The sequence below is a fragment of the Thermococcus camini genome, assembly GCF_904067545.1.
Taxonomy (GTDB): Archaea; Methanobacteriota_B; Thermococci; order Thermococcales; family Thermococcaceae; genus Thermococcus; species Thermococcus camini.
In genome coordinates this window covers 1,046,936-1,481,785 of sequence record NZ_LR881183.1, presented here as the reverse complement: position 1 = coordinate 1,481,785, position 434,850 = coordinate 1,046,936, and the positions used below count along the sequence as shown (strand labels likewise).

Annotated in this window: 465 protein-coding genes, 6 tRNA genes, 2 pseudogenes, 2 CRISPR repeat arrays and 1 riboswitch (2 of these 476 only partly in view); of the genes and pseudogenes, 259 read left to right on the top strand and 214 right to left on the bottom strand. The window is 54.7% G+C overall.

What is annotated here, in order from left to right; all coding sequences use genetic code 11:
• The 4 genes in view from TIRI35C_RS08020 to TIRI35C_RS08005 are tightly spaced (at most 47 nt apart) and all read right to left on the bottom strand, a layout consistent with a single transcriptional unit that may run on beyond the window.
• Window positions 1-684 carry the 5' portion of an ABC transporter ATP-binding protein gene (locus TIRI35C_RS08020; protein ID WP_188202435.1) on the bottom strand. The gene continues 288 nt to the left of window position 1, outside the view, so the window shows 684 of its 972 coding nt (coding positions 1-684); its start codon is at window positions 682-684; the stop codon falls past the left edge of the window.
• 5 nt (window positions 685-689) lie between these two features.
• Window positions 690-1,538, bottom strand: coding sequence for an ABC transporter permease (locus TIRI35C_RS08015; RefSeq protein WP_188203143.1), 849 nt, complete (start codon window positions 1,536-1,538; stop codon window positions 690-692).
• A 10-nt stretch (window positions 1,539-1,548) separates the two neighbouring features.
• Window positions 1,549-2,568: an ABC transporter permease gene (locus tag TIRI35C_RS08010; protein WP_188202434.1), complete on the bottom strand. Its 1,020-nt coding sequence runs from the start codon at window positions 2,566-2,568 to the stop codon at window positions 1,549-1,551.
• A gap of 47 nt (window positions 2,569-2,615) precedes the next feature.
• On the bottom strand, window positions 2,616-4,118 hold the full coding sequence (locus tag TIRI35C_RS08005; protein WP_246454725.1) for an ABC transporter substrate-binding protein: 1,503 nt from the start codon (window positions 4,116-4,118) through the stop codon (window positions 2,616-2,618).
• Window positions 4,119-4,301: 183 nt separating this feature from the next.
• On the opposite strand from TIRI35C_RS08005, the gene TIRI35C_RS08000 reads away from it, so the two are divergent.
• A complete protein-coding gene (locus TIRI35C_RS08000; protein WP_188202432.1) occupies window positions 4,302-5,009 on the top strand; it encodes a 6-hydroxymethylpterin diphosphokinase MptE-like protein in 708 nt (235 codons plus the stop codon).
• Here TIRI35C_RS08000 and TIRI35C_RS07995 read toward each other — a convergent pair.
• On the bottom strand, window positions 4,993-5,820 hold the full coding sequence (locus TIRI35C_RS07995) for a hypothetical protein (RefSeq protein WP_188202431.1): 828 nt from the start codon (window positions 5,818-5,820) through the stop codon (window positions 4,993-4,995). The two genes, TIRI35C_RS08000 and TIRI35C_RS07995, sit on opposite strands and share 17 nt — an antisense overlap.
• A gap of 62 nt (window positions 5,821-5,882) precedes the next feature.
• Between TIRI35C_RS07995 and TIRI35C_RS07990 the strand changes: the two genes are divergently transcribed.
• On the top strand, window positions 5,883-6,098 hold the full coding sequence (locus TIRI35C_RS07990; RefSeq protein ID WP_188202430.1) for an LSm family protein: 216 nt from the start codon (window positions 5,883-5,885) through the stop codon (window positions 6,096-6,098).
• 9 nt (window positions 6,099-6,107) lie between these two features.
• Complete coding sequence (gene mobB / locus TIRI35C_RS07985; protein ID WP_188202429.1) at window positions 6,108-6,842, top strand: molybdopterin-guanine dinucleotide biosynthesis protein B; 735 nt, start codon at window positions 6,108-6,110, stop codon at window positions 6,840-6,842.
• Here mobB and TIRI35C_RS07980 read toward each other — a convergent pair.
• From TIRI35C_RS07980 to TIRI35C_RS07970, 3 genes are all read right to left on the bottom strand, one after another.
• Window positions 6,839-7,315 (bottom strand): PIN domain-containing protein, encoded by a 477-nt coding sequence (locus TIRI35C_RS07980; RefSeq protein ID WP_246454791.1) that lies wholly within the window; start codon window positions 7,313-7,315, stop codon window positions 6,839-6,841. The genes mobB and TIRI35C_RS07980 overlap by 4 nt on opposite strands.
• A complete protein-coding gene (locus tag TIRI35C_RS07975) occupies window positions 7,315-7,515 on the bottom strand; it encodes a hypothetical protein (RefSeq protein WP_188202427.1) in 201 nt (66 codons plus the stop codon). The genes TIRI35C_RS07980 and TIRI35C_RS07975 overlap by 1 nt, the downstream gene beginning before the upstream one ends.
• A 103-nt stretch (window positions 7,516-7,618) precedes the next feature.
• Window positions 7,619-8,023, bottom strand: coding sequence for a M67 family metallopeptidase (locus TIRI35C_RS07970; protein WP_188202426.1), 405 nt, complete (start codon window positions 8,021-8,023; stop codon window positions 7,619-7,621).
• Window positions 8,024-8,087: 64 nt separating this feature from the next.
• Between TIRI35C_RS07970 and TIRI35C_RS07965 the strand changes: the two genes are divergently transcribed.
• A complete protein-coding gene (locus TIRI35C_RS07965) occupies window positions 8,088-8,237 on the top strand; it encodes a hypothetical protein (RefSeq protein WP_188202425.1) in 150 nt (49 codons plus the stop codon).
• Window positions 8,238-8,430: 193 nt separating this feature from the next.
• Entirely contained in the window at window positions 8,431-8,580 is a 150-nt protein-coding gene (locus tag TIRI35C_RS07960) for a hypothetical protein (protein ID WP_188202424.1), read from the top strand.
• A gap of 1 nt (window position 8,581) precedes the next feature.
• On the opposite strand, the gene TIRI35C_RS07955 is transcribed toward TIRI35C_RS07960, so the two are convergent.
• The 5 genes from TIRI35C_RS07955 to TIRI35C_RS07935 all read right to left on the bottom strand — a co-directional run bounded on the left by TIRI35C_RS07955 (window position 8,582) and on the right by TIRI35C_RS07935 (window position 13,699).
• Window positions 8,582-9,079: a transposase gene (locus tag TIRI35C_RS07955; protein WP_188202423.1), complete on the bottom strand. Its 498-nt coding sequence runs from the start codon at window positions 9,077-9,079 to the stop codon at window positions 8,582-8,584.
• A gap of 84 nt (window positions 9,080-9,163) precedes the next feature.
• The gene (locus TIRI35C_RS07950; RefSeq protein ID WP_188202422.1) at window positions 9,164-11,551 is read right to left on the bottom strand and encodes a CDC48 family AAA ATPase; all 2,388 of its coding nucleotides are present in this window, start codon (window positions 11,549-11,551) and stop codon (window positions 9,164-9,166) included.
• Window positions 11,552-11,685: 134 nt separating this feature from the next.
• On the bottom strand, window positions 11,686-12,174 hold the full coding sequence (locus TIRI35C_RS07945; RefSeq protein WP_188202421.1) for an Hsp20/alpha crystallin family protein: 489 nt from the start codon (window positions 12,172-12,174) through the stop codon (window positions 11,686-11,688).
• A 113-nt stretch (window positions 12,175-12,287) separates the two neighbouring features.
• Window positions 12,288-12,572 carry a hypothetical protein gene (locus TIRI35C_RS07940; RefSeq protein WP_188202420.1) on the bottom strand — a complete coding sequence of 95 codons (285 nt, stop codon included), beginning with the start codon at window positions 12,570-12,572 and terminating at the stop codon, window positions 12,288-12,290.
• A gap of 248 nt (window positions 12,573-12,820) precedes the next feature.
• Entirely contained in the window at window positions 12,821-13,699 is an 879-nt protein-coding gene (locus TIRI35C_RS07935) for an MBL fold metallo-hydrolase (protein ID WP_188202419.1), read from the bottom strand.
• 64 nt (window positions 13,700-13,763) lie between these two features.
• Between TIRI35C_RS07935 and TIRI35C_RS07930 the strand changes: the two genes are divergently transcribed.
• The 8 genes from TIRI35C_RS07930 (at window position 13,764) to rpl18a (ending at window position 20,791) form a co-directional block, all read left to right on the top strand.
• Complete coding sequence (locus TIRI35C_RS07930; protein WP_188202418.1) at window positions 13,764-14,702, top strand: ABC transporter ATP-binding protein; 939 nt, start codon at window positions 13,764-13,766, stop codon at window positions 14,700-14,702.
• Window positions 14,699-15,514: an ABC transporter permease gene (locus TIRI35C_RS07925; RefSeq protein ID WP_188202417.1), complete on the top strand. Its 816-nt coding sequence runs from the start codon at window positions 14,699-14,701 to the stop codon at window positions 15,512-15,514. The genes TIRI35C_RS07930 and TIRI35C_RS07925 overlap by 4 nt, the downstream gene beginning before the upstream one ends.
• 87 nt (window positions 15,515-15,601) lie before the next feature.
• Window positions 15,602-17,290: an acyl-CoA mutase large subunit family protein gene (locus tag TIRI35C_RS07920; protein ID WP_188203142.1), complete on the top strand. Its 1,689-nt coding sequence runs from the start codon at window positions 15,602-15,604 to the stop codon at window positions 17,288-17,290.
• Between the two features lie 71 nt (window positions 17,291-17,361).
• Window positions 17,362-19,299, top strand: coding sequence for a CGP-CTERM sorting domain-containing protein (locus TIRI35C_RS07915; protein ID WP_188202416.1), 1,938 nt, complete (start codon window positions 17,362-17,364; stop codon window positions 19,297-19,299).
• 94 nt (window positions 19,300-19,393) lie between these two features.
• Window positions 19,394-19,549 (top strand): 50S ribosomal protein L39e, encoded by a 156-nt coding sequence (locus tag TIRI35C_RS07910; RefSeq protein WP_014013574.1) that lies wholly within the window; start codon window positions 19,394-19,396, stop codon window positions 19,547-19,549.
• A 10-nt stretch (window positions 19,550-19,559) separates the two neighbouring features.
• The gene (locus tag TIRI35C_RS07905; protein WP_167889528.1) at window positions 19,560-19,829 is read left to right on the top strand and encodes a 50S ribosomal protein L31e; all 270 of its coding nucleotides are present in this window, start codon (window positions 19,560-19,562) and stop codon (window positions 19,827-19,829) included.
• A gap of 27 nt (window positions 19,830-19,856) precedes the next feature.
• The gene (locus TIRI35C_RS07900; RefSeq protein WP_188202415.1) at window positions 19,857-20,543 is read left to right on the top strand and encodes a translation initiation factor IF-6; all 687 of its coding nucleotides are present in this window, start codon (window positions 19,857-19,859) and stop codon (window positions 20,541-20,543) included.
• 17 nt (window positions 20,544-20,560) lie between these two features.
• Window positions 20,561-20,791 carry a 50S ribosomal protein L18Ae gene (gene rpl18a, locus TIRI35C_RS07895; RefSeq protein WP_188202414.1) on the top strand — a complete coding sequence of 77 codons (231 nt, stop codon included), beginning with the start codon at window positions 20,561-20,563 and terminating at the stop codon, window positions 20,789-20,791.
• 72 nt (window positions 20,792-20,863) lie between these two features.
• Here the strand turns inward: rpl18a and TIRI35C_RS07890 are convergent, their stop codons facing one another.
• The gene (locus tag TIRI35C_RS07890) at window positions 20,864-21,469 is read right to left on the bottom strand and encodes a DUF7411 family protein (RefSeq protein ID WP_188203141.1); all 606 of its coding nucleotides are present in this window, start codon (window positions 21,467-21,469) and stop codon (window positions 20,864-20,866) included.
• A gap of 93 nt (window positions 21,470-21,562) precedes the next feature.
• Between TIRI35C_RS07890 and TIRI35C_RS07885 the strand changes: the two genes are divergently transcribed.
• The 7 genes from TIRI35C_RS07885 to TIRI35C_RS07855 all read left to right on the top strand — a co-directional run bounded on the left by TIRI35C_RS07885 (window position 21,563) and on the right by TIRI35C_RS07855 (window position 24,817).
• Complete coding sequence (locus tag TIRI35C_RS07885) at window positions 21,563-21,811, top strand: AbrB/MazE/SpoVT family DNA-binding domain-containing protein (protein ID WP_055430055.1); 249 nt, start codon at window positions 21,563-21,565, stop codon at window positions 21,809-21,811.
• A complete protein-coding gene (locus TIRI35C_RS07880; RefSeq protein ID WP_188202413.1) occupies window positions 21,808-22,203 on the top strand; it encodes a type II toxin-antitoxin system VapC family toxin in 396 nt (131 codons plus the stop codon). The genes TIRI35C_RS07885 and TIRI35C_RS07880 overlap by 4 nt, the downstream gene beginning before the upstream one ends.
• A gap of 62 nt (window positions 22,204-22,265) precedes the next feature.
• Complete coding sequence (locus TIRI35C_RS07875) at window positions 22,266-22,682, top strand: YhbY family RNA-binding protein (RefSeq protein WP_139681172.1); 417 nt, start codon at window positions 22,266-22,268, stop codon at window positions 22,680-22,682.
• A 3-nt stretch (window positions 22,683-22,685) separates the two neighbouring features.
• Entirely contained in the window at window positions 22,686-23,138 is a 453-nt protein-coding gene (locus TIRI35C_RS07870; RefSeq protein ID WP_188202412.1) for a 30S ribosomal protein S19e, read from the top strand.
• Window positions 23,139-23,244: 106 nt separating this feature from the next.
• Complete coding sequence (locus TIRI35C_RS07865; RefSeq protein ID WP_014013581.1) at window positions 23,245-23,583, top strand: DNA-binding protein; 339 nt, start codon at window positions 23,245-23,247, stop codon at window positions 23,581-23,583.
• A gap of 17 nt (window positions 23,584-23,600) precedes the next feature.
• The gene (locus TIRI35C_RS07860; RefSeq protein ID WP_188202411.1) at window positions 23,601-23,879 is read left to right on the top strand and encodes a hypothetical protein; all 279 of its coding nucleotides are present in this window, start codon (window positions 23,601-23,603) and stop codon (window positions 23,877-23,879) included.
• A 38-nt stretch (window positions 23,880-23,917) separates the two neighbouring features.
• Window positions 23,918-24,817, top strand: coding sequence for a transcription initiation factor IIB (locus TIRI35C_RS07855; RefSeq protein ID WP_058938946.1), 900 nt, complete (start codon window positions 23,918-23,920; stop codon window positions 24,815-24,817).
• A gap of 22 nt (window positions 24,818-24,839) precedes the next feature.
• Here TIRI35C_RS07855 and fen read toward each other — a convergent pair whose 3' ends face one another.
• Together fen and TIRI35C_RS07845 are read right to left on the bottom strand one after the other, a co-directional pair.
• Window positions 24,840-25,865, bottom strand: a complete 1,026-nt coding sequence (gene fen, locus TIRI35C_RS07850) for a flap endonuclease-1 (protein ID WP_188202410.1) — start codon at window positions 25,863-25,865, stop codon at window positions 24,840-24,842.
• A 48-nt stretch (window positions 25,866-25,913) separates the two neighbouring features.
• A complete protein-coding gene (locus TIRI35C_RS07845; RefSeq protein WP_188202409.1) occupies window positions 25,914-26,402 on the bottom strand; it encodes a phosphate-starvation-inducible PsiE family protein in 489 nt (162 codons plus the stop codon).
• A 196-nt stretch (window positions 26,403-26,598) separates the two neighbouring features.
• Between TIRI35C_RS07845 and acs the strand changes: the two genes are divergently transcribed.
• Both acs and TIRI35C_RS07835 read left to right on the top strand, forming a co-directional pair.
• Window positions 26,599-27,993, top strand: a complete 1,395-nt coding sequence (gene acs, locus TIRI35C_RS07840; RefSeq protein ID WP_188202408.1) for an acetate--CoA ligase alpha subunit — start codon at window positions 26,599-26,601, stop codon at window positions 27,991-27,993.
• Between the two features lie 137 nt (window positions 27,994-28,130).
• The gene (locus TIRI35C_RS07835; RefSeq protein WP_188203140.1) at window positions 28,131-28,838 is read left to right on the top strand and encodes a metallophosphoesterase family protein; all 708 of its coding nucleotides are present in this window, start codon (window positions 28,131-28,133) and stop codon (window positions 28,836-28,838) included.
• A gap of 11 nt (window positions 28,839-28,849) precedes the next feature.
• Here TIRI35C_RS07835 and TIRI35C_RS07830 read toward each other — a convergent pair whose 3' ends face one another.
• The 3 genes from TIRI35C_RS07830 to TIRI35C_RS07820 all read right to left on the bottom strand — a co-directional run bounded on the left by TIRI35C_RS07830 (window position 28,850) and on the right by TIRI35C_RS07820 (window position 32,525).
• On the bottom strand, window positions 28,850-29,170 hold the full coding sequence (locus TIRI35C_RS07830; RefSeq protein WP_188202407.1) for a PRC-barrel domain-containing protein: 321 nt from the start codon (window positions 29,168-29,170) through the stop codon (window positions 28,850-28,852).
• Window positions 29,171-29,247: 77 nt separating this feature from the next.
• Window positions 29,248-31,761, bottom strand: coding sequence for a CDC48 family AAA ATPase (locus TIRI35C_RS07825; protein ID WP_188202406.1), 2,514 nt, complete (start codon window positions 31,759-31,761; stop codon window positions 29,248-29,250).
• Window positions 31,758-32,525, bottom strand: coding sequence for a hypothetical protein (locus TIRI35C_RS07820; RefSeq protein WP_188202405.1), 768 nt, complete (start codon window positions 32,523-32,525; stop codon window positions 31,758-31,760). The genes TIRI35C_RS07825 and TIRI35C_RS07820 overlap by 4 nt, the downstream gene beginning before the upstream one ends.
• A 130-nt stretch (window positions 32,526-32,655) precedes the next feature.
• On the opposite strand from TIRI35C_RS07820, the gene TIRI35C_RS07815 reads away from it, so the two are divergent.
• The 3 genes from TIRI35C_RS07815 (at window position 32,656) to serS (ending at window position 35,520) form a co-directional block, all read left to right on the top strand.
• A complete protein-coding gene (locus TIRI35C_RS07815; protein WP_188202404.1) occupies window positions 32,656-32,811 on the top strand; it encodes a hypothetical protein in 156 nt (51 codons plus the stop codon).
• Between the two features lie 64 nt (window positions 32,812-32,875).
• Complete coding sequence (locus tag TIRI35C_RS07810; RefSeq protein WP_188202403.1) at window positions 32,876-34,078, top strand: molybdenum cofactor synthesis domain-containing protein; 1,203 nt, start codon at window positions 32,876-32,878, stop codon at window positions 34,076-34,078.
• A 74-nt stretch (window positions 34,079-34,152) separates the two neighbouring features.
• Window positions 34,153-35,520: a serine--tRNA ligase gene (gene serS / locus TIRI35C_RS07805; protein WP_188202402.1), complete on the top strand. Its 1,368-nt coding sequence runs from the start codon at window positions 34,153-34,155 to the stop codon at window positions 35,518-35,520.
• A gap of 78 nt (window positions 35,521-35,598) precedes the next feature.
• Here the strand turns inward: serS and TIRI35C_RS07800 are convergent, their stop codons facing one another.
• The 3 genes from TIRI35C_RS07800 to TIRI35C_RS07790 are packed head-to-tail and all read right to left on the bottom strand — an operon-like array spanning window position 35,599 to window position 36,956.
• A complete protein-coding gene (locus TIRI35C_RS07800; protein WP_188202401.1) occupies window positions 35,599-36,057 on the bottom strand; it encodes a type II toxin-antitoxin system VapC family toxin in 459 nt (152 codons plus the stop codon).
• Window positions 36,038-36,208, bottom strand: coding sequence for a hypothetical protein (locus tag TIRI35C_RS07795; RefSeq protein WP_188203267.1), 171 nt, complete (start codon window positions 36,206-36,208; stop codon window positions 36,038-36,040). The genes TIRI35C_RS07800 and TIRI35C_RS07795 overlap by 20 nt, the downstream gene beginning before the upstream one ends.
• A gap of 43 nt (window positions 36,209-36,251) precedes the next feature.
• A complete protein-coding gene (locus TIRI35C_RS07790) occupies window positions 36,252-36,956 on the bottom strand; it encodes a nucleotidyltransferase domain-containing protein (RefSeq protein ID WP_188202400.1) in 705 nt (234 codons plus the stop codon).
• An 81-nt stretch (window positions 36,957-37,037) separates the two neighbouring features.
• Between TIRI35C_RS07790 and TIRI35C_RS07785 the strand changes: the two genes are divergently transcribed.
• Window positions 37,038-37,457, top strand: coding sequence for a hypothetical protein (locus TIRI35C_RS07785; RefSeq protein WP_188202399.1), 420 nt, complete (start codon window positions 37,038-37,040; stop codon window positions 37,455-37,457).
• A gap of 40 nt (window positions 37,458-37,497) precedes the next feature.
• Here TIRI35C_RS07785 and TIRI35C_RS07780 read toward each other — a convergent pair whose 3' ends face one another.
• From TIRI35C_RS07780 to minD (TIRI35C_RS07750), 7 genes are all read right to left on the bottom strand, one after another.
• Window positions 37,498-38,664 carry a hypothetical protein gene (locus TIRI35C_RS07780; RefSeq protein ID WP_188202398.1) on the bottom strand — a complete coding sequence of 389 codons (1,167 nt, stop codon included), beginning with the start codon at window positions 38,662-38,664 and terminating at the stop codon, window positions 37,498-37,500.
• Between the two features lie 83 nt (window positions 38,665-38,747).
• Window positions 38,748-39,767 (bottom strand): L-threonylcarbamoyladenylate synthase, encoded by a 1,020-nt coding sequence (locus TIRI35C_RS07775; RefSeq protein WP_188202397.1) that lies wholly within the window; start codon window positions 39,765-39,767, stop codon window positions 38,748-38,750.
• A 35-nt stretch (window positions 39,768-39,802) separates the two neighbouring features.
• Complete coding sequence (locus TIRI35C_RS07770) at window positions 39,803-40,849, bottom strand: glycosyltransferase family 4 protein (RefSeq protein WP_188202396.1); 1,047 nt, start codon at window positions 40,847-40,849, stop codon at window positions 39,803-39,805.
• A gap of 38 nt (window positions 40,850-40,887) precedes the next feature.
• Window positions 40,888-42,093: a hypothetical protein gene (locus tag TIRI35C_RS07765; protein WP_188202395.1), complete on the bottom strand. Its 1,206-nt coding sequence runs from the start codon at window positions 42,091-42,093 to the stop codon at window positions 40,888-40,890.
• 142 nt (window positions 42,094-42,235) lie between these two features.
• A complete protein-coding gene (gene asnB / locus TIRI35C_RS07760) occupies window positions 42,236-43,678 on the bottom strand; it encodes an asparagine synthase (glutamine-hydrolyzing) (protein WP_188202394.1) in 1,443 nt (480 codons plus the stop codon).
• Window positions 43,679-43,800: 122 nt separating this feature from the next.
• Complete coding sequence (locus TIRI35C_RS07755; protein ID WP_188202393.1) at window positions 43,801-44,544, bottom strand: ATP/GTP-binding protein; 744 nt, start codon at window positions 44,542-44,544, stop codon at window positions 43,801-43,803.
• A complete protein-coding gene (gene minD / locus TIRI35C_RS07750; RefSeq protein WP_188202392.1) occupies window positions 44,541-45,278 on the bottom strand; it encodes a cell division ATPase MinD in 738 nt (245 codons plus the stop codon). The genes TIRI35C_RS07755 and minD (TIRI35C_RS07750) overlap by 4 nt, the downstream gene beginning before the upstream one ends.
• An 83-nt stretch (window positions 45,279-45,361) precedes the next feature.
• Between minD (TIRI35C_RS07750) and TIRI35C_RS07745 the strand changes: the two genes are divergently transcribed.
• From TIRI35C_RS07745 to TIRI35C_RS07735, 3 genes are all read left to right on the top strand, one after another.
• A complete protein-coding gene (locus TIRI35C_RS07745; protein WP_188202391.1) occupies window positions 45,362-47,170 on the top strand; it encodes a PINc/VapC family ATPase in 1,809 nt (602 codons plus the stop codon).
• A gap of 46 nt (window positions 47,171-47,216) precedes the next feature.
• Complete coding sequence (locus TIRI35C_RS07740) at window positions 47,217-47,450, top strand: hypothetical protein (protein WP_188202390.1); 234 nt, start codon at window positions 47,217-47,219, stop codon at window positions 47,448-47,450.
• Window positions 47,451-47,553: 103 nt separating this feature from the next.
• Window positions 47,554-48,123, top strand: coding sequence for a Maf-like protein (locus TIRI35C_RS07735; RefSeq protein WP_188202389.1), 570 nt, complete (start codon window positions 47,554-47,556; stop codon window positions 48,121-48,123).
• Window positions 48,124-48,577: 454 nt separating this feature from the next.
• A CRISPR array of direct repeats spans window positions 48,578-50,176; the repeat unit is 30 nt; unit sequence GTTGCAATAAGACTCCAGGAGAATTGAAAC.
• A 98-nt stretch (window positions 50,177-50,274) separates the two neighbouring features.
• Here TIRI35C_RS07735 and TIRI35C_RS07730 read toward each other — a convergent pair.
• Window positions 50,275-50,931, bottom strand: a complete 657-nt coding sequence (locus TIRI35C_RS07730; RefSeq protein ID WP_188202388.1) for a PHP domain-containing protein — start codon at window positions 50,929-50,931, stop codon at window positions 50,275-50,277.
• A gap of 121 nt (window positions 50,932-51,052) precedes the next feature.
• Between TIRI35C_RS07730 and TIRI35C_RS07725 the strand changes: the two genes are divergently transcribed.
• The 8 genes from TIRI35C_RS07725 to TIRI35C_RS07690 all read left to right on the top strand — a co-directional run bounded on the left by TIRI35C_RS07725 (window position 51,053) and on the right by TIRI35C_RS07690 (window position 58,640).
• Window positions 51,053-51,484: a cobalamin B12-binding domain-containing protein gene (locus TIRI35C_RS07725; protein WP_188203139.1), complete on the top strand. Its 432-nt coding sequence runs from the start codon at window positions 51,053-51,055 to the stop codon at window positions 51,482-51,484.
• A gap of 47 nt (window positions 51,485-51,531) precedes the next feature.
• On the top strand, window positions 51,532-52,491 hold the full coding sequence (gene meaB / locus TIRI35C_RS07720; RefSeq protein ID WP_188203138.1) for a methylmalonyl Co-A mutase-associated GTPase MeaB: 960 nt from the start codon (window positions 51,532-51,534) through the stop codon (window positions 52,489-52,491).
• The gene (gene mce / locus TIRI35C_RS07715) at window positions 52,488-52,892 is read left to right on the top strand and encodes a methylmalonyl-CoA epimerase (RefSeq protein ID WP_188202387.1); all 405 of its coding nucleotides are present in this window, start codon (window positions 52,488-52,490) and stop codon (window positions 52,890-52,892) included. The genes meaB and mce overlap by 4 nt, the downstream gene beginning before the upstream one ends.
• A 175-nt stretch (window positions 52,893-53,067) precedes the next feature.
• The gene (locus TIRI35C_RS07710; protein WP_246454723.1) at window positions 53,068-53,499 is read left to right on the top strand and encodes a DUF835 domain-containing protein; all 432 of its coding nucleotides are present in this window, start codon (window positions 53,068-53,070) and stop codon (window positions 53,497-53,499) included.
• A gap of 96 nt (window positions 53,500-53,595) precedes the next feature.
• A complete protein-coding gene (gene smc, locus TIRI35C_RS07705; protein WP_188202386.1) occupies window positions 53,596-57,162 on the top strand; it encodes a chromosome segregation protein SMC in 3,567 nt (1,188 codons plus the stop codon).
• A 5-nt stretch (window positions 57,163-57,167) separates the two neighbouring features.
• Window positions 57,168-57,572 carry a HEPN domain-containing protein gene (locus tag TIRI35C_RS07700; protein WP_188202385.1) on the top strand — a complete coding sequence of 135 codons (405 nt, stop codon included), beginning with the start codon at window positions 57,168-57,170 and terminating at the stop codon, window positions 57,570-57,572.
• The gene (locus TIRI35C_RS07695) at window positions 57,559-57,978 is read left to right on the top strand and encodes a nucleotidyltransferase domain-containing protein (protein ID WP_246454722.1); all 420 of its coding nucleotides are present in this window, start codon (window positions 57,559-57,561) and stop codon (window positions 57,976-57,978) included. The genes TIRI35C_RS07700 and TIRI35C_RS07695 overlap by 14 nt, the downstream gene beginning before the upstream one ends.
• Before the next feature lie 5 nt (window positions 57,979-57,983).
• Window positions 57,984-58,640, top strand: coding sequence for a segregation and condensation protein A (locus TIRI35C_RS07690; protein ID WP_188202384.1), 657 nt, complete (start codon window positions 57,984-57,986; stop codon window positions 58,638-58,640).
• On the opposite strand, the gene TIRI35C_RS07685 is transcribed toward TIRI35C_RS07690, so the two are convergent.
• Window positions 58,589-59,059: a hypothetical protein gene (locus TIRI35C_RS07685; RefSeq protein ID WP_188202383.1), complete on the bottom strand. Its 471-nt coding sequence runs from the start codon at window positions 59,057-59,059 to the stop codon at window positions 58,589-58,591. The genes TIRI35C_RS07690 and TIRI35C_RS07685 overlap by 52 nt on opposite strands.
• A 37-nt stretch (window positions 59,060-59,096) precedes the next feature.
• On the opposite strand from TIRI35C_RS07685, the gene TIRI35C_RS07680 reads away from it, so the two are divergent.
• On the top strand, window positions 59,097-59,456 hold the full coding sequence (locus TIRI35C_RS07680; protein WP_246454721.1) for a DUF5658 family protein: 360 nt from the start codon (window positions 59,097-59,099) through the stop codon (window positions 59,454-59,456).
• A 59-nt stretch (window positions 59,457-59,515) separates the two neighbouring features.
• Complete coding sequence (locus TIRI35C_RS07675; RefSeq protein ID WP_188202382.1) at window positions 59,516-61,852, top strand: DEAD/DEAH box helicase; 2,337 nt, start codon at window positions 59,516-59,518, stop codon at window positions 61,850-61,852.
• Here TIRI35C_RS07675 and TIRI35C_RS07670 read toward each other — a convergent pair.
• Both TIRI35C_RS07670 and TIRI35C_RS07665 read right to left on the bottom strand, forming a co-directional pair.
• Window positions 61,837-62,550 carry a hypothetical protein gene (locus TIRI35C_RS07670; RefSeq protein WP_188203134.1) on the bottom strand — a complete coding sequence of 238 codons (714 nt, stop codon included), beginning with the start codon at window positions 62,548-62,550 and terminating at the stop codon, window positions 61,837-61,839. The genes TIRI35C_RS07675 and TIRI35C_RS07670 overlap by 16 nt on opposite strands.
• Before the next feature lie 724 nt (window positions 62,551-63,274).
• Window positions 63,275-63,362, bottom strand: a tRNA-Leu gene (locus TIRI35C_RS07665).
• 111 nt (window positions 63,363-63,473) lie between these two features.
• Between TIRI35C_RS07665 and TIRI35C_RS07660 the strand changes: the two genes are divergently transcribed.
• From TIRI35C_RS07660 to TIRI35C_RS07650, 3 genes are all read left to right on the top strand, one after another.
• A tRNA-Lys gene (locus TIRI35C_RS07660) sits at window positions 63,474-63,551 on the top strand.
• Between the two features lie 69 nt (window positions 63,552-63,620).
• On the top strand, window positions 63,621-64,880 hold the full coding sequence (locus TIRI35C_RS07655) for a DEAD/DEAH box helicase (protein WP_188202381.1): 1,260 nt from the start codon (window positions 63,621-63,623) through the stop codon (window positions 64,878-64,880).
• A gap of 252 nt (window positions 64,881-65,132) precedes the next feature.
• Window positions 65,133-65,372, top strand: a complete 240-nt coding sequence (locus TIRI35C_RS07650) for a hypothetical protein (protein ID WP_188203133.1) — start codon at window positions 65,133-65,135, stop codon at window positions 65,370-65,372.
• A 3-nt stretch (window positions 65,373-65,375) separates the two neighbouring features.
• Here TIRI35C_RS07650 and TIRI35C_RS07645 read toward each other — a convergent pair whose 3' ends face one another.
• Entirely contained in the window at window positions 65,376-66,137 is a 762-nt protein-coding gene (locus TIRI35C_RS07645; RefSeq protein WP_188202380.1) for a geranylgeranylglyceryl/heptaprenylglyceryl phosphate synthase, read from the bottom strand.
• Window positions 66,134-66,577, bottom strand: coding sequence for a GIY-YIG nuclease family protein (locus TIRI35C_RS07640; RefSeq protein WP_188202379.1), 444 nt, complete (start codon window positions 66,575-66,577; stop codon window positions 66,134-66,136). Before TIRI35C_RS07640 ends, TIRI35C_RS07645 begins: the two co-directional genes overlap by 4 nt.
• A gap of 61 nt (window positions 66,578-66,638) precedes the next feature.
• Here TIRI35C_RS07640 and TIRI35C_RS07635 point away from each other — a divergent pair, with 61 nt between their 5' ends.
• On the top strand, window positions 66,639-67,022 hold the full coding sequence (locus tag TIRI35C_RS07635; RefSeq protein WP_188202378.1) for a DUF2095 family protein: 384 nt from the start codon (window positions 66,639-66,641) through the stop codon (window positions 67,020-67,022).
• Window positions 67,023-67,080: 58 nt separating this feature from the next.
• On the opposite strand, the gene TIRI35C_RS07630 is transcribed toward TIRI35C_RS07635, so the two are convergent.
• The 6 genes from TIRI35C_RS07630 to TIRI35C_RS07605 all read right to left on the bottom strand — a co-directional run bounded on the left by TIRI35C_RS07630 (window position 67,081) and on the right by TIRI35C_RS07605 (window position 72,454).
• The gene (locus tag TIRI35C_RS07630) at window positions 67,081-68,592 is read right to left on the bottom strand and encodes an AMP phosphorylase (RefSeq protein WP_188203132.1); all 1,512 of its coding nucleotides are present in this window, start codon (window positions 68,590-68,592) and stop codon (window positions 67,081-67,083) included.
• A gap of 123 nt (window positions 68,593-68,715) precedes the next feature.
• Window positions 68,716-68,964, bottom strand: a complete 249-nt coding sequence (locus tag TIRI35C_RS07625) for a hypothetical protein (protein WP_188202377.1) — start codon at window positions 68,962-68,964, stop codon at window positions 68,716-68,718.
• 89 nt (window positions 68,965-69,053) lie between these two features.
• A complete protein-coding gene (locus tag TIRI35C_RS07620; protein ID WP_188203131.1) occupies window positions 69,054-69,302 on the bottom strand; it encodes a hypothetical protein in 249 nt (82 codons plus the stop codon).
• Window positions 69,302-70,081 carry a cell division ATPase MinD gene (gene minD, locus TIRI35C_RS07615; RefSeq protein ID WP_188202376.1) on the bottom strand — a complete coding sequence of 260 codons (780 nt, stop codon included), beginning with the start codon at window positions 70,079-70,081 and terminating at the stop codon, window positions 69,302-69,304. Before minD (TIRI35C_RS07615) ends, TIRI35C_RS07620 begins: the two co-directional genes overlap by 1 nt.
• A gap of 174 nt (window positions 70,082-70,255) precedes the next feature.
• Window positions 70,256-71,101, bottom strand: a complete 846-nt coding sequence (locus TIRI35C_RS07610; protein WP_014013630.1) for a slipin family protein — start codon at window positions 71,099-71,101, stop codon at window positions 70,256-70,258.
• Window positions 71,102-72,454 carry an NfeD family protein gene (locus TIRI35C_RS07605; RefSeq protein ID WP_188202375.1) on the bottom strand — a complete coding sequence of 451 codons (1,353 nt, stop codon included), beginning with the start codon at window positions 72,452-72,454 and terminating at the stop codon, window positions 71,102-71,104.
• Window positions 72,455-72,545: 91 nt separating this feature from the next.
• On the opposite strand from TIRI35C_RS07605, the gene TIRI35C_RS07600 reads away from it, so the two are divergent.
• From TIRI35C_RS07600 to TIRI35C_RS07570, 7 genes are all read left to right on the top strand, one after another.
• Window positions 72,546-72,845 carry a hypothetical protein gene (locus tag TIRI35C_RS07600; RefSeq protein ID WP_188202374.1) on the top strand — a complete coding sequence of 100 codons (300 nt, stop codon included), beginning with the start codon at window positions 72,546-72,548 and terminating at the stop codon, window positions 72,843-72,845.
• Window positions 72,827-73,684, top strand: a complete 858-nt coding sequence (locus tag TIRI35C_RS07595; protein ID WP_188202373.1) for a DNA-3-methyladenine glycosylase family protein — start codon at window positions 72,827-72,829, stop codon at window positions 73,682-73,684. Before TIRI35C_RS07600 ends, TIRI35C_RS07595 begins: the two co-directional genes overlap by 19 nt.
• 4 nt (window positions 73,685-73,688) lie before the next feature.
• The gene (locus tag TIRI35C_RS07590; protein ID WP_188202372.1) at window positions 73,689-73,856 is read left to right on the top strand and encodes a hypothetical protein; all 168 of its coding nucleotides are present in this window, start codon (window positions 73,689-73,691) and stop codon (window positions 73,854-73,856) included.
• A 1-nt stretch (window position 73,857) separates the two neighbouring features.
• Entirely contained in the window at window positions 73,858-74,061 is a 204-nt protein-coding gene (locus TIRI35C_RS07585) for a PIN domain-containing protein (RefSeq protein ID WP_246454720.1), read from the top strand.
• Window positions 74,045-74,374, top strand: coding sequence for a coiled-coil domain-containing protein (locus TIRI35C_RS07580; protein WP_343044039.1), 330 nt, complete (start codon window positions 74,045-74,047; stop codon window positions 74,372-74,374). The genes TIRI35C_RS07585 and TIRI35C_RS07580 overlap by 17 nt, the downstream gene beginning before the upstream one ends.
• A gap of 33 nt (window positions 74,375-74,407) precedes the next feature.
• Window positions 74,408-74,806 (top strand): hypothetical protein, encoded by a 399-nt coding sequence (locus TIRI35C_RS07575; protein WP_188202370.1) that lies wholly within the window; start codon window positions 74,408-74,410, stop codon window positions 74,804-74,806.
• Between the two features lie 294 nt (window positions 74,807-75,100).
• Window positions 75,101-76,075, top strand: a complete 975-nt coding sequence (locus tag TIRI35C_RS07570) for an N-acetylmuramoyl-L-alanine amidase (RefSeq protein ID WP_188202369.1) — start codon at window positions 75,101-75,103, stop codon at window positions 76,073-76,075.
• On the opposite strand, the gene TIRI35C_RS07565 is transcribed toward TIRI35C_RS07570, so the two are convergent.
• Window positions 76,066-76,560 (bottom strand): type II toxin-antitoxin system VapC family toxin, encoded by a 495-nt coding sequence (locus TIRI35C_RS07565; RefSeq protein ID WP_188202368.1) that lies wholly within the window; start codon window positions 76,558-76,560, stop codon window positions 76,066-76,068. The two genes, TIRI35C_RS07570 and TIRI35C_RS07565, sit on opposite strands and share 10 nt — an antisense overlap.
• A gap of 58 nt (window positions 76,561-76,618) precedes the next feature.
• On the opposite strand from TIRI35C_RS07565, the gene TIRI35C_RS07560 reads away from it, so the two are divergent.
• The 5 genes from TIRI35C_RS07560 to TIRI35C_RS07540 are packed head-to-tail and all read left to right on the top strand — an operon-like array spanning window position 76,619 to window position 79,674.
• Window positions 76,619-77,386: a LamB/YcsF family protein gene (locus TIRI35C_RS07560; RefSeq protein ID WP_188202367.1), complete on the top strand. Its 768-nt coding sequence runs from the start codon at window positions 76,619-76,621 to the stop codon at window positions 77,384-77,386.
• 41 nt (window positions 77,387-77,427) lie between these two features.
• Complete coding sequence (locus TIRI35C_RS07555; RefSeq protein WP_055429691.1) at window positions 77,428-77,631, top strand: antitoxin family protein; 204 nt, start codon at window positions 77,428-77,430, stop codon at window positions 77,629-77,631.
• A complete protein-coding gene (locus tag TIRI35C_RS07550) occupies window positions 77,612-77,989 on the top strand; it encodes a type II toxin-antitoxin system VapC family toxin (RefSeq protein WP_188202366.1) in 378 nt (125 codons plus the stop codon). Before TIRI35C_RS07555 ends, TIRI35C_RS07550 begins: the two co-directional genes overlap by 20 nt.
• A 4-nt stretch (window positions 77,990-77,993) precedes the next feature.
• The gene (pxpB, locus tag TIRI35C_RS07545) at window positions 77,994-78,680 is read left to right on the top strand and encodes a 5-oxoprolinase subunit PxpB (protein ID WP_188202365.1); all 687 of its coding nucleotides are present in this window, start codon (window positions 77,994-77,996) and stop codon (window positions 78,678-78,680) included.
• Window positions 78,673-79,674 (top strand): 5-oxoprolinase subunit C family protein, encoded by a 1,002-nt coding sequence (locus TIRI35C_RS07540; protein ID WP_188202364.1) that lies wholly within the window; start codon window positions 78,673-78,675, stop codon window positions 79,672-79,674. Before pxpB ends, TIRI35C_RS07540 begins: the two co-directional genes overlap by 8 nt.
• A gap of 2 nt (window positions 79,675-79,676) precedes the next feature.
• Here the strand turns inward: TIRI35C_RS07540 and TIRI35C_RS07535 are convergent, their stop codons facing one another.
• Both TIRI35C_RS07535 and TIRI35C_RS07530 read right to left on the bottom strand, forming a co-directional pair.
• Complete coding sequence (locus TIRI35C_RS07535; RefSeq protein ID WP_188202363.1) at window positions 79,677-80,111, bottom strand: UPF0179 family protein; 435 nt, start codon at window positions 80,109-80,111, stop codon at window positions 79,677-79,679.
• A gap of 33 nt (window positions 80,112-80,144) precedes the next feature.
• Window positions 80,145-81,185 carry an NAD(P)-dependent glycerol-1-phosphate dehydrogenase gene (locus tag TIRI35C_RS07530; RefSeq protein ID WP_188202362.1) on the bottom strand — a complete coding sequence of 347 codons (1,041 nt, stop codon included), beginning with the start codon at window positions 81,183-81,185 and terminating at the stop codon, window positions 80,145-80,147.
• A 74-nt stretch (window positions 81,186-81,259) separates the two neighbouring features.
• On the opposite strand from TIRI35C_RS07530, the gene TIRI35C_RS07525 reads away from it, so the two are divergent.
• From TIRI35C_RS07525 to TIRI35C_RS07515, 3 genes are read left to right on the top strand one after another with little or no spacing between them, the layout of a single operon-like run.
• A complete protein-coding gene (locus tag TIRI35C_RS07525; protein WP_188202361.1) occupies window positions 81,260-82,069 on the top strand; it encodes a DUF63 family protein in 810 nt (269 codons plus the stop codon).
• Window position 82,070: 1 nt separating this feature from the next.
• Entirely contained in the window at window positions 82,071-82,853 is a 783-nt protein-coding gene (locus tag TIRI35C_RS07520) for a bifunctional fructose-bisphosphatase/inositol-phosphate phosphatase (RefSeq protein ID WP_188202360.1), read from the top strand.
• Window positions 82,843-83,457 carry a rhomboid family intramembrane serine protease gene (locus tag TIRI35C_RS07515; protein WP_188202359.1) on the top strand — a complete coding sequence of 205 codons (615 nt, stop codon included), beginning with the start codon at window positions 82,843-82,845 and terminating at the stop codon, window positions 83,455-83,457. Before TIRI35C_RS07520 ends, TIRI35C_RS07515 begins: the two co-directional genes overlap by 11 nt.
• A 476-nt stretch (window positions 83,458-83,933) precedes the next feature.
• Here TIRI35C_RS07515 and TIRI35C_RS07510 read toward each other — a convergent pair.
• Window positions 83,934-84,041 (bottom strand) — tRNA-Met (locus TIRI35C_RS07510).
• Between the two features lie 18 nt (window positions 84,042-84,059).
• Window positions 84,060-86,000: a helicase C-terminal domain-containing protein gene (locus TIRI35C_RS07505; protein WP_188202358.1), complete on the bottom strand. Its 1,941-nt coding sequence runs from the start codon at window positions 85,998-86,000 to the stop codon at window positions 84,060-84,062.
• A 49-nt stretch (window positions 86,001-86,049) separates the two neighbouring features.
• Between TIRI35C_RS07505 and TIRI35C_RS07500 the strand changes: the two genes are divergently transcribed.
• The gene (locus TIRI35C_RS07500; RefSeq protein WP_188203129.1) at window positions 86,050-86,382 is read left to right on the top strand and encodes a hypothetical protein; all 333 of its coding nucleotides are present in this window, start codon (window positions 86,050-86,052) and stop codon (window positions 86,380-86,382) included.
• Here TIRI35C_RS07500 and TIRI35C_RS07495 read toward each other — a convergent pair.
• From TIRI35C_RS07495 to TIRI35C_RS07485, 3 genes are all read right to left on the bottom strand, one after another.
• A complete protein-coding gene (locus TIRI35C_RS07495) occupies window positions 86,372-87,070 on the bottom strand; it encodes a hypothetical protein (RefSeq protein ID WP_188202357.1) in 699 nt (232 codons plus the stop codon). The genes TIRI35C_RS07500 and TIRI35C_RS07495 overlap by 11 nt on opposite strands.
• A gap of 90 nt (window positions 87,071-87,160) precedes the next feature.
• The gene (locus tag TIRI35C_RS07490) at window positions 87,161-88,207 is read right to left on the bottom strand and encodes a M42 family metallopeptidase (RefSeq protein WP_188203128.1); all 1,047 of its coding nucleotides are present in this window, start codon (window positions 88,205-88,207) and stop codon (window positions 87,161-87,163) included.
• A 51-nt stretch (window positions 88,208-88,258) separates the two neighbouring features.
• Complete coding sequence (locus TIRI35C_RS07485; RefSeq protein ID WP_343044038.1) at window positions 88,259-89,614, bottom strand: ATP-binding protein; 1,356 nt, start codon at window positions 89,612-89,614, stop codon at window positions 88,259-88,261.
• A 96-nt stretch (window positions 89,615-89,710) separates the two neighbouring features.
• On the opposite strand from TIRI35C_RS07485, the gene sfsA reads away from it, so the two are divergent.
• The gene (gene sfsA, locus TIRI35C_RS07480; protein WP_188202355.1) at window positions 89,711-90,418 is read left to right on the top strand and encodes a DNA/RNA nuclease SfsA; all 708 of its coding nucleotides are present in this window, start codon (window positions 89,711-89,713) and stop codon (window positions 90,416-90,418) included.
• Here the strand turns inward: sfsA and TIRI35C_RS07475 are convergent.
• A complete protein-coding gene (locus tag TIRI35C_RS07475; protein ID WP_188202354.1) occupies window positions 90,415-91,653 on the bottom strand; it encodes a glycosyltransferase in 1,239 nt (412 codons plus the stop codon). The genes sfsA and TIRI35C_RS07475 overlap by 4 nt on opposite strands.
• Before the next feature lie 97 nt (window positions 91,654-91,750).
• Between TIRI35C_RS07475 and TIRI35C_RS07470 the strand changes: the two genes are divergently transcribed.
• On the top strand, window positions 91,751-92,653 hold the full coding sequence (locus TIRI35C_RS07470) for a toprim domain-containing protein (protein ID WP_188203127.1): 903 nt from the start codon (window positions 91,751-91,753) through the stop codon (window positions 92,651-92,653).
• Between the two features lies 1 nt (window position 92,654).
• Window positions 92,655-93,497 (top strand): site-specific tyrosine recombinase/integron integrase, encoded by an 843-nt coding sequence (gene xerA / locus TIRI35C_RS07465; protein ID WP_188202353.1) that lies wholly within the window; start codon window positions 92,655-92,657, stop codon window positions 93,495-93,497.
• A 78-nt stretch (window positions 93,498-93,575) separates the two neighbouring features.
• On the opposite strand, the gene pfkC is transcribed toward xerA, so the two are convergent.
• Together pfkC and TIRI35C_RS07455 are read right to left on the bottom strand one after the other, a co-directional pair.
• Complete coding sequence (gene pfkC / locus TIRI35C_RS07460) at window positions 93,576-94,955, bottom strand: ADP-specific phosphofructokinase (protein ID WP_188202352.1); 1,380 nt, start codon at window positions 94,953-94,955, stop codon at window positions 93,576-93,578.
• An 86-nt stretch (window positions 94,956-95,041) separates the two neighbouring features.
• On the bottom strand, window positions 95,042-95,755 hold the full coding sequence (locus tag TIRI35C_RS07455; RefSeq protein WP_188202351.1) for a maleate cis-trans isomerase family protein: 714 nt from the start codon (window positions 95,753-95,755) through the stop codon (window positions 95,042-95,044).
• A gap of 95 nt (window positions 95,756-95,850) precedes the next feature.
• Between TIRI35C_RS07455 and TIRI35C_RS07450 the strand changes: the two genes are divergently transcribed.
• From TIRI35C_RS07450 to TIRI35C_RS07405, 10 genes are all read left to right on the top strand, one after another.
• On the top strand, window positions 95,851-96,459 hold the full coding sequence (locus TIRI35C_RS07450; RefSeq protein WP_188202350.1) for a nitroreductase family protein: 609 nt from the start codon (window positions 95,851-95,853) through the stop codon (window positions 96,457-96,459).
• 41 nt (window positions 96,460-96,500) lie between these two features.
• A complete protein-coding gene (locus TIRI35C_RS07445; RefSeq protein WP_188202349.1) occupies window positions 96,501-96,827 on the top strand; it encodes a hypothetical protein in 327 nt (108 codons plus the stop codon).
• A 4-nt stretch (window positions 96,828-96,831) separates the two neighbouring features.
• Window positions 96,832-97,977, top strand: a complete 1,146-nt coding sequence (gene thiI, locus TIRI35C_RS07440; RefSeq protein ID WP_188202348.1) for a tRNA uracil 4-sulfurtransferase ThiI — start codon at window positions 96,832-96,834, stop codon at window positions 97,975-97,977.
• A 9-nt stretch (window positions 97,978-97,986) separates the two neighbouring features.
• Complete coding sequence (locus TIRI35C_RS07435; protein ID WP_188202347.1) at window positions 97,987-98,535, top strand: DUF998 domain-containing protein; 549 nt, start codon at window positions 97,987-97,989, stop codon at window positions 98,533-98,535.
• A 52-nt stretch (window positions 98,536-98,587) separates the two neighbouring features.
• Entirely contained in the window at window positions 98,588-98,932 is a 345-nt protein-coding gene (locus TIRI35C_RS07430; RefSeq protein ID WP_246454718.1) for a hypothetical protein, read from the top strand.
• Window positions 98,898-99,542 carry a nucleotidyltransferase domain-containing protein gene (locus tag TIRI35C_RS07425; protein WP_188202346.1) on the top strand — a complete coding sequence of 215 codons (645 nt, stop codon included), beginning with the start codon at window positions 98,898-98,900 and terminating at the stop codon, window positions 99,540-99,542. Before TIRI35C_RS07430 ends, TIRI35C_RS07425 begins: the two co-directional genes overlap by 35 nt.
• Before the next feature lie 49 nt (window positions 99,543-99,591).
• The gene (locus tag TIRI35C_RS07420; RefSeq protein ID WP_188202345.1) at window positions 99,592-100,182 is read left to right on the top strand and encodes an adenine nucleotide alpha hydrolase family protein; all 591 of its coding nucleotides are present in this window, start codon (window positions 99,592-99,594) and stop codon (window positions 100,180-100,182) included.
• A gap of 160 nt (window positions 100,183-100,342) precedes the next feature.
• Complete coding sequence (locus tag TIRI35C_RS07415; protein WP_188202344.1) at window positions 100,343-101,158, top strand: cysteine synthase family protein; 816 nt, start codon at window positions 100,343-100,345, stop codon at window positions 101,156-101,158.
• Complete coding sequence (locus TIRI35C_RS07410) at window positions 101,155-101,499, top strand: hypothetical protein (protein WP_188202343.1); 345 nt, start codon at window positions 101,155-101,157, stop codon at window positions 101,497-101,499. The genes TIRI35C_RS07415 and TIRI35C_RS07410 overlap by 4 nt, the downstream gene beginning before the upstream one ends.
• A gap of 24 nt (window positions 101,500-101,523) precedes the next feature.
• Window positions 101,524-102,639, top strand: a complete 1,116-nt coding sequence (locus tag TIRI35C_RS07405; RefSeq protein ID WP_188202342.1) for an MFS transporter — start codon at window positions 101,524-101,526, stop codon at window positions 102,637-102,639.
• A 59-nt stretch (window positions 102,640-102,698) separates the two neighbouring features.
• Here TIRI35C_RS07405 and TIRI35C_RS07400 read toward each other — a convergent pair.
• Window positions 102,699-103,395, bottom strand: a pseudogene (locus TIRI35C_RS07400) (IS6 family transposase).
• Window positions 103,396-103,741: 346 nt separating this feature from the next.
• Between TIRI35C_RS07400 and TIRI35C_RS07395 the strand changes: the two are divergent.
• A complete protein-coding gene (locus TIRI35C_RS07395) occupies window positions 103,742-104,545 on the top strand; it encodes a hypothetical protein (RefSeq protein WP_188202341.1) in 804 nt (267 codons plus the stop codon).
• Window positions 104,538-104,957 (top strand): hypothetical protein, encoded by a 420-nt coding sequence (locus tag TIRI35C_RS07390; RefSeq protein ID WP_188202340.1) that lies wholly within the window; start codon window positions 104,538-104,540, stop codon window positions 104,955-104,957. The genes TIRI35C_RS07395 and TIRI35C_RS07390 overlap by 8 nt, the downstream gene beginning before the upstream one ends.
• On the opposite strand, the gene TIRI35C_RS07385 is transcribed toward TIRI35C_RS07390, so the two are convergent.
• The 4 genes from TIRI35C_RS07385 to TIRI35C_RS07370 all read right to left on the bottom strand — a co-directional run bounded on the left by TIRI35C_RS07385 (window position 104,958) and on the right by TIRI35C_RS07370 (window position 109,226).
• On the bottom strand, window positions 104,958-105,719 hold the full coding sequence (locus TIRI35C_RS07385) for an acetate--CoA ligase family protein (protein WP_188202339.1): 762 nt from the start codon (window positions 105,717-105,719) through the stop codon (window positions 104,958-104,960).
• Between the two features lie 26 nt (window positions 105,720-105,745).
• Window positions 105,746-107,164: an acetate--CoA ligase family protein gene (locus TIRI35C_RS07380; protein ID WP_188203125.1), complete on the bottom strand. Its 1,419-nt coding sequence runs from the start codon at window positions 107,162-107,164 to the stop codon at window positions 105,746-105,748.
• Between the two features lie 103 nt (window positions 107,165-107,267).
• Window positions 107,268-108,035, bottom strand: a complete 768-nt coding sequence (locus TIRI35C_RS07375) for a sugar phosphate isomerase/epimerase family protein (RefSeq protein WP_188202338.1) — start codon at window positions 108,033-108,035, stop codon at window positions 107,268-107,270.
• Window positions 108,036-109,226: a magnesium transporter gene (locus TIRI35C_RS07370; protein ID WP_188203124.1), complete on the bottom strand. Its 1,191-nt coding sequence runs from the start codon at window positions 109,224-109,226 to the stop codon at window positions 108,036-108,038.
• Between the two features lie 109 nt (window positions 109,227-109,335).
• Between TIRI35C_RS07370 and TIRI35C_RS07365 the strand changes: the two genes are divergently transcribed.
• Genes TIRI35C_RS07365 through TIRI35C_RS07355 form a run of 3 tightly spaced genes read left to right on the top strand, consistent with a single transcriptional unit; the run spans window position 109,336 to window position 111,271 of the window.
• Entirely contained in the window at window positions 109,336-109,944 is a 609-nt protein-coding gene (locus tag TIRI35C_RS07365; RefSeq protein WP_188202337.1) for a potassium channel family protein, read from the top strand.
• Window positions 109,937-110,512: a potassium channel family protein gene (locus TIRI35C_RS07360; RefSeq protein ID WP_188202336.1), complete on the top strand. Its 576-nt coding sequence runs from the start codon at window positions 109,937-109,939 to the stop codon at window positions 110,510-110,512. The genes TIRI35C_RS07365 and TIRI35C_RS07360 overlap by 8 nt, the downstream gene beginning before the upstream one ends.
• Before the next feature lie 33 nt (window positions 110,513-110,545).
• A complete protein-coding gene (locus TIRI35C_RS07355; protein WP_188202335.1) occupies window positions 110,546-111,271 on the top strand; it encodes a hypothetical protein in 726 nt (241 codons plus the stop codon).
• On the opposite strand, the gene TIRI35C_RS07350 is transcribed toward TIRI35C_RS07355, so the two are convergent.
• Window positions 111,264-111,980, bottom strand: coding sequence for an endonuclease III domain-containing protein (locus TIRI35C_RS07350; protein WP_188202334.1), 717 nt, complete (start codon window positions 111,978-111,980; stop codon window positions 111,264-111,266). The two genes, TIRI35C_RS07355 and TIRI35C_RS07350, sit on opposite strands and share 8 nt — an antisense overlap.
• A complete protein-coding gene (locus tag TIRI35C_RS07345) occupies window positions 111,946-112,377 on the bottom strand; it encodes a DUF6849 domain-containing protein (RefSeq protein ID WP_188202333.1) in 432 nt (143 codons plus the stop codon). The genes TIRI35C_RS07350 and TIRI35C_RS07345 overlap by 35 nt, the downstream gene beginning before the upstream one ends.
• Before the next feature lie 71 nt (window positions 112,378-112,448).
• On the opposite strand from TIRI35C_RS07345, the gene TIRI35C_RS07340 reads away from it, so the two are divergent.
• From TIRI35C_RS07340 to TIRI35C_RS07320, 5 genes are all read left to right on the top strand, one after another.
• Complete coding sequence (locus TIRI35C_RS07340) at window positions 112,449-112,913, top strand: PadR family transcriptional regulator (RefSeq protein WP_188203123.1); 465 nt, start codon at window positions 112,449-112,451, stop codon at window positions 112,911-112,913.
• A complete protein-coding gene (locus TIRI35C_RS07335) occupies window positions 112,900-113,883 on the top strand; it encodes an ATP-binding cassette domain-containing protein (RefSeq protein ID WP_188202332.1) in 984 nt (327 codons plus the stop codon). The genes TIRI35C_RS07340 and TIRI35C_RS07335 overlap by 14 nt, the downstream gene beginning before the upstream one ends.
• Window positions 113,884-113,887: 4 nt before the next feature.
• The gene (locus TIRI35C_RS07330) at window positions 113,888-114,652 is read left to right on the top strand and encodes an ABC transporter permease (protein WP_188202331.1); all 765 of its coding nucleotides are present in this window, start codon (window positions 113,888-113,890) and stop codon (window positions 114,650-114,652) included.
• An 11-nt stretch (window positions 114,653-114,663) separates the two neighbouring features.
• A complete protein-coding gene (locus tag TIRI35C_RS07325; RefSeq protein ID WP_188202330.1) occupies window positions 114,664-114,972 on the top strand; it encodes a hypothetical protein in 309 nt (102 codons plus the stop codon).
• A 290-nt stretch (window positions 114,973-115,262) separates the two neighbouring features.
• A complete protein-coding gene (locus TIRI35C_RS07320) occupies window positions 115,263-115,784 on the top strand; it encodes a hypothetical protein (RefSeq protein WP_188203122.1) in 522 nt (173 codons plus the stop codon).
• Here the strand turns inward: TIRI35C_RS07320 and TIRI35C_RS07315 are convergent.
• The gene (locus TIRI35C_RS07315; protein WP_188202329.1) at window positions 115,762-116,997 is read right to left on the bottom strand and encodes a phosphoglycerate kinase; all 1,236 of its coding nucleotides are present in this window, start codon (window positions 116,995-116,997) and stop codon (window positions 115,762-115,764) included. The genes TIRI35C_RS07320 and TIRI35C_RS07315 overlap by 23 nt on opposite strands.
• Window positions 116,998-117,141: 144 nt before the next feature.
• Here TIRI35C_RS07315 and TIRI35C_RS07310 point away from each other — a divergent pair, with 144 nt between their 5' ends.
• Entirely contained in the window at window positions 117,142-119,280 is a 2,139-nt protein-coding gene (locus TIRI35C_RS07310; protein WP_188202328.1) for a restriction endonuclease, read from the top strand.
• Here the strand turns inward: TIRI35C_RS07310 and TIRI35C_RS07305 are convergent, their stop codons facing one another.
• From TIRI35C_RS07305 to TIRI35C_RS07275, 7 genes are all read right to left on the bottom strand, one after another.
• Window positions 119,281-119,904: a hypothetical protein gene (locus TIRI35C_RS07305; protein ID WP_188202327.1), complete on the bottom strand. Its 624-nt coding sequence runs from the start codon at window positions 119,902-119,904 to the stop codon at window positions 119,281-119,283.
• A 167-nt stretch (window positions 119,905-120,071) separates the two neighbouring features.
• Entirely contained in the window at window positions 120,072-122,078 is a 2,007-nt protein-coding gene (locus tag TIRI35C_RS07300; RefSeq protein ID WP_188202326.1) for a metallophosphoesterase, read from the bottom strand.
• A gap of 64 nt (window positions 122,079-122,142) precedes the next feature.
• Window positions 122,143-122,739 (bottom strand): DUF447 domain-containing protein, encoded by a 597-nt coding sequence (locus TIRI35C_RS07295; protein WP_188202325.1) that lies wholly within the window; start codon window positions 122,737-122,739, stop codon window positions 122,143-122,145.
• Between the two features lie 31 nt (window positions 122,740-122,770).
• Window positions 122,771-123,835 (bottom strand): ABC transporter ATP-binding protein, encoded by a 1,065-nt coding sequence (locus TIRI35C_RS07290; protein WP_188202324.1) that lies wholly within the window; start codon window positions 123,833-123,835, stop codon window positions 122,771-122,773.
• A 10-nt stretch (window positions 123,836-123,845) separates the two neighbouring features.
• Entirely contained in the window at window positions 123,846-125,684 is a 1,839-nt protein-coding gene (locus TIRI35C_RS07285; protein ID WP_188202323.1) for an ABC transporter permease, read from the bottom strand.
• Between the two features lie 150 nt (window positions 125,685-125,834).
• Entirely contained in the window at window positions 125,835-127,280 is a 1,446-nt protein-coding gene (locus tag TIRI35C_RS07280; RefSeq protein ID WP_188202322.1) for an ABC transporter substrate-binding protein, read from the bottom strand.
• Window positions 127,281-127,368: 88 nt separating this feature from the next.
• Window positions 127,369-128,415, bottom strand: a complete 1,047-nt coding sequence (locus TIRI35C_RS07275) for a CGP-CTERM sorting domain-containing protein (RefSeq protein WP_188202321.1) — start codon at window positions 128,413-128,415, stop codon at window positions 127,369-127,371.
• A gap of 220 nt (window positions 128,416-128,635) precedes the next feature.
• On the opposite strand from TIRI35C_RS07275, the gene TIRI35C_RS07270 reads away from it, so the two are divergent.
• Genes TIRI35C_RS07270 through TIRI35C_RS07260 form a run of 3 tightly spaced genes read left to right on the top strand, consistent with a single transcriptional unit; the run spans window position 128,636 to window position 132,904 of the window.
• Window positions 128,636-129,763: a tyrosine--tRNA ligase gene (locus TIRI35C_RS07270; RefSeq protein WP_188203121.1), complete on the top strand. Its 1,128-nt coding sequence runs from the start codon at window positions 128,636-128,638 to the stop codon at window positions 129,761-129,763.
• 30 nt (window positions 129,764-129,793) lie between these two features.
• On the top strand, window positions 129,794-130,267 hold the full coding sequence (locus TIRI35C_RS07265) for an Lrp/AsnC family transcriptional regulator (RefSeq protein ID WP_188203120.1): 474 nt from the start codon (window positions 129,794-129,796) through the stop codon (window positions 130,265-130,267).
• Window positions 130,268-130,288: 21 nt separating this feature from the next.
• Entirely contained in the window at window positions 130,289-132,904 is a 2,616-nt protein-coding gene (locus TIRI35C_RS07260) for a DEAD/DEAH box helicase (RefSeq protein ID WP_188203119.1), read from the top strand.
• A gap of 4 nt (window positions 132,905-132,908) precedes the next feature.
• Here TIRI35C_RS07260 and TIRI35C_RS07255 read toward each other — a convergent pair whose 3' ends face one another.
• Window positions 132,909-133,715, bottom strand: a complete 807-nt coding sequence (locus tag TIRI35C_RS07255; protein ID WP_188202320.1) for a DUF63 family protein — start codon at window positions 133,713-133,715, stop codon at window positions 132,909-132,911.
• Between the two features lie 102 nt (window positions 133,716-133,817).
• Between TIRI35C_RS07255 and TIRI35C_RS07250 the strand changes: the two genes are divergently transcribed.
• The gene (locus tag TIRI35C_RS07250; protein WP_167892390.1) at window positions 133,818-134,204 is read left to right on the top strand and encodes a hypothetical protein; all 387 of its coding nucleotides are present in this window, start codon (window positions 133,818-133,820) and stop codon (window positions 134,202-134,204) included.
• Window positions 134,205-134,255: 51 nt separating this feature from the next.
• Window positions 134,256-134,891: a hypothetical protein gene (locus tag TIRI35C_RS07245; protein WP_246454716.1), complete on the top strand. Its 636-nt coding sequence runs from the start codon at window positions 134,256-134,258 to the stop codon at window positions 134,889-134,891.
• Here the strand turns inward: TIRI35C_RS07245 and TIRI35C_RS07240 are convergent.
• From TIRI35C_RS07240 to TIRI35C_RS07230, 3 genes are read right to left on the bottom strand one after another with little or no spacing between them, the layout of a single operon-like run.
• On the bottom strand, window positions 134,888-135,649 hold the full coding sequence (locus TIRI35C_RS07240) for an energy-coupling factor transporter transmembrane component T family protein (protein ID WP_188202319.1): 762 nt from the start codon (window positions 135,647-135,649) through the stop codon (window positions 134,888-134,890). The genes TIRI35C_RS07245 and TIRI35C_RS07240 overlap by 4 nt on opposite strands.
• Complete coding sequence (locus tag TIRI35C_RS07235) at window positions 135,646-136,437, bottom strand: energy-coupling factor ABC transporter ATP-binding protein (protein ID WP_188202318.1); 792 nt, start codon at window positions 136,435-136,437, stop codon at window positions 135,646-135,648. Before TIRI35C_RS07235 ends, TIRI35C_RS07240 begins: the two co-directional genes overlap by 4 nt.
• Complete coding sequence (locus tag TIRI35C_RS07230) at window positions 136,403-137,197, bottom strand: biotin--[acetyl-CoA-carboxylase] ligase (RefSeq protein WP_188203117.1); 795 nt, start codon at window positions 137,195-137,197, stop codon at window positions 136,403-136,405. Before TIRI35C_RS07230 ends, TIRI35C_RS07235 begins: the two co-directional genes overlap by 35 nt.
• Window positions 137,198-137,272: 75 nt before the next feature.
• On the opposite strand from TIRI35C_RS07230, the gene TIRI35C_RS07225 reads away from it, so the two are divergent.
• A complete protein-coding gene (locus tag TIRI35C_RS07225) occupies window positions 137,273-137,791 on the top strand; it encodes a biotin transporter BioY (RefSeq protein WP_188202317.1) in 519 nt (172 codons plus the stop codon).
• A gap of 7 nt (window positions 137,792-137,798) precedes the next feature.
• Here the strand turns inward: TIRI35C_RS07225 and TIRI35C_RS07220 are convergent, their stop codons facing one another.
• Window positions 137,799-138,794 carry a pyrolysin gene (locus TIRI35C_RS07220; protein ID WP_246454715.1) on the bottom strand — a complete coding sequence of 332 codons (996 nt, stop codon included), beginning with the start codon at window positions 138,792-138,794 and terminating at the stop codon, window positions 137,799-137,801.
• Window positions 138,795-138,970: 176 nt separating this feature from the next.
• The gene (gene mobA / locus TIRI35C_RS07215) at window positions 138,971-139,558 is read right to left on the bottom strand and encodes a molybdenum cofactor guanylyltransferase (RefSeq protein WP_188202315.1); all 588 of its coding nucleotides are present in this window, start codon (window positions 139,556-139,558) and stop codon (window positions 138,971-138,973) included.
• A gap of 114 nt (window positions 139,559-139,672) precedes the next feature.
• Here mobA and ppcA point away from each other — a divergent pair, with 114 nt between their 5' ends.
• On the top strand, window positions 139,673-141,097 hold the full coding sequence (gene ppcA, locus TIRI35C_RS07210; RefSeq protein WP_188202314.1) for a phosphoenolpyruvate carboxylase: 1,425 nt from the start codon (window positions 139,673-139,675) through the stop codon (window positions 141,095-141,097).
• 25 nt (window positions 141,098-141,122) lie between these two features.
• On the opposite strand, the gene TIRI35C_RS07205 is transcribed toward ppcA, so the two are convergent.
• The 3 genes from TIRI35C_RS07205 to TIRI35C_RS07195 all read right to left on the bottom strand — a co-directional run bounded on the left by TIRI35C_RS07205 (window position 141,123) and on the right by TIRI35C_RS07195 (window position 144,671).
• A complete protein-coding gene (locus tag TIRI35C_RS07205; protein ID WP_246454713.1) occupies window positions 141,123-141,272 on the bottom strand; it encodes a hypothetical protein in 150 nt (49 codons plus the stop codon).
• Window positions 141,273-141,363: 91 nt separating this feature from the next.
• Entirely contained in the window at window positions 141,364-142,719 is a 1,356-nt protein-coding gene (locus TIRI35C_RS07200) for a hypothetical protein (RefSeq protein WP_188202313.1), read from the bottom strand.
• 56 nt (window positions 142,720-142,775) lie between these two features.
• Window positions 142,776-144,671 carry a S9 family peptidase gene (locus TIRI35C_RS07195; protein ID WP_188203116.1) on the bottom strand — a complete coding sequence of 632 codons (1,896 nt, stop codon included), beginning with the start codon at window positions 144,669-144,671 and terminating at the stop codon, window positions 142,776-142,778.
• A gap of 118 nt (window positions 144,672-144,789) precedes the next feature.
• Between TIRI35C_RS07195 and TIRI35C_RS07190 the strand changes: the two genes are divergently transcribed.
• The 10 genes from TIRI35C_RS07190 (at window position 144,790) to TIRI35C_RS07145 (ending at window position 155,208) form a co-directional block, all read left to right on the top strand.
• On the top strand, window positions 144,790-145,932 hold the full coding sequence (locus tag TIRI35C_RS07190) for a hypothetical protein (protein WP_188202312.1): 1,143 nt from the start codon (window positions 144,790-144,792) through the stop codon (window positions 145,930-145,932).
• Window positions 145,932-147,041, top strand: coding sequence for a hypothetical protein (locus TIRI35C_RS07185; protein WP_188202311.1), 1,110 nt, complete (start codon window positions 145,932-145,934; stop codon window positions 147,039-147,041). The genes TIRI35C_RS07190 and TIRI35C_RS07185 overlap by 1 nt, the downstream gene beginning before the upstream one ends.
• A gap of 65 nt (window positions 147,042-147,106) precedes the next feature.
• Window positions 147,107-147,979: a hypothetical protein gene (locus TIRI35C_RS07180; protein ID WP_188202310.1), complete on the top strand. Its 873-nt coding sequence runs from the start codon at window positions 147,107-147,109 to the stop codon at window positions 147,977-147,979.
• A 47-nt stretch (window positions 147,980-148,026) separates the two neighbouring features.
• Window positions 148,027-150,459, top strand: coding sequence for a tRNA(Met) cytidine acetyltransferase TmcA (locus tag TIRI35C_RS07175; RefSeq protein ID WP_188202309.1), 2,433 nt, complete (start codon window positions 148,027-148,029; stop codon window positions 150,457-150,459).
• Window positions 150,460-150,605: 146 nt separating this feature from the next.
• Complete coding sequence (locus tag TIRI35C_RS07170) at window positions 150,606-151,118, top strand: TIGR00288 family NYN domain-containing protein (RefSeq protein WP_188202308.1); 513 nt, start codon at window positions 150,606-150,608, stop codon at window positions 151,116-151,118.
• Window positions 151,115-151,627, top strand: a complete 513-nt coding sequence (locus tag TIRI35C_RS07165) for a TIGR00288 family NYN domain-containing protein (protein WP_188202307.1) — start codon at window positions 151,115-151,117, stop codon at window positions 151,625-151,627. The genes TIRI35C_RS07170 and TIRI35C_RS07165 overlap by 4 nt, the downstream gene beginning before the upstream one ends.
• 31 nt (window positions 151,628-151,658) lie before the next feature.
• Window positions 151,659-152,591, top strand: coding sequence for a calcium/sodium antiporter (locus TIRI35C_RS07160; RefSeq protein ID WP_188203115.1), 933 nt, complete (start codon window positions 151,659-151,661; stop codon window positions 152,589-152,591).
• Window positions 152,592-152,699: 108 nt separating this feature from the next.
• Window positions 152,700-153,836 carry a thiamine ABC transporter substrate-binding protein gene (locus tag TIRI35C_RS07155; protein ID WP_188202306.1) on the top strand — a complete coding sequence of 379 codons (1,137 nt, stop codon included), beginning with the start codon at window positions 152,700-152,702 and terminating at the stop codon, window positions 153,834-153,836.
• A 60-nt stretch (window positions 153,837-153,896) separates the two neighbouring features.
• A tRNA-Arg gene (locus TIRI35C_RS07150) sits at window positions 153,897-153,973 on the top strand.
• 257 nt (window positions 153,974-154,230) lie between these two features.
• Window positions 154,231-155,208: a hypothetical protein gene (locus TIRI35C_RS07145; RefSeq protein WP_188202305.1), complete on the top strand. Its 978-nt coding sequence runs from the start codon at window positions 154,231-154,233 to the stop codon at window positions 155,206-155,208.
• Between the two features lie 60 nt (window positions 155,209-155,268).
• On the opposite strand, the gene TIRI35C_RS07140 is transcribed toward TIRI35C_RS07145, so the two are convergent.
• From TIRI35C_RS07140 to asnS, 3 genes are all read right to left on the bottom strand, one after another.
• The gene (locus TIRI35C_RS07140) at window positions 155,269-155,550 is read right to left on the bottom strand and encodes a type II toxin-antitoxin system RelE family toxin (RefSeq protein ID WP_246454712.1); all 282 of its coding nucleotides are present in this window, start codon (window positions 155,548-155,550) and stop codon (window positions 155,269-155,271) included.
• 10 nt (window positions 155,551-155,560) lie between these two features.
• Window positions 155,561-155,782, bottom strand: a complete 222-nt coding sequence (locus TIRI35C_RS07135) for a hypothetical protein (RefSeq protein WP_188202303.1) — start codon at window positions 155,780-155,782, stop codon at window positions 155,561-155,563.
• A 148-nt stretch (window positions 155,783-155,930) separates the two neighbouring features.
• Window positions 155,931-157,223 carry an asparagine--tRNA ligase gene (gene asnS / locus TIRI35C_RS07130; RefSeq protein WP_188202302.1) on the bottom strand — a complete coding sequence of 431 codons (1,293 nt, stop codon included), beginning with the start codon at window positions 157,221-157,223 and terminating at the stop codon, window positions 155,931-155,933.
• Between the two features lie 464 nt (window positions 157,224-157,687).
• On the opposite strand from asnS, the gene TIRI35C_RS07125 reads away from it, so the two are divergent.
• The 12 genes from TIRI35C_RS07125 to TIRI35C_RS07070 all read left to right on the top strand — a co-directional run bounded on the left by TIRI35C_RS07125 (window position 157,688) and on the right by TIRI35C_RS07070 (window position 169,606).
• Window positions 157,688-158,008 (top strand): helix-turn-helix domain-containing protein, encoded by a 321-nt coding sequence (locus tag TIRI35C_RS07125; protein ID WP_188203114.1) that lies wholly within the window; start codon window positions 157,688-157,690, stop codon window positions 158,006-158,008.
• A 9-nt stretch (window positions 158,009-158,017) separates the two neighbouring features.
• Complete coding sequence (locus tag TIRI35C_RS07120) at window positions 158,018-158,980, top strand: class I SAM-dependent methyltransferase (RefSeq protein WP_188202301.1); 963 nt, start codon at window positions 158,018-158,020, stop codon at window positions 158,978-158,980.
• Between the two features lie 182 nt (window positions 158,981-159,162).
• On the top strand, window positions 159,163-159,828 hold the full coding sequence (locus tag TIRI35C_RS07115) for a flagellin (protein WP_188202300.1): 666 nt from the start codon (window positions 159,163-159,165) through the stop codon (window positions 159,826-159,828).
• 56 nt (window positions 159,829-159,884) lie between these two features.
• Window positions 159,885-160,391, top strand: a complete 507-nt coding sequence (locus TIRI35C_RS07110; protein ID WP_188202299.1) for a flagella accessory protein C — start codon at window positions 159,885-159,887, stop codon at window positions 160,389-160,391.
• The gene (locus tag TIRI35C_RS07105) at window positions 160,388-161,251 is read left to right on the top strand and encodes a FlaD/FlaE family flagellar protein (RefSeq protein WP_188202298.1); all 864 of its coding nucleotides are present in this window, start codon (window positions 160,388-160,390) and stop codon (window positions 161,249-161,251) included. The genes TIRI35C_RS07110 and TIRI35C_RS07105 overlap by 4 nt, the downstream gene beginning before the upstream one ends.
• 9 nt (window positions 161,252-161,260) lie before the next feature.
• On the top strand, window positions 161,261-161,770 hold the full coding sequence (locus TIRI35C_RS07100) for a hypothetical protein (protein ID WP_188202297.1): 510 nt from the start codon (window positions 161,261-161,263) through the stop codon (window positions 161,768-161,770).
• Window positions 161,770-162,219 (top strand): flagellar protein G, encoded by a 450-nt coding sequence (locus TIRI35C_RS07095; protein ID WP_394354773.1) that lies wholly within the window; start codon window positions 161,770-161,772, stop codon window positions 162,217-162,219. The genes TIRI35C_RS07100 and TIRI35C_RS07095 overlap by 1 nt, the downstream gene beginning before the upstream one ends.
• A gap of 5 nt (window positions 162,220-162,224) precedes the next feature.
• Window positions 162,225-162,920, top strand: a complete 696-nt coding sequence (locus tag TIRI35C_RS07090) for an ATPase domain-containing protein (protein WP_188203112.1) — start codon at window positions 162,225-162,227, stop codon at window positions 162,918-162,920.
• A gap of 1 nt (window position 162,921) precedes the next feature.
• Window positions 162,922-164,550 carry a type II/IV secretion system ATPase subunit gene (locus tag TIRI35C_RS07085; protein WP_188202296.1) on the top strand — a complete coding sequence of 543 codons (1,629 nt, stop codon included), beginning with the start codon at window positions 162,922-162,924 and terminating at the stop codon, window positions 164,548-164,550.
• Between the two features lie 10 nt (window positions 164,551-164,560).
• On the top strand, window positions 164,561-166,279 hold the full coding sequence (flaJ, locus tag TIRI35C_RS07080) for an archaellar assembly protein FlaJ (RefSeq protein ID WP_188202295.1): 1,719 nt from the start codon (window positions 164,561-164,563) through the stop codon (window positions 166,277-166,279).
• The gene (locus TIRI35C_RS07075; protein ID WP_188202294.1) at window positions 166,276-168,252 is read left to right on the top strand and encodes a hypothetical protein; all 1,977 of its coding nucleotides are present in this window, start codon (window positions 166,276-166,278) and stop codon (window positions 168,250-168,252) included. The genes flaJ and TIRI35C_RS07075 overlap by 4 nt, the downstream gene beginning before the upstream one ends.
• A gap of 91 nt (window positions 168,253-168,343) precedes the next feature.
• A complete protein-coding gene (locus TIRI35C_RS07070; protein ID WP_188202293.1) occupies window positions 168,344-169,606 on the top strand; it encodes an amidohydrolase in 1,263 nt (420 codons plus the stop codon).
• Here TIRI35C_RS07070 and TIRI35C_RS07065 read toward each other — a convergent pair.
• Window positions 169,587-170,006, bottom strand: coding sequence for an NfeD family protein (locus TIRI35C_RS07065; protein ID WP_188203111.1), 420 nt, complete (start codon window positions 170,004-170,006; stop codon window positions 169,587-169,589). The two genes, TIRI35C_RS07070 and TIRI35C_RS07065, sit on opposite strands and share 20 nt — an antisense overlap.
• A gap of 18 nt (window positions 170,007-170,024) precedes the next feature.
• Entirely contained in the window at window positions 170,025-170,993 is a 969-nt protein-coding gene (locus tag TIRI35C_RS07060; RefSeq protein ID WP_188203110.1) for an SPFH domain-containing protein, read from the bottom strand.
• Between the two features lie 357 nt (window positions 170,994-171,350).
• On the opposite strand from TIRI35C_RS07060, the gene TIRI35C_RS07055 reads away from it, so the two are divergent.
• The 8 genes from TIRI35C_RS07055 to ndk all read left to right on the top strand — a co-directional run bounded on the left by TIRI35C_RS07055 (window position 171,351) and on the right by ndk (window position 177,470).
• Entirely contained in the window at window positions 171,351-173,240 is a 1,890-nt protein-coding gene (locus tag TIRI35C_RS07055; RefSeq protein ID WP_188202292.1) for a phosphoadenosine phosphosulfate reductase domain-containing protein, read from the top strand.
• On the top strand, window positions 173,192-174,145 hold the full coding sequence (locus TIRI35C_RS07050) for a helix-turn-helix transcriptional regulator (RefSeq protein ID WP_188202291.1): 954 nt from the start codon (window positions 173,192-173,194) through the stop codon (window positions 174,143-174,145). The genes TIRI35C_RS07055 and TIRI35C_RS07050 overlap by 49 nt, the downstream gene beginning before the upstream one ends.
• 45 nt (window positions 174,146-174,190) lie before the next feature.
• A complete protein-coding gene (locus tag TIRI35C_RS07045; RefSeq protein ID WP_188203109.1) occupies window positions 174,191-174,805 on the top strand; it encodes an HVO_0476 family zinc finger protein in 615 nt (204 codons plus the stop codon).
• A 152-nt stretch (window positions 174,806-174,957) separates the two neighbouring features.
• Window positions 174,958-175,329 (top strand): 50S ribosomal protein L7Ae, encoded by a 372-nt coding sequence (rpl7ae, locus tag TIRI35C_RS07040; protein WP_058939102.1) that lies wholly within the window; start codon window positions 174,958-174,960, stop codon window positions 175,327-175,329.
• A gap of 75 nt (window positions 175,330-175,404) precedes the next feature.
• The gene (locus TIRI35C_RS07035) at window positions 175,405-175,617 is read left to right on the top strand and encodes a 30S ribosomal protein S28e (protein WP_014011629.1); all 213 of its coding nucleotides are present in this window, start codon (window positions 175,405-175,407) and stop codon (window positions 175,615-175,617) included.
• 5 nt (window positions 175,618-175,622) lie between these two features.
• A complete protein-coding gene (locus TIRI35C_RS07030; protein ID WP_014011630.1) occupies window positions 175,623-175,829 on the top strand; it encodes a 50S ribosomal protein L24e in 207 nt (68 codons plus the stop codon).
• Between the two features lie 123 nt (window positions 175,830-175,952).
• Window positions 175,953-176,834, top strand: coding sequence for a hypothetical protein (locus TIRI35C_RS07025; RefSeq protein ID WP_188202290.1), 882 nt, complete (start codon window positions 175,953-175,955; stop codon window positions 176,832-176,834).
• 111 nt (window positions 176,835-176,945) lie between these two features.
• Window positions 176,946-177,470, top strand: a complete 525-nt coding sequence (gene ndk, locus TIRI35C_RS07020; protein WP_188203108.1) for a nucleoside-diphosphate kinase — start codon at window positions 176,946-176,948, stop codon at window positions 177,468-177,470.
• Between the two features lie 8 nt (window positions 177,471-177,478).
• Here ndk and TIRI35C_RS07015 read toward each other — a convergent pair whose 3' ends face one another.
• A complete protein-coding gene (locus tag TIRI35C_RS07015) occupies window positions 177,479-178,351 on the bottom strand; it encodes a hypothetical protein (RefSeq protein ID WP_188202289.1) in 873 nt (290 codons plus the stop codon).
• A gap of 95 nt (window positions 178,352-178,446) precedes the next feature.
• Between TIRI35C_RS07015 and infB the strand changes: the two genes are divergently transcribed.
• Both infB and TIRI35C_RS07005 read left to right on the top strand, forming a co-directional pair.
• Window positions 178,447-180,240: a translation initiation factor IF-2 gene (infB, locus tag TIRI35C_RS07010; RefSeq protein ID WP_188202288.1), complete on the top strand. Its 1,794-nt coding sequence runs from the start codon at window positions 178,447-178,449 to the stop codon at window positions 180,238-180,240.
• 43 nt (window positions 180,241-180,283) lie between these two features.
• Complete coding sequence (locus TIRI35C_RS07005) at window positions 180,284-180,460, top strand: zinc ribbon domain-containing protein (protein WP_218042198.1); 177 nt, start codon at window positions 180,284-180,286, stop codon at window positions 180,458-180,460.
• A gap of 8 nt (window positions 180,461-180,468) precedes the next feature.
• On the opposite strand, the gene TIRI35C_RS07000 is transcribed toward TIRI35C_RS07005, so the two are convergent.
• Window positions 180,469-181,257, bottom strand: coding sequence for a hypothetical protein (locus TIRI35C_RS07000; protein ID WP_188202287.1), 789 nt, complete (start codon window positions 181,255-181,257; stop codon window positions 180,469-180,471).
• Window positions 181,258-181,297: 40 nt separating this feature from the next.
• Entirely contained in the window at window positions 181,298-182,557 is a 1,260-nt protein-coding gene (rlmD, locus tag TIRI35C_RS06995; RefSeq protein WP_188202286.1) for a 23S rRNA (uracil(1939)-C(5))-methyltransferase RlmD, read from the bottom strand.
• 62 nt (window positions 182,558-182,619) lie between these two features.
• On the opposite strand from rlmD, the gene gyaR reads away from it, so the two are divergent.
• Window positions 182,620-183,624: a glyoxylate reductase gene (gene gyaR, locus TIRI35C_RS06990; protein ID WP_188202285.1), complete on the top strand. Its 1,005-nt coding sequence runs from the start codon at window positions 182,620-182,622 to the stop codon at window positions 183,622-183,624.
• Between the two features lie 74 nt (window positions 183,625-183,698).
• On the opposite strand, the gene TIRI35C_RS06985 is transcribed toward gyaR, so the two are convergent.
• The 4 genes from TIRI35C_RS06985 to TIRI35C_RS06970 are packed head-to-tail and all read right to left on the bottom strand — an operon-like array spanning window position 183,699 to window position 190,667.
• Entirely contained in the window at window positions 183,699-184,925 is a 1,227-nt protein-coding gene (locus TIRI35C_RS06985; RefSeq protein ID WP_188202284.1) for a DNA double-strand break repair nuclease NurA, read from the bottom strand.
• On the bottom strand, window positions 184,912-187,575 hold the full coding sequence (gene rad50 / locus TIRI35C_RS06980; RefSeq protein ID WP_188202283.1) for a DNA double-strand break repair ATPase Rad50: 2,664 nt from the start codon (window positions 187,573-187,575) through the stop codon (window positions 184,912-184,914). Before rad50 ends, TIRI35C_RS06985 begins: the two co-directional genes overlap by 14 nt.
• A complete protein-coding gene (locus tag TIRI35C_RS06975; RefSeq protein ID WP_188202282.1) occupies window positions 187,572-188,984 on the bottom strand; it encodes a metallophosphoesterase family protein in 1,413 nt (470 codons plus the stop codon). The genes rad50 and TIRI35C_RS06975 overlap by 4 nt, the downstream gene beginning before the upstream one ends.
• A gap of 15 nt (window positions 188,985-188,999) precedes the next feature.
• Entirely contained in the window at window positions 189,000-190,667 is a 1,668-nt protein-coding gene (locus TIRI35C_RS06970; protein WP_188202281.1) for an ATP-binding protein, read from the bottom strand.
• Window positions 190,668-190,754: 87 nt separating this feature from the next.
• On the opposite strand from TIRI35C_RS06970, the gene TIRI35C_RS06965 reads away from it, so the two are divergent.
• Window positions 190,755-192,308: a dihydropteroate synthase-like protein gene (locus TIRI35C_RS06965; protein WP_188202280.1), complete on the top strand. Its 1,554-nt coding sequence runs from the start codon at window positions 190,755-190,757 to the stop codon at window positions 192,306-192,308.
• Between the two features lie 9 nt (window positions 192,309-192,317).
• Here TIRI35C_RS06965 and TIRI35C_RS06960 read toward each other — a convergent pair whose 3' ends face one another.
• The 3 genes from TIRI35C_RS06960 to TIRI35C_RS06950 form a co-directional block, all read right to left on the bottom strand.
• Entirely contained in the window at window positions 192,318-206,102 is a 13,785-nt protein-coding gene (locus TIRI35C_RS06960; RefSeq protein WP_188202279.1) for a right-handed parallel beta-helix repeat-containing protein, read from the bottom strand.
• A gap of 225 nt (window positions 206,103-206,327) precedes the next feature.
• Entirely contained in the window at window positions 206,328-206,630 is a 303-nt protein-coding gene (locus tag TIRI35C_RS06955; RefSeq protein WP_188202278.1) for a DUF3216 domain-containing protein, read from the bottom strand.
• 9 nt (window positions 206,631-206,639) lie between these two features.
• Window positions 206,640-207,398, bottom strand: coding sequence for a YchF/TatD family DNA exonuclease (locus TIRI35C_RS06950; RefSeq protein WP_188202277.1), 759 nt, complete (start codon window positions 207,396-207,398; stop codon window positions 206,640-206,642).
• 74 nt (window positions 207,399-207,472) lie between these two features.
• Here TIRI35C_RS06950 and TIRI35C_RS06945 point away from each other — a divergent pair, with 74 nt between their 5' ends.
• On the top strand, window positions 207,473-208,447 hold the full coding sequence (locus TIRI35C_RS06945) for a DUF835 domain-containing protein (RefSeq protein WP_188202276.1): 975 nt from the start codon (window positions 207,473-207,475) through the stop codon (window positions 208,445-208,447).
• Here TIRI35C_RS06945 and TIRI35C_RS06940 read toward each other — a convergent pair whose 3' ends face one another.
• Both TIRI35C_RS06940 and TIRI35C_RS06935 read right to left on the bottom strand, forming a co-directional pair.
• A complete protein-coding gene (locus tag TIRI35C_RS06940; protein WP_188202275.1) occupies window positions 208,448-208,693 on the bottom strand; it encodes a DUF504 domain-containing protein in 246 nt (81 codons plus the stop codon).
• A complete protein-coding gene (locus tag TIRI35C_RS06935; protein ID WP_246454710.1) occupies window positions 208,693-209,409 on the bottom strand; it encodes an MBL fold metallo-hydrolase in 717 nt (238 codons plus the stop codon). The genes TIRI35C_RS06940 and TIRI35C_RS06935 overlap by 1 nt, the downstream gene beginning before the upstream one ends.
• A gap of 148 nt (window positions 209,410-209,557) precedes the next feature.
• Here TIRI35C_RS06935 and TIRI35C_RS06930 point away from each other — a divergent pair, with 148 nt between their 5' ends.
• Complete coding sequence (locus tag TIRI35C_RS06930) at window positions 209,558-210,613, top strand: M20/M25/M40 family metallo-hydrolase (RefSeq protein WP_188202273.1); 1,056 nt, start codon at window positions 209,558-209,560, stop codon at window positions 210,611-210,613.
• Window positions 210,614-210,679: 66 nt separating this feature from the next.
• Here TIRI35C_RS06930 and TIRI35C_RS06925 read toward each other — a convergent pair whose 3' ends face one another.
• Window positions 210,680-213,448 carry a DEAD/DEAH box helicase gene (locus TIRI35C_RS06925; RefSeq protein WP_188202272.1) on the bottom strand — a complete coding sequence of 923 codons (2,769 nt, stop codon included), beginning with the start codon at window positions 213,446-213,448 and terminating at the stop codon, window positions 210,680-210,682.
• Between the two features lie 216 nt (window positions 213,449-213,664).
• On the opposite strand from TIRI35C_RS06925, the gene TIRI35C_RS06920 reads away from it, so the two are divergent.
• Window positions 213,665-213,967: a hypothetical protein gene (locus tag TIRI35C_RS06920; RefSeq protein ID WP_188202271.1), complete on the top strand. Its 303-nt coding sequence runs from the start codon at window positions 213,665-213,667 to the stop codon at window positions 213,965-213,967.
• Window positions 213,922-214,419 (top strand): putative toxin-antitoxin system toxin component, PIN family, encoded by a 498-nt coding sequence (locus tag TIRI35C_RS06915; protein WP_188202270.1) that lies wholly within the window; start codon window positions 213,922-213,924, stop codon window positions 214,417-214,419. Before TIRI35C_RS06920 ends, TIRI35C_RS06915 begins: the two co-directional genes overlap by 46 nt.
• A gap of 147 nt (window positions 214,420-214,566) precedes the next feature.
• Here the strand turns inward: TIRI35C_RS06915 and TIRI35C_RS06910 are convergent, their stop codons facing one another.
• On the bottom strand, window positions 214,567-214,767 hold the full coding sequence (locus TIRI35C_RS06910) for an antitoxin AF2212-like protein (RefSeq protein ID WP_246454709.1): 201 nt from the start codon (window positions 214,765-214,767) through the stop codon (window positions 214,567-214,569).
• Window positions 214,768-214,860: 93 nt separating this feature from the next.
• Between TIRI35C_RS06910 and TIRI35C_RS06905 the strand changes: the two genes are divergently transcribed.
• Window positions 214,861-216,354: an MFS transporter gene (locus TIRI35C_RS06905; protein WP_188202268.1), complete on the top strand. Its 1,494-nt coding sequence runs from the start codon at window positions 214,861-214,863 to the stop codon at window positions 216,352-216,354.
• A gap of 16 nt (window positions 216,355-216,370) precedes the next feature.
• Here the strand turns inward: TIRI35C_RS06905 and TIRI35C_RS06900 are convergent, their stop codons facing one another.
• The 3 genes from TIRI35C_RS06900 to TIRI35C_RS06890 form a co-directional block, all read right to left on the bottom strand.
• The gene (locus TIRI35C_RS06900; RefSeq protein WP_188202267.1) at window positions 216,371-217,783 is read right to left on the bottom strand and encodes an McrC family protein; all 1,413 of its coding nucleotides are present in this window, start codon (window positions 217,781-217,783) and stop codon (window positions 216,371-216,373) included.
• Window positions 217,784-217,814: 31 nt separating this feature from the next.
• Window positions 217,815-220,268, bottom strand: coding sequence for an McrB family protein (locus tag TIRI35C_RS06895; RefSeq protein ID WP_188202266.1), 2,454 nt, complete (start codon window positions 220,266-220,268; stop codon window positions 217,815-217,817).
• Window positions 220,269-220,390: 122 nt separating this feature from the next.
• Complete coding sequence (locus TIRI35C_RS06890; RefSeq protein WP_188203107.1) at window positions 220,391-221,524, bottom strand: iron-containing alcohol dehydrogenase; 1,134 nt, start codon at window positions 221,522-221,524, stop codon at window positions 220,391-220,393.
• Window positions 221,525-221,640: 116 nt separating this feature from the next.
• On the opposite strand from TIRI35C_RS06890, the gene TIRI35C_RS06885 reads away from it, so the two are divergent.
• The 4 genes from TIRI35C_RS06885 to TIRI35C_RS06870 all read left to right on the top strand — a co-directional run bounded on the left by TIRI35C_RS06885 (window position 221,641) and on the right by TIRI35C_RS06870 (window position 224,023).
• Window positions 221,641-221,928, top strand: coding sequence for a hypothetical protein (locus tag TIRI35C_RS06885; protein ID WP_188202265.1), 288 nt, complete (start codon window positions 221,641-221,643; stop codon window positions 221,926-221,928).
• 25 nt (window positions 221,929-221,953) lie between these two features.
• The gene (locus TIRI35C_RS06880) at window positions 221,954-222,118 is read left to right on the top strand and encodes a hypothetical protein (RefSeq protein WP_157628438.1); all 165 of its coding nucleotides are present in this window, start codon (window positions 221,954-221,956) and stop codon (window positions 222,116-222,118) included.
• An 85-nt stretch (window positions 222,119-222,203) separates the two neighbouring features.
• On the top strand, window positions 222,204-222,392 hold the full coding sequence (locus TIRI35C_RS06875; protein WP_197971664.1) for a hypothetical protein: 189 nt from the start codon (window positions 222,204-222,206) through the stop codon (window positions 222,390-222,392).
• Window positions 222,389-224,023: an Eco57I restriction-modification methylase domain-containing protein gene (locus TIRI35C_RS06870; RefSeq protein ID WP_188202264.1), complete on the top strand. Its 1,635-nt coding sequence runs from the start codon at window positions 222,389-222,391 to the stop codon at window positions 224,021-224,023. Before TIRI35C_RS06875 ends, TIRI35C_RS06870 begins: the two co-directional genes overlap by 4 nt.
• 72 nt (window positions 224,024-224,095) lie before the next feature.
• On the opposite strand, the gene TIRI35C_RS06865 is transcribed toward TIRI35C_RS06870, so the two are convergent.
• Window positions 224,096-224,980, bottom strand: coding sequence for a HincII family type II restriction endonuclease (locus TIRI35C_RS06865; RefSeq protein WP_188202263.1), 885 nt, complete (start codon window positions 224,978-224,980; stop codon window positions 224,096-224,098).
• 111 nt (window positions 224,981-225,091) lie between these two features.
• Window positions 225,092-226,165 (bottom strand): S-methyl-5-thioribose-1-phosphate isomerase, encoded by a 1,074-nt coding sequence (gene mtnA, locus TIRI35C_RS06860; protein WP_188203105.1) that lies wholly within the window; start codon window positions 226,163-226,165, stop codon window positions 225,092-225,094.
• 55 nt (window positions 226,166-226,220) lie between these two features.
• On the opposite strand from mtnA, the gene TIRI35C_RS06855 reads away from it, so the two are divergent.
• Complete coding sequence (locus TIRI35C_RS06855) at window positions 226,221-226,763, top strand: NTPase (RefSeq protein ID WP_188203104.1); 543 nt, start codon at window positions 226,221-226,223, stop codon at window positions 226,761-226,763.
• On the opposite strand, the gene TIRI35C_RS06850 is transcribed toward TIRI35C_RS06855, so the two are convergent.
• The 3 genes from TIRI35C_RS06850 to albA form a co-directional block, all read right to left on the bottom strand.
• Window positions 226,753-227,286, bottom strand: coding sequence for a CBS domain-containing protein (locus TIRI35C_RS06850; protein ID WP_188202262.1), 534 nt, complete (start codon window positions 227,284-227,286; stop codon window positions 226,753-226,755). The two genes, TIRI35C_RS06855 and TIRI35C_RS06850, sit on opposite strands and share 11 nt — an antisense overlap.
• Window positions 227,287-227,336: 50 nt before the next feature.
• A complete protein-coding gene (locus tag TIRI35C_RS06845; RefSeq protein WP_188202261.1) occupies window positions 227,337-228,002 on the bottom strand; it encodes an ArsR/SmtB family transcription factor in 666 nt (221 codons plus the stop codon).
• A 109-nt stretch (window positions 228,003-228,111) separates the two neighbouring features.
• Window positions 228,112-228,387 carry a DNA-binding protein Alba gene (gene albA, locus TIRI35C_RS06840; RefSeq protein WP_014011661.1) on the bottom strand — a complete coding sequence of 92 codons (276 nt, stop codon included), beginning with the start codon at window positions 228,385-228,387 and terminating at the stop codon, window positions 228,112-228,114.
• A gap of 192 nt (window positions 228,388-228,579) precedes the next feature.
• Between albA and purB the strand changes: the two genes are divergently transcribed.
• Together purB and TIRI35C_RS06830 are read left to right on the top strand one after the other, a co-directional pair.
• A complete protein-coding gene (gene purB, locus TIRI35C_RS06835; RefSeq protein ID WP_188203103.1) occupies window positions 228,580-229,935 on the top strand; it encodes an adenylosuccinate lyase in 1,356 nt (451 codons plus the stop codon).
• Between the two features lie 1,004 nt (window positions 229,936-230,939).
• Window positions 230,940-231,290, top strand: coding sequence for a hypothetical protein (locus TIRI35C_RS06830; protein ID WP_188202260.1), 351 nt, complete (start codon window positions 230,940-230,942; stop codon window positions 231,288-231,290).
• Window positions 231,291-231,720: 430 nt separating this feature from the next.
• Here TIRI35C_RS06830 and TIRI35C_RS06825 read toward each other — a convergent pair whose 3' ends face one another.
• The gene (locus tag TIRI35C_RS06825) at window positions 231,721-232,077 is read right to left on the bottom strand and encodes a DUF134 domain-containing protein (protein ID WP_014011664.1); all 357 of its coding nucleotides are present in this window, start codon (window positions 232,075-232,077) and stop codon (window positions 231,721-231,723) included.
• A gap of 93 nt (window positions 232,078-232,170) precedes the next feature.
• Between TIRI35C_RS06825 and TIRI35C_RS06820 the strand changes: the two genes are divergently transcribed.
• Together TIRI35C_RS06820 and TIRI35C_RS06815 are read left to right on the top strand one after the other, a co-directional pair.
• On the top strand, window positions 232,171-232,629 hold the full coding sequence (locus TIRI35C_RS06820; protein ID WP_188203102.1) for a 6-pyruvoyl trahydropterin synthase family protein: 459 nt from the start codon (window positions 232,171-232,173) through the stop codon (window positions 232,627-232,629).
• Window positions 232,630-232,707: 78 nt separating this feature from the next.
• Window positions 232,708-233,139 (top strand): chromate resistance protein ChrB domain-containing protein, encoded by a 432-nt coding sequence (locus TIRI35C_RS06815; RefSeq protein WP_188202259.1) that lies wholly within the window; start codon window positions 232,708-232,710, stop codon window positions 233,137-233,139.
• On the opposite strand, the gene TIRI35C_RS06810 is transcribed toward TIRI35C_RS06815, so the two are convergent.
• The gene (locus tag TIRI35C_RS06810) at window positions 233,136-233,708 is read right to left on the bottom strand and encodes a hypothetical protein (RefSeq protein WP_188203101.1); all 573 of its coding nucleotides are present in this window, start codon (window positions 233,706-233,708) and stop codon (window positions 233,136-233,138) included. The two genes, TIRI35C_RS06815 and TIRI35C_RS06810, sit on opposite strands and share 4 nt — an antisense overlap.
• 56 nt (window positions 233,709-233,764) lie before the next feature.
• Between TIRI35C_RS06810 and TIRI35C_RS06805 the strand changes: the two genes are divergently transcribed.
• Window positions 233,765-234,184 (top strand): PPC domain-containing DNA-binding protein, encoded by a 420-nt coding sequence (locus TIRI35C_RS06805; protein WP_188202258.1) that lies wholly within the window; start codon window positions 233,765-233,767, stop codon window positions 234,182-234,184.
• A gap of 291 nt (window positions 234,185-234,475) precedes the next feature.
• Here TIRI35C_RS06805 and TIRI35C_RS06800 read toward each other — a convergent pair.
• The 7 genes and pseudogenes from TIRI35C_RS06800 to tsaA all read right to left on the bottom strand — a co-directional run bounded on the left by TIRI35C_RS06800 (window position 234,476) and on the right by tsaA (window position 238,472).
• Window positions 234,476-235,266, bottom strand: a pseudogene (locus tag TIRI35C_RS06800) (SDR family oxidoreductase).
• 18 nt (window positions 235,267-235,284) lie between these two features.
• Complete coding sequence (locus tag TIRI35C_RS06795; RefSeq protein WP_188202257.1) at window positions 235,285-235,866, bottom strand: DUF998 domain-containing protein; 582 nt, start codon at window positions 235,864-235,866, stop codon at window positions 235,285-235,287.
• A 6-nt stretch (window positions 235,867-235,872) separates the two neighbouring features.
• On the bottom strand, window positions 235,873-236,181 hold the full coding sequence (locus TIRI35C_RS06790) for a nuclear hormone receptor family protein (RefSeq protein ID WP_188202256.1): 309 nt from the start codon (window positions 236,179-236,181) through the stop codon (window positions 235,873-235,875).
• Between the two features lie 186 nt (window positions 236,182-236,367).
• The gene (locus tag TIRI35C_RS06785; protein ID WP_188202255.1) at window positions 236,368-236,823 is read right to left on the bottom strand and encodes a NifB/NifX family molybdenum-iron cluster-binding protein; all 456 of its coding nucleotides are present in this window, start codon (window positions 236,821-236,823) and stop codon (window positions 236,368-236,370) included.
• Between the two features lie 55 nt (window positions 236,824-236,878).
• Window positions 236,879-237,094: a hypothetical protein gene (locus tag TIRI35C_RS06780; protein ID WP_188202254.1), complete on the bottom strand. Its 216-nt coding sequence runs from the start codon at window positions 237,092-237,094 to the stop codon at window positions 236,879-236,881.
• 56 nt (window positions 237,095-237,150) lie between these two features.
• On the bottom strand, window positions 237,151-237,756 hold the full coding sequence (locus TIRI35C_RS06775; protein ID WP_188202253.1) for a NifB/NifX family molybdenum-iron cluster-binding protein: 606 nt from the start codon (window positions 237,754-237,756) through the stop codon (window positions 237,151-237,153).
• 230 nt (window positions 237,757-237,986) lie between these two features.
• Window positions 237,987-238,472, bottom strand: coding sequence for a tRNA (N6-threonylcarbamoyladenosine(37)-N6)-methyltransferase TrmO (gene tsaA, locus TIRI35C_RS06770; protein WP_188202252.1), 486 nt, complete (start codon window positions 238,470-238,472; stop codon window positions 237,987-237,989).
• A gap of 75 nt (window positions 238,473-238,547) precedes the next feature.
• Here tsaA and TIRI35C_RS06765 point away from each other — a divergent pair, with 75 nt between their 5' ends.
• Window positions 238,548-239,210, top strand: a complete 663-nt coding sequence (locus TIRI35C_RS06765; protein ID WP_188202251.1) for an MBL fold metallo-hydrolase — start codon at window positions 238,548-238,550, stop codon at window positions 239,208-239,210.
• Here the strand turns inward: TIRI35C_RS06765 and TIRI35C_RS06760 are convergent.
• From TIRI35C_RS06760 to TIRI35C_RS06750, 3 genes are read right to left on the bottom strand one after another with little or no spacing between them, the layout of a single operon-like run.
• Window positions 239,207-239,740 carry a DUF2250 domain-containing protein gene (locus tag TIRI35C_RS06760; RefSeq protein ID WP_188202250.1) on the bottom strand — a complete coding sequence of 178 codons (534 nt, stop codon included), beginning with the start codon at window positions 239,738-239,740 and terminating at the stop codon, window positions 239,207-239,209. The two genes, TIRI35C_RS06765 and TIRI35C_RS06760, sit on opposite strands and share 4 nt — an antisense overlap.
• Window positions 239,688-240,119: a methyltransferase family protein gene (locus TIRI35C_RS06755; protein WP_188202249.1), complete on the bottom strand. Its 432-nt coding sequence runs from the start codon at window positions 240,117-240,119 to the stop codon at window positions 239,688-239,690. Before TIRI35C_RS06755 ends, TIRI35C_RS06760 begins: the two co-directional genes overlap by 53 nt.
• 3 nt (window positions 240,120-240,122) lie before the next feature.
• Window positions 240,123-240,530: a NifB/NifX family molybdenum-iron cluster-binding protein gene (locus tag TIRI35C_RS06750; protein WP_188203100.1), complete on the bottom strand. Its 408-nt coding sequence runs from the start codon at window positions 240,528-240,530 to the stop codon at window positions 240,123-240,125.
• Window positions 240,531-240,603: 73 nt separating this feature from the next.
• Here TIRI35C_RS06750 and TIRI35C_RS06745 point away from each other — a divergent pair, with 73 nt between their 5' ends.
• From TIRI35C_RS06745 to TIRI35C_RS06730, 4 genes are all read left to right on the top strand, one after another.
• Window positions 240,604-241,473 carry a nucleotide-binding protein gene (locus TIRI35C_RS06745; RefSeq protein WP_188202248.1) on the top strand — a complete coding sequence of 290 codons (870 nt, stop codon included), beginning with the start codon at window positions 240,604-240,606 and terminating at the stop codon, window positions 241,471-241,473.
• Window positions 241,473-242,360, top strand: coding sequence for a nucleotide-binding protein (locus TIRI35C_RS06740; RefSeq protein ID WP_188202247.1), 888 nt, complete (start codon window positions 241,473-241,475; stop codon window positions 242,358-242,360). The genes TIRI35C_RS06745 and TIRI35C_RS06740 overlap by 1 nt, the downstream gene beginning before the upstream one ends.
• A gap of 75 nt (window positions 242,361-242,435) precedes the next feature.
• On the top strand, window positions 242,436-242,876 hold the full coding sequence (gene pfdA / locus TIRI35C_RS06735; protein ID WP_188202246.1) for a prefoldin subunit alpha: 441 nt from the start codon (window positions 242,436-242,438) through the stop codon (window positions 242,874-242,876).
• Window positions 242,877-243,087: 211 nt separating this feature from the next.
• Window positions 243,088-244,806, top strand: a complete 1,719-nt coding sequence (locus TIRI35C_RS06730; protein WP_188202245.1) for a DUF2341 domain-containing protein — start codon at window positions 243,088-243,090, stop codon at window positions 244,804-244,806.
• Here TIRI35C_RS06730 and TIRI35C_RS06725 read toward each other — a convergent pair.
• The gene (locus TIRI35C_RS06725; RefSeq protein ID WP_188202244.1) at window positions 244,781-245,713 is read right to left on the bottom strand and encodes an SDR family oxidoreductase; all 933 of its coding nucleotides are present in this window, start codon (window positions 245,711-245,713) and stop codon (window positions 244,781-244,783) included. The genes TIRI35C_RS06730 and TIRI35C_RS06725 overlap by 26 nt on opposite strands.
• A gap of 132 nt (window positions 245,714-245,845) precedes the next feature.
• Here TIRI35C_RS06725 and TIRI35C_RS06720 point away from each other — a divergent pair, with 132 nt between their 5' ends.
• Window positions 245,846-246,865, top strand: a complete 1,020-nt coding sequence (locus TIRI35C_RS06720; RefSeq protein ID WP_188202243.1) for an adenylosuccinate synthetase — start codon at window positions 245,846-245,848, stop codon at window positions 246,863-246,865.
• Here TIRI35C_RS06720 and TIRI35C_RS06715 read toward each other — a convergent pair.
• From TIRI35C_RS06715 to fba, 11 genes are all read right to left on the bottom strand, one after another.
• Complete coding sequence (locus TIRI35C_RS06715) at window positions 246,858-248,915, bottom strand: hypothetical protein (protein ID WP_188202242.1); 2,058 nt, start codon at window positions 248,913-248,915, stop codon at window positions 246,858-246,860. The genes TIRI35C_RS06720 and TIRI35C_RS06715 overlap by 8 nt on opposite strands.
• Before the next feature lie 63 nt (window positions 248,916-248,978).
• Window positions 248,979-249,767: an alpha/beta hydrolase gene (locus TIRI35C_RS06710; protein ID WP_188202241.1), complete on the bottom strand. Its 789-nt coding sequence runs from the start codon at window positions 249,765-249,767 to the stop codon at window positions 248,979-248,981.
• A 1-nt stretch (window position 249,768) separates the two neighbouring features.
• Window positions 249,769-250,173: a type II toxin-antitoxin system VapC family toxin gene (locus TIRI35C_RS06705; protein ID WP_188202240.1), complete on the bottom strand. Its 405-nt coding sequence runs from the start codon at window positions 250,171-250,173 to the stop codon at window positions 249,769-249,771.
• Window positions 250,170-250,454 carry an AbrB/MazE/SpoVT family DNA-binding domain-containing protein gene (locus TIRI35C_RS06700; RefSeq protein WP_246454707.1) on the bottom strand — a complete coding sequence of 95 codons (285 nt, stop codon included), beginning with the start codon at window positions 250,452-250,454 and terminating at the stop codon, window positions 250,170-250,172. The genes TIRI35C_RS06705 and TIRI35C_RS06700 overlap by 4 nt, the downstream gene beginning before the upstream one ends.
• Window positions 250,455-250,503: 49 nt before the next feature.
• Complete coding sequence (locus TIRI35C_RS06695) at window positions 250,504-251,157, bottom strand: hypothetical protein (protein WP_188202239.1); 654 nt, start codon at window positions 251,155-251,157, stop codon at window positions 250,504-250,506.
• 1 nt (window position 251,158) lies between these two features.
• Window positions 251,159-251,446: an iron-sulfur cluster assembly protein gene (locus TIRI35C_RS06690; RefSeq protein ID WP_188202238.1), complete on the bottom strand. Its 288-nt coding sequence runs from the start codon at window positions 251,444-251,446 to the stop codon at window positions 251,159-251,161.
• Window positions 251,436-252,428, bottom strand: a complete 993-nt coding sequence (locus TIRI35C_RS06685) for an ArsA family ATPase (RefSeq protein ID WP_188202237.1) — start codon at window positions 252,426-252,428, stop codon at window positions 251,436-251,438. The genes TIRI35C_RS06690 and TIRI35C_RS06685 overlap by 11 nt, the downstream gene beginning before the upstream one ends.
• Window positions 252,429-252,437: 9 nt before the next feature.
• A complete protein-coding gene (locus TIRI35C_RS06680) occupies window positions 252,438-252,728 on the bottom strand; it encodes a hypothetical protein (protein WP_188203098.1) in 291 nt (96 codons plus the stop codon).
• A 36-nt stretch (window positions 252,729-252,764) separates the two neighbouring features.
• Window positions 252,765-254,519, bottom strand: coding sequence for a carbon starvation CstA family protein (locus TIRI35C_RS06675; protein ID WP_188202236.1), 1,755 nt, complete (start codon window positions 254,517-254,519; stop codon window positions 252,765-252,767).
• 174 nt (window positions 254,520-254,693) lie between these two features.
• The gene (locus tag TIRI35C_RS06670; RefSeq protein WP_188202235.1) at window positions 254,694-256,457 is read right to left on the bottom strand and encodes a pyruvate/oxaloacetate carboxyltransferase; all 1,764 of its coding nucleotides are present in this window, start codon (window positions 256,455-256,457) and stop codon (window positions 254,694-254,696) included.
• Window positions 256,458-256,563: 106 nt separating this feature from the next.
• A complete protein-coding gene (gene fba, locus TIRI35C_RS06665; RefSeq protein ID WP_188203097.1) occupies window positions 256,564-257,409 on the bottom strand; it encodes a class I fructose-bisphosphate aldolase in 846 nt (281 codons plus the stop codon).
• A gap of 94 nt (window positions 257,410-257,503) precedes the next feature.
• Here fba and TIRI35C_RS06660 point away from each other — a divergent pair, with 94 nt between their 5' ends.
• From TIRI35C_RS06660 to TIRI35C_RS06645, 4 genes are all read left to right on the top strand, one after another.
• Window positions 257,504-258,214, top strand: coding sequence for a biotin--[acetyl-CoA-carboxylase] ligase (locus TIRI35C_RS06660; RefSeq protein WP_188203096.1), 711 nt, complete (start codon window positions 257,504-257,506; stop codon window positions 258,212-258,214).
• 103 nt (window positions 258,215-258,317) lie between these two features.
• Window positions 258,318-259,610 carry a dicarboxylate/amino acid:cation symporter gene (locus TIRI35C_RS06655; RefSeq protein WP_188202234.1) on the top strand — a complete coding sequence of 431 codons (1,293 nt, stop codon included), beginning with the start codon at window positions 258,318-258,320 and terminating at the stop codon, window positions 259,608-259,610.
• 125 nt (window positions 259,611-259,735) lie between these two features.
• The gene (locus TIRI35C_RS06650) at window positions 259,736-261,208 is read left to right on the top strand and encodes an exodeoxyribonuclease VII small subunit (protein WP_188202233.1); all 1,473 of its coding nucleotides are present in this window, start codon (window positions 259,736-259,738) and stop codon (window positions 261,206-261,208) included.
• A gap of 72 nt (window positions 261,209-261,280) precedes the next feature.
• Complete coding sequence (locus tag TIRI35C_RS06645) at window positions 261,281-261,922, top strand: alanyl-tRNA editing protein (protein ID WP_188203095.1); 642 nt, start codon at window positions 261,281-261,283, stop codon at window positions 261,920-261,922.
• On the opposite strand, the gene TIRI35C_RS06640 is transcribed toward TIRI35C_RS06645, so the two are convergent.
• From TIRI35C_RS06640 to cas1b, 6 genes are all read right to left on the bottom strand, one after another.
• Window positions 261,919-262,353 carry a hypothetical protein gene (locus TIRI35C_RS06640; RefSeq protein WP_188202232.1) on the bottom strand — a complete coding sequence of 145 codons (435 nt, stop codon included), beginning with the start codon at window positions 262,351-262,353 and terminating at the stop codon, window positions 261,919-261,921. The genes TIRI35C_RS06645 and TIRI35C_RS06640 overlap by 4 nt on opposite strands.
• A 122-nt stretch (window positions 262,354-262,475) precedes the next feature.
• Complete coding sequence (locus TIRI35C_RS06635) at window positions 262,476-263,090, bottom strand: hypothetical protein (protein WP_188202231.1); 615 nt, start codon at window positions 263,088-263,090, stop codon at window positions 262,476-262,478.
• Window positions 263,091-263,232: 142 nt separating this feature from the next.
• Window positions 263,233-265,332: a CRISPR-associated helicase Cas3' gene (cas3, locus tag TIRI35C_RS06630; RefSeq protein WP_188202230.1), complete on the bottom strand. Its 2,100-nt coding sequence runs from the start codon at window positions 265,330-265,332 to the stop codon at window positions 263,233-263,235.
• 3 nt (window positions 265,333-265,335) lie between these two features.
• Entirely contained in the window at window positions 265,336-265,824 is a 489-nt protein-coding gene (gene cas4 / locus TIRI35C_RS06625; protein WP_188202229.1) for a CRISPR-associated protein Cas4, read from the bottom strand.
• Window positions 265,821-266,078, bottom strand: coding sequence for a CRISPR-associated endonuclease Cas2 (cas2, locus tag TIRI35C_RS06620; RefSeq protein WP_188202228.1), 258 nt, complete (start codon window positions 266,076-266,078; stop codon window positions 265,821-265,823). The genes cas4 (TIRI35C_RS06625) and cas2 overlap by 4 nt, the downstream gene beginning before the upstream one ends.
• On the bottom strand, window positions 266,078-267,031 hold the full coding sequence (cas1b, locus tag TIRI35C_RS06615; RefSeq protein WP_188202227.1) for a type I-B CRISPR-associated endonuclease Cas1b: 954 nt from the start codon (window positions 267,029-267,031) through the stop codon (window positions 266,078-266,080). The genes cas2 and cas1b overlap by 1 nt, the downstream gene beginning before the upstream one ends.
• A 34-nt stretch (window positions 267,032-267,065) precedes the next feature.
• A CRISPR array of direct repeats spans window positions 267,066-268,232; the repeat unit is 29 nt; unit sequence GTTTCCACACGATACCGTTCTACGGAAAC.
• A 577-nt stretch (window positions 268,233-268,809) separates the two neighbouring features.
• On the opposite strand from cas1b, the gene TIRI35C_RS06610 reads away from it, so the two are divergent.
• Window positions 268,810-269,580: an endonuclease/exonuclease/phosphatase family protein gene (locus TIRI35C_RS06610; RefSeq protein ID WP_188202226.1), complete on the top strand. Its 771-nt coding sequence runs from the start codon at window positions 268,810-268,812 to the stop codon at window positions 269,578-269,580.
• An 8-nt stretch (window positions 269,581-269,588) separates the two neighbouring features.
• Here TIRI35C_RS06610 and TIRI35C_RS06605 read toward each other — a convergent pair whose 3' ends face one another.
• Complete coding sequence (locus tag TIRI35C_RS06605) at window positions 269,589-270,581, bottom strand: TIGR01177 family methyltransferase (protein WP_188202225.1); 993 nt, start codon at window positions 270,579-270,581, stop codon at window positions 269,589-269,591.
• 121 nt (window positions 270,582-270,702) lie between these two features.
• Here TIRI35C_RS06605 and TIRI35C_RS06600 point away from each other — a divergent pair, with 121 nt between their 5' ends.
• From TIRI35C_RS06600 to TIRI35C_RS06580, 5 genes are all read left to right on the top strand, one after another.
• Window positions 270,703-271,227: a ferritin-like domain-containing protein gene (locus TIRI35C_RS06600; RefSeq protein ID WP_188202224.1), complete on the top strand. Its 525-nt coding sequence runs from the start codon at window positions 270,703-270,705 to the stop codon at window positions 271,225-271,227.
• Between the two features lie 204 nt (window positions 271,228-271,431).
• A complete protein-coding gene (locus tag TIRI35C_RS06595) occupies window positions 271,432-272,472 on the top strand; it encodes a hypothetical protein (RefSeq protein WP_188202223.1) in 1,041 nt (346 codons plus the stop codon).
• Window positions 272,469-273,212, top strand: coding sequence for an ABC transporter permease (locus TIRI35C_RS06590; RefSeq protein ID WP_188202222.1), 744 nt, complete (start codon window positions 272,469-272,471; stop codon window positions 273,210-273,212). The genes TIRI35C_RS06595 and TIRI35C_RS06590 overlap by 4 nt, the downstream gene beginning before the upstream one ends.
• Window positions 273,209-273,646 (top strand): hypothetical protein, encoded by a 438-nt coding sequence (locus tag TIRI35C_RS06585; protein WP_188202221.1) that lies wholly within the window; start codon window positions 273,209-273,211, stop codon window positions 273,644-273,646. The genes TIRI35C_RS06590 and TIRI35C_RS06585 overlap by 4 nt, the downstream gene beginning before the upstream one ends.
• Window positions 273,643-274,350 (top strand): ABC transporter ATP-binding protein, encoded by a 708-nt coding sequence (locus TIRI35C_RS06580; RefSeq protein ID WP_188202220.1) that lies wholly within the window; start codon window positions 273,643-273,645, stop codon window positions 274,348-274,350. Before TIRI35C_RS06585 ends, TIRI35C_RS06580 begins: the two co-directional genes overlap by 4 nt.
• A 2-nt stretch (window positions 274,351-274,352) precedes the next feature.
• On the opposite strand, the gene TIRI35C_RS06575 is transcribed toward TIRI35C_RS06580, so the two are convergent.
• The 3 genes from TIRI35C_RS06575 to TIRI35C_RS06565 form a co-directional block, all read right to left on the bottom strand.
• Window positions 274,353-274,697, bottom strand: a complete 345-nt coding sequence (locus tag TIRI35C_RS06575; protein WP_188202219.1) for a hypothetical protein — start codon at window positions 274,695-274,697, stop codon at window positions 274,353-274,355.
• Window positions 274,698-274,701: 4 nt separating this feature from the next.
• Entirely contained in the window at window positions 274,702-275,280 is a 579-nt protein-coding gene (locus TIRI35C_RS06570) for a molybdopterin-dependent oxidoreductase (RefSeq protein ID WP_188202218.1), read from the bottom strand.
• A 91-nt stretch (window positions 275,281-275,371) separates the two neighbouring features.
• The gene (locus tag TIRI35C_RS06565) at window positions 275,372-275,899 is read right to left on the bottom strand and encodes a GNAT family N-acetyltransferase (protein WP_188202217.1); all 528 of its coding nucleotides are present in this window, start codon (window positions 275,897-275,899) and stop codon (window positions 275,372-275,374) included.
• Window positions 275,900-275,953: 54 nt separating this feature from the next.
• Between TIRI35C_RS06565 and TIRI35C_RS06560 the strand changes: the two genes are divergently transcribed.
• A complete protein-coding gene (locus TIRI35C_RS06560) occupies window positions 275,954-276,433 on the top strand; it encodes a ferritin family protein (protein WP_188202216.1) in 480 nt (159 codons plus the stop codon).
• On the opposite strand, the gene TIRI35C_RS06555 is transcribed toward TIRI35C_RS06560, so the two are convergent.
• On the bottom strand, window positions 276,430-276,807 hold the full coding sequence (locus TIRI35C_RS06555) for a Fur family transcriptional regulator (protein ID WP_188202215.1): 378 nt from the start codon (window positions 276,805-276,807) through the stop codon (window positions 276,430-276,432). The genes TIRI35C_RS06560 and TIRI35C_RS06555 overlap by 4 nt on opposite strands.
• A gap of 103 nt (window positions 276,808-276,910) precedes the next feature.
• Here TIRI35C_RS06555 and dps point away from each other — a divergent pair, with 103 nt between their 5' ends.
• The 3 genes from dps to TIRI35C_RS06540 all read left to right on the top strand — a co-directional run bounded on the left by dps (window position 276,911) and on the right by TIRI35C_RS06540 (window position 278,377).
• Complete coding sequence (gene dps, locus TIRI35C_RS06550; RefSeq protein ID WP_167892732.1) at window positions 276,911-277,462, top strand: DNA protection during starvation protein; 552 nt, start codon at window positions 276,911-276,913, stop codon at window positions 277,460-277,462.
• A gap of 42 nt (window positions 277,463-277,504) precedes the next feature.
• Window positions 277,505-277,807: a ferritin family protein gene (locus TIRI35C_RS06545; protein WP_188202214.1), complete on the top strand. Its 303-nt coding sequence runs from the start codon at window positions 277,505-277,507 to the stop codon at window positions 277,805-277,807.
• A gap of 120 nt (window positions 277,808-277,927) precedes the next feature.
• A complete protein-coding gene (locus TIRI35C_RS06540) occupies window positions 277,928-278,377 on the top strand; it encodes a ferritin family protein (RefSeq protein ID WP_246454790.1) in 450 nt (149 codons plus the stop codon).
• 20 nt (window positions 278,378-278,397) lie between these two features.
• On the opposite strand, the gene TIRI35C_RS06535 is transcribed toward TIRI35C_RS06540, so the two are convergent.
• The 12 genes from TIRI35C_RS06535 to TIRI35C_RS06480 form a co-directional block, all read right to left on the bottom strand.
• A complete protein-coding gene (locus tag TIRI35C_RS06535) occupies window positions 278,398-279,456 on the bottom strand; it encodes a DUF835 domain-containing protein (RefSeq protein WP_188202213.1) in 1,059 nt (352 codons plus the stop codon).
• Window positions 279,457-279,541: 85 nt separating this feature from the next.
• On the bottom strand, window positions 279,542-280,066 hold the full coding sequence (locus TIRI35C_RS06530) for a ferritin family protein (RefSeq protein ID WP_188202212.1): 525 nt from the start codon (window positions 280,064-280,066) through the stop codon (window positions 279,542-279,544).
• Window positions 280,067-280,069: 3 nt separating this feature from the next.
• Entirely contained in the window at window positions 280,070-280,417 is a 348-nt protein-coding gene (locus TIRI35C_RS06525; protein ID WP_188202211.1) for an iron-sulfur cluster assembly protein, read from the bottom strand.
• A gap of 3 nt (window positions 280,418-280,420) precedes the next feature.
• The gene (locus tag TIRI35C_RS06520; RefSeq protein ID WP_188203093.1) at window positions 280,421-280,780 is read right to left on the bottom strand and encodes an iron-sulfur cluster assembly protein; all 360 of its coding nucleotides are present in this window, start codon (window positions 280,778-280,780) and stop codon (window positions 280,421-280,423) included.
• Between the two features lie 33 nt (window positions 280,781-280,813).
• Window positions 280,814-281,419: a hypothetical protein gene (locus TIRI35C_RS06515; RefSeq protein ID WP_188202210.1), complete on the bottom strand. Its 606-nt coding sequence runs from the start codon at window positions 281,417-281,419 to the stop codon at window positions 280,814-280,816.
• A 115-nt stretch (window positions 281,420-281,534) separates the two neighbouring features.
• Window positions 281,535-281,882 carry a class II SORL domain-containing protein gene (locus TIRI35C_RS06510; protein ID WP_188202209.1) on the bottom strand — a complete coding sequence of 116 codons (348 nt, stop codon included), beginning with the start codon at window positions 281,880-281,882 and terminating at the stop codon, window positions 281,535-281,537.
• 10 nt (window positions 281,883-281,892) lie between these two features.
• Window positions 281,893-282,054, bottom strand: a complete 162-nt coding sequence (gene rd / locus TIRI35C_RS06505; protein WP_167892729.1) for a rubredoxin — start codon at window positions 282,052-282,054, stop codon at window positions 281,893-281,895.
• A 78-nt stretch (window positions 282,055-282,132) separates the two neighbouring features.
• The gene (locus TIRI35C_RS06500) at window positions 282,133-282,648 is read right to left on the bottom strand and encodes a rubrerythrin family protein (RefSeq protein ID WP_188202208.1); all 516 of its coding nucleotides are present in this window, start codon (window positions 282,646-282,648) and stop codon (window positions 282,133-282,135) included.
• Between the two features lie 93 nt (window positions 282,649-282,741).
• Window positions 282,742-283,824: an NAD(P)/FAD-dependent oxidoreductase gene (locus TIRI35C_RS06495; RefSeq protein WP_188202207.1), complete on the bottom strand. Its 1,083-nt coding sequence runs from the start codon at window positions 283,822-283,824 to the stop codon at window positions 282,742-282,744.
• A 9-nt stretch (window positions 283,825-283,833) separates the two neighbouring features.
• Window positions 283,834-284,379 (bottom strand): ferritin-like domain-containing protein, encoded by a 546-nt coding sequence (locus tag TIRI35C_RS06490; RefSeq protein WP_188202206.1) that lies wholly within the window; start codon window positions 284,377-284,379, stop codon window positions 283,834-283,836.
• 62 nt (window positions 284,380-284,441) lie between these two features.
• Window positions 284,442-285,671: an FprA family A-type flavoprotein gene (locus TIRI35C_RS06485; protein ID WP_188203092.1), complete on the bottom strand. Its 1,230-nt coding sequence runs from the start codon at window positions 285,669-285,671 to the stop codon at window positions 284,442-284,444.
• Window positions 285,672-285,765: 94 nt separating this feature from the next.
• On the bottom strand, window positions 285,766-286,377 hold the full coding sequence (locus TIRI35C_RS06480; protein ID WP_188202205.1) for a hypothetical protein: 612 nt from the start codon (window positions 286,375-286,377) through the stop codon (window positions 285,766-285,768).
• A gap of 192 nt (window positions 286,378-286,569) precedes the next feature.
• Here TIRI35C_RS06480 and TIRI35C_RS06475 point away from each other — a divergent pair, with 192 nt between their 5' ends.
• Complete coding sequence (locus tag TIRI35C_RS06475; RefSeq protein WP_167892726.1) at window positions 286,570-287,094, top strand: ferritin; 525 nt, start codon at window positions 286,570-286,572, stop codon at window positions 287,092-287,094.
• Window positions 287,095-287,142: 48 nt separating this feature from the next.
• Here TIRI35C_RS06475 and TIRI35C_RS06470 read toward each other — a convergent pair whose 3' ends face one another.
• From TIRI35C_RS06470 to TIRI35C_RS06460, 3 genes are read right to left on the bottom strand one after another with little or no spacing between them, the layout of a single operon-like run.
• Window positions 287,143-287,592, bottom strand: coding sequence for a peroxiredoxin (locus TIRI35C_RS06470; protein ID WP_188202204.1), 450 nt, complete (start codon window positions 287,590-287,592; stop codon window positions 287,143-287,145).
• Between the two features lie 46 nt (window positions 287,593-287,638).
• A complete protein-coding gene (locus TIRI35C_RS06465; protein ID WP_188202203.1) occupies window positions 287,639-288,514 on the bottom strand; it encodes a thiamine pyrophosphate-dependent enzyme in 876 nt (291 codons plus the stop codon).
• Window positions 288,511-290,223: a 2-oxoacid:acceptor oxidoreductase subunit alpha gene (locus TIRI35C_RS06460; protein WP_188202202.1), complete on the bottom strand. Its 1,713-nt coding sequence runs from the start codon at window positions 290,221-290,223 to the stop codon at window positions 288,511-288,513. The genes TIRI35C_RS06465 and TIRI35C_RS06460 overlap by 4 nt, the downstream gene beginning before the upstream one ends.
• A gap of 188 nt (window positions 290,224-290,411) precedes the next feature.
• Here TIRI35C_RS06460 and msrA point away from each other — a divergent pair, with 188 nt between their 5' ends.
• A complete protein-coding gene (gene msrA, locus TIRI35C_RS06455; RefSeq protein ID WP_188202201.1) occupies window positions 290,412-291,428 on the top strand; it encodes a peptide-methionine (S)-S-oxide reductase MsrA in 1,017 nt (338 codons plus the stop codon).
• A 7-nt stretch (window positions 291,429-291,435) separates the two neighbouring features.
• On the opposite strand, the gene TIRI35C_RS06450 is transcribed toward msrA, so the two are convergent.
• The 5 genes from TIRI35C_RS06450 to TIRI35C_RS06430 all read right to left on the bottom strand — a co-directional run bounded on the left by TIRI35C_RS06450 (window position 291,436) and on the right by TIRI35C_RS06430 (window position 294,368).
• Window positions 291,436-291,789 (bottom strand): DUF302 domain-containing protein, encoded by a 354-nt coding sequence (locus TIRI35C_RS06450; protein WP_055429760.1) that lies wholly within the window; start codon window positions 291,787-291,789, stop codon window positions 291,436-291,438.
• A gap of 13 nt (window positions 291,790-291,802) precedes the next feature.
• Complete coding sequence (locus TIRI35C_RS06445) at window positions 291,803-293,104, bottom strand: cytochrome c biogenesis protein (RefSeq protein ID WP_188203091.1); 1,302 nt, start codon at window positions 293,102-293,104, stop codon at window positions 291,803-291,805.
• Between the two features lie 64 nt (window positions 293,105-293,168).
• Window positions 293,169-293,498 carry a hypothetical protein gene (locus TIRI35C_RS06440; protein ID WP_188202200.1) on the bottom strand — a complete coding sequence of 110 codons (330 nt, stop codon included), beginning with the start codon at window positions 293,496-293,498 and terminating at the stop codon, window positions 293,169-293,171.
• A complete protein-coding gene (locus tag TIRI35C_RS06435; RefSeq protein ID WP_188202199.1) occupies window positions 293,499-293,738 on the bottom strand; it encodes a hypothetical protein in 240 nt (79 codons plus the stop codon).
• Between the two features lie 93 nt (window positions 293,739-293,831).
• A complete protein-coding gene (locus TIRI35C_RS06430) occupies window positions 293,832-294,368 on the bottom strand; it encodes a nitroreductase family protein (RefSeq protein WP_188202198.1) in 537 nt (178 codons plus the stop codon).
• Between the two features lie 133 nt (window positions 294,369-294,501).
• On the opposite strand from TIRI35C_RS06430, the gene TIRI35C_RS06425 reads away from it, so the two are divergent.
• From TIRI35C_RS06425 to TIRI35C_RS06380, 10 genes are all read left to right on the top strand, one after another.
• Entirely contained in the window at window positions 294,502-295,470 is a 969-nt protein-coding gene (locus tag TIRI35C_RS06425) for a ThiF family adenylyltransferase (protein WP_188202197.1), read from the top strand.
• Between the two features lies 1 nt (window position 295,471).
• Window positions 295,472-296,572, top strand: a complete 1,101-nt coding sequence (gene thiI, locus TIRI35C_RS06420) for a tRNA uracil 4-sulfurtransferase ThiI (RefSeq protein WP_188202196.1) — start codon at window positions 295,472-295,474, stop codon at window positions 296,570-296,572.
• Between the two features lie 87 nt (window positions 296,573-296,659).
• Entirely contained in the window at window positions 296,660-297,403 is a 744-nt protein-coding gene (gene sufC / locus TIRI35C_RS06415) for a Fe-S cluster assembly ATPase SufC (protein ID WP_188203090.1), read from the top strand.
• Window positions 297,381-298,808 (top strand): Fe-S cluster assembly protein SufB, encoded by a 1,428-nt coding sequence (gene sufB, locus TIRI35C_RS06410; RefSeq protein WP_188202195.1) that lies wholly within the window; start codon window positions 297,381-297,383, stop codon window positions 298,806-298,808. The genes sufC and sufB overlap by 23 nt, the downstream gene beginning before the upstream one ends.
• Complete coding sequence (locus TIRI35C_RS06405) at window positions 298,808-299,908, top strand: SufD family Fe-S cluster assembly protein (RefSeq protein WP_188202194.1); 1,101 nt, start codon at window positions 298,808-298,810, stop codon at window positions 299,906-299,908. The genes sufB and TIRI35C_RS06405 overlap by 1 nt, the downstream gene beginning before the upstream one ends.
• 60 nt (window positions 299,909-299,968) lie before the next feature.
• Entirely contained in the window at window positions 299,969-301,336 is a 1,368-nt protein-coding gene (locus TIRI35C_RS06400) for an ATP-binding protein (protein ID WP_188202193.1), read from the top strand.
• Window positions 301,337-301,431: 95 nt separating this feature from the next.
• A complete protein-coding gene (locus TIRI35C_RS06395) occupies window positions 301,432-303,432 on the top strand; it encodes a thiamine pyrophosphate-dependent enzyme (RefSeq protein WP_188202192.1) in 2,001 nt (666 codons plus the stop codon).
• Entirely contained in the window at window positions 303,423-304,031 is a 609-nt protein-coding gene (gene iorB / locus TIRI35C_RS06390; RefSeq protein WP_188202191.1) for an indolepyruvate ferredoxin oxidoreductase subunit beta, read from the top strand. The genes TIRI35C_RS06395 and iorB overlap by 10 nt, the downstream gene beginning before the upstream one ends.
• Window positions 304,032-304,096: 65 nt before the next feature.
• Window positions 304,097-304,627: a DUF998 domain-containing protein gene (locus TIRI35C_RS06385; protein WP_188203089.1), complete on the top strand. Its 531-nt coding sequence runs from the start codon at window positions 304,097-304,099 to the stop codon at window positions 304,625-304,627.
• Window positions 304,628-304,760: 133 nt separating this feature from the next.
• Window positions 304,761-306,758: a hypothetical protein gene (locus tag TIRI35C_RS06380; RefSeq protein WP_188202190.1), complete on the top strand. Its 1,998-nt coding sequence runs from the start codon at window positions 304,761-304,763 to the stop codon at window positions 306,756-306,758.
• Window positions 306,759-306,791: 33 nt separating this feature from the next.
• Here the strand turns inward: TIRI35C_RS06380 and TIRI35C_RS06375 are convergent, their stop codons facing one another.
• Both TIRI35C_RS06375 and TIRI35C_RS06370 read right to left on the bottom strand, forming a co-directional pair.
• The gene (locus TIRI35C_RS06375) at window positions 306,792-307,415 is read right to left on the bottom strand and encodes a cytochrome b5 domain-containing protein (protein WP_188202189.1); all 624 of its coding nucleotides are present in this window, start codon (window positions 307,413-307,415) and stop codon (window positions 306,792-306,794) included.
• Between the two features lie 9 nt (window positions 307,416-307,424).
• Window positions 307,425-307,622, bottom strand: coding sequence for a YgaP family membrane protein (locus TIRI35C_RS06370; RefSeq protein ID WP_013467686.1), 198 nt, complete (start codon window positions 307,620-307,622; stop codon window positions 307,425-307,427).
• A 92-nt stretch (window positions 307,623-307,714) separates the two neighbouring features.
• Between TIRI35C_RS06370 and TIRI35C_RS06365 the strand changes: the two genes are divergently transcribed.
• On the top strand, window positions 307,715-308,281 hold the full coding sequence (locus TIRI35C_RS06365; protein ID WP_188202188.1) for an Lrp/AsnC family transcriptional regulator: 567 nt from the start codon (window positions 307,715-307,717) through the stop codon (window positions 308,279-308,281).
• Here TIRI35C_RS06365 and TIRI35C_RS06360 read toward each other — a convergent pair.
• A complete protein-coding gene (locus TIRI35C_RS06360; protein WP_188202187.1) occupies window positions 308,278-308,844 on the bottom strand; it encodes an NADPH-dependent FMN reductase in 567 nt (188 codons plus the stop codon). The genes TIRI35C_RS06365 and TIRI35C_RS06360 overlap by 4 nt on opposite strands.
• A gap of 139 nt (window positions 308,845-308,983) precedes the next feature.
• Between TIRI35C_RS06360 and TIRI35C_RS06355 the strand changes: the two genes are divergently transcribed.
• The 11 genes from TIRI35C_RS06355 (at window position 308,984) to TIRI35C_RS06305 (ending at window position 317,629) form a co-directional block, all read left to right on the top strand.
• On the top strand, window positions 308,984-309,553 hold the full coding sequence (locus TIRI35C_RS06355; RefSeq protein WP_188202186.1) for a peroxiredoxin: 570 nt from the start codon (window positions 308,984-308,986) through the stop codon (window positions 309,551-309,553).
• A gap of 266 nt (window positions 309,554-309,819) precedes the next feature.
• Window positions 309,820-310,677 (top strand): FTR1 family iron permease, encoded by an 858-nt coding sequence (locus TIRI35C_RS06350; protein ID WP_188202185.1) that lies wholly within the window; start codon window positions 309,820-309,822, stop codon window positions 310,675-310,677.
• 64 nt (window positions 310,678-310,741) lie between these two features.
• Complete coding sequence (locus TIRI35C_RS06345; RefSeq protein ID WP_188202184.1) at window positions 310,742-311,113, top strand: CoA-binding protein; 372 nt, start codon at window positions 310,742-310,744, stop codon at window positions 311,111-311,113.
• A gap of 15 nt (window positions 311,114-311,128) precedes the next feature.
• A complete protein-coding gene (locus TIRI35C_RS06340; protein ID WP_188202183.1) occupies window positions 311,129-311,506 on the top strand; it encodes a DUF302 domain-containing protein in 378 nt (125 codons plus the stop codon).
• A 94-nt stretch (window positions 311,507-311,600) separates the two neighbouring features.
• The gene (locus tag TIRI35C_RS06335; protein ID WP_188203088.1) at window positions 311,601-311,807 is read left to right on the top strand and encodes a heavy-metal-associated domain-containing protein; all 207 of its coding nucleotides are present in this window, start codon (window positions 311,601-311,603) and stop codon (window positions 311,805-311,807) included.
• Window positions 311,808-312,035 (top strand): YHS domain-containing protein, encoded by a 228-nt coding sequence (locus tag TIRI35C_RS06330; protein WP_188202182.1) that lies wholly within the window; start codon window positions 311,808-311,810, stop codon window positions 312,033-312,035. It begins immediately after the preceding gene.
• A 31-nt stretch (window positions 312,036-312,066) separates the two neighbouring features.
• Window positions 312,067-313,467, top strand: a complete 1,401-nt coding sequence (gene merA, locus TIRI35C_RS06325; protein WP_188202181.1) for a mercury(II) reductase — start codon at window positions 312,067-312,069, stop codon at window positions 313,465-313,467.
• A 98-nt stretch (window positions 313,468-313,565) separates the two neighbouring features.
• Window positions 313,566-314,036 carry a hypothetical protein gene (locus tag TIRI35C_RS06320; protein ID WP_188202180.1) on the top strand — a complete coding sequence of 157 codons (471 nt, stop codon included), beginning with the start codon at window positions 313,566-313,568 and terminating at the stop codon, window positions 314,034-314,036.
• Window positions 313,975-315,111, top strand: a complete 1,137-nt coding sequence (locus tag TIRI35C_RS06315; RefSeq protein ID WP_246454704.1) for an SLC13 family permease — start codon at window positions 313,975-313,977, stop codon at window positions 315,109-315,111. The genes TIRI35C_RS06320 and TIRI35C_RS06315 overlap by 62 nt, the downstream gene beginning before the upstream one ends.
• 74 nt (window positions 315,112-315,185) lie before the next feature.
• Entirely contained in the window at window positions 315,186-315,542 is a 357-nt protein-coding gene (locus TIRI35C_RS06310) for an ArsR/SmtB family transcription factor (protein WP_188202179.1), read from the top strand.
• Entirely contained in the window at window positions 315,542-317,629 is a 2,088-nt protein-coding gene (locus TIRI35C_RS06305) for a heavy metal translocating P-type ATPase (RefSeq protein ID WP_188202178.1), read from the top strand. Before TIRI35C_RS06310 ends, TIRI35C_RS06305 begins: the two co-directional genes overlap by 1 nt.
• An 8-nt stretch (window positions 317,630-317,637) precedes the next feature.
• Here TIRI35C_RS06305 and TIRI35C_RS06300 read toward each other — a convergent pair whose 3' ends face one another.
• Window positions 317,638-318,249, bottom strand: a complete 612-nt coding sequence (locus tag TIRI35C_RS06300; RefSeq protein WP_246454702.1) for a GNAT family N-acetyltransferase — start codon at window positions 318,247-318,249, stop codon at window positions 317,638-317,640.
• A 93-nt stretch (window positions 318,250-318,342) separates the two neighbouring features.
• On the opposite strand from TIRI35C_RS06300, the gene TIRI35C_RS06295 reads away from it, so the two are divergent.
• The 5 genes from TIRI35C_RS06295 to TIRI35C_RS06275 all read left to right on the top strand — a co-directional run bounded on the left by TIRI35C_RS06295 (window position 318,343) and on the right by TIRI35C_RS06275 (window position 322,909).
• Window positions 318,343-319,239: a hypothetical protein gene (locus TIRI35C_RS06295; RefSeq protein WP_188202177.1), complete on the top strand. Its 897-nt coding sequence runs from the start codon at window positions 318,343-318,345 to the stop codon at window positions 319,237-319,239.
• Between the two features lie 110 nt (window positions 319,240-319,349).
• Window positions 319,350-319,910: a DUF302 domain-containing protein gene (locus TIRI35C_RS06290; protein WP_188202176.1), complete on the top strand. Its 561-nt coding sequence runs from the start codon at window positions 319,350-319,352 to the stop codon at window positions 319,908-319,910.
• A gap of 70 nt (window positions 319,911-319,980) precedes the next feature.
• Window positions 319,981-322,035 carry a heavy metal translocating P-type ATPase gene (locus TIRI35C_RS06285; RefSeq protein WP_197971663.1) on the top strand — a complete coding sequence of 685 codons (2,055 nt, stop codon included), beginning with the start codon at window positions 319,981-319,983 and terminating at the stop codon, window positions 322,033-322,035.
• A gap of 176 nt (window positions 322,036-322,211) precedes the next feature.
• Window positions 322,212-322,433, top strand: coding sequence for an SHOCT domain-containing protein (locus TIRI35C_RS06280; RefSeq protein WP_246454701.1), 222 nt, complete (start codon window positions 322,212-322,214; stop codon window positions 322,431-322,433).
• Between the two features lie 146 nt (window positions 322,434-322,579).
• Window positions 322,580-322,909, top strand: coding sequence for a hypothetical protein (locus tag TIRI35C_RS06275; protein ID WP_188202174.1), 330 nt, complete (start codon window positions 322,580-322,582; stop codon window positions 322,907-322,909).
• A gap of 4 nt (window positions 322,910-322,913) precedes the next feature.
• Here TIRI35C_RS06275 and TIRI35C_RS06270 read toward each other — a convergent pair whose 3' ends face one another.
• On the bottom strand, window positions 322,914-323,507 hold the full coding sequence (locus TIRI35C_RS06270; RefSeq protein WP_188203084.1) for a TRASH domain-containing protein: 594 nt from the start codon (window positions 323,505-323,507) through the stop codon (window positions 322,914-322,916).
• A 115-nt stretch (window positions 323,508-323,622) separates the two neighbouring features.
• Between TIRI35C_RS06270 and TIRI35C_RS06265 the strand changes: the two genes are divergently transcribed.
• The 6 genes from TIRI35C_RS06265 to TIRI35C_RS06240 all read left to right on the top strand — a co-directional run bounded on the left by TIRI35C_RS06265 (window position 323,623) and on the right by TIRI35C_RS06240 (window position 330,024).
• The gene (locus TIRI35C_RS06265) at window positions 323,623-326,022 is read left to right on the top strand and encodes a heavy metal translocating P-type ATPase (RefSeq protein WP_188202173.1); all 2,400 of its coding nucleotides are present in this window, start codon (window positions 323,623-323,625) and stop codon (window positions 326,020-326,022) included.
• Between the two features lie 10 nt (window positions 326,023-326,032).
• Window positions 326,033-326,356, top strand: coding sequence for a thioredoxin family protein (locus tag TIRI35C_RS06260; RefSeq protein ID WP_188202172.1), 324 nt, complete (start codon window positions 326,033-326,035; stop codon window positions 326,354-326,356).
• Window positions 326,357-326,415: 59 nt separating this feature from the next.
• Window positions 326,416-327,267, top strand: a complete 852-nt coding sequence (locus TIRI35C_RS06255) for an ABC transporter ATP-binding protein (protein WP_188202171.1) — start codon at window positions 326,416-326,418, stop codon at window positions 327,265-327,267.
• Window positions 327,264-327,965 carry a fluoroquinolone export ABC transporter permease subunit gene (locus TIRI35C_RS06250; RefSeq protein WP_188202170.1) on the top strand — a complete coding sequence of 234 codons (702 nt, stop codon included), beginning with the start codon at window positions 327,264-327,266 and terminating at the stop codon, window positions 327,963-327,965. The genes TIRI35C_RS06255 and TIRI35C_RS06250 overlap by 4 nt, the downstream gene beginning before the upstream one ends.
• Complete coding sequence (locus TIRI35C_RS06245; RefSeq protein WP_188202169.1) at window positions 327,962-328,666, top strand: ABC transporter permease; 705 nt, start codon at window positions 327,962-327,964, stop codon at window positions 328,664-328,666. The genes TIRI35C_RS06250 and TIRI35C_RS06245 overlap by 4 nt, the downstream gene beginning before the upstream one ends.
• A gap of 155 nt (window positions 328,667-328,821) precedes the next feature.
• Window positions 328,822-330,024: a hypothetical protein gene (locus TIRI35C_RS06240; protein WP_188202168.1), complete on the top strand. Its 1,203-nt coding sequence runs from the start codon at window positions 328,822-328,824 to the stop codon at window positions 330,022-330,024.
• A 69-nt stretch (window positions 330,025-330,093) separates the two neighbouring features.
• Here the strand turns inward: TIRI35C_RS06240 and TIRI35C_RS06235 are convergent, their stop codons facing one another.
• Both TIRI35C_RS06235 and TIRI35C_RS06230 read right to left on the bottom strand, forming a co-directional pair.
• Window positions 330,094-330,744 (bottom strand): peroxiredoxin, encoded by a 651-nt coding sequence (locus TIRI35C_RS06235; RefSeq protein ID WP_188202167.1) that lies wholly within the window; start codon window positions 330,742-330,744, stop codon window positions 330,094-330,096.
• A gap of 222 nt (window positions 330,745-330,966) precedes the next feature.
• The gene (locus TIRI35C_RS06230; protein WP_188203083.1) at window positions 330,967-332,877 is read right to left on the bottom strand and encodes a molybdopterin-dependent oxidoreductase; all 1,911 of its coding nucleotides are present in this window, start codon (window positions 332,875-332,877) and stop codon (window positions 330,967-330,969) included.
• A 105-nt stretch (window positions 332,878-332,982) separates the two neighbouring features.
• Here TIRI35C_RS06230 and ribD point away from each other — a divergent pair, with 105 nt between their 5' ends.
• Genes ribD through ribH form a run of 4 tightly spaced genes read left to right on the top strand, consistent with a single transcriptional unit; the run spans window position 332,983 to window position 336,230 of the window.
• A complete protein-coding gene (gene ribD / locus TIRI35C_RS06225; protein ID WP_188203082.1) occupies window positions 332,983-334,065 on the top strand; it encodes a bifunctional diaminohydroxyphosphoribosylaminopyrimidine deaminase/5-amino-6-(5-phosphoribosylamino)uracil reductase RibD in 1,083 nt (360 codons plus the stop codon).
• Window positions 334,046-334,603 (top strand): riboflavin synthase, encoded by a 558-nt coding sequence (locus TIRI35C_RS06220; protein ID WP_188203081.1) that lies wholly within the window; start codon window positions 334,046-334,048, stop codon window positions 334,601-334,603. The genes ribD and TIRI35C_RS06220 overlap by 20 nt, the downstream gene beginning before the upstream one ends.
• The gene (locus tag TIRI35C_RS06215) at window positions 334,600-335,760 is read left to right on the top strand and encodes a bifunctional 3,4-dihydroxy-2-butanone-4-phosphate synthase/GTP cyclohydrolase II (protein ID WP_188202166.1); all 1,161 of its coding nucleotides are present in this window, start codon (window positions 334,600-334,602) and stop codon (window positions 335,758-335,760) included. Before TIRI35C_RS06220 ends, TIRI35C_RS06215 begins: the two co-directional genes overlap by 4 nt.
• An 11-nt stretch (window positions 335,761-335,771) precedes the next feature.
• Entirely contained in the window at window positions 335,772-336,230 is a 459-nt protein-coding gene (ribH, locus tag TIRI35C_RS06210; RefSeq protein WP_188202165.1) for a 6,7-dimethyl-8-ribityllumazine synthase, read from the top strand.
• A 49-nt stretch (window positions 336,231-336,279) separates the two neighbouring features.
• On the opposite strand, the gene TIRI35C_RS06205 is transcribed toward ribH, so the two are convergent.
• From TIRI35C_RS06205 to TIRI35C_RS06170, 8 genes are all read right to left on the bottom strand, one after another.
• Window positions 336,280-336,852, bottom strand: coding sequence for a DNA replication complex subunit Gins51 (locus TIRI35C_RS06205; RefSeq protein ID WP_188202164.1), 573 nt, complete (start codon window positions 336,850-336,852; stop codon window positions 336,280-336,282).
• A 42-nt stretch (window positions 336,853-336,894) separates the two neighbouring features.
• Complete coding sequence (locus tag TIRI35C_RS06200; RefSeq protein WP_058937753.1) at window positions 336,895-337,644, bottom strand: DNA polymerase sliding clamp; 750 nt, start codon at window positions 337,642-337,644, stop codon at window positions 336,895-336,897.
• Window positions 337,645-337,646: 2 nt separating this feature from the next.
• Complete coding sequence (locus tag TIRI35C_RS06195; RefSeq protein ID WP_014011748.1) at window positions 337,647-337,820, bottom strand: hypothetical protein; 174 nt, start codon at window positions 337,818-337,820, stop codon at window positions 337,647-337,649.
• A complete protein-coding gene (locus TIRI35C_RS06190) occupies window positions 337,817-338,149 on the bottom strand; it encodes a transcription factor S (protein ID WP_088854503.1) in 333 nt (110 codons plus the stop codon). The genes TIRI35C_RS06195 and TIRI35C_RS06190 overlap by 4 nt, the downstream gene beginning before the upstream one ends.
• Window positions 338,150-338,378: 229 nt before the next feature.
• A complete protein-coding gene (locus TIRI35C_RS06185) occupies window positions 338,379-339,773 on the bottom strand; it encodes an ATP-binding protein (protein ID WP_188202162.1) in 1,395 nt (464 codons plus the stop codon).
• A gap of 226 nt (window positions 339,774-339,999) precedes the next feature.
• On the bottom strand, window positions 340,000-340,419 hold the full coding sequence (locus tag TIRI35C_RS06180) for an immunoglobulin-like domain-containing protein (protein ID WP_188202161.1): 420 nt from the start codon (window positions 340,417-340,419) through the stop codon (window positions 340,000-340,002).
• A gap of 84 nt (window positions 340,420-340,503) precedes the next feature.
• Window positions 340,504-341,793 carry a serine hydroxymethyltransferase gene (gene glyA / locus TIRI35C_RS06175; protein WP_188202160.1) on the bottom strand — a complete coding sequence of 430 codons (1,290 nt, stop codon included), beginning with the start codon at window positions 341,791-341,793 and terminating at the stop codon, window positions 340,504-340,506.
• 128 nt (window positions 341,794-341,921) lie between these two features.
• Window positions 341,922-343,118 carry an aromatic amino acid transport family protein gene (locus TIRI35C_RS06170; RefSeq protein WP_188202159.1) on the bottom strand — a complete coding sequence of 399 codons (1,197 nt, stop codon included), beginning with the start codon at window positions 343,116-343,118 and terminating at the stop codon, window positions 341,922-341,924.
• Between the two features lie 152 nt (window positions 343,119-343,270).
• Here TIRI35C_RS06170 and cobB point away from each other — a divergent pair, with 152 nt between their 5' ends.
• From cobB to TIRI35C_RS06140, 6 genes are read left to right on the top strand one after another with little or no spacing between them, the layout of a single operon-like run.
• Window positions 343,271-344,026, top strand: coding sequence for an NAD-dependent protein deacetylase (gene cobB / locus TIRI35C_RS06165; protein ID WP_188202158.1), 756 nt, complete (start codon window positions 343,271-343,273; stop codon window positions 344,024-344,026).
• Window positions 344,023-344,433 carry a DUF3783 domain-containing protein gene (locus tag TIRI35C_RS06160; protein ID WP_188202157.1) on the top strand — a complete coding sequence of 137 codons (411 nt, stop codon included), beginning with the start codon at window positions 344,023-344,025 and terminating at the stop codon, window positions 344,431-344,433. The genes cobB and TIRI35C_RS06160 overlap by 4 nt, the downstream gene beginning before the upstream one ends.
• A gap of 35 nt (window positions 344,434-344,468) precedes the next feature.
• Window positions 344,469-345,197 carry a TIGR02253 family HAD-type hydrolase gene (locus tag TIRI35C_RS06155; protein ID WP_188202156.1) on the top strand — a complete coding sequence of 243 codons (729 nt, stop codon included), beginning with the start codon at window positions 344,469-344,471 and terminating at the stop codon, window positions 345,195-345,197.
• Complete coding sequence (locus tag TIRI35C_RS06150; protein WP_188202155.1) at window positions 345,154-345,735, top strand: ASCH domain-containing protein; 582 nt, start codon at window positions 345,154-345,156, stop codon at window positions 345,733-345,735. The genes TIRI35C_RS06155 and TIRI35C_RS06150 overlap by 44 nt, the downstream gene beginning before the upstream one ends.
• Window positions 345,736-345,783: 48 nt before the next feature.
• Complete coding sequence (locus TIRI35C_RS06145) at window positions 345,784-346,356, top strand: phosphatase PAP2 family protein (protein WP_188202154.1); 573 nt, start codon at window positions 345,784-345,786, stop codon at window positions 346,354-346,356.
• A complete protein-coding gene (locus TIRI35C_RS06140; protein ID WP_188202153.1) occupies window positions 346,353-346,814 on the top strand; it encodes a COG2426 family protein in 462 nt (153 codons plus the stop codon). The genes TIRI35C_RS06145 and TIRI35C_RS06140 overlap by 4 nt, the downstream gene beginning before the upstream one ends.
• A gap of 12 nt (window positions 346,815-346,826) precedes the next feature.
• Here TIRI35C_RS06140 and TIRI35C_RS06135 read toward each other — a convergent pair whose 3' ends face one another.
• From TIRI35C_RS06135 to TIRI35C_RS06110, 6 genes are all read right to left on the bottom strand, one after another.
• Window positions 346,827-348,458, bottom strand: coding sequence for a PEGA domain-containing protein (locus tag TIRI35C_RS06135; protein ID WP_188202152.1), 1,632 nt, complete (start codon window positions 348,456-348,458; stop codon window positions 346,827-346,829).
• A gap of 10 nt (window positions 348,459-348,468) precedes the next feature.
• The gene (locus TIRI35C_RS06130; protein WP_188202151.1) at window positions 348,469-349,143 is read right to left on the bottom strand and encodes an ABC transporter ATP-binding protein; all 675 of its coding nucleotides are present in this window, start codon (window positions 349,141-349,143) and stop codon (window positions 348,469-348,471) included.
• Window positions 349,140-349,589, bottom strand: coding sequence for a hypothetical protein (locus tag TIRI35C_RS06125; RefSeq protein WP_188202150.1), 450 nt, complete (start codon window positions 349,587-349,589; stop codon window positions 349,140-349,142). Before TIRI35C_RS06125 ends, TIRI35C_RS06130 begins: the two co-directional genes overlap by 4 nt.
• On the bottom strand, window positions 349,586-350,365 hold the full coding sequence (locus TIRI35C_RS06120; RefSeq protein ID WP_188202149.1) for an ABC transporter permease subunit: 780 nt from the start codon (window positions 350,363-350,365) through the stop codon (window positions 349,586-349,588). The genes TIRI35C_RS06125 and TIRI35C_RS06120 overlap by 4 nt, the downstream gene beginning before the upstream one ends.
• Complete coding sequence (locus TIRI35C_RS06115) at window positions 350,352-351,311, bottom strand: hypothetical protein (protein WP_188202148.1); 960 nt, start codon at window positions 351,309-351,311, stop codon at window positions 350,352-350,354. The genes TIRI35C_RS06120 and TIRI35C_RS06115 overlap by 14 nt, the downstream gene beginning before the upstream one ends.
• A gap of 141 nt (window positions 351,312-351,452) precedes the next feature.
• Window positions 351,453-352,733, bottom strand: coding sequence for an MFS transporter (locus tag TIRI35C_RS06110; protein ID WP_188202147.1), 1,281 nt, complete (start codon window positions 352,731-352,733; stop codon window positions 351,453-351,455).
• Between the two features lie 206 nt (window positions 352,734-352,939).
• On the opposite strand from TIRI35C_RS06110, the gene TIRI35C_RS06105 reads away from it, so the two are divergent.
• The gene (locus tag TIRI35C_RS06105; protein WP_188202146.1) at window positions 352,940-354,139 is read left to right on the top strand and encodes an MFS transporter; all 1,200 of its coding nucleotides are present in this window, start codon (window positions 352,940-352,942) and stop codon (window positions 354,137-354,139) included.
• A gap of 111 nt (window positions 354,140-354,250) precedes the next feature.
• Here TIRI35C_RS06105 and TIRI35C_RS06100 read toward each other — a convergent pair whose 3' ends face one another.
• Window positions 354,251-355,573, bottom strand: coding sequence for a TldD/PmbA family protein (locus TIRI35C_RS06100; RefSeq protein ID WP_188203080.1), 1,323 nt, complete (start codon window positions 355,571-355,573; stop codon window positions 354,251-354,253).
• 10 nt (window positions 355,574-355,583) lie between these two features.
• On the bottom strand, window positions 355,584-356,999 hold the full coding sequence (locus TIRI35C_RS06095; RefSeq protein ID WP_188203079.1) for a TldD/PmbA family protein: 1,416 nt from the start codon (window positions 356,997-356,999) through the stop codon (window positions 355,584-355,586).
• 309 nt (window positions 357,000-357,308) lie between these two features.
• Here TIRI35C_RS06095 and TIRI35C_RS06090 point away from each other — a divergent pair, with 309 nt between their 5' ends.
• Genes TIRI35C_RS06090 through TIRI35C_RS06080 form a run of 3 tightly spaced genes read left to right on the top strand, consistent with a single transcriptional unit; the run spans window position 357,309 to window position 358,907 of the window.
• A complete protein-coding gene (locus TIRI35C_RS06090) occupies window positions 357,309-358,466 on the top strand; it encodes an MFS transporter (protein WP_188202145.1) in 1,158 nt (385 codons plus the stop codon).
• A gap of 17 nt (window positions 358,467-358,483) precedes the next feature.
• The gene (locus TIRI35C_RS06085) at window positions 358,484-358,675 is read left to right on the top strand and encodes a hypothetical protein (RefSeq protein ID WP_246454700.1); all 192 of its coding nucleotides are present in this window, start codon (window positions 358,484-358,486) and stop codon (window positions 358,673-358,675) included.
• A 40-nt stretch (window positions 358,676-358,715) separates the two neighbouring features.
• Window positions 358,716-358,907, top strand: coding sequence for a hypothetical protein (locus TIRI35C_RS06080; RefSeq protein WP_246454699.1), 192 nt, complete (start codon window positions 358,716-358,718; stop codon window positions 358,905-358,907).
• A 94-nt stretch (window positions 358,908-359,001) separates the two neighbouring features.
• On the opposite strand, the gene TIRI35C_RS06075 is transcribed toward TIRI35C_RS06080, so the two are convergent.
• The 8 genes from TIRI35C_RS06075 to TIRI35C_RS06040 form a co-directional block, all read right to left on the bottom strand.
• Complete coding sequence (locus TIRI35C_RS06075; protein WP_188202144.1) at window positions 359,002-359,586, bottom strand: hypothetical protein; 585 nt, start codon at window positions 359,584-359,586, stop codon at window positions 359,002-359,004.
• Window positions 359,587-359,620: 34 nt separating this feature from the next.
• Window positions 359,621-359,914, bottom strand: a complete 294-nt coding sequence (locus tag TIRI35C_RS06070; RefSeq protein ID WP_188203077.1) for a MazG nucleotide pyrophosphohydrolase domain-containing protein — start codon at window positions 359,912-359,914, stop codon at window positions 359,621-359,623.
• Between the two features lie 40 nt (window positions 359,915-359,954).
• Window positions 359,955-360,635: an aspartate/glutamate racemase family protein gene (locus tag TIRI35C_RS06065; RefSeq protein WP_188203076.1), complete on the bottom strand. Its 681-nt coding sequence runs from the start codon at window positions 360,633-360,635 to the stop codon at window positions 359,955-359,957.
• A gap of 114 nt (window positions 360,636-360,749) precedes the next feature.
• Window positions 360,750-361,556 (bottom strand): mechanosensitive ion channel family protein, encoded by an 807-nt coding sequence (locus tag TIRI35C_RS06060; protein WP_188202143.1) that lies wholly within the window; start codon window positions 361,554-361,556, stop codon window positions 360,750-360,752.
• Window positions 361,557-361,617: 61 nt separating this feature from the next.
• The gene (gene coaBC / locus TIRI35C_RS06055) at window positions 361,618-362,832 is read right to left on the bottom strand and encodes a bifunctional phosphopantothenoylcysteine decarboxylase/phosphopantothenate--cysteine ligase CoaBC (RefSeq protein ID WP_188202142.1); all 1,215 of its coding nucleotides are present in this window, start codon (window positions 362,830-362,832) and stop codon (window positions 361,618-361,620) included.
• Between the two features lie 54 nt (window positions 362,833-362,886).
• The gene (locus tag TIRI35C_RS06050; protein WP_188202141.1) at window positions 362,887-363,267 is read right to left on the bottom strand and encodes a DUF190 domain-containing protein; all 381 of its coding nucleotides are present in this window, start codon (window positions 363,265-363,267) and stop codon (window positions 362,887-362,889) included.
• A gap of 4 nt (window positions 363,268-363,271) precedes the next feature.
• Complete coding sequence (crcB, locus tag TIRI35C_RS06045) at window positions 363,272-363,643, bottom strand: fluoride efflux transporter CrcB (RefSeq protein WP_188202140.1); 372 nt, start codon at window positions 363,641-363,643, stop codon at window positions 363,272-363,274.
• 238 nt (window positions 363,644-363,881) lie between these two features.
• Window positions 363,882-364,748 carry a prenyltransferase/squalene oxidase repeat-containing protein gene (locus TIRI35C_RS06040; RefSeq protein ID WP_188202139.1) on the bottom strand — a complete coding sequence of 289 codons (867 nt, stop codon included), beginning with the start codon at window positions 364,746-364,748 and terminating at the stop codon, window positions 363,882-363,884.
• Window positions 364,749-364,772: 24 nt separating this feature from the next.
• Window positions 364,773-364,847: riboswitch (Fluoride riboswitch) on the bottom strand.
• 94 nt (window positions 364,848-364,941) lie between these two features.
• Here TIRI35C_RS06040 and TIRI35C_RS06035 point away from each other — a divergent pair.
• On the top strand, window positions 364,942-365,637 hold the full coding sequence (locus TIRI35C_RS06035) for a zinc metalloprotease (RefSeq protein ID WP_188203075.1): 696 nt from the start codon (window positions 364,942-364,944) through the stop codon (window positions 365,635-365,637).
• Between the two features lie 29 nt (window positions 365,638-365,666).
• Here TIRI35C_RS06035 and TIRI35C_RS06030 read toward each other — a convergent pair whose 3' ends face one another.
• Window positions 365,667-366,131, bottom strand: coding sequence for a peroxiredoxin (locus TIRI35C_RS06030; protein ID WP_188202138.1), 465 nt, complete (start codon window positions 366,129-366,131; stop codon window positions 365,667-365,669).
• Between the two features lie 93 nt (window positions 366,132-366,224).
• Here TIRI35C_RS06030 and pyk point away from each other — a divergent pair, with 93 nt between their 5' ends.
• Together pyk and TIRI35C_RS06020 are read left to right on the top strand one after the other, a co-directional pair.
• Window positions 366,225-367,661, top strand: a complete 1,437-nt coding sequence (gene pyk / locus TIRI35C_RS06025; protein ID WP_188202137.1) for a pyruvate kinase — start codon at window positions 366,225-366,227, stop codon at window positions 367,659-367,661.
• A 157-nt stretch (window positions 367,662-367,818) separates the two neighbouring features.
• Window positions 367,819-368,493 carry an adenylate kinase gene (locus TIRI35C_RS06020; protein WP_188202136.1) on the top strand — a complete coding sequence of 225 codons (675 nt, stop codon included), beginning with the start codon at window positions 367,819-367,821 and terminating at the stop codon, window positions 368,491-368,493.
• Here the strand turns inward: TIRI35C_RS06020 and TIRI35C_RS06015 are convergent.
• Complete coding sequence (locus tag TIRI35C_RS06015) at window positions 368,456-369,205, bottom strand: hypothetical protein (RefSeq protein ID WP_188202135.1); 750 nt, start codon at window positions 369,203-369,205, stop codon at window positions 368,456-368,458. The genes TIRI35C_RS06020 and TIRI35C_RS06015 overlap by 38 nt on opposite strands.
• Window positions 369,206-369,265: 60 nt before the next feature.
• Between TIRI35C_RS06015 and TIRI35C_RS06010 the strand changes: the two genes are divergently transcribed.
• Genes TIRI35C_RS06010 through TIRI35C_RS05995 form a run of 4 tightly spaced genes read left to right on the top strand, consistent with a single transcriptional unit; the run spans window position 369,266 to window position 370,902 of the window.
• Entirely contained in the window at window positions 369,266-369,547 is a 282-nt protein-coding gene (locus TIRI35C_RS06010) for a MoaD/ThiS family protein (protein WP_188202134.1), read from the top strand.
• The gene (locus tag TIRI35C_RS06005) at window positions 369,548-369,829 is read left to right on the top strand and encodes an MTH1187 family thiamine-binding protein (protein ID WP_188202133.1); all 282 of its coding nucleotides are present in this window, start codon (window positions 369,548-369,550) and stop codon (window positions 369,827-369,829) included.
• Entirely contained in the window at window positions 369,830-370,501 is a 672-nt protein-coding gene (locus TIRI35C_RS06000) for a class I SAM-dependent methyltransferase (protein ID WP_188202132.1), read from the top strand.
• Window positions 370,498-370,902: a ParB/RepB/Spo0J family partition protein gene (locus TIRI35C_RS05995; RefSeq protein ID WP_188202131.1), complete on the top strand. Its 405-nt coding sequence runs from the start codon at window positions 370,498-370,500 to the stop codon at window positions 370,900-370,902. The genes TIRI35C_RS06000 and TIRI35C_RS05995 overlap by 4 nt, the downstream gene beginning before the upstream one ends.
• A gap of 6 nt (window positions 370,903-370,908) precedes the next feature.
• Here TIRI35C_RS05995 and TIRI35C_RS05990 read toward each other — a convergent pair whose 3' ends face one another.
• Window positions 370,909-373,812, bottom strand: a complete 2,904-nt coding sequence (locus tag TIRI35C_RS05990; RefSeq protein WP_188202130.1) for a peptide transporter — start codon at window positions 373,810-373,812, stop codon at window positions 370,909-370,911.
• Window positions 373,813-373,822: 10 nt separating this feature from the next.
• On the bottom strand, window positions 373,823-375,631 hold the full coding sequence (gene glmS, locus TIRI35C_RS05985) for a glutamine--fructose-6-phosphate transaminase (isomerizing) (protein ID WP_188202129.1): 1,809 nt from the start codon (window positions 375,629-375,631) through the stop codon (window positions 373,823-373,825).
• Between the two features lie 159 nt (window positions 375,632-375,790).
• On the opposite strand from glmS, the gene TIRI35C_RS05980 reads away from it, so the two are divergent.
• Window positions 375,791-375,979: a PCNA-inhibitor gene (locus TIRI35C_RS05980; RefSeq protein ID WP_188202128.1), complete on the top strand. Its 189-nt coding sequence runs from the start codon at window positions 375,791-375,793 to the stop codon at window positions 375,977-375,979.
• On the opposite strand, the gene TIRI35C_RS05975 is transcribed toward TIRI35C_RS05980, so the two are convergent.
• Entirely contained in the window at window positions 375,974-377,125 is a 1,152-nt protein-coding gene (locus TIRI35C_RS05975) for a methyltransferase domain-containing protein (protein WP_188202127.1), read from the bottom strand. The genes TIRI35C_RS05980 and TIRI35C_RS05975 overlap by 6 nt on opposite strands.
• 61 nt (window positions 377,126-377,186) lie before the next feature.
• On the opposite strand from TIRI35C_RS05975, the gene TIRI35C_RS11250 reads away from it, so the two are divergent.
• Together TIRI35C_RS11250 and TIRI35C_RS11245 are read left to right on the top strand one after the other, a co-directional pair.
• A complete protein-coding gene (locus TIRI35C_RS11250; protein ID WP_343044036.1) occupies window positions 377,187-378,041 on the top strand; it encodes a hypothetical protein in 855 nt (284 codons plus the stop codon).
• The gene (locus TIRI35C_RS11245) at window positions 378,041-378,571 is read left to right on the top strand and encodes a hypothetical protein (RefSeq protein ID WP_343044035.1); all 531 of its coding nucleotides are present in this window, start codon (window positions 378,041-378,043) and stop codon (window positions 378,569-378,571) included. Before TIRI35C_RS11250 ends, TIRI35C_RS11245 begins: the two co-directional genes overlap by 1 nt.
• A 168-nt stretch (window positions 378,572-378,739) precedes the next feature.
• Here TIRI35C_RS11245 and rnhB read toward each other — a convergent pair whose 3' ends face one another.
• Genes rnhB through TIRI35C_RS05955 form a run of 3 tightly spaced genes read right to left on the bottom strand, consistent with a single transcriptional unit; the run spans window position 378,740 to window position 381,052 of the window.
• Entirely contained in the window at window positions 378,740-379,435 is a 696-nt protein-coding gene (gene rnhB, locus TIRI35C_RS05965; protein ID WP_188202126.1) for a ribonuclease HII, read from the bottom strand.
• A 4-nt stretch (window positions 379,436-379,439) separates the two neighbouring features.
• Entirely contained in the window at window positions 379,440-380,261 is an 822-nt protein-coding gene (locus TIRI35C_RS05960) for a metal ABC transporter permease (RefSeq protein ID WP_188202125.1), read from the bottom strand.
• Window positions 380,258-381,052, bottom strand: coding sequence for a metal ABC transporter ATP-binding protein (locus TIRI35C_RS05955; protein ID WP_188202124.1), 795 nt, complete (start codon window positions 381,050-381,052; stop codon window positions 380,258-380,260). The genes TIRI35C_RS05960 and TIRI35C_RS05955 overlap by 4 nt, the downstream gene beginning before the upstream one ends.
• 208 nt (window positions 381,053-381,260) lie before the next feature.
• On the opposite strand from TIRI35C_RS05955, the gene eif1A reads away from it, so the two are divergent.
• The 24 genes from eif1A to TIRI35C_RS05835 all read left to right on the top strand — a co-directional run bounded on the left by eif1A (window position 381,261) and on the right by TIRI35C_RS05835 (window position 404,716).
• Window positions 381,261-381,635, top strand: a complete 375-nt coding sequence (gene eif1A / locus TIRI35C_RS05950) for a translation initiation factor eIF-1A (RefSeq protein WP_058938267.1) — start codon at window positions 381,261-381,263, stop codon at window positions 381,633-381,635.
• A gap of 43 nt (window positions 381,636-381,678) precedes the next feature.
• On the top strand, window positions 381,679-382,455 hold the full coding sequence (locus tag TIRI35C_RS05945; protein WP_188202123.1) for a serine protein kinase RIO: 777 nt from the start codon (window positions 381,679-381,681) through the stop codon (window positions 382,453-382,455).
• Window positions 382,456-382,466: 11 nt separating this feature from the next.
• The gene (locus TIRI35C_RS05940) at window positions 382,467-383,192 is read left to right on the top strand and encodes a KH domain-containing protein (protein WP_188202122.1); all 726 of its coding nucleotides are present in this window, start codon (window positions 382,467-382,469) and stop codon (window positions 383,190-383,192) included.
• Window positions 383,193-383,194: 2 nt separating this feature from the next.
• The gene (gene top6B / locus TIRI35C_RS05935; RefSeq protein ID WP_188202121.1) at window positions 383,195-384,892 is read left to right on the top strand and encodes a DNA topoisomerase VI subunit B; all 1,698 of its coding nucleotides are present in this window, start codon (window positions 383,195-383,197) and stop codon (window positions 384,890-384,892) included.
• Window positions 384,885-386,045 (top strand): DNA topoisomerase IV subunit A, encoded by a 1,161-nt coding sequence (locus tag TIRI35C_RS05930; RefSeq protein WP_188202120.1) that lies wholly within the window; start codon window positions 384,885-384,887, stop codon window positions 386,043-386,045. The genes top6B and TIRI35C_RS05930 overlap by 8 nt, the downstream gene beginning before the upstream one ends.
• Entirely contained in the window at window positions 386,042-387,289 is a 1,248-nt protein-coding gene (locus TIRI35C_RS05925) for a DUF530 family protein (RefSeq protein ID WP_188202119.1), read from the top strand. Before TIRI35C_RS05930 ends, TIRI35C_RS05925 begins: the two co-directional genes overlap by 4 nt.
• 4 nt (window positions 387,290-387,293) lie before the next feature.
• On the top strand, window positions 387,294-387,710 hold the full coding sequence (locus tag TIRI35C_RS05920; RefSeq protein WP_188202118.1) for a DUF1699 family protein: 417 nt from the start codon (window positions 387,294-387,296) through the stop codon (window positions 387,708-387,710).
• Between the two features lie 60 nt (window positions 387,711-387,770).
• A complete protein-coding gene (locus tag TIRI35C_RS05915; RefSeq protein WP_188203074.1) occupies window positions 387,771-389,888 on the top strand; it encodes an McrB family protein in 2,118 nt (705 codons plus the stop codon).
• Window positions 389,885-391,288 carry a 5-methylcytosine restriction system specificity protein McrC gene (locus TIRI35C_RS05910; RefSeq protein ID WP_188202117.1) on the top strand — a complete coding sequence of 468 codons (1,404 nt, stop codon included), beginning with the start codon at window positions 389,885-389,887 and terminating at the stop codon, window positions 391,286-391,288. The genes TIRI35C_RS05915 and TIRI35C_RS05910 overlap by 4 nt, the downstream gene beginning before the upstream one ends.
• Window positions 391,289-391,312: 24 nt before the next feature.
• Complete coding sequence (locus tag TIRI35C_RS05905) at window positions 391,313-392,089, top strand: DUF4129 domain-containing protein (RefSeq protein ID WP_188202116.1); 777 nt, start codon at window positions 391,313-391,315, stop codon at window positions 392,087-392,089.
• A gap of 56 nt (window positions 392,090-392,145) precedes the next feature.
• Window positions 392,146-392,949 carry a GTP cyclohydrolase IV gene (locus tag TIRI35C_RS05900; protein WP_188203073.1) on the top strand — a complete coding sequence of 268 codons (804 nt, stop codon included), beginning with the start codon at window positions 392,146-392,148 and terminating at the stop codon, window positions 392,947-392,949.
• Between the two features lie 282 nt (window positions 392,950-393,231).
• Complete coding sequence (locus TIRI35C_RS05895; RefSeq protein ID WP_188202115.1) at window positions 393,232-393,417, top strand: hypothetical protein; 186 nt, start codon at window positions 393,232-393,234, stop codon at window positions 393,415-393,417.
• The gene (locus TIRI35C_RS05890) at window positions 393,414-394,442 is read left to right on the top strand and encodes a hypothetical protein (protein ID WP_188202114.1); all 1,029 of its coding nucleotides are present in this window, start codon (window positions 393,414-393,416) and stop codon (window positions 394,440-394,442) included. The genes TIRI35C_RS05895 and TIRI35C_RS05890 overlap by 4 nt, the downstream gene beginning before the upstream one ends.
• A complete protein-coding gene (locus TIRI35C_RS05885; protein WP_188202113.1) occupies window positions 394,424-395,500 on the top strand; it encodes a hypothetical protein in 1,077 nt (358 codons plus the stop codon). The genes TIRI35C_RS05890 and TIRI35C_RS05885 overlap by 19 nt, the downstream gene beginning before the upstream one ends.
• The gene (locus TIRI35C_RS05880; RefSeq protein ID WP_246454698.1) at window positions 395,497-396,567 is read left to right on the top strand and encodes a hypothetical protein; all 1,071 of its coding nucleotides are present in this window, start codon (window positions 395,497-395,499) and stop codon (window positions 396,565-396,567) included. Before TIRI35C_RS05885 ends, TIRI35C_RS05880 begins: the two co-directional genes overlap by 4 nt.
• Window positions 396,568-396,571: 4 nt before the next feature.
• Window positions 396,572-397,339 carry a hypothetical protein gene (locus tag TIRI35C_RS05875; protein ID WP_188202112.1) on the top strand — a complete coding sequence of 256 codons (768 nt, stop codon included), beginning with the start codon at window positions 396,572-396,574 and terminating at the stop codon, window positions 397,337-397,339.
• Window positions 397,336-397,797, top strand: a complete 462-nt coding sequence (locus TIRI35C_RS05870; protein ID WP_188202111.1) for a hypothetical protein — start codon at window positions 397,336-397,338, stop codon at window positions 397,795-397,797. The genes TIRI35C_RS05875 and TIRI35C_RS05870 overlap by 4 nt, the downstream gene beginning before the upstream one ends.
• Window positions 397,797-398,546 (top strand): ABC transporter ATP-binding protein, encoded by a 750-nt coding sequence (locus tag TIRI35C_RS05865; protein ID WP_188203071.1) that lies wholly within the window; start codon window positions 397,797-397,799, stop codon window positions 398,544-398,546. Before TIRI35C_RS05870 ends, TIRI35C_RS05865 begins: the two co-directional genes overlap by 1 nt.
• A 197-nt stretch (window positions 398,547-398,743) precedes the next feature.
• Window positions 398,744-399,823 carry an HD domain-containing protein gene (locus tag TIRI35C_RS05860; RefSeq protein ID WP_188203070.1) on the top strand — a complete coding sequence of 360 codons (1,080 nt, stop codon included), beginning with the start codon at window positions 398,744-398,746 and terminating at the stop codon, window positions 399,821-399,823.
• A gap of 121 nt (window positions 399,824-399,944) precedes the next feature.
• On the top strand, window positions 399,945-402,143 hold the full coding sequence (locus TIRI35C_RS05855) for an elongation factor EF-2 (RefSeq protein ID WP_188202110.1): 2,199 nt from the start codon (window positions 399,945-399,947) through the stop codon (window positions 402,141-402,143).
• A 117-nt stretch (window positions 402,144-402,260) separates the two neighbouring features.
• Entirely contained in the window at window positions 402,261-402,782 is a 522-nt protein-coding gene (locus TIRI35C_RS05850) for a hypothetical protein (protein WP_188202109.1), read from the top strand.
• A gap of 185 nt (window positions 402,783-402,967) precedes the next feature.
• Window positions 402,968-404,254 (top strand): translation elongation factor EF-1 subunit alpha, encoded by a 1,287-nt coding sequence (gene tuf, locus TIRI35C_RS05845; RefSeq protein WP_188202108.1) that lies wholly within the window; start codon window positions 402,968-402,970, stop codon window positions 404,252-404,254.
• A 51-nt stretch (window positions 404,255-404,305) separates the two neighbouring features.
• Entirely contained in the window at window positions 404,306-404,614 is a 309-nt protein-coding gene (rpsJ, locus tag TIRI35C_RS05840) for a 30S ribosomal protein S10 (protein WP_014011815.1), read from the top strand.
• Between the two features lie 16 nt (window positions 404,615-404,630).
• Window positions 404,631-404,716 (top strand) — tRNA-Ser (locus TIRI35C_RS05835).
• A gap of 360 nt (window positions 404,717-405,076) precedes the next feature.
• Here the strand turns inward: TIRI35C_RS05835 and TIRI35C_RS05830 are convergent.
• The 3 genes from TIRI35C_RS05830 to TIRI35C_RS05820 form a co-directional block, all read right to left on the bottom strand.
• Window positions 405,077-406,978, bottom strand: a complete 1,902-nt coding sequence (locus TIRI35C_RS05830; RefSeq protein WP_188202107.1) for an aldehyde ferredoxin oxidoreductase family protein — start codon at window positions 406,976-406,978, stop codon at window positions 405,077-405,079.
• 248 nt (window positions 406,979-407,226) lie between these two features.
• Window positions 407,227-408,072, bottom strand: a complete 846-nt coding sequence (gene taw2, locus TIRI35C_RS05825; RefSeq protein ID WP_188202106.1) for a tRNA(Phe) (4-demethylwyosine(37)-C(7)) aminocarboxypropyltransferase Taw2 — start codon at window positions 408,070-408,072, stop codon at window positions 407,227-407,229.
• 99 nt (window positions 408,073-408,171) lie between these two features.
• Window positions 408,172-409,110, bottom strand: a complete 939-nt coding sequence (locus TIRI35C_RS05820) for a hypothetical protein (RefSeq protein ID WP_188202105.1) — start codon at window positions 409,108-409,110, stop codon at window positions 408,172-408,174.
• A 209-nt stretch (window positions 409,111-409,319) separates the two neighbouring features.
• Between TIRI35C_RS05820 and TIRI35C_RS05815 the strand changes: the two genes are divergently transcribed.
• Window positions 409,320-409,655: a PIN domain-containing protein gene (locus TIRI35C_RS05815; protein WP_188203069.1), complete on the top strand. Its 336-nt coding sequence runs from the start codon at window positions 409,320-409,322 to the stop codon at window positions 409,653-409,655.
• A 179-nt stretch (window positions 409,656-409,834) separates the two neighbouring features.
• The gene (gene cas4, locus TIRI35C_RS05810) at window positions 409,835-410,476 is read left to right on the top strand and encodes a CRISPR-associated protein Cas4 (RefSeq protein WP_188202104.1); all 642 of its coding nucleotides are present in this window, start codon (window positions 409,835-409,837) and stop codon (window positions 410,474-410,476) included.
• Between the two features lie 10 nt (window positions 410,477-410,486).
• On the opposite strand, the gene TIRI35C_RS05805 is transcribed toward cas4 (TIRI35C_RS05810), so the two are convergent.
• A complete protein-coding gene (locus TIRI35C_RS05805; RefSeq protein ID WP_188202103.1) occupies window positions 410,487-411,365 on the bottom strand; it encodes an MBL fold metallo-hydrolase in 879 nt (292 codons plus the stop codon).
• A 77-nt stretch (window positions 411,366-411,442) separates the two neighbouring features.
• Entirely contained in the window at window positions 411,443-411,622 is a 180-nt protein-coding gene (locus tag TIRI35C_RS05800) for a hypothetical protein (RefSeq protein ID WP_188202102.1), read from the bottom strand.
• Window positions 411,623-411,768: 146 nt separating this feature from the next.
• Between TIRI35C_RS05800 and TIRI35C_RS05795 the strand changes: the two genes are divergently transcribed.
• Complete coding sequence (locus TIRI35C_RS05795) at window positions 411,769-413,076, top strand: 2,3-diphosphoglycerate synthetase (protein WP_188202101.1); 1,308 nt, start codon at window positions 411,769-411,771, stop codon at window positions 413,074-413,076.
• A complete protein-coding gene (locus tag TIRI35C_RS05790; RefSeq protein ID WP_188202100.1) occupies window positions 413,073-413,963 on the top strand; it encodes a 2-phosphoglycerate kinase in 891 nt (296 codons plus the stop codon). Before TIRI35C_RS05795 ends, TIRI35C_RS05790 begins: the two co-directional genes overlap by 4 nt.
• Here TIRI35C_RS05790 and TIRI35C_RS05785 read toward each other — a convergent pair.
• The 3 genes from TIRI35C_RS05785 to TIRI35C_RS05775 are packed head-to-tail and all read right to left on the bottom strand — an operon-like array spanning window position 413,953 to window position 416,712.
• The gene (locus TIRI35C_RS05785; RefSeq protein ID WP_188203068.1) at window positions 413,953-415,464 is read right to left on the bottom strand and encodes a metallophosphoesterase family protein; all 1,512 of its coding nucleotides are present in this window, start codon (window positions 415,462-415,464) and stop codon (window positions 413,953-413,955) included. The two genes, TIRI35C_RS05790 and TIRI35C_RS05785, sit on opposite strands and share 11 nt — an antisense overlap.
• 5 nt (window positions 415,465-415,469) lie before the next feature.
• The gene (locus tag TIRI35C_RS05780) at window positions 415,470-415,877 is read right to left on the bottom strand and encodes a CBS domain-containing protein (RefSeq protein WP_188202099.1); all 408 of its coding nucleotides are present in this window, start codon (window positions 415,875-415,877) and stop codon (window positions 415,470-415,472) included.
• A 43-nt stretch (window positions 415,878-415,920) separates the two neighbouring features.
• The gene (locus tag TIRI35C_RS05775) at window positions 415,921-416,712 is read right to left on the bottom strand and encodes a class II glutamine amidotransferase (protein WP_246454696.1); all 792 of its coding nucleotides are present in this window, start codon (window positions 416,710-416,712) and stop codon (window positions 415,921-415,923) included.
• An 82-nt stretch (window positions 416,713-416,794) separates the two neighbouring features.
• On the opposite strand from TIRI35C_RS05775, the gene TIRI35C_RS05770 reads away from it, so the two are divergent.
• Window positions 416,795-417,667 (top strand): type I restriction endonuclease, encoded by an 873-nt coding sequence (locus tag TIRI35C_RS05770; RefSeq protein WP_188202098.1) that lies wholly within the window; start codon window positions 416,795-416,797, stop codon window positions 417,665-417,667.
• Window positions 417,668-417,673: 6 nt separating this feature from the next.
• On the opposite strand, the gene TIRI35C_RS05765 is transcribed toward TIRI35C_RS05770, so the two are convergent.
• The 3 genes from TIRI35C_RS05765 to TIRI35C_RS05755 form a co-directional block, all read right to left on the bottom strand.
• Window positions 417,674-418,666 (bottom strand): AIR synthase family protein, encoded by a 993-nt coding sequence (locus TIRI35C_RS05765; protein WP_188203066.1) that lies wholly within the window; start codon window positions 418,664-418,666, stop codon window positions 417,674-417,676.
• A gap of 118 nt (window positions 418,667-418,784) precedes the next feature.
• Entirely contained in the window at window positions 418,785-419,972 is a 1,188-nt protein-coding gene (locus TIRI35C_RS05760; protein WP_188202097.1) for a cell wall-binding repeat-containing protein, read from the bottom strand.
• A 221-nt stretch (window positions 419,973-420,193) separates the two neighbouring features.
• Window positions 420,194-421,969 carry a ribosome biogenesis/translation initiation ATPase RLI gene (locus tag TIRI35C_RS05755; protein WP_188202096.1) on the bottom strand — a complete coding sequence of 592 codons (1,776 nt, stop codon included), beginning with the start codon at window positions 421,967-421,969 and terminating at the stop codon, window positions 420,194-420,196.
• A gap of 61 nt (window positions 421,970-422,030) precedes the next feature.
• Here TIRI35C_RS05755 and TIRI35C_RS05750 point away from each other — a divergent pair, with 61 nt between their 5' ends.
• Window positions 422,031-422,423 carry a hypothetical protein gene (locus TIRI35C_RS05750; protein ID WP_188202095.1) on the top strand — a complete coding sequence of 131 codons (393 nt, stop codon included), beginning with the start codon at window positions 422,031-422,033 and terminating at the stop codon, window positions 422,421-422,423.
• 99 nt (window positions 422,424-422,522) lie between these two features.
• Here TIRI35C_RS05750 and TIRI35C_RS05745 read toward each other — a convergent pair whose 3' ends face one another.
• Window positions 422,523-423,617: an AAA family ATPase gene (locus tag TIRI35C_RS05745; protein ID WP_246454694.1), complete on the bottom strand. Its 1,095-nt coding sequence runs from the start codon at window positions 423,615-423,617 to the stop codon at window positions 422,523-422,525.
• 134 nt (window positions 423,618-423,751) lie between these two features.
• Between TIRI35C_RS05745 and TIRI35C_RS05740 the strand changes: the two genes are divergently transcribed.
• Both TIRI35C_RS05740 and TIRI35C_RS05735 read left to right on the top strand, forming a co-directional pair.
• Window positions 423,752-424,600: a hypothetical protein gene (locus TIRI35C_RS05740; protein WP_188202093.1), complete on the top strand. Its 849-nt coding sequence runs from the start codon at window positions 423,752-423,754 to the stop codon at window positions 424,598-424,600.
• 5 nt (window positions 424,601-424,605) lie between these two features.
• Window positions 424,606-425,430 carry a hypothetical protein gene (locus TIRI35C_RS05735; protein WP_188202092.1) on the top strand — a complete coding sequence of 275 codons (825 nt, stop codon included), beginning with the start codon at window positions 424,606-424,608 and terminating at the stop codon, window positions 425,428-425,430.
• On the opposite strand, the gene TIRI35C_RS05730 is transcribed toward TIRI35C_RS05735, so the two are convergent.
• Together TIRI35C_RS05730 and TIRI35C_RS05725 are read right to left on the bottom strand one after the other, a co-directional pair.
• Window positions 425,427-426,056, bottom strand: coding sequence for a YigZ family protein (locus tag TIRI35C_RS05730; RefSeq protein ID WP_188203065.1), 630 nt, complete (start codon window positions 426,054-426,056; stop codon window positions 425,427-425,429). The two genes, TIRI35C_RS05735 and TIRI35C_RS05730, sit on opposite strands and share 4 nt — an antisense overlap.
• A 1-nt stretch (window position 426,057) precedes the next feature.
• Entirely contained in the window at window positions 426,058-426,504 is a 447-nt protein-coding gene (locus TIRI35C_RS05725; RefSeq protein ID WP_188202091.1) for an HAD family hydrolase, read from the bottom strand.
• 108 nt (window positions 426,505-426,612) lie between these two features.
• Between TIRI35C_RS05725 and TIRI35C_RS05720 the strand changes: the two genes are divergently transcribed.
• Window positions 426,613-427,428, top strand: coding sequence for a phosphatase PAP2 family protein (locus TIRI35C_RS05720; RefSeq protein ID WP_188202090.1), 816 nt, complete (start codon window positions 426,613-426,615; stop codon window positions 427,426-427,428).
• 40 nt (window positions 427,429-427,468) lie between these two features.
• Window positions 427,469-427,545 (top strand) — tRNA-Thr (locus TIRI35C_RS05715).
• Between the two features lie 189 nt (window positions 427,546-427,734).
• Here TIRI35C_RS05715 and TIRI35C_RS05710 read toward each other — a convergent pair.
• Window positions 427,735-428,172 carry a hypothetical protein gene (locus TIRI35C_RS05710; protein ID WP_246454692.1) on the bottom strand — a complete coding sequence of 146 codons (438 nt, stop codon included), beginning with the start codon at window positions 428,170-428,172 and terminating at the stop codon, window positions 427,735-427,737.
• Window positions 428,173-428,390: 218 nt separating this feature from the next.
• On the opposite strand from TIRI35C_RS05710, the gene TIRI35C_RS05705 reads away from it, so the two are divergent.
• Window positions 428,391-429,245 carry a DMT family transporter gene (locus TIRI35C_RS05705; protein WP_188202089.1) on the top strand — a complete coding sequence of 285 codons (855 nt, stop codon included), beginning with the start codon at window positions 428,391-428,393 and terminating at the stop codon, window positions 429,243-429,245.
• Here TIRI35C_RS05705 and TIRI35C_RS05700 read toward each other — a convergent pair.
• Both TIRI35C_RS05700 and panB read right to left on the bottom strand, forming a co-directional pair.
• Window positions 429,223-429,891 carry a glycosyltransferase family 2 protein gene (locus tag TIRI35C_RS05700; protein WP_188202088.1) on the bottom strand — a complete coding sequence of 223 codons (669 nt, stop codon included), beginning with the start codon at window positions 429,889-429,891 and terminating at the stop codon, window positions 429,223-429,225. The genes TIRI35C_RS05705 and TIRI35C_RS05700 overlap by 23 nt on opposite strands.
• The gene (gene panB / locus TIRI35C_RS05695) at window positions 429,892-430,749 is read right to left on the bottom strand and encodes a 3-methyl-2-oxobutanoate hydroxymethyltransferase (protein WP_188202087.1); all 858 of its coding nucleotides are present in this window, start codon (window positions 430,747-430,749) and stop codon (window positions 429,892-429,894) included.
• Window positions 430,750-430,840: 91 nt separating this feature from the next.
• Here panB and TIRI35C_RS05690 point away from each other — a divergent pair, with 91 nt between their 5' ends.
• The 6 genes in view from TIRI35C_RS05690 to TIRI35C_RS05665 are tightly spaced (at most 60 nt apart) and all read left to right on the top strand, a layout consistent with a single transcriptional unit that may run on beyond the window.
• Entirely contained in the window at window positions 430,841-431,098 is a 258-nt protein-coding gene (locus tag TIRI35C_RS05690) for a ribbon-helix-helix domain-containing protein (protein WP_167892153.1), read from the top strand.
• A complete protein-coding gene (locus tag TIRI35C_RS05685; protein WP_188202086.1) occupies window positions 431,067-431,522 on the top strand; it encodes a type II toxin-antitoxin system VapC family toxin in 456 nt (151 codons plus the stop codon). The genes TIRI35C_RS05690 and TIRI35C_RS05685 overlap by 32 nt, the downstream gene beginning before the upstream one ends.
• 12 nt (window positions 431,523-431,534) lie before the next feature.
• Window positions 431,535-431,963, top strand: coding sequence for an archease (locus TIRI35C_RS05680; protein ID WP_188202085.1), 429 nt, complete (start codon window positions 431,535-431,537; stop codon window positions 431,961-431,963).
• 9 nt (window positions 431,964-431,972) lie between these two features.
• A complete protein-coding gene (locus TIRI35C_RS05675; protein WP_188202084.1) occupies window positions 431,973-432,908 on the top strand; it encodes a tRNA (cytosine(49)-C(5))-methyltransferase in 936 nt (311 codons plus the stop codon).
• A complete protein-coding gene (locus TIRI35C_RS05670; protein ID WP_188202083.1) occupies window positions 432,905-433,366 on the top strand; it encodes a methyltransferase RsmF C-terminal domain-like protein in 462 nt (153 codons plus the stop codon). The genes TIRI35C_RS05675 and TIRI35C_RS05670 overlap by 4 nt, the downstream gene beginning before the upstream one ends.
• 60 nt (window positions 433,367-433,426) lie before the next feature.
• A protein-coding gene (locus tag TIRI35C_RS05665) for an RtcB family protein (protein ID WP_188202082.1) crosses the window boundary here: on the top strand, window positions 433,427-434,850 show its 5' portion. It continues 16 nt past the right edge of the window; only the first 1,424 of its 1,440 coding nucleotides appear in the window; its start codon is at window positions 433,427-433,429; its stop codon lies beyond the right edge, outside the window.

The following is a 434,850-nucleotide window of genomic DNA, read 5'->3' as shown; positions in this document are numbered from 1 at the left end:
AACGAGCTTCCCCGCGTACATTACGGCTATCTTGTCGCTCCTCTCGGCTGCAAGCGAGATGTCGTGGGTAACGAAGTAGATGCTCGTTCCCTCGGCCTTGAGTGCATCTATGAGGTCCATTATGGAGTCCTGCACGATAACGTCTAAGGCAGTAGTCGGCTCGTCTGCGATGAGCAGCTTCGGGTTGAAGGCCATCGCCATCGCTATGCTTATCCTCTGCCTCTGCCCCCCTGAAAGCTGGTGGGGGTAGTAGTCTAGCCTGTCGGGGGGGAGGTTGACCTTTTCGAGGAGCTCCTTCGCCCTCTCTTTAGCTTCATCCTCCTCGATACCGTGGACGGTCATGACCTCAACCATCTGGTCGCCGACTTTCCTGAGGGGGTCGAGGCTGGTCATCGGGTCCTGGAATATCATGCTGATGTCCTTTCCGCGGATCTGCCTGAGCTCGTCCTTGCTGAGCTTGAGGAGGTCCTTTCCCTCGAAGATGACCTCTCCCGAGACTATCTTCCCAGAGGAAGGAACCAGGTTCATTACCGCGTGGGCGACGGTAGATTTTCCGCTTCCGCTCTCCCCGACGAAGGTGACCCACTCTCCCCTGCCTATGCTGAACGTAACTTTTTCGGCCCCTTTGACAACCCCGGCGAGGGTGTAGTAGTAGATGCTAAGGTTTTTGACTTCAAGTAACATTCACATCACCTCGTTCCAAGGGAGAGCCTCTCGCTGAGGGCCTCTCCTATCAGCGCGAAGGCCATGGCCAGGAGCATTATCATTATTCCCGGGAAGAAGACCAGCCACCAGTAGCCGTCGAGCAGGAACGGCTGGCCGACGCGCAGGTCGTATCCCCAGTCCGGGGTTGGGGGTGTTACCGACAGGCCGAGGAAGCTCAGGCCGGCCTCCGTCAGTATGGCATCTGCTACACTCAGGGTGAAGACGACGAGTATCGTCGGTGCGAGGTTGGGCAGGATGTACTTGAACATGACCTCCCTGTCCCTCGCTCCTATCGCGTGAGCTGCTTCAACGAAGAGCTGGCCGGTGAAGCTGAGGGTCTGCCCGCGAACCATCCTGAAGTAGGTCGGCACGTAGACGAAGCTTATCGCTATGGCCGTGTTTATCGGACTCGGGCCCAGAACCACCGCGATGACCATCGCAAGGATCAGAGCGGGGAAGGCATAGATGCTGTCCATTATCACGCTCAGCGTTCTGTCGATTTTTCCACCGTGGTAGCCGGATAGCAGTCCGAGGGGAATTCCTATCGCCATCGAGAGCAGCGTCGCTATGAATACGACGTAGAGGACGACCCTTGAGCCCCAGACTATCCTGGAGAACATGTCCTGGCCGAGCCTGTTGGTGCCCATGAGGTGGTTCCAGCTTGGCGGGGCGAAAACGTCGTCGCTGCTCTGCGTTGGGTCGTAGGGTGCTATCCAGGGGGCGAAGAGGGCCATCATGACCACGATGAGGACGATGATTATGCCGAAGATGAGCATGCCCCTGCCGGGCTTCTTTCCAAAGACGAACTCGGTAATTTTTCCTGCTATCTCCATCTCCACCACCTCAGTACTTCACCCTCGGGTCGAGGAGTGCGTAGACTATGTCCACTATGAGGCTGATGATCCCTACGAAGAAGGCGAAGAATATCACCGCGCCCTGTATGGCGTTGTAGTCGCGGTAGTCTATCCTGTCCACGAGGAACGTTCCCATTCCCGGCCAGCTGAAGGTCGTCTCGGTAAGAACCGCACCGCCGAGGAGTATGGCGAACTGGAGCCCCATGAGGGTAACGACGGGTATGAAGGCGTTCTTCAGCGCGTACCACATGACCTTTCTATCCGCCACTCCCCTCGCATGGTAGGCCCTTATGAAGTCCTGGCTGAGGACGTCAACCATGTTGTTCCTCACCAGTCTCGTGTAGGCACCGCTGAGAACGATTCCGAGTGTCAGAGCGGGCAGAATCAGGTGCCTCACCGAGCTCACCAGCGCGTCCCAGTTCCCGGTTATTATGCTGTCCAGGACGTAGAGGCCTGTTACCGCGTGGAGGTTTATTCCGGGGTCGAGCCGGCCCGAAGTGGGCAGCCAGTGCAGGTGGATTCCGAAGAGGTACTGGAGCATCATGCCGAACCAGGGTATGAAGAGCGTGTAAGCGACGATGCTGTAGACCCTCATGGCACTATCGGTCTTCGTCCCCTTCTTCGTTGCTCCTATCACTCCTGTGAGGAGGCCGAGGAGAACGCTGACGGTGAAGGCCCAGAGGGCCAGCTCAAGCGTCGCTGGAAAGCGCTGGGCTATGTAGTCCCACACGGGCTTCCCCATCGGGAACGCCAGAGTAACGCCGAAATCACCGTGGAGGACGCCCTTGAGGTAGTCGAAGTACTGGACGTAGAGGGGTTTGTCCAGCCCGGCCATGTGCATCAGGTGCTCCAGCTGCTCCGGGGGAATGTTCTTCGTTCCCACGACTGCCATAACGGGGTTTCCGGGAAGGATCCTCAGGAAGAAGAACACGAGGGTGTAGAGAATGAGGATCGTGGGGATTATCATCAGCGCCCTGATTATTATGTATTGCCCAAGTCCCCTGGCCACGTTATCACCCCTTTAAAGTTGAGACAAAAAGGAGTGAAAGAAGGAAATCACTCCTTGTAGAGGGTCGAGTAGCGGAATATCATGTCCGGACCTATGGTCACTCCCTTGACGTTCTTCTGGGTCACCACGAAGAGCTTGCCCTGTATCAGCGGTATGTACGGAACGTCCTGGGCGAGTATGTCCTGAACCTGCTCGTAGAGCTTCGTCCTCTCGTTCTGGTCGCTGAGCCTCTGGGCCTGGCTCAGGAGGTCGTCCATCGTCGGGTTGGAGTAGCCGGTTCCCGCCCACTTGTTGGCGCCGGTCTTGAGGAACGGCGTGGTGTAGTCATCGGGGTCGAGGTAGTCCGGATACCAGCCGAGCAGGTAGACCTGCATCTGGCCGTTCCTGGCGTAGTCTGTGTAGGTTCCCCATTCGGCGCTCTTGATGGTGACCTTTATCATTCCGGTCTTCTCCCACTGCTCCTTGAGTATCTGGGCGAGGTCCGCCTCGGTGTCGCCGTAGTGGGTCGGCGTGTACCAGAGCTGTATCTCCAGCGGGTTGCTCTCGGAGTAGCCGGCCTCGCTTAGGAGCTTCTTTGCCAGCTCCAGGTTGCCGTCGCCGTACTTCTCCTTGAAGACGTCCTTGTGGCTCCACATCCCGTTCGGAACCAGGCTGTAGAGGGGCTCGACCGTTCCCATGAAGACCTTCTGGGCTATCTCGGGCCTGTTAACTGCTGCGGCAAGCGCCTGCCTGACCTTGACGTTGCTCGTTGGGTCGTTCTTGGTGTTGAGGCAGATGTAGCGGATGAATCCGCCCGGCACCTCTATGACGTTGAAGTTTCCGCCCTTCTTCAGGCTGTCTATGTCGCTCGGCCTGAGCGTCCTCCAGGCGATGTCTATCTCGCCGTTCTGGAGGGCGAGGCGCATAGTTGACGCGTCGCGGTAGAACTTGATGATTATCTTTTCCGTCTTGGGCTTCTCGCCGTAGTAGTTCGGGTTGGCCTCGAGGACGAGCTCCTCATCGCGCACCCACTTGGTTATCTTGTAGGGACCCGCACCGCCAGCTGTTTGGTCGCTCTGTATCTGGTCTGGGGCGTAGTTGGGGTGGACCGGGAAGTAGGGAGGAGTTGTGAGAAGGGCCAGGAAGTACGCGGTGGGCTGTTTGAGGTAGAAGACAACAGTGTAGTCGTCCTTGGCCTCAACCCTGTCCACGAAGTCCGTAACGAGCCAGGATGGGTCACCCTGGATGGTCATTACCCTCTCAATGCTCCTAACAACGTCCTTAGCCGTTAGCGGAGTTCCGTCCGCGAATTTAAGGTCCTTCCTCAGGTGGAAGGTCCAAACGGTAGAGTCCTCGTTGACCTCCCAGCTCTCGGCCAAAGCCGGCTCGATTTCGAGGGTTCCGGGTTTGTACTTCACCAGGCCCTCCATGACGTTGTTGAGGACCTCCCAGGTGTAGAAATCGTAGGCGTTGGCCGGATCGAGGTCAGTCACCTTGTCAGTGACTCCTATGACTATCGTCGCTGTCTCTTCCTCTCCACCACCACCGCCGCTTATACATCCGCTTGCCACCACAGAAAAAACAACCAAAAACACCAGAGCCAATGTCGCGTACTGCCGTCGCATAAGGTGTCACCAATGGATACTTACGAACATTTATGCATTTAAATCTTTCGTAGTGTTCATTATCTAATCGACGAAGTCCATACATGAACCAAGGGCAAAGTTGATATATGCTCCACCCAATTTCTCCCCATGGACTGGGAAGAATGGAGGCCCTTCTACCTCCGCATCGTTCGGGAGATGGGGTACTCGGTGGAGGGAGACAGAAGATCCGCCAGAATCCTGAGGGCACTGCTCCTTGAGGGTGATGAGTACATCCTGAGGGATGAGTTAGCTACCATCGTCGGGAAAAGGGTCTACGTCTTTGGCTGTGGTCCAAGTCTGGAGAATGCTTTGGCGGAGCACGACTTTTCCGATGGGACGCTGATAGCGGCCGATGGGGCAACTTCTGCACTCCTCGAGCATGATATGATGCCCGACATCATCGTCTCCGACCTCGACGGCAGGATTCCTGACTTAAAGCTGGCAAACGACCGAGGAGCGTTCATGGTGATCCATGCGCACGGTGACAACGTGGATAAACTGACCGCCTACGTGCCGCTCTTCTCTAGGATACTGGGAACGACCCAGGCTGAACCGCTGGACATAGTTTACAACTTCGGCGGCTTCACCGACGGCGACAGGGCCGCTTTTCTGGCCGAGGAGCTGGGCGCGAGGGAAATAATCCTCGTCGGCTTCGACTTCGGCGAGACCGTGGGGAGGTGGAGCAAGCCCGGCTTGAGGCAGCACGTTCCGGTCTGGGAGAGCAAGAGGAAGAAGTTTGAGTTCGCAAAGGAACTGCTGGAATGGCTGAAGAAAAATGGGAAGGCGAGGATAGAGTACCTCACACCAGATCCCTGAGCTTCTTCACCTTTCCGGCCTTTATCTCGATGTAGCCTGCCCTCTTGAGGAAGCGGAGAACCTCCTCGACGGCCTTTGGGGAGTAGTTGATGACGAGGGTTCCCTTCTCCGTGGGTATCGAGATAGGTGAGGCCCTAACGAATCCCTTGACCAGGTCTTCCTCAGGAACCTTCTCGTTGCCGAGGGACTTGAGTATCTCCCCAGAAAGAATCGAGCGGCCTATCAGCGCGAAGTAGACCCTGAGGAGGTAGTCCTCAGGGAAATAGCGCGCTGCGATCTTTCCGAGGGCGTTTATTTTGCCTATGTCCAGCTCGAGTATCTCGAACTCGTACTCCATGGTGAGGTCTGTAAACGCGAACTGCTTGGCTATCCTCTCGGCGCTCTCCGGGCTGTGGACGAGGTTGAAGGGGAACTTAAACTCGAAGCGGAGCTTCGTGACGTCAACTCCTTCCTTCAGCTTGATGACGCCGTCGCTGTAGTCTATTGCCCCGTTCCTTGTGAGCTGGTCGAGGAGTTCAGCCACCCATGGGCCCTCCTGAAGGAGCGTCTCGAACCTCTCGCCGACCTTGATGTGCTCAAGTATGTGGTTGAGACTCTCCCTGAAGGAGACGAAGCCCTCCCTGAGGGCCTCCCTGTCTGCCCCCTCTATGACGTCTATCTGCGCGCTTATCTCCTCAAGGGTCCCCTCGAGCAGGTACCCCACGAACGCCTCGTATCCAAGTCTCTCATGAAGCTCGAACTTTATTCCAGCTTTCCTCAGATCCTCGAAAAAGGATTTCTTCACAGCCTCACTCTTCGTGACGAACCTCATTCTATCACCGAACCGGAAACGGTTAAAAGCCTTATAGGCTTTTGGTTTCTGGAGGTGAGCGCATGGGCGAGAAGCAGTACCTGCTCGATAAGACCCTTGAGACCTGGAAGGGGAAGAGGGTGGCCTTAGCTGTGAGCAACGAGCATTCCTTCACCGGAATCCTGGAGGACTTCGATGAGGAGGCCATACTCCTGAGGGACGTGGTGGACATAGCCGGAAACAAGGCCAAGGCCCTCATGGTGAAGATAGACGACCTCAACTGGATAATGCTCCTGTGAGGGATTCGGATGAGGGGCATTGCCTTCGTGGGCTTCAAGAAGAGCGGGAAAACGACGACGGTTGAGGCCGTCGCGAGGGTTTTGAAGGAACGCGGCTACCGGGTGGCAGTAGCTAAGAGCATGCACACCGACTTCGACAGAGAGGGGAGCGATACGTGGCGCTTCTCAAAGGTCGCCGATACCGTCCTCCTCAGGGCGAACGATACCGATGCACTGCTCTTCAACGCCAAGGACATCAACGCTCTCTTCTCGATGGTCTCCGCCGATTTCCTCCTGCTCGAGGGGTTTAAATCTCTTCAGCACGTCCCCAAGGTTATATGCGCGAGGAACGAGGAGGATGTGAGGGAGCTCAACGACGGCCTCGCGATAGCGGTGAGTGGGGTCATTGCCTCAGCCGGCGTTGATGAGGTGGATGGTCTCCAAGTTATAGATGCCACCAAAGAGCCGGAAAAGCTCGCCGATTTGGTGGAGACGAGGGCCTTCATGCTCCCCAACATAGACTGCGGCCTCTGCAGCTTCCGCTGTGCGGAAATGGCGAGGATGATAGTGAGCGGCGAGAAAACGCTGAGGGACTGCGTTGTCCTCAGCTCAAAGCCCAAGGTGACCGTTAAGATAGACGGGCAACCATTGCCCATGAAGGACTGGGTGCAGGAGCTCGTCGAGAAAACTATCAAAGGCATGCTCTCGGCGATGAAGGGCTACCGCGAGGGAAGGAGGATAGAGATAGTGATTAGGGACGATTAGGACTTAGATTCCCAGAAAGCGTCCGGAGAGAGCTCTACTATTTCTTTAGCTTCCCTAAAGTCGGTATCAAAGGTTGCCACTTTCTTCGCTCCATATTCGAGGGCAGTGGCTATTATCCTCGCATCGTGGGGTAGCATTCTGTAGTACTTCATGAGAACCAAAATCTTCGCCCAATCACGGGAGTCCGGAACGATCATGACATCAAAGCTCTCGAAAACCGCAAGTGCTCGCTTTCCTGTTTTGTAAACAAATTCTAAAAGGGAGCCATCTTTTGCAAGTTTCTCCTTAAGGTTGAGTGTGGAATTTATGCCGAAGTTCCTTCGGACCTCTCGCCTGATAACAATGAAGAGAAATTCATCAACAACTGTATCTGAAGTTATCTTGGGTTCTTTTGATGTTAGGATTTCCTCAGCGAGATCCGCAAACTCGCCGTTGGTCACATAATGGTAAAAGACGTTTGTATCAACGAACATCACTGCTCGTTCACCTCGGATCTAAGTCTCCTGAATTCCTCGTTTGTTCCCCCTTCCCCAAACATTCCCCGTCTTACAGTCTTAGTCAGCTCCTTTATCTCCCGCTTTACTTCCTCGGCCTCAAGCAGCTCTCGGACCGTCCTAATATCCAGTTCCCCAATGAGTTTTTTTATCGTGATGTCTTCCATACTCTCATTCACCTAGTCAGTAATTGGTTGTAAATGCTTAAAACATTTAATGACTTTAATCCATCAACACCTTAAATATCTCATCCGAAGAAGCTGTGTCTGAAAATAACAATGTTTATTCTGTCCCTACGACCTCAACCTCTACCTCTCGGATTTTGTCCCCTTCCAGCACATACGCCCCGTAGTTTCCCTTCTCGTCGACTATCAGCCAGACGACCGGCCAGAGCCTCATGCCCCTTAAATCCCTGCCGCTCGGCCTCGGCGGACACTTCAGGTGGGAGTGGAAGATGCCTACCACCTCAAGTCCTTTCTCCTCGGCCTCGTCGATTGCCCTCACCATCTCGAGCGGCTCCATCTCGAAGGCATCTCCACTCAACCTGTTGGGGACGAAGCGGACTTCCTCGACTTCAATCCGCTCCCCGTCCCTGTGGCCGAAGAGGAAGCCGCATATTTCGACGTCGCTCTTTTCTGTCATTTTGATGATCTCTTTTAAATCCACTTGTCGGATTATCAGCCTCATAGTTAAAATTCCCCCGTTAGACTTATAAAGCTTGGAGATGTGACGAAGTTCTGTCGGTGATATGATGAAATGGGCCCTTACCCTTCACGGTGGAGAAAACCACGGCGAAACCATAATATTCGAAACCGACACTGCTGACGAGGCAAGGCGTTTCGCGGTTCGGGAATTAAAGCGGAAGGACGCAAGGGTCTTCGAGCTGGAGAAGATCGAGTGATTCTCCTTTCCCAAATTATTCTTTCTGGCACTCTCTGCGGCGGGGCGACGCTTGTGGCTATCGGGACAAGTATGTACAACAAGGTATGTTTTAGTATGGACTATCATGTACTTTGATGTCAAAATGGATGCAACAATGTTTTTAAATCCTTTGAATTTCTTCATCACTCGCAGTGATATACTGGGGTGATGGCATGCTCGTGAGGATCGTCTACTACATGAACAACACCCTCCCCAGGGAGAGGATAGTCGTCACCAACGACATAAAGAAGGCGGAGAGGATAGCAAGAGAAGAAATGGAAAAGCTTCGCGCGAGGGGGTATGAGCTCGAGTGGGTGGCCTGAGCTACGCCCTTCCGATATTGGGAGGACCGACCGTCTGCTCAAGCCTGTAGATTATCAGGATGAGTCCCATCCACGTCGCAATAAAGTAGGCTGTTATCGCGACGAAGTGGAGCGGTATGGCAACGAGAAGCATGAGCCCGCCGGTCTTCAGCATCTCCGCACCGGTGTCGTCGGACATCAGGGAGAGGGCGCGGTAGAGGAAGTACAGGCTGAGGAACTGCAGGGTCAGGAAGACTACATGGACGGCGTTTATCACCGCGGGGCTGGTCTCCACGGGAGTTATTCTGAGTGTTCTGCTCCATCCCGAGATCCCGAGGACTATCTTTGCCCCGTAGAGGGGGAGTGAAGCGATGAAAACGATGAGCGACCTTCTGATGCTCTCCCTATACTCCACGAGCTCCTCCATGAGGAGCCAGAGGCCCACGAGGGCCAGCGGGTAGACGTACATCATCAGAACCAGAGTGAGCGCGAAAAGAAGCTCAAGCCTTCTAACGTTCATGGGGTCACCGTAGAAGAGTCGGTCTCAAAAGTTAAAAGGTTGAGGGGTTCAGCCCCCGCTCTGCACGAACGCTGGGAATTGTGGTCAACCGCGGGACTGCTTGAACTGCTCCTGAATCTTCCTGTAGTAGTCCATGGTTTCCTCGCTCACGCTGGGGCCTATCTTCTTCATGGCCTCCTCGAAGTCCTTCATCGTCACCTTGACCTTTCCCCTTATCTCGTCGGCCTTCATGCCGGGCCTTATTATGCCCTCCTGGAGCGCTCTCCTCATGGCGAGCATAGCGGCCTCTCTCACCACCGCCTCAATGTCGGCACCGGTGTAGCCTTCGGTTCTCTTGGCAAGCTCTTCGAGGCTGACATCCTCTGCCAGCGGAACTTTCCTGGTGTGCACCTTGAATATCTCCAGTCTGGCCTTCTCGTCTGGAGCGGGAACGAGTATGAGCCTGTCAAAGCGCCCAGGCCTGAGCAGGGCCGGATCTATGATGTCGGGCCTGTTGGTTGCCGCTATTACCACCACTCCGCTGTTCTCCTGAATTCCGTCCATCTCTGTCAAGAGCTGGTTGATGAGCCTGTCGGTAACCCTGTTCACGTCGGTTCCCCTGCGCGGTGCTATTGCGTCTATCTCGTCTATGAATATCACCGTCGGAGCAGCTTGCCTCGCCTTCCTGAATATCTCGCGGATGTTCTTCTCGCTCTCGCCAACCCACTTGCTGAGCACCTCTGGGCCCTTGATGGCGATGAAGTTGGCCTCGCTCTCGTTGGCGACGGCCTTTGCGAGTAGCGTTTTGCCGGTTCCCGGCGGACCGTAGAGGAGTATGCCCTTCGGCGGGGTTATGCCGAGCCCGAGGAAGGCCTCCGGGTACTTGAGCGGCCACTCCACCGCCTCTTTCAGCTCCTCCTTGACCTCATCAAGGCCACCTATGTCGTCCCAGCGGACGTTCGGAACCTCAAGGAGCACCTCTCTCAGAGCCGACGGCTCGACCATCTTGAGGGCCTCGTAGAAGTCCTTCCTGGTGACCCTGAGCTCCTCAAGGACCTCCTTGGGTATGTGCTCGGCCTCGAAGTCAATCTTGCCCTCCTTGATGAGCCTCCTGAGTGCGGCCATTGCAGCTTCCCTTGCCAGAGCCGCGAGGTCAGCGCCAACAAAGCCGTGGGTGACCTCGGCCAGCTCTTCGAGGAGTCCATCGATGAGCCTGGCCTTGACCTCGTCGTAGAGCTTCTCGTCTACGCCCCTGAGTATCTCCGGAATCTCCTCGTCCCTCGCGTTTCTGACCTTCATCAAAGCTTTCTCTGCGCTCTCGCGGTAGGCGTCGTTTCTCTCAAGCTCCTCCAGTATCTCCATTACCCTGCCCTTTCTGAACTCCGGCTCGATGGGCATTCCCCTGGTGTGTATCTGAAGTATCTCCTTCCTGCCGGTCTTGTCGGGAACGCCGACCTCAAGCTCGCGGTCAAACCTTCCTGGCCTCCTCAGGGCTGGGTCAATGGCGTCTGGCCTGTTGGTTGCGCCGATGACTATGACCTTTCCGCGGCTCTTCAGACCGTCCATCAGCGTGAGCAGCTGTGAAACGACACGCTTCTCGACCTCGCCGTGGGTCTCTTCCCTCTTTGGAGCTATCGCGTCGATCTCGTCTATGAAGATTATCGCCGGCGCGTTTTCTTCAGCCTCCTTGAAGACCTCCCTAAGCCTTTCCTCGCTCTCTCCGTAGTACTTGCTCATTATCTCCGGCCCGTTGATGGCTATGAAGTGCGCGTTTGCCTCGTTGGCAACGGCCTTTGCCAGGAGGGTCTTACCGGTTCCCGGCGGGCCGTAGAGTAAGACACCTTTGGGCGGCTCGATGCCGAGCTTCTCGAATATCTCCGGGTGCTTGAGCGGGAGCTCAATCATCTCCCTGACCTTCTGGATGACGTCCTTGAGGCCGCCGATGTCCTCGTAGGTGACGCCGAGGGCGGCGGTCTTGGAGACCTCCTTAACGGGTTTCTCGCTGACCTGGAACTCGGTGAACTCGGTTATCTGAACTATTCCAGCCGGGGTCGTCGCGGTTACCACGAAGGTCAGCTCCTGGCCGAGGATTCCGACCTTGATGTAGTCTCCTCTAACGACGGGCCTTCCGACGAGCCTGCTGTGGAACCACTCAACGAAGTCGTGGCCGAAGCGAATTGGCTCGGTTGGTGCAACGATGACCTTCTTCGCCTCCTTGACCTCGGCCTTCCTCACGGTAACCTCATCGCCGAGGCCGACGCCGGCGTTCTTCCTGATTGTTCCGTCCATCCTGATGATGCTCAGTCCTTCATCTTCTGGATAGGCCGGCCAGACAACTGCTGCTGTGTTCTTGGTTCCGATTATCTCGATGATGTCGCCGCTCTGGACACCGATCTCGCGCATGGCTTTGCGGTCTATCCTAACTATTCCCCTTCCAACGTCCCTCTGGTAAGCAGAGGCGACCTTGAGCTTAACTTCCCTCTTTTCGGTCATCTTTTACCACCTCCATACTTTTCATGACCGATGATCGTGAGATTTAACGTTTTCATTTTACTTGGGGGTTGCAGGGGGCGGAGCCCGGTATTAAATCAATGTGGGGCGAAGCCAAGATGGAAAACAACGAAAGGTCACTCGATCTTGACCTCGAAGCCCTCGCCTTTCTCCTTCTTCGGGGCCTTCTTGGGTATCTCTATCTCAAGGACGCCGTTGTTGTATCTGGCTTTCGCCTTCTCTGGAATGACCTCCTCTGGAAGGCGAATGACCCTACGGTAACCACTGTAGTAGCGTTCGATTCTTATTGCCCCCTCGGTCTCAAGCTCCTTCTCGCGCCTCACCTGGGCCTCAAGATAGACTGTGTCCTCTGTAACGCGGAGTTTGATGTCCTCTTTGCGCACTCCTGGCAGTTCAACCGTTATGACAAACCTGTCTCCCCTGTCGAAGATGTCCACGAAGGGCTCGCGCCAGGTCTCGCTGACGAACTCGTAGCGCTCGCTTGGCTCGCGGTAGCTCCAGAGCCTCGGGCCCCTAAAGACGTCCCTGAAGATGGCGTCGATCTCCTCCTGAATCTCCCTCATCAGGTCGAAGGGGTCCCAGTAGCGGTCCCTCCTCCAGACCATACTCCCACCTCCAACCTTTTGGTTACCAGTAGTAACTAAAAGTTTGGGGTTTATAAAGTTTTCCGTCTTTTAATGTGCATCGGTGACTAAAATCTGAAAAGAAGGTGGAAAGATCAAAGGTTGCTCAACATACGAACGAGCGGGTAGTAGATGTCATCGAAGCTCTCGTTTCCTCGGAGGGGATAAACGAACCTGACCTCCCTTCCGTCCACCCTGACCTCCATCTCTCTGGGCTCTTTTACCAATGTGAGCTCCGTGACTTCGAGCATGTCGCTGACTATTCGGGCTCTTCCAAGAAGAGAACCCCTGCTGATGCCCTTATTCATAATCTCCTCAAGCCTGGGCCTTAACCCGGTAACCCACTTTGGGCGAAACCTTCGTCTGGTTAGGGCCTCCATGGGTTCACCCCCGGATAATGGGAGAAGAAGGAAAGGGGCGCTTGGCTACCACCCCCTTTGGCTTGTTGACACGACCGACCTATTTCCGGGGCGGATTCAAGGCACTGCCGCGCTGTCCATAACTCACAGTGGGCCCATCAAACTCATACGAGTTTAAAAAATATTAGATTTTTGGCCAATTTTTTGGAAGATTTATCTGTTTAAATGGCTTTCAAAGGGAAAAGTTTGAGTTTTTGTTCCGGTCAGAGCTAGGTTTTTGTCATCATGTCCACCGGCTCTATGACGGAATTCTGGGATACTGGCTGAGCATCGTAGCCGAGTCCCCTCAAAATCCTCGCGAACTCCTCTGCAAAGCCATAAACAGTGAAAATCCTTTCCGGGTGCACCTTCTCCACTATTCGGACCAGCTCCCAGAAGTCGGCGTGGTTGCTGAGTTTCAGCCTTCCAAAACCGGAAACCGTAAGCTCCCAGGGTGAGATGGAGTTCTCAACCCGGGGCGAGCGGTAGGAGCGAAGGACGACCTCGCCGTCGGCCGAGATGTTGCCGAACCTAACCCCGAACTTCGAATAAACGAGCGCCACCTTGAGTATTTCCCTCGATGCTTTGACCGTGTAGCCGTGAAGGTCGAGTATCTTCATGACCTCCTGGGCTTTTCCGGTCTGGTTGACGTAGAGAACGGGCCTTTTGTCCCTCTCAAGGGCCTCCTCGACGAAGGCTATCAGCTTCTTCTCTGCTTCTCTCGGCGTTGGAAACGTGAAGCTTGGGACGCCGAAAGTGGCCTCGACTATTAGGAAGTCCGCCCTCGGAAAGCGGCTTTTCTCTGCAGTCCTCAGCTTGAACAGCTTTGTATCTCCTGTGTAGAACAGCGTGCCGTTTTCGAGCCAGAGCTTTATCCCGGCAGAGCCCAGCATGTGTCCGGCCGGATAGAGCTTCGCCTTGAAGTCGCCGATATAAAAGACCTTCCCGAACTCGATTTCCCTGTAGAAGCCGCCCTTCCGGAGGTGGCTGAGGAACTTGGTCGCCCTGGTGGAGTAGATGACCTCACCGCTGACGAAGTGGTCGGTGTGAGCGTGGCTCTGGAAGGCGAGCTTTGCGGAGCTGTCGAGGCCAACTTTCCCTATTATCATTACTTGAATATAAACCCCCGAAACCCTTATTTAGCTTCGTTTCGATATCCCTCTGGGTGTTGAGATGTCCACCTACATTATCGAGACCGAAAAGCTCACCAAGTTCTTCGGCAGGATGAACGTTGTGTACCATCTCAACCTGAAGGTTCCCAGAGGTGCAGTCTACGGCTTCCTCGGCCCCAACGGTGCCGGGAAGACCACCACGATAAAGATGCTGACCGGGGCTCTGAAGCCGACCTACGGTGAGATAAGGATTTTTGACCTCGATATGCCGCGCGAGAGGGTTGAAATAATGCGGAAGGTTGGCTACATGCCCGAAAAGCCCCTCGCGTATGAAGACATGACGATCTTCGAGTTCCTGACGTACATGGGTCGTCTCATTGGGCTTCCTAAGGGGGAGGCAATAAAGCAGGCGAGGGAGCTGATGGCCTACACGGGAGTTGGAAAGCTGGCATTTAACAGGATAAGGGAGCTCTCAAGCGGTCAGAGGCAGAGGGTCAGCTTTGCCATGGCCCTCCTCGGAAACCCTGAGCTTCTAATCCTCGACGAGCCCACGAGCAACCTCGACCCCCTCGGGAGGATGGAGTTCATCGGCAAGGTTCTGGAGCTGGCCAAGGCCGGGAAGACCATCTTCATAAGCTCTCACATAGTCAGTGAGATAGAGAGGACCTGCAACCACGTCGGCCTGATCAAGGACGGCCAGCTCATCGAACAGGGGCGCGTTAGGGACCTGGTGAACGTCGAGGGGACTGACTACGACGTCCTTGTCTCGGACAACGGGAAGCTCCTGGAGTTTCTGAAGGATAAGGTCTACGTCAGGGAGGCCTGGGAAGAAGAGGGAATCCTCCGAGTGAAGCTCGACGAGAGGTTCGCGGAGCAGTTCTTTTTAGAGCTCCCGATGTTTCTGGCCGAGAACGAGCTGGCGCTCAAGCTCTTCAAGTCCCATACGAGTCCGCTGGAGAGAATCCTGATGAAGCGCTTCAGCGTGGGGTGGAAAGAATGAGCGATGAAAGCATGAATCCATTTCAGAGCGCCCTCTGGGTGGTCTTTGAGAGCGAGTTCAGGAGATTGATCCGCTCAAGGAAGCTCAAGGTTCTCTTCTTGGCCACGTTCTTTCCCGCGTTCATCTACCTCCTCAGCCCGAATGCGTCAGGAACCGGCGTCAATGCAATGCTCAAGGCGTTCCAGGCACTCATGCTCGACCTGATCCCCAACTACTGGCTCGGCATAATCGGCCAGCTCATCGCGATAATCCTCATGAGCGACCTCCTCGCGGGCGAGATAGACAGGGGGACGATAAGGCTTCTCCTCGCGAGGCCGGTGAGACTGAGCGAGGTTGTCATAGCTAAGTTTCTCGCCGGACTCAGCTCCCTCGCGGTTCTCTTCGGGGTTCCTTACGCCGTTATCTGGCTCTACAGCCCGGTCGTTTACAGTGCAGGCGCGAAGGGCCTCTGGGAAGGTCTGTCCGACTTTCTCCTTGCCCTGGGGGCGACGCTCCTCGTTTTAGCTCTCCTCGGTGCCCTGGCCATGCTGGTCTCGGTCATCATAACGCGCCCGCTCTACGCCTCGCTGGCCACCTTCGGAGTCGTGTTCCTCCTCCAGTTCCTCCTGCCCCAGATCCCCTACATCAAAAACCCGGAGCGCTACACCCTCGGCTATCAGGCTGTGGTTCTGCTGAAGGCTGGATTCGATAGGATTGACCTGAGTACCTTCGTTGGAAATTCCTCCCATACGGCCGTCTTCTTCGGTGCAGTGGTGTTGCTGTTTCTCGCCGGCACCTGGGCGGTTCTCATAAACCGCGACTTCCCCGACTGATGGATAATTTATCCGATGTCAAGCACAACCTTTAGTTATGTAAAAGCTTTTTATAGGCCGGCGCCCAAATAGGGGCAGGTGGTAGGCATGACCTTCGATAAGGAGAAGCTCGCGAAGATTAGGGAGGAGGAAAAGCGCTGGGACGAAACGACGGTTAAAAAGTTCATCGAGAAAAGGCCCGAGAGAAAGGAGAAGTTCATGACCGATGATGGCTTTGAGATAAAGCGCGTTTACACTCCAGCGGACCTCGGCGAGGACTGGGATTACCTAGAAAAGCTCGGCTTCCCCGGTGAGTATCCCTTCACTAGGGGCGTCTACGCTACCATGTACCGCGGCAGGTTCTGGACGATGAGGCAGTACGCCGGTTTCGGAACCGCTGAGGAGTCCAACAGGCGCTACAAGTACCTCCTCGAGCAGGGACAGACCGGTCTCAGCGTCGCCTTCGACCTGCCCACCCAGATAGGCTACGACTCCGACCACCCGATGAGCGAGGGCGAGGTTGGAAAGGTCGGAGTTGCCATTGATTCCCTCTGGGACATGAGGATTCTCTTCGATGGAATCCCCCTTGACAAGGTTTCCACTTCAATGACCATAAACTCGACCGCGGCGAACCTCCTCGCCATGTACATCCTCGTTGCCGAGGAGCAGGGCGTTTCCCAGAACCAGCTCCGCGGGACGGTCCAGAACGACATCCTCAAGGAGTACATAGCGAGGGGAACCTACATCTTCCCGCCCCAGCCGAGCATGCGCCTTACGACCGACATCATCATGTACTGCGCCGAGAACGTCCCCAAGTGGAACCCGATTTCGATAAGCGGCTACCACATCCGTGAGGCCGGCGCCAACGCCGTCCAGGAGGTCGCGTTCACTTTGGCGGACGGTATAGAGTACGTCAAGGCTGTCATAGATAGGGGCATGGACGTTGACAAGTTCGCCGGAAGGCTGAGCTTCTTCTTTAACGCTCACAACAACTTCCTTGAGGAGATTGCGAAATTTAGAGCTGCCAGAAGGCTCTGGGCCTACATAATGAAGGAGTGGTTCAACGCCAAGAACCCGCGCTCAATGCTCCTGCGCTTCCACACCCAGACGGCAGGCTCAACCCTCACCGCCCAGCAGCCGGAGAACAACATAGTTAGGGTCGCTATACAGGCCCTCGCGGCGGTTCTCGGCGGAACCCAGAGCTTACACACCAACTCCTACGATGAGGCCCTTTCACTGCCGACCGAAAAGAGCGTCAGGATAGCCCTTAGAACCCAGCAGATCATCGCCTACGAGAGCGGCGTTGTGGACACCATAGACCCGCTCGGAGGCTCGTACTACATCGAGTGGCTCACCGACCACATCTATGAGGAGGCCCTCAGGTACATCGAGAAGATCCAGAAGATGGGCGGCATGATGAGGGCCATCGAGAGGGGCTACATCCAGAAGGAGATTGCCGAGAGCGCCTACAAGGTCCAGAAGGAGATAGAGGAGAAGAAGCGCATCATCGTCGGCGTGAACGAGTTCATAGTTGATGAACCTCTCGACGTTGAGATACTCAAGGTGGACCCGAGCATCAGGGAGAAGCAGATAGAGAGGCTCAAGAAGCTCCGCTCCGAGCGCGATAACAAGAAGGTCGAGGAGGCCTTGGACAGGCTCAGGAAGGCTGCCGAAACCGAGGACGAGAACCTCATGCCCTACATCATCGAGGCCCACCGCCATTTGGCAACACTCGGAGAGGTCACCGACGTCCTCCGCGAGGTCTGGGGCGAGTACAGGGCGCCGCTGGTGTTCTGACGCGGCTTTTCGTTTTCTTCTTCCCTTCCAAAACGTTTTTAATTCCATGCCGTAGTTAAACTGGTGGTGGTATGAGAACCTCCCGGTTCATTGTCCTTCTGCTCATCATCGGTGTCATTCTCCCCCAGCAGGCTACTGCCGAACCTGCACCCGGGTATCGGTTTCCAGACCATCCGGTTATGATGCGCCTCAGCGTCGCCAGCAACGGAAGCTTCGCCCTTATTGGGATTACCCTATCTGAGTACGGAAAACTGCCCGACTATATGTGCCCGGTAGACTCCCCAAACACTTACATCGGCTGCCGCGAGCTCTCCGGAAGGAAATATCTCCTCTTCGAAGTCGGTGACGGCGTGAAGTACGTTAACCTCACGGACTCGGTGGCGGGGTTTAACTTTACCGCCTTTTCAGCTGCTCCTCTGGGGAGGAAGTGGTTCCTCATCGGTGTCCGCCACCTTTCCCCCTGTGAGTTCGACGTCTGCACCAACGTAAGCTACACCGTCATGGAGTACTTCCCGGAGGAGGGGCGGATTGGGAGGCCCGTTCGCCTTTCTCAAATTGACTCAGACGTTCTCTTCAACCTGGCCGGTGTTATGGCCGTGAGCGGAACCATCTCCAACGGCTCGCTGGTCTTCTCCTTCCCCTACGCCAACGAAACATATTCCGTTCCGGTTGAGGCCTTTGAGAAGTACCTCCGCCTCCTGAACTTCAGCGACTCCAGCGGCCTGAATGCGGAGAGCCTGCTGAAGCTCTTCCGGGCGGTTCCCTTCCGCAGAGGAATCATACTCTACCTTCCAAGCTACGGGCTTGAGGCCTACACTCCTGAGCCATACTCCGTCAGGGAATACCTCCTCATTGGGAATAGGTCCAGCGTTTACTTCCCCCACATGTGGGTTGGGCACTCCGATTTCGTCTGCTCCCCCAGTAACGCCAGCGCGACGCCCCTGACGGGACGGCTCTTCCCGCCTTTGCTGTACTACCACAACGGAAAGCTCAGTCCCCTTCTGAACCTCTCGGTTGAGACCTATGTCCGGGCCTCCTACGGTTCCGGTGGGGCGTTTACCTGTGCCCGGCCAGTTCTGAAGCTTCCAAACGAAACCCCCGTCCGGGTTGGGGGAAACTCTTCCGTTCCCGAGCTGGAACTTCCCCCAGGTGAGGGCAGGGTCTATATCTCCATCGTCCGCACCGTACCCCATTACTCCCCCCAAAACTTCACTTTCGTGGACCTCTGCGTTAACAGAGAGGAAATCCTCCATGCCCGGATTGGGGAGTCATCGGTGTCCTTCCTCCAGACACCGTTTCCGGGGCTGTTCCTCAACGTCAATGGCTCGTGGGTGTACGGGAGGCTGAGCGGTGGAGGGTTCAGAAACTTCTGCATCTATTACTGGGAACCAGCTTTCAACGAAACCTTCGTATACGACCCCGTTGGTAGGATTCTCCGGCCTATTGAGGTGAGCACGTTGGGTGACTCCTCCCACGAGTTCCGTGCGTGGAAGGCCAACCGGAGCGCCGTTAGTTTCATAACGCCATCCCTCGACATCTCCAGGATCTCTCTGGAAAACCTCTCCCTGTGTGTCCCCTCTTCAAAAGCTGCGTCAATGCTCCGGGGGGTTAAAGTGGGGGAGGGGATGCTCTTTTATTATCCATTCTACGTTACGGGAATCGCGCTCGAGGGGCGCGACTGGGCAACCGTCTGGGGCGACTACTCCTCAAACGCCCCCACCACACTAGACGATACCTGCCTGGCATTCTACTACTTAAACGGCAGAATAACTTCCGCCCTGAAGGCCGAGACCGCCGTTGTAACGGTGCCAGTCGGGAACTGGAGCGTTAAACTCGGCATTCCGTATATTGATACTGGTAACGCCCTCAACGTCTCCCCCGAGCTCCCGGAGGAAAGCACGCCCACTCAGACCCTGCCCAGGGAAGGCGGTTCGGGCGTTTGCGGTCCGGCCGTGATAATCGGGTTCTCGGTAATCCCCCTCCTCCTGAGGGGAAAACGCCGGGGATAGCTCCGGGTGGAAAACCTTAAAACCCCACGAAAAAGCTTAAAAAAGAATACCCAAAGCATCAACAGGCATCATGATAATCCCGGGAGGTGTAGTTATGGCGAGAAACAAGCCGCTTGCGAAGAAGCTCAGACTTGCCAAGGCCGCGAAGCAGAACAGGCGCATTCCGGTCTGGGTCATCGTCAAGACCAACAGGAAGGTCATGACCCACCCGAAGAGAAGGATGTGGAGGAGAACCAAGCTCAAGGAGTGAGGTGATTTAGATGATCAAGCCCGGAGAGGAAGTCATATTCGTCGTTCCCATCAAGAAGATAAAGAAGCGCGTTCCGCGCTGGAAGAGGGCCCCGAGGGCTGCCAAGTTCGTCCGCGAGTGGATAGCCAGGCACGCCAAGGCCGATGAAGTGATAATTGGCACCGACGTCAACGAGAAGCTCTGGGAGCGCGGGGCGGAGAAGCCGCCCAACAAGCTCCGCGTCAAGGTTGTTGTTGAAGAGGAAGAGGGCAAGAGGATTGCCAAGGTCTCCCTCGCCTGATTCCTTTTAATTTAACGAGGTGACGAGATGCACATAGAAAGGCTCGATTTTGAGAACTCCCCGTATCTGGGCGTTTACGGCACTGCCACCGACAGGCTAGCCCTTATCAGGGAGGGCCTCGGCGAGAAGAAGCTCGAGGTTCTCAGGGAGGTTCTCAAGGTTCCTATCATTGAGACAAGCATAATGAAGTCGCGCATAGTGGGTATATTCGCGGCCGGCAACTCCAACGCGATAGTCGTCCCGTGGTACGTCTGGGACGCCGAGCTGGAGAAGATAAACGGCCAGCTCAGGGAGCAGGGGATTGACATCGAGATAGTTCCGTTCCAGAGCACCCTCACGGCCTTCGGCAACCTAATCCTCGCCAACGACAGGGCGGCGCTGGTGAGTGCAAAGTTCAGCCGCGAGGAGGCCAAGAGGCTCGAGGATGTACTCGGCGTCGAGGTCGAGAGGGGCATGATAGGTGACTTCCACGCGGTTGGAAGCGTTGGAGTGGTCACCAACAGGGGCGGTTTAGTCCACCCCGAGGCAACCGACGAGGAGCTCGAGTGGCTCCGCGACCTGTTCAAGGTCGATGTTTACGTTGGAACCGCCAACATGGGCGTTCCCTTCGTTGGCTCCTGCATGCTTGCCAACTCTCACGGTGTCGTCGTTGGACATCTAACGACCGGACCCGAGATAGTGAAGATTGAAGAAGCCCTAGGCTTCCTTGACTGATGATGGAGGTGTGAGCTATGGAGGTTAAGGTCTTCCGCGTTAAGGGAATCTTTGAGAGGAACGGAAAGAAGGAGAGGTTCACCAGGGAGTACCGCGGCCTTAAGAAAGAGGACGTCATCGAGATACTCTACTCCGAGGTCGGCAGCAAGCACCGCGTTCCGAGAAACAAGATATGGATCGAGAGCGTGGAAGAAATAGCTCCCGAAGAGGCCGAGAACCCGATAGTCAGAAAGCTCAGCGGGCTCTGATTTCCTTTTCTCTTCTCCCAGCCCGAGCCCAATCAGGGATTTCTTCGCGGGGATTTTGGAAAAGATAGGGGATCAGGTCTCCCCCTCCCTCCAGCCGAGAACCCTCGACTGGTAGTGCCTCTTCGGGAATATCTCCAGCGGGTCGATTCCCCTCTCGCGGAGGAGATGCCTCAGTTCGACCTCGTAGTCGGCCTTTTCTAACTCCTCGCTCTCCCTGATTTCAACGAGGAAAAGCCTTTCTGTCAGCTCCCGTATCGTCTTGTAGCCGAGGCCGAGGAGGGGCCTTATGTACGCAACGCTGAAGCGGTCCTCCAGCGAGCGGGCCTTCGGCAGGTCGAGGAAAGGAACCCTGTCGTCCCTCCTCGTCCCGTCGCTCACGCGCTCGACCTCCGGAAGCGATGCCAGCGCTTCTAATGCCCTCTCGTGGATGAACTGAATCGCGTTGTTCGGGTGGCCGTCTTTGATCGCCATGTCCGCGGCTTTCTCCAGAATCTCCCCTGGCAGATAGACGACCTGGTGCTCGAAGCCGAGCCTTTCCGCGGTCTCTCTTGCGAAGCTCCAGTTGTCGAGGAGGCCGAAGCTGACGGTTATCAGTTTCACTTCGTAGCCGAGCTTGGTTAGAATCCACGCGCTCAAACTTGAGTCCTTGCCGCCGGAGTAGAGATGATGGACGATCATGGCAATCCCCATTTTGAGTGTCCGGAGCTCCTTATTAACCTCACCCCAAAATGGTTATTAGGCCAAGAATGTAATACAATGTGGGTGAAGGTAATGCCAGTCGTCACCAAGAAATACCAGGTCACGATCCCCAAGGAGGTGCGGGAGGCACTGGGGATAAGGGCCGGGGACGAGGTTGTTTTCGTTCGTGAAGGGGACAGGTATGTTCTGATGAAACTAACGGACCTCCTTAAGGAGCTGAGCGAAATAACAAAGGACATAGACGAGACTGTTGAAGAGGTCAGGCAGGGACTTGCGAGGGGCATAGAGCGCTCTCTCCGCGAGCTGGAGGGAGGGGAATGAGGATAGTCCTGGACACAAACGCCTTCAACAACAGTACTTTTTTAGAATGGTTGATGGAATCGAGCCTTGAACCCTTTACGAGCTCCGTCGTCTACATGGAACTGCTCTACAGGTACGTCCGACGGAAAGGCCTGCCCGAAGCAAAGAGCAAGCTAACGGCAATTTTTAACTCCCTAAGAATTGAAGTCATGGGATTTGATGAAACATGCGCTGAACTCGCTGTGAATTCAGCTATCGGCCGCTGGGACTTCTCCAAAAACGCTAGGGATTACATGATAGGTGCCCTGGCGCTGAAACTCAACGCCCCGCTGATCACCTACAACAAGAAGCACTTTGAGTGGCTCCCGGAAGTCCTCACACCGGAAGAAGCTATGGAGCGCTTCGGCAAATAGGTTTAAAAGGCCAACCTTTATAAGCCCTTCAGCAAACCGCGAGAGGCTTAGAGGTGAGAGAGATGGAGAAACGCTTACCGGGTAAGGTGAGACGCGCCGTGCGGGCGAGATACTACGATATCCCTCCACGGGCGTGGATAGGCAAGCGAGGGCTTGATGAGGGTGTCATCGAAGAGATAAGGACTCAGCTGGAGAAGGACGGCATCCTCAAGGTTGAGATAAGGAAGGGCGCCCTTATCAACACTGGACTCGACAGGCAGGCCCTGGCCAGAAAAGTCGCGGAAATGACCGACAGCGAACTCATCGACGTGCGCGGCAAAAGGTTTATATTGTTCAAACCGAGGGAAGGTTGGGAAAAGTATTTAAGGAAGCTCCAGAGAAAGGAGCTTTCGAAGGAAAAGCGGGAGGAGAAGCCCGTTAAGAAAGTCAAGCTCGATATCGCTCAATTCAGGAGGAAATTCAAGAAGGGGAGGGATTGAAGGATGGCGACTGTTTACGACGTTCCCGGTGATTTGCTCGTTGAGAGGGTTGCAAAGGCTCTCAAGGAGATCGAGGCCATAAAGCCGCCTGAGTGGGCCCCGTTCGTCAAGACCGGCAGGCACAAGGAGAGGATCCCGGAGCAGGATGACTGGTGGTACTACAGGGTCGCCAGCGTCTTCAGGAAGGTCTACGTCGACGGCCCGGTCGGAATCGAGAGGCTCAGGACCTGGTACGGCGGCAGGAAGAACCGCGGCCACGCCCCGGAGCACTTCTACAAGGCTGGGGGAAGCATCATAAGGAAGGCCCTCCAGCAGCTCGAGGCTGCCGGCTTCGTCCAGAAGGTTCCGGGTGAGGGAAGGACCGTCACTCCGCAGGGACAGAGCTTCCTCGACAAGATTGCCACCGAACTCAAGAAGGAGCTTGAGGAGCAGATCCCCGAGCTCAAGAAGTACTGAGGGCTCTGGCCCTTTTCCCTTGTTGATTTCTGCCGGTCTTTTCCAGTTCCCAAAACCCAATACCTTTTTAACCGGAGGCCTGACCTTATCATGGAGGGGTGAGAGGATGGCCGAGGACATAGAGGAGATCAGAAAGCGCAAACTCATGGAACTCCAGAAGAAGTATCTTGAACAGCAGAAGGCCCAGGAGGAGGCTTTGAGGCAGGAGATGGAGCTTGAGGCCCAGCTCGATGCTATAATGCGGAGAATTCTTACCCCCGAGGCCAGGGAGAGGCTCGGCAGGGTTAAACTCGTCAAGCCAGAGCTTGCGAGACAGGTTGAGCTCGTTCTGGTCCAGCTCTACCAGGCGGGCCAGATAAGGGAGCCCATCGACGACGCCAAGCTCAAGAGGATTCTGGCCCAGATAGACGAGAGAACGCGCAGGGACTACACGATTAAGTGGTGAGCTCGGAAGGTGACCCAATGGACGCCAAGCAGATAGTGGGGATTCTTGACGAAAAGGGAGAGGTTAGTCTGGACACCTGGAAGGCTGTCTCGGTGAAAAAGAACAAGGACGGAACCGTTGATGTTCTCTACAAGAACCTCCACGTTGGAACGGATGAGGATCCGGTCTTCCTCTGGATTTACGCGAACATCGTTGAGGAGGACTGGGACGTCCGGGTTCTGGAGAGGATAACCTTCAAGCGCGAGGACCTCGCCTGGTTACTCCGCTATGTGGTTAAAAAAGGCGAAGGTTTATAAGGGCTATATAAAATAGCCGGCCGGTTGGGGGTGTTGGAGTGAGCAATCGTAGGGTTTGCCCGGTCTGCGGCTCGACGGAGTTTATCTATGATCCGGGGAGGGGGGAGATAATCTGTAAGGTTTGCGGTTACGTTATTGAGGAGAACGTCGTTGATACTGGACCGGAATGGCGCGCTTTTGACGCCAGTCAGAGGGAGAAGCGTGCCCGCGTTGGAGCTCCGGAGAGCATTCTCCTTCACGACAAGGGACTCTCAACCGACATCGGCATCGACAGAAACCTCTCCGGACTGATGCGTGAGAAGATGTACAGGCTCAGGAAGTGGCAGAGCCGCCTTCGCGTCAGCGATGCCGCCGAGCGTAACCTTGCCTTCGCCTTGAGCGAGCTGGATAGAATCGCCTCCCAGCTTAAGCTCCCGAGGCACGTCGAGGAAGAAGCTGCAAGGCTCTACCGTGAGGCCGTGAGAAAGGGGCTTATAAGGGGCCGTTCAATTGAAAGCGTAATAGCGGCGTGCGTTTACGCATCCTGCAGGCTTCTGAAGGTTCCAAGAACCCTCGATGAGATAGCCGACATATCCCGCGTTGACAAGAAGGAGATAGGAAGGAGCTTCCGCTTCATAGCCAGGAACCTGAACCTCACTCCAAAGAAGCTCTTCGTTAAACCGACCGACTACGTCAACAAGTTCGCCGACGAGCTGGGCCTGAGCGAACGTGTCAGAAGAAGGGCCATCGCGATACTGGAGGAGGCCTACGACCGCGGACTCACAAGCGGAAAGAGCCCGGCCGGCCTGGTCGCGGCCGCTCTCTACATCGCCGGCCTGCTGGAGGACGAGAAGAGAACCCAGCGCGAGGTGGCAGAGGTAGCGCGCGTCACCGAGGTCACCGTCAGGAACAGGTACAAAGAGCTCGTGGACAAGCTCAACCTGAAGATCCCGGTTTGAGTTTGAAATAAAAAGGTGAAGTTCAGCGCTTCCCGAACCAGCTTTCCAGTGTGGCCTGCTTTCCCGCCTTTACCGCCTTTTTCAGCCTCTCAAGACCATTTTTAACGCGTTCCTCGCCGAAGTCGTGCTCGTCGCAGAGGAACCTGAGGATTCCCTCCTCGTCCGGTTCGCGCCACTTGAGCTCGTACTCGTCCGTGACCGGCGGGTTCAGGAAGAACTCCTTTATCGCGTAGAGGTCAACTTCACCCTCCTTGTTGTACTTCTTCAGCGGGTCTTTGCTGCGCTTGACTATGGTCAGAGCCTTTTTCGGGCCGATTCCCTTTATCCCGCCGGGGTTGTAGTCCGTGCCGACCAGTATAGCCATCTCGATGAGCTTTTCCCTGTCTATGCCCAGTTCTTTAAGAGCTTCCTCCAGGACTATGAGCTCGGGTCTGACCTCAACGTAGACGTTCTTCCCTGGGAGCTTTCTCCGGCCGGTTATCGTGACGTTCCTCACCAGCCTTGGGGCCCCAAAGAGAAGTGAGTCGTAGTCCTGACTGGCCGATGCATAGACCTTCTTTCTGGCGGCCATGTAGGCGGCCTGGGCCTCACCCTCGCTCGGCGCCTGAACTACGGGAATTCCCATCAGCTCAAGGAGCCTCTTGGCGTCGTTTATCAGGCCCTCGTTGACCCTGGTTGCACGCATCGCGTACTTCTTGGCCTCTTCAAGGTCGCCGCGCTCCAGGGCCTCATACCACTTCTCCTCCGCCTCTTCCCTCGCCTCCCGGCGCTTTTCTATCTCCCTCTTTTTGAACTCCGGCGGCTTTCCGTCGAAAACGTAGGCGGGCTTTATCCCAGCCTCCATGAGGTTGATGTTCCTGTAGAAGAGGCCGCTCAGATGGGAGGTTATCCTTCCGCGGGAGTCCATGAGCGGCGTCCCATCGCGCTGTCTTATGGTCGAGAGGAACTGATAGATGGCGTTGAAAGCGTCTATAGCAACTTTCCTGCCGTACAGGTTCTCCAGCTCTATCTCTTTCCTCGGAATGAGCTCGCCTATCTGTACACCCATACAATCACCCCTTGGAGAAAGAAAGTCATGGACCTATTTAGGGTTTGTCTATTCCCTGGCCTCACCCAGGGTCTTGGTCAGGTCGTCAACGTCCTTCTCAGTGATACCCCGCTCTATGAGGAACCGGTTGTAGCTGTCCTCCCGCTGCCTTTCCTGCGTGTACACCCAGCCCATCGCGGCTATAAGGGCGGCCATGCCAAGGAGCACCTGCCAGCCGAGTTCCGTTAGGTCGAGTGTTATTAGGAGCTCCTTCACGAGCGCCAGCACGCCTATCTCCACGACGTTTTTCATCGGGACGTGGTGGTAGATGATGTACATGACGATTATCTCGAAGATCTCCAGGAATATCAGGATGAGAACTATGCCCTGGAGCGCCTCCTCCTGAGCAAAATTGATGAGCGAATTTACTGTGAGATCCAGTATCATCCTGACGACGTAGAGCATGGTCAGGATGCCTAGGGCTATCACGACGAAGTCGAAGAGAACGCTCAACAGGCGGAGGGCTCTGCGCTCTATCCTGTTTCCAAAAGTCCGCACGTTACCACCTGGGCTGTATATTTAGACAAGGAGCCTAATAAGTATTTCGAAGTTCCCATGGGTTCTGAATCAACGGTGTCCAACCCCCGGTTCTTTAACGTCCGTCGAGTTTCCTATCGTCAAAACAAGAAGGGAAAGGTTATAACCGCTTTTACGGACGGGAAAATGTGACTCTCATCGGAGTGAGGTGATTGAGATGGACAGGAACCTTGAGGCACTTTTCAGACCGAAGAGCATCGCCGTTATCGGCGCTTCGGAGAAGCCGGGCAAGATAGGCTACGCTGTTATGAAGAACCTCGTCGAGTACGGCTACGAGGGCAAGATATACCCGGTCAACGTTAAGGGTGTTGAGATAGAGATAAACGGGAAGAAGTTCAAGTCCTACAGGAGCATCCTCGACGTTCCGGACGAGGTTGACATGGCCGTCATCGTCGTTCCTGCCAAGTTCGTCCCGCAGGTCGTTGAGGAGTGCGGCCAGAAGGGTGTTAAGGTTCTCCCGATCATCAGCTCGGGCTTCGGCGAGCTCGGCGAGGAGGGCAAGAAGGTCGAGAGGCAGATAGTCGAGACTGCCCACAAGTACGGCATGAGGATCCTCGGCCCGAACATCTTTGGTGTTGTGTACACTCCCGAGAAGCTCAACGCTACCTTCGGCCCGACCGACGTCATGCCGGGCAACCTGGCCCTCATCAGCCAGAGCGGAGCGCTTGGAATAGCCCTCATGGGCTGGACGATACTTGAGAAGGTCGGTCTTTCGGCAGTGGTCAGCGTCGGAAACAAGAGCGACATCGATGATGCCGACCTGCTCGAGTTCTTCAAGGAGGACGACAACACCAAGGCCATCCTCATCTACATGGAGGGCGTCAAGGACGGAAGGCGCTTCATGGAGGTGGCCAGGGATGTCAGCAAGGAGAAGCCGATAATCATCATCAAGGCCGGAAGGAGCGAGCGCGGTGCCAAGGCAGCTGCTTCCCACACCGGTTCGCTCGCCGGCGCTGACAGCATCTACACCGCTGCCTTCAAGCAGAGCGGCGTTCTCAGGGCCCTCACCATTGGAGAGGCCTTCGACTGGGCCAGGACTCTGAGCAACCTCCCGGAGCCGGAGGGGGAGAACGTCGTCATCCTCACCAACGGCGGTGGAATAGGAGTTATGGCCACCGATGCTGCCGAGGAAGAAGGTCTTAAGCTCTACGACGACCTCGAGGAGCTCAAGGTCTTCGCCAACCACATGCCGCCCTTCGGAAGCTACAAGAACCCGGTTGACCTCACAGGTATGGCCGGCGCGGAGAGCTACGAGGGTGCCGTCAGAGACGCCCTCGCGAACCCGAACATGCACGCCGTGGCTGTGCTCTACTGCCAGACGGCTGTGCTCGACCCGCGCGACCTGGCCAAGATCGTCATCCGCGAGTACAACGAGAGCGGCAGGAAGAAGCCCCTCGTCGTTGCCATCGTCGGCGGCATAGAGGCCAAGGAAGCCATCGACATGCTTAACGAGGAAGGAATTCCGGCCTATCCGGAGCCGGAGAGGGCCATCAAGTCTCTCGCGGCCCTCTACAGGTGGAGCAACTGGAAGGCCAGGCAGAGGAAGGAGTGATTTCCTTCCATCTTCCAATTCTTCGGTTTCCGACCTCCGCCTGCCCCGAAGGACAAGGCTTGCAAAAGAAAAAACGTCATCCGGTTCTCAGGCAAGTGTTTTTAACGTGCGCTTCTCAGATAACTATGGGGAGTCCTATGCTCATCGCCCTCATCTCGGACATCCACTCCAACCTGGAGGCCCTGAAGGCCGTCTGGCGGGAGGTAAGAAAGGCCGACGCCGTTCTCTGCATGGGCGATCTGGTCGGATATGGAGCCAGTCCAAACGAGGTTGTGGAGTTCGTAAAGCGGCAAATGGAGAAAAGAACCTTCCTCTGCGTCAGAGGAAACCACGACAACGCGATAGCCTTCGGCGCCGAGTGGGGCTTCAACCCCTACGCGCGGCAGGCGGTTCGCTGGCACCAGAGAATCATGACAGTGGAAAACCTCGAATTTCTCAGAAGACTCCCCGTACGGCAGCTCTTTACGGACGACGCCGGACGGAGCTACCTTCTCATCCACGGCTCGCCCCGCGCGCCCCTGGACGAGTACCTCTTCCCATGGCTCCCGGAGGGGGAGTTCAAAGCGGTTCTGAGCTACGTCAGACAGGATGACCTCCTGGTCGGCCACACCCACGTGCCGATGCTGAAGGTGCTGGGGGGCAGGAGGATCATCAACCCCGGAGGCGTTGGGCAGCCCAGGGACGGGGACTGGAGGGCTGCATATGCGCTGATCGATACCGACGAGAAGCCGCCGGATAACGTTGAGTTCCGCAGGGTGGAGTACGACGTTCAGGAAGCGGCGAGAAAGATACTCGATGCAGGCCTGCCCCGCTTCCTGGCGGAGAGGCTGTACGACGGGTATTGAAAAGGAGGAAATCACTGCCCGAGGCCGGAAGATTCCCCTGAGACCTTCACGGGGGAAGGTGGCCGCCTGAGCTTGGATTTGACGGCGAGTTTGCTCGAGTCGATGATTATGACCTCGCCGATACTCTTAACGGCACTGACGGGAATGAGGAGCAGACCTTCGTGATCCGTGACGAATTCGCCTGTGTCGAGGTCCTCATCCGGTTCGGCAACTATCACGAGAATATCGCCGGTCTCCTCGTCAAAGCTGAGGTCGTAGACCCAGCCAAGCCTTACACCGGTGTCGGTTATCAGTTCCACGTCCCTAAGCTTGGAAGCCATTATCTTGACCATTTTCGCCACCCCTCGGTTTAATCGTGTAAGTTCTTGGGCACCAACGTATAAAACTTTTTCCAAAAAGAGGAGGGAAATCAGAAGGTGTAGTAGTCGGGTCCCTCTGTTTTCTTTCCGCCCCTCTTCCTCCTGTTCTCGTCGAAGTTCTGGTAGTACTCGACCATGTAGGGTGTTATGCTCGGACGTACCTTCTTGAGGGCTGCCTCGAAGTCCTTCCTGGAAACCCTGAGCCTCTCAAGGAACTCCTCGCTCTCCTCCTCAACAACCTCCGCCGGCAGCTCCCCCATTATCCTGCGCATCGCCACCAGGGCCGCTTCTCTCACAAGGGCCTCTATGTCCGCACCGCTGTATCCCTCGGTCTTCTTTGCGAGCTCCTTGAGGTTGACGTCCTCTGCCAGGGGTACACGTTTCGTATGGACCCTGAGTATCTCCAGTCTGGCCTTCTCGTCCGGTGCCGGAACGAGTATGAGCCTGTCGAACCTTCCTGGTCTCAGCAGGGCGGGGTCGAGTATGTCGGGCCTGTTCGTCGCGGCTATAACGACCACTCCGCTGTTGCGCTCTATGCCGTCCATCTCGGTGAGGAGCTGGTTGATGAGCCTGTCGGTTACGCGGTCGCCTTCTATTCCCCTCGCTGGAGCGATGGCGTCTATCTCGTCGATGAATATCACCGTTGGAGCGGCCTGGCGAGCCTTCCTGAATATCTCCCTCACGCGCTTCTCGCTCTCGCCCACCCACTTGCTGAGAACCTCCGGACCACGGATGCCGATGAAGTTGGCCTCGCTCTCCGTCGCCACGGCCTTGGCGAGGAGCGTTTTACCCGTTCCGGGCGGGCCGTAGAGGAGCACACCCCTCGGCGGTTCAATGCCGAGCCTCTGGAACGCCTTGGGATATTTCATCGGCCACTCGACCGCCTCTTTGAGTTCCTGCTTTACCTCCTCGAGGCCGCCTATGTCGTCCCAGCGGACGTTTGGCATCTCGATGAGCACTTCCCTAAGTGCGCTTGGGTCCACCATCTTGAGGGCCTCGTAGAAGTCCGCCTTCCTCACGCGGAGCTCCTGGAGAACCTCTGGGGGTATCTTCTCGTGCTCGGGGCTTATCTTGCCCTCGTTTATGAGCCTCCTGAGGACGACCATTGCGGCCTCCCTGGCGAGGGCGGCGAGGTCGGCGCCGACGAAGCCGTGCGTCTTCTCCGCGATCCTCTCGAGCATCCCCTCGATGAGCCTGGTTCTGACCTCTGGGTAAACCTCGCTCGCGCTCTTCAGAATCTCCTTCACCTCGTCGTCGCTCCTGGCCTTCTCAACGCGCTCCATCAGCTTTTTGAGAACCTCCTCATCAAAGGCTTTCTTTTTGAGGAGCTCTTTCAGAACCTTGAGGACTGTCTCCCTGTCGTAATCCGGCTCGAGGGGCATTCCCCTCGTGTGTATCTGGAGTATCTCCTTCCTGCCCTTCTTATCGGGAACTCCGACCTCTATCTCCCTGTCGAAGCGTCCAGGCCTTCTGAGGGCTGGATCCAGGGCATCCGGCCTGTTGGTAGCTGCTATGACTATGACCTTTCCGCGTCCCTTCAGACCATCCATGAGCGTGAGGAGCTGGCTGACAACGCGTTTTTCAACCTCCCCGACAACCTCCTCTCTCTTGGGGGCTATCGCGTCAATCTCATCGATGAATATGATGCTGGGGGCGTTCTCTTCAGCCTCCTTGAATATCTCCCTCAAACGCTCCTCGCTTTCGCCGTAGAACTTGCTCATGACCTCAGGGCCGTTGATGGCTATGAAGTGCGCGTTTGCCTCGTTTGCCACCGCCTTAGCCAGGAGCGTCTTACCCGTTCCGGGCGGGCCGTAAAGCAGAACACCCTTTGGAGGTTCAATTCCAAGGCGCTCAAAGAGCTCCGGGTGCTTGAGCGGGAGCTCCACCATCTCGCGTATCTTCTGTATTGCATCGCTCAGACCGCCGATGTCCTCGTAGGTGACCTCCGGGATGGCCTCCTCACGCACCTCAACTGCCTGCGGGAGAACCTCGACCTCGGTGTTGTAAGTTATCTGGACGACGCCCTTGGGGTTGGTGCTGACCACCACGAACTTCAGCTCCCCGAACCCGAGGGGCATTGTCTCGAAGAGCCCCCTGAGCAGCTCGTCAAAGGGCGAGCCGCCGTAGTAGGTCTCCCCCCTGCTGCTGGCGACCACCAGGTCCCCCTTCACCACGGGCCTTCCCAGGAGGTTCTGCTTCACCATATCACCGGGTATCTGGATGAAGACGCCCTTCTGGGCCGGGGCGAGAGTAACCTTCTTCGCCTCCTGCACCTCGGCCTTCGCCACCGTCACGTAGTCGCCTATGCTGACCCCGGCGTTCCTCCTGATGTATCCGTCCATTCTGATGATGTCGAGTCCCCTGTCGTCCGGGTGGGGGTTGGCCACTATCGCGGCGGTTGTGCGGTCGCCTATCAGCTCCACGATGTCGCCCGGCTCCACTCCAAGCTGCTTCTGGAACTTCCTGTCGAACCGGACTATTCCCCTGCCAACATCCCTCTTCAGGGCCTCTGCAACGCGGAGCTTAATCTTCTCGTACCTCTCCTCATCCTTACCGAAGATCATCTTGACCGCCTCCTCTTCCTCTGCCTATCTATCGCCTCATCCAGCGTCAGGTTGCCCAGCGCAACTTCTCGGGCCAGTCTGGAGGATATCGTGATGTTACCGCTCAGCTCACGGCTCCGTCTCTTTATATCTTCTATCTCACGCTTTGTCGGCTCCTTAACGTCGAGCAGCTCGCCTATGGGAACTTCCCTCCCCTCACGCAGGCCTATGTTTATGGCCGCCACGATGTCCTGCACCTGGGACACCTCTATGCCGCCCACCTTTGGGGTGGTCCTCGACTCATTCACGACGATGAGGGGATAATCGTAGCCGAGCACGTCCGCGAGGGCCTTGAGCATGAGCACCCTCTGCCTCTTGGCGCCGTGGCCGATTTTGATTTTAGCGCCGGGATACTTATCCAGCAGGTCGAGGATTATTCCAACGTCGCGCGGGCTCTTCAGGTGGTGAACCTCGAGCACACGGTTATCCGCGACGACGCTTAAGCCGGGCCTTTCACCGGGGTCTATGGCGATGTAAATCCTCTTAAACCTCTCCCTGCCTTCGAGCTTCGCCAGGAGTTCGTCTATGAAGTTCTCGTCCCTAACAATGACCTTTACGGGGAACCTGACCCTCCTGTAGTCCCTTTCCCCCGTCAGGACCACTTCAACGTCGAAGGGTATCTCCTCACCCACCTGGAGGCTGTGGAAGGGTATGCCGTACTCCCTCAACACTTTGGTAGCGGTGTAGTAAACGCGGGCGTCGCTCGTTACGATGGCTACTCTCATGATTTCCACTTGGCCCCATCAATTAAAAACCTTTCTAACCGGCTGGATCACAGAATTTGGCCACGAAATGCTTTAAATTGGTAGAAAAAAGTTTATAAGCCATTATCCGCAGGTAGAAACGGGGATCGGGATGCAGCCTCCTAAGAAAAAGAAGAAGGTCGAGGAGTTCGAAGGGGAAGAGCTTTTCGAGGAAGAGGCGGAGTGGGAGCTGGAGGAGGACGAGCTCGACGAGGACTGGGAGGAAGAGTGGGTGGATGAAGACTGGGAAGAGGATGAGGAGTGGTGAGTTAAACGTTTTCTTTTACGCAACCCATTTATAGAACGGAGTTCTCTTTTCTCCCGGTGATGGAATGGCGTTCCTGAAGGTCGTTTCCCTGGAAAAGGCTCTTGAGGCCATAAACTCATTCCCGCTGGAGCCAAAAATCGAAACCGTTCCCCTGAGCGAAGCCCTGGGCAGGGTTTTGGCAGAGAATGTGACATCACCGATAAACGTTCCGCCCTTCGACCGCGCCACCGTTGACGGTTATGCGGTTCGCGCAGAGGATACCTTCATGGCGAGCGAGAGCGAACCGGTTAAGCTGAAGGTCGTGGGGGAGATAAACGCTGGGGACACTCCTGCGGTAGAACTTAAACCCGGTGAGAGCGTTTACATCTCCACGGGTGCACCCCTGCCCAAGAATGCCGATGCGGTTATACAATTCGAGGACGTGGAGGGGGAAGGGGAAGAGGTCATCATTTACAAGCCGGCATATCCAGGCCTCGGCGTCATGAAGGCCGGAACCGACATCCCGAAGGGGAAGATCCTTCTCAAACGCGGAACGAGGCTGACCTTTAAAGACACGGCACTTCTCTCGGCGGTCGGCTTCTCGGAAGTCAAAGTCTTCGGGAAGCCCCGGGTTGCCGTGATAAGCACGGGAAACGAAGTGGTTCTTCCCGGTGAGGAACTCAAACCCGGCCAGATTTACGACATAAACGGCCGTGCCATAGCAGATGCCGTCAGAGAGCTCGGTGGCGAGGCTCTTTTCCTCGGCATAGCCAGGGACGACCGCGAGAGCCTCAAAGCGCTCATCGAGAAGGGAATCGAGTGCTGCGACATGGTAATCCTCAGCGGCGGTGCGAGCGGGGGAATAAGGGACCTGACCAGTTCGATAGTCGAGGAGCTCGGCGAAGTGAGGATTCACGGCATAGCGATTCAGCCGGGTAAGCCGACGATAATCGGCCTGATCAACGGAAAGCCCGTCTTTGGCCTGCCTGGATATCCGACCAGCTGCCTGACCAACTTCACCCTGCTCGTTGCACCCCTCCTGAGAAAGCTTCTCGGAAGGGAGAGCGAGGTCGGAAAGGTCAGGAAGAGACTCGCCCACAAGGTCTTCTCCGTCAAGGGCAGGCGTCAGTTCCTGCCGGTCAGGATAGAGGGCGAAAAAGCGATACCCATACTCAAGGGAAGCGGCGCGGTCACGAGCTTCATAGAGGCCGACGGCTTCATTGAGGTACCGGAGAACGTCGAGATACTGGAGGCAGGAGAGGAGGTAGAGGTCACGTTCTTCGGCTGAGTTTGTCGTCCCCCCAAATACCCCATCAAAACCTTTTTTAAACTCCTTCACCTTTTTCTCCCAGGTGAAGGACTATGCTAGACATAAAGCTCATCCGTGAAAATCCCGACCTCGTTAAGGGCGACCTCATAAAGCGCGGCGAGCTTGAGAAGCTCAAGTGGATAGACGAGATTCTGGAGCTCGACAGGAAGTGGCGCGAGAACCTGAAGAGAATAAACGCTCTCAGGAAGGAGCGCAACCAGCTGGCGGTTCAGATAGGCAAGCGCAAGAAGGCCGGCGAGCCGATAGACGACCTCCTCGCGAGGAGCAACGAGATAGTGAAGCAGATTGAGGCTCTTGAGAAGGAAGTCGAGGAGCTGAGGGCAAAGATAGACTACTACCTCTGGCGTCTCCCGAACATCACCCATGAAACTGTTCCCGTTGGCAAGGACGACAGCGAGAACGTTCCAATAAGGTTCTGGGGTAAGGCGAGAGTATGGGAGGGCTTCCTTGAGAGCTTCAAGGAGCAGAGCCTCGGAAAGATGGAGTATGAAGTACTCGACTGGAGGCCGAGGCTCCACGTTGATATGCTGGATCTCCTGAGGGGAGCAGATCTTGAGAGGGCCGCGAAGGTCAGCGGTGCGCGCTTTTACTACCTCCTGAACGAGCTTGTCATCCTCGACCTTGCTCTCCTCCGCTTCGCTCTCGACAAGCTCATCGAGAAAGGGTTTACTCCGGTCATACCGCCCTACATGGTGCGCCGCTTTGTTGAGGAGGGCGTCACGAGCTTCGGCGACTTCGAGGACGTCATCTACAAGGTTGAGGGTGAGGACCTCTACCTCGTCCCGACCGCCGAGCACCCACTGGCTGGCCTTCACGCCAACGAGATAATCGAGGGCAAAGACCTGCCGCTCCTCTACGCCGGCGTGAGCCCCTGCTTCCGCAAGGAAGCTGGAACGGCAGGAAAGGACACCAAGGGAATCTTCCGCGTTCACCAGTTCCACAAGGTCGAGCAGTTCGTCTATGCGAAGCCCGAGGAGAGCTGGGAGTGGCACGAGAAGCTCATAGCTAACGCCGAGGAGATATTCCAGGAGCTTGAGATTCCCTACCGCGTTGTTAACATCTGCACCGGCGACCTAGGCTATGTGGCTGCGAAGAAGTACGACATCGAGGCCTGGATGGCCGGCCAGGGCAAGTTTAGGGAAGTTGTAAGCGCGAGCAACTGCACCGAGTGGCAGGCGAGAAGGTTAAACATCCGCTACCGCGACAAGACCCACGAGAAGCCCAAGTTCCTCCACACCCTCAACTCGACGGCCATAGCAACCTCGAGGGCAATCGTTGCCATCCTCGAGAACCACCAGACGGAAGAGGGCGTCGTGAAGCTTCCAAAAGCTCTGTGGAAGTACACGGGCTTCAAGGAGATACTGCCCGCGAGCATGAAGGAGAAGTGCTGTCAGGGCTGAGCCTCTCATTTCCTTTTCTGTACTCTTGTACTATGTGCAGTACAAGGGTTTATAGAGGATTGTACTGTGTGCTGTCCATTAGAGATTCAGCAGTTCCTCTTTTGAAGACACAATCAAAAGGTTCTCGTTCTGAGCCATCTCGACAAAGTCTTTGTCAAGGGTTATTATCCCGTCAAGGTTGTAGAAAATGGCCGTTGCGCCGATGGCGGCATCGTTGGGAAGAAGGCCGTATTCTTCAATAAGCTTTTTAGACAGTGTGAAGACGAACTCATTCGTTTCAAGGAATCTGAAGAGTGAGAGAAGCTCGTAAACTGGCTCTTTTTGAACTGCCCTGACAAGTTCTGGCTTTTTCTTCAGCGTTCTAAAACTTTTGCCGGTTTTAAGTTTCAGATATATGAAAATAACCTCCGAAGCAACGGTTTCGTTTATATATCCTGCCACACTCTCTTCGATAAGGGCCTCAAGGATGTTTGTGGCCTTGGGGTTCCCCTTCAAATGCTCAACGAAAACCGTTGAATCAACCATAAAGCTCCTCATAAATCTCCACCTTGAGGTCTCTCGCAGATTTCTCCGTTTTTAGTATCCCCTTGGTCTTTTTTAGAATCTCCCTCTGTTTCTCAAGTTCCTGAAGATACGCCTTAACTTTTTTCTCGAATTCCTTTGGGACCCTCATGTTAACGGTCTCCACGTTCTCACCGTGTCAATCTTCTCGTCGAATAATATAAAGATTGCTAAACCCCTCCCCGCTCCCTCACCTTTCTCCTAACGTTTGGGTCGCGGTCGGCTATGAGCTTCAGTGCCTCCTCGAAGCTCATCCAGTCGGGAACTTCCTCGTTGATGTAGATTCCTGTTCTCCCGATGCTGTCCCTTCTCATCAGAACGTGAACGCGCTCGGTAACGATGTCTATGCCCACGCCGAGAATTTTTGCCACCTCGCTCTCCCTTCCCACGACTTCCCTCTCGATGTGTCCCCTCTCGGTGGGGACTATGAGTATGAGCTTTTTGCTCACCCCGGGGACGCGCTCCTCTGTCTTCACGCCCCATATGTCTATCATCCCGCCCCACCTGTAGAACTCAAGCTCCCTGTCGGTGGGGTCGATCAACGGGAAGGTGACCGTCGTTTCCTCGTCTATCTCGATGATGCCCTTGATGAGGTGCCAGGGGGTCGCCATGACTATTTTTCTCCTGCTCACAAGCCCCTCAAGAGCGAGCTCGATTAGGTAGCTCGACACACGGTAGGGGATGAAGATGTCTATGTCGCTGTCCCTTCTTACATCTCCCCTGGCGACGCTGCCGTAGAGCTGTGGGTCAAAGTGACTGAGGCGTTCCATAATCTCAAGTGCCTTCTCCCGCTTCTCCCGGAGGTAGCGCCACCTCCTGGGGGGATAGATTACCTCCCTCTCGTCCCAGATCCTAACGACTTTTTCCCTGGCCATCGCTGGAAGTTGGGGGGAAAGTTTAAAGCCCTACCGATAGCGTTTTATATAAACCGATCGACTTCGGGGTGGTGAAAGAAAATGCCAGTACTCGGGTTCAACATAACCAAGGTTGAAATGGAGAGGGTTTCCCTTTCTGTTCCTGGGGGCCAGATAGAGGTCAGGCTCTCGCCGAAGGTCAAGGAGATGCGCCTCGGTGAGATCAGGACCCCAACCGGCAAGCTGAACGGTATCGAGATCCTCTTTAGGTACGAGATAGATTACAACCCCAAGATTGCTGACGGTGCGATCGAGGGCGTCATACTCTATCTCCCGCCGCAGAAGGAGAAGATGGATGAGATACTCAACCTCTGGGAGGATGAGAAGAAGATAGACCCCGTCACCTTCGCGGAGGTCGTGAACTTCATAACCAAGGAAGTCTCCCCGATGCTGATGCTCCTCGCGAAGGAGATGCGCCTGCCGTACCACATACCCATTCCCAGGGTTGAGGTCAAGTCCTGACTCTTTTTACTTCTCCGATTTCTGCCATTCTATTTGGGAGTTAGCGATAGACGCCTTCGGCCGCGTGGATCTTCTCCAGAACCTCAACGAGTCCCTCACTCTTCATGGCGTTCTCTCCGAGTTCCAGGGCTTTCGTGTATTTCCCTCTGCTGGTGTAGTACTCTATGTTCTCGATGTCTTCCAACACATCCCCGCGGCTGTTTAACGCGGCGAACTGCTTGAGTGCGGCGAGCCTCACGCGCACCCTGAACTCCATACTGCTTTTGGTCTCAAGGGCGCTCTTGTAAGTCCCCATGGCCTCGTCGAGCTTCCCTATCCCCATGAGGGCCTCTGTCAGCTCCACGAGCTTTCTCGTGGCCATTTCATCGTCGCCCCGGGAGCGGTGGGAGCTTATGACCTGGTAGAGTATTCTGGCAGTGTTGAGACCGATCAGCTTGGCCCTGTTGAAGTTTCTCGCCAGCAGGTACGCGTACTGGGCCTTGACGAGGCATGTGGTGGTGCCGTCCAGGTCGCCGTTCGAGTACGCTATCTTGCTTGCCTTCTCGAAGTTCTTGGCGGCGGTGTCCATCATTTCGATGAAGTGTATGTCGTAGCCAAAAAGAGCCCGTATAAAGCCGGCGAGACGGTAGAACGCTTCCGCCGCCCTTCTGATGTCTCCGCTTTCCAGCCGGCTTTCCGCGAGCTGGCCGTAGAGGGTTATCATCGTCTCGGCTATCCTCCTGTACGCCTCGATGTTGTCCACCAGTTTGTAGTACCTGTAGGCGGATTCGTACGCCTTTATCGCCATCTCTATATCGTCGTTATCCTGATAGGACGCTCCAAGGTCCTCGTAGATTCCGGCGAACTCCTCAGCGTACTTCGTCAGGCTCTTACGATCGTCCAGTGTGGCGAATATCTCAAGGACGCTGAAGCAGTACTCATCGAGAAGGTCGACGTCAACCTCTGGTCTGGATATCTCACCGTCTATAAGGTCAAGATAGAGGTAGGCGCTCTTCAGAAGGGAGGGTCTAGCCTTTTCAACGGACTTCGTTCTCTCCAGAAGAACGTAACCGAGGTATTTGTACAGCCTGGCCGCGTCCTCGCTCATTCCGGCCTCCTCATATCCCTTCGCGGCCCGCAGCATGAGTTTTAGTCCCTCTTTCACCTGACCGCCGTTGATTTTTTTGATGGCGAGCTGTTCGAGGTCCTCGGGCCCTTCCAGCCCCATGCTACCCACCAAATTTCTCACCCCATATGATTCAAGTCCTGACGGCTGCCTAAATCTTGGCCCTCCAGATATTTAAGCGTTGTCTATGCCCAGACTATTCTGTACCCCGCTGCCTTTCTCAGTCTGTTCATCACCGCAAATCCCAGTCCTCTTTCCTCGATTCCCTCCGCGATTATGATGTCCACACCGCGTTTATCCAGCTCCCTGAGCGCCCTGAAGAGGTTCCTCGCCACTTCCTCCTCGGTACTTCCCAGGTGGAAGAACTCGTCCGCGTCGTACTCCTCCGTGGCCATCACCCCAACGGTGAGGCCGTCCGCGCGGTACTCGTGCACCAGCTCGGCTATCTTACGCCTCACGTTCTCCCTCTTCCCCTCGACCACTACAACCTGGGCGTTCGGAGAGTAGTGCTTGTACTTCATCCCGGGGGAGCGGGCGACATCCACGAGCTTGCCCCTGACCGCAGGATGTATCTCAATTCCCCCGATGACCTTCTCGATTTCTTCCAGTGGAAGGCCGCCTGGCCTCAGCAGGGTCGGCCTCTCCGAGCTGAGGTCTATCACGGTGGATTCCACCCCGATCTTGGTCTCGCCTCCGTCGATTATGCACTCTATCCTCCCGTAGAAGTCGTCTATGACGTGCTCCGCCAGGGTGGGGCTCGGCTTTCCGCTTATGTTCGCGGAGGGTGCCGCCACGGGAGTGCTCGCTCTTATAAGCGCGAGCGCTATGGGGTGCGCCGGCATTCTAACGGCCACGGTGTCGAGGCCTCCGGTGGTGACGTCCGGGACGTTCTCATCCCTCGGCAGGACCATCGTCAGGGGGCCCGGCCAGAACCTCTCGGCGAGGAGCCTTGCCTCACGGGGAACATCCCTCGCGAGCCGCCCCAGATCGCTGAAGTCAGCTATGTGAACGATGAGCGGATTATCGGGGGGCCTGCCCTTGGCCTCGAATATTCTCTTTACTGCCCGGGCGTTCAGGGCATCTGCACCGAGGCCGTAAACGGTTTCGGTTGGAAACGCAACCAGCTTCCCCTCCAGTATGAACCCGGCGGCTATCTTTATGCCCCTCTCATCTACTCCGTCTCGCATGTTGATTACTACAGTCATGCTCTCACCCCTCAGCCTTCACGGAGTCGGGGCGGTTAAAAACGTTGCCCAACCACCGAGGAGTACACCCCCTCGACCGCCGCCGCGATGGCCTCCCACGAGTAGAGTGCCGCGACACTCTTCGCAACGGCCCCGGCTTTCCGGTTCTTTTTCGGCTCGGTGAGAATCCTCACAGCCTCAACGAGCTCATCGAACGTTTCGAAAGTGAGTCCGTTCTTTCCCGCTCTGATCAGCTCGGGAACCGCGCTTACGTGCCTGCCCACCGCCGGGACGCCCAGGCTGTTGGCCTCTATGACGACGAGGCCAAAGCCCTCCCTCCTGGATGGCAGGACGAGGAGAGCGCTTTCCGACAGAATCTTTCCGACGTCACGCCTGTACCCGAGGAACCTCACGTTTTCTGGCGCACTCGCTTCCAGACTCCTCCTGAGCGGACCGTCACCCACCACAAGAAACTCCCTCTCAGGAAGGGCCCTCGCCAGCTCTATGAAAGTCCCCGGGCTTTTGTATTCGCGGAGGGCGCCGATGAACGTGATGTGCCTCCTCCCGTTCTCCGGTTCCCCTGCCCCTTCGAGTTCACGCACTCCGTTGGGTATGACTCTCACCCGCCCCGCCCCGAGGGCCAGCGCCTTCCCCGCCAGCCAGTGGCTGACAGCTATCACCGCGTCCGCCTCGGTGAGGGTTTTTTTCACGTAAAACCCTCCGAGGGCCAACTTTGCCGTGTGCTCCAGATCGCTTCCGTGGGCCGTGACGACGAGGGGAAGGCCGGTTTTCTCCTTCGCGAGAACGCCCGCGAAGCCTGTCGTTCCAACAAAGTGGGCGTGGATCAAATCAAACCCCAGTTCCCTGTGGAGCCGGACGATTTTCCTGGAACCCAGAAAGGCGAAGCTCGTCCCCCTCAGTCCGTAAATCGGAGGAACCTTAACCTGATGGACGAACTCCCGCTCGAACTCCCTCGGCTCAACCGGCCCGTAGGTCAGAACGTGAACTTCGTGGCGTTTTCTGAGCTCCCTCACAAGGCTATCGAGGTGGCTGGCAACGCCGCCGGGGTGCGGGGGATAGTGACCGACCATTAGAATCCTCATTTTGACCGGGAAGAATGGAGGGGAGGCGTTAAAAAGACTTATGGTCTGCCCCTGTCCCGTCCTCCGGGGCGAGGTGGATGGGGCACGCCGTGCCTCCGGACGGTTTTTTCTGCCAGCATCTCCTTTATACGGGGTATGAGGTCGTTGATTACCTCGGAGTAATCCCCCCTCTTGAGGGCATCCTCCGCCTGCTGGAGCAGGCTTTCTATCCCATCCACATCGTAGCCCTTTTCCCTGAGGACGTTTACCATGACCTCGAGCTGTGAGAGCCTTCTCTGGAGCCTCACCGCCGCCGAGCCCTGGTACACAGTTCTTATCTCCACGTACGTCCTCGCTATCACAAAATCCGCCTCTCCCCCCGCACGTACTGCCAGCAGGTACGCCCTGGAGTAGTCGCCCGCGTTGTACGCACTCCACGCCTCCTCGAGCAGGTCCTTCGCTGTTTCGAGCTTCCTTCTGGCGGCGGGTATCTGAAGGCCGTCGAGCAGCTTCTCCGCCCGGTTCGTCTTGTTCTGGACTGCCGTGAGAACCTCGAGGGTGTCCCTTGGCCCCGGCGAGGTCGCCTTCTCCTCGGTGCCTATGTCGTTTCCGAAGCGCTCCCGGGCAAATCCCAGAACCCTCCCCTGGTTCAGGGGGAACAGGGGCTCTCCCCCGTCCGACGTTGTCATGTACACGACTCCATTTAATCCGCTGAACTTTGCCAGCGCCTCGAGGGTTTCGTTGGTTTTCCCATCGTCCGTCAGGATGATGAGCCTTCCATGCGTCCCGGAGGGTCCGATTTTAACCGTCCGGGTGTACTCCCTCAGCGCGAGTCCGTCCCTGCCGTTGGCGATTACCACGGTTTCGATGCCCTTGAAAGCCTCCGGAAACTCCTTCTTCAGCCCATCTATCACGGCCAGATTTGTCTCGTACCTTGTCTCCCCGTACCAGCGCTCGTAGGGGATTCCGAAGTCGTCCATGTCGCCCGTGTAGTCCTCGGGGATTGCGACGGGTCCGCCGATTATTATCACCCTCCCCGGCTCCTCGCTGAGAATCTCCGCGCTGATCTCCGGACTGTACGTTCCCCAGGGACTTACGATAACCCTGGCATCCAGCAGGGCGGCCACGCTGTACGCCAGCGCCGCGTCAGCCTCGTTGTCCGTCACGAGGATAACGATGCCGGGGTCCGCGGCGCTCCTCCCTGGAAGGACGGCCAGGGTGAAGATGAGTCCGATGAAAATGACGGCAGGTTTTTTCAACTCCACGTTCTCTCACCAGCTTACCGTTGGAAAAGGGCCTATTTAAGCCTTTTTCACGAAACCGTTCGGTAGTGTTAGCCCCTCTGGCAGGAAAAAACGTGGAGGTGCCCCATTTGGGGCAGGACTATTAAAGAACGTTCAGGAACGTTTATTCCCGTTTAAAAATCTCCCTGAAGACTTTCTCCGCGTATTCCCTCAGTCCCAGACCCTCGCTCTTTGCGAGTTTCTCCAGGAGCTTCTGGGAACCGCTGCCGTACTGGGCGGCTTTCTTCTCCCTCATGGCGATCTCCTTCGGCAAACCCAGCTCCAGCGCCGCTTTTCTCAGAACGGCCTTTCTCACACCCCCGGATATCTTCGCATCAAGCGGTGTGTTGATAGCCGCGGAGACGACGGAAAGGCTCAGGAAGGGGAAGCGCCCCTCCACCGAGTTCATCATGGCTATCTTGTCGTCCCTGGCAAGGTTCCTCTCGCCCAGTCCCCTAAGGTCGTCCTCCATAAGCTTGGGCCTCTCCAGGTACTTCGCGTAGCCGCCGAAGAGCTCATCCGCCCCCTGGCCGCTCAGGAGAACCCTGACACCGTCGTCCCTCGCAAGCCCCGTGGCGAAGTACAGGGGTATCCCGATGGCCAGGTTCATGGGGTTCGGCTCCTCTATCGCGAAGGCAACCCTTGGAACCGCCTCCTTCACATCGTCCAGGTCGAAGACGTACTCCCGGAGCTCCAGGCCGAGCTTATCCGCTGCCATTCTGGCCCATTCGATGTCAGGGCTTCCCTCCACCCCCGCGGTGTAGAGGACGACGTCGGAGTACTCCGAGGCGATGAGGGCAACGAGGGAGCTGTCCAGTCCCCCGGAAAAGAGAACCCCGGTTTTCTTCCCCACCCTGTGGCGGACGGAGCAGGTCAGGGCCCTGCCGACGGCCTTAACCGCCCTCTCCGGGTCGAGGGGCTTTCTCCTCAGCTCTTCCAGCCGGAGGGCTTTTCTGACTTCAACGCCCCCCCTTGAGATTGTGACCAGCTCACCTGGTTCCACCGGAATGGCCTCCTGCCCGATGCCCCACAGCACCTTTTTCTCGCTCGCGAAGAATCCCTCCGGGGAGCGGTACAGCGGTCTTACACCCAGCGGGTCGCGGAAGAGGTGAATCCTCTCCCCGTCGGAGAAGGCCACGGCGTAGTCCCCCTCCATCATCAGCATCGCCTTCCGAACCGCCCCAAAGACATCCAGCCCGCGGTCGAGGAAGAACTCGATGAGCCTGAGGATCACCTCGCTGTCCACGTCCGTCTCGAAGGATACCCCCCTTCCCTCCAGCCACGCCCTCAGCTCGCGGTGGTTGTATATCTCGCCGTTGTGGACGAGGGCCAGCTCATTGACGAAGGGCTGGGTAAAGCCCATGGAGCCGGTCATGGCGAGCCTGCACTGTATGAGGCCTATCTTCCCGTCTGGCATTTCGGGAACCTTTGAGAAATCGCTCGATTTCAGTACTCCCTCGTCCGTCCAGACGCCGAAGCTGTCCTCTCCCCTGTGCTTTCCGGCGTTTATCATAACGATGAACCTGTCCCTGAGATTTGAACCGAGTCCACCCGCCACAAGGCACATGCTCTCCCACCGCTGGAAGTTGGTCGTCGTTAAGAAAAGACTTCCCGCTTTCGAGGTGGGGTAGTGATAGAAAGCGGCTGGAAATTCTGAACATCCGTCCAAATTTGTGCCGGATGGCTGAACTATGTCAGGTCCCCGCAGGTGCAGTAATGCTCATAGGCCAGAGTTTCGAGCTCATCGAAGCCTTCACCCGTCACCGCCGAGAGGTAGAGGACCCTCGTTGGCGGGGCGAGCTCCGGCAGGGATGAACACATCCTGTACGCCAGGAGCCCCTGGGTGGACGGCTCGAGCTTCAGGCGGGAGGTGAGGTAATCGATGTCGTCGAGGAACCTCCGGTAGCGGTCCAGGTTCTCGACGGTGTCGATCTTGCTGAGCGCTGGAGCCGTGGTGGTGCCGATCCGGAGGTCCACCATCAGACTGAAGAAGCGCGAGAAGCAGAAATCCGCTGGCCTCTTCAGAATGTCGGGACTGAAGAGGTAAACCGTTAGGGGGCTGGGCAGGCCCTCCATCAGTCTGACACCGAACTCATGGAAAAGAAAGGTCTCCATCTGTCCGGGGGTGTCAATGATGACGTAGTCCATCTCCTCCGCGAGCTTTGTTATTCCGGAAACGTACGCATCCACCTTCTGGAGAAGCCTGTCATAGCTCTCCACTATCGCGCCGTTGGGCCCGTAGCCCTCCTCCATTATTTCCCATGCGGTAACGTCGTCCCTTACATCGACATCTGGAGGATAGGGGAGGTCTTCAACACCGGTATCCAGGTTAACGTAGCCCACGGAATAGCCGCTTTCCTCAAGGTAACGTCCGAAGGCTCCGCTCAGTGTTGTTTTTCCGCTTCCGGCGGTGCCTATGAAGGTCAGGATCATCCCATCACCCTTGCCTTGAACCCAGCTATCCTCGTTATCCTCTCCGCCAGCTCCATGAATGCCCGGGCACCGGCAGAGTTCGGCCTGTACTCGACGACTGGAACTCCCTCAAGCGTCGCCTCTCTTACCGGTGGGTCCTCCGGAATAACCGCCAGCAGGGGAATCTCCATGACCTCCTCCGCCACGTCGGGCGGGATGTCGTTATCGCTCCTGCCGTAGCGGTTGAGGACGAAGCCAAGGACCGCGAGGCCGGCTTTTTTGAGAACCATCCCCACCTTCATCGTGTCCGTGATGCAGGATATCTCAGGGTTCGTGACGAGAAGAACCTCCTCCCCGCTCATCATAGCGTTCATGGCGTCCATCTGGAGCCCCGCGGGGGAGTCGATTATCACGAAGTCAAAACTATTTTTGAGGGGTTTTATGGTCTCGGGAAGCTTCCTTGGATCCGCCCGGATGACGTGCTCCCAGTCTATTGAGGCGGGAATAACGTGGACGTTCTCGTAGGTTGTGGCGTATATGGCGTTGTTTATATCTGTCCTGCCGGAGAGGACGTCATGGATCGTTGTGTAAGCGTCATCTATTCCCATAACCAGACTCAGGTTGGCCATGGTTAAATCCGCATCAACGGCACAGACCTTGTATCCCATTTTTCCGAGGGCTATGGAGAGATTCGCGGTCGTAGTGGTTTTTCCGGTGCCCCCCTTGCCACTCGCTATGGAGATAAGTCTTCCCATAGTTCCACCCATTCTATTTTCGGCTAAACCTTTATGAACCTTTAGCCGCAGAGGGCGTTGAGAGAGAAAAAGGGGTGGGAGAGATGAAGGTATTCGTTGCAGATACGAGCGTTATCGTCGATGGCAGGCTCACGCAGTTCCTTTCGTCGTTTGGCGAAAAGGTCAAGGTCGTGGTTCCCGAAGCCGTCATCGCCGAGATAGAGCACCAGGCCAACGAGGGAAAGGCCATAGGGCACACAGGCCTTGAAGAGCTCAAAAAACTCCGCGAGATGGCTGAGGGCGACAGAATCCTCCTAGAGTTCTACGGCGAGAGGCCCGAGCTCTGGCAGATACGTAGGGCTAAGTCCGGCGAGATCGACAGCATGGTTCGCGAGGCCGCACAGGCCCTCGGAGCGACGCTCATCACGGGCGACAGGGTTCAGAGGGACGTGGCCATCGCCAAGGGCATAGACGTGGTCTATCTGACCGCGAAGAAGGAAGTAAAGCACCGTCTCGAGGATTTCTTCGACGAGACCACCATGAGCGTTCACCTCAAGGGCGGAATGAGGCCGTTCGCAAAGAAGGGACGGCCAGGAGAATGGAGGCTTGTGCCCGTCCGCGATGAGGCTCTGAGCGATGGGGAGCTTGAGGAGATAGCGGACGACATAGTGGAGAGGGCAAAGCGCGATCCAGAGAGCTTCATAGAGCTCGACGAGCCTGGAGCAACTGTCGTTCAGCTCCGCAACTACAGAATAGTCATCGCCAAGCCGCCCTTCGCGGACAGGATTGAGATAACCGCCGTCAGGCCGGTCAAGAAACTCAGCATAGAGGAGTACGGGCTCAGTGAAAAGCTCCTGGAGAGGCTGGCGGACAAGGCCGAGGGCATACTCATCGCCGGGGCCCCTGGAGAGGGCAAGACAACATTCGCCCAGGCCTTAGCCGAGTGGTACGCGGGGATGGGCAAGATAGTGAAGACCATGGAGAAGCCCCGCGACCTTCAGGTGGGTGAGGAGATAACGCAATACACAGCTCTAAACGGCAGGATGGAGCTGACCGGCGATATACTTCTCCTCGTCAGGCCGGACTACACGATATTCGACGAGATGAGGAAGACGAGCGACTTTAAGATATACGCCGACCTCCGCCTGGCGGGGGTGGGTATGGTTGGCGTCGTTCACGCCACGAAGCCGATAGACGCCGTCCAGAGGTTCATCGGGAGGGTCGAGCTGGGAATGATTCCCCAGATAGTCGATACGGTACTTTTCATCAAGGCAGGAAAGGTTGCGAAGGTTCTCACGCTGGAGTACCTCGTCAAGGTGCCGAGCGGCATGAGGGAAGAAGACCTGGCCAGGCCCGTCATCGAGGTCCGCGACTTTGAGACCGGCGAGCTGGAGTACGAGATTTACACCTACGGTGAGGAGATAAGCGTCGTCCCGGTAAAGAAGGAGGAGAAGGCCCCAGCACTAAAACTCGCCGAGAAGAGGCTCAAGCAGGAGATAAAGAAGTTCCTGCCCGATGTCTATGCGGAGGTCGAGATAGTCAGTCCCCACAAGGCGGTTATCTACGCGGACGAGTTCGACATTCCGGCCATAATCGGGAAGAAAGGGAAGAGAATCACTGAGTTGGAGAAGAGGATAGGCATAAGCATAGACGTCAAGAGCTTCGCCGAGCGCGAGGAAGCCAAGCCCAAGGAGAAACTCCCCGTGGAGATCGAGGAGAAGAAGAAAACGATAGTGCTACGCGTCTCGCCGGACTACGCCAAAAAACCCCTCAAGTTCTACGGAGGAGAACAGTACGTCTTCACGGCAACGCCGAGCAAGAAAGGGCTCGTGAAGGTCAGCAAGAGCACGCCCATAGGCAAGGAACTCAAGAGGCTCCTTGAGGCTGGGATACCCATCTGGGCGACCGCCTGAGCAAACTTTTTGTAGTTTGCTTTCTTCTTTTCTATGGTGGTAAGCAGTGGGGGAGAGATACGACCCCCTTGAAACGCTCGGTGCCGTTTTGAGCGCCCTCGGGCTGGCGGGTATTCTCATAACCAGGGGCCGTGCCCTGAGGCTTGGTTTCATCGTCATCGCCTTTGGCACCGTCGTCTGGAAGATGGGGGAGATGAGGAGGGAGCTCAACGAGAAGCTTGAATCCCTGAGGACGGAGCTGAAATCCCTAAAAGGCCAGGGGAATGCCGCCGATGGCTGATATCTCCACCCGGGGGCGAGATAAAGGCGCTGGAGAGAAAGGTTGAGAGGATGGAGTGAACCCGTCTCGCAAGATTTTTTAACCCTTTCCGGGAGGGGATACCATGCTGGTTCTGGCATCGGCTTCACCGAGGCGGCGGGAGATACTCGCCAGGTTCATACGGGAGTTCGAGGTTATTCCGAGCAATGCGAGCGAGGAGTGCAGCATAGAAAACCCCGCCGAGTACGCGCTCGAGCTGGCGAGGAGGAAGGCCAGGGAAGTGCACGACCGCGTGGGCGGAACCGTTATCGGTGCTGACACCGTTGTCAGCATAGAAGGCCACATCCTCGGCAAACCGGGGAGCAGGGAAGAGGCCTTCGAGATGCTCCGGCTCCTCAGCGGGAGGGTCCACAGGGTCACGACGGGCTACTGCATAATCCACGAAGGTCGGGAGATTTCGGGGGTTGCCGTTACGGAGGTCAAGTTCCGAGAGCTGGACGATGGGTTAATACGGGCCTACATCGACACCGGCGAGCCGATGGACAAGGCCGGAGCGTATGGCATACAGGGGAAGGCGGGCCTCTTCATCGAGTGGATCCGGGGGGATTACTACAACGTCGTCGGGTTCCCCATTGAGATAATCTGGAAGCTGAGGGAGCTGGGATTTGACGTTTTCATGGGGCCATCACGATGAGCATGCTTTCTTGGCGATTTTTGGTCGTGTAGACAGGGTTCTCTTGAAATAAAGCCCCAGCAGACGTCTGGAAATCGATTTTCGCTTTTTCATGGTTGCCACTTTTTGTTATATTTTTGTGTCAAAATATGACGAAATTTTTTCTGAATGTGGAATTGCGGCAGGACCAAGCCCCTCTGGGTTTGATCCCTGGCGAAACCCCTTCTTTTTCTTTTCGAGACCGGATGGACACTACTCTTGAGTTTTAAGCGCATCTAACGGCCCTGGAAATTACGTGTACATTTCTGTCCACCAACTTCCCGGAGTGCGGCCATGGGATTTTTCCCGGCGTCGCCCGTGCGGTGCCCCCCGATTCAAGCCCTATCCGGGTGTCTTTTCCAGTGGTTTCCAGAAAAGCTTAAATATTGGGAGCGTTTTAGGACTTTACTGGGCGAACGGACGAAAATTCTCTCCTGTTGCAATAAGACTCCAGGAGAATTGAAACGACCCCACATGTTAATCACCATCCACGTACTCATCTACGAGTTGCAATAAGACTCCAGGAGAATTGAAACCGGTGGGCTTGTGGTCAGCTACCGCAAATACAAGAAGTTGCAATAAGACTCCAGGAGAATTGAAACTGAAGAAAACAAGCAGCTCAAGCAGGAGATTGCAGAGGTTGCAATAAGACTCCAGGAGAATTGAAACTGTGGTGGTCGCGCTGGACGCGTATAAGGTCAAGCTCGTTGCAATAAGACTCCAGGAGAATTGAAACAACGTTATATTGACATCGCCCTGTTCTGTTATCGTCAGTTGCAATAAGACTCCAGGAGAATTGAAACGGACTTGCCTAACAATCCCTCGGGGTCAATTTCTATTGTTGCAATAAGACTCCAGGAGAATTGAAACAATACATGATAAAGTATGCGTCATTGTAGTCGCCATCCGTTGCAATAAGACTCCAGGAGAATTGAAACATGAGTGTTAATAAACTCAAATCGGGTGGGTCTTCTTCAAGTTGCAATAAGACTCCAGGAGAATTGAAACAAGAGCCCGGCACAGCAGGTAGTCAGAAACAACTTCAAGTTGCAATAAGACTCCAGGAGAATTGAAACGAGGGGACCACTCCTCGGCAAGATTGGGGACTTCGCCGTTGCAATAAGACTCCAGGAGAATTGAAACGAACAGGGGTTTCTTCTTTGTCTGGTGCCCAGAGTAGTTGCAATAAGACTCCAGGAGAATTGAAACAGAGTAGATGCGATACAACCTCCACCCACCACTATGCCAAGTTGCAATAAGACTCCAGGAGAATTGAAACATCTGGACTTTCACCCTCTGCTTCTTCTTTTTCCTCCTAAACCGTTGCAATAAGACTCCAGGAGAATTGAAACGACTTTTGGGAACTTCTCAAAGCCCTCTTGGACAGCGTTGCAATAAGACTCCAGGAGAATTGAAACGCCAGTTTCTTGTAAGGTCTATCCAACTTTGGTACTACGTTGCAATAAGACTCCAGGAGAATTGAAACGGTTACCAGGGACCTCATCGAGGAGCTTTTCGATGCAAGTTGCAATAAGACTCCAGGAGAATTGAAACCCTTCTCTGTGAACAGCAGTTCAAGAACAGGCGTTTCATAGGTTGCAATAAGACTCCAGGAGAATTGAAACCTGAAGCTCATAGAGTGGATAATGAGCTACTGGAGCTTGTTGCAATAAGACTCCAGGAGAATTGAAACTTGACACAAGGCCCAAGGCGATTCCAACATTGATACCGTTGCAATAAGACTCCAGGAGAATTGAAACGCGGGAAGTGGGACTCTGACACAGGCACCTGTTATGTCGTTGCAATAAGACTCCAGGAGAATTGAAACCAAATTTCCGTTCTCGCAAATATCTACATGGTCATGACGGGTTGCAATAAGACTCCAGGAGAATTGAAACCATTAGGACGCCGTCAAGGTTTGGAGCGCCAAACCTGTTGCAATAAGACTCCAGGAGAATTGAAACTCGATGACGTAGACGAGGTTTCGTTTCCCGATCATCATCGGGTTGCAATAAGACTCCAGGAGAATTCTGGAGGTTTCTCATGCGTTTAAGTTCGAGGGGTATGGGGACGGAGCGTCCCCCGGACAATAAGACTCCTGGAGGATTAAAAGGAAAGATCAAGATTTGCTGCTCACAGGAACTCCCCGAAGAGCAGGTCCTCCTTTTTCCCTCCTGCTTTCCTAAAGACCTTTTCGCTCCAGGAGACGCTCCCAACGGCGGGGGGATAATGGGCATCGCTCGCGAAGGTGAGCTTTATCCCGCGCCTTATGCACTCACGGATGAAGTCGATGTCCGGTACTCTGTAGCGGGAGCTTATCTCAAAGGCCTTTCCGTTCTTCTCCGCCAGCTCGAGTATTTCCTCCAGTCCGTCGGCAGACGGGAAGCCTATGTAGGGGAAGCTGGCCCCGAAGTGGCCGATGACGTCAACGTTGTCGTCTTCGAGGGCGAGCTTCACCAGCTCCACGTATTCCTCCGGCCTCTCGAGCCACTCGTGGACGCTCGCTATCACGTAGTCAAGCTTCTCCGCCATAAAGTCCGGGACATCGACACCCCCGGCCGTTATGTTGCCCTCCACCCCGGCCAGAATCGTCAGCCCCGCGTCCTCGCCCCAGTACCGGACCTCCCGGACGTAGCGGCTGAGGGTTCCGGGTTCGAAGTAGTGGCTGTGGTCGGTTATCCCGAGCAGTCTAAGCCCCTTCTCTTCGGCGGCCGCTATATTCTCGGCTATCTCCCCGATGCCGTCCGAGTATGTGGTGTGGGTGTGGGCGTCGTGGGGAAACCTGAGCATGCTCTATCCTCTCGTGGGTACGTTATAAAGCCTTCTGGACAAAATATCCAACGTAAAGCTTAACCTTGAGTTTTGACAATCTTTAAATACCGCGGGAAACAAAAGTGGGGCGGTGGTGAAGATGGTCGAGCGCTCCAGGGTTAGGATTCTCGTTGCGAAACCGGGACTTGACGGTCACGACAGGGGGGCCAAGGTCGTCGCCAGGGCCCTGCGCGATGCCGGTTTTGAGGTCATCTACACTGGAATCAGGCAGACCCCCGAGCAGATAGCCGAGAGCGTTGTTCAGGAGGACGTTGATGTCCTTGGAATAAGCATCCTCTCCGGGGCCCACATGGTCCTCATACCGAAGATACTCAGGCTCCTCGAAGAGCGCGGCCTTAAGATTAACGAGGACGTTCTCGTTATAGCCGGCGGGATAATCCCGCCCGACGACGCGGAACAGCTAGAGAAGATGGGTGTGGCAAGGGTTTTTGGCCCCGGCAGCCCGATTGAGGAGATAATTGGCTTCATAGACGAGAACGCGCCGAAGCTGAAGAAATTCAGGGAGAACTGAGCAAACTTTATAATTTCTTACCTGGATAATTTGTCCCAGTGGTGGCGATGTTAGACGGTCTCATAGAGAGGATGCTCACCGGCGACAAGCGCGCCACTGCGCGCCTCATAACCCTCGTTGAAAACGATGATGAGAAGGCGAGGGAGATAATCTCGAAAATCTATCCCCACACGGGCAGCGCCTACATCGTCGGCATCACCGGCCCGCCCGGGGCCGGAAAGTCCACCCTTCTCGACAAGCTCATCCGCGTTGCGAGGGAGGAAGGCAAGGTCGTCGGCGTTATAGCTATAGACCCCACCTCACCCTTCACCGGCGGCGCTTTGCTCGGGGACAGGATAAGGATGCAGAGGCACTCCACGGACCCGGGCGTCTTCATCAGGAGCATGGCAACACGGGGCTCCCTCGGGGGCCTTGCCAAGGCCACGGCCGATGCCATCAAGGTCCTCGATGCCTACGGCTGCGATGTGATCTTTGTGGAGACCGTCGGCGTCGGCCAGATTGAGATCGACATCGTTAAGACCGCCGACACGGTCGTCCTCGTCACGGTTCCTGGCCTGGGCGACGACATACAGGCGATAAAGGCCGGGCTCATGGAGATAGCCGACGTGTTCGTCATCAACAAGGCCGACAAGGAGGGGGCCGATGCCACGTACTTCGAGCTCAGCATGATGCTTGACCTTGAGAAGGAGCGCTGGGAGAGAACTGGTTGGAGGCCGCGGATCGTGGAGACGGTCGCGACGACCATGAGGGGAATACGCGACCTCTGGAGCGCGATCAGCGAACACAGGGAGTTCCTCGAGAGAAGCGGGGAGATAGGACGGAGGAGGCAGTTCAGGGCAGAGGAGGAAGTCAAGACGATAGTCTCTGGGAGGATATCGAGGATAGTGGGGGAGAAGCTCGGTGAGGAAGAGATTTCGTCTTTGATAGAAATGGTTGTGAGGCGCGAGATCGACCCGTACTCTGCCGCGGATAGGATACTTGAAGAAGCTCTGGGGGTGAAGGTATGATAAAGAAGATAGACCACGTTGGTATAGCCGTTAAGAACCTCGAAGAGGCCATCAAAGTCTGGGAAGGCCTCGGTCTCAAGGTGGAGGAGATAGAGGAGGTGCCCGATCAGAAGGTTAGAACTGCGATAATCCACGTCGGCGAGAGCAGGATTGAGCTCCTCGAGCCGACCGCGGAGGACTCGCCCATAGCCAAGTTCATCGCCAAGCGCGGTGAGGGAATACACCACATAGCACTGGGCGTTGATGACATCGGGGGACACCTCGAGAAACTCAAAGAAGAGGGTTACAGGCTGATCGATGAACAGCCCAGGATCGGGGCAGGAGGTGCAAGGATAGCCTTCGTTCACCCGAAGGCCGTAACCGGTGTGCTTCTCGAACTTTGCGAAAGAAAGGCTGAGTAATCGATTTTAATTTTCTATAGTTCTCAACATTTTGTATTTTGTTTCAGTTCTATGGGGCATTTCTGGTACGTTGCTAATCTTCCAATTTTACACAGTAACACTTATAAAGTTGGATACGAAGTTGGGTTGGCGAGAACGTTCGGTTGGCACACCTTACAATCCTCGAGAAGAAGTGATGGATATGTTGCTGAGAGGTCGGCCCAAGTACCTCGGGTCGAAAGTTGTTGATTACAGGCGTCTTAACGATATCCTCCGAAGAAATAACCACCGCAGGAAGCTTCTTATAACCCGCAGGGCTCCATCGGAGCTCGATGGTTCAAACATACGCCCGATATGGGTCACGAAAGTTCCCTACCCCAACGCGGTATCCCCCTCGAGGCTCCATGCCATCGAGCAGATGGTGTGGGAACAGCTTCAGAATGAGGACGTGGACGTTATTCTGGACGCCATCGAGTACCTCATGATCGAGAACGGGGTCGAGCCGACGCTCAGGTTTGTCAGCAAGCTTCGGGACATGACCCTTCTCACTAACTCCGATTTTTACGTCACCGTCAGCGACGGCCTCGACAGCAGGGTTCTGAACATCCTCCGCAGGATAGTCGAGTGAACACGCAACCGGTACTCCGTGCCCCCGGGGACGGGGCGTTCAATAGGAGTAAAGTTATATAACCTTCTTCGCCATTTTCCCGTTTAGGTGTAGGGCATGCCGTACATTGAGAAGATTGAAATGAAAGGCTTCAAATCTTACGGTAACAGGAAAGTCGTCGTTCCGCTTTCTAAGGGGTTCACAGCGATCGTCGGTGCCAACGGTTCTGGAAAGAGCAACATCGGTGACGCCGTGCTCTTCGTCCTCGGTGGCCTGTCCGCCAAGGCGATGCGTGCCACGAGGATAAGTGACCTCATATTCGCGGGCACCAAGACGGAAGCGCCGGCAAAGTACGCTGAGGTTGCCATGTATTTCAACAACGAGGATAGGGGATTTCCCATCGACGAGGACGAGGTCGTCATAAAACGGCGCGTCTATCCCGACGGCAGGAGCACCTACTGGCTCAACGGCAAGAGGAGCAGCAGAAGCGACATCCTCGACGTCCTCAGCGCGGCGATGATTTCACCAGAAGGCTACAACCTCGTTCTGCAGGGAGACATCACCAAGTTCATCAAGATGAGTCCCACAGAGAGGAGGATGCTCATAGACGAAATTTCCGGCATAGCGGAGTACGATGCCAAGAAGGAGAAGGCCCTGAAGGAGCTGAAGCAGGCCGAGGAGAACCTGGCGCGCGTTGACCTCCTCATCCGCGAGGTCAAAACCCAGCTTGACAAGCTTGAGAAGGAGAGAAACGACGCACTCCGCTACCTTGACCTCAAGGACCGCGTCGAGAGGGCGAAGGTTACGCTCCTCCTCGGCGAGATAAGAAAGCTCGAGTCCCTGATAGAGGAAAGCAACCTGCGCGACAAGGAGATAGAGGCGGAGATAGCCGCCATGGAGGCCCGCCTCGAGGATATTGCCAGGGAGATCGTGGCAAAGGAGAAGGAGCTGAACGCCATTGAGAAGGAGCTTGAGGAAAAGAGCGAGGACGGTATCCTTGAGGTTACCCGGAAGATCAGCGAGGTCAAGTCCAAGATAGAGATGGCCGGAAAGAACATCGAGCTGGCCAAGAAGGAGATCGAGGACGGCCAGCGCCGCCTTGCCAAGGCAAAGGAGGAACTCAAGAAGGTTTCAGAGGAGATAGAGAAGAGCAGAAATGCCATAAGCCGCTGGAGCAAGAGACGCGAGAAGCTCAAGGCAGAAATAAAGGAGAAGGAAGTCATCAAGAACGAGCTTGTTGTTAAACTGGGCGAGATAGACAGGGACTTTGCCATCGCGAAGCAGGACTTTGACCACGTGGTAGAGGAGCTGGAGGAGGCCAAAAAGGAGCTCTACATGAAGGAGAGCGATATCAAGAAGTTCGAGGAGGAAATAGAGCGCGCAAAGGGCAGGATAGCCCAGAGCAATGCAAAGAAAGTCGCGCTCAAGTCCAAGATCGGTGAGGCCAAAAGCGCCCTCGAGACCAAACGCTCGGAGCTGGGAGAGGTAGAGGGCAGGATGGGCAGGGCAGAGACGAGGCTGAAGAAGGCCGAGAAGGAGCTGGAGGAGAAGAGCAGAAAGCTCAAGAAGCTCGAGGGTGAACTCTCGAAAGCCAGGGAGGAACTTATTAAAGCCGAGGCGCAGCGCGAGGTCCGCGGGAACCGTGCCATAGAATTCCTCAAGGCCCAGAACATTCCGGGCCTCTACGGTTCCCTCGGTGAGCTGATCACCGTTCGCGATGAGAGCTACGCCCTGGCCGTCGAGGTTGCCCTCGGTGGAAGCTACGACCACGTCGTTGTTGAGGACGACCGCGTTGCCGAGAAAGCCATAAGGGTGCTCAAGGAGAAGAAGCTCGGCAGGCTGACTTTTCTCCCGCTCAACAAGATAAAGCCGCGCTCCATGAAGGGGGAGCCCGCCCTCGGGGTTCCGGCCCTGGACGTCGTTCAGTACGACCCGCGCTTCAGAAACGCTGTAGCCTACGCCCTCGGCGACACCCTGATAGTGAGTGACATGGACGAGGCCAGAACCGTCGGCATAGGGAAGGTCCGCATGGTAACCCTTGGCGGGGAACTTCTCGAGCGGAGCGGGGCGATAACCGGTGGTCACTACAGGCCCAGGGGCAAGCTCGGGATTAACGTGGATGAGATACGGAAGCGTGTTGAGAAGCTGGAGCACGAGAAAGAGGCTCTGGAATCGGCCGTTAATGCACTCAGGGTTGAAGTCAAGGGTCTTCAGAACGAGCTCTTTGAACTCCGTATGAAGAGAAGTGAGCTGAGCAAGGATCTCCAGGTGACCCAGCGTGAGATGGAGCGCCTCCTTGCGGAGGACAGGGCCCTTGAAGAGGAAATCAGGGAGAACGAGGCACTCATAGAGGCCCTGGAAAAGAAGATCCACGATACCCGGGGTGAGATGGCAAAGCTCCGCGGCAGGATTGAGAGGCTGGAGAAGAAGAGGGCAAAGCTGAAGAAGGCCCTGGAGAATCCGGAGGCCAGGGAACTGAACCAGAGGATCAGGGAGGTCGAGGCCGAGATAAGCAAGCTCCGCGAGGAGCTCGGCAAGGTCGAGAGCAAACTGGAGGGCCTCGACGTCAGGATAAACGAGGAGCTGCTCCCGAGGAGGACGGATCTGGAGGAGGAGATAGAGGGTCTAATCAACAGGATAAACGCTCTCAAGGCCAACATCGAGGAGAACGAGAGGGCCATAAAGGACTTTGAGGCCGAGCTGGAGGAGCTCAAGAAGGCTGAGGAGAACGTCAAGGATGAGCTAAAGGAGCTCCGTGAGAGGCGTGAGAGGCTCAGGAACGAGATTATCGACCTCCGCGCCGAGAAGGATGAGCTGAGCTCCAAGCTCCAGGAGCTCCGCATAGAGGCCAACACGCTCAAGATAAAGCTGGCCCAGTACGAGGCAACGCTGAAGGAGAAGAGGGACGAGCTCAAGCACCACGATGCCAAGCTCATCAAGAGCATCAAAGAGGTTCCGCTGGAGCTCGACGCCCTGGGCGAGCAGATAGAGAAGATGGAGGAGGAGATACGTTCCCTTGAACCAGTCAACATGAAGGCCATTGAGGACTTCGAAGTTGTGGAAAGGCGCTACCTCGAGCTGAAGAGCAAGCGCGAGCAGGTAGTTGCCGAGAAGGAGAGCATAGAAGAGTTCATCGAGGAGATAGAGGGGCAGAAGAAGCAGGTGTTCCTCCAGACCCTCAGCGAGATAGCCAAAAACTTCTCGGAGCTCTTCGCCAAGCTCTCCCCTGGAGGGAGCGCCAGGCTCATCCTTGAGAACGAGGACGACCCCTTCGCAGGAGGCCTTGAGATAGAGGCCAAGCCCGCTGGAAAAGACGTCAAGCGCATAGAGGCCATGAGCGGCGGAGAGAAGGCTTTAACTGCCCTCGCCTTCGTCTTCGCCATCCAGCGCTACAAGCCGGCGCCGTTCTACCTCTTCGATGAAATCGATGCACACCTCGACGACGCCAACGTCAAGCGCGTCGCCGACCTCATCAAGGAAGCCTCACAGAACAGCCAGTTCATAGTCGTTACCCTGAGGGACGTCATGATGGCCAACGCGGACAAGATAATTGGCGTCAGCATGAGAAAGGGCGTCTCGCGCGTCGTTGCCCTCAGCCTTGAGAAGGCAATGAAGATCCTGGAAGAGGCAAGGAAGAGAAGTGAGGCCGAACATGCTGAGATGTTCGGACATTTGAGCGGGTGAATCCAATGTTCGACAGGGAAGAGTTCGAGAGGTGGCTGTCTCAGGCCGAGTATATCCTAAGGAGTGCCGAGAATGACCTAAATTTCAAATTTTATTCATGGGCGTGCTTCAAGGCCCAGCAGGCGGCGGAGTACGCCGTCAAGGCTTTGCTCTTTGGGCTGGGGGTTATGGCTTACGGCCATTCAATAAAGAAACTGCTCGACATACTATCCAGGGAGATTGAAGTTCCGGAGGAGCTTTTTGACAATGCCAGGATGCTGGACAGGCATTACATTCCTCCACGATACCCAGACGCATACATAGAAGGTGCTCCCTACGAGTACTACGGGGAAAAGGATGCCCTTGAGGCCATCAATTCTGCACGCGAGGTTATCGCCTTCGTCAGGAGGGTGGCCGATGAGGTCAAGTGAACTGCCCTACGAGGGAGACGTTAAGAAGTACGTGGAGGCCCTCAAAGGTGCACTCCAGCCTAAATTAGTATTGTTATACGGATCACTGGCAAGGGGAACCTTCGGGCTGGGGAGTGACGTGGATATACTCGTAATATCAGAAAACCTCCCCAAGAATCCAAACAAACGCTTAAAGCTTCTCTACGAGCTCGACAGAACCCACGCGCCTATAGATGCCAAAGCATACACTCCAGAGGAAGTTAAGAGGATGCTCCTCAATGGACATCCCCTCATAATGGACGCTCTGGCGGATGGGAAGGTTCTCTACGCGGACGAAGATTATCTCAAAGAACTTATGGCAATGTTCAAGGTAGCCAGGAGGAAGTTCCGCCGCTTTGAGAGGGGCTGGATTAGGATTGAGAGGTGAAGCTTATGGAATCGCGCCGCGAGGAGGAGATAACGCCCGTTGACATTCTCCTCCAGCTCGTCACCATGGGGAAGGTTGACCCCTGGAACATCGACATCGTCGACCTGACTGAGAAGTATATCGAGAGACTCAGGGAGATGAAGGAGCTCGACCTCCGCGTCTCAGCGAGGGCCATCTTAGCGGCATCAATCCTCGTCAGGATGAAGAGCGAGGCCCTGCTTCATGCCGACGAGGAGGAAGAGGAGGAGCACGAGGAGAAGCTCCACGTTGATGTCGAGCCGCTGGCCCCACCCCTCCGCAGGGTGGAGCGCTACTACACCTTCGACGACCTGCTTGATGCACTCATGGACGCCCTTGAGGAGGCAGAGAAGAGGAAGCCGCGGAAGAGGAAGAAGGTCGAGATAGAGGAGGAGGTATTCGTCGTCGACGACTTCCGCGTTGACATCGAGAAGCACGTTTATAGGCTCCACGAGATAGTCGTGGACATGTACAGGGAGACCAAGGAACCCATAAACTTCTGGGACCTGGTCTTCGACCCGACACCGAAGATAGTCGCCAGAACCTTCCTCTACCTCCTGTTCCTCTCCAACATGGGGAAGGTGGACCTCATTCAGGAGGAGCCCTTTGGGGAGATATTCGTCGTGCCAGTGGAGGAGGCCTGATTTCTTTCCTCCCTCTTTGCCGGCCTTATCGTTATGGCCAGCAGGGGTTCTTCGCTCCCTATGTAGAGGCTCTTCTTTTCCCGGTTTATGTAGAAGCAGTACCTTCCGTCCGGAAGGCCCTCCACAAATTTCCTGGGGACTGTATGCCTGGCAATCCTCCCATCGAAGAAGACGCAGTCGTAGGGCTCGGAAATCCCGGAAACCCTATCCCTGATTTCCTCAAGTGGAAGTCTCTCGCATTTGAGCCTAACGCAGACCAAACTCTTCCGGTCGTCTGTGAAGATCACCACCTTCTCGTTCACGTCAATCCTCCGCGAACGGTCGATGAAGGCCCACAGCTCGGAGTAGATGCGCTCGAGCTTCTTCCTCTTTGCCAGCCTCTTGATCAGCCTTTCCCTTGCGTGCCTCGTGAGGAGCATGGTGGCCGGTGGGGCGAACCGCTTAAATCATTTGTGCATGCCGGTTTCAGGGGACAGGCTTTTAAGAACCTGCGCGTATCTCAATACGGCGGTTTCAATGCGCCCCCTGTGGTACGTGATTGCCTTTGTGGTCCTCTCCGCGCTGGATGCCATCACGACATGGGTGGGTGCAGACCGGGGCCTTGCTGAGGCGAATCCTCTGATCGCGGCCAGACTTTCCCTCCCCGCTTTGTTCTTCGGTAGCTACGCTGTTTTTACGCTCCTTGGAGTTCTGCTGCTGGTTGTGGTCTTCAGGCTCTCCCGATTTATATCCCCACTGCGCTACTTCCCATCGCTTTTCGTTCTCCTCAAGGCGCTCCCAGTCTTCAGCAACCTCATAGTCCTGCTGGGCACGTGAAGGCTGAACCGTCCCCATCTCGAGGGAAAGCTTTTATTCGCTCCATCCAAGCTTAAACTATGTACCTTCGCCGAGACCTCATCGAACCCCGCGTTTACCAGGAGGTAATTTACGCCCGCTGTAAAGAGACCAGCTGCCTCGTCGTTCTCCCGACGGGGCTGGGAAAGACGCTGATAGCCATGCTCATAGCCGATTATAGGCTCTCGAAGTACGGGGGAAAAGTCCTCATGCTCGCTCCGACGAAGCCCTTAGCGCTCCAGCACGCCGAGAGCTTCAGGCGGCTCTTTGACATCTCCCCGGAGAAGATAAACGTCCTCACTGGAGAACTTTCCCCCGAAAAGCGCAGACGGGTGTGGGGGGAGAGCACGATCATCACCGCCACCCCCCAGACCGTCGAGAACGATATCCTCACTGGCAGGATTTCGCTGGAGGACGTTTCCCTTCTGGTAATCGACGAGGCCCACAGGGCTGTTGGCGGTTACTCATACGTTTTCATCGCCAGGGAGTACCTCAAAACCGCCAAGCACCCGCTGGTTCTCGGCTTGACCGCATCCCCCGGGAGCGACGCCGATAAGATCCGCGAGATAGTGGAAAATCTCGGCATCGAACACGTCGAGGTGAGAACCGAGGCTTCCCCGGACGTTAAACCCTACGTCCAAAGCATCTCCTTTGAGTGGGTGAAGGTCGAGCTGCCAGAGATATATAAGGAGGTTAGAAAACTCCTCCGCGAGATGCTGAAGGAGAGCCTCAAGCCCCTCGCCCAGTTCGGGCTTGTCTCGACTTACTCGCCGGACATCTCAAAGAGGGAAGTCCTCCAGGCGGGCTCGAAGATAAACCAGGAGGTCGCGAGGGGCAACTATGAGATCGGCCGGCTTAGAATGCACCAGGCCAAGGCGGTGAAGCTGCAGCACGCGATAGAACTGCTTGAGACGCAGGGGCTGACAGCTCTCCGTGCCTATCTCAAGAAGCTCAGGGAGGACAAGAGGACGAAATCCAGCAGACAGCTTATGGAAGACCCGCGAATGAGGAAGGTGGTTTACCTCCTCGTTCAGGCCAAGGAGAACGGGGTGGACCATCCGAAGATGGAGCGGCTGAAGGAGCTCGTCAAAAGGCAGCTCGAAAGAAAGCCGGATTCCAAGGTAATCGTCTTCACCAACTACCGGGACACGGGGAGGAGAATAGTGGAAGAACTGAAGGCGATGGGAATCGCGGCCGAGAGGTTCATCGGCCAGGCGAGCAGGGGGAAGGACAAGGGCATGAGCCAGAAGAAGCAGAAAGAAGTCCTCGACCGCTTCTCCCGCGCCGAGTTCAACGTCCTCGTCGCTACAAGCGTTGGCGAGGAAGGGCTGGACGTTCCAGAGGTAGACCTGGTCGTCTTCTACGAGCCGGTGCCTTCGGCCATAAGGAGCATCCAGAGGCGTGGCAGGACCGGCAGACACAGGCCGGGGAAGGTTGTAATCCTGATGGCCCGGGGGACGCGCGATGAAGCCTACTACTGGAGCTCGAAGCGAAAGGAGAAGGGTATGTTCGACGCAATAAGGACCATAGCGAGGGAGCTCGAAAGGGCCCGCCCCCGGGGGCGGTCGGAACCTGCTGAAATCGCTGAAAAAACACCGGAGCGTGCCTGGATGAGCAGGGGAAAGATAACTTCCCTTGATGCGTTTCTGAAGCCCAAGGGTGCCCCGAAAACTGAGGAGAAATCCGGGGCTTCCGAAAAGACTCCGAAGAAAGGGGTTTTCGTAAAGAAACCGCGGGCTATAGTGATCTACGCCGACAGCCGCGAGCTGAGGAGCGGGGTGCCGAAGCACCTCCGCGAGCTTGGCGCCGAGGTCGAGGTCAGGACGCTCGACGTTGCCGACTACGTGGTGAGTGAGGATGTCGGCATAGAGCGTAAGAGCGCCAACGACTTCATCCAGTCAATCATCGACGGCAGACTCTTTGACCAGGTCGAGAGGCTGAAGAAGGCCTACGAGAAGCCGGTCATAGTCATCGAGGGCGAGCTTTATGGTATAAGGAACGTCCACCCCAACGCCATCAGGGGTGCCATAGCGGCGGTGACCCTCGACTGGGGCGTGCCGATACTGTTCTCCTCCGGGACAGAAGAGACTGCCCAGTTCATTTACCTCATGGCCAAACGCGAGCAGGAGGAGAGGAAGAAGGAGGTAAGGCTGAGGAGCGAGAAGAAGGCGCTAACCCTCGCTGAGAGGCAGCGCTTGATAGTCGAGGGCCTGCCCAACGTCTCCGCAACCCTCGCCAAGCGCCTCCTCGCGCACTTCGGAAACGTTGAACGGGTTTTCACCGCCACGGAGGAGGAGCTGAAGGAGGTCGAGGGAATAGGTCCGAAGAAGGCGAGGGAGATAAGGAAGGTGATAACCGCACCCTACGTGGAGGAATAGCTCCTCAGCAGCCGGTAGCTGTCCCCATCAACGACGACTTCTATTTGCGGTGGGTGATCAAGGGAGCCGTCGGTCTCGAAGGCCAGGACTACGTAGTTGTCCCTTTTCATGCTGGAGAACCTAACGCGGAGCACGTCTCCGGTCAGAATGTCTCCCGTTCCCCCGTAGTACATGAGCTTCCATTCTTCCGGCACGATGAGCCGGAGCTCCTCAACGCCGTTCATTCCCCTGAAATCATAGAGGCTCACGAAGATAACGGCCCACTTGGGGGTTATTATTCCCGCTCCGTCTATCCTCTGGCTCATGCCCGGAGCAGGGCTTGCGAACTCAAACTCCGGAGGCGTTTCGTTGGAGATGGCGAATCGCCCGTAAAGAAGGTTGTCATTGGTGAAAACGTATGAAAGCCCGATGAATTCCTTTCTCCCCGGAACATCACGGTACATCTCCCTGAATAGTTCGAGGGGGTAGTTGGGGCTGCGCTGCTCTAGATATGCTCTCTCCGCCGCCCGGGCGGTGGCCTCGCCGCTAACGGGGCTCGCCATCAACCTGTATTCCATCAGGGTTTCATGGCTGACTAAGGGACAGGTGCGGATATCGCCGGAGGTGCTGTCGTGGACGGCGAGGGCGTAGGAGAGAACCGCCCCGATCGCGATTCCCACGAAAATACCAACCACCAGCTCTCGGGAGATTCCTTTCATCAAAGTCACCGATGGATTTTACGCACAGAAGGTTTAAATATGTTTGGCCTGTGCGTTCTTGGGAGAGTAAAACCTGGAAACAACTTACCTGACAATCATTTTTCTGTCTTAGAAAGCTTCGCTGGAGTTTGTAGCTCTTCTCTATGTTGTAACTGGAAATGTGGTTTCCAGACTTGAGGGTGATGTTTCAAGTGAGAACCATTTTGGGTTCCTGTTTAGGGGGTGGTTTTCATATTTTTATCGGCGCCCGAAGGGCGCCTTTGGAAAGTGAAACACTCGCTGATGAGCAAGTGAATGAGAAACCCACTTCAGAACTTGCAATCTCCAAAAAGCACCCCAATTTCCGCCAGCGCTGAAGCTTTTTCCAAAAGCTTCACCAAAGAAACTTTTCTGGAGAAAAGTTTCGTCAAAGTTCGTGATTCCTTTCAAAAATGTAACTTGGAGAACGTTTGCACTCTCAAACGGCCCCCTAATCGGAAATTCCCTCTCCAAGGCATCAAAACAAGAGGTTAACTCTAAAAGCGCTCCGAAGGAGTGCGGAAGAGTGTAAACCTCAACACGCTTACCCAATTAAAAGGAATTCCAACCCAAAGAGCTTGGCTTGAAAGGCAAACACTCCCGAGAAGACAACTCAAACAGGAATCACCGACCTTGATCAAACTCAACGGGACTGTCGTCCCGTGCGTTGAAGCTTCGCTTCAACGTCGCGAAGGCGAAGTTTGTGTGGTGCGGGGGCGGGGATTTGAACCCCGGAACCCCTACGGGACGGGACCCTCAATCCCGCGCCTTTGACCAGGCTTGGCAACCCCCGCGTCGCCAAACTATAAGGCTCGTGGAGCCTTTATAAATTTTTCTGTTCCCTCCGACCTGGTCGCCGACCGAAAAATTTATAAAGCAACCTCCCGTCTATGGTTTCGGGTTGAGGGCCGGTAGCTCAGCATGGTTAGAGCGCGGGACTCTTAATCCCGTGGTCGGGGGTTCGAATCCCCCCCGGCCCGCCAGACCGCGTTTCTTCTCGACGCGTTCCGTTTGAGAAGGGATGCGTTTGAGTAACGTAAGGAGTTAGAAAAATGAGTTTTGAAAGCTTAGGCTTATCAGAGGCCACGTTAGTGGCTGTCAGGCAGAAGGGCTTCTCAAGTCCGACGGATATTCAGAGGGAGGTAATCCCGCGCCTTCTATCGGGCGACGTCGATATAATCGGCCAGTCCCAGACCGGAACGGGAAAGACTGCCGCCTTTGCGCTTCCAATAATCGAGGCCATCGATCCGAAGGTGAAGGCGGTTCAGGCGATAATACTGACGCCCACGAGGGAGCTTGCCCTTCAGGTCGCGGACGAGATAAAGAGCCTCCGCGGGAGGAAGAGGGTGTACGTTTACGCCGTTTACGGCGGCCAGCCGATAGGGCCTCAGATAAGGGCACTTGAGCGGGGGACCCATGTTGTAGTCGGAACCCCTGGAAGGGTTCTCGACCACATAAGGCGCGGAACCCTCGACCTGAGCTCCGTAAAGTTCTTCATCCTCGATGAGGCCGACAGGATGCTCGACATGGGATTCATAGACGACATAGAGGCGATTTTCAGGGAGACACCGAGAAAGAAGCGTGTGCTGATGTTCTCCGCCACGATGCCACTGGAGATAAAGAGGCTCGCGAGGCGCTACATGGGTGACTACGAGGTGGTAAGCGTCAGCAGCGACGAGCTCGTCCCTGAGATGGTGGATCAGGAGTACATAGAGGTCGTCCCGGCGAGGAAGCTCACGATGCTCAGGAAGATACTCGATGGCGCCGGGGACTTCTACGGCATAGTCTTCTGCGCCACCAAGAGGGAAACCAGGGAGCTCAGTGAGAAGCTCAGGAGGGCTGGCTACAGCGCCGAGGCTTTAAACGGGGATATGAGCCAGGCCGCGCGCGAGAGAACCTTCTGGCGCTTCAAGACCAAAAAAACCAGGGTTCTCGTTGCGACGGACGTCGCCGCCAGGGGCCTCGATGTGCAGGACATAAACTACGTCGTGAACTACTCCCTGCCAATGACGGCCGAGGACTACGTCCACAGGATAGGCAGAACTGGCAGGATGGGCAAGAAAGGAAGGGCGGTGACCTTCATAATGCCTGGCGAGTTCAGGAGGCTCCGCTACATCGCCCAGACTGCGGGCGTTGAGATACGCAAGTCCGAGCTGAGCGAGGAGATTCCACGCGAGTACCGCGAGAGGTATGAGAGGGAAAACCAGAGGAGCTACTCCCGGAACCCAAGACGCGGTAACGGCGGAAAACGGGGGAGGAGAAACTACTCGGGAGGCTATTCGAGAACCAACGGCTCCCGAGGAAAGTGGTGATTCCTTTTTCCTGTTATGAGTGTGCCCCCGGGGAGCGAAGGGAAATCATCGCTCGCCGAGGCGCTCATCCCCCGCGGTTTCCCGGGGGCATTTTCTGTTCTGCATGCAGAACTTAAACTTTATCCGTGGATGTTCCGCTCGCGTTGCCTCCAGGGTTATAACTGCCAGGACTATTTTTATACCCGCCCGATAATTCCCGTTCATGAAAAGGGTTATATAGGCCTTCTTTCATAAAATAGAGCGGTGATATGCATGCAAATTGTTGAACTCGACATAAAATTGCCCTACGAAGGAAGGGGAAAGATTCTGAGCCGTTTGTATGGCAAGGTTAAGGGCAGGATTCGCGACATTCACTTCTTCCCGCCCGATGCCGAGGGCATAAGCGAAATCAAGATGGAAGTGGTCGAGGACAACGCTCCAAAGCTTCTCTCCGACCTCAAAAAGATAGTCCGGAACGGAAAGATAACGTTCAAGGTTCTCTCCGAGGTCTGAGTCTCATCCCTTTATTCCCCTGTTCAGCTCCACCAGCTTTTCCCTGGCCTTCCCCAGAGAGCCAGCCTTTTCTATCGCGGTTCCTGTGACGATTATGTCGGCGCCGGCCCTCACAGCCGCCCGCGCCTGCTCCCCGGTTCTTATGCCGCCCCCGACTATGAGGGGAACGTCTATGACGCGCTTCACGAGCGCTATCATCTCGGGGGGAACGGGCTGTGGCGCCCCGCTTCCTGCCTCGAGGTACACCAGGCGCATTCCAAGGTACTGGCCCGCCAGGGCGTAGGCGGCGGCGATCTTGGGCTTGTGGCGCGGGATGGGCTTGGCATCGCCGACCCAGCCAACGGTCTCTCCAGGCTCGACTATGAGGTACGCCATTGGTATTGGCTCTATTCCATAGCGCTTGACGGTGAAGGCTCCCAGGGCCTGGGAGCCGGTTATGAAGAAGGGATTGGTCGAATTGAGCAGGCTCATGAAGAATATGGCATCGGCGTGTTTGCTTATCCCGCCGTGGGAGCCGGGGAACAGTATCGTCGGCAGGCTGGAGGATTTCTTTATCGCCCTCACAACGCCGTCGAGGACATCCCCCTCCGCCCCCGTCGAGCCGCCTATCATTATGGCATCTACCCCTATCTCCTCGCTCATCTCCGCTATCCTGGCGGCTTCCTCGGGCGTCACGTCATCGGGATCGAGGAGAACGAAGTGGAGCTTCTCATTTTTGAGCTTCTCGTGAATGTAGCTTTCGACCTTTCCGAGCTGTAGTCTCATTTTCTCTCACCGAACCCTATAACTTCCTCTCTGCTTTTAACCCTTTTCCACTCCAGCCCGAGTCCGCTTAGAATGGCAGTGAGAGCCCCATCGGGTTCCCCTTCGAAGCGGTAGAGGTTGGTGCTGACCCTGACGTCCCCCGCACCGAATCCCTCGACGGGCTCCCCGTACTTTGCCACCTCCAGCGAGAGCTTTTCCTCCAACCGCTCCTCACTGGGGATGAGGTACGCCCTCAAAAGCTCGGCCTCCTTCAGGAGGAAGTCTATATGCCAGTGGAACCTCTTGTTCTCGCTGAAATGCCGGGCAACGCGTTTTTCGAGGGAGTTCATCGCCGAGCCGACGTACACGTAGTGGCCCTTCCCTAGATGGAACTCCCGCCCCTTGGTTTTGATGGTTTTATCGTTCTCCAGCAGGACTACGAGGAGGTATGATCCTCTCATGGTGGGAGGATTCTACTCATCATTTATAAACCCCTGGCCCCAAACGAGTCTGGTGTGGAGAATGGACGAAAAGAAAAAGAGAGCTATGGACGACTTCGCCTGGCAGGAGTACGACAAAGAGGAGTTTGAACAGACCTTCCCTGCCCTTGCGAGGGAGCTCGAGGAGGAAGGGGTTTCAATAGACGCTTACAGAACCGATGAGAAGAAGGCCATCGACGAGGAGGAGATGAACTTCTCCGGCTACAATCCAACCGTCATAGATTTCCTCAGAAGATGCAGTACTGATGACGAGGCGCTTGAGATAATAAACTGGATGGAGGAGCGCGGTGAGATAACCCACGAGATGGCCAAGGAGCTCAGGATAACCCTGGTCGAGAAGGGAGTTAGGGCCTTTGGCTCCAAAAAAGAGTGGGGATGGTACGAGAGGCACAGGAAGCGGGGATAACACCGCTTTTCCGCCCTGCGATCTTTCATTAAATTTGAAAAGAAGAGAAAAGCACCGTTCAGATGTTGCCTATCCTCTGAAGGACCATCCCCTCTATTCTTATGGGTTCTGTTCTTCTTGCAAAGACTATCGCCTGGTCGAGCCTTGCCTCACTCTCCGCGTGGATTGTGAAGAGCGGATCGCCCTCCTTGACCTTCTCCCCAACCTTGACGTACAGCTCGATTCCCGCGCCTTTGTCCTCCGGCGCTCCGGCGGCCCTGGCTATTCCGGTGATGGCCTTGTTGTCTATGGCGGTGATGTAGCCGCTGGTCGGTGCGGTGAACGTGTAGGTCTTGTCGCCGACTGGTATTTCCTCCGGCTTAATGTCCGGGTTGCCTCCCTGCTCCTCTATTATCTCGCGCATCTTCTGGTAGGCCTTTCCGCTCTCAAGTATCTCGCGCGCCATCTTCTTGCCCATTCCGGAGGGTGCAACACCGCCCATTTCCAGGAGGACTCCAGCGAGCCCGGTGGCCTTCTCTATGAGGCTGCCCGGACCGGTGCCGGCCATAAGGGCCTGGAGCGCCTCCCTCGCCTCAAGGGCCGGGCCAACGGTGTGTCCAATCGGCTGTCCGCCGTAGGTTATGGCCACCTCGACGTACTGACCGAGCCTCTTACCCAGCTCAATGAAGTCCCTCGCCAGGGCCCTGGCCTGGTCCACACTCTCGACCTTGACACCCTTGCCGGTTGGAATGTCAATGAGAACGTACTGGCTGCCCATGGCGTACTTCTTTGACATTATGCTGGCCAGCATCAGACCGGTCGGGTCGATGCTGAGGGCGCGTTCCGATTTGATGGTTATATCGTCGGCCGGAGCGAGGTTAAGCGCTCCTCCCCATACCATACAGGCGCCTATTTTCTCCACGATGCGCTTTATCTCGTCGAGGGAGAAGCTGACGTCCGCAAAGACCTCCACGACGTCCGCCGTTCCGGCCGCGCTGGTTATTGCGCGGGAACTGGTCTTGGGGATGGTGAGGCCTGCGGCGGCAACGATAGGCACGACGAGGATGTTGGTCTTGTTGCCGGGGACGCCTCCAATGCTGTGGACATCCATTATTGGCTTTCTGTCTATGTCGAGCATATCGCCTGTCTCGGCCATGGCTATCGTCAGGGCGGCTATCTCGTCCATATCGAGGCCGTTTATCTCGAGTGAGGTGACGAATGAGCTTATCTCAATGTCGCGGAGCTTCCTGTCAACGATGTCCTTGATTATCGTCTCTATCTCCACCTTCCGGAGCTTTCCTCCGTTCATTTTCTTCTTTATGTAGCGGACGCTCTCGGGAGTGCTGCTCGGGATGACCGTGACCACCTCACCCTCCGAGAAGCTGTGGAGCTGAAGGACGTCCCTGCTTATTCCGATCTCCCCCTCCTTGACAAGACCGCTTATGACCACGCTGCCGTAAACCGTCTTCTTGCCGGCCTCAAGCTTTACAAGATCATCCGGGTGAAGCTTGGCTCTCATGGCCTCTTTCTCGTTTATGAAAACCGAGTACCTCCCGCTGTACACATCCAGTATCCTGACCTTTGCCTTCACTTCCATTCCCTCCTGTGAGTTTAGTTCCCGGTATTGTGCAGAAGAATACTTAAACCTTTTCAACTGATGTGCGGGAAAAACGTTCTTAAATAGGGGACTGGCCTTGCAGGATAAATGTAAAAATCATCTGCTGAGGCCGTGGAGCTGCTCTATAACTCCAGGGTACTCGCCCTTCATCTCGCCCGTTCTGAGAAGAACCGCAACTATGTCCCGCGCGATCTCCCTGACCGCGGGGGGCAGAAGTCCATCGCCCCTCAGGTAGTAGCTCACAACCTCGCTCAGGGGGGCGCTCACGAGTCTTCCCCTGAAGACCCGGACGGTCCCATCATCAACCTCGACTATCCTGTCTGGATAGCCGAGCCGGACCTTCATAATGACCCACCCCCATTTTAGAGTTAATAGAACAGACCTTTTAAAATTTAACGCCTCAAAAATGTTTAATAACAAAATGGTTAAAAATCTCAAAGGTTCCTGACTTCCTCGTCTATGGATTCTTCGAGGGTCTTCTCCCATTCCTCAACATCAAAGTCAACGAGCTCGCTCTCGAGATCCTCCTTGAGGCTTGAGACACGTCTCTTCAGAGCGCTCTTGGTCTCTTCGTCGTAGACGACGTAGTAGGGGTTGCTTTTGGCTGAGTAGTAGAGCATCAGCAGGATTATGTTGAGGATTATGAGGATGATCACGATTCCATACACGAGTGCGGTGGCCATCACTTCTTCCCCCCGAAGAGTGCTTTGAAGACCCTCTTAATGGGGCTCTCCGGCTCCGGTGCCTGCCACTTGATTCCCGCAAGTTTAGCCGCGAGCTGCTTAATGGCTATCGCCGACGGGCTGGTCGGGTTCTTGATTACCAGGGGAACACCGTAGGCGCTTGCTCTCTTTACCTCCGGGTCCTCAGGTATCATCGCGAGAACCGGAACCTCGAGGATGGCCTCAATCTCCTCCTGGGTGAGCTCGGTCTTCTCGTTGGTGACCCTGTTGAGTATGGCTCCGAGGGGAAGCGTTCCGAGCTTCTCAGCTATGAGCTTGGTTTTGAGGGAGTCCGTGATGGCGGATATCTCGGGGTTGGTAACGATTATGAGCTCCTTACCAATGAGGAGTGCTGTAACGGAGGTCATCTCGAGACCAGCGGGGGCATCGATGAGGACGAAGTCAGCCATCTGGCCTATCTCCCTGATGAGCTGCCTGAGCTTTTCCGGCTTGGCCTTCTTTATCTTCTCCAGGCTCAGTCCTCCCGGTATGACCTTGACTCCTGCTGGACCCTCGTAGATGGCGTCCTTGAGGTCCGCCTCGCCCGCAAGAACGTCGTGGAGAGTTATTGGGATGTCCTCCATTCCGAGGACGAGGCTCAGGTTCGCCATCGTGATGTCCGCGTCCAGCAGAATGACCTCCTTTCCAAACTGGGCCAGAGCAACACCCAGGTTTGCAACCGTCGTTGTTTTACCAGTTCCGCCTTTTCCAGATGCAAAAACAATTGAACGGCCTTCCAAAGTTAACACCTCCAGTGCAAAGCGGTAACCACCCTTTTTCTGTAATAATCCCTGGGGCCTTCGATTTTATACGGAGTATCCAGTTTGCGTGTATGAACTATGCAGGCAATGCTTTTATTTTTTGCGGTTCATCTAGAAACGCGGGAAAAAGATAGAAGAAAAACTATTCGTATTTCACTCCTCCCCGGCCTTTGCCCTGGCCTCGGCCTCCAGCTTCTCCTGGACCTCCTTTTCAAGCTTTACCCTGGCCATCTCCGCGGTGTCCGCCAGGCTCCTGAAGAGCTTGAGCATCTCCATCGGGAGCGGCAGGATGATCACGTTGCTCTTGTCGCTGGCAACATCGCTTATGGTCTGAAGCGTCCTGAGCTGAAGGGCCATCGGGTGCTGGGACACTATCTCAGCGGCGTCGCGGAGCTTCTCCGCTGCCTGGCGCTCTGCCTCCGCCAGGGTTATCCTTGCGCGCCTCTCACGCTCTGCCTCGGCCTGCCTTGCCATTGCCCTCTGCATTCCACTTGGCAGTTCTACGTCTTTTATCTCAACCGTGCTGACCTTTATTCCCCACGGATCCGTGGCCTCGTCGATGATCTTCTGAAGCTGAAGGTTAAGCTTCTCCCTTTCGCTCAGCAGCTCGTCGAGGTGTGCCTGACCGATGACGCTCCTCAGGGTCGTTTGGGCAATCTGGCTGGTGGCCATTATGTAGTTCGCCACCTGGGTAACCGCCTTGACGGGATCAACCACGCGGAAGTAAACGACAGCGTTGACCCTAACTGGAACGTTGTCCTTGGTTATGGTCTCCTGCACAGGCACGTCGAGGACGCGCGTACGGAGGTCCACTATGACAGCCTTCTCGAATATTGGGATGATGAAGAACAGTCCGGGACCCCTTGCTCCCACGACCCTACCGAGGCGGAATATAACCGCCCTCTCGTACTCCTTGACTATCTTTATTGCCGTCGCCAGTATAATCAAAACAAACAACAAAACAATTGAAATAACCACGGTACTTGCCGTTATGGCCATTCATTCTCCCTCCTTCACTCCCCCAACTTTTTCGACGATAAGGGTTAATCCCCTGACTTCAACAACTTTGGCCTTCTCCCCGACCGGAATTCTGCTCCCATCCCTGCTCTCCGCTTTCCAGAGCTCCCCATGAAGCTTGATGACGCCCTCAGGATCGACGTCTTCCACAACCTTCCCGACTTTTCCGATGAGCTCCTCTTTTCCAGCTTCGGGCTTTTTCCGGTGGGCTCTGACCACAGTGGCTGCACCGAAAAGGAAGAACAGTCCGAGCAGTATTGCCATGACCAGTATCGCTATGCGCAGTACTGAGTACGTCTCACTCGTCACCAGGTACTCACCCCCCGCTCCGGTTCCGCTGAAGAGCAGAATACCCCCTATGACGAAGGTCACGACCCCCGCAACTGTGAACAAGCCAAAGGTCGGCGTCAGTGCCTCGGCTATGAAGAATATCATCGCCAGGACTATGAGTATCAGGCCCGCGCTGCGGTATCCGAAGTAGCCCAGTCCGATGAGGCCGAGCACCAGGAGTATGGCCCCTATGGTTTCCGGCACGTGCCAGCCGGGGGTTAAAAAGCCGAATATCAGTCCTATGAAGCCTATGTTCAGAAGGAGGTAAGCTATGGTTGGGTCGGTTATGTACTTCACCACTGTGTCCCTGAAGGATGGTTCCAGGTAAACCACGTCTGCGTTTTTGATGTGCAGCACTACCTTCCCCTTGCCCTCGACCGGCATCTTTGTCTCCATGCCGTCGGCTTTCTGGAGGAGGTCGTCAAGGTCGGTCGCTATGACCTCAATGACCCCGTACTTCATGGCCTCCTCAGGGGTTACGCTCCTATCCTCGGTTATAAACTCCGCCGCGAGCGTCTCGTTTCTGCCGCTCATCCGGGCCAGCTCGCGGAGGTAGGCCACGTAGAAGTTCGTTATCTTTGGCGGTGCCTCCACTATGCTCCCGTTCTGACCGTAGCCGAGTATCGGCCTGCAGGCCCCTATCACCGTCCCCGGGGCCATGGCGATGAGGTGAGAACTCAGGGCGATGTACGTTCCCGCGGATGCGGCCATTCCGCCCGAGGGGTAGACGTAGATGATAACCGGGATTCTGGCGCTCTCAATCCGCGTTACTATCTCCTGCATTGCGTCGCCCCTGCCGCCGGGGGTGTTGAGCTCTATTATTATAGCTTCCGCGTTGTTCCTCTCCGCTTCGCTGATGTACCTGTCGAACTGGTCAACGGTGTATCCGGTTATCATGCCGTCTACCTTTGCGACATAGACCACCTTTTCCTGGCCGTGGACTGCCGGCTGGAAAAGCAAGACGAAAAGAAGAACGACTGCAACCATCGCGACCCTGGACTTCATGACTACCGCCTATACTAAATACCACCAAGGGGTTTAAATCTTTTGCCTGATTTCCAAAAGTGATTTATATGTTGTGCGGGAATTCGGCAACATGGGGCTGAAAACTCTGGCCAAGCTCTACCGCGTCGCCAGGGGTGATGAAAAGGTCGCGAGGGCCTGGGAGCTCGTCCGTGCGGCCGCCAGATACAGCCTGCGCGAACCCTACTGGGACTTCCTGAGAGAGAACTTCGAGGTTCGTGCGGAAGAGGTTAAAGACGCCCTCCGCTTCCTCGAAGAAACGGGAGAGCTCCAGATCAAACGCTCCATTGACGGTAAGAGACTTTACGTCTCGACCCTAAAGGATATAAGGAAGAACCCCGTTAGGCTCGACCGATGGCTGGGATTGACCTGAAGAAGACCACAGGCGAGATGATACGCAACGGCACGTGGAAGTTCGAAGACGGTGTTTTCTATCAAGCTTTTGAGAGCGGTATTGCCGGCTACGATGGAGGAAACTTCATTTTTCCCGACTCGTGGGGCAGAAGGGAACGAAAATCAGCGAAGGAAAAGCTGACCTTCATCCTCGGCCTCGATACGGACCTGGATTCCTTCTATGCCGCGATAATCGACTCCCCATTTTCCTTCCTGATTGACGAGTTCTACGGTCTGACCGTCCCCGCCGCGCCGAGCCCGTACCAGGCGCTGGTTGAGACAATAGCCCAGCAGCAGGTGAGCTTTGAGTTCGCCCAGAGAACTATCGCGAACCTCGTGAGGCTCGCGGGCAGGCAGGTGGGGGATTTACACGCGTTCCCCTCTCCGGAGAGGATAGCTTCCCTGAGTGAGGAGGAGCTGAAAAGGGCCAAGCTCGGCTATAGGGCGGGCTACATAAAGTCCCTGACGGAGCTTTATCTCGCCAAAAAGCTTAACCTCGAACTCTGGGACCGGGACGTTGAGGAGGCCATTAAGTACCTCACAAAGTTCCGGGGCATAGGAAAGTGGAGCGCCGAGCTCTTCCTCGCGTATGGCCTCAGAAAGAACGTCTATCCCGCTGGAGACCTCGGACTGAGGCGAGGCATCGCAAAGATCTTCGGGAAGAGGGTGAAGGAGGTAAACGAAAAGGACGTTCGCGAGGTAATCGAGCCCTACGGGAGGTGGAAGGGGCTTTTGGCCTTCTACGTCCTCTGCTACGACAGGAAGACCGAGATGGAGAGGAAGATTAAAATAAGGAACCGCCGAAAGAACTCACGGTGATGAGATGCTTGTGGATATGGAGACCCTCTCCTTCCTGATGGAGATGAGGAAAAGAAAACGAGCCAAGAGGGGCGCCGCTGAAAGAATGCTCGGGATACTGGAAGGAAAATTGCCCAAGGGAATGACCAGCGTGAAGCTAATCCGAAAGTTGAGGGAGGAGGAGTATGATTAGCTTGATAGACGCGTTCTCCTTTCAGTTAAACCTCGGCACCGACCCCTACGACTCGGTGGCACTTGCATCCGCATTGGCGGCACGCTGCGATGTACTCATAACGAGAGACGATGATTTTCGAAAGAAAGCGAAAGGGCAAATAACGATGATGACCCCTGAGGAGTTTCTCGAGTGGTTTTCAAAGAGTGATGAACATGAAGGTTGAGCTCATCCTTCCACGCGAGAGATTCAGATCCCTGAGAAGAAGGAACGTTAAGGTTCTCATCGAGGAGAGCCTTCCCCGTGTTGAGGATACCCTGAGGGCCGAGCGCGAGGAGGCCCTACTGGAGAGAATAGCCAAGCTGGAGGAGAAGCTCCACGAGATGGAGGGGGAGATTGAAGAGCTTAGAGAGTTCTACGAGAAGGCTTTGAGGGATAAGGAGCGCATGATGGCCGAACGCGACAGACTCAGGGTAGAAAACGCTGAACTGAGGAAGAGGGTCGAGGAGAAAAGGAGAGAACTTGAGAAAGTTCACTGATCGTGAACGAATTGTTCATGGAGTGTGAACGTAATGAAGCTCATCATCAAGCCGAACAAGGGCTTCGGGAAAATCGAGGTCGAGATAAACGAAGAACTGTGGGGGGAGATAGAGCGCCTCAGTGAGAGGTATGGCGTTTCCCCCGAAAGAATAATTGAGATTGCCCTGACCGGCGAGTTCCGTGAGCCGGAGGGAAACCTTGAGGAGCTTGAAAGAAAAGCACGGGAGCTTGAGGAAAAAACATGGGAGCTTGAGAAAACCTATGCTCCTCTCCGCTTCAAGGCCTACGGTCTTAGCGAGGACAACAAGGTACTCGCCATTGAGCTTTTGGGGTTAGTTGCCGAGAACAATCAACTAAAGAGGTTTCTGAGAATGAAGCCTGAGCGCAACCTCGAGCTGAGAAAGCTTATATCCTACTACCTCCAAGGTTGAACCGCGGATGATGACAGCGAATTGCACCGAGCGTTGTGATGACGAGGACTGGCCCTGACGCCGTCCTGGACGGGCCGTGACGATTCCAAGACGGGCTGAGCAATAGCGGTGACGTACCCTATGAGCGCCGAGCCCGTCCGGGACGCTAATCTGCCATTTCTAATTAAAGGCGTTCTATGTCCTTATTCATGCTCATTTTTGTCCATCAATGTCATGAACAGAACAATTCTGACAAATTTTATAAAGCTTGGAAAGAGATTTAGAAGTTAGTTTCGCTATCTGGGGGGGTATAATATGAGGAAAGCTGCCGTGGTTTTGGTTATAGTTCTGCTGGCACTCGCCATAGTCCCGGTCCCCACTTCCGCCTCGGGGACAGACTTAAGCGGCTACACCATCTGTGTCGATGCAGGACACGGCGGAACTGACCCGGGAGCGGTCGCCAACGGCGTTCAGGAGAAGGACATCAACCTTGCAATAGCCCTCAAAGTCGCTGAGGTCCTCCAAGATGACGGCGCGCGGGTTGTCCTCACCAGGGACGGTGACTACTTCGTCACCCTCTCCGGAAGGGTGCAGATAGCAAACTCCGCCGGTTGCGATATCTTCATCAGCATACACGCTAACTCCGGGCCGAGTTCCGCGAGCGGCTTTGAGGTCTACCATTACTACGGCTCGTACAGGGGCAGCCTCCTCGCGACCTACGTTGATGAGGAAATAGCCAAGGTGATCCCGCTCAACAACAGGGGCGTTAAGGAGGCCGGCTTCTACGTCCTCAAGTATACCTCCATGCCGGCAATACTCATCGAGACCGGCTTTGTGACGAACACCTACGACGTGAGGGTAATAACCGACGAGAACTACCAGTGGCGCTACGCTTACGCGATACTCCACGGGGTTCAGCGGTACTTCGGTGTTCCGGTTCACGACCCGGTTCCGACGGTTATGGGCATAAGGTTCGCCCAGCACGACGGCTACTTCAGGCTGGTGGTTGACCTCAGCAAGGCGGTTAGCTACCACACCTACTACACCTCCTATTCGAACGGCTACCATCTCGTTATCCAGCTTGATAACGCTAGGCTTTCGGACCTCGGCTGGCAGACCTACGGCAACTGGCAGTACACCTACACGGGTTCCTACATCGCCCCTGTGATATACGCCACCGAGAGCAGCGGCTACGTCTTCATCGTCGTTGAGCTGAACACTCCATACCTTCCATACAGGGACTTCACGCTGAGCGGCCCGGATAGAATAGTCGTCGATATCTACGGATGAAACCTCCTCTTTTTTCGTTTTCTCTTAGGTATCAGCCTCACTGGACTGCCGCAGTCAGGGCATGTTCCGCCGGGCGGTTCCTCCTTGAAGCGCTTCCCACAGCCAATGCAGACGTAGTTCCACCTGATTACGCGCTTTATCCCCCTCTTGAGGGTTTTAAACTCTATTCCTAAGGTCTTCGCTATGTTCTGGAGGTTGTAGTCGTCGGTGAAGAGAACCCCTTTAAGCTCGTAAGCCAGGGCAAGAACCTCAAGGTCTGCCTCGCTGAGTTCTCCAAGTTCTCCCGTCTTTTTGGCAGCTTCCATCACGGCTCTAATGCTTTCCCTCGACGGCTGGAGAACCCTAACCTTGCCGGCGCTGATTAAACCCTCAAGGAAAAGCCTTGACTCGGGATCCTTGACTTCATCGACGACCTTAGGAGTCGTAACGCCCTCCACATCGAACCCCTGAATGAAGACCGCCGCATCGATGACCTGAACCTTCATGACCTAAACTCGGAGAAACCCTTTTTTAGATTTCCGTCGAAACGTCATCGGTGGGAGCATGAAAGTTGACCTGAACTCCGACTTGGGAGAGAGCTTTGGTCGGTACAAGCTCGGCCTCGACGAAGAGGTCATGAACCACATCACGAGCGCGAACGTAGCTACCGGCTGGCACGCCGGCGACCCGATAGTCATGAGAAGGACGGTCAGGCTCGCGAAGGAGAAGGGCGTCGCGGTTGGTGCCCACCCTGGCTATCCGGATCTTCTCGGCTTCGGCAGGAGGTATATGAAGCTCACCCCTGAGGAAGCGAGGAACTATATTCTCTACCAGATTGGGGCGCTCTATGCGTTTACAAAGGCGGAAGGAATCGAACTCCAGCACGTCAAGCCACACGGTGCTCTGTACAACGCCCTCGTTGGAGAGGAGAAACTCGCGAGAGCTGTGATAGAGGGGATAGCGGACTTCGATAAGAACCTAATCTTCGTGGCCCTCTCCGGCTCAAGGCCGGCTGAAATAGCCGGGGAGATGGGAGTTAAAGTAGCCCACGAGGTTTTTGCCGATAGAGCTTACAACCCGGACGGAACTTTGGTTCCGCGCTCCCAGCCGGGTTCGGTAATCCACGAGGAGGAAGAGATAGCCGAGCGCGTTATCTCGATGGTCAAGGAGGGAAGAGTGAAAGCGATAAACGGCGAGTGGGTCGAGTTAAAAGCCGATACCATCTGCGTCCACGGCGACAATCCAAAAGCTGTTGAGATAGCAAAGCACATCAGGGAGGTCCTTGAGGAGGAGGGCGTTAAAGTTGTGCCTATGAAAGAGATAATTCGTTAGGTTTATACATGGGAAGCATGCAAGAGTATTTGGTGGAAGAAATGGAGGTTATTGAGGCGGTCTATGAAAACGGCGTTTTCAAGCCAACCAAAAAGCCCAACATCCCCGAGAAAAGACGTGTGAAGCTCATCGTGATAGACGAGTTCATAAGAGACCTCGAAAACGCCTTTGGAATCTTCGAAGAGGATGTAAATGTCAGAAAACTGCGCGAGGAGTGGGACAGGGATGTATCTAGTGGACACTGACGTTCTGATAGACGTTCTGAGGGGTGTAAAAGAGGCAAAGCTGTACCTGACCGAACTGGCCGGAGAAGGCCTTGCTGTCTCTGTGATAACCATCTCCGAGCTCTTCTCGGGTAGGGACACCAAGGACCCCGTTAAGAGGGAAAAAGTCCTCAAACTCCTCAGACACTTTGAGGTGATTCCAGTTGATTCAGAGATAGCAATCCTCGCCGGGGAAATCCGTAGGGATTATGGGCTCCATCTTGGCGACGCGGTAATCTCTGCAACCGCAATAGTTCATGGCCTGACTGTTGTTACGGGCAACATCAGGCACTTCGAAAGGGTTGGGGGACTATCTATTCTGAAACCTTCCTATCGGTGAGAGCATGGAGTTCAAACCCCTCGGCGATTCCACCCTGCTGATTTCCCTCGGCGAGGTTATAGACGAGGAGATAAACGAGAGGATACACTCCCTCGCGAGGGCGATAGAGAAGGCTAACTTTGAGTGGCTCATCGAGGTAGTTCCGGCCTATTCATCCCTCGCGGTAATCTACGATCCTGTGTTGATAGACTTCGAAAGCGTCAAGCGGGCCGTTGAGGGGGTCGAGTTCACTTCAGAGCGCTTCGAGGGGAAACTCGTGGAGGTTCCAGTCGTTTACGGTGGCGAATACGGTCCCGATTTGGAGTTCGTGGCAGAGCACAACGGCCTGACCGTCGATGACGTTATCGAGATACATTCCAAGCCAACCTACCGCGTCTACTTCCTCGGATTCCTTCCCGGGTTTGCATACCTCGGCGGAATGGACGATAGGATAGCGACGCCCCGCCTGGAGAAGCCCCGCCTGAAAGTGCCAGCAGGCTCTGTGGGGATAGCCGGGAAGCAGACGGGCATCTACCCCCTCGGAAGCCCCGGGGGTTGGAGGCTCATAGGCAGAACTCCGCTGAAACTCTTCGATCCATCGAAAGAGCCGCCAACTCTTCTCCAGCCGGGTGACAGGGTGAGGTTCGTCCCAGTAGACGAAGAGGAATTCAGGGAGCTCTACGAGCGTGAATGGGGTGAAAGGAATGATTGAGCTCCTAAAAGTGCCCTCGCTTCTAACCGTCCAGGACTCAGGCAGGAGAGGCTACCGAAAGCTCGGCGTTCCGGTTTCAGGCTTCATGGACGACTACTCCGCGAGGATAGCGAACTACCTCGTCGGAAACCCCGGCGATGCACCCCTCCTTGAGTTCCTTCTGGCCGGCCCAACGCTTAGATTCAATTCCTCGGCCGTCTTTGCTATCGCTGGAGACGTTGAGGTGAAGCTAAACGACGTTCCAATTGAACCCTGGAGGAGCCACTGGGCCAAGAGGGGCGACATCCTTGAGGTTGGCGCCTTGAAGAGCGGCCTCTACGGATACATGGCCTTCGCCGGCGGGATAAGGTGTGAGCGGCTTCTCGGCAGTTGCTCGGCCTATCCCAAGGCCGGTCTCGGAAGGCCACTGGAGGCCGGCGATAGGCTAAGCCTCGGCTACGCGATACTAGCCGGGAAGGAAGGGAGATACCTTCCCCCCGAGCTGAGGCCCGACTATTCAGCAAATGAAAAGACAGTCCGCGTCGTCCTCGGCCCGAACCTCAACCACTTCACCGGAGAGGGGATAGAGACCTTCCTGAGCGAGTCCTATACCGTGACTCCCGAGTCCGACAGGATGGGGTATCGCCTCGATGGAAAGGCCATAGAACACTCCGAGAGGGGCGCGGACATCGTTACGGAGCCCCTGCTGCCTGGAACGGTTCAGGTGCCGGCCAGCGGAAAGCCTATAGTCATGATGCGCGACGCCCAGACGACCGGCGGCTACGCCAAGATAGCCGTCGTTGCAACGGCAGACCTTCCCACCGTTGCACAGAGCCGGCCGGGGGAGAGGCTGAGGTTTGAGGCGGTGAGTGTTGACGAAGCCCGGGAGCTTCTGATCAGGCGCGAAAAGATCCTGATGGCAATCAGGGACTTCCTCGATGGGAAGATGCGCGTTTACAGAATAAGAACGGGGGAAGAAGAGCTGATTGCGTTCACAAAAGTGGAAAAAGAATGAGGTCAGTCCTTCTTGCGCATGACCTTGACGACCTTGTATGTCCTGCCATCGCACTCGACGTCGTCGAGGATCTCTATTATCTTCACGTGGTCGCCCTCGAAGAGGCCCTCTGGCCTGAACAGATCTGCTTTTTCCCTGTCACTGCAGTCCGCGAAGTGAAGCTTTATCACGGAACCGGCTATGGCCAGCCTCGGCTCTATCGCGACCTCGATGCTCGGCTCGACGACCTCGACGACGCGAACCTTGCCCTCGTGAAGCGGGCAGGAGTGAGAGGGCATGCTCCTTACGCGCAGGATTTTATACCTCCTGCCGGGTTCTAGGTTTCCGACGCAGACCCCTGCGAGCTTGCACGTCTTGCAAGGTTCTGCCGGGCCGTAATATATGAACTCAACCCCTGGTCTTGCCAGCTTTTCCCCAACTAACGTGATTATTGCCATTCCAAACACCTCCGTTTTGTGAAGCGGTGATCTTCAGATGACTCCGGTGATTTTAGCGGCCTTCTCCGCTGCCTCCCGTGTGAGGCCATCCTTTCCGAGGATCGTGTATCTCTCGGGCCGTATCGTGTGGGCAATCGTGAGGGCCTCGATTATATACTCCGGGTCGATCCCAAGCTCGTATGCGTTAGTTGGCGCCCCGACCTTCTTTAAGGTTTCCCTAATCCGCTCCCACTTGAGCCCGTGGAGATACGCCATTATTATCGTCCCAACTCCGACCTGCTCGCCGTGAAGGGCAGGCTTCGGCGCTATGGCATCGAGCGCATGGCTGAAGAGGTGCTCCGCACCGCTCGCTGGCCTCGAAGAGCCGGCTATGCTCATGGCCACGCCGCAGGAAATGAGGCCTTTCACAACCTTCCTCACGCTCTCCTCGTTGCCGAGGCGTATTATGTCCGCGTTCTTTATCACCATCTTGGCGCTCATCAGGCTCAGTGAAGCCGCGTACTCGCTGTAGTACTCGCCCTTTATCCTGTGGGCCAGCTGCCAGTCCTTTACAGCGGTCAGGTTGCTTATCATGTCGCCAACGCCAGCTGCGAGGTAGCGGTAGGGGGCGGTCTTGATGACCCTCACGTCGGCTATGACCGCCACCGGAGGCACGGCCTTGACCGACGTTTTGGTTCCGAGGTCCTTGATGGATGCGTTTGCACTCGCTATGCCGTCGTGGGAAGCCGTGGTGGGAAAGCTGATGAAAGGAACTCCGGCTTTAAACGAGGCGAGCTTGGCGACGTCGATTATGCTACCCCCTCCAACGGCTATGAGCCAGTCAGAGTTATCGTCCCTAATTTTAGTCAGGGTCTTCTCGACCTCTTCCATGCTGGCCTCCCGGATTACCAGCGCGCTCACCTCAAACGACTCCCTGAGACTCTTTTCGATGTCCTTTCCGGCTATCTCTTTTGTCTTCGGCCCATAGAGCACTAAAGCTCTCTCACCCAGACCAAGCCTCTTCGCGACGTTAACGGCTTCTCCCTTCAGATTTTCGCCCAGCAGCACCTCTCTGGGCAGCTGCATCAGATGCATCTCAACCACCGTCCAGATAGATAATGGGTGGGAAAAGCTTTAAGGCTATCGGAACAACGGTCTATGGTGGTCGAATGGGGCTCTACGAGTTCTTTTACGAGTACTTCATAAAACCGATACAGGAAAACCAGGGTTACAATCCCGTGAACACGGTTGTCTACGCCATAATCCTGGGCATAGCTGTGATGCTCCTCTACAAGATGCTCAAACGGATGGGAATAAAGGTTGATAACCGCTTCTTCAAAGCGCTCATTCCGTACATAATCCTTGGCCCGCTGATGCGGAGCATGACCGACGTGGGGATTCTACCAAGGACTTACCTGACCGTCAGCCCCGGCGGCTACTTCGTTATAGCGGCCTTTGCGATAGCGTCTCTCTACGTCGTGTGGAGGCATTGCTCTGGAGAGACATTTTATCCTCTCTATAGGGACTTCGGCTGGGTTCTGCTAGGTGGGTTAGTCTTCGTCCTGATAATAAACCTGGGAAGGGTTAACTTCAACCCGGAGGTCTTCAAGTACTTCATTCCGGCGCTGATAATAGCCGAGACATTTATATGGCTCGTCTCAAAGAAGCTCACCCTCGTCAGGGACAACTCGCTTCTCTTCTACACCCACTTCTACGACGCCACCACGACCTTTGTCGGGATCCAGTTCCTCGGCTTCTGGGAGCAGCACGTCCTCGCAAGGTGGCTTATGGATGCCTTCGGGACGCCGGCGGTTATGTACGCCGAGAAGTTCCTAATACTGTTGCCTGTGGTGTGGATACTCGACAGGTGGATGAAGGACGAGGATCCAGATCTGATCAACTTCGTGAAGCTCACGATGTTCATCCTCGGCTTCGGGCCGGGAACGAGGAACCTGCTGATAATGCTGATGGGTGGTTAGTATGGAAATTAATACGGAAATCCCGTGGAACGAGGTCGCCCTCGAAACCGCGAGGGAGGTTGAAAAGGAAGTGATGCCCCTCTTCGGCACTTCAAAGGCCGGAGAGACGATGGGAGAGAACGTCAGCGGAGACGTTACCAAGTACGTTGACAAAGTGGCCGAGGACGTTGTTCTTAGCAGACTTCAGCCCCTGGGCGTCAACGTTGTCAGCGAGGAGATAGGCTTCATAGACAACGGGAGCGACTACACTGTCATCGTTGACCCCATAGACGGCTCGTACAACTTCGCCGCAGGCATACCAATATTCGCCTTCAGCTTCGCCGTCTTTAAAGGAAGGAAGCCCATCTATGGTGCGATATACGAGTTCGCCACAAAGACGTTTTACGAGGCCCTGCCGGGGGAAGGCGCCTACATGGACGGAAAGCCCGTAAAGGTCGGGAAGCCGGAGCGCGGGAAGGAGGCACTCAGCTTCTACACGCGCGGAAGATGTCTCGGGCTGATAGAGAGGGTCAAACGCGTCCGCGTCCTCGGTGCGATAGCCGTTGAGCTTACCTACCTGGCAAAGGGTGCCCTCGACGGCGTCCTGGACATAAGGAACTACGTGAGAACGACGGATATAGCGGCAGGAGTGCTGATAGCGAGGGAGGCGGGGGCGATAGTTACGGACGAGAGGGGGAAGGAGCTGGAGCTGAGGCTCGACGCAACGAGCAAGACAAACGTAATAGCCGTCAACGACCGCTACCTGCTCGACATGATTCTGGAGGAGCTGAAAAATGAGCCTTGAGAGGTATTTTGCTCGCTACGGGAAGGCGACGTTTACGCTGTTCCTGATAAACGTGGCCGTTTACATAGTCGAGGCAATCCTCAGCGGGAACCCGCTCAGCATAAGCATCGACGTCTTGGCGAGGCTCGGCCAGTGGAACTACGCAGTCCTCAACTACGGCTGGTGGTGGCAGTTAATCACGGCCATGTTCGTGCACGTCGGCATACTCCACATAGGCTTCAACATGTACTTCCTCCTGATGATGGGCAGACAGCTCGAGGGCATACTCGGGCCGAAGAGGCTCGTCATGGTCTACCTCGTCTCTGGTTTAGCCGGAAACCTGCTGACGCTCCTCCTGCTGCCGGCCAACTCAGTGAGCGCCGGTGCGAGTGGAGCCCTCTTCGGCATAGTCGGGGCACTGATACTCATAACGGGCGTCGTCGGAGGCAACATGCAGGCCGCGCTGATAAACGCCTTCGTGCTCTTCCTGATAAACAGCATCCTGCCGGGCGTCAACGTCTACGCCCACCTGGGCGGACTCCTCGTTGGAATGGCCATAGGCTACTACTACGGCAGGCGGATCAAGAGGCACCTGATGGCGAGGATGTATGGGTACGGGTGGTGACGTCTCGTTTTTCAATTTTTACGAATGTCTGAGGGTCACAACTCCCCAGTGCCCAGTTAATCCCTGGAGAGTAAAACGTTGTGGAACGGTATTTAGGGAGTAAATCTGAAATATTTTTAGAATAGCACGTGATCTCCTGTCAGCGCTGAAGCTTTTTCTAAAAGTTTCACCAAAGAAACTTTACCTGCGTAAAGTTTCGTCAAAGTTTGTGATTCTTCCTTAAAGTGCAGTTGGGGGGAGTTTGTATTGCCAGACTATCCTTTTCAAGCAGGAATTCACCCTCAGAGCCCCTGAAACATGGGTTTAAACTCCTAAAGCGCTCCAACGGAGCGCGGGTAAGGTAAACCCACTCAAACAAAGCAACTTCAAAAGGAATTCCTCAGTAAAAACCACACTCAAAGAGGCAAACCCTCCCAGAGAAGTGCATTAGAAGGGAATCACGAACTTGATCAAACTTCGTGAAGGCGAAGTTTGAATGGTGCCGGGGCGGGGCTTTGAACCCCGGACCTCTCGGTTTCTCAGGCTCCCCCGAAGGGGAGCGGCCCTATGAGCCGAGCGCTCTGACCAGGCTAAGCTACCCCGGCACTGCCCGAGCGCTCGGGTTATACCTTTCGGGGGGCCTTTTTAAATCTTTCGCCATTTTCCCAGAACCTCTTGAGGTAGAGTCTCATTCTTCCCAGATCAACGGGTCTCACCGTTTCCACCATCCAGTCCGGCAGGTCTTTCTTTATCCCCCTCCAGAGCAGGCGGTAGTCGAGGACCACTATTGAACCCTTTTCCTCCGCCGAACGGTGCACCCTTCCAGCAGCCTGAACCAGCTTCCGGTGGGCGGGTAAATAGTAGCCGTAGTACCTGCCCTTCTCCGGGAACTTGCGTTCGAAGTACCTTATCTGGGCCTGAACCCTCGGCGTCGGCCTCGCGTAAGGGATTCCGACGAGTATAACTCCGTTCATTTCGTCCCCGCTGTAGTCCTGTCCCTCGCTGTTCCTGCCGCCCATCACTCCGAGCAGGACCGCCCCGTTGCCCCTCGCGTGGGCCTTGAACTGGGCGACCATGAGGTCGTTCTCGGCCGAAGAGGCGCCCTGCTTCTCGATGAAGACCGCTTTTCCCGTCTCCTCCAGCCTAACCTGGAGGTTCGCAGATAGAAGGCCCTGGAGAACCTCGTAGGATGCCGCGAAAACCCCGACGTTCTTCGGGATTATCCTCGCCGCTTCCACTATGTAGTCCACCATCTTCCTGTAAACCTGGAGCGAGCGCTCATCGCCCCTAGTCGAGACGTCTTTAGCAACAAGAACCTGGGCGTTCTCGCGCTTTACCATCCTCGGGAACTTCTTCAGGCGGGCGTTTTCCACGCCCATGACATCGCGGAAGGCCTCAAGGGGGGTGAGTGTTCCGGACATGAATATCGCGCTCTGGACGTCCTTTATGAAACCCAGGGCCTTGGATGGATCGAGGGCAACGAGCTCGAGGCTCAGCCCCCTGTCCCTGCTCATGAGGAACAGGTAGTCCTCCCTTCCGATGAGGGAGAGCCACAGGAGAAGGAACTCGCCGACGCGCCCGATGTAGGAGCGGGGAGGTTTACCCTTTTCTATCCTGTCCTCCCTTATCGAATCCCCGACCGCTACCATGTCGTTGAGTGTCTTGACGAGCCACCTCGTGTCCAACCCAAGAACCTCGACAACGTGGGAGAACACCAGCTCCGGCTGGATGGCGGTCTCCTGGATGTCCTTGGGGGCAAGTTTTTCCTGGAACAGTATCTCCAGCCCCCTGCCCAGGATGCTCAGGAAGTTTGCTATCTCGTGTTCGTTGTATTCGTCGGCCTCTTTTATTGCCCCGTTGATTGTGTTTATGCTTATTTTATCGCTGAGTGCTGAAATCGCCTGGTCCGGAAGGTTGTGGGCCTCGTCAAAGACGACTATGAGGTCGGAGTAATCGAGGTCCAGGGAGCTTATGAAGTTCTCCCGTATGGTGGGGCTGAGGAGATAGAGGTAGCTGGCGACTATCACGTCCGCCTTCTCCGCTATCCTCTTGGTTAAATCGTAGGGGCACAGCTCCAGGGTCTGGGAGTAGTCGAGTATCTCCGCGGGGTGACTCGGCTCGCTCAGGAAGAACTTCACCAGCTCGTCGAACTCCGTCTTTTTCTTCTTCTCGTTCTCGTAGAACTCACATTTGCCGAGCTTCTTGAGGTTCTTGCAGACGACCATGGCGGTGTAGGCGTCGCTCGTGAACTGGGTGAGGTAGGTGTGAAGGCAGAGGTCCTTCCTGCTCCTGAGCTCAACGCCGGAAACGGGGCTCTTCCTGCTTATCGCCTTCAGCTCCTCAATGACTCTGTCCATCTGCCGGTGGGTTCTGGCCAGGTAGAGCACCTTGTAGCCCATCTCCTTGGCGTGGGGGAGTACTCCCGCCAGGACGCTCACGGTCTTTCCGAATCCTGTGGGTGCCTCGATGATGACGTTCTCTCCGTTTTCAACTGCCTTTGAGACCAGTTCTATGAAATCGCGCTGGTTCGGTCGCAGGTTTTCGTATGGAAAGTAGTCGGTCATGGGAAAGAGTTTTAACGGCTCGCTTTTAACTTTTCCCCAGGTGACAGTAATGGACGAGAAGACGGGCAGGTTCATCGAATACGCGGTTGAGGCCATCGTGGTGACGTGGCTGGGATACCTGTTCCTCTACCAGAACTACCTTCTCTACCGGTGGCACCGTGGTCTCCCGCTGCCTTCCAGATTCCCGTTCATCCTCCTCGGAGTAATCCTTGGGATTCTGTTCTTCTGGTACGAGTGGAACAGGTTCGAGAAAGAGCTCGCTAAGAGGGAGGAAGCCGCCAGCGAGTCTGCGATCCCGGTGGTTTCCAGAAGCTTGAATCCCCCTGAGGGGCCCTCCGAAGGGGCCTCGGAGACGGGAGAAAGCGAAGGGACTACTCCCTGATCCTGATGACGTACTCTCCCCTCGCATCTATCCCCTCAAAATCCTCCGCCCCCACGTTTAGAATCCCCTTCCCCACCTCGATGATTGAACTCCCTGAATCAGACCCGTACTCGACCCTTCTCACGATGTCATTCTCCACCGTGACCGTGAACCACTCCCCTCCGTTCTCGCCCCTGAGGGTGAACGAGGGGCTTCCGATATTGAACCGGACGTACCTTATCGTGTGTGCCATTAGGGACGGCTCGAAGTTCCTGATTATAAAGTCTCTGGGTGATCCAAAGGCCCTGACCGCTATGATGCCGTGGCTCTCCGCCATTCTGGCCAGGGCGGTACCGGAGCCCTTCGCCAGAAACTCAAGCTTCTTGCCCAGCATTCTCTCACCGGGGATGTCGGCGGAGGCCTTCGCGATGAGCCTCCCTTCTGCGGCGAAGGAGAGTATCAGAAGCCCCCTGGGTCCCTTCACGACGTAGGTGACGTGGGGTTCGTTAAAGGTGAACTCGAGAACTCCCTCAAACTCGAACCTGAGCAGAAACTTCCTGATGGCAAATCTGGCGAAAACCTTTTCGCCCCTCTGGGTTGCCCCGGCCTCATACGGAAACGTTGAGAAAACCCTCTCTGGCCTCGAGGCCACCCCCACAAGCGCCTCCCACCCTGCCGAGAAGGGCACCTCTGCCGTCCTTGACTCCATGGGGCGCACCCTTGTGCATTCGTCCCCAGAATGTACTCGAACGGGTTTTTAAATTTGGCGATGGAAAACGATGAAAAAACAGAGGAAAGCTCAGAGCTTCAGCCCCGGAATCTCCTCAAGAACCTTGACGGTCAGCTTAACGGCTGCATCGACGTCGCGCTCGTCAACGACTTCAGTGTTGGAGTGAATGTACCTCGCTGGAATGCTTATTCCGCCGCTTGGAACCCCTGCCTTGTTGAGGTGTATCGCTCCCGCGTCGGTTCCACCGCCGGTGAGGATGTCCCACTGGTAGGGAATCTCGTGCTTCTTGGCTATCTCTTCCATCCACCTCACAATCGTCGGGTGGCAGATGACGGAGCGGTCCATTATCTTAATCGCGACGCCCTTTCCGAGCTGGCTTATCTGCTTGTGCTCCGGCGTTCCCGGAACGTCTGCTGCTATTGTGACATCCAAAGCAAAGCCGTAGTCGGGGTCTATGCCAAACGAGGAAACCTTCGCACCGCGGAGGCCGACCTCCTCCTGGACGGTGGCGACGAAGTAGAGGTCTGCATCGGTCTCGCTCAGCTGTCTCGCGGCTTCCACAAGAGTGTAAACCGCTATCCTGTCGTCGTGGGCAATGCTGACGAGGCGGTGCTTGCCGAGCCTCTCAAGCCTTCCGTCCCATGTTATGACCGTGCCTATCTTGACCCCCATCTCCTCTGCCTCTTCCTTGCTCTCGGCACCGATGTCTATGAAGACCTGGTCCCAAGTCGGGGCCTTGTTCCTCTGCTCGGGCTTCTGGATGTGCGGCGGAACTGAGCCACCGACGCCGTAGACGAACTCGTTCGGGCCGACCCAGACTTTAAACCTCTGGGCTATAAGCGTCCTCGGGTCAACACCGCCAACCGGTGCAACCCTCAAAAAGCCGTTCTTCTCGATGTGGGTCACCATGAGGCCGATCTGGTCCATGTGGCCAGCGAGCATAACCTTCGGCCCCTTGCTCTTCTTGTGGGCGATAACGTTGCCGAGCTTGTCAACCTTAATCTCGTCGACGTAGGGCTTGAAGGCCTCGATAACAACATCCCTGACTCCGAGGAACTCGTAGCCGGAAACACCCGGCGCCTCTATAATCCTCTTGAGAAGCTCGTAGTCAACCATCTTCATCACCTTCCGTTTAGATTTCCATCTAAATGCTCATGCCTGAGATATTTAAGGTTTTAGGTGCTCCAGAACTTCATCAATTGTGATACAGTCAGCACACTCCCTCCGGAAGTCCCTCGCTATTAGGAGGTAGCGTTTTTCCCCGCCCCACGGGACGTTGTGAGTCTTTGCAATAAGCCTGCCGATTTCCCTCGGACCATCGACGTTGGCCTTCCACTTTGTCTCTATAAACGTGGCAGTGTTCTCTTCCCTATTGACTGCAACCAAGTCTACCTCGTAGTTTCTTCCCCACTGGGGGCCAATGCTATCGAAGGTAATGAGCTTCCCGTTCAGATCGTGAAGGAGGTCAAGCATCACCCTCTCAAAGACCCTTCCGAAGAACTCTGGAAACTTCCTCTTGAGGTTCTTTTTAAGGGTCTCAAAATCCCCGGCTTCAATGTGCCTGCGGTTGGGTTCTATCATGCTGAACCAAAAGTTAAGGAAGTAGTCGCTGATTAGGTACCTCGAACGTCTGCCACCGAGGAGGGGCCTTTCACGGGTTAGTATCCCATAGTAATCCTCCAGTGCTTCGAGGTATTTTGTTATGCTTCCCGGTTTCATCCCGACGGCATTGGCAATCTCAACGAGCCTGTTTTTCCCGGAGGCTATCGCATCAAGGATGGAGAAGTAGGTTCTGTACGCCTTACCAAACTCGTCCATGAGAAGTCCTTCTCCCTCTGCCGAGAGGATTGTGGAGTACTTAATCGCATCTGTAATGAAGTCCAGCGGGTTATCAGCCTCGAACACTTCCATGAGTTCGTAATATTTGGGAATCCCACCGAAAATACCGTAAAACTCAACCTGCTGGGTGGGTTCATTGATTCCAAGGTCCCGGAGCATATTGAAAACCCATTTTGGACGCAGAGGCTGTAGCCCTATGAAGATAGTGCTTCTTCCGTAGAGGGGGGCTTTCCTGGACATAAGCAGTTTCCTCATCATTCCAAGATATGAACCTGACAGTATTATAAGAAGTGGCTTATCCTGGTTTCTATCTATAAAACGCTGAAGGTCAAAGGCTATAGCTGGATTTACCCTGAGAACGTTCTGAAACTCGTCAAAGAAAATTGTCTCGACGTTGGCTACCTCCAGGTATTCAAACATCTCCGGGAAGGTTCCGAACCTGGGGGAGTACCCTAGCTTTACCCTAATCTCCCTGGAAAAGTCCTCCAAGATTAGTTTTTCGCTTTTGACTGGGATAAAGAAGTCAAGATAATCAACGCCCTCCCTTTCAAAAAACTCCCTCACCAGCCTTGTCTTACCAACGCGCCGGCGTCCAGTTATGGTCACCACCACAAGCCGAGAGCGGGACAGTTCGAGTGCCTTCCGGAGAGATTCCATCTCGCGCTCCCTGTCGTAGAACCTCATTTATATCCACCAACTGGATTATCCTGTAACAGGATATAAAGCTTTCGAGAGTTTTGGGTTCCAAAAGCTTATATCTCCACATCCTGAGATTAGACCATGCGGGCCCTGCTCAAACTCAAAGTCGTCCCCTGCACCTTCCTCAAAAGGCTCAACCGCTTCGTGGCACTGGTCGAGGTTGAGGGCCAGGAGAGGAGAGCCCTGGTGACCAACACCGGTCGCTTGGAGGAGTTCATGGTTCCCGGCAGGAGGGCCTTCTGCAGGCCCAAGTCCGGTGGAAAGACGGACTTCGTGCTGGTGGCCTTCGAGGACTTGGAGGGAAAAGGTGCTATAATAGACACCAGAACCCAGGCCAAAGCCTTCGAGCGGGCTTTGGAGCTCGGTCTGGTTCCGTGGCTGAGGAACTGTCGGATAAAACGGAAGGAAATTACGGTCGGCAAATCGCGCCTCGATTACCTCTTTGAATGTCCACAAGGCGAGGTCTACGCCGAGATGAAGAGCGCCGTCCTGCGCGGAGGTGAAAAAGGGGAGTACGCGATGTACCCGGACTGTCCGAGCGTCAGGGGACAGAAACACATAAAGGAGCTTATAGAGCTTTCAAAAGCCGGAAAGAGGGCCATGATTTTCTTCATAGGTGCGATGCCCGGCGTTGAGAAATTTAAACCCTTCGAGAGGGGCGACCCGGAGATAGCGAGGCTCCTTAAAGAGGCAGAGGGGGCGGGCGTTGAAATCCATGCGCTCAGCATCTCCCTCCTGCGGGATGGGAGGGTCGTTCTTGAGAGGCCGGGCCTTGAGGTCGAGCTCTAAACCGCCGTCCGCGGGGTTTTGTACCATACCTTCTTGGCTTTTTGGGCCTCCCACAGGCCGGCCAGCGAAATGAGTATCCATATCTGGGAGTAGGTGTAGTACATGAGCGGCGCGAGGAGCCAGCAGCCAATGCTTCTTATCTTTCCATCGTGGAGGCCGGCAAATATCTCCAGCAGGAATGATAAGTAAACGAAGCTCAGAATGAGCCCCGTGAACCATGTAACGTTTCCGAAGGTTACCAGGAGCGCTACGAAGGCCACGTCCGCCACTATGACCGCTATCGCCAGGAGGTAGTACACCATCAGCGTGAGGAGCAGGTCAAAGCGCAGGCCCCAGCCGGGAATCTCGCGAAACCTCTTTATGTGCTCCCTCACGGTGTAGACGTTTCCGGCCGCCCAGCGCGTCCGCTGTCTGAACCACACGCGCCAGCTCTCGGGCTCCTGCTCCCAGGTAACAGCGAGTGGATTGTAGGCTATCCTCTTGCCTGTGGCTATTATCCTGAAGGACAGCTCCAGGTCCTCGGCAAGCGCTTCCTCGTCCCAGCCGCCGAGCTCTTCGAGCAGGTCTTTTCTGATTACGAAGTTTGTCCCGGGGAGCACCGCGGTTTTGTAGAGCCTGCTCTTTCCGCTCTGGCCAGCCAGCTGGAAGTAGAGGTACTCCATGCATATGAACCTCGTGAGGATGTTCTTCTTCCAGTTTATAGTCCGGACTTTTCCGGTCACAGCAGGAGTCTCGTCGCTCAGCATCGCCACCAGAGCCTTGAGCGCCCCGGGCTCGGGTCTGTTGTCCGCGTCGTAGACCGCAATGACTTCTCCCCTCGCCAGCTTCAGGCCGTAGTTCAGGACGTAGCTCTTTCCCCTACCTCCATTCTCAACGCGGACTACCCTGATGAACGGGTACTCCCCAGCAACTTCCTCGGCTATCCTCACCGTGTCATCAGTGGAGCCGTCGTCCAGGAGGAGAACCTCCAGTTTATTCTTTGGGTAGTCGAGGTTTGCCATCGCCAGAAGCGTGTCCCTTATCACCACTGCCTCGTTCCGGGCGGGGATGAGGATGGTGACGGAGGGAAGCTCCTCTGGAATCTCGGGCCCCTTGAACTTTGAGTTGTACCTTAAACCTGCTATCGTCAGGACTATGTAGTAGAAGAACACCGGGTAGATAATCGCAACTGAGAACAGCCAGATGAAGCGGAGGACGGACACTACGATGTCCACGGCACCGGTTAGCGGCTCCATGCTCCCCTCCCTGTTGTTATGTTCTTTGTCCTTATAAGCCTGCCTCAACGCGGAAGCGTTTTAAACCCGAAGGGGGAGAGAAAGTCAGGTGATGCGTATGGCCATAGTCGATGTTAGAATCCTAGTTGAAGGTGCGAGCGACGTTGAGGTTGTAAGTAAGGCCCTTCAGGGCTTGGCTTTGGGAAGCGAGTACAACATCACGATTTCTGCGATAATCCCGACGACCAACGTGGAGATAGCGAAGAGCGCCGCCGCGGGCGCTGATCTCCTCATCATAGCAACCGATGCGGACAGGGTCGGAAGGGACCTGGCCGAGAGGCTCTTCAGCGAGCTGGGGGAGATGGTCGGGCACGTTGAAAGGATGAAGCTCCCCCTTGGCCACGATTTGGAGCACGTTGACGTTGAGCTCGTCAGAAAGGAGCTCAAGAACACCCTCGTCAGAGCGGGCCTCAAGAGCCTCCAGATACTCCCGGAGTATATGGCGCTCAGGAACCAGCTCCTCGACCTCAAGGGGCGCTACGATGGTCTCACGGACGAATACAAGCGCCTTCACGGCGAGTACGAGGCTCTGAGCAAGGCTTACGACGAGTTAAAGGCCGAGAGTGAAAAGCTCGCCGAGGAGAACTCGGGCCTTAAAGCCCTCCTTGAGAACAGTAAGAACGTTTATCGCGTTGAAGAAGCCTGGAAGTCCCTCTTCCCCGCCGAGCCAGTCCCTGACGAGGCGTACATTGGAAAGGCCGTCGAGAAGCTCGGACTTACCGGCAGAGTCATAGTGGGTCAGGGATACATCTTCGCCGAGGACGGGTCTCTTGTGGACGAGCTCCTCAGAACCGTCTACCTTAGCATAGCCATCCGGGAAGAGCCGGAGCCAAAGCCGCCCCGGCCTGAGCCTCCAAAGGAAGAGCCCCCCGCACGGGCCGAGCCAGCCGGGGAGGAAGAGGTTGCCGAGAGTGCGGAAGTAAAGCCCGAGGACATTGAGGGACTCCTGAAGGGGCTGTGACATGGACCTTCCCGGGGTATTGGAAGAGTACGAGACCTACCTCGACCTCGAGGGGAAGAGTCCCAACACGATTAGGATGTACTCCTACTACGTGCGCCGGTATCTGGAGTGGGGTGGAAAGCTTAACTCCCGCTCCGCCCTCCGTTTTCTCGCGAGGCTTAGAAAGGAAGGCTACTCCAACAGGAGCCTCAACCTCGTGGTTCAGGCCCTGCGCTCCTACTTCCGCTTCGAGGGTTACGATGAGGAGGCCGAGAAGCTCAAGCCCCCAAAGGTCCCCAGGAGTCTTCCAAAGGCTCTGACGCGCGATGAGGTTAAGAGGCTTCTCTCAGCTATTCCGCCGACGAGAAAGCGCGATAGACTCATAGTTCTCCTCCTCTACGGCGCCGGTCTGCGCGTCAGCGAGCTGTGTAACCTCAAGAGGCGCGATGTTGACCTGGAGCGCTCCACCATCGTGGTTCGGGGCGGCAAGGGTGCCAAGGACCGCGTCATACCCATTCCGGAGTTCCTTGCGAGGGAGATACGGGCATACCTCGAAACGCGCTCCGATGACAGCGAGTACCTCATCGTTGAGGAGAGAAGGAGGGAAAAGGACCGGCTCTCCACCAAAACAGTGTGGTACCTCCTGAAGCGCTATGGAGTCAGGGCCGGCGTTGAGGTCACGCCTCACAGGCTCCGCCACAGCTTCGCGACTCACATGCTCGAAAACGGCGTCGATATCAGAGCCATTCAGGAGCTCCTTGGCCACTCGAACCTCTCAACGACGCAGATTTACACCAGGGTTACCGTTGAGCACCTCAGAAAGGCGCAGGAGAAGGCGAGGCTGATGGAGGGGTTGATGGAGTAGAGAACGGTACGCTGTGCTGTACCAATCTTTAAAAAGCATTTGGTACGCCATACCGTACCAAAAATATGGTACGAATATTCAAAGCTCACCCTTCTTCTTCAGCATCGCGAGGTAGCTCGTGAATGCCCCAGCTGAAATCGTGTCGCCCAGGCCCACCGTTGAGACCGGGTTCTTCACGAGCCTCGTTGGGATTATAACGACCTTGTACTCCCTGGTTCTAAGCCTTCTCTTTGCCTCCTCGAAGCGCAGTTTGACGTACTCTCCGCGCTCGTTGTACGGTACGCTGGTGCCCACTTTGAAGTCCTCCGGCGAGCGGATTTCCCCGAGGGACGCGCGGGCAGCGGCCAGGGTTGTTGCAAGCTCAAGACTGCTCCTCAGCTCGTCCTCGCTAAGCGGGTTGTCCGAGTGGGTGATGTACATGATGTAGTAAATCGTATGAATCTGGAGCACCTCAAGGTTCATCTCGTCTATGAGGATTTTTCCGCCGAGAACCGTGTCTTCGATGCGGTTGTAGGTGAAAATCCTGTCCGAGAGCTTGGAGTAGCCGAGGGCGTTGAGGACGTGGGCTATCTCCGCCTCGTCCATGCCGACACTGTCAACGAGGGGGAAGAGGTTGTAGATAACCTTCTTCCTGAGCTCGCGGTTCTGTATCGAGGCGAACTCGAGGTGAACCTTAACGTCCTTCTCCCGCTTGAGCAGGAGTATGTCCTTTTTGGCCTCCCTGAGGTAGTGGTTGGCATCTTTCCCGTCCGAATAGCGGAGCTTTATTCCCTGGTAGCCAGACAGAATGGCCCCATCAACTTGAAGGCCTATCTCTGGCAGGAACGGTTTAAGTTCGGGCTCGGTGTAAATCCTTATGCTCTCGAAGCGGGCCGAGACGATGAACCTGCCCGAGAAGGGGACGGTAATCGTCTCGTCCCCGAGCTTGAAGGTTGTTCCGGCCCGGAATTCAAAGATGCGGTTCACCTTAATTGGGTCGCCCTCCCTGTATGCCTCGCGGGGGTGTTTGAAGGTCAGCCCCCCGTTCTCCACTACAGGATAAAGCAGGTTTGGCTTGTCCACGAACATCTCGGCCTGCTTCCTCGCGAGGTGGGGAGTGTAGACCATCACCCGCCTGAAATCCAGATTCGTCAGGAGGTTGGCTATGATTCCTGCCTGGCCGCCCATCCTCTCAACATCGTATTTGAAGTGAGAATCGAACCAGGTGTGGAGCTCCTCGTTGACGAGGGGCACCGCCATGGGCTTGCCCGTCTTGAGGGCGTGTACCAGCCTGGCAACGAAGTCCAAGGGCTCGTTTATCTCCCTGGGATAGTCGTCCATCCTTTTCCTGACCGCCTCGGCCCCAAACTCGTCTATGAGCCTCTGCACTACCTCCCCATTCAGAAAGGTTATCGCATCGACGTTCGTGTTGTAGGCCGTGTATACCGAAAGCTTCCTTGCCTCGTCCAGGAGCCCCATATGTATCACCCTCAGTGACTAACACCTAAGAAATGTGGGGGAGTTCTTAAAAGGATTTCGGAATGAAAGGGGTGGAAAGAATGGGGTCAAAAATCGATGAGCAGCTTCCCTAACCCGGGGATCCGCTCCATGACGTCCATCTGCCTCAGCGCGAGCCAGAGCGAGGCCTGGTTGCTCGTAACGACCGGGACGCCGAGGTCCTCCTCGAGAACTTCGATTATCTCGAAGGTTCTGAGGTTGGTGCAGCTGACGAAAATTGCATCGGCCTCGTCCATGAAGCTCGCCTTGGCGAGGCGGTAGGCCTCGTGGGGTTCGAGCCTTCCAATCTGGGTGTTGTCCTCTATCCCCAGCCCCCTTATGTCAAGGACCTCGAAGTCGTTAGCCTCGAGGAACTCCCTCTCCCGCGCGTTTATCTCGTCAGTGTATGGGGTTATCACGAGTACCGCCTGGACATCGAGTATCCTGAGGGCCTCGACAACGGCCGTACTCGTGCTGACAACGGGAACGTTTACCTCTTCCTCGATCTTCGCCTCGATTTCCTTTTCGTAGTCCTTCCCCCCGATGAAGGAGCCGCTCGTGCAGCCGTAGAGGATAAGCTCAACGCCCGCGTCACGCAGAAGCCTGGCGCTCTCAACGGCCATGGCGTTCATCTTGACCAGTTCTTCCTCCGTGACGTTCTTCAGCGGAACCCTCGCCGTGTGAAGAGAGACCCCCTCCGGGAGCGCGGAGTGAAGCTCCATCTCCATGGTGGTGTTCGATGATGGAACGATAAGACCAAGCCTGCCTCTCCATCCGTACATGCTTTCACCTCCTGGAGATTACTCGGGGGTTCTCTTAAACCTTTGGTTTCGGAAAGGCTGATTAAGGCCTGTGGGAAAGCTTCATGGGTGATACCGTGGAGCTTGAGGATGCGATACTGAAGAGAACCTCCGTGCGGTATTTCGAAGAGAGAGACGTTCCGGAGGAGGACATTAGGGCGCTGATCGAGGCGGCGATAAGGGCGCCCACCGCGAGCGGCCTGGAGAACTGGAAGTTCGTGGTCTTCGGGAGTAAAAAAGCGAGGGAAAATCTCTATGGCCTCATATCTGAAGGCATGATCAGATACTACCGCGCCGTGAACCTCCCGGAGGAGAAGATAGGGAAGCTCGGAAGGCGTATGTACGAACATGGTATGTACCGTGCGCCCGTATACATCGCCGTCTTTATCGACAAGAACGTCCGCTTCCTCCCCGGGGAAGAATTCGATGAGCCCGAGTTCATCTGGAGCGTTGAGAGTGCCGCGATGGCGATTCAGAACCTCATGCTCAAGGCCGTTGAGCTCGGCCTCGGGACGGTTTACATAGGGGTTACAAATTTTCCCGGAATAGAGGAGGGGGTCAGGGAGCTGGCAGGCCTCGATGAGAACCACTACCTCGTTGGAGTCATCCCGGTCGGCTATCCCAAGGACGAAGTCAAACCCCGGAAGAGGAGAAAGACCCTCGATGAGGTGCTGGTCTTCATCTAAACGTTTTTATTCCCTCCACCCCAACTCCTCCTGGTGGAAGGATGATAGAGTTCGTTATCCTACTTGGCGTCATTGGCGGCTGGATAATCGTCGCATCAACCCTCTTCCTCATGCTGGCCCTGGGCAAGACCTGGGGGTTAGCGGGTGTGCTCCTCTTGGTCGCGGCGATTCAGATAAACCACTGGCTCAAGGAGAAGTACATGCACGCCATAGTCGATGCCACACCGAGGGCCAAGGCCATAGCGGCGCACATCTTTGAGATGAACGAGCTCATCCTGCTGTCCTCGTATCTGGTTTCTCTGCTCCTCTACGAGGGCATACAGAAGTACGTGGAGATAATCATCAAGTTCCCGGGTATGGTGGGGTGATTCTATGTTCAACGTGGTGATCGTCAGATACGGAGAGATAGGAACGAAATCCCGGCAGACAAGGAGATGGTTCGAGAGCATACTCATGAACAACATCCGCGAGGCCCTGGTGAGCGAGGGGATCGGGTTCAAAAAGGTCGAAGCGAAGCACGGAAGGATCCTCGTGAAGACGAATAAAGCGAGAGATGCCGTTGATGTTCTTGGGAGAGTTTTTGGCATAGTGTCGCTCTCCCCGGCGATGGAAGTCGATGCCGAGCTGGAAAAGATTAACCGGACGGCCCTCAAGCTCTTCAGGAGGAAGAAGCGCGAGCTGGGCCTTGAAAGACCGCGCTTTAGAGTCACTGGAAGGAGAATCACCAAGGAGTTTCCGCTCAAGAGCCCTGAGGTTCAGGCGAAGGTTGGGGAATACATCCTCGAGAACGAGGAGAGCGAGGTTAATCTGCACGAGTACGACATCGAAATCGGCGTCGAGCTGATGGAGGGTAAAGCCTACGTCTTCGTTGATAAAATCTACGCCTGGGGAGGCCTTCCAATAGGGACGCAGGGCAAGGTTGTTGCCCTCCTCAGCGGCGGCATAGATTCGCCGGTGGCAGCGTTCCTCATGATGAAGCGCGGCGTTGAAGTCATTCCCGTCCACATCTACATGGGTGAGAAGACCCTTGAGAAGGTCAGGAGGATATGGAACCAGCTGAAAAAGTACAACTACGGCGGAAAGGGCGAGCTGATAGTGGTTAAACCTAAGGAGCGCGAGAGAATCATTGAGAAGCTGCGCGAGATGAAGAAGGAGAAGTACACCTGCGTCTTCTGCAAGTACATGATGGTGAAGCACGCAGATAGAGTAGCGAGGGAGTTCGGGGCGAAGGGCATCGTCATGGGCGATTCCCTCGGACAGGTCGCCTCGCAGACCCTTGAGAACATGTACATAGTCAGCCAGGCAACGGACCTGCCGATATATCGTCCGCTAATCGGCATGGATAAGGAGGAAATAGTAAGTATAGCCAAGAAAATTGGCACTTTCGAGCTTTCAACCCTGCCGGAGGACGAGATACCTTTCATTCCAAAGCACCCCGTTATAAGGGGCTCTTGGGAGGAGTTCAGGAAGATCTACAAAGCCGTCTTTGGGGAGGAACCCCGGAAAAGGCAGTGCTGAGGTGATTCCATGGACTTCGCCAAGCTCTCTGCATACATCAGCCTATCCCTTCCCCTCATCTTCATCGTGGGGTTGCTCATCGTCCTGAGCCAGAACCCATGGTTCTCCTTCACAGACAACGCCCTGAGCGACATGGGTTCAATACGGAACCCCGTGAACTACTACTTCAACGGCTTCCTGATGATCTTCGCGGTTCTCGGTTTCATAGCCGCCATCGGAACCCTGAGAAGCGGCCTGAGCTACCTGATGCCCCTCGCTATGGTTCTCCTGTTCCTCGTGGGGGTCTTTCCGGAGGAGTACGCACCCCATGCCCCGGCGGCGATCTTATTCTACGTTCTGGCCCTGACTGATATAGCCATCGTCGGAATAAAACTTGGCAGAAACGGCATCTCGGCGGGCTACATCTGGTCCGCCCTGGCCGTCTTTACGTTTGCCCTGATGCTCTACCTCGTTAATGCAAGGATTTTCAAAGGGCTCGCGATTCCGGAGCTGGTTGGGGCTTTTACAATACTTGCGTGGTTCGTCTACATCGGCCTGCTCCAGCTCAGATGTTCGTAGGAATTCCTACAGAAACCTTTAAATATTGCGATCCCGTAGGAATGGCTACGCGGTGAAGGACGTGCCCGTGGACCTGGATGACCTGAAGGAGAACATCTGGGAGTATATAGAAACTGGAGAAGACGCTTTCAAGAAGGGCAGGTACAACTCCGCGTCAATTCTGTATTTCAAGGCTCTCGTGGGAATATGTGACTACATTATCAAGCGGGATTTGAACCTAGAACCCAAGAATCACGGTGAGCGATTCGCAATTTTGAGGCTCCACTACCGTGACCTATACCGTATCGTCAGTAAGTTCTTTGATTTCTACAGGGATGCATATGAGAGGAGGCTCACGAGGGACGAGGTGGGGGCGTTGAGGAATGAGGTTCTCAAACTTACCGATAGGATTAAGTGAACTGGAAAAGGCCGCGGAGGAATTTAGGAGGGAGCACGAGAGGGTCTTTGACGTGATCCTCTATGGCTCCGTGACCCAGGGGAAAGAAGCCCCAAACGATCTCGACTTCATGGTGCTCCTCACCGGAGCAGATGATGTGGAGAGGTTTGAACTTGCCTTCGAGTTCAAGGAGATGCTGATTGACAGGGGATTCCCACACGAAAGGCTGGACGTTAAGGCGATGAACCTTGAGCAGATGTGGGATCCGAACTACCTCGCCGTTCCAGGGCTGATTATCACCGGCTATTCGCTTATCAGGAGGCGTCCCCTTCATGAGTTGATGAACGGTGAGGGGTATGCGTTGTTCATCCTCGATGTCCGCGGAATGACAAAAAACGAAAAGAACAAGTTCAGCTTCGCACTCAGGGGTAGAGATGGGAAAACCGGAATATTGAGAGACCTGGGGGGACGCTATCTCGCCCCGTGGGTGGTTCTCCTCCCCGTGGAGGTTACCTACAGCTTCAAGGAGTTCCTGAAAATGTGGAAGGTACCTTACGAGCTCTACCTGATGTTTGGGACCCTATACGAGTCCAAGGACTGGAGGATTGAAGAGGGTATCGTGAGACCTTAACCTTAAGTTGAGGAAAGCTTCATATATAATTTCCCCGCTTTCGTCAATCATGAAGGCAGTGTCGCTCTTAAGCTCGGGCATTGACTCGCCGGCGGCGATATACCTTATGCTTAGAAAGGGGATGGAAGTAACGCCAATTCACTTCAGACAGAGCCCCAAAAAGGAGTCCAAGGTTTTTGAGCTTTACGAGATTCTTAAGCGCTACGGGAAACTCAACGAGCCGGTAATAGTTGACGCCTACGAGGAGCAGGCGCCGGTTTTCTCAAAGCTCGCCGAGATTGGAAAGGCCAAGTGGACGTGCCTCTTCTGTAAATACATGATGCTAAGGAAGGCGTGCAGGGTGGGACATGAGATCGGTGCCATGGCCATAGTAACCGGCGACAGCCTTGGCCAAGTGGCTTCCCAGACACTTGACAACCTCATGATAATAAGCACCGCGAGCGATTTGCCCATTCTGCGGCCGCTCATAGGGATGGACAAGGAGGATATAGTTAGAATTGCAAAGGAGGTAGGGACGTTCGAGATAAGCATCCAACCTGAAGAGCCGTGCCCCTTCGTGCCGAGGTATCCTGTTGTCAGGGGCTCGCTCGGAGAGTTTGAGAAGATAAAAGAGAAGCTCGTAAGGGAAGGGGTGCTCTGATTACCCAATTCTGTCCATAACTGTTCGTTTTAGGAAAGTTTTTAAAGCCCCCTTCTAACCCGTTTCCGGTGATGGCAAATGAACGTGTTTAACAGCACGCTGGAGCTTTACGAGAAGTACAAGCCGACCCCCTTGGTCAAACTCTCAGCCGAGAGGGGGGATGTCTTTTGCCAAGCTGGAGTTCTTTAACCCCTTCAGTAGGAGCATAAAGGACAGGGCCGTTTTTAACATGCTTATGAAGGCCCTGGAACGCGGGGACATCAAAGGAAAGCCCCTTTTTGAGGCAACCTCCGGCAACGTCGGGATTTCTCTGGCGGCTTTGAGCAACGTTTTTGGCATCGAGTTCAGGGCATATCTGCCGAATCCAACGCCCAAGGCCACGCAGGTTCTCCTGAGGGTTCTCGGTGCTGAAGTCGTCATGACCGAGTTTGAGACCATAGATCCGACGATGGTGCGCTTTGTGGAGGAAGAAGCCAGAAAAGCCGGCGCGGTGAACCTGAACCAGTTCGAAAACGACGACAACTTTCTGGCTCACCGCTTCACCGCCAGGGAGATAGAGGAACAGCTGAGGAGCATAGGGAAAACCCCCGACGTCATAATAGCAGGCATAGGCACTTCGGGCCACATAGCAGGCATAGCGAGCTACTTCAAGGAGCGCTACGACACGCAGGTTATCGGCGTCGTTCCAGCGAAGGGTGAGAAGATACCCGGCATCAAGAGACTTGAGACGAAGCCCAAGTGGTACTTCCAGGTTGAGATAGACAGGGTCGTGGAGATAACGAGAAAAGAGGCCATCGAAGGAGCCATCCGCGTTGCCAGAAGCGACGGCCTTCTCATAGGCCTAAGCTCCGGTGCCGTTTTCAGGGCCTATGAGAAGATCGCCGGAGAACTCGGCGAGAAGACCTACGTCCTCATCTTCCCGGACGATGGGTTTAAATACGTGGAGGTATTTGAGAGCTATCTGGGGATGACATGAAGCGACTTGCCCTTGCCACTCTCCTTCTTTCAATCAATGGAGTACTGCTACTGTACTACGCATATTCCTGGGGCTCCCTGGTTTACCTGGCCTTCGCCCTCCTGAGCCTGGTCCTTGCATACGGGGTGGGGATGGAAAACAGAACTGCAGTGAAGGTGGCGCTCATCTATGCGGCCATCGAGTTTTTCTTCGCCCTGCTGTTCCTTATCGCCGGCAACCTCTTTTCAGCGATCGATGCCGCGATAAGCTTCTTCATACTCCACGACATTCTGGGCTACATCAAGGTGGTGGTACCGGAGGAAGGTGAGGAAGAGTCTGAAGCCGGCGTGGGGGATGGGTGAATTGTCTCTCGTAAACAACTGGGGATGCGGGGAGTGAGAACCGACTCCAAGGCCCTCTGCCTCATCCTTATCGCGGGATTCTTCGCGATACTTGGTTCCACAATGAGCAAGTCCCCAACGCTTCCCCTCTACGCCCAGAGCATAGGGCTCGGAAAGGGAGAAATCGGCCTCGTTGCGGCCGCATCAACCGTGACGGGGATCTTCATAAACTTCACATCGGGCCTTCTCAGCGACCTCTACGGGAGAAAGAAACTCCTTAAGATGAGCGGCTTCGTTTTTCTCAGTGCACCGTTGCTGTACTTTCTTGCGGGCGACGCCTTGAGCCTCGCCCTCGTCAGGGTTTACTACGGCGTCGCGACCGCCATCTTCGTCCCGGTATCCTTTGCCCTGGTCAGCGACCTTTATCCAGATAGGAAGGGCACCTTCATGGGTTTCCTGAGCTCGTCAACCCTCGTCGGCCGCGCCCTTGCCCCAGTCCTCGCGGGGAGCATCATCTACTTCCTTGGGTTTTCCGTCGTCTTCATCCTCTGTTCGCTGACTGGGCTGGCCGTTTTTGTCCTCACCTTCAGATTCCCCGATACAGGAGGTGAACTCAGGAGGTTCGAGTTCACGTTCAGCGGGGAGCTTCTCTTGATTGGCCTCCTAGATGCGGCAGTATACATGGCCTACCAGGGCATAGAAACGTTCCTGCCCCTCTTCTACTACCTTCAGGACAAGGCATGGCTCTCCGGGCTGATACTGACGGTGGAGATAGCCATAATGGCGGTCGTTAAACCCTACGCGGGGTATCTCAGCGATAGGGTTGGCAGGGCGAAGCCGATAGCGGTGGGCATGACGATGGTTGGCCTGGCGATGTTCATGCTTGCCCTCTCGGATTCCCTTCCGCTGGTGGTTCTGGGTGCGGTGGTCTTTTCGGTGGGCGCCTCGATAAGCGAGGCCTCAACGAAGCCCCTGGCCACGGAAGTCTCGAAGCTCCGTGGAACTGCATTAGGCTTTTTGGAGAGCATAAAGGACATTGGCCAGGCGCTGGGGCCGGTCATCATAGGCTTCCTGGGGCTTAAAACCGGCTTCCTAGCGGTGGGAATATTTGGAATCGCCGCGCTGGGAGTGTTTGTTATTAGGGATGTAAATACCCGATAGTGCCTCCTCATACTGCTGAGTGGGAGCAAGCCCCTAAGCCACGTTACTAAATACCATACTCAGGATAACTGGAGCATCACCTCCTGGAGCCATTCAGTCACATCACCGGGACCCACCAAACCTAGAATGAAACCAAACAAAATTATACCAGAAGGCGAACAGGAAAATAAACCCCTTGAACCTGCCTCCAGCTTTTACTCGTGAAATTATTCCAGAAACGCTTTGTCCGTTCCTTCACCGTCTTGAACCAGCGCTCAATACTGTTCCTCGGCCCGAAAGTCACATGAATGTAATCCACCCAGAGTATTAAACGCCGACTTATACCACGGGCCACCATCAACCAGAAAAACCGGCTTATTAACGCAGGACTCTAACACAGCTTTAATGAACTCCCTGGCAGTCCACCAGCTCCTCATGGGAGTGATCCGACCGCGAGAACTCCCTGCTCTCAACATCAATAGCCACCCAGAGGTATCTCTTCTGCCCATTAATCTTAATCACAGTCTCGTCAACCGCGATAAAACTCCTCCGTTTCCTCACCGCCAGTGTTATCGACCGGTAAACTGCTTCCGCGAGTTTTTGGACTGTTTCCCAGACCGTCGTGTGACTGATTCCGAGGATCCTGACAACTTGCCTGTAACTGAGATCCTTCAAGTATAATTCCACCGCCCTGATCTTCTTCTCTACCTGGACTTTATTCTGGCGAAAAGGTTTTAAGGCTGAAACTACCAAGTAAAGAGGGATTACGACTTTTATACGTCATAATCTTTTTACTAAAGATTCGTCAGAAACTTAAACTTAACACCACACCTAACTGCTTATCCTAACAGTATGTGAATTACTATGGAAAACTTTATATGGTTTCTAGGTAATAATTAGATAAAAAATTAATGGAGATGATCTAATGAAAAAGTTTTTAGCATTTGTGGTAATAACATTAATGTTGGCCCTACCACTGACGTCTGCTGCAACTCCTGGGAGGACTTGGTCTAAGGTTAAATGTGCTACTTCATATTCTCCAGACTATTCCATTACTTACAAGGTATGCAATAGTGCAGTGTTAAAATATGTGGGAGCGTATGCCGCAGAAGAAGGTAAATGAGTGTATGTGTTTGGGGTTGCATCAATTGGAGAGGCAATAGCCTCTGAAGGTGATCCTATACCTCTAATCGGGGATCTTGGTGTGAGAGTAGAAGAGATTGGAGGTAACCAATATTTTGCAATATTCTCAGCACCCTACGATTCAGAATATGCTGGGGCATGGCCCCATAGCGGCCCCCATGACTATTCGACGTATAAAAGGGTGGCATGGGACATTTTTAATATAGCAGCCTCACAGATAAGTTCAGACCTTGGAACCATCCTAAATGTAGGGCAGCTTCTAAGGGATTTGGCTGTGGGAGTAAGTAGTAAGTCAGGAGGAGAGAATAAAGATTATGTGGTGGTCCACTGGGATTGGGGATTCTGGAATGGCGCAAAGAGAAACGCAACACACTATTTCCAATTCGACATAAAAGCCCATCCAGGCCATCTTATTGAATTTAAGGTTAAGGACATAGTCAACACGGGCAACCCAGACAGTGCTGTTACTTGGTATGTAATGATAGATGTCCTGCCTAGCCCATCAGACCCCGAGGTTATTTCAATGCAAAGCACTTCTGATAAGATCCTCAATGCTCTGACAGGATTCTATTACAAACTCCGGTACAGGGGAAAAATAGAGAAGTTTTATATTACATACCATGGCCATCGAGTGACAATATATAAAATCCAACCGGATGCATTAAGTGACTATGGGAAAAAGGTTGGACTAGATAAGAGAACGATTCAAAGACTTAAGACTTCCAATAAACCGATATATTTCATCGAGGATCCCGTGGGAGTGAGGGTGAACATAGATGATTAGCATAAAAAAGCTCCTCGCCGTTGGCATTTTCTCTTTTTTGATCGTCCTGTCATTATACTTTGGCTCCCCAAAGGAAGATAAGGGCATCACGGGAGAGCACAGCTTTATCTACACCATGGAGGTGCTTTGTGACAAGTATTTCCCCAACGCTACATGCGATGGGATCGCAGGCTGTGTTGAATACAAAAATGATACTTCCATTGCCTTCCTCAGGGTCAACTACACACTTGTAAGAGTGTGGAATGGCTACGAACCCAGAAATGGCTCTATTTACAGGGTAATCTTCAGGAGGGAAACTCTGAATATTCTTTCCATAGAACCCTCTAACTGGGATGAGATTATAGAAACGCTCTCCATGTGCTCTCCGGGGGACAAAAACGGGGAAGAAACAAAAAGCGAGAAACCGAAGTAATCAGGCGCACCTCTCCCTGTATTCGGTGCTTATCTCGTCCTTCTTCTCGACCGGCTCCTTGACGATTATCCTGGCGTCAACGACGACGGCACCCTTGCCCTTCTCGTAGACGAAGACCGGGTTGAGATCCATCTCCTTGATGTAGTCCCTGAGGTCGTCGACCAGCTCGCTGACCTTGAGGAGGAGGTTGACTATGGCGTCTATGTCGGCCGGCTCCTCGCCCCTCGCCCCGGCGAGAATCGGATAGCTCTTTATCTCCTGGATCATCTTCCTGGCGTCGCGCTCGGTTATCGGCACTATGCGGAAGGTGACGTCCTTGAGAACCTCCACGAAGATTCCGCCGAGGCCGAACATTATTGCATGCCCGAACTGCGGGTCTTCGGTGACGCCTATGATTATCTCCCTTCCGACCTTGAGCATCGGTGCGATGAGGACACCGAGTATCTCGGCGTCCGGGCGGTATTTGCGCGCGTTCTCGTGGATGAGCTCCCACTTCTCCTTCAGCTCCTCGGGGGTCTTTATGTTGAGGAGAACCACCTTGGCATCGCTCTTGTGGAGAATCTGTGGGGACATCAGTTTCATGGCGACGGGATAGCCGATTTCCTCCGCATAACGGAGTGCCTCATCAAGGGTCTTGGCGAGCTTTTCCTCCGGAACCGGGAGTCCGTAGGCTTTGAGAACCTGCTTTGCCTCGTACTCAACGAGCGAAGTCCTTCCGGACTTCAAAACCTCTTCAATAACTTTAAGGGCTTCCTCCTTCATGATACCACCACCGGAAGATTGGGGGATTAGGCCCCCCTCCTGAGGTATTCAGCATACTTAACAAGGCCCGCCAGGGCTCTAACTCCCCTCTCGGGGGTCGGGTAAACTGGAACCCCCTTGTCCTCCAGGAGCCTTGCGTAGTGGTCGGTCTTTTTACCACCCATGGCAACGGCAACGATCGGCTTGTCGCTCTTCTTCTGGTACTCCGCTAGGATGTCGATTATCTTCTCCTCCTCAAGGAGTGGGACCTGGAAGAGGACTATGACGAGGATAGCATCGACGTTCGGGTCATTGACGAAGCCCTCGATGGCGATCCTATACCTCTCGGCGTCGGTGTCGCCGACGACGTCGGTCGGGTTGCCAGCTACGGCGTGCGGCGGGAAGTTCTCCCTCAGGTACTTGAGGGTCTCCTCGCTGAGGTCGGCCATCCTGAGGCCGAACTTAGCAACGGCGTCGCTGGCCATGACGCCCGCTCCACCGCCATCGGTGATGATGCCTATCCTGTCGCCCTTCGGGAGCTTGTCCTTAAGCGCGGCAAAGGCCTTTGCGAGGTCGAACATGTGCTCGAAGTCCTCAGCGCGGATTATTCCGGTCTGCTTGAAGACGGCATCGTAAATAGTGTCGGCTCCAGCCAATGAACCCGTGTGAGAAGAGGCCGCCTTGGCACCGTACTCGGTCCTTCCGCTCTTGAGGGCTATGACCGGCTTGACCTTGGTTATCCTCTTTGCTGCTTCAATGAACTTCCTACCCTCCTTGACGCCCTCGATGTAGAAGGTGACGACGTTTATGCCGTCGTCGTGGATGAAGTAGTCCATTAAATCGGCATCATCAACGTCAAGCTTGTTGCCGTAGCTGACCATCTTACCTATTCCTATGCCCGCCATGGCCGCCCAGTCGAGCATGGCTGCCGCGAATGCTCCGCTCTGGCTGACGAAGGCTATCGGTCCACTCTTCGGCCTGTCCATCTTGCTCTCGGGCAGGAAGACGGTGTCAACACCTGTGTCCGGAACGTAAACACCGACACAGTTCGGGCCGATGACCCTTATCCCGTTCTCCCTTGCTATCTCAAGGATCTCGCGCTCCAGCTTCTTTCCTTCCTCACCGAGCTCACCGAAGCCGCCGGTGATGATGATAACTGACTTTATTCCCTTTTTCGCTATCTGCCTCATTGTGTCTGGAACGAAAGGGGCCGGAATCGAAATGACCGCCAGGTCCGTGTCCTCTGGGAGCTCTTCGACACTCTTGTAGACCTTGTAACCCTCTATCTCGTCGAGCTTGGGGTTAACTGGGTATATGTTGCCCTTGAAGATTCCGCGCTCCTTGTTCATCTTGAAGTTCTCAAAGATGACGTTTCCAACTTTACCCTTCTTGTTGGTTGCGCCGATGATAGCGACCGCCTTCGGGTCGAAGAAGGGCCTCATTTCCTCAACTATCTTTTCCGCCATTGGTATCCCTCCGCCAGAAACTGCTTCTCGCAAGAACTTCATTTTAAATGTATAAAAGAGTTGCGTTTTGTAAAAATGGGACGCCAATGAACTGAAACGTCCATCAATGCAGGCTTTTCAAAAATTCGAGGCTTCTCCTGGCAGATTCGATGTCGTTGACTTCAAGCGCCCACGTCACCCTTGGGAGCTTTGGCAGCACCCTGACCCAGGGGACAGTTCCATCGCCCAGGGCCAGGTGCTCGTCTTTATCCCCGGAGTTGTCGTGGAGGTGGACGTGGACGATTTTATCCCCAAAGAGATCGAGGAAACGTTCAAAGTTCCTCGTTGTGGTGTTCAGGTGCCCAACGTCGAAAGTCACCCCTATATCGACGTCATCGAGTATTTCCCACAGCCTCTCACAGGTTTGCGCATCGAGGATTGGAAAGCGGGGCATGTTCTCGACGCCAATCTTTATTCCGTATTCAAGCCCCCACTCGGAGATTTTCCTCAGGGATTTTCTGTGTATCTCCAGGTACTTTCTCCTGTTCTTCACGCTGACCGGCGAGCAGTGCCCGGGGTGTATCGTGACGGAGAGTGCGTCGAGCTCGGCCGCCAGTTCGATTGTTTCATGGATTATCTCCAGCGAGATTCTCCTCAGCCTGTCGTTGAAGGAGCCTATGTTGACGTCGCTGAAGGGTGCATGGACCGTTCTTTTCATGCCCCAGCTGTCAAGAACCTCGGCGAAGAGGCGGTAGCTGTTCCCCGTCAGGTAGTGGGGCCATTCACTCAGGATCTCAACGAAATCAAAGCCAAGCTTTTTCGCCCTGCCCACCCATTCCTCAAATCCGAGGAGGTTTCTTCCGGGATAGGCCGTCATGGAGAGACCTATCATTCAACCACCCACCATGAGCTTGGCCATCAGTACAACGTATATCGTGCCGAATATATCGCTGTTGTTCGAGATGAGCGGTATCGCCACGTGGTCGGGGTCTATGTTCTTCCTGAAGAGGAAGTAGGAGACCGTGTACGAGTAGAGCATGATGAACAGTACCATGAACGGATACGTGAGAACCACCAACCACGCGGAGCCCGGAACCGTCATCCCGGTAGTCAGCTTCACCAGGGCGATACCTATGAGGAGCTTCGTCGCTCCAATGATGGGCGCCGTCGTGAAGAGCGCCAGGATGTCTGTGAGGGGCTTCCAGCAGACGAAGCTCTCTATCTCACCGAGGTGGAGCTTGGTAGAGGTTTTTGCAGCTATTATAGAGCCATAGTTTCCAAAGCTGCTGAGGAGAGAGGGGTATATGAAGCTCAGTATAACCGACGCCTGGATTATCCCGCTGAACCTCGCGAGTATTGAACCCGATACCGTCGAGAGGAGCGCCAGCCCGGTTATCGTTATGAAGACCTGCTTGAGCTCAACGAACTCCGCCTTCCTGACCCGGCTTATAGCAGCCACGGCGGCAAAGAGAGCCAGCACCGCGTAGTTGAAGAGCCTGAATCCCTCCGGCGAGTGCTCAATGAGGAGGATGAACAGCACCAGTGAAGGAACAGTTAGGAAATCGCCCATTGAAGCGACCAGCGGTGCTGCAACGCTGTCCGGGTCGGTACCGCGCTTGAACGCGAATATCGTGACGAAGGAGGTGAAGTAGCCGAGGATGAAGGACACGAGTATCGTGGAGGTGACCACTATGAGGAGGACGTCAAGGGCGTTCTTCTTTACCCCAGTGGCAACACCTATGGCCCACAGCAGGACTATCGGGATGAGCGAGATGAGCATCCGCAGGACTATCTCCTTGAGAACCTTCCTGTCCCGAAGGGAGGGTTCGAGGTCACCGAGGTAGAGCATGGTCGAGAAGCGCGATGCCATCGAGCCGAAAACGTTGCCGCGAAGGCCCATTATGCCCGGTAGGACCACCAGAAGACCTGGAAACTGGGTTCTCATGATCTCGAAGTACTTACCCAGAAACGTACCGCCGAACAGGCCGAATATCTGGGAGGTGAACAGGGACGGTAGCGTAACCCTGTAGGCTTCCTTGACCTTTTCCCTCAGCTCCCCCGTAATCTCGCCGATCACTGCCATCACTCTCCATAGCCCTCACCCCATGGGCATTGACCTTTGAAGGTTTAAAGTTTTCGAAGGCGAAAACTAAATAAGATTTCCCATCTTTCCCCACATCGGTGAGAGCCGGGTGGAAGAGTGGGACGAAATCGAGGTTCCAAGGAACGTTAAGGATATCTTCGTTGAAATGAAGAACACCGCAGAGCTGATGGTTGATCTGGCATACTCTTCGATACTCTTCAACGAGGAGGAGATGGCCGAGGAGGTGCTCGAACTCGAGGAGTACCTCGATTTGCTCAACTATCACCTCATGGTCCATGCGGTTCTTGCCGCACGGAGGCCGAAGGAGGCGGAGCAGATAACGTCCATCCTCCACATGGCGCACGCCATAGACGACATGTCCAACGCCGCAGCTGACCTCGCGAAAATGGTCATCGACGGCGTCGAGCTCCACCCCGTCATAACCGAGGCTATTCTCGGCAGCGAGGAGATAATCGGCAAGATTTTTGTCTCGGCCGAGTCTATACTCGTCGGAAAAACGCTGGAGGAGCTGGACCTCGCGGCCAACACCGGCGTCTGGATAGTGGCGGTGAGGCGGGGCAAACGCTGGATTTTTGACCCCGACGGGGACTTCAAAATCTTCCCAGGCGACATACTCATCGGCAGGGGCACGAACACTTCCATAGACTACCTGAAGGAGATAGCGAGGGGCAACATCAAGGTGATGGGCAATGAGTGAGCTTGAGGAGATCAGAAACTGCCTCATAGAGATGAAAGACCTGTCATCGCTCATGGTGGATTTAGCCTTCTCCTCCGTCATGTACAACAGCGAGGACATAGCTGAGGAGGTCTATCTCCTCGAGGAGCGTATGGACGAGCTGACCCTCAAGGTTAAGAAGCTGGCCCTCCTGCTGGCCAAGAAGGAGGACGACCCCCTCAGGCTTCTCAGCGTCATAGACATGGCAGAGATAAACGAGCAGATAAGCGACGCCGCCTATAAAATATCCGACCTCGTGCTGAGGGACGTTGAGCCCCACCCGATAATCAGGAAGATTATGGAGGACACCGAGGAGGAGCTCGGAAGAGTAACGGTTCACAAGGGCTCGGTTCTGCACGGCAGGACACTCGAACAGCTCAAGCTCCCCAGTAAAATAGGAACCAGAATACTGGCAATAAAGCGCGGGAGCAGGTACATCTACAACCCAGGCAGAAACGACACAATACAGGAGGGCGACGTTCTCATAGCGGTTGGCTCCGACCTCGACAAGCTGAGGAAGCTCGCCGGCGAGGAAGTGGAGGAGGAGTGAAAGGCTTTTATGCCCTTCTTCCAACTTTTCCCCATGAAGGTTGGAAGAAAGCACGTCTTTCTCGTCGTTCTAATATTCCTAACTGCGACCGTTGCTTATGCCCTCCACTGGCTCCATCTAAATCCTATTGCTGATCCGGGTGGCCGGGAGGACTTCGACCTTCGGGGCGAGACCCTCACCATCAACGCCTCAACCTTCCCAGCGAGAATTGACAGGTGGGAGCTGATTGGGGCACTGAGGACCTCCTGCGTCGAGACCGACATCAGGGTTTGCCTGGGAATCAGACTCTCCGGGCGTAGGAACGTCGCCGGCACTCAGGTCCGCATCTCGGCCCCGGTGACCGTCGAGGCCCTGCCCCTCAACTCCTCCGTCCAGATCACGCGGGCGGAGGTTAGGGTCCTAGCGTCCGGCAACACCTGGCTCGGCGATGTGATTCCCGACAACTTCGTGGGGTTCCCCGTTTTCAAGTCCCTCGACGGGCCGTTCCGGGTGGAGGCCAGGTCGTGTGGTGATCCCAACGAGGTGGGCTGCATGGTCGCCACACCCAACGAACCGGCATGGGGGCGGAGACTGCTCTTTGAGGCGTGGCCGGACTTCATAGTGAACGGAAACCCGCCGGCTTACTCGGGTAATGTTACCTTCGTGGTAGCGGTCGAGTACGAGGTCAGAACCGGCCTCTTCACTGCAGAAAAAAGGTGGGTGAGGCTGGAGTTCCCCTTGAGGCTTGAACTCCACGACGTTGGGACGGGCACTACCTGACGTCCCCGTCCCCAACTAAGCCCTTCGCGTAGGGGCAGAGCTCTCTGAGGGGGCACTCATTGCACTTCGGCTTTATTGGTTTGCATATTGACCTCCCGTGGTCCACCATTGCGTGGTTCACGTAAATCCACTTCTCGTAGGGAATCAGCTTTGCAAGATACTCCTCAACCTTCTCCGGCTGAACGCGCGGCGGAGCTAAACCAAGTCGCTTGCTTATCCTGTTCACGTGTGTATCCACTGGAATGGCCTGCCTTCCGAAGCCATAAGCTAAGACTATGTTGGCGCACTTTCTTCCGATTCCAGGAAGCTCCATCAGCTTTCTAATGTCATCTGGAACCTTTCCGCCGTACTTTTCGAGGATTATCTGCGAGACCTTGACAATCCACTCGCCCTTGGTCTTCCAGAGGCCGACCCCGTTCTTCCTTAGAAACTCCTGCATCTCCTCAACCGGTGTTTTTGCTATCGTCTCGATGTCGTGATACTTCTTGAATAACTCCTCCCAGACGCGGTAAGTTACCTCGTCCCTCATGCGCTGTGAGATTATGCAGTGGACTAAGGTCCTGTAGGGGTCGCCGATGAGGAGCTTTTCCCTGGGGTGCGTCTCCATCAGAATCTCGACGATTCTCTCCGCACGCTTTCTCTTCTCCTCCCAGCTTTCATCGAAGGTGAACTTTTCAAGGCTTAACGAGCCTGATTTTTCTTTCTCCATGGATTATCACCACCTTTCCTTTGGAAACCCTAACTTTGTTAAGGTCCTCGAACTCATCGCTATAAATCTTTTGCCAGTCCTGGTTCAGAATCAGAACCTCTCTCTCGAGCACAACAACGAAGCCACCATCGAAGGGGATTACATCATTAACCGGTTCATCGAACTCAAAATCAACGACTTCAACCTCCCCATGCGAGAACTCTATCCTCGTGTTTCTTCTGACTTTCAGCGGCGAGGGCTCCGCGAGGACGACCTTGAATCGGAGGGGCTTTCCGAGGAGCTCCACTTCGATTTCCTCACCTGTCCTGAGTTCTTCTCCCATGAGCTTGCCCTTTATGACCTCGCTGAAATCGGCCGGCAGCTCGGCCTCGAAGAGGGGCTTGAGAACCAGCCGCATCTTATCACCCGTGAGTACTCTGAGGGAAGGTTTATAAGGATGACATATCGAACGATATATCGGTGGAGAAAATGGAGCGCCCAAGTTTTCGCGGTCATATGAAGGTACTTATCCTCGACCTCCTCCGGGAGCCGATGCACGGCTACGGCATAATGGCGGAGCTGGAAGAAAGGTACGGTATGAAGCTCAGCGCTGGCACGGTCTATCCAATCCTCGCGTCCCTGAAGAGGAGTGGGCTCATTGAGGTGGCCGGCAGGGGGGAGAGGGAGAAAAAAACCTACGTGATCACCGAGAAGGGACTGGAGTACCTCTCAGAGCACGCGGAAGAGCTAATTGAGGCAAAACGAAGAATGCGCGCCTACAAGGCATTCCTTGAGCTGGGGGGCGACGAGCTGAAGGCCGCCTTTAGGGAGCTCTTTGAGTCGATGGATGACCTGACGGACGAGCAGAGGGAGGAGATCAAGGAGCTGTTCACCGGCTGCGCGAAGAAACTCAGGCTGATTCTACTTGGAGGTGGACGGTATGAACGCGATTGAGGTTGAGAACCTGGTGAAGAAGTACGGGGATTTTGAAGCCGTTAAGGGAATATCCTTCAACGTGAGACGGGGCGAGATATTTGCCTTTCTGGGTCCCAACGGGGCCGGGAAGACCACAACCGTCCACGTCCTCACTACATTGTTGAAGCCGACGGCCGGAAAGGCCATAGTTGCCGGTCATGACGTCGTTAAGGAGCCGATAGCGGTTAGGAAGAAGATAGGCATAGTCTTTCAGGATCCGAGCGTTGATAGAGAGCTTACCGCCTATGAGAACATGCTCATCCACGGCAGGATATACGGCCTGAGTGGAAACGAACTGAAGGAAAAAATCGAGCGCCTCCTCAAGTTCGTCGAGCTCTGGGAGTTCAAGGACAGGCCCCTTAAGTTCTTCTCCGGCGGAATGCAGAGAAGGCTTGAGATAGCGCGCTCCCTTCTTCACGAGCCCGAAATACTGTTCCTCGATGAGCCCACGATAGGCCTCGACCCGCAGACCAGGGCCCACATCTGGGACTACATAAGGGCCATGAAGGAAGAGCACAACATGACGATTTTCCTCACGACGCACTACATGGACGAGGCGGAGCAGTTAGCTGACAGGATAGCGATAATGGACCACGGAAAGATAATCGCCGAAGGAACGGCTGAAGAGCTGAAGAAACTTGTCGGCAACGACATAATCTACCTGAAGCTCCAGGCAAGGGAGGACCTCAAGTGCCTCAAAGCGGATTTCATCAAGGGCTGCAGGCTTTTACCCGACGGGAGGGTTCGCCTTGACGTGGACAACGCCGCTGAAGCCCTTCCCAGGCTCTTCGAGCTGGCAAAGGAATCGGGTGTCAAAATCCTTGAGGTCACCTATCACCGGCCGACGCTCAACGACGTCTTCCTACATCTGACGGGCAGAGAGATCAGGGACGAAGGCGGTGAGGGAAACGTGGCAAGGATGATAATGAAAGCCCGTATGAGGAGGTGATGGCATGCAGGTCTTTTTCACCATGATATACCGCGAGCTGAAGCGCTTTTCCCGCTCACGGGCGAGGGTCATTGGGAGCATAATCAATCCTCTCATCTGGCTCATATTCTTCGGAAAGGGCTGGAGCGGTGTCTTCGACAACCCGTTTGCGTCTCAAATATTCGGCGGCGTTGACTACATGACCTACCTCGTGCCGGGAATAATAGCGATGACCGTCTTCAACATGAGCTTCATGCAGGGCATAACGCTCATCTGGGACAAGCAGTTCGGCTTCCTGAAGGAGATTTTGGTAGCTCCCGCGAGCAGGACCGAGGCAATACTCGGCAGGATCACCGGGGGAGCGCTCATGGCCATGATACAGGGCGCCATAATCCTGATCCTCAGCTTCGCCCTCGCCGACCTCAAAGTGAGCGGAATCCTTCCTGCTCTCGGCCTTAGCTTCCTGGTGGGCCTCGCCATAGCCGGAATGGGGGTTGCAATAGCCCTCAAGATGAGCAGCATGGAAGGCTTCCAGATGATCGTCATGATGATAATGCTCCCCATGACCTTCCTCAGCGGAGCCTTCTATCCGGTAAAGACGATGCCCGAGTGGATGCAGTGGCTGGCCAAGGTGAACCCGCTGACCTACGCGGTAGACGGTTCCCGCTACTACCTGGCCGGGGTTGAGCCGGCCTTTGGAATCGCAACGGACTGGGTCGTGCTCATGGGTCTGGCGGCGCTGTTCGCTGGGGTTGCCGCTCTCAGCTTCAGGAAGGCGACGATAGACTGAGGTGAGGAAAGATGAAGAAGCAGGTCCTGACGATGCTCTGCGTGGCCCTCGCGGGCCTCATCTTCATTCCCACGGTCTTTTTCAACCGACCCCTCCTTGCCCTGACCGGGGCGTTCTTCGACTGGCTTCCACTACCGACGGGCTGGATGAAATCGGGAGGGGAACTCAACAGGACATTCCTGAAGTTACACGTGGCTGTGACGCTCGTGGCCTATGTGATATTCGTCGGGTGGCTCGTAACAGGAACGGCCACGGTGGGCTTTGCCTTCCTCGAGGTCTGGTGGGTGGCGGTAATCTTCGGCGTGCTGATAGGCTACTGAAGTTTGTATTCTCTCGAAATCTTTCTAGCTTTTGAACGTTTTAATTACCCCGAAGGAAAATGAACTGTGAGGTTCTTCCGTTATAGCGCTCACAGTTGGCGTCCCTTTCTTTGGAATCTACCCCACATATCCCTCGGCGCCCACTTCCCCCTGAAATCCTTCGCGGTGCTCTACGCGATTATAATGGTTTCTCAGTTCAGGGGTGCTTACAGAGGCCCAATGAGAAAACAGGAATTGACTGAACGCGATACCCTTAAATCTCGAAGCGCGTAGGAAGGACAGTGAGTTCGATGGCGGAAGAGGCCGAAGTGGGGGGAGAAGTCTCCAGAAGGGAGGAACTGGAGGAGCTTGAAGAGGCCCTTGGCATAGCTGACCATGTCCATAAGGTCTTCGTGATGGCGCTGATAGTTTCCACCATACTCACCGGAGTCATATGGATTTATGAGAGGACGGTTCATTCGAAAGCGGTTCCGATTCCCCTCGAGATACAGGCGATGGTGATCTTCCTTATTGCCTTCGCCGCGACCTTCTACATAACCAACGCGAGAACGATGAAGCACGGCTACGCAGTCACCGGAGCCGTTTTGCTGTTCCTGGCTCTCTGGGGTGTTGAGGCGGTTCTCAGCAGGGTCGAATCGGCGGAGGAAAGGGTGCTCATAGTCTCATCCCTCGCCCTTGGAATCGTAGGGCACGTTCTCTACTCTAACAGAAAACTAATGGAGCGGGTCGAGTGGCTCCTGATGCTGCTCCTCGGCGGAGTTTTAATCGCCGTGCTCCTCGTCTGGCTGTTCACCCTTCAAGCAGGTTCTTGAAGCGTTCGTAGCTGATCTTGAACGCCTCCAGGACGGGGAGCTTTTCACCGGCGAAGAAGCTGAGCATCGCGCCGCCGCCGGTGGAGACGTGGCTTATGCCCGTTATGTTGTGCTGGTATATGCTCGCTATCGAGTGGCCTCCCCCCACTATGCTGAAGGCGGAGCTTTCTCCTATCGCCCTGAAGACGCCGACGGTTCCTACCGCGAACTCCTCGCGCTCGAAGACCCCCATAGGCCCGTTGGCGACTATTATCCTTGCCCCCATGAGCACCTCGCGGTACTTCTCAACGGTCCTTGAACCTACGTCGAGTATGGGATACTCGTCGAACAGCCATTTCTCCTCGCTCAGCAGGTCAACCTCGACGCGCTCCCCCCTGTAATCAACGGCGAAATCAACGGGGGTTCTCACGTAGGGGTAGAACTCGTTGAGTATCTCCTCTGCCCAGTCCACCAGTTCGAGAAGGCCCTTTTTCTCCATAAACTCCAGGTTGGCATCGCCGAGGTGGAAGCCCTTGGCGAGGGTGAACACGTGACCTACCAGCCCGCCGGTGAGTATGACCTCGGCCCTGCCGTTCCTTAGAACGTTCTCGGCAACGCGGAGCGAGTCGTCAACCTTTGCACCGCCGAGCACGTAGACCCTCGGCCTCTCTCCGGTATTGTATGCTCGGGTAAGGGCATTAATCTCCCTTTCCATGAGGAAGCCCATAATCATGGGCTTCAATCTTGCGAAGCCCACCAGGGAAGGCTGGGAGCGGTGAGTCGCTGCGAAGGCATCGTTCACGACGTAATCTATCAGAGGTGCAAGTTTTCTCACGAAAAAAGTTTTCTCGCAATCATCAATGGGCTTGTATTTGACCTCTTCCGCGGCGAAGCGGAGGTTCTCTAACATGACTGCCTCGCCGGGCTTTAGGGCTTTTATCTTCTCGCGGGCGTATTTTCCAAAGATATCCTCAACGTACTCGACCTCCTGGCCGAGCAGCCCGCTCAGTATCTCGGCGTGCTGCTCCGTGGTTATGTAGTCGCCCTTGTAGGGCTTGCTCTGGTGCGTCCCTATGACGAGTTTGGCCCCGTGCTCGAGGAGGTATATTATCGTCGGGAGAACCGCTCTAAACCTGGCGTCGCTGATTATTTTCCCGTCAGTGGCTGGCGAATTTAGGTCTGCCCTCAGAAAGACGGTTTTTCCGTGATAGTCAAAGTCGGTGAGCCTGAACATTCCATCACCGCGTGGGTGTTAAATCGGCGGGGTTAAAAACTTATTTTGAACACCTGCGGTGATAAGGCCTTTCCAGGGAAAGAAATTTATAAAATAAAGACGAAAGAACCGTGATAATAGACTTCACTTTCATGGGTGAGACTGATGCCGTGGACCCCGGATTTAATAAGGCTGACACCCAGGGAAACGCTTGTTGGAGACGTAATCGAGCTGCTGAAGAGAATGGGCTTCAGGGACTACGAGAGGGTGGCGGGCAGGAAGGAGTGGGGAATAGACGTCGTGGCAATAAGGGACGACCCCATAGCGGGGATCGAAAAGGTTGTTCTGGCGATTCATCCCAAGGGGCTGGCCTCTTCAAGGGACATCAACGTCTTTGCAGACCTGGTGGACAAATACAAGGCGGATAAGGGGATACTGATATCCCCCGCGGGATTCACGAAGGACGCCAAGGTTCTGATATCCAGGGAGCACCGAGGGAGGGTGGTTCCGTGGGACGGCGAGAAGCTCGCCTCCCTGTTCAACAACTACCGGATGGAACCGCCCGCCGATCTTGTGGAGCGGCTTAAGGCTGAGACGGAGGCAGGGGAAGAAAAAGGCCCCCTGGAGGAGTTCGAGCTCGATGCCCCGCTTCTCCATGACTTTTCACCAGAGGCCGTGCTGAGGAAGGTGGCCTCGTTCGCGGCTTCCAAATACCCCGTGAAGCCGGAGGAGGTGAAGCTCGAATCCATCGCGGTCTCCCTCTCCAGTGCGTACATATTCTCCTGGTCCGTCGAAGGGGATGAGGAGAAGGACAAGGCGGTGGTGTTCTCGGAGGATCGTATAGTCCTCAGGGCAACGCAGGACAAGAACCTGAGCGTTCCCGTAACCAAGGCCCTCCTGAACGACGGCTCGGTTATTCGCGCCACGGAGCGGGAGGTGGAGGTTCCCCTAAGCCCAAGCGAGGCGGTCTTTGTCCTTAAAGCCGTCGCCGCAAAGGAGCTCGGCGTTCCCGAGGGCAGGGTGACCATTCACGAGAGGAAGAAGGTCTACGTTCCCAAAGAGGCTAGACTCGAGGTTCGGGTGGGTGAAAACCTGGCCGGGGCCAGGGTCGATCTGGAGCGCGGAGAGGTAACCTTCGAGATGAACCCCCTGCCGGATGACCACTTCGCTGAGAGGATCCGGGACATCGTTCGGAAGCAGACTGGGGAGGAGATCCGCGAGTACGAGCTCAAGAGAACAAACGGAAAGGTTAAGGCATCTGGAAAGACGGAGCGCTTCTCATTTGAGGCCCAGTTCAACGGCTACACAGGCAGGCTTCTTGGTATGGAGGCTCTCATGAGCGACGACGCCCTCAGCGAACTACTGAGAAACGCCTATCCTCAGGGCAGGGTCATCAACCTCGAGAAGGGCAAGAAAGCCGCCATCGCGGACATACTCCTTGATGCAGGTGTGGTCGTTGTCAGCGTCGATCTCACCGACGGCAGCTACGAGGAGGCCAGGAGGCTCCCATCACCCGAAGACGCCTTCGAAAACGCCAGGACTGTCATAGAGGGCAACTTTCCGCTGAGAGGCCTGGCTATGAAATCATACCGTGTGCTGGAGCACAAGTACCTGGAGCTGGTTCTTGAGAGCGTCGATGGAAAGGCCGTCGTGAAGGTGGACGGCTCCACGGGGGACGTCCTCGATTACCTCGTCGAGGTGACGCCCGACAGGGCAAAGGAGATAGTCTCCGGGAAGTATCCCGACTTTGAGATAAAGTCCATCGAGGGCACAGAAACCGAATACACCGTTACCGCCGAGAACGACCGCCACATGGTAACCGTCAGGGTCAGCAGGGACGGCAAGCTCATCGAGGAGACGGACCGAGTTCTGAGGAGGGACCTTGCCGAGAGGATGGCCGCCGAGGCCGCGAAGGAGATAGACGAGGAGGCTGTGATAAGATCCATAACGCTCAACGAGAACTGGGAGGTCGAATTCGCCGGAAGAACGAAGGTTGGAAGGTTCGTCCTTCACAGAACCACGGGAGAAGTTCTGAAGAGCGACGTCCGCTTCACGGAGATGGCGATAAAGGAATCATACCTCTCGCATGTGATGGAGAAATACAAGGAAGAACGGCCCGCGGTGGAGCGCCTCGTCCTCTACGAGGAGAGGGGCTACGTCCACATCAAGGTGGCGGGGAAGGAGACCCTTTACTACGCGAGAATAGACACAAGAACCGGGAGGATAATAAGTGAAGACAGGGCGCCGACAAAGGGAATAACGGCAAAGCTGAAGCAGCTTCAGCTGGACAGCAGATACAAGTGATCAGGCCATCAGCATGCTTTCTATCATCCTGATGGCTTCCATTATCTTTCTCTCGGGCTTTTCTTCGTTCTTCGGTATTTCGAGGTTTATGACGAGCCGCTCCTCCTTGTCGTCCTCAAAGTCGTATATCTCCAGCTCCTCCACTTCGACGTCCTCAAAGATGCTCTCCAGCTCCGGGCTGATGATTTTCTTGTCGTTGCCGTAGACCTCGACCCTAACAACGTCGTCCGTCGTTGAGGCGACGACGACTATGTCGTAGGCGCCGACCTTCTTGACGAAGCGCAGCGCACTCCCGTAACCCTCCACTTCCTCCTTGAAGCCGAGCTGGCGCATCGTGCTCCTTATTGCCTCCGTCTTGCTCTTTATCCTGTTGAGAATCCTCTCACGGAGTTTGTAGCTCTCAAGGAGGGCCTTCTTTATTCCCTCTCCGGCTTCCTCGACGGTACCCTCCCATATGCCGGTAACCCGTATGCCGGATGAGGTGGGCTTGAGCTCAATCTTGATGGAATCAACGTCAAAGTCTCGCAGGTCGTCTATTTTAAGCTCGCTGAGCGTGAGAATGTCGAACTCCATCCTCACGATGTTCCCGAAGGCTTTACCTTTGAACTTCACCTTCATCACCATGGGGGGCTTATGGGGACGGTTTAAAAACTCTTCCCCTGATGAAGAAGCCTGCTGGCGGCTTTATCTGACCTTGGCTGTCCCCATGGAAGTGTTCTAGAAAAGAAACTTATCCGGCACCTTCAGTTCGGAGGTGGGACGTTTGGAAGAGAAAATTGAAAGAGGAGATGTCACTTCCTCTTCCTGAGAAGAACCGGGAGGAGTGCAAGGCCCACGATGAAGGCCGGGCCGCAGGTGCTTCCCCCGCTCTCAGTGGTCGTCTGGCTCGGGCTGGTAGTTGCACTTCCGCCGACGGTGTAGGTCGCCTCGCCGGTGTTGTCATAGAAGTCGGTCGCGATCACCTTTATGGTGAACTCGGTTGCATCAACGCCCGGGATCTCGGTGTAGTATGTTGCATCGACCTCTGCCGGCTTCATCGAGAACGCCGAGTACTCTGCCAGAACCTTGCCGTCGCTGATTACCTGCACCTTCATGTCCCTGATTCCGACGTTGTCGTTGGCGGTGACGTAGACCTTGAACCTCTGTCCCGGCTTGGGCTTGCCCGGCATGAGGTAGCCTATCTTAACCTCCGGAGCCTGGGTGTCGGCTTCCTTGACAACGGTTATCTGGCTGACGCCCTGGGGAACAGTGACGTTGAGGAGCATGTAGTAGGTTCCGCCGATTTCTCTCTCGCCGAGGACGGTGTAGGTTATGTTGGTATGCTCCGGATCAACCTTGGCTCCCGCGGGTATCTCGAGGACGAAGGGCCCGCTGACATCTTCGCCCAGCTCGTTCACGAACCTGACCGCGGTTCCGTCTTCACCGTTCTGCCTGTAAACTATGAACTTCTGCGGTATCGGAAGGGAGCTTATGCCCTCGTGAAGGACGTCGCCGGCGAGCGGGAACTTCACGGTGCCGTTTTCATAGACGTAGATGACCTGCGAGCCGTACCAGCTCGGGGTGGTGTAGCCCCTGCTCTGGTCGGCCTGGCTCGGCGGGTTGCTGGTCTTGTCCGGGGCGCCGGTGGTGGTGACGGTGTAGAACCAGTGCTTCTCGCCGTTCTTGTCGATGTAGAGAACCGGCTTGTCCTTGTGGATGTGCCCGGCAAGGACGAGCCTGACGTTGTACTTCTCGACAAGCTGGAGGAAGGTTCTGGCTATCTCATCGTACTCGCCGTTCTTGCCCTCCCAGTCCCAGCTTATGAACTTGGTCAGGGCGTTCCAGTCACCGTCGTCAAAGGCCGTGTAGCCCTTTATGGTTCCGCCCCACTTGCCGTCGGGGGTGCTGTACCAGAACGGGTGGTGGACGAGGACTATGACCGTCTTGTTGGGGTGGCTCTCAAGCACGTTCTCCATCCACTGGAGCTGCTCAAGCTCGGGGTGCCTCTCCTCGCCCCTGCTGTCGAGGCCTATGATGATGAAGTCCCCGATGACCTCGTAGAAGTACCTGGGGCCAACGTACTTGTTGTAGTAGGTCGGCGGGTGGTCGTGGTTGCCCTTGATGCTTATGAAGGGCATACCGGCGGCGGTGCCGTGGATTATACCCGTGTCAAACATCTTGTATCCTTCGCTGTCGCCGTTGGTATCGACGTCGTCGCCGGTGCTTATTATGAGGTTAACAACGTTCTCGCCGCCCGCTCCAGTCATTGCATAGTACGTCATGAAGCTGTCGTGGGCGGTGTAGCTGTGCATTGCGTAGGGATGCTTGCAGTACTTGAGTATCTCCGGGATGCTCTTCTGGAAGTAGTCCCCGCAGACGAATCCCATCTTTGAGCCGCTGGTGACGTGAAGGTCGCTGCCGTGGGCTATCCTGAGAACCGTTGGGGCGTTCTTCATGACCCACACTCCGTTGGGTATCGTGACCTCGCCCTTGTCGCTCCTGACGACGAGGAAGTAGACGTCCGGAACCGCTTCCTCAGGTATCTTGGCCTTGATGACGCCGTTCTCGGTGCCGACGATTTCAAGGTCATAGGGTCCGTGGAGTATCGAGACTATCTGGAGGGACTGAATTGCAACGCCCTCCGCTGGCTGGATTTCAACGACGTCCCCTGGCTTTCCTATCGCTGGAACTCCCGGGAGCGGCTGAACGAGGATCTCTCCCGGTGCCACGCTGCTTGAAGCGGCCCAGACGGTGCTCACTGGAACCGCCGCTATGGTAAGCAGGGCCACCAAAAGAGCCATAAGCTTGCCTGCCTTCATGGTACCACCAAGAAAAGCTGAAATAAATCGGTTATAAGCTTTCCCTTGTCTGGGGGGCGCTCCTTTACCCACTTCCGTCCAGTGCAGCCCTTATGATCTCCGCCAGCTCCGAGCTCCCCCCGAACCGCCGGTAGGATGAATAGTTCTCGACTATCCTTCCGCGCAGCTTCCTGGCGCCCTCCATCTTCCCGTTCCTCAGGGCAACCTCCAGCCGGGTGAAGTCCACGGCCATCTCCAGGAGGTACCAGTCAGCCCTGCTAAGTGGTTTGGGGGGCAGTCTTCCATCGATGATTCCCTCCGGCTCCAGCGAACACCTCAAAACGGGGGTTTTCCCCAGATGGTCCTCGTGGACTTCCTCGGTGAACATGACCGGCCCGTAAACCCCGGGTAGTCCCCGTATCCACCTGTGCGCCCCCCTGTTCTCGAACTCAAGCTCCACCGGCAGGTTGAGGGCGAGCTTTACGATCAGCTCAACGTCGTTGGTCACCTGAACCGACGCGTATGGATGCCCCCTCAGTTCCTTTGCACTTTTTCCACCAAAGAGCTTGAAAAACAGTTTGTTTCCGCCCCTTACAACGCCCACAGGAGTGGCATTTGACCTCGTGACGAGCAGAACCTCGTAGACCTGCCCCTCGTTGAGGAACTCCAGAAATCCACGCATACGACCACCTAAATGAAATGGGGAAGAAGGTTTAAAGCCTCTGCTTCGGGAGGACGATGATGTCGTCCCTCTCGACGTAGAACGTCACCTGCTGGAGCGGCCTGAGTCCCGCTATCTCCCTGTCGCTGATGGTTCTGGCGATGATCCTGGTGTCCCCGAAGAGACCGACGACCTCGATGAAGAATCCGTAGTACTCGATGAGGTCAACGGTCCCGGTGAATGAGACCGCGTTCTCGACGGGCTTGAGCTTTATCCTCTCGGGCCTGATGACTATGACGACGTCGTCGCTCTTGTCAGTGTAGTAGAGGCCGTCGAGCCTTATGCCCTCGAACTCGACGGAAACGCGATCGCCGTTCCTCTCGACAACCTTGGCCGGGATGACGTTGGTCTTGCCCATGAAGCTGGCGACGAATTCAGTCCTCGGGCTTTCGTATATCTCCTTCGGCGTTCCGACCTGCTCGACGGTTCCGACGTTCATGACGGCAATCCTGTCGCTTATGGCCATCGCCTCCTCCTGGTCGTGGGTGACGTAGATGACGGTAATGCCGAGCTCGCGCTGGATTCTCCTTATCTCAGAGCGCATTTCAAGCCTGAGCTTGGCGTCGAGGTTGCTCAGCGGCTCGTCCAGAAGGAGAACCTTGGGCTCGACGACCAAAGCTCTAGCTATTGCGACACGCTGCTGCTGACCTCCGGAAAGCTGTGTAGGATAGCGGTCCGCGAAGCCCTCGAGCTTGACGAGTTCGAGGGCCCACTCGACCTTCTTCTTTATCTCGTCCTTTGGAAGCTTCTTGAGCTTCAGGCCATAGGCGACGTTGTCAAAGACCGTCATGTGGGGCCACAGGGCGTAGTTCTGGAAGACGAGCACCGCACCGCGCTTGCTGGACGGGAGGTAGGTGACCTCCTCGTCGCCGAAGTGTATTGTTCCGCTGTCCGGGAAGTCCAGGCCGGCTATGATTCTCAGCGTTGTGGACTTTCCACACCCGCTCGGTCCGAGCAGGGTGAAGAGCTCCCCGGCCTTTATATGAAGGTCTATCCCCTTAAGGGCAACCGTTTCTCCGAAGGTTTTGACGATGTTCTCAAGCTTGACATCAACCATCTCAACCACCTCATGTGAGACCTATGAATGAGTACCTCTGCTTGGTTATCACGTTTGCCAGGACTATTGCTATAATCTGCACCGTCATGAGGAAAACACCGAGCGCGGCCGCGAGGTTCGCGCTTCCAACGGCGCTCGTCATGAGCTCGACCATCCTGGCGGTTATCGGGTAGTAGTCGGGGTTGATGGAACCGAGGGTGATGCCTACGCTGGTCTCGCTCATACAGTAGACGAAGCTCAGCATGGCTCCTCCAAGCAGGTTCAGGAGTATCAGCGGCATGAGGATTCCCGTCAGCGCCTTCCACCTTCCGGCACCAAGGTTGAGCGCCGCCTCCTCGAGGGACACGTGAACCTGCTGGATTCCGGCCGAGATGGAGCGCGCCGCGAAGGGCAGACGCCTGATTGAGTACGCCAGCACGAGAACCATCGCCGGGTTGAAGCCGAGCAGGTTCGTGGGGTCGAGGGGCGTGTCCGGGAACACCTTGGCGAAGAAGAAGAAGTAGCTCATTGCTATAACGATACCCGGAACGGCTATGGGTATCGTTGAGAGGCTGTCGAGAACGGGCCCGAGCTGACTCTTCTTGAACCTGCTGGAGGCGTAGGAGGCGGTGAGAGACAGGAGGATGATGACGATTATTGCTGCAGTGGAATACATGATGCTGTTCATGATAACGCGTTCAATGTCCGGCTGGGTTATAATGCTCTGAATGTGCGCGGTAGTAAAGCCCTCCGGCCAGGTTCCGACCCAGCTCTCGCTGAAGGCGAGGAGCACGACACCGACCTGCGGGAATATCGAGATGAGGAGCATCGGAAGGACGACGAGGTATATGAGAACCGCCTGCCAGCCCTTGGGCCTGGCAACTCTCGGCTTCCACCGTCCGCCCTTGCTGAGCATGGCGTACTGGCGCAGGCTGACGTACTTTCTGATACCAAGGAACATCAGAATAGCGATGGTGAGCATTATGAGCGCGAGGGCGGCGAGCTGCGGGCTTCCAACGTTGAAACCGCTGGTGAAGGCGCTGTAGATCTGGAAGGACATGAGCTTCCTGGCGAGCGGGTTGCCCTGGAAGACTATCGGCGCGGCGAGGTCCTCAAGGCTGAAGATTCCGACGAGGGTTGCACCGGCAGCTATTCCCGGGAGGGCGAGCGGGAACGTAACGGTTCTGAAGAGGTGGAAGCCCCTGCTTCCAAGATTCTCGGCCTGCTCCTCAAGGGTGGGGTCGATGTTGATGAAGCTCGCGTAGGCGTTGAGGTAAACTATTGGATAGTAGGTCATCGCCTGAGCGACTATAACGCCCACGAGGCCGTCGATAACGATTCTGTGCGGGAATACGTGAAGGATATCGTAGAACAGCCAGTTTATCAGACCGTTGGGAAGGAACATCTTCTTAACGATGAAGACGTTGACGAAGGGCGTAACGAGGAGCGGCACGAAGAGCAGAATCCTGACGATGTTCTTGCCCGGGAAGTCGTAGCGCGCCATGACGAAGGCGAAGATGGTCCCCAGTATCGTGGTCAGGATCATGACGCTCAGGGAGACTATTATGGAGTTGAGAATAACCCCAAAATCAACACCCTGAATGTAGTATATCTGCTCCCCGCTGGGAAGGGTGACCAGTCTGGAGAACTCCCCCGTCGGCCCGCTGATGTAGTACTCCGACGTCAGTATGCTGGTGAACCAGTGGAATGAGAAGTGACCGTTGTACTCGAAGGCCACCGCAAGCATTGCCAGTACTGGGATTATCAGGAAGGCCACCAGGTACAGGAGTGGGAACAGGAACGAAGTCGTGACGACCGGATCAAACAGGGGTGTTCCAAAGAGTCTCTCGCTCCACTTGCTTACCTTCATTGAGCATCAACCTCCGTTCTGCTTCTGACCATACCCGCCACTCTGTGTTGGTCGAGGTGGGGTCTATTTAAAGATTTCCAAAAATTTGTTGATTCACCCATATTGAAAAAGTGCCAAAAAAGAATGGAAATTCGCAGGAGGATATCAAACTCAACCGAGCATGCCCTTGAGGTCGTCGAGTACCTTCTGATACTTGTCCATGGCGCCCTGACGCCACTCCTGGACGAGCTGGTCCTGGAAGTTCCTGTCCTTGACGATCCTGTTGTTTATCTTCTTGGCGTACTCCTCGGTGAAGGTAACGGTCTGGCCGGTCTCGGGATCCTTGAACTCTATCGGGGCGGTGAGCTCGTCCTTGAGCTGCTTGAACTGCTCATCGGTTATCTTGCCCTGCTTGTGGGCCTGGACTATAGCAACCCATGCGTCGTGAAGCTTCTGGTTCGGGTCAACGAGGGTGGCCTTGAAGTAGTACTGAAGTGCGCTCACGGTCTCAAGAGCGCGCTTGTCATCGAAGGGTATTCCCTCGGCGTGTATGGCGTCATCGTAGGCCTTCTCAAGGGCGGGCCTGGCCTCGCCGTAGGTCTTGCCCTCGTTCTGGCCCTTGAAGATGACGTCCGCGTAGGTCTTGGTGATGGTCATGTCGAATATCTGCGGGTTGATCGGGAGCCTGTTCACGTCGGGGCTCATCCATACGGCCTGGCCCTCGGTGAGGACCCAGTAGATGAAGGCCTGAGCCGCCTCGGGGTGCTTGGCGTTCTTGAGGAGCGCTATCGGGTCACCGTTTATGATGCTCTCTCCCTTCGGGACTATGTACTGGCAGTCGGGGTTCTGCTGCATGGCGGTGTAACCGTAGAAGTCGATGGTGTTTCCTGCCGCTATCTCGCCGTTGATAACGGCGTCCCTGACGGCATCGCTGGCGAGGTAAACCTTGGAGTTGGCCGTGATGAGGGTCATGATGCGCCAGCCCTCCTCCCAGCCGAAGGCCTGGAGGATTATCTGGTATATCCTAGTGTTGGAGGTGCTCCTGGTCGGGTCGGCTATGCCGTACTGCGGCGGGTTGAGAGCCCACTCCTCACTGGCTATGTCCTCCCACTTCTCCGGAACCGGAAGGTTCCACTTCTCGAGCTGCTTCTTGTTGATGGTATATCCGAAGGAGGAGAGCGCCGCGGCTATCCAGTAAACTTTGCCGTCATCGTCTTTCCTGACCATGGGCATTCCCGCGAGCTCGGTGGGGAGCGGGTTGCCGAGGAGACCGAGAACCTTCTCGTCGGTTATCGGGGCGAGGTAGTTTGCCTTGTAGAGGTCGTCAAAGAGCGTCGGTCCTCCTCCCCAGCCAACGTCGGCTCCTTTGTCTATGTAGCTGGGCCAGAGGCTCTCCGGGACTTTGATGAACTTGATGTCCTCGATGTTGTACTGCTTGGCGATATCGCTCTGGAGGAAGGTCTGCTTGACCATGTACTGTATGGTCGCGTCGTGCCTGGTAACGATGACAAGGGTTATTCCGGAGGTTTCACCGCCGTTTCCTCCGCTTATGCAGCCGCTGGCCACGACGCTGAGGGCAAGAAGCAGGATAAAGCCAATTGCCACGGGCTTCTTCATGGTTTATCACCTGGTTATGTCAATCGTGGGTGATTCGAGAAACTCAATAAAAAATTAATGGTTCAACGGCAAAGAAAAATGGAGGAGATCACTTCCTCCTCCGGTAGAGGGCAAGCGGAATCAGGGCGAGACCGATCAGAGCTGCCGGACCACAGGTGCTTCCGCCGCCACCTTCCTCCTTGCCAAGGTTCTGCTGGACGCTGATGGCCCAGTGGATGAAGTTGGTGACGAACTGCGGGCCGTCGAGGTCAACGCCGTGGTAGCTCGGGCTCCACATCGGCTCGTAGCCGCCGTAGGGGGTCTCACCGCTGACAACGAGGACGTTCTTCTTGTCCTCGAAGAGCTGAACGGCCATGAGCGGGAACTCACCGGCGTCGCCGGCGGTGTAAGCCTGGGCCGCCGGGTCGGTGTTCTCAACGATCTGGCCGTCGGCGCTGGTGGTGACGATGATGTATATTCCATCGGCTATTCCGCCGTGGAGTTTCTGCCAGTTGCCGTTCTCATCGACGTAAGCGACAACACCCGGCCCGTGGAAGAGAACCTTGCCACCGTTCTTGAAGTCCTTGGTAAGCATGTCCTTGTCAGGGGTTCCGCTGTCCGGGTTGACGAGGCCTATAACACGGTAGCCGGCTCCAGCGTTGCTGGTAGCATCTTCAGCGGAGCACTGGTCGAGCCTGAGGTTGGCACCGATGGCATCGAGAATGGTATCCACGAAGTCGATCCTCTGCGGGCCGTCACCATAGTCCGAATCCCCGGCAACCCATAGGATCCTGTTTCCGTCGTTCCACCACTGGACGATGGCCTGAACCTCGTCCGGGCTGAAGGCCTGGGTCGGCTGGCCGAGGATAAGGAAGTCCACGTCCTTGATGGCGTCGTAGGTTATCTTCTCCCCGAGCTGCTTGATTCCAAGCTCGTCAGCCTTCTCCGCCGGTCCAATGTAAGCCCAGCTGACGTCGCCGATGGTCTTTATCATCCCCTCAGCGAGAACGTTGCCGTCCTTGTCGGTCAGAACCGCCAGACCCTTGTCGCTCTCGCCGTGGGCGAGATCAACACCGACGGTCGTAGCACTGGCCATGGCAAATCCAAAAACACCAAAGAAAACAAACACCGCAAGTATTATTGCAGCCTTCCTCATGGTATCACCGGGTTATCTAAGGCTCAGGAAGTTATAAATCTTATGAAGTGGGAAGTTTTTCGACTCGGTTAAACTTTTAAGCCATCCCCGAAGCCATCGGCTGGACTTCCCCCGCACTGACCGCCTCCCGGCCGTGAGGGGTTGACCCCCACGGACGAGCTTTCAAAAGAAATGGTAAAACCCTTAAAGGCTTGTGCCGTTCAGGCTTCAGGTGGTGAGTATGGACATCGAAAAGAGGATGGAACTTATTGGGAGAAAGCCAACGGAGGAGCTTCTGACCGCGGAGAACCTCAGGCACCTGCTCGAAGTCGGCGTTCCGATGCAGCACTACATCGGATTTGAGATAAGCGGTTACATTCATCTGGGAACCGGTTTGATGGCCGGGGCGAAGATAGCCGACCTTCAGAAGGCTGGAATCAAGACGAGGATTTTCTTAGCGGACTGGCACAGCTGGATAAACGACAAGCTTGGCGGTGATCTGGAGGTTATCCAGAAGGTCGCGCTGAGCTACTTCAAGGAGGGCATGAAGCAGAGCATAAAGGTCATGGGCGGCGACCCGGACAAGGTCGAGTTCGTTCTGGCCAGCGAGATACTGGAGAAGGGTGACTACTGGCAGACCGTCATAGACATCTCCAAGAACGTTACTCTGGCAAGAATGATGCGCTCCATAACGATAATGGGCAGGCAGATGGGTGAAGCGATAGACTTCGCCAAGCTGATTTACCCGGCGATGCAGGTGGCTGATATTTACTACCAGGGTGTCACAATAGCCCACGCCGGAATGGACCAGAGAAAGGCCCACGTCATAGCCATCGAGGTGGCACAGAAGCTCAAGTACCACGCCCTTGAGTGGAAGGGGGAGAAGCTCAAACCGGTCGCTCTGCATCACCACCTCCTGCTCGGCCTTCAGGAACCGCCGGTCTGGCCGATAGAGAGCGAGGAGCAGTTCAAAGAGCTGAAGACCCAGATGAAGATGAGCAAGAGCAAGCCCTACTCGGCGGTCTTCATACACGACACGCCGGAGGAGATAAAGCAGAAGCTCAGGAAGGCCTTCTGCCCGGCCAGGGAGGTCAGGTACAACCCGGTTTTAGATTGGGCCGAGTACATAATCTTCCGCGAGGAGCCGACCGAATTCACAATACACAGGCCGGCCAAGTTCGGCGGCGACGTCACCTACACGACCATTGAGGAGCTCAAGAGGGACTTCGCGGAAGGAAAGCTCCACCCGCTCGATTTGAAGAACGCGGTGGCAGAATATCTCATCGAGCTCCTCAAGCCGGTCAGGGACTACTTCGAGAGGAATCCAGAGCCGCTTGAGCTAATGCGGGAGATAAAGATCACCCGCTGATTTTTCCTTTCCTTTTAGCTGGTGGAGCCGATGCCGGGAATAGACGAGAAGGACAGGGAGATACTCAGAATCCTCCGGAAGGAGGGCAGGATAACCCTAACCGAGCTCGGGAAGAGAGTTGGCCTATCCCCGGCGAGCGTGAAGAACAGGGTAGAAAAGCTGGAGAAGCTCGGGGCAATTAGGGGCTACTCAGCCATCGTTGACCCTGCCTTCCTCGACGAATACGTTCAGGCGTTCTTTGAGCTGAAGCTTGCCATAGACGACCACACTATCGACCCGATTCTGCGACGGATTGCCAGGCTGGAGGAGGTTCAGAGCCTTTACCGGCGCAGCGGCGAGAGGCAGATACTCGTAAGGGCGAGCTTCCACGACACGGATGAGGTCAAGGCCTTTGCCGGAAGGCTCAAACGGTTCTTTGGCAAAAACCTTGAGCGGGTGGAGGTTACGCTCATAATAGACACCTTTAAGGAGAACTGGGTGTCCGGTGAGGGCAAGAGGCGCTGATCGCTTGGTGAGGCGGTGGGAATGCTCTTCGTCGTGAGACCCGGAAGAAAGAAGAACGAGCTTGAGGCTTTCTTCATCGAGAACGAGCCCGAAAAGCTCTCACAGATGAGAAACCTCAAGGCAGACGCTATATACCGCTTCATAGTGCGCGAGGGGAGGCTCTTCAAAGTCCTTGAGGGGAGTCAGTATCGCAATCCCAAGGAGATTGAAAAGCTCCTTCGCCAAGCAAGAATCGTCCTCGTTAATGCGGGCGAGTGGGAGGATTATTTTAAGAGAAGGCTCCAAAACAAGCGTGTTGAGAAGGCCGAGCTGTGCCGTCTCTGCCTCCTCGATGGCAGGATAACCGTCCTCACCGAGGGGAATAGGATAAAATACCACAACGAGTACATCTGCGAGCGCTGTGCCGAGGACGAACTGAAAAGGGAACTCCGCTTCAGGTTCAGAAGTGTTGCCATGTTCGACCAGGCGAAGAAGCTCCTTGACCGGTTCAGGGACCTAGATAAGGTTCTCTACGCCTTCGACCCGCGCTTCGACCCGACGAGGCACCCGGAGATAACCAAGTGGGACGAGCTGAAGGCCAAGCATCTCAGGGTAGAGAAAGTCCACCTCGACGAGCTTCCGCTTCCCGAGAAGTTCAAATCCGTTCTCAAAGCTGAAGGCGTTAACGAGCTCTTGCCTGTCCAGAGCTTGGCTGTAAAAAACGGCCTCCTTGAGGGTGAAAGCTTACTCGTGGTTTCAGCCACTGCGAGCGGCAAAACCCTCATCGGCGAGCTGGCGGGAGTTCCAAAGGCCATGAAAGGCAGAAAGCTCCTCTTCCTCGTCCCGCTGGTCGCTCTGGCTAACCAGAAGTACGAGGACTTCAAGCGGCGCTATTCCAAGCTCGGCCTCCGCGTGGCGATAAGGGTTGGTATGAGCCGCATAAAGACCCGGGACGAGCTTGTGGTCGTTGACACGGGCATCGATGCGGACATCATAGTTGGAACCTACGAGGGAATAGACTACCTGTTGAGGGCAGGAAGAAAAATCGGTAACGTTGGAACAATCGTGATAGACGAGATACACACCCTTGACGACGAGGAGCGCGGGCCGAGGCTGGACGGTTTAATAGCTCGCTTAAGGAGGCTCTACCCAAATGCCCAGTTCATAGGCCTCTCTGCGACCGTTGGAAACCCTGACGAGCTGGCCAGGGAACTCGGGTTGAAGCTTGTCCTGTACGACGAGAGACCGGTCGATCTGGAGAGGCACATAATCATAGCAAGGAACGAGAGCGAGAAGTGGCGCCACATAGCGGTTCTCTGTAAAGCCGAGGCGATGAGGAAGTCAAGGCAGGGCTACCGGGGGCAGACGATAGTCTTCACCTTCTCGCGCAAGAGGACGCACGAGCTGGCCGCTTACCTCACGAGCAAAGGCCTCAAAGCGAAGCCCTACCACTCCGGACTGCCGTACAGACAGAGAAAGCTCACCGAGATGGAGTTCCAGGCCCAGATGCTCGACGTTGTGGTTACAACCGCCGCCCTCGGGGCCGGGGTGGACTTTCCAGCTTCGCAGGTCATCTTCGAGAGCCTCGCGATGGGCAACAAGTGGCTCACCGTCAGGGAGTTCCACCAGATGCTCGGTCGTGCCGGAAGGCCCCTCTACCACGAGAAGGGCAGGGTCTACCTCATAGTCGAGCCCGGGAGAAAGTATTCCGCCCAAATGGAAAGCTCTGAAGATGAAGTTGCATTCAAGCTTTTAACAGCGCCGATTGAACCCGTCCTCGTCGAGTGGGGCGACGAGCTGGAGCAGGACAACGTTTTGGCACATTCCTGCGTCTTCAACCGCCTCGACGTCATCGAGGATGTCCAATCCAAATGCCTTGGCGCCAACCAGAGCGCGGAAAAGGTTCTCGAAAAGCTTGAGGAGTTCGGCTTCGTCCGGCTTGGAAGGCCTGTTGTTGAGGTCACGCCCTACGGAAGGGCCGTGAGCATGAGCTTCCTCCTGCCCAAGGAGGCGGCGTTCATAAGGGACAACCTCGGAAAGAAGCCCGCCCGGTGGATAGCCGTCAAGCTCCTCCCCTTCGAGAACCTCTACCTGAGCGGGACGCTCCAGAGGGAGCTTGAGGGCGCAGTTAGGGGAAGGCTGAGTGCAAACGTCTTCTCGCCGAGCTTTGCCTCAATACTCGATGAACTGGATAAAGTGATTCCCGAGCTGAGCCCCAACGCCGCCGAGAGGCTCTTCATGCTTTACCAGGAGTTCTTCATGTGCTCCGAGGAGGACTGCACCGAGCACGCGATGGAAAGGGTAAGCGACATGATAATCGAGCTGAGGCGGAACGGCAAACACCCGACCCAGATAGCGGAACACTTCAGGAAGGTCTACGGGCTGATAGTCTATCCGGGCGACGTCTTTACTTGGCTCGATGGCATTGTGAGGAAGCTTGAAGCAATCGAGAGAATTGCGAGGGTCTTCCGCGTGAGGAACGCCGAGGAGGAGGCTAAAGTTCTGAGGAGGGAAATCGAGGAGGGCAGAACGATACGCAGGGATCGCGGGGAGGAGAGAAGCTACCCGAGTCCTGAGGGTAGAAGAGACCACGGAAAACCTTGGAAGAAGAACCAGACCCGAAAAGGACTGGATAGAAGAGAAAGAAGGGGTGGCTAAGGGCTCAACCTCCTATCTGAAGCACCAGTTGAGCAGGGTCCCTTATTGCCGGGCCCAGGCCAAGGACGTAGACCATGAGATACCACAGATGTCTCTCTTCCTCGTCCGGGACGAGCTTTTGAATTGCATAGTAAACGATTACGAGGATGAACGCTATCCACGGGTAGTAGAAGTATGCCCCGAAGTGCTGAACTAGAATGTTCTCCAGCCAGTGAACCTCGCGGTAGCCGTAGAAGTGTATGGCAACGACAGTTGAGCCCATGTCGTAGAGATGGGCCAAAACCGCGTAGAGGTATAGCCTATCAAAGGGCCTGTACCTGTATATCAGCAGTGCGGGTATCCAGGAGATAAAGGTGTGAAGAAGCGTCAGCCCGTAGGGTTCCCAGCTCTTGGCGTTGGTTATCAGAAGGTAGTTGGCCCAGAGGGCGAGCACGGCTCCCCATCCAAAGGTCAGCTTTGGATAAGTCTTCAGCTTCGCGTCCAAAACTATTGCGGGGAGCATTATAAAGAACGTCGTAAAGAATATTCCAGGTGTCAGTATGAGAGGGTTCTGGGGAAGGATTCCCCCATCGACGAGGGCCCTCACCGTGGAGCCGAAGACTACCATCAGGGTGACCGCGATGAAGAGCGTCCTGTCGATTTTAATCTTGAGGGGTTTCAGTATATACCTATATGTATATATGGCTCCAAACCCAAGCATGAGTGCATAAACGAGCGTGTTAATCGGGTTGTAGCCGCTCCTCGTGAACATCGGCTCCCAGAAGTACCTGTAGATGAAACCCCAGGCCTCGCTCCACAGTGATTCCAGCATTTCTTTCCCCCTGCCTGAGTCGCCCTCCTGCTTTAAAGGTCTTTTGGAGCGAAAACGGGAACTTTAATAAATCGTGCCCAAATGATGGTTGGAGGTGGGAGGATGGCACACGGACCCGGGATAATCTTTGGTATGGGCGCCGTAGCTATACTGGGCTTCCTGCTGGCGCTCTTCATAGCGGCCCTGTTCCTGTGGATGGCCGCGAAGCTAATAGGAATTAAAAATGCTTCCTTGGGAAAGGCGATGGTCGCGATACTCGGTGGAGGAATATTGGCCGCCATCGTTGGCTCTCTGGTCGGGGCGGTTCTGGGACCCCTTGGCCCCATAGCAGCGTTCCTCACTAACCTATGGGTCATCAAGGCAGTTTTTGACACCGACTGGCTCAGGGCATTCCTCGTATGGGTACTCTCGGCCGTGATAGCCGGCATCGTAATGGGAATCCTTGCGCTCCTGGGGCTCTTCACAATCGGTGCCCTCGCGGCGCTCTGAGTTTCTCTTTTTGGGTAAGGTATAAATATCCCCAGCGCACTAAGCTATGTGATGCCTATGTTCTTCAAACCGGCCGAGCTCCAATCCAGGGAGGTGAAGCCCTTCGAGGGGTTCCCCTTCGGTCTCATCGAGGGGAGCCTAGCGGGGGTAATCTCAACCGACGAGCTGGCCGAGACGGCTTTTCTGTACCACCTAGTTGCAAACGCCCTTGAGGACGGCCCCGTCTACCATATAGGTCCCGGAGCATCGTTTTCAGTCAAGGTTCTGAAGCGCCTCGCTGAGGACGTTTCCAATCTCTATGCTGGCAACGTCTACTCCGTTGAGGAACTCCTACAAGCACTTAACGTCGTTGATGATGGCTCCCTCGTGGTGGTCTCGCTCTTCCCGGCGCTTCTCAACCGCTCCGCCGAGGGGGTAGTCAAGGTTAGGAAGCTGGTTGACAGAAAGGGCCTCATCCTGGTTCTGGGCCACACCACCATAGAGCTCAACGAGCTCGATCTTCCGGGGGAATTCAGGCGTCTCTACGACCTGCCGGAGATATTCGAAGCTTTAGCAGTTCTGAGAACCAGCTCCTACCGCGGCCACTACAGGCTCAACATGACCGTTCTCAAGGCACCGCCAGACTACGTTTCAGCTGTTGGTGACCACTCGATACCCATAGACCCCTTGATAAAACCCCTTCTCTAGCCGTATATACTAACGTGCCCGAGCCCCAGGCCGTAGCGAACGTAGAGCGCCGCTCCGAAGAGAATCAGAATGACCACAGTGGCCGCGTAATCCCTGCCCTTCATCTCGATATCGTAGAGAAACGTCCTCTTCTTGGTGGCGCCGAGGGCGCGGCTCTCAAGTGCTATGCTCAGCTCGTGGGCGGTCTTTAGGGAGGCAACGAGCAGGGGGATGAGAACGGCGGTCATCTTTTTTGCCCTCACCAGGAAATTCCCCTTCTCAACTTCCCAGCCGCGGCTCCTCTGGGCATCGGTTATGTTTCTGGACAACACATAGAGTGTCGGAATGTAGCGGAGGGCTATCGAAATCGTCAGACCAAACTCGTATGGCATGCCGAGCCTGACGAAGCCGAGGATGAGGTCGCGCTGGGGTGTCGTCATCAACAGGAGAAACGTTATCAGTGCAAACGTGAGCAGCCTCATGGCGAAAGAAACACCGAAGAGCAGTCCCCTGAGCCTCGGCTCGTAGATGATTGGCCACACAACAAGGGTTATGATGACTATCGGCAGGAGGGGTTTGAGGAGCTTTATCTGCTCCCGTATCTCGACCCCGCCGAGAAGCCTTCCGACGAGCAGGAAAGCGAAGAACAGGGGTATCAGGATTTTGGGGTCGTTGTACAGCATAATCGCCGCTATCCCGGCGATGGTTCCGATTATCTTGACCCTGGGGTCGAGGGAGTGCAGTGGGGAGCTCTTCTCCGTGTAGAATGGATATATCATACCGCACCACCCGCCAGGGCATCGACCAGCTCACGAACGCTTCTCACGAAGCCCACTCCAGCACCCTCGCTTATCCTGAGAAGTTCGGGCTTCTCAAGCCCAAAATCGTGAAGCTCAAGCGAGAAGAACTCCTCCACGGGGCCATCGAAGACCTTTCTGCCGTCGTGCAGCAGGAGGACCCTCTCGGCCAGCTCCAGAACCAGGTCCATATCGTGGGTTATGAGCAGTATCCCGTGCCCCTCGGAGCGGAGCTTCCTCACGGCATCGATGACACTGGAGGAACTCCTCGCGTCCAGTCCGGTTGTTGGTTCGTCCAGGATAAGGTACTTCGGTTTCATCGCCAGAACACAGGCTATAGCTAATCTCTGCTTCTCGCCGCCGCTCATTGAGTACGGTGTCCTCTCCCAGTACCCCTCCAGATTGGCCGCCCTCAGCGCCCACCGGACGCGCTCTTCAATCTCCTCCTCGCTCAGTCCGAGGTTCCTTGGCCCGAAGGCAACCTCGCGGAACACGTTCTCCTCGAAGAACATGTGCTCGGGGTTCTGAAAGACGTAGCCCACCTTCGTGCTCAGCTCGGCGACGGTGTGTTCGCGCGTGTCCATCCCATCCACCGTCACCCTGCCCCGCGTGGGCTTCAGGAGGCCGTTGAGGTGCTTCGCGAGGGTGGTTTTTCCACTCCCGTTAGGGCCAACTAACGCGACTATCTCCTCCCCCATCTCGAAGCTTACTCCTTTCAGAGCTTCCCTGCCGGTCTCATAGACGTGCCAGACGTTCTCCACCCTCAGCATCGCTTTCCACTTCCGTCCCGGGATTTAAAAAAGTTCCCAGTGAGCTCATGAGTTCGCCGAACAGAACCCTCGAAACCTCCAGGAGGGACGGTGCGTCCCCGAGTATCTCTGCAACTGAGACCGCGCCCGCTGGCACGGGATTGGAGACGTTGATACCCACCCCAATGACGGCGTACCTCACCATATCCAGCTCACCCGCGGCCTCCACCAGCACGCCGGCCGTTTTTCTCCCCTCTGCATAGACCCCGCATTCCCTCATCTCCGCCTCGATTCCATAGCGGGACAGTGTCCGAACAATCGCGTCGAGCGTCGGGGGCACCAGCCCAGACACATCCGCCAGCCTCATATCCGGTCGGAGGATAACGGAGAAGTACAGTCCTCCCCTCCGGGATTCCCAGCGGCTCCCCCTGCGTCCCCTGCCTGATGTCTGCTCCCTGGCTATGACAAACGTCCATCCGGGCTCCCCCTCCTCTGCGAGCTTCCCTGCAACGTCCATGGTAGATGGCGTTCTCAGAACATAGTAGCTCCTCACGTTTAGCTCCCACGGGTAAGGCTCCCCTGGCTCAGAGAGGAGCATATAACCCTTCCTGGAGGGATCTATGGTGTAGCCGAGGGCGGTCAGCTCCCGCACATGCTTCCATACGGCGACCCTGGACACCCCCAGCTCCGCGGCCATGGCCTCGCCGGATACCCTCTTATCCCTCCGGAGTATGCCAAGGATGCCCCTCTTAACACTGCTGTCCCTGATGAGTCCCCTCATGGCCACCGAGTTTCGTTAACTAAAACATTTTAAAGATTAACGTCCGCCTGCGGGTGATGGAAAGGAGGTGATAGAATGAAAAGTCGAGACGTGGCGTTTGCAGCTCTCTTCGCCGCTCTGACGGCGATTGGTGCCCAAATAAGCATCCCCATAGGCCCGGTTCCAATAACGCTTCAGGTTCTGTTCGTTCTCCTCGGGGGGCTCGTTCTTGGTGCCAGGCTCGGCTTTTTAAGTCAGCTCGTTTACGTGGCCATGGGTGCGATGGGGATTCCCGTGTTTGCGGGCCTTCAGGGTGGCTTCGCCGTTCTCTACGGGCCGACTGGGGGCTACATAGCCGCATTTCCAATAGCGGCTTTTATAGCAGGATACCTGACGGAAAAGACGGAGAAAAAAGCGGGGATGTTCGCAGGCTCCCTGGGCGGCATCACGGTCATATATCTCCTGGGCTGGCTCAGGCTCGCTTTCTTCATGAACGGGGACTTTGAGAGTGCTTTCAGGCTTGGGTTACTGCCCTTCGTGCCGTTTGATGTCCTAAAGGCTACCGTGGCTGTGAGTGTGGCCTGGGCAGTCAGAAAAATGGTGGAAACGGTGTGAAGGCAGATCACGGCTCTGCCATCGCATCTTTCAGGGTTTTTACTGCCTGCTTCTGGTGAAGCGTCGCCTTTCTCAGATCTATGAAGATGTATATCCTTGGGAAGTTCGCAACAACCGGCCCGTACTGGCTTGCGTTGGCGTAGTACTCCGAAGCGGTTGAGTTCTGGATCTGGGCTATCCCCAGTGTCTCGTTGTCCATTCCACCTTCCACGGCCTCAGTATAGAGCACGTTGTATTCATCGAGAGCCCTGTGGTACTGGATGTAGTAGTAGAAGTTGAATAGCATCACGTTTATTCCCTTTTGAACCGGCACCTTGGGGGTGGGCGCCATCGATGAGTAGCCGAGGTTGTTTATGATGACTTCCTTGTAGAAGGCTTTCCATTCGGGCCCCTTTCTTGCGACGCTGTACTCAATGGTCAGTCCAGTAACAAAGACATTACCGTTTCCAAAGGCGTATACCGCGGTGCTTGGCTTTCCGTAGTCCGGGCTTCCCCCTGGAGCCTGGACGGTGATTATCTCGGCGTTTGCCGGGAGGCCAATGAGATAGCCGTGGCTGGCGTAGCTGCTTATCAGTGTGGTGTTGTTGGCGATCACATAATCTCTGCCCGAGTAGCTCTGCGTTATCGTGACGTTTCCCGGGAGGGGTGTGGTCCACAATCCGCCGTTCCATCCCCAGTTGGCGGCGTGAATCTCAAGAACATTCCCCGCCTTCACGTACTCCTCCAGTTTGCCCATCTGGGGCCCTATCTCGTTGTAAAACTGCTGTCCCTGGTCGCTGACTATGATGATCATGTCATACGCACCTATGAGATCCCGGGCCGTTTTGTTCTGGAGCTCAGTGCTCGTCATGACGTCGTACGGTACTCCCATGCCCGTGAGGACATCCTCAACAGCAGGCGTACCCCAGGCATCAGAATTTTTCAAAATCAGTACGTTGTAATCCGTCAGCGGTTTGGCCGAGACGGATGATGGGCCAATCATGGCCATTAAACTAAACAACACAAGCAGCGATAACGCTGCGCTTAAAACTTTTTTCATACAAATCTCTCCTTTGGTCCGAACCGAGCAGAAGAACTTTTAGGGACTCCTACCCTTAATCTATTGTAGCCTTTACACTATTTAAGTCTTCTTACACAATTTTAAAAAATTTCCAATCAAATTTACCTTCAAATTTACCTTTACAGCTTTCTGAGGGTCTCGGCCGCAAATCTAACGTCGAAGGAGTTCCTTACCCTGAAGAAGCTCAGCGCCACCTTTGGGTTTCTCTTCGCCAGCTCTTCAATGGACAGCGGTTCGTAGTCAAGGAACTCCGTTATCCTGCTCAGACCCCGGTAGCCCTCGGCCAGGGCCGCGTTTATCGCGTCTTCCAGGGCGTTGGGTTCGTAAACTGCATGCGTGGTCTCTGCCGTTCCGTCCCTCCAGACAGGTATTAAAGCCTCGGGCTCGTTTTCGTAGAAGAGCCCGGTCATGTAGTTCACGAGGAAGGGCATTATCAGGGGCATGTTGCCCTCGGCCAGAAAGAACGGCTCCCCAGGGAGGACTTTCAGAAGGGCCTCCATCTTGTTCCTCGCGACAACGGGAAGGGGATTTGAGACATGGAGGGAATAAGTCCTGAGCCTGTCCTTTCTGACTACCGTGATGACATCTTCTATCCTCTTGCTCATTAAAAGCCTTCTCTCGGTGAGCTTAACAACCGGCTCGTCCGCAACGGGAACCGTGTAGTTCTCCCACCGCTTCTCCGGAAACGCCAAGATGCACGCCCTCATGGGCGGAACTAGGGCGGGTCGTTTAAAAACCTTTTTCCGACTTCCCGTCATTTGTACAAATTTTTTCCCGAAAATCTTAAATTATGCCGGTTCTTTGCCATTTTGGTGGAATAAATGATACCAAGAACGATGAGTACTCAGCATCCTGACAACGTATTCATTCCCTTTTTCGCGGGCAGTCCGACTATGGGCGGTGAGGACGAGGTTATAGAGGCTTTCTACGCCTTCAGCGTCCTGGGGATAGACGAGCAGATGTGGGACTTCGAGGGTAAGGAGGTTGACGAGTTCGTCGTCAAGAAGCTATTCGAGCGCTACGGCTATTTCTTCAAGCGCAAAAAGCTCGGAAAAGAACTCAGACTGACGCCGCGCGTCCCCAACCCCAGCGTCGAGAGGGCGGAGGCAAAGCTCCTCCTCGAGACCTTAGAGACCATACCCCGGTCGGCGGACTACGCGAGGCTGTTCTACGGGGAAGAGCTTCCGCCGATATTCGAGGTCATCCTTCCGATGACAACCTCCTCTCGGGAACTGAACAGGGTCTACGAGCTATACCGACACTACATAACCGGGAAGCAGTACAAGCGGGTCCACGACATCAAGCTCCACGAGTGGATAGGGGAGTTTTATCCCTCAGAGATAGCCGTCATCCCGCTCTTCGAGAGCAGGGAGGCGATACTGGGTGCGGCGGACATCGTGAGGGAGTACCTCCGCGGGAAGGAGGTAGAATATCAGCGCATTTTCCTCGCGAGGAGCGATCCGGCCATGAACTACGGTCTCATAAGTGCGGTGCTCTACGACAAGCTGGCGCTCTTTGAACTTCAGGAGCTTGAGGAGGAAACGGGCATCTCAATCTACCCGATAATCGGCGTTGGCGGTGCACCGTTCAGGGGACACTTTGCACCGGAGAACGTCGATGGGGTTCTGGCAGAATACCCGAGCGTCCAGACCTTCACGATTCAGAGCTCGTTCAAATACGATAGAACGCCGAAGGACGTCATAAGGGCCATTGAGTGGATCGGGGAATCGAAAAGGAGGGAAGCCCAGCCCGTTCCGGGAGAGGTGTTTGAAATCCTCGGGAAGTACGAAGCCAGATACTCGGAGGAACTCAGGGCTCTCGCCCCCTTCATCCGGGAGGTAGCGAGGTTCGTCCCATCGCGGAGAAGGAGGAAGCTTCACATCGGTCTCTTCGGCTACTCCCGCGAGGTGAACGGTTCGGCGCTTCCAAGGGCGATAAAGTTCACTGCTTCGCTTTACTCCCTTGGAGTCCCGCCCGAGCTCCTCGGCCTGAGCGCATTGAGCGAAAAGGAGCTCGAATTCATCAGCGAGTACTACCTCGGCCTTTACCGGGACATCGAGTTCGCCTTCCGCTATTTCAACCCGGGGGCGGCGGAGAAGTTCAAGTTCCTAAAGCCTTTAGTGAGGATGGCCAGGGAATACGAGAGAGACGAAAGGCACGCCGAGATAACGTCAAGGATCCTTGGAGGGGAACTGAGCAGCGAGTTGATAGTCGAGGCAGCGGGGATTAGGGGGTTTTTGGGATAGGGCTGTAGAAAAACGGGAAGTTTCATTATACGCTCTGGAGCTTCAGCTCCTTGAATTGGTTCATTGCAACGGCGGCAACGATGGCATCAACGGCTGGAACAGGTGCTCCCCTCTTCACCATTGCCTGCGATATCTTGATTGCCAGCAGGTAGTCTTCGAGGCTCGGCGTTATCACGTCAAGCCAATATCAAAGACCCAAAAACTCAACAACTTGGGATCATGTTAAGTTCCGTAAACCAAAGATGTTCAAAAAGTGACCGTTAAAATTATAGTGGTTGGGCACTATTTATAATAATCTGTTCTGCTATGAATCTTAGAAGGGGAATTTCTCTTTGAAGATCCTTATCATGCTTGAATGGAGTATATTTCGGCAGTTCTTTAATTTCACCTCTCATAGTTGCCTTATATGAATTTTTGCTATGAACAATAGCATTTCTTGTTTTATATATTCTCTCAGCTATTTTGCTATATATCTTCTCCGGCTCACCATCCCAAGGTATTCTATTGCCTCGGGAAAATGAAACCTCATTGTCCATATAATACTGAGACAATAGGGGATCATACGTATCTAAGATGTTTTTCAAGTCCACTAAATCTACAAACTTCTTTAACGTTAATTTCAAAGCGTCTAATTCACTTTTACCACTAGTTTCGGCATCTATTTTTCGCTTGAGTTTTGCGTATAATTTCCTTAAATCCTCTATTCTTCTGTATGAGAAATCTGGCTTTGTTATTTCTTTCTGTATTAAGGACACGATTTCGTCTTGGTATACTTCCTCAAAAAAGTGCTCTATTATATGATAAAATGATAGAAATTGTAATATTGGGTTATCCGAAGCTATTGCAAGCTGATAATGATAAAGCAAATCAGGAATGTATCTTCTCCTAGGAGGCTCAATGTTTTGAATGTCCCCTCTTGTCAATAATTTGAACTTCTGAACTTGATATATATCCTCAAATGTTCTGACCTTTATTAGTGGTATGTCTAGGTTGTAACTTACTGTAAATAAAAAGTATTCACTGAGCTTTTCAAATTGTGATAAAGATTTTGTTCTTTGAGAATGAACTCTTACAGTATATTTAACCGGTAGTATTTTCCAAATCACATAGAAGAAATCATTATTTTGATATCGTGTAAGATGTCTTCTAATAACGATTGAATTTAAAAATTTCTGTGAAATTCCCTTTTCGTAAAATACCTTTAGCATATAAAGAATATATGGATCAGATGGTTTCCCCAATTCATAAGTAACACTATTTAAATTGTCTTCAACTTTAAGAGGATCTCTTTCTATTTGCCACAAGTCACTAAATAATAGGGAATTTTTAGAGGGTATCTGGACTATTGTTTCATAGAAATTATCATGATACAAAACTGTCTCGGACTCTTGAGGGATATTCATCCTCTCTAGTTCATGAAAGTATTCTTGAATCTTCTCTTTACTGATTTCCCATTCTATCTGCTTCTCTCTTTTAGGATAAGGAGGAATTTTTTGTGTTTTTATTAGAATACTATCATCAATGTCTTCTATGACAATGTAATTTCCGAGGATATATCGGATAACATCCTTAAACTGATCTACCCACTTATCCTCTCCATTAGAAGCTTCCATTGATCTCACCAAGTATTCTTATTAATTAATAACTTAAAAAGTTTAAGGAACTTTAATATGTTAAATTATCCCTTCAGCCACCTCTCCATCCACCCTGATATCAGCTCAAGCCTCTTAACCCTGTGCTTCGGCTTTCCGCCCCTGCTTAAGTCGTGGTTCTCGCCCGGGAAGAGGGCAAGCTCAACGGTCTTGCCGAGGTATTTAAGGGCCGTGTAGAACTGCAACGCCTCCGGAAGCCAGCAGCGGTAGTCCTCCATCGAGTGGATTATGAGCAGGGGTGTCTTGACGTTTGGAGCATACTTCAGCGGGCTCTTCTCCCAGTAAGTTTGAGTGTTGCTCCATGGGTCGCCGCCTACCTGGTCCGGGGCGAAGAAGTAGCCTATATCCGTTGTGCCAAAGAAGCTCACCCAGTTCGAGATGGAGCGTTGCGTAACGGCCGCCTTAAATCTGTTTGTGTGCCCGACAATCCAGTTGGTCATAAAGCCGCCGTAGGAACCGCCGGTGACACCGATTCTTTCGGGGTCTATGAAGTCAAAGCGCTTAACGGCTTCGTCAACGACCTCCATCAGGTCCTTATAATCGCGCTCGCCGTAGTGCTCCCTGATGTCGGCGAAGTCCTCGCCGTAGCCGTCGCTTCCCCTTGGATTTGAGAAGATTACCACGAAGCCTTTCGCTGTTAAAACGTGGAACTCGTGCATGAAGGAGTAGCCGTAGGCCGTCTTCGGCCCGCCGTGGATCTCAAGCACGGCCGGATACTTTTTGCCCGGCTCAAAGTCAACGGGCTTCATAATCCACGCGTCTATCTCAACGCCGTCGCTCGCCTTGACCTTGAAGTGCTCCGGTTTGGAGAGTTTGTAGTCCCTAATCCAGCCGTTGAAGTCGGTGAGCTTTTTCTCCTTCCCGTCACGGAGAACGTAGAGCTCCGTTGGAGTGACCGAGTCCTGGGCGGTGAAGGCTATGTAGTCCCCAATGGCAAAGCTCTCGACGCTCCTGTCGCCGCCTATAACCCTCTCAATCTTCCCCTCAAGGTTAACCCTGAAGAGGTTCGCCCTCGGGCCATCCGTTGCCACGTAATAAACCCAGCCGTCCCTGAAAACCAGCTCCGCCCTCTGGCTTCCGCGGACGTCGCAGTTGAGGGAGTTGTAGGCCGAGCGGTCGAGTTCAGCGGTGAGCTTCCTCAGCTGAGCCGTCTCAGGGTTGTAGTGGTAGATGTGGGTGTTTGTGGGGATACCGCGCTCCCTCGTGTTTGCCTTGAGGATGAACGTGCCGTCGTCGAGGGGAATGAAGTCCTGAACGCTCCACTCTCCTGGCGTTAGCCTCTTCGCCTTCCTTCCCTCAAGGACGTAGAGGTCGCTCACCATCGGCTTCCTCTCGCGGTCTTCCTGGGCAATGAAGTAGAGTTTTCCATTGTGGAAGCGAATCTGCGAGACGTCGAGGTTCTTGGGGGTTAAGCCCCTTTTTCTGCCCGTCTCGATGTCCACCAGATAGACGACGCTCCTCTTTCCGTAGACCCAGCCGACACCGTTGAACCAGAAGGGAATCTCCTTGATGATGTGTACATCGTCTTTCCGCCTCTCAACGTCTATCGGTGTAACCACCGCTATGCTCTTCCCGTCCTCGGTGAATCGGAGGTTCTTAATCCCATACTTGAACTTCGCTAAAAGCCTTGCCTCGCCGCCGTCGGTTGGAATAACGTACAGTTCGGCCTCCTTGCTCTCCCTGTCTCGCTTTGATGTGAAGGCTATCAGCTTCCCGTCCGGGGAGAATCTCGGATTGGAGTCCTTCTTTCCTGAGGTGAAGGGTCTAACCTTCCTGCCGTCGTAGAGATAGAGCCTTGAGAAGTAGTCGTTTTCTTGGAGATTTATTTCCGTTACCTGGAAGACGAGCCTTTTCCTGAAAGCATCAACGTTCCCAACGAGCCTGAACTTCCCGAGGTCTTTAATATCCAATCCCTTAGCCATAGACGCCACCGAACTAACATCGGCCTTTTCGTATAAAAGCTTAGCGTTTCGATGATTGTCTCCTTGACATGTTTGCAACTTCGAAAGGTATTTAAGGGCATTAACCATGGTTGTGATGATGAAACTCTCCAGGAGAAAACATCTCGCGGCGCTCGCAATAGCGGGCATAGTCCTCTTAACCGTCGTCCAGTGGTGGAGCTATCGCCAGGTGGGTGAGATTCTAGAGGGCTACCCCGATAGCCAGGTCGTTGCCTGCTACCGCGAAAACGTCAGCCCGATTTTGCCGGCTCTCTACGTCCGCTCTCTTGGGGATTCCCTGCTTGGCTATTCTTACCTGCCATCTACCGGCGAGTACGCCCTCCTGGTCAGAGGGCAAAAGGGAAAACCCGACAAGTACTACTGGCTGGAACTAACCGGGCTTGAGAATTCCTACATGGATTACCTCAACATCACCGCCGAATACATCGCGCGCTGGTATGAAACTGGGAACGAATCGGCCTTTATCTACGCTGTGAGCCTGCTCAGGAGAACCTTCGAGGCCAGGAATGAACTGGAGAAACTCAAACGCGGTGAAAACGTGACGGAGGTCCTGATGAAGCCACCCTATCCATACAGGCTTTTCCACGGCGGGAACCCTGTTCCGGGGGAGATTGTGATTTCGCTTCTCCTGCTGGCGGGCACGATTCTCCTACTTTCCAAGATTGACGTCCTTATTGAGACGTTCTCGGATTTCAGGAATCTAGCACTCCTCCTTGCCCTTGTCATCGGGGTCTCCCTCATATCCTACGGTCTCCTTCAGGAACACGACCCACTCCTCGGTGTCGGGTCAAAATGGGAGCATAAGCTCAATTTCTGCGGCGAGAGGGTCTACTACGTCCATCGCAACGCCCGGGTGGATTCCCTCCTGCTCGACGCCGTGGGTTCAGCGGAGTACGTCCGTGTCGGGAGGTGGAACGGGAGGGTTCTCTCGATAACGCTGGCACTTCGCCCGGAGATGGCGGAAGAGCTGCTCAACAACCTATCCGACGAAACCACTGTGCTCTACGTCTATTCCCTCCCTCCGTGGCCCAGAAAGCTGGAAATCGATGACTCCTTGGTATCGCTGGTCAGGGGAGACCTGCTTGTGACGGGAGGATTGGACGAGGGTGCCGTTGATGCTGTGATGTCTGCTTCCCTCGAGGGGCTGGAGCGGTCGAGAACGGAGTTCGGGTTCTGTGCGAACGTTACCATATTGGAGTTCACCTTCGGAGGAATCGGGTGATGAAGAAGTCGTCGAAGGTGATATTTGCCCTGGTGTTTCTCCTGGTGGCAATTCCCTTCGTGGACTACGGAATAGCGGAGTTCCTCCTCCGGGACGTGCCGGAGGTTCCGGTGATTGTGGGCACGCCCGTGACGTACGGTATCTACTTCCCCAAGACTTATGCGGTACTGGAGGCCGAGAGGAACGGGGAGATAATCTGGAGGGTCGGCGATACGCTCTACGTCAGAACGGCGGGTAACCTGAGCCTGCCGGTCATGTACGACAACAGGCCCGAGATTGGGGAGCTGATTGAGAACCGTTCCGTAGAAATTGAACGGATCCTTGAGGAAGTGAGGGGGAAGAAGGGCAGCTGGAACGGAAGCGGGCTTTACCTTCAGCTCTCCAATGTTGTCTGGCTCAACGAGAGCATAGCCAAGTCAAGAGAGGGCTTTGACGAGGCGAGCGTTGAGCTGTTCCCCGCGGGAAGTCCTGGTTTGATTCTCCTTCAGGTGTTCGTGATAACCCTCGCGGGCATAGCTTTTGCCTTCGAGATAAGGGACTTCGCCGACAGGGAGCCTGCAAAGGCCCTGGCGGTGGCGGTGATCTTTTCCACCATGCTCATGGTTGGTTACGCCTTCGTTTTCGGGGGTTACCCGTTCCATAGCGGTTACGAGCCTGTTCCGGAAGGATTCCTCGCTGGAATCGAGCCGGTGGAGAGAAACGCCACCATCAGCCCTCCTTGCTTGGAAGACTGGTTCGTCAGGGCGACGCCCGATGTGGAGAGAATCTTCAGGGAGCACCTCCGTAGCAATCCGCCGGTCTATGCAGACGATCCCGAGTACTCCGTTCACTACCTCGAGCTGTGGCTCAACGAGAGCGAGAGGGACGCGCTCCTCTCGGAACTGGAAAACCTTTCAGTTGTGTGGGTTGAAGGGGGTGAGTGCTGGGACGAGATGCGCCTGAGGTACCTGGAGGAGACTGAGACCCTGGGGAAGGAGCTCCTTGAGAGAGGCTACATCGATGAGGAAGATTACATGAGGCTGAGGGTGGAGATAAAAACCAGAAGGGAACGGCTGCTTGAGATGGATTTTCCAGCTAAATACCGAGTATGGGTGTACTTTAGAGGGTAGTCAGCTTTGGAAAAGGGGCGTGGCGCATGAAACAGGTTCCAAAACCCGTATCAGCGGTGCTTTTGATGGCGCTCGCTTCACTTGCCCTAGCCTCGACCATTCAGTGGACGGCCTTTGAGAATGCCCGCGAAAGGGCCCTCTTGCTCCCCTGCAACCTCTCCCCTGCGCCGTACAGGCTCGAGGTCGAGTCCTTCCTCCCGCCGGGGGAACTCCTTGATGAAGCAATCGGCCACCGCTACGGTTTCTCCGGTGAGCTTGAGATGGTAGTCCCCGAAAAACTCGGGAAGCCAAATCCGGAGTACGAAGACCTCTACTGGCACCTTTCCCGAGAGCTGAACGACTCGGTAACCTATCTCCGAAACTTCCTAGCGAACGGGAGCGACGAGGAGGTTGAGATGGCGTTTCAGGTGGTGGAGAGGAGCTACTTCATGTTCTGGCTCCAAGAAAGGCTCTGCCGGAAGAACCTGACGGCCGTGACTTTCAAACCGGCCCCTCCCCTGAAGTGGGTCCTTTCATTGAGGTCTGCCCTGGAAAATCTCAGCAAGAACGAAAACTTTAGGGCTATGCTCTTTGGAACCGTTCTTGCATTTCTCATCGTTGGTATTTTCTGGCTCTGGCTCTTCCTCGTTGCAAGGGTACCATTTAAAGGGCCGCTTAAAATGGCAACATCGTTCCTCCTGATGGTTATCCTCTTCGGCTCCGTCATTCCGGTGCTGAAGCTTACCCATCCAAACGGAGAAAACGACCACCCGACGCCGGCCCGCCCCGGGTGTGACGTTGTCCACCTGGAGGACTGCCACTCCATGCTCTTCCACGCGGCCCTCGACTACATGGGTGACGAGAAAGCCACCTGCGAGACCCTCGCGTATCTGGAGAAACGCCTGAGAAAAGATGAAATGGAAAGACTGGCTGAAGTGCTGGAACCGGACTGCACCTGACGCCACCTTTTTAAATCCCCCTTCTCCCCTTTATCCGGGGATGAGAGATGACCGTCAAGGTCCGCTTTGACAGGGAAGTGAGAGAATACGCCAAAGGCGAGAAGGTTAAGGACGATGTTCTCAGGCTCACCGAGACTGCCCTGGCGCAGGCGCTTGAGAAGTTCCACAGAAGGATGATTCTGATAGAGGGCGATACGCCGCGAAAGGCGGAGCTGGCCGGAATTCTGGCAGGGGCTTCAGCGCGCGTTTTGAGCGATATCCTTGAGGGACTGAAGAAAAAGCGCCTCCGCGACGAGAGTGAGGATGGGATACAGGTTCTCTACGCGACGGACGCCCTGGGGGAGGACACCTTCGGGCGGAAGCGCTACGAGGCATTTAGAAAGCACTTTGACGTTCTCGCGGGTTCAAACGCCGATGTGAAGGCTGTAACATTCAAGCACACCCGCGATATCCTTGGCAGAACGTACGACCTGCTCGTTCTGGACATGAGCTACGACTACTCCCCCAACGACCTCGGAAGGATTATTGAGACCGTCCGCGGCGGCGGTTTGATATTCATTCTCGCCCACCCCTTTGAGAAGTGGAAGAAGATGTGGACGGGCTTTCACAAGAGCCTCGTCACGCCGCCCTACACAATAGACGACGTGAAGAAGCGCTTCAACAGGCGCATCATCCGTAAGTTCACCGAATACGACGGTATCTACATAATCACCGAGAACGGCAAGCTCAGGAAGAAGCCGAAGAGGAACAAAACCCAGGCAAAAATTAGGGCCAGAAAGGGCGTACCGATACCTGAGAATACCCTTTTCCCGCGCGAGCTCTACGAGATGGCGCTCACCGAGGGCCAGGTCGAGGTTCTGAGGGCCTTCGAGGAGCTGGTCGAAGGGGAGGGCATGCTCGTCCTCACGGCGGACAGGGGGCGTGGAAAGAGTGTCTCGGTCGGAATAGCTGCGATAGGGCTTGCCCTCGCCCTTAACAAGCGCACCCGCATCGTTGTAACCGCCCCCGAGCCGGAGAACGTTCAAAGTTTATTCCGCTTCGCAAAGCGCGCTCTCGAGAGGCTGGGCTTTAAGCCCCACGTCGTGGAGGAGAGGGGCCTGATAAAGGAGCTCTACGCGAGGAAGATTGGACTGAGATATTACCCGCCGGCCGAGGGCTACCGCAAGAGCGCCGACCTCTACATCCTGGACGAGGCCGCCGGAATCCACGTTCCCATACTCCACAAGTACCTCAACAAGCCCCGCGTCGTTTACTCCTCCACGATTCACGGCTACGAGGGCGCGGGCAGGGGATTCTCGGTCAAGTTCCTGAAGAAGGCAAGGGAGAAGCGCTCCTTTAAAGAGCTCCACATGGACGAGCCGATACGCTATGCTGAAGGCGACCCCATCGAGAAGTGGCTCTTCGACGTTCTCCTGCTAGATGCGGAGCCGGTTGAGCTCACGGAGGAGGATTACAGGCTGATAAAGAACGGCGAGGTGTACTTTGAGAAGCCCGACCTCGATGACTGGTTTGAAAAGGACCGGGAAGACCTCAGGAATTTCGTCGGCATCTACATTCTCGCCCACTACCGGAACAGGCCGAGCGATGTGGCCCTTTTGGCTGACGCTCCCCACCACGAGGCGAGGGTTTTGAGGCTTAAGAACGGCAAGATAGTGACGGCGATTCAGATAGCCGAGGAGGGCAACATACCCAAGAAGGTCATCGAGAAGATGGCGAAGGGCTACAAGCCGCGCGGCAATATAATCCCTGACATGATGGTCAAGCACCACATGCTCAAGGAGTTCGCCAAACTGAAGGGCTACCGCATCGTCCGCATAGCCACGCATCCCGATGCAATGGACATGGGACTGGGCAGCAAGGCCCTTGAGCTCCTTGAAAAGGAAGCGCGTGAGAAGGGCCTCGACTGGATAGGCTCGGGCTTCGGTGCGAGTGAAGAGCTTGCCCGCTTCTGGGTCAGGAACGGCTTCGCGGTGGTGCACCTCAGCCCCGCCAGGAACCCGGTCAGCGGTGAGTTCACAGCCATAGTCCTCAAGCCGATAAGCGAGAAAACCAAAAAGCTCATTCGCCAGGCCAGCGATGAGTTCAGGATCAGACTCACGGAGTGGCTGGGCGACACCCACAGGGAGCTTGAGCCTGAAATAGCGCGCTGGCTTTTCGAGACGCCCTTCGGTGAGGCCGTGGATTATCCGGTTCACCTCACTGACGTCCAGAAGAAGAGGCTCGACGCTTTCACGGGCAAGGTTCTGACGTACGACACCGTGCTCGACGCGGTCAAGCCGATAGTGAAGCTCTACTTCCTCGACGGCTGGATGAAGCCCTACCTCGATGAGAGACAGATAAAGCTCCTGATCTACCGCGTGCTCCAGGCCCACAGCTGGGAGGAGACCGCGAAGCTCATAGACAGAACCGAAACCTTCACAATGATAGAGGTGCGCGACATTATACGGGGCCTCTGGTACTACTACAAGCGGCTCCTTTAAGTCCCTCTTTTTTTGTATGGCTTGTATCATGCACTCGATAACGATATACGGTTTCCGGGAATCAACCTTTTTATAGGATTGTCCCGTAGGTAGGGTGTATCACTCTGATCGCGTGATTGGTTGGACAATTTCAACGGTGACTCCCTATGGCGGGCAGCAACTGGGAGCGGATAATATCGATGACGAAGGACGGGATGAGGAGCATCGGAATGATGCGGAGAAAGATGAGCCGGGGGAAGAGGATAGCCCTTCTAATTGATGGCCCGAATATCCTCCGCAAGGAGTTCGGGATAAAGCTCGAGGACATAGTCGAGGCCCTTGAGGGACTCGGCGACCTGCGCGTTGCCAAGGTTGTTCTCAACCAGTACGCCCCCCAGGGACTCATCGAGGCCGTCTCGAACCAGGGGTTTGACACCATGGTCGTCTCCGGCGAGACAGGGGTGAAGCTCGCGGTGGAGGCGATGCGCGAGATATACAACCCGAACATCGATGCCATAGCTATAGCAACCCGAAACGCGGAGTTCCTCCCCGTCATCCTCAAGGCCAAGGAGAAGGGTAAGGAGACGATAGTACTCGGCATAGAGCCGGGCTTTTCCGCGGCCCTCAAGCACGCGGCGGACTACACTATAATCCTGAACCCGAAGGGTGGTGAGGAATGAAGGAGACCCTCTTTAAGGTGCTCCGCAGGGGCGAGAAGGAGGTCGAGGCCGAGCCCCCCAAGCACGTGAAGGGCAAGAGCATCGGCCTGATAATCGACGGTCCGAATATCCTCCGCAAGGAGTTCGGGATAAAGCTCGAGGACATAGTGGAAGCGCTTGAGAGGATCGGAAAGATACGCGTTGCCAAGGTTGTCCTCAACCAGTACGCCCCACAGGGATTGATAGAGGCCGTTGTGAACCAGGGGCTTGAGCCAATTATAGTCGCCGGCGACACGGACGTCAGGATAGCGATAGAGGCGATGGAGCTCATCTACAACTCGGACGTCGAGGTCATCGCCCTGGCCACCCGCGATGCGGACTTCCTCCCCCTCATCAACGAGGCCAAACGTAAGGGCAAGGAGACCATAGCCATAGGCGTTGAGCCTGGCTTTTCCGTGGCCCTTCAGAACGCGGCCGACTACGTGATAAGAATGGAGGGGAAGGGGGAGGAGCGGGCAAATAACTTTTAAGTCCCTTTCCTATTCTGCCCTGGTGGGGAACGTGATAGTTGAAATAATCCTCTTCGCCGTTGGTCTGGTTCTTCTCATCAAGGGGAGCGATTACTTCGTGGAGGCCGCTTCGCGCGTCGCCAAGGGGTTCGGCGTCAGTGAGTTCCTCATAGCGCTCGTCCTCGCGAGCATCGCCACCACACTGCCGGAGGTAACGGTCTCTGCCATATCCTCCTATCAGGGAAACCCTGACATCGCCCTGGGAAACGCCATAGGGAGCGCCCTAGCCAACATAGCCCTCATCCTCGGAGTCTCGGCCCTGATAATGCCCCTCAGCGTTGAGAGAACCGCCTGGAAAAATGCCCTCTTCATGGTGGCCGTCACCGCCTATGCTGGCTTGCTCATGCACGACGGGACTATAAGCCGGCTCGATGGTGCCAGCCTCATACTCATCTACTTCGGCTTCCTCTACTACCTCTACCGGAAGCACATGACGCTCGAGGAACTTCCCGAGGGCGGACGTGGTAATCCGAGGAGGGATGCCCTGATAATGCTCGGAAGCGGACTGATTGTAGTCATCGGCGCCAAACTGGTCGTGGACAGCGCCGTAACGATAGCCAGGGCCTACGGTGTCCCGGAGATAGTGCTCGGCCTGACGATGGTGTCCATAGGAACCTCCCTGCCGGAGCTCACGAACTCCCTCATGGCTACCCTCAAGAGGCTGCCCAACATAAGCGTCGGCAACATAATCGGCGCCAACATACTCGACGTGCTAATGGTCATAGGAATAGCGTCCCTGATAAACCCCATAAAGGTGGATGCGACGGTTTACACCTTCACCCTGCCGCTGACCCTCCTCGTCATGGGGCTTCTCACGGCAGTCCTGAGACTCACGGGAAGGATAGACCGGGTTACCGCGGGTGTTTTTCTGGCCGTCTATGCGTACTTCCTGTACGCCTACACCACCGGCGCCGTGAGGCTCTAACCTCCTTCTCAACTCTTTCCGACTTCCCGAAAATGGGAAGCAAAGCTTTATTAATCCGGTTATTACCCCATTATTGGGAATCAAAACCGAGTATTTGGGGGTGTTGCCATGAGGAAGCTTGGCGCGTTCCTCGCCGTGCTGCTCCTGGGGCTCCTGGTCCCAAAACCTGTCGCGGCTGAAGAGACGCTGACGGTTTACTCATACGACAGCATCGAGTGGTGGATGAAGGAGATAGTTCCGATTTTCGAACAGAAATATGGTGTCAAGGTGAACCTCGTCCTCATCGGTGACGCCGGCGAGGTTCTAAACAGGCTCATCCTTGAGAAGGACAATCCCCAGGCTGACGTTGTGGTCGGCATAGACAACAGCTACCTGGCAAAGGCCATAGACGCGGGTGTGCTGGAGCCGTACAAGCCGGCCAACGCCGATGTGATTCCGGACTGGATCGTTGAGAAGTTCGACCCGACCTACCACCTCACGCCCTACGACTACGGCTTCGTAGCAATCAACTACCGCAAGGACATGGTCCAGAACCCACCGGCAAGTCTCGAAGACCTCACCAAGCCGGAGTGGAAGGGCAAGCTCATCATAGAGGATCCGCGCACGAGCTCGCCGGGAATGGCCTTCCTCCTCTGGACGATAGCGGTCTACGGCGACGACTGGCTCTACTACTGGGAGAAGCTGAAGGAGAACGACGTTCAGATAGTCAAGGGCTGGAGCGAGGCGTGGGGGGCGTTCAGCGAGGGTGAGTACCCGCTCGTCCTCAGCTACGCCACCTCCCCCGCCGCCACGGTTTACTACGACAACAACACCAACGTCGGAGCCGTCGCCTTCAGGGAGGGCAACTACCTCCAGATAGAGGGTGCGGGAATAGTCAAAGGCGCCAGGAACAAGGAGCTGGCCAAGAAGTTCATCGAGTTCCTCATCAGTGCCGAGGCTCAGGAAAAGCTCCCCCTCAACCAGTGGATGTACCCTGTTAACGGAGACGTTGAACTCCCGGAGGTCTTTAGCTATGCCGCCAAGGTAGACAAGCCCGTCGCAATAGACTCCAGGGAGATCGAGAAGAGCTACGACCTCTGGCTCAAGCAGTGGACCCAGCTAATGGTCGAGGGCAAGAGCCCGGATGAGATACTCGGGAAGACAACCACCGAAACCGGCGGAGAATCCAGCAACTCCAGCATCTGTGGGCCGGCCCTGATAGTCGGCCTTGCCATGGTGCCGCTCATCTTCAGGAGGAGGCGGTGAGTTTCTTCCTTTTCTTCCCACCGCAACTTTTATAAGAGCGCTCCAAAAGCATAGGAGCGAGGGCCCGTAGCCTAGCAGGATAGGGCGCCGGCCTTCTAAGCCGGAGGTCGCGGGTTCGAATCCCGCCGGGCCCGCCATTCTCGAAATAATCGCTTCCATGCGCCTCACCTTCTCTAAATGCTCTTTAAGAAGCTTGTTTGTGAGGGCCGAGATGTTAAAACCCTCTTCCTTGAGACCGCCGACCACTTCCTTATCGAGGTACAAATGAACACGTGTCTTTCGCCTTTTCTGAGGCTTTCGAGCCGTTGAGAGCCCTGCTTAAACGACCCACTACCAAAACTTTTTAATCAAGCCTAGGTAATACTTCCGTAAGGAATACAAGGGGTGGCGTGGGGTGGATATTCAGACAATTTTGAGTATTATTGTGGTTATCGGAGTAATATTACTTTTTGGACTGCTCCAGAGTGGGAATGAGACCTCTTCATCGTCCCAATCTAAACAGAGAGAACTTTCAAAGGAAGATTGGATTTATTATGAAATCCAGCAAAAGCAGAGAGAAATAGAAGAGGCTATCGTTAGGGAAGAGCACAAGACAAAAGTCAGCATTCTCATGAAGCTCAAGATGAATCACTTAAAGACTATATGTGCCGCTGAGAGTCTGGATTGCCCAAGAACCCGTAGAAAAGATGAACTGGCAAACTATCTCGCTGAGCGTCTTGACTTGGACGAGGTTAAGAATTGGGCCTGGAGGTACAAGACGGCATCGAAGGACGAGATTAAGGCATTTAGGGAGGTAGAAAAAGCTCTGTGGAAGGAATTCGAGGAATTCAAAGCGGAGAAACTGAAAGAACTTAACATCAACGTTGAAGACAGCGAAGATGACTATAGCTTTGACTATGGCGAACTTGAAGAACAGTCCTATGGAGAAGATGAGGTTCCAGGTGAGCCAGACATATTGGACATTCTTGAAGATTTCCATCCTGAAACAGTGAGGGACGAAGAAGATCTCGAAAAACAGCTTTACCAATTCCTTCGGGCAAGGCTCGGTAGTAATGTTAGAAGGCAGTACCAAGTAGGAGACCAAAAAATTGACATTGCAGTTGGAGACTCTGTAGGCATTGAGATAAAGATTGCAGAAAATCGGAGCAAGCTTCAGAGGCTCGTTGGGCAGGTTCTGGATTATGTGGAGCATTTCGATGAAGTCATCGCAGTGATTCTTGACGTTGGGGCCAACGTTGACATTGATAATTACATCAAGAAGCTCCGTCAGCTTGGGACTGAGGTTGTAGTGTTGGAAGGGAACATTAAACGGAAAGGCCGTTCAAGGGAGATCATCATCAAGGATGCTCGGAGGAAGATCATCATAAGATGAGTTTCTTCTTTATTCTGTCTTTGCTAAGGGTCGATGATTTTAGCATCTTAGCTCATTAACTCACCTCTTGTAGGCGGTTTCTCTCGGCTTTAGGTCCGTTACGACGATAACTTTCTCGTTCCAGTAAACAGTGTAGAATACTCTGTAATCCCCAATTCTAAAACGGTAGGTGTTGGTTTTCTCTGTTTTCTCGCCTTTGACGGGTTTCAGGTCGTAGGGGGGCTTTGGGTAGGGGTTTGTTTTGAGAGTATCAATGAATTCGGCCAGTTTCTTGCGTTGGGCTGGCTTGAGGTGTTTTTTGGCTTTTTTGACGATGTTTTTGTCCACGATGACTCTGTACACTTCCCCCATCTTAACTCAAGAGTTCTTGGATCGCCTCGTCTGCGCTCAGTCCTTCCGAGGGGTTGTTCTTTAAGTGCTCGGCTTTTTTCATGAGGTCCCGGTATTCTTCCTCGGGGATTATTTCGGCTTCTTCTTTCTCGACCTGGAGTTTCAGGAGCTCTAGCTTGAGCTCTTCGAGTTCTTTCTCGATTTTTTCAATGCGGTGAATGATGACTTGGACGCTCTCACTCATAACTTCACCCCTATTTTCCATGCGATTAAGTGCTTAAAAGGTTTGAGAAACTCCGACAACATTAACCGGCTGAATTGAATCTTGTTTTCTTAAGTGAACAAGCTCAAAACGCGAGCCGTGTAGTAATAAAAGTTGGGAGGGGAAACCTTCACGGATACAGCCTGCTCGGCGTCCTCGGGAAGAGGGTGGCCCAGCGGACGTGGTCGAGCTTCAGCACCCATGCGACGAGCCTCTCAAGGCCCAGTCCGAAGCCGCTGTGCGGAACTGAACCGTACTTCCTGAGGTCGAGGTACCACTCGTAGTCCTCCGGCTTCATGCCCTCCTCTAGGATGCGCTGCACGAGCTTGTCATAGCTGTCCTCACGCTGGGAACCGCCGATGACCTCGCCGTATCCTTCCGGCGCGAGCATGTCCGCCGCGAGAACCTTGCGCGGGTCCTCCGGGTCCTCCTTCATGTAGAATGCCTTAATGCCCTTTGGATAGCCGTAGACAAAGAACGGGGCCTCGAACTCCTGGGTCAAGATGCGCTCCTCGTCGGCGCCCATGTCCTCCCCCCACTCTATTTCGACGCCCTTGCTCTGGAGGATGTCTATGGCCTCGTCGTAGCTCACCCTCGGGAAGGGCGGAACCGCGTTCTTGAGCGTCGTTAAGTCCTTCCTGAAGGTCTCAATCTCGCTCCTCCTGAGCTCCAGCGTGCGCTGAACCATGTAGCTCACAAGCTCCTCCTCGACCTTCATGATGTCCCAGAGGTCCATCCAGGCGGCCTCGAGCTCAAGGTGCCAGAACTCGGTGAGGTGCCTCCTGGTTCTGCTCTTCTCCGCCCTAAAGCTCGGCGTGAGCGACCAGACCTTCTCGAGGCCGAAGATTGCCGCCTCAAGGTAGAGCTGGGCGGACTGGCTGAGGTAGGCGGTTCTGTCGAAGTACTTGAGCTTGAAGAGCGTCGCTCCTCCCTCGACGGCACCGGTAACGAGTATCGGGGGAAAGACCTCATACCAGCCGTCCTGAAGGAGCCACTCGCGAGCGGCCTGCATCATGGTTGCCTTGACCTTCATTATGCTCGCGACCTTGGGTGAGTGCAGGTGAAGGTGCCTGACGTCGAGGAGGAACTCCTCGCTCGCGTCCTTTGTTATCGGGAAGAAGTCCACGTTCTGGACGACCTCTATCTTATCGGCCTGAATCTCGACGCCGGTGGGAGCGCGGGGGTCGGCCTTAACGGTGCCCTCCACGATGATGCTGGACTCTATCCCGACCTTTTTCGCTTCGGCGTAGGCTTCTTCGCTTAGCTCCTTTTTGAATATCGTCTGAACGATTCCGCTTGAGTCACGGAGGACTATGAACACCTTCTTTCCAACTTCTCTCTTTCTGTAAACCCATCCTGCGAGCTTGACGCGTTTACCTTCCATATCGGGCTGAACATCGGCACAGTAAATCTTATCAATCATCCTTACCACCTCCAGAGGCTTTGAGGGGGACTTTATAACGGTAGCGATTTGGAGCAACGGCTCCCAGAAGAGCGTCAATTCGGCCACAGGGTGACTGCCCCAATCCCGAGTCTGACGATTATTAGTAGTGGCATGGGGGATTTTCGGAATATTTTCCATTTAAACCCTTTGCCCGTTTGGATGTCAATATGTTAATATTTGGTGGATTTTTTGTAAATCTGTCATGTGGTGCTGCGGGGTGGTTTTGGGCATAATTGGAAATTATCCAAAATGTGGGCAGATTCTGTGTTATGTGGGTTATTACTTAACATCTGGATATATCTTACGTCTCTAATGACTCTTCATAGATGTTAGTGGTACCTTGATTTGACACATCGTAATGTTTATATATGTTGTTTCCCAAGATACCCCGCCTCCTGTTGAAATGTCTCCAATACAATCACGTATTGATGGGGGATGCTCCAATGTTCATTGACCCCTTTGTAATAAGGTCCATCAATCGAAGTGAACTCCGCAAGAGGATTCTGATGTATCTTGACGAAATCTACCCATCCCCCACGTACCTCTCTGAAATCGCGAGGGTGGTTAAATCAGACCCCTCGAACGTTAAGGGTGCCCTCGTCGGACTGGGGAACCGTTACAACGGACACAGCTCCCTCGTGAGCCTTGGTCTGGTGGAGGTCGTGACCGAGGGAGGCTTCAAGTACTACCGGCTCACGGAGTACGGGAAACAGGTTGTGGGCTTGCTGAGGTCGTATCACTCGTACTACTCGAAGTACACATGAGGTGGGAGCATGGACCCGCTGGTGGAGGTCCTTGACCGGAATATGGAAGCGATGGCCGATGTGGCGGTGGGTTATTTAATTCAGATTGGGCTCAAGTACGACGTCTTCAAGGAGCTGGTTCAGGGGGTGAGCAGGGAAAAACTAATCGCCTCGGTTCCCCTGCCGAACAAGGAGCGCCTTGGGCGACTCATTGATACATACCTCCAGCTGGGGATAGTGGAGGAGTCTGGTGGGTCCCTGAGGATGGCAGAGTTTTCTTATGAACTCCCTCTGGCACAGGAACGGCTTGAAAAGCTCCTGCCGGATTGGATCCCGATTCTCGAGGAAATGTACAAGATGGCCGACTACGCTTTTATTTCACGGGAGCATCCCAAGGTGCTTATGGATTTCGATAAGGGGGCTGACTTCTGGGACATGCGTCTCCTCCTGGGCATTAACAAGGTCTACCGGCAGCTGGCTTCCCACCTCCTTGGCCTTGAGGACGGCATGCGTATTATAGACCTTGGATGCGGTTCGGTCTCGCCGGTTGAGCTGGGGAGTGTCGTCGGACCAAACGGAAAATACGTGGGTATTGACTTCTCTCCGGGACTGCTCAGCATCGCAATGAGCCGTGTAAGGAACGAGGGGCTGGATTGGGTCGCCCTCCGGGAGATGGACGTGAGGAGACTGGTTGTAAGAAACACATACGATGGAGTTGTGATGAGTTTTCTGCTTGGGTACCTGGAGAACCCTGGAGCGGTCGTCAGGAAAGCTCTCGAGATGCTTGGCCCGGGGGGGAGGCTGGTTATACTGGACTCCTTTAGGGACCTCAATCCAAGGGTTGCCGCGCTGGAATTTTTTGAAAGTCTAACAAAGGAGTTTGTGAGGTTTCCAAGGGCAGGGGAAATCCTGGCTGCGGTGGATGAGAGCCCCTACGATGCCGAGGCATCCGTGATCGGAAACTCCACCATCGTGGTGACCCGCGTGTTGTGATTTTTTGATTGCATCCTCTACAATCTTTCTTGAAGATTCTTCCTAATCAAAATTACTTTTTGAAATAATATCAACCTACATATGTAGTTACACCGGTTTCTACATAATTACAAACAAAAAATTGATTTATATGCAAACATACTTAGAGTATATTGCAGACTCTCCAAAGGGGGTGTCAGGAAATGAAGTTCGGGAGGAAGAAGAGGGGTGCTGTTGGTATTGGCACCCTGATTGTGTTTATTGCTATGGTGTTGGTGGCTGCAGTGGCTGCTGCGGTGCTCATCAACACGAGCGGCTACCTCCAGCAGAGGGCTGAGGCCACGGGCAGGCAGACTACTCAGCAGGTTGCTACGGGTATCAGCATAGAGAAAGTCCTTGGACATGTGGACTCCACTGGTAGCAGCATGGATAAGATGGCCGTCTACATAAGCCTCAGGCCAGGATCACAGCCAATTGATCTCAACCAGACCGTTCTCATTCTTGAGGACGGAAATACCGTTGCCACTCTTAGGTACAAGTGGGGAGACGCTACCTCAGCTGCGTTTAGTTCCGCGATCCCGAGTGATCTCTTTGACAGCACGAGCAACAACGCTTGGAGCAACGCAGATGGTACTCACTTTGGTATCATAGTCATTCAGGACGCCGATGGATCCCTCAGCGCTAGCAACCCGACCATCAACGCCGGTGACATAGTCATTCTCACCATTGACACCAGTCAGGTCTTCACTAACGTTCCGCCGAGGACTGGAATCTCGATAGAGCTCAAGCCGGAAGTTGGTGCTCCCGGCTACACCAAGGTCACCACTCCGTCCAGCTACAGCCAGCAGACTATCCTTGACCTCAAGTGATGTCTTAAGCTCCATCGTTTCTCCCTTTTTCCACAGCTCTCTCGCGGGTGATCGGGATGTCATTTTCGTACCTCAAAAATAAATTCAAAAAGAAAAACGGGGGGGATTCGGCGGATCCCGGGGATAACAGGGAAATAATAACGCTGGATGAGCTTCAGGGGGAGGTCCTTGAAGAACCTGCCGCCGGGAAAAACGAGGAAGAGGAGCTCCTGACCCAGGTCATGGCCCGTGTGAATGAGATTGAAAACGATATCCCGAGGATAAAGGTGAGTATCGACACCCTCAAGTCCCAGATTAATGAGCTCCGGGAAGAGATAGAGCGCCTTGACCGCGTCATAAAGGATGTCATGGTTCTCTACGAGGTTGTATCACAGCAGATCAACCCGTTTAAGGATGTTGACTCTGCTAACCCGCTGCTGAGCGAGATCCAGGAACTGAGTGAGGAGGTTGAGAATCTGAAGACTGAGATTGCTCACATAAAGGCTGACATGAAGCTTCTCGTGGTTGATGGTGTGGATCTCGATGACCTCATATATGATGTCCTTTCGGAGGGAGGCCTATGATCACCGAGATCGAGATTGACGAAAAACTGAAGCGCCTGAGGGGAAAGGTGCCGAACTTCCTGGTTGATGACCTGAAGGAGAGGCTCATGAAGAAGAGGGACATACTCACTCCGGAGCAGGTCGATAAAATAGTCGACAGGGTGCTCCAGACCTACGCGGGCCAGCTGGAGAGGATATCAAAGCTCGACAGCCGTGTTGATGAGATCGGTCGCTACCTCGAGGAGATACGCAACCATCTGGCGGGCCTTTCGAGTAACCCCGGTAATCAGCGGACGTTTGGGGAAGTATCACAGGGGTCAGGCGAAGCCTTCGAGACGAATGGTGCGGGTATTGCCACAAAAATCAGCGAGGAGTCTCCCATCCGTGAGTCTGCGGGCGATGTTTCCATGTCCCTGAATACCGCTACCCCCGGAACTGTGGAGGTCATGCCTATGGAGAGGGGATTTGAGATACCTCCGGATATTAGGGATGTTCTGATAAGCGCCCCCAGCACCCCTGCCCGGCTTGAGAGGATACCAAACGACATGGTCTCTACCATGATGGCCCTGAAGTGGCTCGGCTTTCTAATTGACCGCGTGGGAATGCAGAACCTCGAGAACGTGCTGGAGTTCTATTATTCGATAGGCTGGATATCGGAGGGGGTGCTCAACACCCTGCTCAGGTACGCGGCGGGTATAAGGCCGCACCACAGGGAACCCGACTGGAGGCCGGACGAGAGGCTCACCATCCAGGACCACCTGGTGTCCCTGCTCTTCATTGAAAGGCTGAGAGGGGTCAGAATAACCAGGGAGGTACTAGACGCGGTGGAGAGGGAGATGAGACTAATCGGAAAGGTGCTGGACGATATGTACGGGGTTTAGGGGATCCCCATGGGACTCAGCGTTCCTGCGGCCTTTGCGGTAATAGTCACGGCAGCGCTGGTTTCCTTTGGGCTGCTCTACACCTCGGGGGAGAGTGCTTACTCCATGATCCACGAGGCCGGCGAGGACTACAACCAGATGGTGCTCCGTGCGAAGACTGCCGAGCTGGCTCTGTCATCGTACAACTACACGACGGATGGCACCGTGCTAGTTTATGACATGACGTTCAACCTGACCAACGAGGGGACCACCCTCTCCCCGGCCAGATGGGCCTTCATCTACGACGGCCGGCTCGACGACTCGGCGATCCTGATATCAGGGGATGAGTACCTCCTTCCAGGGGACTCCATGACTGTGACGGTGCAGAACATTCCCAAAGTCGAGCTGGAGGTTCATTCACTCGTTATCAGCACGGAAGTGGGATGCGCCCTCAAGGTCAAATGGGAGTGGGTCGGCAACCGAACCAACGGTTCACCAAGGGTGGTCGGCAGTGCCTGGTACTGCCCCGTGGAGGGATGATGATGGCAGGCTCCGTGGCTTCGGAACTGGTACTTTTCATAACCTCACTGCTGGTGGCGGGAATGGTGGCGGGGGGACTCTATCTGGTTACTCAGGATATCTCCGACGGCATCGCGGTGAAGGGCAGTTCTGTGGCCACGGCCCTGCGAACGAACTTCGAGATAATAAACGATCCTGAGAACATACCCAGTTCGGGCGGTTTGTACGTGTTCTACGTGAGGAACATCGGGAAATCCCCAATCACGTTCACCCCAAATTCGGTTGTCGTCATGATAGACGGCGTGGTAATCCCCCCCTCAAACCTGACCTTCACACCTTCGGGCATTCTGGCCCCCTACGATGTCGGTGAGATACACGTGCCCATGTCCTTCCTGTCATCGGGATACCACAGGATAACGGTCGTTACCGAGAGCGGAAACCGGCGGTCACTTATATTTAGGATAGGGTGAGGCCAATGAAGTCGCTCCTTGAAATACGGGTACCCAATGACGAGCTTCACAGGCGTCTTGGTGGGGGAATACCCCCCGGTAGCATAGTCCTGGTTGAGGGGGACAGGGGGACTGGCAAGTCCATATTCTCTCAGAGGCTGCTCTACGGCTTCCTCAAAAACGGCCACAGCGCTACCTACGTCTCAAGCCAGTACACCACACCGGAGTTCATAAACCAGATGGAATCCCTGGGATACGGGATAGTTCCCGAGCTGATAAAAAGACGCCTCCTCTTTGTGTCACTCTATCCCCTCCTAGTTGGGCTCTCTGATAGAAAGAAATTCCTGAACCGGTTCGTTGGAGAGCCGAGGCTCTGGAAAACCGACGTGATCATAATTGACTCCGTGTCGGCCCTCCTATCGTCCGATATCGGTGAAGATGAAGCGCGCGAGTTCTCACTCCATCTCAAGAGAGTCAGTGCCCTGGGAAAGGCAATAATCCTGACGGTGAATCCATCCGACATCGGATCTGACGCGCTGAGGGTGTTTGAAGAGGCCTCCACCATGCTGATACGACTCAGCGTGAAGGTCTTCGGAGGCGACCTGAAGAACTCGGCAACCATCGTGAAATACAACAATGCCCCGGGGATCTTTCAGAAGATAATCCCGTTCAGAGTGGAGCCCAGGGTGGGGTTCATTGTCGAGATAGCTGCGGTGGTATGAGATGCCGGTTAAGAAGGACGTCAGCGACACTCTGGACATGGCCGTTGCCCGAAACCCTCATTTAAAGGCGTATATAGAGGGCTTTATGAAGAGAACGGGTAAGCTCCCCGATTTCCATCCGCAAATAACCCGGGACATGGGGGACATCAAGTACCCCAACATAATATACCCTGTGGGCGATCCGATATTCATTCACATTTACGGGGATATGCATACCGAGAGGCGGTATCTGGTCGTGGAACCCAGAATATCCGGCCCTGCGGAGGAGGCGAAATACGAGATTCTCAGGGACAAAATTCTCGAGCTTGCCCCTCAAAGGAAGATACCGGAGGACAGCGAGGAGTTCGAGCGCTTCCTGGATGAGCTGATTGATGATGCGGTTTCAAAACTCTCCAGGGGCCTTCCCTTCAGGAAAAAGACCTCGTTTGCCCCTCAGGAGATAATGAAGTTCCGCTATCTCCTTAAGAGGGACATCGTTGGCATCGGTCCCCTCGAGCCCCTCATGCGCGACCCCTACATCGAGGATATCCACATCATCGGCGCCAACTACGTCTCCCTTATCCACAAGATATTCGACGCGATGGAGACCAACATAACCTTCGGCGACAACCTCCGCCTGGCGGACTACTTTAAGAACCTCAGCGAGAGGATGGGAAGGCCGGTCAGCGACAAGAACCCCATAGTTGACGGAACTCTTCCAGATGGCTCCCGTATCAACATCATCTACTCACCTGACGTCAGCATCCAGGGTCCGAGCGCAACTATCCGTAAGTTCTCGGCGACTCCGCTGAGCGTCGTCCAGCTCGTCAAGTGGAACACATTCTCGGCGGAGGTGGCTGCCTACCTCTGGCTGGCCCTTGAGTACGGCATGAGCATCTTCGTCTGCGGTGAGACGGCGAGCGGAAAGACCACAACGCTCAATTCAATTATCCCGTTCATCAAACCAGACGCTAAAATCTACACCGCGGAGGACACGCCGGAGGTTGTCGTTCCGCACAAGAACTGGCAGAGGCTCACCACAAGGGAGCGCGGCCCTGAGGAGAGTAGGGTTACGCTCTTCGACCTCCTGAAAGCGGCGCTACGTTCGAGACCGAACTACATCATAGTGGGCGAGATTCGTGGAGCCGAGGGTGCCATAGCATTTCAGGCCATGCAGACCGGCCATCCGGTCATGGCGACGTTCCACGCGGGCGACGTCAGGAAGATGATACAGCGCTTCACCGGCTCGCCAATAAACATCCCCGTGACGTTCATAGACAACCTCAACATAGCCCTCTTCCAGCAGGCGGTCTACGTCCGCGGCAGGTTCCTGAGGAGGGTTCTGAGCGTCGTTGAAATAGAGGGCTACTATGAGGAGCTCGGTGGCGTCGCGACGAGGAACGTCTTCGAGTGGGACTCGGTGACGGACAGGCACATCTTCAGGGGAATGAACAACTCGTACATCCTCGAGAGGAAGATAGCCGAGGTTGCGGGATACGAAGACCCCAAGGAAATCTACAACGAGCTCTTCCTCAGGGCCAGGATCATAAAGCGGATGGCCGAGCTGGGGATAACCGGCTACTATGACGTTCACCGCGAGATAAGGGCGTTCTATGAGAAGGGAATAGAGGGGCTGAGCTTCAGGCTGTGAGGTGACTGGGATGGTGGGGGAAAAGGCGGGAATCCTGGTGCAGTCGGGCGTCACCATGCGCGAGTACCTACGAAAGGTGCTTCTCCCCAGTCTTGTGGGGGCGGTGGTACTCTTTGTGGCGGTCTCGGCCCTCCGGAATTTCGCGTCCCTGTCGAGGACGGTTCTCTTCGCCATCTACTCCATCCCCCTCCTCCCACTCCTCTATGCCATAGGATATCCCTACGCCAAGGTCAGCGGCAGGAAAGTCCAGATAAACTCGAAGATACCGTATTTTGCAACGTATTTTGCGGTACTCTCGACGAGTGACGTTAGCAGGAGCGAGCTCATCTGGAATCTGGCCACCGAGAAGATTCTGGAGCCGATAGCGAGCGACATGAAGAAGGTTTACTACCTGATAGCCAGGCTCCACAGGGGAATGCCAGATGCCCTGAGGTTCCTTGCCAGGAGGACGCCCAGCAAGGTCTTCGCGGACTTCCTTGACAGGCTGGCTTACTCCCTGGACAGCGGTGTTGACCTTAAGGAGTACCTCCTTCAGGAGCAGAAGACCGTCATGGATGACTACGAGACCTTCTACGAGGGTGCCCTCTACGACCTCGACGTCTTCAAGGAGGTGTACTCATCCCTCATCATATCCGTCGTTTTCATGGTCACGTTCATCATCATCGGACCGATACTAACCGGACAGGATATAGTCAGCCTGAGCGCTTTCATGTTCGTCCTCGTCCTGGCAACGGAGATCGGTATAATGCTGGTTATAAAATACAAGATGCCCGAGGACAGGATATGGGCGGAATACGCTATGACGCCCGAACGGAGGGGCAGGTTCCTGAAGGCCGCTATGGTGTCCTTTGGGGGGAGCATGGTGGTTTCCATCGCGGTGGTGCTCCTCCTGCGGCCGCGCTTTGATGTCCCGCTTCTCGTCCAGATCGCCGTGGGTCTGACCCCTATGATGTACGTGGGTAAGGTTCTGGATAGGGAGGAGAAAAGCATCCTTCTGAAGGATGAGAACTTTCCCGCCTTCATGAGAAGCCTGAGCTCTTCCCTTGCGGCTAGTGGGGCAGCCCTTCCGCTCGTCCTCAAGTATCTGAGCGCCCACGACTTCGGCGTCCTCACACGGGACATAAGAAACCTCTACCGCAGGGTGTCGATGAGGATAAGTAACGACAGGTCGTGGCGCTACTTCACGATTGACACCGGAAGCTGGCTGATAGGTATGTTTTCGGAGATATTCAACAAGAGTATAAAGCTGGGCGCCGAGCCGGACTACGTTGGAATGGTCATCTCACGGAATTTTGAACGGCTCATCAGGCTCAGACGGAAGCGTGCACAGACCGTGGCCAGCTTTAGAGGTGTTATCTACGGTGTGACGGGCGCATTTGCCTTCTCCGTGGCCTCCGCATTCCAGGTCGCCGTTTACATGAATCAGCTGTTCTCCAATCTGTCCATTCAGAGCGATCTCCTTCAGAGCATAATCTTCGTGCCGTCGAAGGCGGGACTGGAGCTGACGGAGTACATTTTGATACTTATCCTCCTCGTCCATTCCCTCATCTCGGCCCTTTCGATAAAGTTTGCAGATGGGGGGCATGTGGGAATCACCGTTTACTACTTCGTCGTGCTGGTATGGCTCTCCGCCATCGGCCAGTACCTTGGTACTGTGGTCATGGGCAAGATGATGACCTTCTCCTCCTTGGTCGGGGTCCTGACCGGATCTCTGGGGGTGATGCTGTGAAAAAGCTCATTATCCTGGTCTTCGTTGTGCTTCTTCTTCCCCGCGTATCGGCGGATTCCTCAATAACCGGCTGGTTCAGCTATCCATTCACCATAGATCCCGGGACCGGGGAAGTGCGGGTTGGTGACGTATCGTTGGATGACGGTTCGGTGTTGGTGTACCCGGGGGGCTATTCCACCGGTATGAGTGTCCTTCATGTTGGGGAGAGTCTCGCGTGGAATGACCGCGAGTTTGACTTTCGTGGGGGCATCTACTCAGGGGACTCCATGTATCTCAACGTCTCTTACCGCTTCCCGTACCTCCTGGAAGGAGAAGAGTTGCTTTTTGGGCGCTACAGGATGGTTTTAGAGTCTGTTAATGAGAAGACGGTCACTCTGAATGTTTCTCTCGGGGACAGGTCAGCCGAACTCGCCCTTACAGGGGGCAAAGACGCGTCCATCGGGAACCTCCGGATATCCGCCACCCCGATGCCGGTTCTCTTTGACGGCTATCTCAGGAGGGGCAGGGCCCTTCGGGTGGGAGGATGGTTCGTGGAATTCGGCAACTACACCGTGACCTCGCGGGGAGGTGAGCTTGAGGAGATCGTTGAGGTTTTTGTAAACAAGAAGAGGTATCTGGCAGAACCAGGGGACACGATAGAAGTGGATGGATTGGTAATAAACGTGGGCGACCTCGTGGGCTCCGAGTATTTGAAGGTGCACTTAAGGCTCAGGGGCGCTTATCTCGATGTGGACGTCCTTCCGTCCTTTGAGGGCTGGCTCAGTGAGGGCAAGACGGAAAAGCTCGGTCCGTACATCATCCGCGTGGAGAAAGTGCTCGATGACGGTGGATACGTCTCGATAAGAAACCCCTGCGGCAGGGTTCTGCGCTCAGGCTTCGTTTACGCAGGCAACGTTTCGTCCGGGATATACTATGGCGGCCTCCTTCTGGGCGCAACGGGCACCAAACCGAGCGGGGGCACGCGGGAGCTCCGCATCGTTGCCTTCCTCAACGACGCAGATGTTCCTGAGCCCGGCGATGCGGCCATGCTTAACGTCTCCCTCGACGCGCCCGACAATGCAACACAGCTGCAACCCTTCGAGGCGAGGGTCGTGATAACGAACACCGGCCCCGGGGAGGTAAGGTACATTGAGGTGATCCCGAACTTCACGTCGGGCTTTAGAATCCTCGGTGACTATCCGGAATACATCCCGACCATCCCGAAAGGGGGCAGGGTTGAGTTTTCCATGACCATCGTTCCGGTGAAGGCGGGCAACCTCACCCTTGGCGACGTGGCCATCGTCGGGCACGCACCCTACGACCTCTCCTGTTACGGGATGGTAGATATGACGTTCACCTCGGAGAGGAGGGTTGTGCACGTAGGGAATGCTGAGGTTAAATACGCGGTCGCGGTGAAGGCGCTAAACGGAACCGTCGGGACTGGTATCCCTTTGAACATCACCGTGACGAACACGGGCAACACGGGTCTGCCCTTCAACATCACAGTTGCCCTGCCCGAAGACTTCGCCGCCATCGCCAGGAACTTCACGATTAACGGGAAGTGGTTGGGGGGAAGCGACAGTCTTGGCGCCGGGGAAAGCAGGACGTACTCAATGGAGATAGTCCCCCTGGCCCCGGGGGAGTACACGATAACCGCCGGCGTTGAGAGTGCTGGTCATGTGTTCTACAACTCGACCCGAATAGTCGTGGGGCCGCAGCCCACCTCCAGTGCCGATACTGCGGAGGATGTCCCCACACCCCCTGCCCCAGGGAACGCAACGACGTTCGGAAACGGCACCAACACGACCTGTGAGCCGGAGGTGGTTACCAAAGTGGTAACTGTTCAGGTTGCCTCAAACACCACCTGTGGGGATGATGCAAAAACCGGGATATCCCAGGGGAGGAAGCTCCCATACGCGGCCGGTTCCTTTGTCGCCGGAATGGTTTTTATACTCCTCCTTGCGTGGATAGCGGCCAGACTGGAGGAGAGCTGACTCCTCCTTGCCTGAAGGGCGAGGCTTTCAAAAAGAAAGATGTAACGTGAAACCTTATAATTTCCGTGAATCAACTTCCCCCGGTGAGCCTATGAGAGCATTGGTTGGAACCGCCGTTGACTGCGGATCGGCCAGAGAGAACGTCGCGGTCATAGTGGAAAACGGGTTCATCCGGGACGTCGTCCCCCGGGAAAGGGTCGGTGAATACGCCGTCGATGAAGTTTACGGGGGAGACGGCTACATAATTCTGCCAGGCCTGGTCAATACCCACACCCACGTGGCAATGGCCCGCTTTAGGGGACTCGGCGAAGATTTTCCCATCGAGCGGTGGCTTAACGATGTTATCTGGCCCGCGGAGCTGGAGTGGACGAGGGAAGAGATACGCCGCTGGGCACTCCTCGGAATGGCCGAGGCCCTGGCAAACGGTTCGACGGCGATAAACGACCACTACTTCTTCGCCGGCGAGATAGCGGAGGTGGCTAAGGAGCTTGGAATCAGGGCCTTTATCGGCCAGACCGTTATGGACACGATTGACTTCCCTATAGCCGAGCCGGAGGAGGGCTTCAGGTTCTTCAAGAAATGGGCAGGAAAGGATGAGCTCGTAACTCCTGTCCTTGCTCCACACGCAACCAACACCGTTTCCCTTGAGCTGATGGGGGAAATCGGCGAATTCGCCAGGGAAAGAAACGCGCTCATCCACGTCCACATCTCCCAGAGCAGGGGCGAAGTGCTGGAGGTCAAGCGGCGCTACGGTCTCTCTCCCGTTGAATACCTCGAAAGGGCCGGCGTGCTTGGGGACGACCTTGTCGGCGTCCACGGCATCTACCTGAGCGATTCCGAGGTTTCCCTCTACGCGAAAAGCGGTGCGACGCTCGTCCATTGCTCTCTGAGCATGGCGAAGCTTGAGGCGAGGATAGCACCAATAATCGAGCTGGCTGAAAGGGGTGCCAACATAGCCCTCGGCAACGACTCCCCGAACCCTGTTGGAATGATGGACCCCTTTGAGGAGATGCGCTTCGCGGCGGTTCTGAATAAGGTCTGGAGGAAGAGGACTGACGTTGCTCCAGCTAAGGAAGTCTTCCGCTGGGCGAGCCTCGGCGGTGCCAGAGCTCTGAAGCTGAAGGCGGGCCTGATAAAACCTGGCTATCTTGCTGACCTCGTGCTGATAAACGCAAGAAAGCCCCGGTTCCTGCCGGGTGAGAACCCTTACTCACACATCGTTTACTCCACAAGAGGCAGTGACGTCGAGCTGGTGATGGTGAACGGAGAGGTAGTTTACAAAAACGGGATGCTGCTGAGGCTGGGAAAAACACTGGAGGAACTGTGGGAAGAGCTCAGGCCTTCCGGACGATGAGCTTGACTCCGTCAACGTCAACGACTTCGACAGTTTCGCCTATTTTCAGCTTTTCGTCCCCCTCGGCCAGGGCTATCCATCTGTCCCCCTCAAGCTCGACTATGTAGTGCTCTCTGCCTATCTCGACGATCCTTCCGCGCTTGCCCTTCAGGTCGAAGGTGTACTTGCCCTTTCCGGCATCCCGGACGTCCCTCTTTATGTACCTGCCAACGAGGATGTAAGCCACAACTGCAGCTACGAGGGCCAGGACAAAGCTCTCGGTGAATCCGACGCCGAATCCGAGCAGAACCCCCATGACGACCATGGCTGTTCCAATGGGTGTTATGAACGCGGCCACCATCATGTCGAGGACTATCACGAGCAGTCCAAGAATCAAAAGGGAAATTGGAAGGATATCCATCCTCACCACCGGTCTAAATCACTCCATCAGGTTCTTAAGCTTTTTCAGCTCGTCTTCTGAGGGATTGGTCGATACGCCCTCATTCCCCGGGTTGTCTCCCTTCGGGGGCTTCGGTGGCTCTGGTATCGGAACGTCCTTCACCTTCTGGAGTATCCTCAGCAGGCCGATGAGAGCTTCCGTGTCGTAGGGCACTATTAGGTTGCCGTACTTTGCAAGCTCGGGCATCTTCTCGATGTACTGGAGCGTGAGGTACTTCTCGTCTGCCTGGCTCAGAGCTTCGAGAACCTTCCTTATCGCCTCGGCCTGGCCCTCCGCCACGAGTATCTGCCTCTGCTTCTCACCCTCCGCCTTGAGTATGGCAGCTTGCTTCTGTCCCTCCGCTTCCTTAATGGCGGCCTCCTTCTTACCTTCGGCTATAAGTATCATGGCCCTCTTTTCACGCTCGGCCGTCATCTGCTTGGCCATCGCGTCCTGAATGTCCTTGGGCGGGTCTATGCGCTGTATCTCGACGCGCGTAATCTTGACGCCCCAGCGGTCGGTTATCTTGTCGAGCTCTTCCCTCAGTTTGGCGTTGATTATGTCCCTTCCGCTCAGCGTCTCGTCGAGCTCCATCTCACCTATGATGGCACGGAGGTTGGTCTGGGCGAGCTTGATTATGGCCATCAGGAAGTTGCTGACGTTGTAGATGACCTTTACGGGGTCGAGGATCTGGTAGTAAACAACGGCATCGACGGTGACGACGACGTTGTCCTTACAGATGACCTCCTGCGGCGGCACATCGACGACGTGCTCGCGCATGTCCACGACCTTGACGCGCTCCATGAAGGGGATTATGAAGTGTATCCCTGGCTCTAAAATCCTGTTGAACTTTCCGAGCCTTTCAACGAGTCCTTTCTGGTACGGGCGGATAACCTTTACGCTCAGCAGGAGCATTACCAAAAGAAAAACTCCCAGTATTATCAACGCGGCACCGGCAAAGGCTGCCATTACCATCGCCTCCAGTGATTTTTCAAACTTAAGTGGATTGAAGTTCTTATAAGGGTTTCTATTATGTCAACGGGACAAAGAGATAATCTGTGACAGGTTCACCCGGCAGGGTAAGAAAGCTCTCGGATCGTACAATCGAGCGATGATGTCTAGTCTAACCTTCCCCTGCCGTGAACGGCAAGGCTTTCAAAAGAAAAATGTCATGTTGGTCCTCCCTACCGGTCGACAGCAGGGGTTTATAAACCATTGTCGATTCGTATTCGGCACGTCTTTATAAACCCTTGCCGAACGGCGTTCCGCAAGACCGACCAATCGCCTTTATAAACCCCCGTTCCCTTCTAAGCGCGGTGGGAGAAAATGGGAAGGCCGGTCTTCCTCGGTAAGGCTTACATAAACTGGTGCGAGAAGTGCAACGTCCCGCTCATCGGTGACAGCTGTGCCGTTCACGGGGAGGAGAGCGTGTTTAAGCTCAACATCACGCCTCCCGGCGATTTGAGATTCGCCTTTGAGAAGGACATCGAGTTCATACGCTCGGTCTTCAGGGAGCACTACGGCGTTGACATTGGTAAACTCTTTGATGGTAAAATCGTCCTCCTCAACAAGACGCCCGGAGAGGACGACTCCTACGAGATAATCCTCGACGGCTACGTCTTCGGCTGGATACGCTTCGACCCGCTGGAGCTTCGCTGGAAGCCCGGCTTAAAGGTCGAGGGAGCTATGGCTCTCTGGAAGCGCTTTGGAAAGTCAATGAGGAAGTGGATAATCGTCGATGAGGGAGCCATAGAGCCAATACTCAACGGCTCCAACCTCCTGCCGGTCGGCATAATCGAAGCCGAGGGGAGCATAAGGAGAAACGACGGTGTAATCCTCGTCTCCGAGAGCGGTGAGGTTATCGCTACCGGCATAGCGAAGAAGGACTACGAAGCCTTAGCCAGCAAGGAGCGCGGGACCGGTGTCAAGGTGAGACGACAGAAGACCATCAACTACCGCGAGGGAAGGAAAGCCACGATGGAAGATGTGCTGAGGGCCAACTCCATCGAGCTTGAGAGGAAGGTGATGGAAGCGAGGCGCTTCATGAGGAAGGTTGCCGTTAAGTACTCCGACCTTCCGGTTGCGGTGGCCTTCTCCGGCGGCAAGGACAGCCTGGCCGTCCTTGGTCTCGCTCTTGAGGAGTTCGACGAGGGCTTCACCGTCTTCTTCAACAACACCGGCATAGAGTTTCCTGAAACTCTCGAATACGTCGAGGAGCTGAGGAGGGAGCTTGAGCCGAAGGGCATAAAGTTCATCGTTGCCGACGCCGGCGATGCGTTCTGGCGCGCCCTTCACGTCTTTTCCCCACCTGGTAGAGACTACCGCTGGTGCTGTAAGGTGACGAAGCTCGGCCCGATAACGATGGCAATAAAGGAAAACTACCCCGAAGGAGTGCTCATGTTCGTCGGTCAGAGGAAGTACGAGAGCATAAAACGCTTCAAGCAGCCTAGGATATGGAAGAACCCCTGGGTGCCGAACGAGAGGGGGGCATCGCCGATATTCCACTGGCGCGCGCTGGAGGTCTGGCTCTACATCTTCAGCAGGAAGCTGAAATACAACCCGCTTTACGAGGACAGGCTTGACAGGATAGGCTGCTTCCTCTGTCCGAGCGCCTCCCTGGCGGAAATCTACACTCTCAAGGAGGAGAAGCCCGAACTGTGGGCTAGGTGGGAGAACGAGCTCAAGGTCTGGGGGAAGCGCTTTGGAATGCCCGACGAGTGGATAACCTACGGCTTCTGGCGGTGGAAGAAGCTTAGCAGGGGCGAGAAGGCGATAGCAAGGGAGTTGGGCATTGAAGTTCCTGAGGAGCGTTCCTGGGAGCCGGTGAAGTATTCGATTGTGAAGAACGAGGACGGCTTTGCTGTTCGCTTCAACACCGTCGTGAACCTGAAAAGAATCAGAGAGGTCGCTCCAATCCTAGGAGAGGTCGAGGAAGGCGAAAACTACATAAGGGCGGGGAAAGTTACATTCAGACCAGATGGCGCCTACACGAGCGACTTCAACGAGGGAGTGCAGGCCTATTACCTCGTCAAGAGGGCCTACGAGTGCGTCGGCTGCGGCGTCTGCGTCGGCAAGTGCCCCGAGAATGCCCTCAGCATAGACCCTAGGAGCAAGAAAATCCTCGTGAACCCCGAGCTCTGCACCCACTGCAGGGAGTGTATGGACGTATGCCCGCTGTTAAAAATCAAAAACCCCGAGGAAGGAAGTCAGCTCTAATCGGGCTAGTCCTTTCTCTTCTCGTCCTCCTTTTTCTTCCGATTGTGGGTGCGGGGGAGTACGACTACGAGATAAACGCCTACGCGGTCTATTTCGACGTGGTTACCCCCAGCCAGGTGGAAGAGACGATTGAGATCGATTTAACTTCCCACACAAACCTCAGCGGGTACGTTATCTACACAGACTACCCCGTGGAGGATCCGCGGGCCGTTCTGGATCTTCCGAGCGGCGTGAAACCGGTAAACGTGACGGTCCGGGAGGTCCTGGGGGGAACGAACGCAATCTACATGTATTTCCAAACCCTTGGTCCGGGCGAGAGCGCGAGGATACGGCTGACTTTCACGACCAGGGGCATGATAACCGAGGACGAAGGGAAGAACCAGTTCACCTATTACATACGCTTCAGCCAGCCGGTGGGTCTCTTCCACATGCAGCTGATCGTCCCCAGGGGCTACGCGGTACTCTCTCCGATAATCCCGTCACCGGACAGGGTCGAGAGCTCCACAAGCCGGCTTCTGCTTGAGTGGACGCGCCGCGACCTCCGCGCTGGCGATGAGTTCTACTTCATAGTCGGCTTTTCGGGCGAGATAACCGTTCCAAGGCCGCCCTCACCGTGGATCTACGTCGGTGTTTTCATCATCGGCCTCCTCATCGGAGGGGGGAGCGTTTACGGCTACGCCCTCTACCGTGAGAGGAAGCGCGAGGAGGAAAAGGTGCACCTGCGGAGCGACGAGGAGAAGATACTCGCCCTGCTGAGGGAGGGCCCGGTTCTTCAGAGCGAACTCACCGATAAGCTCGGTGTTTCAAAGGCGAAGGTCAGCATAATCCTCCGCGAGATGGAGGAGAAGGGGCTGATAACCCGCGTGAAGGAAGGGAGAACCTACCGGGTTTTTCTGAAGGAGTGAGTACCTTTATAAACGCCTCCCCTATTCTTTCCTCTGGTGAGAGACATGGAGGAGTACTTCATCTGTCCGGAATGCGGTAGCGATGACGTCGAGGTAATCAGGGAGAGGGGGAGAGAGCTTACTCTGAAGTGCAATGAGTGTAGCAACATCTGGCACGTCACCCTTCCAAAGCTCATCAAGGTGCCCCTGATCGTCAGCAAACACGAGAGGAGCTTCAGGACCTTTGTCGAGCTACCGGAGGGTGAGGAGATAAAGGTCGGCGACATCGTCGAGACCGAAGACGACGAGGTCAGGATTACTGGAATAGAGCTCGAAGGGGAGAAAAGGGTCAACAAGGGCATGATAGGGGAGATAAAGACCCTCTGGGGCGAGAGCCTCACCTACCCAAAGGTCATCAAGGTGTCAATATACCTGCCGAAGGGTGTAACCCAGGCCTTCAGGGTCAAAGTCGGCAGGGACGAGGAGTTCGTCGTCGGCGAGGTTCTGGAGGTCGGCGGCTACACCTTCCGGATCGAGAAGATTAAAACGGAAACCAAGATGCTCCGCCATGGAAAGGCGAGGGCCGACAAAATCGTCTCCATTATGGGCCACTCGATTCCCCGCGCCCGCGCAAGGAGGAGCCTGGAGATATACAGGGGCTACGGCAGGGAATCCCGGTGAGAACACCGGAGATGATGAGGCTGTCTTTCCTTTTCTGACCCGTCGGGGAATGAAGAGCTTGGCCGCTGCTGATATCGAAATCCTTTTAAAGCCTCCCCCAGAATCGAGCATGCACAACTCGATGAACGATGAGGATTCCGGAGGGATGAAAAATGGCTAAGCCAAGCTACGTCAAGTTTGAGGTTCCGGCTGAGCTTGCTGAGAAGGCTCTCGAAGCTGTTGAGCTCGCTCGCGACACCGGAAGGATAAGAAAGGGTACCAACGAGACGACCAAGGCCGTTGAGAGGGGCCAGGCCAAGCTCGTTGTCATCGCTGAGGACGTTGACCCTGAGGAGATCGTTGCCCACCTCCCGCCGCTGTGCGAGGAGAAGGAGATTCCGTACATTTACGTTCCGAGCAAGAAGGAGCTCGGCGCCGCTGCCGGGCTTGAGGTCCCGTCGGCTAGCATAGCCATCGTTGAGCCAGGCAAGGGCCGCGAGCTCGTTGAGGACATCGCTATGAAGGTCAGGGAGCTCATGAAGTGAGCTCCTTTTCCCTTCATTCACGGAAAGGTTTAAGTTCATCCGTGCGAGGGATTTTTAGGTTAAGGGGTGTGAGAAATGAGCGACGAAGGATACCCGGCTGAGGTTATTGAGATAGTCGCCAGGGCCGGCGTCACCGGTGGCGTTACCCAGGTCAAGGTTAGGGTTCTTGAGGGCCGCGACAAGGGCCGTGTCATCAGGAGAAACATCAAGGGCCCGGTCCGCGTCGGCGACATAGTCATCCTCAGGGAGACCGAGCGTGAAGCCAGGGAGATCAGGACCAGGAGGTAATCACGATGGCCAGGTGGAACGTCTGCTCCTACTGTGGAAAGGAGTTCGAGCCGGGAACCGGCAAGATGTACGTCAGGAACGACGGCAGAGTCCTGTTCTTCTGCTCCAGCAAGTGCGAGAAGTACTACTTCATGGGGCGCAATCCAAGAAAGCTCAAGTGGACCAAGGCCTTCGAGGAGGCCCGCCTTCAGAGGGCCAAGAGGAGGAAGTGATTTCTTTCTTTTCTTAGTAATTTTAACCCAGCGTACTTTTTTGCTAATCTCAAGAGTTTGAATGACAAAGGCCTTAAATATGATAGGTGCATAATTACTTTTGACAACTACTTGGGGGGACAGATGAAGAAGGCCATAACGTGGTTTTTAGTTGGAGTGATTTTAGGGAATTTGCTATTGGTGTATGCCAATACAGATAGTCCAGAGAACAACCGTGGCAGAGAGCTTCTCACCCCCAAGTCTTCAATGGGATTTGAGATACAGGGTCCGCTTAACTGGAGTCCTAGACCCGTTCTTACAGAGATCCCGAGTGAATTGGTCACTCAGCTTCAACAACTTAACCCGAAAATACCCGAAGACACTGTACACATAGGCACGCTGGTTTTTGAAAAGAAAGGGATTATGTACTCCCTGTTCGTAGACAAGGATACTGACAATGTATGGTACGCACAATGGGACAAAAACTCTAACCGGCTCCTAAATGTTGGCACCGTCAGGTTTAAACTTCTGGAGAATACCACTCGCAGGGAGTCTAAGTATGTCGGATGGGCTTTTGGAAATAGGGTAAAACTCGTTGAGACATTCCATACGGAGAAACTTCAGGCGACTGATCCTGGAATTTTAAGCTCAGTATACATCATAACCGCATGGCAGTCCTACGAGTGGTATCTCGAAAATCCCATTACGGGGGAAGACTCCTTGACCACAAAAACCGTAGCAAAAGGAAAGTTCTATGTAGACTACGGCAACAGGATTCTCGGTGTTGATGATCTTTCATATGACTATCAGGTATTGGGAGTTATCAAGTGTTCATTCAGCTCCCATACCAGTGGAGTTGGCACGGTTTCTGCTGGAGTTTATGCAGATGCCAGTTATATGTTCTGGGACCTATTATCTCCAGTTGCTACTCACTGGGATGCACATCCCAGAGTTTTTGTGGATGCCTGGACAAATGTTGATGGTGATAGTTGGGGCAATAAGTGGATTGGTGGGCCATGGTGTTAATTTCTGAAAAACTTTCTTTTAGCTTCTATCCTTATCAGCGGCTCCATTACGTGGAATATTTATGACCAAAACGCATTTAACACTTCATGCTAAGCTCTTCTGGTGTTGCCGATGGCGGAGAAGAAGATAGAAAGAACACTCGTTATACTCAAGCCCGATGCCGTTGTAAGGGGTCTCGTGGGTGAAATAATCGGCCGCTTCGAGAAGCGCGGACTTAAAATCGTCGGGATGAAGATGATATGGATCGACCGTGAGCTGGCGGAGAAGCACTACGAGGAGCACAAAGGAAAGCCCTTCTTCGAGCCGCTCATCGACTACATCACCAAGGCCCCGAGCGTCGTCATGGTCGTCGAGGGCAGGTACGCCATAAGCGTCGTCCGGAAGATGGCCGGCGCCACCGACCCGAAGGACGCCGAGCCCGGAAGTATAAGGGGCGACTACGGCCTCGACATTGGCGACTCGATATACAACATAATCCACGCCTCCGACAGCCCTGAGAGTGCCGAGAGGGAGATAAACCTCTACTTCAAGCCGGATGAGCTCTACAGGTACTGCAAAGCCGCGGACTGGTTCTACCACACGCACGCCAGGGCAAAGAGGGAATACCTCGACAGCATGGACTGCCTTGAGCGCTGAAAGAAATGTTAGCCTATCACGAAACCTCCTTTTCCCTTCTGGTTCCTTCTAACGAACTCTACGTATTCATCCATAACCTCCCAGCACGATTCGGGGAGGAGCGAGCGCGTTCTTCTGACCGTAGCGATTAAGGTGCCCAAGTACAGGAGCAACATCAGAGGAACGAGAATCAGCGCGGTTACGAAGCCCTCCCCGAGGATTATCCCGACCGGAAGGGGAATGAGGCCCACCAGATAGGGGAGAAGGCGGAACCTTCCAGTTTCTGGAAGTTCGGAGAGACACTTTACCACCTCTCTCCAGCGGGGGAAATCGCGACGGGCTTTTCCGCCCACTATGATGTGCCCCTTGAGCCTGTATATTGAAAGGCTTTCCTCATCTGTTAGGCATTTAAGGCCTAGCTCCACCGCGAATTCCCCGAGTTCCCCATGGCAGGGTTCAGCGCTTAACCAGCCCAGCGGGTTCTTTTCGGAGAGCAGGGCAAGGGCCAGGTAGAGCACCAGGCCCGGTAATGCCAGCACAGGAAGTGCGCTCGATGCGAGCGCTATTCCTGTTCCAAAATCCACCCAGAACATTGGGGGGATGCTGGAAAACTCGTCCACCGTCAGGGAATTCCTGCCTCTGAGCCCGAGGTGGGCAACGATGATGAGAACTGCCAGGAACGTCTGGATCCCTATCATTTCGCTAGGAGTGAAATCTCCGAGAGGCGTGGAAAAGAAAACGTTTCCTATGCCCTTCCAGTCACCGTAGAGGCCGTCCGCGATAAGGTACGTTAGCAGAGGCACATTAAGGGCCATCGTTAGCTCATAGCTCCTTCCCTTCAGCTTCCCGAGTACGAGGGCCGTTCCCAGGCAGACAATTAACCCGAGTGCGAGCGCTATCATTCCACCACCGTGCAAACTTACGAGTGAAGTTTTTAATCCTTCCGCCGGCGAACCTTTAAAAGGCCACGCCGGAGTTAAGCTCAGGGGTGAGGGATATGAAGAAGATTAGGCAGCCGATCATAGCTGTTCTCGGACATGTTGACCACGGCAAAACTACTTTGCTTGACAGGATAAGAAATACTAATGTTGCAAGTAAAGAGGCCGGTGGGATAACCCAGCACATAGGCGCGACGGAGGTTCCCATTGACACCATAAAGCAGCTCGCCGGTCCGCTCATCCAGCTCTGGAAGGGCGAGATAAGGCTCCCCGGTTTACTATTCATCGACACTCCCGGCCACGAGGCCTTTACGAGTCTGCGCGCGAGGGGAGGAAGCCTGGCCGACCTGGCCGTCCTCATCGTGGACATCAACGAGGGCTTCCAGCCGCAGACGATAGAGAGCATTGAAATCCTCAGGAGGAACAGAACGCCGTTCATAGTTGCGGCAAACAAGATAGACAGGATAAAGGGCTGGAAGGTGGAGGAGGACGAGCCGTTCCTCGTCAACATCAAGAAGCAGGATCAGAGGGCCCAGCAAGAGCTTGAAACCAAGCTCTGGGAGCTGATAGGCAAGTTCTACGAGATGGGATTCCAGGCAAACCGCTTTGACCGCGTCCAGGACTTTACGAGAGAGCTTGCGATAGTTCCAATCTCCGCCAAGTACGGCATAGGCGTTCCCGAGCTGCTCGTCCTCATAGCCGGCCTGAGCCAGAAGTACCTTGAGGAGAAGCTCAAGATTGAAGTTGAAGGGCCGGCGCGCGGCACAATCCTTGAGGTTAGGGAGGAACTCGGCCTCGGAACAACGATAGATGTCATAATCTACGACGGAACGCTCCACAAGGACGACACGATAGTGGTTGGCGGCAAGGACAAGGCGATAGTGACGAAAATCCGCGCGCTCCTCAAGCCGAAGCCCCTCGATGAGATACGCGACCCGAGGTTCCGCTTCGACCAGGTTGACGAGGTGGCAGCTGCCGCGGGTATAAAGATAGCCGCCCCCGGACTTGAGGAGGCTTTAGCCGGCTCGCCGGTTATAGCGGCCCGCTCGGAGGAAGAAGTCGAGAAGGCCAGGCAGGAGATTCTGAGCCAGATACAGAGCGTCGTCATAAGCACTGGCAAAGTCGGTGTCATAGTCAAGGCCGATACCCTGGGAAGCCTTGAGGCCCTCAGCAAGGAGCTCAACGAGAAGGGCATACCGATAAGGAAGGCCGACGTTGGGAACATCAGCAAGACCGACGTAATGGAGGCTTTGAGCGTCCGCGAGGAGGAAGAGAAGTACGGCGTCGTTCTGGGCTTCAACGTTAGGGTGAACGAGGACGCCGAAGAGGTCGCCAAGGCCAGGAGTATTCCGATATTCACCGGCAACATCATCTACAAGCTCATCGAGGACTACGAGGAGTGGATCAGGGCGGAGGAGGAGAAGAAGAAGCGCGAACTCCTCAGCAAGGTCACCTTCCCAGGCGTCATAAGGCTCTACCCGGACGAGAGGTACGTCTTCAGGAGGAGCCACCCTGCGATAGTGGGCGTCGAGGTCGTGGAGGGCCGCATAAGGCCCGGAGTGGCACTCATCAAGCAGAACGGCCAGAAGGTTGGAGTCATCAAGTCCATCAAGAACAAGAACGACTTCGTCCAGGAGGCCAAGAAGGGCGACGCTGTGGCGATAGCCATCGAAGGGGCCATCGTCGGCAGGCACATCCACCCGGGAGAGACGCTCTACGTTGACCTGAGCAAGAACGATGTAATAATCCTCGCCAAGCAGCTCAAGAACGAACTGGACGAGACGGACATAAGGGCCCTAAAGATGACCGCCAAGGTCAAAGCACAGCAGGACCCGTTCTGGAAGGCGGTTTGAGTTAGTTTTTATCTCCTTCTTCCAACTCTTAGTGGTGAGCACCGTGGAGAGGCAAAGGCTGAAGTGTCCCCTGTGCGGAGGAACCGATTTTCAGATGGAGGATGGGAAACTCGACAGCAAGTGGGGTTTCACCGCGCACAACGTCAAGATAGTAATCTGCAGGAACTGTGGCTACGTCATGCTCTTCTACAAGGGCAGGACGATATGGGACTTCGATTAAAAGCAAAATTAAAGCTTGCCCTGAAGCCATCCAGCGAGCTTCAAGCTCGCGCCTTTCTCGATTTCTCCACTCAGGTTCTCCTTCAGCGCAAAGGCCCTGACCTTTCCGATGGGCTCGTTGCTGAGGAGCATGAGGTAGCCACTGCCACATGGTGTTGAGACTTCGTCAACCTCAAGGACGTGGGCCGTCATGACGTAGTCGTCTATGAAGGCATTGCCAACGCTCACAGTGGCCGGAAGGAGTATCTCGGCCTCGTTGAGGTCAATTACAACCTCTCCGCCATCCGGTAGATTCGTGGTTTCTCTCCGTAACTCCTCAGTTGTCCCGGTGTACACGAGAAAGGCCAGCCTGACGTTTAGCTTCTCCGAGTTCAGGTAGGTTTCTTTTCTCTCTATGTAATCAGTTGCGTAAAAAACAACGCCTGGAGCGTACTCGTTCAGGACAGCTCCAGAGATATTGGCTTCGGGCCACTTTTTCCACTCAAGGACTTCCTCGATCTCAAACTTGGTTTCTATTCCTTCGAGAACCGGGAAAGCGGTCACCGGCTCTTCCTCACGCTTCACAACCCTGAGGGAAAGCCCATTTGCCAAAGGGACATCTACGATCTCATAAGAGAGCTTTTCCTTTCCAAGAAGCTTTTTCTTTTCAAACTTGACGCTCCTGGAGGGATACTTCCCAAGGATTGCGTCCTCTATTAGCTCCAGCCCCTTCTTCTGGGAGCTGCAGACCGTATCGAGGTGACTCCCGTGGTGGATTCCACCTATGAATTTTAATTTTTTCCTTCTGTCAAAAACCATTTAATCCCACCAACATGAGTAACAAGAGGGATTTAAAAACTTAGCGTCTAACGAGCCCCACCACGGCCTCAACGTGCGGTGTATGCGGAAACATGTCAACCAAAACTGCCCCCTCAATCCTGTAAGCCTTCCCCAGGTGGTTCTCGTAGTCGAGTTTAAACGCTCTGGGATTGCAGGAGACGTAAAGGAGCCTCTCAACTCCGCTCCTGACGAGCAGCTCTCCGGCTTCCTTCAGCCCCTTCCTCGGCGGATCAACTACCACCGTGTCGTAGTCCCCAATCCGGGCCTCCTCCGCCCTGCCGACACGGAAAGTGGTGCTAACGCCGTTCAGCTCGGCGTTTTTCATTGCCATCTCCACCGCGAAGGGGTTTATCTCAATCCCCTCAACCTCGAAACCCCTCTTAGCCAGCCAGACGCCGAATGTTCCGACTCCGGAGTAGAGGTCGAGGACTTTTTCGCCATCGGTGAAGCCCTCAACCGCCCTGAGGAGCAATTCTAAGGCGTAGCTGTTGGTCTGGAAGAAGCTGTTGGGGTGAATGAGGTATGTAACGTCCCCGATCCTCTCGCGTATGAAGGGCTCTCCACTTGTAAGTCTTGGCTCTCCCCTCGGATCGTCCCGCTCGTCCCTCTTAACGCTCCAGTAGAGGGAATCCGCCCGGAAGTAGTCATTGAAAGCCTCGACAGCCTTGGGGGACGGCTCGACGTGGGCGATGAGGTTCACCATAACCTCGCCAGTGAACTTGCCCTCCCTGACCTGAAGATAGTGGACGTCGCCGGCTTTCCTCTTCAAGTCCCAGGGCCTCATGCCGGTCTCGGCCAGAAAAGCCCTCAGGGCGCGCAGGTGCTCGGACGTTCTCCTGGAGAAAACCGAGCACTCGCGGAGATTGACAGCTCTAAGGGGATTTCCGTACTCCTTCAGGCCGATTCCGGAAGTGGTCACAATGAAGTTGCTCACGTTTCTGAAGCCCCAGATTTTGGGCGAACCTTTAATCTCTGCCGCTATCCCCGTTATCCTCTCGAAGAGCCGCGCCTTCAGGCGGAGCTGCTCCTTATATCTTAATCCCTGCCAGAGGCAGCCGCCGCATCTCCCAAAGTGGGGACATCTCGCCCTCCCCCTGAGTGGCGAGGGTTCGATGAGCTCAAAATCCTTTGCAAGAAGTCTGCCGAAGCGCCTCCGGGTTTTATTCACACTCACCACGTCGCCAGGATATGCAAAGGGCACATAAACGACCCCTTTGTCCTTCTTCAGCACACCAAGGCCATCGGTGCTGAGTTCCTTTATCTCTCCCCCGATGCGCATGTTCGGGACTCGCCATCAGGGTTTTTATATCCCTCGCTGAGTTTTGAGGCGGAGGTGGGATTGTGATGCCGAAGGTCTTCATCACCCGTGCCATTCCTGAGAACGGAATTGAGCTTCTCAGGGAGCACTTCCAGGTCGAGGTCTGGGATAGTGAACACGAGATTCCGAGGGAAGTCCTGCTCCAGAAGGTTCGTGAGGTTGATGCACTCGTTACCATGCTCAGCGAGCGGATTGATAAAGAAATCTTCGATGCCGCTCCAAAGCTCAGGATCGTGGCCAACTACGCGGTCGGCTACGACAACATAGACGTCGAAGAGGCAACGAGGAGGGGAATCTACGTCACGAACACCCCCGACGTCCTCACCGATGCAACGGCGGACTTCGCTTGGACCCTTCTGCTTGCCACCGCAAGAAGGCTCATCGAGGCGGACAGGTTCACACGCTCCGGCGAGTGGAAGAGGGAAGGAATAGCCTGGCACCCGCTCATGCTCCTGGGGTACGACGTCTATGGCAAGACGATTGGTATAGTCGGCTTCGGCAGAATCGGTCAGGCAGTGGCGAAAAGAGCCAGGGGCTTCGGCATGAGAATCCTCTACTACTCAAGGGGCAGGAAGCCAGAAGTTGAAAAGGAGCTCGGCGCTGAGTTCAGGCCATTGGATGAGCTTCTCAGGGAGAGCGACTTCGTGGTTTTGGCAGTCCCCCTGACGAAGGAAACTTACCGCATGATAGGCGAACGGGAGCTTAAGCTCATGAGGAAAACGGCAATACTGGTAAACATCGCCAGGGGAAAAGTCGTTGATACAGAGGCGCTCGTCAAAGCTTTAAAGGAGGGCTGGATCGCCGGGGCCGGTCTGGACGTCTACGAGGAGGAGCCCTACTACAACGAAGAGCTCTTCAGCTTCGACAACGTTGTTTTGGCACCGCACATAGGCAGCGCGACCTATGGCGCGAGGGAGGGCATGGCCGAGCTCGTGGCGAGGAATTTGATAGCCTTCAAGAATGGGGAGGTTCCGCCGACGCTGGTCAATAAAGAAGTTGTGAAGGTCAGGAAGCCGGGGTTTGAGTGAGCGCGCACCCTTTCTCCTTTCATTCCCATAGTAATGCCTAACCTGCTGAATGTGGTGGACTGGCCACCCTGAGCTCACTCCAGCGGCTCTCTCCCGTAGCGCAGAAAGCTGAGGAACCTCTCGTCTTCTCCAACCAGCGCGCTCAGCACTGCGCTCACGTATGCGTCGAACTCCTGCTTTTTGATGACAACGGAATGGTGGGCGTACTCCAGCGGGATGACGTATTCATCCTCTGCGACGGAGAGCATCATCGAAAGTGTTTCGAGGGCATCTCGCTCGCTCTCACCGGGTACCTCCAGAAGGTATATGACGCCGCCGTCCACGAAGCGGACGTAGAAGGGCCGCACCTTTACTCTGTAGCCGTCTTTGGTCTTGTCGAGGAGCCTCATGAGGTTCCCGAAGTGCCCCATGTCCATAAGTTTCTCAACGACATCCGGGAACTTCCTCTTCTCCTCCCTCGAGTACCTGAACGGCACGTAGCCTGCCTCCTTTGAAATCATGTCCAGAACAGGGACGTCGAGCATTGGGGTGCCCGGCCTTACCTGCCTCACTATGTCGTCGCGGTAGAATGTCTTGGCTATCGCGGCAGTTCTGGCGGCGAGGAGCCTGTCGAGGGCGTGAAGGAACTCGAGGTACTCCAGGAGGATTATCACGTCCTCGTAATCGTCCCCCCAGCGGGTTATCTTGGCCTCCTCGACGCCCCTTTCCTTGAGCAGCGTGAATATTCCCTTCCTGCCATCCCCCCTCGCAACGAGAGTCGGGGTGTTTATGATGCCGTCCCTCTCAAGCGTCTCCAACCAGAACTCCCATTTCTCATCCAGGAGCTTTAGAAAGCCATCTGCCAGGGCAACCAGCTCGTCGCTGTGCCTCTTGAACATTTTATCCGTGTTGCTCCCGATATAGCTGGGGGGACGAATTATCGAGCCGCTTATCGTGCCGTCCATCAGCACCAGCTCGGCCCCCATCTCCGACGCCATGGCACCTATGCGCTTCTCAAGAAGCTCCATGTGAATCCTTATCCTCTCGTCAACGTGCTTGTACGGCGACACGAAGCCGACTTCGCTCCAGTGGTACAGGTTCTCCCCGATGGCGACCGAGGCAACGCCATAGATTATCGCCCCGCTGAGGCGCTTCATCATCCTGCTGCCGTCAACGGCGTAAACGCTGGCCCTTTTGGGCTCGGGGAAGGGCAGCCACTGATAGCTCTTCGATATCTCCCGGGTAAGTTCTTCCATGAGCCCCAGCTGGTTCTCCAGGTAGTCCCTCATCGCCCTTACGTGGGCGTCGCTAATACGCTCCAATGCTCTCCACCTCCACGCGGCTCTTGCCGCCGACGTTCAGGACCCTTATCACGTAGTCCGCCGCGTCCTTCAGCTCCTCGTCGTGGGAAACGATTATGACCTGCGGTATCTTCCTCAGCTGGCTCGATATAATCTCCACGAGCTTCTTCCTGCGCTCCTCATCCAGGAAGGGCGTGGGTTCGTCCAGGATCAGAAGCTCAAGGTTCCCCACCTTGTAGAGAGAGAGCGCCAGGCGGAACGCTAAACCAAGCGTTATTCTCTCCCCTCCGCTCAGGAACTCCAGACCGACCTCGTTGCCGGCGTAGAGCACCTTCAGCTCTATCCGCTCCTTTCCGAACTTCTTCTCGCGTTTGAGCTTTATCCCCTGGTACTTGCCCTCCGTCATCTCCGAGAAGGTCTCGCCGGCGAGCTTCTGCACCTCCTCGAGCCCCCTGAGCTCCTCCTCGGCCTTGAGCCTCGCCACCTTCTCCTTGAACGCGGTCATGTCTGCCATGGCCTTCTCGACGGTCTCCAGCTCCTTTTCGGCCCCTTCTATCTCCTTCTTCTTTGCCTTCAGCTCGTCGAGGAGCCTCATTACCTCGTCCCTCAGCTCTTCAGCGCCCTTGAGCTCCATTCTGGCTTTCTCAAGTTCCCTCGCGGTCGCCATGTACCTCTTCTCTGCCTCTGCGTAGGCTTCCTCCGAGAACTCCCGCGAGAGCTTTTCCATCTTCGCCCCCAGCTCCTTGAGCTCTCCCTCCAGTTTTCTGAGGGCCTCAACGCTTTCATCGCGCCTCTTCTCCAGGAGGGAGAGCTTCTTCTTCGTCCTCTCAAGCTGAGCCGGGACGTCCTTGAGCGAGAGGTACTCGCGGTAGGCTGGCTCGAGCTCCTTCATCCTTTCCTCAACGGCCTCGAACGAGCCGAAGCCCTCGTTCTCCAGCCTTTCCATTATCCTCCTCGTTTCCCTGCCTATCTCCTGGAGCTTTTTCTCTATCCTCCCCAGCTCGGCTTTTGCTTTCTCGAGCTCCTCAAACTCCTCCCTGAGGTGCCTCAGCTCCTTCTTTATCTCGATGAGCCTTGCCTTGGCCTTTTCAAACTCCTCCGCGGCCTTCTCGAGTTCCTCCAGGTCGTACTTCGCCAGCTTCTCCTCGGCCTCCCGCAGGAGGTCCGCCGTCTTCTTCAGCCTTATGAGCTTTGACTCCCCCCTGATAATCCCCTTAAGCTCGATTTCCCGTTCGTTGAGCTTTTTGAGCTTCTTTGATAGCTTATTCAGCTTCTTCTCGATGGAGGTTATCTCGGCGTCGTACTCCGCCCGTATCTCCTCCTCGTCGTGCTCCTCGATGGGCCTCTTGCACAGCGGGCAGACCCTGGCACCTTCCAGCTTCGAGAGGTTCTCGATGAGGCTCTCCTTCAGTCCGTTGAGAGCCGCTATCTCCTCCCGTATCCCCGTCACTTCCTCGTGGAGGTTCTCAAGCTCCTCCTTGGCGTTCTCGACCGCTTTTAGCTCCTTTTCCAGGCTCTCGGGGGTAACCCCTGCCCGCTCGAGTTCTCTCAGGTACCTCTCCGCCTCGGCCTTCCGCTGGAGGGCGCGCTGGTAGAGGCCGTTCTTCCTCTTCAGCTCCTCGTAGGTCTCGCGGAGGGACTTTTCTTCCCCTTCGAGCTCCGCTATCTTTGCAGAGACTTCATCGATCCTGGCGGCCCTCTCCTCGAGGACCTTTTTCTTCTCCGCCAGTCTTGCTTCAGCAGTTTCAAGCTTTGCCAGCTCGTCCTTGAGGGAGAGGAGCGACTTCAGCTTCAGGTACTCCTTTTCGAGGGGCTCGAGCTCCCCGAGGCGTGCGAGCTTATCCTCGAGCTCTCCTATCTCCTTCTTCACTTCCTCGATCCGGGCTTCATAGTCCTCTATTCTGCCCTTCTCGGCCTCTATCCTCTGCTCAAGAACCGCCTTCCTCTTCTCCAGCCCCTCAAGCTCGCTCTTCAGGGCCTTGAGGCGCGAGTAATCCTCCTCCGCTTTTCTGAAGGCACCTTCAAGTTCTCCAACCCGCTCTCTAAGCTCGCTTATCCTCCTCAGCGTCTCGGAGAAGCGCTTCTCGGCATCGTGGAGGTTCTCCACCACCTCGGCCTTTCTCTCGATGAGCTTCCTGAGGTAGTCCCTCCTCCGCTTGAGTTCCCTTATCACGTCCGCCGCGTTCCTCTCGGCGTTTTCGTAGTCCTCTATGCCCAGGACCTTGCGCAGGACCTTTTCCATTACCTCGCGGTTCGTGATTATACCCTCTATCTCGCCCTGCCTTATGTAGAGCGCGTTGGTGAATACCTGGATCGGGTAGACGTTCCTCTCGACCCAGCGCGCCACGTCGGAGCTCTTCTCCGCTATCGTCTCCCTGTCCTCAAGGAGCTCGCTCTTCTTGGAGTCCCTGACGATTCTGTAGCTCTTCCCGTTGTGCTCGAACTCCAGCGTTAATCCCAGTCCGCCGGTCGAGCCGACGCGGGTGTTTGCCTGGAGGTAGCCCCTCGGGAAGCTCGGGTGCCCCATGTAGAGGGCCGCGAAAATCGCCTCGAGGATCGAGCTTTTGCCTGCTCCGTTCTGGCCTATCAGCAGGTTTATGCCGTCGCTGAACTCCACCTCGCTCATCTCGTGTGCCCTGAAGTTCCTGATCTTTATCCTCCTTATCCTCACGGCTTACCCCTCCTGAGCCAGGCGTCGAGGCTCGATGGGTTTTTGGGCCTGGAAATGGGTTTGGGCTTTTTGGGAGGCTCTTTCCCCAGATCTTTTTCCAGTTTGGGCTTCTCCGGCTTGGCGGTGCTCTCGGACACTTTCCCCTTCTCCTCGGGTTCTTCCTTCCTTTCAGTTTCTGGAACTTTCAGGGCTTTTTCCGGGATCCCCTTCTCGTACCTCCCGATCAGCCAGGAGACGAACTCGGTGAGCCCTTCGGAGAACTCCTTTGGGGAGACCCTCAGGTTCAGAAGGAGCTCCCGCTCCCATTCGGTGAACAGCTCCTCCTCGCTCAGCCTCTCCTTGGAAAGCACCGTCTCCCCGACGACCCTGCTCCTGAAGGTGTAGTACATTATCCCCGAATCTTTAAGGAGGTCGTTGAACTCGGCCAGGCTCACTCCGCCTTTAATCGTCCCTTCGAGCGTTATAACCGCTATCGCGTCCTTCGGGACGAGCGAAACAGCTTCCTCAACCCTCTTCCTGAGCTGGGACTTGCTGTCTCCCTCCACCCTGATCGAGTAGAACTGCCTCGCATCGACTTCTACGAACTCCGGCTGAAAGTCCTCGACGATGTAAAACCCCTTCGGCCCCTCTCTGCTCTCCATGACCTTCGGCTTTTTGTCCCTCAGGGAATAGCGGATTATATGGCTCGCCTCCCTTACTTCCGTCCTCTCCAGCGAGCCCGGATAGACTAGAGGCCCGCTCAGTCCCGTTTGGGTCGTTTCCGCTGTCCTCCTCACGTGGATGTGGCCGAGGGCGTAGTAGGAAAAGCCGTCGGGAAGCTCGTTGAGCTTCAGGTCAAAGGCGTCCTGGTAGGGCGTGTCCTTGGCAAGGTAATCGACCGCCTGGTGGAGCATCAGGATGCCCTTCTTTCCCCTGAAGAGTGTCTTGAGAACGTTTACAGCCCCGTCCTGCCTTATGAGCTGCCAGCGGGTGTGGTGTCTGAGGCCGTGGATTTCAACGTCCCCGACCTGTCCCCAGACGAGGTAGCGGTTCTCACTTATCTTCCTGCTCCTCTGGAACTCGCCCTCCCTCGGCTCCCTCTTCAGCCCGACGGTGTATATCAGCCCGAGATGCTCAAGGAGGTCAAAGACTGAGGTTTCCCTTATGGTCTTGTCGTGGTTGCCCTCTATCGCGAAGACAGGGATTCCCTTCCGCCTCGGGAGCTCAAGAACCTCAACCGCGTCGCGTATCGTCCTTGGGGACGGCCTGCTTACATGGAAGAGGTCGCCGGCGATGAGTATGAAGTCCACCCTGGCTTTCACAGCCTTCTCGATGGACTCCCTGAAGACCCCGAGGTAGTCGTCGTAGCGGAAGGGCTGGTTGAACTGCTCCCTGCCGAGATGGACGTCAGCGATGTGCGCGAACCTCATGGCTCATCACCGGCTTCACAGCGGGAGGGCCTCTATGGCCTCCTCCTCGCTGACCTCTTCCTCGTCCCTCCCCGCGAGCCACTCGCCGACGATGTCTATGTCCCCGCCGCCGTAGTGGCCCTTCATGTCCTTCTCGAAGCTGTATATCTTCACCATCGCCGGGATCGTTATCGCATAGCCCACTATTACCGCCTCACCAACGCCCAGCGATGCTATGTCGCTCAGCAGATCCTCGCTTATCTGCTCGCTCGCCTGCTGGACGTAGCGCTGGTCGTTCGGCTCGACGAGCTTGAGGATTATCTTGGTGTTCGTCTGGCTGAGTATATCGTCGTCCAGCTTCTTCGGCCTCTGCGACACTATTCCGAGGCCCACGCCGAACTTCCTGCCCTCTCTAGCTATCTTGCCGAGCCACAGAGTTGCGGGGTTCTTCTCTCCCCTCGGCGCGAATATGTGTGCCTCCTCCACTATGATCAGCACGGGCCTCGTTAAAGCCGGATACCTCTCGGAAACCTCCCTGACGAGGGTCCTGTCGTTGGTTCTGACACCCTTAACGTAGTCTATCCTGTTCTTGAGGATTCCGCGGAGGACGAAGCTTGCCAGCGTTATCATCTGTTCCTCTTCCATTCCGCTGAGGTCTATAACGTTCACCATCCCCGGCCTTATCTCGCTCAGCACATTAACCGGACTGATGAACTCGCCGAAGTTGGCCCTGAGCTCGCTGAGGTAGTCCTTCAGCCTTATGAGGGCCTCTATGTCCCTTGACTGTATTTTCCTTGGCGTCTCTATGCCCTTCTCATCGTAGTAGTGAATGATCTTGTCGTCGGTGTTCTCGTAAACCCTTATCCACTCCTCTATCTTGTCCTCCATCTCGTGGATGAAGGCAATCCCGCCGACGACCTGCCCCTTCCTCCGCATCTCCTCCCTGACCGTCCTGTAAACCAGCCCCAGGAAGCGCCTCTGCAGACTGGCGTTTTCAGCTATTCCGAGCAGTGTGGCGAACTCGCTCAGCCTTATCCTTCCGGGGTCAATTGTGGCCTTTATCGGGTTCACGCGCGCGCCGGGCCAGCTGAGCCTCTGGTACTCCCCGTGGGGGTCGAGAATAACAACCGTGGCGTTGACGCTGCTCACCAGCTCCTTCGTGAGAACCGCTATCGTGTTGGACTTTCCGGCACCGGTGACGGCTAAAACTGCAAAATGCCTTGAAACCAGTCTGTTGGCATCGAGCTTGACCTCTATATCGCTCCTTGCTATTAGCCTGCCGAGGCGTATGTGCCCCTCCGAGAAGATTTTCTGGAGGTCCTCGTCCCTCGCGAGGTAGACCTTCTCGCCCGGCTTTATCGGGACGCGGTTCGGGGCGGGCTTCGTCAGGAACTCGCCGTCGTGCCTCCTCAGCACGCCGAGAACCTTCGCCGTCGCCAGAATCGCCTCGCTCTTGTCCAGGACGCCCTTTGAGAATACGTTCACTGTCTTCTCAACGTAGTCGTAGCTCCCCCTGCCGGCGTCCATCAGCCAGTTTATGTTCCTAATTGACTTCAGAAGCGCTAAAACCTCATCACCGTCCCGGTTTCTAACGACCAGAAACTCCCCGAAGCGGGGCAGCTCGTTCCTTGGGTTCACTATGAACGTGAAGTGATCCGTGCTTGATTCGCCAAAAACTATTCCAACAGCACCGTTTCCGACCATATTACCACCCTGAGTTGATTGGACGGGGATGAACAAAAACCTTTCGTCGGCCAAAACCCTAAAAGGCCCCTAGTGTTATCCTGTAACATGAGCGAAATCTCCGGTGGAAGGATTCTCCTCGTCACTGGAAAACTCGCCGAGCCGCTCGTTAGAAAGTACGGGAAAGGCTGCGACGTCTTCGTTACGCCTGTGAGCGTGGCGGCATTCCTGACGCCCGAGATAATAGTCCATTACCTGAAAAAAGCCGGCATAAGGAGCGAGGACTATGACCTTATCCTAATTCCGGGTCTCGTCCGTGGCTCCGCTCAACTTATCGAGGACGAGCTGGGAATTCCAGCCTTCAAAGGGCCAAGGAACGCGATGGATTTGCCCCAGACGCTTAAGGCCCTGAACGAGGGCTTTAGGCTCAGCAAAGAACTCCCGGCAGATGAACTCTTCTCCTTCGATGCCCTAAAGCGCGTCGAGGACATAAGGAATAAAACCAGAAACAGGCGCTACATAGAGAAGGCCCTCAAAAAGCCGTGGAACATCATGATTGGCAACCTTCCAGCGGGAAGGGACTTCCCGGCGAGGATTTTGGGGGAAGTGGTGGATGCCCCGAGGCTCGGGGTTGAAAGGACCGTCGAGAAGGCCCTCTACTACCTCCATGAGGGGGCCGATATAATCGACGTCGGTATGGTGGCTGGAGAGACCAACCTCGATTTCATTGAGGCCCTCCCTGAAATCCGTGAGCGACTTATAGAGAACGGCTTTGAAGTGCCGATAAGCTTTGACTCCCTCAACACCGCTGAAATCGAGAAGGCCTTAAGCTACGCAGACCTCTTCCTCAGCATTGACGAGGGCAACCTTGAGAGGCTTGTAACTCAAAAGCCGGTCGTTTTGATCCCGACCAATCAGGAAAGGGGATTCTTTCCGGTTAAACCGGCCGAGAGGGTTGAGTTTCTTGAAGGACTGAAGGAGAAGGCCCTTGATTTGGGTTATAATACGGTAATCCCAGATTTAATTCTTGAACACATTCCACACTTAGCGCGCTCGGTAACTGCTTTCCACCTCTACCGCGAGAGAAATCCCAGGGATATCCTTTTGGCCGGGGTTGGAAACGTGGTCGAGCTCTACGACGCTGACAGCGTTGGAATGAACGCCCTATTGGCTGGAATTGCGAAGGAGCTCTCGATAAGTCTGCTCCTCACGACCGAGACGAGTGCAAAAGCAAGGGGCTCAGTTCGGGAGCTGAGGAGAGCTATAGACATGAACCTCTTCGAGATGCCCAAGGATTTAGGCTTTGACCTGCTGATCCTCAAGGAGAAGAGAAGACTCGATTGGAGGTTTGAACCGGCTGGTGAGATTATCGAGGCCCAGGAAAAACCGGTTAAACTTGAGCCCGTCTACTTCAGGATATGGGTCGAGGAAGGGAAGCTGTGGGTGAACGCCCACCGCGGAACCGAGCTAATCCTCACGATAGTCGGCGAGGAGCCAAACGCGATAATCGACACGGTTCTTGAGCATTTCCCGGTTTCCCCGAGGCACGCATTCTACCTCGGCAGGGAGCTTGAGAGGGCTTACACAGCGCTAAGGCTGGGGAGGAGCTACGTCCAGGAGGGAGAGCTTTTCCCGGAGTTCTACCTGGACAAAAAATGGTGAGAAAGTGAATCACCGCCTCCTGTAGAGGTAAACTGTTAGGGCCAGCAGTGCAAGGATTCCGAGGGCGTAGTAGGCCATGTTCCCAGGGTGTTCTCCCGTTGCAGGGGAGCTCTCGGTTCCCCCCGGAATGTTAGAGGTTTCCGTTGGGCTTTCAGCCGGTGTTTCGGTTCCAGTTTCTGTTTCCTCCGGCTTTTCGACCTTTACCTTCTCCGCAACGGCAAAGAGGGACAGGGTTGGAACGCTTGCCCTGTAGTAGAGGTAGCCGAGATCCTCGTGGTCGATAGCTGGCTTATACTCGACCCAGCCGTTCTCGTAGTGGAGGAGGAGCACTTTCTCAGGGCTAACGTTGTTCCCCCTCAGCCACTCCTTTGATACCCTGAAGTAGATGGTGGCATTTTTAACCGACCAGTTGGCCGGGTGCGTGACGTTGAACAGGGCGTAGGTCAGATACCTGTAACCTTCTGGGGCCTTGACGCTGCCCGGTCTCTGATAGACGGCGAGCTGACCGCTTATTTCCCCAGCAGGCTGGAGGTAAATTCTGTAGAGGTCTGTCCTCGTGCTGATCCTCAGCGTCTCGCCGGCGCTTCCACCAACTGAAACCCCGTCGGCCTTCCGTTCCACTGGCGGCTTTTCGAGGAGCTGAACACCAAAGCTCTCCTCGGAGGTGGAGTTGCCAGCGGTGCAGACAACGGTGAGGGTGTAGTTTTCGGGTTTCAGCCCTTCCGTTTCAACAAAGCTCCCTGAACCGCTCTCGTTCCCGATGCTCCAGTTCAATGCGCAGGGGACGTTTGAGGTAATCTTAACAGTTCCTCCCGCGTAGAGCCTCTCGGGGAAGACGCTCAGCTCGGGCTTCTCGGTGAGGTTCCTGGATACGACGAGGGCTCCCCCGCTCAGGTTTCCCTTAGAGACGTTTCCGCCTATATTGGCGTGTACTTTCTCTGAGGAGATTCCGAAGGCCGGTCTCACCTCAAGGGTTCCGTTGTAGTGGCCCCTCCGCTCAACGACGGCCTCAGTGAGGAGCTTTCCGAAGGTCACGTTGATGCTTATCTCCCTGTCCTCCGGGAGCGCCGTCAGGGTTCCCTCCCCCTCGATGATTACCGCCTTGTTCTCGATGGTCACGTTAAACCGCTCCATTCTGCTGAAATACGGGCTTATGAATGCCCTCGCGAGGTATTCGTTCCCGAAGGCTGAGAAGACCGCCGTGGCGTTCCTGACGTCCGGCCTTATCTCCATCCTCACGCTTCCCCTTATCTCTTCCTCTCCACTTCCCTGTATCCGGAGGGAGACCCTCTCGAAGGTTCCGTTGAAGAGGGCTCCTATGCTTGTGAGCGGCGTGGGAACTATGTAGTGGGCCCTGTAGACGTCGGTCTCTCCAAAGGTTAAGGTGACGTTTCCCCAGCCGTCGAGGTTTCCGCCGGAGCCGCCGAGGATTATGGCCGAGTCGCCCTTCTTTGCCTTTACCGTGTAGGTTGAGGGAGGATCGAGGACGTTGATGTCCATCGGCAGGGGCTGGGTGAGAATAGCTATGACGTTGTAAGCCGCCCATTCACCCATCTTTTCCGCAGTCTCTATCGCCGCGCCGACGCCCTTTCCTGCCTTGTCGAGTATCTCGTCCTGCTTCTTCTTGTCCAGTTCCTGGAAGGACTTCTGCTTCTTTATCTCGTCCTTGACGTAATCTACGAGGGCTTCCTTCACGACTTCCTTGAACTCGTCCAGGTCGTCCTCTGTGAGACCGTACTGCTCTATGGCCATTCCGCTCGTTTCGGCTTTGTGGGCATTTCCTTCCCTTATGGCCTGTATCACCTTGTAGATGTCGTTGAGGGCGTCGTTGTCTATGATTTCGAGCACGGTCTCTATGAAGAGGGTCTGCAGGTCCTCGTCGGTTATTATCGCCTTGCCGAGCGTCGTGAAGAGGTCCACCTTGGTTTCGAGGGGCTGCTCCGAGAAGTGCTCCATCTTGTAGTAGTAGCTCTGGTTCAGGCCCTCCTTCTCCCACCTCGCGAAGTCGTCGAGGGTTAGGGGCACTATGGTGGAGTTATCGTTGGCCAGCATCTCGTTCACCTGGACCGCGGAACTGCTCTGGGAGTATTCCGCTATGCTCTGGTCGCTTGGGAAGTCGATGTTCTCGACTATGTTGGTTATCTTGAGGAAGGCCTTCACGAGGGCCATGACGATGGTCTCGACTGGAACGTCTATGTCGTAGACCTTAAGCGCGCCCTCCGCTCCTATGGCTATCAGCTGTATCTCGTTGAAGAGGAGGGAGTGCTCGGCGCCAACTGTCACGCGGTAGTGGGGTATGACGCTGTTCGGCATTCTGCTGTGTCCGACCGTAACTTTGAACTCGAAGCCGGGCGGGATTGCGTGGTACCAGACGTAGCCCTTGGGGTCGAGGTCGTAGTAGCCTTCCGCGTAGTAGTTGTAGTAGACGTTGTCGTTGGTGTTCTCCAGGCGCAGGTAGGTTTTGTTGCCGTTTATTCCGATGACGTCCACCTTTATCGGCCCGACGAACTCCGTGAACTGCTCAAAGGTCTTGTTGAGGCTCGCCACGGGTGTTCTCTGATAGTTCACGGCTGGGCTTATGTACCTCTCCGGAAGCGCCACCCCGTCCCTGCTCTCGCGGTAGTAGACGAAGACCGTGCTCATGTACTCACCTGAGAAGTTCACGGGCGGTATTACCCTCGGCGGCCTGTCGTCCCACCAGGGCATCCAGACCCCGTTGGCCCACATCTTCTCCCCTGGCCTAAGGAATTTCTTCAGGTTGTCCGAGGTTACATCAGAGAGGAAAACGTCCTCTCCACTCCCCAGTATGCTGACTGAGTTCCTCTTGAGCACCTTATTGGCGTAGTACGGGTCCCTCTCCGGAATGCAGTCGAAGAAGGTTAGCTTATCCAGGTAAACCTCCCTCGTCCCGATGTTCTCCAGGATGAAGTTGAAGTGGTGACTCTCGGCCGCTTCGAGTACTCCATCGCCGTCGCCGTCGTAGGTGTAAACACCGGTCACAAAGTTCTTCTTGTGGCACTTCCCGCTGTTCTGACACCAGGATCTTGAGAGAGAGTAGGCGTCGTACTTGTCGAGCCTGAAGACGGGCCCGATGTCGAAGCTTATCTCCGTCCTTCTCTCGTCCCTGAGAACGCCGTCCATGTCGTATAGCCTTATCTCCAAGGGTATCTTTCCGCTTTTCGGAAGCTCCTCCGGCAGGGGGTCCCAGGTCAGGGTTATCGGGTCGTAAACGGTTATCGGCACGAGGGCGTGGAAGTCACCGCTCATGTTGGCAGGGATTGCAACTATGAGGCTTATCCTTCCCGTGTGGCGCTCTATGTAGTCCGGGAGAACCAGCTCTATCTTCGCCGCGCCGTCGAAGGAGCCGATGTTCCCCAGTCTCACGGTTATGTTGGCGAAGCGCTCTCTGTAGGGGATTACATTCTTGCCATCCTCCGAAATCTTCCTGTAAACATAGAGGGCCGTCGGGTGGCTTATTGAATAGCCCTCTATTCTTATCTCGGCGTTCCCGAAGTAAACCTTCCTGATGAAGCTGATGCTCACCCCGTTGCCGTCCTCGGCGGTGAACTTTATGTAACCCGTCCCGGTCAGGTTCATGGCAACTGTATCGAGGGTTATGTAGTCGTTGTAAACCGCGTCGTTAACATCGTTCTCGCTGAGGAGCACCTCCGTCCCGTTGATTATCAGGCTGTAGTTGACCTTCGATATGCCGGAGCTCGAACTGGCGGTTCCTTCGAGTGAGACGACTCCCTTCACGGTCCCGTTCTCCTCAGGGTGGATGGAAAGGTGTGCCCAGAGCAGGTCCGAGCCCCAGCCCGGTCCGGTTTCCACCGTGTCGCCTGGCTCAGCCCCTGGGACGAGGCTGAGTATGTCGTAGTTCTCCTCCTCCCTCCCGGAGGCGGTGTACATGGTCCCGCCGGTGTAGTTCTCCACGATCTTCGGCTCGTGGCCGCCCCAGTCGGTGTGAACGAGTTCCGGCGGCGTCCCTGTGGAGGAGACGTAGAGGCCCTTGCCGTTCACCAGGGAGTTGTTGGTAAGGAATACCCTAACGGGGGCCTTTATTGATACTCCAACCCCGTTGCCCTGGATTATATTGTTGGTGGCCAGGAAGGGTTTGTCACTGTACTCGGTGAACTGTACTCCCACCCCGTTCTCAATCACGCTGTTGTGGTCGAAGGTGAAGTTTCCGTTGGTGCCGAGGGAAAAGGCCACGGCCTTACCGTTGTTGAACAGGAGGCTGTTGTGAATCCTTCCCTCGACTTTCCCCACCTCAAGGCCCACCCCGTTGTGGATCAGATAGGAGCTCTCGAAGAGCAGGGAAGCGTGGAAGAGCGATACCCCAACATCGTTTCCGCTTATCTCACTGGAATACACCTCAAGCTTGCCGTTCATTCCAAGAGGGGACGCATCTATGCCGTATTCAAAGTTCCTTATCCTGCTCTCGTTGAGCACTATCTCGAAGGGGTTCCGCGCCCTGATTCCGGTCCCGGTTCCGTTTCCCTCCAGGGTGCTCCTCAGGAGCTCCAGGTGTCCGTATATCCCCACCCCGCCGTGAATGGTGGAGCCGGATATCCTCACCCAGGAGTCGCTGAGTGCCGTGACGTTGCCGTCTATTTCGTCCCTCGCCAGGATGAGCATGGCCCTTCCGCCGCCGATGTTTGCCCCGATTCTGCTGTCAGTTATGCCCGCTGCTCCAGTAACAACGCTCAGCCTCGCCTTGAAGGCCCCGAGTCCGGGGTAGGGGTACTCATCCGGATTCCTGACGTGGACAGATATAACGTTCCTTCCCTGCCTCAGGTAGCCGGCGATATCAATGAGCCCCGTCAGGGGGTGAGCGGTTATCCTTCCTCCTCCCCATCCCTGTGTGAAGGAGAGCTGGGCCTTGTAATCTACCTCGTCCACGACCTTTCTCCCGTTCACGTAAATCTCGACGCCGCTCACCGCGTAGTAACTGAGCCACGCCTGGACTGGGAGTTTCTCCAGCTCGAAGGCCTTCTTGAGATACAGATCAGTGAACTCACCGACTTCCGTTCCGCTTGCAAAGCCGGAAGAGTAGAGGTTCGCCGCGAACGGGCCGCTTCCAGACTGCATCCCATCCGTGGTGGGGGTGTAAATCCAGGAATCATCAGGTTTGCCGAGCGAGTAGTGCCACTCCGCGGTGTCATCGAAGACCTCGTTCACCTTTAGGTTCCTCGATACCCCTGGGGAGGTCGTGAAGGCGAGGGAACCGCCCTCGACGGAGCACCCCTTAACTATGGCCTCACGGGAGTTGCTGTGAACGTTGCTGTCCTTAAGAACCGCGTTGAGGATGATGATCTGGCTCTCTCCGTTGTCATTGGCCATTCCGGTAACGTTCATGCCTATGAGTTTTACCGCGTCGCCGTCTATCGCTTCCGTCGCGGGGATACCGTCCCTGTCTTGGACTATCAGCCTTCCCCCGGGCCTCACCTCTATCCTCCCGTTCTCAGCGGTGTAGCTTGTCATCACGAGCCTTCCGTCCACGTACCCGTAGAAGTTCCTCGCCCTGCCGTCCTCCATCCTGACTTCAGCCTCCCGCGTAACGTGGACCATGAACCTGTCCGCGTCGGGCTCAACGCTACCGCTGACGTTTGTATCCCAAAGCTCTATTCCTCCGGTCTCCCAGGCCTGGAAAGCCCTGTCGCTCCCCCCTACCGTTGAGTTCACCAGGTATATCCAGTTCCCGCCGAGGTGGAGGACGAAGTTGGCGCCGTTGGATGAGACGTTGGATTTCTCAACCCTAAGTCTAACGTTCCGGGCGTATATCCCAACTGGGTTGTTCCTCACGGTGACGTTCTTCAGAAGTTCCGTGGAGTAGCCGTAGCTCGGTGCTTCGAGGTAAAAGCCGGCGTATCTGTTGTTCTCCACTACGAGGTTCTTCATCTGCCAGTTCCAGTCAGAAGCGGGACCATTGAACCTTATGCCGTAGTCGCTGTTCGTGAAGTTGCTGTCCCTGAGCACGAGGGTTCCTTGACCGGTTCTCTCGTAGCTCAGACCGGTTCCACCGTGGAACCTGCTCTTGAGCACGGTTAAGCTTCCACTCGCTGTGACGCCCCCGTTGACCTCGCTCTCAACTATCGACACCTCTGAGGAGCGGAGGGTGAACTCGCCCTCTAACAGCGATTTTTCAAAGGAGGCACTTCCGTTGGCGAAGGTTCCCGTAGTAAAGCCCTTAAGTTCAGAGTCGGAGACCTTGATTTTCCCCCCGTTTCCAGATAGGAAGAGGGACTCTCCACCTATCAGCGAGTTTTCGAGAACCCTCACCGTCCCGTTCACCTCGACGCCGCCGCGAAGGGAGATTCTGCAGTTCCTCATCTCAAGCGAGCCGTTTTCGGTTATCAGGAGGCTTCCATTTATTGCGAAGCTAACCCCGGCACAGCCCTCGGTGGAGTTGACCAGCCAGTCGCCGTTCCTCGGCGGGCCGATAAAGACCCCGTACTTCTTCACTCCCTCAAGACCGCATGGGGTGACGGCCTTGATAAGAACCGTGTTCGCGCCCCTGATAAGTTTCTCCGTCAGGTTGGCCGTTCCGTTGAACCGCACCCATTCCCCGCCGTTCACCGAGTAGTAGAACGCTTCAACCGGGGTCCGGTTGTCGTAATGCGCCCTGATTATCACGCCCTCGTCGCGGTAGTAGAAGTCCTTGAGATCGACCCAGAACTTCGGCTCCTCAGCGTTGCCGCAGACTGAAAAGCTCCTCTCCGTCTCGATGACCTTCCCGCAGGCATCGAGGGCGGCGAGGTGGAGGTCAACCCTTAAAGGCTTGCCGTCGGCTATTGTCTTGACCAGTTTGTTCCTGAGGCCCCACAGGTCAAGGAAGAACGTTCCGTTGAATGTGTAGGTCTTTTCTCCTCCATTTTCCACATTGATTAGCTCCAGAGCTGGTGAGAATTCGCCGGAAATCCTCTCCCCATTTACGTTCGCCTTGTAGAGGTATTTCCTCGCCAGGGTGTTGGTCCTGAACAGGAAGCTCACGGGGAACCTGAGGGACATCGGATCCGAGACAGGGGAAGTTATCTTGATTCCGTTCCCCTTTCCAAAGCACGTCCCCGGAACGGAGAAGTGCCTCTCCTCCAGCGTCCTCCGCCTGAAGTGCCAGTCCATTGCCGATACGTGGAAGGTGTAATTTGCTCCGGGAACGACTGTCATGGTTATGGAACAGGACTTTCCTGTGACCTGCATTGGTACTTCTTCCCCGTTCCAGGTGAGGATACAGCTACTCAGCTCGACGCTTGCTTCCACCACGATCTCAACCGCATCGCCCTTTATCTTCTCCCCGTTCTGGGGTGTGGGTTTGAGGTAACGGAGGGTGAAGGGTGGCAGGGGGACGTTGAATTCTATCCTCGTAAAGTTGCCGCCGTTGCCGTAGCGGTCAAAGGTCCTCATGTAGAGCACGTGGTCGCCGTGGGCGGCGTTTCTGGAGTACCTCATCTCCTCCCCCGGCTCACCGCTCAGGTTGGCTATCAGCGAGCCCTCCCAGTTTATTGCCTTCTCCCCCTTCTCGTCCTCGATCCTCGGGTCGAGGTAGAGCTCAACGCGCTCGAAGTCGTCATCAGTGGGATTCCTCCAGCTCACAGTAAAGCCCGTGCTGTCGGTGTTCACTGAAGGCCCGAGCACTTCTCCAGGTGGAGTTGTGTCGGAGACGTTGACGACATAGTTAAGAGAGACGAAGTTACCGGCGGCGTCGGCTATGACGACGTGGTAGAACGTCAGACCGACCTCTCCCGTGGAGACGGCGAAGCCGAAGGGAACCCCGCTTGAGTACGAGCCGCTCCGGAACATCTCCCACGGCTTACTCGGGTCCTGGCGAAGGGAAACCGAATAACCTCCCGGATGGGCCTCCGTAACGTTGAACATAAAGCCGGCGTTGGAGAGCCTCTCTGCCCTGTATGTGCCCTCCCCTGCAGGAGTCATGTTGAATGGGTGAACCCAGGTGATATTGGGGGGCGTTGAATCCACCACGATTACCCTCGTTTCAGTCGAGTTCCGGTTTCCGGCCAGGTCTTTCCCATGAACCCTGAAGGAGTAAAGCCCATCCCCGGAGCAGGGACTTCCTGAGTAGCTCCAGAGGCCTTCCGAGGGGCTCATGGTATATCTCGTCCCATCAAATTCAAGGATCGCCTCAGCGAGCTCCTCGCTTGCGTTTATGACTATGCTCATAGTGCAGCTCCCAACGAGGGAACCGTTCTCCGGCGTTGGTTCGAGGAAGCTGAGGGAGGGGGCCGTTGTATCAACGGTGATGCTTATCCCCTCGCTGAATCCAGCGTTTCCTGCAACATCCCAGCCCTTTACCTTGAAAGTGTATTCCCCGTCCGGGAGTGTAAGGGTGGCGCTCCAGGCGGTGCCATTCCTTTCAAGTTCCGTTCCGTTAAATCTGCCCTCGCTGGAGATTAGAACTGCCCTCGACAGTTCTTCACTTGAGTTTATCCTGAACTCAACCTCCGAGACGTTCAAAATTGAAGCGTTCCCCGGCGTCGGCGGGAGGAAGTGAATGGTGGGTGGGGTTGTGTCAACAACCTCGACCGTAAAGTCCCTCTCGGCAAGATTCCCTGCCCTGTCCCTGGCGAGGGCTTTGTATTCAAGAACTCCGGTGCTTTCCGTTGGAATCTCCAGAGTCACAGCTTCACCGTCGGAGAAGTTTCCTTCCACAACCACTACCCCGTCGAGGAGAATCGTGTAGTTGGCTGGATTGGTATCGTAGAACGTCACGGTGGCGTTAGCTCCTTCGGTTCTCTCCACTGTTCCGGGGGCGGTTGCCGCTATCTCGGGGGGAATCGTGTCCACTGCAAAGAGCCGGGTCTCGGTGGAGTTCCGGTTCCCTGCCACGTCGGAGGCGTAGGCCCTGAAGGAGTGAACCCCATCTTCCAGGGTGAGGGTCAAACTCCACTCGCGGTCGCTTCCGCTCATGGTGTAGTTCCTCCCATCGAGCTCAAGAATTGCCCAGGAAAGCCCCTCGTCGGCGTTGAGCCTGAATACAACCTCGCTCCGGTTTGTTATAGAACCGTTCTCAGGGGTGGGTGGAACGAAGGCCAGAACCGGTGCCATCGTGTCAGCCTTCCCGACCCTCACCAGCCAGGAGTGGGAGACCCTCTCTCTTCCAGTCTCAGCGATTGCCGTAACGTTCCAGAGCCCTGGTATAAGGGACGAGTTGGTGTACGTGGAGGACGTTCCCTCTTCGCCGAACACCCGGCTTCCATTGATGAGCCATATAACGTTGGCGCCCCTGTTGAGAGCTATTGAAAACACGGCGGTTTCGTTGGAGAGGAAGCCAACCTCAAAGTCCTCGGGCGAGAAATTGGTTATCATCAGGTGTTCCTCCACGCGGAAGCAGCTCAGCGGCGTCTCGCTTTCCCTGCCGAGAGTGTCATTTACCAGGATACGCCAGCAGTAGAGGCCCTTCAGGCCCTCCGTTGAAATCGTGAAGTTCGTCCAGTCGGAGTAGTCCATCTTTCCGAGTATCCGCCAGCTTCCGTCACCCGTGGCGTTGCCCTCAAGAACAGCCCGGGCAGGGTGTGGCTCGTCCCAGAGGGCGCTCACTGGAATGGACTCCCCTTCAAGGGCGGCATCTCTTCCCTGTCCCCATGAGAGCAGTGCTGGTGCCTTTGTATCCACCTCAAAGGTAGTCATCCCCGTCCTGTTCACGTTACCGTGGAGGTCTTCCCCAGTCGCGTAGAATCTATGCCTTCCGTCAGGGACTCCAACGGTGACGCTCCACCGCTCACCCTCACCTACCATTGGGTATCTCAAACCATCCAGGAGCAGAGTGGCGTTACTCAGGTCCTCGTTCGACATGAGAACGAAGGTCACAGTTCCGTTCCCAAGGAGGGAGCCGTTCTCAGGTGTGGGGGGGACGAACTCTAACCCCGGCGGGGTTCTGTCCGTCTCCACCATCAGCCTCCACGAGTGAGTGGCCCTTTCCTTCCCTCTCTCCGCGACCGCTGTGATGTTCCAGGTTCCAGGAATCAGGGACGAGTTGGTATAGGTCGATGAATCCCCCTCCTCCCCGAGAACGGGGGTTTCGTTCACCAGCCAGGTGATGTTTGCCCGTTTGTTCAGCTCTATTGAGAAGGAAACACTTTCGTTGTCCCAGAGCGCTATCTCTCCCGCTTCGGGTGCAAAGGCGATTATCCTCAGTCTCTCCTCAACCCTGAAACACATTGGCTCGGTCATGTTCTCGTTCCCAAAGGTGTCGTTGGCAACGATGTACCAGCAGAAGGTCTTCCCGGCGAAGCCGTCTCCAGTCTCTATCGTCCAGTTGCTCCAGCCATCGACGAGTTCGAGCGGGGTCTTCGTCCATTCAAACCCCTCGCTCGCGTTCGTCCAAAGTTCCGCCGAGGAGAGATGCTCATCGCCCCACCTCGCGAATATCCCAACACCCGCACCTTCAACCACCTCCTCACTGCTCTCTCCAACCATAGTTGCCCTCGGCGGAGTTGCGTCGATCTGAAGGCTCCTCTCCTCGGTGCTGTTCGTCACACCCTCTACTGAGCCATAAACGCGGAAGGTGTAGGTTCCATCCGGGAGGTTGTCCTTGACCGCCCACCAGCTCTTTCCAGAACCGCTCATGCTTTCGTTGAGACCGTTCCATTCGAGGGTAGCGTTTTCCAGCTCTACCGATGAACTCACGTTGATAATAACCTTCCTAAAGTTGAGCATCGCCCCGTTCTCTGGAGTCGGCTCGACGAAGCGAAGGGTAACGCTGGGTTTTGGATAGACGTACCAGACCCAGCTGTGGCTCTCGCTCCCGTTGGAGTTCTCCACCACGGCCCTAACACTGTACTCCCCGGCTTTGGCTGTGGAGTTGGTGTAGGTGGAGTTTCTAACGTTTTCCTCCCGGAAGACTTCGCTCTCCCCGACGTACCAGGTCACGTTGACGGTCTGGTCTGCCTCGATGGAAAATCTCACCGCATCACCTTCATAGCTCTCCATGGGACTCTCCGGCGAGTACGACACTATCCTGGGCGGAGAATAGACCTCAAAGCACTCCGTAGGCGTTTCGTTTGAATGTTCAAGCCCGTCAAACGCCTCTATGTACCAGCAGTAGAGACCGGGCTCGTCGAGTGAAACGCTGAAGTTGCTCCATCCGTCTTCGCCCAAGCTCCCCTCCTCAAAGACCTCCCACGAACCGGTAACGTTGGTCCAGAGGTGGGAATAGCTTAGGTGGGCATCGCTCCACCTCGCGTACAGGAGCACCTCCCCTCCCCGGGGAACTCCGTCGCTGCTCTGGCCGTAGAGGACGTAAACCGGCGCCTTCGTGTCCACCTCAAAAGTCCTCACCTCGCTCGTCCCGTTGTTTCCTGCCAGGTCGGTTCCGTGAACGAGGAAGGAATGACTTCCATCGGGCAGAACCGTCGAGTACCACCAGTCTCTTCCGGAGCCGAGCATGGTGTGGTTTGTTCCGTCGAGCTCGATGGTCGCGCCACTCAGCTCTTCGCTGGAGGTGACGTTGATGGTAACGCCTGAATCACCGAGCAGGGAGCCGTTCTCCGGTGTGGGGGCGACAAGGGTTAGAGCCGGTGGAGTCCTGTCGGTCTCCTCCTGGGCGAGGGGTGCGAATATCCCGCTTCCGGTGACGTTGGCTGACACGATGCCCTCCTGAGTATCCAGGCGGTCACCGCTTATCCCATCCCTGCTCCAGCCTTCGGAGAAGCGCCATATGGAGAGGGTTTCCTCGTTCAGGCCTTCGAGTGCCGAGGGGTCGTAGTAGACCCCCAGCTCCATCCAGTCCTCGACATTTCCCTCAAGGAATATCCCCGCACTCCCGTAGCCCTCCGGTGGGGCAGGTTTTCTCTCCTCAGGAACTCCCCTGATGGCGATGTTCCCGGGGGCAGTTATTTCAGTCTGTACCCCGTTTATCACGTTCCCGCTCAGGGAACCGCTGAAGTCACCCACTATCCCGAGAGCCCATGCGTTTTCCTCTTCCAGTTCTGTCCCCAACTCGTTGTATTCCAGCGAGGAGTCTCCTGCGAGATAGAGCAAGATGCCGTAGCCGGGGTTGGAGCCTATCCCGGAGATGTGAACCCTGTTATCGACCGCCTGGGCAGTGGAGTAGAAAAGCTCTATCCCGTTGCTTCCGTCACCGCTGACCTCAAGGTAGTTGCCCTGAAGGGCGGAGCCTTCCTCGTGGTAGAGGTATATCCCCTCCCCCTGGAAGCCCCTTACCGTTATCCGGTTGTTCCTCACCGTGTTTTCGGAGCCATAGCTCAAATAAACGCCGTAGCGCTCCTCCTCTGAGCTTTCAGTTATGATTATGGTGTTGTCCGCTAATAGGCAGTTCCTGGAGTCGTTGACCCATAATCCAACGTTCGAGGCGGAGGAGTTTATCGTAAAGCCCTGAACGGTCACGTTGTCAGAGCTCACCAGGATAACAGGCTTGTAACGCCCCCAGCTTGAACCGTCCCCGCGTATTACCGCACCCTCTTCGGTTTCCAGGGTCATTGGTCTGTCTATCTCGACGCTCTCCGTGTAGTTGCCGGCCATGACAACGACGGTTCCTCCAGAGGGTGCCGCACCTATTCCCTCGCGTAGGGGACCTTCGCTCGGGTTAAAGTCCCCTCCCTCGTACCACCAGCCGCTCTCGTTGACGTAAACCACATCGCTTGGAGTTAACGTCGTTGCCGTGTCGTTGACCCAGGTGGTGTTCACGTTGCCGTTTATGTCCTCGGTTAGAAGACCGATTGTATGTGTCTCCCCCGGCGAAAGTCCCTCCAGGAGCCACTCTCCACCGTCAGTCTGCCCCTGGAACTTCCCGTCGATGTAAACGAGAGCCTCGGAGAAGTCCTCGTCTTTCGGATTGTCCCAGCTCCAGAGGATGTAGTCGGCTCCAACTTCGTGGCTCAGGTTCTCAACGGTTCCGGGTGGAGTCATGTCCACATAAAAATCAACCCTCGCGCTCGCAACTTCGTCTCCGCTTATCGCATAGACGCTCAGTGAGTTTTCCCCTTCCCCGGCCTCTATCGTCGTGTTCGGCTGGAAGGTAACGTTTCCAGCTCCATTGAGGGAGTAGCGCCACTCATCAACCGGCTTGTTGGCGGTGACGTTTAGGTCTATGACCGTTCTGTTGTAGACCCTTTCCTCCGGGGAGAGGATGGTTATCTTCAAAGCCTCGCCCTGGCTCGGCTCGTACTCGACCGAGATATCGTCGAAGTACATGTTGGATTCCGTGGGAGTGTCGTCCCAGCCCCCAATGAGAAGGTAGAAACCGGTGGTGTTTTCCATTCCGGTGGTTGCTACGTTTTTCACCAATGTCCCGTCTTCCCAGTACTCAAGGTGGTCTTTGTAAAGAACGATCCTGAAGGAAACGTACGTCTGTGGTGCACTCCGTGAATCGCTCACTGTGCCCTCAGGCCTGTCGTAGGCTATCGTTGATGTCCAAGAAATGTAGCGGACTCCTATGTAATTTCCTGTATCGGAGTCGTACACCCTGAACCACATCTCGGCAGTCTCTGGATCAGTGAACTTCCATCTTCCCGAGAACGTCACAGAATCCCAGTTATTGATCTGTATTATCTCACTTCTCAAGAACGCGTGCTCGGTTGTGTAACTCCCGGTCCTATGACCGTAGGTCGTGAAATGTGCTTCGCCGTTTTCTTCTGAGTACGTGTTCCCACTTCCGGCCATGTCCTCCGTCCATTTAGCTGTATCAAGGCTGTTGTCGTTGAAGTCATCGTAAAAGACCAGGTTTCCCTGGGCGCTTACCTTCGAGAAGCCCACGAACCCCACGTTTAGGTAGGAACTTAAAAGGAGATAAACCAGAAATATGACAGACTTCCTCATTTTCTCACCTTCTCGGAGAAGAGACCCTAGCTGTCAGGGGGGCGAGAGTGATTAGAAGGGGCCTTGATTGGAGGCAACAGTTAGGGCCCCTCCTGCAGTGAATATTCATTATACATATAACGAGCTCAATGTATAATAGACTTTTGGTTTGGCTGCGAAATGCTGGAAAATATGCAATGGAGCATTTCGGGGCGAATGCGCCCTTCAGTGTTCAATCCATGGCAGTTATGGGACCCCAAGGTTCTGCATCGCCGGCTTCCTGAAGAGCTCATCCAGCTCCGCCCGTCTGGCCCGTACCCGCTCGTGGAGCCCAGCCACGCGCTCGTCACCGGGATATTTCATCATCAGGGTTGTGGTTATGCCCTCCAGGAAGCCGAGTATCGAGACCTTTATGAAGTCCTCACCCTTCTTGCTCTCCAGCCCCTCGTTGAGGGTCACGAACGAATCGAGCCTCGCTATCAGCGTTTCCTCTCCAAGCTCTTCCAGCAGGCTTCTGACCTCCGTCACCTCGGGTATGTCGATCGTCATACCATCACCTCAGGGCTTCAAATTGAAGAACCTAACCGCGTTCCTCTCGGTGATTCTCTTGACTTCTTCGAAGTCGATTCCTTTAAGCTTTGCCACCTCTTCAATGGCAACTCGGACGTTGCATGGAGTGTTCCTCTGCCCCTTTACCGGACTCATGTAGGGAGCGTCCGTTTCCACCATCATGTTTTCGACTTCAACTGCCTCCGCCGCCGCCATTACCGCAGGGATGAAAACTATCCCCGTGTTTATCCCGATGGGGTGCCCGTTTTCTGCTATCTCCCCCGCCAGCTCGACGCTCCCCGCGAAGGAGTGGAAGTAAGCCTCAACTCCAACTCTCTGGACGAGTTCGAAGGCCTCCCTTTCGGCCTCGCGGGCGTGTATCACCACAGGCAATTTAAGTTCGAGGGCCAGCTCAAGGAAGTGCCTGAATATCGCCCTCTGGTTCTCCCTCTGAGTTTCGTTTTCCGCGTAGTAGTAGTCCAGCCCTATCTCTCCTATCGCCACTATCTCGTCCCTGTGGGCCAGGATGAACTCTTCAACCTTCTTCACCTTCTCCCAGTTGCCCCTCCTTGCTTCGTTCGGATGGTACCCCAGGGTGGGGACGATGAATCCGAAGTACGGCTTCAGCATCTCCCAGCTCTTCCAGACGTGTGCTTTCCTGTACTCGGTGATTGAGTCCACCACTGCGGCGAGATCCTTTCGGCACTCCTCTATGATCCTCGGTGCGTCCTTTTTGTAAAACTCGAAGTGGGCATGGGCATCTATCATGTTCCGCCGTTAGGTTTGCCATAGAAAAGCTTTTCCGTTGTTTGACCGACTAATTTACGGGAGGTTTTGATAATATGGAAAACAACAACGGTGCAACGGAGCTCATGAAGGACATTGTGAGAGCCCTTCGGGATAAGTCACCGAAGGAACTTCTAAGCTACGCAATATTCAACGAGAAAGAGGAGGCGAAGTACTACGCCAGACTCGCCGAGAGTGTTGATAAAGCCAGCATCAGGGCTCTGTTCCTGAGAATGAGTGAGGAGAGCAGGGGGCACCACGACTGGCTTTACGGGCTCTTCAAGAAGCTGTACCCTGATGAGGAACCTGTAAAGGTAGAAGCTCCCCCGGTTGAGGTCGCCCCGTTCTACCCGAAGTTCGAAAGCGTTGAGGATTACGTATCCGCCCTCGAGTACTGTATGGAGAGCGAGCTTTTCGCAAGGAAGACTTACGAGCTTCTGGCCAGGGTGGCCGAAGATGAGGATACCAGGACCTTCGCCCTCAACCTTGCCGCGATAGAGGATGAGCACTACTGGGCAATACGCAAGATGTACGAGCTCATAATCTCCCTGGAGGACAAGAACATCGTCCCCACCGAGCTCGATCCTGGTGGATACCTCTTCACGGATGACCTCAAGGCCAAGTACTTTCTCCTGGACCTCCTGGAGGGGGATGCGGTTCTCATCGTGGTCATTCGGGAGAAGCCCGAGAAGTTCCTTGAGATGTTTGAGGGAAGAAAGGTCGACATTATTTGGATGACAAAGACGGATGTCGATCGTTCCATTCGCCCCGAGGCCCTGCCGGCCCTCAAGAACAGGCTGTGCCAGTTTTTCAGGAGGACATCCGAGAACGGCAAACACGGAACTGTCTTCATTCAGAACCTGGGCTACGTCGCCCTTGAACTGGGATTCAAAAGCATGGTGGACGTGGTTTTTTACCTGAAGGACTGCGCCCTCCTCTACAACGGCCATCTCCTTGTAACGGCAGTCAGGGATGCCTTTGAACCCCGCGAGTGGGCGCTCCTAACCTCGGAGCTTAGGGAGGTCTCCTGATCAGAGCTTTCTGGTCTCCCATATTACCTTCCCATCTTTTCTGACGACCTTCAAAATCCGGTGATAGGGTATCTGAGCCTCCCCGACGAAGAAGTATCCGTGTCCCAGCTCAATCATTCCGACGGGGATTTTCTTGACATCGCCATAAGCTCCCCGGTGTTCTATGACGATGTAGTAGTCGTCCTCATTTTCCCTCGGATCGTACTTCAGCTTTGCCAGAACCTCCTTCACGGAGCCCTTCCGCATTAGAGCCACCCCAGGATTTCGTCGATGTTCTTTCTCCAGTCCTTTATAACCCAGCCGTGCCCCGGAAGGCCGAAGTCAACATCGTAATCCCTGAGCCTCTCGAGGCTCTCCTGGAGCTTCCAGCCGTTTCCGGTTGGCAAATCCGTCCTGCCAACGGTCCCCTTGAATACCGTATCCCCTGTGAACATGAGCTTAACCTCGTCATAAAGGTAAAGGCACGAGCTTCCCGCGGTGTGGCCGGGCGTGTGGATCAGCTCAAGCTCCAGTGAGCCTATTCTGAGGATCTCCCCATCTTTTAGATGGATATCGACCTTTCCAGGCTCGAACTTCCTCCCGTAGGAATAGGCCAGAATCACGTAGTCGTCTCCCTTTTCCAGAGTTTTTGCCGTGACCTCGTGAGCCGCGAAGAGAACTTTTATCCCCTTCCCCTCCAGCCAGTCCTTCAGGACGGAGTTTCCACCAACGTGGTCGAAGTGTTCGTGGGTGTTGAATATTGTGACCTTCTCAACGCCGTTGAGGTAACCTTCCCTCCCCCAGATTTCAGTGTAAACGTGCCAGTTAACGCCGGTGCCTGTATCGACTATGAGCGCTTCGCTACCGTCCTTAACGAGGTAAACGTTGGAGTCCCAGCCTATGCCCCGGAGCATGACCGTGTGTGGCGGAATCTCAACCGGAACCAGCTCCCGCGGAAACTCCTCAATGGAGCTTATCCTCACACTTTCACCTCCAAAGGGGCTCGAGGAGGACCGCCTCCTCATACGGAGGGTAAACCCCGTCGGGAGGGGTCAAACTCTTCATCGCCCTATCGACTTACGCGGGGGATATTTATAAACTCAACCGCGGAGGTTGAATTAGGTGACCCAAATGAAAACTGAGAGAGCGAAGGAGATACTCCTTCAGCTTTTGAAGATACCGTCTCCGTCTGGCCAGGAAGACAGAATCATGCTCCACATCATGGAGTTTTTGCATAAACTCGACTACGACGTTCACATCGAGAGCGACGGGCAGATAATAGACCTGGTCGTCAATCCTGAGGCCGAGCTCTTCTACGAGGTTCACGTTGATACCATACCGATTAGAGCCCAACCCTTAGTGAGGGGCAACATAGTCTACGGAACCGGTGCGAGCGACATCAAGGGCGGCGCCGCTGCCATACTCCTCATGCTTGAGAACCTGCGCAGGGAAGGAAAGGAGCTCAACGTCGGCATAGTCTTCGTCAGCGACGAGGAGCACGGTGGAAGGGGAAGCGCCCTCTTCATGGAGCGGTACAAGCCGAAAATGGCCGTCGTTTTAGAGCCGACCGATTTGGAAGTCCACATAGCCCACGCCGGCAACATCGAGGCCTACTTTGAGGTGGACGGCAAAGAAGCTCATGGCGCCTGTCCGGAGAGCGGCCTTAATGCTATAGAGGAAACGTATAAGATGCTGGAGGAGATGAAGAACCTCGAACCCTTCAAGAGGAAGGGCAAGTACTTCGATCCTCACATCGGCATCCAGGAGCTCGTCTGCGAGAACCCGGTTTATCTAATCCCCGCTCTCTGCAAGGGCCGGCTTGAGGCGAGGCTTTTGCCCGACCAGGAAGTCGAGGACATACTCGACCTGCTCGACCCGATATTCGACGAGTATACTCTCAAATACGAGTACACCGAAATATGGGACGGCTACGAACTTGAGCCGGATGAGGAGATTGTCCAGCTGGCGAAGAAGGCGATGGAAGTTACCGACATAGACGAGTTCGGCGGAATGAGGAGCTGGACGGACGCGATAAACTTCATGTACAACGGAACCAGAACCATAGTCTTCGGCCCCGGGAACCTCGACATATCGCACACCAAGAACGAGCACATCGATGTGAGGGATGTCGTTACCGCCAGCGAGTTTCTGAAGGCACTAAACGAGATTTACTGGAAGGGCGAGTGAGCTTTACTTTTCCCTTTTTGAGCCAAGTTTTTTTAAGCAAGACCCCCCACCAGTTACTGGTGGGGGTTATTCCTCGTTTTCCTTTTCCTCCTTCCTGTCCACCCAGAAGCGCCTCGTCCTTATGAACTGCCGCTCCCGCTCCATGAGGGCTACGATTAAGGCATCTCCCTTGTACTGTGCAAGAATTCTGGCGGCGGTGTCTGGCCCCGTCCCGTAGCTGGCTAACGCTAAGACGGCCTCAAATCCGTAGGAATCCACTAAATCGGCGGCTTTCAACAGCTTCCTGTAGGTTCTCTCCTCTTTCCGCTCCAGCGGCCTCCCGTGGCGAACTTTCTCCAGAACGGGAAGAAACTCTTCCGCGTCGATAGGGTGGGCAACGGCGAGCATCTTTGAGCCGCAGCGAGGGCACTGCCTCAGCTTTATGTTTTGTAGTCTTACAACCTTTGTTTTCGAGTGCCAGCCGCAGTTGGTGCAAACTAAAACGACCTCGTGATCGAGCAATCTCTCCCTGAACAGTTCAAGTATCTCGTCCCTCTCCAGAACTCCGGAGAGCAGGAACTCGCCGCCGACCGTCATGTTGAGCTTAGCCAGAGTCGAAGGCTCCCTCCTAAGCTCGGTCTTCACCCTGAGCGAACCTCTCTTGAGCATCTCAAGGACCAGCTTCCCCTTCCTCACGTCCACCTTGTCGTGGTAGAGCTCGTTGAGGGTTTCTCTCTCAATAACCGTCCCCTCGAAGAGCCTCTCGATTCTCCTTATTCTGGCGTCCCTTCTCAAAGCCCCGAACCGCTTCGCCACGTTCAGCATGCGCCACCGGTATGCGTGCGAATCCCTCAGCGCGCGGGAAACTATGAACTCCAGGCTTTCCGGCTCCTGGTAGAGGTAGCCCTTCACCTCCTCCGGGTTCAGCTGGAAGGGAGTCTTGAATACTATTGCATGAGCCTGTGAGCGGACGGAGAAGACCCTTCCGTAGCGGAGAATCAGGAGCGAGTGAACTAACCTCCCCAGAGCCTCGTTGGCCCTGTTCCCGAAATCTGCGTGGATGACGAGCGCCTTGGGCGTGCTCTCGACGACGATGTCGCGGTCGGTTGAGAATACCTCTCCCTTTATTTCCTCGAAAGCCCCCCTCAGCTCCTCCTCACTGAACTCGACCCCCTCTAGAAGCTTGAGCCCCTTCTCGAAGTCGAAAGCCAGCTCCCTCCTCAACCTGCCGACGTCGAGGGCAACGCTGAAGGGAACGGGAATCATCTCGCCCTCCCAGCTCGGTATCGCGCTCTCCAGGCTCTTGCTCTCGCGAACCTTCAAAAGCCTCGCCTCGTCGTCAATTTTAAGTACTATCCAGCTTTTGCCGGACATCACGAAGTCCATGCCCTCCTCCAGATCCATGATAAAGCTCTCGTCTAAGCGACCTATGACGTGCCCGCTTCCAGCATCGAAGACCCTCCAGGAGATCTCGTCGGGAATCGTCGAGAGGTTCTCGTAGTAGTACTGAAAGGCTCCCCTCCTGAGGTAGAGAAGGTTTTTCTCCTCGTCGTAGCCTATAAGACGGGCGTTCTCCAGAACCTTAAGGACGTCGAGGTAATCGCTCCAGCTCAAATTCCGGTAAACGTAGGCCCTCTTTGCTATCTCGTAGGGCCTCTCCCGCGGGAGTTTCTTGTACTCAATGAGCAGGCCAACGACGAAGTGGGCCAGAACATCAAGGCCGCCCATCGGCTCGACCGCCTCAAAGCGACCCTCAAGGGCGTGCTTCGCTATGATTAGACTCTGGAGATAGTCCTCGACGTTGGAAGTTATAACGTAGCCCTCGCTGACCGCACCTATGCGGTGCTTGGCCCGACCGACGCGCTGGACGAGCCTGTTCACCTGCCTTGGACTCATGTACTGGATCACAACGTCAACGTCGCCTATGTCTATGCCAAGCTCCATCGAGGACGTGCAGATTAGCGCCTTGATTCTGCCTTCTTTCAGCGCTCTCTCTGCCTTAATTCTGGCTTCCCTCGAAAGCGAGCCGTGGTGGACTTCAACCGGCTTTCCCCATGCTTTCAGCCGGTGGGCAAGGATTTCGGCGAACTGCCTTGTGTTGGTGAATATCAGCGCCTTTCCATGTCTCTCGACTATACTCCAGAGGAGCCTCAACCTTGCCGCTATCTCGGGTGAGAGGCTCAGCTTCCTGGCAAGTTCTATGTCCCTCTCGTCGGGCTTCGGATAAAGGACGTAGAAGCGGTAGTTCTTCCTCCAGCTCGGCTTCACTATAGTATCAGCTTTCAGCCACTCCCTTACCTCCTCCTCGTTGCCCACCGTCGCCGTCATGCCTATCCTCCTGAAGTCGGCTATCTCGGCCAACCGCTCAAGGCCGAGGAGGAGCTGGGCACCGCGCTTGTTGTCCACGATTTCAGCTATCTCGTCAACAATCACGAACCTCACGTTCTCAAGGTGTTTTCTAAGAGACTTGACCGTCAGAATCACGCCCAGCGTTTCAGGGGTAATTATAAGCATTTGGGGAGGGTTCTTCACCTGCTTTGCCTTCCTGTAGGCTGATGTATCGCCGTGCCTCACCTCAACGGTTATTCCGAGCTTCTTTCCCCACCATTCAAGTCTCTCAAGCAAATCCCTATTGAGTGCCTTGAGTGGTGCTATGTAGAGTGCCGAGATTGGTTTAAGCCCCTCTTCAAGGATTTCATTGAAGACGGGCAGAACGGCAGCCTCGGTTTTGCCGGAGCCGGTTGGAGCAATGATTAGAACGCTCTTCCCGGAGCTAATCTCCCTGAATGCATCCTGCTGGAGACGGTTGAGCTTCCCGAAGCGTTCCCTGATGGTCTTCCTTAGGATGGGGTGCATGGTTTAAGGAAGAATCTTCACCTCTTGAACTTTACTGTGTCCCCAAAATGTTAAGTCGAGTTTTCATTTCGTTGATTGTGTTTTCCGGGAACCGAAAAACTCAAAATGTGGGCAAAGCATTGGTGGGTAGTGTGTACCACATTGAGCCAATGATAATGTACCGCTGAAGAAAAGTTAATAACATTCCTTTTCTTCAACTTCTTCAAGGTGTTATGAATGGCCGTCAGCGTGAGGAATTCAGAGGGTGTAAGGCTCCTTATAGAGGAAGTCGCCAAGGCCGTTGGGGTCTCCCCAAAGGAGCTCCTTGAGTATTACGAGTGGAAGGCCAACCTTGAGAAGCTCAAAAAGACCCGAACAAAAGTGACGAAGGAAAAGGCCAAAAAAATCATTGAGGAGTGGAGTAATGAGGAACCTGCAATGAATGAAGAGGACGCAGTCAGGCTTTACTACGGGGCCAGGGAGGAGATAAGGAAATGGCAGCGAATAGAGAAAAAGCTGAAGGAACTCGGCCTCGAATAGTCATTGACACTTCAGTTCTAATAGCTGCACTCCTTTCTCCGAAAGGCCATGCTTTCGACGTGGTAAGACTTCTTGCAGAGGGAAAAGTCCGGCACTACTATTCAGGTTCAACTAAAAGCGAGTACTACAGGGTAACAGCGTATCCAAAAGTTGCCAAGCGAATTCCGTCTGCAATCTCACGGATAAGAATCGACGCCGTTCTGGCAATGTCCACAAGAGTAGCCATAAAAAGATCTTTTAAAAACTCAAAGGCCCTCCTTGAGACGGTTTATGATCCGAGGGACGTTCCATTCCTCGACGTGATCTACAACTCAAAGGCTGAGTTCCTGATAACATATGATCGAAAACACCTGCTGAAAATTAGGAACAAGAACAAAAAATTCAAGTTGGACGGCCACGAATTCTACATCCTCACTCCCAAAGAGTTCCTAATGATGCACAATAAAGAATAAAACCTAAAGCGCCAAAATCCCTAACTCTTCGTTCCAATATTATCCAATATCTACCCACCCCCGCCCTAAAGGACGAGGCCTTCGGGAGAATGTCCCGATTGAGGTGAGCACGAGCACAAGAGCATCTCCAAAGCGTTCATTAATGGCCTAAAACCTCTCGTTGAGTTCCTTCAAGTACTCTTCCACCTCTCTCGCTCTCCCCTTGCCGAGGATTCCGGCCAACCTTTCAACCAGTTCCTTTCTTGTGAGTATCTTAACCGTGATGGTATCTCCCTCATGGAGTTCCTTTCCATCAATTAAGATGAGTTCTCTCCCTTTCGGTATATTCCTGTATATCACCTCAGACATGCACTCATCCATCTTCTGGTTTGTCCCAAGAGTTTATACTCCCTACCGCTAACTTTATAAGCGATATATCGTCCGATACATCGGTGATGGAAAGTGATAGTTGAGAGAAAGGGCGAAACCTACGACCTGGCCTATGCAAAGAAGGCCATGCTCGTCGTTGTTATCCTCCCGCTCCTCGTCATGTACACCGAGGCGATGCTCACCCCAGCGCTGCCCACCATCCAGAAGGAGTTTGCCATAAACCCCAACGACGTTAGCTGGATTCTCACAATCTACCTCCTCGTCGGAACGGTGAGCGTGGCTTTATTTGGAAAGCTCGGCGACATGTACGGCAAAAAGAAGATGTTCTTGGTTGCTTTGGGATTTTACACGCTCGGCGTTATCCTCAACGGCTTTGCACCGAGCTTCCAGTGGCTCCTCTTCACGAGGGCAATACAGGGCTTCGGCATGGCAATATTCCCCCTCGCCTTTTCCCTCGTCCGTGAGGAGTTTCCCCCGGAGATGGTGCCTCAGGTTCAGGGAATGATAAGCGCAATGTTTGCAGTGGGTATGGTTATTGCGCTTCCTTTGGGTGCCTACGTTACCCAGAACTGGGGGTGGAGATGGACGTACCACTCCGCTGCCCCGTTTGCGGTTCTGATGTTCATCCTTGCCTGGAAAATCCTCCGTGAGAGCCGTTACGTGAATCCAGGGAAGATCGACTGGCCAGGGGTAATCTTTCTGGTCTGGGCCGTCGTGCCGGCTCTGGTTGCCGTGACGAGGGCACCTACCGTCGGCTGGAAGGCGGAGGAAACGCTCGTCCTTTTTGCGGTCTCGCTAGTCGGTGCCTTTCTGCTCCTCCTCTGGGAGAGGAGAGCGGACAACCCGCTGATACCGCTCGACATAATATCCTCCAGAAACCCGGCCATAGTGAACCTCGGCATAATGTTTGCCGCCTTCGGGATCTCTATGATGAGCCAGGCCAACACCTACATATTCCAGATGAAGCCTCCCTACGGCTTCGGCAAGACGATACTCCAGAGCGGCCTGCTCATGACCCCGATGGCCGGCGTCATGCTCATCATAGCCCCCCTCGCCGGCAGGATAATGCCGAAAGTTGGGGCAAAGCCCCTCGCGATAACCGGCGCATTGATAGCAAGTTCCGGACTTGGAATACTCGCGAAATACGCCCCGAACCTTCCGCCGAACCACCTCTGGGCCTTCGTTGGTCTGATAACCTACGTTGGCGCGGGAATAACGCTGATGAACATCTCGCTCATAAACGTGCTCGTCTTCAGTGTCCCGCCGAGGGTCATGGGAATAGCGACAGGTGCCAACAGCCTCTTCAGAAACTTCGGCTCCACCTGGGGGCCGGCCATAGCGGGCACGATAATGAGCACCTACTACATCCTCTTCCACCCGCCGGGTGCTCCGAGCTGGGTGCAGATAAAGGTGCCAACGACCAAGGCCTACGAGGTGCTCTTCGGGACTTCCGCTGGGATATACCTCTTCCTGGCCCTGCTGAGCCTTGCCATAGTGGAGGTCATGAAGGGCGGAAAGATACATGAGGTGGAGAATGAAGGAGAGATGGAAATACGAGTTGGCTAACTTCTCTTCGCCTCTTCTATTTTGTGCCTTTGGACAGAGAATTTATGTACATAATTAACTGCTCTTGGATTTCTGGTGATACCTTGACTATCTTGCCACTGAATACTTTAATGGAATCCCTAATGACGTGGCCGAGATCTATCCCGAGGATTCCTAGTTTAGTTCCATCAAAGAAATGGAAAATTGAATTTCCACACTTTGATGTGGAAGACACATCACAGAGCCACTGGTTGTATTCTGTATACGGATTTTTCAACATAGGATACACAAGAAGTCCTCCACGAACCCCATATAGTTTTACGTAGGAATACAGTTGATATAAGTCACTGGAATTTTTAACGTACCTCTTTTTTTCCATACAATCACGGCAGTAGAGGGGTTTATATTTGGCATCTACTATCAGTAGGGGCTTTCCTGATTTGGATTCTATGATGATATCTGGTTGAGGAGGTTCATTAATGAATTTTCTGGGTTGTTCAATAACAAATTCTTTATCTTGTGGATGATATCTCACCATATAATTCTGCATTAGAACTGTATCAAAAAGTTTGTAGACAAGAAACTCAAACACATCTGGCATGTTTATGAAGAATCCTGGAGATTGTATATGGCTGTGGTACTCCAACCCTGTTATGATCATTTTTGCCAGTTCTAAAGGAAGTTTGAATCTTAAGTTTAGAGAGTTTAGGGTTACCCTTTCTATAGAGTCTGAGGTTATTGGGACAAGAGATATATCATTTAAGATGTCCCAAGCTTCAGAGAGTATTTTTTTCGTTTCTTTCCGATAGGCATACTGAAGCCCTAAATACAGTGCGTATTTGAGGATTTGATTAAGGGGATTATCCGCAGTGAACTTCTTGTACCGAGTGTCGAATTTGTGTTTTTGTGTTGGCAGTTTTAGTACCTCCCTCTCAACTAATAGCTGACCCCTTAAAGAAGATGATCTCTCTTCATATGTTATAAACTCCCCATATACTCCAAATCTAAGTTCATTTAACAGGCTATTCGCAAAGATGTTTAGTATAATATCCAGGAACGGTGATTTTCCCTCAACTGCAAGAGATGTTTTAATGTTATACTCCCTCAGTCCAATGTTGTAATACAGATCTGCGAGTTTTAGCACAAGCTTCCACCCATCTTTGGACGGTGCTCCTCTTCGAAATACTTTGGGATATATCTCGATCTGATAACGTCTTCTAGAAATTCTGTCCTCGTATATGGCAAATCCTATGTACGGCCCGGCAACGAGCCTATTATATTTTTTTATTAATATGGGAGGATTGTGTCCATTGTTTATCTGACTTATGAACTCTCTAAAATCCTGATTTTTAACCAGCTCGATAGGTAACTTAGGAACTGCCCTCCACAAAGGAGAATTAGGAAAATAATCTATGGAATGCTCAGGTACACGGATTATTTTCATATCCATCCACCTGGTGTGACCAGCATCGATTAATACGTCATTCTATTAGTCTTTTTAAAGCATCTATAAACTTCTGTGGGGAAGACATGAGTTCCCAGTTTATCATTCCTGTGTCATCTATGAACTCCCTCATGCCAAGCTCGTCCCATCTCATATAGTAATACTCTTGGAGCAGTGGTAGTATCCGGTGATACCATATAATCATGAGTTTCTGCAGGGCCTGGTCATTATTTCCTTTTGACAGAATACTCTTAAGTTCAAGGAAATATGAGTGCCCTATTTGGTAGTCTTTACTACCCTTTGACTGGATTATCTTTTTGTTTATTGCCAGAAGAAGTTTGTCGATCCTAATTCCGTGAATTTCTAAGCCATCGAGTGTACGGTGATCAGGTTGGACTTCTAAAAATGCAAACCTCCTCCTTATGGCGACGTCTAATAAGGATATCCCCCTGTCTGCGGAGTTCATTGTTCCAATGATGTAAAGATTTTCTGGAATGGCGAAGAGTTCCCTTGAGTATGGAAGACGTACTATTATAGGATTTCTATTGTCTCTGCTAAGGCGTTTGTCCTTCTCGAGGAGTGTTATAAGCTCTCCGAATACGTGGCTAACATCGGCCCGGTTAATTTCGTCAATAACAAGGTAGAACTTCGAGGGGTTCTTTACAAAATACCCCTTGAGTTTTTCTGGATCTAACATGCCCCTACTATTTAGCTCCTGATTAAGTTCCTCTAAAAATCGGTGTACAACAACTTTAATACCAAGGTACATTGCTTCGGCTTTATACTGGTGGAATATAGACACTAGATCAGGATATTTCTCACTTTTTTCCTCTAGCTCGTTAACATTGTGTATGTAGTCTTCCTTTTTGCCTTTTGGTGTAATTTTTATATACTTTGAGGATTCATCCACTTCAATGTCTGGCCTTATTATGCTTTTCTGGTTTTTTAAATCAAAAAGGAGGCTTTCCCATGCCCTGTTTGTGGCCTGGGTTTCAATTTTTTCTTTGTAGCCTGGTAGAAGTCTTTCTTTAGTTTCTTCTGAAAGTAATTCATAAATTGCCCTTATTGTAATACGTTTGAATATTCCGTCGACTACAGGATATTCAATCTTTTCGCCGGTTGTTTTCGGTCGGTATCCTTCAACAAAATCCTCGTAACTATAAGACTTGTGAAACGTCACGAATTCATAATGATGCCCCTCAAGGTTTTCACCATATTGTTTCCCTATTGTTCTTGCAAGGTGGGTTTTCCCTGTTCCAGGCGGGCCATACAAAATTATTTGTCCATATTCATTGAGGAGTCTTTCGGATAGGGTTTTCATAGTCCATTCACTCTCCACAAATCTTTCAGATGTGGATTCAAGGATATTCTCTTTATTATCAAGTGGGATCGGTGGTTGAGTGTATCTATCATTCAACTCTTCCCAATCCACATCCTCCCATGGGAATTCTTCTAATACTACCTTTTTTCCACGCCACATACTAATTATTGAGCCATTTTTTGAGAGAACTATGTTCGCAAACTCATCTAATTCTTGTTTGTTGATAAGATCTTCAAGCTTAATATTTTCCGCATCTCCTTGCTTAATGAGTTTAAAGAGTGTATCATACTGGATAATTCCTATATGCTCTTTCCCATATTCATCATGGTAAATCAGAATTATGCCAAGAAAGTCTTTTTTAGGGAGTGTTAAATAACGAACGTTACCGGAGTAGGTTATCTCTATTTTGTGGATACCGTCGTTGTCTCCAACGTTAATTACTAGCAGTTTCTTTTGGTCTTTTATATTCACAACCGCTAGAATGCTGCTCTCTAAATTTACAACATCCCAGTCAGGAAAATCAATTTCAGCTGTTACTTTGAGGGGAATATCTATTAGGGGGATTGAAATAGTTTCGTCTAGTTTTAATAACATTAGATGCTTATTTACCAGACTACCAGTAAATTTTGATTCCTCGTTGACAATTGCTAGTGTATAAAAATTGCCTTTTAATCTAGAGATTGTTTTAGGAACCTTTTTGAGGAAGTACTTGGAGTTATCAGAGGACATGTAGAATTTTAAAGGTATTATCTTTGGTCTAAAACTTGTTTGGATTTTGAAGCTTTTGGGATCAACATATATTACTGCAAGCTGGTCTCTATCATCTATTGGACGTGGGTATATCCTTGTGCCTTTAAATTTAATTTGTTTCCATTTATCTGTTAGAATATCGTAAATTTGTATTTCTTGCTTATCTACGGAAAATACCATAAAATATGAGTCATTGATAAATGAATAGAATGTTCCTTTTGGAATTGGTTTATCCCAAAGTATATTTGTTTCATCTTCTAACAACTCAAAAAGCAGAAGTTTATCTTCATTAGATATGGGTTGTGAAAATTCCACAACGGCATACTGGCCAGAATGGGAGAGTTCAATTCTTCTAATTAAATATTCACCAAAACTTTGGAGAGTTTCTTCTATATCTTCTTGGCTTTTGGTGGGGTTCACCTCAATCCCTCCTTAGCATGGCAAGTAACACACTAAGAGCAGCAATACTACATCGTTTTAGATTTTATATTCGTGACATTATAAATATTTGCCTCAAAATATTAAATAATGACTAACATTAATTAGATAAGAAATGCCCTAAGGTACAGCTCCCTTATCTCTTCCGGCTTCGGCTCAACGGGGTTGAAAGCTATAAGCCCGTCGCGGTAGGCTTTTTCTGCCATCTCCTCGACCCTCTCGGCGAAGGTCTCCTCATCAACCAGCTCGCCCAGCTTTGGAACGCCGAGCATCTCGTTGAGTTCTTTAACCACTTCAATGAGGTCTTTGGCATTCTGGAAGCCAAGCTCCCTCGCTATCTCCGCGTAGCGCCTCCTCGCGTAGTCGCTTCTCTCGGCGTTAAACTCCATCACGTAGGGAAGGAATATCGCGTTGAGGAGTCCGTGCGGACCGAGCCAGGCCGCCTTGTGGCTCATCGCGTGGCATAGGCCGAGACGCGCGTTGAGGAATGCTATTCCCGCCATCGTCGCCGCGTAGTGAACCCTTGCCCTTGCCTCTTCGTTGCCTTTGACCGAGAGGGGAAGCCACCGATAGACGGTCTTTATCGCTTTAATAGCCATGGCGTCGCTGAAGGGGTTAGCAACCTTGGTTGTGTAGGCCTCTATGCCGTGGACGAGGACGTCAAGGCCGGAGTTTCTCGCCACCTCCGTCGGCATCGTTCTTGGTAGGCGGGGATCGAGTATGGCCACGTCGGGCGCTATCTCCGGCGTTACGATGTTGTATTTGATACCTCCTTTCTTAAGAACGCTCGCCCCTGAGACCTCGCTGCCGGCACCGCTGGTTGAGGGTATCGCTATCAGCCTGGTTCTCAGCTTAGGAACCGGTTTTGGCTTTGAAAACCTGTCTATGAAGGCTATCTCCTCGAAGTTCAGCTCGGGGGCATTGTAGAAGACCTTCAGGGCTTTGGTGATGTCTATCACGCTTCCCCCGCCGAGGGCAACCAGAAGGTCAGGCTCGAACTCCCTCACCTTGGGAAGAAACTCCTCTATGACCTCGACGCTCGGTTCAGGTGGAAGGCCTGTAATAGAGAAGACCTCCGCTCCGGCATCCTTCACGTAGTCCTCGGCCTCGCTCAAAAAGCCATGCCTCTTCATCGAACGGGAAGCTAGGATAAGAACGCGCTCGTGGCCTTTGACTTCCTTTGAGAGATTTTTGAGAGAGCCCTCACCCTCGATGAGTCTCGTTTTCAGCCAGAACATTGGCACCACCGGTGAAGATTGTGTGCGGAGGCTTTTAACGTTCTCGGAGAAAACCTGAGGTTTGAAACCTTTCGGTAAGGAAATCCTTTAATTTCCGCCGTTTTAGCTTATATTCGATGCTCGTGAGGGGTAAGATTATCGGCGAGAAGGTTACCGCGCCCTTTGAGATTCTAAAGACAGGAGATGGCATCTCCCTTATGGTTGAACTCCCCGGCAAGCCCTTCCAGTACTCGACCGGCTGCTCCTGTTTGGAACCACTTGAGCTTCTTGGCCTCCTCCTGCCAGCCATAGAAGAAGAAGTTGGAGAGATAAAGGGCGTCTTCGTGGAGGATGTCGTTGAGGAAAAGAGGTCTCCCGTGGAACGGCTTAGAGGGGTGCTCTGGGGAAAACATTTTATTGGTTGATGGCTAAACTTTAACCGGTGATGCCATGCCCCTCTCAGCGAGGCGCGTTCAGCTCATGATAACCTACCCCCACCTGAAAAGGTTCTTGAAAAAAGCTCCTCCAATCGATGAAGTTAGGGAGATTTTGAAATCCGTCAAGGGCGAACTTAGCGGTGAGATTCTCAGAGAGAGGGATGAGGAGTGGAGGTAGCGTTTTTTGATTTAATTTTGAAATGCCCAATAATAAACACACTCGCATAGCAAACTTTATATATTGTGTCCCCCATGTGTCTTTGGTGTGTGTTATGAGTAGGAGGATTCAGGTAACCTTCACGGATGAACAATGGAAGATTTTGAAGAGGCTAAAGGGCAAAATGGGAGAGAGTGATGCCGACTTAATCAGGAATATTGTCTTGGCTTGGCTGTCGGAGAAATCCATCATGTCCACTATCGTGAAAAGGGAGATTTCGGAGGATAAAAGATGATAAAATCAAAAGATAAAAATATAACTATAAAAAGAACTAAATTGTATGGCCAGTATTTCACTCCAAAAAATGTTGCTGACTTTATGGTTTCTTTGATCTCTCATCCCAAAGATGCCAAAGTGCTCGAACCAAGTGCTGGAGAGGGAATTTTCATCAAAAGTCTGTGGGAAGCGGGTTTCAGGGACATTGTAGCATATGAGATTGATAAGACACTTCCAAACAAATCGCCTGTACTAATGAAGTATCGCAACTTCCTCGAAGTCCCTGCGAGAGAAAAGTTCGATGTCGTTATTGGCAATCCTCCGTATGTAAGATGGAAGAACATACCAGAGGAATGGAGAAATATGTTCAAAACGAGCCCATACTGGGATAAAATCATAAACGGCCTAGGAGACCTCACTTATGCCTTCATATATCACTCAGTAAATATGCTGAAACCAGGTGGGGAGCTTATTTTCATTACCCCAGTCTTTTGGACAGAGACTGTTCACGGGAAACGGTTGAGAGAATACCTTATGAAGCACGGAGACCTCGAGCTTCTGATAAACTTTAATGAGATGAGGATATTCCCTAAAGTCTCTTCAACGATTATCATATTCAAATATGTAAAAGAAAGAAGAAACAGGCCTGTTAAGATAGTGAACCTCCACACGAAAGAGAAACTGGCGCCGAAACATCTCAAAAAGGTGCGGGAATTGTTGGGGAGACTTGAGGGTTGCAATGGAGGCTACATACGGGAAGGCATCTATGAAGCATATATACACGATCAATTCGAAGATGGCGAACCTTGGAAGCCACTTCCACCGAACAACTCAAACCCCCTCATAAGACTCGAAACTGAGCGGCCAGAAATCCTCACCCCACTCGGAGAAATGGCGGATATTGGTAACGGTATGGTAAGCGGTCTGGATAAAGCATTTGTTCTTAATCCCGATGAGCTAAGAACCCTAACACCCGAAGAGAAAAAGAGGATAATCCTGGTATACAAAGCAAAAACTCTTAACAGGGTTATTCCAGAAAAACCCCCCGTACCCTATATATATGCTAATGACATTGAAGAAGAGAGTGTGTTCAAAAGACTATGTCCGAACTTCTATGCCCACCTTCTTCCATACAAAGACAAACTTCTCGCTCGCTATAATTACGGTAGAGATATCCCCTGGTGGCACTGGGTATTCCCCAGAAACAAACACCTCTTCGAAAATCACAACGAAAAGATATTGATACCCAGCAAAGAGCGCTACGACTCCAGAGGTTACTTCAGATTTACATATATCCACGATACCGAGGACGAAAGATACTATGCTACACAGGATGTGACCGTAATAGTCCTCAAGGACGGGGTCAAAGAGAGCACTAAGTATGTCGTCGGTCTCCTCAATTCGAGTGTATATCAGGACTACATCCTCCACAAAGGTTTCTCCCGCGGCGGGGTCTATGATTTCTCAGAGAGACCACTGGCGATCATTCCAATAATACGGATCGACTTCTCGAACGAGGAGGAGGTCAGGATACACGACGAGATTGTTGCGACGGTGGAAAAGATCATCAAAACAAAGAAGCCATCAGAATACATCAGTAGAATAGACGAATGTGTAACCGAACTGATAAGAACAAAGGAGAAGATGTGATGAGTTAAACTATCACTCTTTCACGATCTTTTTCTATTGATGTTTAAGGTGCTTCCCATTTGCATTTCAAGTTTATAACTTCTCCAATATACTGCCGACCAAATCGTCGATTACTTCCGTCCGCTTCTCTGAGAACTCCTTCCACCGTTTCTGTGTTTCAACCGCCAGATTTTTAATAAAATCTTCTTTTGTTTGAGATTGGTATTCTTCCATTTCCTTAATGTGCCACTGCAGTTGGATTGCCGCATCGAAGTTGATCACTGGTATTTCAGATATTTTCAATTTGAATAAGTCCCTTAGATAAACTTCGTTTTGTGAGAGATATGCATATGAATCTCTTCTCTCGTAATATATCCCAATAAACCACAGTTCAAAATCGTCGAGATAGCTAGGGTTCTTATCGAGTATGTCGTTAAAGTACTCCAGAAGGCGCTTCGCTGAAACAATGTTCGGATGCCTACTCTTCTTCCCAAGATCGTGAGACTTCACATTTATGGCAACGATCTTATTTATATCTGCAATCAGGTCGTCTCCATAGAAGACTACCAAATCAGCAATACTCTGCTGATATGCTCTCACATCCCGACCAGCTATTGCATCCTCCAGCTGTCCCTTTGAGAAGAAGTAGTGTTGTCCCTGTGAGGAAGGTCTCAGCCCCCACCAGGTATTTTCATAAAGAAAGTTCTCAATGCGCTGAGGTGTGGTGTATCCCCTATTCTTAAGCTCATCCACCACCTCCCTTAGAAATTCCTCCTGAAGAAACACCCTGATCTGTATGTTGTTCCTTCTGGCATAGTTTTCAATCGCTTCTTTTGTCCACTCTTCGAAGGGTAAACCACTCGCACTGCCACTAGCTCTCCGTCCTATGTATATTTTATCATTCCCATTTTGTATTTCTTGTTTTAGAGCGTCATGAACGTAGTCTTTAAGTATATTGAGATCCCGTATACCTCTCATACTCACACACCTATGAACCCTTAAACTTTAAATTTGGCTTTTAAGTTTTTGTTCCTTTTTTGGAATATTCTTTTGCTAAAATAAAAACAAACGCCGCGGAAAAGGAAGGTTTCACGGTTCTTCCTTGAACAGCCTCTTCAAATTCCTCTCGAATGGTGGATAAACGACGCCCCTGTCGGTTATTATTCCAGTGAGATACTTGTGGGGCGTGACGTCGAAGGCCGGGTTGTAGACGTCCACATCGGGGGCAATCTTGCAGCCACCGCAGGTGAGAACTTCTTCCGGTTTCCTTTCCTCTATGGGTATCTCCTTTCCGCTCTTAAGGCTCATGTCAATCGTTGACAGCGGCGCGACCGTGAAGAACGGTATCCCGTGCTCCTTCGCCAAAACTGCCAAAGTGTAGGTGCCTATCTTGTTGGCGAAGTCGCCGTTCGCTACAATCCTGTCGGCACCAACTATTATCGCATCGACTTTGCCTTGAGCCATCACAAAGCCGGCCATGTTGTCGGTTATCAGCTTTAGCGGAACCCCGTCGTAGTGGTACTCCCACGCGGAAAGCCTCGCGCCCTGAAGAACCGGCCTCGTCTCATCCACCCAGAGGAGCTTCAGGTTTCCGTCCCGGTGCATGACCCTTAAAACAGCGCCAACGGTTCCGAGCTGGACGGTCGCCAAGCTTCCCGCGTTGCAGTGGGTGAGAACGTTCCCCTCAGGCAGGGCTTCGGCTCCGTAGTGCCCCATTCTGAGGTTGGCCTCAACGTCTTCATCCGCTATCTTCTGCGCCTCCGCGACGATAAGCCTCTTAATCTCGTCGAGCGGGCTTTCAAGGTTTTCCTCCACGAGCTTCTTTATCCTGTTGAGGGCCCAGAAGAGGTTCACAGCCGTCGGTCTCGTGTTCTTGAGCCTGTCGTAGGCCGAGTAAAATCCGTCCATGAGCTCGTCCTTGGTTTTGGCCTTCGTCGTGTCCGCGTAGAGAGCTAAACCAAAGGCGGCGGAAGCACCTATAGCAGGAGCACCGCGGACCTTCATCGTGACTATCGCTTCCGCGACTTGGTCAACGGTTCCCAGCTCTATCGTCTTGAACTCCCCCGGCAAAAGGGTCTGGTCGATCATGATGACCTTTCCCTTCTCATACCTCACGCTCCTCGGAAGCCTCGTGAGTTCCTCGGGCCTATACCTTACCTCCACAGTCATCACCCCAAAGGGTTTAAGGGAGGAACTTAAATCTCCTTCGGTGGTTGAAATGACGCTGAGAATATTCGTGACCGGTCCGGCGGGAGTCGGGAAGACAACGCTCGTGGAGCGGGTTGCTAAAGAAGTCGATCGCTGGGGCTATCTCGTCGGCGGAATGATCACGAGAGAAGTGCGGAGGGGAGGAAGGCGCGTGGGATTCAGGATTACGGCCCTCGACACCGGGGAAGAGGGAACCCTGGCCAGCGTTAGGGGAACCTCACACCTCCCAGGGGTTCCCTTCGGGAAGTACGTCGTCCATGTTGACGAAATAAACCGTGTCGGTGTTTCGGCGATAAAACGCGCCCTGGTTGAGGCCGATCTGATAGTCATAGACGAAATCGGCCCGATGGAGTACAAGAGCGACGAGTTCATCCGCGTTGTGGGGGAAGTTCTGAGGTCAGAAAAGCCCCTTCTGGCAGTTGTCCACAGGAAGATGGCTGACAAGTTCCGCCCCCGTGGAAAGCTCTACACGCTGAGCGTCGAGAACAGAAACAGAGCCTTCGCTGAGGTAATGGACGAAGTTATGAAAGAACTGAAGGGAGTCAGAGATTGAGGCTGTCCTTGCAGCTCTCGCATATCCACTTCTCGCCGCCCTCGATGTAGACCTTGTAGAGCGGGCCGTACTGACCGCAGAGCTCGCAGATGCCGTAGACCTCGGTCTCCTCGCTGGTCTCCTCCTCACTTTCACTGTTGTACGCGTTGAGCGCAGCTAGAAGGTCTGCCGCGGTGACGAAGCCTATCGGCCTTCCCAGTCTGGTAACGAGAAGCCTCCTGATGCCCTTGTCCATCATCTTGTCGATCGCGTCCTGAACCTCGTAGTCGTCCTCGATGGTTATCGGGTTCTTCGTCATGACCTCCTCGACCTTGACCGTCTTGGGGTCCCTTCCCTTCGCAACGACCTTGTCGAGTATATCACGGTCGGTTATTATTCCAATGACCTCGTCACCTTTAACAACAACCGCGCTTCCCACCTTGTTCTTTGAGAGAATCTTGGCGACCCTGTGGACGGTATCGTCCGGCTTGACAATGACTGCCTTCCTCTTAACCACTTGTCCCACGGCTATCCTAGGTGCCATTTTATCACCTCGCCAACGGGGGTTGGAGAAGAAACTTAAAAACCTTTTCTTCAACTCCTGCGCTTCATAATGTACGAAATCAGGAGAAACGTTAAGATGAACGCGACAATGGCCAAGCCCACCGGAACGGCCGTCGCATGGGTTTCAAGACCTGAACGGGGCACCGTGGAGTGAATCGCATGGAGCACGGATTCGGTACTCGTGTTCGTTGCCGAGGGAACGATGGCCCTTTCGGATGCCACCATCATCGAGACGTTGTCCGCCGCGGACTTAGTGATTGGCCCGGTTGTGCCGCCGGAATTCGTGGGGGCGAGTACGTTCCGCGCCGCGGCGTACACCCCGACCGCCACCAGCCCGGCGAGGCCCAGGCTTATAACGTGTAGCTTCTCAAAGCTCATGACGGCTTTCTTCCTCACCTTTGCAATGTTCCTGCGGGGTACGAGAAGTATGGGCCTGTTGGAGGCGCGGTAGAGCTTGACCTCCTGGAGCCTCTTCCCGTACTTCTTCCCCGCCACCTCGATGAGGCCGACCTTGAGCATTTTGTCTATGTGGTATGAGACCGTGGAGATGGGAAGGCTCAGCTCGCGCGATATCTCGCTTATTGACAGCGCCCGATCTTCCACAAGATGCAGGATAGCTATGGCCTTGTCGTTCATCAGAATCTGAGCAAGCTCCTTGGCCCTTTCGTCGTGTATGTCTATTGTCTCATAGTCCAAACGGCGCCACCCGGGGAGAATACGGTGAGGACGTATTAAAGCTTTTCACAGCTTCAAGTCAGTTTGAAGCATCAGAAGAGTCCCGAAGGAAAAGGAAAGGGGGTCAAATTCACGGCTTCTCCATAACGATCTCTATGGTCGAGGTGTTGGCGGTCCTGCCGTCGGCGGTCGGGAGCTCCTCGGTGCCGATCCTGATCTCCTTGACCCTGACCTCTGGGAGGAACCTGTTCCTGACGATCTCGGCGACATCGACGGCCCTGCTGATGGCCCTACCGCGAGCCTTGACGCTGACCTCCTTGGCGCCCTCGTTGAACTGGGTTATCACAGCGAGGACGTAGTTCATAACCGGCTTCTTTCCAATGTAGACGACGTGCTCCTCAGCCATTTCTGGCACCTCCGGAAGTTTTGTCGTTAGGCTATCGTCGGGTTCCGGTTAAATACTTTTCGGTCGTTTAATAGCGTTATTGAACACTCCTGTGGCTCCGATGAGCAAATCAAATGACCAACCATGTTCCTGCAAATTTATGTTAAGCGAAAGGTTTTAAGGTCCTGAAATTGCCATATGGTTGGTGATAATATGGCCGTTCATCCGATTGACTACCGCTACGGGAGCGAGGAAATGAGACGCATCTGGGATGAGGAGAATAAACTCCAAAAACTTCTCGACGTTGAGGCGGCTCTGGCAAGGGCCCATGCAAAGGTTGGAAACATACCCGAGGATAGTGCCCGCGTCATCTCCGAGAGGGCCAACACGAAGTGGGTCAAAGTGGAGCGTGTCAAGGAGATAGAGGCCGAGATACACCACGACATAATGGCCGTCGTCAAGGCCCTTAGCGAGGTCTGCGGCGAGCACGGCAAGTACGTTCACCTCGGCGCCACCTCCAATGACATAATAGACACAGCCAACGCCCTCCTCATAAAGGAGAGCCTGGAGATAGTGAAGAACGACCTCAAGGAGATACGTTCGATCCTCAAGAACCTCGCCGGGGAGCACAAGTACACCGTCTGCATCGGAAGAACCCATGGTCAGCACGCGGTCCCAACGACCTACGGCATGAAGTTCGCGATATGGCTGGATGAGATACAGAGACACATAGACAGAATAGATGAGCTGAAGGAAAGAGTCTTAGTTGGCCAGATGAGCGGCGCCGTCGGCACCATGGCGAGCTTTGGGAGTAAGGGGCTTGAGATACAGCGCCTCGTCATGGAAGACCTCGGCTTAAAACCCGCCAGGATAAGCAACCAGATAATCCAGCGCGATGTCTATGCAGAACTCATGATGGTTCTGGCACTCATAGCCTCAACCCTTGACAAGATTGCCCTGGAGATAAGGAACCTCCAGAGGACCGAGATACTTGAAATCAGCGAGCCCTTTGGGAAAAAACAGGTGGGCTCTTCAACAATGCCCCACAAGAGGAACCCCATACGGAGCGAGAAGGTGAGCGGCCTGGCGAGGGTTCTCTACTCCAACGTCATTCCTGCACTGCTCAACAACCCCCTATGGCACGAGAGGGACCTCACAAATTCCTCCGTTGAAAGGGTCATCCTCCCTGAGAGCTTTGTCCTGCTTGACGAGATGCTCAAGAGCATGAAGAAGGTTCTCTCCGGGCTGAAGTTCTTTCCGAAGAACATTAAGAGTAACCTCTACATGACCAACAACCTCATCATGGCCGAGCCGTTGATGCTGAAGCTGACGGAGAAAGGGATGGGGCGGCAGGAGGCGCACGAGCTCGTCAGGCAACTGGCAATGAAGGCGTTCTACGAGAACAGGGACCTGATAGATGTTGCCATGGGAAACAAAGATGTGAGGAAGTTTTTAACTGAAGAAGACTTTGAGAGCCTGAAGCCGGAGAACTACATAGGCATGGCACCGCGGATAGTCGACAACGTAATCGCGTGGATAGAGGAAAAAGAGCGAAAAGAAGGGCGGTGAGACTTTAATTTCTTACTTTTTGTTCTCTGCATCGTCTTTGTTGTCCTGCCGCCATCGTCAAATTTATCTCTCAAATTTTTGGGCGAATTATTACATTTAATTATGGTGATTTTTATGTTTTCTATTTAATTATTATTCACTCTTAAATTATATTTTACATTTAATTCTTGTTTATTCAACTTAAAAATTACTGGTTAAAATATTAAAAAATTTGGATTTTTAACTTTTTCCTAACGTAATTTGCACAATCGTCATGGGTGGGGCAAGATGTGTGGCCGGCACATACCGACGAGTGACTTTGTCCCTGCTGCTGTCTTTGAGTCCACTGGCAGTAGCACCCACAACTGGAATTGATACTACTTTTAATTGTAATCAATTTTTGGTCTGTAGAAGCCGGACCTTGTCGATAAAATCCCCACTTCGGAGAGGGTGTCCTAGTTGTACCCTCAATACTCAGTGAAGGGGATAACCTGGTTGCGGCTATATATGCTCAGTTTGTGTTATCCAATCCTTCTCAGTACATCGTGATAATTTATTTGCAGTTCCTGCAGCTGTAGCTCTGTCTCCGCGAATCAGATGCAAATTAGGAGTTCTTACGTCTCCAGCAATATACCATATGTGGGGGGTCACTTCAATCCGCCGTGGCATTTGTGGATGGCACTGACGACAGTTAGCTGGAACATATAGCTTTGAGCATGTAAGGGATGCCCCCGTGCAGTTCACTCATCGGCCACTCTGTTTCTGCTCTTTTTAATGTTCTTACATGTCCATGGATTTTGGATATAAGGCACATTATAGGAAAATTAAATAAAGTAGTAAATACCAACAAGGGGCGACAGTGGGGTCGTGGATAGTTATTTGCCGGTGCCAGTGCAGGTGTGCCAAGTCCTTAGGCCCCGGGGATTCTGGATTGTGAGATACTCATATAAAGACCCCCATGAATACATGCCCCGTCGTGTTGAATACGGCGCTACTTTTGTACTCACACAGGAGGTGTCCAACGAATGAAAGATACCAAGACCACCAAATGCACCGCCCCGGGATACAAGTGCCTGGGGCCACTGGCGGAGGAGATAATCATTGCGAAGCTTGAGTGTGCCTCTCCCCTGCGTGATTCGATCAGCCCGTTCTTCCGAGAGAACTACAGAACCAAGCACCTTGAATTTATCATACCGTTTAAAGCCCTCACCAGTATGGAGAAGCATGTCCTCAAGGAGGCGGGGTATCCCGAGAAGCTTGTGCGGGGAGACGCGAATGCGGGGCTGGCTAAGGCCTTTGTTATCGATGTGCGGGCGGTTGAGGCCACGTCTCCTGAGCTAGCGGAGGCAATACTATCCGCGTATCGGCGGATGTAATCGACAGTAGGGCCCACGTAATCTGACTGTACCGTGTGGGAGCTTGCTCCCGCATATTTTTAGCAAACGCTACCTGACTGGGTCCGAACCTGGTTGGGCCGTATAAATGTGTTCATCTTTTGATATTTTACTTTTTTAGAGGGTAGATTTTTTGAGTTTACTAATCTTCTAATCCTGTAATATTACAATTTTTGAAAATTTTGGTATTTTTATTTTGTGTCATTTTAATTTTAACGATAAATTATAAAGTATCTATTAAAGCATAAAAATAAGTACTTTTAGTGACCTCTTTAAAAAGTATAAATTCACCCAAAAATTTGAGAGATAAACTCGCACAAAAATTAGGCAACCCTAAAATCCCAAACCGGCAGAAGAACAGCCGAATTGGCAAATATTCGACAATAAGAACTGCTTTTAAGGGAATAACCAACTATAACTCTTCCTCGCCAGGAGTTTTTGGGACCTCGTTTCCCTGGGGTAAAATTATAAGTTCCCTTCCCTCAACCAGCATCTGGGCCACTTTTTTCCTTGCGGAGCTCAGCGCCCTCCACACAGTGCCTCGGGAAACTCCCATCCTCTTTCCAGCTTCTTCCTGTGTCAGCCCTTCGTGATCCACCAGCCTGAGAGCCTCAAATTCTTCGTAGGTCATGAAAATCGGTGGCTTGGGCTGGCCCATCGGGGGCAACGCGGGATAGAAATGTCTAACCTCCGGGACGAATCCTATCATCCTCAGCTTCCTTCTCCTTCCCCTTCCACGGCCCCAGCCGGGTCCCATTCCCATCGGCATGGCTATCGATGACCTTTGAGCTCTGGGGTTTATAGGCTTTCCCCTCCAGTAAGGGTTATAACTCTCTCCATCAAACCCTCGGTGGTGAGAGCTATGGGGTTTCACGTGACCGAGAGGAAGATAGGATGGCACAAAGACTTTGACAGCTCGCATTTCCTTGCCCTGCCCTACGAGAGCAAGTGCCTCCGGATACACGGGCACACTTACAACGTGGACGTCGAGATATGGGGTGACCTCAATGAGAACGGCATGATATTTGACTTCAACCACCTCAGCAGGCTTATCAAGCTCCTCGACCACAGGATCATCGTGAGCGAGAGCTGGGTGGTGGAGAGGAAGGAGGACATTATTGTCATAGAAAAGAATGGAAAACGTATAGAACTGCCCGCCGATGAGGCAGTTATTCTGGATAAGCCCAACGTTACGGCAGAGTTCATAGCGGAGTGGTTCGCGGAGAGAATAGCGGAGAAGGCGGGAGACAACGTGGAGAAAATCCGTGTAAAAATCTGGGAAGACCCGCGGAGCTACGCCGAGGTAACCCTTGAGAAGTGACTGTTGGGCCGTTCTTTGTCTTCTCTATTTTCGCAACCCGTAAATAGAAAGACGTCGACTCTTCTTCGAGGCGATCTTATGAAGTGGGTGACCCGTGAACACGTCCACGTTGACCGCGTGGCGTGTCCCTGGCTTATAAGGCGTTTTATTGACCCCGAGGCGGAGTTTATCTTCGTGCCCCGCGATACAGACCCCGCAACAATCACCGAGGGAATACCCTTTGATTTTAAGGGGGTTGAGCTCGGTCATCATGATGGAAAATGCTCCTTCGATGCCTTCGTTGAGAAGTACAACATAACAGACCCCGCCGTTTTGAAGATTGCCGAGATAGTTCGGGAGGCCGACACTCACGTTGAGAATCCCCAGCCCCTGGCGGTTGCCCTCGATATACTCGCAAGAGGATACAGGATGATATGCAAGGATGACTATGAAACCCTTGAGAAGGAGTTTTACCTCTACGACGCCATGTACGCCTACTTTAAGAAGCAGATTGAGGAAGGAAAGGCTTAACAGCCCTTCTCCCTTTTTTCGGGGAGCCCTCCGTTGATTCCGCATTTCCTGTAGATTTCTGCGACCATCCCCTGGGCAGTCTTCTTGAGTTCGCTGAAATACTCTTCTTTGAAGGTTTCCTCTGCTTCGATCGTTAGCAGGTAGGCGGTTTTCATGTATGCCAAACCCAGCTCGCAGTCAGACTTTTCCGCAATTTTCTCCGCTATATCCACGAGGTAGCCGACGAATGAATGAAGAAGTCTGGTGTAATCGTTCTCGAAGCCGTTTTCGTTGAGCCAGCCCTTGAGGGTCAGGAAGACCTTAAACGCCGGCACTTCGACCTTTTCATCCCCGTAGCGGCGGTACCGGATGAGAAGGTACTGGAAGATTGAGATGAGAAACCTTCCAACGTCGGCCTTCGTTCCGCCGTTTTTCTCTACGAACTCCTCGAATTCCCTTAAGCCGCTTTTCCCGCTCTCGAAGAAGGCAATTAGAACTGCCGCGTAGGGTGTTGAGTACTGGGAGAAGTCAACCTCGTCGAATTCCGGAATCTCTGGAAAGACCCTCATTATCGCCCCTTTGATGTTCATTCTTTTCACCCAAACGGTTAAATCGGGAGAGGCTTATTAGCTTTGAGGTGAGTGCCGTGAGGTTTTCAAGGGGGCGGAATTTCCTCTTCCGGATTCCAGAGGGGGAGGAGCTCCTGAAGTTCATAAACGAGTTTGCAAAGAAAAACAACGTCTTGATTGGAACCGTCAGCGCCATCGGGAGTCTGAAAAACCCGAAGATAGGTTACTTCGATGAGGAAGCCAGGGAGTACAAGGTCATCGAGCTGACGGGTACCTATGAGCTAGTCTCTCTCGCTGGTAACATAAGCCTCAAGGATGGGGAACCCTTTGCTCACATTCACGTTGCCTTAGGAGACTCCGACGGCATGCTCTACGGGGGCCATCTCGTTGAAGGGGAGGTCTTTGTGGCCGAGATCTTTATACAGGAACTCCTCGGAGAACTCCTTGAGAGGAAACCGAAGGAGAACGGGCTGGCACTGTGGGATGTGGAAGTGTAAATGCCGGCCGGGACTTATCAGTAACTTCATAGAGAAGATGACTTATTCCCCCGACGTTTATTTTTGATTATCCTGAGCACTGCGGAGCAAAAAAACCACGATCCCAAATCCAACCCCAGGTATCCGCTACAAAGATTCCCGTGAAGGCAAAATTTTCCAAGGAATCTTGACGGGTGGTAGAAGGTGCATGAAGCTTCACGGGAAAAAGAAAAATATTTCTTTCTTGGACTGTTCTCCGTCACCTACACTTTGAACCGATTCAGTGGGTAGTATAAAAAAAGAGGCAGCATCTCAGAAGACGGAGTTAAGTCTTCCCCCATCGACAGGAATCATGGCGCCGTTTATGTAACTCCCAAGCTCGCTCGCGAGGAATGCTACAAGGTAGCCTATCTCTTCCGGCTCGCCGAGCCTCCCGAGGGTATCGGCTTCGCGTAGTCGGCTAGGGCTTCCTCGATGGTCTTTCCTTCTCTCTCCGCCCTGTCCTTTGCAAGCTGTATCATCCTGTCGGTTCTTATTATTCCGGGCATTATGCCGTTGACGGTTATGCCCTTCGGCCCGAGCTCCTTCGCGAGTGTTCTCACTAAGCCGGCCATTGAAATCCTCACAACGTTGCTGAGGGCTATGTTCGGTATCGGTTCCCTTATGGCGACGCTGGTCGAGTAGATTATCCTCCCAAAGCCCTTTCTCTCCATCGCGGGGACGAGGGCTCTGGTGAGATAAACCGCTGGATAGAGGAGCAGCTCAACGGCCTTCTCCCAGTCCTCCATGGCCATCTCCATGAAGTAGCCCTGCTTTGGGCCACCGGTTGAGAAGAAGAACACGTCGGGCTCCCCAATGTCTTTGAGTTCTTTAACGGTTCTCTCAAGGTCTTCCCGCTTGGTTAGGTCGGCAACTATGTGGTGGACTTCAACGTCGCTCTCGGCTTTAATTTTCTCCATAGCTTTCTTCAGGTTTTCCTCGCTTCTCGATAGTAGTATCACGTCCGCTCCAGCTCTTGCCAGAACCCTCGCGACGCCGAAGCCGATGCCTTTGCTTGAGGCCGTTGTAAAGGCTAACCTGCCGGAAAGGTCTATCCTGAGCATACCGATCACCGCTATTTGTTAATCCTTAATCCCCAAAAACCCTGCTTTTAGAAGTGTTCCCATCAGGGAATAGTGCCAGATTATCATAGCGAAAATTCCAATGAACTCGGCGATAGCAACGCCGCTGAAGATTCTAAATGTCCATCTCGCGAGGAGAACCTCGGCGGTGAAAAGCAAAACCGTGAAGGCTCCGAACTTCCGTAGGCCTTCGAGCCAGAGACCTGCCCCTGCTATTAAATACCCGATGCTCCCTGCCAGAAAGAACCCCCAGCTGACGTGGTAGTGGGGCCCAGTCCCCTCCGGGAAGAGTGCCACCCCGGCCAAGAAGACCAGTCCGATAACGAAGAGGGCGATTCCAAGCCTGAAAACCCTGTTTTTAACTTCACCAAACAGACCGGCTGCATAATAGATGGCGAGAACAGCGGATATGAACAGCGGAACGTTCATCACCCAATTGTACGGGAGACCGACCTTTCCCAGGTCGCTTATCGCGTTGTCCGTTAGTTTCCACCAGGAGCGGTTTATCATGATTGCAATGCCTATCCCGCCAAGGGCTACTTGGGGAGAAAGAATGCCAGCCCACAGCTGGCCCCTTTTCATTCCCGGTCATCCTTCGTAGAAAATCCTGTAATGCTGAACGTACTTCTCTTTTTCCAGCAGGAAGTCATCGTCTTCTGGATAATACTTCGCTATCTCCGGGTTTTCCCCTGCAAACTTCTTGATGGACTCCATCGAGTCCCATATCGTGACGAGAAGGAAATGGGCAACGTCTCCTTCATCCTTCCTCGTGAAGTAGAGCTTTAAAAGTCCATCGACGGAGCCGTAGTCAGGAACCGCCCTCTCGATGAGGAACTTTTCGTACTCGTCCGCCTTTTCGATTGGCACCCTTCCGTGCCAGAGCCTCATAATCGGCATTGAAATCACCTCAGCATTGTCATCTACCACATCATATAAAAACCTCTCTACTCGTTACGTTTTTCTTTTCGTAGGCCCTGTCCTTCGGGTAGGTTTAGAGTTTCTCAGTATGAACGAGGCAAATTATGTTAGGACTTTAACTTTTGTTGGGTGTACTCGCGAAAATGTTGGAAGAGAAGAGCAGTTTCACCAACCGCCGCCTCTTCCCATTCCGCCTCCACGACCCATTCCTCTGCCTCTTCCCATGCCGCGTCCCATACCTCTTCCCATTCCTCCGCCGGCTCCACCTTCAGGGCCAAAAACGGCCCCGGTGAGCTCACCCCTCAAGAAGGCTTCGACGGCTTCTCTGACGGTCATCGTGGCCGGGGCCGAGACCATCCTTATGCCAGCAGCTTGGAGTACTCCCGATGAGTTGGGCCCAAACTGACCCGCTATAACCACATCGGCACCATTGTCTATGACGAACTGCGCCGCGGTAACGCCTGCCCCCCTCGGCTGAGAATAGCCAGGGTTCTGAACGACCTGGGCGCCGGTTATTTCTCCGTTTTCGACGTCAACTATCGTGAAGGTTGGTGTCCTCCCGAACGCCGGGTTCACCCCGTCATCGAGTCCTCCGTTTACGGTTGAGACTATGATCCTCATTCACATCACCTCCTGGAGAATTAGGAAAACCGAACTTAAAAAAGTTTGCATACGCTCAAAATGGCCTTCCCCAGGGCCTGGGCCTCAGGAATGACCTGAGGGCTAAGAGTACTATCAGACCCAGAGCGTATGGAAACGCCACGACGAACAACTTGAACAGGAAGTACAGGATTCCGATGAGGAAGAGCAGGTCGATTAGACCATAAGTGCTCCCGAACGGGTAAAATCCGTACCCCGGCCTGCCGTATCCTCTTCCCATTCCTCTTGGCATTCTCCTTCCTCCGATACGTTCTCAAAGCTCATGTCCATAAGGTAAAAATAAAGGGCTCACCACCAGCCGTAGAGCCAGCGGAGGGTTCTCCTGCTGGGCTGGCCGGTCCATGGGCAGTAGCCGAGCCTCGCTCCCCAGCCTCTGCCTCCTCTGCCCCATCCCCTTCCAAAGCCTCTGCCTCTTCCCCAGCCGCCACCGCGGCCCCAGCCAAAGCCGTAGCCGTAAGCGGGGTAGGCCGGGTATGTGGGCGTCGCCGGGTACGGGCCGTAGGCCGGAGCTGGCGCCGTTGGGGTTGCCGGAGCCGGTGCTACTGGAGCTGTGAACTGCCCAACGCTTCCACTCACGACTGCCTTTATCGCTTCTTCAACGGGTGTCCCCGGGGCGACTTGGTAAAGCCTTATTCCAGCGGCCTGTATGGCTCCGAGGGCGTTGGGGCCGACCTGCGGTGCTATCACCGCTTCGACGCCCTCGTTGATTAAGGTCTGGACGGCCAGTGGCCCGGCTCCGCCTCCTGCCATGGCGGCACCGTTCTGGATGACCTTGCTGTTGGTGACGTTGCCGTTTTCGTCAACGTCCGCTATGAGGAAAGCCGGTGCCCTGGCAAAAACAGGGGCGACGGTGTCCTCAAGCCCCCCTCCATTGGTGGGTATCGCGATTCTCATCTCAACCACCTCGCTTTCGTTCTATTATTTTGTGCATATGCACAGCATTTAAAGTTTTCGGTTGTCCTAATCCCCAGGAATTTTTAATGACCACTCCGATATTGCATCCCGACAGAAGGATTACTGCACCGGCACCCATAGAACGCCCAACAACAAGTCCTTCCTACCCCCAGACGGCTTTTGGGATAGAAGTTGAATTTCGTAGGGCTGCCATCATGAGGCAGTCCCAGCTATCCCCTTACAAACCTGCCGTCGTCCCTGGCCTCCGGAAGCTTGTGAACGTTTCGCTCCAGCCAGCCCTTTCTCTCAACGTCCCTTATGTCAAACTCTGGCACATATGGCTTTATGTCAAGCAGGGGCGTTCCGTCAACGATGTCAACGTCTTCGATATGGAGCACGTTTCCCTCGACGCCGGTGAGCCTCACTATCGAGATGCCTATTGGGTTCGGTCTGCCCGGTGCGCGGGTGGCGAAAACCCCGTGCTCCTCCTCGTCCATGTAGGGTTTGACCAAAAGCTTTCCAGGCTTTGCGAGGTGGAAGTGGTAAATTAGTATGATGTGCGAGAAGCCCTCGATGTCCTTCAGCCCGGGTGCGTACTCCGGGAAGACCTCGACGGTTCCCCTAACGCCCCTCGCCGCCGAAGGCTGTATTGGAACGCCCTTCGGCTCCTTGAATGGGCTGTGGATGATTCCAATGATGCGGTAGGTTATCTCCATCTCAATCCCAAGTTCCGTTGGAGGTGAAGCTTAAAAGCCTTCGTTAGGTTTCTAAAAATGAACCTGGTGGCGGCTATGCGGATCCTTGTCCTCAACGACAATACCCCAGGAAAGGGCTTCCTCAACGACTGGGGCTGGAGCGTTCTGGTTGAGGGAAAAAACCGCTTCATATTTGATGCGGACACTAAAGGGGAGATTCTCCTCCATAACTCCAGAGTGTTGGGTGTATCTCTAAAAGGCCTCGACTTCGCGGTTCTGAGCCACTGGCACTACGACCACTATGGAGGCCTTCCTCTCGTAGGGGAGCTGAATCCTGGAATTCCTCTCTACGCCCCGCCGGGAAACGGGACGATGGTGAGACAATGGGGGTTCCGGGTTGGGGAGGTCAGGAAGGCCGGTGAACTTGAGGCAGGGGTTTGGACTTCGGGGCCCTTAAACGGTTTTGAGCAAGCTATCGGGGTTGAAACTCCTTCAGCCCTCGTCGTCATCGTTGGCTGTTCCCATCCGGGCGTTGAGGGGCTTACAAGGGCAGTCCTTGAGGTTTCTGGCTATGGGAAAGCCCACCTCGTAATCGGTGGTTTTCATTACCTCCCGGCCGGGGCTCTTGATAGGTTGTCGGAGTTGACTGAGTTCATAGCTCCTGCCCACTGTTCTGGGGAGGATGCGAAGGCGTATGTGCGGAGGAAATATCCCGAAAAGTTCGTTGAGGTTAGAACGGGGAGCGTCATCGAGCTTTAAACCCCGAGGAATTCCCACAGCCTCTTAAAGAACTCCGTTTTTCTTCCTTTTTCAGTTATGAAGATGAGAATCCTCAGCTCTTCAACGGTTTCGCCGTCAATGTTTACCTTTTTCCCCGCTTCCTTTACGTCCCTGCTCTGGGCGAGTGCTCTAACGACATTCCAGCCCTCTGGAAAAAGACCGTTGAAGTATCGCTCAAGCCACCTCTCATCAATCGAGCGGACGAAGAGTTCTCCCTCGCGCGAGAGGCGGTAGTAGGTGTGGTGCTTGTGGACCTCGAAGGCCTTCTTGAAGCTTGCTTTGCTTCGCTTTACCGCGCTCCCTGGGTCGCGTTCTATCAGGCCGATTTCAAGGAGGGCGCCGATTGCATCCGTTATGAGTTCAAGCGGAAGGCCGCTCATCTTCCCAATCATCTTCGCGTAATCAACGCCCGCCCTCTTTAGATGGATCAGGATATAGAGGTGAACGGGGAGAAGCTCAGATCCTCGGTATGAACCTGGGCGTTTTTCTCGCGTAGCTTTTCCACTCATCGCCGAACCTCTCCGCTAAGGCTCTCTCCTCCTCCCCTATAAACCTCACCACCGCGAGCCAGTAGACGAAAGGCAGACCGAGCATGAAACCGTCGATGACGAGCGAGAAGCCCGGAAGAATCAGGAGCCCCCAGATTGAATAGATAGGATGTCTGATCCTAGAGTAGCACCCCGTTGTGAGCAGCTCGCCTTTCTGGTAGGCCCTTGAAACTTGGAAATAGCAGAGGAGCCAGAGTGCTATGCCAACTGTGAGAAGGGCAATTCCCATACTGGGAAACCTGATAAATGGTCTGGAGAGCTTCGAGTTTAGGCAAAATGCGAGAACCGCGTAGGGAACCGCGAAAAGGGAAACCTTGGGAACTATCCCAAGGAACCTCATCGCTCACTCCTCTATCGGCGGCTTTTCGGCCTTTTTGGCCTGAACTTGAGTATAGATGTCGTCGAAGTTCTCGATGAGTCTCTCCAAGGCGACGCTTAAGTCCCTCGTCCTCGTGAAGAATGCCACCTTGTTGGTTTTGTCCCGTATTCTCAAAAAGTTCGGCCCCATTCTGAAGGCCGCCAAAACGTCAACGTCGAGGAGCTGACTAACAACCGCCTTGAACTTCCTGGGGTCGCCATGGCCTTCATCATGCTCCTCGAAGTCCTTAGCTTTATTGTGCCTCTTTTCGAGCAGCTTAACGCTACCATCTTCGCAGACCTCGTATATCGCGAAGAACTCCGAGTCCCCGTAGTGGGCATCTATGAGCGTCTCATCGTTTTCCATTCCAAACGCGACCTTCAGGCACCTCATGAGCATCACCGTTTTGAGCGTATGCACAAAGCTTAAAAGCTTTTAGGTTAGCCTAATTCCTGGAGGTGAGAGCTTGCAGATAGCGGTGAGCGGTGGGAAAGGAGGAACTGGAAAATCGACCGTCGCGATAAACCTCGCGATAGCGCTTAAAGAGCACTACGACCTTGTCCTGGCGGATCTCGATGTTGAAGCTCCCAACGACCACCTTCTCCTCGGCGTGGAACTGGCCAACGAGGAGCCGGTTGAACTGTTCATGCCGCGCTTCGACTATGGGAAGTGCACCCGGTGCAGGAAGTGCGCCGAGGTCTGTGAGGAGCACGCGATAATAACCATGCGCGACGGGACGCCCTTCCTGATGCCGAACCTCTGCTCCGGCTGCGCCGCCTGTGAGATAGTCTGTCCGGTTCCAGGGGCGATTCTGCCGGGCAAGAAGCTGATGGGGCACACTTATCTTACAGAGACTCCCTACGGCTTCCCGCTCGTCACGGGAAGGCTCCTTGAGGGTGAGGAACGAGCGATGCCGATAGTTTCGAGGGCCAAGAAGCGCGCTCAGGGGCTTGGTAAGGAACTTCTGATGGTCGATACCGCCGCGGGGACGAGCAACACGGTATCGAAGGCCCTTGAGGATTCGAGGCTCATCATAGCCGTCACCGAGCCGACACCCCTAGGCATTCATGACGGCGAGCTGATTCTGAAACTCGCGAAGCTGATGAATGTTCCCGCGATGGTCGTTGTGAACCGCTCGGACCTCGGTGACGTGGGCAAGGTGCGCAAGATTGCCGAGAAGTACGGTGCGGAGGTAATCGCGGAGATTCCGTACAGCGAGAACATCATAAGGAGCTACGTTGAGGGGAAGCCAATAGTCCTGACGGATTATACCGAAGCGGGGCTCTTCAGGGAGATTGCTTCCAGGGTCGTTGAGTTCCTCGGAGGTGGTGAGTGATGCAGCTGGTCATAGCGAGCGGCAAGGGAGGTGTTGGGAAGAGCACCGTCACAGCTTCACTCCTCTACCTGCTGAAGGACGAGTACCGGTTCGTTGCCGTTGATGCCGATGCAGACGCGCCGAATCTCGACCTGCTCCTCGGCGTGGAGCGCTGGGAGGAGGAGAGGGAGCTGATAGGTGCAAAGGTGGCAAGGATAAATGCGGAGAGCTGCATAAGGTGCGGTATCTGCCAGGAGCGCTGCCCCTACGACTGCATCAAGGTTATTGGCGGGGACTACGTTGTCAGCGAGCTGACCTGCGAGGGCTGCAACGTATGCGGTCTGGTCTGTCCGGTTCCGGGGACGATAACGCTGGAGGAAGTCCGCTCCGGCGTGGTGAGGAAAACAATGACGCGCTATGGCTTTCCTCTTATCTCTGCCCAGCTCGACGTTGGAAGGCCCAACAGCGGAAAGCTCGTTACCGAGGAGAAGGAGTGGGCGAAGAAGCTCATGGGCGAGCTCGGTCTTGAGCACATGATAGTGGACAGCGCCGCTGGAATAGGCTGCCAGGTCATAGCGAGCATCGGTGGGGCGGATTTGACGATACTAGTTGCTGAGCCAACACCGGCTTCCCTCAGCGATGTCCAGAGGGCCTACAAGGTCGTCCAGCACTTCAGGCAGCCGGCTTACCTCATCATCAACAAGGCCGACTTCAACCCCGGCTTTACTGCCCTGAGGGAGTGGGCCGAAGCCGAGGGAATCCCGATACTCGGTGAGATACCCTACGACAGGGCCATTCCGAGGAGCATGAGCATGCTTAAGCCCTTCGTCGAGGCCTTTCCGGACTCGAAGGCTGCCGAAGCGATGAGGGGGATAGCGGAGAGGGTCAGGGAAGAGATACTTAAGTGAGCCCCTTTTCTTCCCCCTTTGCTTTCCAACCCAAACCTTAAAAGCCCCCTCGCGTAGTCTCCCCGGTGGTGTGAAATGGCCGAGATGAACGAGATGGAGAAGCTCGCTTACGAGTATCAGCTCCTTCAGGCCCAGGCACAGCTCTTGGCCCAGAACCTCGAACTGCTCACCCTGGGGAGGAACGAGTTCCAGGCGGTCAAGGAGACGCTGGAGGGACTCAGGAAGGTCGAGGAGGAGAAGCCTGAGATTCTGGTGCCGGTTGGCGCGGGTTCGTTCCTTAAGGCGAGGATAGAAGACAAGGAAAACGCGATAGTCAGCGTTGGCGCTGGATACGCCATAGAGAAGAACCTCGACGATGCGGTAACGTATCTGGACGCGCGCATCAGGGAGTACGACGAGGCGATAGCCAAGACCCAGGAGGCACTCAGAAAGCTTGAAGGACAGCTGGGAGAGCTCGCCCAGAAGGCGCAGGAGCTTCAGCAGAGGCAGGCGATGGGTTTCAGCGTGAAGAAGTAATGCACTACCTCCAAAGCTGTTTCATTTCGATTTTACCTGCTTGCCATTCTTCATTGAAGAATTCTGCGGATACCATATGAGTTACTGCTGGGACCGGAACTTAGTGTTCTGAGAAAAGCGTGTTTACTCACGTTTGTTTCGTAAAATTGGGAGTTTTGGTGCCTTTGTTTTGGATACGTTTAAATGTCTCGCGGCACTATTCACGGGGGATATGAATAGAGTGAGGATAAAATTCATTGCCGTGGCGTTCGCACTGCTACTGATTCTGGGAACCTTTGGGTTAGCCGTGCCTGGGATTAACGTGGACGTTCAGGGGGTTGGGGCCGGTTCTCAGAGACTTGTTTCCCCCATTCTCCAGGGGTCAATATGGTTTAACACGGGATTAACTTCCAGTGAGCTCGTTTTCTCGGAAGACCTTCCTGCGGGAACGCAGATTTATGTTTCGCTTCGAGACGCCAACAACAACACCATTGCTTACAATTACTCCATTGTTCTCACGTCGGATTTGACGGCTGGAAGCATTCTGCGGTATTCCCTCGTCAATCCAAACGGAGCCAGCAGGGCCGATGTCGCCAGGGCTGTCGTGACCGTTATGACCCCCGACTACCAGACCACGTTCACCTCGGGTAATATACTGGTTACGAGCAGGGAGCTGGGAGTTGGAACCGCAAACACCACCGTCTTCTGCACCCCGATAACCGTTAAGGAGAACAGCGGGCAGACCCTTTACAACTACAGCGTTCTGGTCGTCTTGGACGACAGTGCCAATAACAACAACGAGGCATGGAGCGTTGATTGGAACGTCATCAACACAACCAACCTTTACTTCACAGATGACGCCGGCAATCCACTGTATTTCTGGGTTCAGCGCCTGGACACTGTTAACAGGATAGCGTACCTGTGGGTCAAGCTTCCCGAGCTCACCGCGGGTTCATCGAAGACCATATGCCTCAACTATGGCGTGTGGCCCAATCCCTACTCCAGCTACCACAACCTGTACAGGACCTTCCTTTTCGTTGATGATTTCAACACCTTCAACACCGCCGCTTGGGAAAGCAACGTCCCGGTCACGGTGACGAACAGCTACTTAGAGCTCTCCAGCAACCAGTGGGTGTGGACCAAGAAGACCTTCGGCACGCACTACGCCGTTCACATTGGGGCTTACCTCGTCTACGACGACGGCACCAGGTTTAACAACGCCCCCAACACCAATACCCGGTACTACTCTCTGGGACCTTTCTTCATGGGCTACATAGCCCCGGACAACACAGCCTACGCGGAGGGGGCCGGCGGTAGATACAGGAGCACCATTTTCTGGGGCACTATCTTCGATAGTGAGGCCAAGGGACTGCTGACCTTCACGCTCCCCGGCGACCCCGACGCGACCGGATACTGGGACGCTTCGAGGACGAACAGTCAGTACCCGTGGAGTACTGACGTATACATTACCATGACCCTCTACAATGGTCAGCTTAACTTCTACCAGAAGAACCCGGACGGCAACTGGGGCAACGTCAGCACGTACACCCAGATGTCAAGCTACGCCGTGACTGTAACCGGAGACGGCAGGATCGGCTTCGGTCAGTGGAGTGATTACAAAAATGAGCCCAGCAGGTATTACTGGATAGTTGTCAGGAACTACGTTGATCCAGAGCCCTCTGTCTCGGTTGGGTACTGGTACTACAAGCTTGTCTTCCATCCACAGCCCCCAGCCACCACGGCCGTAGGGTCTCCCTTAACTGCCGTTGCTCTGGCATCGGTCCAGGGGTTAAACGACGCTCTGCTGGCTGGAAAGAGCGTCCCGCTCAGGTTCCCGATTTCCCTTCAAGTGCCCTCGAACAACACTCCGTTAATTCAGGTGGGCAACGGCACGGAAGAAAGAATAAAGGAACTGGTTTCCAACCTCACTCCCGTTGCCGACGGTCCTTAGCGTACCATTCCACCGTTTTCTTCAGCCCCTCCTCAAGGCTCCACTCCGGCTCGAAGCCGAGCTTTCTTATCTCTCCTATATCTGCGAGGCTGTGCCTTATGTCCCCGGGCCTCGGCTTGTCGAAGAGGATCGAGGTGTTTGCGCCGGTTATCTCGATTATCTTGGTGGCGAGCTCCAGAATGCTCGTCCCTCTTCCGGTGGCGACGTTGAAAACCTTTCCGTTGCTCCTGCGGCTCTCGGCGGCGAGTATGTTTGCCCTAACGACGTCCTTCACGTAGATGAAGTCCCTCGTCTGTTTACCGTCTCCGAAGATAACGAGAGGCTCGTTCTTCAGGGCGCGGTTGATGAAGATGCTTATAACGCCCGCGTACTGGTTGGCGCTCTGTCTTGGCCCGAAGACGTTAAAGTAGCGCAGTGCAACGGTTGGAACTCCGTAGAGCTCGTTGAAGACCCGCAGGTACTCTTCAGCTGTTGCCTTGGTCACTCCATACGGTGAAAGCGGTTTTGGTCTCTCGGATTCCTTCAGCGGCAGGTTTGGATTGTCCCCGTAGACAGCCGCGGAGGAGGCAAAGACCAGCTTCCCGTGACCTTCCAGAAGGGCTTTCAGAATGTTGAGCGTGCCGATGACGTTGACTTCCTCGGTGAAAACCGGGTCTCTGACGCTCTCGACGACGCTAACTTGAGCAGCTTCGTGGAAAACATAATCCGCTTGGCTTATCAGCTCTGCTATTGATTCGTAGTCCCTGATGTCTGCCCTCACGAGCTTCGCTCCCGGTGGAATGTTCTCCTCCTTCCCCGTGTAGAGGTTGTCGATGACGATTACCTCGTTGTCTTTTACAAGCTCCCAGGCGATGTGGGAGCCTATGAAGCCAGCCCCTCCTGTAACAACTATCAGCTTGTCCCTCATCGCTACCCCCGTATGTAGTGTTTGCCGCGGGTTTTAACCTTTTGCCGGGTCAGTGCCCAGCGTTTTGATGTATTTTTGTTAAATTCGAAACCGTTATAAGCCCCCTATTGACTTAAACCTGGGTAAGGAGCCATGCCGAGCTACATCGTTGTTGGCGGTCAATGGGGAGACGAGGGCAAGGGTTCCATCATAGCGTACCTTGCCCTGAAGGACGAGCCTGAGGTCATAGCACGCGGAGGCGTTGGGACGAACGCAGGACACAGCGTTTTTATCAATGGTAAGAAGTACGCGGTTAGACAGCTTCCGACGGGTTTCATGCAGACGAAGGCCAGGCTTCTCGTGGGTGCGGGTGTTCTAGTTGATCCCGGGGTGTTCTTCCACGAGCTTGAACACCTGAAGGACTTCAACGTCGCCGGGAGGGTCGGCATAGACTACCGCTGTTCCATAATCGAGGAGGAGCACAAGAAGCTCGACAGGAGCAACAGCCACCTCCGCGAGGAGATAGGAACCACCGGGAGCGGCTGCGGGCCAGCTAATGCCGACAGGGTCATGAGGCGGGCGAGGCTTGCAAAGGAAGTCCCAGAGATTGAGCCCTACCTGACGGATGTGGCTCGGGAGGTCAACGACGCCCTTGATGATGGAAAGCTCGTCCTGGTTGAGGGGACGCAGGGCTTCGGCCTGAGCCTCTACTACGGAACCTACCCCTACGTCACATCGAAGGACACCACCGCTTCTGCCATAGCGAGCGACGTCGGGATAGGTCCGACGAGGGTTGACGACGTCATAGTCGTCTTCAAGAGCTTCCCAACGAGGGTCGGCGAGGGACCTTTCCCGACCGAGATGCGCCAGGAGGAGGCTGAGAAGCTGGGTCTTGTCGAGTACGGGACCGTCACAGGGAGGCGGAGGAGGGTCGGCTGGTTCGACTTCGAGTTCGCCCGCTACTCAGCGAGGCTCAACGGCGCGACGATGATAGCTTTGACCATGCTGGACAAGTACGACAAAGATGCTTTTGGCGTCACCGACTACGACAAGCTGCCGAGAAAGGCTAAGGAGTTCGTGGAGGAGATAGAGGAGAGGGTCGGCGTCCCGGTCGCGCTCATAAAGACCGGGCCGGAGCTGGAGCACATAATAGACAGGAGGGAAGTCATTTAACCGTGTACTTGCCCTCCACCTGCGCCAGCCTGAGCTTTGACGTCAGCCCTCCAGCCGGGACGAAGTCGTGCTCCAGCAGCTCGCCGGTCAGGGTGTTGAACCTGGCGAAGTACGTTCCCTTTCTTCCGACTCCTTTTATGCTCGCGTAGCCCTCCTCGATGTTGTGGGCGACCCATTCTATTGAGACGCTGTCCCTGTAGTTCTCCCCCACGAACCTCTCGAATGCCTTCGCTATGGCGCTCTCTATGTACTGGTAGTCAAAGGAAAGAACCTCCCCTGTTTCCCTGTGGATCACCAGCTTTCCGAAGGTCTTCGAACCGGTGAACTCGACCTCCCAATGGTCCGAGAGCCTCAGCCCCTCCACCGAGGGGTTGGGCTCGACCTCGGCTATTCTTTCAAGGGCTATCTCCTCGATGACGCTTCCCTTTATGAACCTGTCCATCTCCTCCAAATTGCCTTCCCTTGACACGAATAGCTTTACTACCTGCCTCTCGTCCTCAAGGGTTATGCTGAACCCCTCCCCCGACTCCTCAACGAAGACAGCCCTGAATCCGGGATAGCGCTCCAGGGCCAGCTCCACTGCCAGGTCACGCTCTATGGCGACGTTCTTCTCGATAATCTCGCCGCTGGACCCGTCGTACGTTATTCTCGCCTTTATTCCTCTCCCCTCGAACTCCGCCCTGACAGTCTCGTGGTTTGTCACCCTGCAGGACTTGAGCTCAAGGCGATCCAATTCCAGAACGCTTCCGAGGGCCTTCCGAAGAGCCTTCACCGGCGGGCTTAGGCTTTTCTCCTCCAGAACCTCTCCGGTCCTGGGTTCAAGGGAGAGGACTTTAACGGTTCCCTCAGTTATCAGGTCCACCACGATCCTCTCGGGCTTCCTCTCGATTCCTATGACTCTGCCGTCTGGGTACCTGTCGAGCAGGATTTCTAGTATAGCTTCCTCGCTCAGGGCGGGAGAGACTCCCTTAACCTCGCCGCTGTAGGAGTTGATCTCCACCTCGAAGAGGTACCGCCTCGTTTTTCCTCTGAGAACCGTGAAGCGGCCCTTTTTCGTTGCCTCAATGACCTCGGGGTATTCCCCTGTGGCATCAAAGACGGCTCTTCTGGTAAGCTCCAGGAGAACCTCATCGGGAAGAGGCTCCGCCTCGGCCCAGACGCGCCCCTCGTTGAAGTCGAAATGAACCCTGACCTCGTTCCTGCCCGCTCCAAGAACCAGCTCCGCGCCCTCGGGGACATAGGCCTTCCTCGTCTGGACGACCTTCAGGTCGAGCCACTCCTTCCTGACGGCTTCCTCGATGACAAGCCTTTCAGGGCCGGGCGCTTCGTTGATCTCTACATCAGTAGCCTGAACCGTCGCGACGTCCTCCAGGAGGACCTTCATAGCCAGACCCTTCAGCTCCCCCTCCGCCTTCATTACCACCCTGTCGCCGTTCACGAGGGCCTTTCCGCTATCGCTTTCCCTGCTCCATGAGACGATGTAGACGGGCCTGAGCTTAAGCTTTAACGCCTTAACCTTCGCGGCCTCATGAGAAAAGCTGTACTTATACGCGGCCACCCTCCTGGCCTCTTCCACGAGCCTCTTGGTGTCGAGGGGCTCCACGAGCGGCCCGTCGAGGACGAACTCCCTGAACTCGACTTCCTCCCTGCTTCTCTCTCCGATTAGCTTTTCGAGGAGCGTCCGCGGGGGTTCTATGGAGTACCTGTTGAAGGCCTCTGCCAGCCACTCGGGGCCCAACACCCTTGCCCCCTTCAGTTCCAGCTCTGATTGATCTCCGTCGAGTATTATGAGAACCGCGCGGTCGTACTTCTTTAATACCGACTTGAGCCACTCGCTTCTGGCCCTTCCCCTGAGAAGAGAAACCGAGAGCCTTTCCGGGCCCTGGAACGGGTTTTCCCTCTCTCCGATGACCGTGATGAGCCTGGCATCTCCCTTCTTCTTGTATTCCCTACCGGCTTCCGCGTATCCGGCCTTCCTGAGCAGTTCCGCCAAACCCTCTACCAGAAAATCGTCGGGTGCCAGGAGGATTATCGACGGTTCCCACTTCACAGTACCCACCTGTGTTAAAGAAAAAAAGCCCCGAATAAATAGTTTGCTGGAAGTAAAACTGCGTTATTGAGCCGATGAGTACGATTTTTCAACCAGCCACTTAACAATTGTCCCATGGAACTCATCTGCCCACTCGGGGTCTTCAAATATCTCGTGGTACGCTCCCTCGAACTCCCTCAGCGTCTTGTCCTCAACTGTGAGCTCCTCCAAAAGCCTTCTTGAGCCATCGGGCGGGGTTATCACGTCGCCCGTGCCGATGATCAGCAGCACGGGAACCTTTATTTTCCCTGCCTCCCTGTGGGCCGGCTCCATGTTCACAAAAATGCTCCTCCCCAGCTTGGCCGAAATCCTGTCGTGAACGAGCGGGTCTTCTACGTATCGCTTCACGGCCTCTGGATTACGGGAGAGTAGCTCTGGTTTCAGTCCGTTGGAGAGAACAACTCCCGGGGCGACCTTTCCGAGGAACTTCGCGAGGGCCACCATGAAGCCCGGTGTTTCCGGACTTTTGGCTAAGGCCGGCGAGGAAGCGATTACGCCCCGTATTTTATCGGGCCTCGTTTCTGCGTATCTGATGACGGTTAAACCGCCGAGGCTGTGGCCGAAGAGGAAGGGCTTTTCCCCGATTTCGTCTATAATGCCGTCGATTATCTCCATCGCTTCCTCAACGCTTGTATGTCCCCTCTTGCCGGGGCTCTTCCCGTGGCCGGGCCAGTCGAAGGTGTAGACGGCAAAGCCTGCATCGTTGAGCTCTCTGATTAGTCTTCCGTACCTTCCGCTGTGCTCGCCGAGGCCGTGGACGAGAACGACCCAGCCGAGCTTTGCTTCGCCGAATTTGGCCTTGTAAACCTCCATCTCAACCACCCAACCAGAGCCTTTTTAGTGGGAGAACGTCAAAGTCTTCATCTTCACTCACTACCGCCTGAAGGCCATTGTTCTCTATAACTGCAATGTGAAGGGCATCGGAGGGGCGGAGGTTGTACTTGAGGATTATCCCCCTGGCTGTCAGGTAATCAAAGACGGTCAGGGGGAGAACTTCAACGTAAGGGAGAACCTTTTCGTCTATGAACTCAATCGAAAGCTCGTAAGGGACGCCGTATTTCTTCTTTGCAACGTGGATGGTCTCGTCAAGAACCAGCGGACTTGTGTAAAGGCTATGGTTTTCAATCAGTTCGGCGTAGAACTCAATTATCTTTCTCTCGTCTTCGGGCGTCTTGGTTAGGAGGTAAACGAAGAGGTTTGTGTCTATGAAGAGCTTCATTCCCCAATCCCCCAGACATCATCGAACTCGTCTTCAAGGCTTATCCCCTTGAGCTCTCCGAGTTTGGCGGGTTTTCCCCTGGCTCTCTTGTGCTTCCATTCGAGGAGCTCTTTAATCAGTTCTTCTTTGCTTTTCTTGGGCATAATTATCAGTCCCTTATCGGTAGGCTCGACTATGACTTCTCCACCTTCATTTATCCCGTAAGCTTCTCTGAAGACCTTTGGAATGACTATCTGTCCTTTTGGGCCGACCTTCAGACGGATACTAACCAATGGTATCACCAAGTATAACTATGGGTTCAACCGATAAAAAGGTTGCGAGGGCAGAAATTTAGGAAGAGAAGGGACTCTCCTTTAGCCTCTCGTTTGCGAACCGGACGATTCTCTTGACGTCTTCCCCTATCGTTTCGGGTTCGGGCTTCATCTGGACGTAGAATACGTTGGTCTTCGGTGTTAGCGAGACGTGCTTGATGTTGGCTGGCCTTGACAGGCTCTCGATGAGGGCCTTCAGGTTCTCCACGTCCCTTTTCTTCTCGTAGAGGGCCTCGTACTGCTTCCCGGCTATCTCGATGACTTCCTTCCTGAGCAGCTCCTCGTTATCTATTCCGGGCCTCATCCGGTAGTAGCCTTTCTGTATCAGGTGGGCCTCCCTTCGTATATCCGAGAACGGCTTGATGACGAGGTACAGCTTGTCGTGCCGGCTCGTTATCAATGCTATCGGGAAGTAGAGAAGGCTGTGCCTCGGAAGGAGTGTCAGGGTGTACTCAAACTTTCTGAGGTTGCCCCTGTTGACCTTGTACTCGGCGCGAAAGCCGATGTAGCCGCCGAGCCAGGTGTAAAGCTCATCCTCGGGTTTGATCACCTCTTTGACGGCCCGTATGTAGTGCTCCATCAGCATGAGGTTCAGCTTCCGCCCCCTGTAGAACTGAAGGGCGGAAATGCCGGCAATAAGGAATATCGCAGCAAACAGTACCTGATTGTCCATCTCAATCCTCCTCCAGTGGATAGTATCTTTCGAGGGTTCGTGCGTCGAGTATCTCAAGACCAGCGACATCATCGAGGGCAGCGACGATGTCCCTTATGATCCGCCAGCGAACGGGCCAGCTGAGGGCGTTCTGAAACGGGTGGTGAAGACCTTCGGAGAGCCGGAGGTATACCCTTACACCATCTTCATCGACGGTGACGGCCTCGACGAGCCCGAGGCTCACTATATCCACCCCGGTTATGGGTTCCTTCACCCTTTTAAGCCTCTCGTAGATTTCTTCACTCTCCAACTATCTTTCCCCCGAGGGTTCTGAGACGCTCCAGCCCGCGGGGTTCCTCCGCGAAGACCGGTATCCTCACAACCTCAATTCCCTTGAACTTCCTCCCCACCTCTCCGAGAACCCGCTCCTGGGCCTCCAGCTTGGCCTTCAGCTCCGGAACCTCCGTCCGCAGCTCCAGAACCTTGTTCATGACGATCATGTTGAAGGGCACGCGGAACTTCCTAAGGCTCTCCCTGGCCCTTTCGGTTTCATAAAGGGGCAGCATCTCCGGGTTCATCACCGCCACGACGCTCGTTTTCTCGGGGTCGGTTATAACTCCCTCAACGAAGGCCACCTCTTCGCGGTAGGACTTAAGCTCCTTCATCACGGCGTCGTCCTGCTCCCTCGTGGGTAGCTTTATCTTCTCACCCTCAACGGTGAACTCCTGCTCCCCGTGTATGTTGGCTATCGCGGCGCGCCTGTCAAGGATGGCCTTCCTTATCTCGATGAGTTTATCCGTCCAGATCAGGGAGATTCTGGGGAGCGCGAGAACGCGGAGGGTTAATCCGGTCGGAGGGGTATCGAAGATTATCACGTCCCACTCATTGCCCTTCGCCAGTATCTCCCTCACCGCCTCCAGCGTGGCGTACTCCTCGATTCCCGGGGAGTAGCTCAGGACCTCGAAGTACTTCTCCAGGTTTATGACCGTGAGATAGCGGTAGGTGTGCTTCATGCTTTCCTCCAGGTGCTTGAGGTATGCCTTTATCAGCTTCTCCATGTCGAGCTCACTAGCGTAAAGGTTCTCGGCTATCTTCTTCGGTTTGTCTTTCAGCTTCACCATCAGCACGTCACCGAGGTTGTGTGCAGGGTCGAGCGACACTATCAGCGTCCGGTAGCCCATATCAGCGAGCGCCGCAGCAGCCGCCGCCGAACCCGTCGTTTTTCCAACTCCGCCTTTGCCTATGAAAAAGACGACGCGGTAGCCCTTTTTGGGCAGGAAGAACTCCCTCATGGGACCACCTCACGTGATTTCAAACATTCCCGCCAGCTCGCCGAGCACGTCGTCCATATCCACAGCTCTGCGCTGCATTACGTACAGCTCGCGCGTCATGTGGGGAAGGATTCTTATCACGAGCGTCGTAGGCGGGCTGGGGATTCCAACGAAAGCCCCCATGAGTGTGAGTGCGAACACGTTCTCGAGCTCCCTCAGCTCAAACTCGAGATACTCGGTTGAGTTCTGTTTGAATGCTCCGAAAAAGCCCTTTAAGAAGGCCCTAACGTTCTCCAGAGGGTCTTTTTCTCTGTCCTTCATTTCCATCACCTGAGAATCGGAAAATAAAGAAAGAATTCAGGCCGCGCTCGCGGCGTACTCCTCGCTCGGTCTCTTCCAGGCGACCCAGAAGTCCCAGGCGAGGAGCAGGTTGAGGAGCAGGCTGACCACGAGCGCTCCCTTCACCGCTATGAGGTACTGGCCGACCATCGGCACGTAGATGAGGTACCAGATTATCGCCGCCGTCACCGTAATCCAGAGGAAGAGGGCAGGTATTAGAACCGCCCAGCTCCAGTTTCCAGCCCTCTGGACCTTTGCGACCCAAAGTGCAGCGGTCATCATAGCGATACTGGCGAGCATCTGGTTCATCGCACTGAACGCCGGCCAGATGACCTTGTAGCCGGCTCCCCAGGCGAGGTACGTTCCAAGGCCGGCGATGATTATCGACGCGACCCACTTGTTGGTAACGAGCTTCATGGTGCCCTTGCTGGTGTCGGAGATCATTCCAAAGAGTTCCTGCCAGGCGAAGCGGCCGAGCCTCGTAGCAGTATCGAGCGATGTGAGGGTGAATGCTGAGACCCAGAGGGTCGCGAAGGTCTTTCCAAAGGTCTCGCTGACGCCGTAGAACTCGCTGACTGCCTTGGCGTAGCCGCCGAGGAATGTGCCAAGACCGCCTTTGATGATGTATTCAGTCCCCCACTGTGCGGGCTGAAGCCCGGTGAGCTGGACTCCGTAGACGGCTATGGAGGTTATAACTATGGTGGAGAGGAATCCCTCTGTGAACATTCCACCGTAACCCACCATCAGGCCGTGGATCTCATTGTCGAGCTGTTTTGACGTGGTTCCTGAACCCACGAGCGAGTGGAATCCGCTTAAAGAGCCGCATGCTATGACGAGCGGTATCGTGGGCCAGAAGGGCGACGCCACCGGAACGGAGCCGTCGGCGGTGATTCCCTTGATGACGTTGGCGCTCCACATGGTGTACGCGGGGGCGGCGAAGTCCTTGGCCAGGAATATTAGGGCTATGCCGCCGAAGAGCAGTCCGAACCACAGGATGTAGGCGTTGAGGTAGTCCCTGGGCTGGAGGAGTATCCACACCGGAAGCGAGGCCGCAATTATGATGTAAACCATGAGGATTATGTTCCAGTAGTGGTATGCGGTTGTGTAGGCGGCCGAGGTCGGGTCGGTCTGGCCGTCCACGAAGATCAGCGGGTACTTGAGGCCGATCCACACTGCTATGATGAGCAGGATGATGCCGATTATCGTTGCCATCTTGAAGTCCATCTTGACCTTGTACATAAGGTATCCCAGTATCACCGCGACGAGCAGGAATAGGAGCGTCGCCGTTGCTGCCTGGGGCGTTACTGTGAGCAGCTTGGCGGTGACGGCAACGAAGGCCGCGACGACGAGCAGCAGGGCGAACCAGATGTACACCTCAAAGGATATGCCGGTCTTCCTGCTCATGAGCTTCCCTGCGATCCACTGGACGGACTTGCCATCGTAGCGAACCGATGACATCAGTGCCAGATAGTCGTGCACCGCACCGATGAAGACGTTTCCGAACCAGACCCATATGAGTCCCGGAAGCCATCCCCATGCCATTGCCAGGGCTGGACCCACTATAGGTCCCGCTCCCGCTATCGACGCAAAGTGGTGGCCGTACAGAACCAGCGGGTGGGCTGGAACGTAGTCAACCCCGTCGTAGAGTTTGTGGGCTGGAGTTGGCCGGTTGGGGTCGGCCTTGACGACCTTGCTCTGAAGGCTCTTGCCATAGCTGAAGTACATGGCCAGGTATATAACACCGGCCAGAAGAACTATTACAGCAGAGTTCATGGTTGCACCTCCAAGTATATTCTGCGCTGTGATGTACACTTTTTGAATATAAATGCTTTTCGGCAAAAAACTGAAGATGTTTCGTTTTTGAACTTACCGTTGGAAACCGTGCCCGGATTCCAGGTGGAAGTATTTTAAGAAAGCAACGGAAAGGAAAGGGGCTGAGAGCGGGTTTTATTCGAGCTCTATGAGTGCCTGTCCGGTGTCCACAGTATCGCCTTCCCTGACGAGGATTTTTTTGACCACTCCGTCTTTTGGTGCTGGAATCTCGTTCTCCATTTTCATTGCTTCCAGGACGAGTAATCCCTGCCCGGTTTGGACCTCGTCTCCTTCCTTGACGAGGATTCTCAAAATCTTACCAGGCATTGGGGCCGTTACGGCACCCTCGCTGGCTGGTGCGGGCGTTGCTGCTGGAGTAACCGGAGCGGGAGCCGGAGCAGGTGCTGTTTTCGGAGCGCTGGATGGAGTCGGAACTCTGGCTATCTGGGGTAGGTATCTGAGCGCGCTCAGGTCAACGCCCTCAACCCCAACCTCAAACTCGACGCCGTTCACGTAAATCTTGAACCTCTGAACCGCAGGGGGTACCTCTGGCTTCATCCTGCCCTCCTTCCTCGCCCTGAAGAACTCCAGCGCCACCTGCGGGAAGAGGCAGTAGGTCAGAACGTCCTCCTCATTCTCCAGGTATCCCAATTCCTCAAGCTCCTTCCTGCATTTCTCCAGCGCGGGTTCGAGCAGGCTTCCGGGCCTTTTGGTTATCGGCTCCTCGTCGCCGAGGACGCGCCTCCTGAGTTCGGGGTTTATCTCCCCCGGCGGCCTTCCGTAGAGACCCTTTATGTAGTTCTTGACCTCTTCCGCTACCCTCTCGTACCTCCCAAAGAGGACGTTGAGAACCGCCTGCGTTCCGACTATCTGGCTGGTCGGCGTCACCAGCGGCGGCCATCCAAGGTCTTCCCTGACGCGAGGAATCTCCTCCAGAACCTCCTGAAGTCGATCTAAAGCTTTCATCTCCTTCAGCTGGGAGATGAGGTTGGAGTACATGCCCCCAGGGACCTGATACTTAAGCACGTAGGGGTTCACCATGAGGGCCTCTTTGTGCAGCATTCCCGAGTACTTCTCATCGAGAAGTTGCTTAAGGTAGCGTGAGACCTCGTGGATGAGCTCCCTGTCGAGATGGCTCCCGACGGCCTCGGGCAGGGCGTGCCAGATGGTCTGTATGCCCGGCTGGGCGGTTCCGAAGGCGAGCGGGCTTATGGCAGTGTCTATGTAGTCGGCTCCAGCTTCAACGGCTTTGAGGTACGTTGCGACCGCCATTCCCGTTGTGGAGTGGGTGTGAACGTTTACGGGAACACCGTAGCGCTCCTTTATCTCGCTCACCAGCTCGTAGGCCTTCCAGGGTGTCAGGAGGGCCGCCATGTCCTTAATGGTTATTACATCGACATCAAGCGCCAGGAGTTCTTCGACCTTTTTTATGTAATATTCGAGCGTGAAGACCTTCCCTGTTGTGTAGGCTATCGCACCCTGAACTTCCGCCCCAACTTCCTTCGCCTTCCTTATCGCCACCTCCATGTTCCTGACGTCGTTTAGGGCATCGAATATTCTGAAGATGTCTATCCCTTTTCTGTAGGCCAGCTCGATGAATCTTTCAACCACGTCGTCGGGGTAGTGACGGTAACCGACGACGTTCTGCCCGCGGAGGAGCATCTGGAGCTTGGTTTTTCTGATGTGCTCTCTGAGGAGCCTCAGCCTCTCCCAGGGGTCCTCGTTGAGGTAGCGTATGCAGACGTCAAAGGTGGCCCCTCCCCAGACCTCCATGGAGTAGAAGCCTATCCTATCCATCTTCTCCGCTACCGCGAGCAGGTCTTCGGTCGTGAGCCTGGTGGCTATGAGGGACTGGTGAGCGTCCCGGAAGGTGGTGTCTATGATTTCAACCCTGGCCATGTTAGTCACCCCTTCAGTTTCGTTGTGAGACGGTACAAAGCCCCGGCCTTAAAAGGATTGCGGCGAAAGGAGAAAAGAATATCGGCAAAAGTCGAAATAACTGAAATCAGAGGAGCCCCTCGGCTTTCGCCGCTTCCTCCGGGTCCTCGTTCCTGTGGACGACGCGGAGAAGTGCCTTTATGAAAGGCTCCGGGTCTTCGCGCTGGAAGATGTTCCTGCCGACGACGGCTCCAGCGCCACCGGCCTCTATGACATCCCAGACGAGCTTGAGGAAGTCCACGGGGTTATCGGTCTTCGCCCCGCCACTCAGGAGAACCGGAATGCCGGCGGCAGCATCGACCACCTTGGCGAAGGTCTCCCTCGAGCCGGTCCAGTAGGTCTTTATCATGTCCGCGCCGCTCTCAACGGCCGCTCTGGCGCCGTACATGACGACGCGGTAGTCCTCTTTCCTGCCGTACTTCTCGTTTATGTACGGTCCGCGCGGGTAGGCGAACTGAACGACCGGGAAGCCGAGGTCGTGGGCGTAGCTCGCTATCTCGGCGAACTGGCGCATCATAGCGTCCTCCTGTGGGCTGCCCCAGTAGACGGTGGCCGCTATCGCATCGGCGCCGAGCTTCACCGCGTCCTCGACGAAACCCAGCTGGCTCTGGAGGAGCTGGTCGCCCTTCGGGCGGAGGTTGGTCTTGCTGGTGAGCTTTATCATCATTCCCACGTTGGGCTTAACCTCATCGCCCGCCATTCTCGCGAGGCCCGGGAGCATCATGACGCCGTCGATTCCGGCCCTGACGACCTTTCTGAGAATTATCCTCGGGTTCACGTGCTCCCAGTGCTCCTCAAAATCGGTCGGTCCGTGCTCGAAGCCGTGGTCCATCGCGAAAATCAGCGCCCTCCCGTCCCTACGGAAGAACCTCTTAAGCCTTCTCCTAATGCCGATGCTCTGGTATGCATCCATACTAATCACCGGGAGTGATATATTCTTTTGGGGATTTAAGGTTTTTGGGCGAAGGTTGTTTAAGGTGTTCCTGGAAATCACTTTGGTGGTGGAAATGGAGCGCATCATCGGAAGAAAGCGCATAACCCTGGACGAGGTTGACTCCACCAACGAGTACGCGAAGCGAATAGCGGGGGATGTCCCGGAGGGAACGGTTGTCGTGGCAAAGAAACAGACCGCGGGAAGGGGCAGGAAGGGCCGCTCCTGGGCCTCCCCCGAGGGCGGTCTGTGGATGAGTGTTATCCTCAAACCCCCCAGGGTCGATCCAAGGCTCGTCTTCGTCGGGGCGCTGGCGGTCATCGACACGCTTGCGGACTTTGGGATAGAGTCTGGGATAAAGTGGCCCAACGACGTGTGGGCTGGGGGCAGGAAGATATCTGGAATACTGACCGAGGGGAAGGCGGGGGAGTACAGCATACTGGGAATCGGCCTCAACGTGAACAACACCATCCCAGAGGAGCTCAGAGAAAACGCTGTTTCGATGGTGCAGTTTACCGGCAGGGAGCTGCCGCTCGATGCGGTTCTCGAGAGGCTCCTGTTCCATCTGGGGGGGTGGTACAGGGTTTTCCTCGAGAGGCCGGACCTGCTGATGGTGAAAGTTCGCGAGAGGGCGTTCATACTGGGGAAGGTCGTCACCGTAACCGAAGGTGATGAGGAAATCTCTGGTATAGCACTTGACATACTGGACGACGGCTCATTACTCCTGAGCATTGACGGACAGTTAAGGAGAATCCTGTATGGAGACGTTTCGCTAAGGTTCTTCTAAGTTCTTTGTCCTTCTGTCAATATTTAATGGGCAAAATTAATATATCATCCCCAACTGATTGATTTTGCTGGCAATCAGTCAGCCCAGCAAAGGGGGTGGAACAGTGGGAAAGGGACTTCTGAGGAGGTATCTGGACTATCCGGTTCTCTGGAAGATACTCTGGGGCCTGATTCTGGGCGCGGTGTTCGGCCTGGTAGCGGCCCACTTCGGCTGGCAGGACGCCGTTGAGACGTACGTAAAGCCATTCGGCGACCTCTTCGTCAGGCTCCTGAAGATGCTCGTTATGCCAATAGTCCTCGCATCCCTTGTGGTGGGTGCGTCGAGCATCAGCCCCGCCAGGCTGGGTCGTGTGGGCGTCAAGATCGTCGTTTACTACCTGTTTACCTCGGCGTTTGCGGTCTTCTTCGGCCTGCTCATGGGCAACCTCTTCCATGTGGGAAGGGGAGTTGACCTCGGAACCGGCGCAGGTAAGGCCATCGAGGCCCAGCCGCCGTCCCTGGTTGACACCCTCCTGAACATAGTGCCGACGAACCCATTTGAGTCGCTCTCCAGCGGTGCGGTTCTTCAGACGATATTCTTTGCGATAGTTCTCGGGATAGCCCTCACGTACCTCATCAACAGGGAGGACGAGAGGCTTAGGGCCGCCGGAACGACGCTTCTCAGGGCCTTTGACGGTCTCGCCGAGGCGATGTACCTCATAGTCGGGGGTGTCATGCAGTACGCACCGATAGGCGTCTTTGCGCTCATAGCCTACGTCATGGCAACCCAGGGCACGAAGGTCATCGGACCGCTGACAACGGTCGTTCTGGCCGTTTACGTTGGCTTGGTCCTTCAGATACTGCTGGTTTATGCCGTCCTGCTCAAGATCTTTGGTATCGACCCGGTGAAGTTCCTTAAAAGGGCAAAGGACGCCATGCTGACGGCCTTCGTCACGAGGAGTTCCAGCGGAACGCTGCCGGTTACGATGCGCGTTGCGGAGGAGGGAATGGGCATCGACAGGGGGATATTCTCCTTCACGCTGCCCCTCGGCGCGACGATAAACATGGACGGAACCGCGCTCTACCAGGGGGTTACGGTCCTGTTCGTCGCGTACGCCATCGGCCAGCCACTCTCCCCGAGCCAGCAGCTCGTGGTCGTTCTTACGGCTGTGCTCGCCTCGATAGGAACGGCCGGAGTTCCGGGTGCAGGAGCGATAATGCTCGCCATGGTTCTCCAGAGCGTCGGTCTCGACCTCACTGCCGGAAGCCCGGTTGCCCTGGCCTACGCCATGATACTCGGAATCGACGCCATCCTCGATATGGGCAGGACGATGGTGAACGTCACCGGTGACCTTGCGGGAACGACGATCGTGGCCAAGACAGAGGGGGAACTGGACGAGTCGAAGTGGAAGGGCTGATCTCTGGTTTTCTCTTCCACTTCCTTGCCTTTTTCCAGGTTTTTATTTTCCCGGTTCTGGAGATAAAGTTAAATACTCCGATGCGGCGCTAGTTACCGGCAGAGATGAAATGGAGGTAGTGCCTAATGAAAAGAGTCTTTGCAGTTATTTTTGCGGCGATTCTTCTGACGTCTCTCGTTGGCCCGAACTTCGGGCTTGCCGGGGATACGGCCCCCATGGTCTACAAGCAGGACTTCACGTTCAAGATAATCGTTCTGCCCAACGGCAGCGCCAACATCACCATGACGAGCGTCTGGCTTGGACCGAAGGAGGAGATCGAGAAGCAGATAGAGAAGATTCTCAACGAGACTCAGAACGGCAGCATGACGATGGACGAGGCCATAGAAAAGTTCGAGCAGGAGCAGCTCGCCAGGTACATCCAGGGACTCACCCAGGCAGGGGTAAAGCTGGTGAACGAGAGCATGAAGTCCTACGGCATAGAGGAGGGCAACAACATAACCCTCGTCTTCAACGCGATAGCCCTCGACTACGCCAGGTACTACTCGTATGATCACTACTGGGAGCTCCGGATCGACCCGACCAGGGGATACGGCTCCATGATGGTCCCCGATACGGGGTTCCCCTTTGGAATCGAGGCCAACAACACGTTCATAGTTGTCCTTCCACCCAACGCGACGCTCCTGAGCTACCCCAAACCCTTCGTCAAGCAGTACAATCAGAGCCGCTTTGCGGTCGAGTCGAGTGCCGGTGGAAACACCGTCATCGTTCGCTCCCGCATATACCTCGAGCCCTGGCTGACTCCGGACGGGTTTAAGTCCCTCTTCGGGGACTACGGGGACTACTACATCCGCTATAAGACCCCCTACGAGGGAGTCGAGCACTACGAGAAGAGCGTAACCAACGAGTACGTTACCATTGACGTGTACTCCAACGGTACCGTCAGGCTGCACATGAAGGACGAATACGTGGAGCCCCTCAGGGATGTAATCGCCAGAAAGGCCGAGATAGTGTCGTATGGGGTTCCGAACGTTACAGAGTACATACTCAGGACGTACTCCCTTGCGCTCGGTTACCAGGGCGCCATAGTGGACGGGGGAAAGGTCACCATCCTCGGACTCAACGAGACAACCGCGCCCCTCGTCATCGACGCGGAGTACACCCTTCGGAACTTCACCAAGTACGAGAACGGATCATACGTCTACACCTTTGACCCGACGATGGGAATGGCCCAGAGCCTCCAGGACAGGAGCGAGTACGAGGTGAACAACACCCTGCACCTCACCCTCAACCTGACAGACGGCGGGGAGTTCATCGAGGTGCCGGACAACATCAGCACCGAGGTCAAGGGCAACCGCTTTACCATGACCGTTGTCCGCAGGGGGAACGCCCTGGAGATAGTCTCCAACGTTTACATCCGCTACGGCGCCCAGCCTGAGGACGTGAAGGAGCTTTTGGCCAACCGCACCAGCGCAACGGTCAGGTACACCCTGCCGGCTGAGGGATCCAACGGGGGAATGAGCGACACGGGGAAGATGGCCGCGGTCATCGTTGCTGCGCTTCTTGTGGTCCTGGCGGTGGCCTTCTGGAAGAGGCGCTGAGCTTCTTTCTTCCTTTCTTCCACGTTTCGATACCCATTTAAGGGAGCGCTCCAATTTTGGTTGGTGGTCAGGATGACGCGCAAGCTCTACTACGAGGATGCCTACCTGAAAGAGGCAAGGGCAAAGGTTTTGGAGGTCAGGGACAACGCCCTTCTCCTGGACCAGACTATATTCTACCCGACCGGCGGAGGCCAGCCCCACGACAAAGGCTGGATAAACGGCGTCGAGGTTCTCGACGTTTACAAGGACGAGGAAGGAAACGTCTGGCATGTGGTGGCTGAGCCAGAAATGTTCAAGCCCGGCGATGAGGTCGAGCTCAAACTCGACTGGGACTACAGATACAGGCTCATGAGGATACACACGGCAATGCACCTCATGGAGCACGTCCTCAACGTCGTCCTGCCCGGCGAGTGGAAGCTCTACGGCAGCGGTATGAGCGTCGAGAAGGGCCGCTACGACATACTCTACCCGGAGAACGTCAATCAATACAAGGAGAAAATCATCGAGACCTTTAACCGGCTCGTTGACGAGGGCGGCGAGATGAAGATATGGTGGGAAGGGGAGACCAGGTACACTCAGATAAGGGACTTCGAGGTCATACCCTGCGGCGGGACTCACGTGAGGGACATAAAGGAGATAGGCCACCTGAAGAAGTTCAAGCGCTCCAGTCTGGGAAAAGGAAAGCAGAGGCTGGAGATTTGGCTTGAGGATTAGCGCCTCTCTAACATCTTTACAATCGCAGCAATCCCGCCGATAATTATGAGAACCCCTATAAGGAGGCCGGGAGGTTTATTCTCTTCTTTCCATGGGACGGGTTCTCGGGCGTAGATTTCCATCCCGTAGAGTTTTTCGCTTGGAAGTCCTAGGAAGAGTTTGGGATGTAACCCTTTTGCGCCAAGCTCGAGGGTTAAAAGGTTCTTGTCCCACTGTGTCACGTACAACGTGCCCCCCGAGAATATAACTTCAAAATGTGACGGCCCGGGTATCAGCGGCCCGCTGCAGGCCTCTCCGCCGTTCACCTTGGTGCAAACGAATCCATCCTTGACGTAGATCTTTCCTTCCTTTCCTTCGTCGGTCTTGTACTCGAGGAGCGTGAAGTTCTCGCCTTCCCAGAGTGCCTCTCCGTTCATCCTCAGGTAGCTCACTGGCCCGCAACTCGGTGGGTGGTAGCCCTCTCCGTAGCTGGGTATACTCGGAATGTCCTTCTGGGGGAGGATGGCGAGTGTGTAAACCTCATCGATGTATTCTGCCGCCTCTCCCTCGAGCTTTACTGTAAGGTTTCTTGTCGTGAGAAGCCCGGCCAGAGGGTACCACCAGAGGCCACCGTAGGGGGGAGCGGTTCAACTGCCATACTTCCATTCTCTGTTGTCATAATCGCCCTCAGCGGGAGTTCGGTAACCTCAGTTCCGTTGACGTACACCCTGTTGGAGCCAAAATAGATGGCCTCGATCTCTAGAGGACTTTGGATTTCGTAGGCGGCCCCTTCCCGCTTAAGGGGCATTCTCACTATCCTGTATCTCCAGCTGGGGAGGTAGTATTCCTCACCGCAGACGTCGGGGTAGTAAATCGGCTGGATTGAGACGTTGAGGGGACAGCGCGCCTCGACGATCACGGTGACGTTCTTCCATCCGAGCACGAGTATCTCGGGCGACAGATTCTCCAGGGAGATTTCCTCTTTCCCACTTGTGAGAAATGAGACAGTTCTGCTCTCCTCCGGCCCAATGAGTGTTAGAAAAATCCACTGCTGGCATGGAGAGCTAACGTTGATATTGAGGTCGTTTATGAGGTAATATGATCTCTCATGAACTTTTATCGTGGTGTTCCACGCCGAGACGGCTGGAAGAAGGAGAAGGATTATCAGGATTGGGACAGCCGCTCTCATGGTTACATCTATAGAGTTCCAAATAAAAACTTTTCGCGTTAGTAACCAGCTGCCCAAACTCTGGACACCATAGCAAACACTCCCCGCTCCCGCAGTCGTCCCGCAGAACGCAGGGCGGTAGGGTTTTCCGGAGGTACGCGCATCAAAGTTCTTCCATTAATCCAGTTTCCTTACTGTAATCCAGCTCAACTCCAAAGACTCCGAAGTGCTCCCTGAGGTCATCGTTGTCGTGGAGGTTCTCCTTCAGCGTCCATATCGGGACGTTCAGGGTGTGCTCGATAACGTAGACCGTCGCATCGAGCCTCTTCTCATGGCCCATCTCCTCCCACCTGCTCGCGTAGTCTATGGCCTTTTCGAGGAAGGGCCTTGGAACTGCTGGGAGGCTCATGAATGTGTCTCTCGTGGAGAGCAGTTTCTCTCCCCTGGACCACTTCGTTATCCTGCCCAGCCCGTCCCTGCTCTTCCAGAGGAACCTCTTCTTCAGCTCCCTCTCGTACTTACCCCAGATTGCAGTGTAAAAGCGGTCGTTCAGCCTTAAAAGCTCAAGCTCGTTTTCCACTCCTTCAAGCTCTCCCAGAAGATTAAGGGTCTCTTCGAAGGCGTCCCTGTCGTAGGGAAGGTGTTTTTTGTTCCCCTCCGGCTCGAAGATGTAGGCAATTCCCCTCTTCAATCCCCTCCTGTTCACCCTGCCAAAGCGCTGGATCAGCGCATCTACCGGTGCAACCTCTGTGTACATGACGTCGTAGTCTATGTCGAGGGAAACCTCCACCACCTGTGTCGCCACGAGGATTCCGCTCTTGATTTTCTCGACGAGTTCCATCTTTTCTCTCTTATCCCTGTTTATGAAGCGGGAGTGGAAGAGGTAAACATCGTCCCTCTTAGCTTTTATCTCCTCGTAAACTCTCCTCGCCCTGCCGACGGTGTTGGCAACTACCAGAACCTTTCCCCTCTCTCTGGCGATTTCATCAACGGCATCGAAAAGGCTTCCTTGCCCAATTCCAATCTTAACCCTCTTCCGGGAACGGTACCTGGAGGCCACTCCCTTGTCCGGCAGAAGTTCCTTCAAACCGCGCCTTCCAAGTTCTTCGGCCAGAGGTGCCGGGAGTGTGGCAGACATGACGGTAACCTTAGTGCCGAGGTACTTCAGGGCGTACTCAATCCCGTCGAGGATTAAGGAGAGCGTAAATGGAGTGTAAGCGTGAATCTCGTCTATTATCCAGTGCGCCCCTCTCAACGCAAACTCCCTAACCGGAAAGCGGGGATAGCCCAAAAAGGCGAGAAGAACCTGGTCCACGGTTGATACAAAGATGGGCTTCATCGCGTATCTGTGGATTAACTTTTCATCGAGCTTCCCACTATAGTAAAGGCTCAGGAAAAGCATCCCATGGGAGAATGAAACTATATCCGGGCCGAAAATCGATTCGAAGCGCTTCCTCATGGCCTCGGTGGTGGTTATCGTTGGGAGGGAGTAAATTACCTTGGAGGCGTCATCCGAGGTAACGAGCAGGCTTGTCTCCGTCTTTCCGTCTCCAGTTGGAAGGCGGAAGTAGCCGCTCCCCTTTCCAGTGACCGCGAGCTGGTAGTCCCTGGGGGAAAAGCCCTTTGAGGACAGGTAGTTGAGAACCGCCCCCCTGACCACAGCCCCACTGTTGAGATGGTAAAAGTCGGCTCCCAACCCGGCGCTCTCAAGCCAGTCAGAAACCCTGAGGAGGCCGTTGAAGAGTGTGTAGAGCGCTCTGAACCGCACCTTTCCTTCCGGCCCTGCGAAGCCGTGTTCCCTCGCGAGCCTGCCCGTGGCCAGTCGGTTACGGACGTGTTTAGCTGTTTCGGCTGGATTGGACACCGCGATGCCGTTTATTATAAGGCTCTCCCCCCTGTTTATTTCCTCGCTGTACAGCATGGGATGGAGGTCGGAGTGGTGAGTGAGTATTGAAGTCAGGGCCAGCGTTCTGTAAGGCTCCGGACAGTCGATGAGGCGCGAAGCGAGTTCAAGGCCGAGATAGGCGTGTGGGGGAGCCTTCTTTCTATTCCCTTCGAGCCTTTCCTGGAACCGGTCATCGACCTTGCCTATGTCGTGGAGGAAAACGTGTCCGAGCAGGCATTCGTCCAGCCCCGCATCGTGGGGGATTCTTTTGAGCAGCTCCCTCGCTATATTCATGGCGCTGAGGGAATGCTCGTAGATGCTCTTATCTGGCTTGGCCTTTCTCTCCTTTATCAGCCTTTCAATATCACCAGGCTCCATACTTCACACCCAGCAGAAGTCCCTGTAGGCACAGCGCCGGCAGTAGGGCTTTTTCTCAGCTGGAGGTGGGTTTTCAAGGGATATAACCCTTTCTATCTCCTTCAGGACGTTCTCAAGTGTTTCCATGTCCTCCTCCGTAAGTTCGACCTCCTCCCGCGTCCCTTCTCGGGGGTAGGAGATGATTCCCTCGGCCTCGACGCCGGCCTTCCGGAGGAGGTAGAGATAGTACTTCAGCTGCCATTTCGCTGGTTCCTCCAGTTTTGAACTCTTTTTAACCTCTATCACCCTGACCCTGTCATCGAGGAAAACAACGTCGAGCTTTGCGCCCTCCAGCAGAACTTCCTTCCAGCCGCGTTCAAAGCTCTCCCTGTGAATGAGCCGGCCGATTAGTATGTCTTCGTTTTCAGAGTCAAACTGAAGACCCCTGGAAAAGAACCACAGTTCCCTCGGGCAGGCAAAGTAGTACTGCACCATTACGCCGGTTATCCTCAAATTATCTCCCCCGCAGGGTTCTTGTCGGCCCCGATGATGTGGAGGTTGAAGTTTTCCCGCGGAAGCTCGTAGATCAGGACCGAATCGCCGCCGTCAATTAGTCCCTCCAGCGTCCGTTTTATTTCGTAGAGCTGGGCTCTGGTGACTTCTCCTTCAAAAACGCTGTTCTGCCTCCAGTGGAGATGTGTTCTGAGGAAGCGGTGGACCTTCGTGACTCGCTTTACGTCCACATCGTAAACAACTATTACGTACATCACCACCACGCCCGCAGGGACCTGTAAGTGGAGTCGCCGAGGAAGTGCTTGACGAGGGAGTAGCCCTCCAGCCGGATTAGATAGCGAATTGAGACGTTCCTCCTGAACCTCGGGTGGAGAACCTTCCGGGCAAACTCGGAGTTAAGCTCGGACAGGAACAACCTCAAGCCATCGTCGTTGAGCATCACTCCAACGTCCTTTCTGAAGTGCTCCTCCCTGATTTGCCTCCTGTTCACCAGGCGAAGGATTACGCGGAAGACGGTTACTGGCTTGAAGATATCGGCTAAATCAAGGGATAGGGAATAGCGCCTCTCAAGTGGCTCGTGAAGGAAGCTTATAGCCGGGTGAAGATAGGTCTTCCGGATTTCCGAGAGGGCAATGGTGTAGAGGACTGAGTTTCCGAGGCTTATAAGCGCGTTCACCTCGTCCCGGGGCGGATTCCTGTTCCGCTCATTGAATTCAAAGTGCCTGAGCAGGGAAGCAAATAGCCCATAGAACTCCTTCCAGAGCTGGCTTTCAAGGCCCATCAGCTCGGCCGGACTATTGCCTTCAATCTCAACCTCTGAAATCACCTTGTAGTTAGCCTTGTGGGCCTTGAGGAGGGCAACCATCGAGGCCTTTATTCCTTCCACGAACTGTTTCGCCACATATAACCTCTTCTCCGGGTCGAGGTAGTGCTCGGCCTGCTTTATTACCACCGTTCCACTCACCTGCCCTTCTACAGGCATATAGGAGCCGCGGTAGTAGCCGTGCTTGTTGTAGAAATGAACCGGGACGTTCTTTTCTGAGAGTATTTTTATGGCCCCGCTTGTCAGCGTCACCGGCTTGAAGCAGTGGATTTCACTGGTGGAGTTTACTGGTATTGCCCTTTTCAGGTTCTCGTTCTCGAAGAACAGCGTGTTACCCCTCCTCTCAAGGATCCCCATCTGGGTGATGTAATAGGGCTTCTTCAAGGGAAAACCTCCCGGAGCGTTGCTTTACCACTTATTTGAGACACGATGCCGTTCTACGGAAACTAGTTCTGATTAGCCGTCTCAACCGTGAGCGTTGCAGGTTTCCACACGATACCGTTCTACGGAAACAAGCTGATAACTTTAGACATCCTTGATCTCCTGGCAATGTTTCCACACGATACCGTTCTACGGAAACGCGATGGGCTGGTAGAGATTGTTGGGTATGTCATGAAGTTTCCACACGATACCGTTCTACGGAAACCTCTTCATAGCATTCCTAATATTCTCAGCCGGCTTAGCATGTTTCCACACGATACCGTTCTACGGAAACAAAGCATCCTCAAAATAACACTCCAAAGCATTCACGTTTCCACACGATACCGTTCTACGGAAACGCCCACTTTCTCGTTCTTCCGCCAACCGAAAGCTTTAGTTTCCACACGATACCGTTCTACGGAAACGATTGCGCTCCTCGTGTACCGTGCCGCCGAAGACGAGGGTTTCCACACGATACCGTTCTACGGAAACGATTGCGCTCCTCGTGTACCGTGCCGCCGAAGACGAGGGTTTCCACACGATACCGTTCTACGGAAACGCAGGTAACCTACACTGTCGAGCCGCTCCCGTTCTCGGTTGTTTCCACACGATACCGTTCTACGGAAACTTGCTTACACCATTCCAGGTCAACAGAATGCTCACAAGGTTTCCACACGATACCGTTCTACGGAAACTGAGTATGAGCCAGAACCAGAAGTATTGTATATAGAGGTTTCCACACGATACCGTTCTACGGAAACGGTGATCCTCAATGGAAGGTGAACTTAAGCATATAAAGTTTCCACACGATACCGTTCTACGGAAACTTCCCCTTTCCTAACGCTCGCCCAGCCCCAAGTACCTCCTGTTTCCACACGATACCGTTCTACGGAAACTCCTCAATGGAGATGACTTGAGGAAGAAGTATGATGAGAGTTTCCACACGATACCGTTCTACGGAAACGGTCTTCTCGATGAGCTGGTAGCTCTTGACAAACGGGTGTTTCCACACGATACCGTTCTACGGAAACAAACTCCCTCTCGTCATACAGCAGGACAACTCTAACTGGTTTCCACACGATACCGTTCTACGGAAACATAGCCTCAACTGAAAGAGGTTTTGCATCCCATCACCAGTTTCCACACGATACCGTTCTACGGAAACTCTGGACTTATTCCTCCTGTTCTTCAAATAATAACCTCTCAGAGCATGTATTTAAAGCTTTTTCCCGAAACCCGTGTCACTGCAGTCCGTTTATAAAGATGACCAGAGATATCCTATGCTTCCCGCGGGTCTTTTCGGAGGTATTGTCCCTTGTCATGGGCCGGTAGCCCTATTGGAGGAATCGAAACGTCTCTCCTGGGGTTTGCTAATCTTACCACCGAAAAAACGGGCTATTGACTGTTCTTAGGTGTCCGCTACCACTCAAACAGCCTTCCAAATGCTGCGTTTCAGGTTTTAGCCGGGGTTAAAGCCTCTTTTCCAGATGTGCACATCTGGAGAAAAATTACCACTGGTAGAGTAATCGGGGCGAGAACCGGGTCATGAGCACGTTAAATCCAGAATACAGCTTGAAAATCCATGTAGCCATGGATTCCAGCCAGACCAAAGGTGTGCTGGTTATCTGAGTCCCCCACCCATTTTCACTCCATTCAGGTGCTACACTTATTGGAATCGGACACAAATGATAAAACGGCCACACGGCTTAACATAGGATACTGCTAAATCAATGCACTGGGAGATGGCCAAGATGAAATGGAAAGCGAAAAACGGTATCCCTCTCTCGGTCTGCACCTTCAACATCCACGGAAAGGAAGAAAACGACGGGACGAGGCTGAGGGCGATAGCGAAGAGGCTCTCGGAGCTGAAGCCGGACCTATGCGCCCTCCAGGAGGTCGTGGTTGATGGCGACAAAAACACCGCCGAGAGACTCGCGGAGATGCTGGAGGCTCTGACGGGTGAGGACTACCGCGTGCACTTCGTTGAGTCCCACCTCTTCTACGGGAGGTATCCCGAGGGCGTGGCCGTCGTATCGAGATACTCTCTCAGGGAAGTGGGCGTCATAGGCCTCAACGACCTGGGCGAGCTCTCGCCTCTTCTCCCGCGCCATGCGGCCGTTTCTGGGGTTGAGGTTGAGGGAAGAAGGATACTCTTCGTTTCCGTTCACCTCGACCACCACAAAAACCCGCTGGTGAGGAAGCTCCAGGTGGAGAGGCTCCTTGAAGAGCTTGAGAGCCACTACAGTGGATACACCGCCGTAATCCTGGCGGGGGACTTCAACGACACCGAGGACTCTCCCGCCCTGAGACTCCTGAAGGAAAACGGCTTCATAGATGCATACCGCGCCTGCAACGATGACCCGGGCTACACTTTTCCCGCTCCGTCTCCGAGCATGAGAATAGACTACATCCTGGTGAAGGGAGGTCTTGAAGTGCTCTCCGCGGGAAGGATAATGGAAGAAGGCCTGAGCGACCATTTTGGCGTTTACGCTCTCCTTCGAATCAGGGGGTAGCCCTTTGGTCACTTCTCAAACACGTAGAAGTACCTGTCGAGGCTCTTGTGAACCCGCTGGTAGTACCTCCCTACGAGCCTGAACCCGACCTTTTCTGCCTCCTTTTTCCCGTCAAAGCTCGCCGGAAAGGCTATCGCCAGCCTGCCGCCCTTATCAAGAACACCATAGATGCTCTCCAGCACCTTCCTGTACAGCTCGTCCCTCTTTCTTCCCGCGAGCGTTGCTGAGGTTCCGTAGGGCGGGTCCGTCGCTACCGCCTTGAACTTTTTATCAAACAGCTCCTCTAGTTTAGTTGCATCGCCGAGCTTCAGCTCGTAGTTCCTTATTCCGTAGTGCAGCAGGTTCATTTCAGTTCCCTCAACCATCTCCGGCCTTATATCCACCCCGTAGACCTTCAGGCCGAGAAGGCCTGCCTCAATCAGAATGCCACCGGCGCCCATCATGGGGTCGAGGAGTTCTTTCCTTGCCCCGGTCAGGTTCACAAGAGCCCTTGAAACCCTCGGGTGGAGGGAAATCGGCCTGAAAAACGGCCTGTGGTGGGCCTTTCTGCCCTCGAAGTCCTTGGGGTCGAAGAACCTAAGCCGTATCCCGGCGTAGAGTCTCTCGCCGCAGTAGACCCTGACCAGGGTGTCCGGCCTTGAGAGGTTCACGCGGAAGCCCTGGGCGTGTATAACCGCGCCGAGCTTCCTCGGGAGGTCTAAAACATTATGCCTGCAGTTGGCCATCGTCTCGGTGTCTACCTTGAAGGTTCCTTTAATCGGCCACTCGACTTCTTTCGCCTTCTCCAGGAGTTCCTCCACTGATTCGGCTTCAACAATAAGCTCGCCGTACTCGTGAGCTAATCCAAGCCGGTCAAGGAACGGGAAGACCCGCTCGTCGGCGTTCACCTTGAGGAAGAGGTAGTCCTGGCCGGCTATCTCTCCTCCGGCGGGTTCCAGCATCGCCTTTACCTCGTCCCTTGCCATTCCAGGCAGGTTTCCGAGTATCTCAACGTAGAGCATGGTTGGAGCTTTCCGCGGAGGTTTTTAAGCTTGTTCCCTCCCCTGTGTGTTAGGTTTGTAAACCGATGTCCTGCGAAACGTTAATATGTCACTGTGCAAAGGTTATATTGGTGAACCCCAGATGGAGATAACGGACAAAGAGGTTTTTGAAATTGCCATAAACGCGGAGATAAGGGCCAGGGAAGCCTATGAAAAGCTTGCCGCCCTCTCGGCCAGTGACATAATACGCGACGAGCTCCTCTTCCTCGCAAAGGAGGAGGACAAGCACAGGGAGATAATCGAGAAGATGGCCGAGAAGTTTGAAGGGGCCAGGACGGAGCCCAAGAAGATAGATATCGACGTCATGGGTGAGTTCAGGGTCATAGCCGAGAAGCTGGCTGAGCTAGTTCAGAAGCCGGATTTCACCGTCGATGAGGTCTACGAGGTTTCCATGCAGGCCGAGCTGGTCAGCGAGAAGCTCTACCGCGAGCTGGCCGGCTACGCCGCCACCGAGAACACGCGCCTCGTCCTCGAGATACTTGCGGACATGGAGCGCAACCACTACAACATCCTGAAGAAGCAGTACGACTACATAATGCGCTACCCGGACATATACAGGGAAGAGTTCTACGACCAGCTGATGAAGGATATAAACTTCAACTTCTGACGGCTTTTTACTTTTCTTCGTGCTTTTGATTATTCATGCGTTTATATGTTTGTCCTTGTTTTTCAAGGTTGATCGTGGAAAACTTCAGGACACCGAAAGCTTAATAAGCCACACCGATGTAACATTAAGTGCAAAACCCCGTTGGGGGGGGCGATGGAGAATAGAATCCGATTGGACCCCTCTCGCGTCCGAGGAGGCGATTCTATGAGGCGTCTGGCAGTGTTGGTGATAGTCCTCTTCTTGATGGCACCGCTGACCTCGGCAACACCCTACTGGTTCAAGGAAGGGATTTACGCGAAGTACGTCGCCAGGGGCTGGCTGTCAATCGACCTGAACACCTCCACTGGGAACGTGACCTATTACTGTCCCAGGGTGGAGTTCACGTGGCGCGTCCTCAACGTTTCGGACGATAAGGCCCGGCTATCGCTCCTGCTCCTCGGGTTCAACTGCACCCGGGAGGCCTACTCCACCCTCAGCCTGGAAGAAGCGAGGGCCCTTCTCCGGAAGTACCAGGAGCGCTTCAACTTCACTGGCGGAGATTGCCTGGAGGTGCCGATCACTGGCGGCAACGTCACCGTGTGCGAGGAGAGCTACTATGAACGGACGGCGCAGCGCTCCTTTGGCCTGACGATTATGGAAGGTGAGGGCAGGCTGTTGAACAAGTCCTACGTACCGGAGAACTTCGGCAGGGCTGGGGTCGTTGAAATCGACCTGATCACGGGAAAACTCTACGTGAACGGCACCCCCGCTGGCGGGAACTTCCTCTGGGCCGAGAACCCTGCCAACGTGACAGGGCTTGAGATACTGCCCGGGCTGAAAATCGAGACGGTCAAGATGATAAACTCGACCGCGATGACCTACTACGGCGACTTCAACGCCCCGGTTTACATGGCCCACACGAACATGGTGAGCCTCGACAATCGGACTATGGGAAAGGACGTTATCCTCTACGACGGCTCAAGTGGTCTGGCTATAGCCTTCTTCACGCCCTTCAGCCCGCTGTGGAAGGCCCTCGGCGTGAGAAGTGCCATGATTCAGGACACCGAGTTTGCCGAGGAGCACGAGGAGGAGATCAAGGAAAGCAACAAGATGCCGCCCTTCGGCCTCGTCCTGGCCGAGACCAACATAGACTTCACTAAGCCAGCAGAGCTCCCCGACGAGGGGCCGTCCAGAACCGCCATCGTAGCCGTCGTTGGTATAGCTATCGTTCTTGGCGTGCTCGTCCTCTGGAGGTGGAGGCGGTGAAGGAAGTCCTCCGCTGGGAGCTCCGCTCCCCCCTAAACTTGGTCCTGGCCTCGGCCGGAGCGGTTCTCGTTGGGACGGTGATGAAGAGGCACTACATGACATGGAGCGCCGGCTCCTACGGCGGGCCGCATGGAGTCGAGGAGCTCGGCCCCATTTTCAGAGAAGCGTTCACCGGCGACGTTTACCTGCTCCTCGCGATACTCGTGCCCTTCATAATAACCCTGTCGGTAAGGCTCGAAAGAGACGAGGGCGTTGCCCTCTCGGTCTATGCTCTCCCGGTTTCGAGGGTTAAAATACTCCTCGCCAAGTTTCTCGCATCTTTCCTCGCGCTCTTCCTGTTCGTCTTCTCAGTACATCTCCTAGTCTTTGTCCTGCACTTCTCGGCAACTCCAAGCGCGGTGCTCAGCGTCCTGAAAACTCACTCGGCTCAGATGGCGTTCTTTTACCTCTCCGCCCTGCTCTTCATGACCTCGGTCGCGGCCTTGATAGCGATAGCATCACCGAACACCTACGTCTCCATCTTCGGGGGCTTTATAGTTCTCTACCTCCCAGAGTTTTTGGGGACGAACTGGTACGGACCGGTGCCGTGGGGGAATTTCCTGACAAGCTCTTATTCCGCCACCATCTCGATTAGAATGGACCCACTGTTCTCGTGGGCCTTCGTGAAGATAACACTCCTCCCGGCGCTGGTGTTCCTCCTCCTCTACCTGCTCATCGGCAACTGGAGGGACGTGAGATGAGGCTCTTCAAGGCTCTCCTCCTCACCCTGATGCTCGTCTCGCTGGTGAGCCTTGTCCTTCAGTCGAACCTCAAGCCGAGCGACGTCCACTACAAAACGGCCGCCGTTTCCGATAGGCAAGCCACAGCTGTCTACGTCTCGTCGATGGCGTCGGTGAAGCTCTACGCCGTTGGAACCGGGGAGTTCAAGGTGAAGGACCTTCAGACGGGGGAGATGATATTCACCGGAGAAGTGGCGGGCAACGGGGCCTTCGCGCTGGTCTTTCCCCACCCGGGCTTCTACGACTTCAGCGGGAACTCCAGTCAGGGCATCACGATAACGATAACCCCGATTGACGTGGGCTTCCCCGGGAAGCAGAAGTCGGCACACCTGTGGGCTTTGGCCTTATTCGGAGGGCTTTTGGCGCTGACGCTCCTCGGAGGTGGAAGGAGATGAGCGCGGTAATCGAGGCAAGGGATCTTCACAAGTATTTTGGGCCGATAAAAGCCCTGCAGGGAGTCACCGTCGAGGTACCCGAGGGCCTGACGCTGATCCTCGGGCCCAACGGTGGTGGAAAGAGCACCTTCATGAAGGTCGCACTGGGTCTCTACAAGCCGACTAAGGGAACCGTGAAGCTCCTCGGAAAGGATCCCTGGAGACATTCAGAGGTAAGGCGGAGCATCGGCGTGGCCTTCGACCCCGGGAGGTTCCCGAAGCTGACTACCGGAAGGGAGTGGCTTGAGTTCATTGCACGGACGCGGGGAGCGAACCCGGACGATGTTGAAAAGGCCGCCGGGCTCTTCGGTATCGAGGACGCCCTCGACAGGCGCATAGAGGGCTACTCTTCGGGAATGCTGAAGAGGCTGAGCCTTGCCCAGGCCTTCGTGGGAGAGCCAGCGGTTGTGTTCCTCGACGAGCCCCTGGCCAACGTGGACTTCGAGAGCGTCGCCGAAATCGTGCAGGTCATAGGAAAATGGAAGGGAAAGGGCAGGAGCTTCGTCATTATAAGCCACATATGGGAGCCCTTTGAAGGGCTGGCCGACTACGGGGTGGTCATCAGCGGTGGAAAGGTCTATCTTAAGGGGGAGTTCAGGGATATAGCCGATGACGTGGCCGGAATGTTCCGACCGCCGGAGATTAAGAACGGCAACCCCGGCTGAGGTCATCCCCCGAACTCCCCGTTCACCGCTATCCATGCTACATAGATTAAAAACGCCAGCACGAAGTACCCCATGAGTGCCGCGAGCCTTCCATGGCTCTTTTCCACCTTTTTTGCCAGTACCTCCGTTCCCGCGTAGGTGTGGAGGAGCAGGAGCGAGACGAAGCCCAGTTTAACCAGCCGGCTGAGATGGATCGCCTGAGAGCGGGAGAAGGTCAAAATTCCCAACGAGGCGTTTCTTGCTGCCTCGCTCGTCAGCCCGTAGCCGCTTATGACAAGGAGTCCTGCTAAGAGGAGCAGCGGCAGGGAAGTCCACTCGACGATCGCTATGGCCGTTTTTGCCTTCATGCCCTCACCTGCCAGGGGACGAGCCATCGGTGATATAAGCGTCGTCAGGATAGCCGGCGCTTTCCCACGTGCCCTTGAAGTCGTAGCTTACGAGCTCGATTTTCGTCAGGTGCTTTATCCACTTGTAGCCCCACCTGTCCGGAGCGACTATTCTCGGGGTTATCGGCTCGCCGTTGAACTCATATGCTATGATTATGTCTTCGTCCTCCCTTACAGTGTCTAGGTAGAAGTCCGTCGTAAAACCGTCGCTGGCGTAGAGGGCCACCTTGTATGCCCTGCTCTTGGGCTTTGCCGCTTCAATAACTGTCCTCAAAGGGACGCCCTTCCACGTCCCGTTCTTTCTGACCTTCCCGGGTTCGCCGACGCAGTAGAGCGGTGCCTCTACCTCCTTTGAGGGGAGCTTTGAGAGCTCATCGTAGGTGATGTTGTAGGACCTTTCAACGAGCCCCGTGACCTGAATAACCCCTTCAATCGGAGAGTCGTAATCCCCGGTTTTCGATTCCTTTCTTCCGTTTCCGGCCAAAAGATACGTCCCGCCAAGGAGGAGTATGATTACAAAAAATGCGAAAACGTCCTTTCTCATGACATCACGACCTTTGCCCAAAATAGGGCCTTAACTGCCCTACTCATCGGGGTATAAAAGGATTCTTGGGCAGTTCTGGGTACTGGTTGGCTTATGCCTTCTTCAGCACAACGAACTCCTTATAATCCATCACCTTGGTGAAGCCCTTTTTTATATAATATGAATAAGCCTCAAGCCCCGGGAATGTTATCACGTGGGGAACCTTTCCGAGCTCCCTGAGGCGCTGGATGGCAAATTCTAGCAACTGAGAACCGTATCCCCTGCCTTTGTACGACGGATCAACCATGAAGAACTCGATGAGTCCCGTCTTCTCGTCCTTGATTTCGTCCGGCACCCACCAGACGTCCTTGCCCCGGAGGTTGTAGACGAGAGCCACCGTTCCGGCTATTTTCCATTCATCGTCCCTCAGAACGTAGAGCTCGTCGAACTCCTTCCCAAGGCGGAACTCAAGGAACGGTTCGTAAACTTCTCTGAATCCCTCGAAGTCATCAAGGGCCGGCTTGTCCTCCACCCACTCCAGGGCAGGGTAAGCCCCGCCGGTCTCCTGGTAGACCCTGAAGACGAAGCGAACCAGTTCGTCCTTAAGGCTAAGCGGCTCATCCACCCTCTCAATCCTCATAACTGTCCACCAAAGGTTATTAGGGTCGGAAACATAAAACGTTTTGGTGATGGCATGAACGAACTCCAGGCTTTGGCCCTGGCCCTCGAAGTCGAAAAGGCCGAGTTGAAGTTTTACATAAGGCTGGCAAAAAAGGCCAGCGACGAACGGGCTAGAAGGATGTTTCTCTTTCTGGCAAACGAGGAGGCAGGTCACTGGCAGCTGTTCGAGGAAAAGTTCGTCGAGAAACTCATAGAGAAGTGCGAGCTCCCCGCGGTTGACAAGGCCGCCCTTGAGAGCCTCTTGGTGGAGGCCGATGAAGAGAAGCTGAGCGAGGTGGACGCCGTAAAGATAGGAATGAAGCAGGAAAGGAAGACCTGGGAGTTCTATGAGAAGGCCGCGAGGGAAGCGGAAAGCGAGTCAGTGAGGAGGGTCTTTGAAGAGCTGGCAAAGGTTGAGAAGGCCCACTACGAACTCCTGAAAGCCCAGTACGATTCGGTCATGAAGACCGGCATCTGGATGGACTACCAGGACTTCAGCCTTGAGGTGGACTAATCGAGGATAACGTTGACGAGCTTGACCCTTCTACCTGTTTTCTCCCTTATCCTTTCAATTATCTCGTGGTCGTTGAGGTCAATGACTTTGCCCCCGCTTATCAGGTTTATATGGGGTTCAGTGTTAAGCTCAACCCTCGTCTCCCCATCTAATGAGAAGAGTTCCACGAGTTTGAGCTCCTTTAACGTTATCAGGTTGGAGTAAAGCGTCGAAAAGCTCATCGTTGGAAAATCATCCCTTATTTCAGCCAGCACTTCAGTCAGGGAAGGGTGGGACGGCCCAAGCTCCTCAAGGACTTCGATAAGCTTGAGGCGCTGGGGCGTGAGTTTGTAACCACTCTCCTTGAGTCTTTGTAGGGCCTTTTCTCTCCACATAGTTCAGCCTTTGTAAGCCGACTTATAAGCCTTTCTAATCAAAACTAACTTCTAAATAGAAAAGTTTATTAACAAGAAATACCTAGGGTTTCTGGTGAAACCTATGTCTGAACACAACCGGAGACTTGTTGAGAAGGCCGGAATAGACGTGGAAAAACTTCTGGATATGCTGCTAAGGGCTGCAGCAGCGGAGTTTACGACCTATTACTACTACACGATTCTGAGAAACCATGCGGCAGGCATGGAGGGCGAGACAATAAAGGAGATAATCGAAGATGCACGCCTTGAGGACAGGAACCACTTTGAGGCCCTCGTTCCGAGGATTTACGAGCTTGGCGGTGAGCTCCCGAGGGACATCGTTGACTTCTCCAAGATGGCCTGGTGCCGCGACGCTTACCTCCCAGAGGAGCCGACCGTTGAGAACATCCTTAAGGTCCTCCTTGAGGCAGAGCGCTGTGCAGTCGGCGTTTACACTGAGATATGCAAGTACACCTTTGGAAAAGACCCGAGGACGTACGACTTAGCTTTAGCAATACTCCACGAGGAGATAGAGCACGAGGCATGGTTTGAGGAGCTCCTCACCGGCAAGCCGAGCGGCCACTTCAGGAGAACAAAACCCGGAGAGAGCCCCTTCGTCTCGAAGTTCCTGAGGTGAAAGGGTTATTAACCTCCAGACGTATTATCCTGTGGTGATACCATGCTCGCTGAAAAGCCCTACCTCCTGGGGAGGGAGAAGCCCCTCTCAAAGAGGGAAATAGCCCAGGCCTTACGCTGGGCCATCGAGGCCGAACTCGACGCTATAAGCTTCTACGAACAGCTGGCCGAGCTTATTGAGGATGAAAGGATAAAGCACATCTTCTACGACGTCGCCAACGAGGAGAAGGAGCACTTCGGAGAGTTCCTGGCGGCGCTCTTCGAAGTTGACAAGGAGTTAGCGAAGTACATGAAGGATGGCTTCGAGGAGGTTGAGGAAGAGACCGGCATAAAGGTCGAACTGTGACCTCTTCATTCCTCTTTTCTCTCGCTTCCTTTCGATTCTCGTGCACTAAGCAGTAGGTTGATGCACCCTTTTGCCCAATGAAAAACGTTATTAAGGTTCGATGTTCATATAGTTCTGGTGATGTGCATGGGTGAACCCCTTGTTAAGCGGGCGTATGAAACCGAGAAAAAGGCCGCCGCGAGCTATACCGATGGTCTCGGCCTCATAAGGGGGCAGGGTCTGAGGTACACCAAGGTCGAGGAAGTCGTCGGCAGGATAGCCGTCGACACGATAATCCACAAGCACCTCATGGAGGCCATACTGGAAGCCCAGAAGGAGCTGGAGAAGCTCGCAGGTGAGGGGCCGATATCCGAGGTCAAGGATGTCGAGCTCGCGCCGGAGCAGAGGGCCCTGGTCAAGCGCTTTGCCGAGATGCATCTGGAGATTGAGAAGGACATGATAGAGACCTACCAGAAGATGGCCGAGAAGATGACGCACCCGCTCTTCAAGGGCCTCGCGGAGGCATTGGTTGAGAACGAGAAGGAGCACCACAGGATTCTGGCCGAGCTGATAGCGAAGTACGGGGAATGAACGGGAGTTTGCTGAGGGGGTTATTCAAGGGTTCTCAGAAGGATGTTCCACTCCCCCTCATCCCAGACGTCTTTTTCGGTGACGATGATAAGGGTACCCCCGTGGATGAGAACGCTGTCCCTCAGAGTTGCAAGCATTTTAACGACACTCCTGAAGTCGTTGTAAAGTTTGAGAAATTCTACTGCTTCTATTATAACGATCCCTCTGTTCCCCACTTTTTCCATCTCCCTGAGATACATGTTTGTGGTCTCCGTGATCCTGTACATCGAGGTCGGGGGTATCACGTTGGCTCCCTGGACTGTGCTTATCCGATAGCTTAGCCATCCGTTCATTGGCTCTGAATTGCGGAGGAATGCCAGTACTGGAAATCCATCCAGCCGGGGTGCGAGCTCCCTGAAGTCTCTCTCCGACATTATACCGGCGCCTTGGGCGATGGCATCCACCCCGTGACCGGGAACAAGGTTCTCAAATCCCAGAAAATGCCTGCTGTATATAACCCTGTAGTACGCGTATGCTGCCATAGTGGCTATTACAAGGGAGTTGTACATAACCACATCGGGTGTGAGTAGACCGTTCTCGTAGGCGATGGGGTGTAACATGCTGGCGACGCCGGAGACACCGAGCACCACCCCGAACAAAGTTGCGTTTCTTCTGTAGTATGTGGACATGAGCTCGGTGAATATGACCCCTGCTATAAGTAGCAGAACCCCGCTGGTGATGTAAGTTCCAGTGCAGGAGCCGTTGAAGGATGCCTCAATTACACCATACACCGCTGGGAGCGTGGGGAGGGTAAGGTGCATTGCACGGGGTGATCTTCTACCCCCCTCCTCCTCGATCAGGGTGAGTATGCCTGTGAGAGTAAACGCGGCTGCCATCCCAGTAAAAATACACTCCACTCCGGGGTATAAACTCGTGCTCGGAGGGGATACTAGAATACTGCTTATCCATCCTAATGACAGAAAGAGCGCCGACTTCCTTTTGCTCTTTAGGTACGCATTCAAAAACACGACACCGGCCGCTGTCTTTAGTGCCACAGTTAGCCATTGAGGACTTATTATCATTCCATGATCCCCCATCATGGAATATATTCCACAGTGGGATCCATCGTTTATAACTTTAATGGCTCAAAAGAATAACAAAAATAGATGGATGATGTTCTGTGTCTCACGGGCCAACGTGCATCATCTGGCTGTACATCTCCCAGTCGAGGAGGAGCTCGTACTCCGCCCTTAGTGTGTAGTAGTGCCCCCTCTCCATGTCGCTGAGGTAGCGCATGAGCCTCTTCCTTTCTTCACTCTCCACGATTTTCTCGATCCCTTCATAGAATTGTGCGGCTATCTCCTCCGCCTTCATTGCCCACTTCATGAGGTCTATAATGTCCTGGACTCCGTGAAGTTCGCGGGCGACGGGTTTCAGTTCCGGTCCTATGTGCTCCTTGGGGAACACAACCTCCTTTCCGGGGAACATTGCCCCGTACATCTTCCTGAGCAGGGCCTCGTGCTTGCCCTCTTCACCTGCGAGCCACTCTATTTTCTCCTTCAGAGCCTCGACCTCTATCCTCTCTGCGAGGCTCTCGTAGAATTTCCTGGCTCCAATCTCGGCCTTTATGGCCATTCCGAGGAGCTCCTCAAGGGAGAAGTCCCCGATCCTTTCGAGGGGAAGCCCCTCATCGAGTTCCGGTGGAACCATAAATCATCCCTCCGCTAGCAACAGTCCAATTTCATTGTATACTCTTATCTTATTAAACCCTTCCTGCTTTAGGACTTCAACTATGTCACTTAAGATCTTGTTCTGAAGGTTTATGGCCAGCATCTGACAGAAGTGACATTCAGGTGTTGATCGGGCCATCAGAAGAAACAGCTCGACACTCCGACCTTTGACCGTAATACCATAGAGAAGTCCCTCATCTACGATGTCCAGTCCAGTCTCCGGGTCTTTCACTTTCCGCAGGATTCGAACCACGTTCTTGACATCGGGGGGCAGGTCTTCCCTTGGCCCGGATAGCGTCTGTTTCCGTGTAAAAACGTCAAAGAGGCTCAAATCTCAGACCCTCTCGGTACTTATGTCCTCAATGGTGTAGCCTTTCCTGTTCTCAAAAACTCCCACGGGGTTGTTCTTAAGGTCGTAGACGTAGACGTTCTGGAACCTTACCAGGGCAAAGCGCTCAATTATGTCCCCGATTATCTTTGAGTATGCTATCGCACTCGCGCCGGTTATGTTGTACTCGGCGTGGCTCTCAAAGTTGAGCCAGACCTTCAGCGTGTCCTCACCAACTTCTAGGCCTGCAACGACACCAGAGTCCAGGATGTCCCCTCCTGTGACTGGGTCGGTTATGTTCGCCAGCTCCTCAAGCACCGCCCTATAGTGTTCCGGCCAGTCCCTACCCGGCATGTAAACCTTCATTTTTCTCACCTACTGGGTGTTGGGAGTGTCCGGTTATAAGCCTTCCTGGGCAGTTCTGGGGAAGCGCGCCCTGAGAACACCGTGAAGTGTTAGCAGTACTGCGACCCAGAGTGCGGTTGACAGGAGGTACAGGCCCACGGCAACTGGGCTCCCTGGGTTGGCGGCGTTCAACGGCACAAAGAGGGTGAACATCCACGCTGAAAGCCTTGCGAGTCTGCCGTACTGGAGGGGGGTATGGACGTAAAAGGCCGCCGCGTCCATGAGGATTACAACTGCCATCGCCGAGAACGATTCGATTATGTAGAGAACCCTGTCCCCGCTGAGAACCAGCGATCCCACTATTACCGCTACCTGAAGGAGCATCTCGGGCTTTGCCCTCACGAGACCGCTCTCGGAGAGGGCGTAAACTATCAGCGCCGGACCAAGAATTGCAGGGAGTGCCATGACCTCCGTTCCCATTCCCACTATAAGTTCTATGAATCCGAGGGCCGTTAAGATGCCCCCAAGAAACATAAACTTTGAGATGCTCCCCGTCCCAAGCCGGAACTTTTCTATGTTCCTCGAAAGATTCCACGTCAGAAAAATCCCGGTGAGGACCAGAATCCCTCCTGTGCCCATGATGGCATGATATGGATGCATCTTCTATCATCTCGCACGCGATACGTCTTAGAATACCTCCACGGCAGTGTAGATAAACCTTCCGGACGTTACTCGGGTACCAAAGAGATGGGGTTGGGGCGAAAAATGGAAAGGTTCACTCGAGCGTGACCTCGTTCTCCCAGAGGCCGTGGATGTTGCAGTAGCTGAGGGCGTAGAGCTTGCCTTTCTTCTGAGTCTTAAAGAAGAACACTGCCCTCGGCTCGGTGAGTGGATCACTGTGGTTGGTGAATGCAACCCTGCCGACGAGAATCGGGAAGTTCTCTCCCTCTGGGTGGAAGTAGAGCTCGATCCAGGCTATGTGGTGCTCCGGGGTGTTCGGGTGCGGTATCTCCTTGCCGACGCTGACCTCGACCTTCACGAGGTCGCCGTCCTTCTCGTACTCTATAACGGGGACGTGCTTCTCCCCCTTCCAGTCTCCACTCTTTATGGTTCCGCTAAGCATCTCGACCACCTCACTCTATCTTTTCAAACATGTCTTTTGGAGCGCCGCAGAGCGGGCAGACCCAGTCCTCCGGAAGATCCTCAAACTTGGTTCCCGGTTCAACCCCGCTGTCCGGGTCGCCCTCGTCCTCATCGTAGATGTATCCACAAACTATACACTTCCATTTGGCCATTTCTTTCACCACCCTAATGTTATTAGTCCGCCCTTATAAGGTTTGTGGTTCAAACCTGGGAAATGGAAAAACGAAAACTCATTCAAAAACCACGAACTTCTCTCTTGGCGCTCCACAGACCGGGCAGTACTCCGGGACCTCATCAACTGCTGTGTATCCGCAGACAGGGCAGATGTAGACCTTCTTTATTTCGATGTCCTTCCCGCTCTCGGCGAGCTCCTTAGCCTTGGCGTAAAGCTCCGCGTGTATCTTCTCGGCTTCCAGGGCGTAGTGGGTCGTCCTCACCGCGTCCTTCTCACCCTGGAATTCCGCGGTGTTTTTGAAGACGGGATACATCTCCTCGACCTCGTAGGTCTCGCCGTCTATGCCCACCTGTAGGTTCTCGGGCGTCTTTCCGAGCTTTCCTAAGGCTATGAAGTGGTTCTTGGCATGTACGAACTCGGCGTGGGCTATAGCCCTAAAGAGCTTGGCCACGTTCGGATATCCCTCTCTTTCGGCCTGCTCTGCAAAAATCAGGTACCTCATGTGGGCCATGCTTTCGCCGGCGAATGCATCCTCTAAGAACTTTCGGGTCATTTTTTTCTCCACTACCATACGGTACCACCAACAAAACGGTGCTGCACTGACATCTTCGGATTCGGAGTATATAACGATTTTCTAAACCAAAGGTTTGAGGGAGCTCCCGATTCAGTCAACGGGCAGTCCCCCTTTAATCACCTTTTCGAGCCGGAACGCTTTCTTTATGTTACCCATGACAACTGCACCGACGGTTTTGTCTCCCTCGCGGAAGACCTTGGCACTCTCATCGAGCCATTCGCCTTTTCCCTTCGTCCGTCCGATGAGGGCCACGCTGAAGTCGGCGAACTTGAAGAACGCTGACCTGAAGGGCTTATAGCTCTCGTCGGTACCTTTAAGTATCCTGGCAAGGACTTTTGCCTGTTCTACCGCTCCTTTGGCGGTCCCTTCGATGGTTCCGTTCAGCTCTGCGCAGTCCCCTATAGCGTAAACGTTCCTGGCCGAGGTCCTAAAGTGGTCGTCCACCAGTATTCCCCTTCCGGTGTGGATACCGCTCCTCAGGGCAAGTTCTTTGTTAGGCACTACCCCAAAGGCGCAGACCTTCAGCCTGCCCTTGATGTAGCCCTTATCCGTTTTCAGGCCATCTTCATCAGCTCCTAAGGCCCCCGTTTCAAGGTGGAACTCGACGCCAACGTCCTCAAGTTTTTCTTTAATGATCCCGCTCAGCTCACCATCCAAACCGAGGAGGGTCTTTCTCCTGTGAACGAGCCGAACAGTGTAGCCTGCTTTGGAGAGGTTTCCAGCCAGTTCGAGCGCTATGAATCCCCCGCCGAGGATCGTTATTTCCCCTTCCTCTTCAAGGCGTCCCCTTATCAGCCTCGCGTCTTTTAGGGTTCTGAGCGTTAAAATATGCTCTCCCCCCGGAATCACCGGTTCCCTGGCCCTCGCTCCGGTTGCCATGACGAGGATGTCGTAGGGTACTTCGCCTTTGTCGGTCACGAGGACCTTGCGGGATCTGTCGATAAGCTTCGCCTCCGTCCCGAGGAGCAGGTTTATCCCTTTTTTCTCGTACCAGTTCATGGAGTACGGGAAGAGCTTCTCCTCAGGGATGAAACCGGCTATGTAGTGGCTCAGCATAGGCTTGGAGTAGTGCGGGATGTTTTCTTTTTCCACCACTGTTACGTCGAACTCCCCGGCCAGGAGCCTGGCCAGCTCAACGCCCCCGGGCCCGTTTCCGACTATGACGAGTCTCACACCCTCACCTCACCGTCTGGTGCGTGGGCCGAGGTAAAGCTCGAGCTGGGCGCCGAAGAACTCGATTGGTGCGTTCACGTATTCCGGCTGCCCATTGGTCACGTCTTCTAGATACTCAACGTGGCTCCTTATTGCGGCATAGTGGGCCTTTTCCTGAGCCGCCAGGAAGCCGAATATTCCCCTGTGTTCGGGCAATATTTCGCTTAGATGGCTGTATATCCTCTCGGCAGTTTTCTCATTAACGAGGGCAACACGCATTGCTTCGATGAGGTTTACAACGGTGTCCACCTTCACTGACGTCTCGGCGAAGGGTATCCCTTCCGGGACAGCATAGCTGGTGTCCCCGAAGAGATCTTCGTGGAGCTTCAGCAGTATCTTCCTGTGGCTGGCTTCCGCCTTGGCGAGATCCCTGAAGAAGTCTCCGAGGACTTCGCCGCTTTTTGCCGCCAGGGTCTCATAGAACTGTTTTGCATCCTCCTCCGAGGCAATGGCGTAGCCCAGTATCTCCTTGGGGGAGAGCTGGGCAAGTTTATCAAGAACATCTTCCACCTGCATCACCATTTTTATGTTTTGCGTTGAGGTATTTAAATTATAGGTTTGAGAAAAGAAAAGCCTCATCATGAGATCCACGCCACGAGTTTCCTGACACCCTCCCTGAGCCGCTCCTCGTCCTCAGGCCTTGGCATCCCCCTGCTCTCGACGGTGTCAACGTGGTCGAACTTGCTCCTCGTGATAAGGGTCTCTATCTTCTTACCCGCAACGCCGGCCCAGCCGAAGGCCCCGACGATGAGCACGGGCTTCTCGTAGTTGGCCTTGTCCACTATCTCGTAGAGGGCATAGCGTATGCGTGGGTGTATCTCCGCCTCATAGGTCGAGGCGCCGATGATTATCGCCTCACTGTCGGGGACTTCGCCGAGAATGTCGCTTACCGCGGGGGCTTCCTTGTCCGTGAACCGGTAGACGACGGGCTTCAGCCCGTGCTTCCTCAGCTCGTCGAGGACTATCTCCATCCTCCGCTCCACAAAGCCGTACATGGAGTCGTAGAGCACCAGAACCTTGCCCTTCGTGACCTTCCCCGCTCCGACGGCCTCGTAGTGCTCGAATATCCTGGCGGGGTTCTTCCGCCAGATGAGCCCGTGGCCGGGGAGTATCATTCTCGCCTCCTCTACTATCCCGAGCCCCTTGAGCTTCTTGATGTTCTGGACGATGTACTTGTGGTAGTGGCCTATGACGGTCACTATGTATTTCGTCACGTGGGGCAGGTATTCCTCCACAACCTTTTCGTCGCTGTCGTCTATGGCGTTCGGTATTCCATAGCCGCCGCCGGCGTCGCAGCTGAATATGAGCCTGTCCTCAACGGCGTATGTTATCATCGTGTCCGGCCAGTGGAGCCAGGGGACGGTTATGAAGCGGAAGGTTCTCCCGCCAATTTGAATCTCCTCTCCGTCCTTGATTGTGTGGAAGTTCTCAACGACTTTCTCGCCGTAGAAGCCTTCTAAGAAGCGCTTTGCAAAGCTCGTGCCTATGAGCTTGGCTTTATAGCCGTTGGCTTCAAGGAAAGCAGGCAGTGCCCCGGTGTGGTCGGGTTCAGTGTGGTGAACAACCACGTGGGTTATCTCCTCTGGATCGACCAGCTTTCTGAGGGCCTTCATGAAGAGGTCGGTGTATTCGGCCTTGCTAAGGTCGAAGAGAATCGTCGCACCCTCAAGCTTCATCAGGTAAGCGTTGTAGGTTATGCCCTCGGGAATGTCCCAGGTGGCCTCGAAGTACCTTATCCTGTCGTCATCGACCCGGATTATGTAGAGCTCCGGATCGTCAAGAATCCTCTCAACTTTCACATCGGGCATTTCTATCACCGAACCTATTTAGTGCGGGGACATAAAAAGTCTTTCTTGACCAAAAAGTTAAGGACAGAATTGGGTAGGATTAAATTTAAATGGGTCAGGCGAAGGTAACGCTCCTGTCCTTCAGCGAGCGGTTGAGCAGGTCGGCGTGCTCGAGGGTAACCTGGTACTCGGCTATCTTCTCGAGCTTGAGCTCCTCGCCGTCGAGGAGTATCCTGTTGACGTAGACCTTGCCCTCGTCGAAGCCTACTGTATAGACGAAGAGGTCCTTCTTGCTCAGGTACTCCTTTATCTTCTCGTCATTGAGAGCCTCGCTGAGTCCACCTGCTGCGAAAATCCTGACGTGGACGACGAACGCTCCAGGAACGTCCTTCTCAGCGAACTGCCTCAGAGTTTCGACGAATATCTCCTTGGTCTCCTCTATCGGCGTCTCACCGCCGAACTGAAGAACCGTGACCTGGGGGGCAAAGGCCTTGACGCGTTCCGCTATGTCCTCTTCCTTGCCCTTCTCGGCCAGGAAGTGGTAGGTAACGCCCCCGCTGAGGGTTATGAAGGTCGCCTCGGTGGCCGTTGCGATGCTGGAGCAGATGATGTTTTTGCTGGCAACGACGGCCACCTTGTTGAGGCCCAGATCCGCGAGGGCCTTTCCTACCAGCCTCCCGGTCAGGGCTCTAAGATAGATCTCCTCCTCGAAGGTCGTCTTTGCCATCACCACACCCCCATACACAATTCTGTGGGTTTGTTCTCGGTTTTGAGTAGGAACGTTCGGAAATATAACTCTTTCGGTTTCCCTAATTTACTTTTGTGTCCCTAAAAATTCAAACTTAAAACCCCAGCGATAAGCTGAGGTTTAAAGGATAAACTTAAGAGGTTTGGCTTCCAAATAAAATCGGTGATGAAGATGCTGAGCGAAAGAATGCTCAAGGCCCTCAACGAGCAGGTGACGAAGGAAATCTTCTCCGCTTACTTTTACCTCGCCATAGCGGCCTACTTCAAGGACAAGGGCTTCGATGGCTTTGCAAACTGGATGGAGGCTCAGGCCGAGGAGGAACTCGGCCACGCGCTGAGGATATACGACTACATCTTCGACCGCGGCGGAAAGGTCGAGCTTGAGAGGATAGAAAAGCCCAAGGGGGACTTCACCAGCCCGCTGAAGGCCTTCGAAGCGGTTTACCTCCATGAGGTCGGCGTTACCGAGTCGATATACAAGCTCGTGGAGATAGCAGAGGAGGAAAAGGACCGTGCCACATACCAGTTCCTTCAGTGGTTCATCGAGGAGCAGGTGGAGGAAGAGGCAACGGCCAAGGCGATAGTGGACAAGCTGAAGATTATCGGCGACAACCCTCAGGGCCTTTTCATGCTCGACAGGGAGCTTGGCCAGAGGCAGGCGAGGCTCAGGAGCCTGTTAGTCCAGTCGGGGCAGTGATTTCTTTTCTTCCATTTGTTTCGGCGGTAGAAATATAAATAAAGGAATTCACGCCTTCAGAAGTCCAAGGATCTCCCCTAAGTCTGGCACTTCCCTTATCGGGTAGACCTTGAAGAACGCAACCTTTCCTTCTTCGTCTATGAGGACGTTTGCCCTCTCTGAGAAGCCCTCCTTTTCGCGGAACAGGCCGTAGAGCTTCGCAACAGCTCCGTGTGGCCAGAAGTCGCTCAGAATCCTGAGCTTTTTAAGACCGATGTGTTCGGCCCAGGCCTTCTTGCTCGGCACGGCGTCGACGCTTATCCCGACGGGGACAACGTTCAGACTCTCAAAGCGTTCGTAGTTCTCCTCCAGGGCCTTCATCTGCTTCTCGCATATCCCAGTCCACGCCAGCGGGTGGAAGGACAGCAGAACCTTCTTTCCCCTAAAATCGCTCATCCTGAAATCCTCACCGTTCTGGTCTCTAAGAACGAAATCCGGGGCTTCTTCCCCAATCTTCATCGTGGTGCACCTCCAGTGCTCTCAAACAGAAAAAATGAAAGATTCCTCAGGCCCTCTTGCCCTCGAAGAACTTCTCAACGAGGTCGAGTCTCGGCTCGCGCTTCCAGAGGGGTCTCTTGTCCACCCTATAAGCCGGAACGCTCTCCTCAAAGGTCGGCTTCTCGTTGACGTAAAAGATTCCCAGGGGGAGCGGATCCTCCTCCAGGGCCCTCTTAAAGGCCTCCTCCCTGTCGAAGGGCCCACCCTCCAGCCAGTAGGTGTGCTCCCTGTACCAGGCGTAGGTGTTCACCTTGTTGAAGCTGACGCACGGGTGGAGAATGTCAACTATCGCGAGACCTTTATGCTGGATTGCCTTCTTGATTATCTCGACGCTCTCACGGAAGTAGCCCATGAAGGTTCTGGCGACAAAGGAGGCGTTCATGGCTATCGCCAGCGCGATTGGATTGAAAGGCTCTTCAAAGACTCCCCCGGGCTGGGTAGGTGTCTTCATTCCGACCATCGTCGTCGGCGACGCCTGTCCCTTCGTGAGGCCGTATATCTGGTTGTCGTGGATTAGGACGGTTATGTCCGGGTTCCTCCTTATCGCGTGGAGCAGGTGGTTGCCACCTTCGGCGTACATGTCGCCGTCTCCGCCCTCTGCTATGACCGTCAGCTCGGGGTTTGCCGCCTTGACACCGGTCGCTATCGGTATCGCCCTGCCGTGGAGCGTGTGGTAGCCGTTGGCGTTGATGTAGTGTGGCATCTTAGCTGCCTGTCCGATTCCACTGATTATTGCCACCTGGCTCGGCTTCAGACCAAGCTCAGCTAAGGCTGAGATAAGAATGTTCCTTATGCCGAAGTTTCCACAGCCGGGACACCAGGCGACGTCCTTGCTGGTCGGCCTCCTGGGCTCAAAGGCCTCCCTGCCGGTTGGGAGGTTCATTCTACCACCCCCTTCAGGGCATCAAAAACCTCTTCCACCGAGAATGGCCTCCCGTCGTACTTCAGAACGCGGTGATGGATTTCGACGCCGAGTTCTTTTTTCAGAAGGTCTGCGAACTGGCCGGTGACGTTGTTTTCCACAACGATTACCCTCTTGCCTTCGAAGAACCGCTTTGTCTCGGGGTTGAGTGGATAAACCCAGCTGAAGTGGAGCAAAGCAACGTCGTCCCTCCCGAGCTCCTCAAGGGCCTCCTCAACCGGGTGGAGCGTCGAGCCCCAGGAAATCACAAGGTACCTGGCGTTTTCACTTCCGAAGAGCTTCGGCAGGGGTGCGTTCTTTCTTATCGTTTCGAGCTTTTTAACTGCCCTCTTCTCCTGCATTTTCCTTGTAAGCTCGGCATCCTCGGTAATATCGCCCCACTCGTCGTGCTCGTTGCCGTTGGCTATGACTACTTCCTCACCGTAGCCCGGGACGGCCCTCGGCGAGATCCCGTCCTCGGTCAGCTCGTACCTCCTATAGCCTGGCCTTGCCTCGACGATATGCTTCTCGAACCTCACCTTCCCCAGCTCTGGCTTTGGCAGGTTGTAGTAGGTGTCCACGAAGTACTGGTCAGTGAGGATTATGACCGGAACCTGGTATTTGTCAGCTAAATTGAAGGCCTCAGCAGTTAGGTAGAACGCCTCCTCCATGCTTCCAGGTGCGAGGATTATCCTCGGAAAGTCGCCGTGGCCCGCGTAGAGGACGAGGTTTAGGTCACCCTGCATTGTCCTTGTCGGCAGGCCCGTCGCGGGTCCGGGTCTTTGAGCCAAGTGTATGACTATCGGGTTCTCAGCCATTCCGGCAAGGCTTAAAGCCTCGCTCATCAGGGCGAAGCCGCCGCCGGAGGTGCTCACCATCGCCCTTGCTCCCGCGAACCACGCTCCGAGGGCCATGTTTATCGCCGAAATCTCGTCCTCGACCTGCTCGACTATTATCCCGAACTCTTCCGCCTTCTGTGCAGCGAAGGTCGAGACGCCAGTTGAGGGGCTCATAGGGTAGAAGCTAAGGAAGTTCATGCCTCCGGCGAGAGCACCTATTCCTACAGCTTCGGTCCCGCTGAGCAGGATTTCTTCCCTGACCTTCTCGTCTCTCCCGACTTCGACCCTTATCGTCCCTTCCTCGCAGAGCTTAACGCCCAGCTCGTAGCCTTTTTTAGCGGCTTCAATGTTCTTGTTCACGACGTTCTCACCCTTGCTCCCGAAGCGCTTCCTTATGTACTCCTCGACTGCCCCAAAGTCGCCGTGGAAGAGGCCGACTATTAGGCCTGCTGCGGTCGTGTTGATGTAGAGCTGGCTTCCCGTTTCGAGGGCGAGCTTCGTGAGGGGCACTTCCACGAGGTTTACCCTTTCAAGGAACTCTTCCTCGACGTTCTCCCTCTCTCCGAGGACGACGGTCTCCTTGGAGAGCCTGTCGGAGACCCAGCTCAGAACACCCTGTTTGAAGGGAACGAGGATGTCTATTCTCTTCACGAAGGCCCTGACGCGTCTGGAAGAAACGCGTATCTCGGTGGTGTTTATCCCGCCCCTCACGCGGGACATGTACTCCTTGTTTGCATAGACGTGGTAGCCGGAGCGCTTTAGGGCGTAGGTCAGAATCCCCTCGACGGTCTGAATCCCCTGCCCGGCCGCTCCACCGAGAACTATAGAAACCTCACCGCGGAACTCAGACATAGTGCATTACCCCCGCAGACCTTCTACAGGGAGTCCGTGTCCCAATCAACCCCATCAGAAGTTCGAGCACAAAACGAAAACCCTTTCGGGCAGATTTTGGAACAAACTTGTTCATTTGTATCCACCATGACGTAATAATGCGCAAAACTATATAAAGATTACCGATGTATTTGGGTTGGCTGATCGATATGAACCGAGAAGAAAATGAACCTGAGGTTGCAATCTTTGCGGGCGGCTGCTTCTGGTGCATGGAAGAGGCCTTTGAGAGGCTTCCCGGAGTGGTTGATGCCATCGCTGGCTATACCGGTGGCTTCGTTGAGAACCCGACCTATGAACTGGTCTCAACCGGTGAAACCGGCCATCGCGAGGCAGTTAAGATCCTCTACGACCCCTCAGAAGTCTCCTACGAGAGGCTCCTCGAAGTCTTCTGGAGGAACATAGATCCAACAGACCCCTACGGCCAGTTCGCCGACAGGGGCGAGCAGTACAGAACGGCGATTTTCTACCTCAACGAGGAGCAAAGGGAACTGGCTGAAGAATCAAGGAGAAGGCTTGAACTCTCGGGAATCTTCGATGAACCCATAGTTACCGAGATACTTCCAGCTAAAAAGTTTTATCCAGCTGAAAAATACCACCAGGGTTATTACCTTACCTTTCCGGAGCACTACAAACGCTACAAGCTCTACTCCGGAAGGCTGGGCTTCATAAAGTCCGTCTGGGAGAAGAACGCCCATTTTCGTCTCTTTCCTGAGAGGGAGCGCTACTGGCTCGGATGGGCCAAGCCCTCAGCTTCAGAGCTGAAGAACTCCCTAACTCCCCTCCAGTATGGGGTAACACAGCTTGGAATGACAGAACCTGCCTTCCAGAACGAATACTGGAACCATTATGAGGAGGGCATTTACGTAGATGTGGTTTCAGGTGAGCCGCTCTTCAGCTCCCTCGACAAGTTTGACTCGGGAACTGGGTGGCCGAGCTTTACGAAACCCCTTGAGGAGTGGGCGGTAGTTGAGGCAAAAGAGTGCGAGGGCTTCCTCTGTGGGAAAGAAGTCAGAAGCCGCTTCGCAGATTCACACCTCGGCCACGTCTTCCACGAGCCAACGTCACCCTGGAAGCGCTACTGCATAAACTCCGCCGCGCTGAGATTCATCAAAAGGGAAGATCTTGAAAAATACGGCTACATAGCCTACGAGGAATTCTTCAAATAAAAAAGAGTCAGAGCTCCTCTATGACTCCCCTAACGACCTCAAGGGGCTCCTTGATAATCTCCAGCACGTCGTCGGCGGTGTTTATGGCAACGTAGGTCTCGCCGTCCTTCCGGTAGAAGAGCACAGGGCACGGTGCAAAGGAGCCTATCTCGTAGTCCTTTTTGGTCATCTCGTAGAATATCTTGGGGTTGCAGACCCAGAGAATCCTGTAGGGCTCCATATCGACACCGACCTTGGCCCTGACGACGTCGCTCGGAGTAAACTCAAGCACAACCTTGTAGCCCTTCTCCTCCAGCTTTGCCTTAAACTTCTCCTCGGCCTCCTTGAGGCCCAGGCTGAGTTTCCTCCTGTACCTGTACATCAGACCACCTCCCTCAAAGCTGTGAGAGCGATTCGAATAGGGAGCTCCAGAGCTTGAGAGGCGTGAGCTCGGTCAGCATCAGCAGGCCGAGAAGTATCAGGATCACCCCAAGAGCTTGCTCCCACCTTGCCCTGCTCCTTCCGCTCAGGGAGAGCCTTCCGGACAGGAACTTTTTGTTCACCCACTCGCCGAGATCCTTCGATGCCGTCAGCAGGTAAACTGTGAGACCCATTCCGAGGCCGTAGGTGCCCATGACGATGACCCCGCTCAGCGTGTCCCCGCTCAGGGCGGCAGTTATCACCGCGAAGCCGACGTAAGGCGCTATGCACCCGAGCCAAGTGGTTCCTAACGCCGAACCGAGGGCGAAGTCGTAGGCTATGCCCTTCTTCCCAGCCACCCTGTCGGTGGGGGAGAAGCTGAGGAACCTCTCCACCCCTGCGCTGATTCTCTCACTAACAAAGCTCGCGCCTATGATGATAAAGCCGATCCCACCGATGAGGTAGAGCGCCCCCTGTATCTGGGAGGCGTAGCCGCCGAGGCTGCCTACGAGGGCACCGAGCAGGGCGAAGGAGGCCACCATCCCCGCTATTACCGCCTCGACCTTCCTCCTGGCGAATGTCAGGGAAAGCGCTCCGACTATGACCGGCAAAACACAGGGCGAGAAGACGCTGACGATCCCGGCTGAGAATATCGGCAGGAGTACGGCCAGGCCGAGGTTGCTCTTCTCGCTGGGGTTTCCTGAAAGGTCCTCCGTCTGGGGCTTTTGTCCACTGGGCTGAGTGGTGGCCTGAGGTTCCTCCCCTTCAGTAGCTTTCTCCAGGAAGTATGCTAATCCATCGGGGTTCAGAGCGCCTACCGCTACCCCCTTCAGAACCATGGTCCCGTTAACGGCCTTGAAAACGACCATGGTTGGCGTTCCCGGGACGCCGACGCTTATCTCCTCTCCGGGCGTTTTGGGTCTGTAGTAGCCGGCGTTGTCCGGCTGGATGACTATCACCGGGCTGTAAACCTTATACCGGAGCGTCGTTATCGGGCGGCCTTTGTAAACGTCCACCGAGACAAGTACGAACCCGTTAAGGGCCTTTTCAGCTGTGGTAGTTGGGAAGACACTCGTTTTCATGTACTGACAGGCGGGACAGCTCTCGGAGTGGTAAAATACGAAGAAGTATCTCCCTCCGTTCGAGGAGACAAGCTCACGGAGTTCCTTTTCGGTCGTGACGTCATGAAAAGAGAGGTTACCGTATTTGACGGTTCCCGCGCTGACCAGCGGTATGAGAAGCGATAGGACTACCAGCATTAAAAGCGCCCTGCGCACTCTTTTCACCTGAAAAGAGATTGAGGGGGTGGTTAAAAAGCCTTTTTTTTTGAAGCTTTTTTCATCAAAACGTCATCGGGACGTAGCCCTCCTCAAGCCTTTCCGCTATTATCCTCCCGACGTACTCAACCTTCGTGTACTTCTCCAGAGGCCCCACAAAGCCCTCGACCTCGGCTATTCTCCTGCACGCCGTTGGGGTTCTGCCCATTTCTGCCAGCTTTTTTATCCATTGTATGAAGAGCCCGTCGCCCTCTGCCACCGCCCTCTCCGCCGGTCCGAAGAGTATGACCTCAATATCCTCAGCCCAGCCGTTTTTTATCGCGTTGACCGCCCACATGAACCCCGGGAGGGCCCTTTCGTCCGGGCTCGTGATTATCACGAGAACCTTCACCATCTACACACCCCCTCCCACCGCAGTCTCCAGCTCCTCCATGTTCCTCACGGAGATCTCGACCTTCCCCGCTATGACGTTTATGTTGCCGCAGTCGTACTTGGCGCACAGGCCGAGGCAGCCCTCGACGCTTACCTCGTAGCCTTTTCGTTTCAGTATTGAGACAACATCATCGAGACGCTCCCCTGCGCAGAACCTGCACACCCTCGCGGTTGGAAATACGTTGCATCCATTTTCGCCCATGGACACCACCAACGGTTTATACTCTGGCCGCTTTATGGCGTTTATTTTTTGCGCCTTGGAAAATTAAACAGAAAAGCAGTTGACAATATGAAGTCACTTCCAGGGTTTGCCAAAGCGGTTGAGGCTCACCTTGTCCCACTCGAAAACCTCATCGCCGTGGGGAGGCTTGTTCTCAGCTGGATAGCCGATTCCGATTATGCAGAGGACGCGGTAGTTTTCCGGGATCCCCAAAAGCTCCCTCACGTAGTCCTCGGCGGTTCTTCTTTCATCGTGCATCCTGTTCCGTATCTGAACCCAGAAGGAGCTCAGCCCCAGGTCGAACGCCGCCAGCTGTATGTGTTCCGCCGCTATGCTGGAATCCTCCACCCAGACGTCGCTCCGGCTTTCGTCCGCTGTGATAACTATCGCCAGAGGAGCCGTTGCCAGACCGGAGGCGCCGAGCTTGGCCTTTGAGAGTGCCAGGAGCTTTTCCCTCTCGTCAACCACGATGAAGTGCCAGGGCCTCCTGTTGAACGAGCTCGGCGACAGAAAGGCCGCTTGGAGGAGCTTCTCGACAAGTTCCCTCGGAACGGGCTTGTTCTGAAACCTCCTGACGCTCCGCCTTCTCCTGATCACATCGAAGAACTCCATGCCACCACCGAGGAGGATTTCCTGGAACCCGCTTAATACACTTTCCCAGCTTTGGAATTTCCCAGAACTGTCCAGAACTTTTGGTTTTCAAAAGCCTTTTTTGAAGCCTTTAAAACTTCCCAATGGTGAGAGCATGGAGCTAAGGATGGACTTTTCGAGGCACTTCCCGATCATAGGAATCGAGGGGCAGAGAAAGCTGAGCGAGAGCACGGTAGCGGTGGTTGGGGCAGGCGCACTGGGGAGCTGGGAGGTTTACTTCCTCCACAAGCTCGGCGTTGGAAGGATTGTAGTCATCGACAGGGACTTTGTGGACGAGAGCGACCTTCCGAGGACGATATACACCAAGGAGGACGTCGGGAAGCCGAAGGTGGAAGTCCTCAAGGAGCGCTTTGGAGTAACCGGCCACTTCGAGGACCTGAACCCTGGGACGGTAGGTCTCCTCGACGAGGCCGACCTGATAATCGACGGGACGGACAACATCTACACGAGGCAGGTGATAAACGACTATGCAATAAAGACCGAAAAGCCGTGGATTTACGTCGGTGTCCTCTCAACATACGGCAACATAATGCCGATAATCCCAGGAAAGACCGCCTGCTTCCGGTGCCTGATGCCAAGGCTCCCTGAGAGGCCCCTTCCGACCTGCGCGATAGCCGGAATAATGAGCTACGTCCCGAGCTTCGCGGCATCACTGGCCGTTGCCCTGGCGGCAAAGATTCTGCTCGGCGAAGAGGTTGAAAGCGAGCTGTTCTTCTTCGACCTCAAGAGCATGGACTTCGAGAAGGTCAGGATACCGAGGAGGGAGGACTGCCCCGCCTGTGTGAGGAGGGAGCTCACTTTCCTAGAGAAGAGGATAAAGATAGAGCGCATGTGCGACGGCTCTATACAGGTGACGCCCCCCATGCCCATGAGCATAAACCTCGACGAGTTCGCGGAGAGGCTTGAAAAGCTCGGAATCGAGTACCTGAAGACGAGCCAGTTCATTCAGTTCGAGGACGACTACGCCGAGATACTGGTGTTCAAGACGGGCAGGATGGTAATCCGCGGTGCCGAAGACGAGAAAGAAGCCAAGAACTTCTTCGCCCGCTACCTGGGTGGTTGAAGTGATAATCGTGCGCTACGGCGAGGTCGGCATCAAGGGCGGCAAGAGGAGGGAGTTCGAGAGGAAGCTGAGGGACAACATACTCGCCGCTCTGAGGAGGAGGGGGGTAGACGGGAAGGCGAGGATAATCAGGGGGCGTATACTGGTCGATGCCCCCGACGAAACAGCCCAAATAATCGCCAAAGTCCCCGGCGTCGTCTCTGTGTCCCCTGCGAAGGAGATGGAGTACGAAGAGGTTCCCGCCTACCTGAGGGGGGCTCTAAAGGGACTGAGTCCAAAAAGCTTCAAGGTCGAAACCCAGAGGCTCGACAAGACCTTCCTAAAGACCTCCGTGGAGATAAACCGCGAGATCGGGGCATTTATCGTTGAGAACTTCGGCTGGAAGGTCGACCTCAAAAACCCCGAGCTGGTCGTTGGGATAGAGATAATAGCCGGGAAGGCATACGTGTTCCTCGAAAAGCTCAGGGGCGTTGGCGGCCTGCCGGTTGGCACGCAGGGAAAGGTCGTCGTCCTGCTCAGCGGCGGCATTGACTCACCCGTTGCCGCTTTCCTCATGCTCAAGAGGGGCGCAGAGGTCATCGCGGTGCACTTTGACCAGGGGCTGAACGCGAGGAACATCGTCGAGAAGGTCGTCGACATACTGGAAGACTACTCCCCCGAGCCGATAGAGCTCATAGTCGAGAACCACTTCGAGATACTGAAGCCCTACGTCAGGGCTCTCATCAGGGCGAGAAAGGGGGAGTGGACGTGCGTCGTCTGCAAGGTGGCAATGCTGAGGCGCGCCGCTGAGATAGCGAGGGAAAGGGGCGCCCTCGGCATAGTGACCGGCGACAGCCTCGGACAGGTTGCCAGTCAAACCCTCTCGAACCTGTATTTTGAGACGATGAGCGTCCGCTTCCCGGTTCACAGGCCCCTCCTCGGCATGGACAAGGAGGAGATAGTGGTGATAGCCAGGAGGATCGGGACATACCAGGCTTTCCTTGAGTACCCCTACTGCGACTGCCCCTTCCGGCCGGAGAGGGTCGTTACGGGCGGAAAGCTTGAGGAGTTTCAGCGCGTGCTTGAGGTGCTGGAGCGGGAAGGGGTATCTGAATTGGGGTAGCTCGAATCCTTTACTCAAATTTGTGGAGAAAGGTTTTAAAAGTGGGCTTTTCTACCCAAATACGGGTAAAGAAGAAAGGTGATGCTCATGCTGAAAGTGGAAAATCTCCATGTTAAGGTTGCCGATAGGGAAATCCTGAAGGGGGTGGACTTTGAACTCACATCGGGCGAGCTCCACGTCGTCATGGGGCCGAACGGCAGCGGAAAGTCCACGTTGGCTTTGACGATAGCGGGACATCCAAAGTACAGTGTCACAGACGGAAAGATACTGTTCGATGGGGTTGATATAACCGGAGCAAAGCCCGAGGAGAGGGCCAGGAAGGGCATCTTCCTCAGCTTCCAGCACCCGGTTGAGGTGGAAGGGGTAAAGGTCATCAACTTCCTCCAGAGGACTCTGAAGAACCTCAGAGGTATAGACGAGGTCGAGGCCTACGACATGATATTCAAGGCCGTTGAGGAGCTCGGCTTTGATAGTTCGATTCTCTCCAGAGAGCTCAACGTAGGCTTTTCAGGCGGTGAAAGGAAGAAGCTTGAGATGCTTCAGGCTTATCTCGTAAGGCCAAGGCTCCTGATCCTCGACGAGCCGGACAGCGGAGTTGATGTGGATTCCCTCAAGGTCATCGCGGGGATTATAGCCAAGCTGCACAGCGAGGGGACGGCGATACTCCTAATCACCCACTACGGAAGGATTCTGGAGTACCTGAACCCCCAGAGGGTGCACGTGCTGAAGGACGGAAAGCTGGTGGTTTCTGGAGGAGTGGAGCTTGTAAAGCTCATAGAGGAGAAGGGCTTCGCGGCGGTGGAGGACAATGGGACAGCAGTCAAGGCTTGAGGAGATACTCAAGGCCGGCTCGCTTGAGGAGATACTAGGGACGGCTGTTCCCTACCCCAAGGAGATAGAGCTCCGCGGTGAAATCACCGAGGACGTCATCAGGGAGATATCCCGCATAAAAAATGAACCGGACTGGATGCTCAGGCACCGCCTGAAGGCCCTTGAGCTGTTCCAGAAGCTCCCGATGCCCAAATGGGTGGTAGGGATAGAGGAGCTTGACCTTGAGAGCTTCTCCCTATACTCAAAGCCCGAAGTGGGGAGTGAAGTTAGGGACTGGGACGATTTACCTGAGAACATCAGGAAGACCTTTGAGAGGTTAAACATTCCGGAGATAGAAAAGAGGTTTCTATCGGGCCTCACCGCTGTTTTCGACAGCGAGAGCGTTTACTCCCAGCTCAAGGAGGAGTTCGAGAAGAAGGGCATCATTATGGTGCCCATGGAAGAAGCCGTTCAGAAGTATCCTGACCTTGTGAAGAGGTACTTCGGCAAGGTCTTCCCCCCTGGAGAGCACAAGTTTTCCGCCCTACACCACGCCCTCTGGAGCGGTGGGGCGTTTGTCTACATCCCAAAGGGAGTCAGGGTGCCCTTCCCGATAGAGGCCTTCTTTGTCATAGGCTCTGCGTTAGAGGGACAGTTCGAGCACACACTCCTCATAGCGGACGAGGGAAGCTACGTCCACTTCATTGAGGGCTGTTCAGCGCCGATGTACAAGGGCTTCTCATTCCACGACGGTATGGTCGAGATATATGCCCACAGAAATGCCACCGTCAAGTTCACCACAATACAGAACTGGAGCAGGAACGTCATCAACTTCAACAACAAGAGGGCAATCATAGAGGAAAACGCCTACGTCGAGTGGATAGAGGGAAGCATCGGAAGCCACATAACCTACACATATCCATCGAGCGTCCTTAAGGGCGAGGGAGCAAGGACGGCTCAGTACGTCGTCTCGCTGAGCAACGGGCCCTTCATGAAGGACACGGGGGCAAAAACATGGCACCTGGCTCCGAATACAAGCTCAAAGATAGTTTCCAAGAGCATAAGCGCCAACGGCGGCATAAACATATATCGCGGGCTGGTGAGGATTCTCAAGGGCGCGAAGAACTCCACCGCGACGGTCTCGTGTGACTCGCTAATCCTCGACGAGGAGAGCAGAGCCTACACCTATCCGCACAACCAGAGCGACGAGCCTACAGCGAGCATAATCCACGAGGCAACGACCGGGAAGCTCGGCGAGGACAAGCTCTTCTACATGAACTCGCGCGGTATAAGTGAGGAAGAGGCCAAGAGCCTCATAGTCCTTGGCTTCATCAGCGAGATACTGGAGGGGCTGCCCTTCGAGTACGTCGAGGTTCTCAAGAAGGTCATAGAGCTTGAGTTCAGCGAGGTCGGGGGTGTTGGCTGATGTTCATTGAGAGGGAAGCACTCGAAAGGCTAACCTACCAGAAGTACGGCGACAGCCCAACCATAAAGAGCTACACCAAGTGGAAGCTCTTCGAGGAGAACTCGCCGCTCAAACTGCCGACAGAGGCGGAAGCAGGGGACGTTCCGATAAAGGGGCACGTCGTTTTATCGGGAAGCGATGCCGAGTTTAGCCTTCCGTCCGGTGTTGAGCTGAGCGAGGGGACTTTAGGCCTCTCCCAGCCCGAAGAGTCGAGAATCCTCGGCTTCCACTTCTACGCCCTCCGGAAAGCCTACCGGCTTAGGATTACCGGGGATCTGGTGGAGCCCCTTGTCATAGTCTCCCACCTCTCGGCAAAAGCCTTCATCAGCCACCACATAAGCATCGAGGCCGAGAACGTCAGGGCCCCGATAATAATCTACGACATGGCCGAGGAAGGGACGAAGTCCCTCGTGGTCGAGCTCAAAGCTAAGAACGCCGAGCTTGAAGTCCTTACCGTTGGAAGGCACGGCTCTCTATCCCACTACCTCCTCAGGGCAAGCCTTGGGGGAGGAACCAGAGTTAAGGCATTCACGGTCATAAGCGCCGGGGAAATGAGCCACCATCGCGAGGACTACTCCCTTGAAGGGGCAAAGAGTGAGTTAATACTCAGGGGAATGCCGATAGCCATTGGAAGCTCGGTGGACTACCTCACCAACGTCCTCCAGTACGGCGAAAGGAGCAAAAGCGAGACGAGGGTTCACGGGTTCTCCTACGAGAACGGCTGGACTGTCCACAGGGGGGTTGCGAAGGTCTTTGAGAGTGCCAGGAACTCATCGAGCGGTGTGATCTCTCAGATAACCATAATGGACGAGGGTTCACTCGGCGTCAGCGTGCCGATGCTTGAGGTAGATACAGGAGAGATTGAGTCGGCCTTCCACTCATCAGCCGTTAGACAGTTTGACGAGGACGCCCTGTTCTACCTGAGGTCGAGGGGACTCGACAGCGACGAGGCAATGAGCCTCTTCGTCCACGGTATCGGAGAGGCATTAAGCAGTCACCTCGAAAGGCTGAGGAGCAAGGCCAGAAGCGCCACCGTGGAGCTCGTTGGGGAGCTCCTATGAACTCTCTTTTATCTCCATTACGACGAAAGCTTTAAATCCTAATCGTGATTAGTACTAATCATGATTAGTGAATTTATTGACCGTGAAAACGAGCTTAAGTTGCTTGAAGAGCAGTGGGCGAATCTTCCTTCGTTTGTGGTTTTATACGGGAGGCGGAGGACGGGAAAAACCCGGCTTCTGGTTGAGTTTTCAAAGAGGAAGCGGGCGTTCTTTCACACATTTATGGAGGATACACGGGAAAGACAGATCAGGAAACTCCGGGAGGAACTGGCCTCATTTTTCAATGATGAGCTGTTTCTGAGCCTCGACGACTGGTATTCCCTGTTCAAGTACCTATCATTAAAAATCGAGGAAAAAACGTTGATAATCCTCGACGAGTTCAGCTACGCCCTCAAGAGTGACAGGACGATACTAAGTGCCCTGCAGAGGGCCTGGGATCATGACCTCTCAAGAAAGCCGGTTATGCTGGTTTTGTCCGGCTCGCTCATAGGCATGATGGTTGATGAAGTCCTCAGTTATTCCTCCCCCCTCTACGGCAGGAGAACCGCAAGTTTTCGACTCAGACCCCTTACCGTCTTTGATTCACTTAAGTTCTTCAGCAATTTTAGAACTGGTCTGGAGCTGTACATGCTCATCGGAGGCATTCCCTCTTACCTTATAGTGGCTTCCAGGTACAGGGACACCGGAACGTTTGTCGAGGAAACCTTTCTGAAGCCGGAGGGCTTCTTCTACGACGAGCCATATATCCTCCTCTCAGGGGAACTCAGGGAGCTGAAGACTTACTTCTCCATACTCTCCGCGATGGCTCACGGGAAAACCAGGCCCTCGGAGATAGCAAGCTACGCCGGGCTGGAGGGGAGAAAAGTGTATCCCTATCTGGAGAACCTCATCCGCCTCGGTTTTGTGGAAAGGGAACTGCCGGTTGCAAAAAAGGAGAAGCGCGGTATCTACAGGCTAAAAGACCCGATGCTGCTCACATGGTTTTCGATAGTGCCCAAAAACAGGACGGGCATAGAGCTGGGTCTCGTGACTTACGACGACGTTAAAGAAGACCTCCAGAGGATTCTGGGGGTTCGCTTTGAAGACGTTGCGAGGGAGTTTCTGATCGAGCTGAACAAGGCTGAGAAGCTGCCTTTTAAGTTCACCCGGATAGGCTGCTGGTGGCACAGGGGCGAGGAAATCGACCTGGTGGCGGTGGAAGGCAATATGAAAAAAGTCCTTCTTGTGGAAGTAAAGTGGAAAGACATGAGAAAACGGGAAGCCCGTGGAGTTCTGAAAGATTTGAAAAGGAAGTTCAAGCTTATGGGCCTCGAAGGATGGGAGGCGTATTTTGGTCTCATGGCAAGGAAAGTTGAGGGAAAAGGGGGTCTGAAGGAAGAGGGTTTTAACGTGTGGGATCTTGATGATCTTGAGGTTCCGCGAGGTTAACACTTCCACTTTCACACCCAAGATTGTTTAATACTGTCCCTTCTCGTCCAGAAAAACCCTATATAGGTTCGCTTCCAAAACTCTACGGTGTCTTTATGTCCCTGAAGGAAGTTCTGAAAGAGGAACCCCACACGGGGTATATGCTGACCAACGAAGCGATAGTCAGGGCCGCGCTGAAGGCCGATGTGAAGGTGACGGCCTTCTACCCCGGCTCTCCCCAGACGGAGATTCTGGACACGTTTGACAGGGTGTCCCGCTACCGCGACGACATCGTGGTCGAGATAGCCGCGAACGAAAAGGTCGCCCTGGAGACCGTCGCAGGAGCCTCTTTCGTCGGTCTGAGGGGCTTCACCTCCATGAAGAGCGTCGGCGGAAACGTTGCCTCCGATACGCTCTACTCCCTCGCCTACACCGGCGTGAAAGCCGGCTTGGTGGTGGTCATAGCGGACGACCCCTACGCGCACTCCTCCCAGTCGGAGCAGGACGGCAGGTGGTTCGGCTACACCGCTTACCTGCCAATGCTTGAGCCGGCAAATCCGCAGGAGGCCTATGATCTCGTCAGGAAGGCCTTCGAGATAAGCGAGAGGTACGGAAGCCTTGTACTCGTCCGAACCACAACGAGGGTGAACCACCAGAGCGGCCTGGTGAAGGTCGGGAAGCTTGAGAGGAAGCCCTTTGAAAGACTCTCCTGGAAGGAGAACAGGAGGGGCTACGCGACCGTGGGTTCCCTCGCGAGGAAGTTCAAGGCGGAGCTTTTGGAGAAGGTTGAAAAAATGAAGGACGACCCCGAGCTCTTGGCCTTAAACCGCGTCGAGTTCTTTGATGGAAAGGAGCTCAGGGAGGCAAAGCCGGAAGAAGCGAGGGGAGTGGGCATCATAACCTCCGGTGTTCCGAACTCCTACGTCATTGAGAGCCTCGGGAAGCTCGGTGGAGAAGCCTACATCCTCAAGCTCGGCGTTCTTAATCCCCTTCCGGAGAAGCTCATCGGCGACTTCGTAGAGGGGCTCGATAAGGTCATCGTCGTTGAGGAGCTTTCGCCGTATATCGAGGGCTTCGTGAGGGAAATCGCCAAGGACAGGAACCCGGAACTTGAGATCATCGGCAAGAGGAGCGGCCACTTCCTTGAGATGCTGGAGTACAACGTGCCGATAGTCATAAAGGTTCTCGCGGAGGTTCTTGGGAAAAACCTGCCATTCGACTACGAGGGACACTTCAGGAAGATGTGGGAGCTCGCCAAGTTCGCCCCGCCGAGGATGCCGACCTTCTGTGCGGGCTGTCCACACAGGGCCACCTTCTGGACGCTGAGGAGGGCGATGGGCAGGATAGAAAACTACTATCTCGCCAACGACATCGGCTGCTATTCCATGCTGGCCCTTGAGCACATCGGCTGGACGGACTCCCTCCTGGCCATGGGCGCTTCCCTCGGCATAGCCCACGGCGTCCAGCATTCTGCTCAGGAGAGGGTTGTAGCAGTCGTCGGCGATTCAACTTTCTTCCACGCGGCTTTACCGGGCATAGTCAACGCGATCAGAAACAACTCCAAGATGACGCTGATAATCCTCGACAACGCGGTAACGGCCATGACCGGCCAGCAGGCCCACCCAGGCAGTCCGAAAAAGGTGAACCCGTACGAGAAGAGGCTCGACATAGAGGCCGTTCTGAGGGGACTGGGAATAGAGAAGATAGTCGTCGTTGACTCATTCCAGGCGAGGAAGAACATCGGCAAGTTCAGAGAGGCTTTGAAGTACGATGGCCTTTCCGTGATAATATCCCGCGGGGAGTGCGCCCTCTACCACTTCCGCGAATACCGCCGTGCCGGGGGGAAGATAGTTCCATACTTCGTGGACAAGGACGCCTGTGAGAGGGCCTACAACTGCATCCGCGACTTCGGCTGCCCGGCGATAGTCATAGACGAGAACGATAAGAAGGCCAAGATACTCCCGGAGGTCTGCGTCGGCTGCGGCGTCTGCGCCCAGCTCTGTCCACACAACGCGATCCACTCGACGGCAGTCCTCTACGGCGGCGAGGATAAACCGTACGTGACGGTTGAAGACTACCGCGAGCTGGAAAAGCTCATCGGGAGGGGATGGGAATGAACGTCATCTACTGCGGTGTCGGCGGACAGGGAATAGTGCTGATGTCTAACATAGTGGGGGAGGCCTGTGCGCGGAAGGGAATCCATGTCGTCAGCGGCGAGCTCCATGGGCTCTCCCAGAGGAGCGGTTCGGTGATAGTCCACCAGCGCATAGGCGAGGGCATATCACCCCTCATACCCTACGGCGAGGCGGACGTTATCCTGGCGCTTGAGCCGATGGAGGCGCTTAGGTATATATACTTCCTCAAACCCGGGGGAACGGTCATAACGAACACGCGCCTCATCCACCATCCATACGAGACAGAGGGCTTTGTGAAGGGCAGGATTGACAAGTACGTCACCTACGACGAGATAGTCGGCAGGATAAGGGAATCGGGGGCAGAGCTCTATGAGATAGACGCCCTCAAGCTCGCCGAAGAGGCCGGCACTGCCTTAGCCCAGAACGTTGTCCTCGTCGGTGCCCTCAGCGCCCTTCCCGGGTTCCCGATAGACAGGGAAACCATGCTTGAAGCTGTTAAGGCCAGCGTGCCGGAGAAAGCCCTTGAGGAGAACATCAAGGCCTTTGAGCTGGGCTATGAGGCAATGAAAGCACTTCTCTGACCCCCTCTTTTCTTTTGACGGCCCATCGGAACCTTTATTTTCTCCGAAGCCTAACCCCCATCATGATGAGGCACCTCAAGTACTCAGGAATAGCCGGCGTCATAGTGTACTGGCTCTTTGTCGCATGGAGCATAGGCAAAAACCCCTGGTTTTCCTTCTGGAGCAACGCCCTGAGCGACCTGGGCTCGCCGGAGATGGCACGCGCTTCATGGATATACAACTACGGCCTCATTGTCACGGCAATTTTCATGCTCGCCTTCTCGGTCTATCTGGTTTTCTCAGCTGGGAACAAGCTCCAGACAGCTGGAGGTGCTTATGTTAGCATATCCTCGCTCTTTCTGGCTCTCATTGGGGTCTTCCATGCCGGCACGAGGCCCCACTCCTTCGTCTCGACCTACTTCTTCGTCCAGTTTTTCCTGGGGATGCTCATTTACGGAGTGGGTTCGAAAGATAAGGCCATCCGGTATGGTTCCCTCCTGCTCTTTGCACTCGCCCTGCTGGGAACCTTTGTTCACTGGCCCTCGGTGGCGCTGATAGAGACCTATGAAATAGCTCTGATAGCTGTGTTCACCCTGCTGGTTGCGGTTAAGTACTGAAAGCGTTCCTGCTTAACCCTTTCCACTTTGAAAACACAACCGTTATAAATCATGGCGATTAACTTCATCTATAAGTCACTTGCCATTTCTTCTTGGTTTTTTACCGCTTCGTGACTGGAAGAGAGTGTTTAAGATGAAAGGAAAAACGATAGCGGGCCTTGCCCTGCTTTTGGGAATTGTGATGGTCGGGGCCTTTATTTCAGGCTGTATCGACCAGGGAAACGCTACCGAGACCGGAACCAAAACCGGGGGGACCACGTCCCAGCCCACCACAACTTCACCGGGCATCTCGGAGGAAGAAAAATACCAGAACAACCTTTTGAAAGCGATCGCCACATACGATGCGGAGATTGTGGATATTGAAAGCAGACTTAAGCCTTCTACGCTGAGCGGTCTGGTTGAGGAGACCATGGCCCTTGAGCGCGATGCGACGCACTCGACCGGAAGGGAAAAGACTCTGTTGCTGGAAAAGCTGGCGTATTTGAAGTCTCTCCAGCTGACAGAGCTCAGGAATTTAATTGTTATAAGCGCCGTTGAGACGGCCTACTGGGAAAACACCACCACGGGCGAGCCGATAGAAGGGTTTTACAGGGAAGACGGGAAGCTCTTCATCGTGGATAACGGAAAGATGGTGCCCCTGAGCAGGGACGAAATGGTGGCCAGGATGATGGAGCTCACCAAGGGCTATGAAACCCGGAGCATGGAGATATATCACTTCGGCAGCGGTTCGCTCCTTCAAATTCGCGAGGGAGGCAGAACCGTGGGGGCCGGTCAGCTGGCAGTTGTCAGGATAAGTGTTCCGAAGAAGGGTTTCATGATTCAGGCCCTTGGGGACTCGCCCGGGCTCATGCGCCTCGTTGACCCCGACACCGGGAGGACCGTCCTGCGGGTCAAACCCGATGGAAACAGGGTTTATCAGGTTCCGCCGGTGAACACCACACTTGTTGGCATGGTTGACGATGAAGGCTTCTGTTACAGACCTCTCCCTCTGGACACCTACACGTTAACCACACTCACGGAAGAGCCGGAGGATCCTCCAGTGTGTCCATCACCAGGACTGGCGCCCTTCATCTTTGAGCCCGGCACCGGGGACGTCACCGTCGAGCCTGTTCCCTTCGAGGATGCCTACCTCACCGGAAAGACCTACGGCGGGATAACCTTTGAGCTTGCAGTGGCACCCCTTGGAATGCTTGGAAGGAACGGAACCGTGCTCCTCGTGGGTGTTCCGGAGAACGGGACTGGGATACGGGTTCTCAGCAACTCATCAAAGCCCGGGGTCATGGTGCTCATGGATCCCAAAACCGGAAGGGAAATAGACAGGATAACGCCCGACAAGAAGGGAATTTACCGGATACCTGGAATAGATGGAGAGGTCATAGGCTTTGTGGCGAAGGCAGACCCTCCGAACGGAGGCTTCTGTTACCGGCCGCTTGAACTCAACATCAACACAACACTTGAACCCATGGAGATCTGCGAGGAAGAGTTCACGATGATGCCAATCATCTTCGAGCCGTCAACCAACGAGACCTTTGAACCGGTTTCAAGCCAGAGGGCAGACCTCAAACAGTTGGCGGAGCAGCTCGTGAACTTCAGGGCCGAGACCGGAAGGTTTGCCGCAGGAGCCACGGGAGCAGGATGGGTAAGGGATGCACCCGTGGGTGAGCGGGTGAACGACATCAGAGGGGTTACCCCGATGAGAACCGGTGAGTACACCGCCTTCCGCATGGAACGCGGGAACACAGCCCCGTTCCTTAAGGGCATCCTTGGAGACTTCGGTACCGGACCCTTTAACCCCGCGCCGCTTCCCGGGTTCAGGTACATCAACGTAACGGACTTTGGAACTGGCCCGTTCATCCCGCCCGTTGAGCTGGCGGTTATGGATTCGGGCGGAGAGGTTTTTGTGGCTGTGGCCGGCCCGGCTATGACATCAAAGATGCCGCCTGAGTACCTCGGAGGAACGTTCCTCGAAGTGTGGACGGGCAGAAACCCCCAGACGGGTAAGGAGATTTCCGTGATTGCCCTCAAGGTTCTCGACGAGAACGGAAAGGTCTCAATCAGGGCAATGACGGTGGTCATGGACAAACCCGTCAGAATCGGCGTCTTCGCTCCGGGTAACGGAGGGAGCAGCTGATAAAACCTTAAAAGGGGACGTCAGCCGTCCCCATCAGCCTTTTTCTGTGCTGTTTCCTTGATTAACAATCGGCCCGTTGATTGTGCCGATGTAGTATGCCTGGAGTGCCTCGTAGTCGTTCTGGTTGTGTTCAAGGAAAAAGACCTCGGTCGCGTTTGTGCCGCAGTATTTCAGTATTGCATCCCTGCCGCTGGGGTGGGTGTCTATCAGCGACGTGACGTTGTAGACCCTGTTTTCGACTACGACCCAGCAGTCGTTTTCGCTGCTGTGCTTCGCGACCTCTTCGAGGGTCAGCACTGCTGTGGCCTGGACGCTTCCTAACGCCAACCGCCCCGTGCCGAAGGCGGTAAATCCTGCCACCACGAGGAGCACCGTGAGGACTGTCCAGGCCCCGACGAGTGTCCTTCTGGCCTTTTCTGTTTTCAGCCTCTCCGTTCTGTTCGCAATAACGAGGAGGCCCGCCGCAGTGTGGACGTAAAAGAGGGGGATGAAGAGGTACGACGCTATGGTGTGGACTCTCCTGGCAGTTTCGTAGCTCATCAGAGACCCAAGGGTTGACGTCGGGTCGTTCATTGCCAGGCCGGTTACCATCAGTGCTAGACTGGCCGCTATCAGCAGCTCCCCCGATGCTATGAGCACCTTGGTTACGCGCTTCACCCTTTCACCTCAGCACTCTTTGCAGGTACTTATGCCCAGGAGTTTATAAATTGCACAGAAGCCGGTAAGTCCGGTCACCAGTGCGATGAGACCGACTATCAAAAGCACGGTCTCGTAGGGCACGTTCATGCCCGCCCATATGCCGAGCAGTACTATTCCTATAACTATCCTCAAAAGCCTGTCGAGGGTTCCCTCGTTTCTCTCCATCGAAATCACCTCGATTTTTAGAAAATTTCGAAATGGTTATATTTATTTCCCAGGAAATTGAAGGCAAAAACCTTCAAAATGAAGGTGGTTCTATGGACGAACGCGACCTGCTGATATACCGCCTGCTGAGGAAGAACGGCAGGATGAAGGTGTCTGAGATAGCGAGGGAGCTGGGGATAAGCCACCCCTCCGCGAGGGAGAGGCTTGAAAAGCTGGAGAGGCGGGGGGACTTAAGGGTTCAGGCACTGCTGAACATCAGGAATAGGGGCTTTGTCTCTGCGGTGGTGAACCTCAAGGTTCGAAGCATGGACGAGGCTGAGAAGCTGGCGGACGTTTTTGCAAAGTGTCCGAGAACGGTCTTCGTCGCCACGACGACCGGCAAGTACAACCTAAACCTGGCGCTCATAGCGGAGAGCCACTCTGCCCTTGAGGCTACCATAGAGAACACGATACGGCCCATGGAGTCGGTTAAGGAGATGGACGTCTCCCTAGGTTCGTCTCCGGCCTATCCAGAGTTCGTTGACTTCAAGCTGGAGCCGACGAGGAAAGTTGCCTCCTGCGGGAAGGTCTGCACGGAGTGCTACATCTACGGCAAGAAGTGCTCGGGCTGTCCGGCGACGGTTTACTTCATGGGGCTGGGGGGAGGGGGTAGGGATTAGACTCCCTCTGTCTTCTCCCTCAGTTTATCCCTTACCTCCTCCCTTATCGGCCTCAGGGCCTTGGCGTACTTCTCAAGGGTCCTGAAAAGCCGTTCAACCCGTTCTTTGTACTTCTCGTCCTTCAGCTCTTCACCATCGAACAGGTCGTCGACGTTGTAGAAGAGAACCTGCCCGACCGGCAGCATGCGGTAGTTCACCGCGGCCGTTCTGAGCTCCATGAGGAGCCTCACTCCCCCGGTAACGCTGGAGACTGTGGCGATGCCCAGGGGCAGTCCTTCGTACTCGTCGTAGATGGTATCGAGGAGGATCTTCAGCTCCCCCGGATAGCTCCCGTTGTACTCGGGGGCAACTATGAGAATGGCATCGGCCTCAAGGATTTTGTTCCTGTAGACCTCCATCTCGGGCGTTACCTTCCAGCGGTGGGTGTAGGCCAGAAGGTAATCCCTGACGTCTATGAGCTCGGCCTCCCAGCCAAGTGCCCCGGCCTTCTTCACGAGGTATCTCGCAACCCCCTCACTCTTTCTACCTTCCCTTGCCGTTCCGAGAATTATCTTGACCTTCATTCTATCACCTGAATTGGTTCGCTTTTAAGATATTTAAATTTGTCCTTCAAAATGAGATGCTTCCGATTCTGAAACTTTTCACTTTGTTAGGCAAACCTATATAAGTTAGGCTCGCCAACATAATGCCGAGGTGAATCCCATGGTGAAGGTTGGAGAAATCGTCCCTGATTTTGAGGCCGATGCGTACCTCCCCGAGAAGGACGACATCGGAAAGGTCAAGCTTTCGGACTACAGGGGCAAGTGGGTTGTCCTTGCCTTTTATCCGGCTGACTTCACCTTCGTCTGCCCGACGGAGCTTGAGGAGCTGGCCGACTATTACGAGGAGTTCAAGAAGGAAGGGGCTGAAATACTCAGCGTCTCGACCGATACCGCCTACGTCCACAAGGCCTGGCACGACACATCGCCAGCTATAAAGAAGATAAGATACCCCATGCTCGCCGACCCTGCTGGAAAAATCTCACGGCTCTTCGGGACATACATCGAGGACGAGGGCGTTTCATGGAGGGCGACCTTCATAATAGACCCCGACGGAAAGGTCGTCCACATGGAGATGCACGACCTCAGCATAGGGAGGAGCGCGAAGGAGATCCTCAGGAGACTCAGGGCTTCCAAGTATGTAAGAGAACACCCCGGCCAGGTCTGCCCGGCGAGCTGGGAGCCCGGCAAGGAGACACTGGAGGTCAGCCTCGACCTGGTAGGAAAGATATGATGGGTCTTTCCATTCTGTAAATTTTTCCACTCCATTTTTATCAAGATGGACTCAAGCTTTCACCCCTTTTCACAGATTTGGGAAATTCGGCAGGTTTTCATATCTCGGGATGCTTTCTTCGAACCCTTCTGGTTTGACACGTGGCATATTTTGTTGAGGATACGGCATGCCCTCCGTCCATTTTACGAAACTTCGATTTGGCAAAAATAAAATTCATAAGCTACCCTATGAATTTTAGATTGACCTAAAAAATTGGAGGTGAACCCATGAGCGTTGGCGCTTTCCTAATAACATTCAGGGAGGCCCTTGAGGCGGCCATAATAGTGGCGATAATAATAGCATACCTGAGAAGAACCAACCGGGCGAACCAGATAAAGGACGTGTGGGTAGGAGTTATTCTTTCAGTTGGCTTTAGCCTGCTTCTTGGAATCGGTATACTGAAGTTCTACGGGGGCCTGGCGGAGAAGGAGCTCTTTGAGGGGATAGCCTCGTACCTGGCAGTGATAGTCCTAACCAGCATGATATACTGGATGGCAACTAAAGGAAGGAACATCAAAGCCGAGATAGAGAGCAAGGTGAGCAAGTCAATAGCCCCCCTGGCTCTAATAGGATTCACGTTCATCGTTGTCTCCAGGGAGGGGCTTGAGACGGTTCTCTTCCTCACGCCCTTCATGACCCAGAACCTAACCGGGACGCTCCTCGGTCTCGCCGCCGGGCTGGCCGGGGCGCTCGTGCTGGCATACCTGATATATGGGGTTGGAATGCGCATAGATCTGAGGAGGTTCTTCTACTTCAGCTCAATACTGCTCGTGTTCGTCGCCGCTGGCCTTGCGGGCTACGGCACTCACGAGCTTATCGAGTGGGCCGGGGAGGAGGGTTACTCCCTTGGAGTGTTCTCTGCCCAGGCATACGACCTCGGGATTCCGAGCGGAAGCATCTGGCACCACAAGGGAGCGATAGGCTCGGTCTTCGCGGTGCTCTTCGGCTACTCCGTGAGCATGGAGTGGGGGAGGGTATTGGTGCAGTTCGGCTATCTCATAACGGCCCTCTACCTCGTGCTCAGGGCCTACGGCAAGGGGCCGGCACTGAACCGCGAGAAGAAGGCCGCGGAGAGCGCGGCCTGAGTTATTCATTTTTGGCCCGCAATGAATAAAAAGGGTGAAATTGATTTCAGCTTAGGTGTGGAGGATGAATGTGGATGGCTTCAGGAGGATAGCCCTCGTTGGAGCAAGCCCTAACCCGGACAAGTACGGCAACGTAATACTCAGGGATCTGCTTGGTAAGGGCTTTGAGGTTCTTCCGGTTAACCCCAAGTATGACGAGATTGAGGGCCTCAGGTGCTACAGGAGCGTTCGAGAGCTTCCCGGGGACGTTGACGTGATAGTTTTTGTGGTTCCGCCCCACGTTGGGCTTCAGGTCGCAAAGGAAGCCGTTGAAGCAGGCTTCAAAAGGCTCTGGTTCCAGCCGGGGGCGGAGAGCGATGAGATAGCCAGGTTTCTCGATGAGGAAGGCGTGGAGTACAGCTTTTGGAAATGCATAATGGTAGAAACTTCGGGCTGAACGGAGGTGGCTGGCATGGAGTTCTACTACGTCAGGCGTTTTGACGAGGATCTAGACTTCCTCTGGGAGCGCTTCAAGAAAAAGCTGGAGGAAGCGGGCTTTCTGCTCATCGGTGAGCGCATTCCGGTAGCTATAACCGAGACGGAAAACGGGATAATAGCCGACTACCACCTGCTCTTCATCTGCCACAGCGAGCTCGTTGAGGAGCTGGTAAAGATAGACCCCAACATAGGTGCCCTGCTCCCGTGCACCGGCTTCGGCTACAGGACTGAGGAGGGCAACTACCTCGGCGTTACCCTGCCGAGCGTCGCCTGGAAGATCGCAGGAGAGAAGGTTGTCGAGCTGATGAGGCCCATGGAGGAGCAGGTGAAGGCCATCATAGACTCCCTTTAATTTTCACTTTTGTTTATACGTTCGGTTTCCGGTTTCCATTCTGGCAACGATAAGCCCCATAAGCTTTCCCCCTTAGCTTTTATCGGTGATGCAAATGACCGAAGTCGTGTTGAAGATACCGAATATGAGCTGCAGCCACTGCGTCATGAGAATAACCAAGGCCATAGAGAGCGTCGGTGCCAAGGGAAACGTTAGCCTTGAGGAAAAGAAGGCCGTTGTGGAGTTTGACCCTGGGAAGGTGCGCCTTGAGGACATAGTTAAGGCCATCGAAAGGTACGGCTACGAAGTGGAGGTGGCCTGAATGCCGATTGATCCGGTCTGCGGAATGGAGGTGAGTGAGGACACCGGACTTAAAGCCGAGTATGGTGGAAAGGTCTACTACTTCTGCTCCCCGGGATGCAAGGTGGAGTTCGAGGCAAACCCCGAGAAGTACATCGGGGGCATGGGGGGCCACTCTCATCACGGGCACTCTCATCACGGGCACCACATGGGGCACCGCAGGGGTGGTTGCGGCCACATGCACTTCTGACTCCTTTTTAACATTTTAAGGGGCCGTTGGTATGAAAGAGTATGATTTTCTCATTGTTGGGGGCGGAGCCGCCGGTTTTGCCGCTGCCCTGAGGGCCAACGAGCTCGGTGTAAAAACCCTCATGGTCAACAGGGGGCCGATTGGAGGGACGTGCGTAAACGTCGGCTGCGTCCCCACAAAGTACATTCTAACGGCTCTTGAGCTCAGGAAGAGGGCCTTAAAGCACCATTACGCCGGAATGGTTCTTAGGGAGGAGAGGTTCGATTTTGGAGAGCTGTTAAATGGAAAAGACGAGCTCGTGAAGTTTCTCAGGAGAGAGAAGTATGAGGAGGTTCTTGAGAGTCTTGATAACGTTGACTACATCAGCGGTTCCGCGGGGTTCAAATCAAACCGTGAAGTCCTGGTGAACGGCGAGAAAGTTGGGTTTGGGAAGGCCCTCATTGCGACGGGGGCAAGGGCGAGGATTCTGCCCATAAGAGGAGTGGAGAAGGCCAGGGGCAGAATCTTAACGCACGTCGAGGCCCTTAAGCTTAAAGACGTCCCGGAGTCGGTTGTGATTATCGGCGGAAGAGCGCAGGCGCTGGAGTTTGCCCAGATCTTTGCGAGGGCCGGGGCTGAGGTGACCCTCCTTCAGAGGAGCGTCAGGATAATGCCCCAGGCGGAGCCCGAGCTGGCAATAGAGCTTGAGGACATCTTAAGCCAGGAAGGCATTAACGTGAACACCTCCGTGAGGATAAAGTTCCTTGAGAGGATGGGGGATGGAGTTAAGGTTCATGCCGAGGTCGGGGAAAGGGAAAGTACGTTTGAAGGGGAGTACCTTTTCTTCGCAACCGGGAGGGAGCCGAACACTGAAGGGTTGGGTCTTGAGAACACCGATGTTAAAACCGACGGGAAGGGCTTTGTGATCGTGGATAAAACCCTGAAGGCAGGTGAAAACATCTACGCCGCCGGAGATGTCATAGGTGAACCCATGCTTGAGACCGTCGCCGCCAAGGAGGGCTTTACCGCGGCGGGGAACGCCCTTGAGGGCAGAAACGTTGAGATGGACTACAGGGCAGTGCCGAGGGTCGTCTTTACGGACCCGCAGCTCGCAAGCGTGGGTTTGACCGATGGGGATGCGCAAAAGGTCGCGAAGTGCCTCTGCAGCACGGTGGAGTTCTCGAACGTCCCGAAGGCCCTCATCACCGGCGAGGAGAGGGGACTCATAAAGATGGTGGTCGATGCCAGAACGAAGGAAATCCTCGGGGTCCATATCCTCGCCCACAACGCCGCCGAGATGATCCACGAGGCGGGGATGATGATAAGAAACAGGATGACGGTGGATGAGGTCACAGACACGCTCCACGTCTTCCCGACTATGAGCGAGGCCATAAAGCTCGTTGCGCTTTCCTTCAAAGGTGACGTCTCAAAGATGCCCTGCTGTGCGATGTGAAAGCCACTATTGTGCTGGGCGGCTGACTTCCCAAAAGGTTATACGGCATTGTTCTACGTTCTTAGTGTGCAGGTGCGTTCCGTCGAGGAGGTCTTACCATGCCGCCCATTCCACCGCCGATAAGGGAAACGAAGGCCTGGAAGGAACTCTCCCCGGAAACGGCTGAAAAGGCCATAGAGACCGTGAAAAGTGCCCTGCCTTTTCTCACACCGGGGACGCCAATAGTCCACCGCACACCCCATGGCCTTCACGTTGACGTCCCCGTGATGTACCTGAGCTTCGCAGTGGACAGGCTTCACTACAACCCCGAAACTGGGTCTCCTCTGCCTAAGGGACTGCCCGGAGCGTACTCCGGTGAAATTGACCCGGCTGAGGTGAGGGATAAAGCCGGGGAAATCCTCAAGGAGCTCCGCGTTCTTGGGGCTGCGGAGTTCCGTGCAGAGAACTGCTGGGTCGTTCCGGTTGCATGGAAAAGCTTTATAGTCCTCCACGTCCGCGTCTCTGCCGATGGGAATGAAATCGTCCCGGATTACGGCCTTACAGAGGAGGTTCACAGACACGGCGGTTGATAGACTGGAGGATTTCATCAAGCGGGAGTGGTTCCTTTCATTGCTTCTTGTCCTATACATAGTTCTCACGCTCAATGACCCCTCCCTTCTCCGGAGAACCCCTTCCCTCATCGATTGGGAAAGCCTGACGTTGATAACGTCCCTCATACTGGTCTCAAAGGGCCTTGAGCTGTCGGGAATCTTCACCCGTCTTTCCATCAGACTCATATCACTCTCCGGCGGCTCCGAGCGGAAACTGATGCTCCTCCTCATTCCCACCGTAGCTCTCTCCTCCGCCGTGATAATGAACGATACAGCCATGCTCGTCTTCATCCCGCTGGTCGTCATCACTTCCCGGCTCGCGGGGATAGACACCGCCCGCGCCGTTACGCTCTCGGCCATAGCGGCAAACGTGGGCTCTTCACTAACGCCGATCGGCAACCCCCAGAACATCATGATCTGGAACGCCTATGGACTTTCCTTCGTGGAGTTTACGGGGGCAATGCTCCCCTTCGTCCTCCTCTGGCTCGTTATCATCCTGCTCTCCATACTCATCCTGCGGGAGAAGCCGCTAACCCTCGAAAAACTGCCTCCCATGGCGGTTAATGGGCGATTACTCTTAGCCTCGTCTTTTCTACTGATAACCGATGTTCTCCTTGCGGAAACCGGGAATCCGCTCTGGACGCTTCCCCTGACGCTGGTAGTTCTGCTCGCCCTTGGAAGGGAGGCTCTGCTCGGCTTTGACTGGGCGCTAGTTCTGGCCTTCGCCCTCATATTCGCGGACTTTGGAGAGATTGCGCGTTTGATCTCGGGATATGGGTTCCCCTCCGGGGGACTGGCGCTGTTCCTTGCCTCGGCCGGTCTGAGCCAGCTAATCAGCAACGTTCCGGCGACGGTCCTCTTCCTCGGCTCAAAACCGGAGTGGCTTCCCCTTGCACTCGGTGTGAACCTAGGCGGCACCGGGATGATAATCGGCTCCCTCGCAAACCTCATAGCCCTCCGTATCTCAGGGATTGGCATGAGGGACTTCCACAGGTATTCGATTCCGTATTTTCTGATCGCATTGGGGATTTCGATTTTGATACTTCTGCTCTGATTTTTCGACGGGTTTCGAAATGACAAAGTTTATAAAACATTTGCGCAATTGCTCAAATGTGGAGGTGATAAAAAATGACTGAAGTGTGTAAGGTGTATGAGGAACACCTTGATAAAATACTGGAGGCTCAGGCAAAAATTCCAGAGGAGGAGGCTGTATTGGAAGCGGCGGACTTTTTCGACGCCCTCGGGAACCCCACGAGGCTCAAAATCCTGCTCGCGCTGATGGAAGCGGGGGAGCTCTGCACCTGCGACCTCTCCGCGATAACCAAGCTTTCAGTTTCGGCGATTTCTCACCAGCTCCGCATCCTCAAGGACAGAAAGATAGTAACTTACCGCAAGGACGGCAAGAACGTCTTCTACCGTCTCGACGACGAGCACATCCGGGGAATCCTGAGAACTGCTCTCGCACACCTCTCGGAGGTGAAGTGATGCCACAGAAGCTCATCCTTGGGGGGCTCGACTGCGCGAGCTGCGCCTACGAGATAGAAGATGCCCTTAAGAAGGAGGGCTTTGAGTTTGCGCTGGTCAACTTCGCCACCAAGGAGGCCATCATAGAGGATGACGTTGAGAAGGCCAAAGAGATCATCAAGAAGGTCGAGCCGGACGTTGAGGTCATGGAAGCTGACGATCACGGTCACGGACACGACCACGGGCATAGCCATGAGCATGACGGGGGTGACTTCAGAAAAACGGTGTACCAGATCGGAGTTTCTCTGGCCCTGTTTGCAATAGGTATAGTAATGCGCTACCACTACGGCATAGACGACGCTTTTGTCTTCGGCATCTTCCTCGCCAGCTACCTCATCTCCGGCTGGAGGGTTCTTAGGAGTGCAGTCGTCAACTCCATCCACGGCAACCTCTTCGACGAGAACTTCCTTATCGCGATAGCCACTATAGGAGCTTTCCTCATCAGGGAGTATCCGGAAGGAGTGGCGGTAATGCTCTTCTACGTCGTGGGAGAGTTCTTCCAGGACCTGGCAGTGGACAGGTCAAGGCGCTCCATAAAGGCACTGCTTGCCCTCAAGGCAGAGTATGCGAACCTGCTTAGAGACGGTGAGATAATCAAAGTGAAGCCGGAGGAGCTGAAGGTTGGAGACGTTATCATCATCAAGCCCGGTGAGAGGGTTCCCGTTGATGGAGTTATCATCGAGGGTGAGTCGACCGTCGACACCTCCGCTTTAACCGGGGAAAGCGTTCCCAGGACGGTGAAGGAGGGGGAGGAAATCCTATCCGGCATGGTCAACCTATCGGGCGTCCTCAAAGTCCAGGTGACCAAGGAGCTGAGCGAGTCCACCATCTCACGCATCCTTGAGCTCGTCGAGAACGCCAGCGCGAGAAAGGCCAAGACGGAGAAGTTCATAACGCGCTTCGCTCACTACTACACCCCAGCCGTCGTCGGCATAGCTGCACTTATAGCCGTAGTCCCTCCGCTCCTCACGGGGGAACCGTTCACCCCGTGGATCTACAGGGCCCTGGTGATACTCGTTATCTCGTGCCCGTGTGCTCTAGTCCTGTCGATTCCGCTCGGCTACTTTGGAGGAATAGGCAGGGCAGCGAGGGAGGGAATCCTCGTCAAGGGCTCCAACTACCTCGATGCCCTCAAGGAAGCAAGCATAGTGGCCTTTGACAAGACTGGAACGCTCACCAAGGGAGTCTTCAAGGTCACCCGAGTGGAGACGAGGAACGGCTTCAGCGAGGAGGAAATCATCAGATTCGCGGCCTTGGCTGAGGCCCACTCGAACCACCCGATTGCCAAGGCGATACGTGAAGCTTACGGTGAGGAGATCAACGAGGCGGAGATAGTCGAGTACGAGGAGATAGCCGGACACGGCGTCAGGGCGAGGATTGACGGGACGGAGGTCCTTGTCGGAAACGACAGGCTTCTCCACAGGTTCAAGGTCGAGCACGACACGTGCAGGGTTAAGGGGACGGTAGCCCATGTCGTCATCAACGGGAAGTACGCCGGCTACATAATAATCTCGGACGAGATAAAGGATGACGCCCCGCTCGCTGTGAAGGAGCTGAAGCGCCTCGGGATCAAGAAGGTCGTCATGGTCACGGGAGACAACAAAGACGTTGCCGGGGAGATAGCGAGGCAGCTTGGGTTGGACGGCTTCTACGCGGAGCTGTTGCCGGAGGACAAGGTGAGGGTCATAGAGGAGCTTGAAAAGGAGGCGCAGGGAAAGGTAGTCTTCGTCGGCGACGGCATAAACGATGCTCCCGTCCTGGCCAGAGCGGACGTTGGTGTCGCAATGGGTGCTTTGGGAAGCGATGCGGCGATAGAGACTGCCGACGTCGTCATAATGGACGACAAGCCGTCCAAGCTGCCGAGGGGCATCAGGATAGCGAGAAAGACGCAGAGGATAGTATGGCAGAACATAATCTTTGCCTTAGCGGTCAAACTGTCCTTCATAGGCCTCGGAATCCTTGGAGATGCGACGATGTGGGAGGCGGTCTTTGCGGACGTCGGCGTTGCCCTCATAGCGGTCTTCAACGCGATGAGAATACTGAGGTGAGGCGCCCTTTATTTTCCCCCTTTCAGCCCTTTCACCATCTTGTAGAACATGTAGACCTTCCCTTCAAGCTCAACGCTGTGCTCCCTCTCAATGGAGTAGCCGAGCTTCTTGTAGACCGCTATCGCTATCTCGTTGTCCTTTTCCACGTCGAGTGCCATTCTTTTGGCCATGTCTTTTGCCCTCTCCTCCGCGTGGAGCATCAGGCTTTTTCCTATCTTCCTGCCCCTGAATTCGGGGTAAACGGCGACGTTGCTGATGTAGTAATCGCCTTTCTCAAGCCTTCCGGAGCTAAGGGAAGCCCTTATGAACCCTGGAAGCTTCTTCAGGAAGTCGAAGCCGAGAATTCTCATCATAAGCCATCCGGTTCTCTTCTCCTCCCGCTCCCTGGTTTTCCAGTCATAGCCCAGGAGCATTCCTGCGATTTCCCCGTCATAGACGGCAAAAACCACATGCTCGTGACTGAAGAGGTTTTCCTTTTCCAGAAAAAGTGCCTCAAAAACGCCCCTGAACTTCGGCCCCAGTAGGGCCGGGAAGTACTGGGGAGCGGACATCTCCATGAGCCTCGCGAAGTGTCTGGCTTCTTCCTTAGTTCCCTTTGCGGAGAGAATCCTAAGGGGCACATCCCTCACCCGGATGAAGTAGATGGTTCTTCCCGATTAAGTTTTCGAAAGGATTTAATCTTAAATGGACAAAAACCTCATAAGGGTTAACACATGGGGCGGAAAGAACTTCTCCGGCGCATGGCCCTTACGCTTGCCGTTGGCTATGTACTCTTTTTCTACTCGGAGATGATGTTCTGGGCGCGGTGGAGGTCGGAAGATACCCCGTCGGGCCTGATGATAACGTGGCTCATCTACTCGGTTCTGGCCTTCTTCGTGCTTCTCCTGGCGAGTCGCTTCAAAGCTGGAGATATTTACTCCGTCTTTCTCGTTGGTGCGATATTTGGCTGGCTCGTTGAGGGTGTCGTTGTCCAGACCGTTTACACGGATTTTCCCTTCGGCATAGTCTGGACGCCGCTGGCCTGGCACGCCCTCATCTCGGTTCTTATCGGTATATATCTGGCCGGAAAGGCTCTGAGCGAATGGGAGACTAGAGACTCCCTTCTCTTCTTTGTCCTTTTAGGGGCTTTCTGGGGTTTCTGGGCCTCCTACTGGAAGCTTGAGGGCGGCTATGCGGTAGGCCTTAGAGACTTCGCCCTCTACGCGTTTTTCTCAACCATTCCCCTTTTGCCCTCTTATGCCGTCATTCACAAGCTGGCCCTGGAGGAATTTAAACCTACGAGGGCTGAAATCGGCAGCTTCACTGCCGTCCTGCTGTTTTTTGCATTCTTTACGTTTCTGGCCGTTCCGTTCTCGGCTCTCCTCCTTCCGCCCCTCATAGGTATTACCCTCTATGTCCTGCGGAGGCTCAAGCGGAAGAGCTTTTTCTCCGACTATGGGGGTGTGGAGATAAGCAGATACCCCATGCTCCTCCTGATGCCCGTCTCTGCCCTCTTGGTGTATGCCCTCACAAGGAAAGTATGGTTTGAGGTCAACGTTCCGACGGCGCTGGTCACCTCGGGGCTCGGCATTGCCCTGTTTTTGAAGGCCATTTATAAGGCATTGAAATGAACCCCTACAATATTGGAAATTTTTGGAATGGCCAATTATCATTTTGTTCGTAGTAACCCTATTAACGCTTCAAATTAAAAAGACGTTGGGGAAGAAAAAGGTGATCCAAAATGAAAGGCGAAATGAATGAAATGGAAAACGGCGGAATGAAGGGCCACGAGAAGATGGGTGGCATGAAGGGAATGAAAGGCAAAGGAAAAATGGAGGGTGGCTGTAAGGGCCACGGCAAGGGAATGAAGGGCATGGGGAAGGGCCACCACGGAATGCACGGAATGGAGGAACCCAAGAAGGAGTACGCCTATGTCAGAGAGGTTGAAACCGGTTTCGATGAGACCGTGGCGAGGGTCAAGGAAGAGCTTAAGAAGGAGGGCTTCGGTGTCCTCAGTGAGGTCAGGGTTGACCAGCTTTTCAAGGAAAAGCTCGACCTTGACATGGAGCCATACGTCATCCTCGGCGCCTGCAACCCGAAGTTCTCAAGCGAGCTCATAGGCATAGACATCAACAGCGGTACCTTCCTGCCCTGCAACCTGGTGGTGTACGTGAAGGACAGAAAGACCTACGTGAGCCTGCTGCTCCCTACGATGGCCATGAGCATAACCGGGAACGACGAGTTGCTTGAGGTCGCGGCGAAGGTCGAGGAGATTTTGGGCGACATTGTGAAAAGAATCTGAGCCCCGGTTTTTCGAAACTTTAAAGGATACGGTTATAGGGGTTCGAAACGAAAACTTAATGGTGATTTATATGGTGGATAAGGAGGCCCCTCCCATGGAGGGGCACGGTGAGATGAAGATGGAGAAAGGGGGAGACCATGAAGCTGAAGATACGGGCCACGAGGGCCACGAGCATTCCCACGCCGAGCATCACAGGATGATGATGGAGGACTTCAAGAAGCGCTTTATAGTCTCTGTGATACTGACGGTCCCAATACTGGCCCTGTCGCCGCTGATACAGAGGTTTCTGGGCTTTGAGCTGACTTTTCCGGGCGATCACTACGTTCTCTTTGGCCTCTCTGCTGTGGTCTACTTCTACGGCGGCTGGCCCTTCCTTAAGGGCATGGTGGACGAGCTGAAGAAAAAGCTGCCGGGCATGATGACCTTAATAGCATTAGCGATCACGGTTGCCTTCTTCTACAGTGCGGCGGTGACCTTTGGCGTTCCTGGGAAGACTTTCTACTGGGAGCTTGCGACGCTTATTGACATCATGCTCATCGGCCACTACATCGAGATGCGCTCAGTCCTTGGGGCTTCAAGGGCCCTGGAGGAGCTCATAAAGCTCATGCCAACGGAGGCTCACCTCGTAACGCCCGAGGTAATAAAGGACGTTCCGGTCAGCGAGCTGAAGAAGGGCGATATAGTCCTCGTCAAACCCGGCGAGAAGATACCCTCCGACGGCACCATAGTCGAGGGTGAAACGAGTGTAAACGAGGCCATGCTGACGGGTGAGTCGAAACCGGTCTATAAGAAGCCCGGCGATGGGGTCATCGGCGGTTCCATAAATCTCGAAGGGGCCATAAAGGTCAGGATAGAAAAGACAGGAAAGGACACCTACCTGATGCAGGTCGTTGAACTCGTCAGGCAGGCGCAGGAAACGAGGTCAAAAACTCAGGATCTGGCCAACAGGGCGGCGTTCTACCTTACAGTGATAGCCATAACGGCAGGAACGATAACCCTGGGTACATGGCTCTACCTCGGTAAACCCTTCGTCTTTGCCCTGGAGAGAATGGTTACCGTGATGGTCATAACGTGTCCGCACGCGCTTGGCTTAGCCGTCCCGCTGGTCGTCTCGGTGTCAACGTCAATCTCGGCCAAGAAGGGAATCCTCATAAGGAACAGGGAGGCATTTGAAAGAGCGAAAGACGTTCAGGTGGTCGTTTTTGACAAGACCGGGACGCTGACCGAAGGCAAGTTCGAAGTAACTGACATAATAGCGCTGGACGAGCTCGGCGAGGAGGAGATCCTGAAGTATGCGGCGACACTTGAGTCCCAGTCAAACCACCCGATAGCCCAGGGAATAGTCGAAAAAGCTGAAGAACTCGGCTTTGGGACCTACGAGGTCAGCGAATCGAAGGTTCTTCCGGGCAAAGGTGTCCAGGGCGTCATCAACGGAAAGGAAGTCCTCGTTGTGAGCCCCGGCTTCTTGAAGGAAAAAGGTCTGTGGGGAGAAGACGAGCGCGTCAACAAAGTCTTGGAGCAGGGTAAGACCGTTGTCTTCCTGGTTCTTGATGGAAAGCTCGTGGGTGCTATAGCTCTGGCCGATAAGATAAGACCCGAATCGAGGGAGGCCGTTGAAAAGCTCCACGAGATGGGCATAAAGGCCTACATGCTCACCGGCGACAACGCCAAGGTTGCGAAGTGGGTTGCTGAGGAACTCAGGCTGGATGGCTTCTTCGCCGAGGTTCTGCCGCACCAGAAGTCTGAGAAGGTCAAGGAGCTCCAGGAGCAGGGTTACACCGTAGCGATGGTGGGCGACGGTATAAACGACGCCCCTGCCTTGATCCAGGCCGATGTGGGCATAGCCATTGGAGCAGGAACCGACGTGGCTATAGAGAGCGCCGACATAATCCTCGTCAAGAACGACCCGAGGGACGTCATAACGGGGATACACCTTGCCAAGGCGACCTACAGGAAGATGGTGCAGAACTTGGCGTGGGCAACAGGATACAACACCTTCGCCATTCCTTTGGCGGCGGGAGTGATGTACAGCTACGGAATCCTCCTCAGCCCTGCCCTTGGCGCCCTGCTGATGAGCATGAGCACGGTGATAGTGGCCATCAACGCGAGGTTTTTGAAGGTTTGATAGCCTCTTTGCTTTATCTTTTGCGATAATCTTCCCGTATTTCTTTCTCTTTTGCCAACAATAAGCCCTATAGCCTTTACCACTGAGTAGTATGTGAGGAGATCAAAATGATGTTCGAAAGTTTAGGGGGCCAGTTCTTGGCCCATGTTGGAGAAGGAGAATGGGGGTGGCATGAGATGATGGGATTCGGCTACTTTGGAATCTTTGGGGCGATATTCATGCTCCTGTTCTGGGTGCTGATAATCGTTGGAATAGTCTGGTTCATTAAATGGCTGGTTGAGCAGGGCTCTGGGGGAAGCAAGAAGAGCGCCCTGGAGATACTCGATGAGAAGTACGCACGGGGCGAAATAGACGATGAGGAATACGAGAAGCGACGGAGAAAGCTCCTTGAGGGATGAGTACCTTTCATTTTTTCAGCTTTCTTGATAATTATGGTTTCCTTTCCGAAAATTTTCGGGGTTTGAATTTCCAGAATGTGAGCAATAAGCCCTATATCCCACCGGGCGAATGCGTATATGGAAAACAAAATTCGAGGTGATGCAAAATGGAGTGGAAGTCCCTGTTTATCGGGCTCCTCATCGGAGCGCTCATAGCCCTTCCGCTTGGAATGGCCCACACGGGGGGATTCGAGACAACCGAGAGAACCGGCACGCGCTGGGGCTTTGGCCCCATGGGCGGCTACGGCATGCACGGCATGATGGATGATGAGATGTACGCGGAAATGGAGGAGCACATGGGGGATGGCAACCTCATTGAGATGCACGATGAGATGGAGTCTGCCATGGAAGACTATATGGCCAAGTACATGGGCAACGGCTGGAAGGAGAGGCACGAAGCCTGTGAGGAAGCCATGGGAATCGAGGAGGACGAGTGAGTCCTCAGCTTCCCGCTTTTCCTTTTACCTCCTCTTTTAGCTTGAATTTTTCTATGTTCTCCCTCGTCTTCCTGAACTCCCTCAGACAGGTCGGGCAACAGAAGAAGTAAACCCTGTTGTGGTACTTATACACGATGGGCTCCCCGACGATCTCCTTGCCGCAGTAGTCGCACTTGAAGGGGACCTTGACCCTTGGAGGACTGGGGCGCTCCACGCTTTCGAGAATGGGCATTATCTCGATAACCTCAAACCCTGCACCCTCTATGACCTTTCTCAGCTCCTCCATGTTCTCAACGGCTATTTTTATGAGGTACTTCCTGCTCGTGAAGCGGTTTATTTCGATGATCTCTTCGAACTCCTTCATCTTATCTGGCTCGTCCGTCTTTACTATCAGCGCAACGACGTTGTGCGCCCTGAAAAGCTGTGGATTGAGCTTTACGGTGTACTTCTCGATTATTCCTTCCCTTTCAAGCTTTTCAAGCCGGGACTTGACGGTCGGCCTGCTGACACCGAGCCTTTCCGCAAGCTCTGAGATGCTCAGCCGGGAGTTGTCCATCAGCAGATAGATGAGCTTCAAATCCAGTTCGTCCAGCCTCATTTCTTTCACCATCCTAATTTAGTCTTCAAACTATAAAAATTCTCTGGTTGAGCTTTTCAGATTGTAAAAAATAATCCCCATAAGTCCTCAAGCATAGTAAGTAACGGTGGAAGAAATGGAACTTACGTTGAAGGTTAACGGCATGACCTGTGCCATGTGTGTTAAAACCATAGAGAAGGCCCTGAAAGAACTTCCTGGAGTGAAGGAAGCCAGGGCTAATTTGAACTCGGAGAACGTCCACGTTAAATTCGATGAATCAAGGGTTGGATTGAACAGAATTATAGCCACCATCGAGGAGCTGGGCTATGAAGTAGTTAGAGAGCGGAGGGAAGCGGTGATTAAGATAGGTGGAATGACGTGCGCGATGTGTGCCAGGACCATAGAGGCCGCGCTCGGGGAAGTGCCCGGCGTTCTGGACGTGAGCGTCAACCTGGGAACCGAAAGTGCCAGGGTGAGCTACGATCCTGGCCTCGTAACTACTGACGACATCAAAAAAGCCATTGAAGAAGTTGGCTACCAGTTCATCGGTGTTGAGGGCGAGGAAACCCACGACCTTGAGAGGGAGCTGCGGGAGAGGCATCTCCACAACATGAAGAAGAAGCTCGGCGTCGCGTGGGGAGTAGGGATAGTCCTCTTCACCTCCATGCAGGCTGGGCGCTTTGGCCTTGAAATTCCTTACCTCATGTCCCTCCAGTTCATCCTGTCCACCGTTGCGATAGCCTACGCTGGCAGGGAGATATTTGGCAAAGCCTGGGGCTCGCTCAAGCATAAAACCCTCAGCATGGAGGTCATGTACTCCCTAGGCATAGGTTCGGCCTACCTTGCGAGCGTCCTTGCGACGGTTGGGATTATCCCGGAGGACTTCAACTTCTACGAGGCCAGCGTCCTGCTCATGGCCTTCCTGCTCCTCGGCAGGTACCTCGAAACGAGGGCCAAGGGGAGAACGAGCGAGGCTATCAAGAAGCTCATGGGGCTTCAGGCGAAGAAGGCCACAGTGATAAGGAACGGCGAGGAGATTGAGGTTCCGATAAGTGACGTCAAAGTTGGGGACATCGTGATAGTGAAGCCTGGAGAGAGGGTTCCCGTTGATGGTATCGTGCTCGATGGTGAAGGCTACGTGGACGAGTCCATGATAACCGGAGAGCCGGTTCCGAATCTCAAAAAGGCCGGGGACGAGGTTATAGGGGGGACTGTAAACAGGAACTCAGTGCTCAGGGTAGAGGCAAAGCGCGTCGGCAGGGATACCGTTCTGGCACAGATTATAAGGCTCGTTGAGGAGGCCCAGAACACGAAGCCGCCGATACAGAAGCTCGCCGACGCGATAGTTTCCTACTTCATACCCGCCGTCCTCACAATCGCGCTACTCTCCTTCGCCTACTGGTACTTCGTGGCCGGTGAGCCCGTACTCTTCGCCTTTACAACCCTCCTCAGCGTCCTGGTGATAGCCTGCCCCTGCGCCTTCGGCCTTGCAACGCCGACCGCTTTGACGGTTGGAATGGGCAAAGGTGCCGAGATGGGGATACTCATCAAGAACGGGGAAGTGCTTGAGATAGCGAGGAAAGCCACCGTCGTGCTCTTCGACAAGACCGGAACGCTCACAAAGGGCAAGCCTGAAGTGACCGACGTAATAACCTTTGGCATGGACGAGAAGGATCTCATAAGGCTCGTTGCCTCGGCTGAAAAGCGCTCCGAGCACCCACTTGGCGAAGCTATCGTGAGGAAGGCCCAGGAACTCGGCCTTGAGCTTGAGGAGCCGAAGGAGTTCGAGGCAATAACCGGCAAGGGCGTTAGGGCGGTTGTTGGTGGGAAGGCGGTACTGGCGGGAAACAGGAAGCTCATGGCCGAAAACGGCTATTCGGTGAATGATGTGGAGGGGGCACTTCACAGGCTTGAGGACGAGGCGAAGACGGCCATAACCGTTGCCATAGACGGCAGGATAGTTGGAGTGATTGGCATAGCGGACACAATAAAGGACGGAGCAAAGGAGGCCATTGAGGAGCTCCACAGGATGGGTAAGAAGGTCGGCATGATAACCGGCGACAACAGGAGAACGGCCGAGGCGATAGGGAGAGCCCTTGGGGTAGACTACGTCCTCGCAGAGGTTCTGCCCGGAGACAAGGCGGTGGAGGTCAAAAAACTCCAGGAGAGAGGCGAGACAGTTATCTTCGTCGGCGACGGCATAAACGATGCCCCTGCCCTGGCCCGGGCGGATATAGGCATAGCCGTCGGCAACGCGACGGACATAGCCATGGAGAGCGGGGACATGGTTCTCATAAAGAACGACCCGATGGACGTGGTGAGGGCAATAAAGCTGAGCCAGAAGACGCTGGCGAAGATAAAGCAGAACATCTTCTGGGCGATGTTCTACAACACGATGCTGATTCCATTCGCGGCTGGTCTGGCGTTCGTCCTCTTCGGCGTGGAGTTCCAGCCCGAGTGGGCGGCGGGAGCGATGAGCATAAGCAGCGTGAGCGTCGTCACCAACTCGCTCCTGCTGAAGAGGGCTAAGGTGTGAGGTGGCCGAGATGATAGTGGAATACAATGGAAACACCGAGCTAAACTCTGGCAAAGTTGTGCTGTGGTTCTCCATCCCGGGCTGTCCGCCGTGCAGAATAGTCGAGAGCTTCATGGAAGAGCTCAGTGCGGAGTTCCCGGAGATAACGGTCGTTCACATCAACGCCGAGGAATGGAACGACCTTGTGAACCGCTTTGACATCCTCAACGTCCCGACGCTGGTCTACCTTAAGGACGGGGAAGAGGTTGCCAGGCAGAACCTCATAAGGAGGAAAGAGGAGGTTCTCATAAGGTTTGAAGGTCTGAAGAAACTCCTTGATGAGACCTTCAAATAACGCACATGTGAGGGGCTAACTATAATTGCTTTAAGTGCATATTTTTAACTGGTGAAACCATGCCCGTCATTGAGGTTGAGAACGTTAGGAAGTACTACGGCGAGGTCAGGGGCGTTGATGGACTGAGCTTCTCCGTAGAGAAGGGTGAAATCTACGGCTTTCTTGGGCCGAACGGGGCCGGCAAGACGACAACTGTCAAAATTTTGGTGAAAATCCTGAGGGACTATGATGGGGCCGTAAAAATCCTTGGGAAAGACCTCAGGGAGTGGGGCAAAGACTACTACAACAAAATCGGCGTCTCCTTCGAGTTTCCAGCGGTTTATTCAAAGCTCACCGCTTTGGAAAACCTTGAGTTCTTTGCGAGTTTTTACAGAAAGCATCTCGATCCTCTAGAAGTCCTCAAGGTTGTCGGGCTTGAAAGCGAAGCGGATAAGCTCGTCTCCGGCTTCTCCAAGGGCATGAAGAAGAAGCTCGACCTCGCGAGGGCTTTACTCCCCGACCCGGAGATTCTGTTCCTTGATGAACCTCTGGAAGGCCTCGACCCTGCGAGCGCGAGGAGGATAAAGGACCTGCTCCTTGAGATGCGCGAAAGTGGGAAAACCATCTTTCTCACGACCCACAACATGTACGTTGCGGATGAGCTCTGCGATAGAGTGGCATTCATCGTGGACGGTGCTGTGAGGCTCGTGGATAATCCAAGTAATCTCAAAGTAAAGATGGGGAAAAGGCGTGTCAAGGTGGAATATGTTGCTGCCGGTGATGTTGGTGTTAAAGAATTCCCAATTGAGGGAATTGGTCAGAACAAGGAGTTTTTTGACATTATCAAAAACTATGAAGTACGTAGAATCAACACCGAGGAGCCTACCCTTGAAGAAATCTTCCTCAAGGTAACGGGGAGGAGACTCGTATGATTGGGAACATAATCAGGACGAACCTTGTCATTGGAGTGAGAAGCTACGTTTATCCGATATACGTATTAATAGGATTAGCTTATGGGTTAATGCTCATGGTGTTTCCGGATCAGTATCTCTCTACTATGGTGCCGATTTTTCTCCTCTTTGAGCCAGGACTTGTAGGTTTTATGTTCGTGGGCACCGAGATATTTGCCGAAAAGAAAGATGGTGCTATAGGAGCCCTAGCTGTAACTCCAATAGATTGGAGAAGCTACATTATTGCCAAAACCCTTATCATGAGCCTGTTATCGGTCATTGGTGCAGTGCTGATAATGGTCATTGGAACGAGGTCTCTCAAAGGCCTGCCTTACGTAATAATCGGTGTGTTCCTTGTCTCTATTGTTTACACGCTCCTTGGCATAGGAATTTCCGCGAAATACCATGACCTGGACGATTACTTCATTCCAATAATAGGCGTCATGGTGGTCTCGCTCCTGCCCTTTGCCCACTATCATGGTTACCTAGCCGGCGGGATATGGAGGGTCCTTTACCTCATACCGAGCTACCCGGCCCTGTACTTCTTTAAAGCACCCTTTGAAGAGATTTCAAGAGATACATTGATGCTTTCTGGTGTTGGTTTGATAATCTGGAGTGGTGTAGCGTATTGCCTCGCCAGAATCAGGTTTTACAAGTACGCGGTGGAGGGAGTGAGATGAGCTTTGTAAGGAAGTTTGTGAGCATCTACAGGACGGATCTGAAACTGCTCCGCAGGGATCCAATGCTCCTCTACAGCGTTGGTATGACGCTGATTCTGCTCTTCGTCGTCCGCTACTTCAAGGTAAGAATGGGAATGCTCTACCCCCTCGTGGCCCTCCTCGTGCTGGTCTTCATCCCAATGATATTCGGCATGATACCCGGCTTCATGATGGCCGACGAGAAGGAGGACAAAACCATACAGGCCCTGCAGGTCATCCCCATTTCGAGCGAGGCATTTTTGGCATACCGCCTGACATGGGCGTCCCTGATAACGGCGGCTCTCACGGCAGTTGCCCCGAAGATACTTGAGATTGAAGTGCCCCGGAGGGGAGTGCTTGCTCTTGTGGCCCTTTTCGTCCTTGAGGTGTGGATTTACGGACTGCTCATAGTGATTTTTGCCGAGTCGAGGATGCAGGCTTTGACAGTATCCAAGATCCTGGGCTGGCTCCTCATGCTCCCACCCGCGGTAAAGCTCCTCGTGGTGTGGAGGAACCTTTCAACCGACTGGAGCAAGCTCACAGCCTTCCTGCCGACGTACTGGACGTACCGAGTCTTTGAGGGTATAGCCCTAAACGATTACGGCGACTTCCCGGTGGCGGTGGCCGTTCACTTAGCCTGGCTCGTCCCGCTGGTGGTGCTCTTCAGGAGAAGGGTGGTTTAGATTGTTATCCTCAAAACGTCAAGAAAATGGCTAAGAATCGGGGAGACAATATGTTTCAACTCTTTCCGTCTTTGGTTTGGCGTGAGGAACGTTTTTGACGGCTTGGCCCATGTCCGGCATAAGATTTATATCATGGTTCCTTTTTACATTCTAGAGTGGTAGGCATGGACAAGAGGCTGGTCACCGTTGTACTGCTGGCGATCCTTCTGATCTCCGCGGCCATCTTTCACATTGACACGGGTGGGCTCAAGCCCACTTGGGTGACTGTGGAGCTTAAGGACGCAAAAGATGCATTCATCTTCATTAAAGTCCTCTACCCCGACGGCTTTCGCGGAATTTACTCCGGGAGGGTCAAATGGGACACTATCATGCTCAACCTCAGAGATGTTAAAATGGCCTGGGAGGCTCAGCACCCAGAGGAACATGGAACGACTTCCCTCCTGATGATAACGCTCGTGAAAAACGGGAGCGCGTCGTTCCATACGTTTACCGTTGACTGGAGCAAACTTCCGGCCAGGATCGTGATAACCCCACGATACCGGACAGTTACATTGGAATCGGGCGAAACCGGTATCTATCAGTCCCGGGTGGCCCTTGAAGAACGCAACGTCTCGGTTCCGTTTGTCCAGGTAATCGTCGCTGGCGAGAGCTACGGGATAGTTGATATTGGTGAGATACCAGCCTCTATGGCTTTCAGGGTCTACCTCTTCGATGGACTCAACTGGAGTTCCATAGGGCATACGTATCCTGGAGTTGGGAATGGAATGGTGTGCAATCCAATGCTGGAGCCGAATTCCACCCTTTTCATTGAGAGGTACGTAACCTACAGATACGAGAGATGGAAAATAAGCCTCGACGGCCAGTTTTTCTATGAGGAGTACATTTACGTGCCGCGTATGAGCCGGGGATTCCACCATGGGTGGGCGTACGATGTTGAGAAAACGACCACCCCGCCGGGAGTGAAATTAGAGCTGGTGGGACAATTTAAGCTCTCCCAGAATCCTCTACTGAGGTACTATGACATCACGGAGGAAGTTGATAGGTTGGGCTTGGAACTTCTTCCATTCCTTGAGGAACTCGCCAGTGAAGGGGTTGTATCAAGAACTGCGCTGGAGTCCGCGAGGGACATGAATCTGATGATGATACTGGAGTCACCATCAAATAAACCCCCTCTCTGGTTCTCGATAACCGTCTTCGGCAGGGGCGGTAGAGAGTACTCCGTCTTTAGGGGCCATGTTTCAACGGGAATCCTGAATGGAGAAGATGTTGAAGTTCTGGTCTTTTGCTTTGCTGAAAATGGTGTCGTGAACGGCACTCAAACTTCTGGTAACGGCTGGGACGGGGTGTGTCCTTCATGAAGTCCAGGAGAAGACGCTCGGCCTATCGACTTTTAGGAACTGGAAGAACAGAGGAGAAGGGAAAGAAGCTCAATCAAGCTTCTTGTGGCAGAACCACCAGTCGTAGCACTCGATCTCGCCCTTGGCCTTGGCTTCCTCGCGCTCCTTGATGGCGTCGACTGTTCCGGCCGGCGGAACGATGGCGCGGTCGCCGATGAGCTCGTTGTTGGGCCACTTGTGCGGCAGGGCAACGCCCTTCTCGGTGCTTATCTTGAGGGCCTTGACGAGCCTGAGTATCTCGTCCCAGTCCCTGCCGACTTCGGCCGGGTAGTAGACGATGGCCCTTATTATTCCCTTGTCGTCGACGATGAAGACAGCCCTCGCGGTTATCGTTGCACCGCTCGGGATCATGCCGAGGGCCTCTGCAAGGTCGCCCCTGTCGTCGGCTATGACCGGGAAGGTTATCTCCTCTCCGAGGTTCTCCTTGATCCACTCCATCCACTTAAGGTGGCTGAAGACCTGATCAACGCTCAGCCCGATCGGCTCGACGCCAAGCTTCCTGAACTCCTCGGCGCGCTTCTGCATCGCGTAGAACTCGGTCGTACAGACCGGGGTGAAGTCAGCGGGGTGGCTGAAGAGAACGAACCACTTGCCCTTCTCGGCGAAGTAGTCGGGCAGCTTTATCCTGCCGTGGGTGGTGTTGACCTCAACCTCAGGGAACTTTTCTCCTATCACTACCATCTTCCATCACCTCATTTTTCTATGTTTTCTTCACTATAAACCTCACTGGTTCGGATATATAAACCTTTCGGTTCGTCTAACAGTATTAACTTTGTCGAATATCCAAGAATTTTTAGGGGTCTGAGGATAACCGTGCAAAGAATGTCCACGATTGATTGTCATAGTGGGAGATTGAATGGAAATGCATTGTCAAAAAGCTTGAAGAAAAAGTCCCTTTTTGCCTCAAACCTTCCTGACATCGACCCATGTTGAATGGTATGCAGAGCCGTTCCCGTACTTTTCGACGGTTTCATCCTCTGTCAGAAAGTTCGCGTTCCAGCCGAGAAGTTTAGCCCAGAAAGCCTTGTAAAGCAGAACCACTCCCGGCGGAACGTCCTCCGTAAGCCTGACCTCAGTCCTGATGCTCCCGTTGTCGTTGAAGACCTCCACGGTATCTCCGTCTTCAAGGCCTCTCTCTTTGGCATCAGAGGGATTGACGTAAAGGTTCGGGTCGATCATTCCGTGTGTGTTATGGTACTGGCTCGTTATCGTCATTCTGTGGGTCGGAGTGAGCAGCCGAAGCGGGTATTTACCTTTGAAGCTTCTGTACTTGGGAAATGGACTTAGGCCCCTTTTTACAGCCCTCTGAGAGAAAAACTCTATCTTCCCGCTCGGCGTTTCCCACCTTCTCGGCTTTTCTGGGACTTTGAGGAAGCCCTCCCTTTTCAGCGTCTCCCAGTTTAAACCGTTCATCTCAAGGACCTTCCTGATGACCTCCTCGTCGCTCTCGTAGAGGTGGCGATTTTTAATGCCCAGCGCCTTCGCCAGAAGCCTCGTCACCTCGCTGTTGCTCTTCCCGTAGAGTTTCGCTACCGGCTCGTTTAAAGCCACGTAGCGGTGGTAGTAGGAATCGAGGATGTCAAGCCTCTCGAAAAAAGTGTTTGCCGGAAGGACGACGTCGGAGTAGAGGGCGGTATCTGTGAGAAAGATATCGTGTGTGACCACGAAAACGTCGTTCTCAATCAGCGCTTTCCTCAGCCGGTTCTGATTCGGCAGGCTCGCGAGGGGATTGGAGTTGTAGACGTAGAGGAACTTTATCCCGCCCCGTTCGATGTACTCGGCAAGCTTCATCTGGGGAATTCTTTTAGCTGGCTTAGTTCTAAGAAAAGCGCCCTCGGCGTAGCTTTTGTCTATGGTCTTCATGTCATAGATGAAGCCGAAGGAATGGCCTATTAAGGCTGGAAGGATAGCTATTGCCCTTACGGCCTCTCCTCCAGCTAAGGAGCGCTGGAAGCCGTAGCCTATGTGGATTACTCCCCTCTTCTCGGCGAACTCCCTCGCGAAGGTCTTTATCTCCTCAATCCCTATCCCTGTCTCCCTGCTTACATAATCAAGCGATAATGTTTTTACATAATTCTTGAATTCTTTGAAGCCGTAAACGTTCTCGCGGACGAAGGCTTTATCATGGAGTCCTTCTTCGATTATAACCTTTGCAACTCCAAGGGCAAAGAGAACGTCGGTGTCCGGCTTTATCTGGAAGAACCTGTCAGAGCGCTTGGCGGTTTCGGTTCTGACGACATCAACACTCCATATTTTGAGGCCATATTTCCTCGCCAGGACAAAGCCGTGCAGGTTCGTCCAGAACGCATTAACACCCCAGTAAACTATCAACCGCTGGTTTTTGAGCTCCTCCGGATCCATTCCAACTGCCGTCCCGTAGACGTCTCTCAAAGCCTCCTGACCTGCCCTGTCGCAGATTCCGTAGTCGAGCATGGTGGTGTTGAGATAATGGAACAACCTCAGCGGGAAGGCGTAGTTCACAACTCCCCTGTCCCCGGCGTACTGGTAAACTAAAACGCTCTCGCTTCCGTGATCTTCAATCGTCTTCCTCAGCTTTCTGGCAACGAGTTCAATAGCTTCCTCCCAGCTCGTCTCCCTAAAGCTCCCGCTTCCCCTCTCACCCGTCCTAATGAGCGGCCTTTTGAGCCGGTCCTCCGCGTGGAACCACTTTGGGAGGAGCGCCCCCTTCGGGCAGAGGAAACCGGCCGTTATTGGATGTTCGGGGTTGCCTCTAACCTTGAGCCTTCTGTCCTTGAACTCGCTCAGGATTGAGCATGTGTCGTAGCAGTCGCGGGTGCAGACTGAGAAGGGCATGGGCATCACCGTTATTCACAACTTGGGGGTGTTCGAAGAATATAAATTTTTAGGTGTTTCAAAAATGGAACAAATTTTTATAAAAACTGGAACAAATTTGTGGACATGATGCAGGAAGACGAGAGGTTTATGTGGCTCGCGCTCGAGCTCGCGAGGAAAGGCGAGGGCTGGGTCAGTCCTAACCCGATGGTTGGCGCGGTCATAGTCAAAGACGGAAAGATAATCGGCGTTGGATGGCATCAACGCTTCGGAGAGAAGCACGCAGAGGTTGTGGCTATAGAAGACGCTAAGCAGAAAGGCCACGACGTTAGGGGCGCTACCATGTACGTAACGCTCGAACCCTGCTCCTACTGGGGGAAGCAACCGCCATGCGCTGATAGGATAATAGAGGAGGGGTTCAAGCGCGTTGTAGTGGCGATGGAAGACCCCAACCCCCTCGTGGCCGGCAGGGGAATCGAGAAGATGACGAAGGCGGGGGTAGAGGTTGAGGTGGGCGTTCTGGAGGAAAAAGCCAGAAAGCTCAACGAGATTTTTATCAAGTACATAACCACAAAAATGCCGTTCGTTTCCATAAAGCTTGCCCTGACCTTAGACGGCTTCATCGCGACCGAAAATTTCTCTTCCCAGTGGATTACCGGAGAAAAAGCCAGACTAAAGGTTCAGGAGCTCAGGAGGAGGCACATGGCTATAATGGTAGGCTCCGGAACGGTTCTAGCAGACGACCCAAGGCTCAACTGCAGGCTTGAAAACTGCCCGGAGAAGGTGAAGGTGATCCTCGACCGCTCTGCAAGGGTTGCGGAAGCAATTAAAGCTGGCAAGAGGTTCAAACTCTTCGAGGACGGCAGAGTTATATTCTTCACCGAGAGGCCGGAACTCTTCGAGGGCATAGCCGAAGCGTATAGGATAACAGAACCCGAGGAAATCCTGAGGAAGCTTGGCGAGCTTGGCATCGACAGCGTTCTAATCGAGGGTGGAAGGATAGCGTGCGAGTTCTTAGCTTTTGCGGATAAGTTCTACCTCTTCTACGGGCCAAAGCTCTTCGGCAACGGAATCAAGCCCTTCGAGTGCCTGAAGGTGGAAAGTCCCAACGACGCCCCCATGCTCGAGATAGAATCGCTGGAGAGGCTCGGAGAGAGCTTCCTCGTGACGGCTTACCCAGGTGATGGAGATGTTCAGCGGAATCGTTGAGGGAACAGGGAAAGCCCTCTACTCATCGGGAAGACTGTACGTAGAGTTGCCCTTCGAGGTCAAACCCGGAGACAGCGTCGCCGTTAACGGGGCCTGTTTAACCGTTGTGGAGTTCGACGGAAGAAGAGCGGTCTTCGACGTCGGCGAGGAAACGTTGAGGAGGACGAACCTCAGAGAGGCGAAGGTCGTTAACCTGGAGAGGGCTTTGAAGCTCGGCGAAAGGCTCGACGGGCACATAGTCACAGGTCACGTGGACGGGACGGTGCGCTTTTTAACCGTCAGACGCTCCGGGAACACCACCTGGATGGCCTTTGAAATGCCACCCGAGAGGTGGGGAATAGCTGAGAAGGGTTCCATAGCCCTAAACGGCGTCTCCCTGACGGTTGCTAAGGTAGAATCAAACCGCTTTTGGATTCAGGTGATTCCATACACACTCGAAAACACCAACCTTGGTCTTCTGAGGCCAGGGGAAAGGGTGAACTACGAAATCGACGTTTTGGCCAGATACGTGAAGCGTATCATGGAGGCGAGAACATGAACTGGAAGGAGATTAGGAAAGCAGTTCTCGATGGGAAGCCGATAGTTCTAATAGATGATAGAAGGGAGTTCGAGGCGGATTTAGTTTACCCCGCGGAGATAGCTTCGTCCGAGGTCGTCAACTTCATGCTCTCTGCCAAGGGTCTTCTCTGCCTCACAATGGACATGGACGAGGCTCTAAAGCGGGGCTTCTTTTCGCTTCCGATCAAAGAAGGAGAAACGAACTTCCTGATTCCCGTTGATTACAGGGAGACCTTCACAGGAATAACCGCTGAGGAGAGAGCCTTAACCGCCAGGAAAATTGCAGAAGGGCTGGGCGTTGAGGCCTTCCGTTATCCCGGCCATCTGCACCTCCTTGGTGGGGTGGGCCTCAACAGGAGAAAGGGCCACACCGAGAGCTCGCTGGAGCTGATGGAGTTTCTGGGATTCAAGCGCTACGCCCTGATAGTGGAGATTCTCGACGACGAGGGAGATTCCCACAACAGGGACTACGCGCTGGCTTTTGCAGGGGAGCATGGTTTGCCCGTCCTCACAACAGACGACATCTGGAAGGAGTTCGTGAGGAGGAAGCAGTTGATCAAAGTTTACGCCAACGCGAGACTGCCGACGCGCTATGGAGACTTCAGAATAATAGCCTTCGACAACGAGCTGGACTTCAGGGAGCACGTGGCGATAGTGAAGGAACCCTACGGCGAGGTCCCGCTGGTGAGGGTTCACTCGAAGTGCCTCACGGGAGACACTTTGGCCTCGCTCAAGTGCGACTGCGGGAGTCAGCTGAGCAACGCCCTGAGGATGATAGCTCAGGAAGGGGGTATACTCCTCTACATGAACCAGGAGGGCAGGGGTATTGGTCTGAAGGAGAAGATAAAGGCCTATGAGCTTCAGGATAAGGATCTCGACACGGTTGAGGCAAACGAGGCGCTCGGTCACAAGGCGGATGAAAGAACCTACGAGGCAGCTTTTCAAATGCTCCGCGCTTTGGGTGTCTCGAAAATCAGGCTCATCACCAACAACCCGGCAAAGGCGAAAGCCCTCGAGGAGTTCGGAATCGAGGTCGTCGAGATCATTCCAGCTCCGGGCGAGGTTACGGAGCACAACAGACCTTACCTCCGGGTGAAGGCTGAGAAGCTCGGCCACAGGTTGCCCTTCGAGGTTTAGGGGGTGATTGGATGGAGGTGAAAAGGATCGAAGGAGACTTCATAGGGAAAGGTCTGAGAATTGGTGTCGTCATTGCCCGCTTCAACGACCTCCTGACCGGGGAGCTCCTCAAAGGGGCACTCGACTGTTTCGAAAGGCATGGCGTCGATAGGGTGGACGTTGTGAAGGTCCCGGGTTCCTTCGAGATACCGCTTGTTGCCAAAAAACTCGCCGAGAGTGGCAAATACGACGCGGTTTTGGCTCTCGGCGCGGTGGTTAGAGGAGAAACCAGGCACTTTGAGCTGGTTGCCAACGAGGTTGCCAAAGGCGTCGCCAAGGTCTCCCTCGACAGCGGAGTTCCCGTAATCTTCGGCGTGATAACTGTGGAAGACGAGCTCCAGGGCTTGAACAGAGCTGGAATAAAGAGCAACAAAGGCTTCGAGTACGCCATGGCAACGCTGGAGATGGCCAACCTGATGAAAAAACTTTGAATGTTCTAGTTATTTTTTGGACGTTAATCCGGGATGGCAGCTATTCTCGTCATGGGGCGATCCTTATCCTCTCGGCCGCGTCCCTCTCGACGAGAACCTTCCCGAGACTTCTGGGAATAATAACGAGGTCTCCGGCCCGGAAGGGACCGTACTCCTTAAGCTCAGGGTCGAGTATCTTCGGCAGGTCAAACTTGATTATGTACGCCTCGCTCGGGGCCGTTCGTTTCAAGGGCCCGGCCTGGTTCTCCGGGACCCTCTCGGGAAGTTTCTCTTCCGCGACCTCGGGAACGGCAAGTTCCTCACGCTCAATGAAGGCCCTCAGAACTGTGAATATCTTCTTCTCCTCGGCAGTCAGCTCGCCGGGGATTCCTTCGACCGCCAGATCGACGATTTTATGGAGCCTGATTTTGATTATCTCACGCATGAGCTTCTCGGCTATTCCCAGCTGGGCAAGGTAAAGTCTCTCCTCGATGTCCTCGCCCCTCTCACGGGAGCTCTCCGCGCCGAGCTTTAGGGCCTTGATGAGGCTATCGAACTCCTCGTAGAATTCTTCATCTAGTTCCGTCAGTTCCGGCGATGAAAGCTCCGCCTCGAGCAGTTCCCTGAGCTTGACGATGTCCACGCTACCACCAGCCGGACTAAATGGGATGAAAGGGGAAAGAAATCAGTCCTCGACGCGCGGGGCGAGGAGGAATATCAGCTTGCCCTCGTCCCTTATCGGATACTCCATCTGGAGAGGCATCTCGTTGCCGAAGCGGATTATAACCTCATCGGCCTTGCCGATGCCCTTTATCATGTCCGCGAGGTAGCTGATTCCGTAGGCACTCTTCGTTTCTTCCTCAACCTCGAGGTCGAGTAAACCTTCGTCCTCAAGGGTGAGCTTAATCTCGACCTCGTTCGTTTCGCCCTCGGCGCGCATTATGAACTCGTTCTCGCTGGCTATGAACTTCATGGCGTCGCTGACGAGGGAAGCATCTTTAACTGCCTCCTTGAGAACCTCTCCGAGGACGATGACCTTGGCGGTGAACGGAAGCTCTGGAAGGTCGAGTTCGAGCTCCTCAACCTCGATGAGCGGGAGCTTGAAGGTTCTCTTTGCCGTTCCCTCGAAAGTAACCTCAAGGAAGTTCTCATCGCCCTTCCTGAGAATGAGCGTGTCCTTGTTCTTGCCGCGCTTGAGTATCTTCTTGAAGTGGTCCATGTTGATTCCTATCGTTTCTTCTTCCTCTACCTCGTACTTGGAGAAGATGCTCTCCGGGAGGTTGAGGTCGATGAGAACGACCCTGCTGGGGTCCATGGCGCGCATTCCAATTCCTTCCTCGGTTATCTTAAAGGCAGCCTCGTCGATGAGGTTGCTTGCGGTGGCTATAAGATCGGCAAAATCCTTGGCACCATCGAAAACTATTTCGAACGGCATCTTTACCCCTCCTTCAGTATATCGAGCATCAGCCTAACCCTCTCTTTTCCGCGGAATAAATAAGCTTTTCCGTTGTCGGTGTCGGGTATCCTCCTGTAGGCCTCTTCAAGCTCCTTCAGGGCCTTCTCCGCGAGCTTCCTGAGGGTTTCGCGCTCAAGCTCGGAAAGCTCCCTCACTCGTAGGCCCTCCAGACGTGGCCGCACTTGGTGCACTTGTAGAATATCGTGCTCGGCTCGTCGCCGGCCCTCGTCTGCATCTCCCACCAGTAAGCTGTATCGTTGCCGCACTTCGGACAGGTGACCTTGGTGGTCGGCAATGTTTTAACGTCCTGCTCGACGACGATGATTCCCTCGTCGGGCTTGTGCTCGACCTTCTGGGTAATCTTTGTTTTCTCCCTGTCCTTCTCTTCATCAAAGGGCTCCTCATAACCGCATGAGCGGCAGACCCATACCTTCCTCTTCCTGTCCGGGAGCATGAGGTTACCGCACTTTGGGCAGAACTTCATTTTTTCACCTCCTTCAGCCGAGGGTTCGGTATGTGGGAGGAGAATAAAAAGTTTTGCCAGGGGTTGATTCAGAAGAGGCCTTTCAGTTTTATCCTGAGTGCCTCATGCATGGGGATTACGCCCACCCATTCTTTCCCGATGGGTCTTCAAGCGCGAGGCTTATCAGTCGCTTCACAGCCTCCTGATACACTCTGGTGGTAGTCCTCTCCCGCAGCTTTCCCACAACCCTTCAAAATTCGCCTTTAGAGGGGACAAACCTTTCAAAATCCTTCAGATCCCAGATTACAAAGCCATCTTCTCTCAGCCCTTCCTTACCCTCAACGCCCCTGGCAACGAGACCATAATAGTGCTCCCATCCTTCCAGCTCAACGAGCCCGGCCTTCCTCTTCAAATCCTTCAAAACTCCCCTCGCCTCCCGCTTGCTCAAATCTTTCCATTTGGTCTCTACGAAGAGAGCCTGTTTTTCCCTTTCATTCAGCGCCACCAAATCAATCTCCTCCCCTTTCCTCCACCATCGTCCGATTTTCGTGAAGCGAAAGGGAAGCTTTCCGGTTTTGTTCAGCTCGATTAAAAACTGCCTCGCAACCTCCTCAAAAACCCATCCTAGGTATTCGTTCAGGTCATCCATCACAAGCTCAGCGAGAAGGTCCCCCTGCTCCGTTTCCACCAAATCTTCGTTGGTATGAACGTAGCGGAACCAGAAGGCGAAGTAGGGATCGACTATGTAATAGCGTCCCTTCCTGCTCTTTCTACTCGCTGTGACGGGAACCTCCCGTCTCACAAAGCCGAGGTCCATCAGAACACTGAGGTATTTTCCAACGGTTCCTCTCTCTAGTCCAGTCCCATTCATAATCTCGCCGAGTGTTGTTTTTCCCCTCGCGAGAGATTCCATTATAGCAAAGTAGTTCCTTGGCTCGTCGAGCTCCTCCATCAGGACGAAGCGGGCGTCGCCGTAGAGGAACGAGTCCGGACGGAAGTAGCTTTTCAGATTCTCCTCGATGCTTTTTGAGTCGTCGAACTCAAGCAGGTAGGCCGGCGTTCCCCCGAGGATTCCATAAGCTCTTACAAAGTCCCCAATCGGGTACCCTGGCAGAAAAGCCCTCGCCTCGAAGAAGCCCAGCGGATTCACCTTCAGCTGTGCTGTCCTCCTTCCATAGAGAGGGCTCTTGTATCCGAGGAGCCTCTCCATCATCGAGACGCTTGAGCCACAGATGATGAGATAAATCAGGCTTTTGCTCAGCTTTAAGTCCCAGTACTCCTGAATGATGGAGGGTAGGGCAGGATTTGCCTTCATAAGGTAGGGAAATTCATCTATAATGACTATCAGCCTTTCTTTGCTTTTTTGAGAGAGGTACTCAAAAAAGGCGTCCCAGCTCTGAAAGGGGTTTTTGGAAAGAAACTCGTCGTTGAAGTGTTCGGCTATCCTCTGAGAGAACCTCCTAAGGTTTTCTGCCTCGCTTGTCTCCCTTGCGAGGAGGTAAACCCCGCCGTTTTGTCTGAGGAATTCGAGAAGCAGTGCCGTTTTTCCAACTCTCCTTCTGCCGTAAACAACGATGAACTCGGCCTTTCCTCTTCCGAGCCTTTCCCTGAGCATGGAAAGCTCTGTCTTTCTGTTGATGAACATAATCTACCCACCAGTAAATTACTTGTGAGTAAATTATTTAAAAGTTGCGTTTGCGGGAAAAATTTGTGTCACTGACCTCCTCCCCGCCGTGAACGGTGAGGCTTTCAGGAACTTCCCGTATTGACACCCGGTCCAGCGTAGAGGGCGACCGTGATACCAGTGAGGAATATAAAAAGGCCCAAGAGAACTGTGCCCCTCATCACAACTCCCCAGGAGGTGCTTTCCACTATCCATTGATATCAAACTCAGCCCCGGCCTTAACCGTCGTGCCCCCGAGGAAGACTTCCTTGACTATCTTGTAGTGCCCCGGTGTAAGGCCAAGGTCGGAGAGCTTTACCTTCTGTTCCCAGCTCTTCCCGGGCTCTATTACGACGGCGATCTCTATGAACATCATGTTCACCGGAACCTCTTTCCACTTCCCGCCTTCCAGTCTGTAAAGTTTGAAGTGGTAGCTCGTGGTGGCGTTGGTATCGGCGTTGTTTAGGAGTGTGAGAACCATCACGTCGCTTGGGGTGTAGCTGCTCTTGTCGAGCTTCAGAACGATTCCTTCACCGTTCGGGAGGTTTCGAGCTCCATCGCTCGAGGCTATGTAGTACCCGAGAGGAACCAGCAGGACTATCAGCAGGACCGGGAGAACCTTCCTCACACGGCATCACCTGGAAAAGGTACGCGGAGGAGCTTTTAACGGTTGCCAACGCTTCAAGCGGAGTTAAAGTGAGAAAAGAAAAGATCACTCCCTGAACGGGAGCCCGTAGTCGAAGGAGTAGTAAACCCTCTGGAAGTTCTGCCTGAAGTAGAAGACGTCGCGCTCGACCTTCTTCGGGTCCTCCCTGTCGATGAGGACGCGCTTGATGAAGTGCGCTATCTCCTTCATGTCGTCCTCAAGCATGCCGACGCGTGTCATCTCCTGGACGCCTATGCGCAGGCCGCTCGGCTTCTCGACCTTCTCAAGCGGGTCCCAGGGCAGGAGGTTCTTGTTGAGGATTATGCCTGCCTCCTCGAGGAGCGGTGCCGCCCATCCCCCGGCCGCTTCGTGGAGGTCGCTGACGTCAACGATGACCTGGTGGCTCTCGGTGTAGCCCCTGTCCTCACCGATGACCTTGAAGCCCTCCTCTGCGAGGGCCTCCGCCAGGGCTTTCGCGTTCTTGACGATCTGGGCAGCGTACTTCTGACCGTACTCAAGCATCTCCGCCGCGGTAACGGTCTTTCCGGCCATGTGGTGGAGGTGGTGGTTGCTGAGCACACCCGGGAAGATGGCCCACTGGAGCTTGGCTATCTCTTCCGTCTCGCCAAAGCGCTTGTAGATGATGACACCGCCCTGCGGTCCGGGGAAGGTCTTGTGGGTTGAAGCGGTGATTATGTCAACACCCTCCCTAAGCGGGTCCTGGAACTGCTTTCCGGCGATGAGACCAAGAACGTGGGCACCGTCGTACATGACGTAGGCGCCGACCTCCTTGGCGACCGGGGCGAGCTCCTTGACCGGGTGCGGGAACGGGAAGAGCGAGCCGCCGAAGACGACTATCTTGGGCTCGAGCTCGCGTATGAGCTTCTCGGCCTTGTCCACGTCGATGTTAAAGGCTTCGTTGTCGAAGGGCCAGGTGTGGACCTCAAGGCCGCGCATTCCGGCGGCGCCGAATGGCATGTGGCTTATGTGGCCGCCGTGGCTGGTGTGGAGAACGATGGCCTTGTCGCCCGGCTGGGTGAGGCCGAAGAAGACCGCCTGGTTGGCGTTGGTTCCGGAAATCGGTCTCAGGTCGGCGAAGTCGCTTCCGAAGAGCTTGGTGAAGAGCTCGACACCGATGAGCTCGACCTCATCAACGTACTTGCATCCCTGATAGTAGCGGGCCCTTGGCCAGCCCTCGGCGTACTTGTGCATGAAACCGCTCGCCACCGCGCGGGTGACGCTCGGAGAAGTCACGTTTTCACTGGCAATGAGGTTTATCGTGTGCTTCCTCCACTTCTCGTGGTCCTCAAGGAAGCCCATAACCCTGTCGCGGTATGCTTTGTATCCTTCAGCCATGTGGAACACCTCGATGGGGATTTGAGCGCTGGGAATATAAATCTTACCGCATGTGTTCACGTGTACAGAAAAGGACAGCCTGCTGCAGCTAATGCGGCAGGGATGAACCGTTTTAAAAAGGTTGGTGGTCAGCGGCGAAGCCTCGCCGCCACCCACATCAGGATTGGAAGCACTATAAACGCCAGCATGTCGCCGGTATCGCCCGCGAACGCAAGCACGTCGGCGAAGTTTCTGACGCCGGCGAAGTACACTGCGGCAGGAGGAACGACGGTCAGGGCCCACGCGGCTTTTCTGTTCAGCTTCACGAACTCCTCCGTGTTGCTCTGCTGTGCCAGTGCAATGCCTATGTAGCTCGTGGTTATCGCGAGGAGCGGTATGAGGTTGCCGATTACTCTGCCGAGATGCCCGTAGAGCAGCTCGAGTCCCTGCGTGGCTATCTCAGGGGTCCCCTTTCCGAAGACCAGCAGGAACGCCGCCATGAAGACCGCGTATATCGCGGTTGGAATCAGGAAGGCCAGCACGATAACCTTCTTGGTCTCTTTGTAACTTCCGAGTCCCTTATAAACATCGGGGATTATCGTGTGGCAGCCGAGGGCGAAGATGGCGACGCCCGTTATGCTGAGCAGTCCCCCGAGGTCGGTGTAGAGGCCGTTCTCAAGCTCGGCGTGGGGGACGAGCATCAGCGTGACACCTATGAAGAGCGCCAGCATGACGTAGCTCATTATCAGCTCCGTCTTTCCGCTTGCCTCAAGCCCGCGGTAGACGACGAAGGAGGCAAGGACCCAGAATATCGCCGCCCCGACTGTGTCGGTGACCCCGAAGAGGCTCGCGAAGACGCTTCCCATTCCGGCAATGTACGCCAGTATGGCCCCGAAGCTCATTATGAAGATGCTCAGGTACATCAGCCAACCGCCGGCCTTTCCGAGGGTCCTGTTGGCGATGGTACTCATCTGTGCCCCGCCCATCCCCGCCGAGAACTTGAGAACTATGAAAGCCGTCGCGAGCATGAGGAGCATAACCCCCGTGAGAACCCCCAGTGCGGGGATGAGGCCGACCTTGCTCGCCACGTAGGGCAGGCCGAGAACACCCGCCCCTATCTGGGTACCGACGAGTATGGCGAGCGCTTCGTTCTTCGAGATGTGGGCCTTTTCAACCCGTATCGTGCTCGTCCTTATCGCCGCGACCCCCTTCCGCTTCCTCATGAGCTGTATCAGTGCCGCCTTCCTCCCCAGCTTCTTCCGTCTCGCCAGTGCCTGCCTCTCGGCGTAGTACCTTCCGTGTGATGTGGTGACCTTTTTCCTTGGGGTTCCATCCGTTATGGGCATCCTCTCACCTCCTGTTCCCGCAGATGTGCTCATGAATACAATTTAAACCCTCGCACGGAAACATGAAGTGTATTTCAAAGATTATTCGGTCGGCAACGCAAGACACCAAAGCCCTGGGCAGGATTTTTAAGGAGCGCCGAGTATGTGTGACCATGATAGAGGAGGCTGCCAAACTCCTGGCCCGTTCGAGGTTCGCTATAGCGTTCACCGGTGCTGGAATAAGCGCCGAGAGCGGTGTTCCTACATTCAGAGGATTCAACGGACTGTGGAAGAGGCACAGGCCAGAGGAGCTCGCGACTCCAGAGGCTTTTCGGAAGGACCCATACCTCGTCTGGGAGTTTTATCGATGGAGGATGGACCTAATACGGAAGGCCAGGCCAAACAGGGCACACTACGCCCTGGCGGAGCTTGAGCGCATGGGGATTCTGAAGGCAGTTATAACCCAGAACGTTGACGACCTCCACCGCGAAGCGGGAACCAAAAACCTCATCGAGCTCCACGGCAACATATTCCGCGTTAGGTGCACCTCCTGCGGCTATAGGGAAAACCTCAAGGAGAGTGGCCGACTTGGGGAATTTCTTGGGGGCAGGGATCTTCCCAAGTGCCCGGACTGCGGCTCGCTTCTCCGTCCCGATGTCGTCTGGTTCGGCGAGCCGCTCCCGAGGAAGCCCCTTGACGAGGCTTTCAAACTCGCGGAGAGGGCTGACCTCGTTCTAGTCATAGGAACGAGCGGTGTGGTTTACCCTGCCGCGTACGTTCCGCAGATAGTCAAGGAAACGGGTGGAAAGGTTATCGAAATCAACCCGGAGGAGAGCGGGATAACGCCGATTGCAGATGTTTTCCTTCGCTGTCCCGCAGGGGAGGCCATGGAGAAGCTGATGACAAGGGTTAAGGGGCTGATAGGATGAGCGGAAAGGTTCTGCTGGTGGGTTTCCTGCCCGATGAAGTCGAGAGACTGCGGGAGGCACTTTCGGTTCCGGTTTTTGAGGTTCCCGAGTACTGCAGGGACTGGGTGGTCAGTGAAATCGTTGAGAAGGCGGAGGAGCTGAGCGGCTCAAGCTACTGGCACCTCAGAAAGTTTGTAATAATGCACGGCCTCGACAACGAGACGCTGAAGGGCATCATAAGAGCCGTTAAATCCCTCAATCTCGGGAGGGTTATATTTGCGACCACGACGGAAACCTCACTCACCTGGAAGCTCGAGGACCTGCTCAACGAGCTTATCTCTGAGGACGAGTACTTCAGGGCCATGCGCTGGGCCCGTGAGGAGGCCGGGAAGAGAAGGGGGCCCTTTCTTGACATCGGGAAGGGTTAAATATCTTGAACGAGTAGAGTGCGGTGGGTGAAGGGATGATAAAGGTCGTGTTCTTTGACCTGGACGACACGCTCGTGGACACGAGCAGGCTGGCCGAGATGGCGCGCCGAAACGCGATAGAGAACATGGTGCGTCATGGGCTTCCGGTTGACTTTGATACCGCTTATCAGGAGCTCCTTGAGCTGATATCCGAGTACGGGAGCAACTTCAGCAGGCACTTCGACTACCTGCTCCGGCGTCTTGACCTGCCCAGCAATCCGAAATGGGTAGCGGCAGGCGTCATAGCGTATCACAACACAAAGTTCGCGTATCTCAGGACAGTTAAGGGCGTGAGAAGGGTTCTCCTCGATCTCCAGAGGGCCGGCTACCGGCTCGGGATAATAACCGACGGCGACCCCATAAAGCAGTGGGAAAAGATTCTCCGCCTCGAACTCGATGCCTACTTCGACGAGGTTTTCATATCGGACTACCTCGGCGTCAAGAAGCCCCACAGAAAGATATTTGAGAAGGCCCTGAAGAAGATGGGAGTCGAACCCGGTGAGGCCGTGATGGTCGGCGACAGGCTTTACTCCGACATCTACGGGGCGAAGCAGGTGGGAATGAACACAGTCTGGTTCCGCTACGGGAAGCGCGCTGATAGGGAGCTTGAGTACCTTGAGTATGCGGACTTTACCATCGAGAACCTCGAGGAAGTGCCGAGGATAGTGAGGGGACTGAGCGATGAGGGGGAAGAGCGTTCAGATAAGGAAGTTCATGCTGATTGACAGCGCCTACAAGTCTGGGATTCTGAGGGGAGACAAGGTCACCACGATACGCTACGGTGACTACGAAGCGAAACCGGGAAGCGAAATTTACCTGGTGATAACGCCAAGCGACACGGCTATAGCTAAGGTCAGGATAACTTGGGTTGAGAAGAAGAAGGTAAGGGAACTCACCAACAAGGATGCAAAGCGAGATGGCTTCTCAGACGTGAAGGAACTCCTCAGGGAGCTGAACAGGATATACGGTGAGCTCTACGGTGACGACGAGGTTACGGTGATAGGCTTTGAAGTCATCAAGCGCTTTGAAGATAGGATACCCCTAAAGTGGCTCAAAGGTTTAAACTACCGCGAGCCGGGTGAGATAGCGAGACTCTACCTTGAAAATCAGGAGAAGGTCAACCTAAGCCGCGAGACGGACTTCATACTGCGCAGGATATACAACGAGGGCCTCGGAAGGGCCGTTAGAACTTTCGGGCCGAAAAAAGTCCAGGGGGCGCTGCTCAAGGCATATCATGCGCTCTATGCGGTGGGGGTAATCTGAGCCCTCAAGAGAAAAGCTTTTTTATTGCCCCATCTTTCTTTAAACGCCATGGAGAGAGTTAAGTTCGACGCCAAGTTTACCGCGCTTACGGCCGGAGTTTTAATCGTTCTGGTTCTCCAGGCTACCGGTTTACTCCATGGGATAAATGAATGGGTCAATTTGAAGCTTCCCCTCGTGGATACGCCCTTGATGAACTTCCTGACGGCCTTTGGCGGCGACCTCTTTTTGATCCCGGTCATCGGTCTTTCCTTCTACTTTGACTGGAGGAGCGGGAAGGTCTCACCTAAAACGCTCGCATTCGTACTGTCCGCCATCATGGGGCTCGCTGCCGTCGGCGCGCTCAAGTTCCTCTTCGCCGAACCGAGGCCCATTCCCTATGGTTCGGGGATAGGTGCCTACGCCTTTCCCTCGGGCCACACCTTCAGGGCTGCCATAATAGCGAGCTATGCCGCGGACAGGTGGAAGAAGCTCGCCCCGCTCGCCTGGATATATGCAGTCGGAATAGCCCTCACAAGGCTTTTCCTGCACGTCCACTGGTTGGGCGATGTTCTCTTCAGCCTTCTCTTCGCTCCCTGGCTCTACCTCCTGCTTAAATCACTCCTCGGAGGGAAGTTCCAATGAACGGCTTCCTTGAGGTGTTCCTCCTCTCGCTGGTTCCAACCTTCGAAGGCAGGTACGCGATAGTCTACGGCATCGGCATGGGTTACCCCCTCTGGGAGACCCTTCTGAGTGCCTCCCTCGGAGTTCTGCTCCTCTCGCTTCTCCTGCCAGCTCTGCTCCCCTACATAGACAGGCTGATGCTCTGGCTTGAGGGAACCTTCCTGAGAAAGGTGGCCCACCTCTACCTCTACTACGTCGAAAGAGTGAGAAAAAAGGCCCACCCCTACGTCGAGAGGTGGGGCTTTATCGGGCTGACGATTTTTGTTGCAATCCCTCTCCCCGGGACGGGCGTATGGACTGGAGCTTTAGCGGCCTACCTGCTCGCCATAGAAAAGAGGCAGACGGTTCCTGCTTTAATCCTCGGTGGACTCTTGAGCATGGCGATAACACTGTTCCCTGCACTGGGGATTTTTGGATAAAAAGGAAATGCTTTAGAGTTTCCGGGCAATGACCACCGCAACAGTCACGAGCGCGAGGCCGCCGAGTACGTATGCCACTGTGCCCGAGATGGGGAATCCCCTGGAATTCCCGTTGGTGGAATTTCCCTTGGGGATATCATCATGGTTCTTTATCCTGGGGTCAAGCGTGTACCTCCTACCGCTCAAATCTGTGAGAGTCGCTGAAATAACTCCGCTATCCCCTCCATTTGCCCTGACCGTGGTCCTGTAATCCCTGAAGCCTTCCTTTTTGAAGATCAGGGTGTGAGTTCCGGGGGTTAGGGTGATGTTGCAGGGCGTTATGCAGGAGGTGGAATTGCCATCGATGTAGAGGCTGGCTCCCTCTGGAGCGGACACTACCTCAAACTTCGGGTACGGTGAAAGCGTAAGGTTTAGGATTAATCGCTCTCCCGGTGCAAGGATTACTCCCCTGCTCTCCGCAACAAAGCCGTCAGCGCTCCCTGTGATTTCGTGCTCCCCTGGAGTTAAGTTTAGGACGCATTTTCCGGCACACACGGTTTTGCCGTCTATAGCTACCTTCGCGTTTTCGGGGTACGTCGTTATAATGAGTGTCGAATTCAGAGGGGTGTTATTCTCTGCGTTCCCTCGATTTTCTTCTACTCCGGAGCTTCCCTCAGATGTGCTTTCCAGTCCGTTGGGAAGGTTCCGGTACTCTGGAGGGAGACCGTAGACAATATTCAGCGATACCGCCTGAGTTAGCGTGGTGAAGTTAACGCCAATCTCGGCTCCATTCACAGTTGGATTCACAATGAAGCTGATACGGGGAGCGAGTCCCCCGGTGATGGTAACGTTGGAGGCGAGTGTTATGTTGTATCCCTGAATCGGGTTGAGCCTGAAGTCCACGCGCCTGCCGTTCATATCAAAGCCGTATCCTTGGGTAGCGTTGGTTATTATCGGCACGAACAGCTTTATGGGTGTCCTTAGTACGTTGTAGCTGGCGCCGAAGACGAGAACGGCCGAGTCCTCGGGGTAGGAGTCTATTTCAATTTTCCTGTACTCAGGGACGTAGGTCGTCCAGTTGAGAAAATGACCGACTGATGCCCATCCGTCCTCTATCCCGTACATCTCCGCGAGATAGTACTCTCCACAGATTTCAACGGGAGTTCCGTTGGGCAGGAGGAAGTAGCCATCTCCGTTGGGGTTCTTCATGAGTTCAAACACCAGTCCGCGTCCGTTTATCGGGCCGTAGGTTGCCGCCATACATTCAAGGGCGGGTTCCGGGCCTTTGAGTTTTGGGGGAAGGCTAATGGGTGAACCAAACTGCACTTCAACGGCGCTGGCCCCTTTGGCTAACATGGATTCCTCTATTCTCTCACTTTTCACCTTCACTATTGTGGTCAGCCCCTCTTTGATTAGAACCGGGATTTTCACCCTCAGCCTGTTTATCTCCATAATAAGGGTGTAGTTTTCGCCCTCTTTCGATGCAGGGAGTTCCACCCACGCCGGTGCTGTGAAGTTTATCCGTTCTTCCACGATGAAAACACTTGCGCCAGAATCCGAGTCCACGACCAATACGCCGTAACCGCTTTTTGGAAGCGCACTAACACTCCCAGTCGCGATGGAGAGCAGAAGCATCATGCTGATTAGGATTGCGGTCTTTTTCATTATCCTCACCTCACAGGGGAAACGCTTTTTCCAGCAACGGTAGAATATCTTGGGGGGAACCAGCGGCCTGTACCTTCCCCGCAGCTATTAAAACAGCGTAATCTGCTACTTCCATGAAGGGGCGCCAGATGTGGGAGATTACCACAAGATTCAGGCCGTTCTTGTGTTCTTCCTTTATAACCTCCATTACATCCCTCATGCCGTTTAGGTCGAGATTGGCCAGCGGCTCGTCGAGGAACACCACCTCCGGGTCTCCCACGAACGCCTGGGCAAGGGAAAGCCTCTTCCTCATGCCCGCGGAGTAGTCTCGAATCTTTTTTGCGATGAACTCCCTGGCTCCGAACATCTCCGCGGCCTTTTGGACGCTCTCTCCGTCGCCCCCTCTGGCCTCTGAGATGTATTCCAACCACTCCAGCCCTGTCCTCAGCGGTGGGAGGGCCGGCGGGTCAAAGGAGACGCCGATTCTCCTCTTTATTTGCTCGTTCTTCCAAGGGTCTTTTCCAAGGACCTTTATCCTTCCCGCAGTCGGCCTGTACGCTCCGGCGGCGATTTTCAGGAAAGTGGACTTGCCACCCCCGTTGGGGCCGACTATGACCGTTAATCCCTCCGGAATCTCAACCTCAACGGAGTTCAGGGCGAGGACACTCCCGAAGCGCTTTGTAAGCTTCTCTGCCCTCACTATCATTGCCTCACCCCCACCCAGACTAGCGCGGCGAGAACAAATGCTACCGTTCCGCCAATCAGGTACTCAATTTTCAACACTCCCCTAGATGGATACATCGCGAGGGTTCCAACGGCTATCCTCGCAGTGCCGTTTCCGCGGTACACGAAATAGTACGTTCCGGAATCGGGCAGCTCCAGCTCCCGGTACATGTTCCCCATTGCGGTCAGGTTCGTGATGAACCTGTTCCTGACGCCATCGAACACCTCAATTTCATACCTATCCGGATTCTCCGTTACAACGCTGATGGCGACCCTTCTTGCGGTCGGGACAAACACCGAAACGGAGGAACCATCATCGCTGAAGAATCCGTAGGCCGTTGGGGTTTTCTGGTAGTACCGGGGAAGAAGTAGCGATTCTATGGTGAAGAGGAGGAGAGCGAGCAGAAGGAACGCTGCAAACCTCTTCACCGGGCATCCCTCCTTTCGCTGAGGATTATCGATGCCGCCAACAGCAGGGCGGGAAGGAAGAACCCGACTCCAGCCACATTCCCGTGGGCGGCAGCTGTGTGTCCCATTCCATAGGTCACCGAACTCAGATAGGATGACATGGCGGCGGAGATGCTGAATGGGGGCAGGCTGGATATCCCGAGAATAACCGGGACGTACAGTACTGAGAGTCCCCCCAGAATCGAGGCGAACGAATTCGGTGACAGCAGGGCTATGAAAATGGAAACCGAAACCGTGTAGAAGACCGCAATCAGGAAAAACGTCAGAACATTACTCCAAACCCCGTCTCCGAGTATCCCGGCGAGGAGAGAAGGAGAGCCAGAGAGGACGTATCCCACGGCCAGGAAATATGGGACCACGAACGATAGGGCCGTCAGAACTAGGACTGAAACAAATTTGATAAGGAACAACTTCCACTTCCTGATCGGGAGCGAGTAAACGGTTAGGGCAGCCAGCGAGTCCATCTCGCCTCTTATTGAGAGGCTGGAGAGCATAACTGCGACAAAGACAAGAACGCTGTAGGCTTCCTGGGATAAAACCGGCAGGGCAAGCCTTGGAATGGTCTTGGCGTAGTGAACGGCGGATTCCTGGCTGAATGGGCTCAACATGCCGGTTGCTCCCATACTGAGGGCGTCCTTCAAGAACGCCAGCCCCGTCAGCAGGAACCCGAAGAGGAAAACAGCGAGCTTCAGCGGATCGTTCAGCTCCCACTCCAACTGGGTTCTAACGGTGCCCATTATTCCACCACCTCACCAGAAGTGAAGCCATCAGTGCCAGAATCCCGGAGTACAGGTAGTACCTCCAGAGACTATTGGGAGGGGAAGAGTTTCCTTCATCAGGAAAAGCGATGTTCGTGTTGTACAGTTTGATGCCGTCTGGCCACACCCCAGCTTCTGATTTTCCGCGGATTCTTCTGTCCATACCATCAATACTAAAAACTCCAAGGGCCATCAGCTCGGTGGAGTGGCTGAAGGTTCCCGCTATCATGACGCCGGTTAGGAAGTCGTAGGTGTACTCTTCCTTTCCCCCTCCAGAGATTGACCAGTTCTCCCCGGCATCGCTGAAGTAGAACCTCCGGGTTGTTATTCCGATGTGGGGCGGCTTGAAGGGTCTGTAGTACGTCAGAACCGTGCTGTTGCCATAGGCACTGTAGGTGACGTTCCCCACCGAGACGTTGGTCTCCCTTGAAAGCCCCTCAAGATTGAAGAGCACCTCCCCGGGTCTCGGTGTATCCGATGGATCGATGAAGAGGGTGGCCTTTCCGATGGGGGTTCCATTATCAAAGTACGTCATGGTTGTCAGGTTAAGGTTCAGCACCTTCCATATCGTCAGATTGGGGATTATTTCGAGATAATTGCCCTCGAGGGTGGCATTCACAAACGTCACGCTGATGTTAACACGGGCAAGTTCCTTTTGGATATCGACGATTTCAAAACGAAGGAATATCCCTGTGCAGTCTCCGATTACAAATGGGAAACCGTCTTTTTTCCAGGGAGAATCGTCGCTCAAGCGGCTTATGATGTCGATTCTAACACTGGAAGGAAGCATTTCTGGATAGAGCTGGAACATGTACAGGTCCTTAATGTCCCTTGGGCCGCCTTCTGGTTCGAGGAGCGCGTACGTTGCGTGGGTGCCTTCTCTGAACCACTCGGCTGTTCCCCATGCAGAGGTGGTTGAGGGCACCCCTTGAAAAGTAACAATCAATACGATTAGTGCAATCACTCTTCCAAGTTTTCCTCTAATCGGAGGTCACCAACAGGTGTGACGATTGAATGTCTTATAAATGTTACCTTCAAAAATAAAAATCAATGGCCCGCTAATGCCTCAAGCGAGTGCCTTACCCATCGTCTCCTCTCCCAGCGCCAGAACGTCCAGCGCACCGATTATTGCCACCACCGCAATCACGAGCACCGCCAGAGCGCTCCCGCTCAGCTCCATTATCCTGCCCGCCAGGATCGGCGCTATTCCGCCTCCTATCCTCGCCATCGCTCCCGCCCAGCCGGTTCCGGTGCCCCTGACGGCCGTTGGGTAGAGCTCCGGCGTGTAGGCGTATATCGCTCCCCAGGCACCGAGGTTGAAGAAGCTGAAGGCTACCGCGCTCGCGATTATTGCAGTTTCGTTTCCTGAGTTGGCCGCGAGGTAGAAGCCCACTCCAGCCATTCCCGAGAGCAGGAGGTAGTAGGAGAGGGTCTTCTTCCTCCCAATCCTCTCAAGGAGGTAAGCGGCGCTCCAGTAGCCGGGCAGCTGGGCTATGGCGGTGATTATGAAGTACTGGAAGCTCCTGAAGACGGTGATTCCCAGCGTTGCCGAGAGAAACCTAGGAAGCCATATGAAGAAGCCGTAGTAGGCGAAGGCTATGCTGAACCAGGCTATCGTGAGCATGAGGGTCGTTTTACCATAGCGCCTCCAGAGGTCTCCGACCGAGGCTTTCCTTTCCCCTTTCGGGGCCTCAAGCTTAACGCTCACCCCGAGGGCTTTCCTGATGGTCTCCTCGGCCTCTTTGACCCTTCCCTTGATGAGCAGGTAGCGGGGCGACTCCGGGAGCGTGAGAAGGAGCGGCAGGATGAGTATTATCGCGCCGCCGAAGAGCAGTATGCTCCTCCAGTCGGCCTTGACGAGAATCGCAACTACGCCTATGATTATCGTGCCTATCGCCCAGAAGCTCTCAAGGATGGAAATCATCGCGCCTCTCACTGATTTCGGCATGAACTCGGCGAAGTACGAGCTTGCAACCGGCAGAGAACCGCCGAGGCCGAGGCCGACGATGAAGCGCAGGGCTATCAGCTGGTCAAGGCTTCCAGCGAAGGAGCTGACTATCGAGGCAAGGGAGAATGTGGCAACTGCAAGGGTGAGCGTCTTCTTCCTTCCAATCCTGTCCGCGAGGTAGCCGAAGAGCCACGCGCCGAAGAGCATGCCGAAGAGGGCCGCCGAACCGAGGGAGCCGAGCTTTGCCAGACTCCCCTGGAAAGCCGGGTCGTTCTTGAGGAGTGCTATGACGAACCCTGCCGAGATGGTATTCACCGCTATGAACGCCCACACCGTTCCGAGGATAGCTAAAAGCGTGTAGTGGAACTTATTCAACCGGGAGTTTTCGATGGCCTCCATCTTCCACCACCCGGGTTCATTTGCATGAAGAAGTTTTTAAGCGTTTTCTCAGCCGTCCCACTTTGTTACGCAGATTTGGGCAATTTCCCGGAGATTTTGGAAAGTAACGTGACTTCCAGTTCTTTGACGCTGGGTTTTCTGGTCGTTTTGCCACTCACAAATCTTAAATCTCTCAGGGATTCAACTTCCCATCCCAGGGTGGTGGGATGGACTGGCTTGACCGTTTCAGGCTCCTCTTTGCCCTAACCTATGCAGGTTTCCTCGGCAACATTGCGGTGATTTACTACCTTTCCCGCGGACTGAGCTACGGTGAGATAGGCATCGCGACTGCAGTTTCTGGACTGGGATTTTTTCTCTTCGAGGTTCCCACGGGCGTTGTCGGGGATAAGGTGAGCCGAAAGACGAGCGTTCTGATAGGTCTTTCCATAATCCCCCTTGCGACGTTTCTTCTGCTCTTCCTTCGCAGTTTCTGGGTTCTCCTGGTCTCTCAGCTATTGGGAACGCTGGGGGCTTCCTTCGTGAGCGGGAGCTTTCAGGCGTGGCTCTTCGACAATCTAAGAGCGGAGAACAGAGAAGGTGAATTCAAAGAAATCTGGAGGTCGGCCCAGAAGCTTTCTCTTGTTACTGCCTCAACCACAACAATCCTGGGAGCTTTTATTGCCCAGTTCCTTGGGTTTGAGGTGGTAATACTCCTCACGGTCTTCCTTCAGGCCGTTCAGGTCCCCCTGGCCCTGGGCATACCGGAGATGGGCTTTTCGAGGCCTGAGCATCCCTACACAGTTCACGTTCTTTGGGCGTGGCGCGAGCTGAAGAAACCGGAAATCGCGTGGCTTATCGCCTACCTGCTTTCGGTGACTCTCGCACTCAATCAGTTCAGGAAGTTCTTCGAGCCATACCTTGGAAACGTTCTGGCGGTTTACCTCGGCACCACAATAATGGGAACCCTTGGAATTCTTGGAATTGTTGAGGTGCTGATAAGAACCGTTCCGAGGTATCTCGGCGTTGCCCTTAAAGGCAGGGTTGGAAAAGCCTTCCATGAGGCTGCACCCTTGGGTGTGCCTCTCGCAACGGTTCTTTCGGTCCTTTACCCGAATCCGGCTTTTATAATAATACTTGGCGTCCTTGCAACGCTCTTCGCCTCGGCCTTTACCTTCAACGTTTCCGTCGAGTTCCAGAGGAGAGTTTCAAGCGAGAAGCGGGCAACGATACTGTCCCTAAGGAACATGGTGATGGCGCTTCTCACTTCGATCTTCTACGTGGTCTATGGGTTTATGACAGACTTTTTGGGACTTTCGAGAGCCAGGCTGGTTTTTGGAGTTGGATTCCTCCTTCTTGGGACGGTTTTCAAGCTGGCCAGCCTTGGCCCCCTCAGGGAGCCACTGGAGCTGAGGCATCTTGCGGAGTAATTCTTGACCTATTACTACCGTCGTTGAAAAATGAAATTTAGGATGGGTACCCCAAAATGGGGTGTGGACTAAAATGTACATCATGCGCCTAACAAAGAAAAAGGGAAAGCATCACTTCGTCGCCCTGGTTATGCCAACGTCCTCCACGAGCACGTAGGGCGTCGAGACGGGAGTGTTGACCTCCCACCAGTGGATGTGGTGGCTTTCCTTTCCGAGGGCCCTGATTCCCTGGAGGATCCTCCCGAGGTTGTCGCTGACGCGGATGTTCCTTATCGGCTTCAGCTCTCCGTTCTCCACCAGGAAGATGCCGTCCCTCGGGATGGTAGAGAAGTCTCCGGCGACGTAGTTCTGGAACCTCGTATACCAGACGTTGGTGATGTAGATTCCCCTCTTCACCTCGCTGAAGAGCTCTTCTCTGGAGTAGTCGCCCGGCTCAAGGACGATGTTCCACGCATGGGGCATTATAAGGCCCGCGTTGGCCGTCGTCTCCGTCCCGTACTTCTTTGCCATGCTCGTGTTGAGCAGGAAGCTCTTGAAGGTTCCGTTCTCGATTATCGTCGTTTCCCTCGTTGGAACTCCTTCGTCGTCGAACTTCCTCGTTCCGTAGCCGTTGGGCAGGTTTCCAATGTCCTTTATCGTGACGATTTCGTTGGCGACCTTCTGGCCGAGCTTGTTCACCAGGAAGCTAAAACCGGCCTCTGCTGCATACGCTGAAGTCATGAAGCTCATGTAGCTCAGCAGGTTGGCGAAGGCTAAGGGGTCAAAGATGACGTCGAACTTCCCTTCCGGCCCCTGCTCCGGGTTCTGGGCGAGCTTTGCAATCTCACCGGCCTTTCTTCCAGCTGATTCGGGGTCGAATTTCTTGAGAACGCGAACCGAGTTCGTCCCGTGCCCGCTCTCAAGGTCGCCGATGAAGGCTCTAACGCTTATCTCTATCCCCGTCCCCTCGTCGAAGGCTTCAACCCCGTTGCTCGTGGTGAGGTAGAGCCTGTTGTGGTCTGTGTAGAGAACGCCGGCAACTCTTTTGGCTCCCTCCTCAAGTGCCGCATTGATTGCCCTTTCCACGTACTCGTTCGGCTCGTCCAGCTCGACTATCGCCTTATCGAAGGTCTCCGGAATGTCTCTGTACTCGAACGGCCCTTCGGCGATTCCGTAGTAGTCTTCCTTTGGAGACATGCCCTTCATGTTGCTCAGGAGCGTTTTCAAGGTCCGCTCGATGTTCTCCTCGCTCAGCTCGGTGATGCTCGTTCCGGCAACGCGCTTCTCAAGCTCGACGAAGAGCTCCACCTTCCTCTCGTGCCAGTTTTTGGCCACGGTTATCTCGTTGTTGGCGAAGCGGACCTGACGCCTGTTCATCTCGTAGCCGAGAACGACGACGTCGCCGAAGCCGAGCTCTTTGGCCTTTTTAAGGATAAACTCATTAACGTCGAACATCTTCACCACCTCAGTACCTGAGCGGTATACCCCTGAGCCTCGCGTGCGCCCCACCCATCCAGACGGGGACACCTTGTCCTGGCTCGCCCTTTCCGCAGGTTCCCGGGAAGAACTCGACCTCTTTGCCGACGGCATCGACGCTGCTCCAGAGCGCCCTCGTCGTTATCTCAAGGATAGGCCTCCTGACGGGGTGCTTTATCTCGCCGTTCTCGATGAGGTAGGCCTCCCTTCCGATGTACCTCTGCTGGTATCTCCTGTCGTCAATGTTCCACTCGTTGAAGGACACCATGTAAACGCCGAGCTTTACCTCTTCAATCAGCTCCTCGAAGGAGTGGTCACCGGGAGCTAGGTAAGTGTTGGCCATCCTCACTATCGGCTCGCGGTTGTAGTTGATGGCTCTGGCTGAAGCGTTTGACCGCTGCCCGAGCTTTGCGGCATATTCCCTATTGGTGAGGAACTCGGTGATGATTCCGTCCTTGATAAGGTAGCGCGGCCTCGCCTTGACGCCCTCGTCGTCATAGAGGTAGAACCCCCAGCTGTTCAGTATCGTCGGGTCCTCTATGACGGTGACGGCTTCACTCCCGATCCTCTCGCCGAGCATGTCCGGCTTTACGAAGCTCTCCCCGGCCTGAGCCGCTTCCCTTCCGAAAATCCTGTCGGCCTCGTATGGATGGCCGACGCTCTCGTGGACCGCTATTCCTGCCACTTCCGGGCTTATGACCAAATCCACTTTCCCCTCAGGTGGTTTCTGCCCCTCATAGATGAGCTTCTTGAGGGCCTGAACGTCTTTTACCGCCCAGTTCCACGGCTCGTCCTTTTCGATTAGTTCCAGGCCACCAGAGAAGGCCCTCTGGACGAAGGGGGCCTGCTCCATCTGGCCGTTTTCAAAAACCACGAGGTTGTATGTTATGGAAACGCGCGGGATTTTGCTCTTGACGTAGGCACCTTCGCTGTTGACAAAGACCTTTTTCCAGAGCTGGTCAGAGTAGCCGAGGTAGCGCATCGGCACGTTTACGCCAGTATCTTTGACTTCCTCCTCGATTTTCTTCAGGAGTTCAAGCTTCTCCTCCGGGGAAAAGTCGCGGAAGTCCTTCTTCATCTTGACCTTGTAGGAGACGCGGTGGAAGTCCTCCTCGCTGAAAGTTATCGGCTCCTTTCTAACGCGAGAGGCTGCCTTTGCCAGCTTGACGGCCTTCTTGACGGCCTCGCTCACGCTCTCCTTTGTGAGGACGTTCGTGCTTGCGAAACCCATTCCTCCATCGACCAGAACCCTTACGCCGATTCCCTTATCTGCCAGAATCTCCAGCCCCTCTGGGGAGCCGTTTTTCATTGCTAAGGAAGTGCCGTTCTTCTCCTCGAACCTCGCTTCCGCGTAGGAAGCGCCGAGTTCGAGGGCCTTTTCAACCGCGAACTCCAGAAGCTCCATGCACATCACCTCGGACTAATGCATTGAATAGTTCACCCAGGAGTATAAAAGTCTTTCCGTTAAGATGTCGGTCGAAAAGAGTTATGAAATTGAAGTCTAACCTAGACCTCTTAATCCCCAAAAACCCTCTCTATGACTGGACCTGGAATCCCCTGCCCCTTAACCTCGGGGGCACCTTTGGACACCAGTAGTAACTACTACCCTCCTAACTATCACACCGGTAGAGCAGTCGAAGAGAATGGAAATGAAGTTTATTCCCCTAAACAGGACATCGAAAAACCTTTAATGAAACTCCCCTCACCTTTCACCATGGACTACGTCCGGCACTTCTACCTTTCAAACCTCCTCCACCTGACGTTCTACTCGGGCTTCTACCTAATCTACCTCCGGAGCCTCGGTCTCACCGATGGGCAGATTGGCCTCCTATTGGGCCTCTCACTAATCCTCGTAGCCCTGCTCGAGGTTCCGACCGGAATCGTCGCCGACAAAATCTCGAAGAAGGCGAGCGTTCTGCTATCCAAGGCCCTCCTGATTCCCGGGACGCTCCTCTTCTACCTCGCGCACTCCTTCCCCGATGTCATACTGGCCACAATCTTCAACTCCCTCTCGCTGGCTTTCCTGACGGGGGCTGAGACCGGCTGGCTCTACGAACTATTATCCCGCGACGGACGGGAGAAGGATTATCCAAGAGTTTACGGGAGGCTGAGGGCGTTTGAAATGGCTGGGAGCTTCATTGGGACAGTTGTCGGTGGTTTTATGGCAGACTCGCTCGGCATGCGTCTTGCCGTTCTCGTGAGCCTTCCCTTCACAGTACTTTCTATGCTTGTTTTGGCAACCGTTCCCGCCGACACCGCGAGGAGCGGGGTTTCCTACGGCAGGCATCTGCTTGAAAGCCTGCGGTTGATCCGGAACTCCCCGGAAGTCCTCTGGCTCTTCGTCTACGCGAACGTCATCGGGCTTCCTCTAACAGCCTTCACCTCCTTCATGCAGCTCTACTTTTACGGCGTCATGGCCTCTGTCCTCGTCGTCTCGTGGATTTCGGCCGGCTACACCCTAATCAGCGGCCTCTCGTGGTACGTCGATTTTGGCGGAAATATCAGAGCGACCCTTTACAGGTACTCTCCGGCCATGATTCCAGCCCTTACACTCCTCGCGGGGCTGAACGGCTACCTCGGTTTCCTCACACTGGTTCTGGGTAGCCTCGTTTTCGCTCAGGCCTTCAAGGAGTGGCAGGGACGCTTTCAAAGGGCGATTCCGGACGAGAAGAGGGCCACCATCGGCTCGTTCTACTCCCTGTTTACAGCAATCCTGAACGGGACTTTGAATGTTCTAATTGGCCGGCTCTACGGACGAGTGGGGATAATGGAGGGCCTCATCATGGTTTCTCTGTTTTTCCTGGGTGTAGGTTTTCTGATTCTGTTGAGGGGCGCAAAGAAGGATTCGCAAAGTTTAATTCTTTTAAAATGAGCTACGAACACGGTGAGATGATGAGTGAGAGTACAAACATTGCCCTCATACTTCGAGACATTCAGCTCATGAGAAAGAAGCTAGATGAAATAGAAGAGGAACTGCTCACGCTAAAGATTCAGGAGCTTGAGGAAGAGGAAGTTAGCGAAGAGGAGCTTAAGGAACTCGAAAAACTTTCCAAAGAAACCCTAGAAAACGGAGTGCCCTGAGAAGAGGCGAAGAGTGAACTTGACCTTTGAGGTGCTTTGAATGGTATGTGAAGTTCTTGTTCACAGGAACGTTCTGAAAAGACTAAGAGATGCTCCAGAAAATGTAAGGAGAAAGTTTGGGGAGTTGGTTGAAGAGCTTAAATTCAACCCGGTTCCTTCTGAAAAGTTTGATATCAAAAGCTCAAAGGGAGAGAGAACACGTTCAGAGTTCGTTTGGGCGAGCACCGGGTAATTTACGAAACTCCAACTGAAGAAACTGCTTGTTCTTATCATTAAAGTTGGAAAAAGGAAAACGTGTATGAGTGACTGGGATATACTACATACTGCTATTTTATTTGTGGTCGCACAAATGGATCCTCTATAAGCTTAGTCTCGAGACCATCTTTGGTGTATCTTGCCATGATAAAAAGGCCAGATTTTACGTTGAGTATGACAATGGGTTTGAAAGTGGCCCGATTATGATGCGAGTGACAGAGTCCCCAGCATGTGTACTCAATGACGAGTTGTGCTTGAGCAGAAGCACTTCGTCTTTCAATGGCGGCTCTAATTGCGGCTTTGACCAAGGGGTACAGCTCGTGAGAGGGTAGTCTCTCGAATTTCTTCGAAAGTTCCTCAAGCGTTCCATGATGAATCTTCACAAAGGGGAACTCCCCATACAGTTCACGGGAGAGTGTTTCCCCTTCTAGTCTTTTCTTGCATAATTTCAGCTCATACTCTACGAATTCCACGGGTAGATTGTACCTGAAGCTCTTTCCTCTTCGAATCCTAACGTCGTCCACGGTTAGCCCCTTTGACTGAAGCCACTCCATCAAGTCCTTTTTGAGTTGATGGTCTGTTATGGTGTATCCTAACAGTTCCCTCACTAGGAGCTTTACATCGCCAAGCGTGATTGGCCCATCTTCTGGCTTCATGACTACCCCCAAAGAAAGCTCTTGAGTTAGAAAATTAAAACTTCTCCTCGCATTCACACGGCTTCTTTCCGCAGTAGGGGCACACTCCCGGATACTTCTTCTTTGCCGCGTTTTCCAAATCCACCCCGAGAAGGTTGGCCAGACTCGCGAGCCAGGCTAAAACGTCGGCGAACTCCTCTTCCATAGCTTCTCTGTCCTTCTTCCTTATAGCCTCGCTCAGCTCTCCCACTTCCTCCACGAACCAGAGGAAGGTTCTCTCAACGCCCCGCTTCGAGTCCTTGTGGAAGTAGATTTCCCTAATCATCTCCTGGAATTCCCGTATCTCCACTTCTCCCACCTGGAGGAAGGGGAAGAAAAGGGCTTAAAAATCACTCGCTTGCCACTTCGATGAGTTTCCTCATGTGAATCTCGACGGTGTCGAAGACCTCAGCTTTAACATCTCCCTGCTTCACTATCAGCGGAAGCTCAGTGCAACCGAGGATGACGCCTTCAATGTCTTCCTTTTCTATGTAGCGGTTTATCAGCCCAATCACCCAGTCCCTACTGGTGAAGTTCTCGAACATCAACTCCTCCGTGATTATCCTGTTCAGCCCGTCCATCTCCTCCTCATTTGGCGTGATGACCTCGAAACCGGCCTCGCGGAGGGCGTCCTTGTAGAAGTCGGCCGTCATGGTGGTCTTCGTCCCAAGGAGGAGAACTCTCTTAACGCCCCTCCTCTTCATATCCTCGATGAGCGCGTCTATTATGCTCACCATCGGGACGTTTACAGCTTTCTGGACGTCCGGAAAGACTATGTGGGGAGTGTTGGCTGAAAGCGATATTATCTCGGCTCCAGCATTCTCAAGGGCCTTGGCGGCCTTTATGAGTATCTCCTTCCTCCCATCCCAGCCCCTCGGGTTGTGGATGAACTCCTTGAAGTTTATGGAGTAGATTATCAGCTCGGGGAAGACGTAGGGCTCGAACTTTTCCCTGCTTATCTCCAGGTATTTCTTGTAGTAATAACACGTCGCCTCGGGGCTTGTTCCGCCTATTATCCCTATCTTCTTCATGAGAACCACCGGAGAACATGACGCCGGGAGAGATATGAACCTTTTGGTCCAAGATTAAAGATCTAAGAAATCAGAGGGGGCAAAACATCGGAAAATTGGGAGAAGAAACGAAAGTCATTCGCTCTTTAAGTGAACATCGAGCTGTGGGAACGGTATCTCTATGCCCTCCTTCGTGTAGAGCTCGTAGATGCCCTTCGTTAAGTCCCCCTTTACGTCCCAGTAATCATCTGTCTTGGCCCATGCCCTTAGCTGAAGGTTTATCGAGGAATCCGCGAGCGCCGTTATGACCACGCTTGGCTCAGGATCGTCGAGAACCTGCGGGTGGTTCTTCATCAGGTCCATAGCGAGCTTTATTGCCTTGTCAAGGTCGGTTCCGTAGGCAACTCCTATGTCCACATCAACGCGCCTCGTCGGCATCCTTGTGTAGTTGGTTATGACGCTACCCCAGACGAGCTTGTTGGGTATGGTAATGAACTTGTTGTCAGGGGTCAAAAGCTCTGTGCTCATTATCCCAACCGCTTCAACCTTCCCAGTCTGTCCGGCTACCTCCACGACTTCGCCGATGTCAATCGGTCTTAAAGCGGCAATCCAGACGCCAGCTGAGAGGTTGGTCAGTGTGTCCTGCAGACCAAAGCCCAGTATCAGGCCGATCACCGCTGAAAGGCCGAGGATTATCGGAGATACAGAGACCCCAACCGCACCGAGCGCCACTATCATGACGATGACGTAGAGCAGTACTGCCAGAAACCTCCCAAGGAACTCTATTACGAGTGGGGGAAGCTTTGTCCTTCCAAGACTCTTCTTGAAGAGGCCGACGATTATCCTGGCCAGAACGTAGCCCACCACCAAGATTACCAGTGCAGATATAAGTTGGAACGGCGTGACCCCTATGTATGGAAGGGGTGCATCGAGGGCCACCATACTATCACCTCGAAGGGTTTTAGAGAAAATTGGATATTGAAGTAAAAAAGGTTTTCCTTATTCATCCAAGAATCGAAGTTATTTCATTCCAGAGCTCCCCGGCCAGCTCGCGTTTACCCATCCTGGGAAGTTTTTTGACGAAGTCCCTGCCCACGAGGATGGCCTCGTTCTCCTCACTGCCAAAAGCTTTGAGCGTGTTTGCAACAACTAAATCGCTCCCTGCCCTCTCGATCTGTCTTCTTGCTGCTTCGATAAGCTCCTCCCCGCTGAGGCCAGTCTCCGCCTTGAAACCGACGAGGAATGTGTCGGGCTGAAGTTTCTTTACCCTGTTTATTATCTTCGGCGTAGGTTCAAGCTCAAGGGTCAGTGTTTTCCCGCTCTTTATCTTTACGCTGGCCTTTTCCTTAACTCTGAAGTCGCTGACCGCGGCCGCTAAGACAACTATGTCGTATTTCTTGGCCTTTAACTCGTTCTCTATCGCCTCAAGCATATCCTCTACCGTTTCCACCTCGACCTGGCTCTCTACGAAGCTGGGAACGCTCCCCTTAGTCCTAATGAGCGTTACCTCGGCCCCCCTGAATTCCGCCTCCTCCGCTATAGCCACGCCCATTCTTCCAGAACTCGCGTTGGTTATGTAGCGAATCGGGTCTATGTACTCCCGCGTTGCGCCGGCAGTGACGAGAACGCGCTTTCCTTCGAGGGTCTTTGGATGGAGCTTTTTGATTACGCGGTAGACTATCTCGTCTATCGAGGCGACCTTCGCCTTTCCCTCCTCAAAGCGGGGGCCTATGAACTCGACGCCGAGCCTCTTGAGCTTCTCGATGTTCTCAACGACTATCGGATGCTCGTACATTGTTGAATGCATCGCAGGGGCTATCATTATGGGCGTGTGGGCAAAAGCTGTTGTCACAACGGTTGTAACTGGCGTGTCATCTATGCCGCAGGCGATTTTTCCTATCGTGTTTGCAGTTGCAGGACAGACGAGGATCAGGTCGGCCTTGTTCTCGTGCTCTCCAGCCAATTCAACGTGCTCTATAAAGCCGGTGATTTCCGTCACGACCGGATTTCCGGTGGCGAACTCCATGGCGTAGGGGTGAATTATTTTGGTTGCGTTCTCACTCATGACGGCGTGGACTTCCGCGCCGTGCCGTATCAGCTCCCTGGCAAGTTTTACGCACTCTACTGCCGCTATACTGCCGGGAATCGCGAGAACGATTTTTTTGCCAACGAGTTTTCTGCTTTTCGTGGCATGAATCAGTTTGACGTGGTGAAGCATGGAAACACCTCCAGAAGGGGATTCGTTTAACTCATATATAATGTATTGGGAAAATCAAAGCTCCCTGACCGCATCGTCCTCAAATTTTTTCATCTCCTCCGACGTTCCAACCCAGACAACTATCGTCGGCTCGACGGTTATCATGCCGTCCTTTATCATGGGCTTTACCTCATTTATGGCGTTCTCGATCTTGTATCCCCTGTCAACGACCTCTATCACGATGGGCAGGTCCGTCGAGAGCCTCATTACGTCGGCGGAGTGAACACGGCTCTTCTTTCCAAAGCCGTAGATGCCACGGTACACCGTTGCCCCTGCGATGCCCATCTTGCGGAGCTTTTCCACTATCGCCTTGTAGAGGGGCTTTCCATCAAAGCGGTCGTTCTCGCCTATGTAGATGCGAAGGCGGAGCGTGTTCCAGTGTTCGACTTCGACCATTCAATCACCTCCGGGCCAGGAGAAAGCCCGCGAATACTAGGGTGACGGTTATTATAACGTTTGCCGCGATGTTGAGACCCGCTATAAGGTACTCCCTCTCACGGAGAAGCGAAAAAGTCTCATACGAGAACGTTGAGAACGTGCTCAAAGCACCGCAGAAGCCAGTCCCGAAGAAGAGCCTCCACTCGGTTGAAATTCCTATGCCCCAGAAGAGCAGGCCGTAGAGGTAGCCGAGGATCAGGCTGGCTATGCTGTTCACGAGGAGCGTCCCAACCGGGAAGTCTCTGTAAACCGGCAGTATTCCCGAGATGTAGAACCTTGCCAGCGCACCGAGGGCGCCGCCGAGCATTATCGCGGTGATTATTCTGAAGTTCATTTTCCCACCCCTGTGGTTCTCGATTTCTGCCCTTCCTCCAGCATGCATCCAATGATCCCTACTTAAGATTTTGGGAGGGCTTTCAAGCTGGAGTGTGCCCGCGATGGCTGTAATACCTTAAATAATCGCCACTCCCAGCGGCCAGGGGTGGGGGTCGGGGTGGGTCTCTCCGAGAGTCTTCCATGCGTGGTAGGTGCAGAGCCCGGAGGTAAATGCCAATCAAATCCATGCCCACCACTCAGATGAACCCCTTCATGAAGTTAAGCACCGCCAGCGCCCGGTATGTGTTCTGGAAGTTCGAGATGCCCAGCTCCAGCGAACGTCTGAAGCCGCCGTTGGAGTTCTGAAGCTGGCGTATGAACCAGATGTGCCGTCTTGGACAGTCTGACCTCTCACCCTGCAGTTCAAGCCCTCTGGAAGCGTAGAACGTGGGCTCGAGGTAGGGCGGAAGGCTGTATGGGACCTCCGTAAAGCCGCCCCACTCGCCGCAGAGTTCGCAGTTCTTGAAGTGGGGACTCTTAGGCGGCCTGTAGCCCAGAGTGCGGAGCGTGTGCAGTGCCTGATACGTCATCGTCGTAGTTGGCCCCTTAACGCCGTAACCGTTTCCGTTCCTGAACTTCATAACGAAGGTCCTTATGGCTTCCTTCTCGTCGGGGCTGAAATCATAGCCTATAGCCTTGAACGCCTTAACGACCCAGTAAGTTGCCTCCAGCGGCGTCGCCGTTCCAAACTCCTCGCTTCCACCGAGACCAACGGCGAACCTGCCCTCAAGGGGGTTGTACTTGGTGAAAACGATGTCAAGGTGCTCCATCGCGATGTCTTTTGCACCCAGTATCGCCAGACCCTCCATTGCCATTGCTATCGCAACGACCGCCGTCTGGGGCTGTATTGCCCTTTCGAGGAACTCCACCGTCTTCTCTGGCTCCGAAACCTCCATGCCAAGGAGGTCATATATTTTGATGGCATAGTAAGTGTCGTTGACGTTGGTGTCGTCGAGAACGCTGACAAAGCAGTAACCGCCGTCCTCGTGGCGTCTGTCCTCTATATACCTCATGAGCGAATCAGCGTTAACAAATCGTCCGATTGTATAAAGCTTCGAGCCCATTCTACCGCCTCCTCAAGGTTTTGACGGAGAACAGGCGTCATCAGCCCTCGGCGGGCGGTTCGGCTCGAAGCCCGGGCGGACGCCATCGCCCACGTGACCCTTCAGGATGGCGGTTAAAAATCTTTGTGGTGCAACGGGCTAATCACCTAAAAGCTTAATAAGTCTGGTGAGAGCCTTTTTCTGTGATGAAATCATGGAGTTCATAGCCTTCACATACGTCGGCAACTTCATAAGTGAGGACCTGATAAAAGAAGTTGTCTTTGACGTATTCGACGGGGCTAACAGGTTCTTTGAAGAGAACAATCTTCCTCTGAGGTTTCTCTACGTTGGAAAGCTCAAGCTCGAGCCGGGTTATCTGATAGACATATACACCCCCGAAGGGAAGATCCGGGCCTATCCCCTTGAGGCCCTCGTCGATGTGCTCCATGCCAAGCTCATCCACGAAATTGAGGAGCGGCCGGATATCAAGATGGATAAGATGTTCGCCCTCACGACTTTCCCCCTGGTTTCCCGCAATCCATACTTCGACTTCTACGAGAAGTTCCTCGGCATCCATGAAACGAGACTCGGCCTCAGGATAATGGTGCTTTCGATGAACCCCTTCGAACCGCCCGAACTCTCTGGGCTGCTGAGAAAGACGGGTGGAGAAGACGGCCCGGAGAAGGAATCGCAGGGCCGTCTGAGGGCTTCCCTGGAGCTCTTCAAGGCAAGGCTTCTTAAAGGGGTTCTCCACGAGGTGGGCCATGGTTTCGGGCTGGAGCACTGCACCAACCAGTGTGTCATGAACCCGCCCGCCAGTATGGAGGAATGGGATTCAAGGGTACCCGGCTACTGCAGAACGTGCCTCCTCAAGTTGAAGTCGAACCTGTCTTCGGACCATCGACTGTGAAGTCCAACTCCAAATGCCTGGCTTCTTCATTATTGCCCTTCACTCACCAGCTTCCTTGCCTCTTCCAGCACCCTTGCCGCATGGCCCTTCGCACGAACGTTGGTCTTCTGCCAGACGATTTCTCTGCGGGGGTTGAATATGAACGTGCTCCTTATCACTCCCTCGTACTCTTTCCCGTAGCGCTTCTTCTTGCCCCAGGCTCCGAGGGCCCTTATCAGCTTCGCATCCGGGTCGCTCAGGAGTTTAACCTTTAGTCCGTGCTTCTCCTTGAAGCGTCTGTGGCTCTCGACGGAATCCTTCGAGACGCCTATCACCTGAAAGCCCAGCTTTTCGAACTCTGGGAGGAGCTCGGTGAATTCCTTTGCTTCCGTTGTACAGCCGGGTGTGTTGTCCTTTGGATAGACATAGACGACGGCCCATTTTCCGCCGATGATCTCCCGGAGGGTTACCTCCCTCCCGTTTTCGTCGAAAACCCGGATATCGAGGGTGTTCATGCCACCACCCATGGAAGTATGGCGTTCTAACTCTTAATCCTTTCGGCAAAGGTTATTAGGAAGCGCGGCAACTACAAGACTAGGTGAGAGAACATGAGGCTTCCCGCTCACAAGACGAAGATCGTGGCCACTATTGGGCCTGCGTCCCTCAAGAGCGAAACGATCGAGGCAATGATAAAGGCAGGAATGGGTGTGGTGCGTATAAACTTCGCCCACGGGGATCTGGAGCAGCACGCCCGCACCATTGAGCTGGTGAGGAAGGCGGCTCGGAGGTTGAACCGCCCCGTGGCGATCCTCGGCGATCTTCCGGGTGTAAAAATCCGCGTTGGCGAGATTGCTGGCGGTTCAGTGACCCTCAGAAGGTGGCAGACGGTAACGCTCACCACCAGGGACGTGGTCGGCAACGAGGGCCTTATTCCGGTCCAGTTCAAGGACTTTCCAAAGATGGTTTCCAGGGGAGACGTCATCTACCTGAGCGACGGTTTTATCGCCCTCCGCGTGGAGGAAGTCCGCGGTACCGACGTGGTATGTAAAGTCCTTGTTGGGGGAACCCTCTTTTCCCACAAGGGTATAAACGTTCCGAAGGCAAGGATAGCAATAGACGCGGTGACCGAGAGTGACCTCCGGTTCATAGAATTCGCCATGGAACACGGCGTCGATGCGATAGGCATAAGCTTCGTCGGCTCGGCGTATGACGTTCTCAAAGTCAGGCGCTTTGTTGAGGAAAAGGACGGCAGGATGTTTATCATTGCAAAGATAGAGCGGCCGGATGCCGTCAGGAACTTCGACGAGATTCTCCGCGCCGCCGATGGCATAATGATAGCGCGCGGCGACCTCGGGGTTGAGATGCCCATAGAGAAGCTGCCCATCCTCCAGAAGAAACTCATCCACAAAGCCAACGTCGCCGGCAAGCCCGCCATTACCGCGACACAGATGCTTGAGAGCATGACGGAGGAAAAGCTCCCGACGAGGGCCGAAGTCACCGACGTCGCCAACGCCATCCTTGACGGTACGGACGCGGTGATGCTCTCAGAGGAAACTGCGGTCGGCAGATACCCCGTCGATGCCGTGAGGATGATGGCCAAAATAGCCAAGACGATCGAGGCGTACAGGGATTCCCTCTGGTCCGCGCGCATAGTGGAGTGGAAGATGAGCGAGTGGAAGGGCAGGATGCCCAGGAAAGGCACAATAAAGGACACGATAGCGAGGAGCATCATTGAGGCCCTGAACTCGATGGACATCAAGCACATCCTCACCCCGACGAGGACGGGCGAGACCGCAAGGCTCATCTCGCGCTTCAAGCCGAAGCAGTGGGTTCTCGCCTTCGTGCGGGACGAATGGGTCGGCAACACGCTGATGTTCTCCTACGGAGTCTATCCATTCGTCGTGGAGGAGACCAGCGAGGACGAGATACTGCGTCTGATACGCGGTCTCGGCCTCGTCAAGGAGAACGACACGATCCTGCTAACGAAGGGAACCCCGATAGGAAAGACCGCTGGGACGAACACGATAAGGATTTTCACCGTTTGACTTTTTTATTCAAGCCGATTTTGGGCCGCCTCGCCGCACAACGGACGCTTCAGGCCTTCACCCGCTGGGAGGGGCTTCTGGAAGTGCAGATAGGTGGGACTTTGGGTTTACCGCAATCCTTTTAGCCTCCCGCGAATAACTAACCAGGGTGAGAAAAATGAACATTCTCATTTTTGGTCCGCCTGGGAGCGGAAAGTCCACCCATTCAAGGACGATAACCGAGCGCTATGGTCTGGTATACGTCTCTTCTGGTGACATGATACGGGCTGAGATAGAGAGGGGCAGTGAACTGGGGAGGGAGCTGGAGAGATATCTTGCAAGGGGTGAACTCATTCCGGACACCGTTGTCAACACCCTCGTGATCTCGCGGCTCAGGCGGAACCGGAAGAACTTCATCATCGACGGATACCCCCGAACGGCGGAACAGGTTCTGGCGCTCGAGGACTACCTCTACGACCACGGCATGAAAATAGACGTGGCCCTTGAGATCTTCATCGAGAAGGAGGAAAGCATAGAGCGGATATCTGGCAGGAGAATATGCCCGAAGTGCGGTGCCGTTTACCACGTTAAGTACCGGCCCCCGAAGGTTCCCGGAAAGTGTGACGTCTGCGGCGCTGAGCTGGTTCAGCGTGAGGACGACAGACCCGAGATCGTCGGCAACCGCTACGACCTTTACATAAAGAACATGGGGCCAATAATCAAGTTCTACCGTAAACAGGGAATACATGTCAAGGTGGATGGACACGATGGGATATCTCAGGTCTGGGAACGCATAAGGCCCCTCCTCGACTACATCAGCTCTCGCGAGTCTCTTTCCCCAGGACGCTCATGAGGTCCTGTATTTCGTCCATCTCCGCCAGTTCCTCTGCTTCCTTCTCTATCTGGTCCAAGCGTTTCATGATGACCCCAACAGTCTTGTCTCCCGGATCGAGCACCCTTGCCCTGACGGATATGTATTCCGCGTTGAGGGTCCTGAGGTAGGAGGATGCCTTGTGGGTGATGTCCCTAGCAAGGTTTTCCTTTATGCTCGATGGTTTTTCCTCGGGGAGCAGCAGGGTGATGGTAAGCTGTGGTCTGCCGTCGGAGGGCATGTTGAGGACGATGGTTGAAAAGTCGATTCTCTTGTCCTTCAGGTAGATTACAAGTCCCTTCCCCAGCCGTTCTATCGTTCTCCTGAGATCCTCGGGACAGTTCACCACGAGGCTGACTTCCTCCTTCTGCGGCTTTCTGGCGGCCTCTATGGTTCTGAATCCCGCCACCTGAAACCTGGCGTCGTACAGCCTCCCAAACGTGCGCGTAGCTTCTTCGGCCAGCTTCTCAAGGAGGCCCGATATTATCGAGTCCAGCTCGCCGGGAAGAAACGTCTCGGGCCTGCGGATTTCGAAGAGGAATGCCAGCTTTATTATCCTTCCTACAGGCTTCACACCGACTTTCATGCCAACGAGCTCCACGCCTAGGGTTTCGAGGGCATCCCGGATGTTTCCGGCGAAGAGCTTCTCGACCACGGGATAGTACTCGGGGGGTTCAACGGTTAGTACTGTCATTTGATAGTTCTACGGCGAAATCACTTTAAGGGTTTTGTTCAACTTTCTCAGGTGACCCGGATGAAGGTCATGTTCTATGCCACGTTCCGCGAGATAATCGGCAGGCGGGAGGTTGAGGTTCACGGGGTGAGGACCGTCCGCGAGCTCGTAGATTACCTCGCCGAACATTATACCCCTGAGATAAAGAAGCAGCTCCTTGGAACGCCCCGCGTCGGCCCGGATAAGCCCATAGACGGCATGGTCCTCGTCAACGGCCACAACGTTCTTCACCTCAAGGGCCTCGATACCGAGCTGAATGAGGATGATGTGGTTCACATATTCCCTCCAGCGGGAGGTGGTTGAATGGCGGTTGCGGAGCTCTGCCTCTTCCCGCTCGGCACGGAGAGTCCCAGCGTCGGGGAATACCTGCGTCCGGTTATCGACGTTATAACCTCCAGCGGACTGAAGTACCGGGTCTGTCCGATGGGGACGGTGGTGGAGGGCCCGGTGGATGAGATCCTCGAACTTGTTAAGAGATGCCACAGGGCGATTCTGGAGGCAGGGGCAAAGCGCGTCGTGATAAGCCTCAAAATCGACGACCGCGTTGATAAGCCGCTGACAATCGAGGGCAAGGTGGGCGTCTGAATGGTCGAGTACTTTGACAGGATAGCCGAACGCTACGATGCATGGTACCGGACGAAAACGGGCCGCTACGTGGACAGGACGGAGAAATGGCTGATATTCTCCATGCTGCGGACCGGGAGGGGAAGGGCCCTCGACCTCGGCTGCGGGACCGGGAACTACACCCTGGAGCTCAAAAGGAGGGGTTTCGATGTCGTCGGTCTCGACGCCAGCGAGGGAATGCTGAAGATAGCGCGCTCGAAGGGTCTGAACTGCGTCAGGGGAGACGCCTACAGCCTGCCGTTTCCGGACGGGAGCTTTGACCTCGTCCTGAGCGTCACGATGTTCGAGTTTATTCACGAGCCGGAAAAAGTCATCTCCGAAATCCACCGCGTCCTGAGGCCGGGGGGCGAGGCGGTCGTCGGCACCATGAACGGACGCAGTGCGTGGTTCCTCTTCAAACGGCTTAAGAGCCTCTTCGTTGAAACCGCCTACCGCTACGCTCGCTTTTACACTCCCAGCGAGCTTGAGGAGCTCCTCCGGGGGGCGGGATTCGAGGAGGTTGAGAGTGCTGGGGTAATATTCTTTCCCTCGTTCTGGCCCTTCACCGGGCTGGCCGAGGGGGTGGACAGGAAGTGCCACAGGAAATGCAGGAACCTTGCGGCGTTCGTGGCGGTCAGGGGGAGGAAGGTTTGAGGAAGATACGGCTCATAACCCGGGAGGAGGCGTTTAAACGCGCGGAGCGCATAATGAACGAATACAGGGCGGCCTACGGTATCGATTTTGAGATAGAGCATTCCTTCCTGCAGGTGGAGCTTCTTGTCCCAACACAGGCTGAGCTCAGTGAGGTGAAGCTTCTCGTGGTGCTGGAGGAGATAAAACACGGATACAATGCCCCGATAACGGTCATACCCTACGGGGGGCGCTACTATATCCTCGACGGCCACCACAGGGCCTTTGCCCTCTGGAAGCTGGGCTTCAGGGAGGTGGAGGCGCTCGTACTGCGGCCGAAGGTTCGGTTCCTGCCGGGGGTCGTGAGAACCGCGGAGAAGAGCGGGCTTAAGGACCTTGGAGGAGTAAAAATAGTCAGGGATTAGGAGGGCTCAGCCCTCCCAGATTGCGTACTCCTTCTTCGTTATGAACACCGGCTCCACGCGCTTCTTGACTATGACAACCTTGTCCTCGCCGTACTTCTGGTAGAGCTTCTGAATGTAGCCCTCAAATACGCCATCGGGCATTGATGCCTGGGCGGTTATCACGTTGTCACCGGCCTTGACGCTCAGTCCCTTGACCGGAACGTAGGTGATGATGTCCTGGTGGGGCTCGAGATGGAATTCGTCCTTTTCTATGTCCTTGCCGTTGGGGGCGACGTAGTAAACTACGCTGGCCCTGAGTGCAAGCTCCACGTCGCTGTAGTCCTTCCTGAACGCGGCCTTAAGCTCAAGCTGACCGCTCTGACCCTCATCCAGGAGGTAGCTTGGATTGGCGACCTCTCCGTTTACCCTCGGCTCGCCGTTGAGCACTCCAACCGGGCCGTCCTGAATGAGGACGAAGCGGTAGCTGGTGGCGTTCGGCACGAAGAGGCTGACCTCCACGGGGGTCTCGTTGAGGTGGTCTATGCTGAGGCCCTCGGCGAGGGTCTCCCTCTTGATGAGCTCGGTTCCGTTGTAGGCCTCGAAGATCAGGGCCGCGTCTTTGACGTCCCTACCGAAGGCTGAAATCCAGAGTCTGAGCTTCTGCTCTCCGAGCGGGAGTTTTCCTCCTCCCATCGTGCTGTAGAAGGCCTTCCAGGTGCCGTTCTCATACTTATCGATCCTGTACACGGCGAACGGTCTGAACTCGTAGGTGGATACTCCTCCATTGTTATGGACCGGCTTGAAGTTGGCGAAGAGCTTCTGAGCATCCCACGGCTCGAAGGAGTACGGAATGTGGAACGCGAGCCTGACGAAGTTGCTGAAGGCCACCTTCTTGTAAGCCAGCACACCGTAGTTGCCGAACACGTAGAGGACGTAGGGTATATCCCCGCCACCGTTTATGATCATCCCTTTCACGAGATCGACCGTCATAACGGGCTGATACGCTGCCTGGCCGGTGTTTATGTACACGACGGTCTTTCCGCTCTCATTGACGTACTGGATGTACTGCATGGGTATGACCTGGAACATCGGGACGTGGCTGTACTCGTAGTAGTCTATCGCACCGCCGAGGTAGCTTATGGCGTTGAACTTGTAGATGTCCTTCTGCCAGACGATGAGGTAGTTAAGCTCCCATGCCTCAAAGTCCTGCTCGCTCTCGTTGCCGTAGTGGGAGAAGAAGTCGGCAACTATGTAGCGCCTGTCATATGCGTGACCGCCATCCGTGGCGGAGCGTCTGTTACCAAGCAGGCTCGACTCGATCCAGTATCCGTAGTCCCACCAGCTCGTGGCGCTGTCGAGGGGATCGCTGTTGTCCCTGAGCCAGGTGAGGGTGTTCACCCAGTCGGCCGGGACGGAACCCTGGGCCTTGGCGGTGTTCGTCGCGAGAGCCTTGCTGTGCTGTGCACCGATTATGGGGAGCGGGAGGAACAGGATTATCAGCAGGATTGCGTAGAGGGCCTTGGTTGTGGTGCTCTCCTTCATGTTCTCCACGAAGAGGAAGACCTCGCCTATCGCTATGCCCGCCAGCAGGAGTATGGCTCCCGAAGCCTGGAAGACGAAACGGACGGCCGTAAGGAGAAGGTAGAGGGAACCGAAGTAGTAGGAAACGATGAAGACCTCCTTGTAGCCCGTCAGGTCGCCCCTAACCAGCTTGAGCACGAAGCGGACGAGGACTATCACGAAGCCGGCAAGCGAGACAAAAAATATTAAGCCGTCAACACCGACAATCTTCTTCAGAGTATAGTCATAAGTATAACGAAGGCTGTAATAGTCCTTAATGTCGGACCACTGCGTTTTAGCTAGCTCCGCGACGGTCTGGTAGAGCGGGTTGGACTGGGAGGCGCTTCCTAGGAACTTGAGCAGGTCCGGTCCAAGGTAGAAGTAGGCCGCGACGAAGCCGAGGACTCCGACTATCGCGACCACTCCAAAGCGGTGCTTCTTGTCGGAGTAGTTGAGGCCCGCCCTCTGGCCGTAGAGCATTATGGCCGCCAGTATGGCCAGACCTATGAAGGCCTCAATGGAGAACACCAGGAAGCCCTTTATCTTGACGAAGCCGGTGGTGTTGAGGGCAAGGCCGAGGAGCAGGGAGAGGCCATAGAGCGGGTAGAACTCCCCGGTAAAGCGCTTGAGCTCGTCAATTTTGCCGAAGATGAAGAGCACTACAGTGTGAACCGCGGCGAAGAGCAGGAGTATTCCAACACCGAACTGGCTTCCGAGCCAGACGCCCATGTAGAGGACGCTCGTAACCAGGAACAGCGCTCCGCCCAGGATCTTCTTCCAGTTCCACTTCTTCTCATCGAGGTATATCAGGAGGAAAAGCACTGCGTAGAGGAAGAACATCATGAACGGGCCTTCACCACGGTTGTTGCCGGACATAGTCTTGGTGAAGTTGGCGTAGGAGAACATCATAAATGCTGCTCCCCAGATGCCCGCCCAGCTGGAGTGGAGCTTCTTTCCGAGGAAATAAACGGCTATTATGGTCATCGCTCCAACGAAGGGCGGCCAGAGTTTGAAAGCTCCCATGACGTCGTATCCAAGCGGGCTGACGAGCTTGTAGAACGCCGCCTGCACCGTGTATAGCCCGAGGGACTCGCCTATCTTAAGGCCCGCGGGGGGATTGGCCAGCGGGAAGTACTTGGGAAGCCACTCCCTTATCGCAAGGCGGTAAATCTCGTAGTGATAAAATGTGTCCGGGTCGAGGAAGGTCTTGTAGTTCGAGGTTATGTTCCTCAGTTTGAAGCCCAGATACGCGAGCAGGAGTGCTATCAGCGGAAGGCCGTAGCTCTTGAACATCGGGTAGTATTTTCCGAAGGAGGAAGTATTTTCCGCCTTTTTCTTCTTCCGCTTTTCCTTAATCTCTGTTTTCACCATCCAGATCACCTCATTCAACGGTAACGGACTTTGCCAGGTTCCTTGGCTTGTCGGGGTCGTTGCCCCTCAAAACCGCCAGGTGATACGCGATGAGCTGGAGCGGTATGATATATACGATGGGGGTCATCAGTTCGTCGATACCGGGCATCTCGATAAAGGCGCTGGAGACGCGCCTCAGCTCCTCCCTGTCCCCCAGGCCGATTATGAACGCTCCCCTCGCCCTTGACTCCTCCACGTTGCCCACCATCTTGTCGAAGGTCTTCCCGCTCGGGGCCACCGCGACGACCGGGACGCCCTCTTCGAGGAGGGCAAGCGGGCCGTGCTTCAGCTCGCCGGCGCTTAAACCTTCGGCGTGGATGTAGCTTATCTCCTTGAGCTTGAGGGCTCCCTCGAGGGCGGTTGGCACGTTTATGCCCCTTCCAATGTAGAAGAAGTCCCTCCTGTCCGCGAGATTCTCGGCGAGTTCCCTGAGGGCAGCGTCGTGCTTAAGGACGCTCTCCACGAGGTCGGGAACCCTCTTGAGGCCCTTCTCAAGGGAGGAGAGGTACGCCTCGTCCGCCGTTCCGAGAACCCTCGCGAGTTCGATAGCGAGCATGGTCAGGACGGTGAGCTGGGTGGTGTAGGTCTTGGTCGCCGCCACGCCGATCTCCGGTCCGGCGTGGGTGTAGAGGGTCATGTCCGCCACGCGGGTGGCCATGCTGCCGACGACGTTGACTATCGCGAGAACCTTGGCGCCCCTCTTCTTCGCCAGCTTCATCGCCGCAAGGGTGTCGGCGGTTTCCCCGCTCTGGGTTATCGCTATCACGAGGGTGTCTTCGTCTATGAGGTCCTCGAACTCGTAGCGGAACTCGCTTGCGTCTTCAACGATCGGAACCCTCTTCGCGAGCCTCTGGAAGAGATACCTGCCCACGAGACCGGCGTGGTAGGAGGTGCCCATTGCAATTATGAATATCTTCTCATAGCGGGCTATCTCCTCCGCCGCCCTCTTCACTGCGTCGATGTTGCCGTGGATTGCGTCCTTTATCGCCCTCGGCTGTTCGTATATCTCCTTGAGCATGAAGTGTGGGTAGCCGGACTTCTCGGCCATTTCCAGCGTCCATTCAATCTCCTGGACCGGCTTTTCAACGACCTCGCCGGTTGCGAGCTTCTTGATAACGTAGAAGTCCTTTCCTATGACCGCGTACTCCCCGTCGTCGAGGAAGACGGCCCTGTTTGTGTACTCGAGGAAGGCCGGCACGTCACTGGCAGCGAAATTCTCGCCGTCCCCTATCCCCAGGACGAGGGGACTTTCGTTCCTCACGAAATAGAGCCGGTCGGGTTCTTCGGCGTAGATTATGCCAAGCGCGAAGGAACCCCTCAGCTTCAGAAGGGCATTCCTCATAGCGTCTTCGAAGCTGGGGGCGCTCTTAAGCTCCTCCTCTATCAGGTGGGCTATAACCTCCGTGTCGGTATCGCTTTTGAAGGTGTGCCCCAGGGAGAGCAGGTACTCGCGAATCTCTGCGAAGTTCTCGATTATACCGTTGTGGACGAGTGCGATCTTTCCGGTGCAGTCGGTGTGGGGATGAGCGTTAATCTCGTTAGGAACGCCGTGGGTGGCCCAGCGGGTGTGGCCTATGCCCCTCTTCCCCGGCATCTCAAGGAGGCCGAGCTTTTCGGTGAGCTCGTCTATGGCTCCGGCCCCCTTCTTTATGAAGAGCTTTCCTCCGTCCTCCGTTACAACGCCGGCAGAATCGTACCCCCTGTATTCGAGCCTCTTGAGCCCCTTGACTATTACCTCGCACGCGGCCCTATCTCCGATGTAGCCTATTATTCCACACACGGCAACCACCCGCTTTATTACTCTCTTCCCTGATAAACCGTCGAGAGTTAAAAGCCTTTCTCAGGGGACCTGTTTTCAGGCATTAATATGCCCTTTGGTTCATCCATCGATTGGGAAAAAGTCTTTATAGTTGTTGGGCTACCTACTCAGGGTGGCCGAATGAACAGGACGCTCGATGAGTTCCTTGAGGCGGCTCCCCCGAAGGTTCCTGGGGAGCGGAGGAGAAAAAAGAAGCGGCTGAAATCAACCAACTTGGAGTCTTTTCTTCCAAAGGAACACGTGGACTACTTCAAGCAGCTCCGCATAGGATCTAAGAAAATAAGGAACGCCCGGGTGGAGGAGCTATAGTGCCTCGGCTACCACGGCCTTCCCGCCGACCCTGAAGACGAAGGCCCTTCTGTCCCCGCTCAGGTTAGCCTCGATCCTCTTCCTAACCCGCCAGTACTCCTCCTGGGGGACACTGAGCTTGAGCGTGGCCCTTCCGAAGCCCTCCTTCCTGAGGAAGTCGTTTATCCTTACCGGGTGGAACGGGACAACGCCGACCACGGCGTAGGTTCTCTTGAGGTACGGGCTTTTCAGGGGTGCGTCGCCAGTAGCTAGAACGCGTCTCTTTTCGCGGAGGAGCATTTTGACTTCCCCGTTTAGAACGTGGAACAGCTCGTTCAGCAGGTCGGCGTAGTCAACGGCCTGCGGGACCTCGTAGAGGTACTCGCCGGGCTCGTCCGTCCATTCGAGGATGTTCTCAAGGTCCGGATTGCTCTCCAGCCTTGCACCCGCGGGAAGAACAACCGCGCTCCTCTCTACCCCTGCGAGGGGTTCGGTGTAGAAGGTCAGCCTGTTGAGGGCCCCGAAGAGGTCTATGTACTCAAACTCCCCCTTCCAGGGTATCCTCTCGCGCCTTATCTGCGGCGGGAGGTCAAAGATGAACGCATCGGCCCGGGATTTGTACGTTTCGTAGATTCTGAGCGGGCTGGGCAGGAGGTCTTCCAGCCGCCTTTCGGGCATTTCCGGGGGCCTGGCAGGGTCTGAGAAGACCACCTCGGCGTCGATCCTCCCGACCGTCTCGGGGGCGAGCGAGTCGGCGTTGATGAACTCGATGTTTGAGACCCCGTACTTTTCGGCGTTTCTCCTGGCGAACTCGACCTTTGCGGGGTCTATGTCGATTCCGTAGGCCCTCTCAACCTTCATGGCGTAGAATATGAGCTGGATTCCGATACCGCAGGAAACGTCCGTTATGCTCCTCACGCCGGCCTTCTCAAGGCGCTCCGAGCGGTACCTCGCGACTATCTCGTGGGTTGAGTAGCGCAGGCCCTCGAGGTCCATCCAGAGGTCGTCGCGCGAGAACTTGTCCTTCGCCTTGATCCGCGCCCGGGCTATTTCCGCGATGACTTCCCAGTCACTGCCGAGCCTTGCTCGGAGCTTCCTCTCGTCGTAGCCCCTTTTAATCAGCTCCACAGCTTCCCTGACCTTCTCCTCGCTTATCCCTTCGAACATGTTTTCGCCTAAGGGGAGAGGCTTAAAAACGTTGCCCGTGATATTCCTGCCTGGTGGTAGAATGCAGTGGCGAAGGATAGCCTTCATTCTGATAGTTGCCGTCACTATCATCGGCTCTCTGTGGTATCTCTACGATTTTGCCTCTCAGCCTGTTTTTCGTGACTACGTGGGGGATGAGGTCTGGTACGTCCCCGCGGGCAGGAACATCCTCCACAGGCTCGGCGTTGATCTGACCTACGTGAACGAGACCACGGGTTCCCGAGGGGTAAACGTCATCTTCTCCAACCAGAGCATGCGGATAAAATACCAATACCGGGTGGAGAAAATCGCTATGGGGCACGGGGCAACCTACGAGAGGGAGTACCTCAAGTTCCCGGGCGTTTACTTTGAGCTCCCCCCCGACGAGTTCGAGCCCTTCCTTGAAGAGGTCGGGAGGGAAATACCCGGGGGGGCTTACTACACGGTTCCCGGCCACTGGTATCCCGACAAGGACAACATCCAGAACTACCTCAACACGGAGCATCCTTTCCTCGGGAAGGACCTCATAATGCTCGGCATGCTCCTGGGGGATAAGCCGATAAACTGGCGCATACCCGGCATCATCGCCTTCGCCCTCATCGAGCTCCTCGTCGTCCTCGCGACTTACCGGGTGAGCGGGAGCTATCTGGCGGCCCTCATAGCCCTAGCCTTCACCGCAGCTGACCCCACCCTCCAGGCGATGTCCGTGGTGGCCATGCTTGACATCCACGTCGCCCTGTTCGTCGCCCTGTTCGTGTTTTTCCTGGCCTACGACAGGGACCGCCTCGCGGCCTTCGCCGTTGGACTCGCCGGCTCCACCAAGCTCAGCGGCGCCTTCGGGTGGCCCGTCCTTCTTGGGAGGGCCCTCAAAGGGAGAAAAATCTCATCAGCTTTCTAGTGACGATAGCGGTTCTTCCAGCGGTTGGATTTCTCCTGCCGAACGTTCCGGCGATGGTGGCGATCGGGCCGAAGAAGTGGTTCGACGAATTCCTCGGAAGCTTCAGGTGGCATCTCTCCAACAAAGGCGGCCATCCAGCTGCCTCTCCCGTCTGGGAGTGGTTCATAAACAAGAAAGCCTTCGCCCTGCACTACAACCCGGACGTCTTCGCCCAGACCGATCCCTTCCTCCTTCTGGCGATGGCGCTCTTCATCCTTGCCCTCCCGTGGCTTTACAGGAAAAAATCCGGAATCCTGGCATCTTTCGGGGTGTTCTGGAGCACCGTGGCCCTGTTCCTCATGCAGTATGCGCTCGGGGGCACGACACAGTTCAGCTTCTACGCAACCGCCCTGGTTCCCCCCGCGGCGGTGGTCATGGGCGTGGCCCTCAACGAGCTCCTCCGCTGGGAGGCCTTCAGGGAGTCAGTCTGGCTCTACCTGGAATGGTTGCTGGAGGTAAAGGACAGGATAAGGCTGAGACTGGGAAGGTGAGGACTCCCAATACTGATCCGGATTAGTACTAAATCATGTTTAAGAGAAACGGCATCGATATAGAGCTAGGACTCGAAAAGTTCCGGCAGTTCTTGGTAGAATCCCGCTACTGGGAGAGAAATTTGGGGAACCGGGGAGTTCCTGAAAGGGGTTGCTGATTGGGTTATTTCACTTCTTCAAAAACTCGTCCAGGCTGACCTGCCCTTTCTTCTTCGGTTTTCTGGCCTCCACCTCTGTACCCAGCTTCTCCTCGATCTTCTTCAGCGTCTTCCAGCTCCTTCTGACTATCGGCGGGAACTCGCCGTGCTCGCGGTAATAGTTCTCCAGGAACGCCCTCGTCCTTGGGTCGCTGGGATAGCCGCTCCCGATCTCGCCGTACTCCCCCTTCAGCTTCTCTATCGCCCTGTCGCGGGTTACCTTCGCTATTATCGAGGCCGCCGAGACCGGCACGAACTTGTCGTCGGCCTTGTGCTCCGCGACTATCCCAGCCTCAAAGTTCAGCCTCTTTCGAATGTCCTCGCCGAAGCGGGCCTCCTTCACGTCGGCGGCGTCAATGTATATCACGTCGGGCTTCACCTTGAGCGAGTTGAGGGCTTTGACGAAGTTCTCCACCTCGAACTCGTTTAAAGTTCCCTCGCGAGAGTCTATCTCCTCCGGCCAGAGCTCCAGAACCACGTAATCGTCCAGCAGAGAGATTATCTCATCGAACAGCTTCTCACGCCGCCTGGGGGTGAGCTTCTTCGAATCCTTAACCCCAAGCTCTTCGAGCTTTGGAACGTTCCGTTCATCCACAACAACCGCCGCTATGACCATGGGGCCGATTACGGGGCCCCTGCCAGCTTCGTCGATTCCAGCGAGCTTCAAAGTTTCACCTCCTGAAGAGCAGGGCGCCGTAGATGATGCCGAGCATTATCGTCGCCAGGCCGCTGGGGGGTATGTCGGTAAAGTAGGCGAGGATCACGGAGGACACCTGGACGCCGAGAGTTAGGAACAGGCTGGCCCCGATGACTTTGCGCAGGTCGCTGCTGACCATCAGCGCTATCGCGCCCGGAAGAACGGCCACCACCTGGAGGGTTATGAGGCCGACGGTCTGGACGATGAGGGCGCCGATGGCGCCGACGAGGACGTAGAGGATCATGAGGTAGGCCCTCGTGTTGCCCCCGTAGCTCTCCATGCCCTCCGGGTCGAAGCTGAGGTATAGGAAATCGCGGTAAAGGAAGAGGACGACGAAGAAAAGAAGGGCACCTCCGATGACGAGGACGGTAAGATCGTTGAGGGTTATCAGGAAGATGTCCCCCGTGAGGTAGGAGACTATGCTCTCGCCGAGCGGGAAGTACGGCCTGGTAGCCATCACCTTGTAGAGCACACCAAAGCCGAGGACTGTTAGGCCTGCGACAAAGCTGGCCACTATTCCAACGGCGGAATCGGGGGAGAACCCGAGCTTCTCAAGCTCCGCTATCGTGAGCACGACGATGACTGTGACGATGAGTGCAACGAGCATGACCAGGGAGAGGTTCTCGAACAGCAGGCCGAGTATCATTCCAAGAACCGCACCGAACAGCAGGGAGTGGAAGAGGGCGTGGGTTAGAAAGGCCAGTCCCTTCGTGTTGATGAGCGGGCTGAGCATGCCGAGCAGGACGCTTACCATAACGCTGGCAAGGAGAGCCCTGAGCAGATACTCAGGAATCACCGCCCGCCACCCCCGTGCCTGTGCAGGTGGACATCGCCGGTTATACAGAAGAGCTTGCCCTCAATGGGTATGACCCTTGCCAGCGGGCCGTAGACAGATTTAATTATCCTGTCCTGAAGTACGTCCTCCGGCCTTCCAAAGGCTATCAGGCGTCTGTTGAGGAGCATGATTCTGTCCCCGAGTTCGATTAGAGGGTTGATGTCGTGGGTTGTGATGACCATAGTTACCCGTCTCTCGCGCTTTATCTTGGCCAGAACGCTGGCGACCTCTGCCCTTGCGCTGGGGTCCAGAGCGGAGAGCGGCTCGTCGAGGAGGAGCAGTTTGGGGTCGCTCATGAGTGCCCTCGCGAGTAGAATCCTCTGCTTCTGGCCGCCGGAAAGCTCGCTGAAAAGCCTGTTACTCACTTCCGCGAGCCCGACGAAGCCGAGGACTTCCCCCGCCTTCTCCATTGTCTCCGGCGGAAGCTTGAAGTGGACGAAGCCGCGGCGGTAGAGACTCCCCATCGCAACGACCTCAAGTGCGGTGAGGGGAACCCTCTCGTTGAGGCTGTGGCTCTGAGGGACGTAGCCTATGAGCTCCTTCGCCCCGCAGGGTTCCCTACCGAAGACCTCCAGCCGTCCGGTGTAGTCCCTGTGGAAGCAGGCGATTGCCTTGAGTAGGGTCGTCTTGCCCGCCCCGTTGGGGCCGAGCAGGAGGAGCGTTTCGCCGTCCTCGAGAGTGAAGTCTACCCCCTCCACAGCGGGCTTTCCGTCGTAGAGTATCGTGAGGCTTTCGGCGGTTATTGCCTCCATGGTAATCTCCAGACTCCAGTTTAAGCGGTGCGTTTTTAAACCTTGATGTGCCCTTGCTGGACAGAGGTGGGTAATGGAAGGGCAGGATTTCTGCGCCGTCGTGGATTTGTGCAAAAATTTTAAAAGCACATGCCTGTACTCTCGTTAGAAAATTTTTGCAAGGCTCAGGTTTATAAGGGCTCGGGCCTATTCGCTGGAGGTGATGATCATGGCGTACCACAGAGGAAGAGGCGGAAGAAGTGGGGGGAAGAAAAAGAACAGGCAGGTTCAGGGTGACGAGGTCATCCGTGTTCCCCTCCCGAAGGAAGGACAGCTGTTCGGTGTAATCGAGCAGGCCCTGGGTTCCGGATGGATGGACGTGAGGTGCTCCGACGGGAAGATCAGAAGGTGCAGGATACCGGGCAAACTCAAGAGGCGCATGTGGATGCGCGTTGGAGATGTCGTCATAGTCCAGCCCTGGGACGTACAGACCGAGGAGCGCGGGGATATAGTTTACCGCTACACCAGGACTCAGGTGGACTGGCTCCTGAGGAGGGGCAAGATAAGCCAGGAATTCCTCAGCGGTGGCGAGCTCCTGTTCTGAGCCCGCTTCTTCTAAAATTCCAGCTGCCAGCGAGTGATGGGGAATGCGCGAGGATGTAATAGAGCGCGAAATCGAGGGAATGCTGGGCCTCCGGGAGAGGCGGGAGAAGGACAGTGACCTCTACAAGATAGCCAATGAAGTATTCGACAGAACGACGAAGGAGACCCTCGCCTACCTCCACAGGAGGGGGAAGGTCGAGGCCCTCTACGGCGTCATCAGCACGGGCAAGGAGGCCAACGTCTTTGCCGGCGTGGACGCAGAGGGGAACAGGATAGCCGTTAAGATATACCGCACGTACACGACCGAGTTCCGGCGCATATGGGAGTACCTCGCGGCAGACCCCCGCGTCGGCTACCTGCCCAAGGATATGCGCAAGCTCGTCTTCGTGTGGACGAGAAGAGAGTTCAAGAACCTCCAGCGGGCGATAAAATATGCGGTTCGCGTTCCCGAGCCGGTTATCTTCCGCAACAACATCCTCGTGATGGAGTTCATAGGGGACGAGCTCCCCGCACCCCGCATCAAAGACGTCGAGCGTTCGCTCGAGCCTTCGGACTTTGAGGAGCTTTACGACTTCACTATGGGCGTCATCGAGAGGCTCTGGAAGCGCGGGGACATGGTGCACGGCGACCTGAGCGAGTACAACATACTGCTCCACGAGGGGCCCGTTGTGATAGACTGGTCGCAGGCGACGGTGAAGAGGAACAGGATGAGCGTGGAGCTGCTCAGAAGGGATCTGAGGAACGTCATAAACTACTTTGGGCGGAAAGGCGTTGATGTTGATGATTTCAACGATAAGTTCCGTGAGCTGGTTGGGGTTTAGAGGGTGAGAGCATGGACGAGTTTGAGAGACTGCTGAAGAAGTATGAGCGGATAGACAAGGACGGCCGGCCCACCCGGGGCGGTCGCGATGAGGAGATCACCTACGCCGCGGAGGGCGAGCAGGAGGAGTTCATAAGAATCCCCCGCGACAGGGTTGCGGTCGTCATAGGCAGAAAGGGACAGACCAAGAGGGAGATAGAGGAGAGGACCAAGACCAAGATAGAGGTGGACAGCGAGACCGGCGAGGTCTTCATAACCTCCACCGAGGAGACCAGCGACCCCCTGGCTGTCTGGAAGGCACGTGATATTGTAATGGCCATAGGCCGGGGTTTCTCGCCCGAGAGGGCGTTCCGGCTCTTCAACGAGGGCGAAGTCCTTGAGGTCGTCAACCTCACCGATGTCGTCATCGGTAACGACAAGAACGCCCTTCCCCGCGTTAGGGGGAGGATAATCGGAAGGAAGGGAAGGACGCGTGAAATAATCGAGGAAATGAGCGGTGCGGATGTGAGCGTTTACGGAAAAACCGTCGCGATAATCGGCAACCCGATCCAGGTTGAGGTTGCCAAGACCGCCATAGAGAAGCTCGCCAGGGGCTCCCCGCACGGCGTCGTTTACAAGTACCTTGAGCGCAGAAAGAAGGACCTCGAACTCGAGAGCACGACCTACTACGAGGCCCTTGAAGGGGAGCCGGGCGAGTTCGGGGAGGACTACGATGACGAAGACTTTTGGGAGGACTGAATATGGCCGAGGCGAATCAGCTGTTTAAGGAGTTCAAAATCCAGAGTGTCAGCGAGTTCTTCAGACGGAACGCGGCAATGCTCGGCTACACGGGCAAGATACGCTCCCTCACCACGGTGATCCATGAGGCCGTGACCAACTCGCTCGACGCCTGTGAGGAGGCGGGCATACTTCCCTACGTCCGCGTTGAGATAGAGGAGCTTGGAAGGGAGCACTACAAGGTCATAATCGAGGACAACGGACCGGGAATCCCCGAGAAGTACATAACCCACGTCTTCGGTAAGATGCTGGCCGGTACCAAGGCCCACAGGAACATACAGAGCCGCGGTCAGCAGGGTATAGGTATAAGCGGTGCCGTCATGTTCGCCCAGATAACGAGCGGAAAGGCGACCCGCGTCATCACCTCCACGGGAGACGACAGGATCATCGAGGCATGGGTCAAGATAGACGTTGACAGGAACGAGGGCAAGATCGTGAAGAAGGAAAAGCACCCCAACCCGAAGGGCTGGCGCGGCACCCGGATAGAGCTGGAGGTGAAGAACGTACGCTACGTGCGCTCAAAGCAGGGCATCTACTGGTACCTCAAGCTCACCGCGATAGCCAACCCGCACGCCCACATAGAGCTCATTGAGCCTGACGGGAAGCTCATAGTGTTCCCGCGCTCCAGCGAGGACGTTCCCGAGCCCCCGGTGGAGATGAAGCCCCATCCGCGCGGTGTCCTCACCGACGACGTTTACAGGATGGCCAAGAAGACGAGGAGGAGTTCCATCAAGCGCTTCCTTGTTGGGGAGTTCTCGAGGATAAGCGACAAGAAAATCGACGAGCTGATAGAGTACATCGCGGCGCTGAGGCTCATAAAGACCGAGAAGGACAAGAACGTTCAGGAGCAGCTCTACGAGAGGCTCATGAAGGGCGAGGTAAAGGCCGTCCTGCGCTCGTTCAAGGGCTATACTAAGGTCGTCAAGCAGGTTGCGAAGCTCATGGAGAAGCCACCCGAGAAGCTGAGCTGGCACGAGGCGGAAGAGATAGTCGAGGCCTTCAAGTACATGAAGTTCCTGGCCCCGCCGACCCACGGCCTCAGGCCCATAGGTGAGGAGAACATAGAAAAGGGCCTCACCAACATCCTCAAGCCAGAATTTGTTACCGCGGTCACCAGGTCGCCGAAGGTCTACTCAGGAGGTATACCTTTCCAGGTCGAGGTCGGCCTCGCTTACGGCGGCGAGATTCCAGGTGGCTTCGAGCTCCTCCGCTACGCCAACAGGGTTCCACTCCTCTTCGATGCCGGTTCCTGTGTGACGACGCTGGCGGCGCGCTCCGTTGATTGGAGGCGCTACAAGGTTGATGACCTCGACCGAGCCCCCCTCGTGCTCATGATAAACGTCATCAGCGTTCACGTGCCCTACACCGGCACAGGAAAGCAGAGCATAGCCAACGTGGAGGAGATTCAGAACGAGATAAGGCTGGCGATAATGGACGCGGCCAGAAAGCTCCAGACCTACCTCAGCGGAAAGCACCGCAGGCTCCACCAGGCCAAGAGGAGAAGAACCTTTGAGAAGTACGTGCCGGAGATAGCCAAAGCTTTGAGTGTACTCACCGGGGAGCCCGAGGAGGATGTTAGGAACTACTTCCTGTCCTACATAGAGGGCCACTTCGCGGCCAAGGAGACAGGTGGAGCGGAGGAGGTGAGCGAGAATGCCTAAATCCAAAGCAGTCAGGCGCGAGAAGCCGAGGGAGCGCTTCAGCTACGACCCGACCAAAGTGCTCACCAGACTCGAGGAGTACGGAAAGAAAATCCTTGAGGACATAAAGATCGGAAAGAACCCCTACTTTGACATCCCCATGCGCGGCATTGGCAACGTTTACTTCGACGAGAAGAGGCGCGTCATCAGGATGGGCGACAAGCTCTCCAGGAGGTACTTCCTCAACGTTGCCCACGCGAGGAAGTTCATGCAGACGCTCCTCATAATGGCCTACGTCAAGCGCCTCGTAAGCGAGAACAAGCACGCGAGCCTTCGTGAAGCCTACTACGCCAACAAGCACACCATCCCGGGAACGAAAGAGAACACCTTTGAGGACCAGCGCGAGAGCGACCCCATCATAGAGGACCTCGAGAGGATGATGGGCGTCCTTCGTGAGGAGATGCACCTCACGGCGGACAGGCGCGGCTACATCTACGGCGACATAGTCATTCGCGACGGCGAGGATGAGTTCAACACGAGCAAGCTCGGTATGGGCGGCTGGGCCGTCCCGGGAACGGTTGAGCATCTCCAGTTCGTTGAGGTCAACGTGGACTACGCCCTGGTCGTCGAGACCGCCGCTATGGCCGACCGTCTCATCGAGGAAAAGTTCCCGAAGAAGGAGAAAGCTTTAATCATAGCCACCCAGGGACAGGCCTCGCGCGGCGTCAGGAGGCTCATCCACAGGCTTCACTACGAGGAGGGACTGCCGATAATAGTCTTCACCGATGGCGACCCCTACGGTTGGTACATCTACTCGACCATAAAGCAGGGCTCCATCAACCTCGCATACCTCAGCGACAAGCTCGCAACACCGGAGGCGAAGTTCGTTGGAATGACCATGGACGACATAGAGCGCTATGGGCTGAAGAACGTCACCGAAAAGCTCAAGGGAATCCCGCCGAACAAGAAGGGCGGCCCGACGGCGGATTACAAGAGAATCCTGGAGGAGATGGAGTACCCGTGGTTCCAGAACAGGGAGTGGCAGAGGCAGCTCAAGATGGCGATTAAGATGGGGGTCAGGATAGAACAACAGGCTTTAGCAAACAAGAGCCTCGAGTTCGTCGCGAAGAAGTACCTCCCCGAAAAGATAAACAACGGTGAGCTCCTGCCATGACGACGACTGAAGAGCTCGTCGCACAGGTTAACAAGATACTGGACGATATCGGGATAGACATGGACGGGTTATTTGAGACCTTCGAGGTCCCGTCCATCTCCTTCCGTTTAAAGGAGAATCTCTCTCTCCTTCAGGAGCTTGAGGATGACCTCTCAAGGCGCGTGGGTGAGACCACACCCTCGGCCGGATTCTCGGACAAAAAGAACAAGGACCCCCACATCCAGTGGATATACAAGAAAAAGCGCAACCGCGTTCTTGCCCTTGAGAGGCTCCGCTCGGCCATAACTGCCCACAAGATGGCCCTTGCACTAATCTCCGCCAACTACACCTTCTTTATGGGGAAGAAACTCGTGGGCCTCAGGGAGCTCACGAGGGAGAACGTTGAGCGGGTCAGGGCCGTTCCCAATCCGGTTCAGCTTGGACGCGTTGAGGTTCTTCCTCACCTCGCCTACTCCGGCGACGTCCTCCGTCTGCTCGCCAGGGAGGGTGTGGACGTCAGGGAGTCGTTCAAGTTCATAAAGGGCAAGCTCCGCGAGAAAGGAACCGTCAGGAACCGCGGGCTCAGGATAGAGGTCGAGTACTGGGAGAACAACCGTCTGAAGAAGGCCCGCCTCGACCTGCCCACCGATGCGGACATAGAGGCCGAACTCCGCCAGAGGTACGGGAGGCGCTTCCGCTGGCGTGTTCTGAGCTTCGTCAAGACGCGTGGAGTGCTCATAAACAACCACTACACTGTGGATAACCTGGCCCTGGCCTACTCCGTTCTTGACCCTGAAAACGGTGCCAGGAAGCTCGGCCTCGACCTCTTTCGCTACTACTTCCTGACCTCCGAGAACGACAGGGAACGCCTCGGCCTCTATCCGGACATAAGGCTCTGCATCGACTGTCACTATTCGATATTTGACCTTCCATTCGCCGACGAGCCCGGGTTCCGGACTGGCCACGGCAGCATGCTCCTCATAAGGAAGTGCGAGATGGAAAAGGCCCTCGTGGGGAGGAGGAAGGACATAGCCAACGTTCCCAACCACTTACTCGGCGGCGTTCTGCTCTACGGAATGAGCGAGTACAGCGAGGACAAAGTTGCGGAGCTTCTTGGAATTCAGGTCGATGAGCTGGTTGAGGCCGTGAAGAAGTTCGTCATCTCGGGCCTGCACAAGAGGCTCTTCGCCGACACGAAGAAGTTCGAGAAGTTCATGCCCAAGAGTGACAAGGCCAAACAGTTCCTGGCCCTGCTTCAGGGGTGAGGGTATGCGGGTGGAGATAAAGGCTCGCAACAATGCAGAGCTGATAGCAAAGCTCAGGGAGTCCCTGAACGAGGAGGTCACCGAGGTCTACATCAACCTCCGTCCGACGAAGGAGATACTCGTCAGGATACTCGAGCGGGCCCCCAACGTGCGCAAAATCTCCTGTCCCCCCAGCCTCTACCCCAAGGTCTCCAAGAGGGTCATCGCCGCACTCGCCCAGATGGGCATAGAACTCGTCCCCGAGGGCTATCCCCGGGGGAGGCCCAGGAAGTACGACGAGAAGACCGTTATGCGGATACGGGAGCTTGTCAGCAGAGGAGTTCCCGTGAAAGAGGTGAGCGCCCGCATGGGAATTCCCCTCAGGACGGTATACTACATGCTCGAAAGGTCGGGCAATAGGCCCGGCCTGAAGGGCATATAACCCGTTCTAACCGGCCAAAGGTTTATATACCCTGCCCCCAATTTCCTCTGGGTGGTCGTAATGGTGGAGGTAGAGCCCATTAGGAATTCCTTTTATTCCATAAACACCTTTCTAAAAACAGAGTACGAGGAGTTCGGCTTCGTCATCGAGGAAGCGGCACTGTTCCCCTCCGGCGAGTACCTTGTGGTCATGGTGCGGCTGGAGGATGACTCCAGATTCCTTCACGTGTTTAACACGAACGGCTCGGTTGCGCAGGGTTGGGAGAAAGGCGTTGCTGTCCCCTGTGCCGATGAAGCGATACTGCTCCCGGGGGAAAACGAATTCGCTGTTTTCACAAAATGCAGCCCGGGGAGGGCGGTAATATATCCCGTGACGTCGCAGGATCCGGAAAAGGAGTCGCTCGTTGTGGATTTTTCCAAGGTCCCCCTGTACGTTAGCTTCACCCCGAGAAAACGGCTCGTGGTTTTTGGCGACCCAACGCTGGATTACATGGTACCCGAGGGAGTAAGGGTGGTGAAACTCCCCACGCCGGCTGACGGCTATGCCTACCTTCACGCCATAACAGACAGCGACGATGCGGTTTATGTCCTTTACACGTGGAAGGACGGGCAGAAACATGAACTTCGGGTTGGAAGGATAAACCTCCCGGTCTTCCCGTATTACACACCGCGCCAGTTCTGGGAGGGCATGGAAAGGCTTGCGAGTACGGGGCCTTTGAGGGGTGGTAGAAAACCCGTGGGAGACCTTTATCTCATGGATAATGGCTCTTTTGTGGCCGTTCTCGGGAGCAAAGGGAGCAGAGAAATCGTCCTTCTTTCCCCCGAAAAAAGCAGAAGTATTCTCCTTCCAGGCGAGCTGATATACCTGCGCTTTACATCGAGGGGCCTTTTCCTGATAACTGGGGTCTACGGTGGGGGAATAAATGCGGGGGTGGTGTCTCTTGAGCGCCTCCTCGAGGCCAGGGAAATAGGCAGGGACGATTTTGAGGGGCTCTTTTCGCTCGGGAGGTACGTCCCGGGCGTCGTTGATCCCAAGTACGCGGGTGTCTCTGAAGACTGCAGGATCCTCTACTTTGGAAGAACCGCCTACAGGGCTATGGGACAGAGGTTCTACTACTACCTCCGCAGGGACGTGGATTACCTTTACGAGATACGCTGGGAGGCCTTACCTGGGGAATCACGGGAGGGCCTTGAAACCCCGGAGCCAGAGGAGGGCGTGGAGGAAGTTGAGTCCATAAGAACCCTCCTCAGGAAGTTTGGACAGGTCATACTGTACGGTCCCCCCGGCACCGGAAAGACGTACCTGGCCAGGAAAGTGGCCGTTAAGCCCGAGTTTGTATCGTTCCACCAGTCCTTCAGCTACGAGGACTTCGTTGAGGGCTTCCGGCCGACGAAGGGAAGCGGCGGGGTGGTTTACGACGTAGTCGATGGCGTCTTTAAGAGGATCTCGATAGAGGCAATCTACGACTCCCTGCCAGAGAAGTTCAGGAAAAAGAACGCCACGTACGGGGAGATGAAAAAAGCGGTTCTCGAGTTCCTTGAACGGAGAAAAGCGGGAGAAAACCTGAAGCTCGCACCGAAGAGGGAGTTCTACCTGGTCATAGACGAGATAAACCGTGGAAACATCAGCAGGATCTTCGGGGAGCTGATAACCCTCCTCGACACTGACAAGAGACTTGGCGGCCCGAGCGAGACGATAGTCAGGCTCCCGTACTCAGGTGAACTTTTCGCCGTTCCGCCCAACCTTTACATCATCGGCACGATGAACTCGGCCGACAGGAGCATAGCGCTGCTCGACATAGCCCTGAGGAGGAGGTTCGCGTTCTACGAGGTTCTCCCGAGGCCAGAGCTGCTGGCTGGAATGGAAGTCGGCGGGGTGAGCATGGAACACCTTCTCTCGAGGCTGAACTCCATAATCGAGCGGGAGAAGGGCAAGGACTATACCATCGGCCACGGCTACTTCCTGGATATAGCCTCGTCCGAGAACCCCGAGGAGGACCTCTATCTGGTGTTCTACCACAAGATACTGCCCCTCTTCCAGGAGTACTTCTACGGGAGCTGGGAGCAGCTGGGGTCGTTTTATCCTGGATTCGAGTTCATAGACGACAGGGGCAGGATAGTGATGATGGACAGAGAGTCCTTCATGGAGGCCCTTCGTCGGCTGGTGAGGGCGGAATGAGGAGGATAACCCTCTACGAGTTCCAGAGGAAGTACCTAAGCGCGATCCGAACCGAGGGCTTAGAGGTTACTCCGGAGAGCCTTCAGAGGTTCTTTGAGGTCATAAACGGGCTTTACGGCAGGGAGCACGAGGTTTTGAGCCTCAAGTACGACACCCGGAGGGGGGAGTACTACATCAAGGCTCACGGCAGCGTGGGCTTCGCCTACCACCTGGGGGAGCCGGGCTTCATGATCCAGGTTCTCCCGAGGCCCTACAAACGCGACCCAGACGAGGCGCGCTCCCTGCGCTTTTTCCTCAGCCTTATGAACCTCAGCGGCGGACTGGGGCTGGGAAGACGGGAGATAGAGGAGGCGGTATCAACTTACGCCCGCGGCGAAGGAGGTGTTCACGAGCTCTTCCTGTATCTCTACACCTACCTTTTGAGCAGGGAGCTCTTCCACGGTCTCTACCAGGAGTACTCCGAGGTCGAGGAGGAGCTCCGGACGATACGGGGAAGGGTTCTCCTCTCGCGCCTTGCCAGAAGGCCTCCCCTCGGCAGGGAAGTTCCGGTAAGACACGCGGTTCTCGACGTTGATACTTCACTCAACAGGGTCCTGAAGGCAGCTCTGGAGGTGGTCGTGGAGGTTTCAGCGTGGGAGGGCATAGCCAGGGCCGCGGAGGCCCTGATTCGATACTTTGCCGACGTTGGCCCGCTCAGGCAGGGGGACATAGAGAGGGTTACCTTCAACCCGCTGAATGAGAGGTTCCGGCCGATCTTCCACCTGGCAACTATGATACTCGCGGGCTTTGGAAAGCTTTCCCGTGGGGGCTTCACGGCTCCGGGGATATTCATAGAGATGGACCGCCTGTTCGAGGATCTCGTTTACCACACGATCCTGACGGCCCTCTCCGGGAAGGGAAGGGTCCACAGGCAGCAGCTCCTGCCGCATATAATCAGAAACGCGTCCGAGATAGAGGCCAAAATGGGCGCGGTGTTCACCTTCGGCCCCCCGAGGCCCGACATGCTGATCCAGATGCCCGGTGGCCGGTGCGTTCTGGAGGTGAAGTACAGGAACCTGAGCGTGAAGATGGGAGAGGCCTGGTGGCGCAAACTCGTCAGAAGCAGCGGGGAGCTCTACCAGGTGTACTCCTACTCCCGCATCTCCGGAGGCGGGGCGCTCATCGTATATCCGAGGTTGAGGGGACAGTACAACGGGTGGCTTCCCGACATGTTCGATGAGGGGGTCGAGACCTTCAGCTTCTTCGACGGCACTCCCCTTGGAATCGTCGGGTACGAACTGTCGCACATCGGCAGGGACGTGCTCATAGCGCGCAGGGGAGTGGTCCTCGACGGAAAAATCGCGGGAAACGTTAGGAACCTCCTCGAGTCCGTGTGCGTGCTGAACGGAGAAAAGGTTTAAAGCTGGTGCACATTACCTCGACTGATGGGTATGGATCAGCGGAAAACCGCGGCACTCGCTATGCTTGCCCTCGTGGTTATCTTCTCCCTCATACAGTCCTCAGGGGTTCACGGGGGCACGACGACCTTCAACTTCGAGTGGTACTTCTTCTTATCCTCGCTCTTTCTCTTCGGTGCTGCGGGTTACGTCGTCAAGCTGGCCATCGAAGGCCGCCTCAGCGCCCACGGCGTGAGGAATGGGAAGAGCAACCCGCTGGCGGGAATAATAACGCTCCTGGCAATAGTGGTGGCGGTTTACTTAATCTTCTTCAAAAGGGAGCCGGAGAGGCTGGTGGGGGGTAAGGAGATAGGCAGGGGTCTCGAGGGAGTCTGGTACAACGTCACCTCCGGCGATTTCGTGACTGTTTGGAATCAGTTTCCAGGCTGGGCTTACCTGATTCCCTTCCTTCTCTTCGTGGCTATCGTACTAACCGCCAGGAGAACTAAGAAGAGACGGCCCGTTCCGGAGGTCAAGTTCGAGCCGGAACTTACCTACGATGCCATTGAAGGAACCCCCGCGGAAAAGGTTATCCGAATGTACAAGAACGTGGTCGCCGGTCTCGTCGAGAAGGGCTATCCCTACCGGAAGAGCTGGACCCACCGGGAGCACGAGGAGAGGCTGAGGGAAGTCTTTCCCGACCTAAAGGACCTCGACGTCCTTACCAGACTCTTCGAGAAGGCCAAGTACGCCGGAAGGCTGAGCGAGGAAGATGCCACAGCTGCGCGCGAGAGCTACGACCGGCTCATGGAGTTTCTGAGGTGAGGGTAGCTTTAAAAGGGGGCGCGCTTAGAGGCCCCTAAAAAGAGAGGGTGATGTCCATGTTCGTCGAGACCCAGGAGGAGAGGCCCGAGATAAGGGAGCGCCTTCACCGCGTCGGAATCACCAACCTGAGGAGCGTTGCGAAGATAAACTGGAAGGGGAAGGTCTACACGTTCCTCCCGCTCTTCGAGATAACCATCGACGTCCCCGAGGAGAAGAAAGGAATCCACATGAGCAGGCTGGTCGAGAGCATAACCGAGGCCATGAGCGAGGCCGTTGAGGAGGAGGTCATGGAGGCTCATTCCTCGCTCGAAGAGCTGGGGAGAGCGATAATCGGCCGCCTGGAAGGGAAGCACCCCCACAAGAGGGCGGAGGTGTGGATAAGAACCCACCTCATCATTCCAAGGGAAACCCCCGCCAGTGGAAAGACCACCTACGAGCCCTACGACGTCGAGGTCGGGGTCATAAAGCACTACGACGGAACCTTTGAGAAGGTTCTCCGCGTCAAGGTCATCGGAAACACCGCCTGCCCCCACGCGATGGCCAACAACAACGGAAAGACCCACATACAGAGAGCCATAGGCGAGCTTGAGGTGAGGACGGCCTTTGATGAGGAGATAGCCTTAGAAGACATGATTGACGTGGTCGAGAGTTCGTTCAGCCACCCGACGTACACCCTGCTGAAGACGGTGGACGAGAACGCCGTGGTTCAGGGAATGCACGCCAATCCGAAGTTCGTGGAAGACGTTGCGCGCGAGATATTCGCCAGGGCGAAGGAGAGGTTCAAGGGCAGGATCCACGTGAAGGTCATCAGCAACGAGAGCATCCACAAGCACGACGTCATAGCCGAGACGTGGAGCTGAGGTTTGAAACTCGATATCCTTTATTCTCTTTACTCGCTCCGAAGTTTTTGCACAATTCTGCGACCTTTTGTTAAATTATTTCGTTAACACCTGCATAACCGGGTTGTTAGTTTTGACATATCTGCCTATGTGTTTGTACAATGTAATGGCCTGCAGGGACGTTCCCGATTTTTTTTGAAATTTATAATTAGACTTCGAAGTAAAAGTTAAATATGATAATGAGAGTATCACCAATTGCCCAAGGGGGCGTATTAACCGCCCCCGGGCAGGAGGGTCGGCACCATGAAGAAGCTTGTGGCAATACTGTTCGGTCTGCTGGTAGTGGTGACAGGGTTCGCGGCAGCGACGATATGGAACACCACGGTTGTGAGAGACTACAGTTCAGGCCAGTATAGCTGGGCCTATGCAGAAATCGGAGTCAAGTATGATGTCAAATATCTTAATGGATATTTGGAGGTGGTGTCTTGAACAGCAAAAACCTGAAATTCCTCGTGATTCTTTTGATCGTGCTAATCGGTGCGTATCCTGTTAATGCCATGCCATACTGGGCCAAACCGGGAGTTTATATTAAGTATGCCTCATTAAGACACGAGGAAATTGCCCGTAAGTATGCATCAACGGGCATGTCTCTCTCAACGGGTGACGTTGTTCTTGAGGTTAATGGTACTTACATCCAGATGTCCGCTATGGGGGACACATACTTGACATTTACCATCCTGGGCGACGAAGGAGACTACCTGCTCATGAAGCTGATTTTGGAGATGTTTAACGTAACAATAAAGCAGTTCGGGGACAAGACGGTAGTGCTGTGGCCGGAATCAGCTTTGATCTCAAAAAAGACCCTTGACAACGAGACGCTATTCAACGTCACGGAGGCTAGGTACTCATGCACCTACAAGATTAGAAAGGAGGACAGCATGGTCTTCGATACCGCAGGCACAAACTACGGCCACACAATCCTCTGGGACGATCTGGGAAACGCCCCTATAACGGTAGATCAGCCGTTCCAGCTTGTTGGTTTCGCAGGCAATTCCGTTTCAAAGGTGGTGAACGTTACTTCCCTGGACGTGAGTGTAATCACTAGAACTTCCAATTTCACGAAGCCGGTGATCTACGTCAGAACCGCGGGAGGTATGAGTGTAAAGACCCCGATTGGGGAGGTTTCCTTCTCAGGAACCGATGCGATACTGTATTTCGATGGATCCACAGGTATGTTTGTTACTGGCCTTTTTCCGACAGCCCCTGATCTCGCGGCATGCGGTGTCAAGCTGGTGTACTTTATGGACCAGTGGGGCATGTACATGAGCAGGAACCACAAGGAGGACGGGAAGCTCTACACCTACGGAATAGGGTTTTACGACACCAATGCAGAGTTTGGGGTCGCTGAGACGGTACAGTTTTCAAAATCTGAAACGGATACGAAGTATCTATACACGGCCGTTGTCCTACTCCTGGTGCTCGCAGTGGTTGTGGCGTGGAGGAAGAGGCAATGAAGGCTCTTAGGGGTTTATGGGTTTTATTTATGATATCTCTTCCTGTTTTCCCTGCATACGCACACCCGTACTGGGTCAAGCCGGGAGTCTATGTTGAGTATGCGGCTATGAGGTATGACCCGTATATCCAGTATCAGCTCTCCCAGGGATACTCAACCGAGCAAAGAACTGCGTTTCTTGTTTACCTTTCCCACAACGCTTCCTACCGAATCTACGCGTACAACGACACTTACCTCAAGTTCACTATTTTGGAGGAGATTGACGGTTATCTAACGGTCGGCGTCCGTATTGACATGAGCAATGTAACGGTTAAAGTCACCGTCCCAACTGGAGGGAACCTTAGTCCAATCTGGGAACAAAACGAGGTCATAAAAGTTGAAACCATACCAACCCCGAGCAATTCAGGTACCCTTGAATACAAGGTGCACCTCCGTTCCCTCAGGATTAAGGGTGTTTACAGAATACGGGAGAGCGATGGTGCCGTTTTCCGCCTGGACGGAACCCACTATGGTCACACTTTCCTCTGGATTGATACCGATCCAGGTCTGGTTCCGCAGGAGAACGAGACCTTTGTGGTTTTTCCGACCCTTAACTGGACGATGGAAGTCGAAAGGGTGTCCGTGAAGGATAAACCCTCGAAAACATATTACAGGGAATTCGGGCCCCCTGTTGCCACGCTGTCTCTCCTGGGATCGCCACTTGTTATGGAGGGTCTCGTGGAGTTCACCACCCAGACTCCTGGGGATTTGCGTTATGATCCAGCAACGGGAATGGTGTTATCCCCGACTACCCTCTCGATACTGATTTCCCCTGACCTTGCCGCTATAGGGATTCCTTTTGCATCCTTTATGGACGAGCGCGTGGCCTATGACCAGATAGTAAAGGGAAACTCCGTATGGGCCGGCCTGCTACCGTTGTATGACACTAATGCGGAGTTTCAGAGAGTAGAAGAGGTACCGTTCTCAAAGGCTAAAACGCCGTGGAAGTACGCGTTCTGGGGGTCGCTGGTTCTCCTCGGCTCTATCATGACAGCAAAAGGCGGGAGGAAATCAAAATGAGAAACGTCATTCCCTCGATGTTAGTGGCAATATTCATCCTCATTGGAGGCCTTCATTCAGCGCTCGCGGCCCCATACTGGATCAAGCCAGGAGTTTACATCGAATACATCGCCCAGAGGTACGACCCATACATTCAATATCGCGTCTCCCACGGGGACAAACCGGACTGGGTAACCACGTCGCTGATGATTTACAACTACTCCGGAGTTCTCTACGTGATAAAAACGTACAATGACACCGTGATAAGGTTCAACCTCTCCGATGAAAACAATGAGTATATCATTTCACACGTTCAAATAGAACTTACCAACGTCACCGTAATGACAGTTCTCCCCAAAGGGGTTCACCCCCCAGCCTTTTGGAAGGATGTGGATGTTCTCTCAGCGAAAACCGAGAAAAGTCATGACCCGGATTTCAAGGACTGGACCTGGTACATCTTCAAACTTCGGGAAGTCACGATAACTGGATCGCATCTCATCAGAGAAGCCGACATGCAGGTGGTAAAGGACGGAAAAGCCTACGGTCACACGATGCTTTTTGACAGTCCGTTGCACCCGCTCGAAAAGGGCAGTGCTTTTTCCAAGTATCCCTTCAGTACCGTTATCGGCAGGGTAACGGTGGATAACAAGAATTCGAAGAAGTGGAAGAACATCACGTATTACCCACCCCTCAAGACCGTGGTTACTGAGGGGTATTCGTTCAACCTAACCCAGCCATTTGGGAAGGGGTATCCCATCGAGATTGTCCAGATGGCAACCCTGATTTACACCTTTGACGCGTCGGATGGAAATCTCGTGTTCACACCCAACGGCGGGCCTGACCTCTGGGCCGTTGGCATTTTAAGCGCCTCATTTTCCGATGAATATGCTTTATATCAGGCAGAAGTCAGACATGATGACTCCTATGCAACAGGACTTGTGCTTAAGTTGTTCAAAACGAGCGCCAAAAGACTCAACACCATTAGCTTTCGCAAGCCGGACGTTAAAACAGCCTACGTCTTCCACGGTTCTCTCGCTATTCTCTTGATTATTGTCGGGCTGACCAAGATAAAGAAACGGAGGGAGTAGACACATGGGAAGACTTTACACACTCTTCCGGTGGGAGATGAACGACCTGGTTAAGAACGTCCTCCTGCTGTTTGGAGTACTCCTGGCAGGAATGGCCATGAAACAGTCCCTGATGGCGGTAAACTCGGGCATGGGTTTTGCCTCTGGAACCCAGATTGAACTCTTCGGGCCTTCAAAAGCATCTGGAGTTTCAACGGCTATACAGGGCATGCTCTCCCTCGACGACGTCTGGACGCTGGTGAGCTTCCTGGTTTTGCTCCTCGGTGCTTTAATGTTCCGCTATGACAGGGACAGCGGTGTCGCGCGTTCGATTTACTCGCTTCCTTACTCCAACGATGAACTCCTCGGAGTCAAGCTTCTCTCGCTCTTAATCTACGGATTCACCATGATACTGCTGCCCTTCGCCTACGTTAGCGTGACCACCTACGCAAGCATATTGAACTACCTCCCCCAGATAACCTCAAACTTCCTAAGCGATGCACTGGTTCTGGTAATTTTCCTTGTGCTCTACCTGGTGGCGGTTGCGACCTTTGTCCCACTGGCCTCCCCGAACGCGTTTCTTGCCTTCATGGTCGGCTTTGCGGTGATATACGCGCCCAGGGTTACCGGCCTTTCCAACCTCCCGCCGGTGCTCTTCATCAACGCCATACCCAGGAGCGGGAGCACTGACTTTACACCGTTCACAATTAACTACATCGGCTGGGGCCTTCTCGTCCCGCTGGCGCTCTTTGCCCTCTCGTGGGTTCTCATCAGAAGGAGGGATGTGGTGTGAGGTTCTGGGGTGCCCTGCTCTCTGCGATGCTCCTGCTCACCATTGGCTCGCTCTGGGTTTACAGTTCCTATGAAAACCAGGTCGGCTCAATCGGCCCGGTGTTTCTTCAGCCTGTCGAGAGACAGGGAAACTTCACCAGTCTCAGCACCGTAAAGGCGCACACTCCCACCAGCTCGCTGGTTGAGGCATCCTGCAACGGCAACGGGGTCGTTGAGGTATACGACGTTATAACAGGAGAGCAGGTGGATAAACACGCAGTCTACGGCCACGCAAAGTATCAGTTCATTCTGCCGGGGGAGGGGGACTACCTGATAATCAACAACGGCACGGACAAGCTAACCTGCTCCTTCCGTTTCATCAAAAACTACCCGACCAAGGAGGTCCAAAACTCCCTATACATCAGCGGTTCCTTCTTTGCAATCCTTTTGGCTTTTATCGTGTGGAGGTGGGGCAGGTGATAATCGAGGCGAGAGACCTGAAGAAACACTTCGGGAGCATCAAGGCGCTCGACGGCGTTACCGTGGGCATTCCTAAGGGAATCACCCTAATCCTCGGCCCCAACGGCGGCGGAAAGAGCACCTTCCTCAAGCTCGCCACCGGCGTTTATCGTCCAAGCGCCGGAGAGATAAGGGTCTTCGGTGAAGTCCCCTGGAACAATGGACGACTTAAGGCCCGCTTCGGCGTTGCCTACGACCCGCCGGCTTTTCCGCAGTTCACTACGGGCAGGGAATGGCTGACCCTCTTCGCCGAGAGCAAAGGGTTCGGTGAGGAAGAAGTCGAGAGGGTTGCGGAGCTGTTTGAGGTCAAAGGCTTCCTTGACAAGAGGATAAGCGGCTACTCATCGGGAATGCTCAAGAGGCTTTCCCTTGCACAGGCCTTCGTAGGGAAGCCCGAGCTGATATTCCTCGACGAGCCCCTGGCGAACATAGACTTCGACAGCATGGAGAGGGTTATTGAGATAATCGAGGAGATGAAAAAGACCAACTTCGTTGTCATAAGCCACATCTGGGAGCCGCTGATTCCGATAGTGGACTGGGTGGTTGTCATAGGCAACGGAAAGCTCGTCCTGAGCGGAGAAGCGGAGGAGGTTCAGGAAGAGGTCGAGAAGCTGTTCAAACCACATATAGAACGTTCAAAGAGGAAGGGGGCCCAAGAAGGCCCCTCTTCCTCAGGGCAGGAGGGTCGGCAAACTCCTGCCACAAGATAATTTTGAGGGCTTCCCTTTAAAATTTTTGCTCTTCTGAAGTATGCCGGGTTCATAATGGAACAGAACAGGTTTTAGTGGGGGGTAACCCCTGAGGGCTACCCCCCGGCCCGGGATAGAGGCCGGCCCGTATCGGCCGGCAGGGTGCGTATCGCCGCCACGTTTATTAATCTTTCGATTCTATGGCCTTCGTGGTCAAAATGAAAGTAATACGGGACACGATTCATGGGGACATATCACTGGATGGTTTCACACTGAGGCTCGTTGATACCCCTGAGTTCCAGAGGCTCAGGCGAATAACCCAGCTCGGTCCGGTATTCCTAGCCTACCCCTCGGCCAGGCACACGCGCTTCGAACATTCGCTGGGAACTTTCTATCTTGCGAAAAGGATAACCGAACACAACCCCGAAATCGAGGAGGGCGCAGTTTACGCGGCTTTACTGCACGACCTCGGCCACTATCCCTTCAGCCACACGCTCGAGGCCCTCTACCCGCGGCACGAGGAGAACACGAAGTGGTTCATAAGGCACGGCGAAATCAGCGATATTATCAGGGAGCGCTATTCCGTGGGGGAGTTCATCAAACTCCTCAAGCACCCCCTCGTGAGCGGAGATATAGACGCCGACAGGATGGATTACCTCGTGAGGGACGCCTACTACACAGGCGTGGCCTACGGCCTGGTTGACCTCGACAGGCTCGTGAGGAACCTTCACTACGATGCTGAGAGGCTGATAATCGGGGAGAAGGGCATCATGGCCGCCCAGAACCTGCTTCTGGCGAGGAGCATGATGTATCCCACCGTTTACCAGCATCACGTCTCGAAGATAGCGAGTGCCATGCTCATAACGGCTGTCGAGCTCGAAGGGATTCCCTCCGATGAAATACGCACCATGGACGAGGTTGATCTGATAGCACGGCTCAGGGCGAGTGAGAGGGTGGAGGTTCGGGAGCTCGTTCGGGCGGTGGACGACAGGAGGCTTTACAAGCGCGTTCTCTACACGGATAAAGACCCGGGCGAGAAGGCAGTTGAAGAGCTGAAAAGAGAACTAGAGGCAGAGTTCGACCACCTGGCGCTGGTGGATTATCCTCCAAAGCCCAAGTTCGAGGAGAAGAACGCCTTCGTCGAGACGGAAAACGGCTTAAAACGCCTTAGCGAGGTCTCCCCCCTCGTTCGCTCCCTCGTTGAACTAAAGGATACTCACTGGCGCTGGGGTGTCTACGCGAGGGCGGACATGGTGGAGAGGGTTGAGAAATTCCTGCGGGCCGGGTTCATTCCATAACCCAAAACCTTAAGTAGTTTGAACGTCCGGAGCGCCCTTCCATTTCTCCGCTGGGAAAGATTTATAACCGGGCTTCTTAAGTGAGTGGTGAACAAGCTCATCAGGTTAGAAGGTGGTGTAAATGGGAAGAAGGGAAGAGATGGTTGCGAAGATTAAAGAGCTCATGACCCAGCCCGAGAGGATCAGGAACATGGGTATTGCCGCTCACATTGACCACGGTAAGACGACGCTGAGCGACAACCTGCTCGCAGGTGCCGGAATGATCAGCGAGGAGTTGGCTGGAAAGCAGCTCGTCCTTGACTTCGACGAGCAGGAGCAGGCGAGGGGAATCACCATCAACGCGGCCAACGTTTCGATGGTTCACAACTACGAGGGTCAAGACTACCTCATCAACCTCATAGATACGCCGGGTCACGTTGACTTCGGTGGTGACGTTACGAGAGCAATGAGAGCCATCGACGGTGCCATCATCGTCGTTGACGCGGTCGAGGGAGTCATGCCCCAGACCGAGACCGTTCTCAGACAGGCCCTGAGGGAGTACGTCAAGCCGGTTCTCTTCATCAACAAGGTTGACCGTCTCATCAAGGAGCTCAAGCTCGGCCCGAACGACATCCTCCAGAGGTTCGCCAAGATCATCACCGATGTCAACAGGCTCATCAAGAAGTACGCCCCGGACGAGTTCAAGAACCAGTGGTTCGTCAAGGTCGAGGACGGTAGCGTTGCCTTCGGAAGTGCCTACTACAACTGGGCCCTCAGCGTCCCGTACATGAAGAAGACCGGTGTTTCCTTCAAGGACATCGTCGAGCTCACCAACAGCGGCGACCTCAAGACCCTCAGGCAGAAGGCCCCGCTCCACGTCGTCGTCCTCGATATGGTCGTCAAGCACCTGCCGAACCCGCTCGAGGCCCAGAAGTACAGGATCCCACACCTCTGGAGGGGAGAGGTTGACAGCGAGGTCGGCCAGGCCATGCTCAAGTGCGACCCGAAGGGCAAGATGGTCATGGTCGTCACCAAGATCATCCTCGACAAGCACGCCGGTGAGGTTTCAACCGGCCGTGTCTGGAGCGGTACCGTGAAGACCGGCCAGGAGGTATACCTCATCAACGCCAAGAGGAAGGCCAGAATCCAGCAGGTCGGTATCTACATGGGTCCCGAGAGGGTCAACATGGAGGCCGTTCCTGCAGGAAACATCGTCGCTGTAACAGGTCTTCGCGATGCCATGGCCGGTGAGACCGTCTCCCAGGAGCAGATCGAGCCGTTTGAGGCCCTCCACTACGCCAGCGAGCCGGTCGTTACCGTCGCCATCGAGGCCAAGAACGTTAAGGACCTTCCGAAGCTCATTGAAGCCCTTCGCCAGCTCGCCAAGGAAGATCCTACCCTCCACGTCAAGATCGACGAGGAAACCGGTCAGCACCTCCTCAGCGGTATGGGTGAGCTCCACCTTGAGGTCAAGCTCGTCAAGCTCAAGGAGGACTGGAAGCTCGACGTTGACGTTTCCCCGCCGATCGTCGTCTACCGCGAGAGCGTCAGCAAGATGAGCCCGATAGTCGAAGGAAAGAGCCCGAACAAGCACAACAGGTTCTACATCACCGTGGAGCCGCTTCCGGACGAGATCTACCAGGCCATCCACGAGGGACTCATCCCGGAGGGCAGGCCGAAGGACCCGAAGGCCGTCGCCAAGAAGCTCGCCGAGCTCGGTATGGACTACGAGGTCGCCAAGGGCATAGTTGACATATACCACGGCAACATATTCCTCGACAACACCAAGGGTATCCAGTACCTCAACGAAGTCATGGACCTCCTCGTCGACGGATTCCACCAGGCCATGGACGAGGGTCCGCTCGCCAAGGAGCCCGTTATGAAGGTCATGGTCAGGCTTCACGACGCCAAGATCCACGAGGACAACGTCCACCGCGGCCCGGCCCAGATCTACCCGGCCATCAGGAGTGCCATCCAGTGCGCCATGATGAAGGCCCAGCCGATCCTCTACGAGCCGTACCAGAAGGTCATCATCAACGTGCCCTACGAGTACATGGGTGCCGTCAGCAGGGAGATCAACCAGAGGCGCGGCCAGCTCATCGACATGAGACAGGAGGGTGAGGTCATGATCATCATCTCTGAGGCCCCGGTTGCGGAGATGTTCGGATTCGCCGGTGCTATACGTGGCGCCACCAGCGGAAGGGCCCTCTGGAGCACCGAGCACGCTGGCTTTAAGCGCGTTCCTGGAGAGCTGGCCACCAACATCATCAGGCAGATACGCCAGAGGAAGGGCCTTGACCCGAACCCGCCGAAGGAGCAGGACGTCTGCCCGCAGCAGTGAGGGCTTTCCGCCCTTCCCTTCTGCCTACTTTCTAGTCTCATGGGCTTGAGATACCGTGCCACTTAATTCAACGTCTCCTCCGAAAACTCTTTAATTTCTGACGATGATATCAGCTTCATGGGGGCACGAAGGAAGGTACTCTTCGTTGGAATTCTGGTAGTCATTGGGAGTTTACTGTTCGTCCCGTGGCCGGGGATGGTGTTCTACGAGCACTACTCCTATTTCTGGTGGGGGCCATCAACACCACAGGAGAAGGTGGAGTGCAAAGCTGGAACTGCACCCTTCGAGTTCGTCAGGAGTATCAACTATGAAAGCTGGAACGTGAGCGCGAACAAGTCTGATGGGATAGAAACGGTGGTGGCGGAGAGGAGTTTCCTCTCGAATGATGGATACGGTAGGACCTACCAGCGCCTCGTCCTGGTGCGAAAGGACGGTCGCTTGGTGGAGGTTAGATACACCTCGAGCACCGGCCCCTCGGAGAATGCCTACAGGGAAATTTGCTATACCCTTGAAAACGGCACGAGGGAGTGCGGGCTGGTTCTCACGGTGTATGACATTGACAGCAGGAGAGAGGAGAGGTTCACCATCTACTACACCCTCTGGGACTACCTCAGGAAATGCAGGCTGAAGGGGGGCTGAGGTTTACATTTTCCTGTTCAAACCCCCGTAGTTAAGTTTTTAAACCCGCTTCGTAAGTTAAGCACGGAACTCGTGAGGCCTCCCCGATAAACTGCGGGTTTCCCGCCCGAGGGGGCCGAGGTTCGAAAGATTTAAAAAGCCATCCTAGTCAATCGGACTAGACCAAAGTTTGGAGGTGTATGGAAATGGCTAAGGAGAAGCCGCACATTAACATTGTCTTTATCGGACACGTCGACCACGGAAAGAGCACCACCGTTGGAAGGCTCCTGTTCGACAGCCAGAACATTCCGGAGAACATCATCCAGAAGTTCGAGCAGATGGGTGAGAAGGGTAAGTCCTTCAAGTTCGCCTGGGTCATGGACAGGCTCAAGGAGGAGCGCGAGAGGGGTATCACCATCGACGTCGCCCACACCAAGTTCGAGACCCCGCACAGGTACATCACCATCATCGACGCTCCGGGCCACAGGGACTTCGTTAAGAACATGATCACCGGTGCCAGCCAGGCTGACGCGGCAGTTCTCGTCGTCGCCGTCACCGACGGTGTCATGCCGCAGACCAAGGAGCACGCCTTCCTCGCCAAGACCCTCGGTATCAACCACATCATCGTCTCCCTCAACAAGATGGACATGGTCAACTACGACGAGAAGAAGTTCAAGCAGGTCGCCGAGCAGGTTAAGAAGCTCCTCATGATGCTCGGCTACAAGAACGTCCAGGTCATCCCGACCAGCGCTTGGGAGGGCGACAACATCGTCAAGAAGAGCGACAAGATGCCCTGGTACAACGGCCCGACCCTCTTCGAGGCCCTCGACCAGATACCGGAGCCGCCGAAGCCGACCGACAAGCCGCTCCGCATCCCGATCCAGGACGTCTACTCCATTAAGGGTGTCGGTACCGTCCCGGTCGGCCGTGTCGAGACCGGTGTCCTCAAGGTCGGTGACGTCGTCATCTTCGAGCCGGCCAGCACCATCTTCCACAAGGCCATCCAGGGTGAGGTCAAGAGCATCGAGATGCACCACGAGTCCATGCAGGAGGCCCTTCCGGGTGACAACATCGGATTCAACGTCCGTGGCGTTGGTAAGAACGACATAAAGCGCGGTGACGTTGCCGGACACACCAACAACCCGCCGACCGTCGTCAGGCCGAAGGACACCTTCAAGGCCCAGATCATCGTCCTCAACCACCCGACTGCAATAACCGTCGGCTACACCCCGGTCCTCCACGCGCACACCCTCCAGGTCGCCGTCAGGTTCGAGCAGCTCCTGGCTAAGCTCGACCCGAGGACCGGTAACATCGTCGAGGAGAACCCGCAGTTCATCAAGACCGGTGACTCCGCAATAGTTATCCTCAGGCCGACCAAGCCGATGGTCATCGAGCCGGTCAAGGAGATCCCGCAGATGGGCAGGTTCGCCATCCGTGACATGGGCCAGACCGTCGCTGCCGGTATGGTCATCTCCGTTCAGAAGGCCGAGTGAAGGCCTTCTCTGACCTTTCCTTTACTTCCTTAAGCCTTAGGAGGGACGGAAATGCAGAAGGCAAGGATTAAGCTTGCGAGCACGGACATTAAGGCCCTCAACGAGGTCACCGACCAGATCAAGCAGATCGCCGAGAGAACCGGCGTTAGGATGAGCGGACCCATCCCGCTCCCGACCAAGAGGATAAGGATCACCACCAGGAAGAGCCCGGACGGAGAGGGCACCGCCACCTTTGACAGGTTCGAGCTCCGCGTTCACAAGAGGCTCGTTGACATTGAGGCCGACGAAAGGGCCATGCGCCAGATCATGCGCATCCGCGTCCCTGAGGACGTTACCATCGAAATCGAGCTCATCTCCTGATTCCTCTCCTTTATGCGCCGGGGTAGCCTAGCCTGGGAAGGCGCTGGCCTGGAGAGCCAGTGGGCTCTGCCCACCAGGGTTCAAATCCCTGCCCCGGCGCCACCAAACTTTGCCTGCGCAAAGTTTGATCAAAGTTGGCGTGCAAGTTCAAAGTTGCCTGTTTTCAGAGGGGTTATCCGTCATAATTGGTAGTTTATAGTGTTCCACTCTCCACAAGGCGTCCTTGGGACGCCAGAATAAAAGTGGAATCCCTTAAATAGTCGGTTTTATGTTAAGCTCTTTTTCATGGGCGAGTTTTAGAGTGCACGCTAACCTTTCCCAGCTGTTTTATGAGAAAGGGCGCTCTTTTGATAGAGTTTTGGTGAGCAAAGTCCTGATTGTAGGCCCTGTAGTTGGCTGATACACGACGGGAGAATATGGGCGAAGTTTTGTTTATGTGTAAACAGAAAAGTAAGAGGGGCCTCAAATCCCGGCCCCAATGTCCTCCGCGATGTCCGGGAGGTCGAGGGCCATGAGCTTGGCCTTGGTCGGGATTCCGTCCCTGCTCCAGCCCCTCGCTTGGTAGTACTCGTCGAGCATTCTGTCGAGCTCCCACGGCGGGACGTGGAGGCCTTTGCTGACACCCTCGGGAATCGGCTCCCACATAATCCTGTACGGGAGCGTGTCGTCTTTCCTGGTGAAGCCTTCCCTGACGTTGAAGGCCCTCGCTATGTTCATTATTCTCTCACCGATGACCATCAGCTCTGCTTCACCGATGTTCATGCCGGTGACGGCCTCGACGAGCGGCGGGAAGCCCTCAAGGAAGTACATGTGTCTTGAGAACTTGCACGTTCCGGTGGCGTCGTAGACCGCCATGAGGTTCTCGTGGAACGCTATTTCGAATCCCTTGTTCTCGCCCCTGGTCCTGTCGACGCCGTCGAACTTCCACCACCTGCCGACGAGCTCGGTTCCGTAGGCGCCGCTGGTGAGGTGGTCGGCACCGCGGACGTTCACGGCGAAGGCAAGCGCCATTCCCTTTATACCGCGGACGTCATAGGCAGGCGGCTCCATGCCCTTGACGTGCATGGCGAACTTCTCGCTGCCCTTGCCGAGCCTCTCGCTGGCCCTCTTGACGCCATCTGCCAAAAGCTTTCCGAGGTTGCCCTCGCGGTAGGCCATCTTCCTGAGGGCCTCGACCGCTGCCTCTCCGTTGCCGAAGGTCAGCTCAAGGCCATCTGCCTCTTCCTTGGTGAGGAGTCCCCTCTCGTAAGCCTCCATGGCCCAGGCGATGGTGACACCGGCTGAGATGGTGTCGAGACCGAGCTGGTCGGCGAGGTAGTTGAGGTAGGCAACGGTCTCGAAGTCGTCGAGCTCAAGGACGCCGCCGAAGGAGTAGAGGGTCTCGTACTCGGGACCATCCACCATGAAGGTGCCCCACTTCTCGCTCTCCACCCTGACGTACTGGCTGCACGGCTTGTTGCACATCGGGCACGGCTTCCTTCCCGTGCGGTACTTCGGCGCCCAGAAGTACGGGTCGATTCCGATGTGCTCTCTGCCCTCCTCCTTGGCCTTCTCGTAGGCCTTCTTGAAGAAGCCCATCTGCCAGTTCCTGGTCGGGAAGGTACCGCGCTCGCGGTTCATCCAGTCGAGGAACTCACCGCTTCCGTAGTCCATGTCCGCCTTGGTGGCCGGGTGGTCCTTGAAGACGAGGGCCCACTCCTTCAGGAGCTCGCGGAACTTCTCGGGGCTGGCTATCGGGACCTTCTTGCTGCCCTTCACAAGAATGCCCTTGAGCTTCTTGCTTCCGAGGACGGCACCGGGCCCTCCACGGGCGGCCTGCCTGTCATCGGTCTCGATCGTCGAGATGAGGCTGAGTCTCTCGCCCGCGGGTCCGATGAACGCGGTCGCATAGCCGGGGTATTCTTCCTTGGCCTTGGACCTTGCCTCGCCGGTGGTGAGGCCCCAGTAGCCGTCGGCGGGAACGATCTCGACGTCATCGTCGTTGATGATGAGCATGACGGGTTCGTCGCTCTGTCCCTCTACTATGAGCATGTCGTAGCCTGCCCTCTTGAGCTGGACTCCCATCTCGGCACCGGCCATGGCCCTTCCGTAGCCGCCGGTGAGCGGGCTCTTGAAGTTGAATGCAGTCTTGGAGCCGGTTCCGATGCCGGTATCAACGAACAGACCGGGCGTGATTATCATCTTGTTCTCGGGCCCGAGGGGGTCAGCTTTAGCTGGAACCTCGTCGTAGAGAAGTCTGGTTCCAAAGCCAACGCCTCCGAGGTACTTCCTCGGGAACTCCTCGGGGAGGGGCTCAACCTTGACCTCTTTGGTGGTCAGGTTAACCCTCAGAATCTTGCCCCAGTAGCCGCCTTTTGCCTCCATTTCAGAATCACCTCGAAAGATTTTCGGGTTGAAGGATATAAGGTCTTCGCAAAAGGAAGCGTTTCACAGTATATGTTAAGTTAAGTTCAATTGTTAACCACCAGCGAACTGCCTTCGACACAACGGACCAAAAGTTTGTCCGATGGAACAGAAAGTTCCATGGACGAACCCAATGGGGAAATTTAAACGGTCGCTGGAACGTCGTGCGGTTGGGACAGGACCTTTCAACGGAAACATAGAAGAAAGGCTCATCTCTTGAAGACCCTCACGTCAACGACGACGTGCCAGACCCCGGGGGCGTAGCGCTTGATTACCAGCTCGTTGAGCTTCTCGGCCTCGTAGCCGTGCTCCCTCGCGATTTCCCTGAACGTCCTGAATGGCTCTTCCGGCATCAGCCTCTCCGGAACTGTGTTGTGGTAGTGGATTATCGCTTCGTCCTTGGCTATGCTGAGCGCCTTGGGGATGAACTCGTGGGTCGTAACGACGTAGCCCATCAGAATCCTGTCGGCTATGTTCTCTCCAGGGAAGTCGCGGTTATCGATGTTGTATGCCGTCATCCTGTCCTGAACCCGGTTCAGTTCGATATTCTCAACGAGGAACTGGAATGTGTACGGGCTCTTTTCTATTGCAATGACCCTGGCCTTCCCGTGAACGGCCATCGGCAGGCTTAGGTGTCCGATTCCGGCGAACATGTCCACCACGAGCTCCCCGGGCTTCGCGACCTTTGCCATTCTAACGCGCTCTTTGACGTTGGCCGGGGAGAACATGACTCTGGCAACGTCGAGCTTGTATCTGATTCCGTTCTCAACGTGCACCGTCACCGTATCGCTCCCGTATAGAACCTCGTAGTTCGTCTCGCGGAACTCGCCGCCTATTCTGCCCTTCCTGAGGACGGTTTTGACCCCGATTACCTGGGCATAGACCTCGGCGATGCGGTGCTTGTACGGCTCAAGCTCCTGCCTGAGCGGCAGAATCAGTACATCGCCTATCTGAACCCAGTGTTTGGGGAGCATCTGGACTAACTCCCCGGGGAGTTCACGGGCCAACGTTTCCCGAATGCGGGGTTTGATGAGTCTGGTGTTCCCTTGTCCCATTTCACGTCTAATCCTTAGGCATGGGTTTTAAACCTTTGCCCACTACCTGTCATAAGTCCCATAATGTTTCCAAGATTGAAATAGAAAGCATTTTCAGACTCAGTGCCTCCTGCTTGTCCACAGCACAAAGGCGAATGCGAGCAATAAGATGACTAATATGATTCCATTACCACATATTTCTCGTTCACACTGCGAAAAATCAAGGGTCATATTGATCAAAACCTCTGGCCTGAGGTCTGGGGAATCATTGTATGTTATCCGGTAGAGGGGAAAAGTTTTGAGCTCATCTCCGTCGTAGAAAAACAGAACAATAGGGTTCAGTTTATCCACATTTTCGACCATGAGATTATCAGGGGAACAGTTTCCCCTTCCGTGTATTATAACATTTGGATATCCATAATCCGTCGTCCCCTCATAGAAAGGGACATAGAACAGAACCCCGTTTTTGAGAAAAACTGCCCTGAAATTGTCGTAGTCCGATTTTAACAGCACGTGGCCTTTCAGGTTTTCCAGCGGAACTCTGTATGTCTGGGAGCCGTTAGAAAAAACGAGGGTATCTCCTTCCACTCTACCCGGAATTCCATGATACGGGCGAAATAGATAGGACAGGTTACCTAATGGACGAACGCATGCCTTCCCCGGATGGATTTCGTAGTAATTCGACTCGTTTGCCTCCGGAAGCCCAGGCTTTATTTCACCGAACATGTAGGCCATCCTCCACGATGAGTTCGAATGGCTAAACCCGATTTCTACATCCACATTGGAGAGCTGGGGGACGTAAGCAACGTTGCTCCCGTTGAAGTAAAACACATAGCGCCTGAAAAACGTTGGATCGAGTGAGCAATAACATAGTTTCTCCTCCGAGCCGGTGCCTGGGCACATCGTATAATACGCCAGGTCCCACCCAACGACGATGAAAGCGTCAGATTCTCCAGGGTAAACGCGGATGGATGTGATAAATCCATCGCTCTGCGCTGCCGCTAAGGGTGAGATCAGGAGTATTAAGGCCGGGAGCAGTAAAAGAAGGCTTTTGGACATGATGCTCACCGATACTGCATCTGGCTGGTCTGAAATTGCCTTATTCTTCGCACTTTTAAAACTTCTTATCCTGCAGTGACAATAGGTAGTACTCTCTCACCACCGGAGATGGCAGAGATTTCGCCGTTTCGGCAAAAAGCGAGGAGAAAGCCTTAAAAAGCGGAACCGCGAATTTAAAACGAGAAATCCTCCGGAGGTAGATGAGGAGTATGGATGAAGAACCTTCAAGTAGTTGGTTCTCCCGCCTGTTTAAGTCACGTGAGAAACCCGTCTTTCTTGAGCAGAAGCTCAGCAGGGAGGCATACGAGGACTACAGGGAGCTTTTGATGAAGGCCAGGCCCGAAGTGAACGGCTCAAAGCTCACCCTGAGGCTGTCCAACGGAACGGTTGAGCTTGAGGACGGCGTTCTGAGGGTGAAGGCCAGGAACAAAAAGACCGCGGAGAAGATACTGAGGAACCTCCACCACTACGAGCAGCCACCGAGCATCTGGCCTGCTTATGGCCTGAGCTACTCGCTCAAGAGGAAGAAGGGTACCATACTCTGATTTCCTTCTCCCTTCATTCGGCCTTCTTTCCCCAAAGGTTTAAATGGTGGGTTAGCCTTAACCCTCCAAGCGGATGACGACCCTTGCCCAGTCTGATGGGTGATGACGTCGGTATTAGCTGACGCAGGGGCGGAGAGGTTCGCGGGCCGATGACCCGCCCCCTTCCTGGAGGGAACGGAATGGCCGAAAATGACGGAATCAACGGGAACGATGGTCTCATCGAGTTCTACGCCAGCGAGGCCTTAACCTGTCCGAGGAGGATATACTTCAGGCTCAAGGGCTACCCAGAGAGATGGCCGGAGTTCGTAAAGGTTAGGCTGAACCAGGGCATAAATACCCACAACGTCCTCGGGGAGATCCTGCAAAAACGCTTCGGTTTCGAGCTTGAGAAGCACCTCGTTCTTCGCTCCCGGAGGCTCGGTTTCGAGATACACGGCAGAATAGACGCCATAGGGGACTTCCCGATCGAGATAAAGGGCAAGACCAGCCTCCCCAGCAAACCCTACGACTACCATATGGCCCAGCTTAACATTTACATGCGCTGGGCAGAGGCGGAGTACGGCTATCTCTACTACGTCAAGCTCCACGAGGAGCCGATGAAGGTGATAAGCAAGATCGACTTCTCGCGCTTTCCAATCGTCAAAGGGCCGAACTTCAGGGCCTTTGAAGTCCCCTACGATGGCAAGCTCTTCCGCGAGACCCTCAAGCATTTCTACTCCGTCAAAAAGGCCTACAAAAGAGGAAAGCCCCCCAAAGGGGAATACTCCTACACGTGCAGGTTCTGCCCCTACCGCTACCTGTGCTATCCTGACGAGGAGTGAGTGCCCGTTCCTAACCTCTCAACCTCCATTTGAGTCCGTTATCAACGACCGCGTCCACCTTCCCCTCGTTGTAGAGCTTCGCAATGAAGGCCCTGGTGGGGACGAGGTTGAGGGCGAGCTTCTGGGGCGTGACCTCGACCCCGTAGTACTTCATTATGCGGAAGGCGATACCGTCGATGCCCATTGGCCCCTTCCTCAGGATGTCCAGGATGAGGCTTTCTGTTTCCTCGACACAGGTGAGGTTGAAGTCGAGCAGTTCGAGCGCCTCCTCCCCCTCCACCGGCCTGCCGTGGGAGGGTATCAGGAGAAAGCCCCTTTCTACATAATTCTTTAATTCTGTAATTGAAGCTTTGAATAGGTCAGGGTCGACCATGTAGGGCATGCCGACCGAGGTTATGACCCGCTCCCCGAAGAAGGCGTCCCCCGCGTAGAGAATCCCGCCCGCCTCGTCCACAAAACCCGTCATGCCGGGGGAATGTCCGTCCAGCTTCACAGACTTGAGACCGAAGGGTTCGTCACCCCACTCGAAAACCGCGTGAACCTTGACCTCGTCAGGGAACTGGAAGACGAGGAATCCGTTCGGCGCCTTTGAGCCAAAGGTGAGCAGTTCCCTGTTCAGCGGACTCTCGGCTATCGAGAACTCGAAGCGGTGCATGAAAAGAGGAGCGTCGATCCTCGGCGCAACCGATATGTGGTCCGCGTGGCCGTGCGTCGCAAGCTGGGCCTTTATTTCGACCCCCAGCTTCCGGACCTCCCTTTTCAGATCCTTGTGCCGCCCGCTCCCGTGGCCGGGGTCGATCAGAACAGCCCCTTCCCTGAGAACCTTTATCAGGGTAGATGGACTGCCCGGGTATAGGTAGATAGAATCTCCGAGCTTTCTCAGCGCCATGTTACCACCGCAAAAGTTAGGAAAGGGAGAATAAAAGGCCATCGATGGAATGGAAAAAGCAGGAAAAGGGAGAGGCCTCAGACGTGCCTCGGGTAGAGGGTCTTCTTGCCCTCGTCCTTGGCCCTCTTGACAGCCTTCTCAACGAGGGCTTTAACCTCGGCCTCGAGGGCCTCGTAGAACTCCGGGTTGACCCTCATCTCGGGGTCGATGGCCTTGACGGCCTCCTTAACCTTGCTCTTAACAATCATCTCAGCCATTTCATACACCTCCTTTCAGCGGGGCAATAATCATACCTCCTTGGGGTTTATAATCCTTCCTGCGGTTCCCGGGGTGCGGAGAGGTGCCGCTGGGACACACTCCAAAATGTTAAATGCTCCATGAAGATAGTGGTTACGGTGGTGGCATGAAAAATCGGAGGCTCGTCCTTATCGACGGCGAGCACTATCCAGACGTCACCGCGTGGGCGGTGGAAAGGCTCGGTGATGTCTGCTGCGCCGTCTTTCTGGGCGGGAGTGAGAAGATTAGGGACATTCGGGACATCGAGGAGAGGCTCGGGATTCCAGTGTATTACGCGGGGGACTACCTTGCCGCCCTCGCGAGGGCCCTCCGGGAGAACGATGTTTGCGAGGTCGTTGACCTGAGCGACGAGCCAGTTCTGAACTACGAGGACAGGTTCAGGATTGCATCCCTGTGCATGCTGCACGGGGTGACCTACCGGGGGGCCGACTTCACGTTCACCCCCCGGCCGCTGAAGAGGACCAGAAAGCCGAGCCTTGCCGTCATAGGGACGGGGAAGAGGGTCGGCAAGACTGCGGTCAGCGGCTTCATAGCCAGGACCCTCAAGGAGATAGCCAACCCCGTCATAGTCACGATGGGCCGCGGGGGTCCCGAGGAGCCGGAGCTGATAGAGGGGGACAAATTTGAGATAACCCCCGAGTTCCTGGTCAAGCTGGCGGGGGAGGGAAAGCACGCCGCCTCGGACCACTTTGAGAACGCGCTCACCTCACGTGTGGTGACCATAGGGTGCCGCCGCTGCGGGGGAGGCATGGCGGGGTTTTCCTTCTTCGATGTTGTGGATGAGGGAGTTAAGCTGGCCGAGAGCCTGCCGAACGACCTAATAATCCTCGAGGGCAGCGGGGCAACGTTTCCCGCCTACCGCGCAGATGGGTACGTCCTCATGGTCAGCGCCGCCCAGAAGCCCGACTTCATAGGCGGCTACTTCGGCCCCTTCAGGCTCTCCCTGGCGGACATAGTCGTCGTCACGATGGCCGACTCGGTACCCCGGGGGCGGCTGAGGAAGCTTGAGAGGATAATCCTGGAGATTAACCCCGACGCGGATGTGCATCTGACCGCGTTCAGACCGAGGCCCCTCGGGGACGTTTCCGGGAAGAGGCTGGCCCTCGTGATGACGTCGGGGCTGGCCCTCAAGGGGGCGAGGAGGTACATCGAGGACATGGGGGCGGACGTTGTTCACACCTCTGACAACCTGTCGAGGAGACCTGCACTGAGAAAGGACCTGGGGGGATTCGAGGGTATCGACGCGGTGGCCGTTGAGCTTAAAGCGGCCGCCGTGGACGTTGTTACCCGGTGGGCACTTGAGAGGGGAATCGAGGTGATCTACCTGGACAACGAGCCTGTCAACATCGATGGGAAGGACCTAAGAAGGGCCGTTTTGAGGCTCGGCCGCTCGATACTGGAGGGAAGAGGATGATAATCGTAACCGACCCCGAGAGCAGGGCCAGGCTCCCGTTCTCAAGGGGAATCCTCACGCGCTCAATAACCCTCGCGGGTGTTGATGTGGGTATAGCTTACATCATAGCCACGGAGGTTCAGAAGGAGCTGAATTCCAGAAAGGCCAAGTTTGTCACCACGGAGGAGATACGTGAGCTGACGTACAGGAGGCTCATTGACCACGGCCTTAAAGAAGCGGCGAAGCGCTACCTGTTCTGGCGCCAGCTCCGCCGCCTGAAGGTGCCGATAACCATTCTCCTCGGTGGGGCAACAGGTGTAGGGAAGTCAACGATAGCGACCGAGCTGGCGTTCCGCCTCGGCATAAGGAGCGTTATAGGGACGGACACGGTAAGGGAGGTCATGAGGAAGATAATAGCGCCTGAACTTCTCCCGGATCTACACACGTCGTCCTTCCTCGCCTGGACGGCCACCGGCAGGGTAAAGGGAAGGGACTCCCCCCTTATCAGGGGCTTCGAGGAGCAGGTTCGCCATGTGTCCGTTGGCCTCAAGGCGGTCCTTGAGAGGGCCCACAAAGAGGGCTTCAACACGGTCATCGAGGGCATACACCTTGTTCCGGGCTACGTTGAGCTCAACGACAGGGACTTCATGTACGTGATAACTGTGGGCAGCAAGCGGGACCTGGAGGCCAGGTTCTACGAAAGGGCACGCTACAGCAAGAGGCCTGCCGAGTACTATCTCGAACACATAGACGCCATCATGGAGATACAGGACTTCATTGTGGAGATGGCGAGGGAGCATGGGGTTCGGGTGATAAACAACGTCGAGCTGGAGCACACTGTGGACGTTATAATGGAGGACATAATGGAGCGGCTGATGAAAAAGGTGGGAGGGGACGTCAGAGGGTGAACGGGCCTTTTATTTTCCATATCCCAAGGAGCCTTCCGCTCCCCCACGTGGCCTGAACCTCAAAGGCGACTATCATCCCGGGGTATATGTCTATAAGGTTGAAGCTGTTTCCGAAGGGGTTCCTGTGGAGCTCCCAGCTTATTGAGCCCGCGTTGACTACCGGTGTTTTCTCAACCTTGACCGCGAAGGAGTTGCCTCCGTGGCCGGTCAGCACGAGGTTGGCCTCCCCCTCCGTCAGTGTCCTCAGCACGTCACCGGCGTCTTCGAGGAATCCCACCTCCCTGCTCCGCGGAATCGGGATTATGTTGTGGTGCAGAACGACCACAGTAAAGCTCTCGCGATACTCCTCGAGGTGTCTCGCTACTTTCCGCTGGCCTATCCGCCCGACGACCCCTATAGGGGTCTCGTACTGGGCGCTTATCACTGGAAGGAACTTGAAGTCCTTTATCTCCACAATCTCCGGTTCGCCGAAGTACTCCAGGAACAGGTCGTAGCCGAGGTAGGTTATGTCGTTGTGACCGGGAACGACGAGCTTTTCCGCTTTGATCTTCTCGTAGAACTCGTAGGCCTTCTCGTAGTAGCGCTCTATCCCCATATCCACGACGTCGCCGTTGTGAATCACTATATCCGGCCTCAGCTTTTCGTTTATTGTACGCACCGCGTTTTCGAGTACCTTCCTCCTGAAATACATCCTGTCAGAGACGTTGCTCTCGCTCATCTGGACTATCCGGAGCAGGCGCTCCCCGCGGGGCACGAAGATCTTCGGCTTTATGGGCCTGTGCTCCTTCCTCACCTCGTCCCCGGTCACGCGTTTTATCGTAACCTCTATCCTGCCGTCGTCGTGAATGGTGATGATGTTGTAACTGTTCACGTCCCCCTTCCTCGTCTTCCTGCAGGATGCGCACCCCGCGTTGTCGACCACCATATCCTCGATGCGGTAGACGTTGGGCACGTGCTTGTGGCCGCAGGTGTAGAGGCTGACCTCGTGCCTGAGGAGGAGGTCGAGGACGTCGCCTGCGTTGTACAGGACGTTTCTCTCCCGCCCGGTGTCGGGCAGCGGGACGAGGTGATGGTGCGCGGCGACGATTTTGAACTTCTTCTCGGAGTACTCCTCGAGTCTCGCTTTGAGCCACCGGAACTTGTGGCCGCCCACTCTGCCATCGCTCAGGTCGGGTATGGTCGAGTCAACCCAGATGACGACCCCATCGCGGAACTCGTAAACGCCGTTCAGCGGCCCTATGAACTTCTCGAACAGTTCGTAGCCGACGTTCCTGACATCGTGGTTGCCAGGGATAACGACGAGCGGCTTCTTTATTTTTCCAAGCTCGTACGAGGCCCGCTCGTATTCCTCGCGGAGGCCCTGGTTGGTCACGTCGCCGGTGTGTATCACGAAGTCGAAGTCCCCGCGGTTCACGTCGTTGACTATGAGGTCGTAGGCGTAGCCCTTGTAGGCGCTCTCGCCGGTTATGTGGGTGTCGCTTATGTGCGCTATCCGTATCATACCCATCACTCGGCCGCGATGGCTGTCTCGAGCCGCCTCCTGCTGGCGGTCAGCAGGTCGCTCAGGCTGAATATACCCACTATCTCGCCGTCCTCTTCGATGAGCATGTGCTTGACTCCTTTCTTGGCCATCAGATCGAGAACGTCCCTCACGGGTGTGTTCGCGTCAATGGTTATCAGCTCCCCGCTCATGATCTCCCGGACTGGGGTGCTATTTGACAGCCCCGGGATGACAACACGCCGGATTATATCGCTCTTCGTGAAGAACCCCACCACTCTGTTTTCTTCGACGACAACCAAGGAGCCTATGTCGAACTCCACCATGACCTCACAGGCGCGCTTTACGCTGTCGTCCGGAGAAACGCCTATCAGTTTCCTCGTCATGTAAACCTTGATCGGGGCATCCCTATCCATGTTGCCACCCAAAATAAAAGTGGGGGGCATAGTATATAACGTTTCACAGGCGAACCGTCTCAACGTCGAAGTCTTCCTCACCAAGCCTAACGTAGAACGCGGTTCCGTTTGGGATTACCCGGTAGTCCGCGGGGTGGTACAGCTCGAAGGTTGAGGACGTCACCGCGAAGAGGTCCTTATCTTCGATGAGGAGCAGCCTTCCGTAGTCGTAGTTCAGCGGGTTCCCGGCGTATTTCTCGCTCATGCTGGCGGTTATGAAGGCGGAGAATCTTCCCCCGGAATCCTGGAACAGGGTGACGGTGTTGAAGAGGGACTTCATCGTCCCGTTGATGATCCGGTACTGCTCCAGAACGTCATCGAGCGACGGGCTGGGGAGCCTCCTGCACAGGTAGGTGGCGAAGGCGTAGGTGTCCGAAACGTTCTCCAGCTCCTCTCCGTCCAGTTCGGCGAGCTCCATAATCCTCCCCTTGTCAAGGTCGCCGTTGTGGAGCAGCCAGAACGTGAAGCCGTGTCTGGACGAGAACGCAAACGGGTGGACGTTGAAGAGGTTCCTGGCCCCCTGACTGGCCGCCCTCGTGTGGGCCATCAGCACGGTGAAGCCCTCAAGCTCCTCTCTGAGGGAACCGAGGGCGGCGTCGTCCTCAAATATGGGCCTCAGCGAGCGGTAGTGCTTCACCGAACCCTCCTTCAGGAGGACGTACCCCCATCCGTCCCTGTGCTGATTCCCCCTTCCCCTCCGCTCCTTGTACGGGTCATTTTCGGAGGATCTTACCAGGGCATCCAGCAGCGGACGAATCCGCTTTCCGTCACCTGCTGCAAACATTACGCGGCACATAGTCCCACCGGAGCAATTTGAACCCACCGCCCAAAAGCTTTTAGGTCGTGGGGAGAGCACTAAAGCGGTCGGGGGTATAGGTATGGAGGGGCTTACCAAAGCCGTGGCCAGCGTCAGGAGGAAAATCCGTTCACACAGGGAACTCTACGCCAAGAACGAGGAGGCGGTGAAGCAGCACCTCATCGGGGAAATCTTCCAGGCGCTCGGCTGGGACTGGAACAACCCGGAGGAGGTCAGGCCGGAGGAGCGGACGGAGGACGGGAGGGCGGACTACGCGCTCATCCTCAATGGCGGGGTCTTTGCCTACGTCGAGGCCAAGAACCTCGGGGTTAACATAATCACGCGGGACGAGCCCCTCCGCCAGCTGGCGCGCTACTGCTTCAACTCCGGTGTTAAATACGGCATCCTCACGAACGGTGCCGTGTGGATAGTGGTGAAAGCCTTTGAGGAGGGCTCCCGTCTGAGGGACAGGGTTCTCGTTACCGTCAACATCGAGGAAGAGCCCCTTGAGAAGGCCGTGCTGAAGCTGTCCATTCTCTCGAAGTCCAGGATAACCGAGATGGAGAGGATTGCCTCCCTTCTGAGGGCGCTTGAGCTGAGCTTTCTGGGACTCAGACAGGAAGGCTACTCCGAGGATATGCTGATCGAGTACCTGACGTCGCGGGAGGGCATGAACACAGTTCCCGTTGGGGAGCTGAGGGGGGACGAGACGCCCAAGGCAGCCTATGTCTATGACGGTGGGTGGAAGTTCCTTCCCCTCCAGGAAAGGAGCATCAAGGGGGTTCTCCTCTCCGTCCTGCTGTATTTGGAGAAGCGCGCCCGGGGGTACGAGCGGGAGGAGGTACGGAGGGCCTACGAGCACATCAGGAGAATGTCGCTCAGCCCCGAGACTGCCCTGGATGTACTCAAAAAGCTGGAGGAAGAGGAAAAGCTGAGGATATCGGTTGAGATTTGATGGTGCTCAGACCACCTTCCAGAGCTCGTCGCTCTCAGGTCTCTCAAGGGGCCTCTCTTCCCCGTTCTCAACGATGACCCTGACGCCGGGGTCTTCCACGAACTCCCCTATGACGGAGGCGTTTATGCCCTTCTCTCCAAGGGCGTTCAGGATCTCATCCACGCCGTCCCTCGGGGCGGCTATCATCAGGGCCCCAGAGCTTATCAGGGCGAGGGGATTCAGGCCGTAGAAGCGGCATACCTTGAGCGTCTCCTCTCTGATGGGTATCCTCTCGAGGTGCACCCTGAAGCCCAGGCCGGCTGCGTCTGCCATCTCGTGAAGGCCGTTCGCTATTCCACCCTCCGTCGGGTCGTGCATGGCGTGAACGCCGACCTCGCTGGCCGTGAGGGCATCCTCCACGACGCTTATCATCTCGATGAACCCTCTCGCCCTCTCGACGAACTCCCTTCCGAAGGCTCTCTCAAGCTCCCCCGCTCTCTCGCCCGCTATTATCGACGTTCCCTCAAGGCCGGCCCACTTTGTGAGTATTATCGCGTCTCCAGCCTTGGCTCCGTTCGACGTTACAAGCTTTTCCCTCGGCACCTCCCCGAGCATCGTCCCGACGACTATCGGCCTGTCGAGGCCCGGCGTTACCTCCGTGTGGCCGCCCACTATGGCGACGCCAAGCTTTGCAGCGCTCCTGTGGAGCTCTTCCATTATCCCCGAGAGCATGGCCTCGTTGGAGTTCTCCGGGAGGAGGATTGAAACGAGGAACCACTTCGGCCTGGCCCCGAAGGTGGCCACGTCGTTGGCGTTGACGTGAACCGCGTAGAAGCCTATTCCCTCCCCGGCACCGGTTATGGGGTCGGTCGATGCAACGAGAACCGTCTCTCCGAAGTCTATCGCGGCCGCATCCACCCCGAGGTCGGCCCCGAGTATCACCCTCTCTCCCTTGGCCCCGAGGCGGTTGAAAACAAGCTCTCTGAGCTTTTCCGGTGGAATTTTACCCGCGGGCAGCATTTTTATCACCCTCTGACAGCACCACTGGGGAGTGAATGTCTGTGCTTAAATGGATTTCTGAGAAACGGCGTTTCATCATAACCTGCGGTGGGGGATTGGAGAATAAAAATTAAAGGACTCACGGGTGCTCGTGTCCCCTCCCAACGGGGAGGCGTTCGATCCCCTTGAATTTCCATCTTCCCTGCGTGTAGAGTTCGAGAAGCTTGTAGCGTATCTTCCACATCAGGGTATCGGCGACGTCGTAGTCACCGTTCTTAACGGCCGTTTTCAGCTCCTCAACGAGTCCCTTCAGTTCGGTGGTGTTTATTCCCGCCCTTTCCAGCGCGCTGATCTGAACCTCTATTCTCCAGAGGTATACCTGGAACCGCATAGAGTTGTTCTTCTCGATCTCTGTCTCCCACCTGTTTGAGGCCATCCTTATGACGAACTCGGCGTGGGCCTTCGCAGCTATGGCCTGCCCGTAGGCCCTTCCGTACTCACCGTCATCATAGGCGTTCCTGGCTCTCTCGAGCTCCTTCTTGGCGAGGTTCAGCATCTTCTCCGCGACCCGGTCCCTCTGGGGCGGCAGGGTAACGTTCGCGAGCAGCTCCTCGGCGGAGGCAATGCGCTCCTCGCTCGTGTTGATGGCCTCCATCGCCATCTCAGGGGTTATGTTTACATCGACCTCTGTGACGTTGGCCCCGACGCGGTTCTCGAACCTCTCCCTGAGCCTCTCGGTCATTCTCACCATGACATGGCTTCTGATGAGTGTCATGTTCTTCGGGTGGGCCTCTATCTTCATCATGACTCTGGTTATGTTGGTGGTGTCGTTGGCGAAGATTATCACCCCGTGAACCTTCACGGCCTTCCTGAGGGCGACCCTGATCGCGGCGGTGTCGTTGCCGGGAACCACTATCACGTGGTTCTCGAACTTTATCCTGAGCTTGGCGGTTGCGTTTCCTATGACCGCCAGGTTGGTCTCGTACCTGTTCCTGCCCCACCAGCGCTCGACGGTGATGTTGAGCTCCTTTAGATCATCCAGGTACCTATCGACGACGGCATCGGGTCCGCCAATTATTATAACATTATCGGGGCCGTAGCTCATCACGCCCGCCGTGACGTTCGGGTCATAGACCCCCCATGGGGTCGTCACGACCACCGCGCCTGTCATGTTGGCGAGGTACTGAGCCAGTGTGCAGTCAGCCTCGTTGTCGCTGACGAGTATGACGGTCACGCTGGTATCTGCGGCTGACACGTGGCCGAAGGAGGCGGTCGTCGCCACCATCATCAAACCAAAGAGCAATGCAATAGCTTTTTTCCACACCATAGAGCTTCACCTCGCTTTTCTTTTTGAAGACTGTCATATTTAAGCTTTTTTCACGAAATCGTAGTCTTAGATTCATGTTTGTTCAGCATAGTCCCTCTTTACAGGCTTTTTCATAGCTTATCGTTAAACAACGTTAGCCAACGTTTATTTAAGTTTATAGGGGCACAAAATCCCGTTATTTTGGTTGGGGCGGGTTTAGGAAAGAGTAGGCAGAAAAAGAATCACGGGGCGACGTAGTAGTACTCGCCCATCTCCTTCTGCTCCCTGTCCTTGACGCTGTTCTCCTTGTTGGCCCTGGGCCTGCCAGTGTCGGGGTCGCGTCTGAAGGTTATGCCGACCCCCGCGAGGAAGCGGTTCATTCCCTCGCGCATTCCCGTTGGGGGCAGCGCCTTACCGTGCTTTCCAGGTTCGCCCTCGAAGACCATAAGCCTGTCGCTGATGTAGTCTATCATGAGAACGTCGTGCTCGACGACGAGGGCGGTCTTGCCCTCCTTCTCCATCAGGTGCCTTATCGCCCTCGAAACAGCCAAGCGCTGCTCGACGTCGAGGTACGCGGAGGGCTCGTCGAGCAGGTACAGGTCCGCGTCGCGGATGAGGGCCGCGGTTATTGCAACCCTCTGAAGCTCACCGCCCGACAGCTCGTTCACCTGCTTGTCGTAGAGGTCCGGAACGCCGAGCGGGTTCAGGAGCTCGGTCTTGTAGAAGCTGTTGAGGAGCTTCCCGGCGTTTATCTTGCTCAGGAGATCGTAGACGGTTCCCTCGTAGTCAACCTTGATGTACTGCGGCTTGTAGGAAACCTTCAGCTCCCAGTCGACCTCCCCCTCGGTGGGCTTCTCGACGCCTGCGAGCATCTTCACGAAGGTGGTCTTACCGATTCCGTTGGGGCCGACGATGCTCACAACTTCGCCCATGTAGAGTATTCCGGGCTCGGCCTCGAGCCTGAAGCCGCCGTAGTCCTTCACCAGTCTCGGGTACTCGACCAGTATCTCGCCCTCCTGGCTCTTCCTCTCGCTGGATTTAGTGAACCTTATCTCCTGGGGCCTGAAGCGGACGTTCTCGTCCTTCAGGTAGCCGCGCAGGAACTCGTTTATTCCGTTGCGCGTGCCCTTCGGCTGGGAGAATATACCGTAGGCGCCGGGCTTACCGTAGACGACGTGGATGACATCGCTGAGGTAATCCAGGACCGCCAGGTCGTGCTCGACGGTGAGAACCGCCTTGCCCGAATCGGCCAGGTGGCGGATTATCCTGGCCACCTTGAGCCTCTGCTTTATGTCGAGGTAGCTGGACGGCTCATCGAAGAAGTAGAAGTGGGCATTTCTGAGTATCGCCGCGGCTATGGCAACCCTCTGAAGCTCACCGCCGGAGAGGTGTTTTATGTCCCTGTCAAGGACGTTCTCCAGCTCGAGCTCCCTTATGACCTCATCGAACCTGCCCTCCTCGTCGGCCCTCTTGAGCAGGTCCCGAACCTTGCCCTTAACGGCCTTGGGGATTAAGTCCACGTACTGGGGCTTGACCACAGGTTTAATCTGCCGGTTCTTGAGCTTCTCGAAGTAGTTCTGGAGCTCGTTGCCGCGGAAGGCCTTTATGACGGCGTCCCAGCTATCGTTATAGCCGCAGAGGTTCGGGACTATCTGACCCGAGAGTACTTTGACTGCCGTTGTTTTACCGGTTCCGTTCGGTCCGAGGATACCGACCACCATTCCGTCCTTAACGACCGGAAGGCGATAGAGAACGAAGGAATTGACTCCATAGCGGTGGACGCAGCCTTCTTCAAGCTCCTCGGGGAGGTTCACGATTGTTATCGCGTTGAACGGACACTTGTGGACGCAGATTCCACAGCCCGTACAGCTCGCCTCCTGGATCACCGGGCGGTAGTTTTCTTCGTCTATGATTATCGCCTCTCCGCCCATTCGATTGACTGGACAAACGCGCTCACACAGGAAGTGGCCGCACTTATCAGGGTTGCACCTATCGTAATCGATGACCGCTATCCTCATCACTCACCACCGGGTTAGCCTACCGAAAGCCCTTTTAAAGGGTTGCGGGATATCTCAATCCATGCGGCTCAACGGAAGAGACATCCTCTGGATGGTGCTCCTGTTGATTCCTCCCGCTGCGTTCTATGTGCCCTCAAACATAGTGAAATATTCCCCGTTTTTGATAGCGTCTGTGGTGGTCTTTGTTGTCTCGCTGTTAATGTACCACAGGGCCCGGAAGAAGTCAGAAGTGGGGCTGGAGGCCTTCCTGTCGGTGCAGTTCGTAGGACTGGTGCTTGGCCAGGTTGAGAGCCTCCTGGGGGTTTTGCTGTTCATACTGCTAGCTGCTGTTCTGACGGCGTGGCTCCCCGACAGCGTATCAGATGGCAGGCCCCTCGAAACCGTTGGAGCGATACTCTACACTGTTTCCATAGCCCTGCTGACGTACTGGCTGGTGGAGCCAGAGCGGTCCTGATGCCTCCAGTGAAGACAATTAGTTCCGACAGTCTCCCACACAGAAATTCGATTGAGTATTTTCCCCCATTTGCCTGAAAAAGTAAAAAGCCATATGGTATTATGGGGTGGTAAACGTTCTAACAGCCTCCCGGAGGAGTGGATCCTCAACCCAGTACCTTTTTTCCGATGAACGAACGAAGCCCGCCTTTTCCAGCGTTTCGAGGTATTTGTAGACGTGCTGTACCCTGGTAGGAGCAAGACCTATGGATTGAAGCCTCCTGTAGATTTCGGCCCCCCTGAGGGCACTTGGATAAGTTTTGGCCAGGACTCTTAGAATTCCAATGTAAACCGCACTGTTGTAGACGTTCAGAAAGGCCTCTATATCCTTCCGCCATTCCTCAAGCGCATACCTCCTGCTTTCCATAAGGGCCATTGGAAGCGCTTCTTCCGGGCTTTTTCCATCCCTCACGAAGTTGACGACCGTGATGCCATAATGGGAGACGAATCCCGGAACTCCTCCCAGCTCTTCAACGGCTCTTGAGAGCTCCAGCTCGTTCGCCAGGCTTATCCCGTAACTTCTGAACCCCTCCATGAGGTAGCCCTTCCCCTCACTGGTGCTCCACCTTGGAAGGGTGAAGATTTCCGCCGAGCGCATGAAGTTGGGCCTTTCGGCGCTTGGATTCAGATATTCAACCAGCATACCCGGCATTGAACCCGTGAAAACGAGGGAGATGTTCGGATAGCTGTCCGTTATCTCCTGCAAAAGGCCTCTAAAGTCGAGGTTCTTCAGTCTCGCTAAGACCTGGGCTTCGTCGAATATCAAAACACCCAGCCTGGCGTTCTCAGACAATACCCTGACCAGCCTTGAAAAGTCCCTGCTGAACTCCTCGATGCTCGTTTTTCTCACCTCCACGCTGAGGCCCCTGAAAGATAGTGTATAGCTCTTGCTCGTCGTTATCATCTTCAGCGATGTTCTCTTGGGTTCTATATCGGATATTGAAATCGCCTTCGACCCGAGGAATCGGGAGAAGTTGAAATAGACATAGTGGTGTCCCCTTTTTCTCCGCAGCTTTTCTGCCATCACACTAACCACACTCGTTTTTCCCACCCTTCTCGGACCGAGAAGAACCGCAGCATTGCCCCGGAGAACTGCCCTGAGAAGGCTCTCAACGGTCTTTCTGTGGCCCTCTCCCCAGAGACATTCCTCCTCCATCACCGGTCTGGTTCGGAAGAAGTTTTTACACCCCATGTAATTTACACCCCATGTAAATTACATGCCGTGTAAATTTAAGTGTTTCTCTGGAGGTCAGGATAAATTTTTAATAGGCATCCAGTGCACCCTACTACATGGATATTTTATCCCTCCAGGTCTCCGTCCGGCATGGCGACAACCCTGAGGAGATAGCTTACAAGGTTGCCCGCAGACTTAGAAAAAAGGGACGGTACAGTGAGCTGGTTCCACTCATAAAGCGCTATGGCTGTTCAGACAATGTTAAGATGTTAATCCTTTGGGAGGCACGGCTTCTCGCCCTCAGAGGAGACAGGACGGCATTTTACCTGCTTGAGGCATGCAACGAAACGGAACCCGATCTGCTCGTGGAATATTTAAGGAAAACTTGGGACAGTGTGACCGTCATTGAAAACCTCCACCTGGCCGGGGAGAACGTCCGCAAGGTGTTCAGGATAACCACAGAGGCACTGCGAAAAATAAACCTTCCAGGGGTTCTTTTCATCTGCAACCTCCCCAGGGGGAACTATCACAGGGAACTCTGCAGGTTGGCCCTTCTCAGAATGGCAATTCTAACCAAAAACCCAGGGGAGGCACTTGAGGTCTGTCATGAACTTCTCAGGCCTACGAGGGCAAAGCTGTTTCGAAGTATCGGAAGGGACATCGAAAACTGCGAAGAGGCCATTGAAGAACTGGTTGAGACTAACCGTGAGTCCCTTTACTGGAACGATTGCGTTGAGCTGGCACTGAGGGGAGAACTCACCAAGGCCCTCTCACTGGCAGGGAATTCCGAAAGACTGCTCGCTGAGATAATTAAGGATTACTTCCTCTCGGGTTTTATTAAGAATCCCCGCGAGCTCCTTGAGGGCCTTAAAATGGGGGAATTCAAGCGGGGTCTCAGGTGTTTCCTCGGGGCCTTTGTGAGGCGGGAACTCAAACTTGAACCTATTTACCTCGTTTACAGGTGAAGGAGATGGAAGTGGATGAGCTAATACGAGCTGGAAAGCTTGATGACGCGGAGAGGGCACTCAGGAGCGTTAATCGTCATGAACTCAACGACATAGAACTTCTGGACTACTCCCACGACGTTGTGGCCCTTGGACTTGGGTTCCTCAAACGGGATGGGCTTGAAAAAGCTACCAGCACGGTGCTATCACTCCTGGATGAGTTGGAGGACATCTCATGGGGAATTGGAAGAATTTTCAAGGAGTATCTCAAGGAATGCACCCCAGAACGGGTTCGGAAGGTTCGTGATATGATCTATCTCATCCCCGAACCAGAGGAGAAGGTGGACGTTCTACTGGATGTGTATGAGTGCCTGGAAAACACTCCGGAGGGAATAAAAGTTCTCCGTGAGGCGTTTGCTTGGGCTTTACATGTTGAGGGGCGCTCCATGAGGACTTACATGATCTCAAGGGTTCTCAACAGGGTGCATGATGTTGAGGATTACGATTTAATGCTTGAGCTATGCCGCAGGATAAAGGGGGGAGAGAGAAGGTCCGTGTTCGAGGATTTTCTCTTCGAGAACGAGAGCGCAAAAACCTGCGAAGAACTGATTGACATTCTGAGGAGGCGTTCTGAAGACGCTGATGTCATCGATGTAGTCATACAGGCCCACAAAGAGAACGAAAAAGAGCTGCTGCGCTCCAGAGGGCTGAACCCGAGGGTGTATAAACTCGTTCCCAGAAGAACCGAGGAGGGGGTTACCTTCTATGCCGTCCCGGTGCCGCTTTATCCCCTGCTTCTCCTCCTCTGGAGGATACAGGGTTTCTTGAGGGGGATGAAAAAGAGAACTTAGAGGCTCCCCTCAAACGAACTCATGAAGAGCCTCCTCAGCCTTACCCTCCCCCTCGTCCTCTCCGTCAAAAGCTCCATCAGCTTTTCCGCCTCGCCCTTTCTCGTCTCGACGGTGAAGGTTACCAGCTCGCCGTAGTCTTCTCCAACGACCCTCCCGTCGGAATTCTCAATGGTCTCCCTGACATGGTGAAAGAGACTGTAGGGAAAAGTCACCTGGAAGCGTTCCGTTTCGTGAACCTCGACTATACCCGCGTTCTCGATGGCCAAACTTGCAGTATCGCTGTACGCCTTAACCAGACCACCGTAGCCGAGTTTTATGCCGCCGAAGTAGCGGGTAACGACGACTACAACATTGCTCAGGCCTTTATTCTGGATTACCTTGAGAACCGGTTTCCCGGCAGAGCCTTTGGGCTCGCCGTCGTCATCGTAGCGAACTGCAAAGTTCTTCCCGTCGTTGATGAGGTATGCGGAAACGTTATGAGTTGCGTCACTGTGGTGGGCCTTGATTTTTGCGATGAATGCTTTGGCCTCTTCTTCCTTCTCCGCGGGTGATGCGTAGCCTATGAAGACGGACTTCTTGATCACCAGCTCCGCTGTTCCGACACCCTTCAGCGTTTTCACCTTTATCTCACCCTCTGAGAGTTGCTATGAGCTTTTTCTCGTCGAGGAGCATGCCTATGGCGTCCTTAACGTCCCTCACCACTACGTCGCTGGCGAGGAGGGCATCAATCGTTGCTCCCTCCGGTCCAATCACGCAGAAGGCAAGCTCTGCACCTTCGAGCATTGCCACGTCGTTGTTGCCGTTTCCAACTGCTATATAGGGTCCGTAGCCCCTCGCGATTTCCGCCTTCTCGGCACCGCTCGAAACTCTCTCGATCCTCAGGGGAAGACCTTTAAACTCCTCCTCCAGCGTCCCGAAGGTGTCCGCGCTCAGAACGACGACCGTGTATTTATCCGCGAGCCTCTCTATGAGGTGTTTAACTTCGTTATCGATCCTTCCGCCCTCCGCCAGGGTGCCGTTCAGGTCAAAAAGTACCGCATTTATCTCAAGGTTCCCGTAGTTCGGAATCTCCATGCCCGTTCACCATCACAGGTTGGAGTGTAAGGTTTTTAAGGCTTGGAGTCAAACCTGCAGTGTTCAAGAAGGTGAAGTTAAAGGCTTGACTACCTGGAGGTAGAAGTTATGAACATGCTCCAGCGGCGCCTTGAAGATCCGGAGGTGCTAGTAAGGCTGAACGCGTTCTTCCTCAGCTACTTTGGGTGGGTTGCCTTCGGCGTTCTGTACGGCGTCATCGGGCGCTGGAGCCTGGACTTAACGCCACAGTTTCTCAGACTCCCCCTCACGTCGAGGGATCTGGTCGTTGGCCTGGTGGAGTTCACCAAGGGTGTGCCGCCCCTCCACGCACTCTTTACCGTCGTGTACTATCTCGGCTTTGCCGGTTCCATAGCCCTTATCGTTGCTTACCTCCTGCTGTATCTGAGGGATCTGGAGGCGTCCGACCGACTGCTTGCCCGGTACCTGATGGCATACGCCGTCGCGGGCGTAATATATCTAATAGCTCACATCTACGCCCCGCATATAGTCTACAACCTGCCCGGCTACACTTCCAGCAATACTCTCCTGACGAGGCAGGAATTCGTCCTCCCCTCCCTTCACAACACGTTCATAATGATAAACATACTCACCCTGTGGAAATACCGGAAGCGCCTCGGCGGAAAGGTCCTGATACTCACGAACAGCCTTATACCGTTCGCAACGGTGTTCCTTGGGCACCACTGGATCTACGATGTCCTTACAGGCTTCCTCCTGGGCATGGCTGTGTCGAAGGCCCCCTGGGAATGGAGCGCAAGGATATCCACTGGCATATACCGGTGGGAGGTTTCCTCGCTCCAGAGGGTCACAGTCTTAAACTTTCTCCTCGCGGTCATAGTTCTGATAGTGGCGGCCGATCCCGCCAGGGCCCTGGCCATCTTCGGGGGGCTCCTTGGTGGCCCCTGAGAAAAGCTTATAAACTCCCCGCTGGTCTTTAACATCGGGTGCCGGGGTAGCCTAGCTCGGCAGGGCGGCGGACTCGTAATCCGCAGGTCGCGGGTTCAAATCCCGCTCCCGGCTCCACAATCGTCCTCCTTCTCCGAAAGCTACTCCTTTAGTCGAAAGCCGTTGTAAAATCGCATCCTCAATAAAACAGCTCCTGTTATACGTTGCAACCGTGGAGATCCTAACATTCAAGCCTTGACCGAGTCAGATCATCCAGATGCTGACCTCCTCCCCGCCCTAATGGGCGAGGCTTGCAAAAGAAAAATGTCACCACAGAATCAGTCCGCTCTTTACAGTAATTGAGACCCTGGCCTGCCGGGTACCCGGGGCCGGGACCAGCACCAAGTAGAGGTGACCCTTCTCCGGGAACCTCCAGATCTTCTCAATGCTGGTCGTGTCCTCCGCCTTGAAGAAGCACAGGGGCCCTTCTCCAGATTTGAGCATTTCCACGCCGGTTCCATCGGTGATGCAGACCGTCACCGGCCCTGTGGATTTTATCGAAAAGTACACGGTGCTCCACTGATGGCCGTTGAGCGTGTAAAGATAGTACTCCCCGGAGTTCAGCACGACGTCCTCTTGGAATCTGTGAGAGCCCCCCCACACCGCGGTGGCCATAAGCACAACTGCCACTATCATTAGGGAGAAACCGAGAGCTTCCATTTTTTTCAGGGTCAGGGGCCTCACGGTTATCGCGGCCATCCTCATCCCCCCCAAATTTATAAATAGCTACTGCCCTATTTAAACATTGTGACCCAAAGTCTTAATTTTGACTGATTTTGTTACTAATATCCCCAACTTTTGCTATTTTATCACGTACTTGGACAAAATCCAGGATGTTGGGACATCGTATGTACTGTCCACCCGCCGTCGGCTTCAGGTGCACCAATGGGAGGTTTATAAACCCTGAGAACCAAAACCTGGGTATGCGGCGCGAAGCCATGGGAACCGCCCTGGCGCTCTTGGGGATGGTGATATACGGACTTGAGCCAGTTGTTATAAAATCCAACCCAACCAGCCCCATCAGTTTTGCTGCTCTCTCTGCCCTAGTTGCATCGCTCATTCTCTGGACAGCGGTCGGCTGGGGTGGGGGGCTGGATGAGATCCGTGAAAATCCTACCGGAATAAAACCGGCGTTTCTGGTCGGTTTCCTCGGAACTGCGCTCGCTTATCTTGCGTACTCCTTTGGGGCCCGGATGAGCACCGCAATAAACGCCGCCCTCATAACGAGGAGCGAGGTGCTGTGGTCGTTCCTTCTCGCGTGGCTCCTTCTGGGGGAGAGGATAACGAAGCGCCTTGTGGCGTATTCCCTCGTTATCCTGACGGGCCTGGTTCTTATTATGGTTCCCGGACATTCGGTTGAGCTCAGGCGGGGTGATCTTCTGCTCTTCCTCGTGCCCCTCTTCTGGCAGCTGGGCCACGTTATAGCTAAAAGGCTTCCCTACAGCCCTCAGACGATAGCGGCCCTGCGGAACACCTTCGGCTTCCTCCTTCTCCTGCCTCTGGCGGCTGCGTCTGGACTTGAGTTCTCGGGCTTTGTAATCGCCGAGGGTCTGGTGATAGCGGCTGGCCAGCTCGTGTGGTACGGATCGATAAAGCGCATCAACCTCTCCAAGGCAACGGCCATAATAACCCCGGCCCCGGCAGTTGCAATAGGCGTCAGTGTACTGCTGGGGGAGACGCTGACCCTCCGTCACGCCGCTGGTTTCGCTCTCATAACTGCTGGAACCCTGGGGGCGATAAAGGTTAAAAGTGCAATCAAAACCGAAGGTACGCCCTGATGAAGCGGAACACGTCCCTGACCCCGAAACGTCCCTCCCGGGAGGGATCGTATATCATACTCACCGGCACTTCCTGTATTCGTGCTCCCATCTTTGCAGCTTTAATCAGCATCTCGGTTTCGACCTCGTAGCGGTTGCTCTCTATCTCCGGGAGGAACTTCCGGCTGAACGCCCTGAAGCCGCTCTGGGTGTCGTAGACGTACTGCCGCAGCTTGAGGCGTATGAGGCGAGTCGTTATTATGTTGCTGAGCCTTCTGTGGAGGGGTCTCTTTCCGGCTTCTTCAACTTTCCTTGCCCCTATCACCAGATCGGCCTCACCGCGGACTATAGGCTCCACGAGGTTCCTTATCTCCTCAGGTTTGTGCTGTCCGTCGGCGTCGATGAAAACTATCACGTCCCCAGAGGCTTCTTCAACGCCCCTCCTCATTGCGCAGCCCTTGCCGCAGTTCCTCTCTAGTCTGATCGCCTTTACCCTGGGGTCCTTCTCGGAGAACGCCCGTGCCACCTCATAAGTCCCATCGCCGGAGCCGTCGTCAACTACTATTACCTCGTCGATAAAGTCAGGTATCCCCTCCAGAACGCTGGGAAGGCGCTTTTCTTCGTTGTACGCTGGAATCACAACGCTTACCCGTTTTCCATCCAGCATTTAATCCTCCTCTCTCAGTTTCTCCAGGGCACGCGCGGCCTTTTTCCTGAAGTCCTCCTTATCGAGGAACTCCCAGTAGTGCTCCCTGCCCGGAAACACGCCGCCCTTAACCTCCTCCCGGTAGCTCTCAATCGCCAGGCGCATCATCCCACCGATGTCGGCGTACTTCTTGACGAAGGGTGGGGTCTCTTCGTAGATTCCCAGGAGGTCGTGCCAGACGAGAACCTGTCCATCAACGTAGGGCCCGGCACCGATGCCTATGGTGGGAATTGAGACTTCTTCGGTTACAAGCTTCGCAACATCTGCCAGTGTAAATTCCAAGACTACGGCGAAGGCACCGGCCTTCTCAAGTGCCTTAGCGTCGCGGAGGATCTCTTCAATTTCCTCTTCAGTCTCTCCCATCAGCCGATAGCCTCCAAGGCGGAGGTAGCGCTGCGGTGTAAGCCCGGTGTGCCCCATAACCGGTATGCCCATGCGGACGAGCTTTTTAACGAGTTTCCTGTGGTCGTAGCCCCCTTCTATCTTCACAGCATCCGCTCCGGCCTGAATGAGTCTTACGGCGTTTCTAACGCCTTCGTCGATATTGATCTCATAGCTTCCAAATGGCATATCGGCCAAAACGAGTGCCCTTTTGACGGCCTTCGAGACCGCCCTGGTGTGGAAGACCATCTGCTCCATCGTGACGTTGAGCGTGTTTTCCTCGCCGTAAACAACCATTCCCAGGGAATCGCCGATGAAGATGATGTCCATCCCTGCCCTGTCGGCTATCAGTGCGGACGGGTAGTCGTAGGCGGTTATCATCGCGATCCTTTCCTTCCCCTTCATCTCGATAATCCTTCGCGCCGTTATCTCCCTCATGTTCTCCACCTCTGGAGGGTTGGAGGGCGGTCTAATTAACGGTTTCGATGGGTTTATATACTTATGTCGGTAATTCATTACAGGTGGTTCGATGGGTAGGGTCAAGACGAGCATCTACGTGGATGAGGAGCTGTGGAAGGAGTTCAAGGAACTGGCAATCAGGGAGGGAAGCGAGGTCAGCAAGCTACTGGAAGAAGCAATGAGGAACTACATAGTCAGGGAGCTGATAAATGTAGACGATTCAGACATTCCGATATGGTTCGAGCCTGTCAAGGCCAAGGGAAAGCCGGCATCCGAACTAGTGAGGGAGATGAGGGATGAACGCGAGAAGAGTCTACTTGGACAGTAGCGCACTCATTAAACGCTACATAGAGGAGAGCGGAAGCGAGGTTATCCAAGAACTCTACAAAAAGGCCTACAGCGGGGAAATCAAACTCATAACGAGTCTCTGGAACGTCGGGGAGGCTTTGGGAGTCTTTGATAGGAAGAGAAGACGGGGAGAACTCGACGAGAAGACCCACGACTTCGTAAGGAGGGCCTTCCTGACAGACGTCAAGAGGATGTCAACCATCGGAGTCCTGGAGATAGTTCCCGTCCACTCCATGCTTCTGGCGGATTCATGGGAAATTATAGAGCGACACCATATTTATCAGGCCGATGCACTTCAGATAGTCTCGGCCAAATACGAGTCCGCTCATGAGTTTTACACCGCTGATAAGAGGCTCGGTGAGATTGCCCGGAAGGAGGGACTCAGGACAGTCTTACTGGAATGAGGAGGTGAGAAGATGAGGAAGTGGGAGCACTACGAGCACACGGCTGACGTTGGAATCAGGGGCTACGGCGAGAGCCTTGAGGAAGCCTTCGAGGCCGTTGCGCTGGCGCTCTTTGACGTGATGGTTGATGTGAGGAAGGTCGAGAGCAAAGAATGCCGCCAGGTCGAGGCCGAGGGCGGAGACATGATGGCGCTCCTCTACAACTTCCTTGAGGAGCTTCTCGTGCTCCACGACATGGAAGGGCTGGTCTTTGGAGACGTTGACGTTGAGATTGAGAAGACCACGGAGGGCTACCGACTTAAAGCCAAAGCCTGCGGTGAGCCCTTGGATTATGAGAAGCACGAGCCGAAGGAAGAGGTGAAGGCGATAACCTACCACGAGATGAAGATAGAGCGGCTACCGGACGGGAGATGGATGGCGCAGCTGGTTCCGGACATCTGAGGTGGTTCCATGAGCGCGAGGGACAGGATTAAAGAAACCAATCCCGTCTTTTACGAGCGCTATTCGATGCTCGAAGACACGGACGAGTTCTGGGAGTTTTTAGTTAAACCGCTCAGGCAGAGCATAAGGGTGAACACCCTCAAGGCTCCGCTTGAGGTGGTCGTTGAGAGGCTTAAGGAGGAGTTCGAGCTCGAACCCATCCCCTGGGTTCGCGAGGGCTTTTTCATCAACGTTGACAACCTCGCGAAGGTGCCGGAACACAGCCTTGGCCTGATCTTCGGCCAGGAAGCGAGCTCCATGATTCCCCCGGTGGTACTCGATCCGAAGCCAGGTGAGCTGGTTCTCGACATGGCGGCAGCACCTGGCTCGAAAACCGGGCAAATAGCGCAATACATGGAGAACGAGGGCTGTATAATAGCAAACGACCCGAAGCTCAGCAGGGCCAACGTCCTCATAGCGAACCTCAACAGGATGGGCGTCTTAAATACCCGCGTAACCACAAAAGACGGGGCTTACTTTGGCCGTTTTGAGAAGGCCTTTGACAGAATTCTCCTCGACGCCCCGTGCTCTTCGGTTGGCATGATACGGAAGAAATGGAGGTTCCTGACGGAGTGGCGCATGAAAGAGGTTGTCCGGTACATGAACATCCAGAAGAGGCTCATTATGGCAGCTTATAGGGCGCTCAAGCCCGGCGGAACGCTGGTTTATTCCACCTGCACCATAGATCCCATAGAGAACGAAGAGGTTGTCGATTACCTGCTCCGGAAGACCGACGCGAGGCTTGAGCCGATAGATCTGCCGGTGAAGACCAGCGAGCCGGTCCTTGAGTGGGAGGGGAGAACCTACTCTGAGGAGCTGAAAAAAGCCCTCAGAATTCATCCAAACGACAACGATACTGAGGCGTTCTTCATAGCCAAGATAGTCAAGGCGGGGGGAGCGGAATGAGCGGGGGAAACGCCACCAACCCCAGAGAAGAAGTCGGAAAGACGGGCGATATTGAACTCGTAAGGAGACTTCTCATCGAGAACTACGGCTATGCACCTGATCTCCTCTACGAGATACGCGGGAGGTATCACAAGGTCTACGCATGGAAGCCCTGCTCCCTTGAAATCAGGGGCCCCGACAGAAACGGGGTGTACTTCGGGAGAATAGAGAGCGATGGGATAAGGCTGAGCATCGAGGGGTCATTCCTCGTTGGGCCAAAGGCCACGAAGAACGTTGTCGTGCTGGACGACGAGAGGGCCAAGCGGTATCTGGCCGGTGAGAGCGTCGAGATTGAAGACAAAGAACTCCACGGCTGGGTCATCGTCAAGTGGCGGAGCTATTTCCTCGGCTCCGCTAAAGCGAAAGAAGGAAGGCTCATAAACTACGTGCCGAGGGAGAGGAGGCTGAAGCTGGAGTAACATTTCCGTCCCTCGAAAGCTTAAAATAACGTTAGGGTAATCTAAAACGGAGGTGGGAGGATGGTGCCGCTGAAAAGGGTAGATAAGATTCGCTGGGAGATACCGAAGTACGACAAGCGCATGAGAGTTCCGGGCAGGGTTTACGCTGACGACCAGCTGATAGAGAAGATGCGCGGAGATAGAACCCTTGAGCAGGCCGCCAACGTTGCGATGCTCCCGGGAATATACAAGTATTCCATAGTCATGCCCGACGGCCATCAGGGCTACGGCTTCCCGATTGGCGGTGTCGCGGCCTTTGACGTCAAAGAGGGCGTGATAAGCCCCGGGGGCGTCGGATACGATATTAATTGCGGCGTCAGGTTAGTTAGAACAAATTTACGAGAAGAAGAAGTAAGACCCCGCATCAAGGAGCTCGTGGACACGCTCTTCAAGAACGTTCCGAGCGGTCTTGGAAGCAAGGGCCGTGTAAGGCTCCACTGGAGCCAGCTGGACGATGTTCTCGCTGACGGTGCCAAGTGGGCAGTTGACAACGGCTACGGCTGGAAAGAAGATTTAGAGCACCTGGAGGAAGGCGGAAGGATGGAAGGGGCCGATCCAGATGCCGTCAGTCAGAAGGCGAAGCAGAGAGGCGCTCCACAGCTCGGTTCCCTCGGCTCAGGAAACCACTTCCTCGAGGTTCAGGTGGTTGATAGGGTCTTTGACGAGAAGATAGCGGAAGCTTACGGCCTCTTTGAGGGACAGGTCGTTGTGATGGTTCACACAGGTTCGCGCGGTTTGGGCCACCAGGTGGCGAGCGACTACCTCAGGATAATGGAGAAGGCCAACAGAAAGTACGGCGTGCCGTGGCCTGACCGTGAGCTCGTCAGCGTCCCCTTCCAGACGGAGGAGGGGCAGAGGTATTTCAGCGCGATGAAGGCAGCTGCAAACTTCGCCTGGGCCAACCGGCAGATGATAACCCACTGGGTCAGGGAGAGCTTCGAGGAGGTCTTCAAGAGAAAAGCAGAAGACATGGAGATGCATATAGTCTACGACGTGGCTCACAACATAGCGAAGGTCGAGGAGCACGAGGTCGATGGGAAGAAAGTCAAGGTGGTCGTCCACAGGAAAGGTGCCACGAGGGCCTTCCCTGCCGGCCACCCCGACGTGCCGAGGGCCTACCGCGATGTTGGCCAGCCCGTACTCATTCCAGGTTCGATGGGAACCGCGAGCTACGTCCTGGCCGGAGCCGAGGGCTCGATGAGAGAAACATTCGGTAGCTCCTGCCACGGTGCCGGAAGGCTGATGAGCAGGCACGCCGCGACCAGACAGTACCGCGGGGACAGGCTGAGGAATGAGCTCCTCCAGAGGGGAATCTACGTCCGCGCGGCTTCGCTGAGGGTCGTTGCCGAGGAGGCACCTGGAGCTTACAAGAGCGTTGACAACGTCGTCAACGTCGTCCACCAGGCAGGTATAGCGAACCTCGTGGCGAGAATGCGCCCGATGGG

Excerpts from the sequence above, each read along its gene's own strand:
- TIRI35C_RS08015 (WP_188203143.1), bottom strand. The coding sequence starts at position 1,538 with ATGGAGATAGCAGGAAAAATTACCGAGTTCGTCTTTGGAAAGAAGCCC.
- TIRI35C_RS08000 (WP_188202432.1), top strand. The coding sequence starts at position 4,302 with ATGGACTGGGAAGAATGGAGGCCCTTCTACCTCCGCATCGTTCGGGAG.
- TIRI35C_RS07995 (WP_188202431.1), bottom strand. The coding sequence starts at position 5,820 with ATGAGGTTCGTCACGAAGAGTGAGGCTGTGAAGAAATCCTTTTTCGAG.
- TIRI35C_RS07990 (WP_188202430.1), top strand. The coding sequence starts at position 5,883 with ATGGGCGAGAAGCAGTACCTGCTCGATAAGACCCTTGAGACCTGGAAG.
- mobB (WP_188202429.1), top strand. The coding sequence starts at position 6,108 with ATGAGGGGCATTGCCTTCGTGGGCTTCAAGAAGAGCGGGAAAACGACG.
- TIRI35C_RS07980 (WP_246454791.1), bottom strand. The coding sequence starts at position 7,315 with ATGTTCGTTGATACAAACGTCTTTTACCATTATGTGACCAACGGCGAG.
- TIRI35C_RS07970 (WP_188202426.1), bottom strand. The coding sequence starts at position 8,023 with ATGAGGCTGATAATCCGACAAGTGGATTTAAAAGAGATCATCAAAATG.
- TIRI35C_RS07965 (WP_188202425.1), top strand. The coding sequence starts at position 8,088 with ATGAAATGGGCCCTTACCCTTCACGGTGGAGAAAACCACGGCGAAACC.
- TIRI35C_RS07960 (WP_188202424.1), top strand. The coding sequence starts at position 8,431 with ATGCTCGTGAGGATCGTCTACTACATGAACAACACCCTCCCCAGGGAG.
- TIRI35C_RS07955 (WP_188202423.1), bottom strand. The coding sequence starts at position 9,079 with ATGAACGTTAGAAGGCTTGAGCTTCTTTTCGCGCTCACTCTGGTTCTG.
- TIRI35C_RS07950 (WP_188202422.1), bottom strand. The coding sequence starts at position 11,551 with ATGACCGAAAAGAGGGAAGTTAAGCTCAAGGTCGCCTCTGCTTACCAG.
- TIRI35C_RS07945 (WP_188202421.1), bottom strand. The coding sequence starts at position 12,174 with ATGGTCTGGAGGAGGGACCGCTACTGGGACCCCTTCGACCTGATGAGG.
- TIRI35C_RS07940 (WP_188202420.1), bottom strand. The coding sequence starts at position 12,572 with ATGGAGGCCCTAACCAGACGAAGGTTTCGCCCAAAGTGGGTTACCGGG.
- TIRI35C_RS07935 (WP_188202419.1), bottom strand. The coding sequence starts at position 13,699 with ATGATAATAGGGAAAGTTGGCCTCGACAGCTCCGCAAAGCTCGCCTTC.
- TIRI35C_RS07930 (WP_188202418.1), top strand. The coding sequence starts at position 13,764 with ATGTCCACCTACATTATCGAGACCGAAAAGCTCACCAAGTTCTTCGGC.
- TIRI35C_RS07925 (WP_188202417.1), top strand. The coding sequence starts at position 14,699 with ATGAGCGATGAAAGCATGAATCCATTTCAGAGCGCCCTCTGGGTGGTC.
- TIRI35C_RS07920 (WP_188203142.1), top strand. The coding sequence starts at position 15,602 with ATGACCTTCGATAAGGAGAAGCTCGCGAAGATTAGGGAGGAGGAAAAG.
- TIRI35C_RS07915 (WP_188202416.1), top strand. The coding sequence starts at position 17,362 with ATGAGAACCTCCCGGTTCATTGTCCTTCTGCTCATCATCGGTGTCATT.
- TIRI35C_RS07910 (WP_014013574.1), top strand. The coding sequence starts at position 19,394 with ATGGCGAGAAACAAGCCGCTTGCGAAGAAGCTCAGACTTGCCAAGGCC.
- TIRI35C_RS07905 (WP_167889528.1), top strand. The coding sequence starts at position 19,560 with ATGATCAAGCCCGGAGAGGAAGTCATATTCGTCGTTCCCATCAAGAAG.
- TIRI35C_RS07900 (WP_188202415.1), top strand. The coding sequence starts at position 19,857 with ATGCACATAGAAAGGCTCGATTTTGAGAACTCCCCGTATCTGGGCGTT.
- rpl18a (WP_188202414.1), top strand. The coding sequence starts at position 20,561 with ATGGAGGTTAAGGTCTTCCGCGTTAAGGGAATCTTTGAGAGGAACGGA.
- TIRI35C_RS07890 (WP_188203141.1), bottom strand. The coding sequence starts at position 21,469 with ATGATCGTCCATCATCTCTACTCCGGCGGCAAGGACTCAAGTTTGAGC.
- TIRI35C_RS07885 (WP_055430055.1), top strand. The coding sequence starts at position 21,563 with ATGCCAGTCGTCACCAAGAAATACCAGGTCACGATCCCCAAGGAGGTG.
- TIRI35C_RS07880 (WP_188202413.1), top strand. The coding sequence starts at position 21,808 with ATGAGGATAGTCCTGGACACAAACGCCTTCAACAACAGTACTTTTTTA.
- TIRI35C_RS07875 (WP_139681172.1), top strand. The coding sequence starts at position 22,266 with ATGGAGAAACGCTTACCGGGTAAGGTGAGACGCGCCGTGCGGGCGAGA.
- TIRI35C_RS07870 (WP_188202412.1), top strand. The coding sequence starts at position 22,686 with ATGGCGACTGTTTACGACGTTCCCGGTGATTTGCTCGTTGAGAGGGTT.
- TIRI35C_RS07865 (WP_014013581.1), top strand. The coding sequence starts at position 23,245 with ATGGCCGAGGACATAGAGGAGATCAGAAAGCGCAAACTCATGGAACTC.
- TIRI35C_RS07860 (WP_188202411.1), top strand. The coding sequence starts at position 23,601 with ATGGACGCCAAGCAGATAGTGGGGATTCTTGACGAAAAGGGAGAGGTT.
- fen (WP_188202410.1), bottom strand. The coding sequence starts at position 25,865 with ATGGGTGTACAGATAGGCGAGCTCATTCCGAGGAAAGAGATAGAGCTG.
- acs (WP_188202408.1), top strand. The coding sequence starts at position 26,599 with ATGGACAGGAACCTTGAGGCACTTTTCAGACCGAAGAGCATCGCCGTT.
- TIRI35C_RS07835 (WP_188203140.1), top strand. The coding sequence starts at position 28,131 with ATGCTCATCGCCCTCATCTCGGACATCCACTCCAACCTGGAGGCCCTG.
- TIRI35C_RS07830 (WP_188202407.1), bottom strand. The coding sequence starts at position 29,170 with ATGGTCAAGATAATGGCTTCCAAGCTTAGGGACGTGGAACTGATAACC.
- TIRI35C_RS07825 (WP_188202406.1), bottom strand. The coding sequence starts at position 31,761 with ATGATCTTCGGTAAGGATGAGGAGAGGTACGAGAAGATTAAGCTCCGC.
- TIRI35C_RS07820 (WP_188202405.1), bottom strand. The coding sequence starts at position 32,525 with ATGAGAGTAGCCATCGTAACGAGCGACGCCCGCGTTTACTACACCGCT.
- TIRI35C_RS07815 (WP_188202404.1), top strand. The coding sequence starts at position 32,656 with ATGCAGCCTCCTAAGAAAAAGAAGAAGGTCGAGGAGTTCGAAGGGGAA.
- TIRI35C_RS07810 (WP_188202403.1), top strand. The coding sequence starts at position 32,876 with ATGGCGTTCCTGAAGGTCGTTTCCCTGGAAAAGGCTCTTGAGGCCATA.
- serS (WP_188202402.1), top strand. The coding sequence starts at position 34,153 with ATGCTAGACATAAAGCTCATCCGTGAAAATCCCGACCTCGTTAAGGGC.
- TIRI35C_RS07800 (WP_188202401.1), bottom strand. The coding sequence starts at position 36,057 with ATGAGGAGCTTTATGGTTGATTCAACGGTTTTCGTTGAGCATTTGAAG.
- TIRI35C_RS07790 (WP_188202400.1), bottom strand. The coding sequence starts at position 36,956 with ATGGCCAGGGAAAAAGTCGTTAGGATCTGGGACGAGAGGGAGGTAATC.
- TIRI35C_RS07785 (WP_188202399.1), top strand. The coding sequence starts at position 37,038 with ATGCCAGTACTCGGGTTCAACATAACCAAGGTTGAAATGGAGAGGGTT.
- TIRI35C_RS07780 (WP_188202398.1), bottom strand. The coding sequence starts at position 38,664 with ATGGGGCTGGAAGGGCCCGAGGACCTCGAACAGCTCGCCATCAAAAAA.
- TIRI35C_RS07775 (WP_188202397.1), bottom strand. The coding sequence starts at position 39,767 with ATGACTGTAGTAATCAACATGCGAGACGGAGTAGATGAGAGGGGCATA.
- TIRI35C_RS07770 (WP_188202396.1), bottom strand. The coding sequence starts at position 40,849 with ATGAGGATTCTAATGGTCGGTCACTATCCCCCGCACCCCGGCGGCGTT.
- asnB (WP_188202394.1), bottom strand. The coding sequence starts at position 43,678 with ATGTGCCTTGTGGCGGGTGGACTCGGTTCAAATCTCAGGGACAGGTTC.
- TIRI35C_RS07755 (WP_188202393.1), bottom strand. The coding sequence starts at position 44,544 with ATGATCCTGACCTTCATAGGCACCGCCGGAAGCGGAAAAACAACACTG.
- minD (WP_188202392.1), bottom strand. The coding sequence starts at position 45,278 with ATGGGAAGACTTATCTCCATAGCGAGTGGCAAGGGGGGCACCGGAAAA.
- TIRI35C_RS07745 (WP_188202391.1), top strand. The coding sequence starts at position 45,362 with ATGAAGGTATTCGTTGCAGATACGAGCGTTATCGTCGATGGCAGGCTC.
- TIRI35C_RS07735 (WP_188202389.1), top strand. The coding sequence starts at position 47,554 with ATGCTGGTTCTGGCATCGGCTTCACCGAGGCGGCGGGAGATACTCGCC.
- TIRI35C_RS07730 (WP_188202388.1), bottom strand. The coding sequence starts at position 50,931 with ATGCTCAGGTTTCCCCACGACGCCCACACCCACACCACATACTCGGAC.
- TIRI35C_RS07725 (WP_188203139.1), top strand. The coding sequence starts at position 51,053 with ATGGTCGAGCGCTCCAGGGTTAGGATTCTCGTTGCGAAACCGGGACTT.
- meaB (WP_188203138.1), top strand. The coding sequence starts at position 51,532 with ATGTTAGACGGTCTCATAGAGAGGATGCTCACCGGCGACAAGCGCGCC.
- mce (WP_188202387.1), top strand. The coding sequence starts at position 52,488 with ATGATAAAGAAGATAGACCACGTTGGTATAGCCGTTAAGAACCTCGAA.
- TIRI35C_RS07710 (WP_246454723.1), top strand. The coding sequence starts at position 53,068 with ATGGATATGTTGCTGAGAGGTCGGCCCAAGTACCTCGGGTCGAAAGTT.
- smc (WP_188202386.1), top strand. The coding sequence starts at position 53,596 with ATGCCGTACATTGAGAAGATTGAAATGAAAGGCTTCAAATCTTACGGT.
- TIRI35C_RS07700 (WP_188202385.1), top strand. The coding sequence starts at position 57,168 with ATGTTCGACAGGGAAGAGTTCGAGAGGTGGCTGTCTCAGGCCGAGTAT.
- TIRI35C_RS07695 (WP_246454722.1), top strand. The coding sequence starts at position 57,559 with ATGAGGTCAAGTGAACTGCCCTACGAGGGAGACGTTAAGAAGTACGTG.
- TIRI35C_RS07690 (WP_188202384.1), top strand. The coding sequence starts at position 57,984 with ATGGAATCGCGCCGCGAGGAGGAGATAACGCCCGTTGACATTCTCCTC.
- TIRI35C_RS07685 (WP_188202383.1), bottom strand. The coding sequence starts at position 59,059 with ATGCTCCTCACGAGGCACGCAAGGGAAAGGCTGATCAAGAGGCTGGCA.
- TIRI35C_RS07680 (WP_246454721.1), top strand. The coding sequence starts at position 59,097 with ATGCCGGTTTCAGGGGACAGGCTTTTAAGAACCTGCGCGTATCTCAAT.
- TIRI35C_RS07675 (WP_188202382.1), top strand. The coding sequence starts at position 59,516 with ATGTACCTTCGCCGAGACCTCATCGAACCCCGCGTTTACCAGGAGGTA.
- TIRI35C_RS07670 (WP_188203134.1), bottom strand. The coding sequence starts at position 62,550 with ATGAAAGGAATCTCCCGAGAGCTGGTGGTTGGTATTTTCGTGGGAATC.
- TIRI35C_RS07655 (WP_188202381.1), top strand. The coding sequence starts at position 63,621 with ATGAGTTTTGAAAGCTTAGGCTTATCAGAGGCCACGTTAGTGGCTGTC.
- TIRI35C_RS07650 (WP_188203133.1), top strand. The coding sequence starts at position 65,133 with ATGCAAATTGTTGAACTCGACATAAAATTGCCCTACGAAGGAAGGGGA.
- TIRI35C_RS07645 (WP_188202380.1), bottom strand. The coding sequence starts at position 66,137 with ATGAGACTACAGCTCGGAAAGGTCGAAAGCTACATTCACGAGAAGCTC.
- TIRI35C_RS07640 (WP_188202379.1), bottom strand. The coding sequence starts at position 66,577 with ATGAGAGGATCATACCTCCTCGTAGTCCTGCTGGAGAACGATAAAACC.
- TIRI35C_RS07635 (WP_188202378.1), top strand. The coding sequence starts at position 66,639 with ATGGACGAAAAGAAAAAGAGAGCTATGGACGACTTCGCCTGGCAGGAG.
- TIRI35C_RS07625 (WP_188202377.1), bottom strand. The coding sequence starts at position 68,964 with ATGAAGGTCCGGCTCGGCTATCCAGACAGGATAGTCGAGGTTGATGAT.
- TIRI35C_RS07620 (WP_188203131.1), bottom strand. The coding sequence starts at position 69,302 with ATGGCCACCGCACTCGTGTATGGAATCGTGATCATCCTCATAATCCTC.
- TIRI35C_RS07610 (WP_014013630.1), bottom strand. The coding sequence starts at position 71,101 with ATGGCCATAACGGCAAGTACCGTGGTTATTTCAATTGTTTTGTTGTTT.
- TIRI35C_RS07605 (WP_188202375.1), bottom strand. The coding sequence starts at position 72,454 with ATGAAGTCCAGGGTCGCGATGGTTGCAGTCGTTCTTCTTTTCGTCTTG.
- TIRI35C_RS07600 (WP_188202374.1), top strand. The coding sequence starts at position 72,546 with ATGGGGCTGAAAACTCTGGCCAAGCTCTACCGCGTCGCCAGGGGTGAT.
- TIRI35C_RS07595 (WP_188202373.1), top strand. The coding sequence starts at position 72,827 with ATGGCTGGGATTGACCTGAAGAAGACCACAGGCGAGATGATACGCAAC.
- TIRI35C_RS07590 (WP_188202372.1), top strand. The coding sequence starts at position 73,689 with ATGCTTGTGGATATGGAGACCCTCTCCTTCCTGATGGAGATGAGGAAA.
- TIRI35C_RS07580 (WP_343044039.1), top strand. The coding sequence starts at position 74,045 with ATGAACATGAAGGTTGAGCTCATCCTTCCACGCGAGAGATTCAGATCC.
- TIRI35C_RS07575 (WP_188202370.1), top strand. The coding sequence starts at position 74,408 with ATGAAGCTCATCATCAAGCCGAACAAGGGCTTCGGGAAAATCGAGGTC.
- TIRI35C_RS07570 (WP_188202369.1), top strand. The coding sequence starts at position 75,101 with ATGAGGAAAGCTGCCGTGGTTTTGGTTATAGTTCTGCTGGCACTCGCC.
- TIRI35C_RS07565 (WP_188202368.1), bottom strand. The coding sequence starts at position 76,560 with ATGAAGGTTCAGGTCATCGATGCGGCGGTCTTCATTCAGGGGTTCGAT.
- TIRI35C_RS07560 (WP_188202367.1), top strand. The coding sequence starts at position 76,619 with ATGAAAGTTGACCTGAACTCCGACTTGGGAGAGAGCTTTGGTCGGTAC.
- TIRI35C_RS07555 (WP_055429691.1), top strand. The coding sequence starts at position 77,428 with ATGGAGGTTATTGAGGCGGTCTATGAAAACGGCGTTTTCAAGCCAACC.
- TIRI35C_RS07550 (WP_188202366.1), top strand. The coding sequence starts at position 77,612 with ATGTATCTAGTGGACACTGACGTTCTGATAGACGTTCTGAGGGGTGTA.
- pxpB (WP_188202365.1), top strand. The coding sequence starts at position 77,994 with ATGGAGTTCAAACCCCTCGGCGATTCCACCCTGCTGATTTCCCTCGGC.
- TIRI35C_RS07540 (WP_188202364.1), top strand. The coding sequence starts at position 78,673 with ATGATTGAGCTCCTAAAAGTGCCCTCGCTTCTAACCGTCCAGGACTCA.
- TIRI35C_RS07535 (WP_188202363.1), bottom strand. The coding sequence starts at position 80,111 with ATGGCAATAATCACGTTAGTTGGGGAAAAGCTGGCAAGACCAGGGGTT.
- TIRI35C_RS07530 (WP_188202362.1), bottom strand. The coding sequence starts at position 81,185 with ATGCATCTGATGCAGCTGCCCAGAGAGGTGCTGCTGGGCGAAAATCTG.
- TIRI35C_RS07525 (WP_188202361.1), top strand. The coding sequence starts at position 81,260 with ATGGGGCTCTACGAGTTCTTTTACGAGTACTTCATAAAACCGATACAG.
- TIRI35C_RS07520 (WP_188202360.1), top strand. The coding sequence starts at position 82,071 with ATGGAAATTAATACGGAAATCCCGTGGAACGAGGTCGCCCTCGAAACC.
- TIRI35C_RS07515 (WP_188202359.1), top strand. The coding sequence starts at position 82,843 with ATGAGCCTTGAGAGGTATTTTGCTCGCTACGGGAAGGCGACGTTTACG.
- TIRI35C_RS07505 (WP_188202358.1), bottom strand. The coding sequence starts at position 86,000 with ATGACCGACTACTTTCCATACGAAAACCTGCGACCGAACCAGCGCGAT.
- TIRI35C_RS07500 (WP_188203129.1), top strand. The coding sequence starts at position 86,050 with ATGGACGAGAAGACGGGCAGGTTCATCGAATACGCGGTTGAGGCCATC.
- TIRI35C_RS07495 (WP_188202357.1), bottom strand. The coding sequence starts at position 87,070 with ATGGAGTCAAGGACGGCAGAGGTGCCCTTCTCGGCAGGGTGGGAGGCG.
- TIRI35C_RS07490 (WP_188203128.1), bottom strand. The coding sequence starts at position 88,207 with ATGGTTGACTACGAGCTTCTCAAGAGGATTATAGAGGCGCCGGGTGTT.
- TIRI35C_RS07485 (WP_343044038.1), bottom strand. The coding sequence starts at position 89,614 with ATGAGGTTCTACGACAGGGAGCGCGAGATGGAATCTCTCCGGAAGGCA.
- sfsA (WP_188202355.1), top strand. The coding sequence starts at position 89,711 with ATGCGGGCCCTGCTCAAACTCAAAGTCGTCCCCTGCACCTTCCTCAAA.
- TIRI35C_RS07475 (WP_188202354.1), bottom strand. The coding sequence starts at position 91,653 with ATGGAGCCGCTAACCGGTGCCGTGGACATCGTAGTGTCCGTCCTCCGC.
- TIRI35C_RS07470 (WP_188203127.1), top strand. The coding sequence starts at position 91,751 with ATGGCCATAGTCGATGTTAGAATCCTAGTTGAAGGTGCGAGCGACGTT.
- xerA (WP_188202353.1), top strand. The coding sequence starts at position 92,655 with ATGGACCTTCCCGGGGTATTGGAAGAGTACGAGACCTACCTCGACCTC.
- pfkC (WP_188202352.1), bottom strand. The coding sequence starts at position 94,955 with ATGGGGCTCCTGGACGAGGCAAGGAAGCTTTCGGTATACACGGCCTAC.
- TIRI35C_RS07455 (WP_188202351.1), bottom strand. The coding sequence starts at position 95,755 with ATGTACGGATGGAGAGGCAGGCTTGGTCTTATCGTTCCATCATCGAAC.
- TIRI35C_RS07445 (WP_188202349.1), top strand. The coding sequence starts at position 96,501 with ATGATAGAGTTCGTTATCCTACTTGGCGTCATTGGCGGCTGGATAATC.
- thiI (WP_188202348.1), top strand. The coding sequence starts at position 96,832 with ATGTTCAACGTGGTGATCGTCAGATACGGAGAGATAGGAACGAAATCC.
- TIRI35C_RS07435 (WP_188202347.1), top strand. The coding sequence starts at position 97,987 with ATGGACTTCGCCAAGCTCTCTGCATACATCAGCCTATCCCTTCCCCTC.
- TIRI35C_RS07425 (WP_188202346.1), top strand. The coding sequence starts at position 98,898 with ATGAGGTTCTCAAACTTACCGATAGGATTAAGTGAACTGGAAAAGGCC.
- TIRI35C_RS07420 (WP_188202345.1), top strand. The coding sequence starts at position 99,592 with ATGAAGGCAGTGTCGCTCTTAAGCTCGGGCATTGACTCGCCGGCGGCG.
- TIRI35C_RS07415 (WP_188202344.1), top strand. The coding sequence starts at position 100,343 with ATGTCTTTTGCCAAGCTGGAGTTCTTTAACCCCTTCAGTAGGAGCATA.
- TIRI35C_RS07410 (WP_188202343.1), top strand. The coding sequence starts at position 101,155 with ATGAAGCGACTTGCCCTTGCCACTCTCCTTCTTTCAATCAATGGAGTA.
- TIRI35C_RS07405 (WP_188202342.1), top strand. The coding sequence starts at position 101,524 with ATGCGGGGAGTGAGAACCGACTCCAAGGCCCTCTGCCTCATCCTTATC.
- TIRI35C_RS07390 (WP_188202340.1), top strand. The coding sequence starts at position 104,538 with ATGATTAGCATAAAAAAGCTCCTCGCCGTTGGCATTTTCTCTTTTTTG.
- TIRI35C_RS07385 (WP_188202339.1), bottom strand. The coding sequence starts at position 105,719 with ATGAAGGAGGAAGCCCTTAAAGTTATTGAAGAGGTTTTGAAGTCCGGA.
- TIRI35C_RS07380 (WP_188203125.1), bottom strand. The coding sequence starts at position 107,164 with ATGGCGGAAAAGATAGTTGAGGAAATGAGGCCCTTCTTCGACCCGAAG.
- TIRI35C_RS07375 (WP_188202338.1), bottom strand. The coding sequence starts at position 108,035 with ATGATAGGTCTCTCCATGACGGCCTATCCCGGAAGAAACCTCCTCGGA.
- TIRI35C_RS07370 (WP_188203124.1), bottom strand. The coding sequence starts at position 109,226 with ATGGCAGTGATCGGCGAGATTACGGGGGAGCTGAGGGAAAAGGTCAAG.
- TIRI35C_RS07360 (WP_188202336.1), top strand. The coding sequence starts at position 109,937 with ATGAGTGAGCTTGAGGAGATCAGAAACTGCCTCATAGAGATGAAAGAC.
- TIRI35C_RS07355 (WP_188202335.1), top strand. The coding sequence starts at position 110,546 with ATGAAGGTTGGAAGAAAGCACGTCTTTCTCGTCGTTCTAATATTCCTA.
- TIRI35C_RS07350 (WP_188202334.1), bottom strand. The coding sequence starts at position 111,980 with ATGGAGAAAGAAAAATCAGGCTCGTTAAGCCTTGAAAAGTTCACCTTC.
- TIRI35C_RS07345 (WP_188202333.1), bottom strand. The coding sequence starts at position 112,377 with ATGCGGCTGGTTCTCAAGCCCCTCTTCGAGGCCGAGCTGCCGGCCGAT.
- TIRI35C_RS07340 (WP_188203123.1), top strand. The coding sequence starts at position 112,449 with ATGGAGCGCCCAAGTTTTCGCGGTCATATGAAGGTACTTATCCTCGAC.
- TIRI35C_RS07335 (WP_188202332.1), top strand. The coding sequence starts at position 112,900 with ATGAACGCGATTGAGGTTGAGAACCTGGTGAAGAAGTACGGGGATTTT.
- TIRI35C_RS07330 (WP_188202331.1), top strand. The coding sequence starts at position 113,888 with ATGCAGGTCTTTTTCACCATGATATACCGCGAGCTGAAGCGCTTTTCC.
- TIRI35C_RS07325 (WP_188202330.1), top strand. The coding sequence starts at position 114,664 with ATGAAGAAGCAGGTCCTGACGATGCTCTGCGTGGCCCTCGCGGGCCTC.
- TIRI35C_RS07320 (WP_188203122.1), top strand. The coding sequence starts at position 115,263 with ATGGCGGAAGAGGCCGAAGTGGGGGGAGAAGTCTCCAGAAGGGAGGAA.
- TIRI35C_RS07315 (WP_188202329.1), bottom strand. The coding sequence starts at position 116,997 with ATGTTCAGGCTCACCGACTTTGACTATCACGGAAAAACCGTCTTTCTG.
- TIRI35C_RS07310 (WP_188202328.1), top strand. The coding sequence starts at position 117,142 with ATGCCGTGGACCCCGGATTTAATAAGGCTGACACCCAGGGAAACGCTT.
- TIRI35C_RS07305 (WP_188202327.1), bottom strand. The coding sequence starts at position 119,904 with ATGGTGATGAAGGTGAAGTTCAAAGGTAAAGCCTTCGGGAACATCGTG.
- TIRI35C_RS07300 (WP_188202326.1), bottom strand. The coding sequence starts at position 122,078 with ATGAAGGCAGGCAAGCTTATGGCTCTTTTGGTGGCCCTGCTTACCATA.
- TIRI35C_RS07295 (WP_188202325.1), bottom strand. The coding sequence starts at position 122,739 with ATGCGTGGATTTCTGGAGTTCCTCAACGAGGGGCAGGTCTACGAGGTT.
- TIRI35C_RS07290 (WP_188202324.1), bottom strand. The coding sequence starts at position 123,835 with ATGGTTGATGTCAAGCTTGAGAACATCGTCAAAACCTTCGGAGAAACG.
- TIRI35C_RS07285 (WP_188202323.1), bottom strand. The coding sequence starts at position 125,684 with ATGAAGGTAAGCAAGTGGAGCGAGAGACTCTTTGGAACACCCCTGTTT.
- TIRI35C_RS07280 (WP_188202322.1), bottom strand. The coding sequence starts at position 127,280 with ATGAAGAAGCCCGTGGCAATTGGCTTTATCCTGCTTCTTGCCCTCAGC.
- TIRI35C_RS07275 (WP_188202321.1), bottom strand. The coding sequence starts at position 128,415 with ATGAGGAAGGCTGCAATAATACTTGCGGTGTTTGTTTTCTTTGGTGTT.
- TIRI35C_RS07270 (WP_188203121.1), top strand. The coding sequence starts at position 128,636 with ATGGACATCGAAAAGAGGATGGAACTTATTGGGAGAAAGCCAACGGAG.
- TIRI35C_RS07265 (WP_188203120.1), top strand. The coding sequence starts at position 129,794 with ATGCCGGGAATAGACGAGAAGGACAGGGAGATACTCAGAATCCTCCGG.
- TIRI35C_RS07260 (WP_188203119.1), top strand. The coding sequence starts at position 130,289 with ATGCTCTTCGTCGTGAGACCCGGAAGAAAGAAGAACGAGCTTGAGGCT.
- TIRI35C_RS07255 (WP_188202320.1), bottom strand. The coding sequence starts at position 133,715 with ATGCTGGAATCACTGTGGAGCGAGGCCTGGGGTTTCATCTACAGGTAC.
- TIRI35C_RS07250 (WP_167892390.1), top strand. The coding sequence starts at position 133,818 with ATGGCACACGGACCCGGGATAATCTTTGGTATGGGCGCCGTAGCTATA.
- TIRI35C_RS07245 (WP_246454716.1), top strand. The coding sequence starts at position 134,256 with ATGCCTATGTTCTTCAAACCGGCCGAGCTCCAATCCAGGGAGGTGAAG.
- TIRI35C_RS07240 (WP_188202319.1), bottom strand. The coding sequence starts at position 135,649 with ATGATATATCCATTCTACACGGAGAAGAGCTCCCCACTGCACTCCCTC.
- TIRI35C_RS07235 (WP_188202318.1), bottom strand. The coding sequence starts at position 136,437 with ATGCTGAGGGTGGAGAACGTCTGGCACGTCTATGAGACCGGCAGGGAA.
- TIRI35C_RS07230 (WP_188203117.1), bottom strand. The coding sequence starts at position 137,197 with ATGAGGGGACTCATCAGGGACAGCAGTGTTAAGAGGGGCATCCTTGGC.
- TIRI35C_RS07225 (WP_188202317.1), top strand. The coding sequence starts at position 137,273 with ATGAAAAGTCGAGACGTGGCGTTTGCAGCTCTCTTCGCCGCTCTGACG.
- mobA (WP_188202315.1), bottom strand. The coding sequence starts at position 139,558 with ATGAGGGCGTGCATCTTGGCGTTTCCGGAGAAGCGGTGGGAGAACTAC.
- ppcA (WP_188202314.1), top strand. The coding sequence starts at position 139,673 with ATGATACCAAGAACGATGAGTACTCAGCATCCTGACAACGTATTCATT.
- TIRI35C_RS07195 (WP_188203116.1), bottom strand. The coding sequence starts at position 144,671 with ATGGCTAAGGGATTGGATATTAAAGACCTCGGGAAGTTCAGGCTCGTT.
- TIRI35C_RS07190 (WP_188202312.1), top strand. The coding sequence starts at position 144,790 with ATGAAACTCTCCAGGAGAAAACATCTCGCGGCGCTCGCAATAGCGGGC.
- TIRI35C_RS07185 (WP_188202311.1), top strand. The coding sequence starts at position 145,932 with ATGAAGAAGTCGTCGAAGGTGATATTTGCCCTGGTGTTTCTCCTGGTG.
- TIRI35C_RS07180 (WP_188202310.1), top strand. The coding sequence starts at position 147,107 with ATGGCGCTCGCTTCACTTGCCCTAGCCTCGACCATTCAGTGGACGGCC.
- TIRI35C_RS07175 (WP_188202309.1), top strand. The coding sequence starts at position 148,027 with ATGACCGTCAAGGTCCGCTTTGACAGGGAAGTGAGAGAATACGCCAAA.
- TIRI35C_RS07170 (WP_188202308.1), top strand. The coding sequence starts at position 150,606 with ATGGCGGGCAGCAACTGGGAGCGGATAATATCGATGACGAAGGACGGG.
- TIRI35C_RS07165 (WP_188202307.1), top strand. The coding sequence starts at position 151,115 with ATGAAGGAGACCCTCTTTAAGGTGCTCCGCAGGGGCGAGAAGGAGGTC.
- TIRI35C_RS07155 (WP_188202306.1), top strand. The coding sequence starts at position 152,700 with ATGAGGAAGCTTGGCGCGTTCCTCGCCGTGCTGCTCCTGGGGCTCCTG.
- TIRI35C_RS07135 (WP_188202303.1), bottom strand. The coding sequence starts at position 155,782 with ATGAGTGAGAGCGTCCAAGTCATCATTCACCGCATTGAAAAAATCGAG.
- asnS (WP_188202302.1), bottom strand. The coding sequence starts at position 157,223 with ATGATTGATAAGATTTACTGTGCCGATGTTCAGCCCGATATGGAAGGT.
- TIRI35C_RS07125 (WP_188203114.1), top strand. The coding sequence starts at position 157,688 with ATGTTCATTGACCCCTTTGTAATAAGGTCCATCAATCGAAGTGAACTC.
- TIRI35C_RS07120 (WP_188202301.1), top strand. The coding sequence starts at position 158,018 with ATGGACCCGCTGGTGGAGGTCCTTGACCGGAATATGGAAGCGATGGCC.
- TIRI35C_RS07115 (WP_188202300.1), top strand. The coding sequence starts at position 159,163 with ATGAAGTTCGGGAGGAAGAAGAGGGGTGCTGTTGGTATTGGCACCCTG.
- TIRI35C_RS07110 (WP_188202299.1), top strand. The coding sequence starts at position 159,885 with ATGTCATTTTCGTACCTCAAAAATAAATTCAAAAAGAAAAACGGGGGG.
- TIRI35C_RS07105 (WP_188202298.1), top strand. The coding sequence starts at position 160,388 with ATGATCACCGAGATCGAGATTGACGAAAAACTGAAGCGCCTGAGGGGA.
- TIRI35C_RS07100 (WP_188202297.1), top strand. The coding sequence starts at position 161,261 with ATGGGACTCAGCGTTCCTGCGGCCTTTGCGGTAATAGTCACGGCAGCG.
- TIRI35C_RS07095 (WP_394354773.1), top strand. The coding sequence starts at position 161,770 with ATGATGGCAGGCTCCGTGGCTTCGGAACTGGTACTTTTCATAACCTCA.
- TIRI35C_RS07090 (WP_188203112.1), top strand. The coding sequence starts at position 162,225 with ATGAAGTCGCTCCTTGAAATACGGGTACCCAATGACGAGCTTCACAGG.
- TIRI35C_RS07085 (WP_188202296.1), top strand. The coding sequence starts at position 162,922 with ATGCCGGTTAAGAAGGACGTCAGCGACACTCTGGACATGGCCGTTGCC.
- flaJ (WP_188202295.1), top strand. The coding sequence starts at position 164,561 with ATGGTGGGGGAAAAGGCGGGAATCCTGGTGCAGTCGGGCGTCACCATG.
- TIRI35C_RS07070 (WP_188202293.1), top strand. The coding sequence starts at position 168,344 with ATGAGAGCATTGGTTGGAACCGCCGTTGACTGCGGATCGGCCAGAGAG.
- TIRI35C_RS07065 (WP_188203111.1), bottom strand. The coding sequence starts at position 170,006 with ATGGATATCCTTCCAATTTCCCTTTTGATTCTTGGACTGCTCGTGATA.
- TIRI35C_RS07060 (WP_188203110.1), bottom strand. The coding sequence starts at position 170,993 with ATGGCAGCCTTTGCCGGTGCCGCGTTGATAATACTGGGAGTTTTTCTT.
- TIRI35C_RS07055 (WP_188202292.1), top strand. The coding sequence starts at position 171,351 with ATGGGAAGGCCGGTCTTCCTCGGTAAGGCTTACATAAACTGGTGCGAG.
- TIRI35C_RS07050 (WP_188202291.1), top strand. The coding sequence starts at position 173,192 with ATGCCCGCTGTTAAAAATCAAAAACCCCGAGGAAGGAAGTCAGCTCTA.
- TIRI35C_RS07045 (WP_188203109.1), top strand. The coding sequence starts at position 174,191 with ATGGAGGAGTACTTCATCTGTCCGGAATGCGGTAGCGATGACGTCGAG.
- rpl7ae (WP_058939102.1), top strand. The coding sequence starts at position 174,958 with ATGGCTAAGCCAAGCTACGTCAAGTTTGAGGTTCCGGCTGAGCTTGCT.
- TIRI35C_RS07035 (WP_014011629.1), top strand. The coding sequence starts at position 175,405 with ATGAGCGACGAAGGATACCCGGCTGAGGTTATTGAGATAGTCGCCAGG.
- TIRI35C_RS07030 (WP_014011630.1), top strand. The coding sequence starts at position 175,623 with ATGGCCAGGTGGAACGTCTGCTCCTACTGTGGAAAGGAGTTCGAGCCG.
- TIRI35C_RS07025 (WP_188202290.1), top strand. The coding sequence starts at position 175,953 with ATGAAGAAGGCCATAACGTGGTTTTTAGTTGGAGTGATTTTAGGGAAT.
- ndk (WP_188203108.1), top strand. The coding sequence starts at position 176,946 with ATGGCGGAGAAGAAGATAGAAAGAACACTCGTTATACTCAAGCCCGAT.
- TIRI35C_RS07015 (WP_188202289.1), bottom strand. The coding sequence starts at position 178,351 with ATGATAGCGCTCGCACTCGGGTTAATTGTCTGCCTGGGAACGGCCCTC.
- infB (WP_188202288.1), top strand. The coding sequence starts at position 178,447 with ATGAAGAAGATTAGGCAGCCGATCATAGCTGTTCTCGGACATGTTGAC.
- TIRI35C_RS07000 (WP_188202287.1), bottom strand. The coding sequence starts at position 181,257 with ATGGTTTTTGACAGAAGGAAAAAATTAAAATTCATAGGTGGAATCCAC.
- rlmD (WP_188202286.1), bottom strand. The coding sequence starts at position 182,557 with ATGCGCATCGGGGGAGAGATAAAGGAACTCAGCACCGATGGCCTTGGT.
- TIRI35C_RS06975 (WP_188202282.1), bottom strand. The coding sequence starts at position 188,984 with ATGAGGTTCGCGCACATCGCTGACGTCCATCTCGGCAGGGAGCAGTTC.
- TIRI35C_RS06970 (WP_188202281.1), bottom strand. The coding sequence starts at position 190,667 with ATGGTCGGAAACGGTGCTGTTGGAATAGTTTTTGGCGAATCAAGCACG.
- TIRI35C_RS06965 (WP_188202280.1), top strand. The coding sequence starts at position 190,755 with ATGAGCGAAATCTCCGGTGGAAGGATTCTCCTCGTCACTGGAAAACTC.
- TIRI35C_RS06960 (WP_188202279.1), bottom strand. The coding sequence starts at position 206,102 with ATGAGGAAGTCTGTCATATTTCTGGTTTATCTCCTTTTAAGTTCCTAC.
- TIRI35C_RS06955 (WP_188202278.1), bottom strand. The coding sequence starts at position 206,630 with ATGACGATCGACATACCCGAGGTGACGGAGGTCAGAAGCCTGCTGGAA.
- TIRI35C_RS06950 (WP_188202277.1), bottom strand. The coding sequence starts at position 207,398 with ATGATAGATGCCCATGCCCACTTCGAGTTTTACAAAAAGGACGCACCG.
- TIRI35C_RS06945 (WP_188202276.1), top strand. The coding sequence starts at position 207,473 with ATGGAAAACAACAACGGTGCAACGGAGCTCATGAAGGACATTGTGAGA.
- TIRI35C_RS06940 (WP_188202275.1), bottom strand. The coding sequence starts at position 208,693 with ATGCGGAAGGGCTCCGTGAAGGAGGTTCTGGCAAAGCTGAAGTACGAT.
- TIRI35C_RS06930 (WP_188202273.1), top strand. The coding sequence starts at position 209,558 with ATGAAAACTGAGAGAGCGAAGGAGATACTCCTTCAGCTTTTGAAGATA.
- TIRI35C_RS06925 (WP_188202272.1), bottom strand. The coding sequence starts at position 213,448 with ATGCACCCCATCCTAAGGAAGACCATCAGGGAACGCTTCGGGAAGCTC.
- TIRI35C_RS06920 (WP_188202271.1), top strand. The coding sequence starts at position 213,665 with ATGGCCGTCAGCGTGAGGAATTCAGAGGGTGTAAGGCTCCTTATAGAG.
- TIRI35C_RS06915 (WP_188202270.1), top strand. The coding sequence starts at position 213,922 with ATGGCAGCGAATAGAGAAAAAGCTGAAGGAACTCGGCCTCGAATAGTC.
- TIRI35C_RS06910 (WP_246454709.1), bottom strand. The coding sequence starts at position 214,767 with ATGTCTGAGGTGATATACAGGAATATACCGAAAGGGAGAGAACTCATC.
- TIRI35C_RS06900 (WP_188202267.1), bottom strand. The coding sequence starts at position 217,783 with ATGGATATGAAAATAATCCGTGTACCTGAGCATTCCATAGATTATTTT.
- TIRI35C_RS06890 (WP_188203107.1), bottom strand. The coding sequence starts at position 221,524 with ATGTTCTGGCTGAAAACGAGACTCATCGAGGGTGAGGGCTCTCTCAAA.
- TIRI35C_RS06885 (WP_188202265.1), top strand. The coding sequence starts at position 221,641 with ATGCTCGTGAGGGGTAAGATTATCGGCGAGAAGGTTACCGCGCCCTTT.
- TIRI35C_RS06880 (WP_157628438.1), top strand. The coding sequence starts at position 221,954 with ATGCCCCTCTCAGCGAGGCGCGTTCAGCTCATGATAACCTACCCCCAC.
- TIRI35C_RS06870 (WP_188202264.1), top strand. The coding sequence starts at position 222,389 with ATGATAAAATCAAAAGATAAAAATATAACTATAAAAAGAACTAAATTG.
- TIRI35C_RS06865 (WP_188202263.1), bottom strand. The coding sequence starts at position 224,980 with ATGAGAGGTATACGGGATCTCAATATACTTAAAGACTACGTTCATGAC.
- TIRI35C_RS06855 (WP_188203104.1), top strand. The coding sequence starts at position 226,221 with ATGACGCTGAGAATATTCGTGACCGGTCCGGCGGGAGTCGGGAAGACA.
- TIRI35C_RS06850 (WP_188202262.1), bottom strand. The coding sequence starts at position 227,286 with ATGGCACCTAGGATAGCCGTGGGACAAGTGGTTAAGAGGAAGGCAGTC.
- albA (WP_014011661.1), bottom strand. The coding sequence starts at position 228,387 with ATGGCTGAGGAGCACGTCGTCTACATTGGAAAGAAGCCGGTTATGAAC.
- purB (WP_188203103.1), top strand. The coding sequence starts at position 228,580 with ATGGCCGTTCATCCGATTGACTACCGCTACGGGAGCGAGGAAATGAGA.
- TIRI35C_RS06830 (WP_188202260.1), top strand. The coding sequence starts at position 230,940 with ATGAAAGATACCAAGACCACCAAATGCACCGCCCCGGGATACAAGTGC.
- TIRI35C_RS06825 (WP_014011664.1), bottom strand. The coding sequence starts at position 232,077 with ATGCCGATGGGAATGGGACCCGGCTGGGGCCGTGGAAGGGGAAGGAGA.
- TIRI35C_RS06820 (WP_188203102.1), top strand. The coding sequence starts at position 232,171 with ATGGGGTTTCACGTGACCGAGAGGAAGATAGGATGGCACAAAGACTTT.
- TIRI35C_RS06815 (WP_188202259.1), top strand. The coding sequence starts at position 232,708 with ATGAAGTGGGTGACCCGTGAACACGTCCACGTTGACCGCGTGGCGTGT.
- TIRI35C_RS06810 (WP_188203101.1), bottom strand. The coding sequence starts at position 233,708 with ATGAACATCAAAGGGGCGATAATGAGGGTCTTTCCAGAGATTCCGGAA.
- TIRI35C_RS06795 (WP_188202257.1), bottom strand. The coding sequence starts at position 235,866 with ATGAAAAGGGGCCAGCTGTGGGCTGGCATTCTTTCTCCCCAAGTAGCC.
- TIRI35C_RS06790 (WP_188202256.1), bottom strand. The coding sequence starts at position 236,181 with ATGCCGATTATGAGGCTCTGGCACGGAAGGGTGCCAATCGAAAAGGCG.
- TIRI35C_RS06785 (WP_188202255.1), bottom strand. The coding sequence starts at position 236,823 with ATGAGGATCATAGTCTCAACCGTAAACGGAGGACTCGATGACGGGGTG.
- TIRI35C_RS06780 (WP_188202254.1), bottom strand. The coding sequence starts at position 237,094 with ATGCCAAGAGGAATGGGAAGAGGATACGGCAGGCCGGGGTACGGATTT.
- TIRI35C_RS06775 (WP_188202253.1), bottom strand. The coding sequence starts at position 237,756 with ATGAGAATCGCGATACCCACCAATGGAGGGGGGCTTGAGGACACCGTC.
- tsaA (WP_188202252.1), bottom strand. The coding sequence starts at position 238,472 with ATGGAGATAACCTACCGCATCATTGGAATCATCCACAGCCCATTCAAG.
- TIRI35C_RS06765 (WP_188202251.1), top strand. The coding sequence starts at position 238,548 with ATGCGGATCCTTGTCCTCAACGACAATACCCCAGGAAAGGGCTTCCTC.
- TIRI35C_RS06760 (WP_188202250.1), bottom strand. The coding sequence starts at position 239,740 with ATGAGTGGAAAAGCTACGCGAGAAAAACGCCCAGGTTCATACCGAGGA.
- TIRI35C_RS06755 (WP_188202249.1), bottom strand. The coding sequence starts at position 240,119 with ATGAGGTTCCTTGGGATAGTTCCCAAGGTTTCCCTTTTCGCGGTTCCC.
- TIRI35C_RS06750 (WP_188203100.1), bottom strand. The coding sequence starts at position 240,530 with ATGAGGTGCCTGAAGGTCGCGTTTGGAATGGAAAACGATGAGACGCTC.
- TIRI35C_RS06740 (WP_188202247.1), top strand. The coding sequence starts at position 241,473 with ATGCAGCTGGTCATAGCGAGCGGCAAGGGAGGTGTTGGGAAGAGCACC.
- pfdA (WP_188202246.1), top strand. The coding sequence starts at position 242,436 with ATGGCCGAGATGAACGAGATGGAGAAGCTCGCTTACGAGTATCAGCTC.
- TIRI35C_RS06730 (WP_188202245.1), top strand. The coding sequence starts at position 243,088 with ATGAATAGAGTGAGGATAAAATTCATTGCCGTGGCGTTCGCACTGCTA.
- TIRI35C_RS06725 (WP_188202244.1), bottom strand. The coding sequence starts at position 245,713 with ATGAGGGACAAGCTGATAGTTGTTACAGGAGGGGCTGGCTTCATAGGC.
- TIRI35C_RS06720 (WP_188202243.1), top strand. The coding sequence starts at position 245,846 with ATGCCGAGCTACATCGTTGTTGGCGGTCAATGGGGAGACGAGGGCAAG.
- TIRI35C_RS06710 (WP_188202241.1), bottom strand. The coding sequence starts at position 249,767 with ATGGAGGTTTACAAGGCCAAATTCGGCGAAGCAAAGCTCGGCTGGGTC.
- TIRI35C_RS06705 (WP_188202240.1), bottom strand. The coding sequence starts at position 250,173 with ATGAAGCTCTTCATAGACACAAACCTCTTCGTTTACCTCCTAACCAAG.
- TIRI35C_RS06695 (WP_188202239.1), bottom strand. The coding sequence starts at position 251,157 with ATGGACAATCAGGTACTGTTTGCTGCGATATTCCTTATTGCCGGCATT.
- TIRI35C_RS06685 (WP_188202237.1), bottom strand. The coding sequence starts at position 252,428 with ATGAGGGAGTTCTTCCTGCCCAAAAAGGGCTACCGCGTCGTCTTTTTC.
- TIRI35C_RS06680 (WP_188203098.1), bottom strand. The coding sequence starts at position 252,728 with ATGAAGGACAGAGAAAAAGACCCTCTGGAGAACGTTAGGGCCTTCTTA.
- TIRI35C_RS06675 (WP_188202236.1), bottom strand. The coding sequence starts at position 254,519 with ATGAACTCTGCTGTAATAGTTCTTCTGGCCGGTGTTATATACCTGGCC.
- TIRI35C_RS06670 (WP_188202235.1), bottom strand. The coding sequence starts at position 256,457 with ATGGCCAGGGTTGAAATCATAGACACCACCTTCCGGGACGCTCACCAG.
- fba (WP_188203097.1), bottom strand. The coding sequence starts at position 257,409 with ATGGATGCATACCAGAGCATCGGCATTAGGAGAAGGCTTAAGAGGTTC.
- TIRI35C_RS06660 (WP_188203096.1), top strand. The coding sequence starts at position 257,504 with ATGGAGCGCATCATCGGAAGAAAGCGCATAACCCTGGACGAGGTTGAC.
- TIRI35C_RS06650 (WP_188202233.1), top strand. The coding sequence starts at position 259,736 with ATGAAAAGAGTCTTTGCAGTTATTTTTGCGGCGATTCTTCTGACGTCT.
- TIRI35C_RS06645 (WP_188203095.1), top strand. The coding sequence starts at position 261,281 with ATGACGCGCAAGCTCTACTACGAGGATGCCTACCTGAAAGAGGCAAGG.
- TIRI35C_RS06635 (WP_188202231.1), bottom strand. The coding sequence starts at position 263,090 with ATGAGAGCGGCTGTCCCAATCCTGATAATCCTTCTCCTTCTTCCAGCC.
- cas3 (WP_188202230.1), bottom strand. The coding sequence starts at position 265,332 with ATGGAGCCTGGTGATATTGAAAGGCTGATAAAGGAGAGAAAGGCCAAG.
- cas2 (WP_188202228.1), bottom strand. The coding sequence starts at position 266,078 with ATGTACGTAATAGTTGTTTACGATGTGGACGTAAAGCGAGTCACGAAG.
- TIRI35C_RS06610 (WP_188202226.1), top strand. The coding sequence starts at position 268,810 with ATGGCCAAGATGAAATGGAAAGCGAAAAACGGTATCCCTCTCTCGGTC.
- TIRI35C_RS06605 (WP_188202225.1), bottom strand. The coding sequence starts at position 270,581 with ATGCTCTACGTTGAGATACTCGGAAACCTGCCTGGAATGGCAAGGGAC.
- TIRI35C_RS06600 (WP_188202224.1), top strand. The coding sequence starts at position 270,703 with ATGGAGATAACGGACAAAGAGGTTTTTGAAATTGCCATAAACGCGGAG.
- TIRI35C_RS06595 (WP_188202223.1), top strand. The coding sequence starts at position 271,432 with ATGAGGCGTCTGGCAGTGTTGGTGATAGTCCTCTTCTTGATGGCACCG.
- TIRI35C_RS06585 (WP_188202221.1), top strand. The coding sequence starts at position 273,209 with ATGAGGCTCTTCAAGGCTCTCCTCCTCACCCTGATGCTCGTCTCGCTG.
- TIRI35C_RS06580 (WP_188202220.1), top strand. The coding sequence starts at position 273,643 with ATGAGCGCGGTAATCGAGGCAAGGGATCTTCACAAGTATTTTGGGCCG.
- TIRI35C_RS06575 (WP_188202219.1), bottom strand. The coding sequence starts at position 274,697 with ATGAAGGCAAAAACGGCCATAGCGATCGTCGAGTGGACTTCCCTGCCG.
- TIRI35C_RS06570 (WP_188202218.1), bottom strand. The coding sequence starts at position 275,280 with ATGAGAAAGGACGTTTTCGCATTTTTTGTAATCATACTCCTCCTTGGC.
- TIRI35C_RS06565 (WP_188202217.1), bottom strand. The coding sequence starts at position 275,899 with ATGAGGATTGAGAGGGTGGATGAGCCGCTTAGCCTTAAGGACGAACTG.
- TIRI35C_RS06560 (WP_188202216.1), top strand. The coding sequence starts at position 275,954 with ATGAACGAACTCCAGGCTTTGGCCCTGGCCCTCGAAGTCGAAAAGGCC.
- TIRI35C_RS06555 (WP_188202215.1), bottom strand. The coding sequence starts at position 276,807 with ATGTGGAGAGAAAAGGCCCTACAAAGACTCAAGGAGAGTGGTTACAAA.
- dps (WP_167892732.1), top strand. The coding sequence starts at position 276,911 with ATGTCTGAACACAACCGGAGACTTGTTGAGAAGGCCGGAATAGACGTG.
- TIRI35C_RS06545 (WP_188202214.1), top strand. The coding sequence starts at position 277,505 with ATGCTCGCTGAAAAGCCCTACCTCCTGGGGAGGGAGAAGCCCCTCTCA.
- TIRI35C_RS06540 (WP_246454790.1), top strand. The coding sequence starts at position 277,928 with ATGTGCATGGGTGAACCCCTTGTTAAGCGGGCGTATGAAACCGAGAAA.
- TIRI35C_RS06535 (WP_188202213.1), bottom strand. The coding sequence starts at position 279,456 with ATGATGGGGGATCATGGAATGATAATAAGTCCTCAATGGCTAACTGTG.
- TIRI35C_RS06530 (WP_188202212.1), bottom strand. The coding sequence starts at position 280,066 with ATGGTTCCACCGGAACTCGATGAGGGGCTTCCCCTCGAAAGGATCGGG.
- TIRI35C_RS06520 (WP_188203093.1), bottom strand. The coding sequence starts at position 280,780 with ATGAAGGTTTACATGCCGGGTAGGGACTGGCCGGAACACTATAGGGCG.
- TIRI35C_RS06515 (WP_188202210.1), bottom strand. The coding sequence starts at position 281,419 with ATGCATCCATATCATGCCATCATGGGCACAGGAGGGATTCTGGTCCTC.
- TIRI35C_RS06510 (WP_188202209.1), bottom strand. The coding sequence starts at position 281,882 with ATGCTTAGCGGAACCATAAAGAGTGGAGACTGGAAGGGGGAGAAGCAC.
- rd (WP_167892729.1), bottom strand. The coding sequence starts at position 282,054 with ATGGCCAAATGGAAGTGTATAGTTTGTGGATACATCTACGATGAGGAC.
- TIRI35C_RS06500 (WP_188202208.1), bottom strand. The coding sequence starts at position 282,648 with ATGGTAGTGGAGAAAAAAATGACCCGAAAGTTCTTAGAGGATGCATTC.
- TIRI35C_RS06490 (WP_188202206.1), bottom strand. The coding sequence starts at position 284,379 with ATGCAGGTGGAAGATGTTCTTGATAAACTTGCCCAGCTCTCCCCCAAG.
- TIRI35C_RS06485 (WP_188203092.1), bottom strand. The coding sequence starts at position 285,671 with ATGCCCGATGTGAAAGTTGAGAGGATTCTTGACGATCCGGAGCTCTAC.
- TIRI35C_RS06480 (WP_188202205.1), bottom strand. The coding sequence starts at position 286,377 with ATGGCAAAGACGACCTTCGAGGAGGAGATCTATCTTAGAGCCCTGACC.
- TIRI35C_RS06475 (WP_167892726.1), top strand. The coding sequence starts at position 286,570 with ATGCTGAGCGAAAGAATGCTCAAGGCCCTCAACGAGCAGGTGACGAAG.
- TIRI35C_RS06470 (WP_188202204.1), bottom strand. The coding sequence starts at position 287,592 with ATGAAGATTGGGGAAGAAGCCCCGGATTTCGTTCTTAGAGACCAGAAC.
- TIRI35C_RS06465 (WP_188202203.1), bottom strand. The coding sequence starts at position 288,514 with ATGAACCTCCCAACCGGCAGGGAGGCCTTTGAGCCCAGGAGGCCGACC.
- TIRI35C_RS06460 (WP_188202202.1), bottom strand. The coding sequence starts at position 290,223 with ATGTCTGAGTTCCGCGGTGAGGTTTCTATAGTTCTCGGTGGAGCGGCC.
- msrA (WP_188202201.1), top strand. The coding sequence starts at position 290,412 with ATGAACCGAGAAGAAAATGAACCTGAGGTTGCAATCTTTGCGGGCGGC.
- TIRI35C_RS06450 (WP_055429760.1), bottom strand. The coding sequence starts at position 291,789 with ATGTACAGGTACAGGAGGAAACTCAGCCTGGGCCTCAAGGAGGCCGAG.
- TIRI35C_RS06440 (WP_188202200.1), bottom strand. The coding sequence starts at position 293,498 with ATGGTGAAGGTTCTCGTGATAATCACGAGCCCGGACGAAAGGGCCCTC.
- TIRI35C_RS06435 (WP_188202199.1), bottom strand. The coding sequence starts at position 293,738 with ATGGGCGAAAATGGATGCAACGTATTTCCAACCGCGAGGGTGTGCAGG.
- TIRI35C_RS06430 (WP_188202198.1), bottom strand. The coding sequence starts at position 294,368 with ATGGAGTTCTTCGATGTGATCAGGAGAAGGCGGAGCGTCAGGAGGTTT.
- TIRI35C_RS06425 (WP_188202197.1), top strand. The coding sequence starts at position 294,502 with ATGGAGCTAAGGATGGACTTTTCGAGGCACTTCCCGATCATAGGAATC.
- sufC (WP_188203090.1), top strand. The coding sequence starts at position 296,660 with ATGCTGAAAGTGGAAAATCTCCATGTTAAGGTTGCCGATAGGGAAATC.
- sufB (WP_188202195.1), top strand. The coding sequence starts at position 297,381 with ATGGGACAGCAGTCAAGGCTTGAGGAGATACTCAAGGCCGGCTCGCTT.
- TIRI35C_RS06405 (WP_188202194.1), top strand. The coding sequence starts at position 298,808 with ATGTTCATTGAGAGGGAAGCACTCGAAAGGCTAACCTACCAGAAGTAC.
- TIRI35C_RS06400 (WP_188202193.1), top strand. The coding sequence starts at position 299,969 with ATGATTAGTGAATTTATTGACCGTGAAAACGAGCTTAAGTTGCTTGAA.
- TIRI35C_RS06395 (WP_188202192.1), top strand. The coding sequence starts at position 301,432 with ATGTCCCTGAAGGAAGTTCTGAAAGAGGAACCCCACACGGGGTATATG.
- iorB (WP_188202191.1), top strand. The coding sequence starts at position 303,423 with ATGGGAATGAACGTCATCTACTGCGGTGTCGGCGGACAGGGAATAGTG.
- TIRI35C_RS06385 (WP_188203089.1), top strand. The coding sequence starts at position 304,097 with ATGAGGCACCTCAAGTACTCAGGAATAGCCGGCGTCATAGTGTACTGG.
- TIRI35C_RS06380 (WP_188202190.1), top strand. The coding sequence starts at position 304,761 with ATGAAAGGAAAAACGATAGCGGGCCTTGCCCTGCTTTTGGGAATTGTG.
- TIRI35C_RS06370 (WP_013467686.1), bottom strand. The coding sequence starts at position 307,622 with ATGGAGAGAAACGAGGGAACCCTCGACAGGCTTTTGAGGATAGTTATA.
- TIRI35C_RS06365 (WP_188202188.1), top strand. The coding sequence starts at position 307,715 with ATGGACGAACGCGACCTGCTGATATACCGCCTGCTGAGGAAGAACGGC.
- TIRI35C_RS06360 (WP_188202187.1), bottom strand. The coding sequence starts at position 308,844 with ATGAAGGTCAAGATAATTCTCGGAACGGCAAGGGAAGGTAGAAAGAGT.
- TIRI35C_RS06355 (WP_188202186.1), top strand. The coding sequence starts at position 308,984 with ATGGTGAAGGTTGGAGAAATCGTCCCTGATTTTGAGGCCGATGCGTAC.
- TIRI35C_RS06350 (WP_188202185.1), top strand. The coding sequence starts at position 309,820 with ATGAGCGTTGGCGCTTTCCTAATAACATTCAGGGAGGCCCTTGAGGCG.
- TIRI35C_RS06345 (WP_188202184.1), top strand. The coding sequence starts at position 310,742 with ATGAATGTGGATGGCTTCAGGAGGATAGCCCTCGTTGGAGCAAGCCCT.
- TIRI35C_RS06340 (WP_188202183.1), top strand. The coding sequence starts at position 311,129 with ATGGAGTTCTACTACGTCAGGCGTTTTGACGAGGATCTAGACTTCCTC.
- TIRI35C_RS06335 (WP_188203088.1), top strand. The coding sequence starts at position 311,601 with ATGACCGAAGTCGTGTTGAAGATACCGAATATGAGCTGCAGCCACTGC.
- TIRI35C_RS06330 (WP_188202182.1), top strand. The coding sequence starts at position 311,808 with ATGCCGATTGATCCGGTCTGCGGAATGGAGGTGAGTGAGGACACCGGA.
- merA (WP_188202181.1), top strand. The coding sequence starts at position 312,067 with ATGAAAGAGTATGATTTTCTCATTGTTGGGGGCGGAGCCGCCGGTTTT.
- TIRI35C_RS06320 (WP_188202180.1), top strand. The coding sequence starts at position 313,566 with ATGCCGCCCATTCCACCGCCGATAAGGGAAACGAAGGCCTGGAAGGAA.
- TIRI35C_RS06315 (WP_246454704.1), top strand. The coding sequence starts at position 313,975 with ATGGGAATGAAATCGTCCCGGATTACGGCCTTACAGAGGAGGTTCACA.
- TIRI35C_RS06310 (WP_188202179.1), top strand. The coding sequence starts at position 315,186 with ATGACTGAAGTGTGTAAGGTGTATGAGGAACACCTTGATAAAATACTG.
- TIRI35C_RS06305 (WP_188202178.1), top strand. The coding sequence starts at position 315,542 with ATGCCACAGAAGCTCATCCTTGGGGGGCTCGACTGCGCGAGCTGCGCC.
- TIRI35C_RS06295 (WP_188202177.1), top strand. The coding sequence starts at position 318,343 with ATGGGGCGGAAAGAACTTCTCCGGCGCATGGCCCTTACGCTTGCCGTT.
- TIRI35C_RS06290 (WP_188202176.1), top strand. The coding sequence starts at position 319,350 with ATGAAAGGCGAAATGAATGAAATGGAAAACGGCGGAATGAAGGGCCAC.
- TIRI35C_RS06285 (WP_197971663.1), top strand. The coding sequence starts at position 319,981 with ATGGTGGATAAGGAGGCCCCTCCCATGGAGGGGCACGGTGAGATGAAG.
- TIRI35C_RS06280 (WP_246454701.1), top strand. The coding sequence starts at position 322,212 with ATGATGGGATTCGGCTACTTTGGAATCTTTGGGGCGATATTCATGCTC.
- TIRI35C_RS06275 (WP_188202174.1), top strand. The coding sequence starts at position 322,580 with ATGGAGTGGAAGTCCCTGTTTATCGGGCTCCTCATCGGAGCGCTCATA.
- TIRI35C_RS06270 (WP_188203084.1), bottom strand. The coding sequence starts at position 323,507 with ATGAGGCTGGACGAACTGGATTTGAAGCTCATCTATCTGCTGATGGAC.
- TIRI35C_RS06265 (WP_188202173.1), top strand. The coding sequence starts at position 323,623 with ATGGAACTTACGTTGAAGGTTAACGGCATGACCTGTGCCATGTGTGTT.
- TIRI35C_RS06260 (WP_188202172.1), top strand. The coding sequence starts at position 326,033 with ATGATAGTGGAATACAATGGAAACACCGAGCTAAACTCTGGCAAAGTT.
- TIRI35C_RS06255 (WP_188202171.1), top strand. The coding sequence starts at position 326,416 with ATGCCCGTCATTGAGGTTGAGAACGTTAGGAAGTACTACGGCGAGGTC.
- TIRI35C_RS06250 (WP_188202170.1), top strand. The coding sequence starts at position 327,264 with ATGATTGGGAACATAATCAGGACGAACCTTGTCATTGGAGTGAGAAGC.
- TIRI35C_RS06245 (WP_188202169.1), top strand. The coding sequence starts at position 327,962 with ATGAGCTTTGTAAGGAAGTTTGTGAGCATCTACAGGACGGATCTGAAA.
- TIRI35C_RS06235 (WP_188202167.1), bottom strand. The coding sequence starts at position 330,744 with ATGGTAGTGATAGGAGAAAAGTTCCCTGAGGTTGAGGTCAACACCACC.
- TIRI35C_RS06230 (WP_188203083.1), bottom strand. The coding sequence starts at position 332,877 with ATGCCCTTCTCAGTCTGCACCCGCGACTGCTACGACACATGCTCAATC.
- ribD (WP_188203082.1), top strand. The coding sequence starts at position 332,983 with ATGATGCAGGAAGACGAGAGGTTTATGTGGCTCGCGCTCGAGCTCGCG.
- TIRI35C_RS06220 (WP_188203081.1), top strand. The coding sequence starts at position 334,046 with ATGTTCAGCGGAATCGTTGAGGGAACAGGGAAAGCCCTCTACTCATCG.
- TIRI35C_RS06215 (WP_188202166.1), top strand. The coding sequence starts at position 334,600 with ATGAACTGGAAGGAGATTAGGAAAGCAGTTCTCGATGGGAAGCCGATA.
- ribH (WP_188202165.1), top strand. The coding sequence starts at position 335,772 with ATGGAGGTGAAAAGGATCGAAGGAGACTTCATAGGGAAAGGTCTGAGA.
- TIRI35C_RS06200 (WP_058937753.1), bottom strand. The coding sequence starts at position 337,644 with ATGCCGTTCGAAATAGTTTTCGATGGTGCCAAGGATTTTGCCGATCTT.
- TIRI35C_RS06190 (WP_088854503.1), bottom strand. The coding sequence starts at position 338,149 with ATGAAGTTCTGCCCAAAGTGCGGTAACCTCATGCTCCCGGACAGGAAG.
- TIRI35C_RS06185 (WP_188202162.1), bottom strand. The coding sequence starts at position 339,773 with ATGTTCATCAACAGAAAGACAGAGCTTTCCATGCTCAGGGAAAGGCTC.
- glyA (WP_188202160.1), bottom strand. The coding sequence starts at position 341,793 with ATGGCTGAAGGATACAAAGCATACCGCGACAGGGTTATGGGCTTCCTT.
- TIRI35C_RS06170 (WP_188202159.1), bottom strand. The coding sequence starts at position 343,118 with ATGCCCATAACGGATGGAACCCCAAGGAAAAAGGTCACCACATCACAC.
- cobB (WP_188202158.1), top strand. The coding sequence starts at position 343,271 with ATGATAGAGGAGGCTGCCAAACTCCTGGCCCGTTCGAGGTTCGCTATA.
- TIRI35C_RS06160 (WP_188202157.1), top strand. The coding sequence starts at position 344,023 with ATGAGCGGAAAGGTTCTGCTGGTGGGTTTCCTGCCCGATGAAGTCGAG.
- TIRI35C_RS06155 (WP_188202156.1), top strand. The coding sequence starts at position 344,469 with ATGATAAAGGTCGTGTTCTTTGACCTGGACGACACGCTCGTGGACACG.
- TIRI35C_RS06150 (WP_188202155.1), top strand. The coding sequence starts at position 345,154 with ATGAGGGGGAAGAGCGTTCAGATAAGGAAGTTCATGCTGATTGACAGC.
- TIRI35C_RS06145 (WP_188202154.1), top strand. The coding sequence starts at position 345,784 with ATGGAGAGAGTTAAGTTCGACGCCAAGTTTACCGCGCTTACGGCCGGA.
- TIRI35C_RS06140 (WP_188202153.1), top strand. The coding sequence starts at position 346,353 with ATGAACGGCTTCCTTGAGGTGTTCCTCCTCTCGCTGGTTCCAACCTTC.
- TIRI35C_RS06135 (WP_188202152.1), bottom strand. The coding sequence starts at position 348,458 with ATGAAAAAGACCGCAATCCTAATCAGCATGATGCTTCTGCTCTCCATC.
- TIRI35C_RS06130 (WP_188202151.1), bottom strand. The coding sequence starts at position 349,143 with ATGATAGTGAGGGCAGAGAAGCTTACAAAGCGCTTCGGGAGTGTCCTC.
- TIRI35C_RS06120 (WP_188202149.1), bottom strand. The coding sequence starts at position 350,365 with ATGGGCACCGTTAGAACCCAGTTGGAGTGGGAGCTGAACGATCCGCTG.
- TIRI35C_RS06110 (WP_188202147.1), bottom strand. The coding sequence starts at position 352,733 with ATGGAGGCCATCGAAAACTCCCGGTTGAATAAGTTCCACTACACGCTT.
- TIRI35C_RS06105 (WP_188202146.1), top strand. The coding sequence starts at position 352,940 with ATGGACTGGCTTGACCGTTTCAGGCTCCTCTTTGCCCTAACCTATGCA.
- TIRI35C_RS06100 (WP_188203080.1), bottom strand. The coding sequence starts at position 355,573 with ATGTTCGACGTTAATGAGTTTATCCTTAAAAAGGCCAAAGAGCTCGGC.
- TIRI35C_RS06095 (WP_188203079.1), bottom strand. The coding sequence starts at position 356,999 with ATGGAGCTTCTGGAGTTCGCGGTTGAAAAGGCCCTCGAACTCGGCGCT.
- TIRI35C_RS06090 (WP_188202145.1), top strand. The coding sequence starts at position 357,309 with ATGGACTACGTCCGGCACTTCTACCTTTCAAACCTCCTCCACCTGACG.
- TIRI35C_RS06085 (WP_246454700.1), top strand. The coding sequence starts at position 358,484 with ATGATGAGTGAGAGTACAAACATTGCCCTCATACTTCGAGACATTCAG.
- TIRI35C_RS06080 (WP_246454699.1), top strand. The coding sequence starts at position 358,716 with ATGGTATGTGAAGTTCTTGTTCACAGGAACGTTCTGAAAAGACTAAGA.
- TIRI35C_RS06075 (WP_188202144.1), bottom strand. The coding sequence starts at position 359,586 with ATGAAGCCAGAAGATGGGCCAATCACGCTTGGCGATGTAAAGCTCCTA.
- TIRI35C_RS06065 (WP_188203076.1), bottom strand. The coding sequence starts at position 360,635 with ATGAAGAAGATAGGGATAATAGGCGGAACAAGCCCCGAGGCGACGTGT.
- TIRI35C_RS06060 (WP_188202143.1), bottom strand. The coding sequence starts at position 361,556 with ATGGTGGCCCTCGATGCACCCCTTCCATACATAGGGGTCACGCCGTTC.
- coaBC (WP_188202142.1), bottom strand. The coding sequence starts at position 362,832 with ATGCTTCACCACGTCAAACTGATTCATGCCACGAAAAGCAGAAAACTC.
- TIRI35C_RS06050 (WP_188202141.1), bottom strand. The coding sequence starts at position 363,267 with ATGGTCGAAGTCGAACACTGGAACACGCTCCGCCTTCGCATCTACATA.
- crcB (WP_188202140.1), bottom strand. The coding sequence starts at position 363,643 with ATGAACTTCAGAATAATCACCGCGATAATGCTCGGCGGCGCCCTCGGT.
- TIRI35C_RS06040 (WP_188202139.1), bottom strand. The coding sequence starts at position 364,748 with ATGGGCTCGAAGCTTTATACAATCGGACGATTTGTTAACGCTGATTCG.
- TIRI35C_RS06035 (WP_188203075.1), top strand. The coding sequence starts at position 364,942 with ATGGAGTTCATAGCCTTCACATACGTCGGCAACTTCATAAGTGAGGAC.
- TIRI35C_RS06030 (WP_188202138.1), bottom strand. The coding sequence starts at position 366,131 with ATGAACACCCTCGATATCCGGGTTTTCGACGAAAACGGGAGGGAGGTA.
- pyk (WP_188202137.1), top strand. The coding sequence starts at position 366,225 with ATGAGGCTTCCCGCTCACAAGACGAAGATCGTGGCCACTATTGGGCCT.
- TIRI35C_RS06020 (WP_188202136.1), top strand. The coding sequence starts at position 367,819 with ATGAACATTCTCATTTTTGGTCCGCCTGGGAGCGGAAAGTCCACCCAT.
- TIRI35C_RS06015 (WP_188202135.1), bottom strand. The coding sequence starts at position 369,205 with ATGACAGTACTAACCGTTGAACCCCCCGAGTACTATCCCGTGGTCGAG.
- TIRI35C_RS06010 (WP_188202134.1), top strand. The coding sequence starts at position 369,266 with ATGAAGGTCATGTTCTATGCCACGTTCCGCGAGATAATCGGCAGGCGG.
- TIRI35C_RS06005 (WP_188202133.1), top strand. The coding sequence starts at position 369,548 with ATGGCGGTTGCGGAGCTCTGCCTCTTCCCGCTCGGCACGGAGAGTCCC.
- TIRI35C_RS06000 (WP_188202132.1), top strand. The coding sequence starts at position 369,830 with ATGGTCGAGTACTTTGACAGGATAGCCGAACGCTACGATGCATGGTAC.
- TIRI35C_RS05990 (WP_188202130.1), bottom strand. The coding sequence starts at position 373,812 with ATGGTGAAAACAGAGATTAAGGAAAAGCGGAAGAAGAAAAAGGCGGAA.
- TIRI35C_RS05980 (WP_188202128.1), top strand. The coding sequence starts at position 375,791 with ATGAACAGGACGCTCGATGAGTTCCTTGAGGCGGCTCCCCCGAAGGTT.
- TIRI35C_RS05975 (WP_188202127.1), bottom strand. The coding sequence starts at position 377,125 with ATGTTCGAAGGGATAAGCGAGGAGAAGGTCAGGGAAGCTGTGGAGCTG.
- TIRI35C_RS11250 (WP_343044036.1), top strand. The coding sequence starts at position 377,187 with ATGCAGTGGCGAAGGATAGCCTTCATTCTGATAGTTGCCGTCACTATC.
- TIRI35C_RS05955 (WP_188202124.1), bottom strand. The coding sequence starts at position 381,052 with ATGGAGGCAATAACCGCCGAAAGCCTCACGATACTCTACGACGGAAAG.
- eif1A (WP_058938267.1), top strand. The coding sequence starts at position 381,261 with ATGGCGTACCACAGAGGAAGAGGCGGAAGAAGTGGGGGGAAGAAAAAG.
- TIRI35C_RS05945 (WP_188202123.1), top strand. The coding sequence starts at position 381,679 with ATGCGCGAGGATGTAATAGAGCGCGAAATCGAGGGAATGCTGGGCCTC.
- TIRI35C_RS05940 (WP_188202122.1), top strand. The coding sequence starts at position 382,467 with ATGGACGAGTTTGAGAGACTGCTGAAGAAGTATGAGCGGATAGACAAG.
- top6B (WP_188202121.1), top strand. The coding sequence starts at position 383,195 with ATGGCCGAGGCGAATCAGCTGTTTAAGGAGTTCAAAATCCAGAGTGTC.
- TIRI35C_RS05930 (WP_188202120.1), top strand. The coding sequence starts at position 384,885 with ATGCCTAAATCCAAAGCAGTCAGGCGCGAGAAGCCGAGGGAGCGCTTC.
- TIRI35C_RS05925 (WP_188202119.1), top strand. The coding sequence starts at position 386,042 with ATGACGACGACTGAAGAGCTCGTCGCACAGGTTAACAAGATACTGGAC.
- TIRI35C_RS05920 (WP_188202118.1), top strand. The coding sequence starts at position 387,294 with ATGCGGGTGGAGATAAAGGCTCGCAACAATGCAGAGCTGATAGCAAAG.
- TIRI35C_RS05915 (WP_188203074.1), top strand. The coding sequence starts at position 387,771 with ATGGTGGAGGTAGAGCCCATTAGGAATTCCTTTTATTCCATAAACACC.
- TIRI35C_RS05910 (WP_188202117.1), top strand. The coding sequence starts at position 389,885 with ATGAGGAGGATAACCCTCTACGAGTTCCAGAGGAAGTACCTAAGCGCG.
- TIRI35C_RS05905 (WP_188202116.1), top strand. The coding sequence starts at position 391,313 with ATGGGTATGGATCAGCGGAAAACCGCGGCACTCGCTATGCTTGCCCTC.
- TIRI35C_RS05900 (WP_188203073.1), top strand. The coding sequence starts at position 392,146 with ATGTTCGTCGAGACCCAGGAGGAGAGGCCCGAGATAAGGGAGCGCCTT.
- TIRI35C_RS05895 (WP_188202115.1), top strand. The coding sequence starts at position 393,232 with ATGAAGAAGCTTGTGGCAATACTGTTCGGTCTGCTGGTAGTGGTGACA.
- TIRI35C_RS05880 (WP_246454698.1), top strand. The coding sequence starts at position 395,497 with ATGAGAAACGTCATTCCCTCGATGTTAGTGGCAATATTCATCCTCATT.
- TIRI35C_RS05875 (WP_188202112.1), top strand. The coding sequence starts at position 396,572 with ATGGGAAGACTTTACACACTCTTCCGGTGGGAGATGAACGACCTGGTT.
- TIRI35C_RS05860 (WP_188203070.1), top strand. The coding sequence starts at position 398,744 with ATGAAAGTAATACGGGACACGATTCATGGGGACATATCACTGGATGGT.
- TIRI35C_RS05855 (WP_188202110.1), top strand. The coding sequence starts at position 399,945 with ATGGGAAGAAGGGAAGAGATGGTTGCGAAGATTAAAGAGCTCATGACC.
- TIRI35C_RS05850 (WP_188202109.1), top strand. The coding sequence starts at position 402,261 with ATGGGGGCACGAAGGAAGGTACTCTTCGTTGGAATTCTGGTAGTCATT.
- tuf (WP_188202108.1), top strand. The coding sequence starts at position 402,968 with ATGGCTAAGGAGAAGCCGCACATTAACATTGTCTTTATCGGACACGTC.
- rpsJ (WP_014011815.1), top strand. The coding sequence starts at position 404,306 with ATGCAGAAGGCAAGGATTAAGCTTGCGAGCACGGACATTAAGGCCCTC.
- TIRI35C_RS05830 (WP_188202107.1), bottom strand. The coding sequence starts at position 406,978 with ATGGAGGCAAAAGGCGGCTACTGGGGCAAGATTCTGAGGGTTAACCTG.
- taw2 (WP_188202106.1), bottom strand. The coding sequence starts at position 408,072 with ATGGGACAAGGGAACACCAGACTCATCAAACCCCGCATTCGGGAAACG.
- TIRI35C_RS05820 (WP_188202105.1), bottom strand. The coding sequence starts at position 409,110 with ATGTCCAAAAGCCTTCTTTTACTGCTCCCGGCCTTAATACTCCTGATC.
- TIRI35C_RS05815 (WP_188203069.1), top strand. The coding sequence starts at position 409,320 with ATGGATGAAGAACCTTCAAGTAGTTGGTTCTCCCGCCTGTTTAAGTCA.
- cas4 (WP_188202104.1), top strand. The coding sequence starts at position 409,835 with ATGGCCGAAAATGACGGAATCAACGGGAACGATGGTCTCATCGAGTTC.
- TIRI35C_RS05805 (WP_188202103.1), bottom strand. The coding sequence starts at position 411,365 with ATGGCGCTGAGAAAGCTCGGAGATTCTATCTACCTATACCCGGGCAGT.
- TIRI35C_RS05800 (WP_188202102.1), bottom strand. The coding sequence starts at position 411,622 with ATGGCTGAGATGATTGTTAAGAGCAAGGTTAAGGAGGCCGTCAAGGCC.
- TIRI35C_RS05795 (WP_188202101.1), top strand. The coding sequence starts at position 411,769 with ATGAAAAATCGGAGGCTCGTCCTTATCGACGGCGAGCACTATCCAGAC.
- TIRI35C_RS05790 (WP_188202100.1), top strand. The coding sequence starts at position 413,073 with ATGATAATCGTAACCGACCCCGAGAGCAGGGCCAGGCTCCCGTTCTCA.
- TIRI35C_RS05785 (WP_188203068.1), bottom strand. The coding sequence starts at position 415,464 with ATGATACGGATAGCGCACATAAGCGACACCCACATAACCGGCGAGAGC.
- TIRI35C_RS05780 (WP_188202099.1), bottom strand. The coding sequence starts at position 415,877 with ATGGATAGGGATGCCCCGATCAAGGTTTACATGACGAGGAAACTGATA.
- TIRI35C_RS05775 (WP_246454696.1), bottom strand. The coding sequence starts at position 416,712 with ATGTGCCGCGTAATGTTTGCAGCAGGTGACGGAAAGCGGATTCGTCCG.
- TIRI35C_RS05770 (WP_188202098.1), top strand. The coding sequence starts at position 416,795 with ATGGAGGGGCTTACCAAAGCCGTGGCCAGCGTCAGGAGGAAAATCCGT.
- TIRI35C_RS05765 (WP_188203066.1), bottom strand. The coding sequence starts at position 418,666 with ATGCTGCCCGCGGGTAAAATTCCACCGGAAAAGCTCAGAGAGCTTGTT.
- TIRI35C_RS05760 (WP_188202097.1), bottom strand. The coding sequence starts at position 419,972 with ATGGTGTGGAAAAAAGCTATTGCATTGCTCTTTGGTTTGATGATGGTG.
- TIRI35C_RS05755 (WP_188202096.1), bottom strand. The coding sequence starts at position 421,969 with ATGAGGATAGCGGTCATCGATTACGATAGGTGCAACCCTGATAAGTGC.
- TIRI35C_RS05750 (WP_188202095.1), top strand. The coding sequence starts at position 422,031 with ATGCGGCTCAACGGAAGAGACATCCTCTGGATGGTGCTCCTGTTGATT.
- TIRI35C_RS05745 (WP_246454694.1), bottom strand. The coding sequence starts at position 423,617 with ATGGAGGAGGAATGTCTCTGGGGAGAGGGCCACAGAAAGACCGTTGAG.
- TIRI35C_RS05740 (WP_188202093.1), top strand. The coding sequence starts at position 423,752 with ATGGATATTTTATCCCTCCAGGTCTCCGTCCGGCATGGCGACAACCCT.
- TIRI35C_RS05735 (WP_188202092.1), top strand. The coding sequence starts at position 424,606 with ATGGAAGTGGATGAGCTAATACGAGCTGGAAAGCTTGATGACGCGGAG.
- TIRI35C_RS05725 (WP_188202091.1), bottom strand. The coding sequence starts at position 426,504 with ATGGAGATTCCGAACTACGGGAACCTTGAGATAAATGCGGTACTTTTT.
- TIRI35C_RS05720 (WP_188202090.1), top strand. The coding sequence starts at position 426,613 with ATGAACATGCTCCAGCGGCGCCTTGAAGATCCGGAGGTGCTAGTAAGG.
- TIRI35C_RS05710 (WP_246454692.1), bottom strand. The coding sequence starts at position 428,172 with ATGAGGATGGCCGCGATAACCGTGAGGCCCCTGACCCTGAAAAAAATG.
- TIRI35C_RS05705 (WP_188202089.1), top strand. The coding sequence starts at position 428,391 with ATGCGGCGCGAAGCCATGGGAACCGCCCTGGCGCTCTTGGGGATGGTG.
- TIRI35C_RS05700 (WP_188202088.1), bottom strand. The coding sequence starts at position 429,891 with ATGCTGGATGGAAAACGGGTAAGCGTTGTGATTCCAGCGTACAACGAA.
- panB (WP_188202087.1), bottom strand. The coding sequence starts at position 430,749 with ATGAGGGAGATAACGGCGCGAAGGATTATCGAGATGAAGGGGAAGGAA.
- TIRI35C_RS05690 (WP_167892153.1), top strand. The coding sequence starts at position 430,841 with ATGGGTAGGGTCAAGACGAGCATCTACGTGGATGAGGAGCTGTGGAAG.
- TIRI35C_RS05685 (WP_188202086.1), top strand. The coding sequence starts at position 431,067 with ATGAACGCGAGAAGAGTCTACTTGGACAGTAGCGCACTCATTAAACGC.
- TIRI35C_RS05680 (WP_188202085.1), top strand. The coding sequence starts at position 431,535 with ATGAGGAAGTGGGAGCACTACGAGCACACGGCTGACGTTGGAATCAGG.
- TIRI35C_RS05675 (WP_188202084.1), top strand. The coding sequence starts at position 431,973 with ATGAGCGCGAGGGACAGGATTAAAGAAACCAATCCCGTCTTTTACGAG.
- TIRI35C_RS05670 (WP_188202083.1), top strand. The coding sequence starts at position 432,905 with ATGAGCGGGGGAAACGCCACCAACCCCAGAGAAGAAGTCGGAAAGACG.